410 protein-coding genes, 1 tRNA gene, 3 rRNA genes and 14 pseudogenes (2 of these 428 running past the window's edge) are annotated in these 459902 nt (G+C 68.8%); 158 read left to right on the top strand and 270 right to left on the bottom strand.

The window, feature by feature from the left end:
* Positions 1-197, bottom strand: partial view of a helix-turn-helix domain-containing protein gene (locus tag OG390_RS29915; protein WP_403338953.1) — the 5' portion only. It extends 121 nt beyond the left edge of the window; 197 of the gene's 318 nt are visible here — the first part of the coding sequence; its start codon is at positions 195-197; its stop codon lies beyond the left edge, outside the window.
* A gap of 467 nt (positions 198-664) precedes the next feature.
* On the opposite strand from OG390_RS29915, the gene OG390_RS29910 reads away from it, so the two are divergent.
* Entirely contained in the window at positions 665-907 is a 243-nt protein-coding gene (locus OG390_RS29910; RefSeq protein WP_189425142.1) for an AlpA family transcriptional regulator, read from the top strand.
* Between the two features lie 679 nt (positions 908-1586).
* A complete protein-coding gene (locus OG390_RS29905) occupies positions 1587-2753 on the top strand; it encodes a DUF3631 domain-containing protein (RefSeq protein WP_406172562.1) in 1167 nt (388 codons plus the stop codon).
* A 331-nt stretch (positions 2754-3084) separates the two neighbouring features.
* Here OG390_RS29905 and OG390_RS29900 read toward each other — a convergent pair whose 3' ends face one another.
* From OG390_RS29900 to OG390_RS29890, 3 genes and pseudogenes are all read right to left on the bottom strand, one after another.
* The gene (locus OG390_RS29900) at positions 3085-3948 is read right to left on the bottom strand and encodes a group II intron maturase-specific domain-containing protein (RefSeq protein WP_406172561.1); all 864 of its coding nucleotides are present in this window, start codon (positions 3946-3948) and stop codon (positions 3085-3087) included.
* A 113-nt stretch (positions 3949-4061) separates the two neighbouring features.
* A complete protein-coding gene (ltrA, locus tag OG390_RS29895; RefSeq protein WP_406170409.1) occupies positions 4062-5351 on the bottom strand; it encodes a group II intron reverse transcriptase/maturase in 1290 nt (429 codons plus the stop codon).
* Between the two features lie 594 nt (positions 5352-5945).
* Positions 5946-6830 (bottom strand): annotated as a pseudogene (locus OG390_RS29890) (reverse transcriptase N-terminal domain-containing protein); the annotation flags it as partial.
* A gap of 798 nt (positions 6831-7628) precedes the next feature.
* Between OG390_RS29890 and OG390_RS29885 the strand changes: the two are divergent.
* Together OG390_RS29885 and OG390_RS29880 are read left to right on the top strand one after the other, a co-directional pair.
* Positions 7629-8030 carry a MobC family plasmid mobilization relaxosome protein gene (locus OG390_RS29885; protein WP_406172560.1) on the top strand — a complete coding sequence of 134 codons (402 nt, stop codon included), beginning with the start codon at positions 7629-7631 and terminating at the stop codon, positions 8028-8030.
* A 4-nt stretch (positions 8031-8034) separates the two neighbouring features.
* A complete protein-coding gene (locus OG390_RS29880) occupies positions 8035-9735 on the top strand; it encodes a mobilization protein (protein WP_406172559.1) in 1701 nt (566 codons plus the stop codon).
* Here OG390_RS29880 and OG390_RS29875 read toward each other — a convergent pair whose 3' ends face one another.
* From OG390_RS29875 to OG390_RS29860, 4 genes are read right to left on the bottom strand one after another with little or no spacing between them, the layout of a single operon-like run.
* The gene (locus OG390_RS29875; protein WP_406172558.1) at positions 9736-10290 is read right to left on the bottom strand and encodes a flavoprotein; all 555 of its coding nucleotides are present in this window, start codon (positions 10288-10290) and stop codon (positions 9736-9738) included.
* A complete protein-coding gene (locus tag OG390_RS29870) occupies positions 10287-11012 on the bottom strand; it encodes a WbqC family protein (protein WP_406172557.1) in 726 nt (241 codons plus the stop codon). The genes OG390_RS29875 and OG390_RS29870 overlap by 4 nt, the downstream gene beginning before the upstream one ends.
* A gap of 28 nt (positions 11013-11040) precedes the next feature.
* Positions 11041-11730, bottom strand: a complete 690-nt coding sequence (locus OG390_RS29865) for a YdcF family protein (protein WP_406172556.1) — start codon at positions 11728-11730, stop codon at positions 11041-11043.
* Positions 11727-12770, bottom strand: coding sequence for a helix-turn-helix domain-containing protein (locus tag OG390_RS29860; RefSeq protein WP_406172555.1), 1044 nt, complete (start codon positions 12768-12770; stop codon positions 11727-11729). The genes OG390_RS29865 and OG390_RS29860 overlap by 4 nt, the downstream gene beginning before the upstream one ends.
* A 119-nt stretch (positions 12771-12889) precedes the next feature.
* On the opposite strand from OG390_RS29860, the gene OG390_RS29855 reads away from it, so the two are divergent.
* The 6 genes from OG390_RS29855 (at position 12890) to OG390_RS29830 (ending at position 16475) form a co-directional block, all read left to right on the top strand.
* Entirely contained in the window at positions 12890-13306 is a 417-nt protein-coding gene (locus OG390_RS29855) for a recombinase family protein (RefSeq protein WP_406172554.1), read from the top strand.
* A complete protein-coding gene (locus OG390_RS29850; protein ID WP_406172553.1) occupies positions 13306-13719 on the top strand; it encodes a hypothetical protein in 414 nt (137 codons plus the stop codon). Before OG390_RS29855 ends, OG390_RS29850 begins: the two co-directional genes overlap by 1 nt.
* Positions 13720-13938: 219 nt before the next feature.
* Positions 13939-14079: a hypothetical protein gene (locus OG390_RS29845; RefSeq protein ID WP_406172552.1), complete on the top strand. Its 141-nt coding sequence runs from the start codon at positions 13939-13941 to the stop codon at positions 14077-14079.
* A gap of 103 nt (positions 14080-14182) precedes the next feature.
* Positions 14183-15343 carry a radical SAM protein gene (locus tag OG390_RS29840; RefSeq protein ID WP_406172551.1) on the top strand — a complete coding sequence of 387 codons (1161 nt, stop codon included), beginning with the start codon at positions 14183-14185 and terminating at the stop codon, positions 15341-15343.
* The gene (locus tag OG390_RS29835; RefSeq protein WP_406172550.1) at positions 15340-15552 is read left to right on the top strand and encodes a hypothetical protein; all 213 of its coding nucleotides are present in this window, start codon (positions 15340-15342) and stop codon (positions 15550-15552) included. Before OG390_RS29840 ends, OG390_RS29835 begins: the two co-directional genes overlap by 4 nt.
* Before the next feature lie 122 nt (positions 15553-15674).
* Complete coding sequence (locus OG390_RS29830) at positions 15675-16475, top strand: aminoglycoside phosphotransferase (RefSeq protein WP_264934611.1); 801 nt, start codon at positions 15675-15677, stop codon at positions 16473-16475.
* An 85-nt stretch (positions 16476-16560) separates the two neighbouring features.
* On the opposite strand, the gene OG390_RS29825 is transcribed toward OG390_RS29830, so the two are convergent.
* Entirely contained in the window at positions 16561-17745 is a 1185-nt protein-coding gene (locus OG390_RS29825) for a hypothetical protein (protein ID WP_406172549.1), read from the bottom strand.
* 90 nt (positions 17746-17835) lie between these two features.
* Complete coding sequence (locus tag OG390_RS29820; protein ID WP_406172548.1) at positions 17836-18312, bottom strand: hypothetical protein; 477 nt, start codon at positions 18310-18312, stop codon at positions 17836-17838.
* Between the two features lie 179 nt (positions 18313-18491).
* On the opposite strand from OG390_RS29820, the gene OG390_RS29815 reads away from it, so the two are divergent.
* Both OG390_RS29815 and OG390_RS29810 read left to right on the top strand, forming a co-directional pair.
* A protein-coding gene (locus OG390_RS29815) for an IS3 family transposase (protein ID WP_406164501.1) occupies positions 18492-19672 on the top strand; the annotation gives its coding sequence in 2 pieces (ribosomal slippage) (positions 18492-18756 and positions 18756-19672; 1182 coding nt in all).
* Between the two features lie 440 nt (positions 19673-20112).
* The gene (locus OG390_RS29810; RefSeq protein WP_406172547.1) at positions 20113-21171 is read left to right on the top strand and encodes a DUF4238 domain-containing protein; all 1059 of its coding nucleotides are present in this window, start codon (positions 20113-20115) and stop codon (positions 21169-21171) included.
* Positions 21172-21255: 84 nt separating this feature from the next.
* On the opposite strand, the gene OG390_RS29805 is transcribed toward OG390_RS29810, so the two are convergent.
* From OG390_RS29805 to OG390_RS29795, 3 genes are all read right to left on the bottom strand, one after another.
* Entirely contained in the window at positions 21256-22377 is a 1122-nt protein-coding gene (locus OG390_RS29805; protein WP_406172546.1) for a hypothetical protein, read from the bottom strand.
* A gap of 620 nt (positions 22378-22997) precedes the next feature.
* Complete coding sequence (locus tag OG390_RS29800) at positions 22998-23564, bottom strand: mobilome CxxCx(11)CxxC protein (RefSeq protein ID WP_406172545.1); 567 nt, start codon at positions 23562-23564, stop codon at positions 22998-23000.
* Between the two features lie 238 nt (positions 23565-23802).
* Positions 23803-24552 (bottom strand): hypothetical protein, encoded by a 750-nt coding sequence (locus OG390_RS29795; protein WP_406177917.1) that lies wholly within the window; start codon positions 24550-24552, stop codon positions 23803-23805.
* An 812-nt stretch (positions 24553-25364) separates the two neighbouring features.
* Between OG390_RS29795 and OG390_RS29790 the strand changes: the two genes are divergently transcribed.
* Entirely contained in the window at positions 25365-25913 is a 549-nt protein-coding gene (locus OG390_RS29790; protein ID WP_406172544.1) for a hypothetical protein, read from the top strand.
* A 138-nt stretch (positions 25914-26051) separates the two neighbouring features.
* On the opposite strand, the gene OG390_RS29785 is transcribed toward OG390_RS29790, so the two are convergent.
* On the bottom strand, positions 26052-27866 hold the full coding sequence (locus OG390_RS29785; protein WP_406172543.1) for an APC family permease: 1815 nt from the start codon (positions 27864-27866) through the stop codon (positions 26052-26054).
* A gap of 434 nt (positions 27867-28300) precedes the next feature.
* On the opposite strand from OG390_RS29785, the gene OG390_RS29780 reads away from it, so the two are divergent.
* The 4 genes from OG390_RS29780 (at position 28301) to OG390_RS29765 (ending at position 30982) form a co-directional block, all read left to right on the top strand.
* Entirely contained in the window at positions 28301-29023 is a 723-nt protein-coding gene (locus OG390_RS29780; RefSeq protein ID WP_406172542.1) for a hypothetical protein, read from the top strand.
* A gap of 134 nt (positions 29024-29157) precedes the next feature.
* The gene (locus OG390_RS29775; RefSeq protein ID WP_406172541.1) at positions 29158-29823 is read left to right on the top strand and encodes a class F sortase; all 666 of its coding nucleotides are present in this window, start codon (positions 29158-29160) and stop codon (positions 29821-29823) included.
* Positions 29824-29928: 105 nt separating this feature from the next.
* Positions 29929-30774, top strand: a complete 846-nt coding sequence (locus OG390_RS29770) for a helix-turn-helix domain-containing protein (protein ID WP_406172540.1) — start codon at positions 29929-29931, stop codon at positions 30772-30774.
* A 10-nt stretch (positions 30775-30784) separates the two neighbouring features.
* Positions 30785-30982, top strand: coding sequence for a DUF397 domain-containing protein (locus OG390_RS29765; RefSeq protein WP_406172539.1), 198 nt, complete (start codon positions 30785-30787; stop codon positions 30980-30982).
* Here the strand turns inward: OG390_RS29765 and OG390_RS29760 are convergent.
* Complete coding sequence (locus OG390_RS29760) at positions 30963-31490, bottom strand: GNAT family N-acetyltransferase (RefSeq protein ID WP_406172538.1); 528 nt, start codon at positions 31488-31490, stop codon at positions 30963-30965. The two genes, OG390_RS29765 and OG390_RS29760, sit on opposite strands and share 20 nt — an antisense overlap.
* Positions 31491-31498: 8 nt before the next feature.
* Here OG390_RS29760 and OG390_RS29755 point away from each other — a divergent pair, with 8 nt between their 5' ends.
* Positions 31499-32236, top strand: a complete 738-nt coding sequence (locus tag OG390_RS29755) for a sensor histidine kinase (protein ID WP_406172537.1) — start codon at positions 31499-31501, stop codon at positions 32234-32236.
* A 61-nt stretch (positions 32237-32297) separates the two neighbouring features.
* A complete protein-coding gene (locus OG390_RS29750; RefSeq protein WP_406172536.1) occupies positions 32298-33065 on the top strand; it encodes a transglutaminase domain-containing protein in 768 nt (255 codons plus the stop codon).
* Here the strand turns inward: OG390_RS29750 and OG390_RS29745 are convergent.
* Positions 32947-33693, bottom strand: a pseudogene (locus tag OG390_RS29745) (cytochrome P450); the annotation flags it as partial. The gene OG390_RS29750 and the pseudogene OG390_RS29745 sit on opposite strands and share 119 nt — an antisense overlap.
* Before the next feature lie 255 nt (positions 33694-33948).
* Between OG390_RS29745 and OG390_RS29740 the strand changes: the two are divergent.
* Positions 33949-35904, top strand: a complete 1956-nt coding sequence (locus tag OG390_RS29740) for an amino acid transporter (protein ID WP_406172535.1) — start codon at positions 33949-33951, stop codon at positions 35902-35904.
* Positions 35905-36079: 175 nt separating this feature from the next.
* On the opposite strand, the gene OG390_RS29735 is transcribed toward OG390_RS29740, so the two are convergent.
* From OG390_RS29735 to OG390_RS29720, 4 genes are all read right to left on the bottom strand, one after another.
* A complete protein-coding gene (locus OG390_RS29735) occupies positions 36080-37552 on the bottom strand; it encodes an ATP-binding protein (RefSeq protein WP_406172534.1) in 1473 nt (490 codons plus the stop codon).
* Positions 37553-37642: 90 nt separating this feature from the next.
* The gene (locus OG390_RS29730) at positions 37643-38362 is read right to left on the bottom strand and encodes a response regulator transcription factor (RefSeq protein ID WP_406172533.1); all 720 of its coding nucleotides are present in this window, start codon (positions 38360-38362) and stop codon (positions 37643-37645) included.
* A 347-nt stretch (positions 38363-38709) separates the two neighbouring features.
* Positions 38710-39351: an FMN reductase gene (locus OG390_RS29725; protein WP_406172532.1), complete on the bottom strand. Its 642-nt coding sequence runs from the start codon at positions 39349-39351 to the stop codon at positions 38710-38712.
* Complete coding sequence (locus tag OG390_RS29720; RefSeq protein WP_406172531.1) at positions 39348-40469, bottom strand: LLM class flavin-dependent oxidoreductase; 1122 nt, start codon at positions 40467-40469, stop codon at positions 39348-39350. Before OG390_RS29720 ends, OG390_RS29725 begins: the two co-directional genes overlap by 4 nt.
* A gap of 139 nt (positions 40470-40608) precedes the next feature.
* Between OG390_RS29720 and OG390_RS29715 the strand changes: the two genes are divergently transcribed.
* The gene (locus OG390_RS29715; protein WP_406172530.1) at positions 40609-42030 is read left to right on the top strand and encodes an MFS transporter; all 1422 of its coding nucleotides are present in this window, start codon (positions 40609-40611) and stop codon (positions 42028-42030) included.
* A gap of 37 nt (positions 42031-42067) precedes the next feature.
* On the opposite strand, the gene OG390_RS29710 is transcribed toward OG390_RS29715, so the two are convergent.
* Positions 42068-42958: an NADP-dependent oxidoreductase gene (locus OG390_RS29710; protein ID WP_406172529.1), complete on the bottom strand. Its 891-nt coding sequence runs from the start codon at positions 42956-42958 to the stop codon at positions 42068-42070.
* A 124-nt stretch (positions 42959-43082) separates the two neighbouring features.
* Here OG390_RS29710 and OG390_RS29705 point away from each other — a divergent pair, with 124 nt between their 5' ends.
* Entirely contained in the window at positions 43083-43490 is a 408-nt protein-coding gene (locus tag OG390_RS29705; protein ID WP_399083404.1) for a winged helix-turn-helix transcriptional regulator, read from the top strand.
* Here OG390_RS29705 and OG390_RS29700 read toward each other — a convergent pair.
* Complete coding sequence (locus OG390_RS29700) at positions 43463-43960, bottom strand: MarR family winged helix-turn-helix transcriptional regulator (protein ID WP_406172528.1); 498 nt, start codon at positions 43958-43960, stop codon at positions 43463-43465. The genes OG390_RS29705 and OG390_RS29700 overlap by 28 nt on opposite strands.
* 607 nt (positions 43961-44567) lie before the next feature.
* The gene (locus tag OG390_RS29695) at positions 44568-45038 is read right to left on the bottom strand and encodes a hypothetical protein (RefSeq protein ID WP_406172527.1); all 471 of its coding nucleotides are present in this window, start codon (positions 45036-45038) and stop codon (positions 44568-44570) included.
* A gap of 159 nt (positions 45039-45197) precedes the next feature.
* Here OG390_RS29695 and OG390_RS29690 point away from each other — a divergent pair, with 159 nt between their 5' ends.
* The 5 genes from OG390_RS29690 to OG390_RS29670 all read left to right on the top strand — a co-directional run bounded on the left by OG390_RS29690 (position 45198) and on the right by OG390_RS29670 (position 48704).
* Positions 45198-45533, top strand: coding sequence for a YnfA family protein (locus OG390_RS29690; RefSeq protein ID WP_406172526.1), 336 nt, complete (start codon positions 45198-45200; stop codon positions 45531-45533).
* A 185-nt stretch (positions 45534-45718) separates the two neighbouring features.
* On the top strand, positions 45719-46507 hold the full coding sequence (locus OG390_RS29685; RefSeq protein WP_406172525.1) for an SDR family NAD(P)-dependent oxidoreductase: 789 nt from the start codon (positions 45719-45721) through the stop codon (positions 46505-46507).
* The gene (locus tag OG390_RS29680; RefSeq protein WP_369248323.1) at positions 46507-46677 is read left to right on the top strand and encodes a hypothetical protein; all 171 of its coding nucleotides are present in this window, start codon (positions 46507-46509) and stop codon (positions 46675-46677) included. The genes OG390_RS29685 and OG390_RS29680 overlap by 1 nt, the downstream gene beginning before the upstream one ends.
* Positions 46674-46907 (top strand): tyrosine-protein phosphatase, encoded by a 234-nt coding sequence (locus tag OG390_RS29675; RefSeq protein WP_406172524.1) that lies wholly within the window; start codon positions 46674-46676, stop codon positions 46905-46907. Before OG390_RS29680 ends, OG390_RS29675 begins: the two co-directional genes overlap by 4 nt.
* 168 nt (positions 46908-47075) lie before the next feature.
* Complete coding sequence (locus tag OG390_RS29670) at positions 47076-48704, top strand: alpha/beta hydrolase (RefSeq protein ID WP_406172523.1); 1629 nt, start codon at positions 47076-47078, stop codon at positions 48702-48704.
* A 165-nt stretch (positions 48705-48869) separates the two neighbouring features.
* On the opposite strand, the gene OG390_RS29665 is transcribed toward OG390_RS29670, so the two are convergent.
* Positions 48870-50063, bottom strand: a complete 1194-nt coding sequence (locus OG390_RS29665) for an RtcB family protein (RefSeq protein WP_406172522.1) — start codon at positions 50061-50063, stop codon at positions 48870-48872.
* A 202-nt stretch (positions 50064-50265) separates the two neighbouring features.
* Here OG390_RS29665 and OG390_RS29660 point away from each other — a divergent pair, with 202 nt between their 5' ends.
* From OG390_RS29660 to OG390_RS29650, 3 genes are all read left to right on the top strand, one after another.
* A complete protein-coding gene (locus OG390_RS29660; protein ID WP_406172521.1) occupies positions 50266-51096 on the top strand; it encodes a DUF3558 domain-containing protein in 831 nt (276 codons plus the stop codon).
* A gap of 147 nt (positions 51097-51243) precedes the next feature.
* The gene (locus OG390_RS29655) at positions 51244-52104 is read left to right on the top strand and encodes a DUF3558 family protein (protein ID WP_406172520.1); all 861 of its coding nucleotides are present in this window, start codon (positions 51244-51246) and stop codon (positions 52102-52104) included.
* 163 nt (positions 52105-52267) lie between these two features.
* Positions 52268-53653: a DUF2637 domain-containing protein gene (locus tag OG390_RS29650; protein WP_406172519.1), complete on the top strand. Its 1386-nt coding sequence runs from the start codon at positions 52268-52270 to the stop codon at positions 53651-53653.
* Positions 53654-53722: 69 nt separating this feature from the next.
* On the opposite strand, the gene lysS is transcribed toward OG390_RS29650, so the two are convergent.
* Positions 53723-55462: a lysine--tRNA ligase gene (gene lysS, locus OG390_RS29645; protein ID WP_406172518.1), complete on the bottom strand. Its 1740-nt coding sequence runs from the start codon at positions 55460-55462 to the stop codon at positions 53723-53725.
* A 291-nt stretch (positions 55463-55753) separates the two neighbouring features.
* On the opposite strand from lysS, the gene argS (OG390_RS29640) reads away from it, so the two are divergent.
* Positions 55754-57517, top strand: a complete 1764-nt coding sequence (argS, locus tag OG390_RS29640; protein ID WP_406177915.1) for an arginine--tRNA ligase — start codon at positions 55754-55756, stop codon at positions 57515-57517.
* Positions 57518-57614: 97 nt separating this feature from the next.
* On the opposite strand, the gene OG390_RS29635 is transcribed toward argS (OG390_RS29640), so the two are convergent.
* Positions 57615-57815, bottom strand: a complete 201-nt coding sequence (locus OG390_RS29635; RefSeq protein ID WP_406178380.1) for an ATP-binding protein — start codon at positions 57813-57815, stop codon at positions 57615-57617.
* Here OG390_RS29635 and OG390_RS29630 point away from each other — a divergent pair.
* Both OG390_RS29630 and OG390_RS29625 read left to right on the top strand, forming a co-directional pair.
* Positions 57815-58345: pseudogene (locus OG390_RS29630) on the top strand (DUF5753 domain-containing protein); the annotation flags it as partial. The gene OG390_RS29635 and the pseudogene OG390_RS29630 sit on opposite strands and share 1 nt — an antisense overlap.
* Positions 58342-58584, top strand: a complete 243-nt coding sequence (locus OG390_RS29625) for a DUF397 domain-containing protein (protein WP_406172517.1) — start codon at positions 58342-58344, stop codon at positions 58582-58584. The pseudogene OG390_RS29630 and the gene OG390_RS29625, both read left to right, overlap by 4 nt.
* Here the strand turns inward: OG390_RS29625 and OG390_RS29620 are convergent.
* The gene (locus OG390_RS29620; protein ID WP_406172516.1) at positions 58568-59581 is read right to left on the bottom strand and encodes an ArsR/SmtB family transcription factor; all 1014 of its coding nucleotides are present in this window, start codon (positions 59579-59581) and stop codon (positions 58568-58570) included. The two genes, OG390_RS29625 and OG390_RS29620, sit on opposite strands and share 17 nt — an antisense overlap.
* 165 nt (positions 59582-59746) lie before the next feature.
* On the opposite strand from OG390_RS29620, the gene OG390_RS29615 reads away from it, so the two are divergent.
* Together OG390_RS29615 and OG390_RS29610 are read left to right on the top strand one after the other, a co-directional pair.
* Entirely contained in the window at positions 59747-60628 is an 882-nt protein-coding gene (locus OG390_RS29615) for a DUF4253 domain-containing protein (RefSeq protein WP_406172515.1), read from the top strand.
* 122 nt (positions 60629-60750) lie between these two features.
* The gene (locus OG390_RS29610) at positions 60751-60996 is read left to right on the top strand and encodes a hypothetical protein (RefSeq protein WP_406172514.1); all 246 of its coding nucleotides are present in this window, start codon (positions 60751-60753) and stop codon (positions 60994-60996) included.
* Positions 60997-61097: 101 nt separating this feature from the next.
* Here the strand turns inward: OG390_RS29610 and OG390_RS29605 are convergent, their stop codons facing one another.
* Together OG390_RS29605 and OG390_RS29600 are read right to left on the bottom strand one after the other, a co-directional pair.
* Positions 61098-62318, bottom strand: a complete 1221-nt coding sequence (locus OG390_RS29605) for a PLP-dependent aminotransferase family protein (RefSeq protein ID WP_406172513.1) — start codon at positions 62316-62318, stop codon at positions 61098-61100.
* Positions 62319-62525: 207 nt separating this feature from the next.
* Positions 62526-62933: a DUF4232 domain-containing protein gene (locus OG390_RS29600; RefSeq protein WP_406172512.1), complete on the bottom strand. Its 408-nt coding sequence runs from the start codon at positions 62931-62933 to the stop codon at positions 62526-62528.
* Between OG390_RS29600 and OG390_RS29595 the strand changes: the two genes are divergently transcribed.
* On the top strand, positions 62932-63156 hold the full coding sequence (locus tag OG390_RS29595; protein WP_406172511.1) for a hypothetical protein: 225 nt from the start codon (positions 62932-62934) through the stop codon (positions 63154-63156). The genes OG390_RS29600 and OG390_RS29595 overlap by 2 nt on opposite strands.
* 286 nt (positions 63157-63442) lie before the next feature.
* On the opposite strand, the gene OG390_RS29590 is transcribed toward OG390_RS29595, so the two are convergent.
* The gene (locus OG390_RS29590) at positions 63443-64765 is read right to left on the bottom strand and encodes a helix-turn-helix domain-containing protein (RefSeq protein WP_406172510.1); all 1323 of its coding nucleotides are present in this window, start codon (positions 64763-64765) and stop codon (positions 63443-63445) included.
* 213 nt (positions 64766-64978) lie between these two features.
* Between OG390_RS29590 and OG390_RS29585 the strand changes: the two genes are divergently transcribed.
* Both OG390_RS29585 and OG390_RS29580 read left to right on the top strand, forming a co-directional pair.
* Positions 64979-65689 carry a DUF4232 domain-containing protein gene (locus OG390_RS29585; RefSeq protein ID WP_406172509.1) on the top strand — a complete coding sequence of 237 codons (711 nt, stop codon included), beginning with the start codon at positions 64979-64981 and terminating at the stop codon, positions 65687-65689.
* Positions 65690-65789: 100 nt separating this feature from the next.
* Positions 65790-66677, top strand: a complete 888-nt coding sequence (locus OG390_RS29580; RefSeq protein ID WP_406172508.1) for an NAD(P)-dependent oxidoreductase — start codon at positions 65790-65792, stop codon at positions 66675-66677.
* Here OG390_RS29580 and hemB read toward each other — a convergent pair.
* The 6 genes from hemB to OG390_RS29550 form a co-directional block, all read right to left on the bottom strand.
* On the bottom strand, positions 66663-67661 hold the full coding sequence (gene hemB / locus OG390_RS29575) for a porphobilinogen synthase (protein ID WP_406172507.1): 999 nt from the start codon (positions 67659-67661) through the stop codon (positions 66663-66665). The two genes, OG390_RS29580 and hemB, sit on opposite strands and share 15 nt — an antisense overlap.
* A 277-nt stretch (positions 67662-67938) precedes the next feature.
* Positions 67939-69642, bottom strand: a complete 1704-nt coding sequence (locus tag OG390_RS29570) for a uroporphyrinogen-III synthase (protein WP_406172506.1) — start codon at positions 69640-69642, stop codon at positions 67939-67941.
* Positions 69639-70598 (bottom strand): hydroxymethylbilane synthase, encoded by a 960-nt coding sequence (gene hemC / locus OG390_RS29565; protein WP_406172505.1) that lies wholly within the window; start codon positions 70596-70598, stop codon positions 69639-69641. Before hemC ends, OG390_RS29570 begins: the two co-directional genes overlap by 4 nt.
* Positions 70595-72340 (bottom strand): glutamyl-tRNA reductase, encoded by a 1746-nt coding sequence (locus OG390_RS29560; RefSeq protein WP_406172504.1) that lies wholly within the window; start codon positions 72338-72340, stop codon positions 70595-70597. Before OG390_RS29560 ends, hemC begins: the two co-directional genes overlap by 4 nt.
* Positions 72337-73095, bottom strand: coding sequence for a redox-sensing transcriptional repressor Rex (locus OG390_RS29555; RefSeq protein WP_406172503.1), 759 nt, complete (start codon positions 73093-73095; stop codon positions 72337-72339). Before OG390_RS29555 ends, OG390_RS29560 begins: the two co-directional genes overlap by 4 nt.
* Positions 73096-73426: 331 nt before the next feature.
* Positions 73427-73726: a glutaredoxin family protein gene (locus tag OG390_RS29550; protein WP_406172502.1), complete on the bottom strand. Its 300-nt coding sequence runs from the start codon at positions 73724-73726 to the stop codon at positions 73427-73429.
* A gap of 174 nt (positions 73727-73900) precedes the next feature.
* Between OG390_RS29550 and OG390_RS29545 the strand changes: the two genes are divergently transcribed.
* The 3 genes from OG390_RS29545 to OG390_RS29535 all read left to right on the top strand — a co-directional run bounded on the left by OG390_RS29545 (position 73901) and on the right by OG390_RS29535 (position 78319).
* The gene (locus tag OG390_RS29545) at positions 73901-74845 is read left to right on the top strand and encodes an HAD family hydrolase (protein ID WP_406172501.1); all 945 of its coding nucleotides are present in this window, start codon (positions 73901-73903) and stop codon (positions 74843-74845) included.
* 1199 nt (positions 74846-76044) lie between these two features.
* Positions 76045-76815 carry an ECF subfamily RNA polymerase sigma factor, BldN family gene (locus OG390_RS29540; RefSeq protein ID WP_399083314.1) on the top strand — a complete coding sequence of 257 codons (771 nt, stop codon included), beginning with the start codon at positions 76045-76047 and terminating at the stop codon, positions 76813-76815.
* 277 nt (positions 76816-77092) lie between these two features.
* Positions 77093-78319 (top strand): DUF5667 domain-containing protein, encoded by a 1227-nt coding sequence (locus tag OG390_RS29535; RefSeq protein ID WP_406172500.1) that lies wholly within the window; start codon positions 77093-77095, stop codon positions 78317-78319.
* A gap of 126 nt (positions 78320-78445) precedes the next feature.
* Here the strand turns inward: OG390_RS29535 and OG390_RS29530 are convergent, their stop codons facing one another.
* The 6 genes from OG390_RS29530 to OG390_RS29505 all read right to left on the bottom strand — a co-directional run bounded on the left by OG390_RS29530 (position 78446) and on the right by OG390_RS29505 (position 82630).
* Positions 78446-79501, bottom strand: coding sequence for a lysophospholipid acyltransferase family protein (locus OG390_RS29530; protein WP_406172499.1), 1056 nt, complete (start codon positions 79499-79501; stop codon positions 78446-78448).
* 14 nt (positions 79502-79515) lie between these two features.
* A complete protein-coding gene (locus OG390_RS29525; protein WP_406172498.1) occupies positions 79516-80577 on the bottom strand; it encodes an NAD-dependent epimerase/dehydratase family protein in 1062 nt (353 codons plus the stop codon).
* 330 nt (positions 80578-80907) lie between these two features.
* On the bottom strand, positions 80908-81006 hold the full coding sequence (locus OG390_RS29520; protein WP_003948845.1) for a 30S ribosomal protein bS22: 99 nt from the start codon (positions 81004-81006) through the stop codon (positions 80908-80910).
* A 142-nt stretch (positions 81007-81148) separates the two neighbouring features.
* Positions 81149-81361: a helix-turn-helix domain-containing protein gene (locus tag OG390_RS29515; protein WP_004984898.1), complete on the bottom strand. Its 213-nt coding sequence runs from the start codon at positions 81359-81361 to the stop codon at positions 81149-81151.
* A 129-nt stretch (positions 81362-81490) separates the two neighbouring features.
* On the bottom strand, positions 81491-82306 hold the full coding sequence (locus tag OG390_RS29510; RefSeq protein ID WP_406172497.1) for a phosphatase: 816 nt from the start codon (positions 82304-82306) through the stop codon (positions 81491-81493).
* 168 nt (positions 82307-82474) lie between these two features.
* Positions 82475-82630, bottom strand: coding sequence for a hypothetical protein (locus OG390_RS29505; protein ID WP_406172496.1), 156 nt, complete (start codon positions 82628-82630; stop codon positions 82475-82477).
* Between the two features lie 15 nt (positions 82631-82645).
* Between OG390_RS29505 and OG390_RS29500 the strand changes: the two genes are divergently transcribed.
* Positions 82646-83083 (top strand): hypothetical protein, encoded by a 438-nt coding sequence (locus OG390_RS29500; protein ID WP_406172495.1) that lies wholly within the window; start codon positions 82646-82648, stop codon positions 83081-83083.
* A gap of 71 nt (positions 83084-83154) precedes the next feature.
* Here the strand turns inward: OG390_RS29500 and OG390_RS29495 are convergent, their stop codons facing one another.
* From OG390_RS29495 to OG390_RS29465, 7 genes are all read right to left on the bottom strand, one after another.
* Positions 83155-84327 (bottom strand): acetoin utilization protein AcuC, encoded by a 1173-nt coding sequence (locus tag OG390_RS29495; protein WP_406172494.1) that lies wholly within the window; start codon positions 84325-84327, stop codon positions 83155-83157.
* Positions 84278-85486: an MFS transporter gene (locus tag OG390_RS29490; protein ID WP_406172493.1), complete on the bottom strand. Its 1209-nt coding sequence runs from the start codon at positions 85484-85486 to the stop codon at positions 84278-84280. The genes OG390_RS29495 and OG390_RS29490 overlap by 50 nt, the downstream gene beginning before the upstream one ends.
* Before the next feature lie 81 nt (positions 85487-85567).
* Positions 85568-86290 carry a VC0807 family protein gene (locus tag OG390_RS29485; protein WP_406172492.1) on the bottom strand — a complete coding sequence of 241 codons (723 nt, stop codon included), beginning with the start codon at positions 86288-86290 and terminating at the stop codon, positions 85568-85570.
* Between the two features lie 134 nt (positions 86291-86424).
* Positions 86425-87069: an HAD family hydrolase gene (locus OG390_RS29480; RefSeq protein ID WP_406172491.1), complete on the bottom strand. Its 645-nt coding sequence runs from the start codon at positions 87067-87069 to the stop codon at positions 86425-86427.
* Between the two features lie 62 nt (positions 87070-87131).
* Positions 87132-87248, bottom strand: a 5S ribosomal RNA gene (gene rrf / locus OG390_RS29475).
* A gap of 93 nt (positions 87249-87341) precedes the next feature.
* Positions 87342-90461, bottom strand: a 23S ribosomal RNA gene (locus tag OG390_RS29470).
* Positions 90462-90775: 314 nt separating this feature from the next.
* A 16S ribosomal RNA gene (locus OG390_RS29465) occupies positions 90776-92301 on the bottom strand.
* Together the 16S, 23S and 5S rRNA genes form the textbook arrangement of a ribosomal RNA operon.
* Positions 92302-93150: 849 nt before the next feature.
* Here OG390_RS29465 and trpS point away from each other — a divergent pair.
* A complete protein-coding gene (gene trpS, locus OG390_RS29460) occupies positions 93151-94152 on the top strand; it encodes a tryptophan--tRNA ligase (RefSeq protein ID WP_406172490.1) in 1002 nt (333 codons plus the stop codon).
* Positions 94153-94323: 171 nt separating this feature from the next.
* On the opposite strand, the gene proC is transcribed toward trpS, so the two are convergent.
* The 3 genes from proC to OG390_RS29445 form a co-directional block, all read right to left on the bottom strand.
* Positions 94324-95136, bottom strand: coding sequence for a pyrroline-5-carboxylate reductase (gene proC, locus OG390_RS29455; protein ID WP_399075154.1), 813 nt, complete (start codon positions 95134-95136; stop codon positions 94324-94326).
* Between the two features lie 231 nt (positions 95137-95367).
* Positions 95368-96174, bottom strand: coding sequence for an ABC transporter permease (locus tag OG390_RS29450; protein ID WP_406172489.1), 807 nt, complete (start codon positions 96172-96174; stop codon positions 95368-95370).
* A complete protein-coding gene (locus tag OG390_RS29445) occupies positions 96171-97040 on the bottom strand; it encodes an ABC transporter ATP-binding protein (protein ID WP_406177913.1) in 870 nt (289 codons plus the stop codon). Before OG390_RS29445 ends, OG390_RS29450 begins: the two co-directional genes overlap by 4 nt.
* 299 nt (positions 97041-97339) lie before the next feature.
* Between OG390_RS29445 and OG390_RS29440 the strand changes: the two are divergent.
* Positions 97340-98778, top strand: a pseudogene (locus tag OG390_RS29440) (SulP family inorganic anion transporter).
* Here the strand turns inward: OG390_RS29440 and OG390_RS29435 are convergent.
* From OG390_RS29435 to OG390_RS29425, 3 genes are all read right to left on the bottom strand, one after another.
* Entirely contained in the window at positions 98742-99533 is a 792-nt protein-coding gene (locus OG390_RS29435; protein ID WP_406172488.1) for a class I SAM-dependent methyltransferase, read from the bottom strand. The pseudogene OG390_RS29440 and the gene OG390_RS29435 overlap by 37 nt on opposite strands.
* A 148-nt stretch (positions 99534-99681) precedes the next feature.
* Positions 99682-100182, bottom strand: coding sequence for an EamA/RhaT family transporter (locus tag OG390_RS29430; RefSeq protein ID WP_406172487.1), 501 nt, complete (start codon positions 100180-100182; stop codon positions 99682-99684).
* A 49-nt stretch (positions 100183-100231) separates the two neighbouring features.
* Positions 100232-100552 (bottom strand): peptidase, encoded by a 321-nt coding sequence (locus OG390_RS29425; RefSeq protein WP_406172486.1) that lies wholly within the window; start codon positions 100550-100552, stop codon positions 100232-100234.
* A 135-nt stretch (positions 100553-100687) separates the two neighbouring features.
* Here OG390_RS29425 and OG390_RS29420 point away from each other — a divergent pair, with 135 nt between their 5' ends.
* On the top strand, positions 100688-102823 hold the full coding sequence (locus tag OG390_RS29420; protein WP_406172485.1) for a protein kinase domain-containing protein: 2136 nt from the start codon (positions 100688-100690) through the stop codon (positions 102821-102823).
* Between the two features lie 55 nt (positions 102824-102878).
* Here the strand turns inward: OG390_RS29420 and ilvD are convergent, their stop codons facing one another.
* From ilvD to OG390_RS29400, 4 genes are all read right to left on the bottom strand, one after another.
* Positions 102879-104732: a dihydroxy-acid dehydratase gene (gene ilvD / locus OG390_RS29415; protein ID WP_406172484.1), complete on the bottom strand. Its 1854-nt coding sequence runs from the start codon at positions 104730-104732 to the stop codon at positions 102879-102881.
* 193 nt (positions 104733-104925) lie between these two features.
* Positions 104926-105543: a TetR family transcriptional regulator gene (locus OG390_RS29410; RefSeq protein WP_406172483.1), complete on the bottom strand. Its 618-nt coding sequence runs from the start codon at positions 105541-105543 to the stop codon at positions 104926-104928.
* Positions 105540-106364, bottom strand: a complete 825-nt coding sequence (locus tag OG390_RS29405; RefSeq protein ID WP_406172482.1) for a sugar phosphate isomerase/epimerase family protein — start codon at positions 106362-106364, stop codon at positions 105540-105542. Before OG390_RS29405 ends, OG390_RS29410 begins: the two co-directional genes overlap by 4 nt.
* Before the next feature lie 209 nt (positions 106365-106573).
* A complete protein-coding gene (locus tag OG390_RS29400) occupies positions 106574-107506 on the bottom strand; it encodes a Ppx/GppA family phosphatase (RefSeq protein ID WP_399075175.1) in 933 nt (310 codons plus the stop codon).
* Positions 107507-107577: 71 nt separating this feature from the next.
* Between OG390_RS29400 and OG390_RS29395 the strand changes: the two genes are divergently transcribed.
* A complete protein-coding gene (locus OG390_RS29395) occupies positions 107578-108426 on the top strand; it encodes a hypothetical protein (protein WP_406172481.1) in 849 nt (282 codons plus the stop codon).
* Positions 108427-108514: 88 nt separating this feature from the next.
* Here the strand turns inward: OG390_RS29395 and OG390_RS29390 are convergent, their stop codons facing one another.
* Entirely contained in the window at positions 108515-110305 is a 1791-nt protein-coding gene (locus tag OG390_RS29390) for a BACON domain-containing protein (protein WP_406172480.1), read from the bottom strand.
* A gap of 235 nt (positions 110306-110540) precedes the next feature.
* Between OG390_RS29390 and OG390_RS29385 the strand changes: the two genes are divergently transcribed.
* From OG390_RS29385 to disA, 6 genes are all read left to right on the top strand, one after another.
* On the top strand, positions 110541-111119 hold the full coding sequence (locus OG390_RS29385) for a dihydrofolate reductase family protein (protein WP_406172479.1): 579 nt from the start codon (positions 110541-110543) through the stop codon (positions 111117-111119).
* Positions 111120-111196: 77 nt separating this feature from the next.
* Positions 111197-112024: a PaaX family transcriptional regulator C-terminal domain-containing protein gene (locus OG390_RS29380; RefSeq protein ID WP_406177911.1), complete on the top strand. Its 828-nt coding sequence runs from the start codon at positions 111197-111199 to the stop codon at positions 112022-112024.
* Between the two features lie 390 nt (positions 112025-112414).
* Positions 112415-113770 carry an alpha/beta hydrolase gene (locus OG390_RS29375; protein WP_406172478.1) on the top strand — a complete coding sequence of 452 codons (1356 nt, stop codon included), beginning with the start codon at positions 112415-112417 and terminating at the stop codon, positions 113768-113770.
* 317 nt (positions 113771-114087) lie between these two features.
* Positions 114088-115644, top strand: coding sequence for an MFS transporter (locus OG390_RS29370; protein WP_406172477.1), 1557 nt, complete (start codon positions 114088-114090; stop codon positions 115642-115644).
* A 334-nt stretch (positions 115645-115978) separates the two neighbouring features.
* Positions 115979-117388 carry a DNA repair protein RadA gene (gene radA / locus OG390_RS29365; RefSeq protein WP_406172476.1) on the top strand — a complete coding sequence of 470 codons (1410 nt, stop codon included), beginning with the start codon at positions 115979-115981 and terminating at the stop codon, positions 117386-117388.
* 68 nt (positions 117389-117456) lie between these two features.
* Positions 117457-118581 (top strand): DNA integrity scanning diadenylate cyclase DisA, encoded by a 1125-nt coding sequence (gene disA, locus OG390_RS29360; RefSeq protein WP_399075189.1) that lies wholly within the window; start codon positions 117457-117459, stop codon positions 118579-118581.
* Between the two features lie 368 nt (positions 118582-118949).
* On the opposite strand, the gene OG390_RS29355 is transcribed toward disA, so the two are convergent.
* Positions 118950-119768 carry a hypothetical protein gene (locus OG390_RS29355; protein WP_406172475.1) on the bottom strand — a complete coding sequence of 273 codons (819 nt, stop codon included), beginning with the start codon at positions 119766-119768 and terminating at the stop codon, positions 118950-118952.
* 318 nt (positions 119769-120086) lie between these two features.
* On the opposite strand from OG390_RS29355, the gene OG390_RS29350 reads away from it, so the two are divergent.
* The 5 genes from OG390_RS29350 to cseC all read left to right on the top strand — a co-directional run bounded on the left by OG390_RS29350 (position 120087) and on the right by cseC (position 124527).
* Complete coding sequence (locus OG390_RS29350) at positions 120087-120995, top strand: A/G-specific adenine glycosylase (protein WP_406172474.1); 909 nt, start codon at positions 120087-120089, stop codon at positions 120993-120995.
* Positions 120996-121231: 236 nt separating this feature from the next.
* On the top strand, positions 121232-121783 hold the full coding sequence (locus tag OG390_RS29345) for a SigE family RNA polymerase sigma factor (RefSeq protein WP_399075195.1): 552 nt from the start codon (positions 121232-121234) through the stop codon (positions 121781-121783).
* Positions 121771-122418, top strand: coding sequence for a hypothetical protein (locus tag OG390_RS29340; protein ID WP_406172473.1), 648 nt, complete (start codon positions 121771-121773; stop codon positions 122416-122418). The genes OG390_RS29345 and OG390_RS29340 overlap by 13 nt, the downstream gene beginning before the upstream one ends.
* Positions 122419-122437: 19 nt before the next feature.
* Entirely contained in the window at positions 122438-123142 is a 705-nt protein-coding gene (gene cseB, locus OG390_RS29335; protein WP_399075199.1) for a two-component system response regulator CseB, read from the top strand.
* A 41-nt stretch (positions 123143-123183) separates the two neighbouring features.
* Positions 123184-124527: a two-component system sensor histidine kinase CseC gene (gene cseC / locus OG390_RS29330; RefSeq protein ID WP_406172472.1), complete on the top strand. Its 1344-nt coding sequence runs from the start codon at positions 123184-123186 to the stop codon at positions 124525-124527.
* Between the two features lie 114 nt (positions 124528-124641).
* On the opposite strand, the gene OG390_RS29325 is transcribed toward cseC, so the two are convergent.
* The 4 genes and pseudogenes from OG390_RS29325 to OG390_RS29310 all read right to left on the bottom strand — a co-directional run bounded on the left by OG390_RS29325 (position 124642) and on the right by OG390_RS29310 (position 127182).
* Positions 124642-124815 (bottom strand): hypothetical protein, encoded by a 174-nt coding sequence (locus tag OG390_RS29325; RefSeq protein WP_406172471.1) that lies wholly within the window; start codon positions 124813-124815, stop codon positions 124642-124644.
* An 80-nt stretch (positions 124816-124895) separates the two neighbouring features.
* Positions 124896-125027: pseudogene (locus OG390_RS29320) on the bottom strand (VOC family protein); the annotation flags it as partial.
* A pseudogene (locus OG390_RS29315) lies at positions 125000-125332 on the bottom strand (helix-turn-helix transcriptional regulator); the annotation flags it as partial. The pseudogenes OG390_RS29320 and OG390_RS29315, both read right to left, overlap by 28 nt.
* 248 nt (positions 125333-125580) lie before the next feature.
* Entirely contained in the window at positions 125581-127182 is a 1602-nt protein-coding gene (locus OG390_RS29310) for an MDR family MFS transporter (RefSeq protein ID WP_406172470.1), read from the bottom strand.
* A 184-nt stretch (positions 127183-127366) separates the two neighbouring features.
* Between OG390_RS29310 and OG390_RS29305 the strand changes: the two genes are divergently transcribed.
* Positions 127367-127951, top strand: coding sequence for a TetR/AcrR family transcriptional regulator (locus OG390_RS29305; protein ID WP_406172469.1), 585 nt, complete (start codon positions 127367-127369; stop codon positions 127949-127951).
* Here OG390_RS29305 and OG390_RS29300 read toward each other — a convergent pair.
* Complete coding sequence (locus tag OG390_RS29300; protein ID WP_406172468.1) at positions 127948-128574, bottom strand: M23 family metallopeptidase; 627 nt, start codon at positions 128572-128574, stop codon at positions 127948-127950. The genes OG390_RS29305 and OG390_RS29300 overlap by 4 nt on opposite strands.
* A gap of 514 nt (positions 128575-129088) precedes the next feature.
* Positions 129089-131614 (bottom strand): ATP-dependent Clp protease ATP-binding subunit, encoded by a 2526-nt coding sequence (locus tag OG390_RS29295; protein WP_406172467.1) that lies wholly within the window; start codon positions 131612-131614, stop codon positions 129089-129091.
* A gap of 430 nt (positions 131615-132044) precedes the next feature.
* Here OG390_RS29295 and OG390_RS29290 point away from each other — a divergent pair, with 430 nt between their 5' ends.
* On the top strand, positions 132045-132656 hold the full coding sequence (locus OG390_RS29290) for an SCO3374 family protein (protein ID WP_406172466.1): 612 nt from the start codon (positions 132045-132047) through the stop codon (positions 132654-132656).
* Here the strand turns inward: OG390_RS29290 and OG390_RS29285 are convergent.
* The 10 genes and pseudogenes from OG390_RS29285 to OG390_RS29240 form a co-directional block, all read right to left on the bottom strand.
* On the bottom strand, positions 132635-132970 hold the full coding sequence (locus tag OG390_RS29285; RefSeq protein WP_399075217.1) for an Lsr2 family protein: 336 nt from the start codon (positions 132968-132970) through the stop codon (positions 132635-132637). The genes OG390_RS29290 and OG390_RS29285 overlap by 22 nt on opposite strands.
* 225 nt (positions 132971-133195) lie before the next feature.
* The gene (locus OG390_RS29280) at positions 133196-133753 is read right to left on the bottom strand and encodes an amino-acid N-acetyltransferase (RefSeq protein WP_406172465.1); all 558 of its coding nucleotides are present in this window, start codon (positions 133751-133753) and stop codon (positions 133196-133198) included.
* Between the two features lie 9 nt (positions 133754-133762).
* Complete coding sequence (locus OG390_RS29275) at positions 133763-134179, bottom strand: BlaI/MecI/CopY family transcriptional regulator (RefSeq protein WP_406177909.1); 417 nt, start codon at positions 134177-134179, stop codon at positions 133763-133765.
* Positions 134180-134937: 758 nt separating this feature from the next.
* Entirely contained in the window at positions 134938-135117 is a 180-nt protein-coding gene (locus tag OG390_RS29270) for a hypothetical protein (protein WP_406172464.1), read from the bottom strand.
* Positions 135118-135131: 14 nt separating this feature from the next.
* Positions 135132-135740 carry a hypothetical protein gene (locus OG390_RS29265; protein ID WP_406177907.1) on the bottom strand — a complete coding sequence of 203 codons (609 nt, stop codon included), beginning with the start codon at positions 135738-135740 and terminating at the stop codon, positions 135132-135134.
* A 271-nt stretch (positions 135741-136011) separates the two neighbouring features.
* Entirely contained in the window at positions 136012-136809 is a 798-nt protein-coding gene (locus OG390_RS29260) for a type III pantothenate kinase (RefSeq protein ID WP_189188525.1), read from the bottom strand.
* Between the two features lie 71 nt (positions 136810-136880).
* Positions 136881-137852: pseudogene (nadC, locus tag OG390_RS29255) on the bottom strand (carboxylating nicotinate-nucleotide diphosphorylase); the annotation flags it as partial.
* A 5-nt stretch (positions 137853-137857) separates the two neighbouring features.
* The gene (locus OG390_RS29250; RefSeq protein ID WP_406172463.1) at positions 137858-139651 is read right to left on the bottom strand and encodes an L-aspartate oxidase; all 1794 of its coding nucleotides are present in this window, start codon (positions 139649-139651) and stop codon (positions 137858-137860) included.
* The gene (gene panC / locus OG390_RS29245; RefSeq protein WP_406172462.1) at positions 139648-140640 is read right to left on the bottom strand and encodes a pantoate--beta-alanine ligase; all 993 of its coding nucleotides are present in this window, start codon (positions 140638-140640) and stop codon (positions 139648-139650) included. The genes OG390_RS29250 and panC overlap by 4 nt, the downstream gene beginning before the upstream one ends.
* On the bottom strand, positions 140637-141557 hold the full coding sequence (locus OG390_RS29240; protein ID WP_406172461.1) for a Rossmann-like and DUF2520 domain-containing protein: 921 nt from the start codon (positions 141555-141557) through the stop codon (positions 140637-140639). The genes panC and OG390_RS29240 overlap by 4 nt, the downstream gene beginning before the upstream one ends.
* Before the next feature lie 171 nt (positions 141558-141728).
* On the opposite strand from OG390_RS29240, the gene OG390_RS29235 reads away from it, so the two are divergent.
* A complete protein-coding gene (locus tag OG390_RS29235; RefSeq protein ID WP_406172460.1) occupies positions 141729-142961 on the top strand; it encodes a threonine aldolase family protein in 1233 nt (410 codons plus the stop codon).
* A gap of 32 nt (positions 142962-142993) precedes the next feature.
* Positions 142994-143362 (top strand): annotated as a pseudogene (locus OG390_RS29230) (metalloregulator ArsR/SmtB family transcription factor); the annotation flags it as partial.
* A 100-nt stretch (positions 143363-143462) separates the two neighbouring features.
* On the opposite strand, the pseudogene OG390_RS29225 reads toward OG390_RS29230, so the two are convergent.
* From OG390_RS29225 to OG390_RS29215, 3 genes and pseudogenes are all read right to left on the bottom strand, one after another.
* Positions 143463-144097: pseudogene (locus OG390_RS29225) on the bottom strand (AAA family ATPase).
* A gap of 81 nt (positions 144098-144178) precedes the next feature.
* Positions 144179-144850, bottom strand: coding sequence for a response regulator (locus tag OG390_RS29220; protein ID WP_406172459.1), 672 nt, complete (start codon positions 144848-144850; stop codon positions 144179-144181).
* A gap of 95 nt (positions 144851-144945) precedes the next feature.
* On the bottom strand, positions 144946-146151 hold the full coding sequence (locus tag OG390_RS29215) for a sensor histidine kinase (protein WP_406172458.1): 1206 nt from the start codon (positions 146149-146151) through the stop codon (positions 144946-144948).
* A gap of 118 nt (positions 146152-146269) precedes the next feature.
* Here OG390_RS29215 and OG390_RS29210 point away from each other — a divergent pair, with 118 nt between their 5' ends.
* On the top strand, positions 146270-147325 hold the full coding sequence (locus OG390_RS29210) for an SAM-dependent methyltransferase (RefSeq protein ID WP_406172457.1): 1056 nt from the start codon (positions 146270-146272) through the stop codon (positions 147323-147325).
* Here OG390_RS29210 and OG390_RS29205 read toward each other — a convergent pair.
* Positions 147290-148441 carry an NADH-quinone oxidoreductase subunit D gene (locus tag OG390_RS29205; RefSeq protein ID WP_406172456.1) on the bottom strand — a complete coding sequence of 384 codons (1152 nt, stop codon included), beginning with the start codon at positions 148439-148441 and terminating at the stop codon, positions 147290-147292. The two genes, OG390_RS29210 and OG390_RS29205, sit on opposite strands and share 36 nt — an antisense overlap.
* Positions 148442-148472: 31 nt before the next feature.
* On the opposite strand from OG390_RS29205, the gene OG390_RS29200 reads away from it, so the two are divergent.
* Together OG390_RS29200 and OG390_RS29195 are read left to right on the top strand one after the other, a co-directional pair.
* Positions 148473-148967 carry a PH domain-containing protein gene (locus OG390_RS29200; RefSeq protein WP_406172455.1) on the top strand — a complete coding sequence of 165 codons (495 nt, stop codon included), beginning with the start codon at positions 148473-148475 and terminating at the stop codon, positions 148965-148967.
* Positions 148964-150298: a PH domain-containing protein gene (locus OG390_RS29195; RefSeq protein WP_406172454.1), complete on the top strand. Its 1335-nt coding sequence runs from the start codon at positions 148964-148966 to the stop codon at positions 150296-150298. Before OG390_RS29200 ends, OG390_RS29195 begins: the two co-directional genes overlap by 4 nt.
* A gap of 182 nt (positions 150299-150480) precedes the next feature.
* On the opposite strand, the gene OG390_RS29190 is transcribed toward OG390_RS29195, so the two are convergent.
* The gene (locus OG390_RS29190; RefSeq protein WP_406172453.1) at positions 150481-151923 is read right to left on the bottom strand and encodes a hypothetical protein; all 1443 of its coding nucleotides are present in this window, start codon (positions 151921-151923) and stop codon (positions 150481-150483) included.
* Between the two features lie 762 nt (positions 151924-152685).
* Positions 152686-153807, bottom strand: a complete 1122-nt coding sequence (locus OG390_RS29185) for an alpha/beta hydrolase (RefSeq protein WP_406172452.1) — start codon at positions 153805-153807, stop codon at positions 152686-152688.
* A 226-nt stretch (positions 153808-154033) separates the two neighbouring features.
* On the opposite strand from OG390_RS29185, the gene OG390_RS29180 reads away from it, so the two are divergent.
* The 6 genes from OG390_RS29180 to OG390_RS29155 all read left to right on the top strand — a co-directional run bounded on the left by OG390_RS29180 (position 154034) and on the right by OG390_RS29155 (position 159138).
* Positions 154034-155839, top strand: a complete 1806-nt coding sequence (locus tag OG390_RS29180; protein ID WP_406172451.1) for a phosphatidylglycerol lysyltransferase domain-containing protein — start codon at positions 154034-154036, stop codon at positions 155837-155839.
* 148 nt (positions 155840-155987) lie between these two features.
* Positions 155988-156896: a dihydropteroate synthase gene (gene folP, locus OG390_RS29175; protein WP_406172450.1), complete on the top strand. Its 909-nt coding sequence runs from the start codon at positions 155988-155990 to the stop codon at positions 156894-156896.
* Positions 156893-157387, top strand: coding sequence for a nuclear transport factor 2 family protein (locus tag OG390_RS29170; RefSeq protein WP_406172449.1), 495 nt, complete (start codon positions 156893-156895; stop codon positions 157385-157387). The genes folP and OG390_RS29170 overlap by 4 nt, the downstream gene beginning before the upstream one ends.
* A 248-nt stretch (positions 157388-157635) precedes the next feature.
* On the top strand, positions 157636-157995 hold the full coding sequence (folB, locus tag OG390_RS29165) for a dihydroneopterin aldolase (RefSeq protein ID WP_406172448.1): 360 nt from the start codon (positions 157636-157638) through the stop codon (positions 157993-157995).
* Positions 157992-158603 (top strand): 2-amino-4-hydroxy-6-hydroxymethyldihydropteridine diphosphokinase, encoded by a 612-nt coding sequence (gene folK, locus OG390_RS29160; protein WP_406172447.1) that lies wholly within the window; start codon positions 157992-157994, stop codon positions 158601-158603. The genes folB and folK overlap by 4 nt, the downstream gene beginning before the upstream one ends.
* A 49-nt stretch (positions 158604-158652) precedes the next feature.
* Positions 158653-159138 (top strand): DUF3180 domain-containing protein, encoded by a 486-nt coding sequence (locus OG390_RS29155; RefSeq protein ID WP_399075267.1) that lies wholly within the window; start codon positions 158653-158655, stop codon positions 159136-159138.
* 113 nt (positions 159139-159251) lie between these two features.
* Here OG390_RS29155 and folE read toward each other — a convergent pair whose 3' ends face one another.
* The 6 genes from folE to dacB form a co-directional block, all read right to left on the bottom strand.
* Positions 159252-159857 carry a GTP cyclohydrolase I FolE gene (gene folE, locus OG390_RS29150; protein ID WP_406172446.1) on the bottom strand — a complete coding sequence of 202 codons (606 nt, stop codon included), beginning with the start codon at positions 159855-159857 and terminating at the stop codon, positions 159252-159254.
* 144 nt (positions 159858-160001) lie between these two features.
* Positions 160002-162029, bottom strand: coding sequence for an ATP-dependent zinc metalloprotease FtsH (ftsH, locus tag OG390_RS29145; RefSeq protein ID WP_406177905.1), 2028 nt, complete (start codon positions 162027-162029; stop codon positions 160002-160004).
* Between the two features lie 201 nt (positions 162030-162230).
* Entirely contained in the window at positions 162231-162791 is a 561-nt protein-coding gene (gene hpt, locus OG390_RS29140; protein WP_406172445.1) for a hypoxanthine phosphoribosyltransferase, read from the bottom strand.
* Positions 162792-162868: 77 nt separating this feature from the next.
* Positions 162869-164029 (bottom strand): tRNA lysidine(34) synthetase TilS, encoded by a 1161-nt coding sequence (gene tilS / locus OG390_RS29135; RefSeq protein WP_406172444.1) that lies wholly within the window; start codon positions 164027-164029, stop codon positions 162869-162871.
* A 192-nt stretch (positions 164030-164221) separates the two neighbouring features.
* Positions 164222-165346: a zinc-dependent metalloprotease gene (locus tag OG390_RS29130; RefSeq protein ID WP_406172443.1), complete on the bottom strand. Its 1125-nt coding sequence runs from the start codon at positions 165344-165346 to the stop codon at positions 164222-164224.
* Positions 165347-165572: 226 nt separating this feature from the next.
* Entirely contained in the window at positions 165573-167123 is a 1551-nt protein-coding gene (gene dacB / locus OG390_RS29125) for a D-alanyl-D-alanine carboxypeptidase/D-alanyl-D-alanine-endopeptidase (RefSeq protein ID WP_406172442.1), read from the bottom strand.
* A 79-nt stretch (positions 167124-167202) separates the two neighbouring features.
* Here dacB and OG390_RS29120 point away from each other — a divergent pair, with 79 nt between their 5' ends.
* Entirely contained in the window at positions 167203-167694 is a 492-nt protein-coding gene (locus OG390_RS29120) for an inorganic diphosphatase (RefSeq protein WP_148012437.1), read from the top strand.
* Positions 167695-167798: 104 nt separating this feature from the next.
* Positions 167799-169457 carry a threonine/serine exporter family protein gene (locus tag OG390_RS29115; RefSeq protein WP_406172441.1) on the top strand — a complete coding sequence of 553 codons (1659 nt, stop codon included), beginning with the start codon at positions 167799-167801 and terminating at the stop codon, positions 169455-169457.
* Between the two features lie 115 nt (positions 169458-169572).
* On the opposite strand, the gene OG390_RS29110 is transcribed toward OG390_RS29115, so the two are convergent.
* Entirely contained in the window at positions 169573-170541 is a 969-nt protein-coding gene (locus OG390_RS29110) for a DedA family protein (RefSeq protein WP_406172440.1), read from the bottom strand.
* A gap of 141 nt (positions 170542-170682) precedes the next feature.
* Here OG390_RS29110 and OG390_RS29105 point away from each other — a divergent pair, with 141 nt between their 5' ends.
* Positions 170683-171048 carry a YbjQ family protein gene (locus OG390_RS29105; RefSeq protein ID WP_406172439.1) on the top strand — a complete coding sequence of 122 codons (366 nt, stop codon included), beginning with the start codon at positions 170683-170685 and terminating at the stop codon, positions 171046-171048.
* Positions 171049-171141: 93 nt separating this feature from the next.
* Here OG390_RS29105 and OG390_RS29100 read toward each other — a convergent pair whose 3' ends face one another.
* Positions 171142-171909: a MerR family transcriptional regulator gene (locus tag OG390_RS29100; protein WP_406172438.1), complete on the bottom strand. Its 768-nt coding sequence runs from the start codon at positions 171907-171909 to the stop codon at positions 171142-171144.
* A gap of 132 nt (positions 171910-172041) precedes the next feature.
* Between OG390_RS29100 and OG390_RS29095 the strand changes: the two genes are divergently transcribed.
* The 3 genes and pseudogenes from OG390_RS29095 to OG390_RS29085 form a co-directional block, all read left to right on the top strand.
* Positions 172042-173328 (top strand): ion channel protein, encoded by a 1287-nt coding sequence (locus OG390_RS29095; protein ID WP_406172437.1) that lies wholly within the window; start codon positions 172042-172044, stop codon positions 173326-173328.
* Positions 173329-173344: 16 nt separating this feature from the next.
* The gene (locus OG390_RS29090; protein WP_406172436.1) at positions 173345-174751 is read left to right on the top strand and encodes a glutamate decarboxylase; all 1407 of its coding nucleotides are present in this window, start codon (positions 173345-173347) and stop codon (positions 174749-174751) included.
* A gap of 96 nt (positions 174752-174847) precedes the next feature.
* A pseudogene (locus OG390_RS29085) lies at positions 174848-175318 on the top strand (Uma2 family endonuclease); the annotation flags it as partial.
* A gap of 100 nt (positions 175319-175418) precedes the next feature.
* Here the strand turns inward: OG390_RS29085 and OG390_RS29080 are convergent.
* The 5 genes from OG390_RS29080 to OG390_RS29060 all read right to left on the bottom strand — a co-directional run bounded on the left by OG390_RS29080 (position 175419) and on the right by OG390_RS29060 (position 180234).
* On the bottom strand, positions 175419-176354 hold the full coding sequence (locus OG390_RS29080; RefSeq protein WP_406177902.1) for an ATP-binding cassette domain-containing protein: 936 nt from the start codon (positions 176352-176354) through the stop codon (positions 175419-175421).
* An 82-nt stretch (positions 176355-176436) separates the two neighbouring features.
* Positions 176437-177078, bottom strand: coding sequence for a PadR family transcriptional regulator (locus OG390_RS29075; protein ID WP_406172435.1), 642 nt, complete (start codon positions 177076-177078; stop codon positions 176437-176439).
* 48 nt (positions 177079-177126) lie between these two features.
* Positions 177127-177666 (bottom strand): DinB family protein, encoded by a 540-nt coding sequence (locus OG390_RS29070; RefSeq protein ID WP_399075297.1) that lies wholly within the window; start codon positions 177664-177666, stop codon positions 177127-177129.
* A gap of 158 nt (positions 177667-177824) precedes the next feature.
* Positions 177825-179285, bottom strand: coding sequence for an aldehyde dehydrogenase family protein (locus OG390_RS29065; RefSeq protein ID WP_406172434.1), 1461 nt, complete (start codon positions 179283-179285; stop codon positions 177825-177827).
* 124 nt (positions 179286-179409) lie between these two features.
* Positions 179410-180234 carry a helix-turn-helix domain-containing protein gene (locus tag OG390_RS29060; protein ID WP_399076035.1) on the bottom strand — a complete coding sequence of 275 codons (825 nt, stop codon included), beginning with the start codon at positions 180232-180234 and terminating at the stop codon, positions 179410-179412.
* A gap of 337 nt (positions 180235-180571) precedes the next feature.
* Between OG390_RS29060 and OG390_RS29055 the strand changes: the two genes are divergently transcribed.
* Positions 180572-181075: an ATP-binding protein gene (locus OG390_RS29055; protein ID WP_406172433.1), complete on the top strand. Its 504-nt coding sequence runs from the start codon at positions 180572-180574 to the stop codon at positions 181073-181075.
* A 92-nt stretch (positions 181076-181167) separates the two neighbouring features.
* Here OG390_RS29055 and OG390_RS29050 read toward each other — a convergent pair whose 3' ends face one another.
* The 4 genes from OG390_RS29050 to OG390_RS29035 all read right to left on the bottom strand — a co-directional run bounded on the left by OG390_RS29050 (position 181168) and on the right by OG390_RS29035 (position 182871).
* Positions 181168-181452, bottom strand: coding sequence for a DUF397 domain-containing protein (locus tag OG390_RS29050; protein ID WP_406172432.1), 285 nt, complete (start codon positions 181450-181452; stop codon positions 181168-181170).
* A 204-nt stretch (positions 181453-181656) separates the two neighbouring features.
* Positions 181657-182130 (bottom strand): SRPBCC domain-containing protein, encoded by a 474-nt coding sequence (locus OG390_RS29045; RefSeq protein WP_406172431.1) that lies wholly within the window; start codon positions 182128-182130, stop codon positions 181657-181659.
* On the bottom strand, positions 182127-182471 hold the full coding sequence (locus OG390_RS29040) for an ArsR/SmtB family transcription factor (protein WP_406172430.1): 345 nt from the start codon (positions 182469-182471) through the stop codon (positions 182127-182129). The genes OG390_RS29045 and OG390_RS29040 overlap by 4 nt, the downstream gene beginning before the upstream one ends.
* Before the next feature lie 7 nt (positions 182472-182478).
* The gene (locus tag OG390_RS29035; RefSeq protein WP_406172429.1) at positions 182479-182871 is read right to left on the bottom strand and encodes a VOC family protein; all 393 of its coding nucleotides are present in this window, start codon (positions 182869-182871) and stop codon (positions 182479-182481) included.
* 57 nt (positions 182872-182928) lie between these two features.
* On the opposite strand from OG390_RS29035, the gene rpmB reads away from it, so the two are divergent.
* From rpmB to OG390_RS29015, 4 genes are all read left to right on the top strand, one after another.
* On the top strand, positions 182929-183180 hold the full coding sequence (gene rpmB, locus OG390_RS29030; RefSeq protein ID WP_406172428.1) for a 50S ribosomal protein L28: 252 nt from the start codon (positions 182929-182931) through the stop codon (positions 183178-183180).
* Positions 183180-183485 carry a 30S ribosomal protein S14 gene (gene rpsN / locus OG390_RS29025; RefSeq protein WP_406172426.1) on the top strand — a complete coding sequence of 102 codons (306 nt, stop codon included), beginning with the start codon at positions 183180-183182 and terminating at the stop codon, positions 183483-183485. The genes rpmB and rpsN overlap by 1 nt, the downstream gene beginning before the upstream one ends.
* A 55-nt stretch (positions 183486-183540) precedes the next feature.
* Entirely contained in the window at positions 183541-184050 is a 510-nt protein-coding gene (locus OG390_RS29020) for a hypothetical protein (RefSeq protein WP_406172424.1), read from the top strand.
* Positions 184051-184429: 379 nt separating this feature from the next.
* Positions 184430-184963 (top strand): DUF4232 domain-containing protein, encoded by a 534-nt coding sequence (locus OG390_RS29015; protein ID WP_406172422.1) that lies wholly within the window; start codon positions 184430-184432, stop codon positions 184961-184963.
* Here OG390_RS29015 and OG390_RS29010 read toward each other — a convergent pair whose 3' ends face one another.
* Positions 184964-186100, bottom strand: a complete 1137-nt coding sequence (locus tag OG390_RS29010) for a DUF2786 domain-containing protein (RefSeq protein ID WP_406172420.1) — start codon at positions 186098-186100, stop codon at positions 184964-184966.
* A gap of 137 nt (positions 186101-186237) precedes the next feature.
* Here OG390_RS29010 and OG390_RS29005 point away from each other — a divergent pair, with 137 nt between their 5' ends.
* From OG390_RS29005 to OG390_RS28995, 3 genes are all read left to right on the top strand, one after another.
* Positions 186238-186432 (top strand): hypothetical protein, encoded by a 195-nt coding sequence (locus OG390_RS29005; protein ID WP_406172418.1) that lies wholly within the window; start codon positions 186238-186240, stop codon positions 186430-186432.
* A 176-nt stretch (positions 186433-186608) separates the two neighbouring features.
* Positions 186609-187349, top strand: a complete 741-nt coding sequence (locus OG390_RS29000; RefSeq protein ID WP_406172416.1) for a Clp protease N-terminal domain-containing protein — start codon at positions 186609-186611, stop codon at positions 187347-187349.
* Positions 187350-187418: 69 nt separating this feature from the next.
* Complete coding sequence (locus tag OG390_RS28995) at positions 187419-189110, top strand: bifunctional 3'-5' exonuclease/DNA polymerase (RefSeq protein WP_406172414.1); 1692 nt, start codon at positions 187419-187421, stop codon at positions 189108-189110.
* 20 nt (positions 189111-189130) lie between these two features.
* On the opposite strand, the gene OG390_RS28990 is transcribed toward OG390_RS28995, so the two are convergent.
* The 5 genes from OG390_RS28990 to OG390_RS28970 form a co-directional block, all read right to left on the bottom strand.
* Complete coding sequence (locus OG390_RS28990; protein WP_406177900.1) at positions 189131-193105, bottom strand: BTAD domain-containing putative transcriptional regulator; 3975 nt, start codon at positions 193103-193105, stop codon at positions 189131-189133.
* A 301-nt stretch (positions 193106-193406) separates the two neighbouring features.
* The gene (locus OG390_RS28985; RefSeq protein WP_406172412.1) at positions 193407-194312 is read right to left on the bottom strand and encodes a glycosyltransferase family 2 protein; all 906 of its coding nucleotides are present in this window, start codon (positions 194310-194312) and stop codon (positions 193407-193409) included.
* Positions 194313-194453: 141 nt separating this feature from the next.
* Complete coding sequence (locus OG390_RS28980) at positions 194454-194894, bottom strand: DUF3052 domain-containing protein (protein WP_406172410.1); 441 nt, start codon at positions 194892-194894, stop codon at positions 194454-194456.
* A gap of 34 nt (positions 194895-194928) precedes the next feature.
* Positions 194929-195225, bottom strand: a complete 297-nt coding sequence (locus OG390_RS28975) for a hypothetical protein (protein WP_406172408.1) — start codon at positions 195223-195225, stop codon at positions 194929-194931.
* Positions 195226-195307: 82 nt separating this feature from the next.
* Positions 195308-195895 carry a hypothetical protein gene (locus OG390_RS28970; RefSeq protein WP_406172406.1) on the bottom strand — a complete coding sequence of 196 codons (588 nt, stop codon included), beginning with the start codon at positions 195893-195895 and terminating at the stop codon, positions 195308-195310.
* A 556-nt stretch (positions 195896-196451) separates the two neighbouring features.
* On the opposite strand from OG390_RS28970, the gene OG390_RS28965 reads away from it, so the two are divergent.
* Together OG390_RS28965 and infA are read left to right on the top strand one after the other, a co-directional pair.
* A complete protein-coding gene (locus tag OG390_RS28965; protein ID WP_406172404.1) occupies positions 196452-197225 on the top strand; it encodes a GNAT family N-acetyltransferase in 774 nt (257 codons plus the stop codon).
* A 70-nt stretch (positions 197226-197295) separates the two neighbouring features.
* The gene (gene infA, locus OG390_RS28960) at positions 197296-197520 is read left to right on the top strand and encodes a translation initiation factor IF-1 (protein ID WP_406172402.1); all 225 of its coding nucleotides are present in this window, start codon (positions 197296-197298) and stop codon (positions 197518-197520) included.
* Between the two features lie 162 nt (positions 197521-197682).
* Here infA and OG390_RS28955 read toward each other — a convergent pair whose 3' ends face one another.
* The 7 genes from OG390_RS28955 to OG390_RS28925 form a co-directional block, all read right to left on the bottom strand.
* On the bottom strand, positions 197683-197814 hold the full coding sequence (locus tag OG390_RS28955; RefSeq protein WP_406178379.1) for a hypothetical protein: 132 nt from the start codon (positions 197812-197814) through the stop codon (positions 197683-197685).
* Between the two features lie 96 nt (positions 197815-197910).
* Entirely contained in the window at positions 197911-198048 is a 138-nt protein-coding gene (locus tag OG390_RS28950) for a hypothetical protein (protein ID WP_406178377.1), read from the bottom strand.
* A gap of 84 nt (positions 198049-198132) precedes the next feature.
* Positions 198133-199419 carry a TIGR02679 family protein gene (locus tag OG390_RS28945; RefSeq protein WP_406172400.1) on the bottom strand — a complete coding sequence of 429 codons (1287 nt, stop codon included), beginning with the start codon at positions 199417-199419 and terminating at the stop codon, positions 198133-198135.
* Positions 199409-203521, bottom strand: a complete 4113-nt coding sequence (locus OG390_RS28940) for a TIGR02680 family protein (RefSeq protein WP_406172398.1) — start codon at positions 203519-203521, stop codon at positions 199409-199411. Before OG390_RS28940 ends, OG390_RS28945 begins: the two co-directional genes overlap by 11 nt.
* Positions 203518-204954, bottom strand: a complete 1437-nt coding sequence (locus OG390_RS28935; protein ID WP_406172396.1) for a TIGR02678 family protein — start codon at positions 204952-204954, stop codon at positions 203518-203520. Before OG390_RS28935 ends, OG390_RS28940 begins: the two co-directional genes overlap by 4 nt.
* A gap of 22 nt (positions 204955-204976) precedes the next feature.
* Positions 204977-206518 carry a TIGR02677 family protein gene (locus OG390_RS28930; protein WP_406172394.1) on the bottom strand — a complete coding sequence of 514 codons (1542 nt, stop codon included), beginning with the start codon at positions 206516-206518 and terminating at the stop codon, positions 204977-204979.
* Positions 206519-207308: 790 nt separating this feature from the next.
* The gene (locus OG390_RS28925; RefSeq protein WP_406172392.1) at positions 207309-207875 is read right to left on the bottom strand and encodes a Uma2 family endonuclease; all 567 of its coding nucleotides are present in this window, start codon (positions 207873-207875) and stop codon (positions 207309-207311) included.
* 840 nt (positions 207876-208715) lie between these two features.
* Between OG390_RS28925 and OG390_RS28920 the strand changes: the two genes are divergently transcribed.
* Complete coding sequence (locus OG390_RS28920; protein WP_406172390.1) at positions 208716-209549, top strand: PIG-L family deacetylase; 834 nt, start codon at positions 208716-208718, stop codon at positions 209547-209549.
* Positions 209550-210022: 473 nt separating this feature from the next.
* On the opposite strand, the gene OG390_RS28915 is transcribed toward OG390_RS28920, so the two are convergent.
* From OG390_RS28915 to OG390_RS28905, 3 genes are all read right to left on the bottom strand, one after another.
* Positions 210023-210280, bottom strand: a complete 258-nt coding sequence (locus OG390_RS28915) for a hypothetical protein (RefSeq protein ID WP_406172388.1) — start codon at positions 210278-210280, stop codon at positions 210023-210025.
* A 175-nt stretch (positions 210281-210455) separates the two neighbouring features.
* Positions 210456-211949 carry a tetratricopeptide repeat protein gene (locus tag OG390_RS28910; protein ID WP_406172386.1) on the bottom strand — a complete coding sequence of 498 codons (1494 nt, stop codon included), beginning with the start codon at positions 211947-211949 and terminating at the stop codon, positions 210456-210458.
* Between the two features lie 915 nt (positions 211950-212864).
* Positions 212865-214451 (bottom strand): serine/threonine-protein kinase, encoded by a 1587-nt coding sequence (locus tag OG390_RS28905; protein WP_406172384.1) that lies wholly within the window; start codon positions 214449-214451, stop codon positions 212865-212867.
* A gap of 243 nt (positions 214452-214694) precedes the next feature.
* Here OG390_RS28905 and OG390_RS28900 point away from each other — a divergent pair, with 243 nt between their 5' ends.
* Positions 214695-215723 carry an NAD-dependent epimerase/dehydratase family protein gene (locus OG390_RS28900; RefSeq protein ID WP_406172382.1) on the top strand — a complete coding sequence of 343 codons (1029 nt, stop codon included), beginning with the start codon at positions 214695-214697 and terminating at the stop codon, positions 215721-215723.
* Between the two features lie 9 nt (positions 215724-215732).
* Here OG390_RS28900 and OG390_RS28895 read toward each other — a convergent pair whose 3' ends face one another.
* Positions 215733-217055, bottom strand: a complete 1323-nt coding sequence (locus OG390_RS28895; RefSeq protein ID WP_406172380.1) for a DNA-binding protein — start codon at positions 217053-217055, stop codon at positions 215733-215735.
* 326 nt (positions 217056-217381) lie between these two features.
* On the opposite strand from OG390_RS28895, the gene OG390_RS28890 reads away from it, so the two are divergent.
* The 3 genes from OG390_RS28890 to OG390_RS28880 are packed head-to-tail and all read left to right on the top strand — an operon-like array spanning position 217382 to position 218234.
* Positions 217382-217612: a hypothetical protein gene (locus OG390_RS28890; RefSeq protein WP_406172378.1), complete on the top strand. Its 231-nt coding sequence runs from the start codon at positions 217382-217384 to the stop codon at positions 217610-217612.
* A complete protein-coding gene (locus tag OG390_RS28885; protein ID WP_406172376.1) occupies positions 217609-218067 on the top strand; it encodes an ATP-binding protein in 459 nt (152 codons plus the stop codon). Before OG390_RS28890 ends, OG390_RS28885 begins: the two co-directional genes overlap by 4 nt.
* Entirely contained in the window at positions 218064-218234 is a 171-nt protein-coding gene (locus tag OG390_RS28880) for a hypothetical protein (RefSeq protein ID WP_406172374.1), read from the top strand. Before OG390_RS28885 ends, OG390_RS28880 begins: the two co-directional genes overlap by 4 nt.
* A gap of 183 nt (positions 218235-218417) precedes the next feature.
* Here OG390_RS28880 and OG390_RS28875 read toward each other — a convergent pair whose 3' ends face one another.
* Entirely contained in the window at positions 218418-218768 is a 351-nt protein-coding gene (locus OG390_RS28875; protein WP_406172372.1) for a hypothetical protein, read from the bottom strand.
* Positions 218769-218820: 52 nt separating this feature from the next.
* On the bottom strand, positions 218821-219024 hold the full coding sequence (locus OG390_RS28870; RefSeq protein WP_406172370.1) for a hypothetical protein: 204 nt from the start codon (positions 219022-219024) through the stop codon (positions 218821-218823).
* Positions 219025-219250: 226 nt separating this feature from the next.
* On the opposite strand from OG390_RS28870, the gene OG390_RS28865 reads away from it, so the two are divergent.
* Both OG390_RS28865 and OG390_RS28860 read left to right on the top strand, forming a co-directional pair.
* Positions 219251-220117, top strand: a complete 867-nt coding sequence (locus OG390_RS28865) for a helix-turn-helix domain-containing protein (RefSeq protein ID WP_406172368.1) — start codon at positions 219251-219253, stop codon at positions 220115-220117.
* On the top strand, positions 220114-220326 hold the full coding sequence (locus OG390_RS28860) for a DUF397 domain-containing protein (RefSeq protein WP_406172367.1): 213 nt from the start codon (positions 220114-220116) through the stop codon (positions 220324-220326). The genes OG390_RS28865 and OG390_RS28860 overlap by 4 nt, the downstream gene beginning before the upstream one ends.
* Positions 220327-220554: 228 nt before the next feature.
* On the opposite strand, the gene OG390_RS28855 is transcribed toward OG390_RS28860, so the two are convergent.
* Complete coding sequence (locus OG390_RS28855) at positions 220555-221616, bottom strand: EcsC family protein (RefSeq protein WP_406172365.1); 1062 nt, start codon at positions 221614-221616, stop codon at positions 220555-220557.
* Positions 221617-221823: 207 nt separating this feature from the next.
* A complete protein-coding gene (locus OG390_RS28850; RefSeq protein WP_406172363.1) occupies positions 221824-225021 on the bottom strand; it encodes a type I restriction endonuclease subunit R in 3198 nt (1065 codons plus the stop codon).
* 293 nt (positions 225022-225314) lie between these two features.
* On the opposite strand from OG390_RS28850, the gene OG390_RS28845 reads away from it, so the two are divergent.
* Positions 225315-226694: an RNA-guided endonuclease InsQ/TnpB family protein gene (locus OG390_RS28845; protein ID WP_406172361.1), complete on the top strand. Its 1380-nt coding sequence runs from the start codon at positions 225315-225317 to the stop codon at positions 226692-226694.
* Positions 226695-226703: 9 nt separating this feature from the next.
* Here OG390_RS28845 and OG390_RS28840 read toward each other — a convergent pair.
* The 3 genes and pseudogenes from OG390_RS28840 to OG390_RS28830 form a co-directional block, all read right to left on the bottom strand.
* A pseudogene (locus tag OG390_RS28840) lies at positions 226704-227882 on the bottom strand (restriction endonuclease subunit S); the annotation flags it as partial.
* The gene (locus tag OG390_RS28835; protein ID WP_406172359.1) at positions 227879-229888 is read right to left on the bottom strand and encodes an N-6 DNA methylase; all 2010 of its coding nucleotides are present in this window, start codon (positions 229886-229888) and stop codon (positions 227879-227881) included. The gene OG390_RS28835 and the pseudogene OG390_RS28840, both read right to left, overlap by 4 nt.
* Positions 229889-229978: 90 nt before the next feature.
* Positions 229979-232210: an N-6 DNA methylase gene (locus OG390_RS28830; protein ID WP_406177899.1), complete on the bottom strand. Its 2232-nt coding sequence runs from the start codon at positions 232208-232210 to the stop codon at positions 229979-229981.
* 367 nt (positions 232211-232577) lie between these two features.
* On the opposite strand from OG390_RS28830, the gene OG390_RS28825 reads away from it, so the two are divergent.
* Both OG390_RS28825 and OG390_RS28820 read left to right on the top strand, forming a co-directional pair.
* On the top strand, positions 232578-233186 hold the full coding sequence (locus OG390_RS28825; RefSeq protein ID WP_406172357.1) for a hypothetical protein: 609 nt from the start codon (positions 232578-232580) through the stop codon (positions 233184-233186).
* A gap of 334 nt (positions 233187-233520) precedes the next feature.
* Positions 233521-234006, top strand: a complete 486-nt coding sequence (locus tag OG390_RS28820; protein ID WP_406172355.1) for a DNA sulfur modification protein DndB — start codon at positions 233521-233523, stop codon at positions 234004-234006.
* A 31-nt stretch (positions 234007-234037) separates the two neighbouring features.
* On the opposite strand, the gene OG390_RS28815 is transcribed toward OG390_RS28820, so the two are convergent.
* Genes OG390_RS28815 through OG390_RS28800 form a run of 4 tightly spaced genes read right to left on the bottom strand, consistent with a single transcriptional unit; the run spans position 234038 to position 239637 of the window.
* Positions 234038-235081 (bottom strand): tetratricopeptide repeat protein, encoded by a 1044-nt coding sequence (locus OG390_RS28815; RefSeq protein ID WP_406172353.1) that lies wholly within the window; start codon positions 235079-235081, stop codon positions 234038-234040.
* Complete coding sequence (locus OG390_RS28810; protein WP_406172351.1) at positions 235078-235806, bottom strand: hypothetical protein; 729 nt, start codon at positions 235804-235806, stop codon at positions 235078-235080. The genes OG390_RS28815 and OG390_RS28810 overlap by 4 nt, the downstream gene beginning before the upstream one ends.
* Positions 235763-238696, bottom strand: a complete 2934-nt coding sequence (locus OG390_RS28805) for a hypothetical protein (protein WP_406172349.1) — start codon at positions 238694-238696, stop codon at positions 235763-235765. Before OG390_RS28805 ends, OG390_RS28810 begins: the two co-directional genes overlap by 44 nt.
* Positions 238693-239637: a hypothetical protein gene (locus tag OG390_RS28800; RefSeq protein ID WP_406172347.1), complete on the bottom strand. Its 945-nt coding sequence runs from the start codon at positions 239635-239637 to the stop codon at positions 238693-238695. The genes OG390_RS28805 and OG390_RS28800 overlap by 4 nt, the downstream gene beginning before the upstream one ends.
* Before the next feature lie 287 nt (positions 239638-239924).
* On the opposite strand from OG390_RS28800, the gene OG390_RS28795 reads away from it, so the two are divergent.
* The gene (locus OG390_RS28795) at positions 239925-240443 is read left to right on the top strand and encodes a Pycsar system effector family protein (RefSeq protein ID WP_406172345.1); all 519 of its coding nucleotides are present in this window, start codon (positions 239925-239927) and stop codon (positions 240441-240443) included.
* 32 nt (positions 240444-240475) lie between these two features.
* Here the strand turns inward: OG390_RS28795 and OG390_RS28790 are convergent, their stop codons facing one another.
* From OG390_RS28790 to OG390_RS28780, 3 genes are all read right to left on the bottom strand, one after another.
* Positions 240476-241186: a Crp/Fnr family transcriptional regulator gene (locus tag OG390_RS28790; protein WP_406172343.1), complete on the bottom strand. Its 711-nt coding sequence runs from the start codon at positions 241184-241186 to the stop codon at positions 240476-240478.
* 222 nt (positions 241187-241408) lie between these two features.
* Positions 241409-241603 carry a hypothetical protein gene (locus OG390_RS28785; RefSeq protein WP_406172341.1) on the bottom strand — a complete coding sequence of 65 codons (195 nt, stop codon included), beginning with the start codon at positions 241601-241603 and terminating at the stop codon, positions 241409-241411.
* 66 nt (positions 241604-241669) lie between these two features.
* On the bottom strand, positions 241670-241987 hold the full coding sequence (locus OG390_RS28780; RefSeq protein WP_406172339.1) for a hypothetical protein: 318 nt from the start codon (positions 241985-241987) through the stop codon (positions 241670-241672).
* An 83-nt stretch (positions 241988-242070) separates the two neighbouring features.
* On the opposite strand from OG390_RS28780, the gene OG390_RS28775 reads away from it, so the two are divergent.
* From OG390_RS28775 to OG390_RS28760, 4 genes are all read left to right on the top strand, one after another.
* On the top strand, positions 242071-245397 hold the full coding sequence (locus OG390_RS28775; RefSeq protein WP_406172337.1) for an AfsR/SARP family transcriptional regulator: 3327 nt from the start codon (positions 242071-242073) through the stop codon (positions 245395-245397).
* 853 nt (positions 245398-246250) lie between these two features.
* Positions 246251-246523, top strand: coding sequence for a glutaredoxin domain-containing protein (locus OG390_RS28770; RefSeq protein ID WP_406172335.1), 273 nt, complete (start codon positions 246251-246253; stop codon positions 246521-246523).
* A gap of 492 nt (positions 246524-247015) precedes the next feature.
* Positions 247016-248326 (top strand): hypothetical protein, encoded by a 1311-nt coding sequence (locus OG390_RS28765; protein WP_406172334.1) that lies wholly within the window; start codon positions 247016-247018, stop codon positions 248324-248326.
* Positions 248327-248779: 453 nt separating this feature from the next.
* A complete protein-coding gene (locus tag OG390_RS28760; RefSeq protein WP_406172332.1) occupies positions 248780-248902 on the top strand; it encodes a hypothetical protein in 123 nt (40 codons plus the stop codon).
* Between the two features lie 158 nt (positions 248903-249060).
* On the opposite strand, the gene OG390_RS28755 is transcribed toward OG390_RS28760, so the two are convergent.
* From OG390_RS28755 to OG390_RS28740, 4 genes are all read right to left on the bottom strand, one after another.
* Positions 249061-250269, bottom strand: a complete 1209-nt coding sequence (locus OG390_RS28755; RefSeq protein ID WP_406172330.1) for an MAB_1171c family putative transporter — start codon at positions 250267-250269, stop codon at positions 249061-249063.
* Positions 250262-250792 (bottom strand): ParH-like protein, encoded by a 531-nt coding sequence (locus tag OG390_RS28750; protein ID WP_406172328.1) that lies wholly within the window; start codon positions 250790-250792, stop codon positions 250262-250264. The genes OG390_RS28755 and OG390_RS28750 overlap by 8 nt, the downstream gene beginning before the upstream one ends.
* A gap of 49 nt (positions 250793-250841) precedes the next feature.
* On the bottom strand, positions 250842-251255 hold the full coding sequence (locus OG390_RS28745; RefSeq protein ID WP_406172327.1) for an XRE family transcriptional regulator: 414 nt from the start codon (positions 251253-251255) through the stop codon (positions 250842-250844).
* A 475-nt stretch (positions 251256-251730) separates the two neighbouring features.
* Positions 251731-252741: a hypothetical protein gene (locus OG390_RS28740; RefSeq protein ID WP_406172325.1), complete on the bottom strand. Its 1011-nt coding sequence runs from the start codon at positions 252739-252741 to the stop codon at positions 251731-251733.
* A gap of 433 nt (positions 252742-253174) precedes the next feature.
* Between OG390_RS28740 and OG390_RS28735 the strand changes: the two genes are divergently transcribed.
* Positions 253175-253864, top strand: coding sequence for a double zinc ribbon domain-containing protein (locus OG390_RS28735; RefSeq protein WP_406172323.1), 690 nt, complete (start codon positions 253175-253177; stop codon positions 253862-253864).
* A 434-nt stretch (positions 253865-254298) separates the two neighbouring features.
* On the opposite strand, the gene OG390_RS28730 is transcribed toward OG390_RS28735, so the two are convergent.
* The 4 genes from OG390_RS28730 to OG390_RS28715 form a co-directional block, all read right to left on the bottom strand.
* Positions 254299-254685, bottom strand: coding sequence for a cupin domain-containing protein (locus OG390_RS28730; RefSeq protein ID WP_406172321.1), 387 nt, complete (start codon positions 254683-254685; stop codon positions 254299-254301).
* A gap of 90 nt (positions 254686-254775) precedes the next feature.
* On the bottom strand, positions 254776-256635 hold the full coding sequence (locus tag OG390_RS28725) for a hypothetical protein (RefSeq protein WP_406172320.1): 1860 nt from the start codon (positions 256633-256635) through the stop codon (positions 254776-254778).
* A gap of 1490 nt (positions 256636-258125) precedes the next feature.
* The gene (locus OG390_RS28720; RefSeq protein WP_328506439.1) at positions 258126-258617 is read right to left on the bottom strand and encodes a hypothetical protein; all 492 of its coding nucleotides are present in this window, start codon (positions 258615-258617) and stop codon (positions 258126-258128) included.
* Between the two features lie 244 nt (positions 258618-258861).
* Positions 258862-259200 carry a hypothetical protein gene (locus OG390_RS28715; protein ID WP_327724631.1) on the bottom strand — a complete coding sequence of 113 codons (339 nt, stop codon included), beginning with the start codon at positions 259198-259200 and terminating at the stop codon, positions 258862-258864.
* Between the two features lie 282 nt (positions 259201-259482).
* On the opposite strand from OG390_RS28715, the gene OG390_RS28710 reads away from it, so the two are divergent.
* Entirely contained in the window at positions 259483-260313 is an 831-nt protein-coding gene (locus OG390_RS28710) for a hypothetical protein (protein WP_406172317.1), read from the top strand.
* 421 nt (positions 260314-260734) lie between these two features.
* A complete protein-coding gene (locus tag OG390_RS28705) occupies positions 260735-261151 on the top strand; it encodes a hypothetical protein (RefSeq protein ID WP_406172315.1) in 417 nt (138 codons plus the stop codon).
* 73 nt (positions 261152-261224) lie between these two features.
* Here OG390_RS28705 and OG390_RS28700 read toward each other — a convergent pair whose 3' ends face one another.
* A complete protein-coding gene (locus tag OG390_RS28700; protein WP_406172314.1) occupies positions 261225-262817 on the bottom strand; it encodes a protein kinase domain-containing protein in 1593 nt (530 codons plus the stop codon).
* An 84-nt stretch (positions 262818-262901) separates the two neighbouring features.
* Here OG390_RS28700 and OG390_RS28695 point away from each other — a divergent pair, with 84 nt between their 5' ends.
* A complete protein-coding gene (locus tag OG390_RS28695; protein ID WP_406172312.1) occupies positions 262902-263591 on the top strand; it encodes a protein kinase in 690 nt (229 codons plus the stop codon).
* An 837-nt stretch (positions 263592-264428) separates the two neighbouring features.
* On the opposite strand, the gene OG390_RS28690 is transcribed toward OG390_RS28695, so the two are convergent.
* Entirely contained in the window at positions 264429-265085 is a 657-nt protein-coding gene (locus OG390_RS28690; protein ID WP_406177897.1) for a nucleotidyl transferase AbiEii/AbiGii toxin family protein, read from the bottom strand.
* 11 nt (positions 265086-265096) lie between these two features.
* Positions 265097-265420 carry a hypothetical protein gene (locus OG390_RS28685; RefSeq protein WP_406172310.1) on the bottom strand — a complete coding sequence of 108 codons (324 nt, stop codon included), beginning with the start codon at positions 265418-265420 and terminating at the stop codon, positions 265097-265099.
* A gap of 562 nt (positions 265421-265982) precedes the next feature.
* Here OG390_RS28685 and OG390_RS28680 point away from each other — a divergent pair.
* Positions 265983-266180: a hypothetical protein gene (locus tag OG390_RS28680; protein WP_406172308.1), complete on the top strand. Its 198-nt coding sequence runs from the start codon at positions 265983-265985 to the stop codon at positions 266178-266180.
* A 9-nt stretch (positions 266181-266189) separates the two neighbouring features.
* Positions 266190-268622, top strand: coding sequence for a TOTE conflict system archaeo-eukaryotic primase domain-containing protein (locus OG390_RS28675; RefSeq protein WP_406177895.1), 2433 nt, complete (start codon positions 266190-266192; stop codon positions 268620-268622).
* A gap of 524 nt (positions 268623-269146) precedes the next feature.
* On the opposite strand, the gene OG390_RS28670 is transcribed toward OG390_RS28675, so the two are convergent.
* Positions 269147-271435: a 2OG-Fe(II) oxygenase gene (locus tag OG390_RS28670; RefSeq protein WP_406172306.1), complete on the bottom strand. Its 2289-nt coding sequence runs from the start codon at positions 271433-271435 to the stop codon at positions 269147-269149.
* Between the two features lie 157 nt (positions 271436-271592).
* Here OG390_RS28670 and OG390_RS28665 point away from each other — a divergent pair, with 157 nt between their 5' ends.
* Positions 271593-272762, top strand: coding sequence for a hypothetical protein (locus tag OG390_RS28665; protein WP_406172304.1), 1170 nt, complete (start codon positions 271593-271595; stop codon positions 272760-272762).
* Between the two features lie 1221 nt (positions 272763-273983).
* Here OG390_RS28665 and OG390_RS28660 read toward each other — a convergent pair.
* The 39 genes and pseudogenes from OG390_RS28660 to OG390_RS28470 all read right to left on the bottom strand — a co-directional run bounded on the left by OG390_RS28660 (position 273984) and on the right by OG390_RS28470 (position 305449).
* Complete coding sequence (locus tag OG390_RS28660) at positions 273984-274514, bottom strand: hypothetical protein (RefSeq protein WP_406172302.1); 531 nt, start codon at positions 274512-274514, stop codon at positions 273984-273986.
* Positions 274511-275098: a DUF6349 family protein gene (locus OG390_RS28655; protein WP_406172300.1), complete on the bottom strand. Its 588-nt coding sequence runs from the start codon at positions 275096-275098 to the stop codon at positions 274511-274513. Before OG390_RS28655 ends, OG390_RS28660 begins: the two co-directional genes overlap by 4 nt.
* A gap of 54 nt (positions 275099-275152) precedes the next feature.
* Positions 275153-276253, bottom strand: a complete 1101-nt coding sequence (locus tag OG390_RS28650; RefSeq protein WP_406172299.1) for a DUF4192 domain-containing protein — start codon at positions 276251-276253, stop codon at positions 275153-275155.
* Positions 276250-276816: a hypothetical protein gene (locus tag OG390_RS28645; protein ID WP_406172297.1), complete on the bottom strand. Its 567-nt coding sequence runs from the start codon at positions 276814-276816 to the stop codon at positions 276250-276252. Before OG390_RS28645 ends, OG390_RS28650 begins: the two co-directional genes overlap by 4 nt.
* The gene (locus tag OG390_RS28640; RefSeq protein WP_406172295.1) at positions 276813-277847 is read right to left on the bottom strand and encodes an N-6 DNA methylase; all 1035 of its coding nucleotides are present in this window, start codon (positions 277845-277847) and stop codon (positions 276813-276815) included. Before OG390_RS28640 ends, OG390_RS28645 begins: the two co-directional genes overlap by 4 nt.
* An 80-nt stretch (positions 277848-277927) precedes the next feature.
* Positions 277928-278227: a hypothetical protein gene (locus OG390_RS28635; protein WP_406172293.1), complete on the bottom strand. Its 300-nt coding sequence runs from the start codon at positions 278225-278227 to the stop codon at positions 277928-277930.
* Positions 278228-278294: 67 nt separating this feature from the next.
* On the bottom strand, positions 278295-278924 hold the full coding sequence (locus OG390_RS28630; RefSeq protein ID WP_406172291.1) for a hypothetical protein: 630 nt from the start codon (positions 278922-278924) through the stop codon (positions 278295-278297).
* A 294-nt stretch (positions 278925-279218) separates the two neighbouring features.
* Entirely contained in the window at positions 279219-279845 is a 627-nt protein-coding gene (locus tag OG390_RS28625) for a hypothetical protein (protein WP_406172290.1), read from the bottom strand.
* Entirely contained in the window at positions 279842-280669 is an 828-nt protein-coding gene (locus OG390_RS28620; protein ID WP_406172288.1) for a phosphoadenosine phosphosulfate reductase family protein, read from the bottom strand. The genes OG390_RS28625 and OG390_RS28620 overlap by 4 nt, the downstream gene beginning before the upstream one ends.
* Complete coding sequence (locus OG390_RS28615) at positions 280666-281187, bottom strand: hypothetical protein (protein WP_406172286.1); 522 nt, start codon at positions 281185-281187, stop codon at positions 280666-280668. The genes OG390_RS28620 and OG390_RS28615 overlap by 4 nt, the downstream gene beginning before the upstream one ends.
* 78 nt (positions 281188-281265) lie before the next feature.
* A pseudogene (locus tag OG390_RS28610) lies at positions 281266-281583 on the bottom strand (HU family DNA-binding protein); the annotation flags it as partial.
* Between the two features lie 208 nt (positions 281584-281791).
* Positions 281792-282589, bottom strand: coding sequence for a hypothetical protein (locus OG390_RS28605; RefSeq protein WP_406172284.1), 798 nt, complete (start codon positions 282587-282589; stop codon positions 281792-281794).
* Entirely contained in the window at positions 282586-283017 is a 432-nt protein-coding gene (locus OG390_RS28600; RefSeq protein ID WP_406172283.1) for a hypothetical protein, read from the bottom strand. The genes OG390_RS28605 and OG390_RS28600 overlap by 4 nt, the downstream gene beginning before the upstream one ends.
* A gap of 24 nt (positions 283018-283041) precedes the next feature.
* Entirely contained in the window at positions 283042-283767 is a 726-nt protein-coding gene (locus OG390_RS28595; protein ID WP_406172281.1) for a hypothetical protein, read from the bottom strand.
* Positions 283768-283796: 29 nt separating this feature from the next.
* The gene (locus OG390_RS28590) at positions 283797-285296 is read right to left on the bottom strand and encodes a DNA cytosine methyltransferase (RefSeq protein WP_406172279.1); all 1500 of its coding nucleotides are present in this window, start codon (positions 285294-285296) and stop codon (positions 283797-283799) included.
* A 227-nt stretch (positions 285297-285523) separates the two neighbouring features.
* On the bottom strand, positions 285524-286138 hold the full coding sequence (locus OG390_RS28585; RefSeq protein WP_406172277.1) for a hypothetical protein: 615 nt from the start codon (positions 286136-286138) through the stop codon (positions 285524-285526).
* Between the two features lie 86 nt (positions 286139-286224).
* Positions 286225-286503, bottom strand: a complete 279-nt coding sequence (locus tag OG390_RS28580) for a hypothetical protein (protein ID WP_406172275.1) — start codon at positions 286501-286503, stop codon at positions 286225-286227.
* 100 nt (positions 286504-286603) lie between these two features.
* The gene (locus tag OG390_RS28575; protein ID WP_406172273.1) at positions 286604-287521 is read right to left on the bottom strand and encodes a helix-turn-helix domain-containing protein; all 918 of its coding nucleotides are present in this window, start codon (positions 287519-287521) and stop codon (positions 286604-286606) included.
* 87 nt (positions 287522-287608) lie between these two features.
* Positions 287609-288742, bottom strand: coding sequence for a PD-(D/E)XK nuclease family protein (locus OG390_RS28570; RefSeq protein ID WP_406172271.1), 1134 nt, complete (start codon positions 288740-288742; stop codon positions 287609-287611).
* 69 nt (positions 288743-288811) lie between these two features.
* A complete protein-coding gene (locus OG390_RS28565; protein ID WP_406172269.1) occupies positions 288812-289795 on the bottom strand; it encodes a recombinase RecT in 984 nt (327 codons plus the stop codon).
* 24 nt (positions 289796-289819) lie between these two features.
* Entirely contained in the window at positions 289820-290167 is a 348-nt protein-coding gene (locus OG390_RS28560) for a hypothetical protein (RefSeq protein ID WP_315892504.1), read from the bottom strand.
* Positions 290168-290272: 105 nt separating this feature from the next.
* Positions 290273-290488 carry a hypothetical protein gene (locus OG390_RS28555; RefSeq protein ID WP_406172268.1) on the bottom strand — a complete coding sequence of 72 codons (216 nt, stop codon included), beginning with the start codon at positions 290486-290488 and terminating at the stop codon, positions 290273-290275.
* 95 nt (positions 290489-290583) lie between these two features.
* Positions 290584-291153, bottom strand: coding sequence for a hypothetical protein (locus OG390_RS28550; RefSeq protein ID WP_406172266.1), 570 nt, complete (start codon positions 291151-291153; stop codon positions 290584-290586).
* 182 nt (positions 291154-291335) lie between these two features.
* On the bottom strand, positions 291336-291794 hold the full coding sequence (locus tag OG390_RS28545) for a hypothetical protein (protein WP_406172264.1): 459 nt from the start codon (positions 291792-291794) through the stop codon (positions 291336-291338).
* Positions 291795-291886: 92 nt separating this feature from the next.
* Positions 291887-292132, bottom strand: coding sequence for a hypothetical protein (locus OG390_RS28540; protein WP_406172263.1), 246 nt, complete (start codon positions 292130-292132; stop codon positions 291887-291889).
* Between the two features lie 29 nt (positions 292133-292161).
* On the bottom strand, positions 292162-293382 hold the full coding sequence (locus OG390_RS28535) for a peptidoglycan-binding protein (RefSeq protein ID WP_406172261.1): 1221 nt from the start codon (positions 293380-293382) through the stop codon (positions 292162-292164).
* 165 nt (positions 293383-293547) lie between these two features.
* Positions 293548-293985, bottom strand: a complete 438-nt coding sequence (locus tag OG390_RS28530) for a hypothetical protein (RefSeq protein ID WP_315892498.1) — start codon at positions 293983-293985, stop codon at positions 293548-293550.
* Positions 293986-295095, bottom strand: a complete 1110-nt coding sequence (locus tag OG390_RS28525) for a hypothetical protein (protein ID WP_406172258.1) — start codon at positions 295093-295095, stop codon at positions 293986-293988. It lies immediately after the preceding gene.
* Positions 295092-296021, bottom strand: coding sequence for a hypothetical protein (locus OG390_RS28520; RefSeq protein WP_406172256.1), 930 nt, complete (start codon positions 296019-296021; stop codon positions 295092-295094). Before OG390_RS28520 ends, OG390_RS28525 begins: the two co-directional genes overlap by 4 nt.
* 11 nt (positions 296022-296032) lie before the next feature.
* A complete protein-coding gene (locus OG390_RS28515; protein ID WP_406172254.1) occupies positions 296033-296968 on the bottom strand; it encodes a hypothetical protein in 936 nt (311 codons plus the stop codon).
* Positions 296965-301236: a phage tail tape measure protein gene (locus OG390_RS28510; protein ID WP_406172253.1), complete on the bottom strand. Its 4272-nt coding sequence runs from the start codon at positions 301234-301236 to the stop codon at positions 296965-296967. Before OG390_RS28510 ends, OG390_RS28515 begins: the two co-directional genes overlap by 4 nt.
* Before the next feature lie 34 nt (positions 301237-301270).
* Positions 301271-301579, bottom strand: a complete 309-nt coding sequence (locus OG390_RS28505; protein ID WP_406172251.1) for a hypothetical protein — start codon at positions 301577-301579, stop codon at positions 301271-301273.
* A gap of 32 nt (positions 301580-301611) precedes the next feature.
* On the bottom strand, positions 301612-302169 hold the full coding sequence (locus OG390_RS28500; RefSeq protein ID WP_406172249.1) for a hypothetical protein: 558 nt from the start codon (positions 302167-302169) through the stop codon (positions 301612-301614).
* A 2-nt stretch (positions 302170-302171) separates the two neighbouring features.
* Positions 302172-302810, bottom strand: coding sequence for a hypothetical protein (locus OG390_RS28495; RefSeq protein WP_406172247.1), 639 nt, complete (start codon positions 302808-302810; stop codon positions 302172-302174).
* 120 nt (positions 302811-302930) lie between these two features.
* Positions 302931-303389: a hypothetical protein gene (locus OG390_RS28490; protein ID WP_406172245.1), complete on the bottom strand. Its 459-nt coding sequence runs from the start codon at positions 303387-303389 to the stop codon at positions 302931-302933.
* Positions 303386-303814 carry an HK97 gp10 family phage protein gene (locus OG390_RS28485; protein ID WP_406172244.1) on the bottom strand — a complete coding sequence of 143 codons (429 nt, stop codon included), beginning with the start codon at positions 303812-303814 and terminating at the stop codon, positions 303386-303388. The genes OG390_RS28490 and OG390_RS28485 overlap by 4 nt, the downstream gene beginning before the upstream one ends.
* Positions 303814-304245 (bottom strand): DUF6093 family protein, encoded by a 432-nt coding sequence (locus OG390_RS28480; protein WP_406172242.1) that lies wholly within the window; start codon positions 304243-304245, stop codon positions 303814-303816. Before OG390_RS28480 ends, OG390_RS28485 begins: the two co-directional genes overlap by 1 nt.
* Complete coding sequence (locus tag OG390_RS28475; RefSeq protein ID WP_406172240.1) at positions 304235-304609, bottom strand: hypothetical protein; 375 nt, start codon at positions 304607-304609, stop codon at positions 304235-304237. Before OG390_RS28475 ends, OG390_RS28480 begins: the two co-directional genes overlap by 11 nt.
* Before the next feature lie 183 nt (positions 304610-304792).
* A complete protein-coding gene (locus tag OG390_RS28470; RefSeq protein WP_406172238.1) occupies positions 304793-305449 on the bottom strand; it encodes a hypothetical protein in 657 nt (218 codons plus the stop codon).
* A 287-nt stretch (positions 305450-305736) separates the two neighbouring features.
* Between OG390_RS28470 and OG390_RS28465 the strand changes: the two genes are divergently transcribed.
* Positions 305737-305949 carry a hypothetical protein gene (locus OG390_RS28465; RefSeq protein WP_406172237.1) on the top strand — a complete coding sequence of 71 codons (213 nt, stop codon included), beginning with the start codon at positions 305737-305739 and terminating at the stop codon, positions 305947-305949.
* Between the two features lie 123 nt (positions 305950-306072).
* Here OG390_RS28465 and OG390_RS28460 read toward each other — a convergent pair whose 3' ends face one another.
* Complete coding sequence (locus OG390_RS28460; RefSeq protein WP_406177894.1) at positions 306073-306612, bottom strand: GNAT family N-acetyltransferase; 540 nt, start codon at positions 306610-306612, stop codon at positions 306073-306075.
* 69 nt (positions 306613-306681) lie between these two features.
* On the opposite strand from OG390_RS28460, the pseudogene OG390_RS28455 reads away from it, so the two are divergent.
* Positions 306682-306921 (top strand): annotated as a pseudogene (locus OG390_RS28455) (cation transporter); the annotation flags it as partial.
* A gap of 47 nt (positions 306922-306968) precedes the next feature.
* On the opposite strand, the gene OG390_RS28450 reads toward OG390_RS28455, so the two are convergent.
* Genes OG390_RS28450 through OG390_RS28420 form a run of 7 tightly spaced genes read right to left on the bottom strand, consistent with a single transcriptional unit; the run spans position 306969 to position 313308 of the window.
* Positions 306969-307337 (bottom strand): MFS transporter, encoded by a 369-nt coding sequence (locus OG390_RS28450; protein ID WP_406172235.1) that lies wholly within the window; start codon positions 307335-307337, stop codon positions 306969-306971.
* Entirely contained in the window at positions 307334-309346 is a 2013-nt protein-coding gene (locus OG390_RS28445; RefSeq protein ID WP_406172233.1) for an ABC transporter ATP-binding protein, read from the bottom strand. Before OG390_RS28445 ends, OG390_RS28450 begins: the two co-directional genes overlap by 4 nt.
* Positions 309347-309386: 40 nt before the next feature.
* The gene (locus OG390_RS28440; RefSeq protein ID WP_406172231.1) at positions 309387-310451 is read right to left on the bottom strand and encodes an NUDIX hydrolase; all 1065 of its coding nucleotides are present in this window, start codon (positions 310449-310451) and stop codon (positions 309387-309389) included.
* A gap of 28 nt (positions 310452-310479) precedes the next feature.
* Positions 310480-311151, bottom strand: a complete 672-nt coding sequence (locus OG390_RS28435; protein ID WP_406172230.1) for a PolC-type DNA polymerase III — start codon at positions 311149-311151, stop codon at positions 310480-310482.
* The gene (locus OG390_RS28430; protein ID WP_406177892.1) at positions 311148-312197 is read right to left on the bottom strand and encodes a phosphotransferase enzyme family protein; all 1050 of its coding nucleotides are present in this window, start codon (positions 312195-312197) and stop codon (positions 311148-311150) included. The genes OG390_RS28435 and OG390_RS28430 overlap by 4 nt, the downstream gene beginning before the upstream one ends.
* 5 nt (positions 312198-312202) lie before the next feature.
* A complete protein-coding gene (locus OG390_RS28425) occupies positions 312203-312424 on the bottom strand; it encodes a hypothetical protein (protein ID WP_315892483.1) in 222 nt (73 codons plus the stop codon).
* On the bottom strand, positions 312421-313308 hold the full coding sequence (locus tag OG390_RS28420) for a phosphotransferase (protein ID WP_406177890.1): 888 nt from the start codon (positions 313306-313308) through the stop codon (positions 312421-312423). Before OG390_RS28420 ends, OG390_RS28425 begins: the two co-directional genes overlap by 4 nt.
* Positions 313309-313775: 467 nt before the next feature.
* Here OG390_RS28420 and OG390_RS28415 point away from each other — a divergent pair, with 467 nt between their 5' ends.
* Together OG390_RS28415 and OG390_RS28410 are read left to right on the top strand one after the other, a co-directional pair.
* Positions 313776-315152, top strand: coding sequence for a helix-turn-helix domain-containing protein (locus OG390_RS28415; RefSeq protein WP_406172228.1), 1377 nt, complete (start codon positions 313776-313778; stop codon positions 315150-315152).
* A 7-nt stretch (positions 315153-315159) separates the two neighbouring features.
* Positions 315160-315819 carry a 2'-5' RNA ligase family protein gene (locus tag OG390_RS28410; protein ID WP_406172226.1) on the top strand — a complete coding sequence of 220 codons (660 nt, stop codon included), beginning with the start codon at positions 315160-315162 and terminating at the stop codon, positions 315817-315819.
* Here OG390_RS28410 and OG390_RS28405 read toward each other — a convergent pair.
* From OG390_RS28405 to OG390_RS28390, 4 genes are all read right to left on the bottom strand, one after another.
* Positions 315770-316261 carry a LuxR C-terminal-related transcriptional regulator gene (locus tag OG390_RS28405; RefSeq protein ID WP_406172225.1) on the bottom strand — a complete coding sequence of 164 codons (492 nt, stop codon included), beginning with the start codon at positions 316259-316261 and terminating at the stop codon, positions 315770-315772. The two genes, OG390_RS28410 and OG390_RS28405, sit on opposite strands and share 50 nt — an antisense overlap.
* A 379-nt stretch (positions 316262-316640) precedes the next feature.
* Complete coding sequence (locus OG390_RS28400; RefSeq protein ID WP_406172223.1) at positions 316641-318167, bottom strand: amino acid permease; 1527 nt, start codon at positions 318165-318167, stop codon at positions 316641-316643.
* Between the two features lie 73 nt (positions 318168-318240).
* Entirely contained in the window at positions 318241-319104 is an 864-nt protein-coding gene (locus OG390_RS28395; RefSeq protein ID WP_406172221.1) for a hypothetical protein, read from the bottom strand.
* A 369-nt stretch (positions 319105-319473) separates the two neighbouring features.
* Entirely contained in the window at positions 319474-319668 is a 195-nt protein-coding gene (locus OG390_RS28390) for a hypothetical protein (RefSeq protein ID WP_200688470.1), read from the bottom strand.
* 479 nt (positions 319669-320147) lie between these two features.
* On the opposite strand from OG390_RS28390, the gene OG390_RS28385 reads away from it, so the two are divergent.
* The 4 genes from OG390_RS28385 (at position 320148) to OG390_RS28370 (ending at position 323964) form a co-directional block, all read left to right on the top strand.
* Positions 320148-321566 (top strand): helix-turn-helix domain-containing protein, encoded by a 1419-nt coding sequence (locus tag OG390_RS28385; RefSeq protein ID WP_406177888.1) that lies wholly within the window; start codon positions 320148-320150, stop codon positions 321564-321566.
* Between the two features lie 75 nt (positions 321567-321641).
* Positions 321642-322640 carry an asparaginase gene (locus OG390_RS28380; RefSeq protein WP_406172219.1) on the top strand — a complete coding sequence of 333 codons (999 nt, stop codon included), beginning with the start codon at positions 321642-321644 and terminating at the stop codon, positions 322638-322640.
* 42 nt (positions 322641-322682) lie between these two features.
* Positions 322683-323150, top strand: a complete 468-nt coding sequence (locus OG390_RS28375; protein ID WP_315892475.1) for a DNA-binding protein — start codon at positions 322683-322685, stop codon at positions 323148-323150.
* Positions 323151-323229: 79 nt separating this feature from the next.
* A complete protein-coding gene (locus OG390_RS28370) occupies positions 323230-323964 on the top strand; it encodes an HAD family hydrolase (protein ID WP_406172216.1) in 735 nt (244 codons plus the stop codon).
* A 140-nt stretch (positions 323965-324104) separates the two neighbouring features.
* On the opposite strand, the gene OG390_RS28365 is transcribed toward OG390_RS28370, so the two are convergent.
* The 8 genes and pseudogenes from OG390_RS28365 to OG390_RS28330 all read right to left on the bottom strand — a co-directional run bounded on the left by OG390_RS28365 (position 324105) and on the right by OG390_RS28330 (position 331830).
* Entirely contained in the window at positions 324105-324659 is a 555-nt protein-coding gene (locus tag OG390_RS28365; protein WP_406172214.1) for a histidine phosphatase family protein, read from the bottom strand.
* A gap of 229 nt (positions 324660-324888) precedes the next feature.
* Complete coding sequence (locus OG390_RS28360; RefSeq protein WP_406172212.1) at positions 324889-325440, bottom strand: class IV adenylate cyclase; 552 nt, start codon at positions 325438-325440, stop codon at positions 324889-324891.
* A 242-nt stretch (positions 325441-325682) separates the two neighbouring features.
* Positions 325683-326993: a histidine--tRNA ligase gene (gene hisS, locus OG390_RS28355; protein ID WP_406172210.1), complete on the bottom strand. Its 1311-nt coding sequence runs from the start codon at positions 326991-326993 to the stop codon at positions 325683-325685.
* Between the two features lie 55 nt (positions 326994-327048).
* The gene (locus OG390_RS28350; RefSeq protein ID WP_406172209.1) at positions 327049-328293 is read right to left on the bottom strand and encodes a hypothetical protein; all 1245 of its coding nucleotides are present in this window, start codon (positions 328291-328293) and stop codon (positions 327049-327051) included.
* 45 nt (positions 328294-328338) lie between these two features.
* Positions 328339-328512 carry a hypothetical protein gene (locus OG390_RS28345; protein WP_387226521.1) on the bottom strand — a complete coding sequence of 58 codons (174 nt, stop codon included), beginning with the start codon at positions 328510-328512 and terminating at the stop codon, positions 328339-328341.
* A 328-nt stretch (positions 328513-328840) separates the two neighbouring features.
* Positions 328841-329314: pseudogene (locus tag OG390_RS28340) on the bottom strand (NUDIX domain-containing protein).
* Positions 329315-329425: 111 nt separating this feature from the next.
* The gene (locus OG390_RS28335; RefSeq protein WP_406172206.1) at positions 329426-330400 is read right to left on the bottom strand and encodes an FAD-dependent oxidoreductase; all 975 of its coding nucleotides are present in this window, start codon (positions 330398-330400) and stop codon (positions 329426-329428) included.
* Positions 330397-331830, bottom strand: a complete 1434-nt coding sequence (locus OG390_RS28330) for a carph-isopro domain-containing protein (protein WP_406177886.1) — start codon at positions 331828-331830, stop codon at positions 330397-330399. The genes OG390_RS28335 and OG390_RS28330 overlap by 4 nt, the downstream gene beginning before the upstream one ends.
* Positions 331831-332298: 468 nt before the next feature.
* On the opposite strand from OG390_RS28330, the gene OG390_RS28325 reads away from it, so the two are divergent.
* The 6 genes from OG390_RS28325 (at position 332299) to OG390_RS28300 (ending at position 336958) form a co-directional block, all read left to right on the top strand.
* Entirely contained in the window at positions 332299-332592 is a 294-nt protein-coding gene (locus tag OG390_RS28325; RefSeq protein ID WP_406172204.1) for a helix-turn-helix domain-containing protein, read from the top strand.
* Between the two features lie 183 nt (positions 332593-332775).
* Positions 332776-333132, top strand: a complete 357-nt coding sequence (locus tag OG390_RS28320) for a hypothetical protein (protein WP_362758371.1) — start codon at positions 332776-332778, stop codon at positions 333130-333132.
* Between the two features lie 5 nt (positions 333133-333137).
* The gene (locus OG390_RS28315) at positions 333138-334439 is read left to right on the top strand and encodes a radical SAM protein (RefSeq protein ID WP_406172202.1); all 1302 of its coding nucleotides are present in this window, start codon (positions 333138-333140) and stop codon (positions 334437-334439) included.
* Positions 334436-335359, top strand: coding sequence for a radical SAM protein (locus OG390_RS28310; protein WP_406172200.1), 924 nt, complete (start codon positions 334436-334438; stop codon positions 335357-335359). The genes OG390_RS28315 and OG390_RS28310 overlap by 4 nt, the downstream gene beginning before the upstream one ends.
* The gene (locus OG390_RS28305; RefSeq protein ID WP_362758365.1) at positions 335356-336141 is read left to right on the top strand and encodes a hypothetical protein; all 786 of its coding nucleotides are present in this window, start codon (positions 335356-335358) and stop codon (positions 336139-336141) included. Before OG390_RS28310 ends, OG390_RS28305 begins: the two co-directional genes overlap by 4 nt.
* A 328-nt stretch (positions 336142-336469) precedes the next feature.
* A complete protein-coding gene (locus OG390_RS28300; RefSeq protein ID WP_406172198.1) occupies positions 336470-336958 on the top strand; it encodes a restriction endonuclease in 489 nt (162 codons plus the stop codon).
* Between the two features lie 65 nt (positions 336959-337023).
* Here OG390_RS28300 and aspS read toward each other — a convergent pair whose 3' ends face one another.
* Positions 337024-338346, bottom strand: a complete 1323-nt coding sequence (gene aspS, locus OG390_RS28295) for an aspartate--tRNA(Asn) ligase (protein WP_406172196.1) — start codon at positions 338344-338346, stop codon at positions 337024-337026.
* A gap of 620 nt (positions 338347-338966) precedes the next feature.
* Between aspS and OG390_RS28290 the strand changes: the two genes are divergently transcribed.
* Together OG390_RS28290 and OG390_RS28285 are read left to right on the top strand one after the other, a co-directional pair.
* Positions 338967-339869 (top strand): hypothetical protein, encoded by a 903-nt coding sequence (locus OG390_RS28290; RefSeq protein ID WP_406172194.1) that lies wholly within the window; start codon positions 338967-338969, stop codon positions 339867-339869.
* 27 nt (positions 339870-339896) lie between these two features.
* Positions 339897-340457: a GNAT family N-acetyltransferase gene (locus tag OG390_RS28285; protein ID WP_406172192.1), complete on the top strand. Its 561-nt coding sequence runs from the start codon at positions 339897-339899 to the stop codon at positions 340455-340457.
* Between the two features lie 107 nt (positions 340458-340564).
* On the opposite strand, the gene OG390_RS28280 is transcribed toward OG390_RS28285, so the two are convergent.
* From OG390_RS28280 to serS, 3 genes are all read right to left on the bottom strand, one after another.
* A complete protein-coding gene (locus OG390_RS28280) occupies positions 340565-341113 on the bottom strand; it encodes a GNAT family N-acetyltransferase (protein ID WP_406172190.1) in 549 nt (182 codons plus the stop codon).
* Positions 341114-341152: 39 nt separating this feature from the next.
* The gene (locus tag OG390_RS28275) at positions 341153-342010 is read right to left on the bottom strand and encodes a GNAT family N-acetyltransferase (protein ID WP_406172188.1); all 858 of its coding nucleotides are present in this window, start codon (positions 342008-342010) and stop codon (positions 341153-341155) included.
* An 81-nt stretch (positions 342011-342091) separates the two neighbouring features.
* Positions 342092-343372, bottom strand: a complete 1281-nt coding sequence (gene serS / locus OG390_RS28270) for a serine--tRNA ligase (RefSeq protein WP_406172186.1) — start codon at positions 343370-343372, stop codon at positions 342092-342094.
* A gap of 706 nt (positions 343373-344078) precedes the next feature.
* Here serS and OG390_RS28265 point away from each other — a divergent pair.
* The 3 genes from OG390_RS28265 to OG390_RS28255 all read left to right on the top strand — a co-directional run bounded on the left by OG390_RS28265 (position 344079) and on the right by OG390_RS28255 (position 346592).
* Positions 344079-345311 carry a helix-turn-helix domain-containing protein gene (locus OG390_RS28265; protein WP_406172184.1) on the top strand — a complete coding sequence of 411 codons (1233 nt, stop codon included), beginning with the start codon at positions 344079-344081 and terminating at the stop codon, positions 345309-345311.
* Between the two features lie 5 nt (positions 345312-345316).
* Positions 345317-345871 carry a flavoprotein gene (locus OG390_RS28260; RefSeq protein WP_406177885.1) on the top strand — a complete coding sequence of 185 codons (555 nt, stop codon included), beginning with the start codon at positions 345317-345319 and terminating at the stop codon, positions 345869-345871.
* Between the two features lie 418 nt (positions 345872-346289).
* On the top strand, positions 346290-346592 hold the full coding sequence (locus tag OG390_RS28255; RefSeq protein ID WP_406172182.1) for a helix-turn-helix domain-containing protein: 303 nt from the start codon (positions 346290-346292) through the stop codon (positions 346590-346592).
* Between the two features lie 104 nt (positions 346593-346696).
* On the opposite strand, the gene OG390_RS28250 is transcribed toward OG390_RS28255, so the two are convergent.
* The gene (locus OG390_RS28250; protein WP_406172180.1) at positions 346697-347485 is read right to left on the bottom strand and encodes a phytanoyl-CoA dioxygenase family protein; all 789 of its coding nucleotides are present in this window, start codon (positions 347483-347485) and stop codon (positions 346697-346699) included.
* A gap of 181 nt (positions 347486-347666) precedes the next feature.
* Between OG390_RS28250 and OG390_RS28245 the strand changes: the two genes are divergently transcribed.
* The 3 genes from OG390_RS28245 to gltX all read left to right on the top strand — a co-directional run bounded on the left by OG390_RS28245 (position 347667) and on the right by gltX (position 350740).
* Entirely contained in the window at positions 347667-348251 is a 585-nt protein-coding gene (locus tag OG390_RS28245) for a hypothetical protein (RefSeq protein ID WP_406172179.1), read from the top strand.
* A 4-nt stretch (positions 348252-348255) separates the two neighbouring features.
* Complete coding sequence (locus OG390_RS28240; RefSeq protein WP_406172177.1) at positions 348256-349242, top strand: phosphotransferase family protein; 987 nt, start codon at positions 348256-348258, stop codon at positions 349240-349242.
* 124 nt (positions 349243-349366) lie between these two features.
* Positions 349367-350740 (top strand): glutamate--tRNA ligase, encoded by a 1374-nt coding sequence (gene gltX / locus OG390_RS28235; protein ID WP_406177883.1) that lies wholly within the window; start codon positions 349367-349369, stop codon positions 350738-350740.
* A gap of 98 nt (positions 350741-350838) precedes the next feature.
* Here the strand turns inward: gltX and leuS are convergent, their stop codons facing one another.
* From leuS to argS (OG390_RS28210), 5 genes are all read right to left on the bottom strand, one after another.
* The gene (leuS, locus tag OG390_RS28230; protein WP_406172175.1) at positions 350839-353304 is read right to left on the bottom strand and encodes a leucine--tRNA ligase; all 2466 of its coding nucleotides are present in this window, start codon (positions 353302-353304) and stop codon (positions 350839-350841) included.
* A gap of 546 nt (positions 353305-353850) precedes the next feature.
* The gene (locus OG390_RS28225; protein ID WP_406172173.1) at positions 353851-354327 is read right to left on the bottom strand and encodes an NUDIX domain-containing protein; all 477 of its coding nucleotides are present in this window, start codon (positions 354325-354327) and stop codon (positions 353851-353853) included.
* 67 nt (positions 354328-354394) lie between these two features.
* Positions 354395-355099, bottom strand: coding sequence for a nucleotidyltransferase domain-containing protein (locus OG390_RS28220; RefSeq protein WP_406172171.1), 705 nt, complete (start codon positions 355097-355099; stop codon positions 354395-354397).
* Positions 355100-355370: 271 nt separating this feature from the next.
* Positions 355371-356192, bottom strand: a complete 822-nt coding sequence (locus OG390_RS28215; protein ID WP_406172169.1) for a serine/threonine protein kinase — start codon at positions 356190-356192, stop codon at positions 355371-355373.
* Between the two features lie 61 nt (positions 356193-356253).
* On the bottom strand, positions 356254-357978 hold the full coding sequence (gene argS, locus OG390_RS28210) for an arginine--tRNA ligase (protein ID WP_406172167.1): 1725 nt from the start codon (positions 357976-357978) through the stop codon (positions 356254-356256).
* A gap of 129 nt (positions 357979-358107) precedes the next feature.
* Here argS (OG390_RS28210) and OG390_RS28205 point away from each other — a divergent pair, with 129 nt between their 5' ends.
* Positions 358108-358893, top strand: a complete 786-nt coding sequence (locus tag OG390_RS28205) for a hypothetical protein (protein WP_406172165.1) — start codon at positions 358108-358110, stop codon at positions 358891-358893.
* Here the strand turns inward: OG390_RS28205 and OG390_RS28200 are convergent.
* Positions 358881-359639: a methyltransferase domain-containing protein gene (locus OG390_RS28200; RefSeq protein ID WP_406172163.1), complete on the bottom strand. Its 759-nt coding sequence runs from the start codon at positions 359637-359639 to the stop codon at positions 358881-358883. The two genes, OG390_RS28205 and OG390_RS28200, sit on opposite strands and share 13 nt — an antisense overlap.
* Before the next feature lie 139 nt (positions 359640-359778).
* On the opposite strand from OG390_RS28200, the gene OG390_RS28195 reads away from it, so the two are divergent.
* Complete coding sequence (locus OG390_RS28195) at positions 359779-360312, top strand: flavoprotein (protein ID WP_406172161.1); 534 nt, start codon at positions 359779-359781, stop codon at positions 360310-360312.
* A 120-nt stretch (positions 360313-360432) separates the two neighbouring features.
* Here OG390_RS28195 and OG390_RS28190 read toward each other — a convergent pair whose 3' ends face one another.
* A complete protein-coding gene (locus tag OG390_RS28190) occupies positions 360433-361044 on the bottom strand; it encodes an ATP-binding protein (protein WP_406172159.1) in 612 nt (203 codons plus the stop codon).
* Positions 361045-361284: 240 nt separating this feature from the next.
* Between OG390_RS28190 and OG390_RS28185 the strand changes: the two genes are divergently transcribed.
* Positions 361285-362544 carry a helix-turn-helix domain-containing protein gene (locus OG390_RS28185; protein ID WP_406172157.1) on the top strand — a complete coding sequence of 420 codons (1260 nt, stop codon included), beginning with the start codon at positions 361285-361287 and terminating at the stop codon, positions 362542-362544.
* On the top strand, positions 362541-363053 hold the full coding sequence (locus tag OG390_RS28180) for an NUDIX domain-containing protein (RefSeq protein ID WP_406172156.1): 513 nt from the start codon (positions 362541-362543) through the stop codon (positions 363051-363053). Before OG390_RS28185 ends, OG390_RS28180 begins: the two co-directional genes overlap by 4 nt.
* A 369-nt stretch (positions 363054-363422) precedes the next feature.
* On the opposite strand, the gene OG390_RS28175 is transcribed toward OG390_RS28180, so the two are convergent.
* Genes OG390_RS28175 through queC form a run of 4 tightly spaced genes read right to left on the bottom strand, consistent with a single transcriptional unit; the run spans position 363423 to position 365894 of the window.
* On the bottom strand, positions 363423-364190 hold the full coding sequence (locus OG390_RS28175; protein WP_406172154.1) for a GTP cyclohydrolase I FolE2: 768 nt from the start codon (positions 364188-364190) through the stop codon (positions 363423-363425).
* Positions 364191-364192: 2 nt separating this feature from the next.
* On the bottom strand, positions 364193-364549 hold the full coding sequence (gene queD / locus OG390_RS28170) for a 6-carboxytetrahydropterin synthase QueD (protein WP_315892442.1): 357 nt from the start codon (positions 364547-364549) through the stop codon (positions 364193-364195).
* Positions 364549-365184 (bottom strand): 7-carboxy-7-deazaguanine synthase, encoded by a 636-nt coding sequence (queE, locus tag OG390_RS28165; RefSeq protein WP_315892441.1) that lies wholly within the window; start codon positions 365182-365184, stop codon positions 364549-364551. The genes queD and queE overlap by 1 nt, the downstream gene beginning before the upstream one ends.
* Before the next feature lie 2 nt (positions 365185-365186).
* On the bottom strand, positions 365187-365894 hold the full coding sequence (gene queC / locus OG390_RS28160; protein ID WP_360739284.1) for a 7-cyano-7-deazaguanine synthase QueC: 708 nt from the start codon (positions 365892-365894) through the stop codon (positions 365187-365189).
* A 202-nt stretch (positions 365895-366096) separates the two neighbouring features.
* Here queC and OG390_RS28155 point away from each other — a divergent pair, with 202 nt between their 5' ends.
* From OG390_RS28155 to dbpB (OG390_RS28140), 4 genes are read left to right on the top strand one after another with little or no spacing between them, the layout of a single operon-like run.
* A complete protein-coding gene (locus OG390_RS28155) occupies positions 366097-366894 on the top strand; it encodes a hypothetical protein (RefSeq protein ID WP_406172151.1) in 798 nt (265 codons plus the stop codon).
* Positions 366891-368033 carry a DGQHR domain-containing protein DpdB gene (gene dbpB, locus OG390_RS28150; protein ID WP_315892438.1) on the top strand — a complete coding sequence of 381 codons (1143 nt, stop codon included), beginning with the start codon at positions 366891-366893 and terminating at the stop codon, positions 368031-368033. Before OG390_RS28155 ends, dbpB (OG390_RS28150) begins: the two co-directional genes overlap by 4 nt.
* The gene (gene dpdA, locus OG390_RS28145; RefSeq protein WP_406172149.1) at positions 368030-369274 is read left to right on the top strand and encodes a tRNA-guanine transglycosylase DpdA; all 1245 of its coding nucleotides are present in this window, start codon (positions 368030-368032) and stop codon (positions 369272-369274) included. The genes dbpB (OG390_RS28150) and dpdA overlap by 4 nt, the downstream gene beginning before the upstream one ends.
* A 48-nt stretch (positions 369275-369322) precedes the next feature.
* Positions 369323-370417: a DGQHR domain-containing protein DpdB gene (gene dbpB, locus OG390_RS28140; protein ID WP_406172147.1), complete on the top strand. Its 1095-nt coding sequence runs from the start codon at positions 369323-369325 to the stop codon at positions 370415-370417.
* A gap of 60 nt (positions 370418-370477) precedes the next feature.
* Here the strand turns inward: dbpB (OG390_RS28140) and dpdD are convergent, their stop codons facing one another.
* Genes dpdD through dpdE form a run of 8 tightly spaced genes read right to left on the bottom strand, consistent with a single transcriptional unit; the run spans position 370478 to position 388063 of the window.
* The gene (dpdD, locus tag OG390_RS28135; RefSeq protein ID WP_406172145.1) at positions 370478-372508 is read right to left on the bottom strand and encodes a protein DpdD; all 2031 of its coding nucleotides are present in this window, start codon (positions 372506-372508) and stop codon (positions 370478-370480) included.
* Positions 372505-373026, bottom strand: a complete 522-nt coding sequence (gene dpdK, locus OG390_RS28130) for a phospholipase D-like domain-containing protein DpdK (RefSeq protein WP_406172143.1) — start codon at positions 373024-373026, stop codon at positions 372505-372507. The genes dpdD and dpdK overlap by 4 nt, the downstream gene beginning before the upstream one ends.
* Entirely contained in the window at positions 373023-377525 is a 4503-nt protein-coding gene (gene dpdJ / locus OG390_RS28125) for a protein DpdJ (protein ID WP_406172141.1), read from the bottom strand. Before dpdJ ends, dpdK begins: the two co-directional genes overlap by 4 nt.
* Complete coding sequence (locus tag OG390_RS28120) at positions 377522-378211, bottom strand: hypothetical protein (RefSeq protein WP_406172139.1); 690 nt, start codon at positions 378209-378211, stop codon at positions 377522-377524. The genes dpdJ and OG390_RS28120 overlap by 4 nt, the downstream gene beginning before the upstream one ends.
* Positions 378208-381279, bottom strand: a complete 3072-nt coding sequence (gene dpdH, locus OG390_RS28115; RefSeq protein WP_406172137.1) for a protein DpdH — start codon at positions 381277-381279, stop codon at positions 378208-378210. The genes OG390_RS28120 and dpdH overlap by 4 nt, the downstream gene beginning before the upstream one ends.
* Positions 381272-382186, bottom strand: a complete 915-nt coding sequence (gene dpdG / locus OG390_RS28110; protein WP_406172134.1) for a protein DpdG — start codon at positions 382184-382186, stop codon at positions 381272-381274. Before dpdG ends, dpdH begins: the two co-directional genes overlap by 8 nt.
* Positions 382186-384789, bottom strand: a complete 2604-nt coding sequence (gene dpdF / locus OG390_RS28105; RefSeq protein WP_406172132.1) for a protein DpdF — start codon at positions 384787-384789, stop codon at positions 382186-382188. Before dpdF ends, dpdG begins: the two co-directional genes overlap by 1 nt.
* Positions 384782-388063 carry a protein DpdE gene (gene dpdE, locus OG390_RS28100; RefSeq protein WP_406172130.1) on the bottom strand — a complete coding sequence of 1094 codons (3282 nt, stop codon included), beginning with the start codon at positions 388061-388063 and terminating at the stop codon, positions 384782-384784. Before dpdE ends, dpdF begins: the two co-directional genes overlap by 8 nt.
* 562 nt (positions 388064-388625) lie before the next feature.
* On the opposite strand from dpdE, the gene OG390_RS28095 reads away from it, so the two are divergent.
* The 3 genes from OG390_RS28095 (at position 388626) to OG390_RS28085 (ending at position 390633) form a co-directional block, all read left to right on the top strand.
* Positions 388626-389165, top strand: coding sequence for a VUT family protein (locus OG390_RS28095; protein ID WP_315892427.1), 540 nt, complete (start codon positions 388626-388628; stop codon positions 389163-389165).
* Positions 389166-389767: 602 nt separating this feature from the next.
* Complete coding sequence (locus tag OG390_RS28090; RefSeq protein WP_315892426.1) at positions 389768-390121, top strand: GNAT family N-acetyltransferase; 354 nt, start codon at positions 389768-389770, stop codon at positions 390119-390121.
* Positions 390122-390402: 281 nt separating this feature from the next.
* Positions 390403-390633 (top strand): hypothetical protein, encoded by a 231-nt coding sequence (locus OG390_RS28085; RefSeq protein ID WP_406172127.1) that lies wholly within the window; start codon positions 390403-390405, stop codon positions 390631-390633.
* 324 nt (positions 390634-390957) lie between these two features.
* On the opposite strand, the gene OG390_RS28080 is transcribed toward OG390_RS28085, so the two are convergent.
* From OG390_RS28080 to OG390_RS28060, 5 genes are all read right to left on the bottom strand, one after another.
* A complete protein-coding gene (locus OG390_RS28080) occupies positions 390958-391287 on the bottom strand; it encodes a hypothetical protein (protein WP_406172126.1) in 330 nt (109 codons plus the stop codon).
* 72 nt (positions 391288-391359) lie between these two features.
* Complete coding sequence (locus OG390_RS28075; protein ID WP_315892424.1) at positions 391360-391650, bottom strand: hypothetical protein; 291 nt, start codon at positions 391648-391650, stop codon at positions 391360-391362.
* Complete coding sequence (locus tag OG390_RS28070; protein WP_406172123.1) at positions 391650-392699, bottom strand: major capsid protein; 1050 nt, start codon at positions 392697-392699, stop codon at positions 391650-391652. Before OG390_RS28070 ends, OG390_RS28075 begins: the two co-directional genes overlap by 1 nt.
* 14 nt (positions 392700-392713) lie before the next feature.
* Complete coding sequence (locus OG390_RS28065; protein WP_315892422.1) at positions 392714-393130, bottom strand: head decoration protein; 417 nt, start codon at positions 393128-393130, stop codon at positions 392714-392716.
* 102 nt (positions 393131-393232) lie between these two features.
* The gene (locus OG390_RS28060) at positions 393233-393940 is read right to left on the bottom strand and encodes a hypothetical protein (protein ID WP_406172121.1); all 708 of its coding nucleotides are present in this window, start codon (positions 393938-393940) and stop codon (positions 393233-393235) included.
* A 126-nt stretch (positions 393941-394066) separates the two neighbouring features.
* Here OG390_RS28060 and OG390_RS28055 point away from each other — a divergent pair, with 126 nt between their 5' ends.
* A complete protein-coding gene (locus OG390_RS28055; protein ID WP_406172119.1) occupies positions 394067-395119 on the top strand; it encodes a nitrilase-related carbon-nitrogen hydrolase in 1053 nt (350 codons plus the stop codon).
* A gap of 34 nt (positions 395120-395153) precedes the next feature.
* Here OG390_RS28055 and OG390_RS28050 read toward each other — a convergent pair whose 3' ends face one another.
* A complete protein-coding gene (locus OG390_RS28050; RefSeq protein WP_406172117.1) occupies positions 395154-396902 on the bottom strand; it encodes a hypothetical protein in 1749 nt (582 codons plus the stop codon).
* 212 nt (positions 396903-397114) lie between these two features.
* Here OG390_RS28050 and OG390_RS28045 point away from each other — a divergent pair, with 212 nt between their 5' ends.
* On the top strand, positions 397115-397273 hold the full coding sequence (locus OG390_RS28045; protein ID WP_406172115.1) for a hypothetical protein: 159 nt from the start codon (positions 397115-397117) through the stop codon (positions 397271-397273).
* A gap of 152 nt (positions 397274-397425) precedes the next feature.
* Here the strand turns inward: OG390_RS28045 and OG390_RS28040 are convergent, their stop codons facing one another.
* The 8 genes from OG390_RS28040 to OG390_RS28005 form a co-directional block, all read right to left on the bottom strand.
* Positions 397426-398688, bottom strand: a complete 1263-nt coding sequence (locus OG390_RS28040) for a terminase large subunit domain-containing protein (RefSeq protein WP_406172113.1) — start codon at positions 398686-398688, stop codon at positions 397426-397428.
* 227 nt (positions 398689-398915) lie between these two features.
* Positions 398916-399449: a hypothetical protein gene (locus tag OG390_RS28035; RefSeq protein WP_406172111.1), complete on the bottom strand. Its 534-nt coding sequence runs from the start codon at positions 399447-399449 to the stop codon at positions 398916-398918.
* Between the two features lie 26 nt (positions 399450-399475).
* Positions 399476-400378: a ParB N-terminal domain-containing protein gene (locus OG390_RS28030; RefSeq protein WP_406172109.1), complete on the bottom strand. Its 903-nt coding sequence runs from the start codon at positions 400376-400378 to the stop codon at positions 399476-399478.
* A gap of 2 nt (positions 400379-400380) precedes the next feature.
* Complete coding sequence (locus tag OG390_RS28025; RefSeq protein WP_406172107.1) at positions 400381-401721, bottom strand: hypothetical protein; 1341 nt, start codon at positions 401719-401721, stop codon at positions 400381-400383.
* Positions 401722-401863: 142 nt separating this feature from the next.
* A complete protein-coding gene (locus OG390_RS28020) occupies positions 401864-402265 on the bottom strand; it encodes a DUF488 family protein (RefSeq protein WP_406172105.1) in 402 nt (133 codons plus the stop codon).
* Between the two features lie 196 nt (positions 402266-402461).
* Positions 402462-402782: a hypothetical protein gene (locus OG390_RS28015; protein ID WP_406172104.1), complete on the bottom strand. Its 321-nt coding sequence runs from the start codon at positions 402780-402782 to the stop codon at positions 402462-402464.
* Positions 402783-403021: 239 nt separating this feature from the next.
* The gene (locus tag OG390_RS28010; protein WP_406172102.1) at positions 403022-404179 is read right to left on the bottom strand and encodes a ParB/RepB/Spo0J family partition protein; all 1158 of its coding nucleotides are present in this window, start codon (positions 404177-404179) and stop codon (positions 403022-403024) included.
* A gap of 476 nt (positions 404180-404655) precedes the next feature.
* Entirely contained in the window at positions 404656-404826 is a 171-nt protein-coding gene (locus tag OG390_RS28005; RefSeq protein WP_406172100.1) for a hypothetical protein, read from the bottom strand.
* A gap of 245 nt (positions 404827-405071) precedes the next feature.
* On the opposite strand from OG390_RS28005, the gene OG390_RS28000 reads away from it, so the two are divergent.
* Both OG390_RS28000 and OG390_RS27995 read left to right on the top strand, forming a co-directional pair.
* Positions 405072-405614 carry a hypothetical protein gene (locus tag OG390_RS28000; RefSeq protein ID WP_406172098.1) on the top strand — a complete coding sequence of 181 codons (543 nt, stop codon included), beginning with the start codon at positions 405072-405074 and terminating at the stop codon, positions 405612-405614.
* 5 nt (positions 405615-405619) lie between these two features.
* Complete coding sequence (locus OG390_RS27995) at positions 405620-406384, top strand: hypothetical protein (protein WP_406172096.1); 765 nt, start codon at positions 405620-405622, stop codon at positions 406382-406384.
* On the opposite strand, the gene OG390_RS27990 is transcribed toward OG390_RS27995, so the two are convergent.
* Both OG390_RS27990 and OG390_RS27985 read right to left on the bottom strand, forming a co-directional pair.
* The gene (locus OG390_RS27990; RefSeq protein ID WP_406172094.1) at positions 406381-407346 is read right to left on the bottom strand and encodes a recombinase family protein; all 966 of its coding nucleotides are present in this window, start codon (positions 407344-407346) and stop codon (positions 406381-406383) included. The two genes, OG390_RS27995 and OG390_RS27990, sit on opposite strands and share 4 nt — an antisense overlap.
* A 94-nt stretch (positions 407347-407440) precedes the next feature.
* Positions 407441-407701 (bottom strand): DNA-binding protein, encoded by a 261-nt coding sequence (locus tag OG390_RS27985; RefSeq protein ID WP_406172093.1) that lies wholly within the window; start codon positions 407699-407701, stop codon positions 407441-407443.
* A gap of 160 nt (positions 407702-407861) precedes the next feature.
* Here OG390_RS27985 and xerC point away from each other — a divergent pair, with 160 nt between their 5' ends.
* Entirely contained in the window at positions 407862-409451 is a 1590-nt protein-coding gene (gene xerC / locus OG390_RS27980; RefSeq protein ID WP_406172091.1) for a tyrosine recombinase XerC, read from the top strand.
* Positions 409452-409591: 140 nt separating this feature from the next.
* On the opposite strand, the gene OG390_RS27975 is transcribed toward xerC, so the two are convergent.
* The 12 genes from OG390_RS27975 to bldG all read right to left on the bottom strand — a co-directional run bounded on the left by OG390_RS27975 (position 409592) and on the right by bldG (position 428909).
* Positions 409592-409665, bottom strand: a tRNA-Thr gene (locus OG390_RS27975).
* Between the two features lie 107 nt (positions 409666-409772).
* Positions 409773-411374, bottom strand: coding sequence for an alpha/beta hydrolase (locus OG390_RS27970; protein ID WP_406172089.1), 1602 nt, complete (start codon positions 411372-411374; stop codon positions 409773-409775).
* A 231-nt stretch (positions 411375-411605) separates the two neighbouring features.
* Positions 411606-412811 (bottom strand): DNA polymerase III subunit delta', encoded by a 1206-nt coding sequence (locus OG390_RS27965; RefSeq protein ID WP_406172087.1) that lies wholly within the window; start codon positions 412809-412811, stop codon positions 411606-411608.
* A 130-nt stretch (positions 412812-412941) separates the two neighbouring features.
* On the bottom strand, positions 412942-416292 hold the full coding sequence (gene tmk / locus OG390_RS27960; protein WP_406172085.1) for a dTMP kinase: 3351 nt from the start codon (positions 416290-416292) through the stop codon (positions 412942-412944).
* A gap of 342 nt (positions 416293-416634) precedes the next feature.
* Complete coding sequence (topA, locus tag OG390_RS27955; RefSeq protein ID WP_406172083.1) at positions 416635-419448, bottom strand: type I DNA topoisomerase; 2814 nt, start codon at positions 419446-419448, stop codon at positions 416635-416637.
* 237 nt (positions 419449-419685) lie between these two features.
* Positions 419686-419883 carry a hypothetical protein gene (locus OG390_RS27950; RefSeq protein WP_406172081.1) on the bottom strand — a complete coding sequence of 66 codons (198 nt, stop codon included), beginning with the start codon at positions 419881-419883 and terminating at the stop codon, positions 419686-419688.
* A 107-nt stretch (positions 419884-419990) separates the two neighbouring features.
* Entirely contained in the window at positions 419991-422408 is a 2418-nt protein-coding gene (locus OG390_RS27945; protein WP_406172079.1) for a protein kinase domain-containing protein, read from the bottom strand.
* Between the two features lie 193 nt (positions 422409-422601).
* Positions 422602-424131 (bottom strand): methyltransferase, encoded by a 1530-nt coding sequence (locus OG390_RS27940; RefSeq protein WP_406172077.1) that lies wholly within the window; start codon positions 424129-424131, stop codon positions 422602-422604.
* Positions 424132-424472: 341 nt separating this feature from the next.
* A complete protein-coding gene (locus OG390_RS27935) occupies positions 424473-425066 on the bottom strand; it encodes a small secreted protein (RefSeq protein WP_406172075.1) in 594 nt (197 codons plus the stop codon).
* Between the two features lie 215 nt (positions 425067-425281).
* Positions 425282-427687 carry a sodium-translocating pyrophosphatase gene (locus tag OG390_RS27930; protein WP_406172073.1) on the bottom strand — a complete coding sequence of 802 codons (2406 nt, stop codon included), beginning with the start codon at positions 427685-427687 and terminating at the stop codon, positions 425282-425284.
* Positions 427688-428016: 329 nt separating this feature from the next.
* On the bottom strand, positions 428017-428454 hold the full coding sequence (locus OG390_RS27925; protein WP_406172071.1) for an ATP-binding protein: 438 nt from the start codon (positions 428452-428454) through the stop codon (positions 428017-428019).
* A gap of 101 nt (positions 428455-428555) precedes the next feature.
* Positions 428556-428909 (bottom strand): anti-sigma factor antagonist BldG, encoded by a 354-nt coding sequence (gene bldG / locus OG390_RS27920; RefSeq protein ID WP_099504946.1) that lies wholly within the window; start codon positions 428907-428909, stop codon positions 428556-428558.
* Positions 428910-428989: 80 nt separating this feature from the next.
* Between bldG and OG390_RS27915 the strand changes: the two genes are divergently transcribed.
* The gene (locus OG390_RS27915) at positions 428990-431473 is read left to right on the top strand and encodes a DEAD/DEAH box helicase (protein ID WP_406172069.1); all 2484 of its coding nucleotides are present in this window, start codon (positions 428990-428992) and stop codon (positions 431471-431473) included.
* Here the strand turns inward: OG390_RS27915 and OG390_RS27910 are convergent.
* The 7 genes from OG390_RS27910 to ssd form a co-directional block, all read right to left on the bottom strand.
* The gene (locus OG390_RS27910; RefSeq protein ID WP_406172067.1) at positions 431409-431966 is read right to left on the bottom strand and encodes an Rv3654c family TadE-like protein; all 558 of its coding nucleotides are present in this window, start codon (positions 431964-431966) and stop codon (positions 431409-431411) included. The genes OG390_RS27915 and OG390_RS27910 overlap by 65 nt on opposite strands.
* A complete protein-coding gene (locus tag OG390_RS27905; protein ID WP_406172065.1) occupies positions 431963-432295 on the bottom strand; it encodes a TadE family type IV pilus minor pilin in 333 nt (110 codons plus the stop codon). Before OG390_RS27905 ends, OG390_RS27910 begins: the two co-directional genes overlap by 4 nt.
* Positions 432296-432455: 160 nt before the next feature.
* Positions 432456-432680, bottom strand: coding sequence for a DUF4244 domain-containing protein (locus OG390_RS27900; protein ID WP_406172063.1), 225 nt, complete (start codon positions 432678-432680; stop codon positions 432456-432458).
* Positions 432681-432747: 67 nt separating this feature from the next.
* Positions 432748-433533: a type II secretion system F family protein gene (locus tag OG390_RS27895; RefSeq protein WP_406172061.1), complete on the bottom strand. Its 786-nt coding sequence runs from the start codon at positions 433531-433533 to the stop codon at positions 432748-432750.
* Positions 433530-434360, bottom strand: a complete 831-nt coding sequence (locus tag OG390_RS27890) for a type II secretion system F family protein (RefSeq protein WP_406177881.1) — start codon at positions 434358-434360, stop codon at positions 433530-433532. The genes OG390_RS27895 and OG390_RS27890 overlap by 4 nt, the downstream gene beginning before the upstream one ends.
* Before the next feature lie 76 nt (positions 434361-434436).
* A complete protein-coding gene (locus tag OG390_RS27885) occupies positions 434437-435690 on the bottom strand; it encodes a TadA family conjugal transfer-associated ATPase (RefSeq protein WP_406172059.1) in 1254 nt (417 codons plus the stop codon).
* Complete coding sequence (gene ssd, locus OG390_RS27880; protein WP_406172057.1) at positions 435687-436781, bottom strand: septum site-determining protein Ssd; 1095 nt, start codon at positions 436779-436781, stop codon at positions 435687-435689. The genes OG390_RS27885 and ssd overlap by 4 nt, the downstream gene beginning before the upstream one ends.
* 596 nt (positions 436782-437377) lie before the next feature.
* Between ssd and OG390_RS27875 the strand changes: the two genes are divergently transcribed.
* Entirely contained in the window at positions 437378-438211 is an 834-nt protein-coding gene (locus tag OG390_RS27875) for an HAD family hydrolase (protein ID WP_406172055.1), read from the top strand.
* Between the two features lie 435 nt (positions 438212-438646).
* Here the strand turns inward: OG390_RS27875 and OG390_RS27870 are convergent, their stop codons facing one another.
* Entirely contained in the window at positions 438647-439471 is an 825-nt protein-coding gene (locus OG390_RS27870) for an oxidoreductase (protein WP_406172053.1), read from the bottom strand.
* A 101-nt stretch (positions 439472-439572) separates the two neighbouring features.
* Here OG390_RS27870 and OG390_RS27865 point away from each other — a divergent pair, with 101 nt between their 5' ends.
* Positions 439573-440553 carry an ATP-binding protein gene (locus OG390_RS27865; protein WP_406172051.1) on the top strand — a complete coding sequence of 327 codons (981 nt, stop codon included), beginning with the start codon at positions 439573-439575 and terminating at the stop codon, positions 440551-440553.
* Positions 440554-440607: 54 nt separating this feature from the next.
* Here OG390_RS27865 and OG390_RS27860 read toward each other — a convergent pair whose 3' ends face one another.
* A complete protein-coding gene (locus OG390_RS27860) occupies positions 440608-441879 on the bottom strand; it encodes a hypothetical protein (RefSeq protein WP_406172050.1) in 1272 nt (423 codons plus the stop codon).
* A gap of 339 nt (positions 441880-442218) precedes the next feature.
* Here OG390_RS27860 and OG390_RS27855 point away from each other — a divergent pair, with 339 nt between their 5' ends.
* The 6 genes from OG390_RS27855 to OG390_RS27830 all read left to right on the top strand — a co-directional run bounded on the left by OG390_RS27855 (position 442219) and on the right by OG390_RS27830 (position 450868).
* On the top strand, positions 442219-444573 hold the full coding sequence (locus tag OG390_RS27855) for a SulP family inorganic anion transporter (RefSeq protein ID WP_406177879.1): 2355 nt from the start codon (positions 442219-442221) through the stop codon (positions 444571-444573).
* 269 nt (positions 444574-444842) lie between these two features.
* On the top strand, positions 444843-446843 hold the full coding sequence (acs, locus tag OG390_RS27850) for an acetate--CoA ligase (RefSeq protein ID WP_406172048.1): 2001 nt from the start codon (positions 444843-444845) through the stop codon (positions 446841-446843).
* A gap of 557 nt (positions 446844-447400) precedes the next feature.
* Positions 447401-448798 (top strand): Na+/H+ antiporter NhaA, encoded by a 1398-nt coding sequence (gene nhaA / locus OG390_RS27845; RefSeq protein ID WP_406172046.1) that lies wholly within the window; start codon positions 447401-447403, stop codon positions 448796-448798.
* A gap of 169 nt (positions 448799-448967) precedes the next feature.
* On the top strand, positions 448968-449444 hold the full coding sequence (locus OG390_RS27840; RefSeq protein WP_406172044.1) for a phage holin family protein: 477 nt from the start codon (positions 448968-448970) through the stop codon (positions 449442-449444).
* Entirely contained in the window at positions 449441-450379 is a 939-nt protein-coding gene (locus tag OG390_RS27835; protein ID WP_406172042.1) for an alpha/beta fold hydrolase, read from the top strand. The genes OG390_RS27840 and OG390_RS27835 overlap by 4 nt, the downstream gene beginning before the upstream one ends.
* Positions 450380-450688: 309 nt before the next feature.
* The gene (locus OG390_RS27830; RefSeq protein WP_399075430.1) at positions 450689-450868 is read left to right on the top strand and encodes a hypothetical protein; all 180 of its coding nucleotides are present in this window, start codon (positions 450689-450691) and stop codon (positions 450866-450868) included.
* Between the two features lie 30 nt (positions 450869-450898).
* Here the strand turns inward: OG390_RS27830 and OG390_RS27825 are convergent, their stop codons facing one another.
* The 3 genes from OG390_RS27825 to nth form a co-directional block, all read right to left on the bottom strand.
* Positions 450899-452098: a MarP family serine protease gene (locus OG390_RS27825; protein ID WP_406172040.1), complete on the bottom strand. Its 1200-nt coding sequence runs from the start codon at positions 452096-452098 to the stop codon at positions 450899-450901.
* Between the two features lie 96 nt (positions 452099-452194).
* Positions 452195-452890, bottom strand: a complete 696-nt coding sequence (locus tag OG390_RS27820) for an NUDIX hydrolase (RefSeq protein WP_406172038.1) — start codon at positions 452888-452890, stop codon at positions 452195-452197.
* Between the two features lie 52 nt (positions 452891-452942).
* On the bottom strand, positions 452943-454052 hold the full coding sequence (nth, locus tag OG390_RS27815) for an endonuclease III (protein WP_406172036.1): 1110 nt from the start codon (positions 454050-454052) through the stop codon (positions 452943-452945).
* Between the two features lie 276 nt (positions 454053-454328).
* On the opposite strand from nth, the gene OG390_RS27810 reads away from it, so the two are divergent.
* Together OG390_RS27810 and OG390_RS27805 are read left to right on the top strand one after the other, a co-directional pair.
* Positions 454329-455003, top strand: coding sequence for a Crp/Fnr family transcriptional regulator (locus OG390_RS27810; RefSeq protein ID WP_006382668.1), 675 nt, complete (start codon positions 454329-454331; stop codon positions 455001-455003).
* A gap of 240 nt (positions 455004-455243) precedes the next feature.
* Entirely contained in the window at positions 455244-456062 is an 819-nt protein-coding gene (locus OG390_RS27805) for a nucleotidyltransferase domain-containing protein (protein ID WP_406172034.1), read from the top strand.
* 79 nt (positions 456063-456141) lie between these two features.
* Here OG390_RS27805 and OG390_RS27800 read toward each other — a convergent pair whose 3' ends face one another.
* From OG390_RS27800 to OG390_RS27785, 4 genes are all read right to left on the bottom strand, one after another.
* Positions 456142-456972 carry an MBL fold metallo-hydrolase gene (locus OG390_RS27800; RefSeq protein WP_406172032.1) on the bottom strand — a complete coding sequence of 277 codons (831 nt, stop codon included), beginning with the start codon at positions 456970-456972 and terminating at the stop codon, positions 456142-456144.
* Positions 456969-457838, bottom strand: a complete 870-nt coding sequence (locus OG390_RS27795; protein WP_406172030.1) for an NUDIX hydrolase — start codon at positions 457836-457838, stop codon at positions 456969-456971. Before OG390_RS27795 ends, OG390_RS27800 begins: the two co-directional genes overlap by 4 nt.
* Positions 457839-458058: 220 nt before the next feature.
* Complete coding sequence (locus OG390_RS27790) at positions 458059-458529, bottom strand: RidA family protein (RefSeq protein ID WP_399075446.1); 471 nt, start codon at positions 458527-458529, stop codon at positions 458059-458061.
* Positions 458526-458702 carry a DUF4177 domain-containing protein gene (locus tag OG390_RS27785; RefSeq protein ID WP_382283885.1) on the bottom strand — a complete coding sequence of 59 codons (177 nt, stop codon included), beginning with the start codon at positions 458700-458702 and terminating at the stop codon, positions 458526-458528. Before OG390_RS27785 ends, OG390_RS27790 begins: the two co-directional genes overlap by 4 nt.
* 25 nt (positions 458703-458727) lie before the next feature.
* On the opposite strand from OG390_RS27785, the gene OG390_RS27780 reads away from it, so the two are divergent.
* A protein-coding gene (locus OG390_RS27780; RefSeq protein WP_406172027.1) for a recombinase family protein crosses the window boundary here: on the top strand, positions 458728-459902 show its 5' portion. It continues 484 nt past the right edge of the window; 1175 of the gene's 1659 nt are visible here — the first part of the coding sequence; the start codon lies at positions 458728-458730; its stop codon lies beyond the right edge, outside the window.

Here is a 459902-nt window from a genome sequence, read left to right as displayed (position 1 = left end):
GTGACGAGGTCGTCTACGTCGCAGCGGCGGCGGGCGCGTTCGGTGCGGCTGAGGGCGGTGTTGGCCATCGGGCGGCCCAGTGCGGTGCAGTGGGCGGCGAGATGGTGCTGGGTCAGGCCGCGTACGAGGCGTAGGTGCTCGATGGCGCGGGCGGTGTGGAGGCCGGCGGGGCCTATTTCGACAGGTCGGTTGGGCATGACAGATAGCTGTAACTTGCATCCGGGCGGCATGGCAAGAGTTAGCTCTTAAACTCTCCAATAGTCGTTCGGGGGCGAAGTGGCGTTCGTCTCGTCGAATTCCGGTACATCGCGAGACGTTTCGGCCGAGGTGTCGTGTTAACTTCCCCCGCCGTTTTCGAGTTGGGTGATTTGAACACACATCAGCCATGATGCCCGGCGGGTCAGTCACGTCGCCCCTGCCCGCCAAGTGTTACCTCTGAGCTGCGGAGGTACCGGATTCCGGCACCTCGACCGGTTGCTTCGCCGCAAGAAAATTTCGGGCCCGGCGGGAGCGATTTCGGCAACCGGGGATCCACCCTTACTGTTTCCCTCTCCCCGGCCACGCCGAAAGAAGTAGTGAGGAGTTTCAGAACCGACTCTGGACTTTTCTCCGGGTGGTGTGGCTGTGTTGTCCAGCCCATTGTTCAAGACCGAAAAGGAGCCCTGTGCCGAAGAACCCTCCCCGTAGCACCAACGCCCCTGCCACCGCTGCGGCTGCCCAGCGTGGCCCCCTTGCCACCCCTGCGGAGGTCGCCGCCTATCTCGGGGTGCCGGTGAAGACGCTCTACCAGTGGAAGTACCGGGGCATCGGCCCCAGCGTCCACAAGGTCGGCCGTCACCTGCGCTACCGCTGGCGGGAGGTGGACGCGTGGCTGGATGCCCAGACGTCGTACGACCTCACGGCCTGACCCCGCGTCTGGCGCGGACGACGAAGCGGCCCCCGGCGCGCCAACGCCGGGGGCCGAAGACTCCCCTGCCGATCGCCCATCCCTGATCGAACGAGCTGGTGAGGGGCGGGACCTTGCCCGTCCTGCCCCTCACCGGAGAGGAACGCCTATGGAGGACTCTACGTCCCCCAGCACCACGAACACCTCCCCCACCGGCTGGCCCACTCCCGCGGTCCCCGGCGAGGGCATCCCCTGGCGCCGCCAGGATCAGCAGGACACACAGTCCCCCGCGTCGGGGACCGTCGAAAACCCGGCGGAAGCGGAAGCACGCGGGGACCGTCCCCAGCCGTCTGCCGACGCGGCGATTGGGGACCGTCCCCGCGACGTGCCCGGCACTCGGTCCCCGCACGTCCCGGTCCCCGAATCGACATCCGGTGCAAACCCGCAGGCCAGCGGCGGGAAATCGGGGACCGGTCCCCAAGAGGCTGCAGTTGCACCAGGGGACCGTAATGGGGACCGTGAGCACGGTCCCCGCCGGTCGCTGGGGACCGACACACCCGTGGCGGGAACCGCCCAGCAGGAGGGGACCGGTCCCGTCGACGCACGGGGACCGGATCAGGAGGCCGGCCCCCGACCTCCTCGGGGACCGGCAGCCCCCTCGGAACAGGGTTCCGGTGAGGGTGCCGTACTGCTGGATGAGTTGCGGGCGGCAATCGGCAAGTACGTCGTGCTGCCCAGTGACGAGGCGCTGACCGCGGTCACCCTGTGGGTGGCGGCCACGCACATCCAGAGCGTCCTGCAGCATGCGCCGCGTCTGGCGGTCGTCGGCCCGACGAAGGGCTGCGGCAAGTCCCGGGTGCTGGACGTGCTCCACGAGACCGTCCACCAGCCGATCATGACGGTGAACATGTCCACGGCGGTGCTGTTCCGCGTCATCGGCAAGAACCCGCGCACGATCCTGGTGGACGAGGCCGACACCATCTTCAGCAAGGCGGGCGAGAACGAGGAACTGCGCGGTCTGCTGAACGCCGGGCACCAGCGCAACCGGCCCGCCTGGCGCATCTCCGGTCCGGAGCACAAGCCGACCCCGTATCCGACCTTCGCCATGGCCGCGCTGGCCTCGATCGGCGACCTGCCCGACACGATCACGGACCGGGCGGTCGTGCTCCGCATGCAAAAGCGCAAGCTCGGCGAGAAGGTGACCCCGTTCCGCTCGCGCTACGCCACACCGGAACTGAACGCGCTGCGGGACAAGCTGGCCGCCTGGCTGGGACCGCTGCGCGGCACAGCCGGCCGCATGGCGCCGACCATGCCCGTGGAGGACCGGGCGGCGGACACCTGGGAACCGCTGGTCATCATCGCCGACCTGGCCGGCGGCCACTGGCCCGCCCGTGCCCGTGCGGCCTGCGTGGCGATGACCCGCTACGAGGCCGTCCAGGACGAGCAGACCAACCTGAAGACACGGCTGCTGCGCGACATCCACCGCATCTTCCAGGCACACGGCAACCCCGAGGCCCTGTCCTCCCTGGATCTGGTCACCACCCTGCTCCAGGACCCCGACGCCCCCTGGGCGGAGCACGGCACCAACGGGCTCAGCGCCTACCACCTGGGCAGAATGCTTCGGGACTTCGACATCCGCCCGGCCAACTACCGCTTCGACAAGGGCAGGCAGGCCAAGGGGTACGCCCGTAACCGGTTCCTGGACAGCTGGGCCCGGCACTGCCCCGACCTCACCGAGACGGCACCCGCCCCCGCGCACGACGCCACACCCGCGCGCCCGACCCAGGGCAAGCCACCCGCCGCCCCGGCGGGCCAGCTGCCCATCGGCCCGCCCGGCGGCGCCACCGGCCCCAAGCCCGCCCGCTGACCCGCCTCCCCCCGGGTCCGTATCACTGCGTCGCATCCGTCCCCGCGCAGGTCAACGCGGGGACGGATGTCCTCACCGGGACGGACATCTCCGTACCTGCCCGAGTGTCCGTACCTGTCCTGACCAGGCATGGGACGGATGCGACGCACGTGACACACCTCCCACCCTCACTCACCACCGGAGTACTCCGATGCGCGACCCGCACCCCGAACACCCCATGCCTCAGAAGCAGATGGCGACCACCCCTGTCACACGCGCGTCGGGTAGCCGGAGCGCATCACTGCGCCCCGGCCCCCTCAGAACCGGACGTGCGACTTTCACCGCATCCGGCTCAAGCAAGCCACTTGGGCTTCGCGGGACGTGAACTTACGGTCTGATTTCCGTCGTTTGCATGATGCTGACGATGGCAATCAGCATGCACGAGGCGGAGGTTGGCTCGTGCGTCTGTACCGCCGTCTCTCCGGTAAACGAGGTGGTGCTTGTTGAGCAGCTTCCTCGACGCCGAGAACCAGGCAATCCACTCACGCACATTGTCCGGTTCGTATTCGGCTCCTTCGATCAACGCCTCACGACAGAGTGGACACACGCCCTTCTGCCGCGCCGCCAGGAGCAGACTCGTCTTCCCCATCGGCGGCGGCGCTTTGATGCGGCGACGCGCCCGCCAATAGCCCTTCAGGGCCGGGTCGTCCGGAGACGCCGCCCCCTTCACTGGGACATGGCGGGCATAAGCAGTCCATGCGAACTTCTGGAGGTAGGCGCCACTGGCTTTGTCGCCGAATACCCAGTTGTCCCGCCTGGACTTGTTGAACCGGCCGAAATAGTGCCGCTTAATCCACAGCCCCGAACGATTCGAGTGACTATGCTTCGCCCACTTGTAGAGCAGCGTGAACATGTAGTAGTCCATCGAGCAGAAGGCCCGATAGGACGCCGCACTCCGGTAGTACGCACTCCAACCCTTGGCTACTGGGTTGAACGCGTGGACAACGGCCTTGGCCGGACCGCCACGCAGAGCGCGCGCGTCCGCTCTCAGCCGTTTCCGGAGTTTGTTGCACGCTGCCCTGCTCGGCCTGATGACCAGCTTGTCCCCGTGTCGCTTCACGGTGAATACCAGGAAGTCGAACCCCTCATCGAGGTGGACCACATGCGTCTTGGCCTCGTTGAAGCGCAGACCCCTGGGCGCAAGCCAGGCCGTCAAATCCTCCTTCGCCCGATATGCCTCCTCCTTGCTGTGGCACAACACCACGAGGTGAGTCGGCGGCGGGAATCTCACCCGCCGCCGCTCGCAGAACCGTGCGGGAGCCTCTCGGCTCACACGGCTCCCATTGCCCAGCCATCAGGTTTGAGGCCGAACCGCCAGTGGGCGAACATGTTGGGATACCGGCGGGCCGTGCCAGCCAGTAGTTCTCCCGCGCGTTTCTCCCGGCGGCGTAGTCGTTTGTACTTCTGACAAGCCCAGCCCACCAACATGCGGTTGATGCGCCGGAGAAGGGGATACAACATGGACTTGTAGAAGCGTCCGTAATAGTTGATCCATCCCTGCACGACGCTGTTGAACATCCGTGCAAGGTCCATCAGGGACTTGTCACTGCGTTGAGCGATGCGCCAGGAACGCATCTCCTTGCCCATCGCCTTGATCGCCTCCTTGCTGACCGCGGGCAGGAAGTTCACAAAGTGCTTCCCATACCGGTTCTTGGCCAGCCTCGGCCGGAACGTGTACCCGAGGAACGTAAACGACGTGTGCTCGAACGAGCCGCGTCGGTCAGCGTCCTTGCAATACACGATGCGCGTCTTGCCGGGATGCAACTCCAGGCCGACCTGCGCCAATCTCGCTGCGAGCGCGTCCCGCACGCGGCGGGCCTGGTGCTCGCTGCGGCAGTGAATCACCGCATCGTCGCAATACCGCTCGAACGTGATGTGCGGAAACTCCCGCCCCAGCCACTCATCGAACGCGTAGTGGAGATACAGATTCGCCAACACGGGCGAGATCGCCGACCCCTGGGGAGTCCCGCGATCCCTTTCCTGCACCGAACCGTCCGCCTTCGCCAGCGGCGCCACAAGCCACCGCCGGACATAAAGCAGGACCCACTTCCCGTCTGCGTCAACATGCCGCTCGACGGCCTTGAGCATCAGCTCATGGTCCACGCTGTCGAAGAACGCCCGAATGTCGAGATCGACCACCCAGTCGTTCCGCCAACAACGCCGCCGGCACGTCTCCACCGCGTCCAGCGCAGACCGCCTCGGCCGGTACCCGTAGGAGTCCGGATGGAACACAGGCTCCACCCGCCTCTCCAGATACATCGCGGCCACCGTCTGGGCGATCCGGTCAGCCACAGTGGGCACCCCAAGCACACGGACACCTTTCCCGCCCGCCTTGGGGATCTCCACGGCCTTCACCGCCGGAGGGAAATACGAGCCAGACGACATACGATTCCACAGCTTGTACAGATTTCCCTTGAGGTTCTGCTCGAACTGCTCGATCGAAACGCCGTCCACCCCGGGTGCACCCCGATTGGCTTTGACCCTCAGATACGCCTCCCACACCATCGACTTGGAAATATAGAACGACTTGACCTCGGCCTGCGGCCTTGATCCGTTCACCTGGCTCCTCCCGGACATACCGGTTGACCACCAAACAAGATCAGGACAACCCGCCCCCTTCGCTCCATCCCCATTACAGGGACTTCATCACTACTACGAGGCGGTCCGTCCCCCTGCCACGCATCGGTACTCAGCCCCTCACAGTTTTAGCTGCTTGGGGTTCTCCCTTATCGCCAACCGGCCTTCAACTTGACCGTCGGCAGCATCGCGGCGAGGGGTTCCCACGTTCCGCACTGGTGCCTGTCACCGAGCTCGCGCCACCTTCATGCCGGGCCGCCACCTGGCCAGGAATACAGGAACCCGCCAGACTTGTCCCGGGGCAACAACTGGACCCCGGTTTCGGCAACCACTCATACGCTTACGACACTTCAGCAGTGGTTCACTCGCGTTCGCCTTCTCGGCACGCACCTGACGCATCTCGTGCGCCTTTTCCGCAGTGCTCATCACCCCGGCTCATTCACCGGAGCAACCTGCGGCGATTTGAGATCTCCCCCTGTGTGGGCGATCCCGGAGGGCCTACCTCCATCACCAGTGCAGCACCACGTCAAGAGCTTCCGTCTACATCAGAACCTCCTGTTGTGTTCGTGGCGCACAGTCATCGGCATACCGCACCAACACGGGGACTCCCGGGGCGGTGTTGGTCTCCCGCCCCTTGCGGTTCTCATAGCGGAATCCCGCGGCCTCTTCCATCCCATGCAGGGCGATGTTCAGCAGCAAAGGGCTCACGACGCCGCCCTGGGGAGTGCCCTCCTCGGTCGGCGCCCAACGGCCGTTCTCCATCACGCCGGCCCGCAGCCAGCCCCGGAGCAGATTCCTGGCGGGAAACTGCCCGATCATGGCCATCAGGTGATCGTGACTGATGCGGTCGAACGCCCCTTCCAGATCCGCGTCCAGCGCCCAACGGCGCTTCGCCTTGGGGTCCCGCGTGGAGGCCCGGATGGCACAGATCGCGTCCTGGCAGCCACGTCCGGGGCGGAACCCATACGATCTCGCCTCGAACCTGGCCTCCCACTCGGGCTCCAGCGCGTTCTTCACACGGGCCTGGAGCACCCGGTCACGGATGACCGGAATACCGAGCGGGCGCTGCTTCCCATTCGCCTTGGGGATGTACACGCGCTTGACCGGCTGAACTTTCCACGGAGTGGCCAACCGGTGGCTGTGAGCTGCCAGTTTGGCCCGCGCCGCCGGTGTGAGGGCACGTTCTCCGTCGATGCCAGCGGTCTTGCGCCCCCTGCTCTGCTGCGTCACCCGCCGCACGCTCACCAGCGTGTTGCTGCGGCTTCGCAGCATGAGCTTCTGCAAGTTCCGGACCCTCTTCAGGTCCCCTTCCCGCGATGCCTTGAAAATCCGCTGCCTCAGCCGCCGTACATTCCGCTCACACGCGGCCCAGTCAACGCTGTGCCAGGTTCGTGTGGGCGAATAGCCTTCGGGTCCGTTCACCTCGGACGCGCGGGCGGTCCACGCCACTGTGCTGCTCATGCGCGCCTCCGGCATCTAACTTGTCCCTTGGTTCCGGCGCCTTTGCGTAGGGCTTCAAAGGCTCACCTGGTCCACGTGGGCGCCCTTTCGGGCCGGGCCACCAGGGCCCGTATCCGGCGAGTTATGGCGGGCGGCGGGCGGAGAGGGCCGCCACCCGGTTTCCCCTGACCTTTCGGCCGACCGGCGTTCGCTTCTTGGACCATCCTGTTCCTGCCGGGGAGTTGGGCCTTCCTTACGGTCGGCTTACCGGATTCCTCCGGACCCCGTCAGGGTTTCCGTGTTCCGCATTTCGAAGATGCGGCTGGGGTGGGCGCTCCCTATACCCCGGGGCCGTCGGTGTCCTACTTCCGATGTTGCTTGCACCGGAAGCCGCTGGTGCCTTGCAGCACCGGGCCCTTCCCTGCGAAGACCAGCCATCCCAGGGTTCGATATCACGAGGCATCAACCAGGAGTTCACGCGTGTTCGCCCGTCCAGCCTTCCCCTTGCCTGTGGCCCTCGATGGCCGAGGCCCCTTGGGCGTGAACGCTCAGCTTCACACCCCGCCGTTGCCAGCGACGCATGTGAGTGCGGGGACGAATCCAGACACTGATTCGGAGGAAATTCCTTTGTCAGAGCCTCTCCACGAAATCCACCTCACTTCGGAAAATGCGACCTCACGTCGCACAGCAAGTTGTCGGATAAGGAGTCCTTACCCGACCCCCGCCCCAGGGGAGGCGGAGGCACCCGGCGCGGGGGCGCCGGGGTCGGTCGGCCCGGGGGAGCCGACCGGGAGTGGGGGCAGTAAGCCGTCGTCGAATGTGCCGCAGCAGCCTGCGCCGCGTCGCCGTCTGCGTGACAAGCAGCTGCGCGAGCGCCGCGTCCACCCCCGTTACAACGACGACGAGTTTGCCCTCGTCCAGAAGGCCGCCGCCCTGAGCCGCATGAAGCCCGGCGGCTATGTCGCCGAGTGCGCGCTCGCCGCCGCCCGTGCCGACGACCCCACCGCCGCCGTCGCCGACTACCGCGCCATGGTCAAGGCGCTGATGGCCGCCAACCGGCAACTCGGCGGCATCGGCAACAACCTCAACCAGCTCACCTGCCACCTCAACAGGGACGGCGCCTGGCCCCGCCCCGACACCGTCCAACGGATCCTGGACCGCGTCGAGGCGTCCATCGCCGAGGTGGACACCGCGGTCGCCCAGATCACCGAGGGGCGGTGAGCCCTTGATCCCGAAGATCATCCTCGGCAAAGGGCCCCACGCCACGCGCCGCACGATCGGCTACCTCTTCGGCAAGGGCCGGGCCAACGAGCACATCGACCCGCACCTGGTGGCCTCCTGGAACCACTTCGCACCCGACCCCGGCCGCAGCCCCCACCGCGACCCCAAGGAAGTGGAAGCCCAGCTCGCCGCGCAACTCGACCAACCCGTGAAGATGCTGGGCGACAAGGCACCCAAGCACACCGTGTGGCACTGCCCCGTCCGGGCCGCACCCGAAGACCCGATCCTCACCGACGCCCAGTGGGCCGACATCGCCCGCCGGATCGTGACCGCCGCCGGCATCGCCCCGGAAGGCGATACGGAAGCCTGCCGCTGGGTGGCTGTCCGCCACGCCGACGACCACATCCACATCGCCGCCACCCTCGTACGCCAGGACGGCCGCCGCCCCCAGCGCGACTACGACCAGCGCGCCGTCCAGCGCGAAGCCCGCCAAATCGAGGTCGACTACGGGCTCAGGCGGTTGAAGCCGGGCGACGGCACCGCCGCCAAACGCCCCACCAGCAAGGAACACTTCAAGGCCAAGCGCCTGGGCCAGGACACCACCTCCCGCGAGGTCCTGCGCCTGCGGGTCCGCCGCGCCGTCGCCGCCGCAACGGACGAGGCCGAGTTCTTCACCCTGCTGGAGGCCACCGGCGTGAGCGTGCGCCTCAAGCGAGGCCCGTCCGGCGACGCACTCGGCTGCAACTTCGCCCTGCCCGGCGACACCAACGACAAGGGCGAGCCGGTCTTCTACTCCGGCTCCACCCTCGCCCCCGACCTCTCCCTCCCCCAGATCCGCCGACGCCTCGCCACCACCAGCCCCGAACCGGCGGTTGTCCGGCCGGGCAATCCGTGGCACCAGGCCACCGCCGCCACCGAACGCATCCCCCACCACCTCACCCACGGCGACGACCCCACGGCCCAAGGACAGCTGGTCGCGCTCGGCGCCGCACTGGACCTCCTGCCCGTCACCGCACCGGCGGCACTGCAGGCCGAACTCGAACAGGCCGCGGCCCTCTTCGAGCGCGCCACCCGCTCCCGCATCGCCGCCGACCTCGACAGCACACGCGTCCTGCGCCGCAGCGTCCAGGCGATCTGGAAGGACCCCACACGGCACGGGGACATCGCCGGACTGGCGATGCTGCTGGACGTCGCGCTCACCGCGGTCGCCTACGCGATGCACTGGCACCGCAGCCGCCAGCACGCCCAACAGGAGGCCGCAGCGGAACAAGCCCTCGTCCACCTGCAGGTCGCGTACGCGCAGGTCGCCGAGCCGGTCCTGGTCGGCCTCGCCAGCCGGGCGCCCAGCCCGCAGACAAAACGCCGCCTCGCCCACCACCTCCATGAGGCGGTGCCGGAACACGCCGAGCGCATCCTGGCCGACTCGGCCTGGGACGCACTCGCCACCGTGCTCGCCGAGGCCGAAGCAGCAGGACACAACGCGGCCACTGTCCTCGACCAGGCGCTTAGCCAGCGCACCCTGGACGACGCCCACAGCCCCGCCCGCGCACTCACCTGGCGCATCCGCCGCCTCGGCGAACGCCACGCCCCGGGTCCGCAAGCAGAGGCAGCCAGGGCTCGCAGCGTCACACCACGCCAGGCAGCTCCTGTCCAACCGGCGGCAGCCCCTCCAGCGCCGCAGCCGCCACCAGGACGGCGGCGCTGATTACGGCCGCGCGGACACCTTGGGAGTGAGCAGTTCCAGCGCCTCTTCCCAGCGGTAGTGGTCGGCCCCGCCGCCGGCCTTCGGTCGATGCGGCTCGTACGAGCCGATCAGGACGTCCATCTCGCGCAGTCGCTCCAGGCTCTGCCGGTATGCGGGATGGGCGGCCTGGGCCGAGTTCACGTACGGCAGGACGGCGGTGGGGATGCCCATGCCGTATGACTCGCACAGGATGCCCAGGGCCAGCGTGTCGGAGATCCCTGCCGCCCACTTGTTGACCGTGTTGAGGGTGGCCGGCGCCACCGCGATCGCGTCGGCGGGCGGCAACGGGCGAGGATCGCCGGGTGAGCGCCAGGCCGAGCGGATCGGGTAGCCGGTCTGGGCCTCGACCGCCTCCGTGTCGATGAAACCCAGGCCCTGCGGAGTGGCCACCACGCCGACGTCCCAGTTTGCCTCTTGAGCAGCCGTGATCAGCTTGCCGACGTCGCCGGCGACCCCGGCCGCGCACACCACGACGTACAGGAACGGCTTCTTGCCCGGCACCTGCGGCTCGGTCACGTGAAGCCCCCCATAAGCCGATGGTCTCGTTGGGCCGCCAGCATGGCAGCCAGGGCTTCCGGCCCGATCCGGCTCAGCGCCCAGAGGCTGCTGATGTGGCGGGCCCACCGCCAGAGTGGGTCGCCCGTGTCCACAGGGGTGTGGAAGGACAGCACCTGGATGCCGTGGCCATCGAACGCCTGCGTGTCGAGGTAGCGCCAGCCCCCCGTGCCGCAGAGGTAGTGGGTGCTGGTGGTGGCCGCGGCGAGGTCGGCGAGTCTCTCTGACCGGCCCACCCGGGTCGGAATCGCGCTGCTGCGCAGTACCTCGCCGCTCCAGCCCAACGCGGTGAGCAGGGCGACCGTCGACGCCTTGGCAACGTCGGATACACGGTCGGTGTCCTCGAACTGATCGAGAACCGCGTCCAGGACGTCGCGCACCGCGGGCCAGTAGCGGCTGCGGCCGTAGTACTGGCGTGTCAACAGGCTGACGGTGCGACGGGATCGGCTGGGTTCGGCGAGCCGTGCCTGGTCGATCGGTGTCGGGCGCCCGTGAGGAAGGCGGGCCGGGAGCGTGAGCCACTGCTGTCGAGCGGGCTCGTCCAGGGCCGCCAGACGAGCCCGGTGCTGGTAGTCGCGCCGGGCGAACTGGACGTCGTCGAGGACGATCCACCGGTCGGCGGCGTACAGCTTCGCCACCGTGGACAGCCGCGGGAACAGGTTCGGTTGGTGGATGGCGCACACCCCGCCCGGCGAACCGGCGTGGGAAGGGTCAGGTGCCGATGAGGCGGCTGTCGAATCCGTCGCGCAGAAGGCGCTCGTAAGCGTCATACACATCCCCCGGTACGTCCTGCTCGACGGCGAAGCCGAGCTTCGGGTACTCGATCACCCGTTGCAGGTCGCCGACGAGCATGTCGACGACGAGCTTCTCGTCGCCGATGGACTTGATGTAGTCGTCCAACTCCAGTGGCTCGGAGGCGCAGACAACCTCCGCCTCGGGCCACAGCTTGCGGCACGTCGCGTACGAGCGGCGCTCCATGTACGGCTTGGAGATCAGCAGCAGTGACTCCACCGCGATGCCGGCCTCGGCCAGCAGCTCGCGGGAGAACGTGATGTTCTGACCAGTGTTGGCTGCCTTCGGCTCGACCAGGATCGCTGCGTCCGGCACACCCAGGCTCAGCGCATGCTCGCGGTAGTGCACCGCCTCGCCGCGCGGGAAACGGGCCCGGGTGGTGGGGCTGTTGCCGCCGCTGAACACCACGACTGAGAAGAGACCGGCGCGGTACAGATCGGCGGCCGCGGTGGCCACCCCGAGGTCGTGGCTACCCAGGCCGATCGCCGCCGAGCAGGGCCGCTGCTCGTGGTCCATCTGGTGGTAGTTCCAGATCAGCGTCGCGTCGTGGAACTGCTCGTCGGTGATCTGGCGCTGCTCGTGCTCCGGCACTGGCACTCCCTGGCTCATCCCTGCTGGTCCTTGCGGATGCCCTCGATGCTGCGCAACTGGTGGCTCAGCCCGTACTGCCGGGCCACGTGTGCCGCCTGATCGAGGACGGACAGCCCATCATTCCGGGTCGCCGCATCCGACAGAAGGATGTGCCCGTACGCGGTGTCCAACCGCACCCGCTGCATCGGGGAGTCGACCGTGCCGGTCGTGCGCGCGATGCCGATGTAGTGCAGGGCCTGCTTCAGGTCGCCGGCACCGCGGTGGGCCAGGGCCAGCTTCTGGTGCGCGACCGACCAGTCCTCCGGTTCGCCCAGGTCCTCGAAGGAGCGGGTGGCCTCGACCATGACGCCGGTGGCGTACTCGTTGTCGCCCTCCTTGCTCAGCGCCGTACCCACCCAGAGCCGGGCCCTGGCGCGGTCGCGCGGGCTCAAGCGCTCGTCCCCGGCGAGCAGTTCGTAGTGGCGGGCAGAGGATTCCAGCTGGCCCGACATCTCCTGGACGACAGCGAGGGACAGCTCGATCTGGGCCACCCGGCGCGGGATGTCGAGCTCGGTGAACATGCCGCGAGCGGTCAGGTAGGAGTGTCGGGCTGAGAGTGGGCCGAGGATCGCGCCCTGATCGCGCTGGAGGTCGCCAAGGAGCACGAGGGAACGGCCGTACAAATAGAGGCCCTTGTCGTCCAGTTGGTGTGGTGCACGGCTGCCCAGCCAGCGGTTCAACAGGGTTGAGGCGAAAGGGAAGTCCTGGCGGCTGATGCAGACAACAGCGCGCTCGATGTCCTCGGTCCAGGTCTCGTAGTCCGTCGGCCGCGCGCTCTGCCGTTCAGGGAACAACACTGTCTCGAACCGGGATTGGGAGGCGGAATCCGCCCGTGCGAGCGCAGTGTCGAGGATGGCCTGGGTGTCCGGGCGTGGCTGCGTCTCCGCGCCGAGGCTCTCCCACTTCGCAACCGTGCGCAGCGCGACACCGAGGTGCTCGGCGAAAGCGCGCATGCTCATACGCAACGCGGCGCGCAGGGCGCTCGCCTCCCGACCTGTCCACTGTTGCACGCTGACCACGGATGACCTCCCTACGTCACGTATGGAAGCACTGTCAGTGACGACGTGGGGCGGGAAGTGCAACGGAAGTACAACAGCAGGTCATTTCGAGGCCGTTCACGACGGCCGACGCTGTGGGCATGGACGACGACCTCATCACCGAACGCCGCCCCATCGCCTTCCCTCAGGTCTTCGGCTACCTGCGTCACGTCACCGGCGGCCTACCCCGCCATACGGCTCTCGTCGACTGCCTCACCGAATACTGCGACCGGCACGAACTAGCCTTGTGCGGCGTCTTCACCGACCGCGACGCCACAGTGATCGTCCGCTCCCCCGCCTTCGTCGGTCTGCTCGACGCGCTCGAACTCCCCGATGCCTACGGGGCCGTAGTTCCAGCTCTCAGCCACCTCGGCCCGAAGGGCCTCGGCACCGAGCGCGAGCGGCAGATAACAGCAACAGGCGCTCGTCTGATTGTGGTCCGCCCTCTCACACCGACCACGCGATCCGCCTCTTCGCTCAGCGCAAGCCAAAGCCTTCGGCCGCAGGGAGGTGTGTGATGTCCGTGCGTGACGCGTTGCGAAGTGCGCCCATGGTGAACGACGTGCCGGGACTGCGGCTACTGAAGGTCGGCGACGGCTGGGACGTCGTGCGCACCTCGGCCGAGATCGGCCTCTTGGCTCTGGCCTACCTGCGCGGCACCGGTGCCTCCGTCGGCCCCGTGCTCTACGACAGGCCCAACGGGCGTCTCTACTACGCCGTCCCGACCGGCTCCGAAGCCAGCTGGGACGATCTGCCGGTACGGCACCTCTCCGCCGACTCCTGGCTCGTCGCCCCCGGCCTGGAACTGCTCGACGGCTGGTTCGGCGGATGGTGCGAGCTACCCGACGACGACACCCTCACCGACACGCATGCCCTCCGCGCTGCTCTCCAGCACCCTTACGTCGCCACAACTCTGGAGTCGGTTCGATGACCAGCCGCGCGATCATGTGCCGCAAGCGGTGGACCCTCCAGCCCGACCGGGAATCCGACGCCGAGCCCACCACGTACGCGATGCAGTGCTCGGTCTGTGGCGAACCTCACTGTCCGGCACCGACTTCGCCGAACCGCAGAGCTGGGTGTTCACGCATGGTGGCCGCAACCCCTCACACCATACGTACCGGGAGATCATCACCCGCCCGTGGAGGGCCTGGTGGAAGCCGTGAACCGCCGTGTCGCCGCCCAGGTATCCAGAGCCGCCCGCTACGCCGGACCACTGCTGATCGTGCTCGGGTCCGCCTCGTGCGGCTTCGTGATCGGCGTGGCCGCCTCGACCGCACGGCTCACGCCCTGACCCGCGCTTGGTGAAGGGACCCACCGGCCGAGCGGGCGGCCAACCTGATCGCCGCCCACCACCAGGCCCGACCAACCCCTCGCACCCACCTCGTGGAGGTCCAATGATCGAGACGAAGACCAACGGCAAGGGGCTGCGGCCCAAAGTAATTCCGCAGCTCGTGGCCAGCCCGTTTCTCGCCCAGTACCTCCTCGTCAGGCCCGGCCGGGCGGCCGGCGTGCGCATCCCGGAGGTCCGCTACGAGGAGCTGCGGGCCGCGGGCGCTGAAGGCCGATCCGTCCCGGACTGGCTGGCCGACGCGGCGAGGGAAGCGTGGGGGACCGAGCTGTCCTCGTCGCCGGTCGGCGACATCGTCCTCGTCCGCGAGCGGTCGCTGTACGGGTACGGCAAAGCGTCGTGGGAGATCAACCTCGGCTGCGACTACGACTGCGAGTTCTGCTACCTCGGGGAGAAGCGGTTCGAGGGCCTGGACTGGGCCGGTAAGCAGACGCTGCTCCAGACACTGAGGGACGCCGGTGTCCTGTGGTTGCAGATCACAGGCGGTGAGGCGCTGATCGACCGCGAGTTCGGCGCGGCGTACGAGTACGCCCACCAGCTCGGGATGATGGTCCAGGTCTCGTCGAACGGCTCCTCGCTGCGGAAGCAGCCGATCCGGGACCTGTTCGCCCGCCACCGGCCGTACCGACTGACCCTGAGCGTCTACGGAGCCACCGCCGAAACGTACGACAAGGTGACGCGGAATCGCGGGGCGTTCGGCCGGTTTCTGAAGGGCCTGGATGCCGCCCGCGAGGACAAGCTGCCGGTCCGCCTGAACGTGATCGTGTCGGACGGCAACGCGCACGAGACAGACGCGATGGTGCGCCTCTCGAAGTCGTACGGCTTCCCTCACCAGGTCTTCACGAACATGTCGCCCACGATCGACGGCGAGGCGAACCCCCTGGCGACGCAGGCACTGGGCCATCTCAAGGCCCGCAGCATCTTCACCGGCTGCAACGCCGGCCACACGTTCTTCCACGTCAACCCGCATGGCATCGCGTCGATCTGCAAGGTCGGCCGTGACCCGAGCGTGAACCTCATCACCGAGGGCGTCGAAGCCCTCCCCCGACTCGGCGCGGTCGCCGAGTCCCTACAGCTCCGCACCGGTGGATGCTCTGGCTGCACGAAGGTCGGCACGTGCCGCACATGCCGACCGCTGGCCAGGCTCTACCAGGAGGCGGGGGACCGACGAGAGCTCTACTGCCAGCATGGAGGTTACGGATCATGACTCCGCCCACCGCAATCCTGACCCCGCCCAGCGAACCGGTCACGCTCACCATCGGCCGACGCCCGGCGGACGGCCCGACCGGTGTTCTGCCGGTACCGCTGACCACCGCGTCGATCAAGGACGACGAGTTCCAGATCCTCGCCGACCTGGACGAGGCCGCCGAGGGCGCCGAGTGCAGCTGCTCGGCCGGTGACGACCAGCCCTACTAGATCCACCACGGGCGGCGCCCGTGCCGCCCGCTCGTTCCACCCCTTCAGTGCCGTCCCGGCCGTACCCTGGCCGGGGCGGCACTCCCTTGTACCCGAGCACCCCTGAGGAACCGCGCGTGTCCATGTCCCGCATCCCCTTCGAGCAGCTCCCCGCCGGCATCCGCCGGGCCATCGCCGACAAAACCGGCGCCGTCCATCAGGCGGCCACCGCGCCGGGCGGCATGAACTCCGGCATCGCCTCCGTCCTGGAGACCGAAAGCGGCCGGGTCTTCGTGAAGGGCATCCCGACCGACCACCCCCAGGTCGGTGCACAGCGCCGCGAGGCGGCGATCGCCCCGCATCTTCCGGCGTCCTGCCCACGCCTGTACTGGCACCTGGAGCTCGATGGCTGGAGCCTTCTCGGCTACGAGGTGGTCGACGGCCGTCACGCCGACTACGCGCCCGGCTCACCCGACCTGCCGCTCATGGAAGCCGCGCTCACCGAACTACAAGCAGTCACGGCCCCGGCCGACATCGAGATCAAGGACGCTGTCGACCGGTGGGCGGACTACGCCCCGCCGGGGACGTTGCAGTACTTCAGCGGTGACACCCTCCTGCACACCGACTTCGCCACGGATAACGTACTGATCGTCGGCACACGGGCCCGGCTCGTCGACTGGGCGTGGCCGACGCGAGGTGCAGCATGGATCGACCCGGGCGCCCTGGCACTGCGGCTCATGGACTCCGGCCACCCGGTGGAGGAGGTGGTCGCCTTCGCGGGCCGCTTCCCGTCATGGCGGGACGCCGAACCGGAAGCCCTCGCGGCGTTCGGCGTGGCCACCGCGGCACTGTGGCGAGAGATCGCCGAGGAAGACGGGATCCCGTGGAAGCGGGGGATGGCAGAGCGGGCGGCGACACTCGCGTATGTCCTTGCCAAGGGGTAGGTGCTCCGGGTCCTCGGTATGAAGCCCAGCGGCGTTAGCCGCGATCTTGCATGAGGTCCGTCAGCTTGCTCCCGCGCCCTTACAGTCAGCTTGGGTTGCTCAGAGGACGTCGGGGGAAAGCGTCACCAACCGGCCAGTGCTTGGGCAGACCGAGGGCGGTGTGGGTGGGGCAAGCTGCTGTCCGGTGTTCGACTTGGGCCTCGACCAGCCCTGCGGTTGCCCAGGCAGGAAGGACGGGGGCTGGAAGCGAGCTGGGGTCGGGACTTTGCCAGAGAACGGGGGTGTTCTTCGTCCAGGTCCAGGGTGCTGGGTTGTCGACGATGAGCACGCCGCTGACCCGGCTGTGCGCGTGGTCGTAGGTGGCAGTCCAGTAGCCGTCAGGCATTCGGCCGAAGGCCGGTGTGCTGCCGTGGGCGTATTCGACCGAGGTCCCGTACAGCGCGGTCTCGGTGTCCTCGTCTTCGGGGAAAAAGGCCGCGTGGCCAACCGCCACGATGAACGGCAGTGCTAGGTCGCCGTACTTCCCGCCCTTCTTCTTGACCGCTTCGAACACCCGATCCGACTCGTCGTCAAGCCAGCTTGTTGCGGGGTGGATGCCGATTGCCCTGCTCGTTGGATCACCTCGCTTGCCGGGGCTGCGGGGGATCGCGTCGAACGTGAGGCACCAGCCAGCCTCCTGCCAAGTGTGCCTGGGCAGTGGCACCTTACGCACGTATTCAGCGATGACTTGGTCGGGGTCCAGGCTCGCGAGCCACCGCGTCAGCCCAGTCTTCAGCCGCTTCTGCGGAGGTGTTGCCGAGCCGGCCCTGTCAAGCTTGTACGACAAGAAGAAGTTAGGGCTCGGCACACCATCAATGGCATCGGCCAGCTGAGGTGGGAGCGCATTAGACATGGTGTCGCCCAAGTGCTGGGCCGTCCAGATTGCCTCGACGACGAATTGCTTGCCGTCTCGGGCGACGAGGAAGTCTGGGCTCTTGCCACGAGTGCCTATTTTGTGCTCGATCTCGACGGTGCAACCGGAGCCGATCAGCATCTCGTGCAGGTACAGCTCCCACAACGCTGAGAAGATGTTCGTGTCGGAATTCCGGTCCCGCAGCCGACTGAGCATGGCGGGTTGAGCCTGGTCCGGGAGATGCGACCACCACTCGTTGATCACGTCCCGAACCTGGTCCCAGAACGGACCGGCGATCCTATCGAAGAACTCGGCGTGCGGCTCTGCCGCTCGCTTCGGCGCCGCATCAGTCCGATACCGGCTCGTGTATACGACCATAGCCAACGATCGTAAATCGCCTCGCCGACAACTCTCATGCATTTCCACTGCTTCGACGTCCGTCGCAGCCGTCGGCCTCAGTTAGCTGACCTACGGGTCTGCGAGGAGAACGAGTCGATCAGCCTTGACGTCGAAGCCGAGCACGGGATGGCCGTAGTCACCCTCCGGGGCCATCAGCACCGGCTTGCCCAAGCGCCGCCCGATCTCCCGAAGGAAGCCGCAGAACACATGAAGTCGCTCCTGGCCCTGCAACTCCCGCAGGTCGACGTCGAAGTCGACTTCATCGTCGGCATGGAAACGGAAGATCGCCAACACATCGGACGCCGGCCAGACCCGCAGGTTCGGGCACTCCGCATCCGCCGGGCGCGACAACACGTCCTCCGCCCGGGGCACCGGGAGCACCGTTTCTCCCTCGGAGTACTGGCACTTCCAGCCCTTCTCCGCGACAAGATCGAGGACGGCCTGCCAGTCCTCCCTCGAGGTATTCGGGACACACACGTCCGGCAGCGTCCCCATCAAGTCCGGGTCGAAGAAGCAGCTCACGTCACCCCACAACAGATCAGCCACCCCGCCATGTTGCCCGCTCCCGGACCCAACGCACTCCCGTTTCCCTTGACGCAGGGCATAGGGGTACCCCCGCAACGGCGCGCCATGAGCACGCGCCCTCACGAACGACGATGTGAGGGGCCACGAAGTTTCCGGACAGGGACCCAATAGGGTTGTCCTGAACAGGAAATGAGGAAGCAGTGGCGCCACCCAGCAAGTACTCACCGGAGTTCCGCGAGGAAGCCGTCCAGATCGCGTTGAGGTCGAGCAAGACGATCTCCGAAGTCGCCCGGGAGCTTGAGCTGAACCCGGAGACGCTACGCGGCTGGGTCAAGAAGCACCAGAAGCAGCAGGAACCGGCCCCCGACTCGGAACTGACAGTGAACGAGCGGGCGCGCCTGAAGGAACTCGAACGACGCAACCGCGAGCTGGAGATGGAAGTTACCTTCCTGAAAAAAGCCGCAGCGTACTTCGCGAAGGATCCCCGGTAGCAAGCAAGTACGAGTTCATCGACGAGATGCGGCTCGACACCGAGGAGTACGCATACAGCGTCGAGTTCATGTGCGGCCGACTCGGCGTATCCAGATCCGGCTACTACGACTGGCGAGCCCGCCCGGAAACCGCGACCGGCCAACGGCGCGACGAACTGAAGCTGCTCATCGAGAAAGCCTTCGATATGTCCGACAGCACCTACGGACATCGGCGCATCCAGGCCCAGCTGCACCGCTGGGGCGTCACCGCCGGCCTGGAACTGGTCCGCCGGCTCATGCGCGAGCTGGGCCTTGAGCCCTGCCAGCCGCGGCCGAAGAGGTTCAGCCTCACCCGGGCCGCGGCCGGTCAGGTGCCGGACCTCGTCGGCCGCAACTTCACCGCTGACGCGCCCGGCGAAAAGCTCGTCGGCGACATTACCTACATCGCGACTGGGGAAGGCTGGCTGTACCTCGCAACGGTCATCGACTGCTGCACGAAGGAAGTCATCGGTTACGCGATGGACGACCACTACCAAACCCCACTGATATCCAGGGCGATCCGCAACGCGGCACGGAACAGGAACCTCTCGGCCGGCGCAATATTTCACTCCGACCGCGGAAGTAACTACATGTCAGCCGAGTTCGGGAAGACGCTCGACCGGTTCGGGCTCCGCAGATCTTCCGGCCGCACCGGGATCTGTTTCGACAACGCCATGGCCGAATCATTCTTCGGCGCACTGAAGAACGAGCGTGTATCAAGGGTGACTTACCTGACCCGCGAGGCCGCCCGGCAGGACATCACTCGCTACATCGAATTCTGGTACAATCGCAAGCGCCTCCACTCGTCGGTGGGTTACCGCCCTCCACGCGAAGTCCACGCCGAGTACGAGAAGTTGCGAATCGCCGCGTGAAATAGACGGTCAGATACCTGTCCGGAAAACGCGAGGCCCCTCAATGGCTGCGGCGATGCCCGGCCGCTCGTCCACGTTCTGCTGTGTCATGTCTGCTCCTCCAGAGCGGTCGGCCGTAGCACCTCTCCTTCATGTTCAACTCGTCGCCTCGGGGGCTGTCAGACGGAAGTAGGCTGGAAGCGCCTCTTGTCGCTATTCGGAAAAGATGCGTGACACCGTGCATCCACCACGGCCTTGCTGCTGAAATGAAGGCGACTTGAGCAATAGGGACATCCACGCGCCAGGCCCCGCCCTTCCTGCTTCGGCCTCGGGCAAACCCTGCCGCCGTCCGGCTGCGCCGTCCCGGGTAGCGCAGCACCGCCCGGAAGGTGGTTCCGGTGGGTGGATGGACATGAGCATGGGGCGGTCACCGGCCGGTAGGCCGCGGAAAGGATTGCGGCATGGGGTGGAGGCTCGTGGAGACAGTGCCCAATCCTTGGGGGCAGGTGCCGGTATCGGACGGCGGCAGAAGCGTGGTGGCGCCAGTCGCCAGCTACATGGCCCGGGTCAGGGAAGAAGCCAGCCGCCGGGACTGCGTCTCCCGTCGCCACCACTACGTGCCGCAGTCTTACCTACGGGCGTGGAGCCCGGACGGTCGGCGAGTGCGGGTACTGGACACCCGAAACGGCACCGAACGGCTCCAGGGCCTGCGCGATACCTGTGTGAGGGAGAACTTCTACCGGCTCGCCGAGGGCGGTGAGGCACACAATCAGGCCGAGGCGATGCTGGCCGTCATTGATGACGAAACCGCGCGACTCCTGCGCACACTGCACTCCTGGGCACCGGGAGATGACTTCAATTTCGACGACTTCATGTCACTCGCGGTCATACTCGCGTTCCAACGCAACCGGACACCTCAGGTCAGACGCCACCTAGCGGCCATCAACACCTGGCAACGGGATCGGGCCGCTCAGGCCATCCGGCCCCTGACAGCCGACAGCCACGTCACGGCGATGTTTGACAGCGCCTTCCACGCTGCCGACGAACACTCGACCCGGCAACTGGAACTGTGGGACGACCCTAGAGGCCGCTTCGTCACAAGCGACCAGCCAGTCCAGCTGTCGCCCGAGGCCGGGCAGGACTACGCCTCCACAACTACCGGCTCCAGCCTATGGTGGCCAATCAGCCCAAGCCGCCTTGTCGTCCTCAGTTCGAACCTTCAAGGCGTCAAAGTCGTTCACAGGATCGTAAATCGCCAGACGGTCGACCGGGTGCGCCGGGCCGTCGTGAGAGGTGCCGAGTCGGTGATCATTGCCAAGCCCACCGACTTCGACTTGCCCGTGGGAAAGCGGCTGGGCAGGCGGCCCCAGCTGCAGGTCGACTGTTCGCCCGTGGCGCCGACCGCACGCAAGTGCAGGATCCACTTCACCTGGGGGCACGGGATCTCGACAGTGGACCGTGCGTGCGATCCGTTGTGCGCCATGGCAAGCACAAGTAGCGGTACCGGCTCGCTCAGGTAACCGGGTCTTGGCTCCCAAGACCGAAAGAGCCAGAACCAGCTGCAGACCGCCCGGGAAATTTGAGCAAATTCTACAGTCGGCGTTCTACACGGAACCTTCCGGATCGGCCCACTCGTCGATGACCGCCGCGGTGTTCGCCAGCGCCTGTTCGACGATCTCGGCGAGATCGTCGAAGTCATTGCAGGGTGGAAAGTAGACTGCGGCTAGATTAAACACGGGGGCATTGAAGTCGACCTTTGACAGGTCGATGCGCCGATTGAGGTCGTAATGTATCAGGGTGTTGCGGAATGGCTTTGCACTCCGATTCATGATCACCCGTGCAGCAGGTGCATCGAGAATTTCCTGAAGAGCCCGGGTCGACCGAGGCGTGAGCGGGTACCCCTGATCGGTGCGCAGGACTTTCAAGCTGCCGAGCACTTGGTATATCGTCAGGAACCTGATCTTGAACTCCGTATAGTCGAACCCCCCATCGGCGTCGACCGACGGGATAGCCGTACTAACGAAATTCACCATGCAGCGAAACACTGTCAGAAGGGCATTGAGATCCATGCTTCCGGGACCATCGAAACCTCGGCCGTAGTAGTCGACAGAGTGAATATCATTGCCAATCTCGCCCATTTTCTGCGGGTCGATTTTACTGAAGAATGTCGCACCACCCCCGGCTGGTATCTGGGCACCCAGATACCTAAAGTACCGACCGTACTGTTCAGTAATCGCCATGATCTCCTGGCCAGTCATCGCTAGCGTGGCGCGTGGCGAAATTCCGAGGTGGAAGTTTGCGACGTGAGTTGTCGAGATAAGTCGCGAAGCGTATGAAAACAGACCAAGGTCGGTTTCGAGGAATCGGAAGGTCCGTGGCGCGTTACCGGTGAAGTGGTCCGCGTGTGCCGCGCGGATTTCATCGCGGAAGTAGTCGAGCTGCCCGCCAATTCGACGGTTCGTATCCTCGAATAGCTTCAGACTATGGCGGGCACGAGCCACGATCGCCTTGAAGTCGGTTGACACGTGCGCCGCCAGCGCCGGATCGCTCGTGGCTAGCTTCGCATATGACTCATGAACGAATAGTGCAATGTATGGCATTACACAGAGGGAGATTACACCGGCACATTCGGCGCGCTTCGGGTCTCCGAAGTCAGCAGCAAGCCGACCTACCCAGGCCGTGTCGTTCGCTATGCCCTGCTGAATGGCACTCGCCCGAATATCCATGGATCCGAGTGTAATCCTAGGGGATGATCGCGGCTACCAAAATTATCCTCGCTTGCCAGTGGATTGGATCGTTGATCGATCCAATAGTTTGCCTGCAATGGCCTCTGGCGATTGAGGGCAGACAGTCGCGTGACACCGCGGGGTGCGCTGAACCGCGACAGACCCCGGTTTGCAGTCACCGTGCCGTGCAGTGGACGACCCGATCACGGTGAGGTCCATCCCGCAGTCCATCCCACCCATGAGCGCGGACCAGGACCCGCCTGCCAGCCCCTGGACAGCCGGGGGCCGGCGAATGCTGCGCTGCCTTCAGAGCCACCATGTAGCCCCCGGGCAGCACAGGGAATAGCACGACCCGTAACTGGCGGCTAGACGCTGCTTCCCCCGCATTACCTGCCGCAGCAGGTGCAAGTGTGGGTAGTCGTCGGGCCGAGGTCGACCTTCGTAATCGGGCCCCAGTTCCGTGTGGATTCCCGGCGGATGCGGTCCTGGGTAAGGGGACCGCCCTGGACGTACTCGCTGAGGGCGGCAATGTATTCGTTCTGCTGAGCTGGCGTGAGAGCGAGGAAGCCTCGCATGACGGTGGCTACCTGGTTGTCCATCTATTGATCCCTTGCTCGCAGTTAAAACTGACCACAGACACCGCAGGTTGACGGTTCCATCGTCGTGGGGACTACTAGGCAGGCCGCGCACGGGCGTTGGTACTTGCGGAGCGCAGCGCGCATGCCCATGCGGCGCTCCTTCTCCGTTACGCCCTTCTCGCTGTCCCTGTCCCGCCTTGATGTGTCTTCAACCTCAAGCTTCTCGAACTGGACCCGCAGCGTTGCGAGCGCCGGCGGGTCATCAGCCAGCGCGGTGTATCTGGTAGCCAACGAGTCGTTGGACGCGACTGAGCCTGAGGAGTAGGCCAGTTCCTCTGGCCAGCGCTTGATGAGGGACCACAGGCTTATTGCGAGCTGCACGGCTGCGATCACTGCAGCAATGGTGATGACGAGGCTCCAGAGCTTGTTCCGGCCAAACGTCCCCACGAGTGCTCCGATAAGCAAAGGAACAACGAGACCAACCCAGGTAAGCGCGTCGGTTTTGCGCTTCAGACGATTGGCCCGCTGCTCGAAGATGCGCGCAGTCCCGAAGGCGTGCAGGGCGCCGTCCCGGCACTTGCCTTGGTAGTCGCCGATACCTGCCGCCACCTAGCTTTCCCCCGTTGTCGGTCGTCGCACCATCCAGACCGGAAGGCCCGAGGCCAGCGAGTCTACTGGGACAACTGGGCCGCACCCCAGGGCCACCGTGCAGAAGAAGCGGACGCCGACGCGACTTCGACTGTCAGCCACGGGTCTGGTCGTCCTGGCTGCACGAACAGCACCTGTGTGGTGCCTGGACTGTGTGACGGCGCCGAGACCTCTGAGAATCCTTAGCGGAATCGGGGAATTACACGCGCACAAGTCCAGGGAAGCGATCGTAGTCGTCGTCACCGGGATGGGCGATGGACTCGATGTGTTCGGCCGGGATGGCGAAGCGGTAGAAGACCTCCGCGTGGGCTGGCTGAGTGCCAAGGGCCTTACCGACGAAGAGGTTCGGCAGAGCGGTGTACACCGAGTGGGCACGCGGATCGGACAGGTCGATGAGCGCCGTCACCACGGCGGGCTTGCCCAGATTCCGCAGGACGCCCGCGAGGTCTGGGTCCTGCTCGTGGTAGGCGTAGAGGCTTTCGCCGCCCCAGTGAGCCAGCAGGCGCCAAAACCCGTCCGGCTCGTCAAGGAACGCGGCTGTGGACATGGCCAGGCAGACCTGCCCCTCACGCCGCCCTCTGTTCTTCATGCCGGGAGCGAGGCTGTGCTTCGCCTTCAGCGCCGTGTGTTGCTCGTCCGTGAGCAGACCACGTCGGTGCGCTTCGCCGAGCCGGCCTTCGACGAGGTTCGCGTCCAGCCTGCGCAGGCCCTGGCTGCGGATGGCGTCAACTTCGTGGTCGAGGAGACGGGTGCAGTGCCACGCGCGCACCAGGTGTCCGTCCAGGAGTCGGTGCACCTGGTCCTCGTACCCGTACAGGGACAGGTCCCTGTAGTCGGCCGGGCCCATGCGCGCGGAGTCCCTGGCAAGTTCGTCTACGAGCTTGGCCAGAGGGCCGGGCCAGGTGGCCGGGTCATCGGCGTCCACGACAGGATGCCCGTGCGGTGTCATCGTCACAGTAACCAGCATGACGCCCGGCACCGACAATCGACGGCGGGCGAGCCCTGGTCTCTGCGATCACCGCCTATCCCTGCCCTCTGTTGTTCGGCAGTATGGGCATAGCGGTGGGCCGAGCAGGGGTAGGCGGTCAGTGCCCCAGCACGTCGATGAGCTTGGTCAGGTTCTTCAGGGCGCGGGCGGCGGCGCCGCGGGCAGCGAGCACGCCCGAGGACGGTGTCGCGGTCCAGCGTCCCGGTGTCGTGCAGACGGCTCAGGATGGGCGGCGCTTCAGCAGTGGCGACTGGTGGACTACCCGCGCCAGGGCACATCCAGGGCACATGAGCCCGGGAAACGGCGTTGACCCGTGAGAACTACCGAAAGGAGTTTTCCCAGGTCAACGCACATTTCCTTACCAAACCCCAGGTCAGCGCCCTCTCATCACCAATCGCTGCACGAGTGGCAGGACTTCAGCCATCGGTTGCATGAGGCGGGGCATCAGCCTTATTGCCTTGTTTGGCCCTGAGCTGGGGTTTCATGGGTTTCGTGCGGGGCTCTCGGGGGTCCCGCCCTCGTCATGTGCCGGGCGGGGCCGTCAGGCGGCCAAAACACATAAGCATGGGAAACGGCGGCGCAGTGGCCCGCAAGAACGACTGACCGCTCCCCGAAGCCGCCCCTGCGGTCCAGTCCGGGCGTCTTGGCGCCTTGGCACCGATCAGATTCGGCCAAGCGTCAGCTACGCTGACCGCCGCCGCGGCGCGGACGCTGCCCGGGCCGTGTGAACCGGAGCTCCTTGCCGGGCACGTCCGCCGGCCGCAGGGGGAGACATGTTCAACAAGCAGCGCCTGATGGTCGTCGGCGTGACAGCGTTCCTGATAACAGCGCTCGGTGCCTGCAGTGGCGGGGGTGACGGTGGTACCGACAGCACCGGCTCCGCGACCGCCACCGGTCAGGGCAGCGAGGACACCACCCAGCAAGCCCCGCCGCAGGCGGACACCGTCTCCGGGCTCCGGGACACCGTCCGGCACCTCTCCCGGCAGACCGTCAAGGCGACCCGGCCGCACATGGTCAGGAGATGCACGTCAGCCACCAGGCGGGTCAGGCACTCGGCCAGTACGGGCACGGGCACCAAGAGAAAGACCCGCACCTGGTACACCACTGAGCGATATCAGGACTGCGAGAAGGTCCGCAGCGGCACCGAGACATACCGGCGGGTCGTCCGGCCGGAACGGTGGTGCGTGAGCCTGGACGACGTGGGCGGCGACACCGCCAGGGACGACGTCTGGTACCAGGTCACCTACGCGACCTACGACGAAGCCCTCGGCACGCACGAGCACACCCGCATGAGGTTCACCCCGACCGGCACGGGCTGCTGAACGCCCGAGGTCCACCCGGCGTCCCCGCCTCGCCGGCGGCGTCGTGGTGTCCGACGGCATCGCACGTGTCCTCGTACGCCGTGAATCGCTGGACGACATGAGCCGTCGGGACGTCGGGCTGTAGCCGAGGCAGTTCGGTCACAGGCTCAGCCGGTACGGCACCACGCACACGACGACGTCGGTGCGGGCCCGCAGCACGGTGGCCAAAAGCAGGCCGCGCTGGTTCTGCAGGATCTGGTAGCGGCGGTGGAGGGGCTCGACCTCCGGGATGAGGACGGCGATCTGTCGCCCGCCGTCTGCCGCCCGCTGGACGTACTCGACGATCGGCTGGACGAGCGAGCGCTGCGGGCTGTCGATGATGTCGAGGCGTACGCCCGGGTTCCAGCGGGCCCAACTCTCCTCCAGGGCCCGGGCCCTGGAGGGGTTTCCGTGCACGGCGACCGCGACGACCTCGTCGCCCAGGGCACGAGCGGCCGTCAGGGCCAGCTGGGTGAGCCTGCTGACCTCGCCGACCGGCACGATGACGAGGGAGTCGGTGACGCGCGGGGGCGGCGGGACCTCGCCCAGTCCGAGCTCCCGCCCGACCGCGGTGTAGTAGTGCTGGACGCGGGCGAACAGCAGCATCAGCAGCGGGATGGTGACGACCACCACCCAGGCCCCTTCCAGAAACTTGGTGCTCAGCAGCACCAGGCCCGCCACCGTGGTGAGCGTCGCGCCCAGACCGTTGAGCAGCGCGCGCCGCATCCAGTCGGGCGGACGCTCCCGCGCCCAGTGCCGTACGAGCCCGATCTGGCTGATGGTGAAGCCGATGAACACCCCGATCGCGAACAGCGGGATCATGCGGTGGGTGTCGGCGTCGACCGCGATCAGCAGGCCGGCGGCCAGCAGGGCCAGGGCCACGACTCCCCACCGGTACACCGGCCGTTCCGTGCGCAGTCCGAACAGGTGCGGCAGCCGGTGGTCCTTGGCGAGCAGGCTCATCAGGACGGGCAGGCCACCGAAGCTGGTGTTGGCGGCGAAGGCGAGCGCGAGGGTGACGACGAGGTTCGTCGCGTAGTACGGCCATCCGGTCCCGTAGGCACCCGCCGTCAGCTGCGCGAGTACGGTCACGCCGCCGCGCGGGGCCACATGGTCGCGGCGGATCAGCATGGCGAGGCCGATCAGCATCAGCCCGAGCAGCGCGCCCAGCATCAGCTCGGTGCGCTGGGCCCGCTTGACGCGCGGCTCGCGGAAGCTCGGCACACCGTTGGCGATGGCCTCGACCCCGGTGAGCGCGGAGCAGCCGGCGGAGAATGCCTTGAGGAGCAGAAGGATTCCCAACGCCTCCGTGGCATGAACGGGTTGGGCCCGTCCGACGACGGCCACGGGATGGTCGCGGGCCAGCCCGAGCACGACGATGCCGAGGATGCTCACGATGAACAGCACGGTGGGCAGCATCAGCACCCGGGCGCTCTCGGCCACGCCCCGCAGATTGACCGCCGTGATCAGCGCCAGCCCGACGAGACAGATGTCGAGCAGATGCGGGCCGAGGGAGGGGAAGGCGGAGGCGAGACTGGCCGCGCCGGCCGCCAGGCTGACGGTCACGGTCAGCACATAGTCGACGACGAGACTGGCCGCCGCGAGCAGGCTGACGGTCGGCCCGAGGTCCTTCTTGGCCACCGCGTACGCGCCGCCCCCGTCCGGGTGCGCGGCGATCACCTGCCCGTACGACACGACGAGCACCGCGAGCAGCGCGGCGATGACGAGCGTCACCGGCAGCGTGGCGCTCAGCGCGCCCGTCCCGGCGGCGATCAGCACGAGCACGATCGCCTCGGGGCCGTACGCGACCGAGCTCAGCGCGTCCAGCGACAGCGCGGCGAGCCCTTCGAGACTGGTGAGGCGGGACTTGTCGCCCTCGCCGTGCCGCAACGGGACTCTCGGCCGCAGTTCGCGGCGGGCCAGGCCGTACGCCATCGGGGACCTCGCGGTGCAGGGGGTGGGGGCTGTTCGGGGTCAGTCTGACCGGACCCCGCGGTGCGGGGCGTCAAGGACGCGGCGAGGCCGGGCGCGCCCCGGAAATGGGCGGCTCTCCCGCGACTCCCGTGACTCCGGCCGGTCCTGACGCCTCCTCGTGTGCGCAGTCGTGTTGCGACCGATCGGGTTATATGTACGGCGCGTCGCGCGCCGGAACGCCGCTGCTGAGCTAAGGCGAAACTCCAGGTCAGAAGTGATCCCTGTGGCCGAGGGCAGGCAGCGGGACGCCCGTGGGCGTGGCCTCGGGGGTGCGCCAGGTGAGCGGCTCGAGTGGTGAGCGGAGCGGGACGGCCTGACGGTGGATCACGTCGGGGCCCGGTTTTCTCACGCTGACGCGGTGTCAGCAGCCCGGCTGCGACGGAAGGACACCGACGATGCGATCTGCCCGCATGCTCCTCGCTACCGCGACGGCCACGGCCGCTCTGGCGATCGGTGCCCCAGGCGCCTACGGCGCCGCCGCGGGTGACCGGGACAGCAACGACGACTCTTCGTACAGCCAGGAGCACGACAAGAACAGCAGCGATGACTCTTCCTACAGCAAGGAGCACGGCAACGGCAGCAGCCACGACAAGCCGAGCGGTGGGATGCACACGGGTGGCGGTGCGCTGACCACGGTGCGCAGTGACGACTCCGGCTCGGGCCACGGCAAGGACGACTCCGGCTCCGGTCAGGGCAAGGACGACTCCGGCTCCGGCCACGACAAGGGCTCCTCGGACCACGACGAGGACTCGGAGGACTCGTACGGGGGCGACTCCGACTCCGGCCACGACAAGCCGAAGGGCGGCATGCACACCGGTGGCGGCGCGCTGGCCCTCCTCAGGAGCGACGACGGGGGCAAGCAGGACGGGGACAAGAGGTTCGACCCGGAGACCTACAAGAACAAGGACTCCGACTCCGACTACGGCAAGGAGGACTCGGAGGACTCGTACGGGGGCGACTCCGACTCCGGCCGCGACAATCCCAAGGGCGGCATGCACACCGGCGGCGGCGCGCTCGCCTCGACGGGTGTCACGGCCGGCGGGCTGGCGGTCCTGGGGGTCGCCGGCGCGGGTGCGTTCCTGCTCCGCCGTAAGAGTGCGCAGGGCGGTGGGTCCTGACCGATGTCGGACGACATAGGTGACATAGGCGTCATGACAGCCTGGGCCGCCGTCCGTGCATCGCGCGGCGGCCCGGCCGGCTCTCTTCGTGCCGTATCCGATCCGCTGCCGTGATCCCAGTGAGGTGGTGCCCGATGGCAGCCCGGTTGTCCTCCCTCATCGAGCCCGAACCCGTGCCGCCCAAGCAGGGCTTCCGCCGCGCGGTGACCTGGACCGTGTGGTCCGTCCTGCTCCTGGCCCTCGCGCTGAACCTGTTCGGCGGCCCCGGCAGACCGTCCGACGATTCCTCTACGCCCGGTACCGCGGCGGCGCACAGGCAGTCGGCCATGGGGTCGAGCGGAAGGCATCTGCCGCGGTCCACGCCGACGCGGCTGCTCATCCCGAAGATCTCCGTGGATGCCCCCTTCACCACCCTCTCCATCGACTCCGCGGGCAAGCTCGACCCGCCGCCCGCCGACGACACGAACCTGGTCGGCTGGTACGCGGACGGCGCGTCCCCGGGAGAGGCGGGAACCGCGATCATCGCCGGGCACGTCGACACGGCCACGTCCGCCGCCGTGTTCGCGGGCCTCAGCGAGCTGGAGAAGGGGGACAAGTTCAAGGTCAAAAGGGCCGACGGGCGCACGGCCTCGTTCGTGGTGGACAGTGCCGAGACCTTCGAGAAGGACGACTTCCCCGACAAGCTCGTGTACGCCGACACCCCCGACGCCGAGGTCCGGCTGATCACCTGCGCCGGCGACTACGACCACACCGCGAAGGACTACACCGAGAACCTGGTGGTCTTCGCCCACCTCATGTGACCGGCCCCGGGGTGCCGTGTTCGCGCGGCGGCCGAATCGCCCTGAACTCCGTGGTGGTCGAGTCGACGAGGCGGCAGACTCAGGGGCGATCACAAGGAGCACGCCATGCCACCGAGGACCATCCCCACCGCACGTCAGGGGCGTCTCGGTGTGGAGCTGCGCAAGTTGCGCGAAGCCGCGGGTGTGGTGTCCCGTGACGCCGCCGAGTTCCTCGGCACGAGCCAGGCACAGATCAGCAATATCGAGACCGGGAAGAATGGCGTGAGCGAGGAGCGGGTGCGCAGGCTCGCCGCGATCTACGCTTGCGACAACGCCCAACTCGTCGAAGCCCTCGTGGAGATGACGAACGAGCGGGACAAAGGGTGGTGGGAGGAGTGTCGGGGCAAGGTGCCCCCCAAGGCTCTTGATCTCGCTGAACTGGAGCACCACGGCACGTGCCTCCGCACCTTCCAGGTCGTGCACATCCCAGGACTCCTGCAGACGGAAGAACACATCCGGGCGGCTTCGTCATTCGCCGAACCGGAGCTGTCGGAAGCTGTTCGGGAGGAGCACATCGCGTTCCGTCTGCGCCGCCAGCAGGTGCTCGACGCCGGACGTCCGTACGACGCCGTCATCCATGAGGCAGCTCTTCGTCTGCGTGTCGGCGGTCCCAGGGCGGCCCGCACCCAGCTGGAGCGCATCCTCGAGGAGTCCGAGCGGGAGTCGGTCACCATCCGGGTCATCCCGTTCACAGCAGACGACTTCGCAGGTGCCGGCCAGTCGCTGCTGTACGTCGGTGGCAAGGTGACTCAGCTCGACACCGCACAGGTCGACACCGGCAACGGAAGCCTCTTCGTCGACGCCGGCGCCAAGCTGGACCGCCTTCGGACCCGCCTTGTGCGCATCGGCAGCACCGCCCTCGCACCCGCCCCATCCCTCGACCTCATCCGGACCATCGCTCAACAACTCTGAAAGGCAGCCCGTGCCCTCGGCCCTCCACTGGCAGAAGTCGTCGTTCTCCTCGGGCGACAGCGACGAAGACTGCATCGAAGTAGCCTCCTCCCCCACCACCCTCTGTCTCCGAGAAAGCGACCGCCCCACCACGATCCTCACCCCCACCCCTGGCGCTCTTTGCGCCCTGCTCGACGCGGTGATCAGGATCAGGCGGCCTCCAGGGTGATCCAGAAACGGTCCTCGCCGTGCATCCGGCCGTCGGGGACCCCGCCGTTGGCCCGTATCACCCGATGTGACGCTTCGTTGTCGACGTCGCAGGTCAGCAGGACGCGGTCGAGGCCCAGGCTGCGGCATTCGGCGAGGCCCGCCGCGAGCATCCTCGTCGCGTGTCCCTGACGGCGCCACGGCCGGACGACGTGATAGCCGACATGGCCTCCGGCCTCGGCCGGCTCCGGTGTCAGCCGCTGCCGTACGACGAGCGTGCCGATGTAGTGCTCACCCGAGACGTACCAGAACAGGGTGGACGGCACGCCCCAACGGATCTGTTCGCCGCGGCGCTGTGCGACGAAGGCGTCGAAGTCGTCGGCCGCCGCGCCGAGCCGTTCCATGGGCCTTCCCTCGGCCACGCAGTCGGCGCGCTCACCGGCCAGGTAGGAGTCGCGCACCGCTGCCGTGGGCCACACCAGGCGCGGTGGTTCCGTCAGTTGGGACGGTCGGGTCAGTTGCGTCGTCATGCGGTTCAGTGTCGGGGCTACGTCCCGCGGCAGGGCGGTATTTTTTTCCGCAGGGCTTCGCCGAACCGGCGCTCCGGCACGAGCAGCAGTCCGCCGAGGGCGGACGCGAGGCGAACCTGCTGATCGCCCAGAACGCGGAACGCGTGAGCCTGCTCGTCGACGACCTGCAACTGCTCGCCCAGCTCGACCAGGAGCCCTCCTACCGCCGGGAACCCGTCGACCTCCTCTCGCCGGCCGTCGACGCCGTGAGTGCCGCCGCCCTGGACAGCGACGGCCACCCGATCGGCCTCGATCCGCTGCGCAAGGAAGACGAGCCGGACCTTGTGGAGACCGTCGGCGATCCGCACCGGCTGCGGCAGGTCGTCGAGAACCTGCTGTCCAACGGGCGGACGCACACTCCGGGCACCCCCGTCCACGTACGCGTCGGAACGGTTCGCGTCGGCCCGGACACCGGTGGGGTGGACCGGCCGGGCCTCACCAGCCCGTCGCCGCCGCTGCCGTACGGCACCGCCGCCGTGCTGGAGATCGCCGGCGAAGGGCCGGGCCTGGACCCCGAGGACGCCCGGCGCGCCTTCGAGCGCTTCTACCGGGTGGACCGTTCCCGGTCCCGGTCGCACAGCCGGGGCGGCAGCGGGCTCGGGCTCGCCATCGCCGGCGCGATCGCGCGGGGGCACGGCGGCCGTCTGGAACTGGACACCGCGCCGGGGAAGGGCTGTACGTTCCGACTGGTCCTGCCGCGGTCCTGAACTCGGGGCCGGGTCCGTGTGACGATGGCAGGGATGGGCCCACGGGGACAGGGGGACGGACATGACCAGCCGCTTGTTGATGCCGTGTCGGCGCGCGGATGCCGCACCGGCCGGGACGCCCGAGCCCGTAGGCGACTCGACCCGGCCCACCGCGATCCTGGACCGGGAACACCCGGCCGTCCGGGCGTTGGTGGAGCGGATCCCGCGGAACGGCGACGCACGCGAGGCGCTGCGCGTGGCCCACGGGATCATCGCGCGCGAGGTGCGGCCCGTCTACTCCGTGGACGACCTGCGCCGCGCCTCACGGACGCTGGAGCTCGGGCGCGGCTCGTGCAGCCAGCGGATGGCGGTGCTCGAAGCGGTCGCGCGGGCGCTGGACGTGCCCACCCGGGTGCGGGGACTGCTGGTGGACGGCTCCTTCTGGTACCCACGCTTCCCTCGCCTCAAGCCGCTCGTGCCGGAACAAGTCCTGCTCGCATGGCCCGAGTTCCTCCTGGAAGGGGAATGGGTCCCGATCGCCGAACTGTTCGGAACCCTGACCGAACTGAGCGCGACGTCCGGCGGGTTCACCAACAAGGGCGGTGAGACCCTCTTCGACGCGGTGGCGCGTACGGCGGTCGACTGGGACGGTGCGGCGCCCGCGAGCTGCGTCGGCGCTCCCGGAACGGTCTGCGACCTCTCCGCCCAAGTCCGCCTGGACCTTGGCCACTTCACCTCCCGCGACGAACTCTTCGCCCGACACGGGCAGACGTTGTGCCTGCCGGCGCGGACGCTTGCGGAACCGGTGCTGGGGCGGTGGAGCGCGGGGGCGCGCACCGCCATGGGCTAGTGCCGTCGCCCGCGAACTCGATGCGCTGGAGGTCGCCTCGCCCGACCGCGAGGGTGAATCCTTCGCGCCGCAGCAACAGCTGTTCGAGGATCACCTCGGTCTGCAGGTTGGCGAGCGCGGCGCCGATGCAGCGGTGCGCGCCGTGCCCGTAGGCGATGTGTCCGGCGCCGCGCGCGGCCTCCCGGGTGAGGTCGAGCCGCCCGGGGCCGGCGAGGGTGCCGGGGTCGCGGTTGGCAGCGAGCAGCCCGCTCGTCACACCCTCTCCGCGACGTACCAGGACTCCACCCAGTTCCACGTCCTCGGTGGCGTACAGGGTGGCGCCGACGCGGACCGCGGACACATACCGCAGCAGCTCCTGCACGGCGCCCGGCAGCAGTCCGGGCTCGGCGCGCAGCCGTGCCACCTCCTGCGGGCGGTCGAGCAGCGCGAGCACCGCGTCGGTGAGGAAGAACGCCGGCGGCGCGATCCCCGTGTTGATCGGCAGGAAGACCAAGGCGATCATCTCCTGCCGGGTCAGCCGCTGCCCCTCCTCCGCCTCCGCGCTGGAGCGCAGCAGATCGGAGGCCAGGTCCTCGGCCCGCTCGGCGGCACGGCGGTCGAGAAGGCCGTGTTCGGTTTCGGTACACCTGGCTGTGCACTGCTCCGCATGGTGCGGGGAGGACGGATCAGCACGGTTTCACGGCGGTTTCACGGCCCGGGAAGCGTGACCCGTGAGAGTCCAGTCCGGGACCGGCAGGTCTTCGCGACCGGCAGGTCTTAACGCAGCCTTGACGCGTTCGGCCCAGCTATCCGTGGGCCCGGGGATCACTCTCTGCATACGCTGGTCCTGCCGTGTCCTCGATGGCCGGAAACTTTCGAAGAGCCGTACGTCAGGAGCACGCCGATGGCCGCCACGGACCACGACGCCCGCGCGAGCCGCCTGCGTGGGTGGATGCTGGAAGGCCTGTCCGACATGGCCAAGCACCAGCAGGGGCAGCGGGCCGTCGAGACGGAGCACGCGCACAAGGGACAGCGCTGGTGGCGGGTGATGTGCCTGACCGGCGTCGACTACTTCTCCACCCTCGGCTACCAGCCGGGCATCGCCGCCCTCGCGGCCGGTCTGCTGTCCCCCGTGGCCACCATCGTGCTCGTCATAGTCACCCTGGCGGGCGCACTGCCCGTCTACCGGCGGGTGGCCGAGGAGAGCCCGCGCGGCGAGGGCTCCATCGCGATGCTGGAGCGGCTGCTCTCCTTCTGGCAGGGCAAGCTGTTCGTCCTCACCCTGCTGGGTTTCGCCGCCACCGACTTCCTGATCACCATCACCCTTTCGGCGGCGGACGCCTCCACCCACCTGGTGGAGAACCCCCATCTGACGTCCACCCTCCACAACCAGCAGATGCTGATCACCCTCGGCCTCGTCGCCCTGCTCGGCGCGGTGTTCCTCAAGGGCTTCCTGGAGGCGATCGGGGTCGCCGTGGTCCTGGTGGCGGTCTATCTGGGGCTCAACACCGTGGTCGTGATCACGGGGCTGTGGCACGTGATGACCGCAGGCCATGTGGTCACCGACTGGTCCAGCGCGCTGACCGCCGAGCACGGAAACATCTTCGCCATGATCGGGGTGTCCCTGCTGGTCTTCCCGAAGCTGGCCCTCGGACTGTCCGGCTTCGAGACCGGTGTGGCGGTCATGCCGCACGTCGAGGGCGATGCCGACGACACCGAGGAGAAGCCGACCGGCCGTATCCGGGGCACGAAGAAGCTGCTCACCACGGCCGCGCTGATCATGAGCGTGTTCCTGATCGCCACCAGCTTCATCACCACCGTGCTCATCCCGGAGAAGGAGTTCCAGTCCGGCGGCCAGGCCAACGGCCGCGCGCTCGCCTACCTGGCGCACGAGTACCTCGGCAACACCTTCGGCACCGTCTATGACGCATCGACGATCGCCATCCTGTGGTTCGCGGGGGCCTCCGCCATGGCCGGGCTGCTCAACCTGATGCCCCGCTATCTGCCCCGCTACGGCATGGCCCCGCACTGGGCACGCGCCGTCCGCCCCATGGTGATCGTCTTCACCCTGGTCGCCTTCCTGGTCACCTGGATCTTCGACGCCGACGTCGACGCGCAGGGCGGCGCGTACGCCACTGGTGTCCTGGTGCTGATGTCCTCCGCGGCGATCGCGGTGACGATCGCCGCGCGCAAGGCCGGGCAGCGCAACTGGACGATCGGCTTCACCATCGTCGCCGCGGTCCTGCTCTATGTCACGGTCGTGAACGTCATCGAACGCCCCGACGGCGTCAAGATCGGCGCCTGCTTCATCGCCGGCATCATCCTCGTCTCGCTCCTGTCCCGGCTGGCCCGCGCCTTCGAACTGCGCGTCACCAGCGTGACCCTGGACGATATGGCCGAGCGGTTCGTACGGGACATCGCCAGCCGGCGGATCCGGTTCATCGCCAACGAGCCCGACAACCGCGACATCACCGAGTACCGGGAGAAGGTCGAGCAGATCCGGGCGGACAACGACCTGCCGGCCCAGGAGGACTTCGTCTTCCTGGAGGTCACCGTCCTCGACCCCTCGGAGTTCGAGGCGGGTCTGAACGTACGCGGCGAGGTCCTCCACGGCCGCTACCGCGTCCTGACCCTGGAATCCTCCTCCATCCCCAACGCCCTGGCCGCCCTCCTCCTCCACGTCCGCGACGTCACCGGCTGCACCCCCCACATCTACTTCGAGTGGACCGAGGGCGGCCCCTTCACCAACTTCCTCCGCTTCTTCCTCTTCGGCCAGGGCGAGGTCGCCCCCGTCACCCGAGAGGTCCTCCGCGAAGCGGAACCCAACCGCTCGCGACGTCCGCGCGTCCACGTCGGCTAGAGGAACGGTTTTCGCCCCCGCCGCCCCTGCCCGTCCCATCCCTGGGGGCTGCGCCCCCAGACCCCCCTGAAAGATTGCGCAGTTCCCCGCACCCCTGAAACGGGCGCGGGGAACTGCACGACATGCAGGGGGTCGGGGCGGGCAGGGGCGGCCGGGGGCGACGAAGCCACGCACCTCAGCCCTCTTCCGCCGGGCCGTTCCCACCCACCGTGAACCCGATCACCGTGCCGCCCCCGTCCCGCCGGAAGGCGAAAGGCGTGCCGCCGTGAGCGGTGGCCACCTCGCGGACGATGGACAGACCGAGCCCGGAGCCGGGCAGGCTGCGGGCGTCGGCGGCGCGGTAGAAGCGGTCGAATATGCGGACGATGTCGCCGTCGGCGATGCCGGGACCGCGGTCGAGGACCTCGACGCGGACCGGCCCGGGACGACCGGCCGCGGCGACCGCGTCGGCGTCGGGACGGCCACCGTCGGCATCGACGGCGACACGACGGCCGGCACCCATCGCCTCGACCACGATCTCGATCGGCGCCTTCCCCGCCCGATCGAACTTGGCCGCGTTCTCGACCAGGTTGGAGATCGCCCGCTGCAGGGCGGTGGGCCGCCCGTCGACCGTGGTGTCACCGCCCACCCGCACGGTGATGTCCCGCCCGGTACGCCGCCGGGCGACGATCGCGACGTCCTCGGCGAGGTCGGCGAGGTCGAGCCGATGGACGGGTTCGGTGTCGGACCGGCCGGCCGCGAGGGCGACCAACTCGTTGACGAGGTCGGTCAGTTCGCGGGACTCCAGAGCCAGGTCGGCAACGAGTTCCTCGCGGGCGGCGGGCGGCAGCTCGTCGATACGGCGGAGCATGGAGATGTTCGTACGCAGCGAGGTCAGCGGTGTACGCAGTTCATGTCCCGCGTCCTGGACCAACCGCCGCTGGTCCTCCTCGGACTGGGCGAGCCGGCCGAGCATCCGGTCGAAGGAGCGGCCGAGCCGGGCCACCTCGTCGTGCCCGGTGACCGGCACCTGGATGCCGAGCCGCCCGGTGCGCGCGACATCCTCGGCAGCCCCGGCAAGCCGCACCAGCCGCCGCGTTATCCGCCGGGCGAGCCACCAGCCGAACAGCCCCGCCGCGATCACGACCGCCCCGACGAGCAGCACGGTGCGCTGCTGCAGCTCCCGCAGCAGATCCTCGGTGTCACTGAACTGTTGGGCCACCTGCACGGCGCCCCGCGCGCCGCCGAGCGCGACGGTCGCCACCCGGTAGCGGTCGCCGGCGACGTCGACCTCCTTGTGCTCCTCCAGCTTGCCCGCCGTCCCGTCGTCGGCGATCGCCCGGTCGTGACTGTTCACGGGCAGCGGCGGGTTGCCCCGGTCGACGATCGCGCCGCCGGGCCCGAGCACCTGTACGTCCGTACGGCTCGGCCGGATGATGTCGTCGAGCGGCCCGTCGTGGTCGGGGTCGGACGAGGCGAAGTCGCCCGGCTGCAGCGGGTGCTCACGCACCTGGTCGCGCAGGTCCTGCACGACCTCGGCGAACACGGTCTGCTGGTCCACGCGCACGAGCCGGGCGGCGGCGTCGTAGCTCAGGAACCCGACGAGGACGGTGACGGCGGCGGCGACAGCCGCGAAGGACACGGTGAACGTGGCCCGCAGGGAGGACACCCGCCGAAACCGGGGCCGGGCAGACCGGAGCAGCCTGCGCAACCAGGTGGGTCGGGGCGAGCCGGGTGATCTGCTGGAGCCGGGCGGCACTCAGTCCTCCCTCAGTACGTACCCCACGCCCCGCACCGTGTGGATCAGCGCCGGTGCTCCCGGCTCGTCGAGCTTGCGCCGCAGGTACCCCACGTACACGGCGAGGTTCTTGGAGCCGGGGCCGAAGTCGTAGCCCCAGATCCGGTCGTAGATGGTGGCATGGTCGAGGACGATGCCCGCGTTGCGGACCAGCAGTTCGAGGAGCTCGAACTCGGTCCGGGTCAGCTCCAGCTCCCGCTGCTCGCGCCACGCGCGTCGCGCCTGGATGTCCATGCGCAGCCCGGCCGCGACGATCCGACCGTCGGGCTCCTTCAACGGCGGTACGTCGACGGGGGTGCCGTTCGCCGCGTCCGTCCCGGTGCGGCGCAGCAGGGCGCGCAGCCGGGCGAAGACCTCCTCGACGTCGAACGGCTTGACCACGTAGTCGTCGGCGCCGGCGTCCAGGCCCGCGATGCGGTCCGCGGTCTCGACGAGCGCGGTGAGCATCAGGATCGGCGTGCGGTTGCCCTCCGCACGCAGCACGCGGCACACCTGGAGTCCGTCGATGCCGGGCATCATCACGTCCAGCACCAGCACGTCCGGTGAGGTGCGGTGGACCTGGGCCAGTGCCTCCACCCCGTCGGCGACGGCCGTCACCTCATAGCCCTCCAGTGCCAGGGCCCTTTCCAGGGCGTGACGGATGGCACGGTCGTCCTCGGCGAGCAGCACATTCTGGGGCACCCCACCAGTCTGCCAAGCCCTCGGCCGGGGACCACCTGATGAGAGTTCCCGCGACCACCCTTCTTACCCGCCTCTCACCACGTCCGGGCGCGTCGCCTTACCTCCCCCGGTCACTGTGTCCCGTATGTCAGGACGGGCGAGCCCCTGACACGCCCCGGCCGCCCCGAGGCTCCCCCGGCTCGGGGCCGGCCGGAGCTCGGGGGCGGCCGGGGCGGCTTCCGGACCCCCGCCAAAAGACTGCGCAGTTCCCCGCGCCCCTGAAAAGGGGGTGCGGGGAACTGCGCGAACGGGGTCCGGGGCGGAGCCCCGGGTTCGGGTCGGGCAGGGGCGGAGGGGGTGAGACACCCCTACGGCCGCAACGCCCCCAGCTGCTGCTGGAACGGGATCACCTCGAAGCCGCCCCCGGCCCTGACCGGGACCCCGGCCCTGCCCGCGACCCCGGCCTTGACCGGGGCCGCTGCCGCCGTCGGCAGGGCCCCCATCAGCCGCGCCAGCTCTCCCGCCGCCCTCTCGATCCGCTCGGCCAGCCCTTCCGCTCCCCAGTCCTCCGACGCCGCGTACACCCCGGTGGGCACGACAACAGCCCGCAGATACGCGAAGAGCGGACGCAGCGCGTGTTCAAGGACCAGCGAGTGCCGCCCGGTACCGCCGGTCGCCGCGATCAGCACCGGCTTCCCGGCGAGCGTGTCCTTGTCCCCGACGGTCAGCACATCGAAGAAGGACTTGAACAGCCCGCTGTAGGAGGCGGAGAAGACCGGCGTGACGACGATGAGACCGTCCGCGGACGTCACGGCGTCGATCGCGTCGGACAGCCCCGGCCCGGGAAAGCCGTTCGTGAAGTTGTGGGCGATCTCGACGGCGAGGTCGCGCAACTCGACGACCTGGACGTCGGCGGCCGTCCCCCGGACCGCGGCGGCCGCCAGCCGGTCACCCAGCAGCCGGGTGGACGACGGAACGCTCAGCCCCGCCGAGACGACGACGAGCTTCATACGACGGTCACTCCCTCCGAAACCTCTGAATCCTGCGACGCCGCCGAAGCGGCGGCGGCCACCCGGGCCGCATGCGTCGGCGCCTGCGGCACATCGGCCGCCCGTCCCTCGGCGAACTCCTCGCGCAGCACCGGCACGACCTCCTCGCCCAGCAGGTCGAGCTGCTCGAGGACGGTCTTCAGCGGCAGCCCCGCGTGGTCCATCAGGAAGAGCTGGCGCTGGTAGTCACCCGCGTACTCGCGGAAGGACAGCGTCTTCTCGATCACCTGCTGCGGCGAACCGACGGTGAGCGGCGTCTGCTCGGTGAAGTCCTCCAGGGACGGCCCGTGCCCGTACACCGGCGCGTTGTCGAAGTACGGCCGGAACTCCCGTACCGCGTCCTGCGAGTTGTGCCGCATGAACACCTGGCCGCCGAGCCCGACGATCGCCTGCTCGGCCGTGCCGTGCCCGTAGTGCGCGTACCGCTCGCGGTAGAGCTCGACCATCCGCTTGGTGTGGTCGGCCGGCCAGAAGATGTTGTTGTGGAAGAAGCCGTCGCCGTAGTACGCGGCCTGCTCGGCGATCTCCGGCGAGCGGATCGAGCCGTGCCAGACGAACGGCGGTACGCCGTCCAGCGGCCGCGGCGTCGCGGTGAACGACTGCAGCGGCGTACGGAACTTGCCCTCCCACGTCACCACGTCCTCGCGCCACAGCCGGTGCAGCAGCGCGTAGTTCTCGATGGCGAGGTTGATGCCCTGGCGGATGTCCTGCCCGAACCAGGGATAGACCGGCCCGGTGTTGCCGCGCCCCATCATCAGGTCGACCCGGCCGTCGGCCAGGTGCTGGAGCATCGCGAAGTCCTCGGCGATCTTCACCGGGTCATTGGTGGTGATCAGGGTCGTGGACGTGGAAAGGACGAGCTTCTCGGTGCGGGCGGCTATGTAGCCGAGCATGGTGGTCGGCGACGACGGCACGAACGGCGGGTTGTGGTGCTCGCCGGTCGCGAAGACGTCCAGGCCGACTTCCTCGGCCTTCTGCGCGATGGCGACCATGGCCTTGATGCGCTCGTGCTCGGTCGGTGTCCTGCCCGTGGTCGGGTCGGGGGTCACATCGCCGACGCTGAAGATCCCGAACTGCATGGTCGCTCACCCTCCAAGTTGTTTACGATTCAACTATACCCCCCAACGACCACACCCCGGCCGCTATTCCACGCACCCCGAGCACCTCCTCCGGCTAATCGCTTGACCCACCCACCCGTCATGCGCCAGATTTACCTGCGTGACACAGATACTGCATGACACAAAAGAAACCTCGCATCCTCCCGCCCGCACCCGCTGGGCCATCCTCGGGGTGGTCCTCGCCGCCGATGTCCTGGACCTCCTCGACGGCACCATCACCAACATCGCCGCCCCGACCATCGCCGAAGACCTCGGCGGCGGCGCCGGCCTCATCCAGTGGCTCGGCGCCTCCTACGCCCTCGCGCTCGGCGTGCTCCTCGTTCTCGGCGGACGGCTCGGCGACAAGTACGGTCGCCGCCGTCTCTTCCTCGCCGGACTCGGCGGCTTCACCGTGACCTCCCTCGCCTGCGGGCTCTCGCCGACTCCCGGCACACTCGTCGCCGCCCGCCTCGCACAGGGCGCCTTCGGCGCGCTCGTCATCCCGCAGGGCTTCGGCATCCTCGGCGCCTGCTGGCCCCGGGACCAGATCGGCAAGGCGTACAGCCTCTTCGGTCCGGTGATGGGCCTCTCCGCCGTCGGCGGCCCGATCCTCGCCGGATTCCTCATCGACACCGACATCGCCGGCCTCGGCTGGCGCTCGATGTTCCTCATCAACCTCGTCCTCGGCGGCGCCGCCCTCCTCGCCGCCGCCCGCCTGCTCCCCCGCGACCCCGGCGACCGCACGGTCACCGTCGACGGCCTCGGCTCCGCGCTCCTCGGCGCCACCATGCTCGGCCTGCTCGCCGGCCTCATCGAAGGCTCGGCGCACGGCTGGACCCCCGCGAGCACCGCACTCGTCGCCGCCGGAGTCGCCCTCTTCGGCGCCTTCTGCCGCCGCCAGCGCAACGCGGCCAACCCCCTGATCCAGCCCTCCCTCCTCCACAACCGGGGCTTCACCTCGGGACTCGTCCTCGGCATCGTCTTCTTCGCCGCGGTCGCCGGACTCCTCTACGTCGTCTCGCTCTTCCTCCAGCGGGGCCTCGGCCGCTCCCCGGCGGGCGCCGCACTCGGCCTGATGCCCCTGTCCGCCGGCATCGTCATCGCCTCGATCGCCTGCTACCGACTGATCGGCGCACTGGGCCGCCGCCTCGTCCTCATCGGCCTGCTCATCACCCTCACCGGGACCGGCTACCTGCTCGCCCTCGTCGCCGCTTCCGGGACGAGCACCGGCAGCTGGGCCCTGGTCCCGCCGCTGCTCGTCGTCGGTCTCGGCATGGGCACCTGCTTCGGCTCGGTGTACGACGTCACGATCGGCGACATCGCCGCCGACGAGGCCGGCAGCGCGGGCGGCTCACTGGGCGCGGTCCAGCAGCTCGCCAACGCGATCGGCGCCGCCGCCGTCACCACCGTCTACTTCAAGGCGAACGGCGGCGAGACCCACGCCACCGCCGTGAGCCTCACCGCCGTCGCCGCCGTCACCCTCCTGTGCTGCCCCCTCGTGGGCCTGCTGCCGCTCAAGGCACCGGAGGAACAACATCACTGAGGGGCCTGGGGACCCACCCGCACTTTCCCGGGGCCGCTCAGGGCTGCAGGACCAGCCGCCCCCGCAGACCGCCCTCCGCCAGCCGGGCGTGCGCCTTGGCCGCCTCGTCCAGCGCGTACGTCTCGGCGACCCGGAGCGTCAGCACCCCCTGGTCGACGAGCGCCGCCAGCTCCGCGAGCCGCGCCCCGTCGGCGGCGACCTCCACCGAGCCGGTCCGCACGCCCCGTACGGACGCCGGGTGGGCGCCCGGGATGACCCCCACGAACGCGCCGCCGTCGCGCACCCACTCCAGTGCCGCCGCACCGAGGATCGCGGCGTCCAGCACCCCGTCCACGCTGCCCGGCGCCACGGCACCCGACACGAATTGGGCCGCCCCCAGCGACCGTACGAGCTCCTCGTCGACCTCTCGGGCAAGGGCGGTCACGGACAGCCCGCGGTGCGCGGCGAGTTGGACGGCGTAGCCACCGACCGCGCCCGCCGCACCCGTGACCAGCAGGCTCTGCCCCGGCTCCAGCCCCAGCAGATCCAGGGCCTGCGTGGCGGTCAGGGCGTTCAACGGCAGGCTCGCCGCCTGCACCGCGTCCACCGAAGCGGGCGCCTTGGCCACGGCACCGGCGTCCACGACCACGTAATCGGCGTGCGTACCAAGAGACTTGGCGGGGCCGTAGGCCAGCGCCACCACGTCATCGCCCACCGTCCACCCCGTCGCCACACCCGTGGCATCGACGGTCCCGGCCACGTCCCACCCCAGCCCCAACTGCTTGCCCGCACCCCCGAAGCCGCCCGCGCGCACCCCCGCGTCGACCGGATTGAGCGCGGCCGCCGCGACCTTGATCCGCACCTGCCCGGCACCCGGCTCCGGCACCTCGACCTCGACGATCTCCACGGCCTCCGGACCACCAAAAGCGTTCACAACCGCTGCGCGCATGGCAACTCTCCCCACTCAATGATGCTTTGCCCGGGTTTCCTTCCCGTTGCAACAACCCTATGAAGAGTTACTATCTCTCGGTAAGTAGGCACCTGAAGGTGCGTACGTCACCCGGAGGTGAGCCATGGCGACCACGACGGCGGCCCAGCGGCGCGAGAAGGCGCGCGTCGAGTACGACGCGTTCATCAAGAGCTGCCCCACCAACCAGCTCCTCGACCGCATCAGCGACAAGTGGGTCAGCCTGATCGTCAGCGCACTCGCCGAAGGGTCGATGCGCTACAGCGACCTCGGCCGCAAGATCGCGGGCGTCAGCCCCAAAATGCTGACGCAGACACTGCGTTCACTGGAGCGCGACGGCATCGTCTCCCGCACCGTCACCCCGTCCGTACCGGTCCGGGTCGACTACGAACTCACGCCCCTGGGCATGAACTTGAGCTGCCTGCTCACCGCCGTGAAGGACTGGGCGGAACGGCACATCGAGGAGGTCAACGAGGCACGCGACCGCTACGACGCGTCCTCCGAGGCCTCCTGAAAGCCCCCGCCCCGCAGCCGCGCGATCTGCTCCGCGCTGAAGTCGACCGTACGACGCATATGCCCGATGATCAGGGCGAGTTCCGCATCCTCGAGCCCATCGAAGAGCTCGTACCACCCGCCACCCAGCCGGTCCCACATCCGCCCGAACTGGGCGATCTTCTCGGGCACGGTCGCCACGAGCACCCGCCGCCGGTCCACCGCGTCCCGCTCCCGCACGACATACCCGGCCTTCTCCAGCCGGTCCACCAGCCGCGTCGCCGAGCCGGTCGTGAGCCCCGTCAGCTCGGCGATCCGCCCCGTGGTCACCGCCCCGTCCTCCAGGCTGAGCAGATTCAAGCACTGCAGATCCGTCGGGTGCAGTTTCAAATGATCAGCAACGGCCTGGTTGAAGAGCGCGTACGACGCCATATAGCGACGCGACACGACGGACAACTCATCGAGCAGCCGTCCTCGCACGTTCCCCGTCATCACGCACACCCTTCCTCTGCGCCGAACAGAAATCGTACGACGCAGACACATCCGACGGACGCGCCAGCCACCGACCCGTGACCGGCCCCAACGCACCCACGCACCCACGCACCCACGGCCGCGAACGCACGGAAGGGGCCGTGCCGGTACATCGAATGCCCGTCGCTCACGTCCGGAGCTGGAAACGGCTCCCCACGACCCAACGTCTGATCCACCGGCGACGGGCGGATGTACCGGCACGGCCCCGACCCCCCACCGACCCGGGGGCACGAGCACGAGCACGGGCACGAACAGGGCACGGGCACGAGCACAGGCACAGGCACAGGCACAGGCACGATCGCGTTAGGCGCGGGCACAGGCGCGGGCACGGGCACAGGCACGGTTTCGCGGGACGGGCACGCGCACGGGCACGAGCGCGGGCGCGGGCACGGGCACAGGCACAGGCACGGACGCAGGCACGATCGCGTTAGGCGCGGGCACAGGCGCGGGCACGGGCACAGGCACGGTTTCGCGGGACGGGCACGCGCACGGTTTCGCGGGACGGGCACGCGCACGGGCACGAGCGCGGGCGCGGGCACGGGCACAGGCACGGACGCAGGCACCCCCGCTAGAACACATACGAATCCCCCGTATCCAGCGCCAACACCCGCTGCCGGTCATTCGCATGGTTGCGATCCACCGCCCCGCCACCCCACACCGTGTCGATCTCGAGAGTCACCTCGGACGGCACGCCCGCCAGCCGCACCGTCACCCCGATCTCCTCCCCCAGCCCGTCGGCGGCCAACGCCCCCGTCCGGCACACCACCGTCCGCTCCCCCGACCGCGCGCACTGCTTCGGCAGCCGCTGCCCATCCGCGAGCGGAGCCGACCAGCGCAGCCGCAGGGTCGCGTCGGAAACGGCGGTCGGCCCGTGGTTCTGCGGAGTGAACCGGACGTCGACGCTCCCGGCGGCCATGGACACGTACCCGTGATAGGCGAGATCGGCCTCGGGAGCCAGGGCGAAGCCCGGCGCCGCCGCACCCCCCAGCAGAAACGCCCCCGAACCCACCACGCCCAGCACTCGCATCCCCATCCGCATGACGTCATTTCCTTCGCTAGGCCGACAGGTCGTCAGGTGATCAGGCCACGGTCGGGTGACCAGGCCACCGTCACGGGATGTATCCCACCCCTGGCCGCCGACAGGCGCCGTCCATCAGGTGACGCAATCGCCCACACGAGCGCATGCGAGAGTGACCGCATGCTGATCGTCCGGTCCGCCGCTCTCTTCGTCCTCGCCGCGCTCTTCGAGATCGGCGGCGCCTGGCTGGTCTGGCAGGGCGTACGCGAGCACCGCGGCTGGCTCTGGATCGGCGCGGGCGTCATGGCCCTCGGCGTGTACGGCTTCGTGGCCACCCTCCAGCCGAACGCCGAGTTCGGCCGTATCCTCGCCGCGTACGGCGGAGTCTTCGTGGCCGGCTCCCTCGCCTGGGGCATGATCGCGGACGGCTACCGCCCCGACCGCTGGGACGTCACCGGCGCGCTGATCTGCCTCGCCGGAATGGCCGTCATCATGTACGCGCCACGCGGCAGCTGACGCCGCACCACGCATCGACGGTGTCACAGCACCCCACCGCCCGTCGGCCGCGGAGCCCGGACAACTCGACGCCGACGCCCACCACCTGCCTATCCTGGCGAGGATTCCCGTACACACGCCCGTACGCACCGCACGAGCACACGTCTCGTACGGCACCGCACGAGCACCCGCCCGAGGAGCCAAAAATGACCGCGCCGTCCGCGCCCTCCGCGCCGTCCGCCCCCTCTCGCATCGCCGTCGTCACCGGCGCGAGCAGCGGTATCGGCGCGGCGACGGCCCGGCGGCTCGCCGCGGCCGGCTACCGCGTCGTGCTGACCGCGCGCCGCAAGGACCGCATCGAGGCGCTCGCGGAGGAGATCAACGCGGCGGGCCACCAGGCAGCGGCGTACGCGCTGGATGTCACGGACCGCGCGGCGGTCGACGAGTTCGCGACCGCCTTCAAGACGGTCGGCGTCCTGGTCAACAACGCGGGCGGCGCGCTCGGCGCTGACCCGGTCGCGACGGGCGACCCGGCGGACTGGCGCCAGATGTACGAGACGAACGTCATCGGCACCCTGAACGTCACCCAGGCCCTCCTGCCCGCCCTCACCGCGAGCGGCGACGGCACGGTCGTCGTGCTCTCCTCCACCGCCGGCCACGGCACCTACGAGGGCGGCGGCGGCTATGTCGCCGCCAAGCACGCCGAGCACGTCCTCGCGGAGACCCTCCGTCTGGAGATCGTCGGCATGCCCGTCCGCGTCATCGAGATCGCGCCCGGCATGGTCAAGACGGACGAGTTCGCGCTGACCCGCTTCGGCGGCGACACGGACAAGGCGGCGAAGGTGTACGCGGGCGTGGCCGAACCACTGACCGCCGACGACGTGGCCGACACCATCACCTGGGCGATCACCCGCCCCAGCCACGTCAACATCGACCTCCTGGTAGTACGCCCCCGCGCGCAGGCGTCGAACACGAAGATCCACCGGGAGTCGTGATGACAGAACAGCCGGAGACACCGCAGACCCCGGAGGACTCCCTCGAGAAGCGCCGCCTGGCCGAGGAGACGAGGAACGAACGCAAGGTCTGGTACTTCTTGGCCTACTTCCTCTTCGGCATCCACATCGTGGCGTTCGTCATGATCTACGCCGTGACGCACGCAAAGTGATCGCGGCGGCCCTCCTGGCGGACTGGCACGCCACGAACCCGCACCGCACCCAGACCTGGCCGGCATACGGCAGCGCCCCCGCCGAGGTCATGACGCTCTTCCTGTCGGCCCTGAAGTCCCGTCACGGCTCAGTACAGAACTACGTCACGGGCGCCCTCGGCCTGGACACCACATTCACGAGCGAGCTCCGAGCAGTCCTCCTCGAAGAACCCTCCGCCCCCTCCCTCTGACCTTCCGCCAGGCCACGGGGAGAAAAGGGACTCCGGCGACATCCACGCTCGGCCATTCGGCTGCGGCCGGCTCGCGCGTGTCGCCGGACCGCGGTGCTGTGGACACGGAGGCGTGCCGACGTCGAGCGCATGGGCGACGTCGGGCGCTCAGCCGTGAAAGGACAAGGCATGCACATATCCGGACCCATAGCGGGCCGTCGGAGTTGCGCCGCGGCCATCGCCGCGGTGGTGGCCTGCTGGACGGCACTGCCCGGGCCGGACCTCGCCGCGGCCGACGGTACGCCGACACCTTCGGTGCCCGCCCCCAAGCTGGACTGGAGACCCTGCGTTCAGGGCAGCCCGTTCGACTGCGCGACCGCGAATGTGCCGCTGGACTACCGCAACCCGCGCGGCCGCAGCGTCGAACTGGCCGTCGTGAAGCGGAAGGCAACCGGCCCGGGACGGCGCGTCGGCACCCTGTTCTTCAACCCTGGCGGACCCGGCGGGGCAGGAACGATTCAGATGCCACAGAACTACGAGTTCTTCCCGCGGGAGGTCCGGGAGCGGTTCGACATCGTCAGCTGGGACCCCCGCGGGGTCGGCAACAGCACCGCGGTGAACTGCTTCGCGAGCCCCAAGGAGGCCAACGCCTGGAATGCGAGCAGACCGGCCGGCTTCCCGGTCGGCGAACAGGAGCGGAAGAACTGGATCGCCGCGTACCAGGATCTGGCCCGGCGCTGCCGACAGCGTGACCCCGAGCTCCTGCGCCATGTCTCGACCGCCGACACCGCTCGCGACCTCGACCAGCTCCGCCAGTCGGTGGGCGACCCACAACTCACCTACCTCGGGATCTCCTACGGATCGATCCTGGGCGCCACCTACGCCAACCTCTTCCCCGGCAAGGTCCGCGCCATGGCCCTCGACAGCAACATCGACCCGCATGCCTGGACGAACCATGCCTCCGATGACGACCCCCGGCTCACGACATTCCTGCGCATGGGCTCGGACCGCTCCGTGGCGGCAACCCTGGACAGGTTCCTCTCCCTGTGCGGGTCCGCCACCACCGCCCGCTGCGCCTTCTCCGCCGGCAGCCCGAAAGCGACCCGGGACAAGTTCGACCAGCTGGTGCGGCGGCTCCGGGGCCATCCCGTCGGCGCGTGGACCTACGGCCGTACGGTCAGTGACGTGGTGAACAGCCTCTACGTCGTCCACCCCGGATGGACGGACCTCGCCGGCAGGCTGCAGGACCTGTGGCAGGGCCGCGTCCCGGGGCCGTCTCCACTCCCACCCGCGCCCCCGGTCCCGAATCCGCATCCGTACGTGGGCGAGGAACAGGCCGCTGCGGTGCTCTGCTCCGACAGCCCCAATCCGCGTGACCCCGGTGTCTATCACGCCTTGGAGGAGGCCAGCGCCACCCGTACGGGCGACACCGGACGCTTCTGGACCTGGGCCGCCGAGGGGTGTGCCACCTGGCCGGCGGTCGCCGCCAACCGTTACCGCGGCCCGTGGAACAAGCCGACGGCGCACCCCCTTCTGGTGGTCGGCACCACCTACGACCCCTCCACTCCCTACACGAACTCGCAGGCCATGGCCAAAGAACTGGCCAACGCCCGCCTGCTCACCAACAACGGGTACGGGCACACCGCGCTGATCAACCCCAGCAGCTGCATCGCGGCCCACGAAAGCCGCTACTTCATCGACGGCACCCTTCCACCGGTCGGAACAACGTGCCGACCGGACACGCCCCCCTTCTCCGCACCCAAGCCGAGCGGCGGCGTCTCCACCGGCGGCGGAGCGATGGCCGGCATCGTCTCCTGAGCACGCGGTTGCCCCGCAGCCAGGGCACGCACCGACCCGATCGAGCTCCAGAGCTCCCCGGGATCCATGGCGCGCGGCTCTGCCACCAGGCGCCAGTCCCCCGCTCACAGCGAGGGCCCCGGACTGCGGAGTCCGGGGCCCGTCGGCCGGGTGGAGTGCTGGACTTCAGCCCTTCACGCAGACGACCTGCTTCAGCTTCGCCACGACCTCCACGAGGTCGCGCTGCTGGTCGATGACCTTCTCGATCGGCTTGTAGGCGCCCGGGATCTCGTCCACGACACCGGAGTCCTTGCGGCACTCGACGCCCTGGGTCTGCTCTTCCAGGTCGCGCGTCGAGAAGCGACGCTTCGCCGCGTTGCGGCTCATCCGCCGACCCGCGCCGTGCGACGCCGAGTTGAACGCCTTCTCGTTGCCGAGGCCCTTCACGATGTACGAACCCGTGCCCATCGAGCCCGGGATGATCCCGTACTCGCCGGAGCCCGCGCGGATCGCGCCCTTGCGGGTCACGAGCAGGTCCATGCCCTCGTAGCGCTCCTCCGCCACATAGTTGTGGTGGCAGGAGATCTCCTGCTCGAAGGTCGGCTTCGCCTTCTTGAACTCCTTGCGGACCACGTCCTTCAGGAGCGCCATCATGAGGGCGCGGTTGTGCTTCGCGTACTCCTGCGCCCAGAACAGGTCGTTGCGGTACGCCGCCATCTGCGGAGTGTCCGCGACGAAGACCGCGAGGTCACGGTCGACCAGACCCTGGTTGTGCGGGAGCTTCTGCGCCACACCGATGTGGTACTCGGCCAGTTCCTTGCCGATGTTCCGCGAACCGGAGTGCAGCATCAACCAGACATCTCCCGTCGTATCGGTGCAGACCTCGACAAAGTGGTTGCCCGACCCGAGGGTTCCCATCTGCTTCGTGGCGCGCTCCTGACGGAACTTCACCGCCTCGGCGACCCCGTCGAACCGCCCCCAGAAGTCGTCCCACCCGGCCGTGGCCATCGCATGGAAGCGCCCCGGCTCGACCGGGGACTCATGCATCCCCCGCCCCACCGGAATGGCCTCCTCGATCTTCGACCGGAGCCGAGACAGATCCCCCGGCAGATCATTGGTCGTGAGCGAGGTCTTGACCGCGGACATCCCGCACCCGATGTCGACCCCCACCGCCGCGGGACACACCGCGTCCCGCATGGCGATGACGGAGCCGACGGTCGCGCCCTTCCCGTAATGCACATCGGGCATGACGGCCAGGCCCTTGATCCAGGGCAGGGTGGCCACGTTCTGGAGCTGGCGCAGTGCGACGTCCTCGACCGACGCCGGGTCGGTCCACATGCGGATGGGAACCTTCGCCCCCGGAACCTCTACGTACGACATATTGTCCTCATTCCCCCGAAAAACAGCAGAAGTCATAAATCGCAAAACCGGCGCCAAGGTCGACGTATGGGACAACGGACCGGCGTTCACGGCAGTGCGTGCGATACACATTGTCTCCAGGGGCCGCCCCCACGCGGCAACCGAATAACCACCGGACACCCCGGCCGCAGGTCCGTCGGTAACCGTCGAGAGGAGCCTGACCGTGCAGCGGAAGGCGTACGTACCCGGCATCGCCGTGCTCCTCGCGGCACTGCTGGTGAGCTGCACGGGCAGTTCGGGCAGCAGCGGCGGCTCGGCGGACGACTCCAAGGGGAGCGACACGAGTACGACGGCACCCGCGGCCCAGCCCGGCAAGTACCGCACGCTCCCGGAGGCCTGCGGCGCGGTCGGGCACGACAGCCTCGACTCGATGCTCCCCGGGATCAAGCAGATCGCGGACGCGGACACGCGCGACAAGGCATACGACGGCGAGGCCACGCTCACCTACGACACGGACCGGCGCGACGGCTGCCGCTGGAAGGTGGAGTCCACGTCCGCCACCGATCACCTTCTCATCGACTTCCAGCGCGTGGTCTCGTACGACAACGCGGTGAGCGACGCCAACAAGGCCGAGGAGATCTACGGGGGCGAGGAGACGACGGCCGACCTTCCCGAGCCGGCCGACTCCAGTTCCGGTTCGACCGCGAGCACCGACACCGCGACCCCTTCCTCCCCCTCCTCGTCCGCGTCCCCCTCCTCGTCCCCGTCCTCCTCCTCGTCCGCGACCGCCTCCCCGACCGAGACCCCGGCCGATCTCCAGCCCCGTACGCTCGACGGTCTGGGCGACGAGGCGTTCCTGAACGACAAGCTGAGCTCGGCGTCCTCGGCGGCCCAGCAGCGCACGGTGACTGTGGTGTTCCGCACGTCGAATGTGATCGTGACGATCGAGTACGCCGAGCAGCCGACCGCTTCCACCGACGCTCCGGACAGCAAGGAAATGCAGGACAGGGCGCGGAAACTGGCGCAGAAGCTCGCGGACACGCTCAACGGATAGGGGGCCCGCGGCGCCTCCCGGCCCCCTCGCTCAAACCCCTCGAACCGGAAACGCGCAGCCGCCTCACCGCGTACCGTGGCCCCTCGGACCCGACCGGTCGCACGTTCCATGTGCGGCCGCACCACGAGCGCCACGAGTGAAGGAACCATGCACCGACCAGTACAGCGAGTAGGCCGAGCACCGCGACTCACCCGCATCCTCGTCAGCGCAGCCGCCGTTCCGGTGATGCTTGTCGCCGCCGGTTGTTCCTCGGACTCCGGCTCCGGCGACGACGCCAAGAAGAGTGCCGGTTCGAGCCCCGACGCGAAGGCGTCCGCGAGTGCCTCGGCGAACGCCGTCAAGCCGGCGGCGTACGCGACGCTGCCCGACCCCTGTTCGGTGCTGTCGAAGAAGACGCTGGGCGAACTGGTTCCAAAGGGCAGCAAGTCCGGCAAGGAGGGCAAGTCGGACGATGTCGCGACACGCGGCAACTGCTACTGGAGCAGCCTCGACAACAACGGCGTGAAGGGCTCGCAGTTCCGCTGGCTGAACGTGGCCCTGCTGCGTTTCGACTCGGACTCGCGCGGCGAGGGCGGCCGGCTCGCGCACAACTACTTCGAGAAGCAGGTCACGGGCGCCCGGTCGGTGGCGGGCGCCAAGAACACCAAGTCGCAGCCGGTGTCCGGGACGGGCGACGAGGCGACGGCCGTGAGCTACGACCTGAAGAAGAAGGAAGGCTCCTTCAAGCAGCAGACGATCGTGACCCGGGTCGAGAACGTCGTCGTCACGCTCGACTACAACGGTGCCGGCCTGGCGGGCGAGAAGACCCCGAACCCCGCCGACCTGCTGAAGGCGGCCGAGAAGGCCGCGAAGGAGGCGGTGGCCGCGGTGTCCGCCGCGAACCAGGACGGGGGCTCCACGGCGAGCTCCTCCCCGTCGAAGTCGGCTTCCCCGTCCACATCGGCGTCGAAGTCCGCTTCGCCGTCCAAGTCGGCGTCGCCGTCCAAGTCCGCGACCAAGAAGAGCTGACGGACATCCGGCTCCGCCCGGGGCTCAACCCGTAGCCCCACCAAGCCATTTGCAGGAGCCCGGCCCCCGCGGGGACCGGGCTCCTGCCGTACCGCCCACCCGTACGCCGCACACATGTGCCACCCTGTTGCCCGCAACAACGCGCAATGGGAGGGGAGTACGGGTGGCCGCGCCCATTCAGCTCACACGGATGCACCGCGTTCTCATCGGCGTGGTCGTCGCCGGTGCGCTCATCATCGCGGGGATCGGCTTCGCCGGTTCGTACGCGGCGGTGCGCGAGCTTGCCCTGAAGAAGGGCTTCGGGAACTTCGCGTACGTCTTCCCGATCGGCATCGACGCGGGCATCTGCGTCCTGCTCGCCCTGGATCTGCTGCTGACCTGGATCCGCATCCCCTTCCCGCTGCTGCGCCAGACGGCATGGCTGCTGACGGTCGCGACGATCGCGTTCAACGGCGCGGCGGCCTGGCCGGACCCGCTGGGGGTCGGCATGCACGCCGTCATCCCGGTGCTCTTCGTGGTGTCGGTCGAGGCGGCCCGGCACGCGATCGGCCGGATCGCGGACATCACCGCCGACAAGCACATGGAGGGCGTCCGCCTCACCCGCTGGCTGCTCTCCCCGGTCCCCACCTTCCTCCTGTGGCGCCGTATGAAGCTGTGGGAGCTGCGCTCCTACGAACAGGTCATCAAGCTGGAGCAGGACCGTCTCGTCTACCAGGCCCGCCTCCACTCCCGCTTCGGCCGCGCGTGGCGCCGCAAGGCCCCGGTGGAGAGCCTGATGCCACTGCGGCTCGCCCGGTACGGCGTCCCGCTCGCGCAGACCGCGCCCTCGGGGCTGGCGGCGGCGGGGATCGAGCCCGCGCTCCTGCCTCCGGCTCCGCAATCCGAGCCGGCTGCGGGCGACCGTGCCGCCGGGGCGGCACTCGCCCCCGAACTCGACATGGTTGCGGGCCATCGTGCCGCTGCGGCGACGCCTGTCCCCCAGAGAGCGGTACCTCCCGGCGAGCAGCGCCGAAACCCCGAGGGCAACCAGGACCCACAGCAACTGGACAGCCCCCAGGACCCCGACCAGAGCCCCTGGTTCGCACCCCCCGAGCAGAACGTCGTCTACGAGGGCGGCTACGACCCCGCGTACCAACCCCCGTACGACCCGTCGTACGCCCAGGAGCAAGAGGGCTGGCAGTGGTACGAGGAGCAGCAGGCGCAGGCGTACGAGCCCGGCCCGGAGGAGACGGGCAGCTTCCCCATCCCCGCGGGCCCCGGCCGCACCCGCCAGCTGGGCGAGGGCGCCGCCCCCGAGCCGGAGCAGCTCCCCATCCCGGCCCCGAGGGAGGAGCAGTCCCCGCTGGCCGACGAGAAGACCCGCGAGGAGAGCTTCTACCAGGTGTTCCGCCAGTCGATAAACGGCCAGGGCCTGCCCACGAAGGGTGAGTTCGGCAACAACGTCGAGGCCACCTACGGCGTCACCCTCACCGACAGCGAGCTGAGGCGCTACATGAACCGCTTCCAGAACCGCTTCAACGCGGAACTGGAGGAGGACCACATCGCCTGAGTACCGACGTACGACGGAGGGGGCGCCCGGTGATCACCGGGCGCCCCCTCCGTCGTACGGCCGAGACCGCTACGCGCCCAGCAGCTTGCGCACCCGGTCCTGCCCCACGGCCAGCAGCAGCGTGGGCAGCCGCGGCCCGGTGTCCCGCCCGACCAGCAGGTGGTACAGCAGCGCGAAGAACGTGCGCTGGGCCACCTTGATCTCCGGCGGCAGCTCCTTGGCGGTGGCGTCGACGGAGAAGCCGGCCTGGACCTTGGGGACGCCGTAGACGAGGTGGGTGAGGCCGTCGAGGGACCAGTTCTCCTCCAGCCCCTCCAGCAGCAGCCGCAGCGACTCGCGCCCCTGGTCGTCGAGCGACTTCAGCAGTTCCACGTCGGGCTCGTCGCGCACGACGGTGCGCTCCTCGGCCGGAACCTGTGTGTTGATCCAGGTCTCGGCCCTGTCGAGCCGGGGCCGGACCTCGTCGAGCGAGGTGAGCGGGTTCTCGGGGTCGAGCTCGCTCAGGATCCGCAGAGCCTGGTCCTGGTGGCCGGCGGTGACATCGGCGACGGAGGCGAGGGTGCGGTACGGCATCGGGCGGGGCGTCCTGGGCAGTTCCCCGGCCGCGGTGCCGACGGCACGGGCGTACGCGGCCGCGTCGGCCGCGAGCACGGACCCGTCGGCCACCTTCCCCGCCAGCTTGTCCCACTCGTCGTACAGCCGCTGGATCTCCTGGTCGAAGGCGATCTTGAACGACTGGTTGGGCCGACGGCGGGCGTACAGCCAGCGCAGCAACTGCGGCTCCATGATCTGGAGCGCGTCGGCCGGGGTGGGCACCCCGCCCTTGCTGCTGGACATCTTGGCCATGCCGCTGATGCCGACGAAGGCGTACATCGGGCCGATCGGCTGCTTGCCGCCGAAGATCCCGACGATCTGCCCGCCGACCTGGAAGCTGGACCCCGGGGACGAGTGGTCGACACCGCTCGGCTCGAAGATCACGCCCTCGTGGGCCCAGCGCATCGGCCAGTCGACCTTCCAGACCAGCTTGCCGCGGTTGAACTCACTCAGCCGCACGGTCTCGGAAAAGCCGCAGGCGGAGCAGGTGTACGTCAGCTCGGTGGTCTCGTCGTCGTACGCCGTGACGGTCGTCAGGTCCTTCTCGCACTGCCCGCAGTAGGGCTTGTACGGGTAGTACCCGGCGGCCGAGCTGCCGTCGTCCTCGGCGGCGGCCCCGGACCCCTCGGCGGCTTCCAGCTCCGCCTCGTCCACCGGCTTCTGGCCCTGCTTCTTGGCCGGGGCCTTCTTGGTCCGGTACTGGTCGAGGATGGCGTCGATGTCACCGCGGTGCTTCATCGCGAAGAGAACCTGCTCGCGATAGGCGCCCGAGGTGTACTGCTCGGTCTGGCTGATCCCGTCGTACTCGACGCCGAGCTCGGCCAGCGCCTTGATCATCGCGGCCTTGAAGTGCTCGGCCCAGTTCGGGTACTCCGAGCCCGCCGGAGCCGGCACGGAGGTCAGCGGCTTGCCGATGTGCTCGGCCCAGGACTCGTCGATGCCGGGGACACCGGCCGGGACCTTGCGGTAGCGGTCGTAGTCGTCCCAGGAGAGCAGATGGCGCACGGTGTACCCACGTCGCCGGATCTCGTCGGCGACGAGGTGCGGCGTCATGACCTCCCGGAGATTGCCCAGGTGGATCGGGCCGGAGGGGGAGAGTCCGGACGCGACGACGACGGGTTTGCCCGGGGCCCGACGCTCCGACTCCTCGATGACCTCATCCGCGTAACGGGAGACCCAGTCGGTGGTCTCGGTGCTCTGAGCCACGATCGGCACGTCCTTCTTTCTGATACGCCAGTACGGCTGACCGCACCATTCTCCCAGCAACGCCGGGAACCGCGAAAACGGCTTTTCACAGCCTCGTGCCCACCCGGAAGACGGACTGCCCCCACGGGGAGGGCGGGGCACCACGCACCCGCAGCCGTCGGAGTCACGTCGGAGTCCGACCCCCACGACAGCGGTCGGCACACGTCGCACGGCCGGACACGGAGCGCGAAATCCGCTTGTCCCCCCATGGGATACTGGCCAGGTCCATCTGAATCCTTCGAGGAGAACGGCACCCACTCCATGGCCTCGGTCACGTCCCTCACCGCTTCCGTCCACCAGCGCCTCGCGGACGCCCTCTCGGCAGCCCTGCCGGAGGCCGGTTCCGCGGACCCGCTGCTGCGACGAAGCGACCGGGCCGACTTCCAGGCCAACGGGATCCTGGCCCTCGCGAAGAAGGCGAAGGCGAACCCGCGGGACCTGGCGACACAGGTCGTCGAGCGGATCACCACGGGCGACGTGATCAAGGATGTCGAGGTCTCCGGGCCCGGCTTCCTGAACGTCACGATCACCGACAAGGCGATCACCGAGAACCTGGCGGCGCGGTACGCGGACGGCGAGCGCCTCGGCGTGCCGTTCGCGGAGCACCCGGGCACGACGGTGATCGACTACGCGCAGCCGAACGTGGCGAAGGAGATGCACGTAGGTCACCTGCGGTCGGCGGTGATCGGCGACGCGGTCGTCCAGATCCTGGAATTCACCGGCGAGTCCGTCATCCGGCGCCACCACATCGGCGACTGGGGGACCCAGTTCGGCATGCTCATCCAGTACCTGATCGAGCACCCCCACGAGCTGGACCACAAGAAGAGCGGCGAGGTCTCCGGCGAGGAGGCCATGTCGAACCTGAACCGGCTGTACAAAGCCGCGCGGGCGGTCTTCGACTCCGACGAGGACTTCAAGACGCGGGCGCGGCGCCGGGTGGTGGACCTCCAGGCGGGCGAGCCGGAGACCGTGGCCCTCTGGCAGGTGTTCGTCGACGAGTCGAAGATCTACTTCAACTCGGTCTTCGACAAGCTGGACATGGAGATCAACGACGCGGACGTGGTCGGCGAGTCCGGCTACAACGACATGCTGGACGAGACATGCCGCCTCCTGGAGGAGTCGGGCGTGGCGGTCCGCTCCGACGGCGCGCTGTGCGTGTTCTTCGACGACGTCAAGGGCCCGGACGGCAACCCGGTCCCGCTGATCGTGAAGAAGTCGGACGGCGGCTACGGCTACGCGGCGACGGACCTCTCCGCGATCAGGGACCGCGTCTTCAACCTGAAGGCCTCGACGCTCCTGTACGTGGTGGACGCCCGCCAGTCCCTGCACTTCAAGATGGTCTTCGAGACCGCGCGCAGGGCGGGCTGGCTGAGCGACGACGTGAAGGCGCACCAGCTCGCCTTCGGCACGGTCCTCGGCAAGGACGGCAAGCCGTTCAAGACCCGTGAGGGCGAGACGGTGCGGCTGGTGGATCTGCTGGACGAGGCGATCGAGCGTGCCTCCGCCGTCGTACGGGAGAAGGCCCAGGACCTGTCCGAGGAGGAGATCGCGGAGCGGGGTGGGCAGGTCGGTATCGGCGCGGTGAAGTATGCGGACCTGTCGACGTCCGCGAACCGCGACTACAAGTTCGACCTGGACCAGATGGTCTCGCTCAACGGCGACACGTCGGTGTACCTCCAGTACGCGTACGCCCGTATCCAGTCGATCCTCCGCAAGGCGGGCGAGGTCCGCCCGGCCCCCCACCCGGAGCTCGAACTGGCTGCCGCCGAGCGCGCATTGGGCCTGCACCTGGACCGCTTCGCGGAGACGGTCGCGGAGGTCGCGCAGGAGTACGCGCCGCACAAGCTGGCCGCGTACCTCTACCAGCTGGCATCCCACTACACGACCTTCTACTCGGAGTGCCCGGTCCTGAAGGCGGACACCCCGGCCCAGGTCGAGAACCGCCTGTTCCTGTGCGACCTCACGGCCCGCACCCTGCACCAGGGCATGGCCCTGCTGGGCATCAGGACGCCCGAGCGGCTCTGACACGGGGTCGGCCGGGCCGAGCGCCGGTTGCGGCGTGAGCGTCGGGGCCGCCCGCTTCTTTGCCAGTGTCGTGCTTCCGCGACCCGAGTAGAGGGCGCTACGCGTCGGCTGCGAACTCGGACCACACCACCTTCCCGGGGTCCCGCTCCTCCCACCCCCACTTGTCGGAGAGCGCGGCCACCGGCAGCAGCCCGCGTCCGCCCTCATCGGCCTCGTCGGCAATGCGTGGGATGCCACCGCCGCTGTCGTGCACCTCCACACGCAGCGCGTCACCGCGGCCGCCGTACCTCAGGAACACGCGAGGCCATCGCCCTGTCCTGGTACGACGCCATGGTCCTGCCCGGCCTGCTCCAGACCGAGGCGTACGCACGCGGCGTACTGCGCAACCGCGTACCGGCGTACGACGAGGACGAGGTCGAGACCCGTACGGCGGCCCGCATGGAGCGCCAGGAGATCCTGCAACGCGGGATCCCGCCCACGCTCAGCTTCATCGTCTGGGAGCCGGTGCTGCACCTGACGATCGGCGGCCCGGAGGTACGCGCCGAGCAGCTCCGCCGCCTGCGCGCAGTAGCGGAACTCCCGGGCCTGGCCTTGCAGTTCCTCCCGCTGAACAGCCCGTACCATGCCGGGCTCGACGGCCCCTTCATCCTCCTGGAGACCCCGGATCACCAACACCTCGCCTACACCGAGTCGCAGCGCGGCAGCCAGTGGGTCTCCGGCCCGGATGAGGTGTCCATCCTGGCGCGCAAGTATGCGATGCTGCGGACGCAGGCCTTGACCACGCAGGATTCCATGGGCCTGCTCGACCGCCTACTAGGAGAGCAATGAGCGCCGAAGCACTTCAGTGGTTCAAGTCGACCTACAGCGGCAGCGAGGGCGGCGCCTGCCTCGAAGTCGCCTACACCTGGCGCAAGTCCAGCTACAGCGGCGACGAGGGCGGCCAATGCGTCGAGATCGCCACCTGCCCCCACACCATCCACATCCGCGACTCCAAGAACAACCCCGACAGCGGCCCCACCCTCGCCGTCAGCCCCGCCGCCTGGGCGGCCTTCACCGCCACGAGGTGACGGTCTCCGTCCCCGCCCCCGTCAGCAGCTCCAGCCCCAACGGCGTGCACTCGTGCCGAACGGCCTTGCCCTCCCGTTGAGTTGTGATCAGACGGGCGTCCCGCAAGGCTTTCGCGTGTTCCGACGCCGAGGACTTGCTGATGTCGAGTTCGCGGGCGAGGTCGCTGGTCGTGCGCCGGCGTACGAGGAGTTCCAGGGCGGCGGCGCGCGTGCGGCCGAGGAGCGCACCGAGCGGGCCTCCTCGCTCCCCGTCGGAGACGGCCGCGCGCTGCTCGTGCAGCGGGAGCGGAGCCGCCGCCGGGTAGAGCAGGATGCCCGGGCCGTCCTCGTGCCGGGAGATCATGGGGCGTCCGGTCCACAGGGTGGACGGGAGCAGGACGAGCCCGCGCCCGGACAGGACCGCGTCCACCGTCGCACCCCGGCCGCCCACCTCGTCGTACACCAGAACAGTCCCCTCCCACCGTCCGCCGGGCCACAGCCCCGCCAGGGTGGTGCGGATGCCGTGCTGGCCCAACAGTTTGGTCCTCCACGCCCGTTCCGCGTCGAAGGCGGCCCGGACGGTCGGCCACGCCTCCGCCAGCAGCCTGCCGTACGCGCTGCGCAGGGCGCGTTCGAGGTCGGTCCAGGCCTCGCGGTCACCGTCGGCGATCCGGCGCAGCCAAGGAGTGGGGGCGAGGACGTCCGGTACACGGCGGTCCAGTTCGGCGCGGACACGGTCGGACGGGGTGCGCAGGACGGTGTCGAGGCCGTCCTCCAGACCAGAGCTCAGGGGGTCGAGGAACAAGGGGCTCCTGGCGGAGGGCGGGATGAGGTCGAGCAGAGGCCTGGCCTCGTCCGGGAAGGCCGCGTGGGCGCGGTGCCGCCAGCGCCTGAGGACGGCGGGGGTGTCATGGCGCCGCAACATGGCTACGGCGAAGCCGAGTTCCATCAGCGGGGCGGGTTCGGGCGCGAACGACACCCGTAACAGGTCCTCGGCCGTGAAGTGCACCCGCAGCATTCCGCCACCACCCACCTCGGCACGGTTCGGCCAGAACCGAAACCATCGCGTGTCCCTCCGAACCCAAGAATTATGAGCCCAGGGGGGAACGGCCGCCATGCCGCGCGGGGGAGGCATGGCGGCCCACGCACGCCTGTGTCAGTGCCTGCCCCTACAGTCACCGACATGGCGACTCTTCCCAACCCGCTGCCCCTGCTGGCGGCCGACCCGAGCGGGCGCGAGCTCGGGCTTGAACTCCCGGCCGGGAGACTGATCGACGCGACGAACGACGGTCCGTGGCACGAGCCGCTGCTGTGGCACGCCGACGCGTCCGCGTCCCCCGGCGACTGGGCCGCGCAGCAGAACGCTCCGCGCGCCGCCGGCCTGCTTCCGCTGCTGATAGACGTGGGCAGCACCCAAGGCGGGCCGGAGGACTGGGAGTTGATGCCCGACGAGGTGTCGTATCCCGGGGATCACGATGCCGAGGAGGTGCTGGCGGAGTTCTGGGAGGAGTACGCGGCGGACGAGCTGGGCACCGACGAGGACTACCCCGGCAAGGAAAGGGTCATCGAGATCTTCGGGGAGCCGAAGACATACGACGAGAAGGTCGCGCCGTGCGGCCCCCAGTGGCCGGGCCTCGCGCCGGCCACCGAGCAGGACGCCGACCCGGACACCCGCGCCGCCGAGATCGCCGACTCCCTCACGGACAGCGGCACTTGGATGAAGGAGCCACGTCTGGCGCTCGTCCCTGCGCGCCGCAGCGCGGACATCCCGGCGGCGATCGGCTGGACGGGGCCCCTGAACTACGAGGATGACGTGGCGCGCCTGTGCGCGGTCCTGCGCTCCTGGGAGGACCGCTTCGGCATACGGGTCGTGGCCCTCACCTTCGACCAGCTGGTCCTCTCGGTGGCGGCCCCGCCCACGACACAGGCCGAGGCCGAGGCGGTCGCCGCCGAGCACTTCGCCTTCTGCCCGGATAACGTCACACAGGGCTACCACGAGGTCCTGCGCGCCTACGCGGTACAGGAGGTGCTGGGCAAGCAGGTCTGGCAGTTCTGGTGGGACTGAGTCCCCACGGGACGGGGGGAGCACGAGGTTGGGAACTCGATCGCGGCCATCGGCCAACAGCAGACGACCATGCCCGCGTCTTCGAGGGAAATCCATAAGGCGTACGTAGACGCGGTGCTGCTATGCGCGGCCCGCGGGTCATGCCGCCGGGCCTGCAGGCTGCCGCGTTCGAGGCCGTCGCGAAGCTGCCCCGCATCAAAATCGTCGACGACGAGGTGGATGCCCTCGGCCGGCACGGCATCGGGATCTCCTACCCCAAGATGCCCTTCGGCCTCGTCTTCGACCGGGACACCTATGCCTACCTGGGCCTCGCCAGAGGGGCCACACGGCGGGGAAGGTCGTGGACGGCAAGGAGCAGCGCGGCGTGAGGTTCACGGAGGTCAAGGACCTCGTGAAGTCGGGGTGGTGGACAGGATGGGCCGACGTCCGTAAGAGGACGGGGCGGCCGTACGGAGACTGACGATCGTCCCTAGCCGCGCAGCCCCTTCCCCAACCGTCGCAGCCCCTCGCCGATCTCGTCCGGGGTCTGCGTGACGAAGCACAGCCGCAACGTCGACGCGTCCGGCGTGCCCGCGTAGAACGGCGCCCCGGGCACGTACGCCACGTCCTGCTCCACCACGCGCGGGAGCAGGACCGTGGTGTCGTACGACTCCGGCAGTCGCGCCCAGAGGAACATGCCGCCCTCGGGCCGGGTCCACGTGGACCCGGCCGGCAGGGCGTCGGCGATGTCGGCGAGCATGGCGTCACGCCGCTCGCGGTAGACGCCCGCGACCCGGGCCACATGGGCGTCCAGGCCCCGGTCGGCCAAGTAGCGTGCGGCGGCGAGCTGGTTGACGGTCGGGGTGTGCAGGTCGGCGGCCTGCTTGGCGACGGCGCAGGCCCGGCGCAGCGCGGCGGGCGCGCGCAGCCAGCCGAGCCGCATCCCGGGCGCCATCACCTTCGAGAACGACCCGAGGAGCACGGTCCGGTCCACGGCGCCGTCGTACGAGGCGATCCACGGCACCCGCTCGCCCTCGAAGCGGAGCTCCCCGTAAGGGTCGTCCTCGATGATCCACAGCCCGCGCCGCGCGGCCACGGAGGCGACGGCGGCCCGCCGCTCGGCCGCCATGGTGCGGCCGGTCGGGTTCTGGAAGGTCGGCACGGTGTAGAGCAGCTTGGGCCGCTCCCGTGTCACCAGTTCCTCCAGTGCCCGCGGATCGATGCCGTCCGCGTCGCCCGGCACGGCGATCACCCGGGCTCCCGCGAACCGGAACGCCTGAAGTGCCGCCAGATAGCAGGGGTCTTCGACGAGCACGGCGTCGCCGGGTTCGAGCAGCGCGGTGGCCAGCAGGGACAGTGCCTGCTGCGACCCGGTGGTCACGAGTATCTCGTCGGCCCGGGTCGCCAGACCGCGCCGGCTCGTGCGCTCGGCGAGCGCGGCCCGCAGCCCGGGCTCTCCCTCGGTCGTCGCGTACTGCAGCGCCCGCTCGGGCACCTCCGCCAGCACGTCCCGGTACGCGGCGGCGATCCCCTCCGCGTCGAACAGTTCCGGCGCGGGCAGCCCACCCGCGAAGTTGATCACCTCGGGCCGTGCCGTGACCGCGAGAATGTCGCGCACCGGTGACCCACCGACCTCGGCGACCCGCGCGGCGAGCGGGGGCACGGGGGACGAACTGCCACTCGCGGCAGGAACATTCTCGACGACGGTCACGGCGGGCTCCTTCTGCTACGGCTCCACTACGGCACGGAAGCCTAAGGAGACAGCTGTCGCCTACACCGGCCAATTCCGCGATACGGACCGCGGGGCGATTTCTTCGCCGCCGCCCCTGCCCGTCCCATAAAGCCTCTCCCTGGAGAGTGAGGTCATTCAACGGGCAACAACTCAACTCTCCAGGGGACTTGATAGTGCCCAGGAAGTTCAGGAAGGCTTCGTCGCGGATACGGCGGTGACGGTCACCTTGTCGTCACACTCGGCCAGGACGCCGTCGTCGAGGGCGACTTGGTGTGACCCGGCGGCCGCGAGGCCCACCACCAGGGTCGGATAGGTGACAGGCGTCGATCCGGACACGCAGTAGCCGTCGGCCTCACCCTGGACCTGGACGAACGTCAGCTTCGTCCAGGCCTTGCCGCCCGGTGCGACCAGCACCTTGGACGCGGAGCCCGACGGGGTCACCTTGAGCGGGCGGTTCTTCTCCGGAGAACCGTTGCCCGCCCCCGCCACCGTCGGATGCCCCTGGACGAGGCACGGCTTGCCGGACGCATTGGTGAACTCGACGATCGCCGCTCCGGTCCCGGTGCCCTCCGGCCGGACACCGGCCTGGTACATGGACGCCTCCAGGTCCGACGCGGTACACGTCTTCGCGGAGGCGGTCGCCGTCGCGGAAGCCGAGCCGGCGGCCGAGGGAGAGGCGTTCACCGCGGGCGGCGTCGACGCGTCCGTGCCGGCGGGTCGCGACGCCGCGGACGTCGGGGCACCGGAGGAGGCCGCCGGCTTGGCCGGCACGCCCGACGGTGAAGCCGCCGACCCCGCCCCGCTGCCGCCCGGCTGACACGCGGTCATGAGCAGGGTGGCCGCCGACGCGGTCACCATCGCCAGAGCGGCTCTGCGGATACCCGTCCGGTGCTGCGTCCCGTTCTGCATGAAATCCCCCGAAGTAGAAGTTCAGGTGCCTGTCTCTCATCGGCACTCGTCGCTTCAGAGCGCAGTGCGGGCTTCGGGGGTTCACCTGTTCGGCGGTCTGTGGCACGACGGTGACAGAGCACCTCAGGAACCGCGACCCAGGGCCGCGACCCAGGGCCTGTCCGGCGGTCATGCCGAAGACGCGGGGCCCGGCCCTAGCCGGCAGAAGCCGCCGTCTCCCACTCGCTCCCGCCCAGCGGATAGTCGTACGCCGGCCGTCCCGCGTTGCCGCTCGTGCGGAACGCCTTCCCCTTGTCGTCGATCCGCACCGTCCCGTGCCGGTTTCCGCTGGACCAGTCCAGCTCCAGGTACCAGCTCACGTCGTGCGCCCGCGCGTCCGCGAACACGTAGAAGACCTCGGGATCGGACTCGCTGACCTTGTAGGGGAAGTCGCGCTGCCCGGCCTTGGGCGTGGTCACGGGCCGCCCCGCGTCGAGGTCCACGCGGAACGAGGCGGTCTCCACGCCACCGCCGCACCCGACGCCCATCGCGTAGTCGTTCCAGGCGAGCGGCGCGCTCTTGCCCACCACGCGCACATGCAGCGCATCCAGTACGACGGTGGCCTTCCCGGTGCCCTGCACCGTCAGCGCGACCATCTGCTCTTCGCCGGGGACCCCGCCGAGCGCCGTGACCCACCCGCGCGCGTCCGACTCGTTCGGCGGCGGGGGCACTTGCGCGGCCTTCCGGTTCACCAGGTAGTGCTGGCTGCACGGGCCGTCCCACTTGTACGGATCGGTGGCGACGGCCGGCGCGGTGGCGCCGTCCTCGGGTGCCACGTCGAGGGAGGCACCGTCCCGCACCGCGGCTCCGCCGCCCCGCGAGGCGGACGCCTCGGGACTACCACTGCGCGAAGCGGACACCGAGGGGGACGGGGGCTTCACGCCGGACGAGGCGCCGGCATCGGGCGGGCCGGAGGTGTGCGAGGCGGCGGCACCCACGGACCTTCCCTCGTCGCGGCCGTCGCCCTTGCCGGGCACAAGGGTCACGACCAGTGCGGCGGACACGACGGCGGCAGCGACAGCGGCGCCGGCGAGCGCGACGGTACGCCGCCGCCCACCGCCCACACCTTCCGGCTCCCGCCGCCGCCCACCGCCCACACCTTCCGGCTCCCGCCGCCGCCCACCGCCCACACCTTCCGGCTCCGGCTCCGGCTCCGGCTCCCGCTCCGGTACGACATCGGGTGCGGCCGGAGCTTCCGCGGCCGAAGTCTCCGCCGCCGGGATCTCCACCCCCTTGCGCCCCCGCAGCACATCGGCCCGCACCCACCTCCGGTGAAGCTCCACCAGCTCCTCCGGAGTCGCCTTGCACAGCCGGGCCAACCGCTCCACGGGCGCGTAATCCGTCGGTACGGCATCCCCGTTGACGTACCGGTGAAGCGTCGACGCACTCACATGCAGCCGCTTGCCGAGCACCCCGTAACTGAGTCCGGACCGCTCCTTCAGCTCCCGCAGCAGCTCCGCGAACTCGTCCCCCGCCACCGTTCCTCCACCCCCCGTGTCCCGGGCCGCGTTCCAGGGGGATGTCATTCCCCCAGGTCAGACCTCGTGCGAACGTTCCGGCGTCCCGAATACCCCGGCAACCGTGGCGGCCGGGACGGATCACCGCACAAGCTGTGGTCATCCAAGCACGCCGCTCTCCTCGACCGGTCGAGCGGCCACTTCAACCAGCCACACCACACAGGGGGATCACTCATGTCCGCACGCACCACCCGCACTCGTCTCCTCGCCGCCACGACGGTCGCGCTCGCCGCGCTCGCCCTCTCGGCGTGCGACAACGGGAAGGGCGTACGGGACGAGGGCCCGTCCTCCGCGTCCAAGCCCTCCACCCAGCCGAGCCGGTCGGCGCCCGCCGGGGGTTCGACGGCGAAGCCGGCCGGGAACACCGGCGGCACGACGGGCGGCTCCACGAGTGGCTCCACCGGTGGCTCGACGGGCAAGGGCACCGGAGGCACGACCGGCGGATCCACGGGCACGTCGAACGGTGGCGGCACCACCCGCAACACCCCCTGCAACGGCGCCAACACCAAGACCACCGCCACCGAAGTCACCCGCCCGCTCAACCACCTCCTCCTCACCGTCACCAACACCGGCTCGAAGAACTGCGACCTCACCGGCTACCCCGTCGCCCGCTTCGGCGAGGCCCAGGCGGTCCCCCCGGTGGCCGAGGAGACCCACCCCCAGGCGGTCGTCACGCTCACTCCCGGTGAGTCCGGCTACGCGGGCGTCCTCCTCTCCGCCGGCGACGGCAGCGGCGGGAACGGCTACACGGCCAAGACCCTCACGGTCGGTTTCGACAAGGGCAGCAGCGCACAGCCGGCGCTCCCCGCGAAGGGCGTGTACGTCGACGACAAGCTCACCGTGACGTACTGGCAGCAGAGCCTGGACGACGCGCTGGCCTACTGAGAGCACCCGAGGGCCGCTGAGGCTCACTTACCAAATGGTCAGCAGCCGACCAATAAGTGGGTACTTGTGGTGAGTTGGGGGCCCGACCAGCATGTTCGTCATGACGACACCATCCGACGAGCACACCAAGCCCCCGGTCGGCGTCCTCGGCCTGGGCCTCATGGGCACGGCCCTGGCCGCCGCCCTCCTCAAGGCGGGCCACCCCACGACGGTCTGGAACCGCACACCGTCCAAGACGGGCCCCCTCACCGCCCAGGGCGCCACCCCGGCAGGTACGCCCGCCGAGGCCATCACGGGCGGCCCCCTCACCCTCGTCTGCCTCACGACGTACGACGACGTGACCGAGCTCCTCCACCCGCACACCACCGCCCTCACCGGCCGCACCCTGGTGAACGTCACCACCGGAACGCCCGTCCAGGCAAGGAAGCTGGCGTCCTGGGCGCAGGAGCACGGCATCGCGTACGTGGACGGCGGCATCATGGCCGTACCGCAGATGATCGCCACCCCGGCGGCGTACGTCCTCTACAGCGGCGACGAGCGGGCGTACGAGACACACCGCGCCACCCTCGCCGCGCTGGGCGGCACCCGCTGGACCGGCACGGATCCGGGCCTGGCGGCGCTGTACGATCTGTCCCTGCTGACGGGCATGTACGGGATGGTCGCGGGGGTGGCCCAGGCCTACGCCCTGATCCGCTCGGAGGGCATCCCCGCCCGGGAGTTGGCCCCCCTGTTGCAGGACTGGCTGACGGCGATGGCGAGCGGCCTGGTGCCCGGCACGGCGGACGCCGTCGACACCGGGCGCCACCTCACCGACGTCTCCAGCCTCGCCGTGAGCCAGGCGGCCTTCCCCGGCCTCCTGCACACCTTCGCCGACCAGGGCGTCCGCACCGAACTCTTCGAGCCGATGCGCGAGTTGCTGGACCGGGCCGTCGCCGAGGGATACGCCGGCGACGGCCTCTCACGCCTGGTGGCGCTACTGGCGCCCTAGCTTCTGCGCGACTTCGGTGGCCCAGTAGGTGAGGATGTTCTGCGCACCCGCCCGCTTGATGCCGGTCAGGGTCTCCAGGATCGCCCTGTCCCGGTCGATCCAGCCCTTCTCCGCGGCGCCCTCGATCATCGCGTACTCACCGGAGATCTGGTACGCGGCGACAGGCACGTCGACCGAGTCGGCGACCTTCGCGAGGATGTCCAGGTACGGACCCGCCGGCTTGACCATCACCATGTCGGCCCCCTCTTCCAGGTCGAGGGCCAACTCCCGCATGGACTCCCGCACGTTGGCGGGATCCTGCTGGTACGTCTTCCGGTCGCCCTTCAGCGAGGAGGCGACGGCCTCCCGGAAGGGGCCGTAGAAGGCGGAGGAGTACTTGACGGTGTAGGCGAGGATGGCGACGTCCTCGCGCCCGATCTGGTCGAGGGCATCCCGGACGACCCCGATCTGACCGTCCATCATGCCGCTGGGCCCGACGATGTGCGCTCCGGCGTCGGCCTGGACCTGAGCCATCTCGGCGTACCGCTCCAGGGTGGCGTCATTGTCGACGCGCCCCTGCTCGTCCAGGACCCCGCAGTGCCCGTGATCGGTCGTCTCGTCGAGACACAGGTCGGACATCACCAGCAGTTCGTCGCCGACCTCGGCGCGCACATCACGGATCGCGACCTGCAGAATCCCGTCCGGATCCGTCCCCGGAGTCCCGACCGCGTCCTTCTTCTCGTCCTCCGGCACGCCGAACAGCATGATCCCGGAGATCCCGGCCTCCAGCGCCTCCACGGCCGCCTTCTTCAGGCTGTCGCGGGTGTGCTGCACGACCCCGGGCATCGCCGCGATCGGCACCGGCTCGCTCACGCCCTCCCGCACGAACGCGGGGAGGATGAAGTCGGCGGGGTGCAGCCGGGTCTCGGCGACCATGCGCCGCATCGCAGGCGAGGTACGCAGCCGCCGCGGCCGCGTACCGGGGAAGGATCCGTACTTCGTCATGCCCTCTACGCTACGCCCGCTCCACGGGCCCTCTTGCCGACAGCTTGCCGGTACCCGGGGGCGAGGCCGGGACGGTTTTTCGCCCCCTCCGCCCCTACCTGGGGCCCCGCCCCGAACCCCGCTCCTCAAACGCCGGTGGGGCTGAGAATCAGCCCCACCGGCGTTTGAGGACGAGCGCGAAGCGCGATACGGGGGGTCTGGGGGCCGAAGCCCCCCAGGGGACGGGACGGGTAGGGGCGGAGGGGGCGAGAGAACCCACCCCCAGCCCCCACCGGCACTAGGTGGTGCGGCGCCGCCGCGAGCCAGGTCGGCGCTCGCTGGGCCGGGTGACCGGGTCCCCGGCCTCCACGGCGGCAGCCCGCCGCCTGAGACCGAAGTCCGCCAGCGCCTCGGCCAACTTGTGCACAGACGGCTCCGGAGCCATGACATCGACCCGCAGCCCATGCTCCTCGGCAGTCTTCGCGGTGGCGGGCCCGATACAGGCGATCACCGTCACGTTGTGCGGCTTGCCCGCGATACCGACCAGGTTCCGGACAGTCGACGACGACGTGAAGAGCACGGCGTCGAAACCGCCCCCCTTGATCGCCTCCCGCGTCTCCGCCGGCGGCGGCGAGGCACGCACGGTCCGGTAGGCCGTGACGTCGTCGACCTCCCAGCCCAGCTCGATGAGCCCGGCGACCAACGTCTCCGTGGCGATGTCGGCACGCGGCAGGAACACCCGGTCGATCGGGTCGAAGACGGGGTCGTACGGCGGCCAGTCCTCGAGAAGACCGGCGGCCGACTGCTCCCCCGAAGGGACGAGGTCCGGCTTCACGCCGAAGGCGATCAGCGCCCTCGCCGTCTGCTCCCCCACCGCCGCGACCTTGATCCCGGCAAACGCACGGGCATCGAGCCCGTACTCCTCGAACTTCTCCCGCACGGCCTTGACCGCGTTCACCGAGGTGAAGGCGATCCACTCGTACCGCCCGGTGACGAGTCCCTTGACCGCGCGCTCCATCTGCTGGGGTGTGCGCGGCGGTTCGACGGCGATCGTCGGCACCTCGTGCGGCACGGCCCCGTACGACCGCAGCTGGTCGGAGAGCGAAGCCGCCTGCTCCTTCGTGCGCGGCACGAGCACCTTCCAGCCGAACAGCGGCTTGGACTCGAACCACGACAACTGGTCGCGCTGGGCGGCTGCGGAACGCTCACCGACCACGGATATCACCGGTCGGCCGCCGTCCGGGGACGGCAGCACCTTCGCCTGCTTCAGCGTCTGCGCGATGGTGCCGAGAGTGGCCGACCAGGTGCGCTGGCGCGTGGTCGTACCCGCGATCGTCACGGTCATCGGGGTGTCGGGCTTGCGCCCGGCCGCGACCAGCTCACCCGCGGCCGAAGCCACCGAGTCGAGCGTCGCGGACACCACGACCGTGCCGTCCGATGCCCCGACCTCGGTCCAGCACCGGTCCGAGGCCGTTCGCGCGTCGACGAACCGCACATCCGCGCCCTGCGCGTCACGCAGCGGCACACCCGCGTACGCGGGCACGCCGACGGCGGCCGCGATACCGGGCACCACCTCGAACGGAACACCGGCGGCAGCGCAGGCGAGCATTTCCTCGGCTGCGTACGTATCAAGTCCCGGGTCCCCGGACACCGCACGTACGACCCGCTTGCCGCCCCGCGCGGCCTCCATGACAAGATTGGCGGCGTCCCTCGACGCGGGGTCACCAACGGTTGTTGACGTGCCGTCAACAACCGTCAGCTGAGGCGTGCCTGTGCCCAAGTACGGGTCCGAAGAAGTGTCCGGATCCGTGTTCAGGACGGCGACGCCTTGTCTGGCATGCACACGGACCACGTCGAGCACCTCATGCTCTGCGACGAGGACGTCCGCGTTCGCCAGCGCCTCGACGGCGCGCAGTGTCAGCAGTCCTGGATCTCCGGGTCCGGCACCGAGGAAGGTGACGTGCCCGTGCTCCGGACCGGCGGGAAGGTTGGTGGGGCTCAAAGTGCTCGCTCCCCCATCAGACCGGCCGCGCCCTTGGCAAGCATCTCGGCGGCGAGTTCACGGCCGAGCGCCATTGCTTGGTCATGTGTCTCGGGCACGGGACCGGTGGTGGACAGCTGCACCAGCGCCGAGCCGTCGGTCGTGCCGACGACGCCGCGCAGGCGCATTTCCTTGGCAATCTGCCCGTCGGCCAGCAGGTCGGCGAGCGCACCCACGGGTGCGCTGCAGCCGGCCTCCAGGGCGGCCAGCAGAGATCGCTCGGCGGTCACGGCGACCCGGGTGAACGGGTCGTCGAGCTCTCCGAGCGCAGCGATGAGGTCCGCGTTGTCCGCGGCACACTCGATCGCGAGGGCCCCCTGGCCGGGGGCGGGCAAAACGATGTCGACCGACAGGAAGTCGGTCACCTCGTCGATACGGCCGATCCGGTTGAGTCCGGCGGCGGCGAGCACGACGGCGTCGAGCTCCCCGCTGCGTACATATCCGATCCGGGTGTCGACGTTCCCCCGGATCGCGACCGTCTCGATCGTCATCCCGTGACTGCGCGCGTAGGCGTTCAGCTGTGCCATGCGGCGCGGCGAACCGGTGCCGATGCGCGCACCGTCGGGAAGCTGGGCGAAGACGAGTCCGTCGCGGGCGACGAGCACGTCACGCGGGTCCTCGCGCACCGGAACGGCGGCCAGCGCGAGGTCGTCGGGCTGCGCGGTCGGCAGGTCCTTCAGCGAATGCACCGCCAAGTCGACCTCGCCGCGCAGCAGTGCGTCGCGCAGTGCGGTCACGAAGACGCCCGTGCCACCGATCTGCGCGAGGCTCTCGCGGGAGGTGTCCCCGTACGTCGTGATCTCAACGAGCTCGACGGGCCGTCCGGTCACCTGGCTCACGGCGTCCGCCACCTGCCCGGACTGGGCCATGGCGAGTTTGCTGCGCCTGGTCCCCAGCCTCAGTGCCTGCTCACTCATGCTCGCCCTCGGTTCTTGGCGTTCTCGTTGTTGTTCTCGGCCCGCGAGACGGAGGCGACCGTCTCGGGGTCCAGGTCGAACAGGGTGCGCAGCGCGTCCGCGTACCCGGCACCGCCGGGCTCGGCGGCCAGCTGCTTGACCCGTACGGTCGGCGCGTGCAGCAGTTTGTCCACGACGCGCCGCACGGTCTGGGTGATCTCGCCCCGCTGCTTGTCGTCGAGGTCGGGCAGCCGTCCGTCGAGCCGCGCGATCTCACTCGCGACGAGGTCGGCGGCCATGGTGCGCAGCGCCACGACGGTGGGGGTGATGTGCGCGGCCCGCAGGGCGGCGCTGAAGGCGGCGACCTCGTCGGAGACGATCCTGCGCACCTGGTCCACGTCGGCGGCCATCGGTGCGTCGGCGGACGCCTCGGCCAGCGACTCGATGTCGACGAGCCGCACTCCGAGCAGCCGGTGCACGGCCGCGTCGATGTCGCGGGGCATCGCGAGGTCGAGCAGCGCGAGCACGGGCGCGGGCCGCGGGGTCTCCACGACGGGCTCGGGCCTGCGACGCTCGGGGACGCGCCCGACTGTGGCGGCCGCGGCCGCGAGCGCCGCGATGGCATCCGCGTCGGCCTCCGGGTCGAGCACGGTGACGGCACCCGCGGCCGGGCGCTGCGCGCGGCCCGCCGCGTCCCCCTTGTCCACCCACGCCGCGTGCTGCTCCAGCTCCGCCGCGGCCATGCCGGCCACGGCCGCCTCGCCGAGCACCGAGAAGCCGGCCGTGCCCTGCACGGCGGACAGGTCGAGGGGGCAGCCCTCTTCGGTGCCGACGCTCGTGGGCGCGAGCTGCGCGTTCTGCGGTACGGCCACGGGCGACGCCGTACGGACGGAGTCGGCGCCCTCGGCAGCGGACCTCCCCGTGCGTCCCTCGACGGCGGCCACGACGGACTCGGCCGACAGGACGAGTCCCGTGGCGCCGGTGCAGGAGACGGCGACGTCGGCACGTGTCAGCTCGACCGGTACCGAGTCCATCGGTACCGCGCGGGCCAGCACATCCGTGTCGTCACCGTCGGTGAGGATCTGGGCGAGGCGCTCCGCGCGGTCGACCGTGCGGTTGGCGATGACGATCTCGGCGACCCCGGCGCGCGCGAGCGTCGCGGCGGCCAGGGACGACATGGAGCCTGCGCCGATGACCAGGGCGCGCTTGCCCTTGAGCCAGGCGTCGACGGCGGCGCCGGACGACAGCTGCTCCAGGCCGAAGGTGACCAGGGACTGTCCGGCGCGGTCGATGCCGGTCTCGGAGTGGGCGCGCTTGCCGACCCGCAGCGACTGCTGGAACAGGTCGTTCAGCAGTCGGCCCGCCGTGTGCAGCTCCTGGGTGGTGGCGAGCGCGTCCTTGATCTGGCCGAGGATCTGGCCCTCGCCCACGACCATCGAGTCGAGCCCGCAGGCCACCGAGAAGAGGTGGTGGACCGCCCGGTCCTCGTAGTGCACGTACAGGTAAGGAGTGAGCTCTTCGAGCCCGACCCCGCTGTGCTGGGCCAGCAGCGTGGACAGCTCGGCGACACCCGCGTGGAACTTGTCCACGTCGGCGTACAGCTCGATGCGGTTGCAGGTGGCGAGCACCGCGGCCTCGGTGGCCGGCTCGGCGGCGACCGTGTCCTGCAGCAGCTTGATCTGGGCGTCCGCGGACAGCGCGGCCCGCTCCAGGACGCTGACCGGAGCGCTGCGGTGGCTCAGCCCGACGACGAGGAGACTCATGCCGGCATCACGGCGGGGAGGTCCCCGTCAGGCCCTTTACGGTCGTTCTCCTGGGCGGCGTGGACCGCGGCGCCCGCCTGGGCCTCGGCCTCCTCGCCGGCCTTGCGCTGCTCGTGGAAGGCGAGGATCTGCAGCTCGATGGAGAGATCGACCTTGCGTACGTCGACGCCGTCCGGGACGGACAGCACGGTCGGCGCGAAGTTGAGGATGGAGGTGACCCCGGCGGCGACCAGGCGGTCGCAGACCTGCTGGGCGACGCCCGGCGGGGTGGTGATGACCCCGATGGACACGCCGTTCTCGTCGATGATCTTCTCCAGGCCGTCGCTGTGCTGCACGGCGATCCCGGCGACCTGCTTGCCGGCCATCTCGGGATCGGCGTCGATCAGCGCGGCGACCCGGAAACCACGGGACGCGAACCCTCCGTAGTTGGCCAGCGCGGCGCCGAGGTTACCGATACCGACGATCACAACCGGCCAGTCCTGGGTCAGGCCCAGTTCGCGGGAGATCTGGTACACGAGATACTCGACGTCGTACCCCACACCACGCGTCCCGTAGGAGCCGAGGTAGGAGAAATCCTTGCGCAGCTTTGCGGAGTTGACCCCCGCCGCGGCCGCGAGCTCCTCGGAGGAGACCGTGGGTACCGAGCGCTCCGACAGTGCGGTGAGGGCTCGGAGGTACAGCGGAAGCCGGGCGACGGTGGCCTCGGGAATCCCTCGGCTGCGGGTCGCCGGTCGGTGAGTTCGGCCAGTTGCCACGGTGCTCCTGCGGGTAGAGCGGGGCTGCAGGCGGTCACACGTACCTAGACCGCCCCGTCGAATGCAGGCTATGTCTTTGTGAACGCGTGCACAAAGATGGTGTCCGATTTGCCCGGCCAACGTGACCGGGGTCACGCACGTCCGGCGCGCGGGTATGGAACCGGCGCACGGACAACTTCGTTCCGCACCTGAAGGGGGCAAAACCGCACACTCTCCTCAACGAATCCCGCCCCCGAGACCAATCGCCGTCGATCCTAGGCGACTTTCCGGACCACTTGGACTACTCAGTCAGGTCACATCAGGGCCACGATGGGCGCACCCTTCACGGATTTCACTGTGTGAGGGCTTTGCGAAGGCGTTCCTCGTTCACGCGCCAGAAGGTGTGCTGGGCGCCGTCCACCAGCACGACCGGGATCTGCTCCCAGTACTCGCGGTGCAGGTCCTCGTCCTGAGTGATGTCCTTGGACTCCCAGGGCACCCCGAGATCACCACACACCTTCTCGATCACTTCCTGTGCGTCATCGCACAGATGACAGCCGGGCTTCCTGATCAGTGTGACCAGCCGCTCCCCGGGAGCCTTCTTCTCCGTACGACGCCCACCGCGCCGGAACATGGAACTCATACCGGCCATTCTCGCGCCACCGCGCCGCACGGGACCCCCGTCGGCTCCCCGCGCCACAGCCCGCCCCCGCGCTGGCCCGACGCGCCGTGCGGATCGCATCTTTAACGGCTCGGTCGCGGAGAGTTCACAGCACGGAATCCTCTCGACTCCGGAAGTGCCGAACAGACTGGCTATGCTCACGACATGGCCGCTCTCGGATGGCTCACTCCCCGTAGGCGTTCCGCTACCGCGCGGAGCGTGTTGGCAGGCGAGGCCTCGGCGGAGGCAGCGCGCAAGTCCTCGCAGGAACTGGAGGATCTCGCGTACGAAGCCGCGCCGGACGTCTCCGTCGAGGAACCGGAGTTCCCGGTGCTCGGCGACGACAAGGCCGCCGCGTTCTTCGATCTCGACAACACCGTGATGCAAGGCGCTGCCCTCTTCCACTTCGGCCGGGGCCTGTACAAGCGGAGGTTCTTCGAGACGCGTGACCTCGCCCGATTCGCCTGGCAGCAGGCGTGGTTCAGGCTGGCCGGGGTAGAGGACCCCGAGCACATGCAGGACGCGCGCGACTCGGCGCTGTCGATCGTCAAGGGCCATCGGGTCTCGGAGCTGATGTCGATCGGCGAGGAGATCTACGACGAGTACATGGCCGAGCGGATCTGGCCGGGTACGCGGGCGTTGGCGCAGGCGCATCTCGATGCGGGCCAGAAGGTGTGGCTGGTCACGGCGGCGCCGGTCGAGATCGCCACGGTGATCGCCCGCCGTCTGGGCCTGACCGGAGCCCTCGGCACGGTCGCGGAGTCGGTGGACGGCGTCTACACGGGCAAACTGGTGGGCGAACCGTTGCACGGGCCGGCAAAGGCGGAGGCGGTCCGCGCGCTGGCCGCGGCGGAGGGGCTGGACCTCTCCCGCTGCGCGGCGTACAGCGACTCCCACAACGACATCCCGATGCTCTCGCTGGTCGGCCACCCCTACGCCATCAACCCCGACACGAAGCTCCGTAAGCACGCCCGCACCTTCGACTGGCGGCTGCGCGACTACCGCACGGCACGCAAGGCCGCGAAGGTCGGCATTCCGGCGGCGGCCGGGGTCGGCGCGGTGGCGGGCGGCACGGCGGCCGCGATCGCCCTGCACCGCAGGCGGCGCTGACGCCCTCTGCTCCGCGCGTTCCGCCGGTGGGCGGTTCCGCGTGCGGCCCGGCGGGTGGGTCGGGGCCGTGCCGGTACATCCGCCCCGTCGCCGGCACCCTGCACCGCAGACGGCGCTGACGCCCTCTGCTCCGCGCGTTCCGCCGGTGGGCGGTTCCGCGTGCGGCCGGCGGGTGGGTCGGGGCCGTGCCGGTACATCCGCCCCGTCGCCGGTGGCAGATCGCTTGGGCTTCATGGCTCGGCTTGTTGGCAACCACGTAAGCGACGGGGCATGTGATGTACCGGCACGGCCCCTTCCGTGCGTCGGCGGGTGCGGGTGCGTGGGGGCGTGTGGCCTTTTGACCGGGGCGTGCGTCGCGTTGGCAACTGCGGGTGAGTGGGGCGTCGGCGGCTGCGGGTGGGTGCGTGGGGAGTGCGGCCTCTTCCGGCCGGGGGCGTGCGTCGGTAACTACGGCTCCGTGGGGGGCGTGCGTCGCGACTGCGGCTTCGTAGGACGTGATCGGCAACTGCGGGTGCGTGGGAGTGCGTGGGGGCGTGCGTACAAAACTGCGCGTCCGTGGGACGTGCGTGGGCTGCTGCGGTTTCGTGGGGAGTGTGCGTCCGCAACTGCGGGGCGTGGAAACGCGCGTGGGCGACTGCGGGTCCGGGGCTCAAGTCCGCCATGGGGCGTGCGTTCGCAACTGCGGGGTCGTGGGGACGCGTGTGCGACTGCTCGTGTGTCCCACCCGCCCCAGATGCCCCCTGCACCCCGGCCGGCAAGTCTTCAGCCCGTTCGGCGTTTGAGGACGAGGCCGTCAAGGCCGATACGGGGGTGCGGGGGCGGAGCCCCCAGGTACGGGACGGGCAGGGGCGGAGGGGGCGAATACCGCTTGGAGCTCGGCCGTAGCGGCGAGCCGGAGGCAATCACGGGGTCCTACCCGCCCAGCACCCCCGCCAGTCCCGTTATCCGCAGACGGCCACAACACGCCCCGCACTCAAACGGAACGCGGACTGATTCGATCAACAATCGGTCACTGCCTGGCACTTGAAGAGGCGTCAATCAGTTACAGAAGCGCCGTAATCGATGATTTGAGCAACTGGGTGTAGCGCTGCCTGTACGAAGCGTTATTCTCCTCAGACGCAAACCGGTACCCCTCCGTCGCTACGACGGGTGAACGGTCCCGCACTGCACGTGATGGAAGCTCTGCCTCTGGGAGTCCCGTGTACTCACACGTCGGGGTTGACGCCTCGGGCCTGGCTACGCTGCGCGCAACGGTCCTTGACCGTCTGCGCGGCTTCGTCCCCACCGCGTACGCCATCCCCGCCTTCGCCGTCCCCGCGCCCGTCGGCCCCTGCTACGCCCTGGCCGACGGCAACGCGGCGGTCGGCAGACGGGGCCGCTCGGGCTCAGCCACCACCGCACGCCGCCCGGCCGCAGACAGTGACAGCGCCCGGATGATGGACCTCGTGGAGCGCGCCCAGGCCGGCGAGGCCGACGCCTTCGGACGTCTCTACGACCAGTACAGCGACACGGTCTATCGGTACATCTATTACCGGGTGGGGGGTAAGGCGACCGCGGAGGACCTGACCAGTGAGACCTTTCTGCGGGCGCTGCGACGGATCGGCACCTTCACCTGGCAAGGTCGCGACTTCGGCGCCTGGCTGGTCACCATCGCCCGCAATCTCGTCGCGGATCATTTCAAGTCCAGCCGCTTCCGGCTGGAGGTGACGACCGGGGAGATGCTCGACGCCAACGAGGTCGAGCGCTCCCCCGAGGACTCCGTCCTGGAGTCCCTGTCGAACGCGGCGCTGCTGGACGCCGTTCGGCGGCTCAACCCCCAGCAGCAGGAGTGCGTGACGCTCCGGTTCCTCCAGGGGCTCTCCGTCGCCGAGACCGCCCGCGTGATGGGCAAGAACGAGGGCGCCATCAAGACCCTCCAGTACCGGGCCGTGCGCACCCTCGCCCGGCTCCTTCCGGACGACGCCCGCTGAGCACCCGCTGAGAAACGTCCATACCGCGCAGGATCCCCGTACGACTCCATACGCTCAGCGACGCTCAACTCACCTTCCGTAAAGGTCCGTTGACTTCGCGGTCCGATCATCCATCGTCCGTAACCCAAGTGCCGCGACGCTCGTTGTGCGGGATACAGGCTCCCTGTGGTCACTCTCTGGCCAGCACCGATCACTCGATCGTGTGGATCTGGTCAGGGAGTGCAACCCTCAGGACCCCCTGGGGAGTCGACCGTCATGACGAGAGGAGGTGCCGCCAGTGATCGCGAACGTATCGGCACACCGGCGGGCGAACGCCTTCGCCCAGGCCCTGGAGGAGCAGTCCGACCAGGGCACGGCGGCCGAGCAGCCCGATGGATCGGCACCGTCCCAGGCTGCGTCGGAACAGACCGAGCAGGGCCTGCTGTTGGCCCTCGCCACCGGTCTCGGCGAGCTGCCCAAACCGGAGCTGGACCCTGAGGTCAAGGTCGTGCAGCGAGCGCAGCTCGTCGCCGCGATGGAGGCCATGCTGCTGGAGGGCACCGCTGCCGGAGGCGATGGTTTGGATCCTGCGATGCCCGAGCAACGGTCCCATCGGGCCAGGGGCGCGCATCGGGCGAGCGGGCTGGGGAAACTGCGACCGCGGTCCCGGCTGTCAAAGGGCCTCGCCGCGGGCGGGCTCACCGTGGGTGTGGCCGCAGGAGCTTTCGGCGGCGTGGCCGCTGCCAGCTCCGACGCCCTGCCCGGTGACTCGCTCTACGGGCTCAAGCGAGGCATGGAGGACATCAAACTCGGCCTGGCCCACGGCGACAGCGACCGGGGCGAGGTCTACCTCGACCAGGCCTCGACCCGGCTGAGCGAGGCGCGCCGACTGATGGAGCGCGGCCGCTCGGGGCAGCTCGACCACGAGTCCCTGGGCGAGATCCGCCGTGCCCTGTCGGGCATGCAGCACGACGCCTCGGAAGGCCACCGCCTGCTGCACGAGGCGTACGAGCGGGACGGCTCACTGGGCCCCATCCAGGCCCTGTCCGCCTTCTCCCAGTCGCACCGCCAAGCCTGGGGCGCGCTGCGCGACCGGCTGCCCGTGCAGCTCGGCGATGTCAGTGACCAGGTGTCGTCGGTCTTCGACGCCATAGACGAAGAGGTCGGCCCGCTGCGCTCGCTGCTCCCGCAGCCCCCCTCCACGGAGGGCACCGGCCGCCATCGGGGCAGGAGCGAGGAGTCCGCCGGCACGTCCGGTACGGACGGTTCGGCGCCCAGCGCCACCAGCAGCTCCTCCACCGGCAGCCACAGCAGCGGCAAGCCCAAGCCCTCCAGCTCGGGCAGCAGCAGCGACGGCCTGCTCGGCGGCAGCACGGGCGGTCTCCTGGACCCGCCCGGGGACGACACCAGCTCGTCCCCGTCCAGCAGCAAGAGCACGCCGGCCGGTGAAGCCGACGTCACGCTGCCGCCCCTGCTGCCCGGCCTCCTGCCGGGGCTGGGCATCGACAGCGAGGACACCAAGTAGCAACTTCCGGTACGACGGTGGGGCGCCCTTCTCGAGAAGGGCGCCCCACCGTCGTACCGCCGTGTTCAGACGAGTCGCACGCGGACGGGCCGCACGGGCACGATCAGAAGAAACGTATGTCCATGATCAGAAGAAAACCGACCTGCGCTGCACCAGCAACTTGTACAGCGTGTGCTGGATCTGCTCCCTGACCTGATCCGTCAGGTTGAACATCAGCATCGGGTCCTCGGCGGCCTCCGGCGGATAGCCGTCCGTGGGGATCGGCTCGCCGAACTGGATCGTCCACTTCGTGGGGAGCGGGACGGCACCGAGCGGGCCGAGCCACGGGAAGGTCGGAGTGATCGGGAAGTACGGGAAGCCGAGGAGGCGCGCGAGGGTCTTCGCGTTGCCGATCATCGGGTAGATCTCCTCCGCGCCGACGATCGAGCACGGGATGATCGGGGTGCCCTGGCGCAGCGCGGTGGAGACGAAGCCGCCGCGGCCGAACCGCTGGAGCTTGTAGCGCTCGCTGAACGGCTTGCCGATGCCCTTGAAGCCCTCCGGCATCACGCCGACCAGTTCGCCGCGCTCCAGGAGCCGTTCGGCGTCCTCCGCGCAGGCAAGCGTGTGACCGGCCTTGCGGGCCAGCTCGTTGACGACCGGCAGCATGAAGACGAGGTCGGCGGCGAGGAGGCGCAGGTGGCGGTCCGCGGGGTGGTTGTCGTGGACGGCGACCTGCATCATCAGGCCGTCCAGCGGCAGCGTCCCGGAGTGGTTGGCGACGATCAGCGCCCCGCCCTCGGACGGGATGTTCTCGATGCCCTTCACCTCGACACGGAAGTACTTCTCGTACAGCGGCCGGATCAGGGACATCAGGACCTGGTCGGTGAGCTCGGCGTCGTAGCCGAAGTCGTCGATCTCGTAATCGCCCGTCAGGCGTCGGCGCAGGAAGGCCAAGCCGCCGGCGATACGCCGCTCCAGACCGCCGCCCGGGCTCTCCTGCGGCTTCTGGGGCGGCTGTTCCTCACGCGTCACGGGAACATCATCCTGCTGGACGGGCCGCCCCGGCAGGGGCTGTACCTCACGTACCACCACGGGATCGCCCTTGCGCCGGCTCCCCGCGCTCCGCCGCCGCGGCGGGCGCTGCACAGCACCCCCGCGCGACCGGTCGTCGTCGAACGGAATGACCTTGGCGTCCGCCATCGTTGATGCGCTCCTCAGTTGGCGCTCTGCGTCAGGGGGTGGCCGCCGCCCAGGTAGGGCAGCGCGGCGATCCGGTCGACGGCCCCCGCAAGGGCCTCCGGGGGCAGGAGTCCGGGCCCCCGGCTGCGGGCGAAGTCGGCGAAGGTCTCCGCCGTCGTGTACTTCGGCTTGTATCCCAGCGTCTCGCGCATCTGGTTCGTCGACACGACCCTGCCGTGTGTGAGCAGCCGCAACTGCTCCGGCGAGAAGTCCGTGACGCCCAGGGTACGCACCGCAGTGCCCGCCCAGCTGAGCGCGGGCAGCAGCAGCGGCACAGTGGGACGGCCCAGGCGGCGCGCGCACTGGGAGAGCAGCAGGACGCCGTCTCCGGCGATGTTGAACGTCCCGCTGTTGAGCGTTCCGCGCTCCGGTTCGTGCGAGGCGATCCGCAGCACCTCGATGACGTCGTCCTCGTGCACGAACTGCAGCCGCGGGTCGTAGCCGAACACGGTCGGCAGCACGGGCAGCGAGAAGTACGAGGCGAGCGGCGAGTCCGCGCTCGGCCCCAGGATGTTCGCGAACCGCAGCACGCACACGGCGACATCGGGCCGGCGCCGCGCAAAGCCGCGTACGTACCCCTCGACCTCCACCGTGTCCTTCGCGAAGCCACCGCTGGGCAGCGACTTGGGAGGGGTGGTCTCGGTGAAGACGGCGGGGTCGCGGGGCGCGGAGCCGTAGACGTTCGTACTGGACTTCACGACGAGCCGCTTGACCGTCGGAGACTTCTGGCAGGCGCCAAGGAGCTGCATGGTGCCGATGACGTTGGTCTCCTTGACCGTGGTCCGGCTGCCGCTGCCCAGCGCCGTGCCCGTCACATCCATGTGGACGACCGTGTCGACGGAGTGCTCGGCGAGCACCCGCGCGATGGTGGGCTGCCGGATATCGGCCTGGACGAAGTCGACACCGCCCAGATGGTGCTCGGGTGGCACCGCGTCCACGGCGATCACCCGGTCCACTTGCGGGTCACGCTGGATCCGTCGTACGAACCGGCCCCCCAGCTGTCGGGCCACTCCGGTCACGAGCACGACCTTCCCCAAGATCAGCGCCTTCCTTCCAGAACTGGACGTAGCTCCGCTCGTACTGCCGCGTTCCCCGTGTGCCGCCAACTTAGCGGGTTGATGTTGCACTGTGATGACCGCCCGATGCACGAAGTGACGACACCCACAGACGTACGACCAGACCAAGCCATTCGGCCTACAGGCGTACGCCCGGTGTTTGCATGGCCGGAAACGCACCGACCGCGGACTCGGCCATGATCTCGGACATCGCCCCGGACAACTGTCCACCGGCTGGTGGGTCGCCCCGGATACGACTGTGGCCCCCCACCGACTGGTGGGGGGCCACAGTACGCGCTTCTGCGGCGCCGCTTACTTCTTGTTGCGACGCTGAACGCGAGTGCGCTTGAGCAGCTTGCGGTGCTTCTTCTTCGCCATCCGCTTGCGCCGCTTCTTGATAACAGAGCCCACGACTACCCTCGCTCACTTCTCTTTACTCGGTGCTGGGCTGCATGGGCCCACACGACCTATGAGGGGCCAGCCTACCGGTCCGAGCGCCGAGGTCGTAATCGAGGGGTTCCGGGAGATCTTGAACCGCTCTCCCGGAACACCGTCAGGCTGTCTCCACCCCCACATAGCTCTCGCGGAGGTACTCGTGAACCGCTTGCTCCGGCACCCGGAAGGACCTCCCCACCCGGATCGCCGGCAGATGACCGCTGTGCACCAAGCGGTACACGGTCATCTTCGACACTCGCATCACCGAGGCGACTTCCGCCACGGTCAGGAACTGAACCTCGTTCAGAGGCCTCTCGCCAGCTGCAGCCATGACACACCTGAACCTTCCGCACTCGACGGCCACCGGCTTCCCCTTCCGGTGACACTTCGTCGTTGCGTGCTCACTCCCCAGAGTAGGGGCGGGTGATGCGAGTGGGGAAGAGGAGCTGCCATCGGCCGCCTACTGTGACAGACACGCTCGATTGAGTACATAGCGAGTAAGCGGTCGGTAGTAATCAGACCGCACAGCGTCATCAAGCGGAACGACGACGGACACCTGTCCCTCCGCCTCACCCACGAAGAGCGCAGGATCGTCCGTATCCGCCAGCCCTATCGCCTCGAACCCCAGCTGACCTGCTCCGCAGACCCATCCGTGGTCCCCGATGACGAGCTCCGGGAGTGGCCCGCCGGACTCCGCGGCGGCGGCCAGAGCGGTCCGAACCGGGAGAGGTGAGTGGGTGTGCGCGCCGGTCGCACGACCGGTGGCCTGCAAGCCGGGTTCGCGCACCAGCGCGACACCTTGTACGTAGTCAAGGTTGTACGTGCGTAGGCCGAACCGGGTCGTTATGTCGACACAGCTACCCTGCGCGGGGGTGAGGACGGCACACCCCGCCGCCGACAGTGCGTCCGCCAGCGCGGCGTAGAAACCGATCAGTCGATGCGGATGACCGGTACCGAGGAGCACGGGGTCACGGTTGCGGGCGGCTTCGCCGATCCGCTCCGCGAAGGCGTCGAGAGCCGCCAGGGTCCGCTCAGGATCGATCACATCATGCCCTGATGTGTGCAACGGATCGGCCGAAACCCCGCACTTGTCGGCCATCAACTCGATCAAGTCCCGCTGCCGCCAGGTCCATTCCGGATCGAGCCCGAGCAGCATGCGGGGATCACGGGCGGCGAAGAGCCGATAGCTGCGCAGGCTCTCCTCGCGCGAGGTGGCCACGGGCCCGGCCAACCGGGCGGCCAGAAGGTGTGCACGCAGTGCTCCGGTGCTCAACACGTCAGCGATGCTGGCGCATCGGCCACCGTCTTACGCCCAAAACACGGAAAATGCCGCACAGTTGGCCTAATGGGTATCCCGGATGCCATGAGATGCCACCGCATCCGCGTGACGCCGGTGACAGAACAGTGACAAATGACCCCACAACCAACGCCGGGGCCCCTGGTCTCACAACACGTGTGCGGCAAGCGCCAGTTGACCGTCGGCGCAGTCGACACAGTGATCAATGCTCACCACATTCAGCACAGTCATCGCTGTCAGCCCAGTGACCACAGACATCGCTGCCAGCACAGACAGCGCTCTCATCGCTGTCATCACCGTCATCTCAGGGGGAACACCATGAAGCTGTCCCGTCGTACGACAACCGCCGCCACGCTCGCCGTCCTGGCCCTCGGCGGCACCCTCGCCGCGACCACTCCGGCGTCCGCCGCCACCACGGCGGCCTACAACGGCGCCTGCGGCGCCGGCTACCGGGTCACCGCGTCCACACCGATCAAGTCCTCGCCGACCGCCACCATCGGCACCACGTACGTCACGTACAACGTCGGGAACCAGGGGTTCTGCGCCGTGACGATCCGCAACAACCCCGGCGCCCGGGTGTTCATGGAGGTCACGCTCGACACCGACCCCACCAGCGGCAACCCGGCCCGGGACTACGGCTCGTTCACCACGTACGCGGGTCCCGTGTACAAGGACCACCCGAAGGCGGGCGAGTGCATGACGTGGAGCGGCACGATCGACATCTACTACAACTCGGAGACGAGCCTGTGCTACTGACCTCGTCGACCGAGGCTCTACGGCAGTAAGCCCTGCCCACAGCGCACATCGGCCGTGGACCTCGCAGCGGCCTACGGCAGAAGTCCCCGCAGCGGGAAGGCGGCCCGGCGCGTCGCCACGATGGCCTGATCGAGGCGGTCCGCCGGGTCGTACCCCGACTCCCAGTCCTTCCAGGACACGGGCCACCGCCCGTCCGTCATCCGCACCGGCGCCAACTGCCGTGTACGGGCGAAGACTTCCTGCCGCCAGCTCTCCGGAATCACCGTCTCGGGATCGATGGGCCGCCCCGCCGCGATGGCGACGAGATGCGTCCAGGACCGCGGTACGACGTCCACCACGGCGTACCCGCCACCACCGAGCGCGACCCACCGCCCGTCCGCGTACTCGTGCGCCAGTTCATGACAGGCCACCTGCACGGCCCGCTGCGCGTCGAGCGAGACCGCGAGATGCGCCAGCGGGTCCTCGAAGTGGGTGTCGGCGCCGTGCTGGGTGACGAGGACCTGCGGCCGGAAATCGGCGATCAGCTCGGGCACCACCGAGTGGAAGGCGCGCAGCCACCCCGCGTCCCCGGTGCCGGCCGGCAGGGCGACATTGACGGCGGAGCCCTCCGCTCTGTCGGCGCCGGTCTCCTCCGGCCACCCGGTCTGCGGGAACAGCGTCCGCGGATGCTCGTGCAGCGAGATCGTCAGAACCCGGGGGTCCTCCCAGAAGGCCGCCTGGACCCCGTCGCCGTGGTGCACATCCACATCCACGTACGCGACCCGCTCCGCTCCCAGCTCGAGCAGTCGCGCGATCGCCAGCGAGGCGTCGTTGTAGATGCAGAACCCGGACGCGCCACCGGGCATCGCATGGTGCAGCCCGCCGGCGAAGTTCACCGCGTGCAGCGCGTCCCCGCGCCACACCGCTTCGGCGGCCCCCACGGACTGCCCGGCGATGAGCGCGGACACCTCGTGCATCCCCGCGAAGGCGGGATCGTCCATGGTCCCGAGCCCGTACGACGAGTCGGCGGAATCCGGATCAGCGGATGCGGCCCTGACCGCCTCCACGTAGTCCTCGCGGTGCACGAGCCGCAGCGTCGACTCGCCGGCGGGCTGCGCCGCGACCACGTCGACCTCGCGGTCGAGCCCGAAGGCGTCGACCAGTCGCCGGGTCAGCGCGAGCCGGACCGGATCCATCGGGTGCTCCGGACCGAAGTCATAGCCCGTTACTGCCTCGTCCCACATCAGCTGTGCGCGGCCGCTCATGTCCGTCACCGTATCGGTTTGGTTCAGGAGCGAACGACCGGGCATACCCCAAGGTCACCAGGACGAGCACCATCGGTACGAGCATCGCGCCGCGGTAGCTCCAGGCGTCCCCCAGCGCACCCACCAACGGCGAACCGATCAAGAACCCCACATAGTTGAAGATGTTGAGCCGCGCGATCGCCGTGTCGGACGCCCCCGGGAAGAGCCGCCCCGCCGCCGCGAAGGTCTGCGGCACGATCACGCACAGCCCCAGGCCCAGCAGTGTGAACCCGAGCATCCCCACCCACGCCCCCGGCGCCACCGCCACCACCGCGAATCCGAGCGCCGCGACCACCGCCCCCAGCCGTACGACGGCCACGGCCCCGAACCGCCGCACCCCGAGGTCCCCGACGGCGCGCCCCACCAGGGTCATCACCATGTACACGTTGTACGGAACGGTCGCCAGCTGCTCCGAGCTGCCCAGCACGTCCTGCAGATATTTCGCGCTCCAGTTGGAGACCGTGGAGTCCCCGATGTACGCGAACGTCATCACCAGACAGAGCGGCAGGAGCAGCTTGAAGACGACGGGCCCGGCCTCGGCCGCCTCCTTCGCGTCGGGGGCGACCCCGTCGACGTACCACCGACTCCCGACGAACGTGGCCGGCAGCAGCAGAAGCACCACCGGCAGGTAGGACACGAACAACGACAGATGCCAGTGCGCGCCCGCCCACGCGAGCGAGGCGCCCACGATCCCGCCGAGGCTGTACGCGGCGTGGAAGCCGAGCATGATGCTGCGCCCGTACGTCCGCTGCAGACTCACCCCGAGCATGTTCATGGAGGCATCGAGCGCGCCCACCGCGAGCCCGAAGGCCCCGAGCGCGACAGCCAGCTCGGCCAACTGGTCCCCGGCCCCGACCCCGAGCAGCGCCAGGAGCACGACGGGCTGGGACCAGCGCAGCAGGCGGCTGGGCCGTATTCGCTTGACCAGTTGCTCCGTCGTCACGCTTCCGACGCCGGCCAGGATCGGCACGGCCGCCAGGAAGGCGGGCAGCAACGCGTCGGAGACCCCGTACCGGTCCTGGATGGCCGGAATGCGCGTCACGAGCAGCGCGAAGGTGGCGCCCTGAGCGAAGAAGCTGAACGCCAAAGAGGCCCTACCGCGCCGCAGCACATCTGTCATGGCGGCGAGCGTAGGGCCCCGGCTTACCGGTGGGTAGATCAAGCCGAAGATGAATTCTGCTCAGCTCTACGGCGGACGGTCCTACCGAGACTGGTCGGCGAGCTCGTCCTCGAGCATCTTCCCCATCGGACCGGCGGCGAGGCCACCGCTGACCACCATGGCCAGGGCGATCGTGGCGACCATGACGACCGTGCCCAGCCAGACCATCGTGTCGATCGGCAGCGTGTACGCGCCCACGATCCGCGCCAGGCACTCGCCGAACAGAGCCACGCCCCAGACGAGGGAGAACGTCCGCTCGAACTTCCGGAACCGCTCGGAACCGCTGAGCAGCCGCTCCCAGGCGGCGGTCTTCGCGGCGTCGCCCTTGGTGATGAACGGCTTGAGCCCCGCCGTCATCATCGGCTTGCCCAGCATCACGGAGACCAGGATGCCGATACCGACCACACTGCTGACCCCGCTGTCCTTGGCCAGCATCAGCCGCGGGTCACCGGCGACCAGGCCGAGCAGCAGACCCACGAGGTTGACGAAGAGGATCAACGCGGCCAGCCCGTTGAACGTCCGCTCCCTCACCACGCCCCACGCGGTCCGCATCGCGGGCACCACGCTGCTCCATCCCAGCGCCGCCATGGTGCTCATCCCGAACCCGCTTTTGAGGAGGTAGTACGACCCCATCGGCACCGCCACGTCCAGGATCAGCGGGAGGAAGGTCTGCCGAGCGGCGCTCCCGCCGTCCTTGGCGGCGGTAGCGGCGATGGTCGTCTCGGCAGGCGCTTCGATGCTGCTCTCGGTGGCCGTGATGCTCATGATCGGGTCCCTCCGTCGTCACTGTGTACGTCCCGTTTCGATGTACTCAGCTTCGCGGTCGGACCCCGTCCGCCAACAGAAACGATCGTCCGGAGCTCGCCATGACAAATGTCAGTACCGGGCGATGGACACCGTCATACGAGCAGGTCAGCCAACCCCCCCATGTCCGAGAAGAGTTGAGTGGCCCCGGCCAGCCTGGCCGCGGGCGTCATGGCCGTGAACCCGTACACGTCCATCCCCGCTGCGTTCGCCGCTCGCACGCCGAGCGGGCTGTCCTCCACGACCACACACTTCTGAGGCGGTACGCCCATCCGCTCGGCCGCATGCAGAAACAGATCCGGCGCCGGCTTGCCGCGCCCCACGTCCTGCGAACTGAAGACACGCCCCTCGTCGAACCACCGGTCGAGCCCGGTCTTCCGGTGCCCCACCCGAATCCGCTCGTGACTCCCGGAGGAGGCCACGCAGTACGGCACCCCGTCCGCGGCCAGCTTCTCAAGGACCTGCACGGCACCGGGAACGGGCTCCAACTCGCGCTCAAAAGCAGCGAAGACGCGCCCGTGGAAGACGTCGTCGAAGTCGTCCGGCAGTTGCCGGCCGCTGCGCTCCTGGACGACCTCGTGGATGCGGTGCATGGCTGACCCCATGTAGTCCCTGAGGGACTCCTCGTACGAGGTCGGGTGCCCGAGCTCGGTGAGATAGGCGGCCAGGATCGTGTTGGAGATCGGCTCGCTGTCCACGAGGACGCCGTCGTTGTCGAAGATCACCAGGTCGTAGCGCATAACTAGACCCTAAACGCAGAAAACCCCCTTGCCGCATGGCAAGGGGGTTTTCTCTACAATTAGTTCGGCGGCGTCCTACTCTCCCACAGGGTCCCCCCTGCAGTACCATCGGCGCTGTAAGGCTTAGCTTCCGGGTTCGGAATGTAACCGGGCGTTTCCCTCACGCTATGACCACCGAAACACTATGAAACTGTCAACCGCACCATGCCCGGTGGCCCCGGGGCATGGGGTTGTTCGTGGTTTCAGAACCAACACAGTGGACGCGAGCAACTGAGGACAAGCCCTCGGCCTATTAGTACCAGTCACCTCCAGCGGTTACCCGCCTTCCAGATCTGGCCTATCAACCCAGTCGTCTACTGGGAGCCTTAACCCCTCAAGGGGGTGGGAGTCCTCATCTCGAAGCAGGCTTCCCGCTTAGATGCTTTCAGCGGTTATCCCTCCCGAACGTAGCCAACCAGCCATGCCCTTGGCAGGACAACTGGCACACCAGAGGTTCGTCCGTCCCGGTCCTCTCGTACTAGGGACAGCCCTTCTCAAGACTCCTACGCGCACAGCGGATAGGGACCGAACTGTCTCACGACGTTCTAAACCCAGCTCGCGTACCGCTTTAATGGGCGAACAGCCCAACCCTTGGGACCGACTCCAGCCCCAGGATGCGACGAGCCGACATCGAGGTGCCAAACCATCCCGTCGATATGGACTCTTGGGGAAGATCAGCCTGTTATCCCCGGGGTACCTTTTATCCGTTGAGCGACGGCGCTTCCACAAGCCACCGCCGGATCACTAGTCCCGACTTTCGTCCCTGCTCGACCCGTCGGTCTCACAGTCAAGCTCCCTTGTGCACTTACACTCAACACCTGATTGCCAACCAGGCTGAGGGAACCTTTGGGCGCCTCCGTTACTCTTTGGGAGGCAACCGCCCCAGTTAAACTACCCATCAGACACTGTCCCTGATCCGGATCACGGACCCAGGTTAGACATCCAGCACGACCAGACTGGTATTTCAACGACGACTCCACACTGGCTGGCGCCAATGCTTCACAGTCTCCCAGCTATCCTACACAAGCCGAACCGAACACCAATATCAAACTGTAGTAAAGGTCCCGGGGTCTTTCCGTCCTGCTGCGCGAAACGAGCATCTTTACTCGTAGTGCAATTTCACCGGGCCTATGGTTGAGACAGTCGAGAAGTCGTTACGCCATTCGTGCAGGTCGGAACTTACCCGACAAGGAATTTCGCTACCTTAGGATGGTTATAGTTACCACCGCCGTTTACTGGCGCTTAAGTTCTCAGCTTCGCCACAACGAATTGTGACTAACCGGTCCCCTTAACGTTCCAGCACCGGGCAGGCGTCAGTCCGTATACATCGCCTTACGGCTTCGCACGGACCTGTGTTTTTAGTAAACAGTCGCTTCTCGCTGGTCTCTGCGGCCACCCCCAGCTCAGGAAGCAAGTTCCCTCACCGGTGATGGCCCCCCTTCTCCCGAAGTTACGGGGGCATTTTGCCGAGTTCCTTAACCATAGTTCACCCGAACGCCTCGGTATTCTCTACCTGACCACCTGAGTCGGTTTAGGGTACGGGCCGCCATGAAACTCGCTAGAGGCTTTTCTCGACAGCATAGGATCATCCACTTCACCACAATCGGCTCGGCATCAGGTCTCAGCCACAAGTGCGACGGATTTACCTATCGCACGGCCTACACCCTTACCCCGGGACAACCACCGCCCGGGATGGACTACCTTCCTGCGTCACCCCATCACTCACCTACTACAGGTCTGGTCCGTCGGCTCCACCACTCCCCTTTGCCCGAAGGCTCCGGGGCGGCTTCACGGACTTAGCATCGCCTGGTTCGATGTTTGACGCTTCACAGCGGGTACCGGAATATCAACCGGTTATCCATCGACTACGCCTGTCGGCCTCGCCTTAGGTCCCGACTTACCCTGGGCAGATCAGCTTGACCCAGGAACCCTTAGTCAATCGGCGCACACGTTTCTCACGTGTGTATCGCTACTCATGCCTGCATTCTCACTCGTGAACCGTCCACCACTGCCTTCCGGCGCGGCTTCACCCGGCACACGACGCTCCCCTACCCATCACAGCGGGCGTTGGCCCTCATGCTGCAATGACACGACTTCGGCGGTACGCTTGAGCCCCGCTACATTGTCGGCGCGGAATCACTAGACCAGTGAGCTATTACGCACTCTTTCAAGGGTGGCTGCTTCTAAGCCAACCTCCTGGTTGTCTGTGCGACTCCACATCCTTTCCCACTTAGCGTACGCTTAGGGGCCTTAGTCGATGCTCTGGGCTGTTTCCCTCTCGACCATGGAGCTTATCCCCCACAGTCTCACTGCCGCGCTCTCACTTACCGGCATTCGGAGTTTGGCTAAGGTCAGTAACCCGGTAGGGCCCATCGCCTATCCAGTGCTCTACCTCCGGCAAGAAACACACGACGCTGCACCTAAATGCATTTCGGGGAGAACCAGCTATCACGGAGTTTGATTGGCCTTTCACCCCTAACCACAGGTCATCCCCCAGGTTTTCAACCCTGGTGGGTTCGGTCCTCCACGACCTCTTACAGCCGCTTCAACCTGCCCATGGCTAGATCACTCCGCTTCGGGTCTTGAGCGCGCTACTAAACCGCCCTGTTCGGACTCGCTTTCGCTACGGCTTCCCCACACGGGTTAACCTCGCAACACACCGCAAACTCGCAGGCTCATTCTTCAAAAGGCACGCAGTCACGAGACAAGCACAAGTGCTTGTCCGACGCTCCCACGGCTTGTAGGCACACGGTTTCAGGTACTATTTCACTCCGCTCCCGCGGTACTTTTCACCATTCCCTCACGGTACTATCCGCTATCGGTCACCAGGGAATATTTAGGCTTAGCGGGTGGTCCCGCCAGATTCACACGGGATTTCTCGGGCCCCGTGCTACTTGGGTGTCTCTCAAACGAGCCGCTGATGTTTCGACTACGGGGGTCTTACCCTCTACGCCGGACCTTTCGCATGTCCTTCGCCTACATCAACGGTTTCTGACTCGTCCTGTCGCCGGCAGACGACAGAAGAGAGATCCCACAACCCCCCAAGCGCAACCCCTGCCGGGTCTCACACGCTTGAGGTTTGGCCTCATCCGGTTTCGCTCGCCACTACTCCCGGAATCACGGTTGTTTTCTCTTCCTGCGGGTACTGAGATGTTTCACTTCCCCGCGTTCCCTCCACACTGCCTATGTGTTCAGCAGCGGGTGACAGCCCATGACGACTGCCGGGTTTCCCCATTCGGAAACCCCCGGATCAAAGCCTGGTTGACGACTCCCCGGGGACTATCGTGGCCTCCCACGTCCTTCATCGGTTCCTGGTGCCAAGGCATCCACCGTGCGCCCTTAAAAACTTGGCCACAGATGCTCGCGTCCACTGTGCAGTTCTCAAACAACGACCAACCACCCATCACCCCCGGTACAACCCGGAGTTCACTGGGGCCGGCACTGAAGGCAGCCACATTCGGCCGTACCTTCAGACACCCAACAACGTGCCCGACACCCCCGCCACCCGTGGCCTGCGTTCCACACTCCGAAGAGCAGTACTGGCAGCCCGAGTTGGCTGAAGGTGCCGAATAATCAACGTTCCACCCATGAGCAACCACCGCAGGACATTCGCCTGCGTTGTGGCCCTGGACCACCAAGCAAGCTTGGCGGCCTAGATGCTCCTTAGAAAGGAGGTGATCCAGCCGCACCTTCCGGTACGGCTACCTTGTTACGACTTCGTCCCAATCGCCAGTCCCACCTTCGACAGCTCCCTCCCACAAGGGGTTGGGCCACCGGCTTCGGGTGTTACCGACTTTCGTGACGTGACGGGCGGTGTGTACAAGGCCCGGGAACGTATTCACCGCAGCAATGCTGATCTGCGATTACTAGCAACTCCGACTTCATGGGGTCGAGTTGCAGACCCCAATCCGAACTGAGACAGGCTTTTTGAGATTCGCTCCGCCTCGCGGCTTCGCAGCTCTTTGTACCTGCCATTGTAGCACGTGTGCAGCCCAAGACATAAGGGGCATGATGACTTGACGTCGTCCCCACCTTCCTCCGAGTTGACCCCGGCAGTCTCCTGTGAGTCCCCATCACCCCGAAGGGCATGCTGGCAACACAGAACAAGGGTTGCGCTCGTTGCGGGACTTAACCCAACATCTCACGACACGAGCTGACGACAGCCATGCACCACCTGTACACCGACCACAAGGGGGCGACCATCTCTGGCCGTTTCCGGTGTATGTCAAGCCTTGGTAAGGTTCTTCGCGTTGCGTCGAATTAAGCCACATGCTCCGCTGCTTGTGCGGGCCCCCGTCAATTCCTTTGAGTTTTAGCCTTGCGGCCGTACTCCCCAGGCGGGGCACTTAATGCGTTAGCTGCGGCACCGACGACGTGGAATGTCGCCAACACCTAGTGCCCACCGTTTACGGCGTGGACTACCAGGGTATCTAATCCTGTTCGCTCCCCACGCTTTCGCTCCTCAGCGTCAGTAATGGCCCAGAGATCCGCCTTCGCCACCGGTGTTCCTCCTGATATCTGCGCATTTCACCGCTACACCAGGAATTCCGATCTCCCCTACCACACTCTAGCCTGCCCGTATCGACTGCAGACCCGGGGTTAAGCCCCGGGCTTTCACAACCGACGTGACAAGCCGCCTACGAGCTCTTTACGCCCAATAATTCCGGACAACGCTTGCGCCCTACGTATTACCGCGGCTGCTGGCACGTAGTTAGCCGGCGCTTCTTCTGCAGGTACCGTCACTTTCGCTTCTTCCCTGCTGAAAGAGGTTTACAACCCGAAGGCCGTCATCCCTCACGCGGCGTCGCTGCATCAGGCTTTCGCCCATTGTGCAATATTCCCCACTGCTGCCTCCCGTAGGAGTCTGGGCCGTGTCTCAGTCCCAGTGTGGCCGGTCGCCCTCTCAGGCCGGCTACCCGTCGTCGCCTTGGTGAGCCACTACCTCACCAACAAGCTGATAGGCCGCGGGCTCATCCTTCACCGCCGGAGCTTTCAACCGCAGACCATGCGGTCCGCAGTATTATCCGGTATTAGACCCCGTTTCCAGGGCTTGTCCCAGAGTGAAGGGCAGATTGCCCACGTGTTACTCACCCGTTCGCCACTAATCCACCCCGAAGGGCTTCATCGTTCGACTTGCATGTGTTAAGCACGCCGCCAGCGTTCGTCCTGAGCCAGGATCAAACTCTCCGTGAATGTTTTCCCGTAATCGGGACGACACCACGAGAGCGGAACCGTCCGAGGAATAATCGGACGGTTCACAGCGTCCTCGCTGTGCGCCTACCGAACACTGTCCGGCAGGACTTTTTCAAAGGAACCTCGCCACCGGAAGTTTCCGATGGACGGGGTATCAACATATCTGGCGTTGATTTTTGGCACGCTGTTGAGTTCTCAAGGAACGGACGCTTCCTTTGTACTCACCCGAGAGACTCTCTCAGGCTTTCCTCCGGGCGCTTCCCTTCGGTCTTGCGTTTCCGACTCTATCAGATCATTTTCCGATCCGATTTCCTCGGTGCTTTCCAGATTTCCGCTTTCGCGTTTCCCTTTCCGGCGGTTCCGACTCTATCAGATCCTTTCGGGCCTGACTCCCAGTCAGCGGGCTTGTCTTCGCGGCTGTTGGGCCGTTCCGACGAGTGAGACTTTAGCGGATTCCTGGCTCCCGAGCTAATCGGGGTGGCGTTCTTTCGAACGCGGATTCCTCATTTCGCAAACACGCATGAAAACGAGCCGACGACGGATCGTCGTTCGTTGAGTGCTTGTTGCGGAATGGCTGTCCGGGGACCGACCGGAGTCGACGCTCACGTCGGACAGCTCGGAGAACATTACGTAGCGGGCAGGGGTGTGTCAACTTCACTCCGGGAGCCGTCCCGGAGGCGTACCCTCGTGCCCATGACTACGCATACGTGCACGCAGCAGTGGTGGGCCGCCTGACGGCGGCCGTACTCACGTATGTACTCAACGGCCGCCGCCCCGGCGGCCGTTTTTGTGTCTCCCTCCTGGAGAGCCGGCCGGCGGGCGCGGCGGCCTCGACCAGGAGGTGGAGAGATGACGCGGATCTTCAGTGGGATCAAGCCGACCGGGCATCTGACGCTGGGGAACTACCTGGGGGCCGTGCGCCGGTGGGCGGACGTCGACCAGCATCGGGCCGACGCCCTGTTCTGCATCGTCGACCTGCACGCGCTGACCGTGGACCACGATCCGGGGCGGGTGCGCAGGCTCAGTAGGCAGGCGTCGACGCTGTTGCTTGCGTCGGGGCTCGATCCGCAGCTGTGCACCGTGTACGTACAGAGTCATGTGGATGAGCACGCGCGGCTTTCGTATCTGCTGGAATGCGTCGCGACCGACGGGGAGATGCGTCGGATGATCCAGTACAAGGAGAAGGCCGCGCGCGAGCGGGGTCGGGGCGGGAGCGTGCGGCTGTCGCTGCTGACCTATCCGGTGCTGATGGCGGCGGACATCCTGGCGTACGGGACCGATGAAGTGCCGGTCGGTGACGATCAGACGCAGCATGTCGAGCTGGCCCGGGATCTGGCGGTGCGGTTCAACCAGCGTTATGGGCACACGTTCGTAGTGCCTCGGGCCACGCGTCCGGAGGTGGCCGCGCGCGTCATGAATCTGCAGGAGCCGACGTCGAAGATGGGGAAGAGCGACGATGTCGGACCCGGGGTCGTCTATCTGCTCGACGAGCCGGATGTCGTGCGGAAGAAGATCATGCGGGCCATGACGGACAGCGGGCGGGATGTCGAGTACGACCCGGAGGGACGGCCCGGGGTCTCGAATCTGCTGGAGATTCTCGCGGCCTGCGAGGGTGGGAACCCCGAAGCCTTGAGCGGTGTATATGAGTCGTACGGCGCTTTGAAGAAGGACACCGCAGAGGCCGTGGTCGAGCTCCTCAGACCCATACAGGAAAGGCACAAGCAGTTGTGCGCGGATCCTGCGTACGTGGAGGGGGTGTTGCGAGACGGTGCCGAAAAGGCCAGAGAGATGGCCAGGCCAAGGGTGGACGCGGCGTACAGGGCCATCGGCTTGTTGCCGGCGACGGAGTAGCACTGTTCCCGCTGTGGGTCATCGCCCCGCAGGGCAGTGGGGGTCCCTCCTGCTCGAACGAAGTTGAGAGCTGGGGGGGGGAGGGTGGGCGCAGCCTGCCGCGCCGGGGGCCCTAGCAGCGAGGTTCGGCCCCGGCGCCGGAGGCAGCGCACCCCCAGCGCCGGGTATGGGTCAGCTGTTGTTGCCGGAGGCGAGCTGGCGGCTGCGGTCACGGGCCGCCTCCAACGCGGCGATGAGCGCGGCACGCACGCCGTGGTTCTCCAGTTCGCGGATCGCGTTGATCGTGGTGCCCGCGGGGGACGTGACGTTCTCGCGGAGCTTCACGGGGTGCTCCCCGCTGTCGCGGAGCATCACGGCGGCGCCGATCGCGGACTGGACGATGAGGTCGTGCGCCTTGTCGCGGGGCAGGCCGAGCAGGATGCCCGCGTCTGTCATGGCCTCGACCAAGTAGAAGAAGTACGCCGGTCCCGAGCCGGAGAGGGCGGTGCACGCGTCCTGCTGGGACTCGGGGACTCGGAGCGTTTTGCCGACGGCACCGAAGATCTCCTCGGCGTACGCGAGGTGCTCGGCGGTGGCGTGGCTGCCGGGGGAGATGACGGACATGGCCTCGTCGACAAGAGCGGGCGTGTTCGTCATGACACGGACGACTGGGGTGCCTGTGGCCAGGCGCTCCTCGAAGAAGGAGGTGGGGATGCCTGCCGCGCCGCTGATGACCAGGCGGTCGGCAGGGATGTGCGGGACGAGTTCGTCGAGGAGGGTGCCCATGTCCTGCGGCTTGACCGTGAGGATCAGGGTGTCGGCGGTTTTCGCTGCCTCCGGGTTGGTGACCGGGGTGACTCCGTAGCGCTCCTGGAGTTCCTTGGCTCGCTCGGGGCGGCGGGCGGTGACCAGGAGGTCGGTGGGGGCCCAGCCGGCTCGGATCATTCCGCTGAGCAGCGCTTCGCCGATCTTGCCGGTGCCTAGGACTGCGACTTTCTGGGTCATGGTGCGGGTGCCCTCCGAGGGGTGCGTCGTCCGGGGTCCATCCTCGCACCGGGAGTGCCGGTTGGGTGGGGCTGTCCGTTGGGCGGGACACCGGTTGTCCGGTTGCCCGAGGCCGGGGCTGGGCTCGGGGTGGGTGCGCCGACCGGCGCCGAGGGGGTGCTGCTTTCTGTGGGGCGGGTGCCGCCCGTGCGGCACGACGGCCCGCAGCCATGGCTGCGGGCGTCGGCTGCGTCATGCCGTTCGCCGCCTCAGTGTTGCTGCGCCCAAGGTCAGTACGAGTAGAGCGCAGCCCGCCACGATCAGTGCGTCGCGGACGAAGTTGGCTGTCATGTCGGTGTGTTTGAGGACTTCGTTCATTCCGTCGACCGCGTAGGACATGGGGAGGACGTCGGAGATCGCTTCGAGGGCGGGGTGCATGTTGGAGCGGGGGGTGAAGAGGCCGCAGAGGAGGAGTTGGGGGAAGATCACGGCCGGCATGAACTGGACCGCCTGGAATTCGGAGGCGGCGAAGGCCGACACGAAGAGGCCGAGGGCGGTGCCGAGGAGCGCGTCGAGCAGGGCGACGAGCAGGAGCAGCCAGGGGGAGCCGACCACGTCCAGGCCCAGGAACCAGACCGCCAGGCCGGTGGCCAGGGCCGACTGGACGATGGCCAGGGCGCCGAAGGCCAAGGCGTAGCCGGCGATCAGGTCGCCCTTGCCGAGGGGCATGGCGAGGAGGCGCTCGAGGGTGCCCGAGGTGCGCTCGCGGAGGGTGGCGATCGAGGTCACCAGGAACATCGTGATCAGCGGGAAGATCCCGAGGAGGGAGGCACCGATGGAGTCGAAGGTGCGCGGGCTGCCGTCGAACACATAGCGGAGCAGTACGAGCATCACGCACGGGATGAGGATCATCAGCGCGATGGTGCGCGGGTCGTGGCGGAGTTGGCGCAGCACGCGCGTCGCCGTGGCGGTGGTGCGGGAGAGGTTGAGGGCACTCGGGCGAGGCGTCGGGGTCGCCGGCCTGCCTGTGCTGACGCTCGTGGGTGCGGTGGTGCTCATCGGACGGTCTCCTTGCGGGGGTGCTCACCGGACGTTGAACCGGTGTCGGCCGCGTTGCCCGTCGCGGGCTGGTTGCCCGCCGCGATCGCCTCGTCGACCAGGTGGAGGAAGGCGGCTTCGACGGTGTCGGAGCCGGTGCGGTCGCGCAGGGCGTCGGGGGTGTCGTCGGCGAGGATCTCGCCCTCGCGCATCAGGAGGAGGCGGTGGCAGCGCTCGGCCTCGTCCATGACGTGGGAGGAGATCAGGAGAGTCGCCTGCCGCTCCGTGGCGATGGCGTGGAAGAGGTTCCACAGGTCGCGGCGCAGGACGGGGTCGAGGCCGACGGTGGGTTCGTCGAGGACCAGGAGTTCCGGAGTGCCGAGCAGGGCTACCGCGAGGGAGACGCGGCTGCGCTGGCCGCCGGAGAGGTTGCCGGCCAGGGAGTCGGCGTGTGAGGTGAGGTCGACGTCGGCGATGGCCTGAGTGACGTTGGCGTGGCGGCGTTCGGCGGCGGCGCGGCCCGGGTCGAGGATCGCGGCGAAGTAGTCGAGGTTCTGGCGGACGGTCAGGTCGTCGTAGACGGAGGGGGCTTGGGTGACGTAGCCGATGCGCGAGCGGAGGGTCGCGTGACCGGCGCGGTGACCGAGGACCTCGAGGGTGCCGGCGACTTTGGCCTGGGTGCCGACCGTCGAGCGCATCAGGGTCGATTTGCCGCAGCCGGAGGGGCCGAGGAGGCCGGTGATCTGGCCGCGCGGTACGGCGAAGTCGAGGCCGCGCAGGACGGTGCGGGTGCCGCGTACGACGGTGAGGCCTTCGGCGCGGACGGCGGGCGACTGCGCGGGGTCGGGTGAATCCGCGGAGTCGGGTGGGCGCTCGTTTATAATCATCACGTGATGAATATTCCTCCCGAGGGGCGGCCTGGTCAAGCCCCGTCGCATCAGGCGGCGCAGGCACGCGTCGGCGTGATCGGAAGGGGGCGCTCCGGCGCGTAGCGGGGTGGCGCACTCCCGTCTTCACGCGGCGGTTACCCGGAAGGGCTGCACGATCAACTTCCGTTACCGATAATGGATTTCAGTGCGCGGACAAGCACCCCTGTCGGGTCTGTGCGTCGCGTCGTACATCCGCCGTGCCCTCCCCCGGTTCGGCACCCACGCATCTCCCGCTCCCCATCGGAGGTGTCGTTGTCATGCGTAAAGCGGATCTGTTCGCGTCCCTCGTCGTGTTTCTCGTCGCGCTGCCCCTGTGCGTGGGGGTTGCCCTTGCCTCCGGTGTGCCCGCCGAGTTGGGGCTGGTGACCGGGATCGTCGGCGGGCTGGTCGCCGGAATACTGCCCGGCAGCAGCCTGCAGGTCAGCGGGCCCGCGGCCGGGCTGACCGTACTCGTGTACGAGGCGGTGCAGTCGTACGGCGTGCGGGCGCTGGGTGTGCTGTTGTTCGCGGCCGGGCTGGTGCAGCTCGGGCTCGGGGTGCTGCGGCTCGGGCGGTGGTTCCGGGCCGTGTCCGTGGCCGTGGTGCAAGGGATGCTCGCCGGGATCGGGCTCGTGCTGATCGCCGGCCAGGTGTACGCGATGGGCGACGCGGCCGCGCCCACGAGCGGGCTCGGGAAGATCGCCGGGCTGGTGGCGTTGCCCGGCGCCGCCGACCCGATGGCGCTGGCGCTCGGCGGCGCCACCGTGGTCGTACTCGTGCTGTGGCCGCGTTGGCGGCGGGGGGCGCGTGTGGTGCCCGCGCCGCTGCTGGCGGTGGCGCTCGCGTCGGCCGTGACCGGGGTGTGCGACCTGTCCGTGCGGAGGGTCGAGGTGCGCGGGCTGCTCGATGCCGTACGACTGCCGTCACCCGGGGATCTGGGGCGGCTCACGGAAGTGGGCGTGATCGGGACGGTGCTGGCGTTCGCGCTGATCGCGTCGGCCGAGTCGTTGTTCAGCGCAGCGGCCGTGGACCGGCTGCATCGGGGGCCGCGGACCGACTACGACCGGGAGTTGATCGCGCAGGGCGCGGGGAATGCCGTGTGCGGGGTGCTCGGGGCGCTGCCGATGACCGCGGTGACCGTGCGGAGCGCGGCTGGGGGTGCCCCCTCTGGGGAGTGCACGCCGGGGCGCGGACGAAGGTGTCGCGTGTGCTGCACGGGGTGTGGCTGCTGGTCTTCACGGCCGTGGTGCCCGGCGTCCTCGGATGGATTCCGGTGGCGGCGCTGGCGGGGCTGCTCGTGCACGCGGGCTGCAAGCTGGTGCCGGTGCGGGAGTTGGGACCGTTGTGGCGGGCGCATCGGGGGGAACTCGTGGTGCTCACCGTGACGGCGGTGGCGATCGTGACCGGGAACCTCTTCGAGGGCGTGCTGGTCGGGCTCGCGCTCGCCGTGGCCAAGACGGCGTGGGACGTCAGCCATGTGCACATCGAGACAGAGGACCGGGGGGCCTCCGGGATGGTCGTACGGGTGGTGGGCAATGCGACCTTCCTGCGGTTGCCCAAGCTGCTGGACGCCTTGGAGGCGTTGCCCCACGACCGGGACGTACGGCTGGAGTTGGGCGGGTTGCGTCATGTGGACCACGCCTGTGCGGCGGCCCTGGAGGGATGGGCCGCCGGGCGGGATCACGAGCAGGTCGCCACCAGCAGGTCCACGACGTAGGTCTCCTCCACGATTCCGTCCGGGAAGGTCTGGAGGAGGTGCCCCCTCTCCTCGGCGAAGAACTCCGCGGTGCGTTCCTCGCCGAGGACCAGGAACGCCGAGTGGCTGCCGATGTTGGCGAGGTGCGTGTCCAGGGGGACGCGGCGGCTCCAGCGCACCTGGCGGCGGTCGAAGGCGAATCGGCCGCTCGGGTCGGCGACCAGGGTGGACGCGGCCCTTGCGCCGCTGCCGCTCTTTTCCCCCACCTGGTCGATGCCGAGATAGCGCTCGGCGCGCTCGGCGGCTTCGGCGATCCACGGAACGTCCAGGGCTTCGGTGTTCCACCAGAGTGCGAGGGCGCCGCCCGGGCGCAGGACCCGCAGGGCCTCCGGCACGGAGTGGGCCGTGTCGGTCCAGTGCCAGGACTGGGCGTAGGTGAGGAAGTCGGCGGAGGCGGTGGCGAGGGGAAGGGCGTTGCCATTGCCTCGGACGATCGGGATGCGGGGGAGGGCGCGGTGAAATTCGGCGGTCATGCCGTCGCCGGGTTCGACGGCGAGGACGTCCGCGCCCCTTGCGTGCAGGAGGGCGGTCGCGATGCCGGTGCCCGCGCCTACGTCGATGACCCGAGCGCCGGTGAGGGGGCGGGCCGCAAGGGTTTCGATCGCGTCGAAGAGTGCGGGCGGGTAGGAGGGGCGGTTTGCGGCGTATTGGGCTGCGGCGGCGTTGAAGGAGTGCGCTCGGGTGGCGGTGGGAGGCTGGAGAGGCGGCGTCGTCATACCGTCATGGTGGCGGGTGGGTTGGGGGCGCGGGTAGCAGGTTTTCGCCCCCTCCGCCCCTGCCCGTCCCGTAGCCAGGGGTTGCGACCCCAGACCCCGCTGTCGGACGGATGCGGTCGTCCTCGAGCGCCGAGCGGGCTATTGCCGGCTAGGAGCGGCGGCCTCGCTTACGCGACGGGTTGCCGGTGCGGCGCTTGGTACGGCGCTCGTACTGCTCCCGTGCCGTCTCGTACTCCTCGCGGTGGAGTTTCTCGCCCGGGGCCTCGGTGAGGGAGCGGAAGAAGTAGGCGAGGAGGGAACCGATGAAGCCGATGGCCAAGAGGCCGCGCAGGGAGGCCTGGCGGTCGGGGTCGGGGCGCTTGCCGAACGCGTCCCAGGTGTGCCGGAACGCGAGGGCGCTGCAGACCGCGAACATGACCACGACCAGGACGGTCACGGGCTTGCCCACGTCCGCGATCGCCAGGCCCTGGTAGGCGAAGCGGAGGACGAAGCAGGCGGCCACCGCGGCCGTCAGGGAGCCCACGGCGAGGCCGATGCGGCGGGCCCTGTAGCCGCCGTCGTGCTCCACCCAGGTCGCCCCGAAGAAACGCAGGGGTTCCGGCTGGGGCCCCGCGGGGGTACCGGTTCCGGTCTCGGTCTCGTCGCTCACTCGACGATTATTGCTCCGGTGCGCGCCGCGGGTCCCTGACCACCGTGAATCAGGAGCAGTGCGGCGCGACGTAGCCATCACTGCCCGTATTCACGTACGCGTCCGACACGAACTGCCCGTTGGAGATGTTGTCCCAGATCTTTGTCGTCCCGTACGGACCGCTGACGGTCCCTCCCGGGCACTGACAGTAGATCGGGACGCGCGAGCCCGCAGGCAGGATGCGAACGATGCTGAAGTGGGTTCCCGGGCCGCTGCGGACGTTGACGTTGTACCCCGGCGCGATCGGGTACGTGCGCAGCGCCTCGGCGCTCAGGGACTCGACAGCCGCCGTCTCCCCGGCGCTTGCGATCTCAATGTCTTCCGTGGCCATCCTGGCCTCCCCCGTTGAATGGTTCACGCCAAAATCGTGCTGAGCGCTGAGGCTAGCAAGCCGCCGAGGTTTCGCACGAAGCATCGACTAGGCTCTGCGCGTCGCGCATGCGGACGGACCACACGGGGGTGAGTGATGCCGCCACAGCGCAGCACCGGTACGGACCCGGAAGCGGAACATCCGCGCTACGCCGGGCAGTACCTGCTGGAGGCGGAACTCGGCTCCGGTGGCATGGGCATCGTGCATCTGGCGCGGTCCGCCTCCGGGTTGCGGCTCGCCGTCAAAGTCGTGCACGCCGAGTTTGCCCAAGACCCCGAGTTCCGGGGGCGGTTCAGACAGGAAGTCGCAGCCGCGCGGCGGGTGAGCGGCGCCTTCACCGCGCCCGTCGTGGACGCCGATCCCGAGGCTGACCATCCGTGGATGGCAACGCTGTTCATCCCCGGACCGACCCTTGCCGAGCATGTCAAGCGGAATGGCGCGCTGCCGCCCGCACGGCTGCGCCATCTCATGGCGGGCCTCGCCGAGGCCCTGCGGGACATTCACCGGGCCGGGGTCGTACATCGAGATCTCAAACCCAGCAACGTCCTGCTGGCCGACGACGGGCCGAAAGTCATCGACTTCGGTATCTCGCGGCCCTCCGACAGTGAATTGCGCACGGAGACAGGCAAGTTGATCGGGACTCCGCCGTTCATGGCTCCCGAACAATTCCGCAGGCCACGGCAGGTCGGTCCGGCCGCCGATATCTTCGCTCTGGGCTCGGTGATCGTGCACGCGGCCACCGGGAGCGGGCCCTTCGACTCCGACAGTCCGTATCTCGTCGCGTATCAAGTCGTTCACGACGAGCCGGACTTGACAGGCGTACCGGAGGATTTGGTCGACCTCGTCTCCCGCTGTCTCGCCAAGGAGCCCGAGGACCGGCCCACGCCGGACGAGCTGATGACGGCGCTGCGGTCGGTTTCGGCCTCGTACGACACCCAGGCGTTCATACCGGAACAGCGCACCGGGAACAGGGAGTCGGCACGATCCGGGAAGGGGATTACTCCCGAGCCCGAGCGCGGCCGACCCGACTCGGATGCGAAAAAGGCGCCTGAGTGGCGGCGTTGGCGGCTTCGCGCTGCCATCGCCGCCGCCGTGCTCGTGGCGGCCGTCGGCGCCGTCACTCTCCTCAACGACCCGGAAGCCCAGTCCCCGAAGAAGCACGACGGAAAGCAGCTGAAGAGCAGCTTCCGGCCGTGGGATGTCGACTTGACCGCCTCCGGCGCCAAAGCCGACGGCCTGCCGCAGTGCACATACACGACCCGGACGTTGTACTGCGCCCGACCCGGTGTCCTGGCCGCCGCCCTCGATCCGGCGGACGGCCATGTGCTGTGGTCCCGGAGTGACACAGGAGGGGCGAGTACGTACGCCACGCCGACGCCGGTAGTGGCCGGTGGGCTCCTACAGGTCGTCAGTCGGAACGGAGAGCACCTGACGGCGCTGGATCCCGCCACGGGCGCGACCCGTTGGAGCCGCGACATCGCGCGCTACGACGGCCGCATCGCCCAAGTCGGCGGCGTCGTCCTGCTCTCCGGCCCCGATTCCAAGGTCGTCGCACTGGATGCCGCTACGGGCAAGGAGAAGTGGCGCCACTCGATCCCGGGGCAGTCGTTGCCTCAATTCCTCACGTACCAGGACGGGGTCGCCTACGCCGTGACGCCGATCGGGAACGCGACACGGGTGACCGCGGTGGACCCGCAGACCGGTGCCACACGTTGGCAGCGGCGCATGGACGCGGGGCTCAGCCTCGTGGGCGCCCATGACGGACGGGTCTGGTTCACCTCGACGACCATCGACCAGTACACGGACTCCATCGTGCGCTATGACGTCGCGAACGGCACGGCTCATCGCATCGCGCTGCCTCTTCCGCTGCCGCAGGCACAGGCCGTCGTACGGGGGGACACGGCGTATCTGCTGGGCGGCGACGGCTCGTTGGTGGCCATGAACACCACGACGTCGGACCAGCTGTGGCGGGTGGAGACCTCCGTCAGCAAGGCCTCCGCCCCCGTCGTGGCCGGACACCGCCTCTACCTCACCGCCGTGGACGGACGCCTTCTCGCCGTCGACACCGCGCGGGGAAAGATGCTCGGGCAGACGAAGGTGCGGCTCAGCAATGACAGGGGCTCGCTGGTCAGCGCGATCCCGGCCCCCGTCACCGCCAACAACAAGATCTACTCGACCGCCCCCGACGGATCCCTCTTCGCAGTGGACGCCCGCGACCCCTCGGCCTGGTGAAGCGGAACAACGGAAAGGGGCCGCTCCCGAAAGAGCGGCCCCCGACCCAAAGGCGTCAGCCCAGCTTCGAGACGTCCCGCACCGCGCCCTTGTCCGCGCTCGTGGCCATCGCGGCGTACGCGCGCAGCGCGGCCGAGACCTTGCGCTCGCGGTCGGCCGGGGCGTAGACGCCGTTGAGGGCGTCCCGGCGGGCGGCCAGGTCCTCGTCCGACACGAGCAGCTCGATCGACCGGTTGGGGATGTCGATGCGGATGCGGTCACCGTCCTGGACCAGGGCGATGGTGCCGCCGGAGGCCGCCTCGGGGGAGGCGTGGCCGATGGACAGACCGGACGTGCCGCCGGAGAAGCGGCCGTCGGTGATCAGGGCGCAGGTCTTGCCGAGACCGCGGCCCTTGAGGAAGGACGTCGGGTAGAGCATCTCCTGCATACCCGGGCCGCCCTTGGGACCCTCGTAGCGGATGACTACGACGTCGCCGTCCGTGACCTGCTTGTTGAGGATCTTCTCGACGGCTTCTTCCTGCGACTCGCAGACGACCGCCGGTCCCTCGAAGGTCCAGATCGACTCGTCGACGCCGGCCGTCTTCACGACGCAGCCGTCGACCGCCAGGTTGCCCTTCAGGACCGCCAGGCCCCCGTCCTTGGAATACGCGTACTCGGCGGAGCGGATGCAGCCGTTCTCGGCGTCCTCGTCGAGGGCCTCCCAGCGCTCGGACTGGGAGAAGGCCTCGGCGGAGCGGACGCAGCCGGGGGCGGCGTGCCACAGCTCGATCGCCTCGGGGGACGGGGAGCCCGCGCGCACGTCCCACGTCTTCAGCCAGTCCGAGAGGGACGGGCTGTGGACCGAGTGGACGTCCTCGTTGAGCAGGCCGGCCCGGTGCAGCTCGCCCAGCAGGGCCGGGATGCCGCCCGCGCGGTGCACGTCCTCCATGTAGTACGTGCGGTTCTTCGCGACGTTCGGGGCGACTTTGGCGAGGCACGGCACCCGGCGCGAGACCTCGTTGATCTCGTCCAGACCGAAGGGGACGCCCGCCTCCTGGGCGGCGGCCAGCAGGTGCAGGATCGTGTTGGTGGAGCCGCCCATGGCGATGTCGAGGGCCATGGCGTTCTCGAACGCCGCGTGCGTGGCGATGTTGCGGGGCAGGACCGACTCGTCGTCCTGGTCGTAGTAGCGGCGTGTGATGTCGACGACCGTGCGGGCCGCGTCCTCGTACAGACCCTTGCGGGCCGTGTGCGTGGCGAGCACCGAGCCGTTGCCGGGGAGGGACAGGCCGATCGCCTCGGTCAGGCAGTTCATCGAGTTGGCGGTGAACATGCCGGAGCAGGAGCCGCAGGTCGGACAGGCGTTCTCCTCGATACGGAGGATGTCCTCGTCCGAGATCTTGTCGTTCACGGCGTCGGAGATCGCGTCGACCAGGTCGAGGGTGCGGACCGTGCCGTCGACCAGGGTGGCTCGGCCGGACTCCATGGGACCGCCGGAGACGAAGACCGTCGGGATGTTCAGGCGCAGGGCCGCCATCAGCATGCCGGGGGTGATCTTGTCGCAGTTCGAGATGCAGATCAGGGCGTCGGCACAGTGGGCCTCGACCATGTACTCGACCGAGTCCGCGATCAGGTCGCGGGAGGGGAGGGAGTACAGCATGCCGCCGTGGCCCATCGCGATGCCGTCGTCGACCGCGATCGTGTTGAACTCGCGCGCGATGCCCCCGGCCGCCGTGATCGCCTCGCTGACGATGCGGCCGACCGGCTGCAGGTGGGTGTGGCCCGGCACGAACTCCGTGAAGGAGTTGGCGACCGCGATGATCGGCTTCCGTCCGATGTCCGCGCCCGGTACACCGGAGGCGCGCATAAGGGCGCGTGCGCCCGCCATGTTGCGGCCGTGGGTGACTGTGCGGGACCTCAGCTCGGGCATCTTCGCTCGCTCCTTCGGGGAGGCATGAGGAGAGTTATGGCTGGTGTCGAGCGTACGCCGGTGCTCCAGGATCCGGACAGGCCGTCCGGAATGCGGGATGCACGTCTCGACCTCCGGCCACCGTCCCACGGCATACGCCCTCGTCGGCGGCCCTGCGGTGAAGCAACTGTCCGCCGACGCTGCTCCCGATCGCTCACGGGTTCGTCAGGTGCCCCTGTACGACCGGGGCGACCCGCCCGATGATCCGCTCCGGGTCCGCCGACGCCAGCGGCTCCACCTTGATCACATACCGCAGCATCGCGACACCGACGAGCTGGGCGGCGGCCAGCTCCGCGCGCAGCTCCGCGTCCGGGAGGTCGAGCTGCCCGGCGATGCGGCGCAGCAGCTGGGCGGCGATCAGGCGGCGGAAGACGGCGGCGGCGGTCTCGTTGTTCACGGCGGAGCGGACGATCGCGAGCAGCGGCGTACGGGTGGCGGGGTTCTCCCAGACGCTGAAGATGAAGCGGGTCAGACGCTCGCCGACAGCTTCGAGGGGGCCTTCCTCGACCGCGGCCGGAGCGTCCAGGGCGGGGGCGAAGGCCACCTCGATGGCCGCCTCGAAGACCTGCTCCTTGGTGCCGAAGTAGTGGTGCACGAGCGCGGAGTCCACGCCGGCGGCCTTGGCGATGCCGCGGACCGACGTCTTCTCGTAGCCGCGCTCGGAGAACTCCTCGCGGGCCGCCTCCAGGATGCGGTCGCGGGTGGCGGGGGCCGCCTCCGTCTGCGTACGGGAGGGGCGTCCCCGGCCTCGGCGGGGGGCGGCGTCCGTCACCGGCGGGGCACCTTCACCGCGGAGGCGAGGTGGAGCCGGGTGAACGCCAGGGCCTCCGCCAGGTCGGCCTCACGTTCGGCGCTCGACATCGCACGGCGGGTGTTGACCTCGATGACGACGTGGCCGTCGAAGCCGGAGAGCGCGAGGCGCTCCAGGAGCTCGGCGCAGGGCTGGGTGCCGCGGCCCGGGACCAGATGCTCGTCCTTGTTGGAGCCGTTGCCGTCGGCGAGGTGGACGTGGCCGAGGCGGTCGCCCATGCGGTCGATCATGTGCAGGGCGTCCGTGCGGGCGGTCGAGGTGTGGCTGAGGTCGACGGTGAAGTGACGGTAGTCCTCCTTCGTCACGTCCCAGTCGGGGGCGTACGCGAGCATCTCGCGGTCGCGGTAGCGCCAGGGATACATGTTCTCGATGGCGAACCGTACGTCCGTCTCGTTCGCCATCCGCCAGATCCCGCTGACGAAGTCGCGGGCGTACTGGCGCTGCCAGCGGAACGGGGGGTGGACGACCACGGTCGACGCGCCGAGCTTCTCCGCCGCCGCCCGGGCGCGCTGGAGCTTGACCCACGGGTCGGTGGACCAGACGCGCTGGGTGATCAGCAGGCACGGGGCGTGGACGGCGAGGATCGGCATCTGGTGGTAGTCGCTGAGTCTGCGCAGTGCCTCGATGTCCTGGCTGACCGGGTCGGTCCACACCATGACCTCGACACCGTCGTAGCCGAGGCGCGCGGCGATCTCGAAGGCCGTCGCCGTCGACTCCGGGTACACGGAGGCCGTGGACAGCGCGACCTTCGCATCCGGGATGCGCACCACTGGTTCTGCCACGAGGGACAGAGTACGGGTTGCCTCCGGCGGTTTGCCGGGGGTGGTGGGCGTTGGCCGAGGGTTGTCGGTGCCCCCCGGCCAAAGCGCTTTTCCGCCGTCGTGGCGTTCGCCACAGGCGAGTGCGGGCTCGAGGGGCTGGTCGCGCCCGCGCGGCGGAGCCGCATGATGTCGCGGCCCCGCGCCCCTGGCGGGCGCGGGTGCGTCCCGTCCTATTCCGATGCCATGTGGTCCAGGCGGCGCAGGATGACACCCTCCCGCAGCGCCCATGGGCAGATCTCCACGCTCTCCACGCCGAAGAGATCCATCGCACCCTCGGCCACGAGGGCGCCGGCGAGCAGCTGGCCCGAGCGGCCCGGGGAGACGCCGGGGAGTTCGGCGCGCTCCTCGGCGGTCATCGAGGTGAGGCGGGGGACCCAGTCCTCCAGGGAGCGGCGCTTCAGCTCGCGCTGGACGTACAGGCCGTCCGTGGATCGCGCGGCGCCGGCGATGCGGGCGAGCGCCTTGAAGGTCTTGGAGGTGGCGACCACGTGGTCGGGGGCGCCGAAGCGGCTGAACTCGCCGACCGTCCGGGCGATCTGCGCCCGCACATGGCGGCGCAGCGCCTTGACATCGGCAGGGTCGGCGGGATCGGTGGGGAGCCAGCCCGCACTGAGCCGTCCGGCGCCGAGCGGCAGCGACACGGCCGCGTCCGGCTCCTCGTCTATGCCGTACGCGATCTCCAGGGAGCCGCCGCCGATGTCGAGGACGAGCAGCTTGCCCGCGGACCAGCCGAACCAGCGGCGGGCGGCCAGGAAGGTGAGCCGGGCCTCCTCCGCGCCGGTCAGTACCTGGAGCTCGACGCCGGTCTCGGCCTGCACCCGGGCCAGTACGTCATCGGCGTTGCTGGCCTCGCGCACGGCGGAGGTCGCGAACGGCAGCAGGGCCTCGACGCCCTTGTCCTCGGCGGCCTGCAGCCCGTCTTGGACCGTCTCGATCAGTTTGTCGACGCCCTCGGGGCCGATCGCCCCGCTCCCGTCGAGCAGTTGGGCAAGCCGCAATTCGGCCTTGTGCGAATGCGCGGGCAGCGGGCGTGCGCCGGGGTGTGCGTCCACCACCAGCAGATGCACCGTGTTCGAACCCACGTCGAGGACACCGAGTCTCATGTACGGAACGCTACTGCGCTTACGGCGATCGACCGTCCCCGGAGTGGGCTGAAGCGACTTACCCTGGACGGGTGCCAAAGACGAAAAAGGCGAAGCCCGACAAATCGGCCAAGGGCTCTTCGCAGGCAACGGCCCCCAAGTCCAAGAAGTCCCCGAAGAAGACCTCCGTGTCCGACGAGAAGGGACTCGACTTCGCTCGCGCATGGGTGGAATTTCCGGATCCGGCCGATGACGAGCAGGTCTTCCGGTGCGATCTGACATGGCTGACCTCTCGCTGGAACTGCATCTTCGGAAGCGGCTGCCAGGGCATCCAGGCGGGCCGCGCCGACGACGGCTGCTGCACGCTGGGCGCCCACTTCTCGGACGAGGACGACGAGAAGCGCGTGGCCGAGCACGTGGCGAGGCTCACGCCGGAGATCTGGCAGCACCATGACGTGGGCGTGGCGACCGGCTGGGTCTCCGAGGACGAGGACGGCGACCGCCAGACTCGCCCGTACCAGGGCTCGTGCATCTTCCAGAACCGTCCCGGCTTCGCCGGCGGCGCGGGCTGCTCGCTGCACATCCTCGCCCTGAAGGAGGGCCGCGAGCCGCTGGAGACCAAGCCGGACGTCTGCTGGCAGCTGCCCGTGCGCCGGACGTACGAGTGGATCGACCGGCCCGACGACACCCGGGTGCTCCAGGTCTCCATCGGCGAGTACGACCGCCGCGGCTGGGGTCCCGGGGGCCACGACCTGCACTGGTGGTGCACGTCGGCGACCTCCGCGCACGGCGCGGGCGACCCGGTGTACGTCTCGTACCGCCCGGAGCTGATCGAGCTGATGGGCAAGGAGGGGTACGACCGCCTGGTCGAGCTCTGCGAGGAGCGGCTGGCCTCGCAGCTGCCCCTGCTGGCACCGCATCCGGCGGATCCGGTGGCCTGATCTCTACTGGTCCCGCATTTTCCGGCGCCACCCGGTCCGCCGTGTGTCGGCGCTACCCGGTCCGGCATTTTTCGGCGCTTGGTCGGCGCTACGAGGACGGGCTCGGGTCGCCGCTGTCGCTGGGCGGTGGCGTCGAACCGCCCGGGTCGGAGGGGGCCGAGCCCGTGGGGGTGGGCTGGGGGTCGGACGGGGTCGGATCGCTGGGCGTCGGTGTCGGGTCGCTCGGGGTCGGGCCGGGGTCGGAGGGGGTCGGATCGCTGGCAGTCGGGCCGGGGTCGTGGCCACCGGGGTCGTGGCTGCCCGGGTCGGACGGCCCCGCGTTCCCGTACCCGTCGATCGTGACGACGGCGCCCGCCGGTGCGATCGACACCCGCGCGCTCCAGGAGCCCACCGGCTCACGAAGATGATCTACGTACACCTTGATCGTCAACGATTCGCCGGGTTCGAGGGTTCCCGAGGACTGGCTCAGGTAGAGCCAGGAGGCGCCGCTGTACGCGGCCCAGTGCACCGGTGAACTGCCGGACGCGGTCAGCGTGACTAGGGTCGTGTCGCCGCTGCTGCCCGCCGCCACGGAGAGGTGTCCGACGCCCGGTTCCGAGGTGCTTCCGGGGGCGCTGACGACCTCCACGGAGACGTCGGGCGAGCGGCTGCCCTTGGTGAAGTGGGCATCGGGTTTCGTGCTGGCGTTGCCGGCGTTCTCGTAGCCGCCCGCCTCCTCGCCGTTGATGCCGTCGGGGCTGTGCGCCTCGCTCGCGGTGACCGGGCGGCCGTCGGTGCCCTCGCCGGTGAGGGGCGCGCCGCGGTAGGCCGCCCAGAGGGCGAGGACGGGTGCGGCGACGACGGTGGCGACGACGGTTGTCGTGATGGCCCGCGCGCGGAGCCGGTCCCTTCGTGCGGCGTGGTCCTTGGGGTCCATCGGGAAGCCGCGCCGGTCGAAGCGCGGAGCACTGCCCCGCGCGCGCGGGGCGTGCGCCATCGCGAGATGCAGGGCGGTGCGCGGGGCCTCCAGGACGGGGAGCGCGGCGGGCGTGACGCTGGTGCCGGGCCAGGCGCCGGGGACCGCGCGCTCGGCGATGCGGCGGCAGCGCGGGCAGTCGTCGACGTGCCGGACCAGCTCGCGGCGCAGGGCGGTGCTCAGAACGAGCTGGTTGTCGCCGGTGAGGCGGGCGACGCTCGCGCAACTGCCGGTCTCGACGACGGCGAGCGCGGCGCTGGTGCGTTCGACCTCGCAGGCGGCGGAGGCGAGCAGCTCGCGCGCGAGGGCGAGGTCCATGCCGAGGACGGCGGCGACCTCGTGGGCGGCGAGCTGGTGACGCACGGCGAGTTCGAGCGCCTCGCGCTGCTCGGGAGTGGTGCCGGCGGCCTCCGGCCAGGCCAGCAAGGCGAGTTCGCGCCGGCGCTGCGTCTGGGTTTCCTCGGAGACGGGGGCGCTCAGCGCCTCGGCCGCGTGCCGGTCGGCGGCGCCGCTGTGAGCGCCTTTTGAGGCGCCCTTGGCCTCGCTCTTGCGGGTCGCGCGCCGGCCGGAGGCGTGCGCCGCCTGGCGTCTGCGCCGGGCCTCGGTGAGTTTGCGCAGACATGACCAGCGGGCGAGCGCGTACAGCCAGGCCCTGCCGTCGTCCGCGGACTCGGGACGGCGCGGACTCCGTCGCTCGGCCAGCGCGAGAGCCTCCCCGAGGGCGGCGGTGGCCGCATCGTGGTCGCACAGCACGGACAGGCAGTAGGTGAACAGGCCGTCCAGATAAGGCTCGTAGTGCGCGGGAGGGCGCTGAGCCGGGGTGCGGGTGTGCGCGCCACGGGTCGCGGTCACCCGCTTGCGTGCGTCTCCGTGCGCCCGGTGTGCGCCGGTGGTCTGCGTGGAGGTCTCCGGACTGCTGCTCATCACCTGTGCGACCGTAGGCGCCCAAGGGTGGGCCCTTCTTCCCCCTTGAGCACATTTAATCCGTACGGGTGAAACGATCCCTCATAAGAGGACAGAAACCTCCGTTTCCATGGCCCAGGCCTTCACGGGCGGCGATGGCAGGCCATGGCAAATGCCTTGCCGGACACCATCACCTGGACCTTCCGAAGGCCCGGCCACCGCGATGACTTCGGCCCCGCGCCGGAGTCTCCATGGCATGACCTACATCGCATCCGCCATCTCCATGTCCCTCGACGGCTTCGTCACCGCTGCGGGCAATGACCGCGCACACCCGCTGGGCGTCGACGGCGAACGGCTGTTCCGGTGGCTCATGCCGCCGATGGCCGAGTCCGACAGCGTCTTCCTGGAGTCCGCGATCGCCCGGTGCGGCGCGCTGATCATGGGGCGTCGCAGTTACGACACGTTCGAGGGCAGCGACACCGGCCCGGTCGGCAAGGTCCCCGTGTTCGTCCTCACCCACAATCCGCCGCCTCCCGAGACGGTGGCCGCGCCCGACGTCTTCCGCTTCGTCACCGACGGGATCGAGTCGGCCGTGGCCCAGGCGTCGAAGGCGGCGGGCGACCACAACGTGGTCGCGCTGCACGGAGCGACGCCGGTCCGGCAGGCGCTGCGGGCCGGGCTCGTGGACGAGATCACCGTCCATGTCGTGCCGGTGCTCCTCGGGGCCGGCACGCGCCTCTTCGACCACCTCGCGGACCTGCGCGTGGAGTTGGAGCGCTTCCAGGTCATCGAGTCGCCCGAGGTCACGCATCTGCGGTTCCGGGTCGTGAAGTAGCCCCGCCGGGTCACCCGTCTCGTATCCCCACCGACAGTCCCCTGCGGGCGCCGACGTCGTACCGTACCCCCGTGCCCATGGACAACGCCCCGCGCCCTCAGTCCCTGATGCTGACCTTCCTCGGCGACCAGGTGCTGGGCCGGGGCGTGTGCGTGTACTCCGGGAGCGTCATCGAGGTGTTCGCGCGGGCCGGGGTCGGCGAGCACGCGACGCGCTCGACGCTGACCCGGATGGTGGGCCGCGGGCTGCTGCTCCGCCGCCGCGAGGGCCGCCGCACCTACTTCGGCCTCACCGAGCGCTCCGAGGCGATCCTGCGCGACGGCGAGCAGCGGATCTGGAAGGGCGGCGCGGTCAACCGCGACTGGGACGGCACCTGGTCGCTGCTCGGCTTCTCGCTGCCCGAGTCGTGGCAGCGCCGGCGGCACGATCTGCGCTCGCAGCTCACCTGGGCCGGTTTCGGCCCGCTGTTCAGCGGCCTGTGGATCGCGCCCGGCGAGGTCGACGTCTCCGGGATCGTCGCGGAACTCGGCCTCGCGGCGCACGTCAAGGTGTTCCGCGCGCGGGCCGACATCGGCATGGACATCGCGGAGATGATCAACGACACGTGGGACCTCGCCGAACTCGCCGACGATTACCGCGCGTTCGACGACGCCTGGCGCCCGCTCCGCGAGCGCCCCGGCGCGAGCGGCAAGCCCCCGGAGGACGCCCTCGCGCTGCGCCTGCGCCTGTCCACCGAGTGGCTCCAGGTCATCCGCAGCGACCCGCGCCTGCCCGTGCAGCACCTCCCCGCCGACTGGCCGGCAGCCCCGGCCGAGGAGACGTTCCGGGCGGTGCACGCACGCCTGGACGCGCCCGCGCGGGAGGCGGCGCGACGAGTCCTGGAGACGGTACCGGCAGAGGCGTAGGCCGGCCCGCCTTCGCGTACGGCATCTGGCCCGCCCTTCGGATCACGCCTGGGCCGTGGGGTGTGCCGGCAGTTGTGAGGCGCCGTAACCCGAAGTCGGCGTGATCCGAAGGACAGGCCCCTGGCCGCCCTTTTCGCTCGTACGCGTCTCGGCGTCCACGGCCGTACGTCATCCCTCTTCGCACCCGATCCCTTTTTTCGCACCCGCCGCGGTGCCCCCTCCCTCCCTGGCTCTCTCCTCCACTGATGTTGTGCACTCCATTGACGGCAGTCAGATAAACGCCCTACATTCCCAGGCATTCAGTGCACTGAGCATCTGCACCGAGCGCTCCCGTCCTCTCCCGCCCTCTCCCGCCCTCCTCCGTCAGCCCGCAGATCGGAGCCCCAGGACATGCCCGCACGCACCCGCCTGGCCCGTACAACCGCAGCTCTGGGGACGGCAGCCGCCCTCTCCGTCACCGCCCCCGCCGCCCGTGCGGACGCACCCGTCACCCGGCAGCTGACCGGCACCCTGACCGACGGCGCCACGTGGATCGCCGATGTCCCGGCCGACTGGAACGGCACGCTGCTGCTGTTCAGCCACGGCTTCGGCCCGACCGTCGCCAAGGACGCGCCCTCGGACGCCGCCCGCAGCCGACTGATCACCGAGGGCTATGCGCTGGCCGGCTCCTCGTACGACCCGAAGGGGTCCATGTGGGCGCTGGAGAGCGCCGAACGCGACCAGTTCGCCACCCTCGCCGCCGTCAAGGCAGAGATCGGCAAGCCGCGGCTCACGCTCTCCCTCGGCCAGTCCATGGGTGGCCTGGTCAATGCCCGGATCGCCCGGGACGGCGCGGGCCGCGTCGACGGCGCGCTCGGCCTGTGCGGCCTGGTCGCGGGCGGCACCGACCTGGACAACTATCAGCTGGACGCCGAGTACACGATCGCCCGCCTGCTGTTGCCGGCCGAGGACCTGAAGCTGGTGAACTTCACCTCGGCCGCCGAGGCGGCAGCCACCGCCGACCGCCTCACCGCGGCCGTCACCGCCGCTCAGGCGTCCCCCCAGGGAAGGGCCCGCGTCGCCCTGGCCGCCGCCTTCCTCAACCTCCCGGCCTGGGCGCCCGGCGAGGACCGCCCCGCCGCCGACGACTGGGCGGGGCAGGAGGAACAGCAGTACGCGTGGCTCGCCCAGGGCCTGCTGTCCTTCGTCGAGGGCGGCCGGTACGCCGTGGAGCAGTCCGTGGGCGGCAACAACTCCTGGAACCGGGCCATCGACTACGCGGGCCTGCTCGCGCGCTCCGTCCACGCCCCGCAGGTCCGCGCGCTGTACCGGACGGCGGGCCTGGACCTCCACACGGACCTCCGGACCCTCACCCACGATGCCGACATCGCGGCCGACCCGGCCGCGGTGCGCACCGCACAGCGCACGTCCTCGGCCGGACAGGGACTCGGCGTACCCCTCCTCGACGTGCACACCACGGCCGACAATCTCGTACCGGTGGAGCAGGAGAACCGGTTCGCCGACCGCGTGCGCGCCTCCGGCGACACCGAGCTGCTGCGGCAGGCCTACGTCGAACGCCAGGGCCACTGCACCTTCACCACGGCCGAGACACTCGCCGCCGTACACGCCGTCGAACACCGCGTGACCACCGGCCGCTGGGACCACGCCGCCGCACCGGCCGCCCTCCAGAAGGCGGCCCTCGGTCTGGGCCTGGACGGTGCGGCGTACACCGCGTACCGCCCGGCAGAACTGACGGGGGGCCGCTGAATACGGGCGTCTTCCCGCCCCCTCCGCCCCACCCGTCCCGTCCCTGGGGCTCCGCCCCCAGACCCCGTATCGGCCTGAACGGCCTCGTCCTCGAACACCGAACGGGCTGAAACTCAGCCCGCAGCCGCCCACCCGCACAAGGCGCCGTGCCGGTGCATCGAATGCCCGCATCCGGACGGATCCAAAAGGACAGCACCCTTCCACCCCGCAGCCGATCCGTTCGGATGCGGGCGGATGTACCGGCGCGGCCCCGACCCATGACAGCGGCACGGCGGCACGCGCACCCACCCCTGGCACCAGCAACGTAGGGACACCCCATGCCCCGACTCCCCCTCGGCACCCTGATCGCCGGCTGTCTGGCCGTCTGCCTGGCCCAGATCGGCATCGCCATCCCGGCCACCCTCAACGGCCTCTTCCAGGAGCATCTGCACCCGGTCGGCTCGCAGTTGACCTGGATATCGGACGCCTTCCTCCTCCCGGTCACCGTCCTGGAGCTGTCCTTCGGAGTCCTCGGCGACCTCTTCGGCCGCAAGCGACTGCTCGTCGGCGGCGCGCTCCTGCTCGGCGCCGGCGAGGTCGTCGCGGCCTCCAGCGCGGGCGTCCACCAGCTCTGGGTCGGCCAGGCGCTCGCCGGCCTCGGCGCGGCCGCGCTCTTCCCGACCTCGCTCGCGATGATCGCCGCCGGCACCCACACCCACGCCCAGCGGGCCCGCGCGATCGCCGTCTGGGCGTCCAGCCTGTCGGCGGGCGGCTTCCTCGCGCCACTGCTCGGCGGGATCACGGGAACGTACGGATCATGGCGCTGGTCGTTCGTCGTGGTGGCGATCGTCGCCGTGGTCAGCGCACTGGTGAGCGTCCTGCTCGCCGCCGACTCCCGTTCCCCGGAAGGGCGTTCGCTGGACATCGGTGGCCAGATCACCATCGGAGTCGGCCTGTTCGCCCTCCTGTACGCCGTCATCCAGGGCCCGACCGACGGCTGGGGGGCGAGCCCGGTGGTCGTCGCCTTCATCGTCGCTGCGGCCTTCCTCGCCCTTTTCGTCGTCGCGGAGCGCCGCGCCGCCTCCCCGCTCCTGCGCCTCGACCTGTTCCGCAACCGCTCCTTCGCGGTGGCGTCCGTCGTGGCCGTCGTCGGCATGTTCAGCTTCCTCGGCACGGCGTACGGGGCGAGCATCCGGCTCGGTCCGATCCAGCACCAGACGCCGATGCGTACGGCCTTCGCGTTCCTGCTCCTCAACGGCATCACCCCGTTCCTGACCCCGCTCACCTCACGGCTCCTCGCCCGCGTCTCCGCACGCCGGCTGCTCACGGCGGGCCTGCTGCTGATCGCGGCGGGTGACTACCTCGCGGCCACGCTCGACGTGGACGACCGGGCGCTGACCTCGCTGATCCTGCCGCTCGGCCTGGTCGGCATCGGCTTCGCGTTCACCGTCTCCTCGATCACGGCGACGGCCGTCAACACCGTGCCGGTGCACCTCGCGGGCATGGCCAGCGCCTCCACGAACCTGCTGCGCGACTTCGGCTTCACCCTCGGCCCCGCCGTCATCGGCGCGGTCGCCCTCAGCCAGGCGGCCTCCCAGGTCACGAAGTCGCTCGCCGGATCCCAGCTGGCCCCCGCGTCACAGGCGGCGGCCCACGAGGTCCTCAAGGAGGGGGGCCCACTCGCCCTCAACTCCGTCCCCGCGAGCTCCCCACCGGGCGCGGCCCGCTCGTACGCCCTGGACGCGCTCGGCCACGGCTACTCGATCGGCTTCGTGGTGTGCGGCTCGGCGGCCCTGTTCGCGGCACTGCTGGTGCTGCTCGCGCTGCGCGGAGGTACGGCGGAGGAGCCGACGACGGATGCGGACGAAGGAGTCGCGGTGGCCGTGCCGAGCTGATCCGGCACCGGACCGACCGGACTGGTCCCGAACCGGACCGACCGGACCGACCGGACTGATCGGACTGATCGGACTGATCGGACTGATCGGACCGGACCGACCGGACTGATCTCGGACCGGACCGACCGGAATGGTCCCGACACCGGGGGTGAGCTCGGGGTGGATCGCGCAACCTGACGTCGACGGGGTGCCGCTGTGGGCATGCCTGCCGCTCCTGGCGGCACGCATGCCCACAGCTGCGACAGCCCCCCGAGTCGCCTCGCGCGTCGGCCCCCGCAGGGCGGACCCCCAGCGCGGCTCCGCGATGTCAGTGCCCTCGGCTACGGTTCCGTGCATGGCTGCCCGTACGAAAACCGCGAAGGACCGACCGTCCTACCGCTGCACAGAGTGCGGCTGGCAGACGGCCAAGTGGCTCGGCCGCTGCCCCGAGTGCCAGGCATGGGGCACGGTCGAGGAGTACGGCGCGCCCGCGGTGCGGACGACGACGCCCGGTCGCGTCACCACGTCCGCGGTGCCCATCGGCCAGGTCGACGGTCGCCAGGCCACGGCGCGCACGACCGGCGTGCCCGAGCTGGACCGCGTCCTGGGCGGCGGGCTGGTCCCCGGCGCGGTCGTCCTGGTCGCGGGCGAGCCGGGCGTCGGCAAGTCCACGCTCCTGCTCGACGTGGCGGCGAAGTCGGCGAGCGACGAGCACCGCACGTTGTACGTGACGGGTGAGGAGTCGGCCAGCCAGGTCCGGCTCCGAGCCGACCGCATCAAGGCGATCGATGACCACCTCTATCTCGCCGCGGAGACCGATCTTGCCGCCGTCCTCGGACACTTGGACGCGGTGAAGCCGTCCCTGCTGATCCTGGACTCGGTCCAGACGGTGGCCTCTCCGGAGATCGACGGCGCACCCGGCGGCATGGCGCAGGTCCGCGAAGTGGCGGGCGCCCTGATCCGCGCCTCCAAGGAGCGCGGTATGTCCACGCTCCTCGTGGGCCATGTCACAAAGGACGGCGCGATCGCGGGCCCACGGCTCCTCGAACACCTCGTGGACGTCGTCCTGCACTTCGAGGGCGACCGGCACGCACGCCTCAGACTCGTACGAGGGGTCAAGAACCGTTACGGGACGACGGACGAGGTCGGCTGCTTCGAGCTGCACGACGAGGGCATCACGGGCCTGGCCGACCCGAGCGGCCTGTTCCTGACCCGCCGTGCCGAGCCGGTCCCCGGCACCTGCCTGACCGTCACGCTGGAAGGCCGCCGCCCGCTGGTCGCCGAAGTCCAGGCCCTGACCGTCGACTCGCAGATCCCCTCCCCCCGCCGCACCACCTCCGGCCTGGAGACCTCCCGCGTCTCGATGATGCTCGCCGTCCTGGAGCAGCGAGGCCGGATCAGCGCCCTGGGAAAGCGGGACATCTACTCCGCGACGGTCGGCGGCGTGAAGCTCTCCGAGCCCGCGGCGGACCTCGCGATCGCGCTCGCCCTCGCGTCCGCGGCGAGTGACACCCCGCTCCCCAAGAACCTCGTGGCGATCGGCGAAGTGGGGCTCGCGGGCGAGGTCAGACGGGTCACGGGCGTCCAGCGCCGGCTCACCGAAGCGCACCGCCTGGGCTTCACGCACGCCCTCGTACCGACCGACCCGGGCAAGATCCCTCCCGGTATGAAGGTCCTGGAAGTCGCCGACATGGGCGACGCGCTGCGAGTCCTTCCGCGCTCCCGTCGCAGAGAGGCCCCACGGGAGGACGAGGACCGCCGGTAGACTTTGCCCTGGTCTCGCCCGTCCGTACGAACCGAGGGCGACCGGAAACCTGCGACCGGAGGAGTGCAGTGGCAGCCAACGACCGGGCAGCAGCTCCCGGAAAGTCCGGTGGGAGCTCCGGTGCCGATGGCCTGATGCGCGCCTCACTGAGCGCCGTGGCACCCGGCACGGCGCTGCGCGACGGGCTTGAGCGGATTCTCCGCGGCAACACGGGCGGACTCATCGTGCTCGGCTCCGACAAGACCGTCGAAGCGATGTGTACGGGCGGATTCGTCCTGGATGTCGAGTTCACCGCGACCCGCCTGCGCGAACTGTGCAAGCTCGACGGCGGCATCGTGCTCGACAAGGACATCACCAAGATCCTGCGGGCGGGCGTGCAGCTGGTGCCCGACCCGACGATCCCGACGGAGGAGACGGGCACGCGGCACCGCACCGCGGACCGGGTGAGCAAGCAGGTCGGCTTCCCGGTGGTCTCCGTGTCCCAGTCGATGCGCCTGATCGCCCTGTACGTGGACGGTCAGCGCCGCGTCCTGGAGGACTCCGCCGCGATCCTCTCCCGCGCCAACCAAGCCCTCGCGACCCTGGAGCGCTACAAGCTCCGCCTCGACGAGGTCGCGGGCACGCTGTCGGCGCTGGAGATCGAGGATCTGGTCACCGTCCGGGACGTCTCCGCGGTCGCCCAGCGTCTGGAGATGGTGCGGCGCATCGCCACCGAGATCGCCGAGTACGTGGTGGAACTGGGCACCGACGGGCGTCTTCTCGCACTCCAGCTGGACGAGTTGATCGCGGGCGTCGAGCCCGAGCGGGAACTCGTGGTCCGGGACTACGTGCCCGAGCCGACCGCCAAGCGCTCCCGCACGGTCGACGAGGCACTCTCGGAGCTGGACGCGCTCACCCACGCGGAGCTCCTCGAACTCCCCACCGTGGCACGGGCGTTGGGCTACACGGGCTCCCCCGAGGCCCTCGACTCGGCCGTCTCCCCGCGCGGCTTCCGCCTCCTCGCCAAGGTGCCCCGTCTGCCCGGCGCGATCATCGACCGGCTCGTGGAGCACTTCGGAGGGCTGCAGAAGCTGCTCGCCGCGAGTGTGGACGACCTGCAGACGGTCGACGGGGTGGGCGAGGCGCGGGCGCGCAGTGTCCGCGAGGGGCTGTCGCGACTGGCGGAGTCGTCGATCCTGGAGCGGTACGTCTAGCCTCTGCGGTTTTCACGGCCGACCTGGGGCAACGTCCCGCCCCGGCGCCCGGCGCTGCGGCGCCGGGGCGGGAGCGGGAGCGGAACGTCTGGCATCGCGCACGGGCTCTCGGCTCGCGACTCACCGGCGCGGCCGCCAGGACCGCGGAGCCCGCTGGAGCCCAGTCCCTCGACAGCACGAACGACGTCCGGGCCTTCGTCCCGCACGGGCTCTCGGCTCGCGACTCACCGGCGCGGCCGCCAGGACCGCGGAGCCCGCTGGGCCCTGGTCCTTCCACAGCACGAACGACGTCCGGACCTTCGTCCCGCACGGGCTCTCGGCTCGCGACTCACCGGCGCGGCCGCCAGGACCGCGGAGCCCGCTGGGGCCTAGTCCTTCGACAGCACGAATGACGTCTGGGCCTTCGTCAGTCCCGGCGCCTTCGCCTCCACCAAGTACGTACCGGCGGACGCCGAACCGGCCGGAGGCGTGGCGCACTCGGGGGCGCTGCCCCTGCGGTCCCACTCCACCCTGTAGGTCACCCGCCCGTCGGCCGGTACGCGGAAGAGGAGGCTGCCGACGCTCTTCGGGCAGTCGTCCGAGGACCAGATGTCGGTGTCACTGCCTGCCTGAGTGATCGTCAGCACCGTGTTCTTCGGGCCCAGATCGACCTTGCAGGCGCTGCCGGAGGAGTTCTTGGCGATGAGCTCGAACGTGGGCTTGTCGCCGGGGGCGTAGGTGTTGTGCACGCTGCGCAGGGTCAACTTGACCGCGTCGGCAGTGCAGTTGGGGAGGCTGGACCCGGCGGGAAGCTGCTCCCCCGCCCCTCCGGCGCCGTTGGATCCGTCGTCGGACCCGCCGCTGGACGCGCCTCCGCTGCCACTGGAGCCCCCCGAAGCGGACCCCGTCCCGTCGCCGGTCCCGCTTCCGTCGCTGCTTCCGCCGCTGCTGTCGCTGCCGCTCGACTCGTCGCGACCGCCCGGGTGTTGGCTGATCGCGGGGCCGGAGCCGGAGGGGCCGGGAGTGATCGAGGGCGCGGGATTCTTGCCGTTGGACCCGTCGGCGTTGTTCTTGCCGCCTCCGCCGCCGGAGCCGACCACCCACACGATGAGCAGCGCCAACAGGGCGACCACAGACAGCAGAACGGCCCTCCGACGCCAGTAGATGGTGGAGGGAAGCGGCCCGACCGGATTGCGCAGAGATCCCACGGCGCAAACTGTACGAGAGATCCGCCCCGGCGCTTGCCCCACCCGCCGCCCCGACTTCAACTTTTCCGGATCATCATCTCGACGCCAGGCGGTTGTTCGCCCCCCGGGGGGCTCTGCCCCAGACCCCCGGGCTGTTCTCCGGGTACGGGTGGGTGGGGGCTTGTCGCGCCGTTCCCCACGCCCCTTACAGGGCCCCTCCTGGGACCCCGGGGCCCCAGGAGCGGGACGGGTGCGGCGAAAGGGGGCGAAAAACCACCCCGTCCGCACCCGGCGTCGAGCGCGCACCCCCAACCCCCGCATGGCAGGATCGACTACGCCATGACTGCACCCACCAAGCCCACCCAAAACGCCCCTGGCGAGCCCCTGCACACCCCCGTCATCGCCTGGTTCGAGGAGCACGCCCGCGACCTCCCCTGGCGGCGCCCGGACGCCGGCCCCTGGGGAGTGATGGTCAGCGAGTTCATGCTGCAGCAGACCCCGGTGAACCGCGTCCTGCCCGTGTACGAGCAGTGGCTGGCCCGCTGGCCCCGCCCCGCCGACCTGGCGAAGGAAGCGCCGGGCGAGGCCGTCCGCGCCTGGGGCCGGCTCGGTTACCCCCGGCGCGCGCTGCGCCTGCACGGCGCGGCGGTGGCCATAACGGAGCGGCACGGCGGCGACGTACCCACCGAGCACGCCCAGTTGCTCGCGCTGCCCGGCATCGGGGAGTACACCGCCGCGGCGGTGGCGTCGTTCGCGTACGGGCAGCGGCACGCCGTGCTCGACACGAATGTCAGAAGGGTCTTCGCACGTGCCGTCACCGGCGTGCAGTACCCGCCGAACGCCACCACCGCCGCCGAACGCAAGCTCGCCCGCGCGCTGCTCCCCGAGAGCGAGCGCACGGCCTCCCGCTGGGCCGCCGCGTCCATGGAGCTCGGCGCGCTCGTCTGCACGGCGAAGAACGAGACCTGCGACCGCTGCCCGATCGCCGCGCAGTGCACCTGGCGGCTGGCGGGCAAGCCGGAGCACGACGGGCCCCCGAGGCGCGGACAGACCTACGCGGGTACGGACCGGCAGGTCCGTGGGAAGCTCCTCGCCGTGCTCAGAGAGGCAGTCGGGCCCGTGCCGCAGGCCGCCCTGGACCGCGTATGGCACGAACCCGTGCAGCGGGCCCGCGCGCTCGACGGTCTCGTCGCCGACGGACTCGTGGAACCGCTCGCGGGCGGTCTGTATCGGCTGCCGTTGACCTAGCAGTTGAGGCGATCCGCAGAGCAAAGGCGGATCAAACAGGACGCACAGCCACCTCGCCTTACCCCGCACCTACATCCGTTACACAACCGACGGACAGCCGATTGCTTGCCGCAGGCTGGCTCGGACAACCCCGTGACAACGCCTCCGTAGCTTCATTTGCGTACCGCACACAACGCGGCACAGCAACGGACAACCGGCAGCAGGCAGGTCGGAAACGGGGATGGAGGCGGTTGATCATGGCGCACGGCGAGGTGCTCGAATTCGAAGAGTACGTCCGCACTCGGCAGGACGCGCTGCTGCGCAGTGCCCGCCGCCTGGTCCCCGACCCGGTCGACGCCCAGGACCTGCTGCAGACCGCGCTCGTACGGACGTACGGCCGCTGGGACGGCATCGCGGACAAACGGCTGGCCGACGCGTACCTGCGCCGCGTGATGATCAATACGCGCACCGAGTGGTGGCGGGCCCGGAAGCTGGAGGAGGTCCCGACGGAGCAGCTGCCGGACGCGTCCATCGACGACTCCACCGAGCAGCACGCGGATCGCGCGCTCCTGATGGACATCATGAAGGTGCTCGCTCCCAAGCAGCGCAGTGTCGTGGTGCTGCGACACTGGGAGCAGATGTCCACGGAGGAGACGGCCGCCGCGCTTGGCATGTCGGCCGGAACGGTCAAGAGCACGCTGCACCGGGCGCTGGCCCGGCTCCGCGAGGAGCTGGAGAGCCGGAACTACGAGGAGCGCGGCGCCCGCGCGCTCGAACCGAGTGAGGAGCGGGAGCGTTGCGCGGCCTAGGAACTCGGGCCAGGGAGGTCCTGAAGGCGGGGAGTACGGCAGCGGCCGTGCTCACCGCCCTCAGCCTTTTCGTGACCGCCTGCGCCACGGGGGGTACGGGCGCCCGCGACGAGGGTCCGGCGGGCAGTGAGGCGGTGGCCAAGGGCGCCGCCTCGCCCACCGCCTCCGCCTCGCCCGGCAAGGCGGCCAAGCGGGTGGACGCGGTCCAACTCGTCAAGGACGACCCACAGGTCAGCGCGTCGGTCAAGCGCGATCTGAAGCCGTGCGTCGCTGACGAGTATCCGGTCGACGTGTCGTACGGGAACCTGACCGGGGGTTCCTCGGACGACATCGTGATCAACGTGATGACCTGCGCCGATGCCGTCGGCATGGGCTCGTACGTGTACCGCGAGAAAAACGGCAAGTACGAGAATGTCTTCAAGGCCGAGCAGCCTCCCGTCTACGCCGAGATCGACCGGGGCGATCTGGTGGTCACCCAGCAGCTGTACAAGACGGACGACCCGGTGTCGTATCCCTCCAGCGAAGAAGTGATCACCTACGGCTGGTCCGCGGCCCGCTTCACCGAGCGGTCCCGGATCCACAACGACTACAGCAACGCGGTGGGCGGCGCCGACTCGCCCGCCCCCTCGAACTGAGAGCACACGGAGCAGCCGGATGGCAGAGCAGACCCACGTCCTGTTCGTCGAGGACGACGACGTCATCCGCGAGGCCACGCAGCTCGCCTTGGAGCGCGACGGCTTCGCGGTCACCGCCATGCCCGACGGACTGTCCGGTCTGGAGGCGTTCCGCGCCGACCGCCCCGACATCGCCCTGCTGGATGTCATGGTGCCCGGACTCGACGGGGTCTCGCTGTGCCGCCGGATCCGTGACGAGTCGACCGTCCCCGTGATCATGCTGTCCGCGCGCGCCGACTCGATCGATGTCGTGCTCGGCCTGGAGGCGGGCGCCGACGACTACGTGACCAAGCCGTTCGACGGCGCCGTCCTGGTCGCCCGCATCCGTGCCGTACTGCGCCGCTTCGGACACGCCAACGGCGGCGCCCAGGCGGCCGAGGTCGCCTCGTCCGTCGACGGCGGGGTGCTCGCCTTCGGCGACCTCGAGATCGACACCGAGGGCATGGAGGTGCTCAAGAGCGGTACGCCGGTGGCGCTCACGCCTACCGAGATGCGGCTGCTCCTCGAGTTCTCGTCCGCGCCGGGTACCGTGCTCAGTCGCGACAAGCTGCTCGAACGTGTGTGGGACTACGGCTGGGGTGGAGACACCCGGGTCGTCGACGTCCATGTGCAGCGGCTGCGCACGAAGATCGGCCAGGACCGGATCGAGACGGTCCGCGGTTTCGGCTACAAGTTGAAGGCCTGAGCAGGGGTATGCGGGGGATATTTCGACGCCCGGACAACGGTATGAGTGTGGGCGTGGCCGGCGGTACAAGTGATGGCCTGGCCATCCGCACCGGCATCCGGTGGAAGCTCAGCGCGGCCATCGCCCTCGTCGGCGCCCTGGTCGCGATCGCGCTGAGCCTGGTCGTGCACAACGCGGCGCGCGTCTCGATGCTCGACAACTCGCGCGACCTGGCAAACGAGCGTATCCATTTCGCACAGCGCGTATACGGGCCCGGCCGGCCGCTGCCCGTCGGGGTCAAGCTCGACGATCCGGCCATCCCGGCGGACCTGCTGGCGAAGGTCTCGGAGGGACGGCGGGCCACCTACGTGTCCGACGGCCCGAACGGGGTCCCCGACATCTGGGCTGCCGTCCCGCTCAGGGACGGCAGGGTGCTGTCCTGGCACGAGCGGTTCACTGACCGCAGCGCGGACGTGATGAAGGACCTCGACCAGGCGCTCATCATCGGCTCCATCGCGGTCGTCTTCGGTGGCAGCGCGCTCGGCGTGCTCATCGGCGGCCAGCTGTCGGGCCGGCTGCGCAAGGCCGCGTCCGCCGCGAACCAGGTCGCCAAGGGCGAGACCGACGTACGGGTACGGGACGCGATCGGCGGTGTCGTGCGCGACGAGACCGACGACCTCGCGCGTGCCGTGGACGCCATGGCGGACGCGCTCCAGCAGCGCATCGAGGCCGAGCGCCGGGTGACCGCGGACATCGCGCACGAGCTGCGTACGCCCGTGACCGGATTGCTGACGGCCGCGGAGCTCCTGCCGCCCGGCCGTCCCACCGAGCTCGTCCGGGACCGGGCGCAGGCCATGCGCACCCTCGTCGAGGACGTCCTGGAGGTCGCCCGGCTCGACGGCGCGTCCGAGCGGGCCGAGCTGCAGGACATCATGCTCGGCGAGTTCGTGTCGCGCCGTGTGGCCGCCAAGGACGCGGACGTCGAGGTGCGTGTGGTGCACGAGTCGGAGGTCACGACGGACCCGCGGCGTCTGGAGCGCGTTCTGTTCAACCTCCTCGCGAACGCCTCCCGGCACGGCAAGCCTCCCATCGAGGTCACCGTGGAGGGCCGCGTCATCCGCGTCCGCGACCACGGCCCCGGCTTCCCCGAAGCGCTTCTCGCCGATGGCCCGAGCCGCTTCCGCACCGGCAGCACCGACCGTGCGGGCCACGGTCACGGCCTGGGCCTGACCATCGCCGCGGGCCAGGCCCGGGTGCTGGGCGCTCGGCTGACCTTCCGCAACGTACGCCCGGCGGGGGCACCGGACGACGTACCCGCCGAGGGCGCGGTCGCGGTGCTGTGGCTGCCGGAGCACGCGCCGACGAACACGGGGAGCTATCCGATGCTGCCGGGGTCGCGGAAGTAGCGCGCTGACAGGCAAGCGGCGTGGCCGGAGAATTCCCGCCACGCCCCTTGCGCATACGGGCCCGGTCAGGAGGCCTCATCAGGAGGACTCAGGAGCCCGACGCGGCACTTGGTCCTAGTACCACTTGGTGCAGTGGATCGTCGTGTTGTAGCCCGACTCTCCGCAGGCCCGCATCAGCTGGCCGTTGCGGTCGCGCCAGGCCTCGGTCCAGACGCTGCCGCCGCTCTCGATCTCCCGCCGGCCCAGCTGCGGTTTCCAGGTGCACCCGCCGTCGCTGCTGCGGTCCACCCAGACGTGCATCCCGACGGCGCCGACGACGATCCGGCCCCAGGCGCAGGTGCCGTCCCCGGAGCAGATCGGAAGGGGAATCAGCAGCCCCAGTCCTTCTCCAGGTCGAGCCTGCCCTCTCGCGGCTGGTTGAACGAGAACCACTTCCCGGAGTCGTCGCGGAACACCGCTTCCGTCCCGTACGGGCGCTCCTGCGGCTCCTGCAGGAACTCCTGTACTCGCTCGGAGTCAGCCCGGTCCATGCCTTGAAGCGCGCCGAGAACGTACCGAGGCTGCTGAAGCCGACCAGGTTGCAGATCTCGGTCACCGACAGGTTCGCGGTGCACAGCAGGTCCTCGGCCCGGTCGATACGACGGTGGGTCGGATACAGGCCCGGCGTCTCGCCGTACGCCGCCTTGAAGGCCCGTATGAAGTGATAGCGCGAGTAGCCGGCATGTGCGGCCACCGCGTCGAGATCGAGCCCGGGCTCGGCCCAGTCCCGATCCATCGCGTCCTTGGCAAGCCGCGGCTGCCGCATTCTGTCCACGGTTCAGATGGTGGCACGGGGGACTGACAGTCGCTCTTGGCCCGTCCGGCGCGAGGACGAGGCGGTCAAGGCCTAAACGGGGGCTGGGGGCGGAGCCCCGAGGTACGGGACGGGCGGGGGCGGAGCGGGCGAAACCGGCTGGCCCCCGCCTCGTGCACCCGCACTCATGAAGAGCCGGGAAGGCTCATGAAGAAGGCCCCCGGGGCGGACAACGCCGGGGGCCTTCGGACCAAGAGAGATCAGACCGTCTCAGCCACGGCTTCCTTGGACTCCACGTCATCCGCAGGCTTCGGCGCGGCCGGCCCCGCCCCCTTCAGCGGAACCTCCTTCACGAACACCGCCGCGACCAGCGCCACCACGGCCACCACGGATCCGAGCAGGAACGCGGAGTGCGTGCCCGAGGACACCGCGTGCTGGTAGGCCTCGCGGGCCGGCGTCGGCAGCTTCGCCAGGCTGGCCGCGTCGAGCTGTGCGGACTTCTCGGTCACCTTGGACCCGAGCGCCCCGGCCCGCTCGGCCATCACGTCCTGCACCCGGTGGTTGAACAGCGCGCCCATGATGGCGACACCGAAGGACGACCCCAGCGTCCGGAACAGGGTGGTCGACGAGGACGCGACGCCCATGTCCTTCATCTCGACGCTGTTCTGCGCGACCAGCATGGTGATCTGCATCAGGCAGCCCATGCCCGCACCGAGCACCGCCATGTACAGCCCGGACGTCAGCCGGGTCGTCTCGGTGTCCATCTGCGCGAGCAGGAACAGCCCCACGATCATCAGCACACTGCCGACGAGCGGGAAGACCTTGTAGCGGCCGCTGTTGGTGGTGACCCGCCCCGCGACCATCGAGACGGCGAGCATCGCGCCGAGCATCGGCAGGAGCAGCAGCCCGGAGTTCGTGGCGGACGCGCCCTGCACGGACTGCTGGTACAGCGGCAGGAAGAGCACCGCGCCGAACATCACGAAGCCGGTGATGAAGCCGATGACGGACATCAGGGTGAAGTTGCGGCTCTTGAAGATGTGCAGCGGCACGACCGGCGCGGCGGCCTTGGTCTGCCAGAAGACGAAGCCCACGAGCGCGGCGACGCCGATCCCGATCAGCTCCATGATGCGGGCGGAGCCCCAGGCGTACTCGGAGCCGCCCCAGGTGGTCACCAGCACGATGGCCGAGATACCGAGAGCCAGCAGTCCCGCACCGAGGTAGTCGATCTTCGCCTCGACCCGCTTCTTCGGCAGGTGCAGTACGGCGCTGACCGCGAGGAGCGCGACGACGCCGAGGGGCAGGTTGATGTAGAAGGACCAGCGCCAGCCCCAGTGGTCGGTGATGGTGCCGCCGACCAGCGGGCCGAGGATCATGGCGAACGCCATCACGCCGGCCATCATGCCCTGGTACTTGCCGCGCTCCCGCGGCGGAATCAGGTCGCCGATGATCGCCATGACACCGACCATCAGACCACCGGCGCCCAGGCCCTGAATGGCGCGGAACCCGATGAGCTGACCCATGTCCTGGGCCATGCCGCTCAGCGCGGAGCCGATCAGGAAGAGCACGATCGAGGTCATGAAGGCGCCCTTGCGCCCGTACATGTCGCCGAGCTTGCCCCAGATCGGGGTGGAGGCGGCGGTGGCGAGCGTGTACGCGGTGACCACCCAGGACAGGTGCTCCAGGCCGCCCAGTTCGCCGACGATCGTCGGCATCGCCGTACCCACGATCATGTTGTCGAGCATCGCCAGCAGCATCGCGATCATGAGCGCGAGCAGCACGACCCGTACGCTGCGTGGCTGTTTGTCGGTCTGCTCCGCCGGCTGTTTCTCGGTCTGTGCGACCGTTTCGGTGTTGTCCGCCATCGTTTCACTCCCCTAGGTACCGCTGCCGGCGGGCCGACTACTTACTTGCCGACCGGCAAGTTGACTACACTCAGGGAAACTAGACCCGTAACTAGCCGGGCGTCAAGTAAGTTTGAGTAGTTTTACCAGCCGGGCGACAGGTAAGTTTTCAGGGAGCGCAACGAGTACGAGGATGGGCGGCACCATGGACGGCACCAAGCGACAGCGCCGCGGGGACACCCGCCAGCGCATCCAGGACGTGGCCCTCGAACTCTTCTCCGAGCAGGGCTACGAGAAGACCTCGCTGCGCGAGATCGCCGAGCACCTCGACGTCACGAAGGCGGCGCTCTACTACCACTTCAAGACCAAGGAAGAGATCCTCATCAGCCTCTTTGAGGATCTGACGAGGCCGCTCGACGAGCTGATCGAGTGGGGCGGGCAGCAGCCGCACACCCTGGAGACCAAACAGGAGGTGCTGCGCCGCTACAGCGAAGCCCTCACCGGCGCGGCCCCGCTCTTCCGCTTCATGCAGGAGAACCAGGCGACGGTACGAGAGCTGAGCATCGGCGAGACCTTCAAGGACCGCATGCTCAGCATGCTCGACATCATCAAGGAGCCGGAGGCGCCGCTGACCGACCAGGTCCGCTGCATCAGCGCGCTCTTCACGATGCATGCCGGGATGTTCGTCCTCAAAGACGTCGAAGGCGACCCCGAGGACAAGCGCAAGGCGGTCCTGGAGGTCGCGATCGATCTGGTGACGCAGGCGCACGGAGGCGCGGCGCCGTCTTAGACGGTCACACCCTTGGCGCGCAGGAAGGCGACGGGGTCGATGGCGGACCCGTAGTTGGGGGTCGTACGGATCTCGAAGTGCAGGTGCGGCCCGCTGGAGTTGCCGGTGTTGCCGGACAGCGCGATGTGCTGGCCGGTGGCGACGACCTGGCCGACCCTGACGTCTATGCGCGACAGGTGGGCGTACTGCGAGTAGGTCCCGTTGCCGTGCTTGATGACGATGGCGTTGCCGTAGGCGGGACCGTCACCGGCCCCATTGCCGCCGGCCTTCACCACGGTGCCGCCGTGCGCGGCGACGACCTCGGTGCCCTGCGGCACGGCGAAGTCCTGGCCGGAGTGCTTGTGGGCCCACATGCCGCCGGCCTGGTTGAAGGTGGCGGACAGCGCGTACTTCTTCACCGGGTCGACCCAGGAGGCGGCCTTCTTGGCAGCGGCGGCCTCGGCCTGAGCGGCGACCTGTGTCTGCACGGTGTGCGCCGCGGTGGCGGTTCCGCCGGCGGCGAGGGTGTCGGCGGTCGCGACTCCGGCGCCCAGCACGACCGAGGCGCCGAGACCGACGGCCAGAACGGCCGCCCGGGAGCGGATGGACGTACGGGAGAGACGGAACGTGACGCGCTTCGACATGGGGACCTCACGAGGACGGGGACGGGGGTCGAACACCACCCGGCGCGCAGCCGGCCACCGAGTGGGCCATCCCTTGGTAACCCCCAACCCCACAAAGCCCCAAAACGGCTATCTACGACGTAGAGTCGTACTTCACCCCAAAACTTGATGAACCTTGACAGCACCGATGTCCCTATAAGGGATCTTCCGGATTTGTTGCGGAAACTTGGGTTTAGCCCCACTTCGAGGCATTGCCTTCCTGGGGAAACGCCCCCTCGGCCTCGACGTACCCGCGCCACAGAAGCCACCCTGAGGGTTCCGGGTCAAATGCCCCTTTTGTCCGTTCTTGTCAGCCCACTATTCCACCTAGTACCGGACAAAACGCCTGTGCGTCATGTCACCGACGGCATAGATCCGGGTGCCCGGGAATGTGACGCGGGCTACGTGAAACCGGGACCCCTCCAAACCCAAAAGGGGCTGCCCCAGGACCGAAGTCCTGGGGCAGCCCCTTTTGTTCAGGCGAGCGCCGTGGCGCCTACCCCTCCTTGCTCAGGTTCGGACCGGCCCCACCCGCGGCCTGCTCGATCGGCGGGACGTCGGGGAGTGCCGACTTCTCCTCACCTCGGAAGGTGAAGGTCTTGGCCTCGCCCTCGCCCTCCGTGTCGACGACCACGATGTGGCCCGGACGCAGCTCGCTGAAGAGGATCTTCTCCGAGAGCGCGTCCTCGATCTCGCGCTGGATCGTCCGGCGCAGCGGCCGGGCGCCCATGACGGGGTCGTAACCCTTCTTCGCGAGGAGCGACTTGGCGTTCGGGCTGAGCTCGATGCCCATGTCCCGGTCCTTCAGCCGCTCGTCCACCTTGGCGATCATGAGGTCGACGATCTGGATGATGTCTTCCTCGGTGAGCTGGTGGAAGACCACCGTGTCGTCGACACGGTTCAGGAACTCCGGGCGGAAGTGCTGCTTCAGCTCGTCGTTGACCTTGGTCTTCATGCGCTCGTAGTTGGTCTTGACGTCACCCGCGGCCGCGAAGCCGAGGTTGAAGCCCTTGGAGATGTCCCGGGTGCCGAGGTTGGTCGTCATGATGATGACCGTGTTCTTGAAGTCCACGACCCGGCCCTGGGAGTCGGTCAGACGACCGTCCTCCAGGATCTGCAGCAGCGAGTTGAAGATGTCCGGGTGGGCCTTCTCGACCTCGTCGAAGAGGACCACCGAGAACGGCTTGCGCCGCACCTTCTCCGTCAGCTGGCCGCCCTCTTCGTAGCCCACGTATCCGGGGGGCGAACCGAAGAGACGCGAGACCGTGTGCTTCTCGCTGAACTCCGACATGTCGAGGGCGATGAGCGCGTCCTCGTCACCGAAGAGGAACTCGGCGAGGGTCTTCGACAGCTCCGTCTTACCGACACCCGAGGGGCCGGCGAAGATGAACGACCCACCGGGACGCTTCGGGTCCTTCAGACCCGCTCGCGTACGACGGATCGCCTGCGAAAGCGCCTTGATGGCGTCCTTCTGGCCGATGACCCGCTTGTGGAGCTCGTCCTCCATGCGCAGCAGACGCGAGGACTCCTCCTCGGTCAGCTTGAAGACCGGGATGCCGGTGGCGGTCGCGAGGACCTCGGCGATCAGCTCGCCATCGACCTCGGCGACGACGTCCATGTCGCCGGCCTTCCATTCCTTCTCCCGCTTGGCCTTCGCGGCCAGGAGCTGCTTCTCCTTGTCGCGGAGGGAGGCGGCCTTCTCGAAGTCCTGCGAGTCGATCGCGGACTCCTTGTCGCGGCGCACGCCCGCGATCTTCTCGTCGAACTCGCGGAGGTCCGGCGGAGCGGTCATCCGGCGGATGCGCATCCGGGAGCCCGCCTCGTCGATCAGGTCGATCGCCTTGTCGGGCAGGAACCGGTCCGAGATGTAGCGGTCCGCGAGCGTCGCGGCCTGGACCAGAGCCTCGTCCGTGATGGAGACGCGGTGGTGAGCCTCGTAGCGGTCGCGCAGGCCCTTGAGGATCTCGATCGTGTGAGGGAGGGAAGGCTCCGCCACCTGGATCGGCTGGAAGCGGCGCTCGAGGGCCGCGTCCTTCTCGAGGTGCTTGCGGTACTCGTCGAGCGTCGTCGCACCGATGGTCTGCAGCTCGCCACGGGCCAGCATCGGCTTCAGGATCGAAGCCGCGTCGATGGCGCCCTCGGCGGCACCCGCACCGACCAGCGTGTGGAGCTCGTCGATGAACAGGATGATGTCGCCGCGGGTGCGGATCTCCTTGAGCACCTTCTTCAGGCGCTCCTCGAAGTCACCGCGGTAGCGGGAGCCGGCGACCAGGGCGCCGAGGTCCAGGGTGTAGAGGTGCTTGTCCTTGAGGGTCTCGGGCACCTCGCCCTTGACGATGGCCTGGGCGAGGCCCTCGACGACGGCGGTCTTGCCGACGCCGGGCTCCCCGATCAGGACCGGGTTGTTCTTGGTACGGCGGGACAGCACCTGCATGACCCGCTCGATCTCCTTCTCGCGCCCGATGACCGGGTCGAGCTTGGACTCACGAGCGGCCTGGGTGAGGTTCCGGCCGAACTGGTCGAGAACCAGGGACGTGGAGGGGGTGCCCTCCGCAGGACCGCCGGCGGCGGCCGTCTCCTTGCCCTGGTAGCCGGAGAGCAGCTGGATCACCTGCTGCCGCACCCGGTTGAGGTCTGCGCCCAGCTTGACCAGGACCTGGGCGGCGACGCCCTCGCCCTCACGGATCAGGCCGAGCAGGATGTGCTCCGTGCCGATGTAGTTGTGGCCCAGCTGAAGGGCCTCGCGGAGCGACAGCTCCAGGACCTTCTTGGCACGGGGGGTGAAGGGAATGTGGCCCGAGGGCGCCTGCTGGCCCTGGCCGATGATCTCCTCCACCTGCTGGCGGACCGCCTCGAGCGAAATCCCGAGGCTCTCCAGGGCCTTAGCGGCGACACCCTCACCCTCGTGGATCAGGCCCAGGAGGATGTGCTCGGTGCCGATGTAGTTGTGGTTGAGCATCCGGGCTTCTTCCTGAGCCAGGACGACAACCCGCCGCGCGCGGTCGGTGAACCTCTCGAACATCGTTAATCGCTCCTCAGAGCGGTCAGGCAGTGAGGGGACGCTCCCCTCGCTGTCCTTCCGCAGCTTAGTCCCGCAAGCGGGGACCGCTCATTCCAACTGCCGACACCGTCCTTGGCCTCCTGACCCCGAACGCCGACATATGCTCCAACCTGATGGTGCGAGACGATGTTCCCGCAGGCCAGGCAGATACCCTCACCATCTGTACGCCGATGGCGAACGCGAGATGCCCGATCCATGCGTGTCGCCCCTCCCACTAGGGATGTCTTACCCGTACGCACTGACACTCCATGCGGCGCACACCGGTTCCCTCCGCTATGGGCGAACATCCTTGCGCCGCCGAACACCTCCGCACGCCCCCGATTCCGACACTCTGCGTACTCGCCGAAATACTCAGCGTAACTCTGGAGCTCTTCCGACTGTTGCTCCTGGCATGGTTCCCACGGTTCCCATCGTCCCTCTCCCTCGTCTGCAGCTCGACTCGAGTGATCCGGTACAGCGGTGGTACGAGAACGAACTGGACTGGGCGGCAGTGCCCGGGCCGCCGACGCGCCTCGTCACGGGCCTGCGCTTCGACGTGCTGGAGGTGCCGACGGAGGCGGGACGTGCGGCGCTGCGGCATCTGGGCCCGGCGTCTCCCGTGGCCTTGCAGGGGAACCGGATGCGACTCCTCGTGGCCGCGGGCAGCGCGGACGAACTGCCGGGACTGCTCGACTGGCTGGAGTGGGGCGCCCTCGCGCTGGATCTCACGGCGATCGGCGCGGGCGGGAGCGTCGAGGCTCCACTGCCACCGGGAATGGTCGGGGCTCCCCACCCTGCGGGCATGCCCGCACTGCCCACTGTCCCGAAAAACTCACAGGGGGCCGCCGTGTGGCTGCGGCCCCCCGAATTCGGGCGCGAGGTCGAACCCTCGCTGCCGACACTGTCGGCCGTGGGGGGCGGTGGGGGCGCCCCCGATCTCGTACGACTCGTGGACACGATGGCAACCCAGTGCCATCGGGTTAGCCTGCGGCGTGCGTGCGCTCAGCCGTTGGCCTTCTCGTAGGCCTCACGAATGGACGCGGGAACTCGACCACGGTCGTTGACCTCGTAGCCGTTCTCCTTCGCCCACGCGCGGATCTGCGCGGTGTCCTGGCTGCCACCGGAAGCGACGCGCGCCTTTCCGCGTCCTCCCGAAGCGCGGCCTCCGGTACGACGACCACCCTTCACGTAGGGCTCGATGAGGCCACGGAGCTTGTCCGCATTGGCGGTCGTGAGATCGATTTCGTACGTCTTGCCGTCCAGCGCGAACGTCACGGTCTCGTCCGCCTCGCCACCGTCGAGGTCGTCGACAAGAAGGACCTGAACCTTCTGTGCCACCGGATTTCCTTTCATCGATAACTTCAGGGCCGGGGGTCTGCGGCGTCCGCCGTTTCACCGTCCCCTGTTATATGCAGTACTGCAGTACGTCGGAAAGCAAACCGCTTTTGCGTGAAAAACACAAACCCCTGGGGGAGACTCACAGGGCACTGGCAGACCGGAAACGTGCGCGTTTCGGACATAGGGAACCTGGGCAAGCCTGTCCGCCGGAATAGCCGTCGGCGATCACAGATGCAGAAGCATCCGGCTGTTGCCCAAGGTGTTCGGTTTCACTCGTTCGAGACCGAGGAACTCCGCCACGCCCTCGTCATAGGAACGCAGGAGCTCGGCGTAGACATCGGTGTCGACGGGTGTCTCGCCGATCTCCACGAAGCCGTGCTTCGCGAAGAACTCGACTTCGAAGGTCAGACAGAAAACTCGTCGAACACCGAGCCAACGGGCGGTCTGCAGCAACTTCTCCAGCAACTGATGACCGACACCGAGCCCCTTGACCACGGGGTTCACCGCGAGAGTGCGGACTTCCGCGAGGTCTTCCCACATCACGTGCAGCGCACCGCAGCCGACCACCTCGGCGTTGTCGTCGCGTTCCGCGACCCAGAACTCCTGGATGTCCTCGTAAAGCGTCACCGTCGCTTTGTCGAGCAGGATGCGGCGCCGGACGTTCGCATCAAGGAGGCGGCGTACGGCCGGGACATCGCTGGTCCTGGCCCGGCGGACGGTGATGGCTTTTGCTGCGGCTTCGGGATGCTCTGCGGGAACCTCTGCGGGATGCTCTGCTGGCATGAGCGGACGCTATCGCCCGGCGTCACCCTCGGTGGCGGCGGGGTTCTCGCCCACCGGGTTCCCGGCCGGGTTCTCCGGCGCGGGCGTTTCGGCGCGGGTTTCCGGTCCCTGGACCATACGCACGGCATCGCTCAGGGCTTCGCGCTGTTCCGGGGACATCATGCCGAAGAAGGCGACGAGAGCCGCGGCGGGGTTGTCGCTCTGCGACCAGGCATCGTTCATCAGTGCGGCCGCGTAGGCGGCACGTGTGGAGACCGCCTCATATCGATAGGCCCGGCCTTCCGCCTCACGGCGCACCCAGCCCTTCTGATGGAGATTGTCCAAAACGGTCATCACCGTGGTGTATGCGATGGACCGTTCCTGCTGAAGGTCTTCCAGGACTTCTCGAACGGTCACCGGGCGGTTCCACTTCCACACCCGCGTCATGACCGCGTCTTCGAGTTCTCCCAATGGGCGAGGCACAGCTCAGAACAATAGTGGGAGATCACCAACAAAAAGGGCGTACGACTCGAAAAACGTATGAGTCGTACGCCGTCTTACGCGGAGGAGGGTGCGGCAGGGGTTGGTGCAGCCGCCCCCGGGGTCCCGGTCGACCTGCCCGCCCGCGGCCTGCCTGCCCGTCGGCCCGCGGGTCTGCCGGCCTGCGGGTCCGTCCACCTGCGGGTTTGTGGCTTGCGGCCCTGCGGCCTGCGGGCGGATCTACGGGTCCGTCGGCCCGGCGGGTCTGCCGGTCTGCGGGCCCGTCCGCCTGCGGACCCGTCCGCCTGCGGGTCTACGGCCTGCCGGTCTGCGGCCCACGGGCCCGTCGGCCCGGCGGGTCTGCGGGTCCGTCCGCCTGCGGACCCGTCCGCCTGCGGGTCTACGGCCTGCCGGTCTGCGGCCCACGGGCCCGTCGGCCCGGCGGATCTGCGGGCCCGTCCGCCTGCGGACCCGTCCGCCTGCGGGTCTACGGCCTGCCGGTCTGCGGCCCACGGGCCCGTCGGCCCGGCGGATCTGCGGGCCCGTCCGCCTGCGGGCCCGTCCGCCTGCGGGCCCGTCCGCCTGCGGGCCCGTCCGCCTGCGGACCCGTCCGCCTGCGGACCCGTCCGCCTGCGGACCCGTCCGCCTGCGGGTCTACGGCCTGCCGGTCTGCGGCCCACGGGTCCGTCGGCCCGGCGGGTCTGCGGGTCCGTCGTCGGCCGGGCTCAGACCTCGGTGTCGCGGGAGGCCTGGCGGGTGCTCTCCGTGCGCGCCAGGGCGGCGTCGACGACCGCGTCCTCCTTGGCCTTGTTGGCCCCGCCCTGGGTCTTCACGATCGTCACGATCAGCCCGATGAAGAACACGGCCATCACTACGGGGGGCACGAGCGCGGAGACATAGTCCATGCCCTCCAGAGTAGCTAGCCCGCCGCGAGCTGCTGAGGGGGGTCCGCCGGTGGCGGCGCGGTCTTGCGCTTCGGCGGGAACACCTCGCCCGGTGTGGGGATGGGCCGGTCCGGGCGTGGGGTTTTGACCGGAGGGTGCGGCCGGGGCTCGGCGGCGGGCTTCTCCGCCGGCTTCTTGGCGGGCTCCTCCGACGCCAGGCCTCCGGGGAGGGCCAGCAGTCGGGTGCGGGACGGGGGCACCATCTGGGTCGTGCGGCCCGCCAGGCGGGCGCGCACGTCCCGTTCGGCAAGGGCCCTGCAGCGGTCAAGGAGGTCGGCCGCCGCGGGGTTGCCGCTCAGGGCACGAAGCGCGGCGAGGTCGTCGGGATGCGGCCGGTAGCCGGCGCCGAGCGCCTCTTCCAGGAGGGCGAGGTAACCGCCGGTGGCGCCCGGCAGGGCAGCGCGGTAGCGGGCGAGGTCGGCCAGCAGGAAGGCCCGGAGCCTGGCTCCCTCGCGGGCCGCCTCGTCGACGGACTCGGCGAGACGGAGGCATTCCTGGACGTCGTCGGCCGAGGCGGGGCTGGGGTGCAGGGCGAGGGCGAGAGCGCGACGGAGCACACGCAGCTCCTCCGCACCGAACGCCATGCCGCCGCGGGATCCGTATGGCGTGGGCATGCGCCGACGATACGCGCTAATCAGACAAAAGCCGTATAGCGGGCGTATGCGGCGCGTCTCCCTCTGGGTGCGGCGGGAGGGTTTTCGCCCCCTCCGCCCCTACCCCCGTACCTGGGGCTCCGCCCCAGACCCCCGTATCGCGCTGACGCGCTCGTCCTCAAACGCCGGACGGGCTGAAAATCTCCAGCCCCGGCCGGCAAAAGTTCAGCCCCTCCGGCGTTTGAGGAGCGGGGCGAAAAACCTACGTGCGCGACACGTTCCGCTCGTACACCAGCCGCAGTCCGATCAGTGTCAGCCACGGCTCGTGTTCGTCGATGACCGAGGCCTCGCCGAGGACCATCGGGGCCAAGCCGCCCGTGGCGATGACGGTGACGTCGTCGGGATCGTCGGCGAGCTCGCGGGCCATCCGGTTGACGACCCCGTCGACCTGCCCGGCGAACCCGTACACGATGCCGGCCTGCATCGCCTCGACGGTGTTCTTCCCGATCACCGCCCGCGGCCGAGCCAGCTCGATCTTGCGAAGCTGAGCACCCCGCACACCGAGCGCCTCCACGGAGATCTCGATACCGGGCGCGATGACACCACCCGCGTACTCCCCGCGCGCGGACACCGCGTCGAACGTCGTCGCCGTGCCGAAGTCGACGACGATGGCGGGTCCCCCGTAGAGCTCGACGGCGGCCACCGCGTTGATGATGCGGTCGGCGCCGACCTCCTTGGGGTTGTCCATCAGGATCGGTACGCCGGTCTTGATGCCGGGCTCGACCAGTACGGCCGGGACGTCGCCGTAGTAGCGACGTGTGACCTCGCGCAGCTCGTGCAGGACGGACGGGACCGTCGAGCAGATGGCGATGCCGTCGATGCCGTCTCCGAGCTCTTCGCCGAGCAGCGGGTGCATGCCCATGAGGCCCTGGAGGAGTACGGCGAGCTCGTCGGCCGTGCGGCGAGCGTCCGTGGAGATCCGCCAGTGCTCGACGATCTCCTCCCCGTCGAAGAGGCCGAGGACGGTGTGGGTGTTGCCGACGTCGATCGTGAGGAGCATCTGCCCTACTCCGCCTCGTTCGTCGAGGCCACGTCCGCCGATGCGTCGTGTGCCGAGACCTCGTCCGGCGTGGCCTCGCGCAGGTCGAGGCCGATGTCCAGGATCGGCGAGGAGTGCGTGAGGGCGCCCACGGCCAGGTAGTCGACGCCCGTCTCGGCGTAGGCCCCGGCGTTGTCCAGGGTGAGCCGGCCCGAGGCCTCCAGGAGGGCGCGGCCGTCGACGAGGGCGACGGCCTCCTCGCACTCGACGGGCGTGAAGTTGTCCAGAAGGATCAGGTCGGCGCCCGCGTCCACGACCTCGCGCAGCTGGTGCAGGGTGTCGACCTCGACCTCGATCGGAACCTCCGGGAAGGACTCCCGTACGGCCTTGAAGGCCTGCGCCACGCCGCCCGCGGCGACCACGTGGTTGTCCTTCACCAGCGCGGCGTCCGAGAGGGACATGCGGTGGTTGACGCCGCCGCCGCAGCGCACCGCGAACTTCTCCAGGGAGCGCAGGCCCGGCGTCGTCTTGCGGGTGTCGCGCACGCGGGCCTTGGTGCCCTCCAGAGCGTCCGCCCACGCGCGCGTGGCGGTCGCGATGCCTGACAGGCGGCAGAGCAGGTTCAGCGCGCTGCGCTCGGCCGTCAGCAGGTCGCGGGTGCGGGTGGTGACGCTGAGGAGCTTCTGGCCCGCCTCGACGCGGTCGCCGTCGTCGACGTGCCGCTCGACCGCGAACTCGTCGGTGCAGACCACGGAGATGACCGCCTCGGCCACCCGCAGTCCGGCCACGACGCCCGCGTCCCGGGCGGTGAAGTCGGCGGTGGAGACGGCGTCCTCGGGAATGGTCGCGACGGTCGTCACGTCCGCGCCGTGGTCGAGGTCCTCCTGGATGGCCACGTTCGCGATGTCCTCGACCTCGAGGGGGTCGAGACCGGCGTCGGCGAGGAGCTGGGCGAGTGCGGGGTCGAGGCCGCACTCCATGTACGCCTCGTCCGTGTCGGCGCCGCAGCCGCAGCCGTCGCCGCAGCCGCCGCTCTGGGCGAGGGGAAGGTCGGGGGTGCTCACTGCTGTCACTGCTCCTGGGGACGGGGCTCGAGCGCCGGCTGGGGCATGGGGGTCCCCCCTGCTCGAGCGAAGCCGAGGGCTTGGGGGACGGTCGGGGGGAAGTCTGCTGTGTCGGTGGTGTGCACGGCGAGCGTCCGGTCGGGATTCAGCCGTACGACGATGTGGCGGCGCCAGACGGTGTCGTCCCGGTCGGCGTGGTCCTCGCGCCAGTGGCAGCCGCGGGTCTCCTCGCGCGTCCGGGCGGCGGCGACCAGGACCCGGGCCACGCACAGGAGGTTGGTGGCCTCCCAGGTGTCGACGCCGGGCTCGGAGGTCTTGCCGTTCTCGTCGAGGGCGTCGCGCGCCTCGGTGTGCAGTTGCTGGAGCCGGTCGGCCGCCTGAGCGAGGGACTCGGCCGACCGCAGCACGCCCGCGCCGTCCCTCATGATCCGCTGGATCGTGAACCGGGACTCGGGGGCGAGCAACGGGTGCGCGGGCGTCTCGGGGTGCGGGACCGGTACGGGCACGCGCGCGTGGAGGCCGTTCTCCGCCTGGCTCTCCGCGATGTCGACGGCGATGCGCTCGGCGTAGACGAGGCCTTCCAGGAGGGAGTTCGAAGCGAGCCGGTTGGCGCCGTGGACGCCGGTGCAGGCGACCTCGCCGCACGCGTACAGGCCCGGCACCGTGGTGCGGCCCCGCGCGTCCGTGCGAACGCCTCCGGAGGCGTAGTGGGCGGCCGGGGCGACCGGGACGGGCTCGGTGACCGGGTCGATGCCATGGGCGCGGCAGGCGGCCAGGATCGTCGGGAAGCGGTGCTCCCACATGTCGGCGCCGAAGTGCCGGGCGTCGAGGAACATGTGCTCGGCGTCCTGCTCCTGCATGCGGCGCATGATGCCCTTGGCGACGATGTCCCGGGGTGCCAGTTCGGCCAGCTCGTGCTGCCCGACCATGAAGCGCACGCCGTCCGCGTCGACCAGGTGGGCGCCCTCGCCGCGTACCGCCTCGGAGACCAGCGGCTGCTGGCCCTCCGCGTCCGGGCCCAGGAACAGCACCGTCGGGTGGAACTGCACGAATTCGAGGTCGGAGACCTCGGCGCCCGCGCGCAGGGCGAGCGCGACGCCGTCGCCCGTGGAGACCGACGGGTTGGTGGTCGCCGAGAAGACCTGGCCCATGCCGCCGGTCGCGAGGACCACGGCGGGGGCGTGTACGGCTCCCACGCCGTCGTGCTGGCCCTCTCCCATGACGTGCAGGGTCACGCCCGCGGTGCGGCCGTCGGCGTCCGTGAGGAGGTCCAGGACGAGCGCGTTCTCCACCGTGCGCAGACCGCGCGCGCGAACCGCCTCGACCAGGGCGCGGGAGATCTCGGCGCCTGTCGCGTCGCCGCCCGCGTGCGCGATGCGGCGGCGGTGGTGGCCGCCCTCGCGGGTGAGTGCCAGCTCACCTTCGGTGGACTCGTCGAAGTGGGCGCCGGTGGCGATCAGGCGGCGTACGGCGTCGGGGCCCTCGGTGACGAGGATGCGTACGGCCTCCTCGTCGCACAGGCCCGCGCCCGCCACCAGGGTGTCGTCGAGGTGCTGCTCGGGGGTGTCGCCGTCGCCGAGGGCTGCGGCGATGCCGCCCTGCGCCCAGCGCGTGGAGCCGTCGTCGAGGCGCGCCTTGGTGACCACGACGGTCTTCAGGCCCGCGGCCTCGCAGCGCAGGGCCGCGGTGAGTCCCGCGACCCCGGAGCCGACGACCACGACGTCCGCGGTGAGGGCCCAGCCGGGGGCGGGCGCGTGCAGTTGTATGCCAGTACCTGTACCTGTGCCATTGCCGGTCACGAGGCGGCTCCGAAGGTGAGGGGGATGTTGTCGATCAGCCGGGTCGTCCCGACCCGGGCGGCGACGGCGAGAACCGCCTCGCCGGTGAAGTCGTCCTCGACCTCCGTGAAGTCGGACGGGTCGACCAGAGTCAGATAGTCCAGGACCAGCGGCGGCTGCATACGGGCCGCCTCGTCGAGGATCAGCCGGGCGGCCGCGCGTACGCCCATGGGGCCGCCGGGGGCGGCCTTGGCGACGGCGTGCGCGTCGGCCGCCGCGCGGGACTCGCCTATGGCGCTGAGGGCCTCGGCACGCGCGCGCGTGGCGGGCACTTCGCGGGCACGCGCGCGCAGCGCCTCCTGCGCGGCGTGCCGGTCGCGGCCGGCGAACAGGGCCTGCGAGAGGGCCAGGGCGGTGCGCCGGTCCTCGGTCGAGAGGTAGCGATTGCGGCTGGAGAGGGCGAGCCCGTCCTCTTCGCGCACGGTGGGCACGCCGACGATCTCCACGCCGAAGTTCAGGTCGCGCACCATGCGCCGGATCAGGGCGAGCTGCTGGGCGTCCTTCTGCCCGTACAACGCCACGTCCGGCCGGGTGAGGTGCAGCAGCTTGGCTACGACCGTGAGCATGCCGTCGAAGTGGCCGGGGCGCACGGCCCCCTCCAGGCGTTCGCCCATGGGGCCCGCGCTGATCCGGACCTGGGGCTCGCCGCCCGGGTAGACCTCGTCGACGGAAGGGGCGAACACGACGTCCGCGCCCGCCTGTTCGGCGATCTTGAGATCGGCGTCGAGGGTGCGCGGATAGCGGTCGAGGTCCTCGCCCTTGCCGAACTGGAGCGGGTTCACAAAGACGGTGACGACCACTTCGCCCTGGTCCCCGGCGATCTCGCGGGCGGTGCGGATCAGTGCGGCGTGCCCCTCGTGGAGGGCGCCCATGGTCATCACGACGGCTCGGCGGCCCGCACGCGTGCGTGCGTGCAGTTCGTCGGCGGTGCGCAGCAGGGCGGTGGTCATCCGGCATCTCCCTCGGTGCCGTTGGCGAGTACCCCGAGCAGGTCCTCGGCGAGTTCCGGCTTGAGCAGTCCGTGGGCGAGCGCGCGATCGGCGGTCGCCCGGGCCATCGCGAGATAACCGGCGACGGTCTGCGGGGCGTGCCTGCGCAACTCGGCGACGTGCGCGGCGACCGTGCCCGCGTCCCCGCGCGCGACGGGCCCGGTGAGGGCCGCGTCGCCCGATCTGAGGGCATTGTCCAAGGCGGCGCCGAGCAGCGGGCCCAGCATCCGGTCGGGGGCCTCCACGCCTGCGGCGCGCAGCAACTCCATGGATTCGGCGACCAGGGTCACCAGGTGGTTGGCGCCGAGCGCGAGAGCCGCGTGGTAGAGCGGCCGGCTCTCCTCGGCGATCCACTCGGGCTCGCCGCCCATCTCGATCACCAGGGCCTCGGCGGCCAGCCGCAGCTCCTCGGGCGCGGTGACCCCGAAGGAGCATCCGGCAAGCCGCTGTACGTCCACAGGGGTGCCGGTGAAGGTCATCGCGGGGTGCAGCGCGAGGGGCAGCGCGCCCGCCCTGAGCGCCGGGTCGAGCACGCGCGCGCCGTAGCGCCCGGAGGTGTGCACGAGCAGCTGGCCGGGCCGCACGGCTCCCGTCTCGGCGAGTCCCTCGACGAGCCCGGGCAGGGCGTCGTCCGGGACGGTCAGCAGCACCAGATCCGCGCGCTCCAGGACCTGTGTCGGGGACATCAGCGGCACGTCGGGCAGCAGTTGCGCAGCCCGCCGCTTGGAGGCGTCGGAGACCCCCGAGACGGCCACGGGGCGGTGCCCGGCCAACTGGAGGGCCGCGGCGAGCGCGGGACCGACACGGCCGGCGCCGACAACGCCGACGGTGAGCCGCGCGGGACGGTCCTTGGGGTCTGGCTGGGGGGATGTACTCACTCGACGGCGGCCTTCCGTTCCAGTCCGCTCGGGGTACCGGACGATTTCTCGTCATGTTAACGCGATTGGTTCGACGGCCGTTTGGCTGTCCACAGACTGTGGGTTTCCGCAGGTCGTGGGGGTGCGGAAATCGGGGTGACCGGTCAGGTGGGCTCGCGACATCATCCAGGGATGAGCGATACGGCGGCAGAGACCGAGAAAGAGCCCGCGAACCAGCCCGTGGGCGGGACGGCCGAACAGGTCACGCAGGAGACGGCGGAGCTGTCCCCGGAGCAGCGGTTCGAACGGCGTGCTGTCGTCTGGAGGGCAGCGGAGCGGGTGCTGTGGAGGCCCGGCTACCAGCGGACGATCCGCGAGCTCCTGGCCTGGCTGAACGAGAGCGCCGAGGGCGTGTACGACCTCGACCGGCGGGCGGACATGTACGGCGACGGGATCGTCGAGACGCTGGAGGAGCGGGTCGCGGGTCTGCTCGGCAAGGAGGCCGCCGCCTTCTTCCCCACCGGCACCATGGCCCAGCAGGTCGCCCTGCGCTGCTGGGCGGGACGCACCGGGAACGCGACCGTCGCCGTGCATGCGCTCGGCCATCCCGAGGTCCATGAGCGTCATGCGTTCAGCCAGGTCAGCGGCTTGCGTCCGGCCCGTGTGACCGACCTGCCCCGGCTCCCGACCGCCGAGGAGATACGGGACTTCGACGAGCCCTTCGGGGCACTGATGCTGGAATTGCCGCTCAGGGACGCCGGTTTCGTCCTGCCTTCCTGGGAGGAGCTCTCCGAGGTCACGGAGGCCGCCCGGGAACGCGACGCGGTGGTCCACTTCGACGGGGCCCGGCTGTGGGACTGCGCCACGCACTTCGGCCGCTCCCTGGACCAGATCGCGGATCTCGCCGACAGCGTCTACGTGTCGTTCTACAAGTCGCTCGGCGGCTTCGGCGGGGCGGCGATCGCGGGCCCGAAGACCCTCATCGACGAGGCGAAGGCCTGGCGGCACCGGTACGGCGGCATGATCCTCCAGCAGTTCCCGACGGCCCTGGCCGCGCTCATCGGCCTGGAGCGGGAGCTGCCCCGGCTGCCGGAATACGTGGCCCACGCGCGCGTGGTCGCCGCCGCGATGCGTGAGGGGCTCGCGGAGGCCGGAGTCCCGTGGGCGCGCGTCCACCCCGAGGAGCCGCACACCCATCAGTTCCAGGTCTGGCTGCCGTACGACCCCGACGCCCTGTCGAACGCGGGCCTGCGGCAGGCCGAGGAGACGAAGACCGGCCTCTTCGCGCAGAGCTGGGTCCGTGGCGGCCCGGGGTTGGCGTTCACCGAGGTCACGGTGGCGGCGCCCGGCCTGGAGTGGACGGCCGACGACGTCAAGGCGGCGGTGCGGGACTTCGTGGAGCGGCTGCCCGACGTCAGCGGCTGACACGGCGCCCGTGCAGCCAACGGCCCAGGGCCTCCAGCCTCGGCCGGCCTCACCTGATGGTGCTGCACCGGTACGGGTGGCAGCCGGTGCTGCACTATCCCATCGGCTCCCCCGAGCTCGCCGCGCCGCCCTCGGTCGAGCAGCTGACCCTGCGGATGACGGCGCTGTCACACCCGCTCCGGATGCGGATCTGCCGCCATCTGGCGCGCAGCGCCTACACCACGGGCGAGCTGGCCCAGGTGCACGGGATGACGGCTCCCGAGATATCCCGGCATCTGAGTGTGCTGAAGAAGGCGGGGCTGATCACCACGAGACGCCGGGGCCGGTATGTACTGCACCAACTGGACGTCGCCGTGGTGGCTCGACTGGGGAGTGACTTCTTGGAAGGCATCCTGCGCTGAGGCCTGGCGGCGTCACGTGCGGTCGGCAGTCCGGCCGCAGCGTCGACAGCCGGCACCTTGCGGACCGTGGACGCTCGCGCCGACAACCGCGGCCCGCGGCTCAGTCGAAGCGAATGTGCTTCGCACCCGTCCACGCCCGCCGCAGGCGCCCCCGCAGCACGCCGTCCTTGTTCGGCGTGAGTGTCAGACCCGCCAACACGGCTATGCGGTCGGCCGTCTTGGCGACCGTCGCGTGGTCCGTCCACAGATGCTCGGCGAACTCCGGCTCGCGCAGCCGCTCCAGGCAGTGGTCGAGCTGCTGCACGGCCCAGCTCTCGCGCCGCAGCGGCGCGTCCTTGCCGGCGACGTACTGCAGGAGGTGCCCGAAGCCACGCTCGCGCAGCCGCTTCAGCACGGTCTCGCGCTCGGCGAGGAGCGTGAAGTGCCGTACGTCGTGGCCCAGTTCGCGCAGCCGCCCGACGGTCTCCTCGAAGTAGCGGGGGTTCGTGACCGTCATGGGTGCGATGACGACGCCGTCGTGCTTGCCGAGGGCGAGGTCGAGCACCTCGACGACGCCCCGCCGCCAGGACTCCAAGTCCTGGAAATCTCCGCGCAGTTCGGGGGCGGCAGCATGCGGCGCAGGCCGAAGCCGGCGTGTTCCGGGTCGCAGACGACGCTGTCGGGCAGCCGCCGCTGGATCTCGTGTGCGGTCTGTGTCTTGCCGCCCCCGAAGGGGCCGTTGATCCACAGGAGCATGCGCAGACCCTAGTGGGCGCCGGTTACGCCGCGGTCACGCCCCCGGCGGCTCAACGCCCGCGGCCGCGCCGGGCCACGGAGTCAGCCGTGGCCGCCCGCCCGCACCAGCCCCGTCTCGTACGCGAGCACGACCACCTGCACCCGGTCCCGCAGCCCCAGCTTGGTCAGGATGCGCCCGACATGCGTCTTCACGGTCGCCTCGGACAGGACGAGGCGCGCGGCGATCTCCCCGTTCGACAGGCCCTGCGCGACCAGCACCATGACCTCGCGCTCACGGTCGGTGAGCCGCTCCAGTTCCTTGTGCTGGGGATCCTTGCCGGCGCTGGGAAGCATCGGCGCGAAACGGTCCAGCAGGCGCCGGGTGGTGGAGGGCGCGACCACGGCGTCACCGCTGTGCACGGAGCGGATGGCGGTGAGCAGCTCGCCGGGCGGCACGTCCTTGAGCATGAAGCCGGAGGCGCCCGCCTTCAGTCCCGAGAAGGCGTACTCGTCGAGGTCGAAGGTGGTGAGTATCAGCACCTTGGGCGGGTTGGGCTCGGAGCAGATGCGCCGGGTGGTCTCGACGCCGTCCAGCTTCGGCATGCGGACGTCCATCAGCACCACGTCGACCGCGGTGGCGCGCAGCACCTGGAGGGCCTCGACGCCGTCGCCCGCCTCGGCCACGACCTCCATGTCCGGCTGGGCGGCGAGCACCATCCGGAAACCGGTGCGCAGCAGCACCTGGTCGTCGACGAGCATGACTCGGATCGCCATCGGGGTCCTCTTCCCTCTCTGTCACAAGCTCCGTGAAAAGCTCTGCCAGAAGTCAAAAAACTTGTAAAAGCGGCCAAAGGGTGTCGTTACAGGTGTCAGTGGGCGGGCTTGAGCGGGAGCAGGGCACTGATGCGGAAGCCTCCACCGGGCCGGGGCCCCGCGTCCAGGGTGCCGCCGACCATGCCGACGCGCTCGCGCATGCCGATCAGGCCGTGACCCTGGCCGTCGGCGCCCCCCTCCTCGTACAGCTCGTGGGGTGCGCCCTTGCCGTCGTCCTCGACGAGGAGCCCGAGGCCGTCGTCGAAGTAGACCAGTCGCACGCTCGCACCCGTGTTCGGCCCCCCGTGCTTGCGCGTGTTGGTGAGCGCCTCCTGCACGATGCGGTACGCCGTGAGTTCTACGCCGCTGGGGAGGGGGCGCGGGGTGCCCTCCACCTTGAAGTCGACGGGAAGGCCCGACGTGCGGCACTGCTCGATGAGGTCGTCGAGCTGCTCGACATCGGGCTGCGGCATGTACTCGCCGCTCTCCTGGTGCTCGCCGGTGCGCAGCACGCCGAGCAGGCGGCGCATCTCGGCGAGGGCCTGGCGGCCGGTTCCGGAGATCGTCTCCAGGGCCTTCTTGGCCTGGTCCGGCGCGGTGTCCATGACGTATGCGGCGCCGTCGGCCTGGACCACCATCACCGAGACGTTGTGCGCGACGACGTCGTGCAGCTCGCGCGCGATCCGGGCACGCTCGGCGGCGACCGCGACCTTGGCCTGCGCCTCGCGCTCCTTCTCCAGGCGGGCGGCGCGCTCCTCCAGCTGGGCGAAGTAGGCGCGGCGGGTGCGCAGGGAGTCGCCGAGCACCCAGGCGAGAGCGAACGGCACCGTCTGGAAGACCGCTATCGCGACATGGCCCAGGGCGCTCGTGCCCCCCTGCGGCCAGCGCACCTCGGCGAGGGTCGCCGCGCACAGGCCGACGGCCAGCGCGAGCCTGGAGGCCCAGCGCGCGCCGGTCGCGGCGACCGTGTAGACGATCACCAGCATGGCGAAGTCGGCGACCATCGTCTCGACGTCCAGGACCAGCTGGACCGCCCCGACCGCGCAGGTCAGCAGGAGCATCCTCTCCGGCATACGGCGGCGCAGCGCGACGACGACGGACAGGACGGCGGAGATCGCGAACGCCTCGGCGAACGATCCGTGGTGGTCCGGGACCCCGTTGACACTCGAGGCACTCACGCCGGCGAGCCCGAGCAGGACGACGGCCCAGGCGGTGTCGACCCACGTCGGGTGTCTGCGGAGAAAGTCATAGAGGCGCTGCACGTAACCCAGAGTAGGGAAGCACGCCGTGTGCAGGGGTCAACCGGAGGGTCGATCCGTAATCGGCACTCGTACTCCCCAAGGTGGAGGCTCTGCACTCCGTGACGCTTAGCCTGGCCCGGTGAGACGTGAGGCGACGGGCGAGTGGCGGGGTTGGCGTGAGGCGACGGAGGAGGCGCTCTACGGGCCCTCCGGCTTCTACCGCAGGCCCGAGGGGCCCGCGGGCCACTTCCGCACCTCGGTGCACGCGTCGCCCCTCTTCGCGCAGGCCGTGGCCCGGCTGCTGTGCCGCCTCGACGAAGCGCTCGACCGCCCCGCCTCGCTCGCCTTCGTCGACATGGGGGCGGGCCGCGGCGAGCTGGTGACCGGCGTCCTCGCCGCGCTCCCCGCGGATGTGGCCTCCCGCGCGCGCGGGTACGCGGTCGAGCGCGCCGCCCGCCCCGCCGGCCTTGATCACCGGATCGAGTGGCTCGCCGAGCCCCCGAAGGGGATCACCGGTCTGCTGTTCGCCAACGAGTGGCTGGACAACGTACCGGTGGATGTCGCCGAGACGGACCCCGACGGCGTACGACGCCTGGTTCTCGTGCGAGGTGACGGGACCGAACGCCTCGGGGAGCCCGTGGCGGGGGCGGACGCTGAGTGGCTGCGGAGGTGGTGGCCCCTGCCGTCCGAGGCGTCGGCATCCGTGGCTGTGCCGTCCGAAGGGACCCGCGCCGAAATCGGGCTCCCCAGGGACACCGCTTGGGCCTTCGCCGTGTCCACGCTCGACCGGGGACTCGCCGTCGCCGCCGACTACGCGCACTTCGCAGCCGCCCGGCCGCCCTTCGGGACGCTCACGGGCTTCCGGGAGGGCCGGGAGACGGTGCCGGTGCCGGACGGGTCGTGCGACATCACCGCGCACGTGGCGCTCGACGCGTGCGCGCTGCCCGGAGGGCGCGTGATGACCCAGCGCACCGCGCTGCGCGCGCTGGGAGTGAGCGGCGCACGCCCTCCGCTCGCGCTCGCCTCCATGGACCCCAGTGCCTACGTACGTGCCCTCGCCAGCGCGGGCGCGGCGGCGGAACTCACCGCGCCCGGCGGCCTCGGCGACTTCGGCTGGCTGCTCCAGCCGGTTGGAATCCCGAACGCTCCTCTTGGGGGACTACTTGTCGATGTCCCCGACCACGAAGAACAGTGACCCCAGGATCGCCACCATGTCCGCGACCAGAGTTCCCGGCAGCAGCTCGGTGAGCGCCTGGATGTTGTTGTACGAGGCCGAGCGCAGCTTCAGGCGGTACGGGGTCTTCTCGCCCTTGCTGACCAGGTAGTAGCCGTTGATGCCGAGAGGATTCTCGGTCCACGCGTACGTGTGGCCCTCGGGTGCCTTGAGGACCTTGGGGAGGCGCTGGTTGATCGGCCCGGGCGGCAGCTCGGCGAGCCGGTCGAGACAGGCGTCGGCGAGGTCGAGCGAGTTGTGCGTCTGCTCCAGGAGGCACTCGAAGCGGGCCAGACAGTCGCCCTCCTGGCGGGTGACCACCTTCAGGGTGTCCTGGAGCTCCCCGTACGCGAGGTACGGCTCGTCGCGGCGCAGGTCGAAGTCCACGCCGGAGGCGCGCGCGATGGGCCCGCTCACTCCGTACGCATGCACGGTCTCCGGCGCGAGGGCGCCCACCCCCCGCGTACGCCCCCGGAAGATCTCGTTGCCGAGCACCAGGTCGTCGTAGACGTCCAACCGCGAGCGCAGGGCGGCGACGGAGGCACGCGCGCGTGAAGTCCATCCGGCCGGAAGGTCCTCCTTGAGGCCGCCGACCCGGTTGAACATGTAGTGCATGCGCCCGCCGGAGATCTCCTCCATGACGTGCTGGAGCTCCTCGCGCTCCGTGAAGGCGTAGAAGATCGGGGTGATCCCACCCAGCTCCAGGGGGTACGAACCCAGGAACATCAGGTGGTTCAGGACCCGGTTGAGCTCCGCGAGCAGCGTGCGCATCCACACCGCGCGTTCGGGGACCTCCATGCCGAGCATCCGCTCGACGGCGAGGACCACACCCAGCTCGTTCGAGAAGGCGGACAGCCAGTCGTGGCGGTTGGCGAGCATGATGATCTGGCGGTAGTCGCGCGCTTCGAAGAGTTTCTCCGCGCCGCGGTGCATATAGCCGATGACCGGCTCCGCGTGCTGGATCCGCTCGCCGTCGAGCACGAGCCGCAGTCGCAGCACGCCGTGCGTGGACGGGTGCTGGGGGCCGATGTTGAGCACCATGTCGGTGCTCTCCGCGGCGCCGCCGATACCGACCATGGTCTCCGTCGTAGGAGTCATGGGAACAGTCTCTCGTACGTACGCTTGCCACATGGAGACGGGGACCATGGAAAACGCCGATGCGGGCCCGGTCTGGACCGGACTGCCCCCGGGGCTGCTGCGGATGCGACGGCTGTTGCTGGTGGTGTGGCTGGGGCTGCTGACTCTCGCCGTGGGGCTGCTGCTCGGGCTGCTCGCCGGGCCGGTCTCGGCGGCCTTCGCCCTGCTGCCGCTCGCCCTGATGGCCTGGGGCTGGCGCATGCTCGGGCGCAACTGGCGCTCCTGGCGGTACACCGAGCGCGCGGACGACCTGCTGATCAGCCGGGGTGTGCTGTGGCGCGAGGAGACCGTGGTCCCGTACGGGCGGATGCAGCTGGTCGAGGTGACCTCCGGGCCCGTCGAGCGGCACTTCGGACTCGCGAGCGTGCAGTTGCACACGGCGGCCGCGGCGACCGACGCGTGCATTCCGGGTCTCGACCCGGCCGAGGCCGAGCGGCTGCGGGACCGGCTGACCGAGCTGGGCGAGGCACGATCGGCGGGGCTGTGACGACGCCGACGCCGGGCACGGCGGACGCCGTACGGGAGGAGAAGCCGCTGGTCGAGCGGCGGCTGCACCCGGTGACGCCGTTCCGGCGGGCCTGGGCGCCGGTCGCCGTGATCGCCGGCTGGGCGGTCCACGACCCCAACCAGGCGCAGGAGCAGCTCACCAGGCTCACGACCACCGCACTGCTCGTCGGGCTCGCCGTGTTCGTCCCCGGTGCCGCCCTCTACGGCTTCCTGAGCTGGTGGTTCACGCACTTCGCGGTCACCGACACCGAACTGCGCATACGCACCGGCCTGTTGTTCCGCCGCACCGCGCACATCCGGCTCGACCGGCTCCAGGCCGTCGACGTCACCCAGCCTCTGCTGGCCCGTGTCGCGGGCGTCGCCAAGCTCAAACTCGACGTCATCGGAACGGACAAGAAGGACGAACTGGCGTACCTGGGTGAGGGCGAGGCCCGCGCGCTGCGCGCCGAACTCCTTGCCCGCGCGGCCGGTTTCGCCCCGGAGACCGCGCACGAGGTCGGCGAGGCGCCGGTACGGCAGCTGCTGCACGTCCCCGCGCGCGTGCTGGCCGTTTCCCTGGTGCTCACCGGTGCCACCTGGGGCTCATTGGCCGCCGCACTCGTCGTACCCCCCGTGCTGTGGCTCGCCACCCACAGCGTGTGGACGGTCCTCGCGACCGGGGTACCACTGCTCGGCGCGGCGGGCGCGAGCAGTGTGGGGCGGTTCGTCGGCGAGTACGACTGGACGGTGGGCGAATCGCCGGACGGGCTCCGCATCGACCACGGGCTCCTCGACCGTACGCACGAGACGGTGCCGCCGGGACGCGTACAGACCGTACGGATCGTGGAGCCGCTGTTGTGGCGGCGGCGCGGGTGGGTGCGCGTCGAGCTGGACGTGGCCGGGTCGTCGAACTCCGTGCTCGTGCCCGTCGCTCCGCGCGAGGCCGCCGGGTCGGTGATAGCGCGGGTGCTGCCGGGGGTGATGGTGCCGACGTCCTTGTCCCGGCCGCCGCGGCGGGCCGGCTGGTGTGTGCCGTTCTGGTGGCGGGGATACGGGCTCGCGGTCACCGACACCGTCTTCGCGGCGCGGCACGGGTTGCTGCGCCGCAGCCTCTCGCTCGTGCCGCACGCGAAGGTGCAGAGCGTGCGGCTGACGCAGGGGCCGTGGGAACGGCTCAAGGGGGTCGCCGACGTGCATGTCGACACGGGGGCCGACAAGACGGTGACGGCGCGGCTGCGGGACGCCTCCGCGGCGGCGGAGCTCCTTCGGGCCCAGGCCGACCGGTCCCGTACGGGGCGGCGGGAGGCTCGGCCCGATCGGTGGATGGCGTGACGGCTGCCACCCCATGACGCCTGGTTCGTGGGTGCCCCGCGTGGCAGTCGGCGTCGGGGGGTGTGGTTAACCGGCTCTTGCAGGGTGCCGCCCCAGCGGCACTCCTGCCCGCAGGTACGACCGTCGAGGGTGGGCTGCCGTCCCTTGCCGTAGGTATGACCACAGTCAGTACGGCGCCCCGGTCAGGAAGCCGCGCTCCGCAAACCCGCCACGTCGATCTGTTCCGTCTCGTCGTGGGCGGTCAGGTCGATGACCTGGTGACCCACGCTGCGGGAGCCCTCGTCCGCGCGCTTGAACCCGGCCTCGGCCTCGGCCTTGTGCAGGGCGAGCGCCTCCTGGCCGACCACGTCCGCGAGGTCCTCGTTCTGTACGGCCTCCAGCGCTGCCGCGGACGACTCCTTCTGCGTACCGAAGAAGTCGAACCCGCCCTCGACCGACGGCCGCCGCACGGGCGCGGCCGGTACGACGGCCACCGCTGTCGGCACCGTGAAGTGCCCGGACGGCGTCGCGGGCGCCGCGGGCTTCGAACCCCGCGGCGACTTGGAGGACGCAGACGCCTGCGACGGCTGGGAGGGCTGGGAGGGCTTCGCCTCGGCGGCCGCGCGCTGATGCCCGTCGACCGCCTCGGGCTTCCCCTGCGCCTCGCCCTCCTCCACGGCGGCGTCCGCGGAGGGGCCCGCCTCGGCGGAGCCGCCCTTCGGGGGCTCGGCCTCCGCGGACTCACCACTCACGGGCTCGCCCATCACCGAGGGGGACTGCGCAGAGTGGGACTTCGCCGGGTCGGCCTCGACCGACTCGGCCGGCGCCGAGGCCGGTGACGAGGCCTCCGCGGCCTCCTCCTCCGCAGCGCCGCTCACGATCCGGCTCAACGCCGCGTCGGCCCGCAGGAAGAGCGACGACCCGGCCGGGGAGAAGACCTCGGCAGACGCCGGATCGTCCGTCGCCACCGAGGCCTCGGAGGCTTCCGAATCCTCGGAGGCGGCAGCCTCCGCTTCGGTGGCCGTCGACGCGCTCGTGGCGGCCGTGCCCTCGGACCCCTGCGCCACCTCGGCCGCCTCCGAAGAAGCCACCGCGTCCGCAGAGCCCGGCGCTTCCGGGGAGGCCGGCGCTCCCGGTGCCTCCGGCTCCGCCGACGCCGTCCGCGCGGCGGGCAGCGCACGGGCCGGAGTCGACGCCTCTATAGCGAGCTGTCGGCGCCCCTCCAGGGCGCTCGCCCGCTCCGTCTCCGCCGTGGCGTACCGCCGCAGCAGCGCCGCGTGCTCGTTGCGCAGGCCCGCCAACTCCGTGCGCTTCGCGCGCAGTTTGTGCTCCAGCTTGGTGCGCAGCTCGCGCGACTCGTCGAGGTCGGTCTCCAGCTCGGCGACGCGCTCCTCGTGACGCCACTCGTCACTCGCCCGCGCGCGCGTGAGGTCCGCGACGCGCTTGCCCGCCGCGGTGTCCCAGCGGCGCATGACGACCGCGCCGACGACCGCCGTCACCGCGGCACCCGCGGCCAGCCCACGGAGCACCAGCGGCTCCGTGAACAGCCAGGGCCCCACGGCGCAGACGAGCGAGACGCCTGCGATCGCCGAAGGAGGCAGCAGCCTGTGCAAAGGCGGGGAATGGCGGTGACGTCCACGTGGCATGGCCAGAAACTTACCGCGCGTAGGCGAATCTTGGTGTCCCGCGCGGTAAAAACACAGCCATCCCGCAGCCTTCACACCACCTCAGCCGTCCACAAGGCCCGCCGCACGTCCCAGAAGGGTCGCTTGTTCCCTCGTCCACCACCACTTCCCGCCGGGGCGACCCCTTCTCCCGACGCGCGGCCACTTATCCTTCGGCGTGCGGCTACTTCTTGATCAAACCCCTCGATTGCGGATACTTCTTCGACTGCGGATACTCCTTGGCGACATCCGCCTCCTTCCGGCACTCCGCGTCGACGTTCCGGTCGAGTTCCACAAGATCATTCGTGGTCCGTGCCGTTCTTGACCGCCTGCTGGGCCGCGTCGTACCGACACCCTGGGGGTCGATTCCGGAGATATCGATTCCCTACGTCCTCTTCGGCCCCTGCGCACACAGGGGCCGCGTCTCGCATTCGCCGGCGACCGCGATCGCGAGCTCGAGGCCCGACTTCCCGAGATCCGAAAGGGCCTTGAGGCTGCGCGCTTCTTCGCGAATTCGGAGCTCACCGCGAACGCGTTCTGGTCGACCGCGCCGCCGGCGGGCAGCACCTTCAGGCCCATCCGCCCGGCCGGCTTCTTCGGCGTGGCGACCGTGGCGTCGGCATCCACTGGAGGCGACCGCCTTCGCGTTTCGTCCGTTCCCCTTCAGGTTGAGGAATTCCGCGGGCGTCGCCGCGTATTCGGGGACGCCGTGCATGGCCTCCTTCTCCAGCCGGGGTTCATGGATCAGCGGTCGCTCAACCTCCCGCTGATCCACTGCAGTGTCGCCGGGATCTCCCGCCGCCATGTGTTGAAGTTGTGGCCGCCGCTGTCGAGGATGATCGACGAGATCCGGGTGAGCTGCTTGGACTTCACGAGGTCTATGAAGCCGAGCGTGGCCTTGTAGTTGGCCTCGCCCAGCTTGCTGCTGCTGACGAGCAGCGAGGTGTCGGGCGCGGGCTTGTTCTTCAGGTACCACCGCAGGTCGGCGCTGTTCTGCAGTGCCTTGTTCCCCTGGAAGAGGTCGCCCGTCGTGGGGTCGATCGGTGCCTTGTAGTACGGCGAAAGGCCCGCGCCGGCGGCGTACACCTCGGGGTGGTGGATGGCGAGCTTCAGCGCGCAGTAGCCGCCCGTGGAGTCGCCGATGATGCCCCAGCTGCCGGGTTTCCTGCCCACCCTGTAGTGGGCCGACACGGCGTCGGGGAGGTCCTTGGCGAAGAACGACTCGGCCTGCGGGCCGCCGGGGATGTCGACGCACTCGGTGTCCCTCGGGGGCGCGACGGTCGGCCGCAGCATGACGAGGATCATCGGCTGCATCTTGCCGTTCTTGGCCATCTCGTGGGCCGTCTGCGGGTAGTGCAGCCCCTTGATGAGCGCCTCGGCGGTGCCGGGGTAGCCGGTCAGGACGGTGGCGGCGGGGAAGGTACGGGTGCGGTACTGCGGCTGGAAGTACTCCGGGGGGAGATAGACGTACGCCGGAGTGGCGATGTGCGTCGTACGGCCGACGATGTCGACCTTCTGGATCTGGCCGCCGATCTGCGGCCGGGAACCGCCCGACACATTCACCTGCTGGGTGTCGACCACTTGGAGGGGGCCGCCGCCCGAGCCGTTGTGGTCGATGACCACCCCCTCGCCGCTCTCCTGCCCGAAGAGGTCCGCCCAGCTGGCGTAGAACCCGAACGCCTGGTTGGCGAAGAGGCCGATCGAGGCGAAGATCGCCACCTGGGTGGCCAGCAACAGGCCGACCCGTCCGCTGACGGCCCGCCAGTTGCGCCGTGCCAGCCATGGCCACCACCACACCGTGCCGACGAACAGCAGCACGGCGAGCAGGACCGCCAGCACCAGAACCTTGTTGCTCGTGAGACCCATGAGCTGTTCCCGCCTGCGCTTTCCGTCCCCGGCCTGCGCAGCTCCTTCGCGTGCGCTTGCCCCGGACTTTCCTTGCCTTTTGAACCGGCTTTCCGGAAGGGAGTGAACCTGTCTCCCCAAGACACCGTCCTAGAGGGCGCAATGTCGCCGGATGCCGGAATTGGCACCGGATTCAAGGTCTCTCGCAGAACTACGGGATGCGATGTCTGTCAGGATAGATGGGGAAATGTCGGGCGAGGTTCCGAGCCGAACTGGCCGGTCACGGCGCATAGTCCGCGGTCCGCGCCCGGAGGCCGTCCCCGCCCTGGTCGCCAGGGCCTGCACGCTCGTCGGACTCCTGGACATCGCCGCCGGCGTCTTCCCGCGCTTCCGGCGCAGCCGCATGCACGCCCTGGCCGAGGTACTGCCCGGCTCGTTCGGCCCGTTCGCCGCCGCGCTGTCGCTCAGTACCGGCGTGCTTCTTCTGCTGCTGGCTCACGGGCTGCGGCGACGCAAGCGCCGGGCATGGCGGGCCGCCGCCGTACTGCTGCCGGCCGGTGCCGTCGCGCAGTTCGCGTACCGCCACTCCCTCATCGGCGCCGTCATCTCCCTGGCGCTGCTCGCACCGCTGCTGCGCCACCGAGGCGAATTCGCGGCCCTGCCCGATCCGCGCAGCCGCTGGCGCGCGCTCGCCAACTTCGTGCTCATGGGCGCCGGTTCCCTGGTCCTCGGGCTCGTCATCGTCAGCGTCCACGAGAACCACATGATCGGCGACCCCAGTCTGGCCGACCGCATCACCCACGTCCTGTACGGCCTGGTCGGCTTCGAAGGACCCGTCGACTACACCGACCCCACGTCCTGGACGGTCGCCTTCTCGCTCGGCGCGCTCGGCTGGCTGACCGCCGTTACGACCATCTACCTGGCCTTCCGGCCCGAACACCCCGCCGCACGCCTCACGGAGGACGACGAGAACCGGCTGCGGGCCCTCCTGGAGAAGCACGGCGGCCGCGATTCGCTGGGCCACTTCGCGCTCCGCCGCGACAAGGCCGTCGTCTTCTCGCCCAGTGGCAAGGCGGCGGTGACGTACCGCGTCGTGTCGGGCGTGATGCTGGCCAGCGGCGACCCGATCGGCGACGTGGAGGCCTGGCCCGGCGCGATCGAGCGCTTCATGGACGAGGCCAGAGCACACTCCTGGACGCCCGCCGTCATGGGCTGCTCCGAGACGGGCGGCGAGGTGTGGACCCGCGAGACCGGTCTGGACGCCCTCGAACTGGGTGACGAGGCGGTGGTGGATGTCGCGGATTTCTCCCTGGCCGGGCGCGCGATGCGAAATGTGCGCCAGATGGTGAAACGCATCGAGAGGGCTGGTTACGAGACGCGGGTACGGCGCATCCGTGACCTCGGCGAGGGGGAACTGGACCGCATACGTCGCGCGGCGGAGGACTGGCGCGGCACGGACACCGAGCGCGGCTTCTCCATGGCGCTCGGCCGCATCGGCGACCCGGCCGACGGGGACTGTCTGATCGCCACCGCCCACAAGGCCGACGCCGAACCCGGCCCGTACGGCGACCTGAAGGCCGTCCTGCACTTCGTCCCCTGGGGCACGGACGGCGTCTCGCTCGACCTCATGCGCCGGGACCGCTCGGCCGACCCCGGCATGAACGAACTCCTCATCGTGGCGGCGCTCCAGGCGGCTCCCCGCCTCGGCATCCGGCGAATCTCACTCAACTTCGCGATGTTCCGCTCGGCCCTCGCCCGCGGCGAGAAGATCGGCGCGGGACCCGTGCTGCGCGCCTGGCGGGGCCTGCTGGTCTTCCTCTCGCGCTGGTTCCAGATCGAGTCCCTGTACAAGTTCAACGCCAAGTTCCGCCCGCGCTGGGAGCCCCGCTTCGTCGTCTACGGCTCCTCCCGCGACCTCCCGCGCATCGGCTTCGCCGCCATGCAGGCCGAGGGCTTCGTGAACCTGGCGCTGCCGCGCCTGCTGCGCCGCCGGACGCCGACGCCGCGCCCGTGCGCGCACGCGGTGGCGGAGCACGGGATCAGGGCGGCGTAGGCACCCAGGAACAGGCCTGAGCGAGGGCCCGAACCGCCCAGCCCTGGGCCCTCGCTCAGGCCGCCCGCCGAAATACCTGGCGGTCGGTCGAACCGAGTGAGCCTCCCGGAGGCGATTCGGCCCCCCGCCGGAGGCCTAGGCTGGACGTATGAGCAATGAGCGCGGGCGCGGCCGAGTCGCGGGACTGCCGGCATGGGACCGCTGCGCGGTCATGGGCGTCGTCAACGTAACCCCCGATTCCTTCTCCGACGGCGGCCGCTGGTTCGACACGACAGCCGCCGTCAAGCACGGCCTCGGCCTGGTCAGCGAGGGCGCCGACCTCGTGGACGTCGGCGGCGAGTCCACCCGCCCCGGCGCCACCCGCGTCGACGAGGCGGAGGAACTCAAGCGCGTCATCCCGGTGGTCCGCGGCCTCGCCTCCGAGGGCGTCACCGTCTCCGTCGACACCATGCGCGCGAGCGTCGCCGAGCAGTCGCTCGCCGCGGGCGCCGCCCTGGTCAACGACGTCAGCGGCGGCCTCGCCGATCCCGCGATGATCCCCGCGGTCGCGGCGACCGGCGCCCCCTTCGTGGTCATGCACTGGCGCGGCTTCCTGCAGGGTGGCAACGTGAAGGGGTCGTACGAGAACGTCGTGTGCGAAGTGATCGACGAACTGCACGCACGCGTGGAGGCCGTTCTGGCGGGCGGCATCGCCCCCGACCGCATCGTCGTCGACCCGGGTCTCGGCTTCTCCAAGGACCCCGAGCACGACCTGGCGCTCCTGGCCCACCTCGACCGGCTGAGTGAACTCGGTCACCCGCTGCTCGTCGCCGCGTCCCGCAAGCGGTTCCTGGGCCGCGTACTGGCCGGCCCGGAGGGCGCCCCGCCGCCCGCGCGCGAACGGGACGCCGCGACCGCCGCCGTCTCCGCGCTCGCCGCCCAGCAGGGCGCGTGGGCCGTCCGCGTCCACGAGGTACGGGCCACCGCCGATGCCGTCCGCGTCGCCCGGGCCGTCGAGGGCGCCCGCGCGGCGGGGGCACCGGACACGGAGGCCCAGGCCGCAGAGGGAGCCCGGTGAGCACCCCCCACACCGACGTCGAACAGGTCGAACTCGCCAACACGGCGTTCTACGAGGCCATGGAGCGGGGCGACTTCGAACTGCTGTCCTCGCTGTGGCTGGCCCCGCTGGACACGTCCGAGGACGACGTCGAGGGCGAGGGCGCGGTGATCTCCTGCGTCCACCCCGGCTGGCCCGTCCTCAACGGTCGCGGCGAGGTGCTGCGCTCGTACGCGCTGATCATGGCGAACACGGACTACATCCAGTTCTTCCTCACCGACGTGCACGTCTCCGTCACCGGCGGCATGGCGCTGGTCACCTGCACGGAGAACATCCTCAGCGGCGGTCCCACCCCCGACGACAGCGACGAGCTCGGCCCGCTCGTGGGCCAGCTGGTGGTCGCCACGAATGTGTTCCGCCGCACAGCCGACGGCTGGAAGCTCTGGTCGCACCACGCCTCCCCCGTCCTCGCCGAGTCCGGCGAGGAAGAGGACGACGACACCTCCGGTTGAGTGGGTAGTCGACTCACAGGAACCAAGAAGTGGTTGGAATCACGAACCTCGGGGTAGGGGCGGCTACCAACCCGTGAGCCGCCGTGTTCCCCAGGGGAAACGCCCGGTGAAGCCTGATGGCCTTCGCCCGGGCGCGCGTCCCCGTGGGCGAACGTTGTCAGTGCCCGCAGGTAGATTCGTTTGAGGCTGGTGTGCCGACCGCACTCGGTTCACGATGGCCGCTACCGACGATTGCAGGAGTGATTCGCGTGGATCGTGTCGCGCTGCGCGGCCTCAAGGCCCGCGGGCACCACGGTGTCTTCCAGAGGGAACGCGAGGAGGGCCAGACCTTCATCGTGGACCTGACGCTGGGCCTGGACACCCGGCCGGCCGCGGCCGACGACGACCTGGCGAAGACCGTGCACTACGGCATCGTGGCAGAGGAGGTCGTCGCCGTCGTCCAGGGCGAGCCCGTCGACCTCATCGAGACGCTCGCCGAGCGCATCGCCCAGGCATGTCTCAAACACGACGGAGTTCAGGAGGTCGAGGTCTGCGTCCACAAACCGGACGCGCCGATCACGGTCCCCTTCGACGACGTGACCGTCACCATCACCCGGAGCCGAGTATGACCGCCTTCTACACCGAGGGTCAGAGCGACCCGACCGTACAGCCGGTACCCGCCTCCGTGGTGAAGCAGGTGGACGCCGCCGACACGACCCTGCAGAACCCCAAACGCGCGGTGATCTCCCTCGGCGCGAACCTGGGCAATCGTCTGGAGACCCTCCAGGGCGCCATCGACGCGCTGGAGGACACGCCCGGCGTCCGCGTCAAAGCGGTCTCCCCCGTCTACGAGACCGAGCCCTGGGGCGTCGAACCGGGCAGCCAGCCGACGTACTTCAACGCGGTGGTGGTCCTCAAGACCACCCTCCCCCCGTCCTCGCTCCTGGAGCGGGCGCACGCGGTCGAGGAAGCCTTCCACCGTGTACGGGACGAGCGCTGGGGCCCGCGCACTATCGACGTCGACATCGTGGCGTACGCCGATGTCGTCTCCGACGACCCGGTTCTGACCCTCCCTCACCCGCGCGCCCACGAGAGGGCCTTCGTCCTCGCCCCCTGGCACGACGTGGAGCCCGAGGCCCAACTGCCGGGCCGCGGCCCCGTCGCCCAGCTCCTCGCGACGATCACCCGGGACGGCATCGCGCCCCGCGCCGACCTGGAACTCCGGCTGCCCGAGTAGTCGTTAAGGTCAAGACGACCATCAGGCCGCGGATGACCGAAGGGGCAAAGTGAAACAGCTGCGCATCAGGACGCTGGTGGCCGTGTTCGTCGTGGCCGGTGTCCTGTCCTGGGCGGGCGCCCGCCTGTGGAACGCGGTGGGCACGCTCCCCCGGGTCCCCCTCGCCGCCCCCATCGTCCTGGCCCTGATCGCGGTCGTCCTGCTGGCGACGGCGCTCTCGCTGCGCGCCCGGCTCAAGGCCCAGCGCGAGCGCCGCCCCGGCGCCAAGGGCGTCGACCCGCTGATGGCGGCCCGCGCGGTCGTCTTCGGGCAGGCGAGCGCCCTGGTCGCCGCCCTGGTCGCCGGGATGTACGGCGGCACGGGCGTATTCCTGCTGGAATCCCTGGACATCCCCGCCCGCCGCGACCAGGCCATCTACGCCGGCCTCTCCGTCGTCGCCGGCATCGGCGTCATAGCGGCCGGCTTCTTCCTGGAACGCGTCTGCAAGCTCCCCGAGGACGACGAGAACAACGGCGGGACGGCTCCCGTGGCGTAGCCCACCACGTTCACCGTCTGACCGCTGGGCACCCCGCACCCCACCACGATCCCCCTTGATCAGCGATCAAGTTCACTGATCGGGGACCGTATCGGACATCACTGACAATCGGGTCAGCGCGCCAGTATCAGGCTCATCGCCTCAGCGCGGGTCGTAGCATCCCGAAGCTGCCCACGTACTGCAGAGGTCGTGGTCTTGGCTCCCGGCTTGCGAATACCGCGCACCGACATGCACATGTGTTCGGCCTCGATGACGACGATCGCGCCACGCGCCTCAAGGATCCGCATCAGTGAGTCGGCGATCTGCGTGGTGAGTCGTTCCTGTACCTGGGGACGACGCGCAAACACCTCGACAAGGCGGGCGAGTTTCGACAGGCCGGTGATCTTGCCGGTGTCCGCCGGGATGTATCCGACGTGGGCCACCCCGTGGAACGGCAGCAGATGATGCTCGCACAAGCTGACAATTTCGATGTCCTTGACCAGGACCATCTCGTCGTGCCCAAGGTCGAACGTCGTCGTCAGTACGTCCTCCGGAACCTGCCTCAGCCCGGCAAACAACTCCTTGTACGCACGAGCCACCCTCCCCGGCGTCTCCCTGAGGCCCTCGCGGTCCGGGTCCTCGCCGACCGCGATCAGCAACTCTCGTACGGCGTTCTCGGCGCGCTTCTCGTCGAATTCGCCGATCGTGCCCTCGCCGTCCAGCGTCACGGGGTCGGTCATCTGGTCCTCGTTCCTGTGGATCTTGCGCGTGCCAGTCGACGCGCCCCAAGCATGCGGGCACACCAAAATGCCGCACCCTCCAGGCTAAAACCTGGGGGGTGCGGCATTAATTCCGGGCCTGGTGAGGCCACCGGGAGCCGGGAATCAGCTCTCGGTGCGGTCATCCGGAGCCGCCTCGGCGGCCGGGACCGATTCCGTCGCGTTGGCGATGGCCGGCGACGAGCCGTTCGCCCCGTTCGTCAGTGACAGCTCCTTGGGGGAGAGCACCGGCGGGCGGGTGGACGGGGTGCGGCGGGAGGAGCCGGTCCACGCGGGGCGGGCCGGGCGCTTGACGATGGGAGCGAAGACCTCGGCGATCTGCTCCTTGTTCAGTGTCTCCTTCTCCAGCAGCTGGAGCACCAGCTGGTCGAGGACGTCGCGGTTCTCGACCAGGATCTCCCAGGCCTCGTTGTGCGCATTCTCGATGAGCTTCTTGACCTCTTCGTCGACGAGCGCGGCGACCTCTTCCGAGTAGTCGCGCGGGTGCGCCATCTCCCGGCCCAGGAAGGGCTCGGTGTTGTCGCCGCCGAACTTGATCGCGCCGAGACGCTCGGTCATGCCGTACTGCGTGACCATCGCGCGGGCCGTTGCGGTGGCCTTCTCGATGTCGTTCGCAGCGCCGGTGGTCGGGTCGTGGAAGACGAGCTCCTCGGCCGCACGCCCGCCCAGCATGTATGCCAGCTGGTCGAGCATCTCGTTGCGGGTCGTGGAGTACTTGTCCTCGTCCGGCAGGACCATCGTGTAGCCGAGGGCACGGCCGCGCGACAGGATCGTGATCTTGTGGACCGGGTCGGAGTTCGGAGACGCCGCCGCGACCAGGGCGTGACCGCCCTCGTGGTACGCGGTGATCTTCTTCTCCTTGTCCGACATGATCCGGGTCCGCTTCTGCGGGCCCGCGACCACACGGTCGATCGCCTCGTCGAGCATGTTGTTGTCGATCAGCTTGCCGTTGCCACGCGCGGTGAGCAGCGCCGCTTCGTTCAGCACGTTCGACAGGTCCGCGCCCGTGAAGCCCGGCGTACGCCGGGCGACCGCCGACAGGTCGACGTCCGGAGCGACCGGCTTGCCCTTCTGGTGAACCTTGAGGATCTCCAGACGGCCCTGCATGTCCGGGCGGTCGACCGCGATCTGGCGGTCGAAGCGGCCGGGGCGCAGGAGGGCCGGGTCGAGGATGTCGGGCCGGTTGGTGGCGGCGATCAGGATGACGCCGCCCTTCACGTCGAAGCCGTCCATCTCGACGAGCAGCTGGTTCAGCGTCTGCTCGCGCTCGTCGTGACCGCCGCCGAGGCCGGCGCCGCGGTGACGGCCGACCGCGTCGATCTCGTCGACGAAGACGATCGCCGGAGCATTCGCCTTGGCCTGCTCGAACAGGTCGCGGACTCGGGAGGCACCGACACCGACGAACATCTCGACGAAGTCGGAACCGGAGATCGAGTAGAAGGGAACGCCGGCCTCGCCCGCGACAGCGCGCGCGAGCAGCGTCTTACCGGTACCAGGAGGCCCGTACAGGAGCACGCCCTTGGGGATCTTCGCCCCGACGGCCTGGAACTTCGCCGGCTCCTGGAGGAACTCCTTGATCTCCTGGAGCTCCTCGACCGCCTCGTCCGAACCCGCGACGTCCGCGAACGTCGTCTTCGGGGTGTCCTTGGTGATGAGCTTCGCCTTGGACTTCCCGAAGTTCATGACTCGGGAGCCGCCGCCCTGCATCTGGTTCATCAGGAACAGGAACACGACGACGATGAGGACGAAGGGAAGCAGAGACAGCAGGATGCCGACGAACGGGTTCTGCTTGGACGGCGAGACCGTGTAGCCGTCCGGAATCTGCTTGTTCTGGTACTTGTCCTGCAGTGTGTTGGCCAGGGCCACGCCCTGGTCGCCGATGTAACTCGACTGGATCTTCGAGCTGCCTTCGACCTTTACGCCGTCCTTGAGCGAGACCTTGATGATCTGCTCGTCGCCGGTGGTGATCTTGGCCGACTCGACCTTGTTGTCATTGATCGCCTGGACGACCTGGCCGGTGTCCACCGTCTTGTAGCCGCCGGACGAACCGACGACCTGCATCAACACGACCACGGCAAGGACGGCCAGCACGATCCACATGACCGGCCCACGGAAGTATCGCTTCACGTCCATCCATACGGAGCGGTGCCGCCCCGTCCCTCCTGCCATAGTGAGTTTGATAAAGACTGTTCTTCGGACGGTACCCCAGCATTGTCACCCGAAGCCGCAGGGGACTGCTGGCATTCCCGCCTACGCATGCTCCAACGGCGCGAAACCCGCTGGGGTTCCCGATCGTCCTACAGGGACTGAGCCGCCCTCGGAAAGGGCGGGTGCTCAGCCGCCGTAGACGTGAGGCGCGAGCGTACCGACGAACGGAAGGTTGCGGTACTTCTCCGCGTAGTCGAGGCCGTAGCCGATGACGAACTCGTTCGGGATGTCGAAGCCGACCCACTCCACGTCGATCGCGACCTTGGCCGCCTCCGGCTTGCGCAGCAGCGTGCACACCTTGAGGGAGGCGGGCTCGCGGGAGCCGAGGTTGGAGATCAGCCAGGACAGGGTCAGCCCGGAGTCGATGATGTCCTCGACGATGAGGACGTGCTTGCCCTTGATGTCGGTGTCGAGATCCTTGAGGATCCGCACCACACCGGAGGACTGGGTGCCCGCGCCGTACGAGGACACGGCCATCCAGTCCATGGTGACGGGGGTGGACAGCGCACGCGCCAGGTCCGCCATGACCATCACGGCGCCCTTGAGGACACCGACGATCAGCAGGTCCTTGCCCGCGTACTCCGCGTCGATCTTCGATGCCAGCTCAGCCAGCTTGGCGTCGATCTCTTCCTTGGTGATGAGCACCGACTTGAGGTCGGTGCTCATGTCTTTCGCGTCCACCCGCATCACTTTCGGTCGTCCGTCCCACCGGCCGCTCGGACCACCCACGCGCCGCGTGAGCGGTCCTGGTGGAGGGTCCGGTTTCAGCCTTGCCGAATCACCAGTCTGCCACCCTGCCGCTGAGCGACGACTTTGCCCGGGAGACTGATGGCTCCCTGGCCGCGCCAGCCGGTGATCAGCCGGTCGACTTCTTCGATGTGGCGGGCGAACAGCGAACCGGCCGGGGCGCCCGCCTCGATGGCGGCACGGCGCAGGATGCGGCGGCGTACGGCGGGGGGCAGGGCGTAGAGCTTGGCGCACTCCAGGAGGCCCGCCGCGTCGCGCACGGAGGCCTCGGCCTGGCTGGCCCAGGCGTCCAGGGCGTCGGCGTCGTCGCGGGAGAGCTGGGCCGTACGGGCGAGCGCCTCGACGACGCCCTTGCCGAGCGCCTTCTCCAGGGCGGGCAGGCCCTCGTGGCGCAGCCGGGAGCGGGTGTAGGCCGGATCGGCGTTGTGCGGGTCGTCCCAGACGGGCAGCGACTGGGCCATGCAGGCCTTGCGGGCGGTCTGCCGGTCCAGGTGCAGGAACGGGCGGCGGTAACGGCCGTCGGCCCCCGAGACCGCGGCCATTCCGGACAGGGAGCGGATGCCGGAGCCGCGGGCGAGGCCGAGCAGGACGGTTTCGGCCTGGTCGTCGCGGGTGTGGCCGAGCAGGATCGCGGTGGCGCCGTGGCGCTCGGCGGCGGCGTCCAGGGCGGCGTACCGGGCGTCGCGTGCGGCGGCCTCGGGCCCGCCGTCGCGGCCGACGGTGACGGCGATGGACTCGGCGGGGGTCAGCCCCAGTTCGGTGAGGCGCAGCACGACTTCGTCGGCGCGCAGGTCGGAGCCGGACTGCAGACCGTGGTCGACGGTGATGCCACCGGCGCGGATGCCGAGTTTGGGGGCTTCGAAGGCGAGGGCGGAAGCGAGCGCCATGGAGTCGGCGCCGCCGGAGCACGCGACGAGCACGAGGGGCGCAGGGGGTGCCTCCCTGCTCGGACGCAGCCGGGAGCTTGCGGGCGGCTGCTCTCGCGGGGGCTGGGCAGGGCTGGTGGTGCGCCGCGTACCGGGGGCGGGCACGCGCTCCGCCTCGGGGGCGGACGGGCGCGCGGCACCGGAAACGGGCGTGCGCCGGGTGTCGGGGGCGGGCGGGTGCTCGGTGAGGATGTCGTGGAGTACGCGGCGAACCGCCAGGCGTATCGCCGCGACCGCAGGATGGGGACCCATGTCCGGTTCCCTTCATGAAGTTTTCGGGGGGTGAGCCCGAGTTCGGTCACTCAGAGTGTGTAGATGGTGACAGAACCGGGCCGTTCCCCGAGCATTGCACGCCTACCCATGCCCCACGGTCCCTCGGACGGGTGATTGGAGGGGCGTTCGCCTGCCGTCGGCCGGATTCGTTTCACGACCTTCCCGTAGGGTTCACGACTCCGCCTTGCGGTGCACCCGTGCGACCCAGTCCGCCGGTTTGGCGATCTCCGTCTTGGTGGGGAGGGTGTTCGGGGAGGTCCACACGCGGTTGAACCCGTCCATGCCGACCTGGTCGACGACCGCCCTGACGAACCGTTCGCCGTCCCTGTACTGCCTCAGTTTGGCGTCCAGACCGAGGAGCTTGCGCAGCGCCAGGTCGAGGCGGGAGGCCCCCTTGGCGCGGCGCTGCTGGAATTTCTCGCGGATCTCGCCGACGGAGGGGACCACCGCCGGGCCCACGCCGTCCATGACGAAGTCCGCGTGGCCCTCCAGGAGGGACATCACGGCGGTGAGCCGGCCGAGGATCTCGCGCTGGGCGGGCGTCTGCACGATTTCCACCAGGGAGCGGCCGCCGTCGTCCTCCTCGGTGTCGGGGCGTGAGCCCGCGAGCGACTGGGCGGCCTCCCTGATGCGCTCCAGGACGGTCATGGGGTCGACGTCGGTCTCCGCCAAGAACGACTGGATTTCGCCCTCCAGGTGGTCGCGCAGCCAGGGCACGGCCGTGAACTGGGTGCGGTGGGTCTCTTCGTGCAGGCAGACCCAGAGGCGGAAGTCGTGGGGCTCCACGTCGAGTTCGCGCTCCACGTGCACGATGTTCGGCGCGACCAGCAGGAGCCTGCCGCCGCCGTTCTCACCGGCGGGCAGTTCGCGGGTGGCCGGGGCGAAGGTCTCGTACTGCCCGAGGACCCTCGAGGACAGGAACGACAGCAGCATGCCCAGCTCGACGCCGGTGACCTTGCCGCCGACGGCGCCGAGGACGGCTCCGCCCGGGCTGCTCCCGCGCCGCTCCTGCATCTTGTCCAGGAGTGGCTTGAGGATCTCCCGGAACCCCGCGACGTTCGCCCGCACCCAGCCGGGGCGGTCGACGACGAGTACGGGGGTGTCGTGCACGATGTCCTCGCCCATACGAGTAAAGCCCCGGACGTGCTCCTCCGAGGCCTTCGCGTGCCGGCGCAGTTCCGCGACGACGGACCTGGCCTCGTCGCGGCTCACCTCGGGGCCCGGCCGCACGAGCCGGGTCGCGGTCGCGACCGCGAGATTCCAGTCGACCATCTCGGCACCACCGATGCTCGTCATGCGTCAACCGTACGTGAGCACGTCCGGCTGCGGTTAGGGGTACGTTCCGCCGGTGGCCCCCGATGCGGGACCGGCGGGGCTTTTGGCGCCCCCTGGGTAGGCGGGGGCTGGGCTCGTTTCGTCGGTGCCCGGCGCTGTCGGTTGTGCCACCCGTCCCGCCCTGCGGGACGGGTGGCACAGCGGTGACGGCGGCAGTCGGGCGGGCAGGGCGGTCGCGAGGCGGCAACTACCGGCAGCCGCAGGCTGCCAACGCCGTTGCCGTGTGGTCCAGGGCCGCTCTGGCCTCCAGCGCGTTCGGGGGGTGTGCCTCGTCGGACGTGAGGAAGGCGAAGGCCAGGAGGCGGCCGTCGGTGTCGACGACGGTGCCGGCGAGGGTGTTCACGCCGGTCAGGGTGCCGGTCTTGGCGCGGACGACGCCGGTGGCGGTGGGGGCGTCGGTGTAGCGGGTGCTGAGGGTGCCGGTGAAGCCCGCGATGGGCAGGCCGGTGAGGACCGTACGGAGTTCGGGGTGGGCCGGGTCCCCGGCCTTGGCCAGCAGCCCGGTGAGCAGGTCGGCGGAGAGCCGGTCGGCGCGGTTGAGGCCGCTGCCGTCCGCGAAGTCCGCGCCGGACAGCGGGAGTCCGAGCTTGTCCAGCTGTGTGTGGATCGCCTTGGCGTCGCCCTCGAAGCTGGGCCGCTCGTCCGAGGCGAGAGCGACCTGGCGGGCCAGGGCCTCCGCGATGTCGTTGTCGCTGTTGGTCAGCATCCGCTCGACCAGGTCGGACACGGGCGGCGAGGAGACGGAGGCCAGGGCCTGCGAGCGACTCGTCGCCTTCGAGACACCGGGGGAGGTCGTCTTGATGCCCCTGTCGTGGAGGAGGTCCGCGAACTTCCGGGCCGCGTCCGCCGCCGGGTCCGGGGCTCGCCCGGCCGGTCCGCTGATCGAGTTGTCGAGGCGGGCCTCGTCGACCATCAGCGCGGCGACTTGCGCGATGTTCTCGTTGATGCCGATGGGGTGCATCGCGGGGCCGGCGTACAGCGAGATGTCGTACGAGAGCGTCACCTGGTCCATGTGACGGGCCTTCAGGGCGGTGGCCGTGCCGTCGGCGAGGGTGCGCAGGCTGGCCCAGCCGTCGGCCTCCTTGCGCGCCGTCAGCGTCGGGTCGCCGCCGCCGACGAGTACGACCTCCTTGGTACCCGGCTCCAGGACCGTACGTGTCTCGATGCGGTGGTCGGGGCCCGGCGCCGTGAGCGCGGCGACAGCCGTGGCGATCTTCGTGGTGGAGGCCGGGATCTGGACCTCGTCCGCGCCCTTGCTGTACAGCCGCTTGCCCGTCGCCACGTCGACGACGACGGCGGTGCGCTGCGCGCCCAGGGCGGCGTTGTCCAGGAGCGGGTTCAGGACGTCCGCGAGGGCCTGCTCGGCGGGCGCGGTGCCGGTGGAGCCGCCGAGTCCGGCCAGGACGGAGACGGCGCTGGGCGCGGGCCGGGGCGCGTTCTGGGACGTAGCGGATGCATGGCCGTGATCTGCGCCACCCTCACCCTCCCGCGATGCGGCCCAGTCGCGCTCCGCCGTACGCTGACCGGAGGAGTCCCAGGGACCGGCCGCGGCCACCGCCCCGGCCGCGAGCGCCAGGCCCACGGTGGCGGCGACGGCCGTGAGCTGCAAGGTCGTGAACTGCACGGGACGCGGCCGCACGGCTTGAGTGACCCGCGCCACATGCGGTTTCACCGTCCGCGCGACCCGCACCACATGCGGTCTCGCGGCCCGCCAAGCCCTCAGCTCTGGCACGACCACCAGCCCCTTTCGCGATCACACACCTGCGTGAGGGACACTTAACCACCAGAACTATGTGTTGATCATGGAGGAGCCACCGGTGGAGTTCGACGTCACGATCGAGATTCCGAAGGGTTCACGGAACAAGTACGAGGTGGACCACGAGACCGGTCGGATCCGCCTGGACCGTCGACTCTTCACCTCGACCAGCTACCCGGCCGACTACGGCTTCGTCGAGAACACCCTCGGCGAGGACGGCGACCCGCTGGACGCCCTGGTCATTCTGGACGAGCCGACCTTCCCGGGCTGCCTCATCCAGTGCCGCACGATCGGCATGTTCCGCATGACCGACGAGGCCGGCGGCGACGACAAGCTGCTGTGCGTCCCGGCGCACGACCCGCGTGTGGAGCACCTGCGCGACATCCACCACGTGTCGGAGTTCGACCGCCTGGAGATCCAGCACTTCTTCGAGGTCTACAAGGACCTGGAGCCCGGCAAGTCCGTCGAGGGCGCCAACTGGGTGGGCCGCACCGAGGCCGAGGCCGAGATCGAGCGTTCCTACAAGCGCTTCAAGGAGCAGGGCGGTCACTGACCCCTTGTGACCTGCGGGCCGCGTGACCCTGACGGGGTCGCGCGGCCCGTTCGTGTATCCGTACGCATACTGGGGCGTACGAAAGGTCCTAGTCGGGAGTGGTGGTGTCGGACCCGGAGGCGGAAGACCGCAAGCCGCAGTCGGACGAGGCGAGGAGTGCTTTCACCCAGCCGGCCGGTGTGGCGGCGCCGCAGCCCCCGGCGGTGGACGACGAGTCGTCGACGACGTCCGAGTTCGCGCTCCCCGAGGGGCTCGACGTGCCGCAGCCGCCCGGCGCCGAGGCGGAAGGTTCGGCGTTCAGCACTCCGCGCACCTACAGCGCCAAGCAGGCGCCGCCCGCCTTCACCCCGGCGACCGGCATCCCTGTGGTCAGCCTGGCCAAGGACGTGCCCTGGCAGGACCGCATGCGCACCATGCTGCGTATGCCGGTGGCCGAGCGGCCCGCGCCCGAGCCGGTGCACAAGGAGGACGAGGCGGGCCCGGCCGTCCCGCGCGTGCTCGACCTGACCCTGCGTATCGGCGAGTTGCTTCTCGCGGGCGGTGAGGGCGCCGAGGACGTGGAGGCGGCGATGTTCGCGGTCTGCCGCTCGTACGGCCTGGACCGCTGCGAGCCGGGCGTCACCTTCACCCTGCTGTCCATCTCGTACCAGCCGTCCCTGGTGGACGACCCGGTGACGGCCTCGCGGACCGTACGCCGCCGGGGCACCGACTACACGCGGCTGGCGGCCGTGTACCGGCTCGTCGACGACCTCAGCGATCCCGAGACCTCGATCTCCCTGGAGGACGCCTACCGGCGGCTCGCCGAGATCCGCCGCAACCGGCACCCGTATCCCGGCTGGGTGCTGACCGCGTCCGGGGGCCTGCTCGCGGGCGCGGCCTCCGTGCTGGTCGGCGGTGACGCGCTCGTGTTCGTCGCCGCGGCGCTCGGGGCGATGCTGGGAGACCGGCTGGCGTGGCTGTGCGCGGGGCGCGGGCTGCCGGAGTTCTACCAGTTCACGGTGGCCGCGATGCCCGCGGCCGCGATCGGCGTCGCGCTCCAGCTGGCGAACGTCGATGTGAAGGCGTCCGCCGTGATCACCGGTGGGCTGTTCGCGCTGCTGCCCGGGCGGGCGCTCGTCGCGGGCGTACAGGACGGGCTGACCGGCTTCTACATCACGGCGTCCGCACGTCTGCTCGAAGTCATGTATTTCTTCGTGGGCATCGTCGTCGGCGTCCTGGTGGTGCTCTATTTCGGCGTGAAGCTGAGCGCCGAGCTCAATCCGGACCAGGCCCTGAGCATCTCCGAGCGGCCCGTTCTGCAGATCGCGGCGTCCATGCTGCTGTCGCTCACCTTCGCGATCCTGCTCCAGCAGGAACGGTCCACCGTCCTTGCGGTGACCCTCAACGGGGGCGTGGCCTGGTCGGTGTACGGGGCGATGCACTACGCGGGCGGCATCTCGCCGGTCGCCTCGACGGCCGTCGCGGCGGGGCTTGTCGGGCTGTTCGGGCAACTGCTGTCGCGGTATCGGTTCGCGTCGGCGCTGCCGTACACCACCGCGGCGATCGGGCCCCTGTTGCCAGGGTCGGCCACCTACTTCGGGCTGTTGTCGATCGCGCAGAGCGAGGTGGACAAGGGGCTGGTGTCTCTCAGCAAGGCCGCTGCCCTCGCCATGGCCATCGCCATCGGGGTGAATCTGGGGTCGGAGATCTCTCGGCTGTTCCTGCGGATTCCTGGAGGGTCCGCCGCCGGCCGCCGGGCCGCGAAGCGGACGCGGGGCTTCTGAGGGCCGGGCGCCCGACAGCCCGGTGCTTTCCGTCGGGCGGCGACTGCCGGTCGTCCGTGGCTCCTCGCGCCACGCGGCGGGGCCGCCCAGTGCTCAGCCCCGCTCCCCCGACGGCTCAGCCCAAGTTCTGCGGGTACCCCTCGCCGTAGTAGCCCTGGTCCGAGGCGTACGGCTGCTGCTGGTGACCCTGGGGGTACTGCTGAGGCGGGTAGGCCTGGCCCTGGTCGTAGCTCTGGTCATAGCCCTGGTCGTAGCCGTACGGCTGCTGGTGCGGTTCCTGGTACTGCTGCGGGTAGGGCTCCTGGTACTGCTGCTGGTGCGGGTAACCCTGGTCCTGGTGGGGCTGGTTGTCATACGGGGGGTTCTGCAGCCGCAGCGGCCTCGTCGCGTCGTCCATGACCGGCGGCGCGGCCTGCGTCCGGGCCGGGGTCCGGGGCCGGGCAGGCTCCTGCGGCGGGTTCTTCCTGGCCTTGGAGCGGGCCCGCAGGAACTCGATGATGATCGGGACCACCGAGACGAGGACGATCAGGATCAGGATCGCCTCGATGTTCTTGTGGACGAAGTCGATATTGCCGAGCCAGGAGCCGAGCAGCGTGACGCCCGCGCCCCACAGGACGCCACCGATGATGTTGAAGGTGATGAACGAGCGGTACTTCATGCCGCTGACGCCGGCGATGATCGGGGTGAACGTCCGCACGATGGGCACGAAGCGGGCCAGGACCAGGGACTTGGGCCCGTACTTCTCGAAGAACTCGTGGGCCTTGACCACGTTCTCCTGCTTGAACAGGCGGGAGTTCGGGCGGGTGAAGAGCGAGGGGCCGACCTTCTTGCCGAAGAGATAGCCCGCCTGGTCGCCGAGGATCGCGGCGAGGCAGATCAGCACGATGGCCGCCCACAGGGGGAAGTCCATCGTGCCCGCGGTGATCAGCAGGCCGCAGGTGAACAGCAGCGAGTCGCCCGGCAGGAAGAAGCCGATGAGCAGGCCGGACTCGGCGAAGACGACGAGCAGCAGGCCCCAGATGCCGAAGTTGTCCAGAAGCGTGTTCGGATCCAGCCAGCTTGGACCAAGGGCAAGCGTCGTCACGGTTCCGGGCTCCTGAAGGGGTGGAGGAAGAGGCGGCGTCCTGGTACGGCCGCACAAAGCTATCAACGCAATGTGTCGACCCCAGGTTCCACCGGTGACTCCAGGATGCACTGTGGGGCGACTGGGACAAAGCTGTGAGCCATGGGCATCGATGAATACGGTGGCGGCCAGGGACCCCAGTCGGACGTCCTGGTCGTGACGACGAACGACGTACCCGGTTACCGCGTCCAGCAGGTCATCGGTGAGGTCTTCGGCCTCACCGTGCGCTCCCGGCACCTGGGCAGCCAGATCGGCGCGGGTCTGAAGTCGATGATCGGCGGTGAGCTCAAGGGGCTCACCAAGACGCTCGTACAGACCCGCAACCAGGCCATGGAGCGGCTCGTCGAGCAGGCACGCGCACGGGGCGGCAACGGCGTGCTGATGTTCCGCTTCGACGTGACGGAGGCGGCGGACGTGGGGACGGAGGTGTGCGCATACGGGACGGCGGTGGTCCTGGTCAAGGTGTAGCGCACGCGGGTGCGCGGAGCAGCGCACGCACGCCGGTAAGGGGCGTCCGCCAAGGCGGACGGCCCTTACCTGCGCTTCCCGCGGGTACCGCCGTCAGGCATCCCGCGCGTGCCGCGCCGCGTTCGCCGTGATCGCGTCCCTCAGGTGCTCGGCGAGGCCCGGCCGCATGGCGTCGTAGAACGCCTTGAACCGCTCGTCCGAGACGTACATCCCGCCGAGGCACCGGTGGAGCTCGTACGAGCACTCGTAGAACCACTTGCAGATGTGCCGGCGGTGTTCCTCGGCCAGGTCCATGGCCGCCTCGCCGGTCGGTGGCTCACCGGTGGCCATCAGGGCCTGGTAGCGCTCGCTCCAGGCGTCGACCTCGGCCTGAACGCGTTTCCAGTCGTCCTTGGTGTAACGGGCGGCCCGGCGCTGCGATTCGGCGTACTCCTCGGTGCCGCCCCAGCGCTGCTCCGCCTCCTCGGCGTACTGCTCGGGGTCCTTGTCGCCGAAGACCTCGAACCTCTCCTCGGGCGTGAGATTGATGCCCATCTTGCGTGCCTCCATGGCGTGCTCCACGGCCGCGGCCATCTTCTGCAGCTTCTCGATCCGGGCGGTCAGCAACTCGTGCCGGCGGCGCAGATGCGCGCGCGGGTCCGCGTCCGGGTCGTCGAGCAGGGCGGCGACCTCGTCGAGCGGGAAGCCGAGTTCTCGGTAGAACAGGATCTGCTGCAGCCGGTCGAGGTCGGCTTCGCCGTAACGCCGGTGGCCCGCGTGGCTGCGCCCGCCGGGCGCGAGCAGGCCGATCTCGTCGTAGTGGTGCAGTGTGCGCACCGTGACCCCGGCGAAACCGGCGACCTGGCCCACTGAGTAGCTCACTTCCGCTCCTTGTGTCGGTACGCACTCCACGGTGGGCCCTTACGTGGCGTGAGGTGCAAGCCCGTTTCCGCGGCGTGCCTCGCCTGCGCCGCTCCGGATGTTGGGCCCGTTTCACCCGCATATGGTGAGCCCGTGGCCCAGGACTCCGCGCAGCAGGCGCCCACCACCGCTCCCGCGGCCCCCGCGCGCGCCCTGCTGCCGTTGATCCTGCCCGCTCTCGTCGTGGGTGTGGTGTCGAGCCTGCTCTTCGTCGGGGTGAGCGTGGCGGCCGAGAAGCTCCAGGGGGTGCTGTGGCAGAACCTGCCCGACGCCCTGGGGATCGGCCGTTACTCCGTGCTGTGGATGTTCGTCATGCTCACCGCGACCGGCATCGCGGTCGGACTGGTGGTGTGGAAGGTGCCGGGGCACGCGGGGCCCGACCCGGCCACCATGGGGCTCAACGCGCCCGCGCTGCCGCCCGTCGTGCTGCCGGGCCTGCTGCTGGCGGCCGCTCTGATGCTCGCGGGCGGCCCGAGCCTCGGCCCCGAGAACCCGATCATCGCTGTGAACGTCGGGCTGGCGGTGTGGCTGGGCCGCCGGTTCATCTCCGGGCTGCCGGGCGGGCTGTGGGTGGCGCTGGCGGAGGCGGCGACGCTCGGCGCGCTGTTCGGCACACCGGTGGCGGCGGCCCTGGTCATCTCGGAGTCGCTGGCCGGGAAGCCGATCAAGGGGCTGCTGTGGGACAACCTCTTCGCTCCCCTGGCCGCCGCCGCGGCCGGCGCCCTGACGACCGACCTGGTCCACCACGCGACCTTCGACCTCCACCTGCCCCCGATCGGCCGGACGGACGGGGGCGACGTGCTCGCGGCGATCGTCGTCGCGTCGGTCGGCGCGCTGCTCGGCATGTGCGCCGTCTACGCCTTCCCGTACCTCCACTCGGCCTTCCAGCAGCTGCGGCATCCGATGCTGATGCTTCCGGTGGGCGGGCTCGTCCTGGGGGCGTTGGGGGCCCTGGGCGGCCCGCTGACGCTCTTCAAGGGGCTGGACCAGATCGCGGAGCTGGCCCGCGACCCGGAGGGCTGGTCGGCCGGGCAGTTCGCCACGATGACGGTGGTGAAGCTGGCCGCCCTGGCGGTCGCCGCGTCCTGCGGCTTCCGCGGCGGCCGGATCTTCCCCGCCGTGTTCGTGGGCACCGCCCTCGGCCTCTGTGCCCACGCCCTGGTGTCCGGCGTCCAGCCCGCCGTGGGCGTGGCGGCGGGCGTGCTGGGCATGCTCCTGGCCATCACCCGGCAGGGCTGGGTGAGCCTGTTCACCGCCGCGGTCCTCGTCGCCTCGCCGACGACCCTCGCCCTTTTGTGTATCGCCTCGCTGCCGGCCTGGCTGCTGGTGACCGGCAGACCGCAGATGCAGCTCCACGACGACGGAAGCCCAGTCCACTAGGAAACGAGGAGACGCCATGCCACTTCACCGAGGCCCCGAGAAGCCCGACGAGCGCCCGAGGTCCGTCAACCCGTTCTACGGGGAGACGAATCCGATCAGCGACATGGTCGAGGCCCCGCCGAAGCACCGGCTCCCCGATGGCCCGCTGCCGCCCACGATCGCGTACCAGCTCGTCCACGACGAACTCATGCTGGACGGGAACTCGCGGCTGAACCTCGCCACCTTCGTCACCACCTGGATGGAACCGCAGGCCGGCATCCTGATGGGGGAGTGCCGGGACAAGAACATGATCGACAAGGACGAGTACCCGCGCACGGCCGAGCTGGAGCGGCGCTGCGTGGCGATGCTCGCCGATCTGTGGAACGCGCCGGATCCGGCGGCCGCCGTGGGCTGTTCGACCACCGGGTCGAGCGAGGCGTGCATGCTGGCCGGGATGGCGCTGAAGCGACGGTGGGCCACACGGAACGCGGACCGCTACCCGGGGGCGCGCCCCAATCTCGTCATGGGTATCAACGTCCAGGTCTGCTGGGACAAGTTCTGCAACTTCTGGGAGGTCGAGCCGCGCCTGGTCCCGATGGAGGGCGACCGGTTCCACCTCGACCCCCGCGCGGCGGCCGAGCTGTGCGACGAGAACACCATCGGGGTCGTCGGCATCCTCGGGTCGACCTTCGACGGGTCGTACGAGCCGATCGCGGAACTGTGCGCGGCCCTCGACGAACTCCAGGAGCGCACCGGCCTGGACATCCCCGTGCATGTCGACGGCGCCTCCGGGGCCATGATCGCGCCCTTCCTCGACGAGGACCTGGTCTGGGACTTCCGGCTGCCGAGGGTGTCGTCGATCAATACCTCGGGGCACAAGTACGGCCTGGTCTACCCGGGCGTCGGCTGGGCGCTGTGGCGCTCGTCGGCCGAGCTGCCGGAGGAACTCGTCTTCCGCGTCAACTACTTGGGCGGCGACATGCCGACCTTCGCGCTCAACTTCTCCCGGCCGGGCGCTCAGGTGGTGGCGCAGTACTACACCTTCCTGCGCCTGGGCCGCGAGGGCTATCGGGCGGTGCAGGAGACGACGCGCAACGTGGCCCGCGGGCTCGCCGAGCGCGTCGCGGCGCTGGGTGACTTCACGCTGCTCACCCGAGGCGACCAGCTGCCGGTCTTCGCCTTCACGACGGCGCCCGAGGTGACCTCGTACGACGTGTTCGACGTGTCGCGGCGGATGCGCGAGCACGGCTGGCTGCTGCCCGCGTACACGTTCCCGGCGAACCGCGAGGACCTGGCCGTCCTGCGCGTGGTGTGCCGCAACGGCTTCACGACCGATCTCTCCGACCTCTTCATGGAGGACTTGAGCCGCCTCCTTCCCGAACTGCGCCGACAGTCGCACCCGTTGACCCGCGACAAGGACAGGGCGACCAGCTTCCACCACTAGGACCAGGCACGCAAGAACGATGCCCCCTCACTCGGGCGAGTGACACTACTGTCGTATGGGGAACAGCTGAGAGCACCGCCACTCACGATCTCCTTCATGGGAGCAGTCATGGCCGCAGAGGCACACACCGGCGAGCAGGCGTTGCGGGCCACCTCCGAGAACTGGATGTACCCGCCCGAGGAGGGCTGGACGTGGGACCAGGTCAAGGAACTGGACGTCCCGTTCGACTGGGATCTCGTGGATGGGAACATCGTTGTACGTGGGGTGACGACGTGGTGGCACGACCAGGTCCGGAACGAGCTGTACTTCCGGCTGAGGAGCGTCCAGCGCCCGCCGTACGGCACCGCCGTCGAGCGCTGGACCCAGTTCGATGATCACAATGTCCCGAGGCCGGACATCGTCGTGTACGACAAGACCGAGGTCGACATCCGCACCATGGACTGCACGCCCGTCGCGAGCGTCGTCCTCGCCATCGAGACCGTCTCCCCTGGCTCACGTACCGACGACCGCTTCCGCAAGCCCGGCATGTACGCCGAAGCCGGAATCGCCCACTACTGGCGCGTCGAGCGCGGCGAGGACGACGTTCCGGAGGTCCACCAGTTCTGGCTCGACGAGGACAGTGAGGTCCTCGTCCCGCGCCCGGACCGGCCCGTGCACACCGGCAAGCTCACCACGGTCGTCCCCTTCCCGGTCGACATCGACCTCGGCAGCCTGACCGAGGCCGCCGCAGCGCGATGTCCTCCGCCTCGATCCCGGCCTCGTCCAGGGCGCGTACGGCCCCGGCGAGCGCCGTCATGCGGTCGGTGACCGGGGCGCTGAGGAGCCGGCGGTCGGTGTCCACCGAGACGCCCTCGGTGGGGAACGGCAACAGGGCCACGGCGGCGCCCAGTTGGCCCCCGTCGCGCAGCACCACGTCGATGCGGTCGCCGCCCGTGCGGGCCTTCAGCTCGTCCGTCGTGCCGTCGGCGATGACGCGCCCGTGGTCGACGACGGAGACACGGTCGGCGAGCTGGTCGGCCTCCTCCAGATACTGCGTGGTCAGCAGGACCGTGGTGCCGCCGCCGACCAGCGAGCGCACCGACGCCCACACCTCGGCCCGGCCGCGCGGGTCGAGCCCGGTCGTCGGTTCGTCCAGGAAGAGCACCTCCGGGTCGGTGACGAGGGACGCGGCGAGGTCCAGGCGGCGCCGCATGCCGCCGCTGTAGCGCTTGACCGCCTTGCGGCCGGTGTCCGCGAGCCCGAAGCGCTCCAGAAGCTCGTCGGCCCGCACGCGCGCGTGCCGGGCGCCCAGATGGTGCAGGCGCCCGAACATCTCCAGGCTCTGGCGTCCACCGAACTCCTCGTCGAGCGCGGCGTGCTGGCCGAGCAGCCCGATGCGCAGCCGTACCCGGCGCGCCTCGCGCACCACGTCGTGACCCGCGACCTCCACGCGGCCCCCGTCGGGCCGCAGCAGGGTGGACAGGATCCGGACCAGGGTCGTCTTGCCCGCACCGTTGGGGCCGAGCACTCCGTGCACCATGCCGCGTCCGACCAGCAGGTCGAGCCCGTCCAGTGCCTGTTTGCCGCCGTACTTCTTGCGTGCCCCTTCGACGGTGATCGCCACGTCCGCCACTGGCCTCTCCCTCGCTAGTCAAACTTGACTACCTCTCGAAAGTGACGCCGGAGACTTCATTAGTCAAACTTGCTTAGTCGCGGTCCCCCGGGTGCGGCGCCCCCGTCGCGTACGGATTCTCCTCGCCTTCGGCCAGAACGCCGACGAACGGCTCGCCCTCACCCGCGAAGGTGTAGGCCCCGCCCTCGATCCGCGCGATCAGGCCGCGCGTCCACTCGGCGTCGGCGTCGGCGGTGTGCACCCAGAGGTTCATGATCTCGCCGATGTGGCCGAGCTGTTCGGGGCCGTCCTCGGGCACATAGTGCTCGGTGACGGCGGCCCGCCACTCCCCGATCCTCCGGATCCGCTCCTTCAGGAGCCCCACCGCCTCGCTCCTCGGCAGATCGGCGATGAAGCCGATCGCCGCGGACCGGACATCCATCTTCTGGTCGTACGACGTCAGGGACTCGCGCAGGAGGGCCAGGAACTCCTCGGTGCCCTTGTCCGTGATCTCGTACTCGGTGCGCGGCGGACCGCCGGCCGTCGACGGCGCGATCTCATGGGCGTGCAGCAGTCCCTGCTTCGCCATCTGCTTGAGCGCGTGGTAGATCGAGCCGGGCTTGGCGTTGGACCACTCGTGCGCGCCCCAGTACTCCAGGTCGTTGCGCACCTGGTAGCCATGGGCCCGCCCGTGCTGGCGGACGGCGCCCAGCACCAGGAGACGGATCGCTGACATGCGGTCCACAGTAGAGCGCCACGGGCGGCCCGCCCGATGGTGGGCCCGTCAGACCGCCTGCTCCCGGGCCACCAGCTCGAAGGCGGTCGCGCCGTCCAGGGACTCGCGGACGATGTCGGCGTGGCCGGCGTGCCGGGCCGTCTCGCGGATCAGATGGAGCGCCAGCCAGCGCATCGAGACCCGCCCTTCCGGTGGGAACCAAGGATCGTTCGGGAGCGCGAAGGTGTCGTCGAGGCTGGGCACCGAGCGGAGGAACGCGTCCGTCTCGGCGGCCACCTTCTCCCAGTACGCGAGCTGCGCATCGACGGTCTCGCCCTCGACGAGGACGAAACACTCGTGCCAGTTCGACTCGTCCCGCCTGACGGCCGGCGACTCGCCCCTGGCGCGGGCGACCCAGCCCTGCTCGGTCTCGGCGACGTGCTTGAGCAGCCCGGACAGGGACAGCTCACTCGCGCTGGGGCGCGAAGCCGCCTGCTCCTCGGTCAGCCCGAGCAGTGCCCGTCGGATACCGCCCCGCTGTTCCTCCAGGAAGGAGAGCAACGCCCCGCGCTCGTCACCCTGAGCCTCCGCTCGCACATGAGTCACCATGACCGGCCGCCTTTCGTCGGGACCTCTTGCCGGGCACCTGCTGCCTGACACCGACGAAGCTACGGACCCTTGCGGTCAGCTTCTGTCCGCAAGGGTCCGGGCGGGGCGAAGACGTTCCACGACCGCGAAGACGTCCTGGAACGGGAAGAGGCTGCGCCCTAGAACGGGAAGAAGCTGCGCCCGTGCTGCACCGAGATCCACTTCACCGTGGTGAACGCGTCGACGGTCGTCTCGCCGTTCAGACGGCCGATGCCGGAGTGCTTCTCACCGCCGAAGGGGACCAGCGGTTCGTCGTGCACGGTGCCGTCGTTGACGTGGAACATGCCGGTGTCGATCTGCTTGGCGAACTGCACGCCGCGCTCGATGTCACCCGTGTGGACGGCGCCGCTCAGCCCGTACGGGGTGTCGTTGACGAGGCGGACCGCCTCGCCCTCGCCGTCGAAGGGGACGAGGAAGACGACCGGGCCGAAGATCTCCTGCTGGAGGAGGGAGGAGTCGGCGGGGACGCCGGTCAGGACGGAGGGCTCGACCAGGTTGTCGGTCGTCGTGCCGTGCACGAGGGCCGTGGCGCCCTCCGCGATCGCCTGCTCGACGGCGCCCGAAATCGCATCCGCCTGCGAGGAGTTGATGACCGGGCCGATGACCGTCTGCGGATCGCTCGGGTCGCCGGCCTTCAGAGTCTTGACCTTGGCGACGAACTTCTCGGTGAACTCGGCCTCGATCGAGCGGTCCACGAGGACACGGTTGGCGGCCATGCAGACCTGGCCCTGGTGGACGTACCGGCTGAAGACCGCCGCGTCGACGGCGTAGTCGATGTCCGCGTCGTCCAGGACCACCAGGGCGCTGTTGCCGCCCAGTTCGAGGACGGAGCGCTTGAAGTGGGCGGCGCAGACGGTGGCGACGTGGCGGCCGACCTTGTCGGAGCCGGTGAAGGAGATGACCTTGGGCACCGGGTGCTCGATGAAGGCGTCGCCTATCTCGGCTATGTCGGTGATGACGACGTTGAGCAGACCGCCCGGCAGGCCCGCGTCCTCGAAGACCTTGGCGACCAGGGAGCCGCCCACGATCGGGGTGTTCTGGTGCGGCTTGAGGACCACACCGTTGCCGAGCGCGAGCGCGGGCGCGACGGACTTGATCGACAGCAGGAAGGGGAAGTTGAAGGGGCTGATCACACCGACGACGCCGACGGGGACCTTGTAGACGCGGTTCTCCTTGCCGTCGACCGGCGAGGGGAGGATCTTGCCCTCGGGGCGCAGCGCCAGGTGGATCGACTCGCGCAGGAACTCCTTCGCGAGGTGCAGTTCGAAACCGGCCTTCAGGTGGGTGCCACCGAGCTCGGCGATGATCACCTCGGTGATCTCGGCCTCGCGCTCCTCGATGATCCGCAGGGCCTTCTCGAAGACCGCGCGACGGGCGTAGGCGTTGGTCGCGGCCCATTCCTTCTGGGCGCGCTCCGCCGCGCGATAGGCCTGATCGACCTCGTCCCTCGTGGCTATGGTGATCGACGCCAGCTTCTCGCCGTCGTACGGGTTGAAGTCGATGATGTCCCAGGAGCCGGTGCCCGGGCGCCACTCGCCGTCGATGTACTGCTGGGCCAGGTCGGTGAAGTAGGACGACATGTGCTCCTCGATCCCTCAATCCCTGCGCTGCCGAAGCAGACATCCGATCACGGTCTGATCACGCGTCATCGTACTTGTGTTTCAAGGGAGTTGGAGAATGCCTTCGGAGACTCTGTGAAGACTCTCAGGACAGCTGGAGCAGCCCCCGCAGCAAGTCGCGGCTCTCGGAGGGACCCGGACTGTCCTGCTGCAATTGCTTCAGCGCACCTTCGTACTGGGTGACGTCCTCACGCTTGTCCAGGTAGAGCGCGCTGGTGAGCTGTTCCAGATAGACGACGTCCGACAGGTCGGACTCCGGGAAGCTCAGGATGGTGAAGGAGCCGCTCTCGCCGGAGTGCCCGCCGAAGCTGAACGGCATGACCTGAAGCCGTACGTTGGGACGCTCCGAGACCTCGATCAGATGCTGGAGCTGTCCGCGCATCACCTCGCGGTCGCCGTACGGGCGGCGCAGCGCGGCCTCGTCGAGGACGATGTGGAACTCCGGGGCGTTCTCGGAGACGAGGTACTTCTGGCGCTCCAGGCGCAGCGCCACGCGGCGGTCGATGTCGGCGACGGACGCGCCCTTCATGCCGCGCGCGACGACCGCGTGCGCGTACGCCTCGGTCTGCAGCAGGCCGTGCACGAACTGCACTTCGTAGACCCGGATCAGATGGGCCGCGCCTTCGAGGCCGACGTAGGTCGGGAACCAGCTGGGCAGGACGTCGGAGTAACTGTGCCACCAGCCCGCGACGTTGGCCTCTTTCGCGAGCGAGACGAGGGAGGTGCGCTCCGCCTCGTCCGTGATGCCGTACAGCGTCAGCAGGTCCTCGACGTCGCGCGTCTTGAAGCTCACCCGTCCCAACTCCATGCGGCTGATCTTCGATTCGGAGGCACGGATCGAGTAACCGGCCGCTTCCCGGGTGATTCCACGCGCCTCCCGCAGGCGCCGCAGATGTGACCCCAGCAGCATGCGCCGCACCACCGAGCCGCTCGACTCACCAGCGCTCACGTTCGTCCGCCTCCCCAACCGTCTTCCGGGGCCGAAGTCTGCCACTAAAACACTTCAAGCAGTACTCGTTCGATTACGGAAACGGAAAGTAGCCAAAGGAGCCACACAGGAAAAGTTCAGGAGAGGGGCAACAAGAGGGAAGAAGGTGACAGAAGAAATGAGCAAGAACCGGTAGACGAAGGTCTAATTCGGGCGCGTGCACGTGCATCTGCCCTTGCATCTGCTGTACGCATTCGGAACCATGGTCCCCGCGCCACCGCTGCATCGCAACGACCGCGAACACCCGGGAGTGCCTCGCATGGGGACGAATGGATCGACCATGCTCGAGCCCTTACGGCAGGGACTTCCGCCGCTCGACCCCGCGGCCGTGTCCGACGCCGCTTCCTGTGCCCTGCCCGCCCGCTACGAAGCGGTGCGGGAGGCACGGCAGTTCACCCGAAGAACGCTGGACCAGTGGGACATCGGTGACCGCTTCGACGACGCCTGTCTGGTGGTCTCCGAGCTCGTCACCAACGCGCTGCGGCACGCACTGCCCTCGGACACGCCCCGGGACGACCAAGGCCCGCCCGTGCGGCTGCACTTGATGCGGTGGACCTCACGCCTGGTGTGCGCGGTACGCGACCCCAGTCACGACAGCCCGGTCGCGGGCGATTCGGACGACTTCTCGGCGGAGTCGGGCCGCGGCCTCTTCCTGGTCGACTCGTTCGCCGACAGCTGGGGCTGGCACCCGCTCGCCGGCACCCTCAGCGGCAAGGTCGTCTGGGCGCTGTTCCGGCTGCAGCCGCCGGCGACGGCCGAGTAGAAAACCGCGGCGCCTTTTGGCGCCGCGGTTCTACGCGCGTTACACAGCGTTGAGCGACGATCGCCCTCGGTCGCACCGGCGGGCGGGTGTCATCAGCCCGCGATCAGGTGGTCGAACTCGCCGTCCTTGATGCCCAGGAGCATCGCCTCTATCTCGGCACGCGTGTAGACGAGTGCGGGCCCCGAGGGGAACCGCGAATTCCGCACGGCCACATCACCACCTGGCAGCCGGGCGAACTCCACGCAGGAGCCCTGCGAGTTGCTGTGCCGGCTCTTCTGCCAGGCCACCCCGTTCAGTGCGGTCGCGGCCATGCCGTTGTACACGTCGTCAGCCATGCCGTCGTACACGTCATCCACGTCGTACACGTCGTGGTCCACAGGTCGCTCCCCGGTCGTGCAGTGGCTGAAGTGGCCATAGATGCAGTGGTCAACTGACCCGGATCATAGCTCTGTTCATGTGCAGATGCATGGGCAGATGCACGTGCACGCGGGGTGGTCCCGCGGTTACAGCTTTTACCGGCATTTGACTACCGACTGTTGTTCGCTTGACTACGGCCTGCTGCTCCCCGGCTCGCAAAAGAGCTACAGCCGGTCCAGCGCATTCCCCAGAGCTCGCATCACATGCGACCTCCATCCCCCGTCCATGACCTTCCGCGCCATCATCTGTGCGGGATCGTCCGGATCGAATCCCTCGTGCACTAGGAACAGACGCGTACCGCGGCCTTCGTGTTCCAGTGTCCAAGTAATGGTCCAATCCGCGGGATTGGCGGGATCCGGGTCCGCCCACCGGACGCGCAGCATCCGCTCCGGCTCGTACGCGAGAACGCGCACGTCAACGGTGCCGGAGAAGTTGGAGTTGGGGCGCGGGACCGATGCCAGCGTGTACTGGTGGCCGACTTCGAGCCGGAAGTCCTCCGACCCCTGCATCTGCCACTGCACGAGCAGCTCGGGCTCGGTGAGGGCGCGCCAGACCTTGGCCGGCGGGTGCGGGAGGAACTGGTCGACACGGATGGTCGTCAGGTCCTCCGCCGGCTCGGACTGCGGAACGGGGCTCATGTCTCGTCATCGTCGGGCATGCGGTCCAGCAGATCGCCGAGGCTCTTGAGCCTGTCGCGCCAGAACCGCTCGTACGGGTGGAGCCAGTCCTGCACATCGGCGAGCGGCGCGGCCTCCAGGCGGTAGATCCGCTGCCGTCCCGCGCGCTCCTCCGACACCAGCCCGGCATCCCGGAGCACCTTGAGGTGTTCCGAGAGGCTCGGGCGACGCATGTCGAAGTGGTCGGCGAGCGCCTGGACGGGCTGGGGCCCGTCGTCGCGCAGCAGCCGCAGCACCTCTCGGCGGGTGGCGTTGGCGAGCGCGGCGAAGAGACGGTCCTCATGGGCCCCGATGGTCGTCATGGCGCGATCAGAAGCCTTCCTTCTCCGTGATCAGCATCAGACCGTTGCCGTCCGGGTCGCGGAACGAGGCCATGCGGCCCCAGGGGAGGTCGTCGGGACCTTCCACCGCGACGCCCGCGGCGGCGAGCCGCGCGCAGTCGGCGTCGACATCGGTCGTGACCAACATGATCCCCCGGGTCTCTCCGGGCGTGAAACCGCCCATGCCCGGGCCCGAGAGCGTGAAGACGGTCTGCGCCCCCTTGGGCGCGACCTGGAGCCACCGCCCGGGAGGCGTGTCCCGGTCCGCGGTGACCTCGAAGCCGAGTACGTCCGTGTAGAAGCGCAGGGCGCGGTCCTGGTCGGCGACAGGGATGGTGACGAAGGAGGCGTGGGTGATGTTCGTGGGTTCCATGGGGTTCATGGACACGAGAATAGGTAGGAGATTCCCTACGAGTCAACCGTAGGGAATCTCCTACCTATGTGGTCCCGGTCGGGGCTACCGGGACGAGTACGGCTGACCGGGGCCCGGCCGGGCTTCGGCAACCGGATCTCGCACTCCCACCGGCGCACCTCGCGTCGCTTCGGACCGAACGTCCAGCGCAAGCGCTACTGGCTGCCGAGCGAGGGCCGCCGCGTACGGCTGCGGCTGAGCACGAGGGGATCAGGACGGTCGACGATCGGCGTCGAGGCGGCCGTGGCACGGATCCGTGCCCAAGGAGTGGAGGTCTGATGGCGAAGAAGAGCGAGATCGCGAAGAACGAGAAGCGCCGGGAGATCGTCGCGCGGTACGCCGCCCGGCGGGCCGAGCCGAAGGACATCATCCGCCGGCCGTCCTCGACCGACGCCGAACGGGCCGCCGCGCAGGAGGAATTGCGCAGGCAGCCACGCGACGCCGCCGCCACCCGCGTACGCAACCGGGACAGTGTGGACGGCCGCCCACGCGGTTGTCTGCGTGCCTTCGGCCTTTCCCGGGTGAATCTGCGTGAGCAAGCGCACGCGGGATTCCTCCCGGGCGTTCGCAAGTCCTCCTGGTAGCTTGCTGCGGTCGTTCCGACGACCTCGGCATCCTCACCCACCCTTGGGAGCTTCAGTGACTTCGGCGACCTTCCCGCGCAGGCAGGCGCGTATCGCGGCGGCGACCGCGGGTCTGGCGGCCGCGCTCGTGCTGGCCGGTTGCAGCAGCGACGACGGCGGCTCCGGCGACAAGTCCACCAGCCCGAGCACATCCGCCACGGAGACGGCCGGCACGGACGGCGGCTCGGGCGGCACCTCCGGCACCAAGAGCAAGCTGGAAGGCAGCTGGCTGGCCACCACGGGCGGCAAGGCGGTGGCGCTGATGGTCACCGGCAAGAAGGCCGCGCTCTTCACGACCGGGGGCACCGTGTGCAGCGGTACCGCGACCGAGGAGTCGGGCATGCAGATGATTCGTCTCAAGTGCACGGACGGCAACGCGGACCGCGCGGTCGGCATGGTCGACTCCGTGAGCGGTACGAGCCTGAAGATTACATGGCAGGGCGGGCTCGGCAAGGAGTCGTACGTGAAGAGCGAGGGCGGGCAGCAGCTGCCCACCGGGTTGCCTACGGCGAGCCTGGGCTCCTGATCGCCGGATCACTCACCTGCGGGCCGCGAAATCCTTCGGATTCCGTGGCCCGTCGGCGTGTTTCGGGCGCTTCAGGGTCTCGGTACTTTCGCGCGTCCGACCGGCTTCGCGCGGGTGGACTCGCCGCCCTCGTCCGCCGTCGGGGGCCGGCGGTGTCGACGGCGGCCGCGTTACGGGCCTCCAGCAGCGGTGCGAGACGCTTCCGCTCGATCGTCAGTCCCGAGCGTGCCGTCTCCTTGAGCGCCCGGAGCCGGCGCCTGCACAAGGGAGAGTTCGGGATATTCGCGGCGCGGCGGAGGTGAACAGCCGGGGCCCGCAACGTCCGGGGATCGACATGCGTGATGATCCATGCACACCGTCACCACCCCCGGGGGAACCCATGCGCGCCCTGCCCATCGCCGTCACCGTCCTCGCGGCCGCCCTCGCCCTGACGTCCTGCGACGACAGCGGCGGCAGCACCGCCAAGACCGACAAGACCGCCAAGAACTCCTCCACCGACTGCCGGATCGACAAGGTGGGGATCGAGGTGGGCCCCGCCAACGCCGCCCCGGCCGCCGGGGACACCGGCAACGTCCCGGTCACCCTCACCAACCGCGACTCCACGTGCACCCTGAAGGGCTTCCCCGGCCTCGAGGCCCAGGCCGGCGGCGATTCCACGCACATCGCACCGGAGAAGTCCGCGAACCCGGTGAAGCTGACCCTGGCGAAGGGCGACACCGCGACCTTCACCCTCACCTACGTCCGGGGCACGAAGGGCGACGCGAAGACCTTCGACGCGCAGACGCTGAAGATCAGCCTGCCCGGTGCCACCGCCACGCAGGACTTCAAGTGGTCCTACGGGCCCGTCGCGGGCAAGAGCGAGGCGGCCGACCTCAACGCCTCCGTGAGCCCGTTCCAGCACGCCGGCGACTGATCACCGCAGTGGCGGCCGCCTCTTGACCTGCGCCCGGTCCGCCGCCGCGGCCCCTTCGTGCCACCCGGCCGCGTCACTGACCCCGCGCAGCCGGGTGGTCACCGTCTCGGGGAACATCCGGTCCATGTGGTCCGCGACCGCCACGTCGCGGGCCGCCAGCACCGGCAGCAGCTCCCCCTCCGTGGCCGCTTCCTGCCCTTCGGTCGCGGACGCGAGGCGGTCGCCGATCCGGTGCGCGTAGGCGGCGAGGAAGGACTGCCGGAAGGTCTTCGTACGCCTCCGCCCGCCCGCCCGCTGCGCGGCCTCCGCCTTGGTCATCGCCGCCGTGGCCTGCACGAGGAGTGAGGTGTAGAGGAGTTCGACCGCTTCCAGGTCGGGCTCGAAGCCGACGACGGTCGAGAAGGCGAGGGCCTCGTTCCACACGGCCCGGCAGCGGTTCGCCCCGGCCACGGCGTCCAGGAGCACCGCCTTGGCCGTCTCGTACGGCGGCTCGACGCCGATCCGGCAGGCGCCGGGCGCGTCCTTCGCGTGCGTACGCGCCGCGAGCAGCGCCTCGTCGATGCTGTGCCGCGCCATCAGCTCCTGCGCCTTGGCGCTCAGTGCCTCCGCTTCCTCCGGGAACCCGGTCGCCTCGGCCTTGGCCAGCAGGGCGCGGATGCGGGTGAGCATGCGCGTGTCCTGGGGGGCGTGGGAGGCGTGGTGGGCGTCTTGTCGCGGTGCGTCGAGGGGCTCGATCGTGGGGAGGCGGAGCAGCAGCCGGTAGAGCTCCAGTACGGCGGTCACGTACGAGAAGCGGTCGGCGCGGGAGGCCCGGGGTTCGGACGCCAGCTCCGCGAGCTGTGCGGCCCAGCGCGGGCTCCGCGGCTTGCGGTTCTCGCTGAGGATCAGCGCGGACACCAGCTGAACGTGTACGTCCTCCAGCTCGCGGCGGACGATCCGTACGACATCGGCGGGCTCCCAGCCGCGGCGCCAGGCCGCGGCGACGAACTCCTCGCCGCGCCGGGCGAGTTCGGCGTCGGACGCGGGATCGGCGGCGAGCAGCGAGGCGCCCGTGTCGAGGGCCGTGTCGGAGTCGGCGTAGAGGGCGGCCTCAAAGGCGCGCTCGACCGTGCCGGGGCTGGGGTTACTGCTGCTCATTCCTCGATCGTGTCACGGGTCGGGGCGGCGGTGGCCGGGGCGTGGCGGCGGACGTGACGACGGCCGGTGGTTCGCCCACCGTTCGTGGGTGGCTTCGCCCACCGTTCGTGGGTGGGTCGGGGCCCGAACTGGGGCACGTGGCCCGGCAGTTCATGATCCTGGGGGCCACCATGGTGGTCATGGGGTTCGCCGTCGACGGCTCGATCGGACTGCTCTCCGGGCGGCTGTCCGCTCTGTTGCGGCGCAGTCGGCGGGTGTCGCGGGGGCTCAACATCTTCAGCGGGACCGTGTTCGCGGGGTTGGCCGTGCGGCTGGCGGCCTCACCGAAGTAGCCGATACGGCCCAAGGGTGAGTCGAGGAGGGGTGAGTCGCTGAGGGTGAGTCGCGGAGGGGTGAGTCGCCGAGCTGAACCGCGGAGGAGGTGAGTCGCCGCAGAGGGGTGCGCTTCTGTCACCTCGGGTGTCAACTTCGGGTTGACACTGCGGGGGTGTCAACCTACGGTTGACACATGACTACGAACCCTCTCGGCACTGCATCCGTACGTCTCGACGACCTCATCGAGGCCATCAAGAAGGTTCACACCGACGCGCTGGACCAGCTCCAGGACGCGGTGATCGCCGCAGATCACCTGGGTGACGTGGCCGACCATCTGATCGGGCACTTCGTGGACCAGGCCCGGCGTTCCGGCGCGTCCTGGACGGACATCGGCAAGAGCATGGGGGTCACACGGCAGGCCGCCCAGAAGCGTTTCGTCCCGAAGGCGGAGTCGGATCTCGATCCGAACCAGGGCTTCGGGCGCTACACCCCGCGTGCCCGGAAGGTGGTCATGGTCGCGCACAGCGAGGCCAAGGCCGCGGGAAACGCGGAGGGTCTGCCCGAGCACCTCGTCCTCGGGCTTCTCGCCGAGCCCGAGGGGCTCGGCGCCCAGGCGATCACGGCCCAGGGCGTGTCCCTCGACGCGGTGCGCGGGGCGGCGAAGGCGGCGCTCCCGCCGGCCGTCGACGAGGTCCCCGAACTCGTCCCCTACGGGGCCGCCGCCAAGAAGGCCCTCGAACTCACCTTCCGCGAGGCCCTGCGCCTCGGCCACAACTACGTCGGCACCGAGCACATCCTGCTGGCCCTTCTGGAGTACGAGAACGGCGAGGGCGTTCTCAGCGGGGAGGGCGTCGACAAGGCGACGACCGAGGGGCACATCGCGCGCATGCTCGAGGAGGTCGTGACCGGTCGGGGGGAGACGAGCGCGGGCTGAGCGATCCGGCAGCCTGGGCCCGTGCGCGAGGCGGCGCCATTGTCAGACCTCCCTGCGAGACTCGGAATCATGACCGAGCGCTGGGCTCTCGCGCCGGCCGAGGACGGTGGCGCGGAGGTCGCCGTCCTCGGCCCCGACGGGCTGCCCGCGGGGCCGGTCCGCCGGGAGGCGGATCTGGCGGAGGCGGTGCGGTCGAGACCGGAAGTGGGCCGGTGGGTCTGGCGGTCCACCGCGGACGTATATCCGCGCCTGCTCGCCGCGGGGGTGCGAGTCGAGCGGTGTTATGACATGGAGGCCGCCGAGACGCTGCTGCTCGGGCACGAGGGACGGCTCGGCGAGCCCCGGTCGGCGGCCGCCGCGCTGGCGAGGCTGCGCGGCGGGCCCGTACCGACCGATCCACCGCAGCGGTCCGCCGAGCCCGGTTCGCAGTCCTCGCTCTTCGAGCCGCGCCCGGTCCAGGTGCCGTTGGACGATCTCCTGGAGGTGTACGCGGACCAGCAGCGGCGGCATGACGCGGCCACGCATCCGGAGCGGATGCGGCTGCTGACGGCCGCCGAATCGGCCGGGATGCTGGTCGCCGCCGAGATGAACGAGGCGGGGCTGCCATGGCGCGCGGACGTCCACCGCGAGGTGCTGCACGAGCTGCTCGGGGAGCGCTACGCGGGAGGGGGTGAACCCCGTCGGCTCGCCGAGCTGGCGGAGGAGGTGTCCGCGGCCTTCGGGAGACGGGTCAGACCTGATTTGCCCGCCGACGTGGTCAAGGCCTTCGCTCAGGCCGGAATCAAGATCAAGTCCACGCGGCGATGGGAGATCGAGTCGATCGATCATCCTGCCGTGAAGCCGCTGATCGAGTACAAGAAGCTGTACCGGATCTGGGTCGCCCATGGGTGGTCCTGGCTCCAGGACTGGGTGCGCGACGGGCGGTTCCGGCCCGAGTACCTGCCGGGCGGAACCGTCACCGGGCGGTGGGTGACCAATGGCGGGGGCGCTCTGCAGATCCCCAAGGTCATCCGGCGGGCCGTCGTCGCCGATCCCGGCTGGCGGCTCGTCGTCGCCGACGCCGATCAGATGGAGCCGCGTGTACTGGCCGCGATCTCGCGCGACCCCGGTCTGATGGAGGTCGCGGGGCGGGAGACCGATTTGTATCAGGCTGTCTCGGACCGGGCGTTCGCCGGTGACCGGGCGCAGGCCAAGCTCGCTGTGCTGGGGGCCGTGTACGGGCAGACGTCGGGTGACGGGCTGAAGAACCTCGCCCTGCTGCGCCGCCGCTTTCCCAGGGCCGTGGCATACGTGGACGACGCGGCGCGGGCGGGAGAGGAAGGGCGGCTCGTGCGGACCTGGCTGGGGCGGACCTCTCCGCCGGCGGCGGGCTCGTCGGACGGGAGTGGGGACGAGGCGGGTATCCCACAGGACGATCCCGTGGAGAGTGGCCTTGAGCAGGGGTGGGTTCCGGGGTACGCCTCCTCCGACTCCCGTGCCCGCGGCCGGTTCGCCCGCAACTTCGTCGTCCAGGGCAGCGCCGCCGACTGGGCCCTGCTGGTGCTCGCCGCGCTCCGGCGCACCTGCGCCGGCCTCTCGGCCGAACTGGTCTTCTTCCAGCACGACGAGGTGATCGTGCACTGCCCCGCCGAGGAGGCCGACACCGTGGTGACCGCGATCCGCGAGGCGGCCGACCTCGCCGGGCGCCTCACCTTCGGGGAGACACCGGTCCGCTTTCCGTTCACCACGGCGGTGGTGGAGTGCTACGCGGACGCCAAGTGACGCCACGTCCGGGTCGGTTGCTACGCCCGCTCCGACTGTTCCGCCAGGAGTGTGCGCAGCTCCCCCACCACCGGGCTGTCCGTCTCCGCCAGTGCCTCAAGGGCCGACTCCCACTGCTCGTACGCCCCTTCGGCATCCCCCCGGCTCCGCAGCAACAGGCCCCGCTGATGGCGGGCGAGCCCTCCGGTGTACCGGTCGGCGCGGCGGTCGGCGCGGCACAGCAGCAGATCGCACTCGCGCGCGGCCCGCTCCCCGTGCCCCACCCCGCGCAGGGCGCGCACCAGTCCGAGCCGGGTCTGCGACTCGCCGTGCCAGTCACCGTGGCTGCCGAGGATGCGCAGGCTCTCCTCGAAGTGCGGTACGGCGGCGGCCGGTTCGCCGAGGGTGAGATGGGCATAGCCGATGTTGCAGTGCGCGGAGTGGCGGATGATGACGTCCTGGATCGTGTCACCGATTGCGAGGCTGCGCTTGTGGTGGTCGATGGCGGCCCGGGGGTCCGAGTGCTCGTACAGGTTGCCGAGGTGGCTGTAGGTGATGGCCTCCATGTGCGGGTCGCCCAACTCCCGTGAGAACTCCAGGCTCTGCAGCAGTGCCTCGCTGGATTCGGCGTAGCGGCCGAGTCCTTCGAGGAGCATGCCGCGGTTGTTCAGGCCCCGCCGCACCCAGGACAGGACGCCGAGCCTGCGCCAGATCGCCAGCGCCTCGTCGTTGAGCACCAGGGCGTCGCTCGCGCGGCCCGTCATGAAGTGCAGGCCCGCCAGGTCCCCGAGCGCGTACGCCTCGGCGGCCTCGTCCCCGAGCCGCCGCGCCGCGCCGAGCGCGGCCCGCTGGAGGATCTCCAGCTCGGCCACGCGGCCACTGCGTTGGACGTACGGGTTGAGCAGGCGGACCAGGACGGGGATGTACGGGGAGCTCTCCGCGTGGCGCTCCACCAGCGCCACCAGGTTCTCCAGCTCCAGATCGCCCCAGGCGAAGGCGTCCTTCGCGGAGCAGAAGGGCGGGGTGGCCGCGACGTCCGCGGTGTGCGGGGGCGGCTGCGAGGCGGTCGGGCGGCTGCGGTCCTCGCGGTCCAGCCCGGGTTCGAGGATCGCCTCCAGGGAGCGGGCGGCGACACCGGCGTACCAGCGCAGGGCGCGTTCGGCGACGGCCGCGTCGTGGCCGGCGGCGAGTGCCGCGCCCTGGCCGCCGGGGGTGACTGCGTCGCTGCCGGCGGGGGCAGTCGTGCCCGTGCCCGCAGGAGCGGGGCTGCCCGTACCGGCGGGAGCGGACGCACCCGTGCCAACGGGGGCGGGGCTGGCTGTGCCGCCACGGGCAGGACTACCCGTACCGCCGGGAACAGGGCCACCCGTACCAGCAAGAGCGGACCTGTCTGCGCCGCCACGGGCAGGACTACCCGCACCGCCGGGAACAGGACCACCCGTACCAGCAAGAGCGGACCTGTCTGCGCCGCCACGGGCAGGACTACCCGTACCGCCGGGAACAGGGCCACCCGTACCAGCAAGAGCGGACCTGTCTGCGCCGCCACGGGCAGGACTACCCGCACCGCCGGGAACAGGACCACCCGTACCAGCAAGAGCGGACCTGTCTGCGCCGCCACGGGCAGGACTACCCGCACCGCCGGGAACAGGACCACCCGTACCGGCAGGAGCGGACGTAGCCGTGCCCGCGGGGGCGGGGTTGCCTACGCCCGCGGCGGGCGTGCCCGGGCCCGCAGGAGCGGGGCTGTCCGCGGCATGTGAAGGCACAGCGCGCGCTCCAGATGGGTTTTCGCCCCCTCCGCCGCTGCCCGTCCCGTCCCTGGGGAGCTCCGCCCCCCAGGTCCCCCGTATCGCGCTGCCGCGCTCGTCCTCGAACTCCGGACGGGCTGAAGTTGCCCCCGCGATCTCGCGGGCGAAGTCCCGCACCAGGTCGTGCGGTGCGTAGCGGCCGTACGCCGTTTCCTCCAGGAGGGCGACGTCGACGAGGCGGTCGAGGGCGGCCTCGGCGCGGCGTTCGGCGATGCCCAAGAGGCGGGCGAGGAGGGGCGCCCCGTACGCGGGGAGGTCGAGCGCGCCGATGCGGCACAGGGCGAGCGCCGCGTCCCGGTCGGCCTCGCGCTCCGAGGCGCGCAACGCGTCGTGGGCGACGGCGAGGGAGCGGCGGACGCTCAGGTCGTCGTACTCCAGGTGGTGCAACCGCCCTTCCGTGGCGGCCAGTTGACCGGCAAGCATGTCCGGCGTGAGCGCATGGCGCGCGGCGAGGCGGGCCGCGACGACGCGGAGCGCGAGTGGCAGCCGGCCGGTGAGTTCGACGAGGGGGTGCCCGCCGTCGAGACCGTTGCGGCGGCCGGAGACCGCGCGGAGCAGCGCCGCGCTGTCCTCGTCCGACAGCGGCGCGAGCGGGAAGCGGTGCGCGCCGTCCAGGGCGGTGAGCGGCGAACGGCTCGTCACGATCACCGCGCAGCCCGCGCCCGCGGGCAGCAGCGGCCGTACCTGCGCGGCATGCGCGGCGTCGTCGAGCACCATCAGGGTGCGGGTGGGCGCGAGTATCGACCGCAGCAACGCGGCCGCCGCGTCCCGGTGTTCGGGGATCCGGCGCGGTTCGGCGCCGAGGTCGCGGAGCAGCGCGGCAAGCGCCTGGCCGGAGCTGAGCGGGGTCATGCCGGGGGTGGCGCCGTGCAGGTTGACGTACAGCTGACCGTCGGGGAAACGTTCCCGCAGTCCGTGTGCCACGTGCAGCGCGAGCGCGCTCTTGCCGACGCCGGCCATGCCGCTGATCACGGCGACACACGGCGTACCGTCGGCCGCCGCCACGCCGGGTCCGCCGATCCGGCGCTCCGGGTCCAGCGCCAGGCGCAGCTTTTGGCGCAGGTCGTCACGTCCGGTGAAGTACGCGGGCGGGGGCGGGAGTTGGGCGGGCCGCAGCGGGCCGGGATCGGACGGGACGACCGCGGCCTCCCGTTCTGCTCGCCCTGCGTCGTCGGCGACGTCCGCCGCCCTCTCCGTGCCGTCCCGCTCACGCAGGATCTCCAGATGCGCCTCACGCACGGCCGGGCCGGGCTCGATCCCGAGCTCCTCCACCAGGCGGGCCCGCAGGTCACGGTGGACGGCGAGGGCCTCGGCCTGGCGCCCTGTGCGGTGCAGTACGAGCATCAGAAGCCGGTGGAAGGCCTCGCGGAAGGGGTGTTCGGCGGTGAGTGCGGCCAACTCGGGGGCGAGCCGGTCGAGTCGGTCGGGTGTGGGGGCCGAGCGGCCTCCTGGAAGCTCGGGTACGTTCCCGCGTCGTTCAATGGGTGCGTCCGGTGTGCCGGACGAGGGTCCTCGACCGAGGTCTCCCCCGTTCGAGCCGAGCCCAGCACGTGAGGGAGGGGCTCCTTCGGCCTCCGGCCGGTCCGGCGAAGGGGGTCCCCCCGCCCGAGCCGAGCGCGGCGAGTTCGAGGGTGCGGGCGTGTGCCGGGCGGCGCGGGGGCGTGCCTGAGCTTCCCCGAGGTCGCTCAGGCGCAGCTCGGCCTCGTAGCGCCACTCCAGGACCAGCAGCCGGGCCTCCTCCAGACGCTGGACGAAGGCGTGTCCGCCGATCTCGGGCGGCAGGCCGCTCAGCGGGGTGCCGCGCCACAGTGCGAGCGCGGACGTGGATTCGCTCAGCGCCCGCTCCCAGGCGCGCTCGGCGTGGGCGGTACGGGCAGCGGTGGCGTGCTGTTCGAAGACGCGGACGTCCAACTCGCCCTCGCCGACCCGCAGAACGTATCCCGGGGGAACCGCGCGCAGCCGCTCGTGATCGTCGAGGAGGCGCCGCAGCCGCGTCACATGGTTCTGCAGCGAGGCGTGGGCGGAGGCGGGCGGCGCCCCGCCCCACAGCGCGTCCTTGAGCACGTCGACCGAGACGACCCGGCCCGGTTCCAGGAGCAGCGCCGCCAGCAGGGCACGCATCTTGCCGCCGCCGATCGATCTGAACTCGCCGTCGGCGTCGTACAGGACCGGCGGCCCCAGCAGTCCGAACCGCAGCTCGTTCCGCATCACGCCGCCCACTGCCTTCCCGCGCGGCCGCTCCGGCCGCGCCACGGCGACTTCTCGCCTTCTTCCGGCGACTTCCCGCCGACCCACTCACGGCTCCCGTTCGAACCGTTGGCCTCATGTTAGCGATCCGTTGGCGTGGCCTGATGTGATCACTTCATCGGATCTGGTCCCGACGGTGCGCGCGTACTACGCGTAACTCGGGGGAGTGTCGCCGCCGTGGCCGGATCCGGGGACGCGCGAGGCCCCGGTCGTCGGAGGTGAACGACCGGGGCCTCCGTCTGTCCGGGGAGACGGACCGCCGTCAGATGACCGGCGGGCGTCCGAGCCGGGTGAGCCGCCACACCGTGCGCCAGCGCATCGGCCGCCGCTCCCCGCCGGACTCCCGCAGCCCTTCCGCGAACCCGCCGAACCAGGCCTTCAGCCCGCCGACGGACCGGGTCCGTACGAGTGTGGCCAGGATCCAGATGCCCAGGTGCACGGGGATCAGCGGGAGGGGAAGCCGCCGACGGGTGAGCCAGACCCTGTTGCGGGCGGTCACCCGGTAGTAGATGGCGTGCCGCGCGGGCGAGGTCTTCGGGTGCTGGAGCAGCAGCTCGGGCTCGTACCGCACGGTCCACCCGGCGTCGATGGCCCGCCAGGCCATGTCGGTCTCCTCGTGCGCGAAGAAGAACTCGGCGGGCCAGTCGCCGATCTCGGCGAGCATGGGCAGGGAGAGGGCGTGGCCGCCTCCGAGGAAGCCGGTGACCGGCCCTCCCCGCATCGGATCCTTGGCCCCGACCCGGGGCACGTGCCGGCGCTGTGTCTCCCCGTTCTCGTCGGCGATGCGGAAGCCGACGATGCCGAGCCGCGGATCGGCGGCGTACAGGTCCCGTACCTTCCGCAGGACGTCCCCGTCGACGAGCAGCCCGTCGTCGTCGAGTTCCACGACGACGTCGACGTCCCCCAGCTCACTCAGACGCTGGAGCGCGACATTGCGCCCGCCGGGGCATCCGAGGTTCTCCTCGACCTCGATGATGGTCACTTCCCCGGGGAGCCCGAGGCGTTCGGCGAACTCGGGCAGCGGAGCGCCGTTGCCCACGATCACGATCCGTGCGGGCGCGACATCCTGCTTGGCCACGGAGGTGAGCAGCGCGTCGACCTCGGCCGGCCGGTTCCCCATGGTCACCACGGCGACGGCAACCCGCGGCCCCTCCTCCGCCTGTGACACGACATCCACCTCATCCCGGCCGACAACTGTGCCGCGATGCTAGCCGTTCACCGGAAGTCCCCCTCGGGTACGCCCCGATGTATGTCCGAACGTACGTCCGGGCCTTCCCCCTGGAGTGCGCCCGTTCTCCGTACACCGATTTCACGTATGCCGGTTCCCCGGATGCCGGTTCTCCCTGCGCCGTACGAACTTCAGGCCCGACCAGTCGTCTCCCAGCGCCGCCACCTTCACATCCACGACCCCGAGCGGCAGGAAGATCTCCCGCAGATCGTTCTCGGTGATGTCGCTGTCGTGGCCCGCCGCGCGCCGGGGCCAGGCGATCCAGAGCATCGCCTCGTCGGACAGGTCCCGGACCAGCCCGGCCGCCTGTGCCGCCGGCTCCGCGCGGGCCCGGAAGAAGGCGACCGTGACGTCCGCTCCCTTCGGGCCACCGACAGAGACCGCGCAGTCCTCGGGCAGCCCGGGGATGTCCCAGCCCTTCGGCCCGTGCGTCAGCCGCACCCGCTGCCCTGCCTTGATACCGATCTTCTTGGCGAGCGGTGTACCGGAGTACCCGCCCCTCGCCGCGCCGGAGACACCCATCTCCGAAGGATGACACCGCCCGCCGGGGAATGCGTCAGGCCGCGTACGCACCCCTGACCTCGAACTGCTCGGCGGACGGCGGACCGGCCAGCCAGTCCTTCAGGCCCGCCTGGAACTCCCGGAACTCCGCGATCGCCGGCAACGGATTCTCGATGCCGTCCGCGAGCTCCAGCAGCGCGACATAGGTGACTCCGTCGGGAAGGCGGTACGAGGTGTAGCGCACGCCCTCGGGCCGGGCGCTGTCGATGGCGGTGAACATCTTCTTCAGAGCCTCTTCGAGCTCTCCGACGAACTCGGGCTTCACCGCGGAACGCACCATCAGAACAGTCATGTCGTCATCTCCCTCTCACCGGGCCGCGTGGTGCGGCGCCGTCATCTCCCTGACGCACGGGAGAGGGGAGGTGTGACAGGAATCAGTGGGCGACCGGCGGCACGATGCAGGCGGTCTCCGGATAGGGGCCGTTGACCTCGACCCACACGCTGTCCTCGCTCACCGCGCCGGAGATGCAGGCGGTCTTGCCGACCCAGATCCCGTAGAAGGTGCCCGGCACCTTCTCCGAGTGGTCCACGTTCCAGCGCGACCACGGGTCCTGGACGCGCAGGTCCGAGGCTCGGAAGCCCAGGCCGGCGAGTGCGGGACGTACGTCCTTGGGGCTGATGCGCCCTTGCTTCCGCAGTTTCTCCAGTACGGGCTTGACCTTCTCGGCCTGCTCCTTCGCGGCCGCCTCGTCGGCGGGAGTCATGTCCGCCGGCAGCCGGCCGATGTTGTTCTCGGCGTTGTGCGGCGCGCTGTCGCCCTTGTCCGGCTCCGCGTGCGGGCTCGCGGGCGACGAGGAGGAGCCGGCGGACGAGGTGGGGGCCACGGCCGGTGCCGCGGCCGGCCGCTGAGTTCCGCACGCGGCAAGACATGCGGCGGCGGTCGCGGCGGTCACGACCAGGAGGACGGCGCGGCCGGCGCTCGTACGGCTCGTACGGCTCGTACGGCTCTCGCGAGAAGGCATGACGCCAGGTTGGCAGAGGGGTCGGCCGGGGCGCCTGAGTACGCACACTCATCTCCGCCGGAAAGAGCCCGGCCTGCGACACGGGCTACCACCTGAAGGCGGACGCGGGCAGCAACACAGCGATGGTCCTTCCCCTGGCGGCCCTGCTCGTAGTCGTCGGGGCTGTGTCACGCTAGAGGCGCGGTTCTGACGACTGCATCCCTCAGCCTGACAGTGCGGGCGGACGCGTCGGCCTCCGACGATCGATCGACTCCCCGCACTCGCGCCGCAGGGATCAAGCAGTCAGCAGCCCGCGGACTCCACGAGTTCAACCTGAGTAACTTCCGTGCAGACAAACGCTGTTGGCATGCAGCCGTGCCAGTTGATAATCTTCCGGAAGGCCGTGAAACCGCGAGAGGGGGTGAGTCCCATGATGAACGTACCCATGTGGGTGCTCCCCTCTTCGTCACGGCTGGGCGGTTGACATAGGTCACCGGGAGCGCCTCGACACAGGCACTCCCGAAGGATGAGACCTATTTTCCCTTTGAACACGCCCGGTACGAGTGATCACGCAGCGGTGCTCGAGAGGGCCGCGCTGGGACAGTGGCAAGCGCTCCAGGACGACCGGGTGATCGGCCGCGGTGAAACCTGGCGCAGGCTCGACGGACGACTCTTCATCAGCATCGACGCCTGGAACCCCGAGGTCTTCGACGACCTCGCCACCGCCATGCTGGCCGAACTGCCGCGCCCCCTGCACACCATGGTCGACGAGGCCGACACCGACCTCACCACCCACTGGCAGCGCGCCGGCTTCACCACCCGCCGCCGCGAATGGCAATGCCACCTGCCCACCGACCCGGCAACCACCGGACTCAACCCCCACACCCCGGGCCCCAGCGACATCACCGTCCTGCCCCTCGGCACCGCCGAGGAAGAGCCCCTGCGCGAACTCGACCGCACCCTGCGCACCCACATCCAAACCACCCACGGCTGGCAGGAAATGCCCGCCGAGGTCCTGCCCGTCCCCGAAGGCACCACCACCACAGACCCCTCCCAGTACGCCACCCCCGCCAAACACGCCGTCGCCGTCCGCAACGGCACCTACGCCGGGCTCATCCGCGTCACCGGCAATCCCCGCATGCCCCGCATCGGCCTCATCGCCGTACACCCCGAACACCAACGCCACGGCATCGCCCGCACCCTCCTCACCCACACCCTGAGCACCCTCCACCGCAACGGCATCACCACCGCCAGCGCCGAAATCAACGAATCCAACACAGCCGCCACCACCCTCTTCACCACCATCGGCGCCCAGCACATCAGCACCAACCTGGAACTCGAACTCCACTGAAACCCGTGGCACACGGGTAGTCGGCGAATTCCCTGACCACGTGGTCATCCCTCACAGAAGTGCGAGAAGCATGACAAAAGCAGCAAACGGCATCGAGCTCATGGGCACAGTCATCGAGAGCATGCGCAACGCAACGTTCACGGTTGAACTGGAGAACGGACACAAGGTCCTCGCGCACATCAGCGGCAAGATCAGGAAGAACTACATCAAGATTCTTCCGTTCGACCGGGTGCTCGTAGAGGTCAGCCCCTACGACCTCACCCGCGGCCGGATCCTCTTCCGCTACCGCACCTGACCCACGCGGGTATCGGCGACCTGCGTCCGCCCGGTCGCCGATACCCCGGGCGTCACACCCGCGACATCTCCTCGGAATTCCGCAGAACACCGGTGATCTCGGCGGCCACCTCGGCGCAGGTCTCGGTCAGATAGAAATGACCGCCCGACCGTCAGTGATCCGTCAGAACCGGATCGGCAGCCGCAGCAGACCGAACACCGACGTGCGCAGCCGCAGCGGGACCTCGGCGAGCGGCACATCCAGGGCCAGGCCGGGCAGCCCCAGCACCAGCTGGGACAGCGCCTCGGAAAGCACCAGCCGGGCAAGGCGCGGACGACGGCGAGGAAGGCGTGGACCGGCATCGCAAGGGTGACCCAGCGGGCCCAGGCGGGGTAGCGGCGGACCTGGTGCTCATCCAGCCCGGCCGACCCTGGTGACGGGCCGGCCGAGGTCGTCCAGGAATCCTGGCTTGGGCCGCTTGCCGCTGCCGAAGCCCGGCAGCCGATCGGTGATGACGCGATCACCGAAACCGCCGATGAAGAGTTCCATGTCCCGGTGACCGGAATGGGATCCCCCAGGAGCGGCACAGAGAGTCGGCGTTCGGGATCGTTCTCCTCGGGCGCTGTCGCCAGATCAGGCGCGGGTGAGGTCGGACAGGAGCGCGGGCAGGAGGCGTTCCTCCATGACCGCGCTGCCTGACGCCTCCATCGCGAGGGCCAGTTGGGGGTCCCAGGGGCTGGCCGCGGGCGGTCCGGCGAGCGGTGTGGACTCGCCCTCGCCGAGTGCCGCCGTGTAGTCGGCGGCGTTCATCCGCCAGGGACGGGCACCGTGGCGGGCCACGGCGTCCGCGGTGATGCGCAGGCCGGCCCAGTCGAAGTCGGCGCGCCAGTGCAGCCGGGCTCCCGCGCCTACGGCGTCGCCGAGCAGTTTGTGGCAGGCGGCGGACGGGACGCCCTCGGTGCACACGAGGGCGGCGCCGGTGTTCTGGAGTTCGCCGGCGGCGGCGCGCAATACGGCCGGGTTCTCGCAGACGAAGATGGTGCGGGCCGCGGGGACAACGGGGCCGGTGGCGAGTTGGTGGAGGGTGAGCCGGAAGGGAATGCCGAAGCCCGCGGCGTCGCGCAGCCAGTCGCAGACCACTGTGTCCCCCTCGGCGCCGATGTTGAGGACGAGGACCTGGCTGGCGAGGTCGTCCGCGATGGCGCCGGCGCTCTCCCACAGGGCGCGCCGCCCTGCCCGCTCGCGCGGGACGACGCACCCGTCGCCGACGCGCTGGGCGAGAGCGCGCAGGACGAGCTGTTCCAGCGGGGCGCCGGGCACAAGGGCCTTGGTGTCGCCGGTGGCCCACTCGGCGAGCACCGGAAGCGGCAGGACACCGGGGACCCGGTGCGGGGAGCCCGCGAAGCGGTCCCCGTCACCGGTCAGCCTTTCCAGGACATGTACCGCCGCATCGAGGAGCGGCGTGTCCCCCCGGCGTACGAGACGGGTGAGGGTGCCGTCGGCGGCGATCCGGTCCAGCCAGGCGGCGAACCATCCCTGCCCGGCGAGTCGGCTGGAGTGGGCCGACTTCAGGGCCTGCTCCCGGCGGGCCTGCTCGTCGGCCCGTTCGGCCGGCCGGTCACGCAGCGGACCGTGCAGCCGGCCGAGGATCTGGCGGAGACCGGTGCCGTAACGGTCGTGCAGATACCCGTCCAGGTCACGCAGGGGTACGGCGAGACGCCCCACGGTCTCGGGCCGGTAGCGGCCGGTGATGCCGATGACGGTGCGGCGCTCGGCGTCGCTGGGCCTCGTGAGCCCGATGTCGCCGTCGAGCGCGCCTCCGGTGCGCTCCAGTCTGCGGCGGGCGGCGGTGAGCAGCCGGGTCCATCCCTCGCCCCGCAACTCGTCGTCCTCATGGCTTTCACGCCGCTCAGCCGACAACCGCGGCCTCCTCGGGCGCCGAGGCGCGCCGGGTGCCCGGCGAGCCGAGAGCGGCGGTGAGGTCGCCGGTGTCGTCGGCGAGGAGCCGGTCGCCGTCCCAGACGAGCAGCAGGGCGGAGACGGTGTGGTCGACGGCGGTGTGCGCGAGGTCGTAGTGGGCGGCGGCGGACACGGAGGCGTGGGCGGCCCACAGGTCGTAGCCGGTCATGAACAGGTCGAGGTCGAACTGGGCGGCCAGCGACATGAGTTCGCCGCGCCCGGTGTCGTCCACGCCCGCGAAGGCCTCGTCGAGGGCAAGCAGGCGCGGGGCGTGCGGGGCGGCGGAGTTGAGCATGGCGTGCGCGGCGGCGAACAGCGGCAGGTGCAGTGACACGGACTGCTCACCGCCCGACAGCCGGCTGTGCCGGGCGCGGGTGAGCCGCTCCTCGCTCCTGTCGGGGCGTACGAGCTGGAACGCGAACTGCCGCCAGCGCCGGTAGTCGAGGACCTCAGCGAGCAACTCCCGGTAGGGCTGGTCACGGTGGCGGGCACGGGCGGTCTTGATCTGCGCCGCGAAGTGGGTGCGCACCCGGGTGAGACCCTCGGGGCCGAGGCGGGCGGCGTCGGCGTCGAGGAGGCCGCAGACGGCACGCTGTTCGTCGTCGAGATGGTCGGCGAGCAGCCAGCTCACTCCGACCGTCGTCCCCGACGACATCGTCCGCTTGCGCATGTCGGTGTTCATCCGCCTGATCAGGTCGCGGGCGTCGACAGTGCGGTCGTGGATCTGCTGGGCGAGCCGGGTGAGCAAGGCGTCCTCCAGGATGCGCTGCTCGGACTCGGAGAGCAGTTCGGCCTGGTCACGCCGGTGGGAGGAGATCTTCTGAGCGAAGGCCGCCACGGGCAGCGGCCCCTCCTCGTCGGCCACGCGGACGACGATGACACCGTCGGAGCCGTCCCATTCGGGCCGGTAGTCCTGTCCGGCGGCGGCGAGCTGCGCCTGCAGGTCATCCAGGGCCTTGGTGAGACGGGTGACGGACTGCTTGAGGCTGGTCTCGGTGGGGGTGAGGTCGCGGGTCGCGGAGAGGATCGCCTCGTGTACGGCGACCACGGCCGACGGTAGTGTCCCGCCGGCCCAGTCGGCCTCCTGGGCGGGCCAGACGAGGCCTGGCGGGCAGCGCAGAATGTCAAGGAGTTCACGGGCGGCGAACGGGCGTAGACCGCGGGCGGTGTCCTTCTCCTCCGCCGCCGCGACCGCCCCGGCCTCGGCGGCGGCCGTACGGCGGGCCTCGGCCGCCGCGGTGCCCGCGATCGCGGTGTGCTGGGCCGTGCGAGCCGCCTCGGCCTCCCGGACCAGGGCGTCGATTCCGTCCTCGGTCTGCTGCACCTGACGCATCACCTCCTGCGCCTCGGCCCCGACGGCCTCCTGGAGGGCCTCCAGCCCTGCGGCCTCCTCAGTGTGCCGGCGGCGCGCCGCGCGTTCGGTGTCCGCTGCCGCCTCCTCGTCCTCGGCGGCGGCGCCGAGCCGGTCGGCGGCGGCCTCGGCCGCCTCGCTCTGGCGGGCGTGTTCGCGGCGGCGGGCGGCGAGCTCGCGGACCGCCGTCTCGAAGGCGCGGGTGGCGGTCTCGACGGCGTCGAGGCGTTCGGACTCGATGGCATGCTCGGCCGCGGTGCGGCGCAGGGCGCGTTCGGCGACCGAGCAGGCGGCCACCGACTCGTCGTACGCGGCCTGGGATGCGTCGGCGGCGTCGCGGGTGGCGCGCAGCCTCGCCGCGGCCCGGTCGAGCTCGCGCAGCGCCTGCGTGATGCCGGCGGTGCGGGGCAGGGCGGCGCGGGCCGCGGCGTACGCGTCGAGGGCGGCGTCCGTACGGGCCTGCGCATGGGCCAACTCGTCGAGCCTGTCGGAGAGTTCGGCCAGCAGCGTCTCGCAGGCGGCGATCCGGGCGGCGCGCCGACGGGCGCGGGCGGTCGCGCCGACGTACTCGGCGTGCTCCTTGGTGTGGACACCGACCAGGACACCGGCCGCGTACCGGCCGTCGGGGCCGATCAGCGGGACGCCGGTGTCGAGGTCGCCGGTGACGGCGACGGAGCGCAGTACGGCGGTGATCCGGGCGGCGGTCGGGATGGCCGCCTCGCCCTGGGGGTTCTCCGGGATCTCGGGGCGCAGGAGGTCGGCGAGACTCGGGCCGTTCACCGGGGCGCCGGCACGGAGGTAGCCCTCGCTGTGTCCGGCCGCCACGGGGGTGTCCTCGGCGGTGACGAGTGCGTCGAGGAGGCCGGACGCCTCCAGGGCCGCTTCCAGACCGGCTCGCTGACGTTCTCTCAGCTCGTCGTCGAAGTCGACGAGCCGCCACAGCGGGACGCCGTCACCCAGCGCCCTTTCCACACTACGTCCCCGGGCCGGGGGCGGGGCGTCGTCGTGTTCGGCGGCGATCCGGTCGCGTTCGGCTTCCGTCTCGGCGCGGCGGCGCTCGACGTCTGTGCGCCGGGCACGCAGGGAGGCGAGGGTGTCGCGCAGCTCCTGCACGGCGGGAGCGGTGGCCTCGGTGAATGCGTCGGCGAGCGTGACCGCATCCGCCTCGCCGGTGCGTTCGAGGGCTTCGGCGAGCCTGCTGGTCCCCTCCTCGGCCAGAAACTCGCCGTGCGTCTGCGTCCACCGGCCGAGCGCCGTCCGGGCCTGTTCGCGGGCGGCTTCCAGGGCCGACTCGGCGGCTGTTTCCGCAGTTTCGGCCGCGGTGACGGCCTCCTGCGCCCGGTCGAGCGAGACCCGGGCGAGGTCACGGGTCTGCTCGGCGCCGCGTGCCGCCTGCTGGGCCGCGCGCACGGCCCGTACGCCCTCGTGGCGGGCGGCGGCGAGTGCGGCGGAGCGTTCGGCGAGGCGGGTGGGCTCGGCGTCGGCCGGAGTCCAGGGGAGGCCGGCTGTGTGCGCGTGGTCGGCGACGGCGGCGGCGTCCCGGGAGACGGCGGCGTCGAGTTCGGCGGCGAGTCGCACGGCGTGTTCGGCCTCGGCGCGGGCGCGGCCGGTGGCGGCGGTACGGCGTTCACGGTCGGCGGTCGCCTGCCGGGCGGTCTGCTCGCAGGTGCGCACCAGGCGTTCCAGGTCGGCCAGTTGCTCGACGGCCTGGTAGGCGGCGGAGGAGCGCAGCTGGTCGAGGCGGGCGCGCTGGGCGGCGAGCGAGGCGTCTGCCGACTCGGCGCGCGTCTCGGCGGCGGCCTGCTGTTCCCGGGCCGCCGTCAGGTCCGTGGTGGCGGTGCGCAGCGCCGCGGCGCGCTCGGCGGTCTCGGCGCGGCGGCCGGTGAGCCGGTCCGCGGCGGCGCGGGCATGGACCCGCAGATAAGTGGAGTAGCTCGCGAGGAAGGCGCGGGTGGCGTCGTCGGCGGCGGCCAGCCCCTCCAGGGTGCGCTGCACGGACTCCATGTCGTCGAAGGAGCGGGCCGCCTCGGCGATCAGGTCCTCGTCGAGGGGGCGCAGACCGGCTGTGAGGGTGTCCGAGAGCTTGGCCGGGTCGAGGTTCTTGGCGAGCTGCGGGCGGCGCAACGTGAGAATCAGGGTGAGCAGTTGCTCGAACCGCTCCGGGCCGAGGCCGAACAGGCGCCGGTCGACGGCGGCACGGTAGTCGGCCGTGGAGGTGATCAGCTCGCGTCCGAGTTCGGCGGCGAGTTGCTTCCTCGTCATCGGCCGGTCGTCGTCGGTGAGGAGGGAGAAGTCCTCGCCGACGCGGCCGTCGGCGACGAAGTGCCAGCGGGCGGGTGTGTCGCGGTGCCGCTGGGCGTGCAGCCCGATGCCGCAGGTTACGGCCTGACCGGTCTCCCGGTGGGTGAACTCGATCCAGACGTAGCCGAGCGCGCTGTCCTGCCCGCGGAAGAGCAGGTTGGACTTCATCGTGCGGTCCTCGGCGGCGAACGGGTTGAGCCGCTTGGGGTCGATACGGCCGTCGAGGACGAAGGGGAAGAGCACTTCGAGGGCCTTGGTCTTGCCGGATCCGTTGGGGCCGCGCAGCACCAGCCAGCCGCCCGCGAAGGAGAACTCCTCGTCCCGGTAGTCCCACAGGTTGATGATCCCGGCGCGGGTGGGGACGAACCGGGCACAGGGGGTGGGGGCCTGGGCGGGAGCGGGGATGCTCACGGAGTCGGGTCCTTGGCGGTGTCGTCGGCGAACAGGGCGGTCCGGGAGGGTGGTTGAGCGGTCCGAACAGGCGATCGTGCGCTCGTACGAGTCTTCACTCGGGCTGTGACGCCGCGGTAGCGGGCGAGCAGCGGAAGAGCGAGAGCCCCGCCGTCGACCCGGACGATCAGCGACATGGCGGCCAGCAGGTCGAGCGCCTGGCCGAGCAGCCGGTCCGGGTCGCCGCGCAGGTCGGCGGCGAAGCCCGCGCCGTACTCGGCGGTGATCTCCCTGAGTCTGCCCCGGAGCCAGGAGTCCGTGACGAAGGGGTAACGGATCTCCGCCGGTTCCTGGCCCTCGTCGCCGGATGCCTCGTACGCCGACGCCTCGTCCGGCTCGGCGAGTTCGGCGATCGGACCACGCGACGGCAGGGCCGCGTCGATACGCCGGGCGCGCGCCGCGAGGCGTTCGGCGGCGGTGGGCGCGGGCAGCAGTTCGAGGGCGTGCCGTCCGGAACGCTGCACGGCGGCACTGATCCGGGCGGCCAGCAGCAGCGCGGCCTGCGCGGCGGTACCGCCACCGGGGAAGCGGATGTCGGACAACCGCCCGGAGGTGTCGATGAGCGACACGCCCTCGGCCCGCCGCTCCACCGTCAGCCCGGTCAGGCGCTCCAGGTCCTCGGCGAGAGCCGGGGCACGCAGCTGGCCCAGGAGCTCGGTGTCGGCGTCGGCGTAGTACGCGACCGGGTTCTCCAACACCAGACGGCGGGCGCGGCGGGCCTGGTCCCGGCGCTGAGCGGCACGCCCTGCGGACATGCCCAACGCGCCGGCCGAGTCCAGGAGCGCGGTGACCGAGGTCAGATGCTGCAGGACGCGGGTCGGGTGGTGGACGGCGAGGAGGATCTCCCGGTCGATGTCGTACAGGGCCTCGGCGCGCTCGGGATCGCCCGCCCAGGCGGTGGCGGAGCCATCGGCGAGGGTGAGCGCGCCGCGTTCGGTGAGCCAGGTGACGGCGTCGACGAAGGCGTCCCGGTCGGGCTTGCGCGCGGTGTCGAGGCCGAGTCCGTCGATGCGGACGGCGTCGGCGGCGACCGCGTCGGCCAGCTCGCCCAACGCCACCTGCGCGCCGTGGCGGCCCAGGGCCGCGAAGGTGAGGACGAGGTAGGCGTAGCGGCGGCGGTCGAAGGGCCGGCCCGCGCGGGTGAGGGCCGGGCGGGTGGTGTCCAGGCCGTCCTGGGCGCGCTGCAGCCGGGCGGTGTCGGCGGTGGTGACCAGCCGGTAACCGAGCACCTCCATCAGATCGGTGCGCAGTTGCCCGGCCCAGCGGCGCACGGTCGCCAGCGCCGCCTTGTCCGGGTACCCGGGCGTGATCAGCGGATGCCGCAGGACGAGCCGTACCGCCTTCTGGTAGTCGGCGAGTTCGAGCGGGGAGACCCCCTCGGCGACACGGCTCATGCGGTCCTGCCTCGGTGACGGTTCATGCGGTGACCTCCAGACGCAGCCCGTCGAGATGGAGACGCCCGCGCACGGTGTCGACGGTCGTGGAGCCTTCGGCGGGGGTGAGGGTGAGCCGTACCCCGTGGGCGGATCCGGATGCGGCGGTGACCAGGCGGCTGGCGGGGACGCGGGCGGCGAGTGCCACGTCGAGAAGGGCGAGCAGCGCCCGTGTCTCGGGCTCGTCGAGCGTCCGGCCGTATACACCGTCCGAGGCGAGGGAGTTCGCGGCACCGCGGCGCTCGGCCTGTTCCTTGAGCTGTTCGGCGCGGAGCAGGGCCCGCCGGTCGTCGTCGCGTTCGATGCGGCCGGGGCCGTGCAGGGCGGGGGTTCGGCCGGACTGGACCAGGGTGCGCGCGAGTTCGACCGGCTCTGCCTCCCACCAGGAGGTACGCCCCGGGATCTGCTCCGGGTCGGCGTACGGGACGGCGATGTGGCGGGGTGCGCCGAGCCCGAAGACCGCCTGGAACAGGGCGTGTGCGTCCTCGTCGCTCGCGCAGGAGGTGAACCACTGGGCGAGGTGGCGCAGTTGGCTCTCCCGGCTCACCCCGCCCCGGCGCGCCTCGGTGACCCGGCGCAGCAGGGACAGGACGGAACGGATCGCGGTGACGGTGGCGTCCTGCAGCCGCTCGGTCTCGCTGTGCTCGCGCTCCGCGAACCAATGGACGATGCCGTCCCACCGGTGTCGCCAGTCCGCCAGGCGCTCGGCCGGACTGCGGAAGAGCCGCTCGTCCGCCTCGGCCGCGTACTCGATCATGCGGTCCACACCGGTGGCCGCCGCCTTCTCGACCGCCTCAGCCAGCAGCGGGGCGTAGCGCCCGAGTTCGGCGGTGAACTCCCGCATGTGCGCGAGGAGCGTGTCCTTGTGGGTGAGGAACACCTCGGGCCGGGTGTCGTTGGTACGCGCCAGGTCGCCCAGCATCAAGTAGAAACGGGCGGCGCGCTGCGCCATCTCGTTCAGCACCGAGTCGAGACGGCCGAGTTTGCGGTACACCTCCTCGCCGTCGCCCGCGGTGTTGGCCTCGGCCAGCGCGCGCAGGTCGCCGAGGATGTCGGGGAAGACAAGGCGGGAGAGCTGGGCGTCCTCCAGGCTCGCGCCGAGTACGTCCTCCACGGCCCGGTACGCCCGGTATCCCGCCTGGGTGAACTGGTACACGTAGTGGCGGTTGCGGTACTCGGCCAGGTTCGCGGCGCGCGTCCCGTCGTACGACCGGTCCAGAACCTGCCACTCCGCGAGCGCGTCGAGCAGCGGCTGAACACCGGCCGGCCCCCCGGCGGCACCGACAGCGCCCGCCGCGGGGTGGTCGACGGCGAGCCGCTCCAGCAGTCCCACCGCGTCCGAAGCGTGCAGCAGCACCTGGTAGTTGGCGCGCCCGCGGTCGAAGGCCCGCAGCAGCCACAGGTACTCGTGGCGCTTCTCGGCGGAGGCGAAGTGGAACAGCCGCAGCCGGTCGTCGAGGGAGAACGCGTCGATACCGAACGCGCCCTCGTCGACAGGCTCCGGGGCGTCGAACTCGTCACTCATGGATCTGCGGGCTTCCCTTCTCCCCTGTCTCGGCTGGTGCGCGTCCGGCCGGACACCGCCGGACCGCACAGTCTGCCGCACCCCGACCAGTGCGGGTAAGCCGCTCCCCGGCTCATGCCACCTGTGCTACAAAGCGCCCCTTTCACACCCCCTGCCAGGCGGTGACCGCCATGGGGATCCACCCGACGGCCGACTCGGAGGCGGATCGCCGCGCATGCCCCCAGCCACCCCCTGCGGGACGGCGGCGGTGGCTGCGGCTCCGGGGCCGGGTGCAGAGGCCATCATCACCACCGTGGCCCCCGCTGCCTCACCGAAACCGCGGTGTGCACCGATCGTGACCACCACCCGTCCCGCGACCGCCGCGGCGCCTGCGATCCCTGCCGCGCTTGCGGAGTTGCCCCAGGTGAACGCCTGGGTGCCAATCAGATTACTGAGTTGGCTGTTCACTGAGATCCCGTGGGCCAGGAGTTCGGCACCGTCTTGGTCGGGGGCGAGCAAGACGGCGAAGCATCGCGACCGTCCCACGCAGGCCGACGATCACCTGCCGAGCCCACTTGACCGGGTTGGCCATTGGCCTGGTTGTCGAGAGCCTACAAGGCATCGGTCTGCGCCGAGCCCAGGAATGGGACCTCTGATGACCGTCCCAACGTTGCGGCTGCACTCCTGGCCGCACATGGCCTCACGTGGACGGGCCGGAGCGTCCCAGGAGACTTGTCGACATCCCCCATGGACCTCACCGAAGCGGGACCCGACGCGGCCACCAACTCACCGGCGTGTGCCATAGCTCCCGTCAGAGTGTGCCGAGGTCGATCTCCACCGGGAAGGGCGCCGCGGCCTTGACCACACCGGTGAAAACGTCGCCGTCGCGGTAGACCCGACTGGCAGGGTCGAGAAGGTACGTGTAGACGAGAGGAAGGCCCGTAACGCTCTGCTCGACCCGCCAGTAGAAGGGGATGCCGGCCTTGGCGTACTGGTCCACCTTCACGATCCGGTCGGTGGTCTCCGAACCGGGTGAGACGACCTCGACCACCAGGAGCACATGCTCCGGGCGGGTCGGCGTGATGTCGAGGGTGTCCGCGCGATAGACGGCGACGTCCGGGCGGCGGTTGGTGAGCGGCACGTCCTGCAGACGGACGTCGAAGTCGGTGTCCGCGTTCCAGTCCGGCCCTGCGGTGGCGTCCAGGGCATTCGCCAGGATCCGGGCCAGGCGGTTGTGCCGCTTGGATGCGCTGGGGCTCACAACGACCATCCCGTCCACGACCTCGATACCCGCGCACTGCTCCTCGGACCAGGAGTCGTACTGCTCCGCGGTGACCTGCGCATGCATCCACGCCGGAGCGACCATCTCAGCGGTCATGGCGAACCCCCTTGGCATGCTCGACGGGCCTGACAACGCTCGACCCAGCGTACTTGCTTCGGCGGCCCGTCCGTGCAGGTCGCCCCCGGTCGGCCGCCAGCTGCCCTCAGGTCCGGCGACGAGCTGGTCCGGCAGACCAGCGACCACTTCGGCTGGAAGCGACTGGGCCAGAACATCCGGACAGCCCTCGACGGGGCATCACCTCTCTGCTGACCTAGGTCGCTTCTGATGGCTCTTGGACGGTGTCGCGGAGCCAGATGACGATCGCGGTGACGGTGAGGGTGCCGTCAAAGATGTAGGCGCGCTTGCCATACCGCTAGCCCACGGCCCGTGCGGAGAGCTTGCGGGCCCGTCGGCGTTCGAGGACGGCCATCTCCCCCAGACCGGGGACCGGCGTCGCGTCGTCCCCTCTGCCCCGCGCGCTGCCTTGCACCGGCAGACCCGCTCCGCGGGCCAGGCGAAGCCGGCCGCCGGATGCTGCCCGACGTGCCTCTTGGCCCACGCACGGGAGGCCGCGGACCTTCTGTCAGGAGTCGCGATCCGCGCATCAGCCTGCAGCGGCCCGGGCCGGTGCAGCGAGCCGGCGCTCTCGCGAAGGCCAAGGCCCAGGGATGTTCCGGTGCGCGGCGGGAACAGCCGGTCCACCCGGCACTGTTGCACCGGCCAAGAGACCGGCGCCGCGCGGGCGGGGAACACAGAGACCAACAGGCCGTCCCGACGTGACCCGGGGCCCTCTGGTCCGCGGTACGCCGGTCATCCGACATCCGATATTGCAGGGCGACCGCTCATACGCCCGCCGCGGACTCGGACCGATGCCCTTTCACACAGGAGGACTGTTTCATGAATGACTGGCCCTTGACGCTCATGGCGGTACACGCCCACCCCGACGATGAGGCCACTGGAACAGGAGGTGTCCTCGCGCGGTACGCGGCGGAGGGCATTCGCACGGTCCTCGTGACGTGCACCGACGGCGGTTGCGGTGACGGACCGGGGGGTGTCAAGCCGGGCGATCCCGGGCACGATCCGGCGGCCGTCGCCTCGATGCGGCGTCAAGAACTCGAGGCAAGCTGCGAAGTCCTGAAGGTCAGTCATCTGGAGATGCTGGACTACGCCGACTCCGGGATGATGGGCTGGCTGACCAATGACGCCCCCGGATCCTTCTGGCAGACACCTGTGGAGGAGGGCGCCGCCCGACTCGCTGAACTCATGCGGCGCTACCAGCCCGATGTGGTCGTCACCTACGACGAGAACGGCTTCTACGGCCACCCCGACCACATCCAGGCCCACCGCATCACGATGGCCGCGCTGGCGATGACCGCGCTGACACCGAAGGTGTACTGGACGACGGCGCCCCGCTCGATGATGCAGCGGTTCGGGGAGGTCATGCGCGAGTTCGGTGCGGACGGGCAGGAGCCGGATCCCGCTGAGGCCGCCGCGATGGCCGAGATCGGACTCCCCGACGAGGAGATCACCACCTGGGTGGACACCACCGCGTTCGGCGGCCAGAAGTTCGATGCGCTGGCCGCGCACGCCAGCCAGGGCGAGAACATCTTCTTCCTCGGGATGGGTAAGGAGAGGTTCACCGAATTGATGGGCGTCGAGACCTTCGTACGTGTCCAGGACACCACCGGCGCGGCCGTGCCCGAGAACGACCTCTTCGCCGGACTGCGCTGACCCGCCCGCCCACCGGGGCCCCAGAGAGCTCATGGTCCGTACGGCTCGATCGGGCGTGCTCGCACACCCGGAGGCTTGTTCACGTGGGTTCCGCTCCGGCGGCCCTTGATCATGAGGGTGGCCCTGCTCGGTCGCGTGGCGGTTACGAAGACGCCACTCCCCCATCCGGGCAGGGCCGTTGGGCGGGAACGTTCGACACGCTGGGCGGGGATCAACCGGACGGGCTGGTGGCCGGTGTCCACGCCGAACTGCGGGCCGCCCCGCACAGCCCGTCCCCGAAGCAGATGCGGGCGCCGGGTCTGTACCGATCAGCAGCGCGGGTGAGGTTGTGGGCCAGGGCGGCGAGGGTGAGCCAGGCGGCATTCGCAAGGCATCTGTCAGCACTGAGCCCAGAAAGATGGCTCCTGATGGCCGTCCCAGCACTGTTGCTGCACGCATGGCCGCACATTGGCCACACATGACTTGATAGATCATCAGCTAAACTTCGCGTGGCCTTTTCGGTAGGTCTCCACCTTCAAGCCGCGTTCCGGGTAGAGCCACAGGTCTGAGCGCTGTTGCATACAGTGCTCCATAACCCAGCGGATGATCACGTCGTGATCCCCGTCCGGCACCGCTTTGACCCCTAGCTTCCCGTGGACGAACTCCAGCCGAACGCCCTCGCGCTCAGCAGCAGCAGCAATGCGTTCGAACTCCTCGCCCAGCATCTGCGGCCGATCTTCAGTGACGGTCATCGCGCACCTCCGCCCTCCGCATCCGCTCCGGGAAACACCGACACGCACACAGTCTAGGGAATCAGCCGCCAGCAAGTCGGACCGATGACGGATGACCGTCGGGGCCGCCTCGGCGGCGCCCAGACAGCCGAGGGATCGACCCTGATGAACGCCCAGGACCGGCCCCGGTCCGGCATCAATGCGACCAACCGGGGGCACCCCCGCGTTGCCGCCGATGGATGCGCTGGAGGACGACGTGCTGCACGGCGCCGCCTCCCCACGCCGCCCGGGCAGCCGTCTCGCCTGCCAGTTGACCGTCACCGAGGAACTGGACGGGTTGCTCGTCGATCTGCCGCCACGGCAGACCTGAGCTCGTCGTCGGCCTTCCGGCGCGGCGGCCCGGCCGGCCGGCGGGAGTGGCAGACACGGCCTGTTCCGCGGTGGCGATCGCGGCGTCCAGATCGGCGAGCGCCCCGCTGCGGTCGTAGCGGCTGCTCAGCGCGAGTACCAGCGTGGACTGGGCCCCAGGTCGTTCGATGTGGCCGACCGGCGTGCTGCGCACCGCCTCCTCGGCAGCCAGGACGGCGGCGTCCAGGTCGGCCTGCGCTCCGGTCCTGTCGTAGCGCAGACGCAGTGCGTTCGACAGATTGTTCAGCCGGCCGGCGCCTCCGGCAGGTGCGGCGGCGCGCAGGACAGCGATGGCCTCGTCGAGGTCCCCGGAGCCACCCGTGCGTTCGGCGCGCTCGTGCAGCGCGTTGCCGAGGCTGAGGAGAGCGAGGGCACGATCGGGGTGGTCATCGGGGACGGCGTCAACGGTGGCCCTGGCCAGTCGGACGGCGGCGTCATGGCCCTGTCCGGTCCGTTCGGCCCTGGCCTGTACGGCGGCTCCGAGGTTGGACCGGATCGCCGGCAGCTCGGGGTGCCCGGCAGGAGCGGTGCGCACCGCCTCCTCGCCGACGTCGATCGCCGCGCGCAGGTCTCCGTCGTCGCCGGTGCGTTCGAATCGTGTCAGGACAGCTGTCCCGAGGTTGGACAGGTACGTGATCCGGTCGGGGTTGTCGGGGGCCGTGCCGTCGACGGCGGCGCGACAGGCCTCGATGGACTCGTCCAGGTCGGTGTCGTCGCCCGTGTGCTCGTGGCGGCACAGCAGCGCCATCGCCAGATTGGACAGGCACACGCCACGGTTGAGGTCGTCGGCCGAGACGTCGACGGCGAGCCGCTGACCGATCCTGATGGCCTCGTCGAGATCAGCGGGTACGTCGAGACGTTCGGCACGCGCAGCCAGCATGATCGCCAGACTTGAACGCAGCGGCGTCCGGCGTGAGTGGTCGTCGGGAATGGCAGCCAGGATGCGCCGGAACAGGTCGATCGTGGCGGTCAGGTGCGGGGTGTCGGCGGCCTCGGGGCCCGATCCGTACCAGTCGATGGCCGTGCGGACCGCCTCTGCGGCGAGGACCGGCACCAGCAGTGCCGGCAGATCCTCCATGCCGGCGACGAAACAGGGGCCGAGCAGGTCGGCGGCCTGATCGAGATCGGCCTCAACGTGCTCGGCCTCGAAACGGGCGAAGTGAAGCAGGCCGAGTGGGTGAGCGGCCTCAAGGTCTCCGTCGCGCAGGACGGACGCGAGCCCGCGGGCGTCCGCAAGCGCGTCCGGACCGGTCACCTCGCCGCGCGCGAGCCGGACCTGCACCGCCGCAAGACGCTTCCCTCGAGTCCCCGCCATATTCCCCCGCCGGACCGGTCCCGAGGGCGAGAGTAGTCCGACTTCCCAGCCCCCGGCGGCGTTTTGCATGTGCTCACCGATGGAAACCCGGTAACGAGTCCGTTGGCCGACACCGCATCGGTTGGATCAGCTTGGTGACGTGGTCTCGGTCCATCGAACTGGGTGGCAAGCCAATCCAACTGTTCCCTCCGCGCCCGATAGTCAGGCATGGCTCGTCCGACCACGCTCTGGAACTCTGGCGAGCGGTCACGATTGTGCAGGTGGGCGAGCTGGCCGCCACCGTGCGGCGATGTCAACGGGGCGGGCTGCGTCACGCGCCTTCAGCGTTCGCAAGGTGACATGGATCGGGAGGCACTCTCGATCGTCCTGGTGGAGGCATGCCAGGCTGCCCGGTGCAGGGGTACAGCGGCCGCGCCCAGGCGGCCGAGTCGCCTGGAGATGCCCACGCGTACGGCACAAGTGCCGAACAGGTGGGGAGGCTGCCGGACAGTACGGCGCTCAGGGTTGTATCGCAGCTCACCTCGTCCGCTGCCGTCGCGGGCGGAGTAAAACCTGGCGCCCGGTTAGAGCCGGACACGGTGAACAGCGAAGAGGACAGTGCCGTGACGGCAGTACGCGTCGTTATCCGCGCAGTCTGACAATCCATATGGTCCCGTAGGTATCGTGACCTTGGACGACGAGTGGTTCGAGACCACCGGCCGAGGCCGTGGGACAGGGTTGTTCTCCGTACTCCCTCGGCAGCAGCCCGCAGGGCTCATGCGCCTTCAGGCTGTCGCTCACCCAGGAAGTCCGGCTCGCACGTTGTGGTCACCGATGCGGCGTGGATCCGAACTCGTCGCGAGCAGCATGGTTTCGGCCGATGCTGCTTCTGGAGAACCCGGGTCAGGAAGCCGAACCGTCAAGGCCTAGGCGGATCACGGCGAGTGCCTCGGCGATCTCGACGGTCATCTCGTCGTCGGGGCCGAACACCATGCACATGTCCTCGTGGAGCGGTTCGAGGACCTGCCGGGCTTCGACGGCCCGGCCCTGGGCGAGCAGCAGCATCCCGATGTTGTGCCGCAGTTCCACGGCTTCCTCGCTCACGTCGCTGTCGACGGCCCGTACGACGTTCAGCACGCCCTGGAGCGCGGCGAGCGCGTCGGTGACCTGGCCGAGTTCGGCGCGGCATCGGGCCGCCTGGGCGCGGCAGGCGCGGGCCTGTTCGCCGGTGGGTCCGGCGATGCGGGCGTAGGCGTCGGCGAGGGCGTCGAACTCGGGCAGGGCGGCCCGGTAGTCGCCGCCGAGGAGGCGGATCGCCGCTCGCTGGCGGCGCAGCGCCAGGACCGGCTTGCTCTCGGAGCCGAGGGCGAGGGCCGCGGGTTCGATGACCTCGCCGAGCACCTCGGCGGCCTGCGCGAACCGCTCCTCCTCCAGCAGGGCGTCGGAGCGGGCGTACGCCTCCTTGATGTCCTCGCGCAGCTGGGCGGGGACGGGCACCGGCTGGGCCCCTGGGAGGACGGCTGTCGGCGTGGAACCGCCGGGCGCAGGGGCCTGGGCGCGGGCGCGGGGCGCGAAAGGGTGACGGAACACGCCCGTCGGGTCGGGTGCGCCGACTGGCCCGGCATCGGCCGTGCCGGGCTCCTGGCCCGGCGGCGGGAGGAACGGCAGCAGCCGCGCGTACACCTCCTGCGTGTCGGCGGGCCGCGCCTCGGGCGCCTTGCGCAGCAGGTGCAGGACCAGTTCCTCCAGCGCCTCGGGAACGTCGGGCCGCAGCTGTCGCAGCGGGGTGGGGGCGGAGTTGACGTGCTGGTACATCAGCAGGTACTCGTTCTCCGCCTCGAACGCGAGGCGCCCGCTGAGGAGTTCGTGCAGCACACAGCCCAGCGCGTACAGGTCGGTCCCCGGGGTGATGCGTCCGCCGCGGACCTGCTCGGGCGACATGTACTGGTGGGTGCCGATGGGGCTGCCGGTGGCGGTCAGCTTGGTGACGTCGGTGCGCAGGATCGCCGCGATGCCGAAGTCGAGGACCTTCACGGTGCCGTCGCGTGCGACGAGGATGTTGCCCGGCTTGAGGTCCCGGTGGATGACCGGCACGTCGTGCGCGTACGACAGCACGGTCGCGATCTGCGCGGCGACGGCGGCCGCCCAGCTGACCGGCAGCGGCCGGCCGGGGTCGAGGTAGGCGGACAGCGGTACGCCGTCGACGAGCTCCATCACCAGGAACAGCCGCTCGTACGACGCGTCGAGCACCGCGTCGTACACCTGCGGCACGCCGGGGTGCTGGATGCGCGCGGTGATGCGGGCCTCGCGACGGAAGCGCTTGGCGAACTCCTCGGCCAGTTGCGGGGAGGTGACCGACGCCTGCCGGATGAGCTTCACGGCGACGGGCCGGTCGAGCACGGCGTCGTAGCCGCGCCACACGTCGCCCATGCCGCCGTGGCTGAGCTCCTCCAGGAGTTCGTAACGGTCGGAGATCGCCTCCTGCGGCACCTTGCCCCCGGTGTGCGTGATGAACAGTCACGGTCAGGGGTCAAGTGTGACCGCTGCGTCGATCTGCCGTCCAGCGGGCGCGGAGCGACTGGCCTTGAGCCTGGCGGTGGACGACGGGCAGGAGGGTGCGGCGGCCGGTACGGCCTGGCGCCGGCAGGACGTATGCAATCAGGTAGTCCGAGGGTGACATCCCTCCGTCGTTGACTTTCCCCTTGGTTGGCCCACCCGGCAGGATCGGGGCACATGAGGATACTGGTGCTTGGTGGTACGTGGTTCCTGGGCAAAGAGCTGGTCGTCGGCGCGCTGGCGCGCGGGTGGGAGGTTTCGGCGTTCAACCGGGGCCGGTCGGGGGACGATGTCGTCGGTGTGCATGCGGTGCATGGCGACCGGACCAACCCGGAAGACCTTCAGCGGTTGGCCTCGCACGGCCCGTGGGATGCCGTGGTGGACACGTCGAGTTCCGAACTTCCGCCGCGTGACGTGCTTCTCGCTGCGCGAGCTCTAGCCGATCAGGCGGCGCGGTGGGTGCACGTGTCCACGGTGTCTGTGTACGAGGGTTGGCCGCACCACCCGCTCACGGAGGACTCGCCGCTTCTCGTCTGCCCTGCGGACGCCGACGGCACGTTCGGCTACACGGGCCCGGACGGGTCGCCGACGAAGTACGGGTTTCAGAAGGCGGGCGGAGAGCGAGCAGTGGCCGAAACGCTCGGCGACCGGGCGGTGTTCCTGCGGCCCGGGGTGATCCTCGGCCCCGGCGAGTACGTCGGCCGCCTGCCCTGGTGGCTGACCCGCGCCGAGTGCGGCGGGCGGATCCTCGCGCCGTCCCCGGCCGAGAGGCGGATTCAGCCGGTCGACGTCCGCGACGTGGCCGCCTTCGCATTGGACCAGGCCGCCGCTACGAGCGCCGGCGGAGCCTTCAATGTCGCCCACCCCGAAGGGCTCGACTTCGCCGAGTTCGTGACCGCCTGCCTGACCGTGACCGGAGGCGCGGGGCGGCCCGTGTGGACGGCTCCGGAAGACCTCACCCACTACGGCGTCAAGCAGTGGACGGAACTGCCCCTGTGGCGCACGCACGCCGGGGTGTGGGCCGTCGACCCCTCTCGGGCCGTGGCTGCCGGTCTGCGCTGCCGCCCGCTGGGCGAGACGATCGCCGACACCTGGGCGTGGCTCCAGGCCGGCGGGCGCCCTGTCGAGCATCCCCGGTGGGCTGAACACGGCATCGCCCCCGGGAAAGAGGCGAAGATCCTTGCGTCTCTCTCGGGGGCGAACTGACAGGCGGCGTCAGGCTTCCAGGGCGGCGAGCAGGCCGGAGCCGGTTCCGAGCTGATGCTGTGCGGACAGGCGGGTGAAGTCCTCGATCCGTTCGCCGAGTTCCCCGGCGAGCTGGGCACCCCTGAACGGCTCGCCGGTCAGTGCGCGCCGTACCCGTGCGGTGCGGGTCAGCAGGCCGGTGGCGCGCTGATCGCGCGGTACGACCCACACCTGTTCGAGGGCTTCGGCCGCGCCGTCGAGGTCGCCTCGTAGCAGCCGGGCAGCGGCCAGGTCTGCCCCCGCCCCGCCGATCACGCGGGCCGAGCGCAGCGCCGCCGGTCGCTGGGCTGCCAGCTCCAGCGCCCTCGTGGCGGCGGCCGCCGCCTGGTCCCCGTCGCCGAGCAGGAGGCATGTTGAGCTGTTCGACATCGCGAGACGTTCGGCGGTGAACCCGAACTCTCCGGCCACACCGTCGTGGAGGTCATCCGTTGCCCCCTGCCCGTCGGCCTGCGAAGCGTCCAACGCCCGCTGTGCGGAGGCGGCATCGCCGAGGTACCCGAATGCTCGGGCCTCGATCGCCGCGAGCCTGCGCCGTGCCAGGTCTCCCAACCCCGTGAACATCTGGGCCTGTCGCGCCAAGCGTGCGGCCTCCGCGGGCTGGTTCGAGAAGTACGCGATGTACGCCAGCGTCCCGCCGGCGAATGCGCGCAGCGGATCGAACCGCGCCGTCTCCCCATACAGAGCAGCCGAACGGCACAGGCGCTTCGCCCCGTCCAGTGACCCGAGGTCGAAGGCCGCCGTGGCCAGCAGCGCGCACGCCTGCCCCGCCACGATCAGCAAGTCCTGCGACTGCGCCGGGACCTGCGTCCGGCCGCGCTGTGTCTCGGCCTCCTCACGCAGTTCCCGCGCCCGCTGGAACACATCGAAGGGCGCGGTGCGGCTGTACGCGCGTGCCAGCGTGGCTACGTCGTCTCGCAGTTGGTCAAGGGTCGTGTCCGAGATGGAAGCGGCGGCGGCTTCAGCGGCCTCGCTCTGGGCGTCACGTGCAGTCATCAGGATTTCGTCTTCCAGGTTGAACTTGGGTGCGGGTGCCACTGAGGGAGGCGCCTCGAACAAGGCCGCCGCGTCGACCCCGAACATGTGCTCCAGCACGGTGCACGCCTCCGGCCCCGGAAGGGTCTGGACCCGACCGGCCGTCCAGCGCCGAAACTGCGCCTCGGACACCGTCAGATTCCGGGATCCCTCAGTAAGCACCTGGGCTGCCGCGCGGCGGAAAGCACGCTCGAAGTCCACATAACGCCAACGCCGTTGATCCACTAAGACCTTCAGCAGCGTCCGAGCTGTCTTACTCATGCCGCTCCCTGACCTCTCGGCGCTTTCGCGCTGGCGCTTCCCTCACTGGAAGGGGAACCGCCAACCCTTCGGCAGCGCAACACCCCCACCGCACATGACACGTTGACGCTACCCCCGCGCCACGCAGGTCACCTGAAAGAGCGTCAGATGGCACCCGGTAGGGCGTGGCGAAGCTGCCCGGGCCGGGCGCAATCTGTCCCTCGCCGCTCGCCGCTCCGCAGCTGCAACTACCCGGAGCCGACGGCGTACGGCCCCGCCCGCTCCCCGATCCCCGCCGGGGCGGGCCGGGGCGCCGACCGCGACTGCAAGGGCGAGGCAAACGACCCATGACGACGCGAAGCACCACCCCCACACCCGTAGCCGACGAACTCGTGGACGCCCTTGCGATCCACTTGGAGAGGCTGAGCGACCGGCAGCGCGAGGGCCGCTCGTGCTGCTGGTGCAGCGGTACCCCGGACCGCCGGTTCCCCGTCCGGATACTGCGCGTGGCCGGTGTCCGCCTGCATGCGTGCATCCTGTGTGCGGGCATGTACGGCGTGCAGGAGTCGGCGTCGTGAACCTGATCGCCCCGAGCTTGCCGTTCGGTCCCACCGAGCACACCGTGCCCACGTACACGCAGACCCTGTCCCTGGTGGCGTCATCCGCAGCCCTGGCCCGCATGTCGACACGCACCACGCTGGCATGCTGGTTGCTCGACGAGCTGGCCGACGACGCCGAGTTGATCGTGTCGGAGCTGGTGACCAACGCCCTACGGCACGCTCGCCCTCCGGCGCCGTCCCAGGACGAGCCGGGCCGGTGCAGGCTGACGCTTCAGCAGCCGGAACCGGACACAGTCTGGGTGTGGGTCACGGATGCTTCGCCGCGCCGCGTCGTACGGCGAGCGCCGGGCGACGGCGATGAGACCGGCCGCGGCCTGGACGTGGTGGATGCACTCGCCTCGGCGTGGGACATCCTCCCGGTGCGCGGCGGCGGCAAAACGCTATGGGCCGAGCTGAAGGCATCCGGCCCGTGATCCTCGACGGACTCGACAAGACCCTCGAAGAAGCCACCACGAAGACACGCCCGCGCCGCCGGAGGCGCCAGTGGGGATGGCGGCAGATCACCGCTCAAGTCCTCTGCGTGGCAGCCGTCACCGTGCTGGTCCTGTCATTGCTCCTGGCCATCCCCAGGGGCCCCTGATCCCCGGCTGCCATACCCCAGCCACCGAAGGGCAGTGCCTCGCGCACGGCTCTGTAAACCGCCCCGGGCCAGGACGTTTTCCCCTCCCCTTGCACTGCCTGCGCCCGGGGTGCACCACCGAACCCATTCGCGACCCCCGTGGGGCCCAGCCGCGCAGGCGGCTGAGCCCCCAGTCCTGCACGGTTACACCGCCTGCGTCGCCATGTGCTCGACGGCACGCAGCTCGTCCATGGCGGATCGGAATGCGGGGTCACCCTTGCTGGTCGTGCCGTGGATCGTGGCGAGAGCACGGCTACGGCGTGCGGAGAGGTCGGGGCGACGCTCGATCTCCACCTGAGCGGCCCAGTGGGTCAGCCAGTGCTGAAGGTGCCCGATCCTGTTGGTCCGAATGGCGGCGGCGAGGGCTTCTTCCTTGTGCTTTTCCATCTCGTCCAGGCGGTGAGGGGCGATCCGGGCGAGCGCCACGCGGACGGCGTCGGGGGTATGTTCGGCGCGAGGGTCCAGCTCCGTGCCGTGGTCCGGCTGTGTGCTCACGATGTCCTCCAAGGTGTGCCCCGGCCAGCATTATCCAGCCGGGGACTACGGGTCAGACGTCGTCGTCCAGGCCCTCCTCGCGGCGGATCATCCGCCAGGCGGCCTTGCGGGCGCTGCGGTCCGGGGCGAGCTCGGCGACGATCAGCGTCAGTGTGTGGTGCGGGTCATGGTCGTAGGGGATGCCCCACGCGTCGAACCGCTGCCCGGCGAGCCGCCGGGCGAGCCGTGCGCCGCGCGGGGTGGAGCTGAACCGCATCGCGAAGTGGCCTGTGGGGCTGGTGGGGTGGGCTACGCGGTCGGGGGAGCGGTCTCACTGTTCATGCCCTCGACGCTCCCCGCGGTGGCGTAGCGTGACCAGTGGTGACGCTCCGCCGCGTTCCGGTTGTACGCGGCGGAGCGGGAGGTGTACGAGGCGCGCCGCGTGATCGGCTCGGGGCGGGTGCGTCGGGCCGGGGAACGGGGCCGGGGAGGCGGTGGGGCCGATGGAGTCGGTGGAGCAGGACGAGGGCGGGGGCGAGCGGGAGGACGCCGGGCCGAGGCCGGAGGACGAGCCGGGATCGGGCGTGGTGACCGCGTTCGGGCGGCAGTTGAAGTTGCTGCGGGTACGGGCGGGCCTGGAACGGCCGGAGTTCGGGAAGCTCGTGGGCTACGCGGGCCAGTCGATCGCCTCCTTCGAGCAAGGGCGGCGGATTCCCTCACCCAGGTTCATCGACCGCGCGGACGAGGTGCTGGACGCCGGGGGCGTCCTCAAGGCGCTGAAGGAGGAGGTGGGGCGGGCACAGTATCCGGCGTTCTTCCGGGACATGGCGCGGTTGGAGGCGGAGGCCGTCGAGTTGTGCTCCTACGACTCCCACGTGGTCAAGGGGCTATTGCAGACGGAGGAGTACACGCGGGCATTGCTCGGCATGCGACGCCCGCTGCTGGACGAGGAGACGATCGAACTGCGGGTGGCTGCGCGGCTCGCTCGGCAGACAATCTTCGAGCGCTGGCCTGCGCCGCTGCTCAGCTTCGTGCTCGAAGAGTCCGTGTTGCGTAAGCCTCTCGGCGGAAAGGCAGTGCTGCGAGGGCAGCTCGAACAGATACTGCTCATCGGCCAGAAGCGCAATGTGGAGATCCAGGTCATGCCGCTCGACCGTGAGGACAACGCGGGAGTGGACGGCCCGTTCACAGTTCTTACGCGCAAGGGCGGCGAGCAGTTCACGTATATGGAGGTCCAGGGGCGCAGCAGCCTGCTGACGGACCGAGAAGAGGTACGTCTCGCCGCCGCGCGCTATGGGATCATCCGGTCGCAGGCTCTCACTCCGCGAGAGTCCCTGGGATTCATCGAGAAGTTGCTGGGAGAGCTATGAACACCACAGAGAGCTCGGATGCCGCTCTGGAACTCACCTGGCGCAAAAGCAGCTACAGCGGCGCTGAGGGGGGCGACTGCGTAGAGATCGCAGCCGCCGTCGACGGCATACACATCCGTGACTCGAAGGTCCGATTCGGACCGGTCCTGACGGTCACCTCCGACGCGTGGGCCGGGCTCGTCCGGCTGGCCGCCGACCAGACCATCTGAGCGTACATCCGTAACCCCGTGGGGGCTCAGTCGCACCGGCGGCTGGGCCCCTCGTCTTGCACGCTTAGCTGAGACAGCAAGACGCCGGCGCTCCGAAGAGCCGGGGACCGATCGCTGGATCAGATCCAGGTCACTTGGCGAAACGCATTCATGCAAGGGAACGACGAGGTCCGGCATTTCGCTGGGCGGTGGTCGGGCAGGACTGCGCGGGCGTCCTCGCCGTGCAGTTCAGTTGTCCGGTTGGTCCCCGGAGTCGGACGGGGTAGACGTCGGCAGGGCATCCTCCTCCCGGAGCAGTTCGATCACGCCGATCGCGTCATCGTCCTGCACGGAGTCGCCGTCGCCGTCGCCGCAGTTCGGGTCACCGGTCAGGTCGCCCCCCGACTTCTCGATCAGGAAGCGTTCGCGATATGCGTCGCGCGCCGAAACAGCGATGCGATCGATGTGCCTGTAGCTCAGCCCTGCGCCGACAGCCATTCCGGCGATGGGCACGAACTGCCCGAGCTTCTTCTTCGTCAGCTGCTGCGTGAAGTTCGCTGCGAAGGACTGGGCGATCTTGGTGAGAACCTTCTCGTTCAACTTGGCCCAAGGAGCGTTCCTTGCCAGCAACTGGGTGAGTTGGGACAGTTCGCGGTACGCGGCCGTCTTCGCCGATGTGCCCGTGGCCATTCCCAGAGCAATCACGGACATCACGAAGAGTTCTTCTTCGGGATCGCTCGGGCAGTAGCCGTAGTAGAGAGCTGTGGCGGCGACCGTTCGCGTGGCAAGGGCGAGCATCATCGCGGTGTCGGCGAGCATCGCCCCGGCTACGGTCCCGAGTCCGGGTGCGGCACCCGCGCCCGCGCCGGCAATTGTTCCGGCGCTGGCGAGCACCTCTCCGCCGGTCACGGCCGCAGCGGATCCGAAGCCGGTTGCCGCTGCCGAGAGCGCGTGGCCATACCGAACCAAGTTGTGCCTCGCGACCTCATCGACGACCCGCAGGTCGAGCTCACGGATCTCGTCCAACCCGGCAATGTCGTGTCCGGTACGTCGATACTGCTCAACGACACGTTTCTTGCTCACTGTCCGGCCTGCGGTGTCTCCCACGACCTTGCCGAGACCCTTTGCGGCTCCGCCATAGGCGGCAGCCACTTTGTCGGCTCCCGGGGTGTTCATCGCCTTCTGGCCGAGCGAAGCGAGTCGGTCCCGGGCCGATTGCGGAAGGAGGTTCCGCACCTGCTTGTTGAGGGAATCCGCCTTCCGCTTCTGGAGTCGGTCCCACTCCCGTTGTTCGTAAGCAGAGAGAATCATGTCGTCACCTCAGTATCAGAGTGCTTGGCAGCGATCCCGCAGATCGCATTCGTCCGGGCGGTGAGGGGCTCCGGGCGAGCGCCACGCGGACGGCGTCGGGGGTACGTTCGGGCCGCGGGACCAGCTAGCTCCGTGCCGTGGTCCGGCTGTGCTCACGATGTCCTTCAGAGGGTGCCCCGGCCGGCATATCCAGCCGGGGCGTACGCATCAGACGTCGTCGTCCAGGCCCTCCTCGCGGCGGATCATCCGCCACGCGGCCTTGCGGGCGCTGCGGTCCAGGCTGGACTTGAAGCCCTTGTCCGGGCCGAAGTACTGGCGGCCCATGCCCGCGATGGTGTCGATGTGGTCGGCCATCTTGTCCGCGAAGACGTTGTCGAAGACGAGGCCGAAGTTCTCCTCGTCGTTGACGACGGCCGCCGCCCGCACCTTCGGGTCGGCCTTGGCCTCCTCGAACGGGCGGATGACGTCCTGCTCCGTGAACTCAGTGCCGAAGCGCTCATTGAACTTCTCGATCAACTGCGAGAGCAGCGACTTCTCCGCTTCCTTGGCGCCGCCCGAGCCGTCGCCGAAGCCCTGCATCATCGTCGGCCCCTCGGCGGTGAGGGAGACGTCGTACTCGCCCGTCTTCTCCACCCGCATATGGCTGAGGTCGATCTCGCCTATGTCCACACCGCCGTCCGCACGGCGCGGCAGCCGGTTGAGGAGGTAGCGGCCGTAGAGGTGCAGCCGCTCCAGCTCGGCGTCCCGGTAGGGGACGATCTGCGCGAGGAAGCCGTACTTCCTGACGTAGTCGTTGAGGTCGGCGCGGAAGCCCTCCGCCGTCTCCTGGTCGTCCTCGTCCTCGCTTTCGAGCAGGGGCGTGAAGCGGGCGACGGCGGGCGAGAGCAGCCGGTACAGCTCGGCGTGCAGCTTCTCCCACTTGGATTGTGACCCTGCGGCCTTCTCCTTGGCGGCGAAGTACGCGGCGGCGAACTCGTCCATCTCCTGCCCGGACAGGATCGGCGCCTGCATGACCCGGCTCTGCGCGGTGTAGAGCAGGTTGGGGTCGGAGGGGAGGGTGTTCGCCTCCTCGAAGTACGGGCGGAAGGAGTCCTGTATGTCGTCGGCGTCGTTGACGAAGTCCAGGACCGCCAGGTCCGCCTGGGTCTTGCGCTCGGCGGTCCGGTTCAGCCGGGACAGGGTCTGGACGGCGGAGATGCCGGTGAGTGTCTTGTTGACGTACATCGTCGTCAGCAGCGGCTGGTCGAAGCCGGTCTGGTACTTCTCCGCCACGACCAGGATCCGGTACTCGCGCTGGCCCGCACCGCCGGCTCGGGCGGCCTTGTCGTCGGCACGCGTGTACGCGAACGCCTTCGGCAGCGCGCTCTCCGACAGCCCGCCGTTCTCCTTCGGCTCGGTGGTCTCCTCGCCGTCGAGGGTGAGCGAGCCGGAGAACGCGACGAGGACACCCAGGTCGGGGTACTTGGTGTCGTAGTCCCGGTCCTTGATGTAGCTCTTGATCGCGCGCGCCATCTCTACGGCGGACTGGCGGGAGGCGGTCACCACCATGGACTTGGCCCGCCCGCCGAGACGGCCCCGGCTGTGCGCCACGAAGTGCTCCACGATCACCTGGGCGTGCTGGGCGACCGTCGAGTCATGGGTCAGCGCGTACCGGGCGAGCAGGCCGTTCGCCTTCGACGGGTCGACCTCCCGCTCGTCGGGGTTCTGGTTCACCAGCTTCCAGTACGTGTTGTACGTGACGTAGTTGCGCAGCGGGTCGAGGATGAAGCCCTCCTCGATCGCCTGCCGCATGGAGTACGTGTGGAAGGGCCGGTAGGTCGCCTTGCCGTCGATGTCCTGGAGCGTGCCGAAGAGTTCGAGGGTCTTGGCCTTCGGCGTGGCGGTGAACGCGAAGTAGGAGAGGTTCGCGGCGCGGGAACGCTGCTCGGCCCGCTTCTTGAGCTGCTCGTCGAGGGTGGCGGCCTCGGCCTTGACCGTGGTCGCGCCCGCGTCCTCCGAGTCGGAGTCCAGGCCGAGGTCACGCAGAGCGGCCCGTACGTCCTTGGCGGCGTCGCCGGACTGCGATGAGTGCGCCTCGTCCACGATGATCGCGAAGTGACTGCCCCGGATCTCTGTGGGGTTGCGCTCGATGTACGAGATCAGCGCCGGGAACGAGTGCAGGGTGACGGTGACGATCTTCCCAGTGTCGCGGGAGAGGGCCTTGGCGAGCTGCTCGCCCTTCGCCCCGTGCTTCTCGTCGATCTTCACGACGAGGCCCGCGGTCTGCTCGAAACTGCCGACCGTTTCGCGGAGTTGCGCGTCCAGGTTGCGGCGGTCGGTGATGACGATGACGTTGTCGAAGACCGGCACGCCCGGCTTGAGGCCCTTGGCCACGGCCTCGGCGTCGAGTTCGCGGGGGTCGGTGGGGGTGTGCAGGTCGCTGAGGCGGTGCGCGAGCCAGCCGATGGTGTTCGACTTGCCCGAGCCGGCCGAGGCCATGACCAGGTGGTCGTGACCGGCGCCGTGCGTTGCGGCGTGCGCGGTGAGCTTCTTGACTGCGTCCCACTGCTGGAACCGAGGGAAGACCATCGTCTTGGTAGTGCCGCCGCCGGGCGTCTTGCTCTTGTGCAGGTGCACGAACCGCTGGAGCAGGTCCAACCAGTTGTCCGGCTGCCAGACCTGCTCCCAGAGGTAGGAGGTCGCGTACGTGCCGTAGGCGGTCGGGGCCGGGTTGCCCGCGCCGCCCGGCTGACCGGGGCCGTTGGAGCCGGTGTTGAAGGGGAGGAAGCGGGTGTTCTTGCCCTTGAGCTGGGTGGCGACGAAGACCAGGTCCGGGTCGACGGCGAAGTTCGCGACGACACGACGCGTGAAGATCAGCTCGGTGGGGTCGCGGTCCGTGCGGTACTGCTCCTTGGCCTGCTCCACCCCTTGCTTGGTCAGCGGGTTCTTCAACTCGGCTGTGGCGACGGGGATTCCGTTGAGGAGCAGGGTGAGGTCGAGCCGGTTGCCCCAGTCGGCCTGCTTCGTCGCGTACTCGAGTTCGCGGACGACGGTGAGGCGGTTGGCTCGGTAGCCGTCCAGCACGGAGTCGTGGGCGACGAGGTTGGGCTTGAAGTACGCGACGCGGAGGAGGACGCCCCGGTCCTTGACGCCGTTACGGAGCACATCGAGAAGCCCGTTGGTGGCAATGGCCTGGTCGAGGCGGCCGGCGAACCCACGCTGCGCCTCGTTCGGGTCGCCGCCGTAGACGGTGAGCAGCTCGCTCCACTCGTCGGGCTGGGTCGCCCCGATGAACGTGAACAACTCGTTGGTGTCCAGGCCGAGATCGGCCCGGTAATCCTGCGGGCGAGCCTCGCGCCAACCGCGCTCGACCATGGCGGCGACGATGGCGTCCCCGAAGGCGGACTCCGTGTGGATGGGGCTCATGGCTACGCGTTCACCCGTTTCTTGTGGAGGATGCCCCGGCGTTCACGCCGTGGAGGAGAGGAATCGCATCCGGGCGTCGCGACGCGGAGCGTCGCCGTATCCGGTTCTGGGCGCGGAGTATCCCTACAGCTGACCGATGGAGCCAGGGTGATACGAACGCGTGTGCCAGTGATCGCTGGTTGGGGTGGTGGCTGCGCGATTGGGGTACGGGTGTGCGGCGGTCGCACATACGGTCTCGTCCGAGGGCTCGGGAGGCCATGGTCTTCCTGCCGGGGAGCGTGAGGGGGGAACAGATGGCAGAGGTGAGGGCGGCTGCGGAGGCCGGGTATGCCCGCTACACCTACCGTCTGCGCGTGTCGTCGACCGCCCGCGCTGGGCTGCTCGCGGAGTGGGCGCGGTGCCGGTGGATCTGGAATGAATGCTGCGCCCGCTCGAAGAAGGCCCACCACGAAGGCGAGAAGTGCGGCCCGGCCCGGCTGGGTAAGGTGCTGACCGAGGCCCGCACCGCGAACGCGTGGCTGCGCGCGGGCAGCTCGGTGCCGCAGCAGCAGATCATCCGCGACTTCGCCAAATCCCGCGCGAAGGCCCTGAAGGACGTCAGGACCCGGCTGCCGCAGCAGCAGCGCGCCGGGATGCCGAAGTACAAGAAGAAGCACGCGGCCGACCCGACGCTGAACTACACCCAGCGCGGGTTCCGTCTGAAGGACGGCCGCCTGCAACTCGCGGGCGGGATCGTACTGGCGGTGGTGTGGTCGAGGGACCTGCCCAAGTCGCTGTCCTCCGTTCGCGTCTACCGCGACAGCCTCGGCCACTGGTACGCCTCGTTCGTCGTGGTGACGAGCACCGAGGCGCTGCCTGCCACCGGGCAGGACATCGGCATCGACTGGGGCGTCAAGGAAACCGCGACCACCACCAGCGACACCCACGACCTTGCCCACGCCCAGCACGGCAAGAACGCGGCCCAGCGCCTGGCCTGCTACCAGCGGATGATGGCCCGCAGAAAGCCCAAGCGCGGACAGCCCGGATCGAAGGGCTACCAGGAAGCGAAGCGGCAGACCGCGAAGCTGCACAAGAAGGTCGCGCGGCAGCGTGAGGACACCGGACGCAAGTGGGCGAAGAAGGTCGTGACCGACCACGACCGCCTCGCGGTGGAGGACTTCCGGCCGAAGTTCCTCGCCAAGTCGACCATGGCCCGCAAAGCGGCCGACGCCGCGATCGGCGCGACCAAGCAGGCTCTGATCCACATGGCCCGCAAGCACGGCCGTGAACTGCACCTCGTACACCCCGCGCACACCACCATGGACTGCGCACAGTGCGGAGCGAGAACCAAGCACGCACTACCTCTCTCAGAACGAACTTACGCCTGCACGGCGTGCGGAGCCGTGTCCCCCAGGGACAAGAACTCCGCCCGCGTGATGCTCGCCCGGGCTGGTCTCAACCCGGCTGGTGCTGATCGTGTAAGAGCTGACGGACCGCTGGTACGCAGCCAACGTGAGCCAGGAATCCCCTCCCTTCAGGGAGGGGAGGATTCAATCCGTCCGTTACGTTGCGCCCCCGCTGGCGGTGGAGACGTCGAATTGGCCGGTTACGGCGGCGGCGATGAGGGCTTGGCGGCGTTCTGTCAGCAGTTCGACTTGTCGGCGAACCTTGTCGGTGAGGTTGTCGATGCGTGAGTTCTGCCGGCGGATGGACTCGACGATCTCGCTCTGCTCATCCAGTGACGGCAGAGGGATACGCAACATTTGCAGATCCGGCACGTAGATCGTCTTATGTGTGGAGCCCATCGCCAGTCGACCCAGTAGATCCGAACGCATAGCGCGGAGGCACCAAAGCAAGAAGTACGGGTTCAAACGCGGACCGCAGGTCCAGGTGACGAAGTCCTGACTCGTGGCCATGTCCGAGCCCATCACTCCCGAGTATCCAGCGGAAGCCGTTCGGCAGAGAAAGACAGTCCCCTTCGGATGGAGCTCCGCAGCAGAGTTGGCGAGACCCAGCTCGCTGATTTTCTCGCGCGTAACGTGCAGGTCTTCGAGGCGATCGTCTCGTACCTGCTTCACCTCGCCCGTCGTGATCCAGGGGATGGTGCAGTCCACCCACCACTCTGGGTGAGACCGGCTTGGCGTATGACCGCTGCCCATGCGGGCCATGAGTCCGACGCGCACTTCTTGCCACGGCTCCGGGATCGTCTCCAGCCAGGCAAGCGTGGACGCGCAGCGCCCGGCATGTTCGCCGCCCGACACGGCAGCTACCACTCCAGCTGTCCGACGCTCGGCCAGACGGTCCAGTACGCGCTGTTCCGCGTTCACAAGGCCGTCGATGCGGGCGGTCTCGGCGTCGAGGAAGTCGGCGATGCGGCGCTGCTCCTCCAGTGGGGGTAGCGGAACCCTGAGCTGCTCAATATCCGGCATGTAGATGGTTTTATGCGTCGAGCCCGTGGCGACGCGCATCAAGTCTGGAGCCATGCCTCTGAGCGCGTGCAGCAAGAACCTTGGCTCCAAGCGTGGTCCGCAAGTCCAGGTTGCGAAGTCCTGACTTGTTGCCATGTCGGTTCCCATAATGGCCGAAAATCCGACTGAGGCCGTGCGGGAAAGAATGACGGTCCCTGCCGGATGTTTAACAGCGGCAGAGTGCGTCAGGCCAAGTGGACTCACCTTCTCCTTAGTTTCGGAGATAACGCTGACGTTCCCTTTCCTGAGCTGCCAAACATCAGCCAAGGTGATCCAGGGCACCGTACAGTCTTCCCAGTATTCAGGAACACTCCGGCTGGGCGTGTGACCAGATCCGAGACGAGCGACAAGGCGGATTGGAGCTGTCGGCCAACGGGATTGCGCGAGCCACGGCGCGATGTTCGTGGCCGTCATGCCGTCACCTCACCCAACAGCGCCTGAATCTCCGCCTCCAGCGACTTCAGCTCCCCGTCGATCTCCGCCAGCGGCCTCGGCGGCTTGTACACGTAGAAGTGCCGCGTGAACGGGATCTCGTAGCCGATCTTCGTCTTCGTGTGGTCGATCCACGCGTCCGGCACGTGCGGCATCACCTCGCGCTTGAGGTACTCCTCGACGTCCTCGCCGAGCGGAACGTTCTCGTAGTCCCGCATGTCCGTATCCGGCTCCGGCGCGCCCTTGACCTTCTGGACCTCCCCCTCGGGGTCCCGTACCCCGACCGCCTCCCGTACCGCCTTCGCGAACGGCGCTCCCGACGGCCAGGCCAGGCCGGCCGCGACCACCGCGTCCTTGAGGGCGATGAACGCCTCGGACTTCGTCGTCCAGGACAAGCCGAGCAGCGTACGCACCGCCGCGACGAACTCCGAACTCTGCTCCAGCTTCACCACCGGCTTGGCCTCCGCCAGCGCCGCCAACGTCTCCTCCGTGACCTCGAAGCGCAGCTTCAGCGGTCGTTCGACGGTGATGCGCTGGTAGCCGAAGTCCTCGTTGGCGAAGACCTTGACCTTGCCGTGCAGCGGGTGTTCGGGGTCCTTAGCGACCTGGACGGCCTCCGCGAACAGTCGGGTGATGTCGCCGATGTGGTCGGGGCGGCCGTTCGTCCCGTCGCCGAGTTCCTTGCGCTTGTCGCCCAGCGACTTGCGCATCTTCACCCACTGGTCGCGTGCGTCCAACAGCACGACCTTGCCCTTGTGGTCGGCGTCCTTACGGTTCGTCAGGATCCAGAAGTACGTCGAGATGCCCGTGTTGTAGAAGAGCTGGTCCGGGAGGGCGACGATCGCCTCCAGCCAGTCGTTCTCCAGGATCCAGCGGCGGATGTTGGACTCGCCCGACTCGGCCGCGCCCGTGAACAGCGGGGAGCCGTTGAAGACGATGGCGATGCGGGAGCCGCCCCCGCCGTTGACGTCCACCGGCTTCATCTTCGAGATCATGTGCTGGAGGAAGAGCAGCGAGCCGTCGTTGATGCGCGGCAGGCCCGCGCCGAAGCGGCCGGCGTCGCCGAGCGACTTGTGCTCGTACTCGACCTCCTCCTTGACCTTCTTCCACTCCACCCCGAAGGGCGGGTTGGCGAGGATGTAGTCGAACGCGCGGCGGGCGTGGCCGTCGTCGGAGAAGGAGTTGCCGAAGCGGATGTTCTCGGGGTTCTGGCCCTTGATCATGAGGTCGGACCGGCAGATCGCCCACGACTCGGGGTTGAGCTCCTGCCCGTACACCTCCACCGTCGCGTCCGGGTTGAGGGCCTTGATGCGGTCGTCGGCGGCGCTGAGCATGCCACCCGTGCCGCAGGCCGGGTCCATGACCGTGCGGACGACACCGGGCAGGCTGAGGGCGTCCGCGTCGGGCGCCACCAGCAGGTTGACCATCAGTTTGATGACCTCGCGCGGGGTGAAGTGCTCACCCGCGGTCTCGTTCGACTGCTCGGCGAAGCGGCGGATCAACTCCTCGAAGATGTAGCCCATGTTGTGGTTGGGCACGACGTCGGGGTGCAGGTCGAGGTCGGTGAACCTGCCGATGACCTGGTAGAGCAGGTTCGCGCCGTCGAGCTTCCTGACCTGCTGGTTGAACTCGTACTTGTCGAGGACCTCGCGGGCGTTGTCGGAGAAGGCGCCGACGTAGATCTGCAGGTTCTTCGCGGCGTTCTGCGGGTCGGCCGCGATCCTCCGCAGCGTGAGGTCGCTCTTGTTGTAGAAGGAGTGGCCCGAGGCCTTGCGCAGGAAGTGGCCGGTGTCGATCTCCTGGCCCGCGAACTTGGCGACGGTCTCGACGACCTTCTCGCGCGTCGGTTCCAGGACGCACTCCAGGCGGCGCAGCACGGTGAACGGCAGGATGACCTTGCCGTAGTCGGACTGCTTGTAGTCGCCGCGCAGGAGATCGGCGACGGACCAGGCGTGGTTCGCCAGCTCCGTGTGCTTGCTGCTGTTCAAGAGGTCCCGGCTTCCTTCCGAAGAGCACCGTCCGGGCGTGGGACGGCAGGGATCCAGTGTGGTCGTGTGCAGTGGGACGTGTTGGGCGTTTCAGGCGGATCGGTTGTCCGGGCTGTCCGGGGTGTCCGGGGTGTCCGGTGGCAGGAGTACGCCGGCGGTGAGGCCGGTGGTGAGGGTGGCCGCGGTGTCGGCGGCGAGGTCGGCGGTTCGGCGGACGGCCGCGCGCAGTTCGTACACGCGGCGGAAGGCCTCCCCGTAGCGCCGCTGTTCCTCCAGGGGCAGCAGCGGTACGCGCAGGCGGCCCGGTGTGACGTGCACGAGGGTGCTGCCGGTGGACGCGGAGGCGATGTTGTCCTCGGCGCCGAGGAACCCGGCCAGGAACCAGGGGTCGAGGCGGGCCGGGTCGGGGCGCAGGAGGTGGATGTGCGGACCGAGCAGGGCTCCGGCGTCCTGGTCGTCCGCGACCCGGGTCATCGCGGCCGCGTCTCCGCCGCCCGCGACGGCGCGTACCAGGACGTCCCCGGCGGCGACGGGCTGCGCGGCGTCGGCGTGGACGTCAACGGCCCCACCGGACGGGGGGTTTCCGGCGGAGATGTCCTGGGCGGTGAGGACGGGTCGGTCCTCGGCGGGGGCGGCGGAGCCCTTGGAGCCTCGTGTGCCGGGCGTCGCCGCCCGCAGCACGGTCAGGGCCCCGCCGCGTGCCAGGTCGGAGACGGTCGCCGTACGCCACTCGCGGGCCGTGGCCCCGGACGGCTGCCACCCGCCGGACGCGGAGGCGGCCGCCAGGGTGGCGACCTGCTCGGCCAGTTGCTCGTGCAGGTCGCGGACACGGCGGGTCAGGGCGGCCGGGTCGATGTCGGCCGCGGTCGCCCGCACATGGCGGGCCGGGGTGACGTCGACGACGTCGTCGAGCAGGTCGACGAGCGGCACCGCGCGGGCGACGCCGGGCTCGTCGGCGTAGGTGTCGGGGGCGGTGCTGAACGCGGCCCACTGGCCGAGGACCCGTTCGGTCAGCCCCGCCCAGTCGAAGGAGGCGGCGGAGGCGGAAGAGGCAGGGGCAGAGGAGGCGGCGGAAGAGGAAGAGCCGGATCGGCGGGGGCGTGAGCCGCCGCGGGTGCCGGCGCCGGCCGTGGCCGTATCGGTGGCGGACGGCGTGCCCGCGGCGCCGTCCCGCTGCTCGCCCTCCCCGTCGACGAACAGCACCGTCGTACGGTCCGTGCCGCCCGGCTCGGGGCGTTGGAACACCCAGATCTGCAGGCCGATGTGGAGCGGATACGCGGCACGCGCGGGAAGTGAGACGACGGCGCGCAGGGCCCCGCCGCGGATGAGTTCCGCGCGGACGCGGCGGCCGGAGGAGCGGAAGGCGAGCGCGGGCGGCAGCAGCATGACCGCGTGGCCGCCGGGCTCCAGGTGCGCGAGGGCGTGCTGCACCCAGGCCAGTTCGGATTCGAAGCGCGGTGGGAGCCCGTACGCCCACCTCGGGTCGTAGGCGAGCTCGTCGTGACCCCAATCGCGGTCGGCGAACGGCGGGTTGCACAGGACGGCGTCCACGGTGACGTCGGGGAAGGCGTCGGCGCGCAGGCTGTCGCCGACGCGGATCGCCGTCTCGGCCTCGGGCGCGGCGAGCAGCAGCCGGACCGCGGTGCGCCGGCCCTGGACGGCGAGCGAGTCCTGCCCGAACAGCTCCTGCGCGCCCTGCCGGGCGGCGGCGGCGAGGAGCGTGCCGCTGCCGCAGGCAGGGTCGAGGACGCGGGACGCGCCGGCGGGCAGCAGCCGTGCCATGAGCAGGGCCAGGCCCTCCGGAGTCTGGTAAACGCCGCTGGCGGCGCCCTCGTCCAGTTCGCGTTCGGCGAGGACGTCGACGGCGGCCTGTGCCCCCGCCTCACGGACGCAACCCAGCAGCGCGCGGACCACGCCCGCGTCGTCCGGACCGTAGCGGACCGGCTCGGCCTCGGGCACGGCAGCCGGGAGCTCGCCCGCGGTCTTCTCCGCTTGGGCGATCAGCTGGTCGTCGGGCACGGCGGCGAGTTCGGCCAGTTCCTCCGGCGGGCGGCGGGACGCGGCAGCCACCAGCGGGAACAGTCGCGCGGTCACACCCGAGCCGGGTCCCAGCAGTCGAAGCGCCGTACGCAGCTCCTCGGTCGGCGAGGCGGTGGAGGTGTGCCCGCGTCCCCGCAGCCATGCCTGGACGGCCGGCAGGTCGTAGAGCGGGCTGGTCTCCGTGCCTGCGCTGGGGGCCGGGAAGTCGTCGTGGCGGCGGCGCCAGTTGCTGACGGTGGCGCGCGTGACCCCTGCGATGCGGGAGATCTCGGCGGCCGTCACGTGCGCGGAGGGCGCCGGCTGGGCTGGTGGCTGCTGGGGCATGGCGTGGGGTTCCGCACCTCTCGGGCCAGTCGGGTAGTGGATGGTTAACACATTACAGCGGCCGTCAAGTCCGTCAATCTGTTTGACGCCGCTTTCAGTGTTGTGCTTACCTAATCCTGCTTCCGAGTGGAAGCGGCGACCGAGGGTGCCCTGTGGGGAGCCTGACCGTCGTACCGAGCCGCGCATCCGGTCTCTCCAGATCCCTGCCGATCCCTTCCACCGCAACGCCATGGGTGAGGGCTGCCCTCGCCGCCGGCCCCGGCGTCCATTCCGCATCGCTGTCGCCACTCACCGCACATCGCACCCGAAACAGGGAGGAACCCAGATGACCACCCAGCCCCCGCAGCAGCCGGGCTATCCGCAGCAGCCCGGCTTCCCGCAGCAGTCGGGCTATCCGCAGCCTCCCTTGCCGCAGAAGAAGCGGTCCAAGGCCAAGCTGGGCTGCCTCGGTTGCGGCGGCATCCTGGCTGCCGCGATCGTCATCGGTGGTATCGCGGCCGCGGTGGGGTCCGGCTCGGGCGACTCCTCGTCCAGCGCCGCGTCCTCCGCCGCGTCGGCCGGCACCTCCAAGTCCACCGGCTCCGCCAAGGCCCCCAACTCCAAGGCCACGAGCTCCGCCAAGGCCGCCGCGCCCCAGCAGTCCACCCTCGACGCCTTCAAGGCGTACGTGAAGAAGCACGAGTCCGCGAAGACGCGGGAGGCCGCGACGCACGTCACCAAGGTCCAGGGCGCCGACAAGAACAACGACATCCTGGACACGGCTGACATCTACACGGACTACACCGGGGACCTGGCCAGCGCGGATACCGGCAACGCCAAGCTGCTCGCCTCGGCCTTCGCCGACTTCCAGGCCGGCCGGGGGAAGGCCAGCAAGAACGGCCTTGTCACCGTCTACAACGCTGACGGCGACATCCTGAGCAACGGCAACTACTGACGTCGCAGTCGGAGCCCGCGCCGTCCCGAATCTGCCTGTCGAACAGGGCAGTTCCTCCTGCCCCGGCGCCGCAGCCTGCGGCCCGCCAAGGCGGCAATGACGACAGAAGGCCATACGGAGGGTCGCTCCGGCTGGGCACAACCGCCTCGCCTCCGGGGACGCCGCACCCGACGCACGCGCCGACCCGGAGCCGTTCCCTCACCGTCCACGGCCAGGTCCACCCGCCGACCGCTGCCGACGCCTGACCCACACGCCCCACCCGGCGGGCTCACGTGCTGCCAGCCCTCTCCCTCCACTGCCCCCGGGGGCTACCCGCTCGGAAAGGAAGTCATCCATGACCATCACCGTCGACTCGTCCCGCTTCTCCCTGGTGCGTGAGGAGTCCACTTACCTGGCGATCCGCACCGGCCAGGGCGGCCGGACCGTCTACTCGACGCGCATCCCGCTCGCCGACCTCTCGGTCATCCTCACCATCCCCGACCCGGCGAAGCCGGACCCGGACAACCGCAAGGTGGACATCGCCCACGCCAAGGGCTTCGGCCAGTACCTCGCCGACAACCCCGGCTGGGTGGCTCCGGCCCTCCTCATCCGGGACACCGGTGGCTGCCGCTTCGAGCCGATCAGCGAGGACGGCTCGGTCGGCTACCTCACCGTCCCGTGGTCCATCACACCTGGTGACCGGATGCCCCTCGTCCACAGCACGGCACCGGTGGCCCATCTGATGGCAGTCGGCAGGGTCGACGAAGACGGAGCTGTGGGTGGCGTACATGATCTGAGCGCGTCCTGTGGGCAAGGCGGCCGCCAATTCCTGCGGCGATGACGGGAACGCCCGCAGCGGATGCTGGAAGCGCTCAGTCTCCTCGAAAGCGAGGCGCGAGGGCCCCCGGCCCTCCATGGGGCGTCGGTGATCCATACTTCGGTATCCCGCCGTGGACTTCGTCGGCTTCCTCGTAACGCCCGAGCGCCCGGAGGTTCCTCACCAGACGCGCGTGCGTGTGCTTGGTGCCCGAGTGGTCTTTTCCGGCCACGCGCTCGAACCTCGGCAACAGGTCCGCGTTGGCGGCACATGCCGCCTCGTAGTCCCCGAGCTTGTGGAGGGTGATGGCAATGCTCGCCTCCGCGTTCAGCGTCAGCAGGGAGTCCTCGCCCGACGCCCGTCTTTGCCGCTGATGAATATCCCGGTACAGGGACAGCGCGTCCCGGTGCCGCCCCAGGCCGAAGAGGCTGCCCGCGAGATTCTGCGTGGCCAGGATCGTCGTCTCGTGGTCCTTTCCCAGCCGTCGCTCACAACGCCGTACGGTGTCCTCGTTGAGGAGGAACGCCACACGGTGGTCCCCGAGTTCGGTGACACACGCGCCCAGGTTGCAGGCCGCGAGGAGGGTGGCGGGATCGTCGCCACCGAATTGGCCCGCCTGCTGCTGATGGACCCACTCGAACAGCGGCCGAGCCCGTTTCGGCTCACCCTGTGCGTACAGGCACGCGGCAAGGCGCGCAGTGGCATGGAGCGTGTCGGCGTGCGTCTCCCCGAGCCGCGCCTGCCAGTCGCGGTGGAGGAGCTCCGCGAGGAGGACACCGGTCTTCGCCTTCTCGGATTCGTAGAGGTAGTAGAGGACGCGGATCAGCAAGGACCGGAAGCTCTCCGGCTCGCTGATCGGGACACCGGCTTCGCGCAGGTAGCCGAGGAGCGTCTGTACATCCGCCGTGATCACTGCGTACGAGTTCCAGGTGCGCGGATCGAGCGGGTCGAGGGCCGGAATGGCCGCGAGCCGGTCACGGGCCGCGCGGCACACCTCGGCCAGTCCGGACCTCTCGTCCGGTCCGGCGGGACTTGGGCGGAACAGGTCCAGGACGTGCGCATGAGCCCGCGCCACCGCGGGATCGACGGGATGCGTCATGAGGCCTGCCCCCTCTCCATAGGGCCTGTGGCGACAAGTTGCGCCAGCCGGACCCCGTCCACGACGTCGGGGGCCACGCCCTCGGGAGAGGTGCAGGCGAGGCCTCGGTCGATGGCCGAGCCGAGAGTGGCCGCCGCTCCGGTGCCCAGTGCCTTGAGCAGGGCGTCCGGCGCGTGTTCCAACAGCCACATGGCGGAGGACCAGTCGCCCGAAGCGGACTCGTAGAACTTACGCAGGGCGACCGCCGGGGCGCGCTCCAGCAGGACCGGGAAGAGACGGACCACGACATGCCTGGGGATCCACTCATAGAACGGATAGCGGGGGTCGCAGCGTTCGGCTTCGTGCAGGAGTCCGACAGGATCCACCAGGTCGCCGAGAACGGGCGACACCGCCAGGGCAGCCAGTGCGTCCACGCCGAGCGCGGAACCGTCACCGGCTTTCGCGATGACCTCCGTGGCCAGCTCGCGAAGTGTGTGCCGGTTCTCCGGCCTGACGTCCGCGGCGAACGCGAGCAGTTCCGCTGTCGCGGGCAGCGTGCCGGCGTCGAGCAACTTCCGCAGGCGTTCGATGAACGAAGGGCTGAGCGGGGCGCCGGGTGCGGGCCTCACGAGGTCCACGGCCGCGGCGTAGACCGGGTTGTCGAGGCGTACCTTCGGTGTGCGGATCCGACGTTTGGGTACCTCACGGGCGATCCGGTACTCGTGGTATGCGCATGCGGCCGCCATGATCTCGGCCAGATCGCGCCGGTTCAGGTCGTGCTGCAGGCTGAGATTCTCCAGATGAATGCCGGCCGTACCAGTCGTCCCTCCAGGTGGTTCGGGCTATGCCCCGGGCCATCTGTTCTGCCCGCCCGACGTCGTACTCGGCCATGGTCTTCACCACGCGGATCAGTTGATCGTCGCGGTCCGAGCTGCGCCACGCGTACGCCCTCAGATCGGCGGGTGGCTCGGGGAGGGCGGCGTGAATCCCTTCCACGAGCCGCAGTTCCTTCGCCCGGCTCGACCGCCCCAGCGCTTTCATCACATCGAGTCCCTCCCAGTCGCCGAGGGCTTTCGCGAGGTACCGGTCGGCGAGAGTCCGCGCGCGCTCGTGCCGCTCCCAGCGGGCCCAGAGGCTCACTCCGTCGAGGATGGCGCGTTGCGAAATCCCGTCGAGCACAGCTGTGTCCAAGCGGGCCAGCAGGAAGCGGGCCGTGGTCCGGTCCACGTCCGCCAGCACACCTGCCGCCTCGGCCAGCCGGGGTGCCAGTTCCCTCGCTTCGCCGGCATCGAAGACCTGCGCACGCACCTCGGCGAGGAACCGCCGGCTCATGTCCGGATCGTGTGCCGCCCAGGCGGAGGCCAGCCTCGCCAAGGCCAGGACACGGGTCGCCGGATCCACGGTTTCCAGGCAGGACTCGGCCGCGCGCAGCAGCTCGGAGGCCCTTGCCGGGGCGGTGCGCTCCGCCAGGTCCAGGTAGTCCGCCCAGCGCTCGCCGCTGATCCTGTCGAGGAGGGAGCGGGCCTTGTCCATGTCCGATTCGGCGGCTACGGCTGCGCGGTACACGGCGTCCGGCTCCTCCTCGGGGAGGGGCTCCCGTGTCGCCGCGTCCCGTCCGTGCCGCCACAGCCGCAACGCGCGTTCGAGATCGTGGGGCGCCACCAGGCGTGCGGCCGCCTCGGCCGCCCGCCCCGCGTCCCTGTTGCCGTAGAAGCCGCCTCGTCTGGGGATCGTCAGCGCGGACTCGACCAGAAGGTCCAACAGGTCGTCCGGCGAGGGGTCGCCGGGCTTGGGGCGCGCGTACTGAAGGATCTCCGTGAAGGCCGTGAACTGCCACAGCGACGGCCTGATCCCGGCCGCGTGCTCCAGGGCCTCCTTGAGGCGGTCCATCCGGGCGAGTAGGCCGATCGCCCGTGGCGTCAGCGCGCCGCTGGACTGCGCGGCCTGGTGGCGAACGACCGCGAGGTACGTCATCGCGGGCAGCCCGATGGCGACGGGTGCGGTGTCCGCGACGTGGTGGGCGATGCTGTCGACGAGTTCGAGAAACCGGCCCTCGGCTCCGAACTCGATGCGGACGGCCTTGCGCAGACCGGGGCAGACCAGGTCAAGGGCTTCGTCGAAGCTGCCCGGCCCGGCCTTCAGTAGGTGTGCGACCAGGTGGGCCAGGCCGTAGCGGTCCATCTGCGTCCAGTCCACCTCCGCCCAGCTCGGCGCGGCGCCGCGGTAGTGCCGCACGATCCGTTCGTGCCACCGGGACTCGTCGACCCAGCACTCCGGGTGCTTCTCCTGCGCTTCCTTCCCGGCGAGGAACTCACCGACCGAGGTGTGGAAGAAGGCGATCCGGTCACTTCGGCGTTCCAGCAGCCAGCGCAGGCTTTCGAGAACCTTCCGCGCGGGCTCCTCCCGCACGGGTGTGCCGGACAGCGCGGTGAGCTGGTCTTCCGACAGCGCCTCCCGCGCCACGGTCAGCACACCGATGATCGGCAGGCCCACGCCTTCCCACCCGGACGACGGACCGCCCGGGCTCCTCGGCCACGGGGCGAGTTCCTCGCGGACCAACTCCACGAAGAAGCCGTACAACCCGGGCAGATTCCCCGGTACGCCGCTGAAGACGAGCAGCCGGTCGACCATCTCGTCGTTCTGTTTCTCGGCGGCGTCGATCAGCGCCCGTGCGTACGTGGCCAGATACAGGAAGTTCCCGGCGGCCCGGTGGACGGCGTACCGCTTCGTGCTGCCCGGGAGGTTGCCCCTGGACCTTTCCGCGGCGATGACGGCATCCGTCTCCAGGACGCGGTTCGCGTACGTGTGCAGGTCGTTGACGACCTGGGGTGAGCCGGCGTCGATGACCACGTCGGTGAGCCGGTCCTCGCGGGCCGCGCGGAACAGCCGCAGCCCGGAGTGCGGTCGGGAGGTGATGACCACCTTGACGTTGGCGGGCAGTTCGGGTGAGCGGGCCAGCCAGTGCAGGAGCCCTTGTTTGGGCGCGGTCGTGTCGTCGTCGGCAATCTCGTCCAGCGCGTCGAGCAGGATGACGATTCTGGCCTCGGGATCCTGCGCGGCCAGGACCTGCGCGGGCCCGATCAGTGCCAGGTGCGCCAGGTTGTCGGGGTCCAGCAGGCGGGGCTCCAGTCGGGCCGAGCCGATCTCGACGGCGTGGGCCTCGCCCGAGAGCGTGCCGACGCGCTGTTCGATCTCCAGGGTGGCGGTTCGGTGGAACGGCGACACGCTCAGGTCCTCGATCCTGATGCCGACCACGTGGCCCTCGGCCTCGACCGACTCGATGTGCTGCTTGATCACCACCTCGAGGTGTTCCAGCTTGAAGAGCTCCGGACGCACGCGGGCGAGCTGATGCCCGATGGACAGCAGGAAGGACTGGATGTCCCCGCCGGTGAGGGCGATCCGGCTGTCCCGTCGGAAGAAGTAACGAAGCCGTTCGGGATGTGCCCGCGCCATACCGGCGAGCAGGCTGGTCTTGCCCGTTCCCGGCTCGCCCGTCACCAGGACGTACTGGCCCCGGTCGGAGTCCAGAGCCCGCTCGATCCCGCCGCACAGCCACTCGCGCTCGACGAAGTCCGCCTCTGTCCGAGCTCGGACGACGTCCTCGAAGGCGCGGCCCGACCGGGCCCGGGCGGTCACTTCTTGTCCCTGGTGGTACGGATGTCCGCCCCGACAAAGGTTCCCTCGGACGTCACGCGACCGATCTTGGCATGGGCCTTGATGGTGCCCTCGAGTTGGTCCGTGCGCACCATGGTCGCGGTTCCCGCTACTTCCTCCGTCTCCAAGTCGATCTGCACCAGGGGCGCGCCGCTCTTGTCCACGGGGCCGGTGGACCCCTCCGGCGGTCGCGGCGCTGTCGCGGCGCCGCCGGGCCCTTCGTCATCCTCGGGGCTGCCGGGGCTGCCGGGGCTCTCAGGACTGGCGACGCCCAGCGCGACCGGCGACCGGTCCAGAACCAGGTCCAGCTGCCGTACATCGTCGGCCGGGACCCAGATCCAGGCCTCTCCCTCGTACTCCTTCTCCTTGACCCGCACTCGACGGAACTCCTCCGCCGGAATGCTCGTGTACGCGTCCCCCACGACATCGTGGAAGACGGTCGCCGACACGGCAACGGCAAGGCAGGCGTACGGCGCCACCTCCAGAACCCTGCGCAGGGCCGCGCAGTCGAGGATGCGTCCGATCTCGACGGGGGCCCGGCCGACGAAGCCGTTGGCTCCCGGCGAGGCCGAGCCGAAGTGGACGGCCGCCCTGAGTCTGAGCCAGGCCTGAGGCACCCGATTCTGGTTGAAGGCTCGTAGTCCGGCGTCCAGAGCACGCATGAAGGTGTCGATCAGGGCAGGCTCGTAGGCTCTCTCGGGCAGGACGGCGAACACGGAGTCCCCGCCCTCCTGGGTCACCCAGCTCGCGCGCTCCAGCCCCGAGGTGGCGGCCGCTTCGCCCAGCAGTCGCGTGATCGCCTCCTGGAACTCACGCTGGGTCACCGCATCGGCGCGGCCGTATCCCTTCGCGTCGACCGCAAGCAACAGCCTGCGCTCGAACGCTCCGGTGCCGCCCGGTCCTTCCGTGCCGCTCTCTGTCATGACACCTCTCGCTCCACGCATGTGAGGTGGACGACCCCGTTTCACGGAAATCCCCTGTTGACCAACGGATGTGCTCCATGACAGACCGGCGCCCGCTCCCCTCGTACGAGCGCCGGTACTGAAGTCGTACACCCACAACCTCGGTGGGAACCCCGTGGAAATACGCAATGCCGAGAGCTGTGAGAACGCGCGCGAAACTCCCAGAACCCGCAGAAGTGACTGGTTCGGCCGGGGCGATCACCGGTTACTGGACACAACACCCCTCGCCGACGGAGGAGACGACGTCCATGACACCCAGCGCCCGGGCGGCCGACAGGCGCCCCGCGCAGTACATGTTCACCGCGCTGCAGACGACCCACCAGCACGCGGACGCGAAGGCCGGCATTCTGGCGGCGGCGCAGGCCGGGCTCGCCGGCACGGCAGGGGCCTGGAGTCGTGGGGCCGTGCTCGTCTGCGAACAGGGAGGCGTGGCCGGCGTGTTCGCGGGGACGCTGTTGGCCCTGTTCGTCTGCGGCCTGATCGGCGGGGCGGTGAGTCTGGCGGCGGTGCTGAGCCCGCGGTTGCTGCGGGACCGGGCCGCCAACCGGTACAGCTTCGTCCACCTGCGGTCGGGCCCCGACATCCTGCCCGCCGAGAACGCGCACGCGGACGAGGCCGCAGATCGCCGGGAGTTGTCGCACACGGTGCGGTTCCTCGCCCATGTCGCCGTGCTCAAATACCGCTGGCTGACAAGTGCGGTGGTCTGCACGGCCGTCATGGGCGTGAGCGCCGGGCTGAGCGTGGCCCTGCGACCGGTACTGGGCTGACGGGGGTTCGGCTGACGACAGCTTGGCTGCGGTCATTCATCCGCCAGGTCCGCGAGCCGGCTGAGCCGGGGCAGGTTTCTGATGACGGTGGCACGGTAGCCCGTCTCCAACAGGCCCTCGTCCCGCAATTCGCGCAGTACCTTGTGGACCGTCGTCTCCGCGGCGCCGACCAGCGTGGCCAGCTCCTGCTGCGTCAGCCTGACGTCGATCACCACTCCGTCGGCCCGGGGAGCTCCGTACGACGCGGACAGCTCCACGAGCACCCGGGCCAACCGCACCTTCGCCGGGTACCCCCGGAAGTCCAGCCGCCTGCGGTTGGCCCAGCGCAGCCGGTCGGCGAGGACCGCGGTCAGGGCCGTGGAGACCTCGGGGCGGCGCGCCAGCAGTTCCCGCAGCGCGACGTCCGACACCACCCGCGCGGTCAGCGGACCGCAGGCGGTGACCGTCGCCGAGCGTGGGGCCGACCCGTCCATGGCGGCCATCTCACCCACGGTGTCGCCGACGGCCCTGATGGCGAGGAGCGAGGTCTCACCGTTCTCCACGATCGCCGAGACCTTGGTGCAACCGGACAACAGCAGCAGTACGTGCTGGTCGTTCATCCCCTGTCGCAGCAACACGGCGTCCAGATCGAACCGAACCTCGGTCCCCAGCTCGAGCAGTTCCCGCCGCGCCGGGGGAGACAGCCTCCCCAGCAGACTGCGCGCCGGCCATTCCTCGGTCCCGCTGGGCACTGTCACGTGCATCCCCGTCTCCCGCTCCATTCCGACATGGTCACCAAGGAGGGTCTCTCCGGAACAACCGAGGGCGCTCCGACCACCGACCACTGGCCATCAAGACCTTTACGAAGCGCAACACTCCCAACAAGCCCCTGTGCCCCTGCAGCCACGTGCTCTCCGCCCTTCATCCCCCGACCCCATAGATCGCCACCGCCGAGATCAGGACGCCCTCGGCGGCATCGACGTACATCAGTCCGTGGCACTGCCCCGGCCCTTCCAAGGAAGGGCACTCTTGATCGCCGGAGTCCTGCGCTCCGCCCGGGTCGGCACGGCGAGGAACTCCGCGTACAGGCCACGCCGGGTCCTGCGCCACTCGGACGTCACGTTGTACGTCTGCCTGCGGTCCTCCCGCACCGGCTCGCGGTGATCTTTGCGTGCCTCCACCAATAGCGGGGGCCCTACGACGACCTCCCACACCCAACAGCGTGCCCGCAAGAGTCGCCCACTACGTCATGAGCCGACCGCGTCCACGGTGATGTGCCCTGTCCGGCGGTCCGCGCGGAGCACAGCGCGGGCCGCCGCGAGGATCTCCTCGTCCATCTCCGTCCCGGAGGCCGTCAGGACCCGGAGCAGCCGGGTCCACCACACGTCGGGGTCCGTCTCGTACGCGTCCAGTACCCGCACGCCGTAGCTGCCACCGGCCAACCGTCGGCGGACTGCCTCTCTCAGCGCGGCGTGGAGGTCGTAAACAACCCCGCCTGGGGTGTCGATGAGCCCGGCCGCCGCCCCTGTGGCCAACGCGGTGGCCACCAACTCCACTTCGGTCACTCGGGCCCCTTTGGCTTGTGCGGGTTGTGCGATGTCGTGTCCCTCACCATGGCCGGGGGTGCTGCAATGCTGATGAAATTTCGATGACTCACGGGAACGGAGGCTTCGCGGTGGACGGCGGATCTCCCCAGCTACTTCGATTCGAGGTGCTCGGGCCGTTAGGGGCCTGGCGGGGCGCAACGCCCCTGGAGCTAGGTCCGGTCAAGCGGCAGGCAGTACTGGCCGCGCTGCTGCTGCGCCAAGGGGCCGTGGTCAGTCATGACCGGCTGCTCGACGCAGTGTGGGGGCCGGAGCCGCCCGCAGGCGGCCGCAAGGTGCTGCCCACTCACGTCAACTCGCTGCGCAGGACCCTCGATCCGGAAAGCACCCAGCCCGCGGAGTCGGTGATCCGCAGCGGCAAGGGCTGGTACCGCTTCGTCGTCGAGGCGGTTCGGCTCGACACGGCGGATCTGGACGCGCGGAGCGACGAGGCACTGCGCACCGTCACATCGGGCGATCTGGCCGCGGCGGCAGTTCAGTTGTCCGAGGCCCTCGCGCTGTTCCGGGGCGAGCCCCTGGCCAACCTTCCGGGACCGTTCGCGCAGGAAGAACGGCAGCGGCTGGAGGAGCGCCGGCGGACGCTCCGGCTGGAGCGGCTCAAGTGCCTGGTCCTGCTGGGCCGCTTCGGCGAGGCCCTCGACGACCGCGGCGGGCTGTCCGCGTCCGACCGCTACGACGAAGCGCTGACGGCCTTGCGCGTGCGGGCCCTGTACGGCTGCGGACGTCAGGCGGAAGCACTCAAGGCCTACGAGGACATACGCGTACGACTGCGTGACGAGCTCGGAGCCGATCCCGGTGAGGAGCTGCGCCGGGTGCACGAAGCGGTGTTGCACCAGGACGACGTGTTCCTCCTGCGTCCGCCGGCTTCTTCCCCGCTCAGGCTCACCACGCCAGGCGAGAGCGCCGTGCCCGCCGAACTCCCACACGACGCCCCGGGCTTCGCGGGCCGCACCGCCGAACTCGCCCGGCTCCACGCCCTGCTTCCGCCCGCGCAGGACCAGGTGGCTGCGAACACCGTTGTCATCTCCGCCATCGGTGGCGCCGCCGGCATCGGCAAGACAGCGCTGGCCGTGCACTGGGCACATCAGGTCCGCGAGCACTTCCCGGACGGCCAGCTCTACGTCAACCTCCACGGCTTCGACCACGACCGGCAGCCCCTCGAGCCCGGCGAGGCCCTTGAGTTGCTGCTGCGCAGCCTGGGGCTCGCGGCGTCGGAGATCCCCCCGCACCACGAGGCCCAGGGCCGCGTGTTCCGGACCCTGCTGACCGATCGGCGCATGCTCGTCCTGCTGGACAACGCGGCCTCGGCAGAGCAGGTACGTCCGCTGCTGCCGTCCAGCCCGACCTGTTGCGTCGTCGTCACCAGCCGCAACCGGCTCGGCGACCTCGTCGCCCGCGACGGGGCTCACGCCCTCCCGCTGGACCTCCTCCAACCGGACGAGGCGCGTGCCCTGCTCAGCCGGGCACTCGGCGCGGACCGGGTCGCCGCCAACGAGCGCGCGGTCGACGAGCTGATCGGGCTGTGCGGTGGCCTTGCGCTGGCGCTGCGCGTGGCCGCCGCCAGGTTGGCGGGCGACCCGGCCCTGCGGACGGCCGACCTGGTCGCCGAGATGACCGAGGGAAACAGGCTGGAGGCGCTTGAGTCGGGCGGTGACGCCAACTCCCCTTTGCGTACGGCGTTCTCGGTGTCGTACGGGGTCCTGGCGCCCGGCGCGCGCCGACTGTTCCGGCTGCTCGGCCTGTTCCCCGGAGCGGAGTTCACCGCCGAGGCGGCGGCGGCCTTGCTGGACGCGCCACCGCCGCAGGCCCGCCGCCTGCTCGGCGCCCTGTCCGCGGCGCATCTGATCGAACCCGCGACAGCGGGCCGTTACCGCTTCCACGATCTCCTCCGCGAGTACGCGCAGGAACGGGCGTCGGCGGAGGAGACGGCCACGGACAGGGACGCCGCGCTGGAACGGCTCCTGATCTGGTACCTGAACGCCACGCGTGCCGCCGCGGGGACCGGGCTCTTTCCGGAACTGCCCGGCAGCCTCCGCCCCTGCGAGCGCCCGGGCATACCGTCGACCACCGATCCCGAGCAGTGGCTGGATGCGGAACGGGCGAATCTGCTGGCCGTGATCCACCATGCCGGCCGCCACGGTCCCCACCCCATCGCCTGGTACCTGACCTCCGCACTGTTCAGTCACTTCTGGATCCATCTGTCACGGAAGGCATGGCAGACCACCGCACAGACGGCACTGGACGCCGCCGAGGCCGAAGGCGACCTGTTCGGCCAGTCGGCGATGCACTCCTGCCTGGCAGCGGCGCGGTGGGACCGGGGGCATGTCCGACAGGCGATGGAGCACGCCGCACGCGCACTGGACATCAGCCGGGAGCTCGGTTGGGCGGCGGGCGAGGCGTCGGCTCTCGGCCTCAGAGGTTTCACGCAGTGGAGCATGGCGCGCCTCGACGCGGCGCACGACGATCTCAGCATCGGCCAGCGCATCTTCCGGGAGGCCGGGAATCGCTATTTCGAAGGGTTCGGCGTGGTCGGCCTCGGTATGACCTGCCGGGACCTGGGCCGGCTGCGCGAGGCGGCCGACCACCTCGAACGTGCCGTCGGCCTTGAGGCAGAGCTCAGTTGGTGGGACGCCGGCGCGTCCTTGCAGGCCCTGGGCGGGGTCTACTGGGAACTCGGCCGTCTCGCCGACGGGCTCGGCCTCCTCAGCCCGGAGGTGGCCTCCGACAAAAGGGCCGGTTACCGCAACGGCCACGCGATGATGCTCGACGCCATGGCGAAGATCAACCTCGAACTCGGCCGTCATGAAGAGGGGTTGGAGCAGGCCGAGCGAGCCTTCTCCATGGTCAAGGACGCGAAACGGTACTGGGTCCAGTCCGGCATCCTCAACACCGTCGCCGCGGCCCACCGAAGACTGGCACGTCTGGACCGAGCCCTTCAGACCGACGAGCAGGCTCTCGCCCTGGCCCGCGAGGCACGATTCAAACGCGCCGAAGCGGACAGCCTCGTCAGCCTCTCCCTCACCCACCAGGAAAGAGGCCGCTACGACGAGGCCCGCAGCCACGCCGAACAGGCACTGGCCCTGGCCCGCGAAAGCTCCTTCCGCGTCGTGGAAGGTCAGGCCCTGACCGCCCTGTGCTCGACAGCGGAGTCCGATTCGGCCCATGCCACGGCCGTCCCTCTCGGCCAACAAGCCCTCGCCATACACCGCGAGACCGGCCACCGACTCGGCGAGGCCCGCACCCTCATGACACTCGCCCGCGCCCATCGAAAGACCGACGGCGCTGCCGCTGCGCTGATGAGGCAGCAGGCATGGGACATCTTCTCGGACATCGGCGTGCCCGCGAAGGAGTACCAGGATCTCGACCGATGACATTTCGGCCACCGTGCCCGTCAGTCCCGTTCCCGCCGCAGCCAGGTCGTGTGCTCCGGCCCGTAGCGGTAGGCGCGGAAGACCGCATTCTGGTCTCTCGGGAGGATCCAGGCCGACACCGGTGCTCGCGTCCTCATCCCCGGCGGCCACTGCGTGCACTCGCGGCCAACCATCGCCAGGACCCGAGCCGGACGTGAGACCTGTCCGGACCGGACAGTCCCGACGACGCCCATCGTCCCACCGGAGACCGGTGGATTTCACCCATCGCCCCAGAAGCAGCAAGGGTGCCTGATGGAGGGTCACGCACGGCTGTCCACCGGTCGTCCACCGGGACCCTTCGCGCAAGCATGATCAAACCGCTGCGAGCAGGTAAAGGGCCAGGTCAGAGGGCTAGATCACCGATCTCGTCACAGAAACCAAACCTCCGACCTACGCATTACGATGCACAGACGGACAGCGCCCGATTTGCCGAGATTCCAAGGTCGTCCGAGACAAGAAACCCCAGTTCAAAGGCCTGACCTGGGATTAACTCCGACACCATGGCCAAGGCCGGCCGTTGGCCGGCCGCCGAGCACCCCGAGGCCGCCGATCCCGCCCGCCGGACGAGGGCGGGCCGCGCGGGCCTGTGTGACGAGGCCCGGCCCGAACTCCGAGCCCGCGCTGCGCCTGTGGCGCTCGGTGCGCGAGAACCATCTCGCCCCGATCTCCCCGTTCGCCGACCGGATCCTGACCCAGTTGATCACCCCGGCCGGCGGCCCCGAGATCCTGGCCACGCCCCGCGGGGACGGACCCTGGAGTCCAGTAGCCTGGGCGTTGCAGCCGCCAGAGACAGCGACACCACATGGGGAGGGCCATGCCCGAGGAACAGGACGGCGTCGTGATGTACTGGCGGCCCGGCTGCGTGTTCTGCATGAAACTGCGACTGAGCCTGCTCTTCACCCGCCTGCGCTACACCAGGCGGAACATCTGGCGGGACAAGGACGCAGCGGCGTTCGTCCGCTCCGTCGCGGGCGGGAACGAGACGGTGCCCACCGTCACCGTCGCCGGGCACGCCATGGTCAACCCGTCGAAGCGACAACTGCTGGACGCGGTCCGCGAGTACGCGCCGCACCTGCTGGCGTCCTGACCCGGCGCTGGGAGCAGCGATGCCGGGGCCGACGGCCTCTGCACGGCCCGAAGCCATGCGCGCAGCGCAGCCTTCAGTACTCCTCGGTCTCGACGAAACCGGCGCCCGCGTCGCTGTTCGCACCGAAGGCGTCGGCAGTAGCCGTGGGGTCGGATCCAGGCGGGCCAGGCTCACGGCCAACGACTTCGGGTTGAAGTGTGCCCACTGGGCGGTGTGCGGGTCGCAGGGTCGTGATCATGACCGATGATCAGCAGGCTCACGAAGAGGCGACCGTGGAGGTGTGGGGGAGGGTCGAGTCGTGGCTTGAGCGAAACGCGGCCCGCAGTCACGGGCGGCTTCCACGCCCTGCCACGGAGGACGAGATCCGCGCGCCCCCTCGAGGAAACTACCGCACTCGCCTGCTCGGGCCCTGCGAAGGAAGTCGGGGCTCGTATGCAGCACGCGCCATGGCAGCTCCCGGCATCTCGCGTTGGATTTCAGTAGCGTGGAGGGATGAGAAGACGCGGGGGGAGGCTCGCAGTCGTCGCGAGCCTGGCAGCCGGTGCGACCCTGGTACTGGGCGGATGCGGCAGGATCAGCACACGGGACACCGGTACGGGGGGCACGAGCGCGGCAGAACTCGGGTTCAAGAAGTATGCGGGTGCGGTGGACTACCCGTCGGTGACCGGCCCGCATAACAAGGGGTACGTAGCGCCCCGCGAGGGCCTGCGCCAGCTGGTGCCACTGGGCGACTGTGCCCTGGGCGAGGGGACGTTCGCCAACGGCTACCGCTATGTGAACGTCAACTGGACTGGCTCCGACGGCTGCACGAAGCTCTCGATCACCCCGAAGCCGGGCGCCGCCGACGAGACCGACGTGCCGTACTCCATGCGCAGCGGCTGGCCCGGCGGCGGCCTGCCGGGCGACGTGGTGGTGCCGTGGGACGACGGTTCACTGATCGGCGTCGGCGCCACATTGACCCGCCGGACGCCGAACGGCGAGCAGTCCCGGCTCGCCACACTTCCACTGACGTTCAACACCCGCCCCGAGCAGGAGACCGCGGACGACGCCTCGGTGAACACCGCGGTGAAGGTCGGCTCGCTCCTGCTGATCGGCGGCGGCCAGACCGTCGACCAGGTGGAGACCCCGTACGTGTTCGCGTCCGACGACGCGGGCAAGACCGTGCGACGCGTGCCGCTGCCGACGATCGACGGTCGGCAACCGTCCACACCCGTGGGCGACTTCGGCGTCAACGGCAAGGAGGTCGTCGCCTTCGGCGCGGCAGCGACCAACGCCTACGACTTCCACTCCTCGGGCACGATCCCGTTCTGGCGCAGCGCCGACGGCGGCGCGCACTGGACGTCCGGCGACATCACCGGGACGCCACCGGGCACACAAGTGCACAGCGTTCTGCATGCGTCGGGCCACTGGTTCGCCGTGGGCGGCTATGCCAAGGCCGGCGCCTTCTACGACTCCCTCCCGCTGGTTCTCACCAGCCAGGACGGCGCCCACTGGACCCGGATGGACACCTCGGCCATGGGCGACGGCGAGATCACTGCCGCGACCGTCGACTCCGCGGGCCACCCGGTCCTGGTCGGCTCGGCCCCCCGGCCCAAGTCCAAGCCGAACACCCGCACAGTGCTGTGCGGTTCCGTCTGGGTCGGCAACGGGACGACCACGGGTTGGAAACGCGCCGGCCTCGGCTGCAGCGAGGACCCCCCGAGAACGGCGGTCACCCTCGCGGACGGGCGCGTGCTGATCGCAGGCAACCGGGACCTCTGGCTCGCTCGAAGCACGGGGCCGGGGCGCGGTCACGGGTCTTGACCTCTTCCCGCGGGCGGGCGATCACAGGATCCGCGAAATCGGCGAGGCCCTGGAATTGCTGCGGGGTGCCGCGGCGCTCAACATCTGGAACGACCGCCGCGCACGGGGGCCGTACTGGCTGGGCTGGTGCCGTGCGCCGCGGCCACGACACTCCGGCGGCGCCGCCCTGGCGGAGCGGCCGGGTGCCGGATTCGGAGGCCCGGCCCGCTCGAAGAAGGCGATCGTAGGCGATCTCGATGGGGAGGGTGAGGCCGAAGCGTCGGCGGATCTGGTCGGCCTGGCGAATCCGGCCACGGCACGAGGGCGACCACTCGGGGCACCGTCCGTACAGCCTCATCGGTCGGTACCGATGTCCACCGACACTTGTCCGGAAACACGTCCGGACAGTCGGCGAGGTTGTCGGGCGAGGACAAGGCAGCCCTGGTCCCGCTGCCGTCGACGAACTGCAGCTGAATGATGTACGTCGCCGCATCGATGCCGTGGTTGGTCACCGTGAACTCGGCCTTGGGGATCTTCGTGGTGCCGTCGACCGTGCAGGAGTCGATCGTCACGTCGTCCGAAACCGACGCGTCCTGACCGGCGGCAGCCGTTGGATCACCGGCTCCCTTCCGCAGGTGTGGCCGGGGTCCCGGACCCCCACCCGGGCCGGCCGAAGGCTGTCCCACAACGAGGTCTTCGTCGACGAGGATCGGTACGGGAAGAGCGGCCCCGGCCGCCCTGTTCCGGGGACCGCCTCAGTCCACACGGCACCCCGCGTGTGCGGCCCGTACCCGGCTGCGGACGTCGGCGACGACCGCGGAACGGGTGAACGCGTCCGTGACCTGGAGCAGCCAGGCGGCTTCGGCGTCGACCGTGCCCGGTACCGCGTACGAGGCCTGGTTCGCGTCCGGTGCGCCGCCGTATCGCCGCCCGGCGCGCCGGTTCTCCAGTGCCGCCGCGATCATGGCGGCTTCGACCACCGCTCCGTGCGGTGACGGACCCGCGGTCTCGGCCACCCAGGCGGGGACGTCGGGGTGGATGTACGGACGCAGCGCCAGAAGTCCGTCGCGGATCTCGATGACGCGTCGGTAGAGGACGAAGTGCGCGAGCCGGAGGCTGCAGGGCCGCCAGGAGGGAACGGCCGAGGCGAGTGCGATTTCCGGCAGTTGGGCGTGCAGCGCCGACCACAGTGGTTCCAGAGCCCGGTAGCGCCAATGCGCTCGGGGCCGATCCAGTGCCGCGGCGAGCCGCCCACCCCAGAGGGTGATGGTCGCGCCGCTGGTCACGAGGGCGGCGGTGACCATACCGAGGGACGTGGACACCAGGTCTTCTCCGGCCTTCTGCCGCCCGTTCACGAGAATGGCCGCGATGTCGTCCAGTGCCCACAGGGTCCACACCGTGCCGACCACGACGGCTGATGTCATCAGCCGGAGGCCCGAGCGCAGCAGACCGGGGCCGGTCCGTCGCAGGTGCCGGACGAGTTCCCGGCCCAGGGCCAGCAGGCACCAGCAGCCGTAGCACACGAAGAGCCCGTTGTACGCGGCGAGTTGAGGTCCCCGGCCGTCGGCCGCCACCACGACGTCCCCCTCGGCTGTGGTGCCGCTGAGGAGGAAGAGCACCGGCGACGCCACCTGGACGATGATCGCCAGGATGGCCTGCACCCGCGTCTCCGTCCGGGTCGCAGCCGGTTTCCGCAGAGGCAGCGCCGCCAGGACGAGGAAACTCAGACCGGCCGTCATCAGCTCCTGGGTGAGCAGCATGACCGGCTTGTCCGCCGGCGTCAGGCGGTCCAGCGCCGCCTGCGTCGCCGGGGCGCCAAGCAGCATCGCCACCCCCATGCACAGTGCGGACCCGCCCAGGAAGCCCTGCGCCGGATCGGCTCCCGCACCGCGGGTCACCATCAGGCGGTGCACGGCGAAGACGAGGAAGACCGCGGCCGCGAGATACGCCATGAGGTCAGCCACGCCCAGGGCTCCGGCCTCCCCGCGCGCCCAGCACGGACTCCAGCCTGGTCCGCGGCGTGCCGGGCGGCGGGCCGTTCGTCCTGGCCGCCGCTCGGCAGAGGATGAACGAGGCCACGAGTTCGGCCTCCCGTTCGTGCGGCTCGGTGTAGACGGTCCTGCCCAGTACGCGCCGGACCAGGGACCCGGGGAGGTGGGGCAGCAGCGGGGACGCGGCCGCGGAATCGGCCTGGGCGGTCTTGTCGTGGCCGCAGATGAGATGGGCCGCCTCATGCAGGAGGATGTGCTGCTGATGCAGTGGCGTGGTGTCAGCCGCGTACAGGATGCGGTCGGCGTGGTCCGTGGTCACCAGCAGCCCACACGGGATGTGCGGACCGGCGGCGATCGGCACCAGTTCGATCGGACGCTCGCGCGCCCGCCCGAGCATCTCGATGAAGGTCACCGCGTCGAAGGGATCGGGCAGTTCCAGTCCGTCGACGATGTGCCGGCACCGTTCCCACATCCGTCCGGGCCCGTCAGCCTTCACGCCGGTCCTCTTCCGTTTCCCCTGGGCCGCCGACCGCGCAGCGCTTCGGTCAGTCGGTGCCCTGTTCCCGGCGGGCGATCACATCGATCATGTCGCTGATGGTGCCGACTCCTTCGGCGGAGAGGTTGACCGCCCGCAGGGCCACACTGCGCACCCCGGCGTCGCGCAGCGCTCCGAGCAGCTCGAGCTCCTGGGCGATCGCCGCGCCCTGCACCTCGTCGAAGAAGTACGCGACCGGGACCTGGAAGAACTGGGCCAGCGCTTCCAGGTGACGCTTGGTCGGATTGTCCCGTCGCCCGGTACGCAACTGCCACAGGTACGTCGCGGAGAAGCTCTCGCCGGTCGCCTCCCGGCACGCCCTGGCGACTTCCTCGTGGCTGTACTGCTCCCGGTTGGGCCTGCGCACCACACGGAACAGCGCGTCGATCTTCGCTGCCAGCGTCGATGCATCCGACTCGGCCATTCGGCACCTCCTTCGCGACTCCTCCCCCACCGGCGCGGGAAGAGCTGCTCCATTCATCCTAGCTGACGGGCGGGCCTCGGACCTCAGGCCGGCTGGCGGGCGGGGCTCAGAGGCGCACACCGGCCAGGACGCCTCACCCACCGACGTCGGGGCCGCCCTGTCGGCATCCGCCGCCCGGCCGGCGGCGGATGCCGACAGGGGTTGTGCTCGTTCCGGCTGGAACGGGACGCCACTCCGGAAGACGTGACCTCGCGCCGCCCCCGCCCTGGGCCGATCGCGTCGACCGCGATCCCCTGACAGACGTCGCACGGCACACCCGACTCCCGTCGGAGACCTGCGCTTTACGCCCGAGTCGGGCGCACCTCGACCGTCCGACGAGGACAGTGACCTGCGGGGGACCCGCGAGGACGGCGGCCCGAGAAGACTTCCGCGCCACCCCACCCCGTCTCCGATGCCCCGGCACCCCGCGCCGGGCTCAGTGCGGCAGCGCCCCCTCCGTGCAGCGCAGCACCCCGTTCAGCGTGACCGGCTTCAGGTCTCCGTCGCCGGGCAGCTTCACGTCCGAGAGCACGATCCGCTTGCCGTCCAGCTTCACCGGGAGCTCGCTCCGGGACGAGGCGGCACCCCAGGTGTCGAAGCCGCCCCCCTCTCCCTTGTCGACGGAGAGCTGCACGGAGGCCAGGTCGTCGGTGACGGTGATCGTGAGGCTGTCCGTGCCCGCGTCCCGTTCCCGCTGGCCGACCGCGATCACCCCGTCGCCCTCAGGCCTGCACAGCACCTCGCCGAGTCTCAGTTCCTCGTCGCGGGCGCCGGTGACGCGGAGGGTGTTCACGTCCCCGGTGTCCCCCGTGACCACGTCCCCGGTGTCGATGCGCCCGGAGGTGCAGGCGAGGCGTCCCGTGAGCGTGAACCGGACCCCTGTGTCGCCCGAGGCCATGTCGCTCATGGACAGCTGCACGCCATCGAGGTCGAGGAGCGTCCCGTCACTGGTCCGCGGTGCTCGGGCGGCGTTGGCCGGCTCCGAGCCGCCGAACGCGGCCATCCAGTTGTGGCCGTCGTTCGTGGTGAACCCGAGTTGGTCGTACTTCCCGTTCTTGACGACGACACTGAGGGTGGCCTTGCCGTCGTCCGGGTTCGAGGCCAGGACGGCGAAGTCGCCCTGCTTCCCGTAGCTCGAACAGGCGACCTTGGGGTACAAGGTCTCGCTCTGCCCGGAAGGGCCGACGTAAGACACCGTGGCGGCGACCGCGCGGGTCGCCGCCGACGAGGCCGACGCCTGCGCCGCGTCCTGTCCGCCGGCCCCCGCGGAGGACGGGGTCGCGGTGGTCGCGCCCGTCCCGTCGGACGCGCTGCCCGAACCGCCGCAGCCCGCCAGCACCAGCAGCAGGCACACGGAGGCTCCGACGGGAACGCCCCGGTGCAGGCGCGGCGGATGCGGCAGGCAGCGGGATACAGGCGAGGTCGTACGCGGCACGGAGAAACGCATCTGGTCGGTCTCACTTCGTCGGGGACGGCACGACAGGGACTGGCGCGGGCAAGGGCATCAGCCCACGTAGAGAACGCGAACGTCACATTCATATGAGCTAATGCCCCCTCACCTTCTGGCCGAATCGGCGGACTGTCAACTAGGATGGATATCGCTTAACATTGCATCCATACTGGCTCATATCAGTCGGAACCAACGAGGAAGTGGCCAGGGCATGCCGCCAGGCGACCGGCGAGAGCTTCTCCGCGACGTATCCGCGACAGCTGTGCACCGTGCGGCGCGGTCAGCCGGGAACTCGAAGTGCGGAGCCAGACCGGCACCGAGACGGCCGAGGCCGCGCAGGGCGGTCGGACCGGAGCCCGGGAGACGACGCCGTCTCCCGCCGGCTCGCGCCGCGACCGCAGCCGAGGGACGAGGAACGGAACGCAACGACATGCACAACGGTGAGACGGGGGCCGGCGTGAACGACGGCGAGATCTACTTCAGCAGCAACTACCGCGACCAGTGCGAACAGCACGGGTCGGGAGCCGGCTTCCAGTTCGACTTCTACTGCTCCCGATGCCACGACACCTGGCGCTCGCCCTTCACGCCGTACAACCGCGGACGCATGGCGGGCTGGGCCGAGAAGGCCTCCGGCCTCGCCTCCGGATTCCTCGGCAGCGGTGGCTACGGCGCCTCGCGCGCCGTGGACGGCCTGGCCGAGGCCGGCTGGGGCCCGGCCAGGGACGAGGCCTTCCGCCATGCGATCACCGGCGCACAGTCGCACTTCAACCGCTGCCCGCGGTGCACCGACTACGTCTGCGACCGCTGCTGGAACGCCGGACAGGGCATGTGCCTGCAGTGCCTGCCGGACACGGCCGCCGAAGCCCTCGCCGCCCGCCAGCAGGGCCTCAACGACGCGGTATCCGACCGTTCCTACGCCGTCGGACAGCAGAGCGGCCAGCGTTTCGACGTGAACACGGACCGCCAACTGGTGTGCCCGCAGTGCTCCACCGAATCCAGGGGGGCCGCCTACTGCTCCGGCTGCGGCCACCACCTGGCCCAGCCCGACCCGTGCGGTTCGTGCCGGAACCCCGTGCCACAGGGCGCTGCCTTCTGTCCCTCCTGCGGCACCCGGCGATAGGCCGACGCCGCACGGCGCCTGGGCGGCACGAGTGCTGCCGGGCTCGCCCGAGACCGACAACTGGGACCGTACATTCCCGCAATCCGATGCACATCGCCGAACACCTCGACGGCACCGCCGCCTGCCCCTTCACGGCGGCGCCGCCCGACCTTCATCCGCATCCGGGGGCGGCGAGGTCGGGGCCGGGGCCGACCTGAGCACCGTTCAGGCTTGGCACGCCGGGTGTACTCAACGGCTCCGCGCATATGGCTCGTCGTCGTCCCACACGCTATCGCCGTCGCCGTCGGCACACCCGTACCGAACCATGAGGCCAGCCTCATACCTGGCCGATGAGATCCCGGGGGGACCTGCGGCGCAAGGGGCCGCTCCGCGCGCGTTCCGCACAGACGAGACAGCCCGGATTGAGCGTTGGCGCGCCCGCCAGCGACGGATGGTCAGCCGCTCATCGGCCCCGCGACATTGAACGTCGACTCCCCGTGACCGGCACGGACCACGATCGCTTCGGCCGGTTCCGCGGACGGATTGCTCTCTCGATGGACGACGCCCTTGGGGACGCAGACGAAATCGCCGGGACCGGCCTCGACCGAGCTCGAGCCGTCCGGGCCGAACTCCATCCTGAGGGCACCGGTGAGAACGTAGACCACCGTGTCGTACTCGCCATGGTGGTGCCATGCGGATGCCATTCCGGGCTCCGTGTGCACCAGTCCGCTCCACATACCGTCGGTGGTGAACGCCTCCTGCCGGTCCATCCCCGGCGTCGGCGGACCGCTCCTTCGGTCGCCAGGGGACACCACCCGCACCTGGTCGCTCTGTGCCTTCATGACAGTTCCCTGCACGCCCCCTACGCTCCCTTCAAGCATGCTCTCGAAGCGAGACGTCCACCACCGCCGCAACAGGTGCGCGCCTCCCGGTCAGACAAGGAACGCCGCAGCCGTCCACAGCACGAAGAAGGCGACCAGCAGGGGGCCCAGCGGCATCCCGCGGTCACGGGTGCGACTGTCCTCGCCGGGCCGCAGCTGCGGATGCGCCTGCATGGCCGCGATTCCCTCGGCCGCGCGCAGGTGCGCGGGACGCGCGCTCGACGAACGGCCCCGCCGACGGCGCAGGCTCGCGCGCTGCCACCGCACACCTGCGGATCCGGAGATCTCGGCGTGTCCCTCCTCGGTCCAGGCCACCCGCGTCACCTGCTCCCACGGAATGTGCCGGACCTTCCACACGCCGGTCAGCCATACGCCGCCGCGGTCGGCGGTGATCCGCCAAGCACCCAGCACCGCCGCGAACCACGGCGCGAACACCATCCACAGCAGGGGCGCTCCGGAGATGACGTCCGCGCCCGACCGCAGCCGGGCGCCCTGAGCCCAGACGATCGCGGCCGCCGTGAGGACCACGGCACCCGCCCCCGCCCGATCCGCCACACTCGGCCCCCACCGCCGTACGCGACCGCCCGTCGGCAGCCGCGCGCCGATCTCCCGGAGCCGCTCCGGTGCGGGCACCGGCACCGTACGCGAGACCCGGGGTCGGTCCCACCGCGGCAGCTCACCTGCGCGCGGCAGGACCAGCGGCCCGGTTCGCAGCACCGCGGGGCCGTCGTCGGGGACCGCGGTGACCAGGACCACCGGGGAGGAGGCCCGCGGTGCGCCGTACACCAGCACCTCGCGGGGCCGCCTGTCGACCTCGGCCTCGTCCTTGTCGCCCGCCGCCTCCCACTGCGGTGCGTCGGTCCGCGTTCGTGTCCCCGGCCCGTTCCCTAGCGGCTCGGCCCAGCAGCGCAGGACGAACCGGCCGCTCGCCTCGTCGGCGGGCCGCACCCACGCGTTGCCGCGCCCGTCGAAGACCGCCACGGCGCGCAGTACCGGCGCCGGACGGCGCAGCAGCGCCGTATCGCGGCGGCGGGCGCGGATGCCGGAGGTGAGCAGGGGCAGCGCGGGCAGGGCGACGGCGAGGGCGAGGAGTTGCCAGCCGACCGGCGCGTACGGTTCCTGGGCAAGCCGGGCCCAAGTCCCGTCGGCCAGCACCTCGACCCGCTGGCCGAGCCTGTAGTCGTGGGGAGACTCAGCGTCCAGCGTGCGCGTCACACCGCCTGCGCGGACACGGATACTCACGTCCCCCGTCTTTACGACCGTGCCGGTGAGATGGGCGGCCCGTTCAGCCCGGCGGGCATCGTCGTGGATACCGCGCAGCGCCATGCCCACCGCTCCGGCCACGACCCCGAGCAGTACGAGCGCCACGACGATCCGGATCGTGCCGCGCAGCGCAGCCGCCTCACCGCCCGGCACCCGGTGACGCGACGCACCGGCCACCCGGCCGGCCGCCAGCCGCTGCCGTCGCCGTGCGAGCAGGCGCCACCCCGCCGCAGCCCACGTCGCGGCCGAGGCCGTCAACACCACCCCGGTCACGGCCGCGTAGACTCCGCCCGGCAGCGGAAAGGTCTCGACGACGACCAGCGTCATGAGCGCCGGAGCGCCCAGCAGCACCAGTTCGGGGAAGCAGAAGCACAGCGACCACAGCACCTGGCCCAGAACCAGACCCCATGTGCACAGCCCGAGCCAGTCCGGTCCGCAGGGGTCGCCAGTGCCGCAGGCCGGGCCGGTAGCGGGGAGGAAAGCGGCGACAAGAGCCGCGGCCAACGCGACCAGTGCCGGCCACAGCGGGCGGGCCCAACGGGGCGGGTGCGGCGCCGCCCACCCTCCGGCGTCCTGCGCCGTCCACTCGGACACACCCTCGGGTATGGAGGAGCCGGGCAGCGAAACGGGTCTGTCAGTCTCGATCACGAACCGAGTATGCAGCCGACACCGCACCCGCACGGCGAATCCGCGGGAGCGAAACTGCTTGCCTCCCAGGCAGATTCCAGGGGTCGCATCGCGAGCATCTCCAGATCGACGGCGAGCGGGCGCAGAAAGGGAATCGCCGCGTCTCCCATCGCCGTGCACAACCGGCCCGCCATCTCCTCATCGCCCCGGAAACCGCGCTCCCGGAGTGCGCCGAGAAACGAGGCTGCCGTCTCCACGGCCTCCGGCAGTCCCTGCGCCACAGCCCCGGCCCGAAACAGGCCCATCCGCACAAATATGCAGGTCAACGGCCTACCTGTCGTCAGATTCACTGAGCGTGGAGACCTCACAACCTACGCACGGAATGCGTAGGCCAACCGGTGCTCCAAATAGGCGTTTCCATGGTCAAGGAAAAGGAAAAACCGCAGGTCATAGGCTTGACCTGCGGTTCACCACGGAGCCGCCTTCGGGATTCGAACCCGAGACCTACGCATTACGAGACCACGGGGGTTCGTGACGGCTGGTTCCGGCTCGTGCCACCCGGTGCTGTTCTGCCTGATCAGAGCAATTGCGACCAGTTCCACGGTGACACCCTGTGTTACCCGGTCCAAAGGCGTCCGGCCGCACTGTGGCCGCACATGGCCACACCCACAGATGTTCCGGGCGGCCGGAAGCCATTGTCACCCTCCGACAGGGCAGCCGCAATGGTGCTGTTCCGGCACCGGAACCGTACCCGTCAGCGGCAACACGCCTCTCGGAACAGGATGGCGCGACTGGCCTGCGGAACGGGCAGCACGTTGGCGGCAGAGCCCAGTCCGCTGGAGCGGTTCGAGGGCGACTGAGACAAGGCGGGCTCGCGCTTCCCGAGTGTGGTCGATCGTGTAGCGCGGCCTCATCGCGGACACGGCCACCACCGGGCTCGAGCGACACGCTCAACCAGCCCGGCCGTCGCGGACGCCCTCGGTCAGCCGCGCGGGTCAGGGTGTTGCCTCGATCCCAACACACTGACCGCGCGGGCCTCACCCGCCGCTCACCGAAGCCCCGCCCCGCCACCGAACGTATGGCGCACCAGTTCCCCGCCCTTCTTCGGCACCGCGAGGTCGTACGCCCCCGCGCCCGTGACGAGTTCGTACCGCTCGAACTTCGGCGCCAGCCGGACCTTCCCGCCCGCTGGCTAGGCGGAACAGCGCCTGGAGGGTCGCGCTCCGGTCTCCTCACGCGTCGCTCCAGACCGGTGCCTCACCGATGGCGAGCCGGAGATACCCCTGCCCCAGCCGCGCGACCTCCTTACCCTTGCCGACCGAGACCTCGACCGTCCGCCGATGCTCTGCGTGAACCCGACAACCCGCAGCGGCTGCCCGCCATCAAAGTCGGCGATGTCCCGCGCTGGCGTACGGCTCCGGATCCACGTCCAGCGCAGCAGAGGTCGCTGCTGGCGCTGACGAGGCAGACAGGCAGCGGGGGTCCGGCGCATTTCGCCAGGATCTTCGATGTCAGGGAACGATCCATCCTCGCAGCCCTCGAAGACGGCGAGTCCACCCGCTCAGCTCGCACGGATCTTCGCCTCCAGGGCCGCTGGACATGAATCGGCGGAGTTGGGTGAACGCCTGGCCGTGACCTTGCTCGGCGGCTTGCTGTGCCTGACTCCATACCTTGCTGACTGGCCAGTGGTCCAGCTGGGTTCGCATCCCCTTCCGCCAGATGTCCCACGTGGCGTCGCTGATCCATCCGGAGGCGCGCAGGTCGAGTTCGTCCTCGCAGAGTGACAGATAAGCCAGCAGTGCCTTGTGGTCCTCCTCCTCGAGTTCCTCGCCGTTATCGTGCCCTGTGGTAGCGCGGAGCGAGAGGCGATCCAGAAGCAGCCAATAGCGGCTGACATAGAAGTCCTCGAACGCGCGGATCCGTTGGCGCTGGCCCTGCCGCAGCCCTCCGACCGCCAGCAGCACGCCCACCGCCGTCGCGATCCCGGCTATGTCGCTGATCATCTACTCTCCCCCGTCGCCTGCTTGCCACTCGTGACGCTTTTACTGACGAGCATCTGTCGATGCGGTCAAGTGCCAATCAAATTATTGGGTTGGCTGTTCACTGAGATCCCGTCGGCCAGGAGTTCGGCACCGTCTTGGGCGGGGGCGAGCAAGGTGGCGAAGCATCGCGACCATCCCACGCAGGCCGACGATCACCTGCCGAACCCACTTGACCGGGTTGACCATTGGCCTGGCTGTCGAGAGCCTACAAGGCATCGGTCAGCGCCGAGCCCAGAAGCGGGACCTCTGAGAGGGCGGGTACCGCCCTCTCATGAGCTGCGATGCGCGTGATGGTCCGGACATTGTCTTCGAACAGATGCGCCTGCATGCCCGCGGCCTGGGCGGCCTCGACGGTGACTGCGACATAGTCGATGAAGAGATAGTGGACGCACGTCCCAGCTGGCGCGTGCTGCTCGAAGGCTCGCACGTCAGGTTTGCCGATGCCGATCTCGTGCGAGTAGACGATCTGATCCGCCAGTTCGTCGACGTGGAACAGCGCCACCTCCCGGGCACCAATGAAGCTGTTGCTCAGGATGCCCAGCATGGCCCCGCGAGGCGCTCCTTTTCTCGTACTGAGAGACACCCCGCTCGGATCCGTTGCCCGACGGCAGGGCGGCGGCGCTGCCCAAGCTGCCATGGGGCGCCGAGAGCCGGTACGAGCCGTAGCCGGTGACAGGCGGATCCGACGGACAAGAGTTCCCCGACCCCAGTCTCGCCGGATGGCCCCACATCCCGCCCGCCTTTGCCGAATGCAAGAATGCGGCCCTTGGGCGGAGAAGTGCATCGTCTCGGGGCGGGCACGAGCACTGTTGGAACGGGGGTAGCCATGGCGTTGGTCATGTGTCCACTGTGCAGCGACGACGAGGGCATCGAGGTGATCCGCACGCTCGACGGCGGACGTCGGCTCGTGAAGCACCGGTGCGGCTACGAATGGGAGCACAAGGAGCCCACCGTCCCGCAGAGGAACCCGCTCCACTCCTTCAACGACCTCAAGGCCCGTTTCCCGAAAACCGAGGACGTCGATCCCGAGCAGTTGGAGCGCGTGACCCGGCTGAAGGAGCAGTACCTCGCCGTCAAGCCGGACTTCGACCCCGACGTGGCGGCCTACTGGTCGAAGTATCAGCAGATCTTCTCCCCCGACGGGCTGTGGACGTGCGACCCCAGAGCCCTCAAGGACTTCGCCAACTCCGACGTCGGAGCCCGCCCCGGCAACCAGGCCACCTTCAACTCCGCGTGGAACGACATGGGCGATGCCACGGCCGGAGAGGCGACTCGCAGGACGATCGAGTACCTCCTGCACGAACCTGACGACGTGCCGCTCGAAGACCGGCTCCAGCACCTGCTGTCCGGCACCAAGCCGTTCGCCATGACCGGTTTCAAGGAAGCCCTCCTCACGAGGGTTCTCTGCGTGATCGACCCCGACCGGTTCCTGACGATCCTCAAGTACACGACGGAGGCGGGCGGCAAGCGCGAGATCGCGCGGATGGTCTACGGACTGGAGCTGCCAGCACCCGAGTCGGTGAACTGGACCCTCGGTCGGCTCATCCTCTGGAGCAATGACCTCCTGAATGACCTCGTCGGCGAGGGTTTCGCCAATCAGCAGCACGCTGCGGCGTTCCTGTGGTGGGCCAAGGACCAGGTCGAGGGGCTCCAGTAGGGTGCGGCCCCTCTGCAGGGAAGGTGCGGAGGAGGCCGTGAGGCCGCATCGGGTCCGCTCCACTTGCCAGTGGGAGGCGGCGTGCATCGTGAAGTCGCAGGTCACAGGTGTGGTGTGAGAGACGGGAGGAGAGCTCGCGCTGGTCGTCGGCCGATGTCCACGGTGAAGATCGTCTGATCGGTCGGTCGGGGACGTTCTCGGGTTCTGGGGGCGCTCGCCCCAGCACCGCTCCTACGGTCCATGACCGGGCCGGTACGCCACGGGATCGCGGGGGAGGGACCGAGGACGGGGGATCCCACCGGCCGTCTCCGGACGGTGAGTACACGGTTCGCTCTCATCTGAGCAGCGGTAACGAGATCATCACTCCTGACACCTGACCACTCGGTCGCACATCGGACGGACGGGAAGCGGGAGCAACGTCATGGACCCACGCGGCGGGAATTACGAGCAACAGGCACGCCATTTCGCGCCCAGGGCCGTGATGGACGGCGTAGCGCTCACCGAGACGCAGGAGCAACTGGCGCGGGCAGTCCTCGAGGCTGTACTGCTGGCCGGCCTGCCGCCGTACAACTTCGAGGCGGCCGCGGACGGGGAGGAGACGGGCGTGGCCCTGGTTCCGGAGGGCCGCCGCGCGCTGCGCCTGGTGTGGCAGCAGGACCCGGCGGCCGCTCGCCACCTGCCCGTAGGGCTGTGCGATGCCCAGCAGGCTGCCATGAACAGGTACTGCGCACGATCTTGTCCGCCCACCGGTTCTGGATCGCTGACGGCCCGCTGGGCGAGGCTCCCCTCGTCCTCGGGCTCACCCGTCACGACGGCGGGCGAGCCTGAGCGACTGTGATCAGCGCGGTTGTGGCGGGTGGGTGATGATGCCGGCGATCAACAGGACGCGGCCGCTGCTGGGGAGCAGGTGGCTATTGCGCAGCGAACCCGGTGCAGGTGATGAAGCCCTGTGAGCCGTCGCCGACGGACCAGACCACGGTGTATGTGCCCGGTGGGTAGTCGGCGACGGCTCCTGGGAAGTCTCCGGGCCAGACCGCGGTGGCCGGATTGTCGGAGTACACGGTTGTTCGTGCCAGGCGTGAGGTGCCGTCGGGCATGTAGATGCGGGCCAGGACGGGCATCTCGGTCTGTACGGGTTCGATGTTGCCGTACTTGTTGCGCAGGGTCAGTTCCACTGCGTCTCCGGCCCGGACGTCGCCGGGGGCGAAGTACTGCCAGGCCCCGTCGACTTCTGCTTCTTTCCTGGGCGCGCAGTCCAACTGGTCCGGCAGGTAAGTGAACGGCGGGGGCTGCAACGGTGAGGGGGACGTCGGCGACGGCGTGCGGGTTTCTGCGGAAACGGCCGAGGGCGTAGCGGGGGAGGGCGTCGGCGACGCGGAGTCCCCCTCGCCGTTGCGGGCCGACTCCGCTGCGGGCGGGGCGCTGACGGCCCTTGTTGGGCTGCTGGACGTCGCCCTTTCCCGGCCCTGCGGGGGTGTGGACGCTGATGATGCGGCGATTGCTCCGCCGACGCCGCCCGCAACAGCCGCGACGGCAACGACCACGGCCAGTACCTTGACGCGGCGGTTCCGGGCAGCGGTGGGCCAGGCGGCGCCGTACTCGGGCGGCAGGTCCCAGTGGGCGCTCACCAGATCGGACACCAGGGTCGCCTGCTCCCGATCGCGCGGAGTGGCGGCCGTGGCCTGCGCGGCGAGCAGCGCTGTACAGGCGTCGCGGAGTTCGGCGGCGGTCGGCCGGGCGTCGGGTTCCTTGGCGAGTGCCTGCACAACCAGCGGCAGCAGGGTCTCGGGTGTGCCCCTCAGGTCCGGCTCGGCGGAGAGAACGCGGAAGGCCACGGCATCGGGGGCGCCGGTGCCGAAGGGGAGGCGGCCGGTGGCGGCGTAGGCGATCAAGGCGCCCCAGGCGAATATGTCCCCTGCGGGGCTCACTTCACCTGTGCGGTAGTGCTCCGGACTGATCCAGCCGGGGGTTCCGGTCATCACCCCGGTGCGGGTCACCGAGGTGCCGTCCAGGAGGTGGGCGATGCCGAAGTCCAGCAACCGGGGGCCGGCCGGGGCGAGGATGACGTTCTGGGGTTTCACATCCCGGTGGATGATGCCCGCCTCGTGCACCGCGGCGAGCGCGGCCGCGGTTCCGGCGGCCAGCGCGTACAGGTGGACTCCCTCCAGGGCGCCGTTCGCGGCGAGATGCTGGTCGAGGGTGGGGCCGGGCACGAACGGAGTGGCCAGCCACGGAACGGGGCCGTCGGTGTCGGCATCATGCACGGGCACAAGACAGGGGCCCGCCACCCGCTGGGAGAGTCGCACCTCCCGGCGGAAACGGGCCCGGAACTCCTCATCTGCCGCCTGCGCGGGGTGGACGACCTTGACCGCTACCTGCAGCCCTGAAGAATCGACTGCGGCATACACGGAGCCCATGCCGCCCGTCCCGAGCCGCCCGACGACGCGGTAGGGGCCTATGCGGCGAGGATCGCCAGGGTGCACCGGCTGGACACGGCTGGACACAAAGGCTCCTCAAACATGATCAGCGGCGCGTATCGGCCGAGCGGGCGCTGCATGCTATCGAGCGATCCCACCCGCACGTCTCGCATGCCGCTGCACCAGGCTCTCGCTGCGCCGCCTGGCATCCCGGGGCGCACCTTCCCTGCCCCGGCAGGCAGGCGCGGCACCGAACTCCTCTACCGCGTCGGCGAACGACTCCCCGGGCGCTGGAAGGGCGACCGGGCCACGAGCGCGAGCAACATGTACGCCCTGGGTGTCCTTGCGCACGAGCTGCTGGAGGGCACCATGCCCTTCACCGGACCGTACGAGCACGACTTCTACGAGCAGCACCTGCACGGAACCCCGCCGCCCCTCACCACTGCTCCTCCCCTTCTGGCAGCGCTGATGACCGAGTGCCTCTTCCGCGCCCCGCAGGGCCGCCCCACGGTCGGCAACGTGTTGGAGAGGCTGCGCCGCCTTCCAGCCTCCTCCTTGTCGGGTGGGCCCGCTGCCCTGGCCGAAGCCAACCGGGCCGAGGCCGCGCGACGCGGCGAAGCCGACCGGCAGGCGTCAGCGGAGGCCACCGAAGCCGAACGCCGAAGAGACCTGCTGGAAGCCGCCCGCACGTCGCTCCGCTTCATCTCCGACCAACTCCTGACGACGATCACGAACATCGCGTCCACGGCGGACATCCGCAAAGGGAAGGAGGGAGGCTGGACCGTCCAGCTCGCCCTGGCCGCGATGGCACGCAGGCGCCAGCTTGTGTCCGCAGGCAGCCAGACCTACGCCTGTAGTTAGTCCTTCGCGTCCCAGCACTCCTTCGCCCACGCGGCGTGCCGGTCCAGGGTTCCCTTGCCGCCGCGCGTCCCGCTCCTGCGCCCACGTCGCTCCCTGGGCATCCTGAGCGGGATCGTACGACGCCCAGCCGGAGGCGTCCGTGAGGGCGGCGATCCGGAGCCATGGCGGGAAGGGACCCCTCCACCTGATTGTCGAATACCTACAAGCTATCCGCCAACACTGAGCCCAGAAGAATGACTCCCGATGGCCACCCCAGCACAATTGCTGCACGCATGGCCGCACATTGGCCGCACTTGATCCTTGACAGCCCATCAGCTAACGCCGTCTTCACCACAAAGCCCAGCTCAGGGACCATGCCCTTGGACATCACTACAGAAGCTGCACCTTGGACCTACGCATTACGATGCGTAGATCGCACGTGTCCGATTGGCCCGGATTCCAAGGTCAATAGAAACAAGAAACCCCAGGTCAGAGGCCCGACCTGGGGTTCACCATGGAGCCGCCTTCGGGATTCGAACCCGAGACCTACGCATTACGAGACCACGGGGGTTCGTGACGGCTGGTTCCGGCTCATGCCGCCCGGTGCTGTTCTGCCTGATCAGAGCACGTACGGACAGTTCTACAGTGACGCCCTGTATTACCTCGTCCAAAGGCATCCGGCCGCACTGTGGCCGCACATGGCCACACCCACGGGTGTTCCGGGCGGCCGGAACGCCATTGTCACCCTCCTACAGGGCAGCCGCAATGATGCTGCTCCTGCTCCTGCTCCTGCTCCTGCTCCGAAGTGCCGATAACCGGTGAAAGAGCCCGCACCAGTTGGCGCCAGGGTCTGCTGGGTCATCTCTCGTCGAGCCGTTCATCGAGGATCTCGGCAGCCCAGCCACGCAGCCGTCGGCGCATGGCCTCTACCTGGCCACCATCGACGCCGTAGGCCTCGTACTCCCGGTCCGGCCAACGGTCGACCGCCCGCAGCGCCTGGGCGAAATAGCGCGGATCGAACCCAGCATCGTGCTCCGACGCCAACTCCAGCAGCCGACCACCCGAGTACTGCCCGGAAGCAAGCGCGGCATTCACATCGAGGTAATCACGCGGCGCGGCCCGTCCGAACAGCGTGGTCACCTTGTTGGCCACCGCGTCGTCAGGGTGTAGTACGGGACCGATCTCCAAAACAGCAGGCGGCCGAGCCCGCCAGTCGCACCCGAGCTCCACCTTCGCCGTGTGTCCCTGTTCGTCAGTAACCGCGAACCGGGCGAACACCCCACCGGACTTCTCCACCTCAACGGTCAGGTCTGCCTCCCGGTACGCCGCAGCCACCGCATCGACTGCCTCGGAGAAGGCAACCGGGTCAGCGTTGTCCGTGAACAGGTCGACGTCATCCGACAGCCGCTCCAGGAACCCGTGCACCTGCACCGCATACCCGCCGGCCAGGACAAAGCCGTACCTCGCGGCGGCTCCAAGACCGATACGGGCGAGCCGGGAGTGAAACGGATCCATGCCGACGAATACTATGCAGCCCTGCGGGCCAGCTCCGGGAAGCGCCCCTCCCACATCAGCCGCACCCGCGGCGGAAGCCACAGCCTCTGCCACACGACTGAGAGAAGCACGCGGTCGAGGAACTGCCGCAGCTCCTCCACATGCATGGCCTCGCGGATGACCGTCTCATAGAGCATCCGCAGGTCAACGTCGTCCGCCAGGTCGTAGGCACTCTTCGGTGTCCAGTCCAACGCGGTCGGCAAAACCACGATCCCGTCCGTCGGACCGGCCAGCTCATCCAGGGTCTCCGGAACCGTGTACGGCCGGATCTCCGCGTACCGCACCCGTGTCTCCATACGCTCAGTATGCCCAGCCTCGGCCCCGGACAGCCACAGCCATCTGCCGTCGATCAGGGCCTGCAGGAGCCGAAGCGGATCCGTCCGGGTCCGGCCAGTGGGTAGCCCTGAGCGAGCAGGGCTTTGCGGAACGCGGGGAGCTATTCAGCGGGGACGACCAGCTGCAGCTCACCGAGGCGGGTGCAGAGGGCGTGCAGGCGGCGGTCACCCGCAAGGAGAGCAGCCAGCGCTTCGTCGGCGCACTCGATGAGGTGGACCGTACCGGTGTCGCGGACCTTGGGACCTTGCCGAGTGGGTGTTCCAGACCAACGCACCTCACGGGTCGCTGGTCCTGCGGAGAGCCAGAACAAACCCGGTCCGAAGTCAGACTGCGAGCGGGGCTCGCAGCGCGATACGTTCCACGCCCAGCACGCCACGCTCGCGCCCGTGGATCGTGCCCATCTGATGCAGCCCTCACCAGTCGATGCCTCCAGTGGCCACCCGGACCAGGAGAGCGAGGGAAACGAGGACGGAAATGTCCTGATCGGCTGCGGTCCGGTCAGGATTTTTGGATCATTGACCCGTGGATGACTGGTCCGGGTGGGACGACCCCGCCGAGTTGCGGATCCGGCTCGACGTCGCACTCGAGCAGATCGCCGAGCTGACGGAGGAGAACCGGCGGCTCCGGGAACGCCTCGGAGTGCCGGCACCCGACACCGTGCCCGAGCAGCCCGAAGCGGTGGAAAGGCCGGCGCCGCCCACGTTGCCCGAGATGCCGTAGGGCAGTGGCCTGCCCTACGCCGACGCGGCCTCCGCCCCACAGGCCAAGGTCGCCCTGTTCCGCGCACTGTTCGTCGGCCGCGCGAATGTGTACGCGAACCGGTGGGTGAGCGCGAAGAACGGCCGGACCGGATGGAGCCCGGCCGAGGAGAACCCCTGGGACAAGACCAAGTCGGACGCCGAGCGGGTGTTCTTCCCGCTCACCGACCAGGTGATCTTCCGGCACCTGAGTCGGCCCGAGCCGGGACAGCGCGAGCTGCATGTGGGCCTGTACCCGATGTTCCCCGACGACACGACCCAGTTGCTGGCATGCGACTTCGACGACAAGGACTGGCAAGGCGACGCCGCCGCCTACGTGGCGGCCTGCACGGAAGCCGGGGTCCCCGCCTTGGCGGAGGTCTCCCGCTCCGGGTCCGGCGCACACGTATGGATCTTCTTCACCGCGCCGGTACCGGCCAGCCTGGCCCGCGCACTGGGCATGGCCTTGTTGCGGCGCGCGATGGACGCTCGCGACGGGATGTCCCTGGCCAGTTACGACCGGCTCTTCCCCGCCCAGGACTTCCTTCCCACGCACTCCAAGGGCGGGGCCCGGTTCGGGAATCTGATCGCGCTGCCGCTGCACGGAGCCTCCCGCACCGCGGGCACCACACTCTTCTGCGACCCTGCCACCTGGACACCGTACGAAGACCAGTTCGCCTACCTGTCGCACACCGAACGCCTGGCGCCCGGGCAGGTGCAGGAGTTGGTGGAAGCGCTGGGCCCGCTGCAGGCCGGCCCCAGCCCGACCACGCCGGTGCTGCCGGCCCGGCCGCGCCGCAGCGCGCTGGGCAAGGCCCCCAAGACGGTCATGGCCAAGGCAGGAGCGATGCTCCGCATCTCCACCACCGGACTGCCACCGCAACTGATCGCGGCGCTCAAGCACGCCGCGTCCTTCCACAACCCCGAGTTCTACCGACGCCAGAACCAGCGGTTCTCCACCTTCAACACCCCACGCCTGATCTGCTGCTTCGACGCCACCGACCCGAAGTGGACCGCCCTGCCCCGGGGGCTGCGCGACGAAGCCGCCAGCCTGATCGCCGCCGCCGGCGGTACCTTGAAAGTCACCGGCACCTGCCCCGACCAGGCCCCGATCGGCGCCCGGTTCACCGGCGAACTCACCGCCGTACAGGCCCGGGCCGTCGAAGCGATGACCGCCCACCCCACCGGGGTCCTGGTCGCCCAACCCGGTGCGGGTAAGACCGTGATGGCCTGTGCCCTGATCGCGGTTCACGCCCGGCCCACCGCGATCATCGTCAACCGGGCAGAGTTGCTGGCCCAGTGGCGCGAGCGTCTGGAGACGTTCCTCGACCTCGGTGAGCACGCCGTCGGGTCGCTCGGCGCGGGCAAAGACCGCCGCGGCGGCGTGGTCGACCTGATCATGCTGCAGTCGCTGGCCCATCGTGAGGCCGCCACAGGACTGCTGGACGGCTACGGCCTGATCGTCGTCGACGAGTGCCACGCCATCGGGGCTCCGGCCGCCGAGGCCGCGATCCGCAAGGTCAAGGCCGAGCGGTGGATCGGCCTGTCCGCCACCCCGTACCGAGCCGACCAGATGGACGCCCTGATCACCATGCAGTGCGGGCCGATCCGCCACGAGATCGAAGACCAGAGCAGCTTCGCCAAACACCTCATCGTGCACCGCTGCCACTTCATCACCGACGAGCCCGGCACCGACGGCGCTTCCATCCAGGCCATCTACGGCGAACTCGCCGCCGACCAGGCGCGCAACCAGCAGATCGCCGCCGACATCGCCGACGCCTACTGGCGTGGCCGGTGCAGCCTGGCCCTCACCAATCGCATCGAGCACGTCAACCAACTCGCATCCGCGCCCAAAGAGCACGGCATCGAAGCACTGCTCCTGCACGGCGGCCTGCCCACGACCGACCGGGACCGCGTCCGTGCCGAACTGTCCAGCGCCCGTACCGGTCCCTTGGTGCTGCTGGCGATCGACAAGGTCGCCGGGGAGGGGCTGGACGCACCCGTGTTGGACACGTTGTTCCTGGCCAGCCCCATCTCGTTCAAGGGCCGGGTGATTCAGCAGGTCGGCCGGATCATGCGCAACACCGAGGCCAAGAAGAGCCACGTCGAGGTCCACGACTACCTTGACTCGGAGGTACCGCTGCTGGAGCGAATGCACCACAAACGCCGCAGGATCCTCGACCGCCGAGGATTCACCACCGCGGCCCCGCCACGGTCGGACCCGCAGTCGGGTCGGACACCGCGTCCCGGTGGCGAACGCGGCACGCCCCGCGTTGCCTCCGTAGCCGAGGACCGAGCGCAGGAGCCAACCACCGCCCAGGTCCGCTCGTGGGCCCGAGGCCAGGGCATCGGCGTCCCGCCCCGGGGAAAGCTGCGGGCTGCGATCTGGGACGCCTACCAGGCCGCCCACCCCAGGCGCCCGTGAGGATGAACCGTTCCGGGTGCGGTGGACAACTCTGAAAGCAACGGCGCTGGTGCAGCCGAAGCCCACCCAGCCTCATGGCACCGTGATGTGTTCGAAGCCACCTATGCCTGCGGACAGCGGGCCAGTCGTCGCCAAGGCCGACGGCGCCTCTGCCCTCGCTGCCCACCGCAACGAGCGGTCCGCCGGGGGCCCCTGCGCGTCCTGGGCGACTCCGGCCGCCAGGCCATTGGCGAACTACGCCGCGTGCTGCGCGAGGAGCAGGACGGCGAGGGACTACTCAACCCGCAGTCCAGGGTCCATGACTTGGATCCCCTTTGGGCTCGGGGCTGGCCGTGACCTACCGGAGTGGGCGATCTCGACGCGGCGGGCAGCGGGTGCCCAGCTCGCCATCCACCGCATAGCCCAAGAAGCCCGGACCAACACGCTCAAGCACGCCAGCACCGACTCCACCGCCGCAGTGACTGCGGCCGCACACGCCGACCGGGGCGCATCCGCGCGACAGGCCGCCGAGCCGGAAGCCGCGGTCATCCGTTCCGCAGGGACATCAGCCATGCCAGGTCCGCCGTGGCCTGGCTGCGGACCGTCCGTTCACGGGTGAACAGTTCCTGGGTCTTCGTCAGTACCAGCGTGTACGGGCGCCCCTGCCGCCGGGTCTGGTGGCGCACCGGCAGCTCGGCCGAGTCGATCCTGGTGTGCACATGCCGCCGCCCCTCCTTCGCCAGCGGCCATTCGAGAACCCGCCGCGACCGGGACCCGAGGAAGGCGCCGAGGACACCGCACAGCTCGCAGCCGCACCCGTCCCAGGCGACTGACCAGTCGTCAGCAGCGCGTGACGGCCGCTCACACACCGCGCGGAGCCGGTCCGCGCTGTCCTGTGCGAGCGCGTCGAGTCCTGCCACGCCCCACTCGGCCGACGTGCTCGCCTCCGCGGCGCGGCGCAGCAGTGGCATCAGGCACTCGAGCACCGTGTTGCCGCGTTCGCGCAGCTCTGCCAGGATCCCGTCCCTCAGCTCTTCGTCGGCCGCCGCCATGACGTGTCGCAGCGGCAGGGCCAGCTGCTGCAGCTGCGCTCGGCGGATCTCGGCAGGCCCGGTCGTGGTCCACAACCGCAGGCCACTGTCCACCGCGGCCCAGACCCCGGCGGACAGCCGCCGTGCCACCGCCGGCGCCCGATGGGCGCGCAGCGCCGCGCACAGTTCCGGCAACCGCTCGGTCCACTGGTACTGCTCCGTTTGGAGGCGGTCCTCCGATACGAACCAGGCGTCGACGACCCGGCCCGTCCATCCGGTTCCGTACCGCTCGGCTGCCGAGGCCAGTGCGCCCGCGTGCTCCGGGCTGAGCGCGCCCGCCCTGAACGGCTCCAGCAGCATCGCTGCGGTCTCGGCCGCATCCAGGCTCTTGGCCACCTGCAGCGCGCAGTCCAGCAGCTCGGGTTGCGGACGGGTGTGCTTCCAGAACGGTGCGAGGGACTGGGCCTGGTTGCGCGCCCGGTCCAGGTCGCCCCGCGCGATGCCGACGCGCAGTTCCTCCAGGGCCCACCGCGATCCGGCCTCGCCGCGTACCGCGAAGGCCCGCTCACGCGGCCACACGACAACCGCGGCCCGCCGGTACCACCGGTCCAGCGTGTTGCCGTAGTTGCCCATGTAGCCCTCGTACTGGGAGCCGTAGGGCGTCAGGTCCGCGCTTTCGGTGCTCGCGCACACCTCGTAGTCCTGAACCCGCAACGAGATCTCTTCGCCACCGGTGCCGTCCGGACCGGTCCACCAGCCCAGGTTGACCTCATCGTCGATCAACTCCTGGAGGACGTAGTCCCCGTCCTCGCCCGCACCGCCGTCCTCATCACCGTCCTCGTCCTCGTCGTACCCGTAGTCGTTCCAGGGATCGTCCCCCTCGGGATATGCATCCCAGGTCTCCTTCACCTCGGCCAGGGCGAGCACCGACTCGCACCCGGCTTGCCCGGAAGCGGCACGCAGCAGAGCGGCACGCGCCGCGTCGGCGCCCTTGAGCCGCTCCCAGCTCAGACCCCGCTGGGTGTACTCGTGATCGAGCAGGTACACGAGCCGGGTCGGCGGATCCAACTCACGGGTGCCGTAGCGCGGTTTGGCGGGCGAGCCGAAGTGCCGGCCCAGACTGTGTGCCAGCTCCGCCAGCGGTCCGGACGCCTCCGCCGAAGTCCCCGGCTCGGCGAGCAGGTTGAAGGTGAGCGTCACCCGGTACCCGGTTCGGACCGGAGTGACCTGGTGCCGGCAGTCGGCGTAGAAGGCGACGAGGGTCAGATCCGTCTTCGAGGCACGGTAGGCGCACTGGTGCCCGCCGTGCTCGATGACCAGCTCTCCCCCTGTGTGTGCCGAGGGCAGGGAGAGCACCAGCGTGCCCACCATGGCGTCGTCCTTCTCCGAATCCTGGTGCGGAAGGAAGAACTGGCCCTTGCCGTACACCAGCATCGCGTGCGGCTCAGCCCGCAGCCGGGTCGACGCCGGGAGCCCGAGAGCGTCCCGGAAATGCTCCAGCGCGCCGCTCAGCAGCGACGGCCAGGAAGGACCGGCAAGACTGATCTGATCCGGCAGGATCTGCCAGGTGTCACGCACACTGGTGTCGCTCAGCGTCTCTTCGCCCCGCCCGAACAACGCAGGCCGTGCCACCGAGATCAGCCGCTTCACCTGGGGCGCCCGCAGCGGAAGGTTCACCGGCCCGACCCCGGCCACCTCAAGGCCCAGTCCGGCCACAGGTGCCTCCAGCCGGGCACTGAAAGCCCCCGCCTTCTTCGCCCCGCCGAGCAGCCCAGCCAGCCGTTCCCTCGGTGTCACCACCACGTGCCTGTCCTCCGCCCCTGCGGGTACGTCGTTCTCGGCTCGATCCTACGAACCGGACGCCACCGCCAGGACCGTAACCGTGGACGGGCCCCGAACGAGCTATCACAGCCAGGTCCCGTGAGACGAGCCGCAGCGCCTGTCGGTAGGCTGCACGGCCGTGAGCGAGTACCAGTACTACGAGTTCCAGGCCATCGACCGACCGCTGACCAAGGACGAGCTCGAAGGGGTGCGGGCGCTGTCGAGCCGGGCCAGGATCAGCGCGACGCACTTCGTCAACGAGTACCACTACGGCAACTTCCGCGGCGATGAGCGCAAACTGATGGAGCAGCTGTACGACGCCCACCTGTACTTCGCCAACTGGGGCTCGCGGCGCCTGATGCTGCGCCTGCCCACCACACTGCTGCCCGCCCGCAACGCCGAACCGTACTGCGCGGAAGACGCCTTGACCTGCTGGACCAGGAAAGGGCACCTCCTGCTCGACTTCTCCTACTCGTCCGAAGACGGCGGCGAATGGGACTTCGAGACCTCCTTCTCCCTCGCCTCCTTCACCACCCTGCGTACCGAACTCGCCGCGGGCGACCTGCGCCCCCTCTATCTGGCCTGGCTCTCCGCGCTCACCCGCTGGGAGCTGGAGGAAGGCGTCGACAAGGACGAGTACACCCACGCCATCGAGCCGCCCGTACCCGCAGGCCTTGCCCAACTCACCGGTCCGCAGCAGGCCTTGGCGGACTTCCTGCACGTCGACCCGCATCTGCTCACCGCGGCTGCCCGCGTCGGCGGTGCCGCCCCTTCCCCGGCGATCGACAAGGACGCACTGGCCGCCTGGATCCGAGCCCTGGCACCATGCGAGAAGGACACCCTGCTGCTGGACGCGGCCCTGGGCACCGCCCCGCAGCCGGGCCCCACTCTGCTGGCCCGCCACCGCGCCGCGTCCCGTGGTATGGCCGAACCGTCCACCGCTTCCCCGCGCCGCTCAGCCGCGGAGCTCCTCGACGCCGCCCACGAGGTGCGCAGCGAGCACACACGGCAGCAAGAGCAGGCCCGCGACCAGGCCCGCCGGGCCGAACAGCGGGCTCACGAGAGCCACCTGGACCGCCTGGCCGAGAACGCCGAGCAAGCCTGGCAGGACATCGCCCACCTGATCGGGCAGAAGCAGCCCGGCCCCTACGACAACGCCGTCACCCTGCTGAAGGATCTCCGCGAGGTCCACGACCGGGCGGGTACCCCCGAGGAGTTCGCCCGGCGCCTGCACGCCCTGCGCGAGCAGCACCGCGGCAAGTCCTCGCTGATGCGACGCCTCACCAACGCCGGCCTGACAGCCCGCTGAGGCGCGCTCAGATGGAGGCGGAGCGCCGCGAGGGCGGCCGCGCGGCCAGTCGTGGACAGGGAGATCAGGGCGTCGATGAACCGTTCCGACTCGAGGTAGCCGAGTTCGCAACCGGTGTGCCAGAACCTCCACAGCAGCCGCTCGGTGTCCTTCCCCTCTATCACGGTGCCGTCGCCGTGGGTGAAGCCCGCAGCAAGCACCGGATGGGCCGCTCGTGCCCTGTGCGTCTGGGACGCAGCCTGGGACCAATGGCTCCCGCAGAACAAGATCAGACCCTGGTGCGCGGCCTGACCGACGGAGCTGCCGTGCTCGTGGCCTCCGTCCTGCGGGAGCAGCCCGACTGCGCCCAGCACTTCAGCGGGCCTGGCCGACGATCGATACGCCGACACGGACCTGCGCCTCGCAGTGCAGGAGGGCGCCGATGCACCAGAAGGCCAAAAGGCCCTTGCCGCACCGATCACGCTGGGCGTGAGTTCGACTGCAGCGGCCCGAGCGCCTGCCGCACGCAGCTCGACGATCACCTGCGTGCCCACTTGGCGGGTTCGAGTCCATCGGCGTGGTTGTCGAATACCAACAAAGCATCAGTCAACGATGAGCCCAGAAACTCGGCCTCCGATGGCCGCTCCGGCACTGTCGCTGCACTCATGGCCGCACATTGGCCGCACATGGTCCTTGATGGTGCCTCAGCCAACGCCATCGTTCCCGCAAAAGCCCAGCTCAGGGACCCTGAGCCTAGGTATCACCGCAGAGGCCACACCTTCGACCTACGCATTGCGATGCGCAGACTGCGCGTGTCCGTTTGGCCCGAATTCCAAGGTCAACGAAAAGAAGAAACCCCAGGTCAAAGGCTTGACCTGGGGTTCACCATGGAGCCGCCTTCGGGATTCGAACCCGAGACCTACGCATTACGAGTCAGCACATGATCATCATGACCTTGATCCACGTGGCCTGATTTTAGGGAAAGTTGCAGGTCAGAGCGGCTACGGGTGCCCGCCCTCGCTGGGCCTTGCCACATCGTTCCCGATCCTTCCGTTCCCACCAGGTTCCCATCCGTTCCCGTGCTCCGGCCCCAGGACCGTGCTGAACGGCAGCGTCGCTGGTTGGAGTGGGGGGCCGATCTGGGGAGCTTCGCACCTGCATCGGGATGAACGCGAGCTCACTTCCCCTGCGCCCGGGGCGGAGCCGGTGACCGTTTTCGCAGGTCAGCCGCGTCCTCACAGACTACCCCGCCGTCACGTGTCCGTCCGATGATGCTGCGAGGTCCGCGCGGGACGTGCCTTCCGTGCATTCGAGGCGGTGGACTGCGGCGACCTCCTCGGCAAGACGCTGCTTGGCGCGTTCGAGCCGTGCCTTGTGCTTCTTCAGGGCCCTTCGGGTGTTGGCCAAGGTCGCTGTTTGCCGCGCCTCGAGTTCCCTGAGCCGGGCTATCTGGCGTTCGGAGTGAGCGACCTCCTCAGCCCGGAGGAGTGCTGCGGGGCGGCGGGGTGCCGTCGGGCGACCCGAGTCGCGCTTCTTGTTCAGTTGCACGCGGGCGAAGTCGAGGAACTCCGAGCGGGGGACGTACTTCATGCGCCTGTCCCCGATGCCCGTCAGCAGCGCGATCTTCGGGAAGTCGGCATGGCGCTTCGCCCAGTTGCTGACGGCGGAGCGGCTGACGCCGACGAGTTCGCCTCCAGCGGCGAGGCTGACCAGTTCGTCTTCTCGGCCCTTGAACTCGGGGCGGAGCCAGGTGATGGATTCCACGTCGATCACGCTGCCTCGGTGGCGCCGTTGTCCAGGGGCAAGGGCAAGGGCTCGGTGATCGCCGTACCGTGTTCCCGCTTCCGGGGCAGCACTGCGAGGTCGTAGCCGCCGCCCGGTGCCGCTCCCGGCACGTGCCGCTTCTCGATCCCCATGCGGATCGTGCGGATCGGTCCGCCGTTGTCGAACCAGTTGTCCGGGTAGAGGCGTGTGGCGTGGGTGAGCCAGTGCCGGCCGCGCCGTTCGGGGAGCGGGGGCAGGGCCCGCCACCTCGGGTGGGTGTGGTCGTGAGCGTCCTCTACCGCTTCGTCTGCCCGTCGGCGATCCGGGCCTTCCCATGTGCAGCCGAGGCAGGCCCCGCGGTTGAGGTAGGCCCAGGTCTCTTCGGTCTTCTGTGGAGCGGGTTGGTTCCAACTGCGGGTGATGACCGTTGGTTGGTGGTCGGTTGTGGGCTCGGGCGGGGTTCGGTAGGTGAAGCCGGGGTGGCCGTAGTCGATGCGCCAGACGTCGCGGACGTTCTGGGTCTTGTCCCAGAAGCGGGGAAGGTAGGCGGTGTGGCGTGCGACTGCGCCGAGGGGTTCGGTGGGTGTGGTCATGCTCGGGTCTCTCGGATGGGGGCGGCCCCGGTTGGTGCCGGGGCCGCCGAGCGTTCAGTTCGCGTTGGTGTCCTGGTGCGGGATGCGCTCCAGCCGCTCAGCTCGTTCACCGCGAACGATGTCGAGGAGGCCCAGGGGGTCGGCGCCGGTGTTGATGGCGTCGTGGAGGATGTCGGCCATGGCGCAGTCGGGATCGGTGGTCAGTGCCTGCCGGAGTGCGAGGCGGGCGGTGATCTTGTCGTCCTGTCGCCAGGCGACCCAGGCCAGGGCGGTGAGCAGGGGGACCGCTTGGCCGGTGAAGGGGGCCACGCAGCGGCGGGCGAGGTAGGTCCACAGGCGTCGTGCGTGCGGGAGGTCGTCGTCCTCGGCGAACTCGAAGGCGTGGTCGCGTGCGTGGTTGTCCTGGAGGCCGTGGATGAGTCGGGCGGCTACGTCGTCGGCGATCTCGGTGGCCCCGTTGCGGAAGTCGCGCATCGCGCCTTCGAGGAGCAGGCGGGTGGCGGCGAGCGCCGAGTCTTCTCCGCCGGGATGGGCGCACTGGTTGGCGTAGCTGAGTCCTTCGTTCTTGAGGTCCTGGAGCAGGCGCGGGGCGGTAGCGGGGTCGATGGGCTGGAAGTCGGCGAGGATGTCGCTGGTGCGTCGGCCGGGTGTGTAGCCGAGCCGGATGAGCTGTGCGGTGGCGCTGGTGGGGTCGTCGAGGCCGGGGAGCGGTTCGCCTTCGCAGCATCCGGGCAGGTCGCATTCGAAGCCCCACCAGCGTCCGGCGACGAGGCCGATGGTCTGCTGGGGAACGCCGCGGTGTTCGGTGAGCGCATCGACGAGCCAGTCGGAGACGGGGCGGAGGAGTTCGGCGGTCTCCTCGGCGGTCTGGCCAGGGCGCGGCTCGCGGCAGAGGTAGATGATGACGTTGCAGTCGAGGCCGTGGCCCTTGCTCTGGGCGTATTGCATGAAGTTGCAGGCAGCGGCTTCGGCAACCTGCTTCCAGTGGTTGGGATCGTCGGGCAGGGGGCAGGTCATGCTCGGCCCGTCGATGAAGTTCGGGCCGGGGCAGTGGAGAACGATGCTGTCGTCGGGGTAGTGGTCAAGCATGAACGGCAGGATCTCGGCGAGGTTGGCCAAGCTGCGGATGGTGAGCTTCTTCTCGGGGATGTTCACTTCGGGGTCTCCTTCTTCTTCGTGGTGGCACGGTGCTTCTTGGCCGGAGCCGTCTTCGCCTCGGGCGCGGCCTCGGCGGTCGGGGGCTTTCGAACCAGCGCGGTAGGTACTCGCTTCGGCTTGTTGATGAGCGCGGGGATCAACTGGTCGCGTATGACGGTGCCGAGGAGTCCCCGGACGTACCTGGGGTGACGGGTGGTGACGGTGGCGTGCCAGGAGCGGCCGGGTCGGAGTCGGGCGTCGTTGGCTGCCTGGGCTGCGGCCTTCTCTTCGGCGGTGCCGGCGGGGATGGGCGGCAGGTCGGGGCCTGCGGTGATCCAGGTCTGGATGGTCATGTCGTCGGGTTGCAGGCGCAGGCCGATGCGGTGGCCTTCGGGGTGGGTGTAGAGGGTGGTGCGGTCAGGGGTGTCGGTGTCCTCCTTGAGCCAGGGTTGGTCGAGGTCGGGGGCGAGTTGGTCGAGAGGGTGTACGGCGACGCTGCCCTTGGCGGTGGCGAAGGATGGCTTGTGACGACGTGGTGCGGGGGTGGCGCGGGGCCGCGCGAGGTCGTGCTCTTCGGTCATGCGGGAACGTCTTCCTTGTCGGGCATGAGCTGGTCGAGGAGGCGGAAGGCGCGGCGGTAAGCGACGATCGCGCTCGCGGTGTCCACGTAGTCGTCGCGCTGCTTGAAGGCGTCCTGAGCCTCAGCGAGGGTCTGCGCGTAGCCGCCGTCTTCGGTGGCGAGGGAGTCGGCGCAGCCGATGAGGGCGCGCGGGCCGAGGTCCCAGATGATCGTGTTGACGGCGGCGCAGGCTGCGGCGAGCGAGTCGACGTCGTTGCCGTACCAGGTGTAGTCGTGCGGGTTGAGGTTGAGGTCGCGCAGGCGCTGGGCGACGGAGCGGAGCATGGTCCCCGAGCCGACGGCGGGTTCGCGGATGGCCATGTCCGGTCCGGCGAAGTCCTTGTCCACGAGGACCCGGGCCATCAGGTCGGTCACGCACGCCGGCGTGTGGTACTCGCCGCGCCACTTCTTGTCGCTCTTGTGCCGCAGGCCGGTCAGCAGCGGGCTGAGAACGTCGGATTCGGAGCGCCAGTACGGGTCGTCGTGTCCGGTGAGGTCCAACAGACCTGTGTTGATCGCGCGGTGGGTGACCGCGTGGACGGCGCGGAGCTGCTGCTTGTCAGGGTCGGGGTTCCATGCCCAGTCGTGCAGGCGCAAGGCTCGGTTGATCAGGTCCGGGCGCTTGATCCAGTGACCGAGGTAGATCTCCTTGAAGAGCTGCGGGAGTTCGTGCGGCTGGAGGTTGAGGATCCAGTCGGCCAGGCCGCTGCCGACCTCCTTGGGCTGACGGAGGAGCGCGAGCGCGCCGACGGTGCCGAGCGGGATGTCGATGCTGCTGCCGCCGAAGCTCTGGTACCAGGCGTCGATGACGTTTTCGGCGATCTTGCGGGCGTGCTCGTGGGGGTCGCTGGGTGCGAGGTACTTCCGCGCGGCGACCTTGGGTGCGGTTCGTATGGCGGCCTTCGACTTGGGCGGGCTCTTCTTGGCCCAGGCCGGGACCGGCCGCGCGGCGGGGGTGGCCGGTCGGGGGACGAACAGTTCGTCGTCGGACATGGGTCTCCTGTCTGCGCGCATGGGGCCGCCCCGGTGCGCGGTACGCGGCCGGGGCGGCGGTGTTGCTGCGGGTGGTGGGGTCAGAGGGTGCGGCGGGGGGCTGTGGCGGGGGCCAGAGCGCGGGCCATCACGTCGTCGGCCAGTTCGTCTTGGCCTGCGCGGTGCAGGCCGAAGGTCAGGTACATGAGGGCGAACTCGTCGACGTCCATGTCTGCGGTGACCTGCTCGAAGCTGAGGTGGCGTACGGCCAGGGGCCGGAAGGCGTAGCCGCGCCGCAGGGCCTGTTCCACCTCGCGCAGGACATCGTTGGACTGCTCCTTGGTGAGGCCGAGGAGGGTGGACCAGGCGGTGAGCATGTCGTCGTCTACCGGGAACTTCACGGTGCTGGTGGCCTTTCTCGTTCGGCCGTTCCCGGCCCGCTGGTCGGCGGGCCGGGACCGGGCGCGGTCAGGAGGGGAAGGGGTTGTTCCGGTAGTCGGGGTGGCAGACGGCCCACAGGTGGTCGTCGGTGAGGGGTTCGGTGATGACGCCCCATCCGGCCCAGCGCATGACGGCGAGGTAGCCGAGTCGCCCGCCGGCGAAGCCGGTGCGGGCTTCGGCGTCGGGGTCAGGTGCGATGAAGAGCCAGCCGGGCAGGTCGTCGCAGCCGGGCATGACCTGGAAGCCGGGCTTCAGTTCGTGGGTGCCGTCGGTGTGGATGGGCGGCAGGTCGGCGGCTTGCAGGATGTGAATGGCCTGCCGCACGTAGGCGTGGTCGCGGTACTCGGGCAGAGTGCCGACGCCCTTGCGGATGACGGGACGGTGGGGAGCGATGCCCGAACTGGCCTTGTAGACGCTCATCAGGATCTGGGCATCCTCGATGCGCTTGGCGTGGCGCATAGCGAGGTTGGCGACGATGGCGACGGCGTGGCGGTCGCTGCCGATGAGGCGCCGGAACTGCTCTGCGGTCATGTCGCGGAAGTGGGTGGTCTGAATGGCGGCGAAGGTGCGTGAGGCGAGGCGCAGGGCGTGAGCGACGTGGTCGGGTTCTACGCCGATCTGTTCGGAGAGGGTTTGAATTCCTCGGCTGTGGGTCATGCGATGTTCTCGTTCCAAGAGGACGCTTGCGCGTATGGGTGCGCCCCCGGCGGTGGGCCGGGGGCGCGAGGTGTGACCTGGTGCTTGCTGGTGCTTAGCGGCGGCGTCCGCCGCATCCGGCGTGGCCGCAGCCGCCGCAGAATCCGCCGCGGTTGCACTCGCACGGGCAGCCGTTCATTTCCTCCTCCATTCCGTCCGGCATTTCCGAACTTGTTACTTATATCTTAATCCCAAATACTGCGAATGCAATAATTACATCTTTTGGGTTCGAATTGATTCCGGGAATTCAATTCCCTAATTCGCGGCGACGGGGATCAGCTCCGGCCACCGCACGGCCTCCAGCGCCCGCCGGTGGGTGTCCGGCACCGGCACGGTCGGGTAGCCGAGCCAGTCGAGGCCCATCTGCGCGAGAACCGTGGCGTCGGCCTGGTCGTAGCGGCCGGGCCCCTCGCACTCGACGCCGTACCGCTCGACGGCCACGCTGCGCACCATCCCCTTGGCCACCCGCGACCGCTCCTTGCGCGGGTAGTCCTGGGCCGGATTCGCGCGGCCGGTGGCGTAGATCGTGCGGTGATGCGGGTTGGCCACGGCGTACGGGATGCGGTGGCGCCACAGGTACTGGGTCACCAGCCACCACAGTCCGGCCAGTTCGTGGTGGCCGGCCTGCGCGCCCTGGGCGTAGGCCGCGCCTTCGACCACCACCAGGTCGGCGCCGTCCACGCCGTCAGCGATATGCCCGCACAGCCAGTCCATCCGCTCATGGCTGCGCCGCCTGCCGGGGCGAGCTGCCTGCGCCCAGTCCGTGCCCGCGATGCCCGTGGAGGTCAGGGAGAGGTCCAGGCCGATGACGCGCGGCTGCCACTCCCCCGCGCTCTGGACGCTGGGCAGGGTCACGGGCGCGCTCTGGAGCAGGGCCGTCATGCTGCCGTCCCGGATCGCCGGATGACTTCGGCCATCGGCAGCTCGCGGCGGAAAGGCTCGCCCAACTCCGTTTCCAGGTCCGCGTACTCCTGGGCCAGTTCGGGGCGCAGGCGCGCGGCGCAGGTCAGATCCGGAATCGACGCCAGGACGCACAGGCTGCATGAGAGGCGGGACATGCCCTGGTCGTACGCCCAGTGGTAGGGGACGCCGCTTTCGCGGATGCGCTGCCAGACCTCGGCGGTGCTCCAGCGAAGCACCGGGTACCAGAGGGTGACGGTGCGGCGTCCGCTGCTCGCGCGCTGGTCGAGCTCCACGGCGGGTTTGCCCGCGCGGGCCCGCGATTCCTCGGCCCTCAGGCCCAGGACCAGCACGATCCGCGCCGGGCGGCCGGTGATGCCCAGCGCCTTGACCTGCTCGGTGATGAACGTCCGCGACACGTCCCGCTTCAGGCCGGTGCAGTAGCGGTTGAACAGGTTGGGGAACCGCCCGCGCGCGCGGATGCGGTGGACGAGGGAGGCCCACCGGGCCGCGCGCCGCACCTCGAAGGGCAGCCCGTAATGCTCGGCCTGCTTCCGTGCGAGGTCGAGGGTGCCCGGCCACTCCACGGTGTGCCCGCGGGGCGTGACGCCCAGGTCGCAGTGCAGCACCACGATGCGGTCGCGCACGCCGGCCTCGTCGGCCAGACGTACCGTTTCGTCGAGCGCCGCCTGGCTGTCCTTGCCTCCGCTGCTGCTGAAAACGATTCTGTCGGCGGCAGCAAGGTCGGGCGACGGGTCCGGGCCGTGCGCGTCGCGGGCGGTGAGCAGTTCGAGCTGGCCGGTCACGGCTTCACCTCCGCCGTGGCGGCGAGGTGCTGGGTGATGAGCCGGTCGGCGTCGGTCATCGCGTCCGACTTGTGGGGCGCGATCCACTCACCGAAGCTGCCGTCCGGACCCCACAGATACCAGCCGGTGTCGTGGTAGCCGTCCTTCGGGTTCTTCTTGCGGTGGCCCAATTCCCACCAGCCTTCGCGCCAGCGCCACAGCCGTTTGCTGCCGCCGTCGGGTACCCAGCCTGCGCGTTCGGCCAGTGCCTGGAAGCGGGCCAGGTCCGTGCGCAGCATCGCGATGACGCGGGCGGCCTCGGGGGCGGGCGGCACGCTGGGGTGGTCATCCGCGCTGTGCCGGGGTTGTTGAGGCGCGGCGGGCGCTGCTGTGGGGCGGGCGCGTTCGGCTGCCAGATCCCTTCGCGCTTGGTCACGTTGACGGGCGACGCGGCGCAGGACGGTGGCCGCGCCGGGTGCCGCGTGCTCCTCCAGCCACGTCGCGGTGGCTGCTATCTCGGTTCCGACAGGGTCGTTCATCAGAGTTCCTTCGGGGCAGGGCCGCCCCGGCCCGAGGCCGGGGCGGCACGCCGTCGTACGGGGTTATGGGCGGGGGGTCTTGGGGGCCTTCTGGATGCTGTTGCCGGAGGCGGGGAGCGGCTCGCGTCGGGCCACGAGGTCCTTGAACTTCGCGCCGGGGCGGAAGCGCAGGGCGCGGGTGGCGGGCACCTTCACCCGGTCGCCGGTCTGCGGGTTGCGGGCGAAGCGGGCCGGGACGTCGCGGGCCGAGATGCTGCCGAAGCCGGTGACCGAGACGGTGTCTCCGGCGACGACGGCGCGGACGATGGCGTCGAGTACGGCGTCCACGGCAGTTGCAGCCTTGGCACGGCCACCGGTCTGCGCGGCGACGGCTTCGACGAGCTGGGCCTTGTTCACTGGGGATTCCTCTCGATTCGTGTGCAGGGGCGACAGGTTGGGCTGGGTGAGGTGCGGGGGTGCCGCGGGGCGCGCCACGCGGCCGGGAGGGCGCTCAGGCCAACACCCGGGTCGTCTTCGGGGTCTGTGGCGGCCCGGTGGCCGGGCGGCGACGCCCACAGCAACTCGCTCTGTTTCATCAATGTCTCCTATCTTGAGGCCGAGGTGATCACACCGCCATGGGCATCAGACGCCCCCCGACCTTGAGCACGGCGGCCAGCGGCAGCACCACGCCGGATCGATCCGCGCTGACGACCACGGGCTCTTCGCCGGGGGCAGGCCGCGCCACCACCCGCCACACCGCCCCCAGGCCGCCCATATAGAGGCCCCCGACTTCGTAGGGCACCCCTTCGTACAGGAAGTGCCGCGAGCGGACCGAGGTGCTCCACCCGTCCAGCGCGTTCACGCTGCGGTGGCCGGGGCGCGGCATCTGCAATCCGATGAAGTCCGGTCCCGCCGTGACGACGAGCGCAGCCCGCCGGGCGGCGTGCCGCACCTCGACCTCCTCGCCGGCGTGCTCCCACAGCGCGAGGTCTTCGGCGCTGAGCCGGACGGGGCCGCGCTCGTAGGACGGGGGCCCGGCCTCCGCTCGCAGCAGGGTGCGCCAGGGCAGGTCGGCCATGTACGTGGCGACCGGCACCGTCGTCTGAGCAGAACCTTCGGAGAAGCGCAGCAGCTGTCGCCCGTCCTCCAGCAGGTGCTCCACCAGGACGTGGTCGGAGGACTCCAGCCAGCCGCGCAGGGCGGAGGCGTCGTCGAAGGCGAGGGGTGCGGTCCAGTGCGAAGCGGCGACGGTCGTGCGGGCGACTGCGAGGGTGCGGTCTCCGCCAGCGATGGCGTGCAGCCAGCCGCGGTTGCAGTCGAGGAGCACCATGTCCAGGTGCTCCATGTCTGGCCCGGAGGGGCGGTGGGGGGCGACCTTGTCGAGGATGGCGGACAGCGCGTCCGCCTGGATCGTGAACATCATTCTCCTTGGGGTGGGTTGGGATGGTCGGTGCGCTCGGCACGCTTCTTCGCGCGCCGCTGGGCCTGGGCGATCCGCCCGGCTTCCCGGCACCACGCGCAGGCCGGTTCGCCGAGCCGGTTGTGGGCGCGGGCTCCGGCCTCAGTGCCGTGGGCGATGTACGTGCCCTGTTCGGTGAGTTCGTCGGGGTCTGCGCCCTGGCAGGTCGCGTAGATCTGGCCGTCGAGAAACAGACGGCCACCGCAGACCCCGTCGAACCGGGCCTTGCGCGGCAGGACGAGTTCGATGCACTCCGAACGGAACGGGCAGCCCTGGCACACCCGCAGCAGCAGCTGCGGCAGCTCGCCTGCGAACGCGGGCCATGTCGGTCGGATCGTGAATCGCGGGTCGCCCACGCATGGCGCTTCGCTGACCCACTCGGTGCCGCTCATCAGGTGCTCTCCGCTGGGCTGCGGCTACGCAGTCGGCGGCAGCGGCAGCAGGCGCACCAGGTCACTGGAGCCCCTGCCGTCCCCGGCGGCGTAGAGACCGTAGGTCGGCACGAGATGCCGGTCCGCGAGCTCGGGCAGCGCGAAGATCTGGGCGACGAGCCGGGTGATGGCGTCGTCGCACTCGCGCGGCCAGCGTCGGCGGGCACGGGCTTCGGAGCCGTCCTCGGTGACGCCCTCAACGACCTCGAGGACGCGCCCGCCCGCGCTGCGCCCATCCACCACGAGTGCGGTCGCCTGCGGGTGGTGTCCGCGCACAAGCTCCGCGATGCGCGCGGCGCGGTCGGGCGGCGGAAGCTCCAGCAGCCAGCTGTTGCCGTCGCTGGCGGAGTTCCGGCTGACGCACGCCCAGGCCGGGGAGTCATAGGGGGCCAGGGCCGACGCCAGGTCGAGCTCGATGTCCTCGCTTATCTCGGCCAGCGGGTGTGCCTCGTCGCTGCCGTCCCATAGCCAGGGGCACGCGCCCAGGGGGCTGGACTGCGCGCCGAGCACCCCGTTCAGGTCCAGCGTCCGGGTGTTGCCGTAGTAGGCGAACGTGACGTAGACGGCCTCCGGGCAGGCGTCGCGCAGGTAGGCGGCCAGGTGATCGAGGACGGCCAGGGCGTGCGCCTTCTCGATCTGCCTGTACTGAGCGTGCAGGTCCTCACGCTGCTGCTTGACGATGGCCAGGTGATCCGCTGCTGCGGGGGTCATGGTGCTGATTCCTTTACTTCTCGGTGGGGTCAGGCCAGAACGGGCTTGAGGCGTTCGCCGATCCAGCGGGCGACGTTGACGCTCACGGCGTTGCCGGCCTGCATGGTCTGGGCGGCCTTGGATCCGACGACCTGGTACGTCTCGGGAAACCGCTGCGCCGACAGCTGCTCGCGCGGCTGCAACATGCGGAAGAAGCAGTCGTTGATGTCCGGCGCGCTGCGCACCACGGCCGCCGAGTCACGAGTGCTCAGGGTGTGCAGAGGCTGGGCCGCGGTCTTCGGCGCGCTCTTGCGGTACGGGATGACCAGCGTGTTGCGGGCCCGGTCACGGGCCACCCCATCGGGCACCACCAGGCCGTGGTGGCGGGCCGTGCTCAGCGTGCTGAGCGGGTTGTCCACGGGAGCTGCGTCGCAGTTGTTGCGGAACTCCACGATGAACGGGGCCGGATCAACGGTGACCAGGGCTTCGCTCTCGCGGGTCATGCGGGTGCGCATGGGTGCGCCGACCGAGGTGGCCGTCTCGTTCCACGATCCGCCGACCGGCACCAGCAGGGCTTCGCCCAGCTTCGCCGTGCGCGTCGGCAACGGCCGCTCGTGCGGGGCGAACGCCCGGTCGGTGCCGTCCTTGCCGTGGGTGAGGGTGATGACGCTGGGCGCGTACGGGAACTTCTCCAGCCCGGACGCGATCCGCTTCATCGTGTTCGGCACCAGCGGCCGGGCACGGTCGCCGATGCGCTGGCCGATGTCGTCCCACATGATCACGTCAGCGGCGGGGCGCACGTACGGCTCCACCAGCGCGTGGCCGCATCGATTGTTGGGGCACCGGTAGTCGTACTGCTGCTGGTACTTGCCGACACGGACCTTGTCGTTGCGCCAGCTTTGCCGAGCGCGCACGTCCCGGCCGCACTCGACGCAGTACGCGAGCGGGCGCGGGCTGAGGTCCGGGCGGCGTACGCCGTTCAAGGTGAACACCACGTAGATCCGGTCGCGCCACTGGGGCGCGTACGGGTTGGTCTCGGAGCCGATGTGGGCGGAGGAGACCGAGACGATCTGGACGCGGTAGCCGAGCTTGCGCATGGCCCTGATCCACTCCGGGAACAGAATCCAGTCGGTGATGAACTCGGTGACGTTCTCCACCACGATGGCCGGGTACCGCTTGGCCTCAGCGGCGCGCAGCACGCACCAGGCAGTCGCGCGGGTCTGCTCGAACGCTTCCTGGGGCAGCTCCCGCCACTGTTCCTCCTCCTCGAACAAGGCGTCCTGGGTGGGGTCGGCCTGGCGCTTCTTGCCGCCGGCGGGGCTGATCTCGGTGCAGATGACGCTGGCCCACAGGATCAGCGCCTGCGGCAGCCAGCGCATGGGGTAGTTGCGGACATCGGCGCAGCGCGCCTTGGCGCCGGGGTGGTTGATCTCGAAGGTGTCGATGGCGGTCTGCCAGTGGTTGATGCCGAGGATCGGCTCGTACCCGGCTTCCTTGAGGCCGGTGGCGTCTCCGCCTGCTCCGCAGAGCAGGGATATGGCGCGGGGCACAGGGGTTGGTCTCCAAGAAGGAAGGGGCTGCCCGGCCCGGTTCAGGCCGGGCAGCCGTGGGGTCAGGACTCGTCGAAGGCGCCCAAGGCGCGGTGGTGGCGGGCGTCTTCGACGCCGAGGGCGATGAACGCCGCAAGAGCAAGGAGGCCGAACACGTCGAGGACCAGGAGGATGATCACTGGCTCTCGCCTCCCTGCGCACGGGCCGCTAAGGGGCCGGAGGCGGGGTCAGTCATGGTGCGGTGTGAGCCGCAGGAGCGTGACGTGGCGGTCGCGTTCGTAGATCGCCAACGGCTCGTGCTCCTTGTCCTGCTCCGCTGCCATCGCCAGCCGCCAGCCGTCGTGCTGGAGGTGGTGGGACCAGTCGAAGAAGCGGGCCATGGCTCCGCCCGGCGCTTCGAGGGGGCCGCTCTGGTGGTGGGTGGCGCCGTGGGGGGTGACGGTGGAGGCCGAGACCCACAGGCGGTCCGGGCTTGCGCAGGCGTCCAAGGCGTCGATGCGGGCGAACATCGGCGTGAGGCTGGTCCCGTGGTGGCCTTGCGGTCCGCCGGGGGTGGAGTCGTACAGGGCGGTGTGCACGTCAGGGTGGTCGATGCCTTGGCGCACCACTGTCCAGCCGTTCACCTCGCTGGCGTCGACGGGCAGCGAATGCGTGGAGGCGATGATCAGCTCGGTGCCGTCGCCGAGGTCGGCCCGGACGTGGTACTCGCCCCCGCACAGCTCGACGTCGGTCGTCCAGCCGTTGCGGCGCAGCGGGGTGATGACGTGGCGGTAGCCGTGGAACAGCTTCTGCCACAGCGGGTCGGTGAGGTTGTTGTGGTCGGGCAGTGCCGCGATGGTCATGTCGTTCTCCAAGAGGGGCGTTGCCGGTGGACGCCCACATCGGGCGTCCACCGATTGGAAAATGTCTCCTATCTCAGGGGACGGGTTTAGCTGTTGTTGGCCAGTTCGTGCGTCGAGTGGACTTCCACCGTCCACATCCGGCCGCCACGGGTGACGGCGATGCCGACGGGGCGGCCCTCGTGGCGGGCGAGGAACGTCGCGCCCCGCTCTAGTAGGCCGAGCGCGACGGCCAGGTCGCGCACCTCGTGGGCGGCGCAGTCGATGGAGCAGAACAGTCCCTTGCCGAGGATGGGCTCAGCCTGCGGGCCGCAGGCGACTTCGGCCACGACGATGTAGCCGATGGGGTCGAGGGTCAGGGTGTTCATGGGTTCTCCCAAGAGGTTGAGTCCGGGTGAGTTCCGAACTGGATACTTATATCTTAATCCCGTACGTCAGGGCGTCAATGTTGGCGATCACCGAAATCACCTACTTACGACGGGCGTTGGGCCCGCGCTCACGCCCCATGCGGGCCAACTCCCGCACCCGCTTGCGCGCCATCTCCTCGGCCTGCGGGTCCGACGCGGCAACGCGCCGCGCCCGCTCGGCGAAGAACTCCCGCAGCCACTGCTGCTGCGAGGCGTGCTCGCCCTGGATCGCGTCACGCCGCGCCTGCTCACGACCGGCGCGCGGGTTGGTGCCGCACCCCCGGCAGTTGCCCACCGGCTCCGGGTGCTTCGGGCAGCCGTCCGGCTGCTGTTCGTGCCCGGCCGCGGCGGGCTCCCCCGCAGCGTCCGCTGTGGGGGTAGGGGGGATAGGAAGGAAAGAGGAAGGAGAAGGAAGAGAAGGGGTTCCCCTGGGGGAACCCTCTTGGTTCCCCTGGGGGAACCCACTGGGTTCCCGTGGGGGAACCCTCCCCTCCCCGTCTTCAGGGTTCCCCTGGGGGAACCCTCCCTCGGCAGCGGCCTGCGCCGCGTCGCGTGCTTCCTCCCGCGCGGCCACATCATCTTGGGTGCGAGCCGCCGCTGACGGCCGTCTGCGATGCTCGACCTGACGTGCCAGCCGGGGGTTCTTCGGGGCACGCTGCGCCACGCGGCGCCGCTCGATCAGCTCCTCCGTAGAAGGGATCGGAGGAACACCGTCGGGAAACACCCGGTACTCGGCACGGCGGCCGACGCGCCCGACTTCCACCCGCTCGACCAGGCCGAGCCCCACCAACTCCGTCACGACCGCGATGACCTGCTTCTCGCCCACGCCGGCCCAGGCCATCATCCGCTCCAGCCCCGGCCGCGCCAGCCGCGTCTGATCGTCCGCAGAGTCCGCAATCTTCATCAGCACGAACTTCTGCGTCTGGTTGATCACCTCCTTGGGCAGATAGGCCGCCACCACCATCAACTGGATGCTCACCGGCACCTCTCCATGTCACGTGCGTTCGGGGGCGCACTGGGGTAGGGGCAGGGCCAACAACCGCCCTGCCCCTACCGGTTCGCGGCCTCAGGGGTTCTTGCGCAGGCTGACGTTGATGCTCACCGACGTGCGCCTGTCGTGGTCGAGCCGTACGGGCACGGGTATGCCCGCAGCCTTGAGCTGCGCCCTCATCGCTGAGGCGTCCGGCGCCATCGGCACCTCAAGCCCGGCCCGCCGGTACAGCGCGGCCATGGCGTCGACGTCATCGACCTTGGTGGGGTTCCCGCCGCTCCACGTCAGCACGTTGTCGCCGTAGACACCCGCATCGGAGCCATCCAGCTTGGCCCGCAGGAACTTCAACCGCTCCTTGAGCGGCTTCATCTCCGCGGTGACCTCGACGTACTCCTCCAGCGCGGCTGCCCGGTCGGCGTCGTCGTGGATGAGGATGCTCTGCGGACGGCGGCCGGCGGCGACACTGCCCCAGCAGGCCGTCTTGAACGGGCAGTGATCACAAATGGCCGACAGGCCCGGCCCCTCGAAGGTGCGCGGCAGCTCCTCCGGCGTCGCGGCTGCCCTCACCTGCTGGACCCACCACCGCGCGCCGCTGGCGCGCTCGGCGTTGAACGCCATCTCCTGGACATGGTCGTCGCCGTTGTCACGGTTGATGAACCGGAAGCGAATGCGCCCCACGTTCACCGGGCCGAGGCGGGCAAGCTGCCGCTGTCCCTCGACGTCGGCGAACCCCTCGCTGCGCAGCAGGTCCGCGTACAGCAGGACCTGGCGGATCTCGGCGTCGCTGGCCCCGTAGCGCAGGACGCTGTCCCACTGGTACGTGCTCTTGGTCTTCACGTCCTCGACGGTCGTCTCCTCCGCGGGGAGGCTGGGGCGCAGCCGCCTCGGCAGGCGCGCGGCGGTGTCGCCGTCGAGCTGGACCGCGTCGATGTGGCCCCGGATCGTCTCGTCCTCGACACGGCGCTCGATGATCCACCCGAATTCCTCTCGAGCAGCGGCCAGGATTCCGGCGTGCAGCCAGGTGCCCAGGATCGCCTTGCGCTTCTCGCCGCCGTCGGTGGGCGTGCGCCCGTGCAGGAGGTATCCGGCGCGGCGGGCACAGACGGTGTCGCTGGCTCCGATCTTGGTTTGCAAAGAGCGGGGGCGGCGCGCGTCGGCCTTGTGGGCCGCAGGCCACAGGCTGACGGGACGCTCGGCCATGATGGTCATACAGGTCTCCAGAAGAAGGCGGGGCCGCCCGCCGCGAAGCGGGCGGCACCCGTACGGATCGGGAAGGGGTCAAGAAGCGGCGCTGTCCTTGTCCGGCGCGGTCCGCTTCCGGGGAGCAGCACGCTTGCGCGGGGCCGGGGCCTCCTCGGCCTGGTCGGGCTCGGGCTCGGGTTGCTGGCGAGGCTTGGTCCGCTTCTTCGGCGCGGGCTTGCGCTCCGCCTGCTCCTGCTTGTCGGCCGGGTCCTCGGCGGGCTCGTCGGCGGTGCCGCCGCCCTTCCCGTCCTGGTCGGCGCCTTCCAGCCCTGCGGCGGCACGAAGGCGCTGGGCGGCGTCCTCGGCGACGCCGGCCACGGCCTCGGCGTCGACGTGCTCCATCTCCTCGTCCGCGTACACGCCGGACAGGTCCTGCGGGGCGGCCATCCGCAATGAACCGGCCTCGCCGCACTTGCGGAGCATGTGAGCGGGCATTTGCCGCCACATCTTCGCCACCACGTACGTGCCGCTCTTCGCGTCGTAGTACGTGGGGGCGAACTCGTCCCACTTGGCGATGAACGGGAAGCGGGCGGCACCCCGCAGGACGGTGACCTTCACGGCCGTCGGGTACGCCTTCGAGAGCCACACCTCGTGGGCTTTGCCCTCGGAGTCGTAGTAGACGGTGTCCTCGTAGGAGATGGCCTCTCCGGCCTTCGCGGCAGCCCGGTGGGCGACGGTACGGAAGCCGTCGATGCCGGTCTGGATGGTCCAGGTCTTCTCCGGCTCGTCGGGGTCCTTCTCCGCCTTCCAGTTCGTGCGCCCGATCATGTAGATCTGCCGGGCGAACGGGTCGAGGCCGGTCCGGACGCAGTAGTGGAAGAACATCGCCAGGTGACCGCGGGGAGCGGCGGACAGTCCAGGGCTGAGCAGCGCGAGCGTGCTCAGCTGCTTGTGGTCGAACTCGTCCTGGTCCGCGCGCAGAACGATGGCGCTCGTTCCGCTGGCTGGAGCGACCTTCGGGGCCGCCTCCACGACGGTGCCCTCGATGGCCTTGGCTTCGCTGGGCTGTTGGTCGTTCACTGTTCTTTCTCCAAGAGGATCGGTTCAGTCGGTGCGCAGCGCGCGCACCTCGAAGGCAGGGGTCCACTCCGGGTGCCGCTCGATGAGCAGGCGGACATACCGGGAGCGGAAGTTGTTGTTCAGGCGGAACTCGTCGTCGCCTTCGGTAGCGGTGGCGTAGCGCCAGCGCAGGACCTCGAAGAGCATCCCGATGCCGACGCGCCGGGCGCCGCGGGCGAGGTAGTCGGCGGTCAGGCTCTCCAGGGCCCGTAGGACCCAGGGGTTGAGCTGGTGGAACGCCTCGAACTGCGCCTGGATCGTCGCCTCGTGACCGTCGGGCTGCCGCACGGTGTGAATCACCAGGCCCGGAATCTCGTCCTGGACGACCGCCATACCTCGCCCCCTCAATGACCGATCTAAATCGTGTCTCATATCTTGAGGGACGAAGGACGGATGATCAACCCCGCTACGGGGAGGCGCGATTTCACGCCTGCGGCATCAGGCCGACACTGCGGCCTCGGCACTCTCGGCAGCTTCTTCCGCGCGCCGCTCGACGTCTTCGTTCGCGGTGACGACGTCCTGCATCATGCGGACCGCGAGGTTGGAATCCGGATTCTCGGCGACATAGACCACCAGCGCCACCTCGGCCAAGAGCAGTTCCTTCGCCTTCATCACGGCGACGACATCACCGCCGGGGGTGTGCATGATCTGCACGCGTTGCCTCCTTGCATGAGTGGGGATCGGCACCCCCGAAGGGGTATGCATATATCTTATTCCCCTACAGGCTCTACGTACAGTGTTTGCGCAGGTCAGAGGCCATTCCTGGCGTGGCGGCCACGGGTCAGGACGACGGAGCCGGGACCGTCGTAGGTGCCCGTGCGCAGGGCTTCGGCCACCGTCTCGTCGGGCTCCCACGGCAGGCTGCGGGCGCTCTCGCGGAGCGCGGGCGCGGCCTTGATCACCGTGTCCAGGAGCCACAGCCGCGATCCGGACAGCAGCCAGTCGGCCTCCGGGAAGCGCCCGGTGGCGATCGCCGTCGCGAGGTTGCCCTGCGACGGCAGGTGAAACAGCTCGATGATCTCCTGCTGTCCGACGATCGGGGGCAGTTGGTCGCGGGAGTCGGCCTCCCAGCCCTCGCCCTGCTCTGCGATGAGCCGTTCCTTGACCCGCATGTGGATCTGCTTGAACCGGGGTGTGGTGTTCCCGTAGCGGCAGGCGAAGCCCAGGGGCCAGTAGCGGACACCGGAGACGACGATGGCGGTCGCTGGGTCCAGGGTGGCCAGGCTCGGGCTAAGCCACTTCGCCACCCTCTTCGCCTCCACCCCGTAGAGGGCGGCGAACTCCTGGTGCCCGACCAGCCATGGCTTGCTCGCAGTCATCGCCCTGTCCTTCGCTCTCTCGCCTTCGCGTGCCGGTCGGAAGGGTAGCCGCGCACTGCACGGCGCCGCTCAGCACAGGGCCCTGCTACCGTGGGCAGTGGTCTTTTTCCAAGAGGACCTGAACGGCCCCCGCTCCGGCGGGGGCTGTTCTGTTTCGTCTGCGGATTCCCGTCGTGCACGCGCTACGCGGGGGCCGCGGTTTCCTCGTCGGTCTGCGTGCGTGCGACGAGCTGGGGACGTGCGGTACTGCGGTGGCGGCGAGCCTGGCGGGTGAAGCGCAGCGCGTGCACGCTCTTGCCTGTGATCTGCCGGAACCGTGCCGCGACCTCTTCCTTGCGCAGACGGCGCGAATCGACGGCGAACACCGGGCCGCTCGGCCGTGAGCCGATCAGCTCGGCCAGCACCGCGGCGGTGGCGTCAGTGATCCCCGACTCGTACATGCCGCCCTCCTTGGTGTCATGGAGGACGACGAGGCGATCAGCAAGTTCCACGTCCGGCACGTTCAGGGCGACCGCTTCGTCCAGCCGTATGTCGGATTCCGACAGAAGTTGCCACACGGCGCGGAGGGCCGGCGGGACCGACAGGTCCGCGAGTGCGGTGTCCACTTCCAAGTCGGTGACGATCAGATGCTCTGTATCCATGAAGACCCCCAGGCCGCAGGAAGACACGTATGTGCCGCCAACGCTACTGGGAGGGTCGGACAACCCCCCGTCAAGCTGGGAGGGTTCGGCTTTCAGCCCCTGACCACGGCGTACAGCGTCAGCCCCACCGCGGTGATGCTGGCGAGGACGGCGATAGTCGGCAGCGGCCACCGCCCTTTCTCCAACGACGCCACCCGCTGCTCCAGGTCCTCCACTGCCTTGTCCGTCTGGTCACTGCGCTGGACCAGCAGCGCGAGCTGCCCGTCGATCTTCGCCAGGCCGACCTCCAGCGCGCTGCGCAGCTCGGCCAGGGCCAGTGCGACCTCTCCCTCCGGCACGGCACTTCTCCTTTCCTTCGTGGCGCGGGTCAGGGGGCGGGGGTGGCCGGGTCGCGCTTGAGGGGCAGCCATGAGGCGGTGCCCGGCCGCCCGAGGACTGTGCCCAGGGTGGACTTCAGCGCCGAGAGTGCTGCGGGTATCGCGGAGACGGCGGCTGCCTGCCACGCCGACAGCGACACCAGGTCGGTGGTGCTCGAGGCGGCCATCAGGCCCAGCACGGACTGAAGGTAGGTGGCAATCGTGCGTTCGGCGACGTCGGCGAGGGCTTGCGGCATGGGGTCGGGCTTCTCCTGCTCATGCTGGTCGGGTGTCGGTTCGGCAGCGCCGGCCGGATGCGGGACGCGCAGCTTGGCCCAGGTCTCCGGGCCCGGGATGCCGTCGGCGGCAGCACCGTGGTGGCCGCACTTGATCTGCCAGGCCGCGTACGAGCGGCGGTGCGCGTCGTTCCAGACCGGGCCCGGCCGGGTCTCGTAGGAATCGCAGCCCTCGGCGACCAGCCGCTTCGCCATAGCCGCGATCACCGGCGAGGAGCGTCCGTCGCGGAAGAAGTCCTTGCCGGGGTAGGCGGCATACTTCGGCTTCGGCTTCGGCTTCGGATCGGGCTTGGGCTTGGGCTTCGGGTCAGGCTTCGGCTTGCCGGGCGGCTTGCCGTCGTCCTTGAGGTGCTTGGCGACACGGGCCCGGAAGTCGTCCATGTCGATGCCGGCGGGGTCGGGCTTGGACGGCTTCCACTCCTTGTGCCCGATGACGCTGTGCTCGTTCCATCCATGGGCACGGCAGATCGCGGCCGCGGCGCGCGCCATCGCATCCAGCTGCGCCGTGGGCCAGGGCTGCTTCCCGTTGCCGGAGTTGATGCACTCGAAGCCGTAGAAATGCCGGTTGCCGTCCGTGTCTTCCTCGTTGTCGCGCGGGAGTTTCTCCTTCTCCGCGATGACAGCGAGCAGCACGTCCGTATCGCCCATGCCTGCATGGTTTGCTCGGCCGTAGCCGACCAGGTGCACCGCGCCGGACCGGTCGATCACTCCGTGGCACAGCGGGCCGGGAAGTTCCTGGTAGCCGACGCGGCACAGGTCCACCATGTCGGCTTCGGACGAGTAGGGGCCGGTGTGGTGGATCATGACCCCGTTCATGGGGCCCCAGTTGCCGTGGGTGTTGCGGTTGTGCGTGCGCCATGTGCCGTGCTCGACGACACCGAGGCCCGCGTGCTTCAGCACGGACAGGAACTTGTCCGCGCTCAAAGGGGTTGCCACGCTCGCTTCGCCTTTCTCCCCTGCGCCGTATGGCGATGGCCGGACCCATGGGTCTGGGCCGGTCCCTCGGGGAGTTGGCTGCGAAGCGTTGGGTGGAGGGTCACCCGGTCGTCATGGTACCCAGCAGCTGATACAGCGAGCCGCGTCGTTGCTGCTGGTGGGCGCTTACTCGTCGTCGCCGTCGATGCGGCACGAGGCGCTATCGAGGCTGAGCCAGGTGGCCTTCACGCTGCCGCCGTCCTGCACCCGCAGGGTCATCCTCCCCTCGGGGCTGATGTCGAGATGGAGTTCACGGCGGTTCGCATCGGAGGCCACCGGGACGGTGCGAGGCACGGCTGGCCAGTAGCCGTCCGGCAGGAAAGCGACGACTGACTCGTCCACCGCACGTCCACCTGGCAGACCGATTCGACCGCTGAACTCCAGCGTGTCCCACAGGTTGGCGCGCATCTGCGGCGGCTGTACGGAGTCCGGAACTGCCGTGTCGCCAGTCAGCGGCAGGTCACGCCACGGCGGGTACGGCGCGCGCCGAGCCCGCTCCAGCACCGTCACCCGCCGCTCCAGTCGGGCCAGGCGGCGCGCGAGCGTGGCGATCGTGTCCGGCATCTACTTCTCCTCCGCCTCATCCGCGCTGTCGGCGGGCTTCACAGTGCGTTCCAGCTTCAGCGTCACGCGCTCGGGGGTCTCGCCCTGCCCGGGCCGTACGGTCCAGCCGATGATGCGGTTCCATCCGTCGTAGGCGGTGTGCGGCTCGTGCAGCCGGATGCGTACGTCGTCGCCGATGCGCAGCGACGAGATCGGCGCGGCCGGGTGATCGATGATCTCCAGCCCGGTGAGCGTGGGCAGGATCTGCCGCGCCAGGCGTTCGCGTCGGGTGCGCTGCTTGAGCTTGGTCTCGTCCTTCTCGCTGGTCTCCAGCTTGTGTTCCAGGCGCAGCCGCTGGTTGCGGACGCCGTCGACGGCGATCTTGCGCTTCTTGCCCTCCCCCGCTCCGAGGCCGACGACCCACTGGGCGTACTCGTCGGCATCTTTGATCACCTGGGGTTCGCCGACCACGTTGGCGCCGGTGGTGAACGTCAGGTCCTCGCGACGCCGGCCGAGCTTCGGTGCGCCGAGGATGATGCGCCGCTCGGCCCGGCGCCCGCGCCATGCCACGGTCTCGGACCACTCCAGGCCGTCATCGATGTCGGCCATCTCGTCGACGATCTCGCCGAGGTTGCGGGCATCCCAGCGGGGGATGTCGTAGGGGTCCTTCGCCGTGCCGGTCTTGGCCTGCGACTTGGTGTCGTCCACGGCGACCTCGAGGTCGCCGTCCGGCTGCTGTTGGGCGTAGGCCCACACGTCACGGATCACGGTGCACGGGTCGGCCTCGATGTAGGGGCCACGTCCGCCCAGGTTGCCGTGCAGGTCGAAGCGACGGTGCAGGTAGCTGGTGAACCCGGCGGCTTCGATGGGGAGCTTCGGGCCCTGGGGTTCCGCGCGCCAGATCAGCCCGCCCCACAGGAGCTTGGCGTCCCGCTCAGCGAGGACCACGGCGTTTCCGGCGTCGAGCATGTCGTTCAGGGGGCGGGCGAACGTCGGGCTCAGGGTGGCGCTCAGCGAGCCGGGCCCGGACATCTCGGGCCCGAACTCCACCTCGCTCAACGGCAGGTTCCAGTGCAGGACCTCGCCGGTCGCGGCGCGGGCGACGATGTAGCGGTAGTCGGGCATCGTCACACCGGGCTTTCCGTGAACTCGATGTCGGCCGTCACCGTGGTGCCCTTGGCCACCGACAGGTCGCCGTCGCCGTACTTGTCGATCTGGTTGATCTGCACAGCCAGGTGCTGGCGGGTGCCGCGGTAAGCGGGCGGCACGGCGAGGGTGTCGGCAAGCACGACGGCCGCACGGCGCGTGGTCGTGCCGTCGTCGTCCACGACGGTCGGCTTGGCGTTGCGTTCACCGAATTTGGTGCGCAGTTCGGCGTAGATGCTGCCCGCCTCCGCGCGCAAACCGGAGAGGGTGATCACAATGGTGGCCTTCGTCGCCCACGCTGGCACGTCCACGTCCCAGGCCGCATCCTTGGGCCAGGCCGCCCAGTGGCCATGCTTGCCGGGCACCTTCTCGGTGTTGTCGGGGTGCACGGTGCGCAGGGTCCGCTCGATGCGCGGGTTGGCGATCCGCCGCAGGTCCGTGATCATCTCCGCGGTGACGGCCGCGGTGTTACGGGGCAAGGTGATCCGCGCCAGCGGGATAGCGGTCATGCCACGCGGCGCAGGGGTCGCCTCGTTCCCGATGTCCTTGATCAGGTGGAAGTAGCCGATGTCCTGCGTGCGCGGGTCCCGCTCGCCCTCGAATTCAGGATCTTCGATACGCAGGACGAGCAGGTCGGTCCGGGCGAATGGTCCGGTCGGCGGCACGTCGACCACGGCGTCGCCGATGTTGCTCTGGGTGTAGGCGCCCTGCCAGGGCCCTGCACCGTGGATGAGGGCCGAGCCGTCGCCGACGCGGACGCCCGGCCCGGGTGCCTCCAGAGGCCGGACCTTCAGGTCCCCGGCTTCGGCGACGCCCTGCCGGCCGCGCGCCAGGTCGCGGATCATCAGGCGCATCGCACGCGCTGGGTGGTTGCCGCCGTGCACCATCATCGGGGGCTGGACAAGGGTCACTGCTGCTCCATTCACAGGGCGGTGTACGCCGATCGCCACGACACGTCGAGTCGGCAGGTGCCGGTGGGGTCCTCCGCGCTCCAGCCGATCTCCGAGCGGCCCGGCGGGATGGCGAACAGGTCGAGGCGCGAGGCGGGGGTGAGGTCGTTCGCGACGTTGGTCACTCCGTTGCGCAGGGCCCAGCAGGTGCCGGGCCGGGTCTCCATCTCCACCCACTCCCCGGCACGCAGCTCCAGGCCGAGTTCGAGGACGCGGCCGGTGGCGGTGTTCCAGATGCGCGGGTTGGTGACCGGGCCGTGGATGCGGATGCTGGGCCAGGCCGAGACGTTGCCGTGGTTGGTGATCCATCCGGGCCGGTCGTCGGGGTCGGCGCTGCCGCAGCCGGCGGGCGCGCACAGCGGCGCCGGGAGGCTGGGGTCGTCGTCCTTGTGGTCGGCGGCCTGGTCGAGTGCGAGCGCAAGATGGGAAGGCGTGTCGGCGTGCCAGCGCGGGTCGAGGGCTGCGAACTCGATGTCCAGGGGAATCCACCCGTTGACCGCGTTGGCGGTGCTGGTCGCCTCCATGCGGCGCAGCCGCCCGTGCAGACGGCGTATGCCGTGGCCGGGCCAGCGGCCGCGCAGCACGGCCCGCCCCTCGGGGCGGGTGCGGGCGGCCGGGTCATCGACGGCCAGCTCCAGGCGGGCGAGGAGGTCGGCGGCTGCGGTCGGATCGCCCGGGGTCTTGATGCCAGCCTCGATCCGTACGGTCCGCGGCCCGTAGAAGTCCTGGCCCGGGTGGGTGCCGTCGCCGGTCGGGTTGTCCACATCCTGTGCACGGACGCCGGGTGAGCCGAGCCCTTCGATATTGCCGATGGGTATGCGGGTGCCCTTACCGAGGACGACGCCGCCGATCTCGAACTGCCACGGGGCGAGGTCGATCGGGGCCTTGTGCTGGGTTGGTGTGCTCATCCGACTCTCCCGCCGCGTTGGGCGTTGCGCAGGTTGCGCATCATTTCCGTGCCGATCTGCTCGGGGGTTGCTGAGCTGTCGCTGACGGTGACCGGCATGGTGCCGATCAGCGGCTGCTGTTCGCGGACGACGACGACCTGGACACGCCCGCCCGCACGGGCATCGACCACCCGGCCGCGGGCACTGTCGCCGCCGGTGCGGATGTCGAAGCGGCGCACGACATCGGCCATGGCTGCTGCGCCCTTGGCGCGCTTGAACGAGCCGGCCACCACCGGCGCGTAGTCGCGACCGGTGCGGCCGGTGACGCCGCCGTTGGCGAACCACTCGACCTGGCCGCCGAAGCGTCCGACGACGTCCTCCACAACTGCCTTGCTCCGTGCGCGCTTTGCAGGGGAAAGGGGTACATATGCCTCGCCCAAAGTCTCCGGCTCACCCCATATGCGCCACGATCCAGCTGGTGCGATCTGCGCAACGTGCTGCTCACGCCGGCGCGGACGGGCAGAGCCCTCCCGGACCCCGCCGTCGGCGTAGTACTCCACGACGCCGCCGTTGGCCTGGTTGAACCCCTTGTAGTTGGGGTTCTGGATCATGTCGGGGATGCCGTTGGCGTCCTTGTCATGCGACGACGGCTTGCGGATCAGCGAGGTGAAGATCGGGATCGTCCTGCCGCGCAGCGCGTTGATGCGGCCCTGGATGTCGTCGGCCGCCTTGCGTGCTCCGCCGGTCGGGACGGTGACCTTGACGTTCTTGGAACCGGGCACCTTCTCGATCCGGAAGCCCAGCGCCTCCAACTCCTTACGCGCCTGCGCCGTTGGGGCGCGGACGGTCACGGACTTCGATCCCGGCGTCGCCCGGATCTTCGCCTGCACCGCCTCCAGGCTCTTGATCGCGGCCCCGGTCGGCGCCGACACCCGGACGTTCTTAGAGTTCGGCGTGCGGCCGAGCTTGTCGATCAGCCCGTCCAGGTTCTTCCTCGCCCCGGCGGTCGGCGCAGTGATCTTGATCTGCCGGGTGCCCGGCACCGTCTTCACGGTGAAGCCGAGGCTGCGCAGCTTCTTCTGCGCGCCATCGCTCAGCGAGTCGACCTTGATGGTCCGCTGCTTCGGCAGCCGGTGGAACTCCGCCTGGACCGCGATCAGGTTCGCGAGCGTGCTGTCCATACCCTTGGTCTGGAGCAGCAGCGACACCTTGGAGGGCAGCAGGCCGAGGCTGTCAGCGACGCCCTCGGCCTGTGTCTTGGTCAGCCCGTAGCTGCGCGCGGCCCGGATCGCCTCGGCGCGCGCCCGGCTCATCTCCCCGCGGGCCTTGGCCAGCGCCTCGGGCAGCGCCTCGCCGTTGCGCTGCGCCAGATCGTAGGTGGCCACCGAGGCGTCGGCCGCCGCGTCGGACAGGGCGGTGAGCTGGGTGTACAGCTGCTGGCCGTTGCGGGTCGTGGTGTTGAGGGTCTTGTCCTGGTTGACCAGCTGCCTGCCGCCGTAGCCCTCCTTCTGGTTGACGTTCTTGCCGCCCTCCTTCAGGTCCAGGACGGCACTGTTGACCTTCGCCTTCGCGGCCTGGAGGGAGATCTGGCCGCCCGAGAGCAGGTCGAGGGCGCTCTTGAGTGAGCGAGTGCGGGTGTCGGCGTCGGCGGTCTCATCCGCCAGGCCGCCGACGGCGCTCTTGAGCCGGTCGTAGGCGGAGGTGCCGTCGCCAGCACCTTGGGTGGCCTTGGCCAGCTCCTTGGCGTTCTTGATGGACTCGGCCATCTCGCCCTTGACGCTGCTGAGGGCGTCGGCGGCGTCCTTGTACCGCTGGCCGACGGGCGAGTAGTCCTGGACGGTGGCCTTGCCACCGGCGACGTCCTTCCACACCTTGTGGGTATCCGCGGTGGACTGGAGCTTCTTCTGCAACGCGTCCAGGGACGTGCCTTGCCCGAGGTAGGCGTCCGTCAGGGACGCAAGCGGCACTCCGGCTTCCGACATGACCTTCGTGAGCTGGCCCTGGTCGGTCTTCGTGTCGAGCAGAGCCTGCGCGGCCTGGTTGCGCACGTTGCTATCGATCTGCCCCCCGGACTCACGCAGAGCCGAGGTGAGCGAGGAGATCCGCTGCTGGTGTTCGGCCGCCGACTGTGCCGCCTTCTGCTGCCGCGCGGCGAGCACTCCAAGGCCGACCGCTACGCCCGCCATGACGACCCCGAACGGGCCGCCGAGCGCGTTGGTCACACCGCCGAGCGCCGAACGCAGGCCGGAGCCGGCCGCGCGGCTCATGCCGTTGAGGGTGCCGGTGAAGGTGGTGCCCGCGCCGTTCGCACTGCGGAACGCGGCCGTCATGTTCCCCAGGAAGCCGACGCGCGCCTGAACGGCGGCCCACGCCGCGCCGTACCTGCTCACAGACGCACCCGTGGCAGCGGCGAGGGTCTGTTGCACTCGCATCTGCTGGGCCATGCTCTGGAATCCACTGCGCGCGGGACCAGTGACCGTGTTGGCGAGACTGGTCAGACCGGGCTGCGCCCTGCGGAACAGCAGCATGGCCAGGGCCGCCGACTGAATCGGGGCAGGCAGCGCGCCGAAGGCGCTGACCAGCCCGCCCACAACGTGCCCGATCGGCACCAGGACAGCGGAAAGACCCGACACCGCGTCCATGGCCGCGTTCGCGACGGTGGCGATGATGTCGAGCGTGCCGGCCGCAGCGCCCCCGTCCTTGCCCAGGCCCGAGATTGCCGCCAGTACGGGCTCCGCGCCGTCGGCTGCGTTGCGCAGGACATCGCCGAGCGTGCGGGCGGCGTTGATCAGCAGGTTCAGGCCGGTGGCGAGGCTGTGCTCGCCGATCTCCCTGAGCGGCCCCAGCAGTCCGCGAGCCTCGTCGATCAGCCCGCCCAGGCCCGAGCCCGCCTTCGCCTTCAGCTCCGGGCCGTAGAGGATCGCGAGGTTGCGGCCGTACTCCAGCGCGGTGGTCAGGTACGGCGTCGCTCCGGCCATCCCACGCGTGAGCAGTCGGGTGACGTACTCAAGGCCGGGGGCCATGCCCTCGTACAGCGCCAGCCCGGTTTGCTTGGCCTGGGTGCGCAGCTGCGTCATCGCACCGGTCAGGCCCTGGCCGCGCGAGGCGGTGATGGAAGCAGCGGCCCCGGTCTGGCGTACCGCCACGGAGAGGGCATCGAACGACTCGGTTCCCTGGTGCGCGAGCGCCGCCGCGCCACTCAACGCTGGCTTGCCAAACGCCTTGGTGACGCCTGCGGTGAAGTCCTTCTGGGACAGGTTGTGCTCGGCCTTCGACAGCCCGTCGATGACCACGCGCAGGCCACGGAACTGTCCCTGCGCGGTCCAGGCGTCGATGCCGAGGTCCTTCAGCGCGCTCTGCATCTTCGGCGTGGGCGCGGCCAGGTTCGCGAAGATGCCCCTGAGCGATGTGCCCGCCGTCTGCCCGAGGATGCCGCTCTTGCCGAGCATGCCGACTGCGGCGGCGGTGTCCTGCAGCGAGACACCGAGCGCGTTGGCGACCGGTCCGGCGTACCGCATCGAGTAGTAGATGTCGGTGATCGAGCCGGAGGCGTTGTTCGCGGTGGCGGCCAGCGTGTCCGAGGCCCGCGAAGCCTGATCAGCACCGAGACCGTACTGGTCCATGATGTCGCCCAAGTACTTCGCCGACGTTGCGGCGTTGACGTCAGCAGCTGCGGAGAGCTGGAGCGAGGCGCGGACGGCGTCGATGGACTGGTCCGCGCGGAAGCCTGCCTTCGACAGCTCGACCATGCCCTCGGCCGCGTCCGCCGCGGTCGAACCCGGAAGGCTCAGGTCGTTGCCCAGCTCCTGCGCCATCACCGAAGCGCGCTTCATCTGTCCGGCAGTGGCGCTGGTGACCGCCCGGAACAGGTTCATCTGCTTCTGGTAGCGGTTGCCCTCTTGGACCATCTCGCCCGCACCCAGCAGCAGACTGCCGCCCGCGAGCATGTTGGTGGCGGAGACGCCGCGCTTGCCCGCGCCGGCCATGGCGCGTTGCAGCCGGGACATGGAGCGGGCGCCGTCGTCTCCGGCCGCGCGCAGGCTGGCGCGTGCGGCTGCGGCGCGGGCGGAGATCCGGTTCAGTTCGCCGACGGCCGCGCGGGTGGAGCGGTTGAGCGCGGCGAACTGGGAGGCGAGGCGAGCGCCGTTGGCGTCGAGGCGGGCGAGGGAGCGGTTGGCGGCGTCGGTGCGGTCGGCCAGGGTCCGCATCTGCCCCGAGGCAGCGCGAGTTCCCGCGATCAGGTCGCGGACCTCGGCGCGCATCGCCACGGTCAGGGTGAACCCGGCCACCGCCGTGCTCCTTACGTACGTCGTGCGGGTTGGATCAGGTGTGGTCGCGGTGCTGGTGGCGGGGAAGGAGCTGGATCTTCACGCCGTAGCCGGAGCGGTCGCCGGGGACGTGGTCGCGCTCCTGCTCGATCAGCTCGCAGCCGGGACAGCGCAGGGTGTCGGTGACGTAGGCGTGCGGGTCACCGCCGCGCCCCTGGTCCCACTCCTCCAGCCGGGTGTGGCACTCGGGGCACACCGCGCGCTGCCACTCCGCCCAGGCCAGAGCCTTCGCCCGGTCCAGCGCCGTCCACCGGCCGTCGCCGCCGAGGAGCTGGGAGTGCGGGATGCGGTACTTCTCGCACAACTCCAGCTCGGCCCTCAGCCCTGCGTCACGGCTCAGCCTTTTCCCAGGTCGACCCGGCTTTCCTGCTGGACCTGCCAGGCCGCCTCCCACAGGAGGTTGGCGTCCGGCGCCGACCAGGTGGACAGCAGCTCGGCCGCCTCGTCCTGGCTCATCCCGTCGAACGACGCCGCCGAGATCAGCGCGGCGGGGAAGGTGTCCGGGTTGAACACCGCTCCCTCCTCCGCCTGTTGCTCGGTCGGCGGGTGCGCGGCGATCAGCTCCTCGAGTACCGGGCGCGGCAGCGCCAGGAACGTCAGGAAGTCCGAGGCGTCATCCAGCTCGGCGCGCACCGTCTCGGCGGTCGCTTCCGCCTCGGCAGCGCGCTGCGCCGCCAGCTCGTCGTCCGGCGTGGCCTCGGCGATGAACCGGGCCCTCTGGGCGTCCTGTTCGGCGTCCTGGACACGCTTTCTGAGCTGGTCGTCATCGCAGACGCGGAGCTTGTTCTGCGGCCGGGCGCGGCGGCGCAGGCGGTCCATCTTGGCCGCCCACGCCCCCTCCGTCGGCGTCTCATGGGGAGGGGACGGGCGCTTGGCCGGTGCGGGGCGCGACACCGTCACTCCTCGCTGTGCTCGTGGACCGTGGCCTTGGCCGCGGCCACGACGGTGACGTCCACGTGGTCCCCGTCGTGGTCACCGTGGTCCTTGTCCTGGTCGTGGTCGTCGTCGCAGTCTTCGGACGGCTTCGGGAGGGTGTGGAACGCCTCGGGGACCACGGCGTCCAGCGACGGCTCGTCCGTGATGGTGAAGTCGACCTTGAACTTGGCCGCCTCGTTGCCGGTCGAGTACGTCGCGGCGCGGGTGGCGACCTGTACGGGGAAGACGTCGACGGAGCGGGAGCCGGGGATGTCGCCCTTGCGCAGCAGGACGACGTAGCCCTTCGCCCCCTTGGGCAGGCGCTGCTCGATTTCGTCCGAGTGGCGGTCCTCGTAGAAGGTGAGCGAGCTGTTCTCGGCCTTGTCGTTGCCCGGGATCGAGGAGTTGAACGTCGAGCCCATGTCGGGGGTCTCGATCGGGTCGTTCTCCAGCGCCCAGCCCTCGATGTCCGAGACTGCGCTCGTGAGGTCGAACCGGTTGGGCTCGCTGATCTCCTTGCGCGACGGCCACTTCGGGTCGCTGATCTGCTTGAGCCAGTAGATCTTGGAGATGCCGCGCCGCAGGAATCGGGTCTGGGTGGCAGGCTTCTTCAGGGACACAGGTCCGCTCCCACTTCTGGGGCAGCGCACCGGTGCCGAGGCCCTGCCCCTTGAGGTTCAAAGGGGGTTCGCCTGGCCTGGGGCCTAGCGTCCGCGCGGGCCTCCGCGGTGAGGAAACGTTTATGCAGCAGCGGGTGTCACGGTGATCGTGAACCGCTGCACGTAGGACACGATAGCGCCTGCCGCCGACACGGAGGGCTCGCCTCCGGAGTCGTGATCCAACTCCCGGTCGATCACGCGGGCTTGGGGAACATGCAGGTCATGGGCCCATTCGTCGTCGGTGCGGCCGACGACGCCATGGCGTACTCGGTCGGAGAGCCACTGCACTTGGTCGTCCCGTTCGCCGACCGAGGTCACCTGGTACGTCCAGGCGGCGTCCGCGTGCCAGTCCGAAAGCGGCGGCCCGCTGAACTCTCCCGGCAGCGAGTCGAGGATCGTGTACGGGGCGGGGGCGGGTTTCCAGTCGCCGGACTCGTCCCGAGTACGTGGGAGTTCGCCGATGCCGCATGGCCGGCCGGTGGTCTTCGCGATGAGGGCGGCGAGTGCCCGGGTGACGGGCAGGCGTCGCGGGGCGGTCATGGCAGGACTCCGTCCGCCAGGGCCTGGATGAAGCCGGGCTGCGTCTGCCGGAAGGCGGGCTCGACGTGCGGGAATGGCGGCTGCCGGTAGTGGCGGCCGAGGGAGTCGACACCGACGAAGCCGTACTCCAGCCGTCTCGCCTGCGGGGCGTTGGAGTACACCTCCGCCGTCACCTGCCCACCGCCGCTGTCCATTCGCACGTTCCAGGAGGCACGGTACTGGCCGGTGATCACTCGCGGACCCGGCCTGCCGGAGGCATTGCGCTGGATGCGGACGCGCAGAAGCATCGCGTGGTGCCGGGTGATGGTGCGCGTACGAGCGCGGGCGGCCGGGCCCATCCGTGCGAGCGCGGCGGCCAGCGCGATCGGGTCACGGAACGCCGTGGCGTCGGGATGCGCGTTCGGATGCGGGTTCGCAGGCGCCATCAGTCGATCACCTGCACCCGGACGATGCGCACCACGCTGTAGGTGCCGACGTTCGTGTCCGACACCCGGAAGCGGCGGCCGACCAGCTGCGGGTCACGCGGCCCACCCGGCCGTACGGATCCGGCGACACGGATCACGTCGTCGGGCCGCAACTCCGGGGCCTGCACCGGAAGTACCGCCTGGTAGTCGGTGGTCGGCGGCTCGGGCGCGACCGCACCGCTCAGCGGCCTGGTGATAGCCGGGCGGCCCAGCGGCATCACCGCGCCGAGTCCGTCCCAGATCAGCACCTCATCCGGCGCCGGCGGCACCAGCTTCCCCGTCGCCTCGTCCAGATAGTCGTCCGCGCGGCCGCCGCTGTCACGCCACGCCTCCAGCTTGTCGTCCAGGATGCGCCCGACGACCCGCCGCACCCCTTCCACATCAAACGCCACGAGCCCACTCCCCGAGCTGAGTGAGCATCGCCTGCGTCAGCGAATGCGGGCCCGTGCCCAGGTCGGGCCGGGCCAGCGTGGTCCGTTCCAGTTCCTCGGCATCAATCGCCGACAGGAACACCGCGGCGGCCGGGCCAGGGTCGGGCATATCGCCGACAGCGAGGCGGGCCAGGCCCTCGAAGGCGGTCTCGGCGTGGTCCCCGGAGTAGAGGACTACCTGTGGCGGCTCTCCCTCCCGGTGACTGACGGTGTATCCGCTCAGGGCACCCGGGTCCACCCGCTGCCCGTCGATCTCGATCGCGGCCTTCGCGCCGCGAGCGGTGATCCGCACACTGTGCAGGTTCTCGTCGTTGTTCTGATCCATTCACCCCACGCTAGAACGGCTGTCGGACAGCATCGGCGCGCGGTTACAGAGAGCTCGTATCCGGAGCCCGGGGGGGTACCGCCCCAATGCGCCTACGTGCGGTCTTGTGGCTCTGATCTTGTGAGAGTCCCGTGCTGAGTCCGCAAGTTCCAAAAGGGATCACCGGGCGGCGGGCGCGGCGGATCAGGCGGACTGTTCAACGACGGTGAGGCCGACGATGCCTTCGTACCAGCGGCTGTCCATCACGGGCACCGCCGTGGCCATGCCGAGCACCGGGGCGACCTCCGCAAGACTCACGTAGTCGTACCCCTGCTCGTCAAGCCGGTACGCCATCAACTCGCCGCTGTAGACCGGGGCCGGAAAGTGCGGCCGCTCACTGCCGTACGCCAGCAACGCCCCGAGAATCTCCGTCACCGCCCGTCCGAGACGACGGCCGCGGACATCGTCGGAACGGACCACGTCCATCACCGCCTCCCAGCGATCGGCGTACGGGCCCGTGGGGGCTGGCCATCCCGTCTCGCCGGGCACGGGGTAGTCGACGCCGTAGCGCAGCCACACGGCCAACTCGCCCTTGAGCATGTCGAGGGCCAGATCGCCAAGCGGCCGGTTGCTGCGCCCCATCAGGAGCCTCAACGACTCAGCGACCCCGGCGACGACCAAGTCCCGGTCCCCTTCCTGCAGCTCGACGCGACGGCGCCAGGTCCCGCCAGGCCACTGTTCACGCCACGCCCCGATCGCCTCGGCCCACGGCCACACGTCGGTGTACGGGTGCCGGCCGTCGTGGGCGCGCGCATACTCCTCGGCGTGCTCCTGCAACTGTGTATCCGGATCCCACGGCATCGGGCCGCCCTTTCCTCGACGTCAGCAGCAGTCTGCCCGCTTACGGCACGGCGCGGATGCCCTTCATGACACGACCGGAGACCTAGCTCAGCCCGTCGCAAGATGTAAGCCATCGGTTTTCAGGCGCCCGCGTGAAGAGCAAGGAGCAGGGTCGTACCTCCCAGAGTGATCCATGCAGTCCAGGAGGTACCGAGCAAGGATGATCAGATGGTCGGCAAGACACGTTCCCCTCGCCCTCACTACTCTGGCCTCACCGATCGGTCAGCTCATCGGCAGGAAGGGCGGTCATGGGGGCACGCACGCCGTGGTGGTACCGCATACCCACCAAGCCGCTGGGGATCGTCATCACCTGCGTCGTCGCCATCGCGATCATCGTCAGTACGCCTGACATCGCCACCGGCGGCATCGTCGCCGCAGTCCTCGCCGGCGGCTGCGCTGGCCTCCTCACGCAGTTCATTCAAGGTGTGGCGCAGGCCAGACACGACGCACGATCGCGCTAGAACCGTGTCGGACAGCTCCCCCAGCACCCGAGAGGGGCTCCACGGCGGCGGTAGGGCAGCCGTCCACGTCGGATCACGCAACGTCATGCCACCCCTGACACACGTTCGTATCACCCGGAGGTCTCAATCTGTTGTCGGTCTGATCGCGGCATACACGAGCATGTCCACGCGCTTGCCGTCGATCTCCTGATGGCTTCGAAGCAGCCCCTCGCGCTCAAATCCTGCGAGTTCAGCCGTGCGCACGGAAGCCACATTCCATGGCTCTATGTAGAGCTCGATTCGATATAGCTCCGGTATGGACCAGGCAAACCGCGTCAGCGCGATGAGCGCGTGACCCGCGACCTTGCGACCCCGGTAGCGAGGCGCGACGGAGTACCCCGCTGTAGCCCGGCCTGCGGCGATGGGTGCGAGGTACAGACCGGCCGTCCCGAGCGCCTCCTCGGTGTCCTTGTCCGCCACGCAGAAGGAGTAGCCAGTCCCGGTGCGGAGATGGCTGATCTGCCGCTCGATGTATGCGAGGGCCTCCTGGCGGCTGGCGTTGCCAGGTAGCGAGCCGGTCTTTGGCACGTATGCATCGGTCGACAGGTCCGTGAGCATACCCACATCGCGCTCCTCAAAGGCTCGGAGGCGCACGTCCCTGAATGACGGAGCGGCGGTTGGCATCACAAGCTGGGCAGGACTCACACAAGCAATCTTCCCGCATCCGGCTGACCGAGCGAAGAGCTTCGACACTCCAAACAGACCCTGTTGTGCACCTACCTGTCCGCCGTGCTGCTGCTCGGCCTGGTCCTCAACGCCACGCTGGGCTGGTCCTGGGCCGATCCGGTCGCTGCTCTGGCCATCGCCGCCGTCGCAGTCAAGGAGGGCCGCGATGCCTGGCACGGCAAGGGCTGCTGTGCCGCCCCCGCTGCGGCGGAGAAGACAGAGGGCGATACGTGCGGCTGCCAGCCCGGGTGCGACTGTTGCGGATGATGCCCCCGCTTCCCGATCAAGGACACCGGCCATCAGTCCCTGGCTCGCTACCGCTCTCGCCATCCTGAGCGGGCTCGTCTCTGAACAGGCCGGTCTCCCGGAGGCATTCCGCAAGTCCCGCAACACCAGCAACGGAGAAGCCGGGATCCCGGCACCGTTGGCGAGGCGGTCCGGACACCGAACCACGTACCCAGGTCGCGCACGCCCGCGTGCAGGGACAGCAGCAGCTGCGGCAACTTTCCCGAGACGGCGATGAGCGCGACGTGCATTGTCGATGCGTGCAGGTCCACCACCGCGATGACCGAGGCGCCGGTGGTGGTGATGCCAAAACCGGTGACGGTCACGGCCTGTCCGCCCCAATACCGGCGAAAATCACCGTGTCGCCACAGGCTGCCGACGGGCGCAGCAGCGGTCACTGGAGCCCGCCCTTCGCCGAGCCCTGAGCTTGGGCGTGCCCGTTCTGGGAGGGGACGGCAGGGGCCTCAGTTGCGTACTGGGCCGCCTGAAGTTGGTATAGGCCCCGGAAGATTTTGGGGCCATCCACCTCGTCGGACAACAAGTCCGTGAAGGTGCCGGACTCCACGACCCGGCCGTGATCGAGGACGTGGATGAAGTCTGCTGCCCTCACGGATCCGAGCCTGTGCGTGATCAGAATGACCGTCTGCCCGGCATCGGCGAGGATGCGGATCTTCTCGAAGAGTTCCTGCTCCGCCTTCGCATCGAGTGCCGAGGTCGGCTCGTCGACGATGAGGATCTCGCCTTGCCTGTAGTGCGCGCGGCCGAGTCCCAGACGCTGCCATTGGCCGCCCGAGAGCTGGTGCCCCCCCTTATACCCGCGGGCAAGCAGCGTCTTCCATCCGCCTGGCAGCTCGGAGATCAGCTCCTCGGCGCCGGCATATCGGACTGCGACTTCCAGACGATCGTCCGTCATGACGGTCTCGGGGCGCCCGATGGCGACATTTACTGCTGCCGTGAATGGCCACCGGTAGAAGTCCTGGCCCACGGCTGCGACACGGGAGACCAGCTCTTGCCTGTCGGCCTGCGCGGCATCGACGTCGTTCCACAGGATTCGACCTGAATCCGGTTGATACAGACCGCACAGCAACTTGATCAATGTGGTCTTTCCGCTGCCGTTCTCACCCACGAGCGCGACGATCTTCCCCGTGGGGATGGTCAGACTCGCGCCGTCGAGGGCCCGCTTGGCGTCTTTGCCCTGGTAAGTGAAGGTCACGTCCTCAAACGTGATCTGCTTCAGCTTCTTGGGGAGGGGCAACCCACCGATCGGGATCGCTCGCTTCGTCGCCTCATCGCAGAGCTCATACAGATCCCCCACGAACATGCTCTCCTCGTGCATGAAGCCGACCTGGTTGACGAGGCTTTCCAGGCTGGAGGACCCGGTACGGATGGCGAGGACGGCAGTGCCGCCGACGGAGAGAGCCATGGCCCCGGTCCACAGCAGTCCGCCGAGGGTGGCGTACGCGGCAGCAGTGGCAAGGCCCGTCCATCCGGCGGCGATCAGACCTGTGCGAGCGGCGAGCCGCGCGAGCCTGTTCTGTTCCCCTTCCTGGGACTGAGACATGGCCCGGAAATGGTGCAGGAGGAACGGGCCGACGTTGTGGACACGGATCTCAGGCGCCGCTTCAGTGGAGATCAGCAGGCGGCTGATCAGCTGGCCGGCCCTCGAATGTTGCAACCAGGCGTGGAAGGACATATAGCGGCGCCGTGCCACCGACAGCGTGGCCCATGCGCTGGGAAGCGTCATCGCAACGAGCAGAGGCAGAAGCGCCGGGTGCAAGATCCCAAGAACCCCCGCCGCGGCGATCAGCGACATCAAGGCGTTGATGACGTTCTGCGCGTACTTCACCATGCGCCGGGCGGATCCAGCTCCGTACTGCGCGCTGTCGAGGAGCTTGTGAAACTCGTCGTCCTCGACAGCCTCCAACTCGACGTTGGCGGTGTGCTCCAAGTATCGCTCAGTGGCGACGCGTTCGACCTTCGGCTCCAACTGGCCCGTGCCTGCCGTAGAGAGAGCCCTCAGCACTGCACCGACCAGAGCGGCGGACGCGGCGACGGCCAAGGCCGGTCCCGCTTCCGTCAACCGCTCGGAAGTGGTGCCTCCGCCGAGGATATGGCCGAGAACCCGGTTCACAGCGATGAGGCCGACCGCCTGGCTGATGCCCCGACCGATCTCCGCGCACGCGACCAGACGCAAAGCGCGCTTATCCGCCTGCCAAGCCAACTGGCCTGTAGTGACGAGCAGATGTGGAAGCCGCGTCACCATCGACCGTAAGCCCAGGTGAAGGAAGGCATCTTGGTGCTTATTCCAGCCGAGGTCGTAGCGCAGAGGGCCGCCGAAGAGCAGATGCTCTGACTCGGAGGGCTCCGCAGACGACGCATCGTCGGGACGCGAACTTTGCTTCGTCATCGATGCTCCTGTCTGTTCCGGCATGGGCAGGCTGGCGGTGTCAGGCCCAAGGGACGCCCCCATACAGCTCCAGCGGGCCGGCGGCCTCGTGCAGCGCGGACAGGCAGGCTTCGATACGCGAGTACAGCGGGTGGGCGACCACGGATGCCACCTCGCTCAACTCGGCCAGGCGCCACTGGCGGATCCCCGCGGTGTCGGTACGGATCCGCGCTAGGTCAGCCTCGCCGAGCACCCCGCCGTTGTAGGTGAACCCGACCTGCGCAGGGTGGGGGGTCTTGTTCGCCCAGTTCGTCGCCAGCAGCCGACCCATCGGGACGTCCAGACCGAGCTGTTCGCGGACTGCACGGCGTGCGGCCTGCCTCGGGTTCTCCCCGAGATCGCTGTCCACATCGCTGCCCGGCAGCTCCCACCCTCCATCCGTGCGGTAGGTGGGCTCGATCAGCAGGACCCGTCCGGCTGCGTCGGTGAACAGCACGGTCGACCCGGCCAGCACCTTCGGCCGAACTGCCCGGCGTGAAGCCGCATCAAGGAGGTTCGCACGTTCCAGTTCGGCCCGCCGTTGCGCGGCAAGCCCCGAGGGTGAGCCGGGCTGGACCTGGCCATCGACCAAGTGGGCTACCGACCCGATGCACCACGCCGACAGGCCCGCACGCAGTCGCGCAGCGAGTGGCTCCGGCAGACGCGCGATAGCCTCCTCGGGCTCATACCAGTTCGGCGCAATGATCTCGCCGCCAGGGAACGAGATCTCTGCGACCTGATCCTCGTCCAGCGGGCCGACCAGATGAAGGTGCATCACCGCTGACCGTCCCAGGTCGGCGGAGGGAGCGGAGTCCACCGCCAGGAGTCGACCGACCGGCACGGCCAGGCCCAGTTCCTCCTTCAGCCCCCGGGCCAGTCCCTCCTCGGGCGATTCAGTGTCGGCGATCAGCCCGCCCGGCAGCTCCAGATGATCTTTGTATGAGGGGCTGAGCAACAGCACGCGGTCACGTGTGTCCACAACCAAACCCGTGGCGGAGAACAGAGGGGCTGGCTGTGCGGCATAGTACGCACGCACCTCCTCCATCGTCGGCGTGCTTATAGGGGGTGGGCTGTTGAGCTCGGGCACGCGAGGTTCCTTGGGGAGTTGGCGGCGGTCAGGACAGTTCGAGCTGGGTTGGCTGGGCGGCGCGTGGCGTCCGGCTGGCAACGCGGACGAGCTCGGCGACGCTGGTGACCTTGTGGTGCCGGGCAGCTTCGGTCAGCAGGGCGCGGAAGAGGGCGGCGGTGACCGTAACGTCGTCCATAGCCCGGTGCCGGCTCTCAGGCTGCGGAATCCCGTAGTGGGCCAGCAGCGAATCAAGGTCGTACACGGGCAACTCGGGCTTGAGATGCTTGGCGAGCAGCCGGGTGTCCACGATCCGGGTGTAGACCAAACGCGGGCACGCCTCCCTATATGCGTAGATGATGTTGGCTTCAACCGGTGCATGGTGAGCGACCAGCAGCACAGGACGCTCAGGAAGCGCAGCGTCCAACGCGCGCAGCACGATGGAAGCGCGAGGGGCGTCGGCGACGTCCGCAGGCGTAATGCCGGTCTGCGCGACGTCGAGCGGCTGGACCGGTGCATGAGGCGGCGGCTTGATGAACGACTCGAACGAGAAGCCGCTGCGCACTGGGCCCCTGCCCGGCTCGTGCTTGAGCCCCAAGGCAGCGACTTCGATCGGTTCAGGAGGCAAGCCCTTGGGAGTGGTGCCCTCGAAGTCGAGGACCACGAAGTGGGTATCCCGGAAGCGCGGATCGTCAGCCAGCCGCTCGCGGTCGTCGGTCATCGGCGGTCCCCGGGGCGATCGGACGCAGTCTTGAGCGCGTCCTCGAGGTCGTCGAAGTTGTCCAGTAGGCGGCGGATGGCGACCAGCCGGTCCTGCCAGTGCCGCTGCAGGTCGACTTCTGCCTCGTGCGGCAGGCCGTACTCGCTGGTGGTCGCGCCGTAGAAGCTGAACAACATGTAGAGCAGCGCGATCCGAAGGCACGCCAGGACATCGCGCAGCGGGAGGCTGGGGTTCTCTGAGCGGTAGGCGGACACCATCGCCGTCGCGCAGGCCGCCCACTGGTCGCCGGTGGCGACCGTCCGGGGGTCGAATGCGGCGCGCCCCAACTCCCACGAGGGGAAGGCTCTCGCGCTGCGAAAGTCGATGATGCCGGTGACGACATCGGTGAGCACGAGCATGTTGGGGCGAGTGAAGTCCGCGTGCAGAGCCTGCTCCACCAGTTCCTCCGGCAGCCCGGCCCGGAGGCGGCAGACGTGCTTGGTGAGGTCCTGGCGGCGCTGGTCGAGCTGTTCACGCAACTGCGCCAGATTGCCGTGACCTCTCCGCCTCGCCATTGCCGATACGGCGCTGCACTTGGCCAGGGCGTCTTCGACGGATCCGGTTCGCCACCGTGACTGTTGCACGAGCTTCGGCAGGGGGTAGGCGGCCAGCACCCGGTGCATGCGCCCGAGCACCATGCCGATGTGCTCCGCGCGCGCCACGCTCATTGCAGTCGTGGCCACCCTGCCGGGAGCCTCGTCGACCACGGCCCACGCGCTGCCTTCGGACAAGGCAATGAGGTCGCCGTCACGGTCAGGCCAGACCCTTGGTACAGGAAGATCAGCCGCCCGGCAGAACTCCGACATGTCCCAGGCCGACCGCGCAGCGTCCAAGTCGGCCGTCGACGCGTACTCCTTCACGAACAGCCGCCGGCCATCGGATGTCAGAACCCGTCGCTTGACGGTGTCGGTGCCCATCGGCACCCGCTCGACCGCCTCGACCGTGAACCCGTACCGCTCGGCGAGCATGTCAGCCGTCAGTTCCTCTTCCCAGTCCCCGTCGTGCATGCCGTTCACCGGTCTTCGCGTGAGGTCGGGCGGCGCGCCGTGAGCACGGTGAAGGCGTTGTCCTCGGCGAGTACGCCGTCGCCGACGAGACCAGGGCCAGTGCCTATGTCGAGCAGTCGTCGATGCGAGCCGGTCGGGGCGACTTGATCGAGCAGCATGACGATTTCATCGGGGAATCCCGGCCTAAATTCCCGGTAATAGTCGGCTGTGCCGGTGAACGCGCTCATCGGCTCCTGCCCCTCCGGACGCGGGCGTGGTGCTCATCCTGAAGGTGCCGCAACATGGTGTGGGCTTCGTCGACGGATTCAATGTCGTGGTGCTCGATGCCCCAGCGCAGGGCGCTCACCGCATCGAGTGCGGCGTACGCGGAACATGCCCGGCGCTCATCGGTGGTGAGTGCGCGCCCGTAGCCCGCCTCGAACGCCACTTCCAGATCGGGCCGACCACGCAGGACGCGGTAGCGGAGACGAGGGAAGTCCCGCCACACGGCCGACTCGATACAGGTCCGCTCGAAGTCGATGATCCTCAGCCGCTGCTCGGCTTGATCCCACAACCAGTTCCGGGGCATGAAGTCGCCGTGCGACACCACGCGAGGCAGCTCGGCTGGGGCATCCTTGGTAATCGTGCGGAGCATCGCCACGTCGTCGGCAGCCAGGTACAAGGCGGCACTGGCGAGCATCTTCTCGACGCTCTCATCCCAGCCTCCTGTGCTCGCGGCCGACTCAGGCTCGCCAGTCTCTGCGGCATTGAGCCGCGCGAGGAGCTGACCGGCCTGGCGGTACGCCTCCTGCTCCTCTCTCGCGTCTAGCCGGAGGTGACGGAGAGGCCTGCCGCGCATTGCGGTGATCACGATGGCGCGCGATTCGTTGTCCACGGCTTCAAGAGCGGGGGCCCGATCCTTCCCCAGTGCGTCGGTCCAGCCGAGCTGATAGGCGTGAGCTTCACGCTGATGCAGCTTGGGGCCCGGGTTCTGCTTGGCGAACCACCGGCGCCCGTCCGCGTCTTCGACCTCCCACACATTGGGACGTCCGTCACCGGCCGATGAGTGATCGGCGATGATGCGGAAGCTGCTGGTCCTTGACGCCACCAAGCGGTGGACCATCTCGGGCATGTCGGTCACAGTGGTACGTCCTCCATATGCGAAGCCAGCCCGCACCACCATTCGTGATCGATTGATGACGCATAGCGACGTCCCGTGGATATGCAGCTTGCCAACCGCCACTAACAATCCAACCCGGGCGTGCTCTGAGCGAGCCGAACAGGCTGGCGCCAGGTGCCGTCTACGTGCTCTGTCTTCTGCGGTGACGGGCATTCAAGGATGTGGCGGAAAGCCCGCGTTCGCACATCCGCCTGGTGATATCACTGGGGTGATTGCGCCCAAACGAAGATCCCCGACCAGGATCTCGGCTCTGGCGGGAGGCAGCAGTGGCACACGAGGAAGGGCGGCGATGCACCCGGTGCGGCAGTCCCCTGAGCCGGTACAACAGCGACGTGCGATGCGCCGCGTGCACCCGGTCCGTCGGCAACGAGCCCGCAGCGTCGCCGAGGGTGCCAGATCATGTGTGGGAGAGCCGAGATGTGTCCGTGGCCCTGGCCGCCTGGGACTTTGGTGCAGCCTTCCGGCTGATCCGCCAGATCGCCTCCCTGCGCCAGGAAGACATGTCGGCGATCACGGGACTGAGCCAGTCGTTTCTGTCAACGCTCGAGTCAGGGGCACGGCGGCTGGTCAACATCGACAAGATCATCACTGTCCTTCAGCACATGGACGTACCCCCGCACATCGCGCCGATCCCCATCCCGGGATCCGCCGCCCCGAATGGGATTCGGGCTCGCGGCGCGCAGCCGATCCTGATACCCGCTCCAGCGTGGGAGAACCCGCTGGACATCGCGAAGAGATTGAGCGCCACCACCACCTCCAACATTGATCCCGCGACGGTCGCGCTCCTGGAGCAAGGCGTGACGGATCTCGTCGACCGCTATGAGACCGAAGGCCCCCTCCGGCTGGCTCCCGAAGCCGTCGACCTCCGCAACTTCATCCAGGACCGGCTGGACGGGCGACAGCCGCCCCGGCAGCGCGAGGCCCTCTTCCGGCTCGCCGCCCAAGCTTCCGGACTGCTCGGCTACATGGCCGTGAACGCCGGCCGGGAGGCATTGGCCGAGGCCTACTGCGCAGAGGCTGAGCAGTTGGCGAAGGAGATCGCCGACCATGAGCTGATCATGTGGACACACGGCACGCGATCACTCAACGCCTACTACGCGGGCCACTACGACCAGGCCGTTCAGTGGGCCGACACGGGACTTGCGATCGACCCGACCCATCCGCAAGCCATCCGACTCCAGTCCAACGGCCTCGCCAGGGCCCTGGGCAAGCTCGGAGACCGCGCAGGCGCCGAGCGCGCGATCGCAGCAGCAGAAGACCTGAGCAGCCGGCACACCGTTTCCGCGGGACTGACCTCCTGCATCTCCTTCGAGCCCTACGGCAGGGCCCGGACGCTGGCCAACGCCGCGACCGCCCACGTCGCGCTCGCCAACGCCCCACGCGTACTCGGATATGCCGACCAGATCGACGAACTCGTCGAACAGTCAGACTCCGCCTGGAGCCAGGCCCTCGTCCGCCTGGACGTCGCCACCGCCCTCCTGGCAGGCCCGCGCCCGGACATCGAGCACGCCATGGTCCTGGGCCGACAGGTCCTCGAGGCCGGCGGCGGACCACCGATCCGCTCCGTGGTGCAGCGCGCAGGCGAACTTCACTCCCAGGCCACCCAGTGGAAAGACGTAGCCGTCGTCAGGGAGTACGCCGACGCCCTACGCTCCTGGCAGTCCGCCCCCCAGACGAGGGACCTCGCGAAGTCTGCCAAAATGTCACACCCGACGGAGCACAGGAGAGGGGCAGCGGATGCAGCTCACGGCAGACCCGGGCGCATTCCCTCCCACCCCTCCACCCAGCACCAGTGACGCATCGGTGATCGCGGACCACGACTGGGCCGCGTTCACCAACGTCGAGGAGATGACCAACCACTGGGACCGGCCCGGCTGGACCTCCTCGACCCGCGCCTACTACTGGATGCTCACCTTCCCCGACGCGACCCCCCTCATCAACCAGGCACGTCAGTGCCAGAGAGAACTCCGTGCCCTCGGATTCGATGATGTCGACGAAGATGCCCTGCACCTGACGCTGGGACGCATCGGCCCCGTCGAACAGGTCGCACCCAGCCAGCTGGACCGCTTGATCGCTACTGCGCGCGAGGCAAAGTCTGCGGCCTTCACCCTTCGTGCGGTGCCGCTCACAGCATCCCGCGGTGCGATCCGCTACAGCGTCGCCCCGTGGAACCCCACCATCGAGCTGCACGCGGCCCTCGGCCGGGCCGGGACCGAGGTCGGGCTACCACCGAAGAAGCCGACGTCAGCTCTTCGCCCGCACATCGGCATCGGCTACAGCAACCGCCGCATGCCCGCGAACATCGTGCGCGACGCCGTGCAGCCCCTGCGCGCCCTCGACTCCGTGGACGTTCCCGTTCAGCGAGTCCAGCTGGTAGAACTCCGTCGTGAAGGACGCGCTTACCGCTGGGACGTCATCCACGAACTGGAACTGCGCCGAGAAAGCCCGCAGGCTTCACCGTGAGAGACTCGTCGATCCACCCATAGCGCCAGCCCTGCGCGACGAGATGGACATCGTTCTCGGCCCCCGCCCGGTCCCGCAAGCGTTTCAGGCGGACCTTCGCAGTGTCACGGGAAATCCGGCAAGCGTCAGCGATCTCCTGGACTGAAGCCCCAGAAGCGACCAGCTGCACCATCTGGAGCTCGATGTCGTCCAGCACACCGTCGAAGACGGCTCGTTCGGGGCGCCGCAGCTGCTGGGTGCGGTAAGCGGTGTGGAGGAGCGGGGCGCGCCCGCTGACGCCGGCCCGGCGACCCATAGCCTGTACCTGTGTCCCCAAAGTGCCGGTGGTGATGTCCAAGTCGAGGGCCGCACTCGCGCTGCTGGCGCCGGTCGCCAGTTTGGCGAGGATGCGGAGGTGGGCTGGGGTGAATCTTGCAGGAACGGTGCCGGGACGTGCGGTCATGGAACTAGCCCTTCTCATTGCGACGTTCGTTCGGATGGACACCGGTGTGCCTGTCGGCTGCCGATGCGGGAACAGCCGATATGGCGAAGAGAACGGGCGAACCGAGCAGTCCGTTGGCGAAGACGGAAGCAGCGAAGCGCAGCTCCTCTGAAGGAACTGCGAGATCCAGCCACGAGGAATCTCACGAACACGGCAGCAAAGCCTGCGGAGCGGCCTCTGCCGCTCGCCGCTCCGCAGGCTCTGCTGCCCGATGGACGGAACGCACCTCACCTCGAGATGGGATTGTGCATCACCCAACTCGCGTGTGCTGACTCCGCGGTTCGCCGCCGTGCAGGCCAGACGGCCCGCCTACCGGGACATCAGATGATCAACCCGCGCGTCACCGGACCGCCCTCTGCCGCACGGGGGCGAGGGGTGCGGTGTTCCGCGGGTGGTTCGGGTTGAGGAACCACTTGCGGGCAGAGACGAGCCACCAGGTCCCGGAGAAAACGAGCACCACACCGACGGCGACGGGCGCGTAGTTGAACGTCTCCAGCGTCACCGGGGCGAGTTGGGGCAGCATGAACAGAACCGTGATCACCACCACCCAGGCCACCGCGATCACCCCGATGGGCGTCGACCAGCGGCCCAGGTGCCAGGGACCCCGGTGGAAGTTCTCGCCCTGGCGCAGGCGCAGGAACGTCGGGACGACGTAGGCGATGTAGAGACCGATCGTCGCGATGGAGGTGACGGCGGCGTACGCAGTGACGTTGTACAAGTACGGCAGACCGAGGACGAACGCACTGCCGGCAGCGAGCCACACCGCGTTGGTGGGCGTCCGGGTGCCGGGGTGCAGTCTGTGCCACACGGTGGAGAACGGGAGCGCGCCGTCACGGGAGAAGGCGTAGATCATGCGGGAGTTCGCGGTCACGGATGCCATGCCGCAGAACAGCTGGGCGCCGATGACGATGAGGAGCATCATCTTGCCGGTGCTGGCGCCGAGGGCGTCCATGAAGATCTGCGCTGGCGGCACTCCCGTCTCGGACTCGAGGGAGCCTGTGTAGGACTGGATGGCGAACGTCAGGCCGAAGAGGAGGACGAAGCCAGCCGCCCAGGAGACGAGGATGGACCGGACGATCCCCTTCGGACCCTCCACGGACGCGTTCTTCGTCTCCTCGGTCATGTGGGCGGAAGCGTCGTAGCCAGTGAACGTGTACTGGGCCATCAGCAGGCCGATGAGGGCCACGTAGACGGCGGAGCCCCAGCCGGTGTTGTTGACGAACTCGGTGAACACGAAACCAGGTGACTGGTGCTTGTCCGGAATGGCGAGGAGCGCGCCGACGATCACGACGACGCCGATCAGATGCCACCACACGGAGACGGTGTTGAAGAAACCCACGATGCGCACCCGGAAGGTGTTCACGGCAGCATGCAGCAGCAGGATGAGGCCGAAGAGCGTGATGGTGTGGCCAGGGGTGGCGGCGTACCCGAACTGAAGGTTCAGGTAGGCGTTGAGGAACGAGGCAGCGCCGAAGTCGATGCCAGCGGTGACGGCGACCTGGCCGAGGGTGTTGAACCAGCCGGTGAACCAGGCCCAGGCCGGAGCGGACTTACGGGGAGCGAGTTTGTGGGCCCAGAAGTACAGGCCGGCGGATGTCGGGTAGGAAGAGCAGACCTCCGCCATGGCCAGGCCGACGAACAGGGTCATCAGGCCGACAAGCACCCAGCCCCACATGATCAGCGAGGGGCCGCCGGTGTTCATGCCGAACCCGTACATGGTCAGGCAGCCGGACAGGATGCTGATGATGGTGAACGAGACGGCGAAGTTCTGCCGGCCCGACATGGAGCGGTCCAGGGTCTGGGTGATGCCGAGCTCTGCGAGACGTTCCTCTTCCGATGGCGTGACGCTTGGTATGTCCAATGGCATGGCGAGGCCCTTCTTCTCTTCGTCGTAACTGGTGGGTTGACAGGCGGTGTTGCGGATATTGCCCTCGAAGGCGTTACGGTGCAGACGCCTTGACCGCCCAGGTGCGATGTCGGTTGAACAGCGTCGTGGCGTCGCCGCAGTAGCTCCACGGCACATCAGTTGCGTATGGGCCGATGGCGTCGAAGACATCTGCGGCTTCCAGATGCCGTCCCGCGAACGACAAGGCGTGCGCCAGGTAGTTGGCGTCCTCGTGGAAGGCGGCGTGCGGTCGCTTGGGCGCCCGGCAGTCCCACCAGTTCTCCCACGCCTGCCCGGTCGACGGGTTGTCCGTCCACGGATGAACGGTCAGTCCGTAGCGGTCTCCGTCCACCTCCATGCGCAGGCGGTGGGATTCAGCGAGTGCGACCAGCGGCAGCACGTGCAGCGGCAGCCCTCGGGGGGTGTGGGCGCACCGTTCCTGCGCCCAGTGGAAGACCTCGCCGCCTGTGCCGTGCCAGGAGGGGAAGAGGTAGGTGAGCAGTTCGTGGTGCGCTTCCCGATTCCAGGGATCGCACTCGAGTACCTGCTTCCACACTTGCTTCACCGTCGCGCGCCATTCGGGGTCTCGGGGCGGCGAATGGAAGCGCGTCAACGCGAGCATGACAACGTAGGGAGATGGGTCGTTCGGCAGGACGTCGGCGGCGGCATCGCACGTGTTCCACGCCTGCTGCATCCCCTCGGTGGGCCCCCGCCCCGGGCCGTCGGCCATCGACCTCAAGGCCAATACATTGGCCAGCAGAGCCAGAGCGTGAGGGGAGCGAGGTTCTGCCTGCGCCCATGTGTCGGCGAACGTCAACCGCACTCCGATACGGGCGAGGACCTGCAGGCGGAAGATCCGTCTGTCCCAGTCGGCCCCCGTCGAGGCCAGGAGCTCGCGAGCTCCTTCCCAGCGACCCATCGCAGCATCCTCGATCACCCTACGAAGGGCGGCGTCGTCCCGGGCCGGATGCCGGTCGAGGGCAGGTCTGTGCCTACCCATGGCCCTCCTGTCTCGCGTGCTCCACAGATGGGGCGAGCTGCTGAGCCCCGACGAGCGAGGCTTCCCCTCGCGCTTGAACTGCGCTCTTGCCGTCCAGCGTGGGCAGTGAGAGGCGTCGGGCCCCCAGCGGCGCCGCAGCGGTGGCGAGGATCACCGCCCGGCGCGCAGGCACATCGGGTATCGGCATCATCGAAAGTCCTCGGATCACGTCCGGTGGTGGAAAGACCGTCAGGGCATGGGGGTGAAGGGAGGGGAGCCAACAACCGCGCCCATGCCCCGACGGTCGGCCTAGAAGTCGATCTTTGCGATCAGCTCGACCGCGCCCTGCACGCCCTCTTTGATGCTCGGTGCCGCAGAGCTGCTGGCCAGGAAGAAGCCGAACAGGATGCACACGATGCCGTGCGCGACGTTCAGGCCCGCCTTCTTCATGAGGAGGAAAACGATCACGCCCAGGAGCACGACGGCGGAGAAGCTAACGACCACAGCGGACCTCCAGGCGGAGGTGCCTGCCGCGGCGCGATTGGTGCTGCACCGCCGGATGCCACTGGGGCATCCGCAGTAAGGGCTGATCCATCCGTACGCGTAAGGCCGAAAGCACCTTGGACTCCGGTGGCCGAGATCAGGGATAGCTGAGTCTGCAGCGCAAGTAGCATGCGCCCGCCCGAAAGATCCGTTCCTGAATGATCCGTCGGTGCTGTGCACTGCGGGAGCCCCCAGAGTGGTGGGAAAACGCGCGGCGCGCACATTGCTCAGGTGATATCACTGGAGTGATTTCAGTTTCACCAGGGGTAGTTGGGGCAGAAGGCCCGCGTTCAATCGGGGAGGCAGAAGTGCTTGCGCAGTCGCCGCGACGTTGTGAACGGTGCGGCTGCCGACTAAGCCAGTACAACTCCGGAACGCTGTGCTCGGCGTGCCTCCGCTCACACAACCTGCCCCAAGCCACTCCCTCCGTTCCAGAACACGTGTGGCGAAATACCGATGTTCAACAAGCCTTGGCATCGTGGGACTTCAGCCAGGTGGCCCGCCTAATCCGCCAGCATGGATCTCTGCGCCAAGACGACGTTGCTCAACTAACGGGCCTCAGCCAAGCGTTCCTCTCCATGCTAGAAGCAGGGCGCCGACGCCTCACCAATATCGACAAGATCGCCGAGTTCCTCTCCGGCCTCGGGGTACCTTCCGAGATCTCTCCACTGCCGCTTCCTCGCCGGGCTCAGCCACCTGTAAGCCTGGACACCGGTGAGACGCTCACAGAGGGACCAGGTCACCTGCTCCTGCCCGGCGGCCGCAATCTCGCTCCCACGGTGCTGCCCGCGCTAACCAGACCGGCCGCCTCATTTCGCGGCAACACGCTGTGGCTCTCGCCGAACACGGACACCGAGGCATGGAGCCGGATGCCGCTCCGGGCACTGCTCGCCACCTCCCGCACCGTCGACGGGACACGACGGCACTTCGTCATGGACGCACGCCAAGGCGACCGGCAGCAGGCGGGCGGCTTCCTCGTTATCCCCGCGGCCTACGAACTCGACGACCTCACCTACGGAATCCTGTGGGCTGTAGCGGGGTTCGATTCCGCCATTCTTGGCGACGACACGGCCCTCCACGACCTGCTGGCTCCTCCACCGCAGCCCCCGTTAGAAGACAACGGCACGCTGCCCGCCCGAGACAGCCTCGCCGACGGATCGCAGATGCTCGTCGGCTCCCAGATGTGTGCCTCGTTCATCCTCGAACAGCGCGACGCACTGGCCGACGACCCGGTCTTCTGGACCCGCGAACAGCGCGGGGAAGAGGCCGCGACGTGGCTGATCTTCCAGCACAAGCACCGCTACCTCCAGGAGATGGCTCCCAGACGGGCCCACAGCGGGGTCGGGCGCGCCTTCTGCGTCCCCCGTTCCGAGATCACTGCCTCGCCCACGTACGAGCGTGTTCTGCTGTTCCTCGCGCTCGCATTAATGGAGTCGTACGGCGTCACGACCTGGCTCACCGACGAGTCAGACCTCCAGCAGACGGACGGTTTCGTACTGGTCCCCGGACACCGCGCCGCCATCGCTACTTGGGTGCGTGCCGAGCCCTCGCCCCAGACCGCTCTGGCCGCCGCAGCTCCCATGCTGAGGACGTTCACGGACCTTGCCGGGCACGCGCAGGCACACTCGATCACCGCAGGATCGACGCCTGGACAACGGCTGGCAGCAACCGCGGACTACCTCGGCCTCGACCGCCCGTGGCTGACCCGCCGCTGCCGACAGCTCGCAGCCGAGGGCACCACAGGGCTGGCCAGACCCCGCAGCCGCCACCTCAGCCTCGATGCCTTGGACATCGCCTGCTCCTACGTGGCCGCTGAATTGCAGCCCGAGGCTGGCGGCCATCCCGAGGAGACCCGATAACCTGCACCAAACGATCTCCATCGAGTGAGATCCACTGAAATGCGAGCGGGCAGGTACGGAAGGGAAGTTGAGGCAATGGCCGGCGCGACAACAACGGTGGCGGTCTACTCACTGGGCGGCACCATCGCCATGACCACCGACCCGACGACCGGAGGTGTCGTACCAGCCCTGTCTGCCCAGGACCTCCTCGCAGCCGTCCCCGGCCTGGACCACCGCGGCATCCATCTGCGTGTTCACGACTTCCGCCGAGTCCCCGGCGCCTCGCTCACCTTCGACGACCTCACCGAACTCAGTGCGGCAATCGACAAGCACCTCGATGGTGGCGACATTGACGGAGTCGTGATCACGCAGGGCACGGACACCATTGAGGAGACCGCGTTCTTCCTCGACCTCCACCACAGCCGCGACCAGCCGCTCATCGTCACCGGCGCCATGCGCAACCCCACCATGGCCGGACCCGACGGACCTGCCAACCTGTACGCAGCCATTCTTGCCGCAGCCGAGCCCCAGCTGCGCGGAGCCGGCGCTCTGGTCCTCCTGAACGACGAGATCCACGCGGCCCGGCACGTCCGCAAGGCGCACAGCACCAGCCCCGCAGCCTTCACCTCACCAGGCACCGGCCCCATCGGCCGCGTGACCGAAGATCGTGTACGCCTGACAATGCCCCTGCCACGCCGACGCAGTGTGGTGCAGCCGCCGACCCGTGACGCGCGCGTGGGCCTGTACACCGTTAGCCTCGGCGACGACGGCACCCTGCTGCACGCGTGGGGCGGCCAGTGCGACGGCCTCGTTGTTGCTGCCTTCGGCGTTGGCCACGTCCCGCAGCCGCTCGTCGAGGCACTGGGTGAACTGGCCTCGCGTATTCCTGTGGTACTCGCCTCGCGCATCGGCAACGGCCCCGTCCTGACCGGAACGTACAGCTTCCCCGGATCGGAGAAGGACCTTATCGGCCGCGGTCTCATCCCGGGCGACGGCCTTGGCCCGTACCAGGCGAGGCTCCTGCTCCATGCGCTGCTCGCCCAGGACGCCGACCACAGCACGATCACCGATGCATTCGCGACCTTCGCGGAATGACCGCCGCTCAACAGCCCGCCTTCAGACTCTAGGGATTCCCGCATGCGTGCCCACGAACTGACCATCGGCCGTACCTTCGGCGTCACCTTCGACCACGGCGAGGACTTCTTCGACACGCTCTCCGTGTTCTGCCGCGAGAACGGGATACGCCAGGGCTACGTTCCCTCGTTCATCGGCGCATTCGCCGAAGCAGAAATCGTCGGAGCCTGCGAGAAGTTGGAGGACCCCGACGCCCCGGTCTGGGCCAAGACGTACGTCACCAATGTCGAGGCATTCGGCGCTGGCACCCTCGCCCACGATCCGGAAACCGGCGGAGTCCTCCCGCATATCCACGTTTCCGCCGGGCTCAAGGCACAATCGGCTGACGGCCGCACCAGCCACCTACTGAGCGCCAAGGTCCAGTTCCTCAGCGAGCTCTTCGTGGTCGAGGTCGTCGCGCCGACCATGACCCGGCCGCGTAACCCCGCGCTTTACGATGTGCCCCTGCTCACCTTCGGCGCTGCGCACTGAGTTGCTCGCGCCCCACAGTTACTCGACTGGCACACTACGCAACGCGGTCACCGCAGCACGACCTGCCGCGAAAAGAGGAATGATCGACATCGAAGAGCGGCAGACTCTCATCCTCTGGGACATTGACCGCACACTGCTCTACGTCGGCGACATCGACCGCCAGGTGTACCGCGAGACGTTCGCTGAAGTGGTAGGTCGCCCTGCCGTGCGTCTGCCGGCTCGCGGCACCGGCGTGACCATGCCTCTCGCCATCCGCTCCCTGCTCCTGGACAACGGCGTACCGGAGGAGACGGTCCCAGAGCTGCTGCCGCGCATGGTGGAACTGCTGCCCGAACGGCTCGCAGCCCATACAGAAGACCTCTGCAGCCAAGGCGTTCTCATGCCCGGCGCGGAGGCCGCACTCCAGGCCGTGCACGAGCACGAGCACTGGGTGCCGACGGTCGTCACCGGCAACCTGAGGTCGAACGCCCTGCTGAAGCTCACGGCCTTCAACCTCGACGGCTACCTCGATGCCGACATCGGCGGGTTCGCCTCCGACGACGACCACCGGCCCGCGCTCGTCGGCATCGCACAGAAGCGTGCGCAGGCCAAATACGAGACGGTCTTCACGCATGCCAACACCGTGATCATCGGAGACTCCCTCGAGGACGTCCGCACCGGCCTTGAAGGCGGCGCTTCGGTCATCGGAGTCACCTCGGGCAAGACCACAGGCAACGAACTTGCAGCCGCGGGAGCTGACATCATCCTCGACAGCCTCGAAGACATTTCGAAGCTTCGAACGTCCATCGAGAGGCTGGCCGTTCAGTCAGGGTGACAAATACCCGCGAACATCGCGAAAACGGCATCTGCTGAGGTGAATACCGTCTCATCATCACGGCGGGGCCTGGTACCTTCTGCAGTCGCCGCGTACTGGCCCCGACGCTGGCGAAGCACCAGGTGGAACCGGCAACCTGGTCACTCCAGGTGCGCAACCGAAGCGATAGCCACCACTGCTAGATTCTCCAGCGTGGTGATCGCACAGGAGGGGACGCCGTTCTGCATCAACTCGGCCGGCACCGCGAGGTCACCAATCAAGGTGCGCAATAGATCCACGGTGACTCCGCCGTGTGTCACGAGGACAACGGGGCCCGGCTCCCCGGCCAAGTCGACCAGGCAGGCGCGCAGTCTCTCTGCGGCAGCGCGGGAGGAATCACCAGAAGCAGGTACGAAATCCCGGTCCTCCACCGAGGTGGCCCATTCCGCCAGGAAGCTCCCCAGGGGTTGGGTTCCGTCCCAGCTCATCCTCTCGCGCAAGCGGGTGTCCTCTTGAACACGCAGTCCGGTGCTGGAGGCAATGAACGATGCAGTCTCGCGAGCGCGCCGCAACGGGCTGCTCACGACCGCGTGCACACCAACACGCTGTAGCCAGTCGGCAGTCCGGGCAGCCTGTTGTCGTCCCAGCTCGGTCAGTTCCGGGTCACCCGGCTGACGTTCCTTCTCCGCATGCTGTACCAGATAGAAGACGGTCACCCCCACACAGTGACGGTTCGGCACAACAGCAGCCACTGAAATATCCGCGGCTCCGGGCCAACACCATCGAAGCCAAGGGTCGCGACCCAGAATCAGAGCACTTGGCGAACCCTCACAGTCCCGACACTAGCTCTCGTCGCTCGCCGAGCCGCGGGCTGGGATGCCGGGCCGCAGGTATCCGTGGGAACCCGTACTGGAGAGAACGGGAAGATCAGCATCTGACGAGCCTCTACGCAGTGAACACGAGCTCCGACTCGGCGAGGATGTCCCGGCCCAGGACTGCTAGGTAGACCTCATCGACAGTGCCGTACGAGGCCTGCGCGATGTCGAGCCCCAGAGCAGAAGCGGCCTTGTGCACTGAGTTCTCGTCCGGCCCCTCGACCTCAAGGAATGTGGGAAGGTCGGGCCAGGTGTCGATGTCGAAGGTGACGCCGTTGAGTTTCCACTCTTCGCGGTAGTTCTCCTGGTAGCGCAGAGCGGTGAAACCCATTGCCTCCAGCAGCGTCTTCGTCGCATCGAAGCCGCCGACCTCGACCTCAGCTTCGAGAGTGGTGTCGATTGCCGACACCACCGAGGTGACCTGCTTGTAGGTGAGGAAGGTCTTCTCACCCTGCTGTCGCAGGCGCAGCCAGCCACCGCGGGCCTCGATGTCGTTGTTCTTGAACACGATCCGCCGCATGAGGGTGCGGGGCACGGTACAGGTGGCTGAGCGTGACGTCAGGTGCTCGACGATCTTTGCGGCGTCGGCTTCGAGGAACCGTGCTTCGAATTCAGTCTGCATCGGTCTCTTCCTGCTGCTGGGTCACAACGATCAGGCCCATGAGGTGGTCGGTTTCGTGCGGCTGCTCAACGTGTGGGCCTTCACGAATGGCCGGCGTTCATCGCAGTGGACCACCGCCTGAGGACCCCGGTGGAACAACCCCCTCATGAGGCCGACCGCGAGGTGGGCATACGTGTATTCCTCACCGGCCCCTTCGCGGGCAGGGGTTGCCTCTGCCACGAAGGGGGCAGGCCTCGGGGCAGTTAGGACTGTTCGAGAACTCGGCAGACGTCGGCGGCAGCCGTGCCAAGAGGAACCCGCCTCTGGTCGCCGGTCTGCATATCCCTCAGAGTGACTTCGCTAGCGGCCTGCTCATCAGCGCCGTACAGAACCGTAATTCGAGCCTTCTGATCATTGGCCCATTTGAGTTGCTTGCCGAGTTTCGTAGACGAGCCGAGGTACGTGCCCACACGCAAGCCCTTGCTGCGGAGTTCAGTAGCCAGTCGCATCAGGTGCTCCTCGTTGCCGAGGACGGTCAGCGCCACGTCGAGACCCCGCTGCTCGGTGTTCTCGGACCCCTGGATGGCAAGAATGCGTTCAATGCCGATGGAGCCACCACAGGCGGGGGTATCTGGGCCACCCAACGTGGCGACCAAGTGGTCGTAGCGTCCGCCGGCAGCAATCGAGCCCGGGTACCCGGCAGCGACCACCTCGTAGATGGCGCCGGTGTAGTAGTCGAGACCGCGAACCATACGAGGCGTGTAGACGATGCGCTCAGGGGCGAGTCCCGCACTGATGGCCAACTCGATAAGTCGGTCAACTTCTGTAAGTCCTGCCTGACCCTGCTCTGTCGTGCCCAGACGCTCACGAACGCGGTCGCTCGTCTCTGCGGCAACATCGCCCACGAGCGCCTCTGCAACCTCAGGGTCCAAGCCGCGTGCCGCGGTGAGTTCCTTGACGACTTCAGCAGCGTCGACCTTGTCGAGTTTGTCGAGGGTCGCAAGGACGGCCGGGCCGGCAGAAGTATCGATACCGTACGCCTCGAGCAGCGCGTAGAGCGCCTTGCGGGAGTTGACCATGAAGGTGAAGTCGTGCACGCCCAGGGCATCCAGGCCCTGGGCGAGCGCGAGGACGACTTCTGCGTCAGCGAGCGGTGACAGCGAACCGACTGTGTCGATGTCGCACTGGACGAACTCGCGGAAGCGCCCTTCCTGTGGGCGATCGGCACGCCACACCGGTCCGATGGCATACCGCTTGTACGGGGTGGGCAGCTTCGCTCCGTGGGTGCCGATGACACGGGCTAGCGGCACGGTGTGGTCGTAGCGCAGGGCGAGGTCAGCCTGTCCTGATGCCTCATGGATGCCGCGCTTGAGGATTTTGAAGATAAGCTTCGACGCCTCTTCGCCGTACTTGCCGGTGATGACATCCAGGTTCTCGAAAGCGGGCGTCTCTAGCGGATCGAACCCGAATCCTTCGAAAATCTGCGCGAGAGTGTTGAACGCTGCCTTCCGGCGGCGTACTTCATCGGCCAACAAGTCCCTGGTGCCCGACGGTGCCTGAGCGGCCTGCGCCATGCTGGTGGTTCTCCTGATGGTGTGGAGTGCTGCGGCGTCTGGATCCGCCGAAATCCTACTGCGCTTGCTCCATCACCGGATGCCACTGCGGGAAGTACCGCTGCAGCAGGTTGAGGAGTTCTGCCTGCTCCTTCGGGTCGCCGTACCCCGTGTGCATCAAGGGCGTCCCTTCGACCGGGCTCAGCTCCTGCCAGCCGCCGAGCTCGTCCATCAGCTTGGCTGTGCCCTTCAGCAGGGACGTCGACATTTGCGGGACGAGCGCGTCCAGGGCGTGCGACATGTAGTAGATCGATGAGCGCCGTACCGCGGAGGAATCCACGCGCTCGGTGTAGTTGATCTCGCTGAAGTGCGGGTAGCACGAGTCCAGCATGTTCTTCGGAACGTCCCAGACCGGCATCAGCACATCGGTTCCGCCAGTCCTCCGTTTCGGGAAGGGCATGGGGCGACGGCCGTTCATGAGGCAGAACAGCAGCTCCGCCATCACGTCTTCGCGGTTGTAGCCGACGAGGAGATTCCTTCCTTCCACCTGATCGCAGATCGCCCGGCCTGCAAGGTTGATGAAGAACGTGCCGAAGAAGTGGGCCAGGTCAGCGGTGTAGCGGTCGGAGAGCTCTTCCCACAGACGCTCAGGGGACTCGTTCATCCCGAGCAGTTCAGCCATGTCCCTGGGGTAGAGGACACGGTGGTCGAACCCGGCCTCCGAGCACAGAGCGCGGGCCCTGTCGGCTGCGGAGTCGGGCCAGATTGGGGGCATGACGAGGGTGAAGCATGTGACCTTGGAGGCGTCCAGATCGTGTGAGGTCACGTAGCGATGGACGCCTTGAACCAGGGTGTTGCTGTCGCCGCCACCGGAGATGCCGGCAACCAAGGGGAGTTCGGGGCCCTGCTCGGTGAGAAAGTCTGAGATCTTCCCGAAGACGATGTCCTGTATCCCGGCGGCGTCGATCAGGTGCACTCGGTGCGTGGGGTTCTTCGATTCGTCGGCGTACTGGAAGTCGAACATCGCCGCGACGGGCTCTTGGCTGTGATGCACCGTCTCTATCTCAGTGGGCCGCAGCGCGTCGATGTCCGTGTTGCGTATGCACTGCAGGATGACCTTGCGCCCCTCGGGGATCTCGTCGAGAGCCAGGGACATGGGTACGGCTTTCAAGGTGCCGTCGCCGGGAACCTCGTACGCCTGGAACAGCGTAGGAGGGAGCCGGTTCGCGAGCAGAAGTTCTCCGAGCGTGAGCTTGTCCACCGGCTTGAGCTGCCGTGCTCCCGCGGAAAACAGGAGCGTGACATTTTCCCAGCTATTCACCGTGTACTCCATTCCCTGGCTCTCGAGAGGGCCGTGCGCCCGTACTTAGATGTGCGCTGTCAGCGCAGGTACGGCCAGTACCTCCTCGACCCGCTGGCTGGTCATGCAGTCCATGCCGGCCTCCGGGAGCGTGCGCGACATGATCTGTGCCAGGTTGTGCACTTCAGTGCGGTCGGACTCGACCTTCACGGATTCGATGGTCGTCGACTGAGGGGCCATAACGTCCTCCATTCGAACTGTCGGTTGACACACAGCGTGATCCTTGATCGCTGCGGGGCAAAATCACCACCGTGATATCAGCACCGATATGCGCCAACACGCAGGGTCTGCAGAGATGTTGGCCGAATCTAGAGGTCCGGCATGACCAGTTCCAGGTCGTCACGAATCCCCCGAGAATGCGCAAAGCGACCATCTCGAAACCCGCTGCAACTCGCCGGCTCGTGTGTCGGTGGTGGGGTGCCCGGCATGGCGGCGATCACGCAGGCGTCGACCTTGCCAGGGGGAGCTGCTGGGAGAGCCGCTGCCATGCTGGTGTGCTCACCTCTTTCTACTCAAGATACGGATAGGCGCCATCGAGATAGTGCCTGATCTGCTCACGCATGCTGTCGCGAATGTCGAGCTCGCCCAGTTCCTCCGGGCGCACCCAACGCACACCGTCAGCCTCGTCGTTCACCCTTGGGCTTCCGCCTACGGGCCGCCCGATGTACGTGGCCTCGTACTGCTGGCGAATCTCGCCGTCGGTGTACGCGACGATGTGCGCGGGATTCGAGTAGACGCCGAGGAAGCCCGTGACTTCCGCGATGACGCCCGTCTCTTCCTCGCACTCGCACTCGCACTCGCGCACTGGGCTGGGCTCTCTCCGATGTCCTGGGCTCCGCCAGGAAGGGCCCTACTGGCCGGTATCGCGTCGGCGCTGCAACAGGATGACGCCATCGCTTCTGATGACCAGGAGATTACTGGCCGGGATCAGGGTGTTGGCCTTGGGCCCTCCGGGGCCGTAGTAGTGCTCTCTCCTACCCATGCTGGCGTCTCTCCTGAGGCTCGGGAGTTCAAGGACAGTGGGCTTCCTAGCGGTTGGAAGCTCCTGTCACGCTCGACCAGTTGGTGGCGGCCATGCACCGGCGACGGCGTGCTACCTCTTCGAGCGGGATGGAAGCGCAACCTTCATGATCTGAGCAACTTCTCGCGCGCATCCCCAGGACAACGTGACCCCGGCACCTCCATGGCCGTAGTTGTGGACCAGGGGGAGGCCGTCCGACCGGTGGTCCAGCTCGAGGCGGACCTCGTACCGTGTCGGTCGAGCACCTATCCGGTCTTCAATGATGTGAGCGTTGGCCAGGCGCGGATCTATTGCAGCGCACCGCGCGAGGATTCCGGCAGCAGCGACGCTGTCTGGTGCCAGAGTCCCGTCCCCGTCGATGGCAGTTCCACCAAGAACCACGGTGTCGCCGTGCGGGTAGATGCAGGCGAGGTCGGGTGACATCCCTGTGTCTTCGGAGAAGAACTCGCTGATGCCAGGGTTCTCCACGACGACGTGCTGGCCTCTGATCGGGCGAAGGCCGTCATCACCAACCAATGGTCCAGCACCCAACCCAGCACAGTTCACGAGCGCGGCGGCACGCTCGACTTCATCGATCGATGCGAGCATGCGCACTTCCACCATGCCGCCCGCATCAGCGAAGCGACCCTGGAGGTACGACAGGTAGACAGGCATGTCGATCAACGGAACGGTGAAGTGATAGCCGACCGCAAAGCCGGGGGGCAGTTCGTCAGTCGTGCAGCGGCGTAGATCCGGAAGTAGCTCACCCCAGTCCGGGGCTGATGCTGGGTGGCGTGCCGCTTCGATCCCGCTGACCATACAGACACCGGTCCGGGGGTCTCCGGCCAGCTCACGGAAGACTTCCAAGGCCGTGAGACTCCAGCCCCGTGCCCTCGGCCATGGCTCTACCAAGTAGGGGCCCCACATCGCGCCGGCGGCCAGTGAGGTGCGGGCGGGGATCTCCGCGGCCAACAACCGCACAGGCAACCCTGCCTCAAGCAGGGCTATGCCCGTCGTGAGGCCGGAAACTCCTCCGCCGACAACGACGATCGTCTCGTCTGTGGTCATGGTCCGACCGTAGCCGGTCGAGCAGAGCGTGGACCGGCATGTTTGGCCAATGCCTCCTCCAGTTCTGGGAGAAAGCTGTTGACGTGTACGTTCTTACGCTTGAGTCGCATCTCCTCGGCCAGCTGCTGCAGCAGGGCCGTGCTGCGGGGGGAGCGCACCGTTTCGAGCCGTGCCGCTGCGGTCCGCCCGATATCGCAGGCGCGTTCCAGGTCGCCGGAGGTGCTGTAACCCAATGCGAGCCAGGCTCCCTCGAACAGGGCCCTGCGCTGGCTCGGATCTCCCTTCGATACAGCGTGAGCGCCCGTTTCCAGGAGTTCCTCTCCACGCCGCACGAGGCGCCGTCCAGCCGCCCGACCGCCGGCCGGGGCAGTAGTACGCCCCAAGTTGATCAGCGAATACCCTGCTTGGCACTCAAGGTGATTGGAGGTGAGGAAGTACATCCACCGAGGCTCGTCGCTGACGTCGCGACGTTGCTCGAGGAGATCTCTTGCAAGACCACTGGTTCGCTCGAAATCTGAGACTTCGCCGGACGATGCATAGGCATGTGCCAAGCGAGAGAGGACTGAGGCGCGAACCGCGACGGGTCCGCTTTCGCTTGCCCTGTATGCAGCCTCACCAAGTGAGACGGCATCAGCAGGATGCTGCCGGGAGGCCGCCTGGAAAGCCATGTCTGCCAGGATATGCGCACATAGGGAGCGATCGTTCACATGATGTGCGGCACGCAAGGCTGTTATGAAGTACCGCTGCGCTAACCCATGTTGAGCTGCATCGAAGGCCATCCATCCAGCAAGCTGCCCAATCTCAGCCAGCGCACGAATCAGGCACACGGTCGAGAGTTCGGAGTGCCCGCCGTCTCGAATCAGAAGAGCTACGGACCGGAACTGGGCCCCCACATAAGGTAGATGTCGTGCGCCACCGTGCTCATCATCAAGCATCTGTAGAAGGGGCAGATTGTGTTCGACCTGAGAAACGAGCGGATCGATGGACACTTGATCTACCGCGTGTGAGCGGCGGCTCTCCTGACTCAACTCTCCTTCTAGATATTGAGAAACTGCCGCAAGCAGGCTAGCGCCTGAAATGGCAAGGAACTGTCGGCGATCGACTAGTCCTCCAAGCACCCAGTCCTCCAGTATCTGCCGCAACTCTTGGTAGCCCCATGGATGTTGCAAGTTGCATACAGCTGACGCGAGCATCGGTGCGTCAGACGCCTTGCCTTGCCATAAATGCTCCACTGACACAATTCGGCCGAGTTCCTGCGACAGCACATAGGCAGCCATGGCTGGGAGCGGAGCCCGTGGGACACGCCCGGCATCACGCCAGTGGTACGGCGCGGACTCGGCAACAGTCCCCACTCCGAAGGCGCGGTTCAACTTTCGAGCCAGCACCTTCGGGCTCCAGCCAAGATCTTCCAGGCAACCGGCCAGCACCATGTTGGGTTCCCTGGCTGCCGTCGACATCGATTGTCCTCTCCACTGCAGTCTTCGCCCATCACCACACCAGGCGGGAGGCGTCTCCGACACCAGGATCTCGCAAAGTGCCGTGAAGTTGACCGAGTTGACCGCTGGATCACCTACCCCGGGTGGCCTCCACCCGATGTCCTTGGTGAGCCGTTGCAACGTCCCACCGTGTCTGCCAGCCCAGCGGCAGCGGATCGCGCTCCAGGTGGCGCACGCAGACAAAGGTCGGTCGGCCGTGGCGGCTGCTTCGGTTCGAATGCTCTAAGGGCGAGAGGCGAGCGGATTGTGTCAGCGATTCCGGGCGAATTGGCGGTACAAGGTAGCCGGCCTTCTGCTGTACGGCAGGTCCGACGCTGCGGCGGGTGCATGTGTCGCTTGAGCAGGTACAACAACGAGGGGCGCTGCACGGTCTGCAGCCGAAGAACCAGGGGGTCTCTGCCGGTGGATCCGTCAGTTCCTCCGCACGTCTGGCTGGATCTCAATGTCCAAAAAGCATTAGTGGAACGAGATTTCGGTACGCTCTGCCAACTCCTGCGCAAGATAGACGGGTTAAGGCAAGAAGACCTGGCTGCCCTGGTCGGCCTTAGCCAGGCGTTTCTGTCGATGCTGGAGTCCGGAACCCGTCGGCTCACGAACATCGACAAGATCATTGCTCTGCTCGAAGGGCTAGATGTGCCCCCTGAACTGACAGGACCGATGCTACGACCCTTCGACGCGGCCCCAGACGACGAGTAGGCGTAGGCAGATCAAAGCTGCTCAGGTGCACCGTGGAGATATCGCTCGAGTGATATCACCTCCGGGATATGACTTCACGGGGTTTCGGTAGCACCCTCATGGACTGGCCCAGCGAATTATCGGGGCCGCACAGCACAACGTCAGATCCGAGACAGACCGAGCCAGCTATAGGAGATGAGTGCTATGCCAACACCTCGCCGAGCCAAGAATGACCACCTGATCTACGCGGACGTCGTCGACTCGAAGAGCAAGGCAGGGGTCTGGATGGGGGAGCGTGACGCCTTCCAGGCCAAGCAGGCCGAGATCCTGGAAGGGGTCAAGGACAAGACCGACTGGGTCCCGGTCGAGAACGCGATCATGATGGTCAGCACCGAGCCCGCCGGAATCACGTTCATCGCCGCGAACCCGACCCTGCCCGGCGTCATCGTCCTCGCCGACGGCGGCTCCCCGGAGGCCTCGGCGCAGCTGCAGGCCGCGGGCGAGGAACTGGTCCGCAAGGTGATGGCCGAGCGCGGGATCGTCGCCGAGGAAGCCGCGTAACCACAGTGGCCTCCTCACAGCTCCTGTGGGGGAAGTACATCCAGTACGACCGGGACGGGCAGACTGCTCTCCTCGACCCGGTCACGCTGGACAGCGTGTACCTCGACCGCGGGGAGGTCACCGACCTCTCCGCGGTCCCCCCGACCGCGACGCACACAGCTCTCTCCGAGCTCGGCTTCACGCCCGACACCCCCGAGGTCGACCCGCGTGAGGCACTCCATACCCGCCTGAGCAACCTCGGCCTTGATGCGACCCCGGTCAGGATCAGCGGCCTTCGCGTCGTGCTCACCGACCGCTGCAACATGGCATGCAGCTACTGCTTCGTCGACACGAACACCGGCAAGCCGGACATGAGCGAGGACGACCTCGCCGCAGGCCTGACCTACCTGTTCGAGACCAACGCCGGCCAAGACGAGGTAGCCATCCAGTGGTTCGGCGGCGAACCAACAACCCGCTTCGACCTGATGCAATACGGCGACGACCTCGCCGACAAGCTCGCAGCCGAATACGGCGTAAAGCAGGTGCGGCGGACCGTCGTCACCAACGGCGCCCGCCTCACCGACGATATGGCCGAGCACTTCGCCCGCTACCGGTACGGGGTCGGCATCTCCATCGACGGGCCGCCCTCCATCAACTCCGCGCACCGACGACTCCTCGGCGGGCAAGCAGCCGATGACCGCATCCGCCGCAACGTAAGCCGGCTCCTGGAAATCGATGGCATCCACGTGGGCTGCAATCTCACCCCGACACCGGCGAACATCGGCCGCCTGGCTGAGACCGTCACATGGATCATCGAGGAACTCGGGCTGAAGTTCATCTACGCCAACACCCCCATCCCCGCCGGAGGCCGCTGGATCGTCAACGGGGCCGACCTGTCGAAGGAGCTGTACCAGGCGCGGCTTGTTGCCCTGGGGCGTGGCGGGATGATGTTCTCTGTCCTGGACCGCGCCTTCCAGGCACTCGACCGGCGCCGGCCCATGCTGCTGGATCACATGCAGAGCGACCGCACCCTGAACGTGGCGCTGCTGCCAGGCCAGCGGGTCAGTCTGTGCGACATCAACTTCACCGAACCCGAGTTCCTCCACACCCTCGATGAAATCCGCGCTGATACAAGTCTGTTGGGTGGCATCGCCAAGAAGGTGGCGCCTCTGCCGGAGTGCGGCACTTGCCCAGCGTTGGCGATCTGTGGTGGCCCCTCCCGCAATGAGCAGCTGCTGATCGGTGGGGAGCGGCCGGACCCGCAGATGTGCGCGTTCTACACCAGCACGGTCGAGATCGCCGTGTGGGACAGCACGGGGGTGCAGTGAACACCCACACCGCGACCAGGCCGCCCGCACCACGGACTGGCCGGGGGCGGTTTCGGTCGGCGCTGATCAGCACCGCCGGGCATTGCAAGATCGCATGCGGCTTCTGCTTCCGCGCCGACCGAGCCCACGGCTACCTCCCCCTGCCCCTCTACACCCGCAGCCTGTCCCGACTGAAGGAAGCAGGTGCCGAAGAGATCTGCCTCACCGGTGGCGAGCCCGCCCACCACCCAGAGCTGCGGCAACTCGTGCGTCTGGCCCACCAGTTCGGCATGCCGATCTCCGTGGTCACCTCCGCCCGCGCCCCCGAGGACGTGGAACGATTGGAGGAAGTGGCGCACCTGTTGGCCAACGTAACTGTGTCCGCGGACTCAGCTGCCGCGATGAAGCTCGGTCGCACCCACCGCAGCGCCGCCACGGGGATCGCCACCCTCGACAAGCTCAGCGCCACACGGGGCAGGATCTTGCACGTCACCTACTGGCAGCTCACCGATGCCGAGTGCCGCGCCATGCATGATCTGGTTGCCGGAGCGAAAGCGGAGGTCCAATTCAGTCCGGTCATGCTCGATGAAGCCGACCGAACTCGCGCAGGGTGGAGCCTGCCCGACTATCTCGATCAGCAGAGCCAGGACACCGCCCTGTTGGGCACCCGCTTCCGCCTCACGTCGCGCTTCCACCAGCACGTCCAAGACCTCCAGGCCCTGCACCGCGAACCACCTGGGAGGCAACGCTGCCAGGGCCCGTCCCTGTACGTGTCCGCGGGAGGTGAGATCCGCCGCTGCCCCTACGGCACAGCCTCGGTGAGCGTGACCGCCCCCAGGGCGACCATCCGCGACTTCCTCAACGCCGAGCCCCAGGAGTGGACCACCCCGTCCTGCGCGGCCATCTGCCGCGCCGAACCCCCACCTGGGAGCAGCCCATGACGAACCCCATCACCACCCGAGACGAGTTCCTCGACCGCTGGTGCATCCCGCCGAACTTCCCGGTCGACAGCGAACTGATCAGCTTCGACTACAGCTTCCCGCCCGCCGTCGACGTTCTCGCTGCGGTCCGGCAGGACGAAGAAGTACGGTTCACGATCCTCGGTGACGACGACTGGGCCCTCCGCATGGATCGCACCGCCGCTTTCCGCACTGCTCCGATCGACGAGATCGTCACGTGGCCGTTCCGGCTGGTGCACTTCAACCTCACCCGCTTCTACTCCGGCATACTCGCCGGCTTCCAAGAACAGGTCATGATCCCCTGGCGCACCCGGATGTCCGGCTGGGGATACACGTGGCAGCGATGTGCGCCCCTACTCTTTCTGTCCACAGCCGGTGCCGCGTCGACGTATCACAACGACAACTCCCACGGGCTGGTGTGGCAGATCGAGGGCACCAAGACGTTCCACAGCTACCACGACCCCGGCAGCGTCCTGTCCGCCGAGGCTGCTGTTGTTGGCGAGACCACCGCTGAGGAGCCGCCCGAGCACGATCCGGCCGACCGGCTCTCGGTTCGTATGGAGCCGGGCGAAAGGCTGTGGAGTCACGCCTTGACCCCGCACTGGGTGACTACCGAGTCGCCACTCGCGATGAGCGTCACCCTTGCCCACGGCGGGCTCTGCCATCAGGGCCGCTTCTCAGACCGAGAGTTGGCGCTGCGCGCCTACTGGGACAAGCATCCCGACGAAGCGTGGATGCACGATCTCCGCAACGTCCGCTACTGACTGGCCGGAAAGCCGCTCTTGGCCCCAGCAAAGGGTCGTTCCACACTGCGGGCAGGTTCACCAAGGGGGAGGCGGCGTGGCCAAACGGAAGCGTCGACGCACCAAGGCGCAACGGCGGAGCCTCATCCAGCAGCGCGTCACTATCGCGGCCGCGGCGATCGTCGCGATGGTGTTCGTCTTCCTCGAAGTGCCGTGGCTACTGCTGGGGTTGCTGTTAGCGACTGCAGTCGGGGCCGCGGTCTGGGCCCTACGGAGAGTCGATCGCCGCGCACGTGACGGTGACAGGGCCTGGCGCGAGCAGGATCGTCGTATGGCCATGGAGAGATCCATGACGGCAATCGACGCGATGAGCTGGCAGGACTTCGAGCACTACATCGCGGAGCTGTGCCGCAGGGACGGCTGCACCAATGTGCGCGTGGTGGGCGGCTCCGGGGACCTCGCCGCCGACGTCCTCGGTCATATGCCGCACGGCCAGCGGCTCGTCGTCCAGGTCAAGCACTACGCACCGCATCGCACCGTTCCCAGCGGGGACATGCAGAAGTTCGTCGGCATGGCCTTCGCCGAACACCACGCAGACGTAGCCGTGTTCGTCGCCACCTGCGAATACAGCACTGCCGCCCGAACCCTCGCCGCCAAGCACAACATCGTCGCGCTCAACCGGGACCTGTTCGGCTCCTGGAACAACGGTGCCCGCCTGGACTCTCTGCTACCGCTCGGGGGCGCCGGCAGCGGGCCTCCCCGGACGGGCAAGACGGGGCGCGGCACTCGGCCACCAGGACCGAAGCCGACGAAGCGCCGTACACGCGCAGCACGTTGAACAGACCATATTGGGGCGGTCAGCCAGAGTGCTGACCGCCCCAATCGCATGAAGCGACAAGGGTCCTACGGGGTGAGCCGGTTCGGTCCGCGGAACAGGAAGGCGGCCTCGCGGATGGAGTCGAGTCCGAGCATGACCATCAGCACCCGACCCAGGCCCATACCGAGGCCTCCGTGCGGCGGACAGCCGAAGCGGAAAGCGTTCAGGTAGTCCTGCAACGGCTCGGTGCTCATGCCCTTCTCGGCGGCCTGCTTGAGCAGTACGTCGTACCTGTGCTCACGCTGGGCGCCGGTGGTGACCTCCAGGCCCTTCCAAAGCAGGTCGAAGCTCAGCGTCAAGCCCGGGTCACTCTCGGGGCGCATGTGATAAAAGGGGCGAATGCTCGTCGGGTAGTGAGTGACGAACACCCACTCGTGCCCGGTCTGCTCCTTGAAGTGCGCGGAGATGCCCCGCTCGCCCTCCGGGTCCAGGTCCTCCTTCGTGCCCTCCGGGTCCCAGCCGCCCGCCCGCAGGATCTCTTGGGCTTCGGCCATGGTCACCCGAGGAAATGGCATCGTGGGGACCGTGACGTCGACGCCGAAGGTCTCGCGGATCGCCTCACCATGAACGTCGGCGACCTTGGCGATGGCGTGAGTGAGCATCTGCTCCTCGAAGACCATGACGTCCTCGACGCCGTTGATCCAGGCGAGCTCCACATCGACGCCGGTGAACTCCGTCGCATGCCTCGACGTGAACGACGGCTCGGCGCGGAAGACGGGGCCGATCTCGAAGACCTTGTCGATGCCGGCGGAAATCGCCATCTGCTTATAGAACTGCGGGGACTGCGCGAGGAACGCGGAGCGATCGAAGTAGCCGAGCTTGAACACCTCGGCCCCGGACTCGCTCGCCGTTCCCATCAGCTTCGGGGTGTGCATCTCGGTGCAGCCCTGGCTGTAGGCGTACTCGCGCATGCCCTGCTCGAGAGTGGTCTGCACAGCGAACAGGAGCTGCGCCTGCGGACGCATCCGCACGTCGAGGAACCGCCAGTCGAGGCGGTGCTCCAGGCCGGTGTGTTCGTCGATCGGCAGCGGTGTCTCGGCCCGGTTCAGAACCTCGACTTGCTCGGGCACGAGTTCCAGGCCGCCGAGGTTGACGATCGGGTTGTCGACTACGCGGCCGGTGATCCTGACCGCGGACTCGGTGGTGAGGCTCTCCAGGGCGGCTTCGGTGCTGTCGCTCTCGCCGCCACGTTTGTGGGTGACCTGCACCATTCCGGTGTGGTCGCGGACGATGACGAACTGCATCTTGCGCTGCAGCCGAAGGGTGTTCACCCAGCCGCAGACGGAAACGGTCTCGCCAACGTGTTCTCGCAGGTCGGAGACCAATACACGGGGAGTCGTGTGGATCATCTCGGGCCCTCCAGGGGCGTCGTCATGATCCCTTGGGGGCGTGGGCGAGAAGGGGACTCGCGGTGCCACCACGCCTTTGCCGCCACCAGATGGCGACGGCCTCATTCAGGCCCGGTCACGGGGGCTAGCCGGCGGGGCATTGGGCCGAGTCGATCGGCCGTTTCTCCCCGCGCTCGGGAGGGTCTTCACGTGGGGCGCGAGACTGCCTTCACAGCTACCAGCAGCTCTCTCTGCTCGCGGATCCCGTCGCTACTTGTCTCCGTCAACGCGTTGGAACTGAGCATAGCGGTCCAGGAGCGCAGAGCAGCAAGATTTCCCAGTAGGCCATCAGACCCAGTGGCTCAGCTCCTCCGCCGGTCTCGCTGTCCGACCGCCCCAGCCACTGGATATTACTGCTGTAATTTGAGCTCAGTTTCTTGGGCTGTAGTCTGCCCTGCGAGCCAGAACCTATTGGTGCAGTGTAAGTACTTTCTGTCCCCCTTTTAGGGTGATTTCTCGCTGACGCCAGCAAGAATCCGGTAGGGGCATTCCGGCCTGCCGGAGAATTGGCATTCTGAGACGCAATCGCAAATCGGTCGATTGCGGTAAGGCGCGCACGGACTCCACGGGAAGGGATCTGCATGATGGGCGATTCGACCCGCAGTGGCGGCTTAATTGAGGTTGTCTCCACGAGCAGAGCACTCGATCGCAGCGTCAAGTATGTGTTCAAGACGTCAGACAGGGCCACGTTCGAGGCCGTGCAACTCTGGGAGGGGGAACACGAAGCCTATTCCGTCTGTATGTCAGCCCAGGCAGGATGCAATTACGGCTGCAAGCATTGCGCGACGACCTTCGCGACCACTCCTTTCGTCCGGAACCTTCAGCCAGAGGAGATCGTCGCTGCAGTCGAGTCCCTGGAGGACGTACGCAATCATCAAGGCCCACTCGTCTGGGTCGATTTCGCAGGGGTCGGAGATGTCGCCGCCAACTGGGCCCACGTAACCACTGCCGCGAAGACCATCCTGGCTCGCGATCTTGCCCGCTCAGTGAAAGTCACCAGCATCGCCCCGCAATCGTGGGTCAGGACACTCCTAAAGCCCGATTCCTGGCTGCCCGACCGGTTCATGTTCTCCCTGCACGGTGCCACCACAGATCAGAGGCGGCTCGTCATTCCCCGAGCGGACGCCCCATCGGCCGTACTGCCTCTGTGGGCATCCGTCGCGGAACTGCGTCCCGTAGTGCTGAACTATGTCCTGTGTGAGCACAACACCAGGCCGGAGGACGAGGCAGCGTTGCTTGAGCTGCTCACCCCGTACGCCGGCCGTTTCGTCCTTCTGAGGACCTCCAGCCTCAACCCCGTGCAGGGGAGTCCACTCCGGCCAAGCCCGCGGGAAGAGGAATTTATCGACGCGCTCTCCAGCAGCCTGAACGGCTGGATCGTCTCCCACCATCTGTCCGCAGGGCGGGAGACCGCAGCCGCCTGTGGGCAGCTGCGTGCGGAGCTCCTGGACATCGCCTCGCCAGCCAGCCCCCAAAGGCAGTGAGGCGAGCGGCACCCGGACTCGATCTTGGTGAGGGCGACTGTGCCCGCTGAGACTCTGGCGTACGGCCCGGTCGTCTTACACCGATGGCGAACCTCAGATGCTGATGAGCTGTACCGACTGGTGCACGATGCACTTGATCATCTGCGTCCTTGGATGCCCTGGGTGGCGGGGCACAGCCTTGAACGGACCAAAGAGTTCACCGCTCGCTGCGAACGAACCTGGATATCGGGCGGTCCTTATGAGTACGCCATCACATCGAAGGGCGTGATCGTAGGAAGCTGCGGCCTTGTTCGCCTGGCCAACAGCGCCTGGTTGGACTCCGGCTACTGGCTCGCCCCTCCGTACACAGGACGCGGTCTGGCGACTTCTGCGGTCGCCGCGCTGACATGCCAAGCCTTCGAACTCCCCGGCATCGAGGGGGTAGAGATTGACCATGACGTGTTGAACCACGCCAGCCGCGGCATCCCTGAGCGGTTGGGCTTCGCTCGGAGCCATGTGCGAACGAGGGTGCCCCAGGTGCCAGGAGAGAGCGGCGTGCACCAGATCTGGCGGCTTGATCGGGCAGCGTTCATGCGTCGCACCTGGTGAGAGCTTGGACGTCGAGCAGCTCGACGTTGCCCTGACCGTGCCCTCCGGCTTCCGCATGGGCCTCTGGTTGGCGTCGCGCCCGTCGCCTCGACGTCACAGCAGCTCACTCACAACGTCGCACGCCACTCCGCCTCGACGATTCCGTAGGTCAGAGAGTCCCGCCACGCATCATGAACGAATACGTGCTGCCTGATGCGCCCCTCCTCCACGAAGCCAGCGCGCAGCAGAGTCTTCTCCGACACCGTGTTCGCCGGAGACCGCGCAGCCCACACTCGGTGAAGATCCAGTGGGCCGAAGGCGACAGCCAGAACAGCCCGCACTGTCTCTACGCCCAGACCTTGGCCCCACACATCGGGACGCAGAGCAAACCCCAGCGTTGCGGCCCGCTGCTGGTGCGGGTCCATGGCGAGACGGGCGAAGCCGATCAGACCACCAGTCTCCTGAGAGCCAGCCAGCGCGAACTCCGTGCGGGGCTCAGCACCGGACGCGGCGATCGCCCCCCTGACGAGAGCCTCAACCTGCTCGCGGGTTCGAGGCTCGAAGGACAGGTGCCGGGTCGCCTCCGGATCACCGTAGATCGCCAGGACGCCGTCGACGTCGTCCACGGTGAGTTCCCGAAGAGACAGTCGTGGGGTGGAGTGCTGGACCGGATACATGGCTGGGGACTCTACTCGGCGCCCCTATCCGGGCAACCACTACGAGAAGTTGTACAACGCGAAGTCCGTCACTGGGCGGTATCCGATCCGCTGGTACAGGCCGTTGCTGGTGGGGTTGGCCAGGTCTGCGAACAGCACAACCTCCGTCGCGCCTGCGGCCAGCGCGGCCCGGCTCACCTCGGCTGTCGCGGCGCCCCCGTAGCCGTGACCGCGTAGGTGGGCCGGGGTGTAAACGGGGGCGACGCGGATCTGGCCTGCAACCATCGGGGTCATGCCCGCCATGGAGACGGGGGTGCCGTCCGGGGTCTCCCAGAACGTGACGCGTCCGTGGGTGATGCGCGTGTCGGCCCAGGAGCTGGCATCCACGGAGGCGGATCCGCCGATGGCAGCGACAAACTCGCGGTACCAGAGCATGAGTTGTTCGCGGTCCTGCTCGCCCACGACTCGACCCCGGCCCTGCGGGAGTGGCTCCGGTGGGGTGAGTGTGTGGAGGCGGTACAGACGCTCCCGCTCGTGGAGCATCGCTGTCGCGCCCGTGTGCCGCTGCCAAGCCTCGGCGAAGGCGGTGGCGGTGTCGTGGTCCGCAATGACGCCGGGGAGCGGGCGGCCGAGGCCAGCCAGGTGGGCGGCGAGGCTGTCGGCCTCCTCGGGAGTGAGAGGGGTGAGGTTCAGGCGGCGGGGTGGGGTGTGGAAGAGAGTGGCGCGGACCTCGCCAGCCCGCTCCAGCCGACCGAAGATGGGGGCGTCGGTGCCGTACGCGTCTGCCCCCCGCGTACGCAGTGCCTCGGTCACTGTCAGGGGGAGGGTGTGCAGGGCTGGGCGCGAGTGCAGGAAGTCTGCTGCACGGTCTAGGAAGCTGTCGACGTCATCGGTGAGGTGCCAGTCATCCGGGCGCATGCCTCATGATCCCGCGCCTTCACAGACTGCGCTCCTGAATTTCCGGCGGGACGGGACAGCGGCAGTTCAGGGCTACGCAGTTCACTTCCCCGGCGTGAGTACCTCGCCGGGCACCCACTTCCTCAGGGCATCAGGAACGACCACGGTGCCGTCGGGCCGTTGATACTGCTCGAGGATCGCAGGCAGCAGTCGGCTGGTTGCGAGTCCCGACGCGTTCAGGGTGTGCACGAAAGCCGACCTTCCTTGGCGCGGCCGGTATCGGATGTTGCCTCGCCGGGCTTGGTAGTCACGGGCGTTCGATACCGAGCTGACTTCGACGTACGTGCCGAGGCTCGGCAGCCACACCTCGACGTCGAAGGTCTTGGCCATAGCGGCGCTCGTGTCTTCGGCAGCCAGGCGCGTAACGCGGTAGTGCAGGCCAAGGCCGCTAACCAACTGTTCGGCCCTGCCGAGGAGTTCTTCGTGCGCCGCCTGCGAGTCCTCGGGGCGTGTGAACTGGAACAGCTCCACCTTGTTGAACTGGTGACCGCGTAGAGTTCCCCGCTCGGCCGTGCGATAGCCGCCTACCTCCTTGCGGTAGCACGGCGTGTAGGCGAAATACCGCTTGGGCAGCTCGGCCTCCGGCAAGGTCTCATCTCGGTGCAGGTTCACCAACGCGGTCTCCGCCGTCGGAAGCAAGAACTGTGCCGGGCCGTTCTCGCCCTGCTCCAGAGTGAGTACTTCGTCCGTGAACTTCGGGAACTGCCCCGCGGTGTACCCGGCCTCGTAGGTGAGGATGTGCGGCGGCAGCAGAAACTCGTAGCCGTCCCGCACGTGGGCCTCGACGAAGTAGTTCAGCAGCGCCCACTCCAGCAGCGCGCCGTTGCCGCGATAGATCCAAAAGCCGCTGCCGCCGAGCTTCGTCCCCCTCTGGTAGTCGATGAGCCCAAGTTTGTCAGCGAGATCGACGTGGTCCTCCGGCTGAAAGCCGAACCGGGGCGGCTGCCCAACGAGTCGGATGACCTCGTTGTGCTCCTTACCGCCGGCGGGCACATCGTCATCGGGGAGGTTCGGCAAGGGGTCGAGGAACGCACGATGGGCCTGTTCCAGTTCGGCCAGCCCACGTTCGGCGGCGGTCAGGCGCTCGGCGATGGTCTTGGCCTCTGCACGCAGATCCTCCACGGCTTCGCCCGCACGTTGTAGCTGAGCGATCTTCCCCGAGATCGCCTTCCGATCTCTGCGCAACTGCTCCACGTCGTTGAGCGCCTGCCGCAGAGCCTGGTCCAGGCGGAGGAAGGCGTCTGTGTCGATGTGCACGGCCCGCTTGGCCAGCGCCTTCCGTACGTACTCGGGGTCTTTGCGGATGAGAGTGACGTCCAGCATGGCTGGTGCTCCGTTCGATCAGCCCGTCATGGGCGTGATCCCTTGGGAGCGCGGGCGAGAAGGGGCAACTCGCGGTGCCACCGCGCCTTCACCACCACAGCCTGTGGCGGTCTCGTTCAGACCCGGTGACGGGGGTCGACCGGCGAGGCATTGGACCACTCCCAGCGGCCGTTCCTCCTCGCACTCAGGAGGGGATTCACCCCAAGGAGCGAGGCCGCCTTCACAGCATTCGGCGGCTCTCTCGACTCGCGTAACCCCGGGCTACTCATCTCCGTCATCGCGTTACGCCTGAGACTAGGGCGCGCTGCCGCCCCTCAGCCAACGAATTTCACCTCACGGCACAGCTCGGCACTGCCCCGACCAGCCCCCCGCTTGTCATCCAGGCCTCGTGTACGAGCCGACGATATCCACGGTGATCACGGAGCGCAGGAATCGAAGGCGGCGCGGTCTCCTTCCTTCGGGCTCGGCTCGCAAGCCTCCACTTCATGGCGCCGCCACGCAAAGCCCCTCAGGGAATCGAGCGTCTGCCCTGAGGGCGGACGTGCAACGGTCTGGCTCCTCGTAGACCCGTTGGTGTAGCCGGACAAAGTGTCCGGCCCGTTCTAGGCCCGATAGCGGATGTTGAGCACGGCACGGCAGCCCGAATTGGAGGGCCTGCTCGGCAGCTAACGTGGATGACGGACCAACCGTCGGGGAGGCAGCGCGCATGCGTGGTCTTGGGGATCACCTCAGCATCGGCGAGCGGATCGCGTTCTACCGCGAGCGCCGGGGCTACACGCAGCCTGTGCTCGCCGGGCTCGTCGGGCACAGCACCGACTGGCTGTCGAAGATCGAGCGAGGTGTACGCAAGCCGCCACGGATCGACAAACTGGCCGAACTCGCCCGTGTACTGCGGGTGCCCCTCGGCGACTTGATGGGGCAACCCGTCCTCCTGGAAGACGGGGAGAAGCACATGGACGACGTGCCGGCCGTCCGCGATGCGCTGATGAGCCCTCGGCGTCTGTCCAAGCTGCTGTTCGGTCGTACGGCGGAGCGGCAGTTGCCTCAGCCGGATCAGGCGCAGGTCTTCGTCGAACGCAGCTGGGGCGACTACCAAGCCGGCGTTCTTGGGGACGTCATCGCCGCCCTGCCAGGGCTGCTCAGGACTGCCCAGGAGCTGGAAGACCTTCCGAGTGGCGATCAGCGCCGACTCGGCCTCGCCGTCTCGGCTCGTACGCATCACCTGGCGGCGACCACTCTCGCCAAGGTCGGCGAGTCCGACCTGTCGTGGCTCGCGGCCGAGCGCGCCATGCGGGCCGCCGACGAATCCGAGGACCCTCTGTCCCTCGTCTCCGCTGCCCGCTCCGGCACGCACGCACTGCTGGCCAACGGGCGCTACTCGGATGCCCTCGAACTGGGAGATACCGCGGCAGCCTGGCTCTCGGGTCAGGTCCGTGACGACGACCCGGCCGCCTTGAGCCTGCTCGGCATGATTCATCTGCGAGCCGCCGTGGCCGCCGCACGTCACCAGGATCGCCACACCGCCAACTCCCTGCTGGGAAAGGCACAGCGGCTCGCCGACCGGCTCGGCTCCGACGAGAACCACTGGCAGACGTGCTTCGGTCCCACGAACGTCGAGCTGCACCGCCTGTCGATCGAGCTTGACCTGGAGAACATCCCGTACGTCGTCGAGCACGGCGACATCAACGTCTCCCACATGCCGGCAGAACGCGCCGTGTCCCATCGCATCGACTACGCCCGCGCCCTCTGCCTCAGCGGTCGCGTCGACGAGTCATTCAGCGAGCTGCGGGAGGCCGAACGCACCTCGCCGCAGCTCGTACGGAACAATCCACGCGTACGTGAGACCCTTCGAGACCTGAGGAAACAGTCCCCGGTCACGGGCGGCAGCCGCTCGTCCGAGCTGCTGGCCATGGCCCAACGATGCAGGGCGGTGCAGTGAGTTCGATGCGAGGCAAGGTGCTGGGCGTCGTGGGATCGAGCGCCGGCGGGGTCGAGGAACTGCGTACAGGGCTCGTGGTCCCGGCGCTCGAACGGGGCTGGACGGTCGCGGTCACGCTCACACCGACCGCGGGTCAGTGGCTCCGCGCCAGCGGGCAGACCGCAGAACTCGAAGGGCTGACCGGCCTTCCCGTACGGGCCGAACCGCGTCTGCCGGGTGACGCCCGGCCGCATCCGCCAGTCGACTGCTACGTCGTCGCCCCGGCGAGCGCCAACACCGTCGCCAAACTCGCCCTGGGAATCTCAGACAACCAGGCGTTGACACAGGTCAACGAGGCCATCGGGACACAGGACCTCCCTGTAGTCGTCTGGCCCCGGGTGAACGCCGCGCATACCCGCCACCCCGCATGGGAGGGACACATCAAAGCCCTTCACGATTCGGGGGTGCGGTTGATCCACGGAGACGAGGTGTGGCCGCTCGCCGAGCCGCGTGCAGGGATGCCGGGGCGCCGATACCCGTGGGAAGCCGTACTCGATGAGGCTGGCAGGATCATTTCCTGACTATTCATCAATACTGCGAAAAACAAGAGGAATTGGACCCGGACAGTCTGTCCGGGTCCTTCGTCATGACCGGCGCCAACCTGAGGGCATCACGGACTAACGGAGGCAACCGGTGCCCGATCAGGGATTGAACACGGCACTTTCCGGCGCGAAGGCCTGGGGCGACGCATCCAGGAGTTGCCCGCGCGCACGCACGGATGGGATGGCCGGCAGTGACTACTCGTCTCGACGCCCGTCCGAGGCCGCCCTACCGCCGTCAGACACGGAACGCATCGTCGCAGACACTCTCACACCTGCTGGCATCACCCGGCTCTGCAGCCTCTGCCGATGCCGCCTGAGTCGGTACAACGGGGAAGACCTGTGCGCCGGTTGCAGCCGCGACAACCGGCACCAGACAGGGACCGCGCCCAGCGTCCCCATGGACATCTGGCAGTTACCCGATGTCCGACAAGCCTTGGTCAACCGCGAATTCGGACGCATGTGCCAGTTGATCCGACAGCACGGTGGGATCCGCCAAGACGACATCGCTGCAATCACCGGCTTGAGCCAAGCCTTCCTGTCGATGCTCGAGTCCGGAGCCCGCAAGCTGACCAACATCGACAAGATCATTCAACTGCTGGATGGCCTGCAAGCTCCACCAGAACTCACCGGACCGATGCTGCGGCCCAGCATCAACCACCAGCCTCGCGGCTCCGCGCCGACGGCTCTCTCGCGGCGCTGACCTCGCAGCCGCCGCCGCCTCCGAAGACAGCACCTCACCGCCCGGAACCGCGCAGCCAAAACAGCGTCATAGCACTCAACCGGGATCTATCCGGTTCCGAAGCTTCACTTGCCCAAACCGCGCCGGATGGCGACCTCCACGGGCGAATAGCGTCCATCCGGGCGGTCGAGCCGATACTGCTCAGCCGGGTAAAGCGGCGGCTGCGCCAGGAACCGCGGGGACATCCCGCGGTGAGGCTGGGCGGCGTGCACCAGAAACGGGTGGCACAGGTAGACGTCGCCCGCCTCGCCCGTGGCCAGGACCTGCGGTAGGCCTGCGGTCGCCTCGAACAGGCCCGCAGCGGCAAGCTCACCAGTGCTCATCCCTTCCTCCCCGGCGGCCTCCAGGCGTGAGGGGACGTCCAGGTGCGAGCCCACGCGGATCCGCGTGGGAGCGTCGTGCTCCGCGGTGTCGGAGAAGAGGAACAGCATGAGCAAGGCACGACCGCGCGAGCGGACATTCACCCACGGAGGGCCACTCTTCTGCTCCTCGGGGTGGTAGCTGCCGTCGATGTGCCACCCGTCGTCACCGGGGCTGCGGGGGTGGGGGAATCGAATCGGGATTGACCCGATGCTGGTGCGCGGTATCCATCTGCCCGACCCCGCGAGCTGGTCGAATGCCCGCAGGAGTCGGGGAGTGTTCGCAGCAGTACGGAACGGTTCCTGAGCGCAGGAGCCCAGCCGGATCACCGGCTCGGTCCACGTCGCAGGATCGTCCGGGTCGCATCCCGTCTCCTGCCAGCAAATGGCACGGCACTCAGCCGCCACGTCGGCAGGGAATGCTTCGTCCACCCGGACGAAGCCGTTGTCAACGAACTCCTTCACCTGCGTTACGGAAAGTCCTCTACTGGACATGCCCGTCCTTCTCGATGGGAGTAACTACCCTGAAAGGAAAGCGGGTTGGTTGTGTTGCGTCGAATCAATTTCAGGCCCTCAGGGCGAATCCCGTCATCTGTCACACAGTGGGGGCTTCAGCAAGGCCCGAGGTGAAGCAACTCTGTGGCGGAGCGCCACCGGGTGCTGACAGGCTGCCTCCGTGAAGCGAAACGAGGTGCTGCTAATCGGTGGGCGTGCCGGCGTCGGCAAGACAACGGTCGGGTGGGAGGTCTCCGCACAGCTGCGCGCCGCGGACATTGCCCACGTGGTCGTAGAAGGAGACTGCCTGGGGCAGGTGCATCCAGCTCCGGAGGGCGATCCGCGCCGCTCGGCAATCGTCGAGCGAAACCTTGCCGCCATGTGGAAGAACTATGTGGAACTCGGGTACAGGCGGCTTATCTACACGAATCCCCTCAGCGTGCTATCCGATGCCGTCGGCATGTTCAAGCGCGTGATGGGGCCGGACGTGCGGCTCGTGCGGGTCCTACTCACCGCCACCGACGCCACTGCCGGCGAACGGCTGGCGGGCCGGGAGCTCGGCTCGGAGCTCGAGAAGGAGATTGAGAGCAGCGCCTACAAGGCACGTCTACTGGATGAGCAAGCACCTGCGGATATCGCGCGGGTAGCGACCGACAGTCGTTCCGTCGTGGACATCGCGCGCCAGGTAGTGGCCACCACCGGATGGATCAGCCCAGTCCTGTACGAGAAATCCGTCGCGAAGGGGCAAGGCCTTCCTCCACTGTGAGGGGATGCCGAACATCATCACTCCGCGTCTCCAGTACAGCTCCACGGCCGTACGCCCACGCTGGGACGACCTCCCGCAGGGCATCCGTCGGCTCATCTCCCGGCGCCTGGGTGGTGTGGTGGACGCGGGGCCGAGTGCCGGAAGCGGGTTCACCAGCGGCTTTGCCGCCGTGCTCCGTGGAGCTGGGGAGCCCGAGTTCGTCAAGGCGGTCAACGCCAACGAGAACGCGGTGATCGCCGACTGCTACCAGCGCGAGGCGTTGATCAACCAGGCCCTGCCGATCGAGGTTCCGGCACCCCGCCTGCGGTGGACCGAGGGCACGGAAGACGGATGGATCGTTCTTGGCTTCGACGCGATCGAGGGAGGACGCATGCCTGCCGCGCCCTGGAAGCCTGACGAGCTTGCCTCGACCCTCGACGCCTGCACGATCAAGGCCGAGGCGCTCTCCATGCCCTCGGCGGCACTCCAAAAGGTCGGGCTCAAGCCGATCGGTGACGGCAGTGATTTCGCGGACTGGCGTGACCTCACCGGCGGCGCCACCAGCCCGAGCATCCTGCCGGAATGGGTGCCCACCGACAGGCTCGACGCCCTGGCCGAACTGGAATCCCACTGGCGACAAGCCGTGGCCGGCGATGCTGTCCTCCACCATGACCTGCGTCAGGACAACGTCCTGATCGACACGGGAGGCGCTGCCTGGATCTGCGACTGGAACTGGCCTTGCCTCGCAGCGAGCTGGTTCGACCTTGTGCTGCTCCTGGCCACAGCACACGCCGACGGACACGACGCCACCACCCTCTTCGAGGACCACCCCACCGGCCGTGGAGTCGACGGAGAACAGCTCGACGCGGCCCTGGCTGCCCTCTCCGGGTTCTTTCTCGTTTCCGGCGCTCAGCCACCAGCCGATTGGTCCCCATACATCCGCCAGCACCAGACCTGGTGCGGAGAAGTCACGCTGCGCTGGCTCGCCGACCGACGCGGCTGGACACACTGACCAAGACCACCCGCCCGAAGGGAATCCGCAGCCCATAAATAGCAGGCACACTGGCGATACACCCCACTACCCTCCGGTCATGTCGAAGACGCCACGTGTCCGATTCGCCCCGTCCCCGACGGGCATGTTCCATGTCGGCGGAGCCCGCTCCGCCCTCTACAACTGGGCACTGGCACGACAGCAGCAGGGCCGGTTCGTCCTGCGGATCGAGGACACCGACAGCGAACGCAACCGCCCCGAATGGGCGGACGGCATCCTCAGAGCACTCGCCGCACTCGGCATCAGCGACAAAGACCCAGTCTTCGAAGGCCCCAACTTCCAGTCCCACAACGCCGATGCCCATCGCCAGGCGGCCCTCGATCTGTTCGACGCGGGCCGCGCGTACTACTGCGACTGCACCCGGGAACAGCTCACCGCGCGCACCGGATCACAGCACCTCGGCTACGACGGCTTCTGCCGCAACCGAGGCCTCCGCTACGAACCAGGCCGGGCGCTGCGGTTCAAGACCCCGGACGACGGCGACACCGTCATCGACGATGTCGTGCGCGGCCGCACCGAGTTCCCGAACCCCGCCATCGAAGACTTCGTCATCGCCCGCGGCAACGGCACCCCGGTGTTCATCCTCGCCAACGCGGTAGACGACATCCGAGAGCGCATCACCCACGTCATCCGAGGCGAGGAGCACCTGTCGAACGCGCCCAAGCAGCAGATGCTGTGGCAGGCCCTGGACGCCGAACCTCCGGTGTGGGGGCATCTGCCAGTGATCGTGAACGAGAAGCGGCAGAAGCTGTCCAAACGCCGCGACAAGGTCGCCCTGGAGGACTACCTTGCCGAGGGCTACCTGCCCGAGGCGATGGTGAACTACCTGATGCTCCTCGGCTGGGGGCCAGGCGACAACATCGAGATCCGCCCCTACGAGGAACTCGAAGCCCGCTTCCAGCTGGAGGACGTCACCAAGTCCTCCGCATTCTTCGACGTGAAGAAGCTCGCAGCATTCAACGGCGAGTACCTGCGCAACCTCAGTGAGGAAGACTTCGTCACCGCATGCAGGCCGTGGCTTGAGGTACCGCACGCCTCTTGGGGCGAGGGTGCCTTCGACGAGGCGGCATTCCGATCGGTGGCAGGCCTTGCGCATACCCGGCTGACAGTGCTGGGCGAGATCACCAAATACGTGGACTGGCTGTTCCTCGCCCAAGCGCCGCACGACGAGACGTCCTGGGCGAAAGCCATGAAGCCGGGTACGGACGCAATCCTGCGCTCAGCTCGCAACCGTTGGGCCGATGCGGAGTGGACAGCCGACGCGCTGAAAACCGCGCTGGAGAAGACCGCTGCCGAGCACGGGCTCAAGCTCGGCAAGGCGCAGGCCCCGGTCCGGGTCGCCGTCACGGGACGAACCGTGGGTCTGCCCCTGTTCGAGTCGGTCGAGGTCCTCGGCCGTGAACGCACACTGGCCCGCATCGACGCAGCGATTGTGGAGCTCGCCGAGGGCAGCGAGTGACCTGACCCGCGAAGACCCTCGCGCCCCTTGGCTGGTTCCGGTGGTTGTCGCCGTACCTCCGCGCTACCTGAAGGCGGCACGGAGGTACAGGCGGGGCTCTACTCGATCAGCACGTTCGCCAGCCGGCCCGGGACCACAATGATGCGCTTCACGTTGTGCCCCTCGGCTTCCCGCTGCACTGCGGAGACTTCCAGGACTGCACGTCGGACGTCGTCGTCGGAAGCATCCGCAGGCACACTGATGCGGCCACGGAACTTCGCATTGACCTGAACGATCATCTCGACCGCCTCTTCGTGCAGCAGTCCCTCCTCGGCGACGGGCCATGGCTCTTCCCATACATGCTTGCCGGTGAGCCGGTGGTACACCTCGCTGGCCACGTGGGGAGCGAAGGGCAGGAGAAGTGAGGCAAGCGTGCTCACTGCTTCGATAGCCACGTCCCTTGAGACGCCGTCCTGCAGGGCTTTGCTGCAGTCGTTGGACAGTGCCATGAGCGCGGCGATGGCGGTGTTGAACGCGAACCGCCCCGACATGTCCTCGGTGACCTTGCTGATGGCCCAGGCTGTCCTCCGCCGCAGCGCAAGATCACGCCCGGGATCCGACACCTTGCCGATGAGGGTGTTGTCGCCGCTATTGATCTCCTCGGTGTAGCGCCAGACCCTCTTGAAGAATCTGGACACCCCTTCGAGGCCCTCGTCGGACCAGTCGGCGCCCTGCTCCGGTGGTCCCATGAACAGCACGTAGCAGCGGGCTGTGTCTGCGCCGTACTTCTCGACGATGGCCCGGGGCGAGACGACGTTGCCCTTCGACTTGGACATCTTCGCGCCGTCTCTAGTGATCATTCCCTGCGTGAAGAGCTTCCCGAACGGTTCCTGAACGGGCAGGTGGCCGAGGTCGGCCAGTGCCTTGCACAGGAATCGGGAATACAGCAGGTGCAGGATGGCGTGCTCGACGCCGCCGATGTACTGGTCGACGGGCATCCAGGCGCGCATCGCTTCCTGGCTGAACGGGGCGGTGCTGTTGTCCGGGTCGCAGTAGCGCAGGTAGTACCAGGACGAGTCGACGAATGTATCCATCGTGTCCGTCTCGCGCCGGGCATCGGCTCCGCACTCGGGACACGAGGTGCGTACCCACTCATCGGCTGTTGCGAGCGGGGACTTGCCCTTTGGGGCGTAGTCCTCCACGTCGGGCAGCGGCACGGGCAGTTGGTCCTCTGGCACCGGTACCGGCCCGCAGTCGTCGCAGTACACGATGGGGATAGGACAGCCCCAATAGCGTTGCCGTGACAGCAGCCAGTCACGGAGCCGGACGCTGACCACCCCCTCGCCCTGCCCGGCGTCGGCGAGCTGCGCGGTGATGCGCGCCGCGGCATCACCGCTGGGTGCTCCGTCGACCCCGGCGGAGTTGATGGCCACTCCCTGCCCGGCATAGGGCAGTTCGGGAATCGTGCCGTTAGGGAGGGCGATGACCGGCTGGATGGACAGTCCGAGCACTCGGGCGAAGCCGAAGTCTCGGGCATCGTGTGCCGGCACGCCCATGATGGCGCCGGTGCCGTACTCCATGAGTACGTAGTCGGCCACCACGATCGGAATCTTGTCCCCGGTCAGGGGGTGGACGGCGTGCCGGCCGGTGATGACGCCGGTCTTGGGCCGCTCATCGTTCCCGCGGTCGCTGTGCCCGGCGCGTCGGGTCGCATGGGCGTACTCGCGGACCGCGGCCTCCTGCGGGGTGCCTGAGGTGAGGGACTCCAGGTCAGGGTGCTCCGGCGACAGCGCGAGGAACGTGGCGCCGTACAGGGTGTCGGGCCGAGTGGTGAACACCCGGACTTCGTAGTCGACTTCGGCACACCGGAAGGACACGCTGGCCCCGTCGGAGCGTCCGATCCAAGCACGCTGCATGGTCTTCACATGCTCGGGCCAGTCGAGGCTGTCGAGGTCGTTCAGCAGGCGCTCGGCGTACTCGGTGATGCGGAAGAACCACTGCTCGAGCTGCTTGAGCTCCACCAGACTGCCGCACCGCTCGCAGCGCCCATCCACCACCTGCTCGTTGGCGAGTACCGTCGCATCCGACGGACACCAGTTCACCGCGGACCGCTTGCGGTACGCCAAGTCGGCCTTGAGCAGCTGCAGGAAGATCCATTGCGTCCACCGGTAGTAGCCTGGCTGATGGGTGCTGACCTCCCGCGACCAGTCGATCGAGATGCCCCACCGCTTGAACTGCTCACGGAACGACGCGATCGACTCATCCGTCGAGACCCGAGGATGCTTCCCCGTCCGGATCGCATGATTCTCCGCGGGCAGGCCGAAGGCGTCGAACCCCATCGGGTGCAGCACATAGTGGCCCTGCCGCCGCAGGAAGTGCGCCACCGCATCACCCACCGCGTAGTTCTTGAGGTGACCTACATGCGGCTCCCCGCTCGTGTACGGCAGCATCTCCAGCACGTACGCGTTCTTGTGCGGCGCGGACGTGTTTGTAACCTCCCACGTCCGTTTCTCCCGCCAAAGTTGCTGCCAGCGAGCTTCGATGGCATGTGGATCAAACTGCTGTGCTGGAATGGGGTCAGGCATAGATTCCCTCGTTCGAGAAGTGCCTGCGAACCGGGCTTCGTCAGAAGGGCACGAGGACCGGACGGCAGGCAGGGGCAGGTGACTGAACTGGTCGCGAACGGGGCCAGAAGGATCAGCAGGCCGTGCCGAATCTTGCCGGTGCTGCCGCCTGGCCGCGCCGCAGAGAGCAACGGGACCAATGGACGCTGGGGCAATGAATGCCGAGCGTCTCCCGAACTCCTGGTCAGGCCGCTAGTCGGGGCAAGACCTGAGAGTTGAGGGGCAACGTGCCGCACGCGGTGAGCACCGCCAACTTGAGGCGGCAGGCGTCTAGATGGAGAAGCTCACAGAGGGCAAGGGCAGAGACGGCAGCCTTCACCAGCCAGCGGTGGCGCAGCCAACCGTGGAAAACGAAGGAATCACCCACCTGCATTGACCGCTCCCGGCGCTATTCGTCTCCATCTGCGTGTTAACGAGGCACAGTAGAGGGTCCAGAGTTCGGCCACAACGAGATTGGCGCGCGATTGATCCGTTACGAGCACCAAGCGCGCACCTACCTCTCTCCGCTCACGAGTGCTTAACCGGCCTGTCGCGCCGGACGCGGTGATCAAGCTCCCACAGGGCCGTCCGGTTGGAGCCCCACTGCACGGTCGCCATCGCCGCGTCGATGGCGAACCACCCGTACTCGGTGTGCTCGCTGGAGAGAGTGAACTCTGGGTCGTCGACTTGCACCCCGAAGGTGTACTCGGGGATCACCAGCGCATCCGGCCCCCACGTGAACTCACCAGTGACACTCACCACTGGAATCGTCGCCTGCGCATCCAGTTCGATGAACTCGAAGGCGCCGGCCAGTCCGGCCTCCTCGGCTACCTCTCGCCTGGCGGCCTGTAGCGGTGTCTCTCCCGCCTCACCACCACCAGCAACCCCCTGCCAGTAAGCGCCGTCCAAGCGACGGAACAAGGCGTAGAGCAGCCCTCCCTCAATCTGCCGGTACGGCAGCACCAACACCTGGAACGGAGCGCGACCCTCCAGAGCTTCAGCCACCGCCCCACGGTAGAGCCGAGGAACCGCTTACGGTGTCGATCAGCGTCATCGCAGCCCGTCCCACCCGTCACGGAGTCCCACTGCGCCGATACCCGACCCACAGTCGCCCGCCAGCCCGCACCAGGACCTCGTCAACGACGCCAACAAGGGCTTCGGCCTGCCCATTCAACGCCCCACGAACAGCATGGTGCAGGCGCACATTGAGGCCAGGTGCTGCGTCCTCGAGGCGACGTGCCAGCCACTTCCCGCCGCCACCCCATGCCCCGCCGAGCGCCAGCGCCAGTTCGCCCGTCCGTCTCGCCAGCTCTGAGGCGATGAACAGCCGCTCACCCTCATCGGTACACCCGGCGAGATCGTCCAGGAGATCCGTGATCGAATAGCGGAAGTCCTCGATCTCCTCCGCTGTCGTCGCAGGTGGACCCGCGAGGGCCAGCTTCCTGGCTTCGGCAGCCAGACGCTCACCGAGCCCATCCACGTCGAAGAGCAACTCGCCGTCCGCACACATCCACAGCAGCGGGGACCGGCGCTTGCGAATTTCCCGGTCCACGAATGCGTGCCAAGACTCTTCGGTGTGCACGAAGAGCTCCACGGGCCAGTCACCGTACTGAAGGCTCTCTCTGTACGGAGCCGGCAGGCCATGCAACAGCACCACGATGTCCAAGTCGGACAAGGCCGTGCGGCGCTCCGTCAGTACGTTGCCCCCCAGAAACGCCGCACGAGCAACAGGATGACGTTCCTCTACAACGGCGCGGGCAACGACAACGGGATCCATGCAGCCACTATCGGTATCCAGGACGCGTCACGCATGTGGTTTGTTCAATTGCTCGGGTGAGCGTCGTGCGCCATGCCCGATGTGCGCACGGGTCGGCCGCCAAAACTTTCCACAGGCTGTGGATGGCTGCTGGCCTACCCCCACAGTCGACTGCACCCTGTGCGGGCGAGCTGTTGTCCGTTGCCTCCTGTGACCGTTGATCGCGTTCGAGATCTCTCGCGCAGGCGCGGCAGACAAGGTGCAGTTCCGTCTCACCACGACAGTATTGAGATCAACAGCGCCCACTGCATGCGCCACGCCATGCCTGTACCAGAGCTTCAACCGAGGCGAACCGGTCAGCAGGATCGCTGGCAGTCGCACGCTCGATGACCTTCAGCTGTGACGACGAACCGCGCCACTTCCGCTCGTCATCGCCTGCATCCAGCAGCAGACGCAGGACCCGGCCGAGCACGAACACGGTCGTTCGGATATCGATGGTCGAGCCTTTGGAGAACTCCTCCGGCGCCATGAAACGGCGCGAGCCTGGCAGCCGATCGGCTTCCAGGATGAACGGCCCCGGCCTGTACTCGTCCAAATCGCACAGGGCCATGCGCTGCGCCTCGAAGTCGTAGAGGAGGCATCCGTCGTACAGGTCGACCGCGACGAACCCCGCCTGTTCCACGGCCAGATGTGCGTCGAGGATCGCGTTCAGGGACCGCAGAATGTCCGCGACAGGGAGATTCCGGAATAGAGCCATCGGACTCGTCGGGTCCGACCGGCCACCATGGCGGGAGACGGTGGGGTGGTACAAGACCTCTCCGTCGACCCACGGATAGATCAGCGCCAGGCCGCCCTGGATCTTGAAATGGTGGCGTAGGGGCACGATCGCCGGATGCTGCACCGCACCGTGCACACCCAGAGCACGCCCCAACGAAGTTGCTCCCGTCGGAGTGGCTGCACTCTTTACGAACCATCGCTCGCCTCCGACTGCGACGCCGTACGACACGCAGCCGGAGTCTTGCTCCCGGAATGCCCGGAAGATGTGACCTACGCCTTCCAGGTACGGCTCCAGCCGTTCGACAGAGGCAACGTCCAGCAGCGGATGCGTCGGCATGACGCACGATCCTGCCAGCACGTATGCGCAGCCGTGCTGGCATCGACCGTTCCGTGTGCGATCACATCTGGTCGGGAGACTCGATACCGAGCAGGCGCAGGCCAAGTTCGAGTGTCCGTGCGGTCAGGTCACACAGGACCAGGCGGCTCTGTCGGGTCTCGCCCTCGGAACGAAGCACCGGGCACTTCTCGTAGAAGGAGGTAAACGTGCTGGCCAGGGAGTAGAGGTAGGTGGCGAGCTTGTGGAACTCGAGCGTTTCGGCGACCGAGGCCACCAGGCTTCCGAAGGCGAGCAGTTCCAGCGCGAGCTCCCGCTCCGCGGGCTCGGTAATCGCCAAGGCTTCGATGTCCTGCGGCGGCTCAGCTCCGGAACGCCGGAAGATGGAGCAGATGCGGGCCCGCGCGTACTGGAGGTACGGCGCGGTGTTGCCTTCGAACGACAGCATCCGGTCGTAGTCGAAGACGTAGTCCTTGAGCCGGTCGGTCGATAGGTCGGCGTACTTAACCGCCCCGATGCCCACGGCCCTGGCGACAGCGGCACGCGCTTCGTCATCAAGCTGCGGGTTCTTGGAGGCGATGACCGCGGCCGCCCTGCTCACCGCCTCCTCGAGCAGATCGACCAGTTTCACTGACGCGCCGGCCCGAGTGCGCAGCATCTTGCCGTCGTCGCCGAGGATCGACCCGTGCCCGATGTGCTCAGCCCGCGCGGGCGGCACGAGCCAGCCAGCATCCCGCGCTACGGCGTAGATCATGTCGAGATGCTGGCTCTGAGGAAGCCCCACCACATACAGCAGCCGGGTCGCGTGCAGGTTGTGCAGGCGATGCCGGATCGTGGCCAGGTCGGTGGCCCCGTAGCCGAAACCGCCGTCGCCCTTGCGGACAATGATCGGAAGCGGATCCCCGTGACGGTTTGTGTAGCCCTCAGGGAAGACGCACAGCGCACCCTCGCTCTCGTGCAGAAGAGCACGTTCGTCGAGTTCGTCTACGACCTGCTGCAGGTGATCGTTGTAGGCGCTCTCGCCGACGAAGTCCGCCTCGGTGAGCCGTACGCCCAGGAGCCCGTAGACGGTCATGAAGTACTTCTTCGACTCGTCGACCAAGGTGTGCCAGAGGCGCAGGGTCGTCTCATCGCCCCTCTGGAGCAGCACCACCCGCTTGCGGGCGCGATCCTTGAACTGCTCGTCGGCATCGAACTTGCGCCGGGCTGCCTGGTAGAAGCCGTTGAGATCGCCGACGGACAGTTCGTGGGCAGCCTCGGATTCGCCGATGTCCAGAAGGTGCTCGACGAGCATGCCGAAGGGCGTGCCCCACTCGCCGATGTGGTTCTGCCGGATGACGGTGTGGCCCTGCCACTCCAGCAGGCGCACCGCCGCATCGCCTATGATCGTCGACCGAAGGTGCCCGACGTGCATCTCCTTGGCGGCATTCGGCGCGGAGTAGTCGACCGTGATCCTCTGCGGCGCCCCGGTCTGAGGAACCCCGAGCCGCTCGTCGCTACAGATCTCGGCCAGCAGTCGGCCCAGGGTGGCGTTCGCGATCGTCAGGTTGATGAAGCCGGGGCCGGAGACCTCGACCGATGAGCATAGGTCGTCGAGTTGAGCAACCTTCACCACCTGGGCGGCGATGTCTTGGGGGTTGCCACCGAGCTTGCGGACGAGAGGGAGGGCAGCGTCGGACTGGAAGTGTGCTCGTTGGGATCGGCGGATGGTCGGATCGACGGGGGTGCCCGCCACCGATTCGAACGCCGGAGCCAGCCTCTGATGCAGCAACTCTTCCAGATTCGCCATCCGGAGACGCTATTCGGCCTGAATGGCTGCCGTCCATGGAATTAGCCACTGACGCTCGTGGGGACGGGACCCTTGGTTCGTGCTAAAGACTGAGGACGGCACCTGTCAGGCCATGCCAACCTGCTCTCCATGGTTAAGACGAGGATGACAGGCGGCGGACAGCAGGGCGCCAACTGGCAGTTGCAGATGCTCCCCGAGCTGGAGGAAATGGCTTCCCGCGACAGCCGCATCCAGGAACTGAGGCCCTACGGTTCCGCGGCCGGTGATCAGCCTTGCACCGACCGGTGGTCCGATCTTGACCTGTCAATCACTACCGCCGAGCCGCTTGCCGTCGCGGAGGATTTCGCCCGTGGGATCAGCGCCCGCTACTCTCCCATATTCGCCACCAGCCGCAGCGGGAGCTCCGTCCGCTACACCCTCCGACTGGTCCTGTCCGACCTGCGCCGGCTCGACATCACCGCTGCGGACCCCGTTGACCGCAAGGCACCACCCGGCCCTATCCACGCGGTCGGCGACGATCCGCCGTGTGCCATGGCCGAACTGGTCAACGACTTCCGCTTCGACGCCGTTCTCGCAGCGGTCAAGGCGGCCCGCGGAGACGTCCTAATCGGTGCCCACCTCACGCTGCAGCTCGCCCGGCACGTGCTCGTGGCTGCCATGCTCCTACGCGACCGCGACACCGGCACGGACCACCACCGCTTCGGCGGAAGCCGCTGGGATGCATGGGCCACAAGACTCACCTCAGCACCTGCCCCGTACAACCGCTACGGCATCACCGCGGCCATTCGGTACTACACCGATGCGCTTGAAGAGGTTCTGACCGACTGGGATGCAGAGCTCCGCAGTGACAACCAGCCGCTGGTTACACTCCTGGACGCCGTGGACGAGCAGCCCGCAGCTCGTCAGACGGCATGAGCTGCGACAACCACTGCCGTCTCGGCGAAGAAGAAGTCCCCAGCATCGGCCGCCTGTTGAACCGCGTCGTACCACTTGTCGATCTCGTCCAGCCCCACCGTGCCGTGTCCTCGTCTGGCGGTGGACCGCAACGCTCCCCGGATATCACCGACACGCCGGGCTGCGTGGCCGGTCAATTCAGTCGAGGACGTCACCACGGTCTCCACATGCGTCCGGACAAGCGGTGATGCGTGGACCAAGCCGGGCAGCTTGCGACCGATCCTGCCGTCAGAGCTATCCATCCACGGTGGAGCGTCGTCGGCGAAGGCGTGGCCGACCCTGCGGTCCAGGTCGACAGGGACACCGGAGATCACGATCGCGTCGAAGTCCGAATGGGACAAGACCGCCCGGCCGCCTGGCCGCAGCACTCGCCAGATCTCTTTCAGTAGTTGCGCCGGGTCGGGCAGGCACTCCAGAAGGTTGGACGAGATCACCGCGTCCACGCTCGCCTCGGCAAGCGGCAGCTTCTCTCGCAGATCTACGGAAGCTAACTCCACGATGCCTGAACGGTGTTGCAGCCGCTCGCGGGCCGTGTCCAACGCCTGCTCAGAGCGGTCGAGACCTGTGAGGTGCGCCTGCGGAAAGCGTCTCGCGAAGGCTGCCAGGGCCGGGCCCGCGCCGCAGCCCAGGTCAACCACCCGGCCCCGTTCCGGAAGCCCGGACAGTTCTATGAAACGGTTGTGCAGCGTCTCGTTGGTCTCTGGCACGCAGGTCTCCTTCTCGTACCGCGCAGTGATACATGTACGCGTCAGATGCCACACACCATAGGCCGCTGTGATGCTCCCCTATGCCGGAGTTTGAGGCGGTCCGGATGGCAAGATCAACGCCGACAGGGAGGGGTTTCGTATGCGTCCAGTGGTGCATCTTGTGGGTTGTGGAACACGCCCTACCGGGGATCTCCCCGACTTCGCGTCCGCGCTGCGGGCGGCCGGATGGGATCCGTGCATCGTCCCCAGTCCGGTGGGGCGTCGATTCCTGGACATTGGCCATGCCGAACAGTGCTCTGGGCAGGCGGTGCGCTGGGACTTCGACCCAGATGACCCTGTGGCACTACCGCAGGCAGACGCGGTCGTTGTCGCGCCGGCAACGTTCAACACGATCACCAAGCTCGCCGCGGGGATCGCTGACACTCTGGCCCTCGCGGTGACTGCCGAGGCTGTAGGGGCTCAGGTCCCGGTGGTCGCGGTGCCGTGGACGAACTCCAGCCTGGCGGGGCATCCGCTGTACGAACCTGCCCTGCAGTCCCTGCGCGAGTGGGGTGTGCGCATACTGCCAGCCGATCAATCGGATCCCTTCCCGTGGAAGTCACTGCACGGCGTACTCGAGCGAATCCACAATGACTTCGTTCACACGGCAGCGGACAGCACGACTTCCTCATAGGCGAGTCGAGCTCGACCGTCTGCGCATCAGGCTCCGCAGACGCGGTGCGTCGGAATTGCGCAATGGGTGGATGCGGAGCCGGGCGCATCCTGTGCCGTGGTGCAGACAGACCCTCACCGGTCAGGCGACGGAGGGCAGAGGAACTGCCCTCCACCGCCAGCGGCCCGACCCGGGCGACGAGTCGTACCCCGCCCAGTCAAGGCCAGTGGGCTGCGGCCGGTACGTCGTCTCGGCCCGATGGCTGGGAAGAAACGGCTGCAGCACGCGGTGGAGGCACGGTCCTGATCGCGCTGTGAAGTACCGGCGCAAGACGGCAGCACGCAAGAGTGGGGGCGGCTTCGGTACCGCGATCTCGGCCCACACGCGTTTGCCGCGCTCGACGTGCTGCCAGCCAGTACGGGCGGCGAGAGCGCCGACGAGCTCCATGCCACGGCCGTGCTCCTCCTCGACACCGGCCTCGTGCGCCAGCGGGGCATCACTGCTGGTATCGAGGACGTCGATCAGGAGGCGACCGGGCTGGTGGTACAGCGAGACAGTTACCGCCCCGGTGGTGTGGACGACCGCGTTGGTGACCAGCTCGGATGCCACAACACCGACGGTGTAGGCGGTGTCGTCGTCCAGGGCGACGCCCCACGCCCGGGTCTTCTCGACGATCGCGCGCCGGGCAGCAGGAACCTCGCTGCTGGTGCCCGTGATGTCGAAGCGGGTGACGAGCGTAGGCATGGCGGGCATGGCGGACGCCTCCGAAACGGACGAGGGCGGCCCCGTCCCCGACGGGGGACACGGGGGCGGGACCGCCGATCTGGCAACCAGCCGAAGCAGGAACGCTGCGGTTCTCTCGCTCCGGGCTGGCAGAACATAAGTCAACGCCGTGACCCGGGCTCCATGTGACTCCAGCCAGTGACTCCAAGATGGAGTCACCGCGTCCTCATGGGTCATAACCTCGAAGAACGCTACGAGGGGGCGCTTTTGATGGGCCGACAGCATCAGGATCTACGCGAGGTCGTCGCCGGGCTGCTCGGTGATCCACGCCTGCTTGCCGCGTGTGCGGAGCGCGACATGGGGGCCCTGTTCCGGCTGCTCAACCACCGCGGCGTCAGCACCCGCCGCATCGCGGCAGCGGTGGACGTCACGCAGGGGCGGCTCTACGACTACATGAACGGCAAGAGCCGAGTGGAGAAGCTCTCGGTCTTCGAGCAGATCGCCGACGCCCTCCACATTCCCGGCCACCTGCTCGGGCTCGCGCGCCGCTCCTGGGAACCCCAAGCCCCAACACCGCAGAAGTCTGTGGAGACACCGCCGAACGGTGACGACCTGGCCGCCATGGATGCGTTCCGCGATGCAGACCGGCAAGCGGGCGGCGGCCGTCTGTACGGCGCAGTCGTCCGCCATCTGCACAACGACGTTGGACCGCGACTCGTCGATGCCCGCTCTGGGCTTCAGGTCTTCGCGGCCGCCGCGGCCTTCACCGAAATGGCCGGCTGGATGGCCCACGACACAGGACGCGATGAACTCGCCCAGCAGCACTTCGACCGTGCCCTGCCCCTCGCCCGCACTTCGGGCGACCTGACATTGGGGGCCAACATCGCGGCGAGCAGCAGCCATCTCGCCCTCCAGACAGGTGATCCGGTCCAGGCGGCGCACTTGGCTCGGACTGGCCTCGAGAATGTGGCCCACGGCCCGCGGATCCCGTCGTTGACCGCAAGGCTGCACACCATGCATGCCCGGGCCCTCGCCGTCACGCAGCAGCACGATCCCGCGGTGCGCGCACTCGACACGGCCCACACGGTTCTCGGAACATCGGTGGAGGCAGAACATCCGTGGATCAGCCCGTTCGACGCCGCCGCGCTCGCGAGTGAAGCCGCTCTGGTCATGCGGGACCTGGAAAGGTACGACGAGGCGCTCTCCCATGCGGAGCGGGCAATCAGTCTCCGGGAGAACGGCCGGGCACGGTCACTGGCACTGAGCCGCATCACCCTCGTCGGCATCCACGTCCAACGCTCCGACCTCGACGCCGCCGTCCACTTCGGGCTCACGCTGCTGACGACGAGCCCCAACCTCAGCTCCATCCGAGTCGTCCACCAGCTCGAGGAACTGCGCACCATGGTGGAGCCCCACCGGGGATACCCGCCCGTGCGGGACTTCCTGGCTCGATTCGATGACGCGGCACGGGCCAGAATGCTGTTGCTGGCCGACATCATCACGCCCCACAGCGGAGGCACCCTTCCATGAGGCCCACACCCGCAGACCCAGCCGCCTGGAACGCCTACCTGGCCGAGGGCAACGCCACCCAGGCCCGCAAGCGCGTCTCCGCCGATGTCCTGCTGCGCGATGGCCAGGGCCGCGTGCTGCTGGTGAACCCCACGTACAAGCCCGCATGGGATCTGCCCGGCGGCATGGTCGAGGCCAACGAACCCCCCGAGGACGCAGCAGTCCGAGAGCTGAAGGAGGAGCTGGGCCTCCACGTCACCCTGCGGGGGGAGTTGGTCGTGGACTGGGTGGGACCGCACGGGCCGTGGGACGACCAGCTGGCGTTCATCTTCGACGGCGGCATCATCGACGAAGAAGCGGCTGGCGCGCTGCGGCCGCAGGACGAAGAGCTTGCCGAGCTCGCGTTCTTCTCCCCCACTGAAGCCGGGACACTGTTGGGGCCACGGCTTACCCGCCGTTTCGAAGCAGCTCTCGCCGCCCTCGCAGACGGTCGGCCACGCTACCTCCGGAACGGCGCCTCCCCCTGGTAGCCATCCGTGCTCCCCGTCAGCAGGTGGTCTCTCTCGCAGTTCCCGACGAGCGGTGGTGGATGGAGGGCCATGTCTGAAGAGCCGCCGGCGTCGGCACCGACGAAACCACAGTGGGTTGGGCGCGGTGATGTGGTCACCGTCCAAGAACTCACCATCGCCGTCTCACGGACAGACCAGCGGCGCGGCGGCGGCAGAAGGGCCCTGGTGCAGTACGTGCAGTCGTACGTTGCCCGCTTCCTGCGGTCAAAGTTCCCCGTGGGGGCTTGAGCCTCGCACCAGGGGGGCCCGAAGCTGGCCAGCCCGAGCGCGAGGTCCTGGGCTGAGCCAGTAGCACGAGTAGAGATCAAGCGTTGAAACTTGCTGCCGGTCTTATCCAGCGACGTATGCGACAGCATCGTGGCTATGGATGCTTTCGAGGTTGCGGATGCGCACCGAGTAGCGAAGGCCTCGATCCCGGCACGCAAGGCTGACGTCGCGGGCCATGTCCTCGACGAACACAGGGTGGTCGTACGCCTGCATGGTGAGGACACGCTCGTCTGCGCGCTTGACCAAGGGCACTACAGGCGCCGAAGCGGACGACGTCAACAACCGCACCGCGCTTTGGACCGGCAGGGGGTACGGGGTGTCTCCCTGGCCCATCACGTTGAGCGTGATCCGGCTGCGCTGATTGTGCGCACCGTAGTCGGAGATTGCCTTCGAACATGGACAGAGGCTGGTGACCTCACTGGTCACTGCCGTTGCCACCGTCACGTCACCGTTGTCCCAGTGCCCTTCGATACGGACGTCGTGAACCTGTTTCGACTCACGGCCGCTGGCCGGCGCTACTACGGTCGTGCTGATGGGCATGGCCACCGTCACAGTAACCGCGGGCGCATCCAGCAGATCCGCTGCGGCCTTGAGGACCTGCGGCAGCTGCCGGGGGTCGAACCTCTGAAGGTGGTCGTGCGCGAGGGCGACCATGCGGCTCATGTGCGTGCCACGGCGGTCGTGCTGGAGCCGCACGGTGACCGCGATGTCCGCGATGCCGTCCTGACGGAGGTAGCCGTCCTCGAAGTACACGGGATAGCGAAGGCCACTGATGCCGACCTGATCGAGTTCGATGCCCCGAGAGTCAGTCTCATTCTGAATGTCGTGCATGCTCACTCGCCCCGATAAGTGCAACCGGATGTGCACGTCTCGCGGACGGTGAGGGCTGAGAGGGCGGGCAGCGTCGGCTGCAGCCGCTCCCAGATCCAGCGGGCGAGGACCTCGCTGGTCGGGTTCTCGAGGCCCTCGATCTCATTGAGGTAGTAGTGGTCCAGTTGAGCTTCGAGCGGCTTGAAGGCTCGCTTGACGTCACCGAAGTCCATGACCCAGCCAGCCTCAGGATCGACGGGAGCCTCTACATGGACGATGACCTTGTAGGAGTGGCCGTGCAGGCGCGCGCACTTGTGGCCCTCAGGAACCTTGGGCAGACGGTGCGCGGCTTCGAACGTGAACTCGCGAAAGATTTCCATTACTGAATTCCCAGATACTTGTGCGTCTGGAGAGAGAGGATCCAGCGCGGGTTCTTCATGCAGTAGTCGACTGTGGCCCGGGTGTTGGCTTCTGCGTCGGGTCCGTCCATGGGCTGGAGGCGGAAGAATTGGAAGTCGAGGTGCTCGAACTGGCCCGGGTCTCCGCCCAACTGCGGGTAGACGAGCTTCAACTCGTCGCCGCTTGTGACGACCAGGTCAGAGCCGATCTTCGGGCTGACGCAGAGCCAGTCGATGCCCTGTGGCGGTACGCGGGTGCCGTTCGTCTCCACCGCAACTTCGAAGCCCCTGGCGTGCAGAGCTTCGATGGCTGCCTCGTCAAGCTGCAGGAGCGGCTCGCCGCCGGTGCACACCACAAAGCGGTGTTCCGCGGAGGTTGAAGGCCACGCCTGCTCGACGGCTCGGGCAAGGTCATCAGGGGACGCGAACCGGCCGCCACCTTCGCCGTCAGTTCCAACGAAATCGGTATCGCAGAACTGGCAGATCGCCCGATGCCGATCCTTCTCAAGTCCTGTCCAGAGATTGCACCGCGAGAAGCGGCAGAAGACAGCGGGCCGGCCCGCATGGCTCCCTTCGCCCTGCAAGGTGTAGAAGATCTCCTTGACCAGATAGGTCATTCTCAGACGCCCTGGTACTGCACGGGGTCAGTGGTACCAGCCTCAGCGAAGCCCTTCAGGCGGAGCAGGCAAGTCTCGCAACGGCCGCAGGCCCGACCCTGCTCGTCCGGGTCATAGCAGCTAGAGGTCTGGGAGTAGTCCACGCCCAGGCGCAGGCCCTCGCGAACGATGTCGGCCTTGGACATCGCGATGAGGGGGGAATGGAGCTTGAGCTCCTGAGTTCCCTCAAGGCCAGCCCTGGTCGCAAGGTTCGCCATCTTGGCGTAGGCGTCCATGTACTCAGGACGGCAGTCGGGGTAGCCGCTGTAGTCGACGGCGGTCACGCCGGTGAAGATGTCGCTCGCACCAACGGTCTCCGCGTAGGCCAGGGCGAATGACAGGAAGATCGTGTTACGTGCCGGCACGTAGGTGATGGGCACGCTGCTGTCTGCGTCACTGTTGCTGGCATCGTCGAGCGAGTCGTGCTTCGGGACGTCGATATCAGCAGTAAGGGCGGAGCCACCGAAAACTCGCAGGTCGATGTCTGCGATGACGTGGCGGGCTACGCCCTGAGTCTCTGCCACGCGCTTGGCGGCTTCCAGTTCCACACTGTGCCGCTGGCCGTACCGGAAGCTGAGCGCGTACGGCGTGTAGCCCTGGTCCTTGGCGATGGCCAGAACTGTCGTCGAGTCCAGGCCGCCGCTCAGTAGAACGATCGCGGGACGTCCCATGCCTTGCTCCCTAGTTAGCTCTGCGTGTACTGGTGCACCCTAGCGCCAAAACTGACGGGTAGAGTAACCGCGATAAGTTACTAGTTAAGGCTGTCGGGAGTCGAGCTGCGTGAGGCAACTATCGTTGGTGGTGACTTGCACGGACCGTAAGGCCGCTGTGCCGGAGGCCACGCTCCATGCAAGATCGCTACCGGCCGGCAGCGTGAAGGAACGCTCCGCAGCGTGGAGAGAGCGCGTCGAGACGGCTTCGAACACGAAGCCTCTAAGCGAGCTCTATCGGGGCGACCACTGGACACAGTCCCGTCGGCTAACTGCAGCGGCCGAGAAGGTCGGATTTGAAGCGGAACTGTGGGTGGCGTCGGCCGGCCTCGGCCTCCGGTCAGTATCGGCGGCGGCGCCTGCCTACGCGGCGACCTTCAGTACGCGACACGCCGACTCCGTCGCCGCCTCTACGGCTGACAGCGCCCAGTGGTGGGGGCACCTTCAGGAAGGAACTGGCCGCAAGACCGTGGAGGAGCTGGGGCGACAGGGTCCGGTCCTCATGGTCCTGTCCGAGGTGTACGCAAACGCCATGAAGGCCGAGATCCACGCGCTGGCCAGCGTTGGGGGCGAGGTCCTGCTGGTTGGAGGCGTCGAGGAGGTCCCCGGCATCCAGAGAGTCGCCTCCAACGCGGGTCTGCGACGCACGCTCGGCGGCACTTTGACGAGCCTGAACGTGCGCATGGCCGCCTCATGGCTTGAGCACTGCGAGGACGGCAGGCTGACCTCGACTGCCACCCGTGACTCGTGGCAGCAGTGGGCTTCCGGCGTAGCTGAGCCTGAGCGGTACGACCGGAAGCCGATGTCCGACGAGGACGTCATGGCATTCATCAAGCGAGAGAACGCGTCACATCCGGGCATCTCGCGGTCGCGACTCCTGCGTGTTCTGCGTGACGGCAACCAGGCATGCGAGCAGAGCAGGTTCGCCAACTTGTACATCCGAGCTATGGGGGAACGGTGACAGAGAACCTCATCAAGCGCAGAGCCCTGCGCATTGAGCAGAACCCGAACATTCCCCTGTATCTGTTTGCCCTGGAAGCGCGAGAAGTCGATCTAGTAGCCGATGTTGCACGGATCTCCCGGGATGAGGCTGGCAAGCTCTTCGGCTATCAACGTCCCGAAAAGAAGCAGCACGTTAAGCAAATTTTGGAATACCTCGACGGTGAGGATGTGCTGTTCCCGAATGGGCTCATCCTCGCCCTGCCCACCACGGTGCGGTTTAAAGGTAGTCGCGGCCCCAACCCAAGCGACGGACTGGCAACCATCGGAACTCTTGAGATTCCGCTGCCGGAGTCGCGGGACGCGCCTCGTCCGGCTCTGATCGTTGATGGTCAGCAGCGAAGCCGCGCGCTTGCACTCACTCGGCGATCCACCTTGCCGATCACGGTTGCGGGGTTCGTGACCGAAGATCTTGACATCCAGCGCGATCAGTTCCTGCGCGTCAATACGGTGTCTCCACTTCCGAGCAATTTGGTATCCGAACTCCTCCCGGAAGTGAACACCCAACTGCCGACCCGGCTGTCCGCCCGGAAGCTTCCCGCGATCCTCGTTAACGCGCTCAACCAGGATAGTGACTCGCCTTTCAAGGGGCTCGTGAAGCAGGCGTCGACGACTCCCGATAAGAAGTCGGACACGGTCGTCAAGGACAACAGTCTCATTACTGCGATCACTGAATCATTGTCACCTTCCGGTGTCCTCTTCTCGTACAAGAATCTGTCCAACGGAACTACTGACACCGCGGCCATTAGGAAGATTCTCGTGGTCTACTGGACTGCAGTAAGGGAGACTTTCCCTGAAGCCTGGGGGCTCCCTCCAGCCAAGAGTCGCCTTATGCATGGTGTCGGAATCAGGTCGCTGGGCCGTCTCATGGACCGGGTCATGGAGCGAGTTCTGTTTGATGCCGATATCGACTCGCCGGATATTAGCGACAGGGTCATGGCTGAACTGGCGCTCATTAAGCCGCACTGTCATTGGACCAAGGGGCGCTGGCCTGAAATCAACACCCCTTGGAACGAGTTGCAAAACACTCCCCGCCATATCAGTATCCTGTCAAACTTTCTGATTCGCGTTTATCGCGATTCGAGGATGAGTGCTTCGTGAAGTTCTACTTCCCTGATAGCCAAGATCAGATCTATCCCAGGTATGACTTCATCAACGATGAGTACCCGGATCAGCGGCATCGGCAGAGGGACGATCTGTATGCCCATCAGGCAGTAAAGCCCGCGCCCTACGACGGGATACTGGTCAGCAAGGCCATCGTGGATGGGTCGGTTAAGGGGGCTGGGAAGTACAGCGCCCCTCAGAGGGACCGGCTCTACCGAGACGGAGTGAGAACCTTTTTCGGGCTGCCTGACACGATGGAAAGCCTCGGCGACTGCGGATCCTTCAACTACATCAATGAAGAGCGCCCCCCGTACAGAGTTGAGGACGTTCTCCACTACTACACGGAGTGCCGATTCAACTCAGGAATCAGTATCGACCATGTGATCTTCGGCTATCGACCTGATGCCTCTGAAAAGGACGTTGATCCGGCATGGGTGAAGCGTCGCGAGATTTCGCTCGAGTTGGCAGAGCAATTCATCGAAGCCACCAAGAGTCACAATCGCCTGGTCACTGACAGGAAGCAGCATCTGGAACCGGTTGGTGCGGCGCAGGGATGGAGTCCGGCCAGCTACGCGGACAGTGTCGCCCAACTCCAGAAAATGGGCTACAAGCGGATCGCCCTGGGTGGCATGGTTCCGCTAAAGACGCCGGAAATCCTCGCTTGCCTCGAGGGGATCTCTGAAGTTCGCAAGAGTGGCGTCGTGTTCCACCTCCTTGGAATCACCCGTATCGACAGCATGGAACGCTTCGTAAAGTATCACGTCACCAGCTTCGACAGTACATCAGCATTCCGGCAAGCCTTTATGGACGAGAAGAACAACTACCACACTGCCGACCGGTCATACCTGGCTATCAGAGTTCCCCAGGTGGACGGGAACCCCACTCTTAAGCGGCTGATCTTGGCAGGAGTGGTGTCGCAGTCGGCGGCCATTAAGGCCGAACGTGAATGCCTCAAACTGCTGCGCCAGTATGAAGCCGACGAGAACTTCGACGTGCAGGAGGTCATGGATGCCTTGTACGCCTATCAAGCCCTCCTCGGTGACGACAAGAAACTGAAGAAGGTCGAGCACTACAGGGAAACCCTTGTCGACCGCCCTTGGGAGCACTGTCGATGCGAACTCTGCAAGAAGCACAAGATCGACATGGTTATCTTCCGTGGAACAGAGCGAAATAAGCGTCGCGGGTTCCATAACATGACGGTACTCGAAGCCAAGATGCGCAAGCTGCCGCTCACATAATCGCCCAGATCGCGCATAGCACTCAAAGCAACTTAAACAGGAGATGATGTGGCCGACCGCTACGTTCTGAAGGTTCCCGCCCTCAAGGTGCTCCAAGGCGACAAGGAGATCTTCTGCTTCGCTGTCGACGGCAAGAAGCTGGAAGACTTTGCCGCCGTCTCGCGCATCCGCCGCGACAGCCAGAAGAAGCTGCAGGGGTATCAGCGGCCTGAGGTCCTAAGCCACATCCGCTCGATCCGGCGCTACCTTGAGTCCGAGGGGGCGATGCTTCCCAACGCCCTGGTTCTCGGTTTCGATGATCGCGTCACGTTCGAACCCGCGGTCCGCGGCGGCAGTGTGAGCTACTCCATCCCCGGCGAATTGATCATCCCGGTCGACGAGTCGCTGCCTGACGAAGAGAAGCCGGCCTGGCTCGTGGACGGTCAGCAGCGCAGTGCGGCCATCAGGGACGCTGACCTCGCAGAGTTCCCCGTCGCAGCTGTGGGCTTCATCGCCTCTCAGGAAGAGCAGCGGTCGCAGTTCATCTTGGTCAACTCGACTAAGCCACTGCCCAAGGGGCTCGTGTACGAACTGCTGCCGGAAACCACTGGCAAGTTGCCGCGCTCGTACGCGCGCCGCCAGCTCGCTGCGAAGATCATGGTCCTGCTGAATATGGGGGACGGTCCGTTCTGCGGAAGGATCAGCAGCCCCACATCGCCTACCGGCAATATCAAGGACAACAGCATTCTGAGGATGCTGGAGCACAGCATCTACGAGGGCGCCTTGTACCAGTACCGGAACGCTGAGGACGGCACCGGGGACGAGGACGCGATGCTGGCGCACCTTCTGTCCTTCTGGACGGCAGTGGAGAACCTCTTCGAGGATGCGTGGAACAAGCCTCCCAAGGAGTCGAGGTTGACCCATGGTGTGGGCATCCAGGCCATGGGCTATGTCATGGACCGACTCACCACAGGCGTCCCCTTCGACAAGGTCAACTGGGACAAGACCCGCATCACCCTGCGCCGACTCGAGAAGCACGTGGCCTGGACTTCCGGCACGTGGAAGTTCTCGGATGGCCAGGAACGCAGCTGGAACGGTCTCCAGAACACGGCCAACGACGTGCGGCTGCTCAGCACCCACCTGCAGGCCCTAGTCAGCAAGTAGCCAAGTTCTGCGGCATCATCTGGTGGTCTCCCCGAACAGCTCGGGGAGACCACCAGTGCGTCAGACGCTCTCGGCGATCGTGCGCCGTAGACCTCGCTCTGCTGCGCGCAGGAGAGACGCCGAGCCACTGCCATTCGCGTACTCGATCGGCACGTCATTGCCACTGTGCTGAGTGATGAAGCCGGTGGCGGCGTGCTTGGCGCAACGCGTCGCTAGAACGACCACGTCCGCCCTGCGAGCCTTCTCTCGCAACTGCGGCGTGCCAACGTGGTCATAGGCAGTCGCGACCTTCACAGCAGGAGCGATCTTCTGCAACTCCTCCCGGCACCGGGTAAGTACCGCCTCGTCCAGGGAGTACAGGAGCAGCGTCGAAGGTGGCATCGACGCCAGGGGGTCATCCTGCACACCCTCCTCTGCGGGGACGGCCCAATCGAGACCGTCCAGGCCAAGTTCATGAGTGAGCCGCTGCGCGAAGGCCAGGTCAGCTTCCGCAAGGCGGTGCCGGTGAACGGACAACGGTGCGAGGAGATCGACACACAATCTCTCACGGGCGTCTACGTCAGGGCACGCAGCAAGAAATAGGCGGTCAACGAAGTCCAAGGCGGCCGAGGCCCGTTCGGGAGCGATCCACCGACTGCACTCCGAGCTAACGTCCTTGAGGATCTCTCCGTAGGTGTCGGCGGCGGGCGAGGCCCGGAGAGCGATGTCCATCAGAGCTTGCAGCACAGCCAGATCACCCGGGCCGTAGCGGCCGAAGGCCACGGCATTACGGATGAAGGCATGCGCGCTCTTCGGCGCCGGCTCGTCGTAACCCACGGCATCGAGGAACGAACCAACAGCACGCCACAGTTCACCCGCCGCGCCATCGCTCAACCCGTCCAAGAACTCCGCCAGAACGTCATCGTTCTGCGCCGGGGAGGGCCACAGCGCCCACACTTCGTCTTCGACGGCCTGCTTGCCCACCGGGCTTCCATCAGCAAGCGCAGAGAACAACTCTGGCCAAGACTCGACGGGCACGCCTGCATCAGCGTCAGGGGGTACCTTCGAGGATGCTTCGTCCACCGCATCAGGAACCGGCATAGCCGCCAGACGCTCGGCCTCACTCAGAACGAGCGCCGCGATCTGGGGCGCCTGATCCAGTTCCTCGACGGCCGCCAATGCCCGGCGAGCAACTGTCACATCATCGAGAATCACGGCCGCAAGCAAGACGACGGTCATCGCCTGAGGACCATACGACCGGGGATCGCCGCCAAGCAGTTCAGGGACCACCCTGCCGTGGGCGATGAGACCCTCTCTAGCCGCGTCGAGGTCTCGCGTAGCGAGAGGCTCCTCGAGGGCCACCGTGTAAACAGCGTTGAGAATGGCGGCCTTCACCGCAGCGGGTGGATCCTGGTGCACGATGTCCGGCAGGTTCGGAAATGCGAGAACCTTGTTGCTCACTCCGAGGCGATCCAGGCGCTTGAGCCTGAGATGCGCCAGGTTCGTGGCGGTGAGTCCACCGGCCGCCGCCAGCTGCTCGAGTAGATCCTGGGAAGCTGCTTCACCGCCCGCCGCGAGAGCAGCATCGAACTCCGCAATGAGACGACCGATGGGTTTGACTGCACGCCACAGGCGAGGAGGGCGGCTTGTGTAGGTCTTCTGCATCAAGAGCAATGCGTCGGTGAGGCTCTGTCGGTAACGCGAGGGCTGCGCGGTTGTCAGCCTGAAGGTCACGCGCTCGCCGGCGAAGTCCAAGATGGCACGCTCTACCGGGTCATCCGGGTTGAGCCGGGCTGGGCGCAGCCCGCCACGCTCCATGTCGCAATAGATGTACGTCGGCCCTGCGAAGGCTTCGATCAACTCAGCTGTCTTCGTTACGTCAGCCTGGTCGCGTGCAATGGCGTACATGGCGAATTGTTGGCTGTCGGCGTCCCACCGCGGCAGGACGATAGGTGCATCGCCGCCGTTCAGCAAAACGCTGACGAAGGGCTCGGTGCGCTCCTTGTGAGTGTAGTCCGGGCGCATGTCCGGCCAGGCGTCGTTTCCTGCTCCAAAGAATGCTCTGAGGAAGGCCTGGATACGTTCCGACGTCCAGTGTTTGGGCTGAGTCATGCGGCATCTCCCCACCGCTCGGCCAGGTCCAGGCGTGCCTGGGCAGCGGCGTCACTACCTGCCGTGTAGGTCACTCTCTCGTCGTTCTTCGCCATGCCGCGAACGGTGAAGTTCATCGAGCCGCTGAGCATCCAGTCGTTGCCGCACAAGGTCTTCTCGTGGATGTTCGGATCCTGCGCCAAGTGGACACGCTCCGGCGCTGCTGCCTTCGTGAGGCGGCGCAGGAAGTCGTCGTTGTGTGCGTCGGGGCGTGTAACGACGTGGATCTTCGCGCCACCGTGGGCGATGCGGGCGATGGCATCGGATAGGCGACAACTCTGTGGTGGAACATCGCCGAACAGCGCATCGTACGAACCGTGGCTGTTGTCGAGGACCTGGACATCGGTGATCCACGGTGACACCAGCCACAAGTGATCGCTAGGAGCAATAAACTCCGCGATCAGAGCCGAGGTCAGCATGGTGTCGACGCGCACAGTGGTGTGTAGCCCGGTGCGGATCGTGCGTTCCTGGGACTTCACTGCGAGGCCTCCCGCAACTCGATGCGGACCCGGAGTTCGTGCTGCTGACGGAGGATTCCGCAAACCTCTCCGTAGACGCGCAGTACGTCCCGGTCAATGTGGGTGACAGGAATCTGCTTCAAGGCTTGCGCCATTGACTGCTCCTTGCCCGCCGGGCAGATCAGATCGACGGCAGAGGTCTCTGCGAGACGCTTGCAGTAGGACTCAACCCAGGCAGGCTGCGTCACATCGACCTCGGGCAGCCGGTCATCGTGGGCGGCCTGGACCAGAAGCCGTTCCAGTACCGGGGACTTGGCGTACGGCTGGTAGTGCTTCAAGTCCTGGGTACGAGCCTGGTGACCCCGAGGCCACAGGAGGCTGAAGACCTGGTCGGCGCTGAGCGAACGGACTCCGGGCAGTTCGAGTTGCTTCGATCCCACGGCGTAGGCCACGACGCGTGCGTCGACTTCAATCCCCAGACGCTCTTCGAGTGCAGCCCAGGCTCTTACGAGAGCGAGAGCCGCGGCGTCGATGTCGGGCCCGGAGCCCGGGCGCAGCAAGCGTGTGGACAAGGCCGCGACTGCCGCATGCCGAGGCGGGCCGTCCAATCGAGCCCATGCCTCCCGCAGATCACCGAGTGCGTCCTGGGCTTGCTGCGCCGGCACGTTAGCGCGAAGTGTCGCCATGGCACGTGCGGCGGCACCGCCTGGTTCCTCAGTGACGTGCTCGAGGAGACGCGTCAAAGTGGCATCCACATACTCAAATTCACTGGGCGCGAGGCTGTTCGTCACAAGTCCCCAGAACCGTCGAGGATCCGCCGAGTAGTAGTCGATCAGCTGCTCGATCACGCCGAGGCCCCCGACGGAGGTCTCGCTGAGCCAGATGGTCGTCAGCCCGTCCGGTTCGTCGGCTGGCAGTACATCGACGATGAGGTCGCCGTCTTGCGCGTTCGGGCAAGCACGCTGGGCGGCAGCCCGGATCCCGGCGGCCATGGTGTCGCGGTAGGCCCGCCGCGCCAAGTCAGCCGTGTCAGCGGACACGTCCTCGATCACAAGGAGGTTAGCTGCTCGGTTAAGAGCCGCGATGACCGTGCCGTGGGTGACCAGTGTGCTCAGTTCCGCAACAAGGCGGTCATTGTCCATGTGCTCCTCGGACAAGTCGGCATCGCGATAGAGCACCTGGAAGATTCTTGCCAGGTCCCTGCTCCAGCCACCACTCGCGAGGAGCGTGCGGATCTCCTCGTTCGTTCGCTCGGCAGCCAGACCAGCCAACGCGAACGCCGTCAGGTAGATCTGAGCGAGTCGCTCCCGCTGGAAGAAGTTCGAGATATCGGCGAGTTCTGGATCTTCTTGAACCGCGTGTGAGAACGCAAGGGCCCGCCATTGCGGCTGGGCCAGGTACTGCTTGACCGCCGGGTCTTCGACGTTCAAAGGACGCAACCTGAAGCAGGCAGCATCGACGCCGAGGCGGAAACCGAGGGCAGCTGGCTTACCGCGGAGTTCGTAGCGGACGGACTGGTTCTCGCTGTCCTGGCGTTCACGGCGGACCGTGCACTCGGCACCGATCGTCATGCGCCGCACCTCGACGGGGTTCCCAGCGGCGTGTGTCGCGAAGCTGACGGCGTCGATCCGCCGCTGCCATGGGGACGGTTTCGGCACCATCCCTTCGTCGAACGGAACATCGTTAGGGACAACAACCTGTGTACCCCACACCGGGACGCCCTGCGACTGGTCAATGATGTCGCCATCTGGCTCGACCAGCCCTATCCGCTTCGGCCTTACGACCTCGAATTCCGCCCCGCCGTGCTCATGGGGCCGCCAAGGGCCCTCGGGCATCCCATCCCTCACGAACTGGGTGAGATTCAGAACGTCACTGCCTTCGGAAGGGAGAGGAAGCCACGTGCGATGGTCATCGCTCAAGTACCCGAATCGTCGGCTGACTCGGCCGGGTACTGCCTCCGTCAGGGCTCTCCCGATCGGCATCGGCTCGACGGCTCCATCTCCGTCGTCAAAGGGGAGTTCCAGATCGACCTCTGGAAGATTCAAGGGCTCAAACAGAGCTCGAGTGATGTACTCGGGCAGCATGGCGCCGTTCACGGCGCCAGCGTCAGTCACCAGTGGTTTCCAACCGGAGTTGAGCCGTCGTAGTGCGGTGGGCGCCACGGCTAGTAGCAGCGACCGTGGCTGTTCCCACAACACGGCCTGCGCTTCGTCGGCAGGGAGTTGCAGCGCCCTGGTGAGGTGCTTTGCGAACTGGTCCTGGACACGGCTGTCGTTCAGCAACTCATCGAAAACCTGGATGAGGGCCTTGTGCTCTGCCTCATAGCGGGGATTCACTGCTCCCGCCGCCGGTGCTTTCAGGAGTTTGCGCGGGTCTGCATTCCGGACACCCTTGCTGCGCAGTCGGCGCCCTGCCCAGTCGAGAAGGGCCTGGGCTCCTTGGATCTTGAGGACATACCGGTTCCGCAGAGGCAGTTTGATCGCCGCGACCTCTGGTGCGAAGAGCGTCTCGTAGCCCTGGTAGGCGAGGCGATCACGACCGTAGTCAGAGAGGGTCACGACGGTCACTGGCCGCGTCCCCCGAGCACGACCAGCACGTCCGCGGCGCTGGATGAAGGAGGCGGCATTGCGAGGTGCCTTGTGCTGAAGCACGAAGCCAACTCGGGGGTCGTTGAACCCCACCTCCAGGGAGGCGGTGGCGATAGTCAGCCTGGCGTTGTGGTTAACGCCGGCGTCCTGCGAAGACGTGCGACCAATGATCAAGTGGTGCATGCGCAGGTCGGGAGCGAGTTCGTTCCCAATCTTCTCCACGAGATCCCATGACTGGCCCTCGTTGTACCGGGCCTCGGGCTCAGGCCGTGCGCGTGAGCGGAGCCCGGCAAGTACTTCACCACGTCGGCTCATGCGACCGAAGTGGTCCTGGTCGCCTTCCGCGTCGCGTAGGTACTTATAGAAGCGGTTGGTGACGTCCAGGTCGTCGGTGAACAGGAATCCGGTGGATCCGTACAGAAAGGTCTCGTCACTTGGGTCGAGCACTCGGCCGAAGAGCATCGCGGTCTGGATGGACGTCGACAGCAGGCTGGCCCCTGCCACAGGATCGCCGCGCAGGGCCAGCGCGTACTCGCGGCCCTCCTCCACCATGCTGTCCTCGGACGGAGCGATGGAGTCGATGTCGGCGTGGCGTAGGCCGACGAGTTGGGCGAAGAACTCTTTGGCGTCGCGAAGCGTGGCACTCAGGCCAACGAACGTGACAGGTTTGCGGGCTGCCTCACGCCACCTGCGAAGCAGGTAGGCGACTTGGGCACCATGCACGCCGGAATAGGTGTGAACCTCGTCGAGGAGCATCAGCGAAGGAACCTGCCCGCCTCTCCAGCCTAGAAGGCCTTCGAGGAAGCTGTCCGCGCTGCAGTTGTTCAGCATTTCGGTCGTCGTGAACAGCAGATCGGGTGGACTGCTCCGCAGGGATTTACGAGTGAGGGCAAGCCGCCCGTCCGGCACCTCATGCTGGCAGCGCCAGCAGACGAGCCGCTCGATGTCGGCCGCGCGGTCCTGATCGGACCACACCAACTCACCGTTCTCGCATTCATCGTTGGGGCACGGAAGGAAGGGGCAGATGAACCCGTCTTGGAACCGCTTCCAACGACCTGATCCCCTGCCCGCGGCTAGCCGTCGGGGATCGTTGGAGTCGTTCGGGGTGCTTCCATAGAGAGCGCCAATGCGAAGGTAGCGCCTCCCCTGTTGCGCAAGCGCCTGTTCAACCTTGCTGGCTTCGGTGACGGCGTCTTTGAGTTGGTCGCGCAACAGTTCAGTACGCGGGTACAGGGCCAGAGTGTGAACGCTGCCCGGAGCGTGTGCTGCCATCGCGGCGAACGCGGGCAGGTAGAACGAGAGTGTCTTGCCGCTGCCGGTGCCGGCCCCGACAATGATTCCGCTGGACTTGTCCTGGTGGGCAAGTGATTCATAGACGGCCTGGGTCGCTTCCAATTGGAAGCCTGCCAAGCTCTTTCCGCCCAGATAGGCCTTTGCTACCTGGTCCTGGAGGCCTCCCCAACTAGGCGAAGTCCCCAACTCCTTGAGCGCCGCTGAGGCGGAGATGTCACGTTTGGGGTAGCGCCGGTAGCGCGTGTGCAGCCGATAATCGGCAACAAGGCGCCTTCCTTGACGCCACCATCCACTCGGTGCCTCGTCTGCCCAGTCGCCCCGAGGACGGAAGAGCTGGCGAAGTCCGGCTGTGAGCCGGAGCGACTCGGCGAATCGAGTGCGATAGCGCGCTGGCCCGTCATTCGGCCAGGGCACCTTCCAGACCAGGGCGAGGCCGCGCATCTCCTGGAGTACGTCATGAGGTGAGACGTTCTCCGGGGCTTTCGGATGTTCGCTGAGAACAGACTCGATACATTCGACCACGTCGTCCTCAGAGAGCGCACCCTCCGTCACGCCCCACGAGAGCAATGGCAGTTCAAGGTCTTCCAAGCGGTTGAGGAGCTCATTGGTGAAGTCCTGGTCCATGCTGCGCTGGTTCACGAGCCCTTCCTCTTCAGGCTGATGTGGGCATCCATCCCGTATTCACGGATGAGCGCGATCTCTTCGTCAGTGATGTCGCGTAGCGTGAGACCGGACTGCTCGCGCAGCCGATCCAGCAGAACGGCTAGTGCCTGAGGCGGGTCTTGAGCGTCCTGAAGTAGTTCAGCCAAGCCGGCATGCGTGACGGCAAAGGTGGTGATGGCGTCCTTGGATGCCTTTCCCCTTGCCACGCGCTCAAGTTCGGCATGGCGGGCGGATGCCTGCTTCTCGGCCCCTGGGTCGAGAAGCATTGAAATCCGCGCTACGGGCAACTCCTCGAGTAGCCGTCCTGTCCAAGCAGACCAAGCCGCTTGATTGGCTTCTCCAAGACGATCAGTAACTGCCTGCGTCTTCTTCTTCGCCGTGTTGAACACCTGATTGGAGGGGAGGCCGCTGGGCCCCAAGCTGCGCTCAAAGCCTGCTCTCCCGTCATCGATGCCGGACAGGTTGATGTCGAGGCCCGCGCCACGGGCCTGCAGAGCTTGAGTGACGGCCAACTGGGAGCGCAGTTGGTTGATCTGGGAGCGCAGCTCCATCAGCCGAGTTGAAACCCGGGTTGCCTGGCGCTGGGATTCTTCGCCATCCGCGATGCGCGAGGCGTGATCTTCAAGCAGCTTTGCCTTCTCGTACACGGACATCTGGGTCACTGGCCATCAACCCCTTCGGCTACCAGCGAGCGCCATTCGGCAACGAGTTCCTGTACGCCATCGGCTGCGCTCTTGGCGGCCGAAGAACTTGCCCGCATCTCGGCACCCTTCAGGGCTTCGTCGAGCCACTCATCAGCCACACACAACAGATTTCGAATGACCTCGATGGAGGATCCCCGGTCCTGGGCGGCCGTGCGGATGCGTGCAGTGAGAAGGGCCGCCTCTGGACGGGCGTCGTCCTGGCAGCGATCCAGTTCATCCTCCAGCGCGGAGATCGTGGACCAGTCCACGGCGCTCGCCTGCTCAAGTAGTGCATCAAGACCGCGCGCTCGCTGGGTAGACAGCGACAGACTGACTTCCCTAGCCCGGTCTACAGCAGACCTGATGCTGGAAAGCGTGTGATTCCCCGGGGTACTGCGCGGGTGCCGCAGTCGAATCTCCTGCAGCAGTTCGTTGAGCATCGTGATCTGTCCGTCGACCAGGGAGGGCCATGACACGAACGGCCTGACTGCAGGCTTAACCCACTCCGGGACGGTGCTCACCGGCGTTTCCCAAGACCAGTTGGCAGCCGCCTCCTCCAACAGAGGGACTGCCCGGGCAGCATCGATCATGCCCACCGCCCCTCTGCTGCCCTGCGAGATACCGACCCCGACACGGATGCGCTTTACCAGGGCACTGCGGGCAGCAAGGTGCTGGTTGAGCGCGAGGGTCCACCGGTCAGGACGCGGCATGGTGCCGGCGCCCTTCCAGCTCTCGCCGTCGTCCACTGCAGTTGCCAGCAACTCTTCGATGCTCATGCCAGGCCATCCGCGACCCGCAAGAACCGCTCCCAAAAGCGATGCACGGAGCCCGAGCACGAGATCGTCGTCTGTGACCTCCAAGTTGCGCTGAACTCTGGTTGCCAACGCACTGGACTGCTCTTCGGCGACGGTAGCCAGCCTGCGGACGTCCTCCCCGCGGACCTGATCCAGCCCGTACTGCGCACGGATCAGGCTCTGGAAGAACCTGCTGTTCGTCGCGCTCCGCTTGAACTGGATGGGGGCGCTGTCGGCACCACTGATGCCTGCGACCACTGTGCCTTCGATGCTGACAATGGTCGCGTTGTTTGGCCAGCCCTTGTCCTTCACGTTGGCTTGCGCCTGCATGAGCGGCGCGTTCCAGCGATACCGCTGGGCCACCGCGGTGGCGACGACTGTGCGGATCATCCGAGCGTGATCCTGCTTGAGGTCGTCGCCGCGGGTCACCCACTCCTCGATGTTCTGAAGGCTCCGCTGCACCGACGGCGGATAGTTCTTATCCTCCGTCTTGGCGGTGCTTGACGAGGTGCTGGATTGCCGGGAGGGCGCTGAAGCACGCTGCGGTTGTTCCGGGAGGGCCGGCGTCCCGGCAGCCAGAGCTCGGAGGGCGAAGGCCTCCAGCACTGTGGGGTTGATTTCAACGCCCTTAGCCGCTGCGTCCTCCCAGAACTCAAGAACCCGCTTGCGCCGGTCGGCGGTAACAGGGTCATGGTTTTCGATGACATCCCGTACGGCCGTGCTGAGCGGCTGGTCGATCTCGGCTGTCGGAAAGCCCTCGGAGAAGGAAGAGTCTGGGAACTCTCCTCTCTGAAGCGAGCTAGCGTGCTGAATGAGGACTGGCCGTACCACGCTCCCCAGCACCGTCCGGGGGACGAACTCCCACGGTTCGCTCTTCGAAGCAGTCGAGTGGACCATGCGAGTCAGGGCCGACCTGTTGAAGGGGTACAGGCCGTACCCGTCTGCGGATGCCCCGAACGCATCGTGGCAGCGCGCCTGGAACGGGCACTCGTCGCATGCGTTCGTCGGCTCGGCTTCGCCTGCTTGCTCCAGTCGATCCTTGCCGATACGTGCCGCGTTGAGGTAGCGGCCTACAAATGCTGCGATCGCCTCCTCGCCGGTGTCTTCCTCACTGAACGGCACATCCAGGTCGTAGGCGTAGCCAAGATTTGCACGTACGCGGGTGAGGGCCGTTTCCGGCAGGTCACGGAAGTAACCAGTGGTTACCGCCATGAGGGTGCGAATGGGGGCCAGCCGCGTGGAGCCCTCACGGTGAGCCGCTTCGACGAGGGCGTCCAGCAGGTCCTTCTGAACGCCCTGGATGAGGGCAAAGTCCTCGATGAGGAGAATGATCTCCTTGTCCTGCCGGTGGTACTCCTCACGGACAAGGGTCATAGCTTCTAGCAGACGCCCCATGCCCAGGTTGAAGCTGCGGTTGATCGCAGTTTCCAGGTGCTCGTTCAGGAGGTCTATCGCGATCTCCTGAAGTTCGGCCTTGGAACTGAGAACCTGAACCCATTTCTTGGCTAGGGCCGATGCCTTGCTGACATCGGTGATGTCCAGCGGAAGATCATGAACAGTGAACTTCGGAGGGCGATCTCCGTCTCCCTTGACGCGGTCTCGCAGGAGGTAAGTGGCCAACTGTGGAACAAACTTCTCGGGCCTGAGCATGAATTCACTGACGTGTGGATCGTCAAGTAGTGCTCCGAGCCCGTGGGGCCCGAAGAGTTGCCGCGCTGGCCCTGAAACCCCACGCCCCGTCTCGGCTACAAGGGTCTCGTTGAGGGAATGGATAAGGCGCCGAGCGAGCACTGATGCATCGACGTCTGCGGTGAACTTGTCGATTTCCGACTTCAGTTGCTTCAGTTCGTCGCTGTCGGCCTTGGCGATCAGGCTCTGCACGACTGCTTTGAGGCTAGTCCTATGCTTCTCAAGGTAGATCACCTCACGGGACTCTTGCCGATCGTCTACCAGGTCGAGATGCTCACGAACCCACCTGACGAGGTGCGACTTGCCAGAACCAGACTCGCCCACGATGGGCATGAGCAGCGCGCCGGTGTTGGACTCATGGTTCAGGAAGTCATGAAGGACCGCACGCTCGTCGACGGGCTGCCCCTCGAGTACAAGCTTGCGACCGTCGAGGCGTGCCCGCTGGATCCGTAGAGGAGCATGCGTGGCCCGGAAGACGGCAGGAGACGGGGAGATGGCCTCGACGCCGATGGTGTTGGCGGCTGTCGCGGGGTCCCAGCAGATCTTTCCGCGGAAGTCAGGCACCGGGGACCTCCTGCATCGTGATGTCGCTTACGTACCGTGGGCTCGAAGGCTGCTCTGGGTCGGCTACCTGCAGCACCAGAGAGGCGTCGGAATCGGATTCCAGGCGCAGCCACTTCTCGTCGTGGCCGCGCAGAAGGGCAAAGGAGAGTGAACTGCCGGCGATGCGGTCGCCTGGGTTAGCAAGTTGCAGAGCCCGCGGATACTCGCCACCGGGAAGTACCGGCAGGTGCTCGCGGATGCTTCGGGCAGCCGTTACGGCGTTGACCTGAGTGCCCGGCTCCCACAGACGCTGCATGACATACCTGACGGCAGTGGTGCAGTCGGGTACCAACGGACTACCGCCCCCACCGGCGAGGAGCGGGCGGGCGGCGAGTCCGAGTGCGGGGGCCCAGTCACCGAACTGTCGCCACCGCTCGGCATTGACGACGGCTGGTCCGGCCTCCGGTTTGAGCGAAGCGTCCCCCATGAGGTCTTGCGCCTGGTCCCAGTCCACGGGCGGGCCCATTGGATCTAGCGTGAGGAACCAGGCCAAGGCTCGGGTCAGGTCGCGGGACTCTCTCTGCTCATCGTTGTCTCCCAAACCGCTGTTGCGCTCAGGCGCGAGCACCGCAGTACGCAGAGCAGCGGAGAAGGCATCCCAGTCGCGGCCGTCGAGAACTGCAGCGGGTCCGACGAGTTCCAGTTCACTAGTGGAGTCGTGAATCTGCAGCAACCCCAGTTCCCGCAGCGTCTTGATGGCCTTGCTGAACATCTCCGACGCATCGTCCCTGTCTCGGGAAGCAAGCGTCGGCGGACTCAGCAGGGCACGTGCGCTGCTGAGCGATACGGACCTCTTCGAGTGAGCCAGTAGACGGACGACCGCCCACATGGGGTCAGGGCGCGAAGCGTCCACGTTGATCAGGGCCATCAGAACGACTCCAACGCATTCCGGACGGGGAAGCTTTGACGATGAAAGGCAGTGAAGGATAGGTCGGGTCGATCAGGATGCGGCGTGCTCCGCGGATGGATCAGGTACGTCACATCCGGTGAACCAAGGCGCGATCTAAGCACGCTGTCTACGGATGATGGGTCATCGTCCAGAACCCACACGATGGGGCCGTCGTAAAAGCGAAGCAGATCTGCGTCGGTGTCACAGATGATCGGGCGGGGTGCCACATCCTTCTGGAGGGCCTCGGCTAGGCGTGAGGTGATTCCTGGCCCGCCGATCACGTTCATGCCGCGAAGGGCCAGCATTTCCAGCAACCGGGGCACATGAACTTGGCGCTCGGATTCGGTTCCCCACCACAAGCTGAGGCATGGAGCGGTGCCGCGCATACTCCGGAGAGGATCCCGACCAGCCCTGGTCGGGGCAGGGACCAGCGGATGGGGGTCTCCTGCCAGCTTGTAGAAGCCGTTGTCTGCAGGAAGACCTGTCGATCGGCAATTAGGGCAACCTCGGCAGTTGATGCCCGACATCAGTGCCGCTGCGCCTCGTTGCACCCGGTAGTAAGTGCTGAGCACCTCGCCTGTGCACCGATCGCCGCGCAGCAAGGTCCGAAGATCAGCAAGTGCGTTCCTCTGAGCAGTGATCGAGCGCCGGCGCTCAGCTTCGAAGCGAGCCTGGAAATGTCCCTCATCGTTGGTCTGAGTGTCCGCGATGGAGACGTCGACATGCGTGGACGCCAACTCGTAGAAGTGGTTGAGGCGTTCCTGGAAGACGGCACGCGGTTCGCCTCCGCTCCGCTTGGGTGGTTCAGGGACATGGAGTTCGATGAGCCCTGCGCGCAGCATGAGGTTCAGGGTGCGAATGTTCCAGTCCCGGTTGGCCTCCGAGATGTCATGGACGTTGTCCGGGATCGAGTCGAGGTTGACGAGGTAGTGCCGCGGACGCGCATACGTCTTATCCCGGACGTCCCACATCCACCGCCATCTTGACCAGGCAGTGTCGGCCCTGATGATCGCCTGCCGGTTGATGCCCTCGGCGACGGGGAGGTCTCGGGGGGCCGATGCCAGGTAGGCCACGGACGGGCTTCCGTCCCGGCCGGTCCGTCCCACCTCTTGGTAGTAGCGGTCGACGGTTTCCGGCAGGCATGCGTGCACCACGCTGCGGACGTCGGAGAGGTCAACACCCAGGCCGAAGGCTGAGGTTCCCACCACGATGTCGTACTGGGTGGGGATGGGTCCCAAGGCGGAACGGCCGCCCCATCCTTCGACGGCCTGTCGACGTTCGTCGGGGCTTGAATAGCCGGCGACATCGGCGACTCGCCGGTAGCCAGCTGTGCGCAGGCGGTCAGCCCATGCCCGGGCGTCTTTCCGCTCTGTCACGTATAGAGCCAGTGGCTTCGGCAGCCGGTCGACGGCACGAAGGACTGCCTCCGTGCGTTTCTCTTCTTCGGCGAAGTCGTCGATGTAGTAGCTAGGCTCGTGGCGCAACTGGGCGCCCCAAACGATCTCAGCGGCCTTGGGCCCTGAGAAGAGTTTCTCGAGCGTGGTTACCTGCTGTTCGGTCAGTGTCGCGCTCATACAGACAGTGACGGGTTCACGCCCTGCAGGGGCGGTGCTCAACCAGGTACGACGGTGGACGGACATGGTTTGGAACTCAGGCCGGAATCCCTCGCCCCATTGCTCGACAAGATGCGCCTCGTCGACGACGAAGTACTGCAGGTGGCCTGCCTCGGCAGCGTCTTCGAGAGCGGACTTCAGGCCGGACACGAGCGATTCAGGATTCGTGAAGACCAGCCGCTGGCTGCCAGACCGGATGTCTTCTCGCAACTGCTGCTTGAGGTTCTCGTCCAGGTTGCCGATGTAGGCGTAGCGGCCAGTAGGGCTCTGCCGGCCGCGGGCGCTCAGCAACTCTTGCGCGCGGCGTTCCATGTCCAGGGCGAGCACAACCGTGGGCACGACGACCAGGGTCACGCCGCTGCGCTTACTTGAGAGGAGCGCGGGAGCCTGCACGAGTGCAGTCTTTCCGTGGCCGGTCGGCAGGCAGGCGATCACAGTGCTGCCCGGTTCTGCGAGTGCTACGGCACGTGCTGCTTGGCGCTGGCCGATCGACTTGTACTCGGCGTAGTCCTCGCCGAGAGCCTGGATCCAGAAGGGGTCGGCTGGGCAGGGCTCCAATGCAAGATGCCGATGGAGGCTCTCTCCGTGGTGAATCTGCTGGAAGTCGTGCTCAGAGGCCTCGGTGGCCTTCTGGTCTGATACGTCGGGGTGCCATGGCCGGGCTGTGACCAGGACGCGACGACCAGCTGGGAGGGCGTGGCAGTGGAGTTGTTCCCACTGCAGCCGTGTGGGCAGCGGTGCGCCGAGCGGGACTTCGAGGCCAAAGTTATTTCCGTGTGCTTGGGCTTCAAGAAGGATCTGTCGTGTCAGTGCTGCTACGTCACGCCATGAAGACCGGCGTTCCATCAGCCCTTCGAGGGTGTCCTTGAGCCGTCGCAGAGTTCCACGGTATTCCGTGTCCTCGGACGTCGGGGGAACCAACGGCCAGGTGTCAAAGAGCTCTTGAGCCCCGGTCCAACTGTCACGCATGACGCTGGGCTCCCTTTCCCCCGCGGACAATGCACGTAGCGGACATGAGCCGTACGTTCGGCTGCGTGAGTCCGTCGATGAGCAGACTGGCGGTGTTCACGTCGGCCAGTTGACTCTCGGTATCGCGCAGGAGACGTCCGGCAGCCCTGCGTGCCTCTGCCTGGGCCCGGGTCACGGCAAGTCGCCGGCGAGCCCGTTCCTGGGCTTCGGTGCAGAGCGCCGCCAGGTCGGTGACGCGGAAGAGTTCGTTGCGCGCGACCTTCTCGGCGGATTCAGCAGAGTGCTGAAACTCCGACCAGCCCCCGAAGATGCCGACAAGCTCACGAACCCGCTGGTTGTTGAAGTTCCGGCACTTCCGGTTGTCGTAAGGGCTGTTCAGCCACTCGAGCGCCGTGGCGAGCGTCAACGCCTCGGTGCTCCCTGCCCGCACCCACACTCGGCGAGTGAACGGCGGAAGAAGGAGGTCAGCCTGTCGCTGCAACGCCCGGCTCACCTCTTCCGGGTTGGTCATCGTGTCTGCTGCTGCCGAAATATCGGCCTCAACAAGGAAGTCGAAGCCGAAGTAGGGTTCTGGATCCCCCATGTGGCTGGGGTCAATGCGCTGGAAGGCAGTTGCCTGGCCACGTTCGTCGATGGCGCTCAGCGAGGAGAGCATGTCGATGAAGGGGTTGCCGATACGGAACACCCGGGTGCCTGGGGAGCGCAGAGCCTTTGACCGGTTGAACGTCCCCCGCGTCACGGCTGGAGTCAGCGCGGCAGTCTGTGCCAGGTACAGACGCGGTGGCACATGCGGCCGGGACTCCACGAGGTCGAAGACAGTTTCGCCAATGATGTGATCAGAGCGTCGGATGTTGATGCCGCCAGATCCTTCGCTCGTGTACTGGAAGACAGCGCGTTGGATGTCCTTCCAGTCCACTTCCAGGTCTCTGAGGGCCTTGGCCGTGTTGTCCCGGCCATCGGCGTCAAGGTAGATGGCCTCGAGCATGTCCATCTTCTCGATCTGCTGGCGAGCTTCGAGGAGCTGATCCTTTACGCGCTGCTGCGCAGATGCGAGCCCTGCAGGGCCGTCCCGCAGTGCGTCGGTCCAGACTGCGTCGAGGCCTTCCGCGATGGCGTCCTGCAGTGTCGACGCCGACTTCGAGAAGATGTTGTAACCGTCGAGCAGCAGGTCCAGCCACGCTGCGCCGAGGGCTTCGTGCTCGGCGCTTGCGCTGAGCACGTACTGGCTGGCGGCATCGGACTGGCTGACGGATTCGGTGTTGCGATAGCGGTCTACTCGTCCGATTCGTTGCTCAAGCTGGTTTGGATTCCACGGCAGGCGTACATGGACGACGGCGTCTGCGACCTGAAGGTTCAGTCCGTCTTCGGCGGTGTCGTCGACGACGAGGACCGACGTGCCCGCCGCTGTGCGCCATTTTGCGACCGCGTCCTCGGAACCCGCGGCGCCGATCCGGCGGGTGTGCTCCGCAACCTGCGCAGTCCGGGACAACTCTCTTAGGCGTGCTGCGAGTTGGTGCGCCAGTGCCCCCGGGCCACAGAACACAACGATGCGTCCACCAAGCTTCAGCGCCGGGATGAGAGCGCGGGCCGTCGCCTTGACCTGCTGGTTGTCCTCTGTTTCGTTGAGTTCCCTCTCAAGCCCAAGGAGTGCTTGCTCCTCTGCAGGAATGAGGGTGGGGGCGGCGAGCAGGGCTTGTTCTTGAGGACTGAGACCGGCTCGTTGTGCCGCCTGAGCGTCTCCGTTTACGCGCCAGCGCAAAGTGTCGGCGAAGTCGTCGAAAGGCCCGCCTGCTCGGGAAGTGAGGACGCTGAGGATGCGTCCGTAGGCTGTGGTCTCGCCTTCTAGGCTGGCATCGAGCAAATGATCCGACACGCCCGTACGCCACTCAACGAGGGCAGTTTCGACGGCATCGAAGGCGGAGGGAAGGGGAAGAACTTCCGGCCGTTCCCGGCCGCGGACGGCGTAGGGCTCGCTCTCTTCGTCTTCGTCGTCTGGAAGCGCCACTTGGTCGCGCCGGTGCCGGATCACCCGGCGATGCAGGCGGTACGTCTCACTGATGTGCCCTCGTAGCTCCTCTACGCGCAGGGAAAGACCGTCGGCTTCCACTCCGTCACGGAGGTCATCGTCCTCGGTGAGGCACTCGACGACCCGAGCTGCAAGATTCTCGAATCCGGGGTCCTGGGGGAGGAGCCGTCGGATGTCGTCAAGCGTAGACCTCAGCAGGAAGGTGAAGGTGGCGTCCAGGGCATAGACGCTGTCCGCCAACTCGGCGCGCAGGGCATAGCGGTGTTCGAAGGCTTCGCGATCGTCCCAGCTGTAGAGGTTGGGGTCGAGCAAGTGCAGCAGCCCGAGGTGAGTGGTGTAGCGAGAAGTCACAGGGGTCGCGGACAGCAGTAGAAGCCTTGGAGCAGCGTGCGCCAAGGCGGCCAGTTCACGGTAGGGCGTGAGGTTTTCGCCGCTGTCCTGGACCAGCGCATGCGCCTCGTCCACGACGACAAGGGCACTGTCGTGGTAGGCGGACCACTTCTCCGGCGTCTCGTGCGACGTGATCACGATCCGGGCTGACGGAAAGTCGTCGATGAAGAACTTATTGCGGAGTTCCTTGTCCCACTGGCGCCGAAGCGGTTCAGGGGCGATGACAGTGACCTGTGCCTGCGGATCATCGAGAAGCGTCTGGCGGATGACGAAGCCGGCCTCGATGGTCTTCCCCAAGCCGACCTCATCGGCGATGAGGTATCGCTGTACCGGATCGGAGAGCACGGTCATCGCTGCCCGGACCTGATGCGGAAAAATCTCGGCAGCTGAGGACAGCAGCGCCGCCATGTTCGCGCAGGCGGCTCGTTGGGCTACGAGATCTTGTAGGAAGGGCAGCCGAGCGTCGCGAAAGTACCCCGACTCGTTGCCGCCGCTCGTAAGGACTTGGAGGGGGTCGCGGACGGGGCGGTCCCAGCGCACCCGGAGGTCGCGCTCGCTCGCCCGCTCGTTCCACATCTTGTTGGGAACTTGGATGAAGTATTCCGGGAGGTGTTCTCCCGTCACCCGGCCCGCCAGCCAGTCTCCGGTGCTCGGTTCGCGCCAGTAGACCCGTGTCTCGGGTTCGAGCCGGGCGCGCCAGCAGCTCTTGGCAGGCACATGCTGGGAGTGGACGACCTCCTCCGCTACTGATTCGAAGAAGTCGATGCGCAGCATGTCGCCGTCTATGGCTCCTACTCGGCCAACCCCCGGAGCCGCTGTGAACTCGACGAGGTGCCCTATCGCGAAGCCTGAAGACATCCTTCTTCTCGCCCCCACCTGCTCGTATACCAACGTCGATGAGCTTAGAGGGAACCACTGACAACAAGGTCAACGGACTAATAGCGAAATTCGTATACACATTCGAAATTGGCACAGGGAGGGGCTCCTTGGAGCTACCGCTCGCGTGAAGTACAGGGACAATGTCAGGCAAACGCGGCACGCCTGATCTTGTCTGAAGTCGTAGGCGGCGATTGAAGACGGCCGAAAGAACACCTGCGTTAGAGCCGGGCGGGCCAGGTGCAGGAGGCCGTCAGATTCCGGCAGCCGCTCTGGCCGGTCGCCGCAGCGAGATAGCGAGAGCTGGGTGAACTGCAGCGTTTCATCAGTCTTCCCGCCGTCCGTCTGCTGCAGCAGGCCGATCCGGTGGCCTACACGGTCTGTGTGCGACCTCGGCGTGGGAGCGATTCCTGGCCAGAGTCCTGAGGGCTGGGCTCACTCCTGTTGTCAGTGGCATGGGCTGTACTGTCTGGGCGCCTGCCCCGCCGTCCGCTCACGGAGGGGACTGGGTGCAACTCCTGCTTCACCAGACAGAGAGAAGATCGTGAACGTCCCCGCTCCTGCCGGTATCGCGACGCTGGTTGCCTACGTGGCCACCATTCCCGCGGCCAATCTTGCTGTTACACACTTCGGAGCCGTCCCAGTGGGCTTCGGCTACGCGGCCCCAGCCGGGGTTTACATGGTCGGACTAGCCCTCGTCCTCCGTGACCTTGCACGGGAGGCGGCCGGCCGCAGGGCGGTCCTCGCGGCGATAGCCATCGGCACCGTCTTGTCGTACTTCCTTGCTGACCCCGCGCTCGCGATGGCATCAGCTGCGGCCTTCGTGGTCGCCGAAAGCATGGACTTCGCCGTCTATGAGCCTCTGCGGGAACGTGGCCTGCTGATCGCGATGCTCGCCTCGAACGCGGTCGGTTTGCTTTCGGACAGCTTGTTGTTCCTCAAGCTTGCATTCGACTCCTTCGAGTACCTGCCGGGACAGATCCTCGGCAAGGCGTGGATGACCCTCGCAGCGGTAGCAGCCCTGACCCTTCTCCGTCGCCGAAAGCGCGCTACGGCCGGACTTCCGGAAGCTGCTCGTCGCTGACCCTGGCTAGGACCCGGTGAACGGCAGCACGTCTTCGCGCTGCATGGCGAAGATCCCGATCAACTGGCCATCTCGGTGCCTCCAGCCAGCCATGTACTCCCTGACCCTGGCGAGCTGCCCGTCATCCACGTGCGCCTGCCCCGGCCATCAGACGCACCCAGCCCCCGCTCCAGATAGGCCGGGCAGCCGGGTAGCTCGATGGCCAGGATGGGCGAGGAGTACGCCAGGCCCCCACCTGTAGGTGCGCTCACGAGCGGGAATGTCGTTGGGCAGGCACACCTGGAGTTCGAGGACACCGTCCGGGTATCGGTGCTGCGCGCGAATGGTCGCCAGGGTCCACGCGGAGTCGACCCAGATCCATACCGCTGGCTCGTGCCTGTCCGGGTACACGTCGGTCCGTACGCCGACGGTTTCGTGCTCGGCGCGAGGCGGAACCTCGACTGGAGCGATGACAGGGTGGTGAGCGGGCGACTCCCAAAAGAACATGTGTTCGATAGTAGGGGATCGTCCTCGGCTAAGGACCTCCTAACGGGACGGTCGCGACCGCTGAGGCGCCTACGGTGGGGTGGTCCCATCGTGTTCTCGAAACCAGGAGTCGCCGGATGCCCACCGCGATGTCAATCGAAGGGGAGCTGACACGCCTCGTCCCCGTGGGCGAGCAGGACCTCGACCTGCTGGCGGGCTGGTTCGCCGACTCCGCCTTCGTTAAGCACTGGGGCGGTGCGCCATTGGCCCGTGAGGAAGTAGCTGCCAAGTACGTGGGGCGCCTCCGGCCTGAGGTGGAGTCGTTCCTTGTGCTGGCCGCCAGCGGACCAGTGGGGTACGCGCAGTACTCGTGCGAGGGTGGAAGGGATGGCGGCATCGACGTTCTTCTCATCCCCGAGGCGCGCGGCCACGGCTTCGGCCCCGACGTGGCCGGCGCGCTGATGGCGTTTCTGCTGCAGGGGCGAGGTTGATCACGAACGATGCGACGGTCCAGGGGTTCCCCAGACGATCCTTGCTGGGGACAACCCGCCGTTCAGCGCCGCGATGTGACGGACCGACATACGCGGAAGCCGAACTTGCTCTTGCCCTCCACCTCCGATAGCGTCACCGCAGCAATGAGGGCCCCACCATGCCAATGGTGGGGCCCTTTTTGCGTCCTCCCGGATCCGGGGGGACTCGAGTGTCGCGCGCCGCCGTCTTCAGGTTCCTAGGCCGGGGAGACGGTGGCTGCGCTTCGAAGAAGGGACATCTCGTGACCGCCTACCATGGCACACCTTCTAGTGGGGAGTCATCCCCCGGGATTCCGGCTGCCAACGGTCTGATCCCGGACGTTCCGGCCGGAGCGGCCTCGGTCGTGCCGCGTGAGGGCGTGCACGTTCAGATCGGCGGGCGCACCGTTTTGGCGGTGTACGTCTCGCCGGTGATCGCGGCGGGTGTATCTCTCCTGTTCGGGCTGGTGGGCTGGGGCTACTGGCCTTGGTAGTGGGAGCCTGAGCCAAGACCGGATGCGGGGCAACTGCCCTCGCGGCCATGGAATGGTGACTGGACGGTACAGACCGGTGTGCCGTGCCAGTGGTCCGTAGGTCGCCGAGGAATCACTCGGCTGCCCATAACCGAGCTGTGCATACCAGCCGCTAGGCGGCTGGTATGCACAGCGGCAGCAACTCCTCCTCCGTCCAGTCCCGAAGGCGCGCTGAGCGATCGGCTCGGCGCTCAAGCGAATGCTGGGCTTGGCGGTGGCCGACAACACCGCGGGCAGCCTCAGCATGTTCTCGGTGCGTTGCACGAAATGGCCCCACGCCGGGCACTATCTGTAGCGGCGGGTCGGCACTAGCCACGTCGCCGCCAGTGCCTCGCTCGCCTCGCCTTCGTCCTGCGGATCGTCCGGCGCAGGCACCTGTCGTACGACTTCGATCTGCCGCTCGATGCCGCGCAGGTTCTCCTGCATGTCCATGGTTACCACGCCGTCAACGGTGACCTTCAGCGGGTCGGCGAGGAGCTTCGCGCGCCGCTCGCCCAGCACCTCCAGGGCGACCGCCCTCACCGACCGCAGCCGGAAGAACCGGCGCTCCAGGTCGGCCGGGTCAGTGTCCGGCCCGAGCTGCGCCAGCAGCCACGACCGCTGGAACTCGTCCACCAGGTCCTCCTTCTCCACACGAGGTACTGCCCGGCACCGGGGAGCCTCCCTGGTACCGGGCCGTACGAACGATCACGACGACGCCGACGAGCGAGCCCGCCGCGGTGGCGACTTCTTCGCGCCGCCACCCCCGCCGGCCTCCGCCTGCTCCGACTCCTGCTCGCCCTTCCCCGCGGTGGGGTCGGGCTCCCCCACTGCGATCGGCTCCGGTTCTGGCTCGCAGTCGTCGGGTGGCACGTCCCAGGCGTCTGGGTTCGTCACCAGCGCGGCGAGCTCCGGATCAGGGCATTCTCCGGGCAGAAGGATCAGCTCCTCCCGCGTGGATGGGTCCTGTACGTACACGGCAGCAACAAGACGCGGCATCACAGCACCTTCGCGACGATGTGTGCGTCCGGGGTGTGCAGCACCGGCATGCCGACCGCGGCGCCCTTGGTGTAGATCTGCACCGGGTCATCCTGGACACCGCGGGTGATGATCAGGCCCGGGGCCTCCTCCCGGATGATCTCCGGGTTCGTGCCGCGCGACAGGACCAGGGCCTCGGCCGTCACACCGAGCTGCGTCTGTCCCCACTTCTCGCGATCCGGCGGCACCAGAATCCACAGGTCTTCGGGCAGCACCTTGCGGGCCTTGCCGTCGACGCGCACCTGGGCCTTGTAGAAGGTGATCGGCGGCAGGCTGTAGTTGCCGCGCACCACGTTGATCTGCTGCGGGGTGAGCGTCGCCGTCGGCGTCGTCGACGGATTCACAGACCCGTAGTACGCCGCCCTGTAGGCGTTGTTCGCCGCCAGGTAGCTGAACGCCTTCCGCGAGGACACGACCATCTCAGGCTCCGGAGCGCCGATGTCGTCCAGGTGCTGGATCCACCGCAGCTCATCAGCGATCGGATCGGACGCCGGATCGGACCACGGGCGGGCGGCGACCGGCATGTTCTCCGCCGGGACGTTCCAGTCCACCTCCAGCGTCAGGCCGTTCTCCTGCACCAGCTCGAACTTCCCGTCGGCCAGGACGTCGCCGGCCGCCAGCTCCAGCCGTGAGCGGATCGCCTCCACATGCCGTTCGACATCGTCATACAGCAGCTCGATCAGCCGGTCCTGGTCCGAGCCGTGCGACGCCTCCAGCAGGATCTGCTCCTGCTCGGAGACCACGAGCTTCTGTCCCAGCGCGGGCAGCGCCCCCTCACGGGAGGTCTGCCACGCCTCACGTGTGGCAAACGGCACCGACGCGTTGAACGCCCGGTACTTCGCCACGTTCACGTACCGGCCCGAGTCTTTGGTCCGCCACTTGACCTCCCGCAGCTCCAGCGTCGGGAAGATCGTCTGGGTGAGAAAGAAGTCCTTCGGCGACGGGATCGCACGGGCGAACGTCGTCAGGTCAACGACCGAGACGTCCTTCAACAGGTCCTGAATCGTCATCGCTCAGCCCCCGCTCACACGAAGCGGATCTGCGCGGCCCGCGGGTGCCACGTCAGCTGCGACAGGTCGATGCCGCCCGGCACCTTCGACGCCTTCACCGCGCCGTGCCACAGCAGCGCGGCCGGTACCCGGGTCTGGCCCGGAGCGAACGGTGCCTCGGCGACCACGAAGCCGCGCAGCACCTGACGGCCGCAGTGCGCCTCCGGGTCGTACGGTCCCCACAGCTTCGACTCGGCGACCTTGCCGACCGGTACGCCGGAGAAGACCCGGCCGTACGGGTCGCAACCGTCACCGCACTGGTAGTGCACGCCTTCGGTGAACAGCGAAAGGTCGAGGGTGATCGTGTCGGTCGAGTCCGTGCCGTGCAGTGCCGCCAGCCACTCGCGGTTGGCGGTCACGTACTCGGACGTCGTAACAGGCTGAATGGTCACGCTGTGTCTCCATGGACGAATGCGGTAACTGTCCGCACACCGCCCATGGGGGCGGTGCCGTCCACGAAGTTCTGGGGGCGTGGTCCCCCAACTGCTTTGGTATCAGCGGGCGTCGCTGAACTCGGCGGCCGGTACGAGCCCGCGCCGACGCGCCATCTCCAGACCGGCTGAACCCGGTCGTCTCACCGGCGTCGTGCGCTGCGGGCCCCGTCCGGCCGGAGCTCCGTCCGGAGCCGCCGGCACCTGCCTGCGTACCTCGCCGAACAGCTCCGGGCGCCGCGACCGCAGCGCCTCCGCCGCGGCCGATATCTGCGACTCGTCCGCGTCCTCGTCATCGACGGCAAGCAGCCGCTCTGCGTCCACGAGGTCGTCGCCCTCCGCGCCGAGCGACACCAGCGCGGCCCGGCGAAGAGCGGCACGCTCTCGTTCAGCCGCCAGCTCCTCTCGCCGCGCGGCCTGAAACTCCCTCTCAGAGGCGGCCTGTTCGCGTCGCTCAACTTCCGTCAGCGCGGCCTGCTCGGCCTCGCGCTGTACGGCGACGAACTCGGTCAGCGCCTTCGGCGTATCGAATCCGAGCGTCGACAACAGGCGCTTGATGGCGGCTCGTTCACCCTGGGCCTTCTCCTTGGTCAGCATCTTCCCCAGGCGATCCTGGGTCACGGTGACCTGCTGCTCCTGGCCGCCGCCGTCGTCGGCGTCGTCCAGGTGCTCGTTCGTCTCGTCCTCCGACGAGGCCCCGAGAATGGGGAAGATCGGCCGCCCATCACGGCGATAGCCGACAGGGCTGCGAGTCGGCAGGGGCCGGAGCATACAACTCCTCCTGGTGCGCGCCCCCGCGCTGCCGATCAGTGTAGCCACCTGCGCCGACAGCGCCACCAAGGCCGTGTCCGACCACCGCGCGAGGATGGCGAGCGAACCAGTCAGGAGGCATTGAGCATGACCCTCGACCCGTACACCGCTGTCGGCCTGATCCCGGAGATCACCGAGATCCGACACCGTGACGACATAGCGACAAACCTCGAACACCTGCATCAACTCGCCCGCACAGCCGTCGCCATGGGCGGCCTGGACGTTCCCGTCAAGCTCCTCGCCCTGCCCGAAGGCTCCCTCCAGGGCTTCACCGACGAGATCCACGACCTCGACCACGCCACCTACGCACGCACCTGCGCCATTGACATCCCCGGGCCCGAGACCGACGAACTCGGGTCTTGGGCACGCGAATTCGGGGTGCACATCATGGCGCAGGCCAAGGCCCGCCACCCCGGATTCCCCGACCGGTACTTCAACGTCGGCTTCGTCCTCGACCCCTCGGGCGAGGTCATCCTGCGCCACTACAAGCTCACGCCACTGCCGCCGATCGAGCACAGCGTCAGCCCTCACGATGTGCTCGACCAGTGGACCCAGCTCCACGGCCGGGGCCCGGACGCGTTCTGGCCCGTCGCCGACACTCCGATCGGGCGGCTCGGTGTCATGATGGCCAACGAAGCCTCCTACCCCGAGAACGCGCGCGGCCTGGCCCTGAGCGGCTGCGAGATCGCCTACCGCACCAGCTTCCCGCTGCCCGGCGTCGCCTCGGGCGCATTCGAGATCCAAAACCGGGCCCGAGCCCTGGACAACACCATGTACGTCCTCGCCCCCAACCCCGCCGCCTACACCGGCAGCGACGGCCTGCGCGTGGACTTCTTCGGTGGACAGTCCATGATCGTCAACCACCTCGGCAACCCCGTCGGCCGCGTCGACCACGGCGGCATCGCCACCTTCGTCACCGCGACCATCGACCTCGCCGCCCTGCGCCGCCAGCGCACCGCCTCCGCGTGGACGAACTGGGCCAAGGACCTACGCACCGAGCTGTATCAGACCCTGTACGAGGAGCCGATCTATCCCGCGAACCTGTACGCCGACCGCGCCCCGCTCCACCACGCCGCCTACCACCAGTTCGTCACCAAAGCCCAGATCGAACTGATGCGCACCCGCGGCATCTGGCGCTAACCCCCGCTCCGCACGCACCCCGACGACCCACCGGTCACCGACTCGCCGACACCGGCTCCCGCTCCGTCGTCTCCCCGACAGCACCGGCACGCTGCGCCTCCTGGTCGCGCTCGTCCGCCTGCTCCTCCTCACCCTCCGGCTCCCCGCGACGGGCAGCAGCCTCCGCCATCCGCGCCGCCATCTCCTGCTCGGCCTTCGCCCGGATACGCGCCACCTCCTGCGACGCGTCCTTGATCGGATAGCCCGCGTCCATCAACATCGCCACCGCCGTCTCCAGCGACAGCACGCCCGCCCCGTACGCCTGGACCACTTCCTCCAACACAGCCGCCCGGTCCGTCGGCGTGTGCGGAGCCCACGACAGCCGCGCCGGGAACGACTCCCCAGCCGTCCACCCCTCAGCCCTGCCCGCCTGGTGCAGCCGCTGCACCATCTTGAACAACAGCCGGTACTTGTGCTCCCTCGCCAGCCGCATCACGCCCACCAGCGCATCCAGCGGCCCCAGCGCAAGCTTCAGCGCGTACCCCGAGGGAACCTCCGTCGCATCCAACGTCCCCAACCCGGCCGCCGTGATACGGCTGTTGGCCGCGACCCTGTCCAATAGGTGCTCCACCCGCGCCCGCAACTCAGCCAGCTGAGGCGACGTGTCCAACGCGTCCATCCGCCCGGAGTCCCCGAGCTGCCACACCGCGCCGGCCTCCACCTTCAACTGCTCCGGCTTGCCCGTCGCCCGATCCACCGGCAGCCGCGCACCCGCCAGCCCGATGATCGGCGTGCCCGTCGTCGCCGAGGCCGCCGAGCTATCGGAGTCGGTGGCCGCCAGCTCATCCAGGCCCTGAAGAACACGGGCGATCGACGAGCGCCCCCAGTGCTCACCGCCATCCGGGATCGTGTTCGTGATGTGGATGACCGGCACGAAGTCGATCATCAGATCCAGCTCGTTCAGCTCCGTGCCGTCCGGCCGCACTCGGAACGCCGCCTTATCCATCGGCAGCCGATCCAGCGTCTCCCCGCGCTTCAAATCCTCCAGCAGCCATTCCGCATCGGTCAGGTAGCACGTCACATTCGACGCCCGCCCCGGCTCCCACGGGTAGACCCGCCCCTCGCCCTCAGCGCCTTCGAGGATCGGACCCAGCTCGTACGTCACCCGACGCACCCGCGCCTTCAGCCCCGCGTCCTCGTCCTCCGGCAGCTCCCACGCCAGATGCACACGCGACGGAAAGTCCTGGTCCTCGTCCTCCCACTGCGGGAAGTAGAACCCAGGATCGTACGTACGCAGCGTCGGCCGCTGCTTCTCCGGATTCCACGCCAGCACGAACACCCCATCGCCCAACAGCACAGCGGGACGCTCCGCCTGCTGGACACGAAGGGTCAGCAGCTCCTTGTCAGCCCACTTCCGAAGCCGCTCCTGGACCGCTGCGGCCTCCGTCGACCCCGGCTTCGGAGCCTCCTCATCGGCGTGCTCCGCGCCCTCCACGGTGATCTTCTGCTCCGAGCCCAGCAGGTACCCCAAGGCGGTGTCCACAAGGTTCGCCGCATCACCCAACTCGCGGCGCTCCAGCGCCGATTCATCACCCGACGCAGCGGCCAACTGACCAGCCTGGTTGTTGTCGTACGCCGCCAGCACCTTGTACGCAGCCAAGCGACGCAACTCGTGCGGCGGCAACCACGTTGCCGCCAGCTCCGGAAACGAGCGGTTCCCCGGACGGCCGGCATCCGCCATCACCGGCTTGTAATTCAGCCACGACCACGCATCGATAACGAACTGGCGCAGGCCCACATCCACTCCAGGAAGCTCGGCCCCACGCCTGCACTCACACTAAGCGATCACCCGCCCGCCCCGAACGCTCGTCCGACAGCTGTGGAACTCTGCTCGCGTGGGGCCGTACCGCCCATCAGTAACCGCCCGCCGTGCGCGAGCGCCGAACGGGGTCGTAAGCCCGTACGGCCCCACCCCTGCACCTCCACCGCCCGCACTCAATACGACAGGAGAGCCGTATGGGACAGCAGATCATCAAGCAGCCGGACGGCCGACTCTCCGTCTTCTCCAGCGTCACCGACTCCTTCATCGTCGTGGACGCCAGCCCCGAGGAGATTGTCGAGTGGCGGGCAGAGGAGGCGCAGGAGCAGCGCGTGAGCGCACCAAGGCTGAACTGAAGCGCGTGCTCAACGCCGATATCGAGAAGCTCTACTACCAGTCCACGCTGACGTGGGAGGAAGCGGCACGGAGGGACCAGGAAAACCGGACCCCCGACAGCTGACCTCGCAGCACAAATGAGAGGTGGGGACGTGCTGGAGAACTCAACACCTCATCGCCGACCGCTCAACCGCTGGTCATCTCCACCCCGTGGAGGCGGCATCGTCGGATCGAGGAACAGATCCCACAACGCCCACACCGCCGAGTCCAGCAGGTCCGGCGAGTCCTCCGTCTCGCCCTGACCGACGAACGTGGTCATCTGCTCCTCCAACTCCGCGAACACCCGCGCCGCGCCCACGTGATGAATGCGCGCCTGCTCGTACAGCTGCGCCGCCGGAGCAGCACGCGCCCGCTTCCCCCGCGTCGCATGAACGATTCTCCAGTTCACTGTCGGATCAACCTGCTCCAACAGGGCGGGCAGGTAATCACCACCGTTGTTCGCCTCGATCACCACGCAGTCGGCCCGATGCTCGTGGTACAGCTTCGCCGCACGCTGCATGGCCTGCGTCGGCGTGTGCCGGTCCTGCTCCGCGTGCAGCAGATACCCGCGCGGCCGGTCGTCCCCGAACATCGACTCAATCGGATACCCGCGCCCCGCCACGGTGAAGGCGGTCATGTCGGCGTTCTCGTGGCTCTTGGTCGCCGGGTCCACCGCCACCACGAGGCGCTGCATGTCGGGCAGGTGCTCCGGCCTCGCACGAAACCCTTCGACCTCCAGCATCCAGCCTTGCCACAGCGCGCCCTCGACGTCCTCGAGTAGCTCGCCCGACAGCTCCTGCCGTCCCAGCCTGGTGCCGGCGTATTCTTCCTCCAGCTCCGCGCGGGCCGCCTGCGACAGGTTCGCGTCGTTCTCGCGCATGTGCCCGCGCGTGAGCACCACCCGCGGCGGTTCGCCGCCCTCACGGGCCTTCTTCTCCTGCGCCCGGCCGCGCTCGACAAGACGCTTCACGTGCGGCAGCGGCTTCGGCGTCGTGGAGATGACCACCTGCGGGGCGTCTGCCTCGCGCAGGCAGAACCACAGCATGTCGTAGACCTCTTGCGCGGTGTGCCGCGACCAGGCCGCGTACTCGTCACACCACGCCTTGTCGAAAGCCCAGCCGCGCAGGTTGTCCGGCGTCTCCGCGCCGAAGCCGCGTATCAGCGTGCCGTTCTTCAACCTGAGCGTCGTCTCGCCCAGGGACGAGTTGTATTTCGCCACTTCCTCGGGCGGGAACACCGACAGCAGACCGGACTTCGGGCTGTCGAAGCAGATGTCCCTGACGAGCGTGGCGTTCTTCGCCACCACCGCGATCTGCAATCCCGGCGTCTGCGCCCACGCCCGTACCGCCTCCGCCGCCGTCCGGCTCTTGCCCCAGCCACGGCCGGTGAGCAGCATCCACACCGTCCACAGCCACGACGGCTGGCGCTGCGCCGCGCGGGCGTGATGGTGCCGCCATCCCTCGTGCGGGAGTCCGTCGCAGTCCGGTACCTCGCATGCCCACCTGCGCGCCGACAGCTCATCGGCGCGGAGCAGCGCGGTGACCTCGGACTTGAGTTGGTCCAGGCTCATGACGCCCGGATCAGACAAACCTTCGATCGCACGCCGCTTCGCCCACCCGCGGCTCATCGACCGTCCTCCGCCAGGCGCCGCTCCAGCTCACGCCGCAGCAGATCCATGCGACTCCTGCGGTCCTCATCGCTCAGCGACCCAAGGTCAGGTCCATCCGCGCTGTCCTGCGCCACCACGCCCGCCGGTTCCTCGCCGGCCGCCCGACGTTCGATCTCGGCGGCGACCTGGAAGTACCGCAGCAGCTCGCCCGGCGACAGCTCGCGCGGGTCCAGACCCTGAAGCCGGGCGACCGCCTTACCCAGAAACGCCTGCGCCAACTTGGCGTGCCGACGGGCGATATCACGACGTGCCTGCTGCTGTTCCGCCAGGAACACTCGGTCCTGCTCGCGGTCGTACGCACTCGCCCGCATCACCCACGCGTACTGCCGCGACCAGCGGCCGAGCAGGGTCCGGGACTTATCCAACTCTCGTGCCGCTTTCGTCAGACTCCGTACGGGGCCGAGATCGCGGTATGCGGCGAACGCCTCGAACGCCTGGGGGGACTCACCGCTCTGCCGCTCCCAGGGCTCAACGGGGCCCTCAGCCACCGCTCACCTCCTGGCCAACGGCCCTACTAGCGCCCCTGAGCAGCGAGGGTTTCCAGCGCACGCCACGGCTCGGACTCCGGCACGCTCCCGTCCTTCACCAACCGGTCGATGGCAGCCCGCACAGTGGCCGCGGTCTCCACCGGGATCTCCCGCACGCCGAACACCGTCTCCAGCGGAGCCGTGCCCCCGCGGTGCGCCTCACCCGAGGCCGCGTCGAACCAGCCCTCGGCCAGCTCTCCCAGGTGCCGCTCGAACACCGCGAGGATCACGCCCAGCGCCGTCGCACTGTTGCCGATCTTGTACGCAGCCCGAGACGTCTCCAGCGCATCGAGCACCGGCTCGTACTGCTCCAGAGCCGCCACCCATCGCTGATCCGCCGAACCCGTCGACCGGGCCGCGTCGAAGGCCGCCTCAGCGCGCTCCAGCTCGTCGGGCAGGAACATCAGCTGGACCGAAGCGAAGTCGAGGTTCGCCTCACCCAGGCTGGAAACGTCCACCTTCTCCAGCAGCTCCAACGTCTTATCGTCCAAGCCCGTGTACTGCCGCCACTCCACGTTCTCCAGCTCGTCGTACAGCTCCCGCAAGATCGCCGGATCGTCCTGACCCGCAATCGCGTTGTGCGAAAGCTGGAGCGCGATCTGCCGCTGCCTCGGCAGCGGCTCGTCTATCTGCATCCACCAGATCTGCGACAGGCCGGCCTCGATCGCCGCAAGCGTCCGGTGATTCCCGGACAGCACGATCAGCCGCCCGCTGTCCACGTCGTTCCACACCAGCGGCGTCGAGGTCAGGTGACCATCCCGCTTGATGTTCGCGACCAGCTGCCGGAATTGCTCGTGCGGCAGGAACCGGGCGTTGATGTCCAACAGCGTCAGCGTGCGCGGGTCGCCCTCCACCATCTGCGGCGGGGCAAGCGGCGTCGTCTGATCCATGATCAGGCTCCTGTCTTCGTCGTCGTGGTACGGGCGCCCCACCGCTTCGCCCACTTCTCCAGGGCCTCGGCGAGCGTGTGCTCACCGATCGCGCCCCGGTACTGGAGCTGGAACTTCCAGCCGTCCTCGTTCGACGGGCCACGCTTCGTCAGCCGCAGCAGCCCGCGGTACTTCATCGAGACCGGGTTGTTGCTGAACGCCGTGGTCGCCACCGCCCTGATCCGCCGCGAGAACGCCCGCTGGCACAGGCGCTGCGCCTCGCTGCTGGTGGCGGCAAGGACGATGAGCTTCGACAGCCGGGCGTAATCGGTGGGAGCAACGGCGAAGTCCGACAGCACATACGCCTCGTCGGGAACGAAGGTGCTCGGCGCCATCGCGAACACGCCGAGGATCTTGCCGTTGCCGTCCTTCACCGCGACCGCAAGGTTCGCTGCACCGGGTGCGATGCGCGGGTTGAGGTACCGGGAGCGCAACGCGTTGAACTGGCCCGGCTTGAGCAACGCCAGCGACAGCGGCCCGACCAGCTCCTCACCGCGCCGGAGCCGAGGAGCCTTGACCGGCTCGATCGGCTGTCGGGGCGAGACGACCCGCGTCGGTGCCTCGGAGGCGTAGACGTAGAAGGGAGCGGCACGCGGGGTGGCCTTGATGACCCCGCGCAAGAACGGTTGCAGCTCCGGCACGTCGTGGTTCGAGGCGGTGAGCCAGTACGGCCGGTCGGTGATCGCGCCGAGGACATCCACCACATCGGCATCCGACAGCGGCTCGTACTGAGGCGCATCCCAGGTGAAGTGCTCGTTCAGCGGCTCGTACAGCTTCTCGTACCCGCCACCGTAGAAGGGAGGGAAGGAGCACACCGGAGCGTCCGCCGGAACCTTCTTCAACCAGCTGCGCACGTCCTCCACCTCATAGGAGGCCAGAGCCACATCCGAGCCCGACAGCCGCTCGACAGTCTCGGCGTGCTTGGCCTTCCACTGGTCCCGGTAGGAGCGCACCACCCGCTGATGCCACAGCCCCTCGCGGCCGACGCTGGCGAGGAAGCGCGTGCCCAGCATCATCGCGGCCACCGTGCCCACGCCGTCGTCCAAGGAGTCTGCGAGCCAGCCGAGTTGATCCGTGCTCTCCTCGCGGAGCTGGATGCCGACCGGCTGTCCGGTGAGCCACCGGCCGATGGCGGTGGTGTAGATGGACACGTCCGAGGAGTGGAGCGCGAACCCCATGCCGGCCAGGGACCGTTCGATGGTGAAGTTCCCGCAGCACGGGACGTAGACCTCACCGCGCGGCCACCTGTCTGCGGTCTCGCGCACGATGGCGCGCATGGGGCCTGGGATGGTGCCCTGGAACATCTCTCGCCTCCTGGGCGGCTGGCACGAAACGGCAGCGCCCGGCCTGGCGGGTGCCGGGCCGGGCGCTGTGCTGGAACCTAACACAAGGAGCACAGAGCCCCTTGAAATCATGTCACCTATCTAGCGAGTACGGTTCCGCCGCTCACATCAAGGTGCCTTGGTCGACCATGGGGGACAGCTCCCGCACCTCGTCACCGGTGGCGTCCTTCCACCAGGAGGCGAAGGTTCGCCGGTGACACCACAGGGCCGGCTTGGACAGGTCTTCGAAGCAGAGCAGGACCAGCCTGTGATCGCTCTCCGCTTCTGCGATCTCCTTCAGCCGCTCCGCGATCCGCGCGGGACCGAGCCGGTCGAGATCGGCTCGGTACGCCTTGGTGAACTCCGGCTCGGACAAGGAGAGGTAGTCCCTACGTGGCGCGAGCTCCCGCACCGAGTGCGTGAGGGAGTAGGGGAGTTTGAAGCGGGGAGCGCCCAGCGTGATGCGTACCGGCACCCCCTGCGGGGGCTGGTACGCCTGATAGCGGTTGGTGAACAGGGTTAGCACGCAGCTGTTCCTTTCGTGCTGCTCAGCGACCGGGCGTGCGCGGCGGCGCCGGCGGGCCCGGATTCCTTCGGCGCCATCCGCTCGGACCCGAGCGAGCCCGAGCGGCACCGGGCCCGCAGGGAGGACTCCCCCTGCGGGCCCGGCTTGACCGACGACGCTGGCCGGTCTGGCTGGTACGCCAGACCGGCTACGCCTCTTACACGTAGGGAGAGGTGAAGACGGTGGAGGCTGCGAGGTGTACGACCACATCGAAGGCCACCGACTCACCCTCCAGGTCGGCCGTGACGCGGAGAACCCGGTTGGTCTCGTTGGAGTACTGCGATGCCGTGGTTTCCTCCACGTCCAGGACCAGTTCCGAGGCCGGTCCCGATATGAGTTCCCTCGACTCCGCCAGGAGGCGCGAGAGGTGGGCGGCGATCTGACGGATCCCGGGGTGGGCCGACTTTGATTTCCAGTCCACGCACTCCGGCCTGACCTGGTGAATTCCGACGGAGTCCAGTGTTGCCTTTTCCGTCATTTCTTACCCCTAACCTGTGAGGGAATTTCCCTTTCCTTGCTTATATCTTATTGGAATTCAGCAACCTGGTACATATTCCACCGGAATTGATTTCCTCGAATTCCGGTGGCGGGAATTAGGTGCCTTGAATGCTTGCTCCGGAGGAGCGGCAGGCGGAGGGCGCGGCCGGGTGTCCTCCAGGCCGCGCCCTCCGCTGTGGAGAGAAGAAGGGAGGGGGCCCGTGCCGGGCCCCCTCCGTCTCACTTCGCCGTCGCGGGCTCCGCCTTCTTGGCCACCTCGGCGGTGGGCTCCACCTTCTTCTGAGCGGGTACCTTGCGCGCCGGGGTGGTCTTGCTTGCCGTCCCGGCCGCCGGGCGGTTCTGCGTGCGCGCAGCCCCTGAAGGCTTGGCCGCGGGCTTGTCCGCCGCCTTCTTCGCGACCGGCTTCGGCTGGGCCTCCGGCTTCGGGTCGCTCTTGGCCTCCTGCTTCTCCTTGGCCGCTTCCTGCTGGACCTCCAGCGCCTTCTTGTTGAACTCCTCAGCCATGGCCCGCTGGATGCCCTGAGCCTTGCTGAGGAGGTTCCGGACCAGCTGGACCTGGCTGTAGAGCTTGCCGACCACCTTGATGTGGCGGGACAGGTCGTCGCCGAGGATGACGGCCAGGTCCTCCGGCTTCTTCTCCGCCAGCTCCTCCAGCAGGGGAAGCAGGACCTCTTCTGCCTTGCCCAGCCCGTCCTTGGCCTTGGCCTTCTGCTTCTTGCGCTTCTCCGTCTCCTCGGCGCTCGGAGCCTTCTCGTTGGTCAAGGAGGTCTGCTGCTCCATCATCTTGAGCGCGTTGGCGAAGTGCTGGGCCTCGGCCTCGGAGTCGAAGTCGCCGCGCACGTAGCGGCTGGCGGCGACCATCTGATTGCCGGGGTTGAGCTGGGCGATGTGCCAGGCAAGGTTGTTCTTGATCTCGCCCCGGTCGACCATCTCGGCGACCTCCTTGCGCAGGGTGAGCAGGCCCAGCCGCCACTTGATGGCCGTCTCGGTCTTGCCGAACTGCTTTGCGATCTTCAGGGGCTCCCAGCCTGCGGCCTTGAGGTCGGCGTACGCTCCGGCCTCTTCCATGATCGTCATGTCGGCGCGGCCGACGTTCTCGGCGATGCCGAGGACGTACGCCTTCTCGTCGTCGGTGTCTTCGAGGACGTTCGCCGGGATGACGGTCAGGCCGGCGGCCTTGCAGGCCCGCCACCGGCGCTCGCCCGCGATCAGCATGTAGGGGGTGTCGCCGTCCTCGACGGGCCGGACGACGACCGGCTGAAGGAGGCCGTTCTCCTCGATGCTGCCCTTCAGCTCCTTGTGCTTGTCCTCGTCGAAGAACTTGCGGGGCTGCCCGGGGTTGGCGGCGATCTGGTCAATCTGGAGGTCTGCGAACATTATTCCCGCGCCTTTCTAATTCCGGAAAACCATTCCTTTGAAGTTTTCCCTTTGTTCTTACACTTATATCTTAATCCCAATTACCGCCAATTCAAGAGGGAATTCCTTTTAATTTCAGGAATTCAATTCCTTGAATTGCGGGCCGCGCGCCGGCGGATGCCGCGCGCACCTCGGGCGGGGGTGCGAAGAGGGCTGAGCCCGGACATGAAGCGAGCCCGCCATGGCCTCACGACCACGACGGGCTCCACTCCCATCACGCACCCCAACGACCGCACCGATACGGCCAGCTCCTCGCGGGCGGGGCGCGGGGGGTCGGCCACCCGCGAGGAGCAGGGAAGGACGCCGCTCATCACGACGCTGCCAGATGCGGGGTCCTGCGGCTGCTGTGCCCGCACCGGCACGTAAGAACGTACAACACGACCTAGAGAATGTCATCTATCTCGATGGAGGCGGGCGCGGCGTCGCCCGACAGCTCATCAGCCGTCATCCTCCTGCGCGCTCGGGCCCTGTTTCCGTCGATGCATCAGGGCCTGCCACTCCAACACCTTGCGCGCTTCGTTGAGCGCCGCCGGACCTGCTCCGCCCCGGAGCATCTGCGAGGGTTTCTTCGCCATCTCGGCGATCCACCGCTCATCAAGCTCGGACATGCGATTCCTCCCGTGAACGGCGTGCGCGCCGCCTTCGCCCGCCCAGATTCGACTCCCTCGGCGCGCCCGCCCAAGTCAGGCGCGGGAGCGCGCCGGTGCCCGCCGCACACCAGCCGGCCGCTCCCCGAGAAACTGTCCGATGAACCCTATAACCCCTCCGACCAGGGATGTACTGTAGAGCCAAGGACGATTGTTACCGGCCAGTCACCTGCGGCGAGCATACGACACGGCCAGAGAAGACGGATATGGCAGACACCCCTGACCGGCCCGAACCGCTGAGCCTGAGCGCGAAGTTGCTCGCCCTGCTGCGCCTGCGCCGCGACCCCGACGGGTTCACCCCCAGCGCCCGCGACGTTGCAGATGCGAGCGCACAGGCAGGCCAGCGCAAACCTCGTCTCTCACACGGTCAGGTCAACAGCCTGCTAAACGGCACCAGTAGCAACCCCACGTCGTCTACGGTCGCCGCTCTCGCCCAGGCACTCGACGCCCCTGCCGCCTTCCTGCTGCCCGGACGGGAGTGGGACGACCTCGCGGCGCTCACCGTGTTCGTGGAGCGGCCCGAAGCCCGCGAAGTCATACGTTTAATGCAGGGCCTTGAGGTGCAGGACATTCTAGAAATCATGACGATGCTCCGGGAGAGTCGTCGTCGCGCGGGACTGTCTGAAGATGTCCCCGCGATCCCCCCACCTCCCCCCGGCGTCGACCAGCCCCGCGAGGGGCGACCGCGTCGCCGACTGAGCCTGGAAGAAGCCGCTGAGCGGGCAGCGGACTACTTGGAAGGACGCTGAACCTCTTGGAAGGCCCGATCTTCGGCCTCTGCGTGGTGCTCACATCGCTCAGTACCGCCATATCCCTGCGATGCGCATACGAACGCCGCCACAAGTCCACCTACCGCATAGCCCGCCGGGCCCACCTGGCTGCCCTGACAGCCTGCTTCCTCGGCTCACTACTGGCGATCCCCACAATCGCCGACGCAGTTGACCGCAGCGCCGCCTCCAACGAGGTGTCCTCCCTCATGTCAGACGTGGCGGCGGTCATCTTCTGCGCGAGCCTCCAAATCATGATCATCGACTGGGAGTACTCCACGGCCCACCACGCCGGCATCGCCCTGCGCCTCGGGTTCGCGTGCGCGGTCGTCGGGCTCATGATCTGGCAGTTCCACCGCGCCGACACCGTGCACCAGGACCTGTCCACCGCGTACGCGCACAGCAGCGATGTGCGGCTCTATCTCCTGACGTACCTCGGGGCCTCAGCCGCCGCAGGCGCGGAGGTCACCTTCCGCTCCAGCAAGCTCGCCCGCGAAATCTGGCGCCAGGGACGCCCCGCTGCTACCGGACTCGCCATCGCGTCGGCAGGGGCCGCATTCGGCGTCGCCTACACCGTCAGCCGGGGCAGTTACCTGCTCGCGTACGAAAACGGCCACGCCTGGCCCCTCAGTTGGGAAAACGCCATCAGCCCCGCCTTGGCGGGGCTATGCATCGGGTGCGTGGCCATCGGCCTCACCATGGCCACGGTCAGCGTCAAGCTCAGTCAACGGAACGCGGGCAGCAAGGTCTAAGCAGACTCCTTGCTCTCTTCTGCAACCCCCCACTGACGCCACCGCAGTGCCACCCGGTCACCGTCCACGGTGCGCGAGCCCCTGGACGCGGCCGGGTACACGGCGACCTGCTCCAGCATGAGGACCAGGACACCCTTCTTCGCCTTCATCGGGGCGTGCTTCCACCACCGGACGAGGTCCGGGATATCACCCACAGGCACGTGCTTGACCTGCTCCAGGACTCGCGCCTGGCCTTCGCTCTCGCGGATCAGCTGCTTGAGCTCCTGGTCAGCCGACCGGAAGGTCTTGATCGAGATGTCCGGCGACCGCGCATAGTCCTCGCCCAGTTCGTCCTGCCGACGGCGCGCAGCGGCAGCCTCCTTGCGCAGAGCGGCAGCCTGGGCCAGCATCTCTTCTCGCGCCTGACTGATCAGTGCGCTGACCTCTGGCTTGGCCAACTCCGCCAGCACATGCTCAGCCACGTACTTCTCAAGCAGGTCGGCGTTGATGCGGATCTTGCCGCACCCTCCGGGATGCTGGGCCGTACTCGGCGAACACCGGTAGCCGCGGCTACCGGCGTTCGAGGGCGATGACCCCAGCGTGGTCGCACACAGGCCGCAGACACCAACGGGTCCGCCCGGGATCAGGTACTCACGCTGCTCGGCCCGATCGGTGCGGCGCATGGCGCGGATGGCCTCGAAGTCCGCCCGAGGGATGATCACGGGGCCGCCCGTCTCGACGAGCTTGCCGTTCTCGTCCTCCTCGCAACCGGCGATGGCCGGGTGATCGAGGACGGAGGCGAGCACCGCGGGCCGCCACAGACCGCCGCGCGTGGTGCGGTGGCCCTCAGCGTTCATCCACTCGACGATGGCGTCGTAACTCTGCTTGAGCAGACGCCGGGAGGCGGCGACCCGCAGGACCTCCGCCTCACCCTCGCGCACCCGTCGGTACGCCATGTCTTCAAAGCCGTACAGCCTTGCCATTTCTCGCCCCTCTGCCGACCCCCTGGCCTGTACTAATTTACCCGAGATAGGTCACACCGTTGTAGAAACAAACGAACACCTCAACACATGTCGTTCACGTACTCACCTCGGCTCCACGCTGCCGCTCCACGCCGAGGACCTTCCACAGCTCCGCCGTCGGCACCCGAACCGTGCCGCCCAGCGGGAGCGTCCGGACGGGGAAACCCCCTGTGCGGATCAACTCATACGCCTTGTCGCGGCCGATTCCCAGAGCGCGCCCGGCAGTTGTCACGTTGACCGTGGCCGGAAGAGCCAGCAGCTCCTCCAGACCCATCGCTCCGGCCGAAGCCTGCCCGCCCGCTTCCTGAGCAGTCATGTCGTTGGTCGCAATCTCCCCCGCGCCAACTTGAAGCTGACTTTACAACAGTGTCCGACACCCCCAACAAGATGGAGAAGGATCTTGCAACTCCACGCAGACCAAGATCCACACCATCAGCACGATCGCTGGCAGCCAGCCAGCCGCCCAGGGGAGACCTGTGTTCAAGGACAAGACCTACCAGCGGTGCGCTTGCAAGGGCCCACTCACCGACAAGGCAGGCAAACCGATCCTCAACGAGGACGGGACACCCAAGATCGGCTACCTGGAAAAGCGGTGCCCCAAACTCAAGCGGCGTGACCACGGCTCCTGGTACTACTCCATCGAGATCCCCGCCGGCCCCGGCGGCAAGCGCCGCCGAGCCAAGAAGGGCGGGTTCAAGACCCAGGAGAAGGCAGCCGCCGAAGCAACCAAGGTCTACCGGGACGCACAAGCGGGAGTCGACGTCCTATCCGACGAGACCGTCAGTGAGTATCTGCGCCGCTGGCTCGACAACCAGCACGACCTCAAGGCCACCACCAGGAACGGCTACGAGGATTACCTGCGCCTGTACTTCACGCCGCACCTCGGGCACATCAAGCTCCGCGAGCTGCGCCCCCGCCACATAGAAGAGATGTTCGCCGCCATCCAGGCCGAGAACAAGGTGAAGGAGAAGAACCAGGAGGCGGCCCAACTGGCCCGCGCGGCCGAGCAGAAGGCGCACGCAGCCTGGCGTGACGCCATCGCCCCTCGCGATCCGCAGCTCAGGAAAACCTGGATCGAAGCGAAGGCAGCGTTGAAGGCCGCCCTCGCGCTCCCGCGCCGCGAAACCGGTCCCGCGACGCAGCACCGCATCAAGATGGCGCTCAGTTCGGCCCTCGAAGACGCCCGCAAGCGCCGGATGATCACCGACAACTGGGCGGCCCTGGTCCAGACGCCTCGCATACGCAAGGCCAAGGCCCTGGAGTGGACCCCCGCCCGCGTCGAAGCGTGGCGCAAGACCGGCAAGAAGCCCTCCCCCGTCATGGTCTGGACGCCAGAGCAGACCGGCACGTTCCTCGACTCCGTGGTCTACGACCGGCTCTACCCGCTGTGGGTCGTCATCGCCTTCCTCGGCCTGCGCCGCGGTGAAGCCTGCGCCCTGTCCTGGGCGGAAGTGGACCTCGACGCCGGCGTGATCCACATCACGGAGGAGATCGTCACTGTCGCGTACGAGCCGCACGAGGACACCCCCAAGTCCGACAACATCCGCGACATCGCTCTGGACGAGGACACGATCGCCCTTCTGCGCTGGTGGCGCGCCCGTCAGGAAGCCGAGAAGAATGAGTGGCTCGAAACCACGGGCGAATGGACCGACAGCGGCCGGGTTTTCACTCTTGAGGACGGTACGGAGTACCACCCGCAGTACTTCTCCGACCGCTTCGAACGCCTCTACAAGAAGACCGACCTTCCGCCGATCCGGCTGCATGACCTCCGGCACGGCTCAGCAACGCTCGCCCTGCGCGCTGGTGTTGCCATGGTCGCCGTGCAGCGCAGGCTCGGGCACTCCTCGATCCGCGTCACCTCGGACATCTACACCACCGTCCTGGCAGAGGTGGAGCGCGAGGCCGCCGAAGCGACCGTCTCCGTTGTGCCTCGCGCACGCAAGCGCGTGATCCCGCAGCCCGAGGCGGACAACGAGCCCGCGACAGCGGAAGAGGAACACGAGGAGGAGCAGGACGGAGGGGACACCGGTGAACACCGGGATGTTCCCGACCAGGACGCCGCCTGACGGCAGGTTCCCAGGGCGTTCCCATTCGCTCACGCAGACCATGAGGAAGGCCCCTCCGAGATCAACTCGGAGGGGCCTTCCTCGGTCAAAGAAAAGCAAAAGCCCCAGGTCACGGCGAGTGAGTCCTGAGGCTTCTACAGAGCCGCCTTCGGGATTCGAACCCGAGACCTACGCATTACGAGTGCGTTGCTCTGGCCATCTGAGCTAAGGCGGCGCGCTGTCCGCACTATGGTGCGATCAGCAACGCCGGTAAGTCTACACAGTTTCCGGGGGTGCTCCGTACACGCCCCGGGGCCTCCGGAGCCAGGGTGTACGGACGGGCTATGAGCAGCGCTTTCCCTTGGCGGGCGGGGTGCCCTGGAGGAGGTAGCGGTCGATCGTGGAGTCGATGCAGGTGCTGCCGCGGCCGTATGCGGTGTGGCCGTCGCCGACGTAGGTGAGGAGGGTGCCGGAGGAGAGCTGGGAGGCGAGGGACTGGGCCCACGGGTACGGGGTCGCCGGGTCGCGGGTGGTGCCGACCACGAGGATCGGGGCGGCGCCCTTCGCCTGGATGCGGTGCGGCTCGCCGGTCGGCTTCACCGGCCAGTACGCGCAGTTCAGGGAGGCCCAGGCCAGGCCCTCGCCGAAGACGGGGGACGCCTTCTCGAAGGCGGGGAGGGCCTTCTCCACCTGGTCGGGGGTGGCGAAGGCGGCCGGGAGGTCGAGGCAGTTCACCGCCGCGTTGGCGAACATCAGGTTCGCGTACTTGCCGTCGGCGTCGCGCTCGTAGTAGCTGTCGGACAGGGCGAGCAGCCCCGCGCCGTCCTTCTCCTTCATCGCCGAGGTGAGCGCCTCGCGCAACTGCGGCCAGGCCGCCTCGTCGTACATCGCCGCGATCACACCTGTCGCCGCGAGCGCTTCGCCGAGCTTGCGGCCGTGCGCGTCGCCGGCCGGGATGGGCGCCTTGTCCAACTGCTGGAAGAACGCCTTCAGGTTCTTGCCCACCTGCTCCGGGCTCGTGCCCGCGCCGCCCAGCGGGCAGTCGCTATGGCGCACGCAGTCCTTCGCGAACGACCGGAAGGCCGCCTCGAAGCCCGCCGTTTGGTCCTCATTGAGTTTGCGCGCGGTGAGCTGCGGGTCCATCGCGCCGTCCAGGACCAGCCGGCCCACCCGGCCCGGGAAGAGGCCCGCATACGTCGCCCCGAGGAGCGTCCCGTACGACGCCCCGACATACGTCAGCTTCTGGTCGCCCAGCACGGCGCGGAGGATGTCCATGTCACGGGCCGCCTCCAGCGTGGAGACATGCCGTAGCACATCGGGCGAGCGCTGACCGCAGCCCTCGGCGAACTTCTTGTACGCGTCGACGAGTTGCCCCGTCTCCTTCTTGTCGTCCGGCGTCGTGTCCGTCTGCGTGAACGTGTCCATCTGGCGGCCGGTGAGGCATTCGACCGGCTCGCTGCGGGCCACGCCGCGCGGGTCGACCGCGACCATGTCGTAGCGGGCGCGGACCTCTGCCGGGTAGCCGATACCGGCGTACTGCTGCAGATAGCCGACCGCCGAGCCGCCCGGTCCCCCCGGGTTGACCAGCAGTGAGCCAAGGCGCTTCCCCGGCCCCGTGGCCTTCTTGCGGGCGACCGCCAGCCTGATGTCGCCCGAGGCCGGTTTCGCGTAGTCCAGCGGCGCCTTCATCGTGGCGCACTCGAAGCCGGGGACCCCGCAGGTGCGCCAGTTCAGCTTCTGTCCGTAGTACGGCGCCAGTGTCGACGGCGTGGAACTCGGCAGCGCGGCCAGCACCGCGTCCGCCGTCGCCGTCGCCGTCGCCGTCGCTGTCGCCGTCGTCGAACTCCCGGAGGAGCAGGCCGACATGAGCAGCGCCGCGACGGCCAGCAGCACGCCACTTGTACGGAGGGGCCGGGTCGGCCGTTGGGTGTGCCTGATGTACATCCCGCGAGCGTAACCTTGCGCGATCAATTGATCACCTTCAGTCGCGGATGCGCCTCGTACGAGTGACTTGGGTCAACTCGTCGTGCGTCCCGTCATGCATCCCATCGTGCGCCCGGTGGCGCACATGCACGACTTGACGTACGACGTCGCGCGCCCGTCCGTACGCTCCGTCGTGCCGGTGAGGCCCGACGTTCCGAGCACTGAGGGTGGTCCGCAGGGCTCCCGATGCGTTCAGCCCGCCCGCAGCGCCATCGTCATCGCCTCCACCGCGAGCAGCGGAGCCACGTTGCGGTCGAGGGCCTCGCGGCACGCGGCGATCGCGTCGATACGGCGCAGGGTCGCCTCCGGCGAGCTGCCGCGGGCCAGCCGCTCCAGGGTGTCCTCGGCCTCCCCGTTGGCGATGGCCACACGGGAACCGAGCTGAAGGGCGAGGACGTCGCGGTAGAACCCGGTGAGGTCGATCAGGGCCAGGTCCAGGCTGTCGCGCTGTGTACGCGTTCTTCGCCGCTTCTGCCGGTCCTCCAGCTCCTTCATGACGCCCGCGGTGCCGCGCGGCATACGGCTTCCCTGGGCCGCGCCGAGGGCCGCCTTCAGGTCCTCGGTCTCCTTCACGTCGACTTCCTCGGCGAGCTGCTTGGCGTCCTCGGCAGCCGTGTCGATCAGCTCCTGGGCCGCCTTGAGGCAGCCGCCGATGTCGTCGACCCGGAGCGGGAGCTTGAGGACGGCGGCTCTGCGCGCGCGGGCGTTCGGGTCCGTGGCGAGACGGCGGGCCCGCCCGATGTGGCCCTGCGTCGCGCGCGCGGCGGCCGCCGCGATGTCGGGCTCGATGCCGTCGCGGCGTACGAGGATGTCGGCGACCGCGTCCACCGGCGGGGTGCGGAGGGTGAGCAGGCGGCAGCGGGAGCGGATGGTGGGCAGGACGTCCTCGATCGACGGGGCGCACAGGAGCCAGACCGTGCGAGGGGCGGGCTCCTCGACGGCCTTCAGGAGAACATTGCCCGCGCCCTCCGTGAGACGGTCCGCGTCCTCCAGGACGATGACCTGCCAGCGGCCGTTCGCCGGGGACATCTGGGCGCGGCGGACCAGGTCGCGGGTCTCCTTCACGCCGATGGAGAGGAGGTCGGTGCGGACGATCTGCACATCGGCGTGAGTGCCCACCAGGCTCGTATGACAGCCGTCGCAGAAGCCGCAGCCGGGGACTCCGCCGAGCGCCCGGTCGGGGCTCACACACTGGAGCGCCGCCGCGAACGCCCGCGCCGCGGTGGAGCGGCCCGAACCGGGCGGGCCCGTGAACAGCCAGGCGTGCGTCATCTTGGACGCCTCGGGGAGCGGGGTGTCCGCGGCGACCGCCGTGACGAGGGCGTCGGCGTCGCGGGCGGCGGCGGCGAGCTGCTCGCTCACCTTCTCCTGGCCCACCAGGTCGTCCCACACGGGCATGGGGCACCGCCCTTTCGTCGCACTTTGCCTTGCCGCGTCCATTGTGCGGGTCGCCACTGACATTCGGCCCCGGCCAGGGCGAGCGGGGCCCGCCCCTCACCGGTCCTCCCGCAGCGCCGACCTCCCGGACTCAGCGGCGGCGGCCGCCCCGCCCCTCGTCCCAGTCGTCGTCCTCGCGCGAACCCAGGAGTTCGTCGGCCAGGGTCGGGAGGTCGTCCAGCGGAGTCTCCTCGGCCCAGTCGGATCGAGGACGGCGACGCGGGGCGCCCTCGTCGTCGACCTGGGGCAGCTCGCGCGTACGGTCGCCCGAACCGTCCGGCCGCGGTGCCGGCCGCTCGTCGCGGAAGAAGCCGGGCGGCACCCGGTCCGCCGGATCACCGGCGGCAGCACCGGCCGTGGAAGCACCCGGAGAGGCACCCGCACGCCCGTCCCGTACGGGAGGAAGCACCGCGGTCTCATCGGCCGCGCCCTGAGGCACGGGCGGCAGCACGGTGGTCTCGTCCGCCGCGCCCTGAGGCACCGGCGGCAACACGGCCGTCTCGTCCGCCGCGCCCTCGGGCACAGGCGGCTTCGGCAGCTTCGCCGTCTCCTCCCCATCGGGGCGAGCGCCGGACCGAGAGCCGGCGGTGTCCTCACCGGCGCGCGACCGAGCACCGGCATGGCCCTCACCCGCGCCGGACCGGGATGCGGCAGGGCTCTCGTCCGCCCGCACCGGCCGCAGCACCGCCGTCTCGTCCACCGGCCCACCCGACGCGTTCGTCGGCGTCACCACGGGCGTAGGCACCGTCGTCTCGTTGTCCGGCACGGGCGCCGCCGGAGGACCAGCCGGAGCCCCGGTCACGGGCGCCACGGCCGTCGACGCCGCCGCCTCGGCGGAGGCCGTCGCAGCCGCCGACGCGGCCGCGGCCTCCGTCGCCGCCCGCCGGGCCTGCTCGGCCCGCAGCAGGGCCTCCTCGGCCTTGCGCTGCTTCTCCAGGCGGCGCGCCTCGGCCTCGGCCCGCAGCCGCGCCTCCTCCTCGGCCTGCTTGCGCCGACGTTCCTCCTCGGCGGCCCGCGCCTGCTCCTCGGCGAGACGCCTGACCCGCTCCTCCTCGGCACGGCGGCGGGCCTCCTCGGCACGCTGCCGGGCCTCCTCCGCCTGACGCTCGGCCTCGCGCCGCTGGGCCTCCTCCAGCTCGCGCTGCTTGCGCTCCTCCTCCTCGGCACGGAGCTTGGCGAGCTGCTCCTGACGCTCGCGCTCCAGCCGCTCCTCCTCGGCCTTGCGCGCGGCCTCTTCCTCCGCCTTGCGCCGGGCTTCCTCCTCGGCCGCCTTGCGCGCCTCCTCCTGGGCCTTCACCTCGGCCTCGGAGAGGGGCAGCATCACGTCGAGGCGGTGCCGGACGACCGTGGTGACCGCCTCGGGCTCCTGCGCCGCGTCGACCACCAGGTACCGGCCCGGGTCTGCGGCCGCGAGCGTCAGGAAACCGGACCGCACGCGCGTGTGGAACTCGACGGGCTCCGACTCCAGCCGGTCCGGCGCCTCCGTGAACCGCTCGCGGGCCGCCTCCGGCGACACGTCCAGCAGAACCGTCAGATGCGGTACGAGCCCATTCGTCGCCCAGCGGTTGATGCGGGCGATCTCCGTCGGAGACAGGTCACGGCCCGCGCCCTGGTAGGCCACCGACGAGTCGATGTACCGGTCGGAGATGACGACGGCACCGCGCTCCAGCGCGGGCCGCACCACCGTGTCGACGTGCTCCGCGCGGTCGGCGGCGTACAGCAACGCCTCCGCGCGGTGCGAAAGCCCCGCCGAGGACACATCCAGCAGGATCGAACGCAGCCGCTTGCCGACCGGCGTGGCGCCCGGCTCCCGGGTCACCACGACCTCATGGCCCTTGGCGCGGATCCACTCGGCGAGCGCCGTCGCCTGGGTGGACTTGCCGGCCCCGTCGCCGCCCTCCAGGGCGATGAAGAAGCCGTTCGTGGCGGGCACCTGCGCCGGGTCGTCGCCGCCGCGCAGCGCGTCCAGCAGGTCGTGCCGCAGCGGCACTCCGGAGCGGTCGTCGACCTTGGCGAGCACCAGCGCCGCGACGGGCAGCAGCAGCGCGCCCACCAGCATGAGCGTGAAGGCGGCGCCCCCGTGCGCGAACACGAACTTGCCGTTCTCCAGGCGGTGCGGACCGATCGCGGCGGCCACCAGGGGCGCCAGGATCGCGCCGAGCGCCACGAGGACCCGTACGACCGCGTGCAGGTGTTCGGTCGTCCGAGCCCGCCGGTACTCCTCGGCCTCCTGGTCGAGCAGCGCGTGCCCGGTGTGCGCGGCGACGCCGGCGCCAATGCCCGCGAAGGCGACGATCAGCAGCACCGTGGTGACGTCCGGGACCAGCCCGGCGGCCAGCAGCGCGACTCCGGTGAAGGCGATCGCCAGTGAGAGCAGCCTGCGCCGCGACAGCGACGGCAGCACCGAAGGGGCCGTACGGATGCCGATGACGACACCCCCGGTCAGGGCCAGCACCAGCAGCCCGTACGTCACCGGTCCGCCGCCCAGGTCCTTGGCGTGCAGCACGGAGACGGCGACGGCGGCCGAGATGGCCCCGGCGACCGCCGCGCAGGCCAGGACCAGCAGCGGAATCGCGCCGGTGCGGCCCGTGTCGATGCCGGTGCCCGTCTTGGGGCGGCGCAGGCCCTCCAGCGGCGACCGCGCGCGCGGGGTGCGTGCGTCGGGCAGTTCGAGGAACGTGAGCACCGAGAGCGAGGCGGCGAACAGTCCGGCCGCCACGTACGAGGCGAGCGCCACCTGGTGCTGGTCGAACCAGTCGATCCCGGCGCCCAGCAGGTTGTTGACGAGCGACGCCACGACGAGCGCGGCGGCCGCCAGCGGCACCGCCATGAACGCCGTACGCAGCGACAGGCGCCGCAGCGCATCCATGCGGTCCGGCAGCGGGCGCACCGTGGCACCCTCCATCGGCGGCGCGGGCAGCAGCGCGGGCGCGGCGCTCTCCCGGCACACCGTCCAGAACCGCTCGGCGACACCGGTCACGAACGCGGTGACCAGGACGACGGCGAGCGCGTCGTCCGGGGTCCAGTCGATCCACAGGGGCGCGACGATGAGGAGCACTGCCCGCAGAGCGTCGGCCCCGACCATGGTCCAGCGCCGGTCGAGGGGCCCCTCCGGTGATGTCAGGGAGGTGAGCGGCCCAAGGAGTACGGCTCCGAAGAGCAGCGTCGCGAGCACGCGTGCCCCGAAGACGGCCGCCACGGCCAAGGCCACTCCGCGGTAGCCACCGCCGAAGGAACCCTCGAGGATCGCTGCCTGGAGGGCCAGGACGACCAGCACGAGCAGGGCCAGGGCGTCGGCGACACCTCCTACGAGCTGTGCGCTCCACAGCCGCTTCAATTGCGGCTGGCGCAGCAGCGCGCGCACGGCGCGCTCGCGGGAATCTGCGACCAGGGCGTCGTCGGGGGCCGGGTTGTGGGCCGTTGGCTGCTCGGCTCGCGTCATCCTGCAAGCCTATCCGGACCCACTGACTCCCCGAAGGGGTGGCCGAACATACGGACGCCCCCACACCGGAAGGTGTGGGGGCGTACGCGTGCCGGGCACGTCGGGCACACAGAATCCGACGATCGCAAGGCACCGGGACCGAGCCTTGGCAGGCACACGGATCACGACGCTCGGGAGGCCGCCGTCATCCCTGCAGCCTCAGCTCTCCGAGACCGGCACCTCCGTAAAGAAGCCTCAGCCCTCCAAAGCCACCGCCTCCGTAAAGAAGCCTCAGCCCTCCAAAGCCACCGCCTCCGTAAAGAAGCCTCAGCCCTCCAAAGCCACCGCCTCCGTAAAGAAGCCTCAGCCCTCCGAAGCCACCGTCTTCTTCGCGGCGGCCTTCTTGGCGGGTGCCTTCTTGGCAGCCGTCTTCGAAGTCGTCGTCTTCTTTGCCGCCGTTTTCTTGGCAGGGGCCTTCTTGGCCGGAGCCTTCTTGGCGGCCGTCTTCTTCGCGGTCTTCTTGGCCGGGCCCTTGGCGCGCTTCTCGGCGAGCAGCTCGTAGCCGCGCTCCGAGGTGATGTCCTCGACGCTGTCGCCTGAGCGCAGGGTCGCGTTGGTCTCGCCGTCGGTCACATACGGCCCGAAACGGCCGTCCTTGACGACGACGGGCTTCCCGCTGACCGGGTCCTCGCCCAGCTCCTTCAGCGGCGGCTTGGCGGCCGCTCGGCCACGCTGCTTGGGCTGAGAGTAGATCTCCAGCGCCTCTTCGAGCGTGATGGTGAAGAGCTGGTCCTCGGACTGCAGCGAGCGCGAGTCCGTGCCCTTCTTCAGGTACGGCCCGTAGCGCCCGTTCTGCGCGGTGATCTCCACGCCCTCGGCGTCCTTGCCGACGACGCGCGGCAGGGACATCAGCTTGAGGGCGTCCTCGAGCGTCACCGTGTCGAGCGACATCGACTTGAACAGCGAGGCCGTACGCGGCTTGACCGCGTTCTTGCCCGTCTTCGGGGTGCCCTCGGGGAGCACCTCGGTGACGTACGGGCCGTAGCGGCCGCCCCTGGCGATGATCTGGTGCCCGCTCTCCGGGTCGGCGCCCAGCTCGAAGTCACCGCTCGGCTTGGCGAGCAGCTCCTCCGCGAGGTCGACCGTCAGCTCGTCGGGGGCCAGATCCTCGGGCACATCGGCGCGCTGGTGGTTCTCGGAGTCCTTCTCGCCGCGCTCGATGTAAGGGCCGTAGCGCCCGACGCGCAGCACGATGTCGTTGCCGACCGGGAAGGACGACACCTCACGGGCATCGATGGCACCCAGGTCGGTGACGAGCTCCTTGAGGCCGCCGAGGTGGTCGCCGTCGCCGTTGCCGGCCTCGGCGGCACCGGTCGCCTCGCCCTCGCCGAAGTAGAACCGCTTCAGCCACGGCACGGCCTGCGCCTCGCCGCGCGCGATGCGGTCGAGGTCGTCCTCCATCTTGGCGGTGAAGTCGTAGTCGACGAGCCGCCCGAAGTGCTTCTCCAGGAGGTTGACCACGGCGAACGACAGGAAGGACGGCACGAGTGCCGTGCCCTTCTTGAACACGTATCCGCGGTCGAGGATGGTCCCGATGATCGACGCGTACGTCGACGGGCGGCCGATCTCGCGCTCTTCGAGCTCCTTGACCAGGCTGGCCTCGGTGTAGCGGGCCGGCGGCTTGGTCGCGTGCCCGTCGACCGTGATCTCCTCGGCGGACAGCGGGTCGCCCTGGCTGACCTGCGGAAGGCGGCGCTCGCGGTCGTCGAGCTCGGCGTTCGGGTCGTCCGCGCCCTCGACGTACGCCTTCAGGAAGCCGTGGAAGGTGATCGTCTTGCCGGACGCGCTGAACTCGGCGTCGCGACCGTCGGAAGCGGTGCCCGCGATCTTCACGGTGACCGAGTTTCCGACCGCGTCCTTCATCTGGGAGGCGACGGTCCGCTTCCAGATCAGCTCGTACAGCTTGAACTGGTCACCGGTCAGACCCGTCTCGGCCGGGGTGCGGAAACGATCACCCGAGGGCCGGATCGCCTCGTGCGCCTCCTGCGCGTTCTTGACCTTGCCGGCGTAGGTCCGCGGCTGCGCCGGCAGGTAGTCGGCTCCGTACAGCTGCGTGACCTGGGCGCGGGCGGCGGAGATCGCCGTGTCCGAGAGGGTCGTGGAGTCCGTACGCATGTAGGTGATGAAGCCGTTCTCGTACAGCTTCTGCGCCACCTGCATGGTCGCCTTCGCGCCGAAGCCGAGCTTGCGCGAGGCCTCCTGCTGGAGCGTCGTCGTACGGAACGGGGCGTACGGCGAGCGGCGGTAGGGCTTGGACTCGACCGAGCGGACCGAGAAGTTCGTGTTCTCCAGGGCGGCGGCGAGCGCGCGGGCGTTCGCCTCGTCCAGGTGGAGCGTGTTCGCGCTCTTGAGCTGCCCCAGCGAGTCGAAGTCGCGGCCCTGGGCGACGCGCTTGCCGTCGACCGTCGTCAGGCGTGCGACCAGGGACGACGGGTCGCTCGAGTCACCGGCGCGGCCGGTGCCGAAGGTGCCGGTCAGGTCCCAGTACTCGGCGGAGCGGAAGGCGATGCGCTCGCGCTCCCGCTCGACGACGAGGCGGGTCGCCACGGACTGGACACGGCCCGCCGACAGGCGCGGCATGACCTTCTTCCACAGGACCGGCGAGACCTCGTAGCCGTAGAGGCGGTCGAGGATGCGGCGGGTCTCCTGGGCGTCGACCATGCGCTGGTTGAGGTCGCGCGGGTTGGCGACGGCCTCGCGGATGGCCTCCTTGGTGATCTCGTGGAAGACCATTCGCTTGACCGGGACCTTGGGCTTCAGGACCTCCAGGAGGTGCCACGCGATGGCTTCGCCCTCGCGGTCCTCATCGGTGGCGAGGAAGAGTTCGTCGGAGTCCTTCAGCAGGTCCTTGAGCTTCTTGACCTGGGCCCTCTTGTCAGCGTTGACCACGTAGATCGGCTGGAAGTCGTGCTCGACGTCCACGCCGAGGCGGCGCACCTCGCCGGTGTACTTCTCCGGCACCTCCGCGGCGCCGTTCGGGAGGTCGCGGATGTGCCCGACGCTCGCTTCGACGACATAGCCGGGGCCGAGATAGCCCTTGATCGTCTTCGCCTTGGCAGGCGACTCGACGATGACGAGTCGGCGGCCGCCGTGTGCGGTGTCGCTGGTCGGGGACAACTTCGCTCTTCTCTCCGGTCGACGCGGGGGGTCCTCCCCAGGTCTTGCTCCCGGGGGTCGGGTCGTGCTGACGCTGCGGAGTGTGACGGTACATCCCGCCCCCGTGTCAAACGGGAAAAGCCCGCAACGGCCACTCGAACGGTAACCCGACTACCGCCATTCCTGCCGCCCGGAGTGTCCACCAGCCCTTTCGGGCCTATCCGGAGCGTGACCTCCCAGTTACCGGAGCCCCGGTCCTCACGCGCGCGTGAAACACCACATCCCGAGTGCCAGCGCACCGGTTCCGGCGACGCTCGCGAGCGTCGCCGATGCGACGCGGTTCACACCGTGGGCGACGGGCTCGCCCTGCCGCAGCCGGGCCACGGTCCAGGCCAGCAGTCCGCCGCCGAACAGGGCGAACACCGTCCCCGCGAAGATCGCCGGTCCGCTTTCCATGGTGTGTCCTTCCGCCCCGAGTCCTCAGGCTCGGGAGGCTGGCACGCCCCGGAAGCGGACGTGCGAACCTGCGGTGAACGCCGGGCAACCAGAATCCCATGGGGCGCTCAGACCGTGCCGGGCGTGGGTATCTTCCCGGTCGTCTTCGTGTTGTCGGTGTGGCCCACCGTGCACACGACTGTGGTGAATCCGTCGTTCCAGTCCTCCTTGTCGCCCAGCCAGCCGTAGGTCTTCAGCTCCGATCCGGGCGCCCAACTCGACTCGAACTTGTTGCTGCAGAGCTTTCCTCCGTTGTCGATCCCCTTCTTGTAATCCATGTCCTTGGGCGCCGCGGCGAAGCCGACGACCTGGTCGGTGTGCGGCTTGGCACAGTCGGTCAGCAGAGAATCGAACGAGTCGCCACCCTTGTCGACGTACGTCCAGCAGTCCCCGATGGCCATCTGCGCGGCGTACAGGTCCATGTTCTTGTCGCGGAACCGTGCCACTTCGCCCCCGATGGGGACATGCCGTCCGAGTACGAGACATGCCGTAGCCCCGTCGGCCGCCGTGAACCCCGCCTTCGTCGGGACGAGGGCATAGGCACCGGCGTCGGGCAGGGCCGTGGCCACCGGCTCGGCCTGCGCCGCGCAGCGTGTCGTGCCGTGGGCGCGGGCGTCGGCGTAGTCGCTCGCCGTGTCGACCGCCACGACCTGGCCGTCCGGCCAGTCGTCGGCACAGTCCACGACGCCCAGGTTCGGCACCGACTTGAACGGCGTGCCCGACCAGACCGCCTTCACACAGTCGCCCGCCTGCAACGGGTCGGTGAGCCCCGCCTGTTCGCCGTACGGGTAGACCGGCCCCGTCGGCTCCGGCGCCGACGTGCTCGCCGAAGTCGACGGGGCCTTCTTCGCCCCGCTGTCTTTCTTGCCGCCGTCGCCGCCGGTCAGTGAGACGACTGCCCAGGCGCCGCCTGCGATCACGAGAACGACGGCCACGACGAGGGCGATGACGGCGGCGACAGGCTTCTTGCGCCCCGCGTGCGGCGGAGGCGGTCCGGGCGGACCGCCCGCGTAGGGCCCCGGCACGGAGCGGCTGCCCACGGACGGGTGGGGCGGCGGGGGCGAGCTGCCCTCGCCGGTCCCCGCGTACGGCGAGTCCGGGCCGTACGCGTAGGGGTTGTTGCGCAAGTCGTACGCACCCTGCGGGGCCGCCGAACTCCAAGGGGCGTACGGCGGCGGGGTGCCGGAGGCCGGTGCGGCGGGGCCACCCGGTGTGACGGGACCGCCGGCTCCGGGGGTGTCGCCCGTGCCCGGCCCGGCCGGACCACCCGGCGTCTGCGGGGTGTTCGGCGTCGGGGGCGCGCCCGGCGTCTGCGGGCTGTGCGGGGTCGATGGGGTACCCGGCGTCGATCCCCCGGCCGGGTCCGCGTACTGACCGCCGTACGGCCCCTGCGCCGAAGCCCCCGACTGCCCCAGGGGCGAGCCCGCGACATACCCGGGAGGCGCGCCCCCCACATACCCCGGAGGTGCGCCCGCGACCTCGTCCGAGGGCACGCTCGCGGACGGGCTGCCGGGCGCGGCCCCGAATCGGCCGGGCGGCGGCCCAATTCCGCCGGGCGCAGGCTCCGGCAGGGGCGTCGCTCCCCACCCGGGCGGGGGCCCGAACCCAGCGCCCGCCGCTCCCCGCACCACGCGCTCCAGCCCCCGCGCGACCGCCTCCGGCGACGACCTCCGCACCGGGTCCTTGACGAGCAACCCGTGGAGCACGGGCGACAGTTCACCGGCGCGGGTCGGCGGCGTGGGCTCCTCGCCGAGCAGGGCCGTCAGCGTCGCGTAGTCGCCGCGGCGGTCGAAGGGGCCGCGGCCTTCGACGGCCGCGTACAGCGTGGCGCCCAGGGAGAAGAGGTCGGCGGCGGGGGTGGGCGGCTCGCCGCGGGCGCGCTCGGGGGCGAGATACCCGGGCGTGCCGAGAATGCCGGCGGTGGCGGTGAGCCGTGGCTCGCGGGACTCCGGCTGGAGCGCGATCCCGTAGTCGGTGAGCAGCACGCGCGCGTAGGGGTCGCCCGAAGCATCCGGCGCCAGAAGGATGTTGGCCGGTTTCACATCCCTGTGGAGGATGCCGATCCGGTGTCCCGCGGTGAGCGCGTCGAGGACGGCGAGCCCGATCCGGGCAGTCCCGGCGGGCGACAACGGCCCCGACTGCCGTACCACCGCCTGGAGATCGATCGCGTCCGGCACGTACTCCATGACGATCCACGGCAACCCCTCGTGCACCACCACGTCGTGCACGGTGGCCACATGGGGATGCCCGCGCAACCGCGCCGCGTGCCGGGCCTCGCTGCGCGCCCGCGCGATGCGCTGCACGGGCTCGCTCGCGTCCATCGGCACGTCCGGCAGCGCGACCTCCTTCATGGAGACCTCGCAGGCCAACTCCTCGTCGTACGCGAGCCATACGCGCCCCATGCCGCCCGCGCCGAGCGTCCGCAGCAGCCGATACCGGCCACTGATGACCCTGCCCTCGCCCTGATCCGGCGTCTCCCCCGCCATCACGCCTCCCCCGAGACAGCGCGCCTCCCCCGAGGGCGCGTGGAGCTTGTCTCTTGAAGGTAGCTTCGCACGCACCACTGACAGGAGCCCTTTTGCGGGCCAATCGCATCCAATCCCGCCAGAACGGGCACATGCGACTCAGCGGTGCGGGTACGCCTCAGGAGCTACGCAGCCGACTCGTCCGCGCCCCTCTTCACACCGCGGGTTCGAGGAACCCCTGCTCCACCAGCAGCCGAATCTGCGCGGGTGTCCGGTCGCGCAGCAACACCGGGTCCTCGCCGACCAATTGGGCGATGGCGTCGAGAATCCGGCCCGCACTGAGCGTGCCGTCGCACACGCCCGCGAAGCCCGCGCCGACCGTGTCCACCTTGGTGGCCCGGCGCATCCCACGGTGCTGACGCAGCACCACGTGTTCCGGGTCCTCGGCGCCGGGCAGCCCCACCTGCTCCTGGACGACCTCTTCGACGAGCTTGAAGTGCCCGGCGAGCAGAGCCGCGTCGTCGTGCGCCCGGAGATAGTCGACGCGATCGAAGTGCGCGCGCACGGTCTCGCCGAGCGGCTGCTCCACGGCGTGCGGCCACTCCTCCACCGTGATCGAGGGCACGGCGGCCGTCGCCCTGCGCAACGTGATCCACCCGAAGCCCACGGCCCTCACCTTGCGCGCCTCGAACTCGTCCAGCCACGCGTCGTACCGCGCCTGGTACTCGGCCGGGTCGTCGCGATGGTCGCCCGCGTCCCGCAGCCACAACTCCGCGTACTGCGTGACGTCCTGGACCTCGCGCTGCACGATCCACGCGTCGCAGCCGCGCGGCACCCAGGAGCGCAGCCGGTCCTGCCAGTCCTCGCCCTCCACGTGCTGCCAGTTGGCCAGGAACTGCGCGTACCCCCCTTCGTTCAGGCGATCGCCCGCCTGTTGAACGAGCGTGCGGCACAGATCGTCCCCGCCCATCCCGCCGTCGCGGTAGGTCAGCCGGGCGCCTGGCGAGATCACGAAGGGCGGGTTCGAGACGATCAGGTCGTACGTCTCGTCGTCGGCGATCGGCCCGAAGAGGGAGCCCTCGCGCAGGTCGGCGGCCGGGGCGCCGGAAATCGCGAGGGTGAGCGCGGTGATGTGCAGCGCACGGGGGTTGAGATCGGTCGCGGTCACACGCGTCGCGTGCTGCGCGGCGTGCAGGGCCTGGATCCCGGAGCCGGTGCCGAGGTCGAGCGCGGCGGCGACGGGCGTACGGACGGTGATGCCGGCAAGGGTCGTGGAGGCCCCGCCCACTCCGAGGACGACGCCTTCCTCCCGGCTGCCGATACCCCCCGCGCCGCCGACGGCGCACCCGAGGTCGGACACGATGAACCAGTCGTCGCCGTCGGACCCGCCGTACGGCCGGATGTCCACGGTCGCGGCGACCTCGCCCCCGCCCACCCGGGCCAGCCAGCCGCTGTCCAGACAGTCCTCGACCGGCAGCACGTCCGCCACGCGCGCCCGCGGCACCGGCTGCTGCAGCAGGAAGAGCCGTACGAGCGCCTCCAGCGGCGTGTCCCCGCGGGTCGCCCGGAGGGCGGGCACGGTCTCACTGCGTGCCAGCGCCGCGTACGCGGGGGCGCCGAGCAGGTCGAGCAGTCCGTCGGCGGTGAAGGAGGCGCCGAGCAGGGCGTCCCGCAGCCGAGCGGCGACGTCGACGCGATCGGACGAGGGCAACGGTGACAGGCTGGTATGACTCACGCCTCCCATTGTGTCCGCTCCCGACGAAAGGGACGTACACCCGTGGACAGCCCACGCCGACGCCTGTGGACAGCCGTGTGCCTACGTCGGCGGGCCACCGCCCGCCGCCTCTCCACGGGCGGCCAAGCGGCCCACGGCGGACAGCCCGTGCCGGGGGCACGCAGCCCACTCAGCGGCCCATACACGCGCGAACCCCATGCCGAGGGCCCGTGCACCCGCAGCCCGCGCCGAGAACCGGCACAGGCGCACCTCACGCCGAGGACCGGCACGCCCCCACCCCGTGCCGAGGGCCCGGCACGCACGCGTACCGGGCCCTCCTTCGATTGACCGAACGACCGCTCTCCCAGGGATCAGCCCTTGGTCGCCGAAGGCGACGCGGACGCGGCCTTGCAGCTCGCCTGCGTGGCCATCGCCTTGCCGACCTCGCCCTCTTCCAGCTTCTTCAGGGCGTCGGTACCGCTCTGGCTCAGCTTGCCGAGCTGCTCGGCAACCCCGCTGAGTCCATCGGCGAACTTCGCCTGGTCCTTCGTGTTCAGGGCCTGCGACTGCTTCCCCAGGTCGGCGTAGGAGGCGGAAAGGTCGTTGAGCTCCTTGACCGCGTCCTCCTGCTTCTTCTTGCCGTCGTCGACGTCCGGCGGGCCGGCCTTCTCGATGGCGGCCGCCATCACCTTGTAGGCATCCGAGATGTCCTGGAAGCCCTTGGTGTCGGCCTTCTGGACGTCCTCCGGCGCGCTGTCGTCCGAGGCCTCCTTCTGGATCGCGACGTTGGCGGTCGCGATCTTCTTGATCTGCGGCTGCACCGCGACGCAGACCTGCTTGGCCCAGGAGTTCAGCTTGTCGTTGTTGTCGCTGCTGCTACTGCATCCCGACAGCGCCAGTACCAGTACCGCACCGCCGGACAGTGCGGCCGCGAGCTTCTTGTTCACCGGATTGGTCCCTTCCATGGCTCTCGGCCCCGGAACATACACGCCAAGCGGGCGACATTAGCGTGCCGAATGTCCGTCTGAACAGCTTTTGTAGCCATTTGTACCAAGCGAGAGAAGGCTCACGGAGAAGGTGTGAACACACACAAGGCGGGCGGAGGCGCGTGAATACGCGCCTCCGCCCGCCCAGTGCGCGGAACCCTGACCAGGTGCGAGGCCAGAAACGGTCCGGTTGCCTACGAAACCACCGCGGGATCGGCCGGCTTCGACACCCGCTCGGCGTTGCCTTCGTCACCCACAGCGATCCCGCGCCGCTTGGAGATGTACACCGCGCCCACGATGACGAGGATCGCGAGAACGGCGATGAGTACCCGCACACCGACGCTCTTGTCGTCGCCGTACGAGAACTTGACGACCGCCGGCGCGATCAACAGCGACACCAGGTTCATCACCTTGAGCAGCGGGTTGATCGCGGGGCCCGCGGTGTCCTTGAAGGGGTCGCCGACCGTGTCGCCGATCACCGTAGCGGCGTGGGCCTCGCTGCCCTTGCCGCCGTGGTGACCGTCCTCGACGAGCTTCTTCGCGTTGTCCCACGCACCACCGGAGTTGGCGAGGAAGACCGCCATCAGCGTGCCGGTGCCGATCGCGCCCGCGAGGAACGAGCCGAGCGCGCCGACCCCGAGCGTGAACCCGATCGCGATCGGGGTGAGGACGGCGAGCAAGCCGGGCGTGGCGAGTTCGCGCAGCGCGTCCTTGGTGCAGATGTCGACGACGCGCCCGTACTCGGGCTTCTCGGTGTAGTCCATGATCCCGGGGTGCTCGCGGAACTGCCGCCGCACCTCGTAGACCACTGCCCCGGCGGATCGTGAGACCGCGTTGATCGCGAGCCCCGAGAAGAGGAAGACGACCGCGGCGCCCGCGATGAGACCCACGAGGTTGTTGGGCTGCGAGATGTCCATCATCAGGTTCATCGGAGCACCCGCGCCCGAGACCTTCTCGCCCACCTCGCTCGCGGCCGTGGTGATCGCGTCCCTGTACGAGCCGAACAGCGCAGAGGCTGCGAGGACGGCCGTGGCGATGGCGATGCCCTTGGTGATGGCCTTGGTGGTGTTGCCCACGGCGTCCAGGTCGGTGAGCACCTGGGCGCCCGCGCCCGTGACGTCGCCGGACATCTCGGCGATGCCCTGCGCGTTGTCGGAGACCGGCCCGAAGGTGTCCATGGCGACGATGACGCCGACCGTGGTGAGCAGTCCGGTACCGGCCAGCGCCACCGCGAAGAGCGCCAGCATGATCGACGTACCGCCGAGCAGGAACGCCCCGTAAACGCCGAGGCCGATCAACAGGGCGGTGTAGACGGCCGATTCGAGACCCACGGAGATACCGGCGAGGACGACGGTGGCCGCGCCGGTGAGCGAGGTCTTGCCGATGTCCCGTACGGGACGGCGGGTGGTCTCGGTGAAGTAACCGGTCAGCTGCTGGATCAGCGCGGCCAGCACGATTCCGATCGCCACCGCGACGACCGCGAGGACCCGCGGGTCGCCGTCCTTGGCCTTGATCGCCGCGTCCGTGACGCCGTCCAGATCGGCGTACTTCGCCGGGAGGTAGACGTAGACGGCCGTGGCCACCAGTGCCAGTGAGATCACCGCGGAGATGAAGAAACCGCGGTTGATCGCGGACATGCCACTGCGGTCGGAGCGCCGGGGCGCCACCGCGAAGATGCCGACCATCGCGGTGAGTACGCCGATCGCGGGCACGATCAGCGGGAACGCGAGACCGGAGTCGCCGAACGCCGCCTTGCCCAGGATGAGCGCCGCGACCAGCGTGACGGCGTACGACTCGAAAAGGTCGGCCGCCATGCCCGCGCAGTCGCCGACGTTGTCGCCCACGTTGTCGGCGATGGTCGCGGCATTGCGCGGATCGTCCTCCGGAATGCCCTGCTCGACCTTGCCGACCAGGTCGGCGCCGACGTCGGCGGCCTTGGTGAAGATGCCGCCGCCGACACGCATGAACATGGCGATCAGCGCCGCGCCGAGACCGAAGCCCTCCAGGACCTTCGGCGCGTCGGCCGCGTACACCAGCACCACACAGGAGGCGCCCAGCAGACCGAGCCCCACCGTGAACATGCCGACGACGCCGCCCGTGCGGAAAGCGATCTTCATGGCTTTGTGCGAGACGGCAGTGAGATCCTTTTCGGGCTCACCCTCCGCCGGGGTCGCTTCCCGTGCCGCGGCGGCCACGCGGACATTGCTCCGTACGGCGAGCCACATACCGATATAACCGGTGGTCGCCGAGAACGCCGCGCCGATCAAGAAGAAGATCGATCGGCCCGCACGCTGATTCCAGTCGTCCGCGGGCAGCAGCATGAGCAGGAAGAACACCACCACGGCGAATGCCGCGAGGGTGCGCAGCTGCCGCCCCAGATAGGCGTTGGCGCCCTCCTGGACCGCTGCCGCGATCTTCTTCATGCTGTCGGTGCCCTCGCCCGCCGCGAGCACCTGGCGCACCAGGACCCCGGCGACCACGAGCGCTGCCAGCGCGACGGCCCCGATGGCCATCACGATGAGACGGTTGTCGTCGGTCAGTACTGCGGCTGCGAAGGTTGTGGATTGGTCAAACTGATGAGGGGTAGAAAGCCCCGCCATTCGTCCTCCTTGACGCCTGTGCTGAGCTCAAGATGTGGACGGATTGTAGGTACCGGAACCTGATCAAAACAGTGCGCGGTAAACGGAATTAGCCTTCACATGCTCTTCAGCAAATGATCGACGCGTGTCCACGGAACCCGAAAGAGGTAATGCCCTAAAAGCGTTGACGCTTGATCAAATAATCGCGTGATTGATCGTGAATGAATTCACGAAAAGGCGGGCGCCCGGGCAGGGCACGCAAAAGGGCCCTGCTGAGCAGGGCCCTTCGGGTTTGCCACGAGGTTGCGCCGGGGCTGCGACCGGGATGCGATCCAGCCGCGGTCGGGGGGTCAGGAAGCGAGCGTGGCCGGCGGCGTGGTTGGCCAGCTCATCCTGATCAGTCCGCCGTTCTCCCCGGCGGTGACTTCCACGTCGTCGACGAGGCCGCTGATGACCGCGAGGCCCATCTCGTCCTCCTCGGCGTCGGCGTCCGAGTCACCGGGGGCGGCGGCGGACACCGTCCCACCAGTAACCGCATGCGGCGCCTCGTCGCCGACCTCGATGGAGAACTGCTTCTCGTCCTCGATCAAGCACACCCGCACCGGCGCCGAGATGCCGCTGCTCTGGTGAAGTCCGACGGCACGACTGCAGGCCTCGCCGACAGCGAGCCTGACCTCGTCGAGGACGGCCTCGTCCACTCCGGCCCTGCGCGCCACCGCTGCCGCCACAAGCCGGGCGGTCCTGACGTGCTCGGGCAGCGCGCTGAAGCGGAGTTCAACGGTGGCCATGCATCCCCCTCAGACTTCGGGCGTGCTGTCGGGAGGACGGGGCTGTGGCCCAGTCCCCCACTTCTGGCGAGCCCGGGCACACGGCCCGGGAAGACCGATGGTCAGTCGGTGGCGTTGACCGCCTCCTCCACCGAGGTGTGAATCGGGAACACCTTGGTGAGACCGGTAATACGGAAGATCTTGAGAATGCGCTCCTGGTTGCAGACCAGTCGCAGTGAGCCCTCATGGGCCCTTACGCGCTTCAGGCCGCCCACCAGCACGCCGAGCCCGGTGGAGTCGAGGAAGTCCACGCCCTCCATGTCGACGACAAGGTGGAAACTGCCGTCGTTCACCAGCTCGACCAGCTGCTCGCGCAGCTTTGGCGCGGTATATACATCGATTTCGCCACCGACCTCGACGACCGTACGGTCGCCGTTAGGGCCGGGCACATTGCGAGTCGACAGGGACAGGTCCACGGATCCTCCAGCACCTTGCTATCGAGCGGTCGCCCCATGGGACACCTCGGCAGAGCCCCCGGGACGGTTCGCCAGCCGCGATGGCATTCAATCACTTACCGGCAGGCGTGCACGACGCCTTGGCCCCATTGTCCGTCACGCCAGTGACACACTCGATGCCGATGGCCAAGAATCACCGATCCGATCGACCCTCGTCGGACACCGCTTCCCGCCCCTCGCCGGGCACAATCCTGGACCGGCTCGCCTCGGGACCGAGCCGGACTTCGCGCATCACTCATACGGAGCACTTGCCCCCGCGCGAGGGCCGCCATGCCGTCTGGCCCGACCGGATCCGCTCGGAGGTCATCGCCGCGGTGCAGGCCGCGGGCATCGAGCACCCCTGGGCCCACCAGGCACGGGCCGCCGAGCACGCCCTGGACGGCGAGTCGGTGATCGTCGCCACGGGCACGGCGTCCGGCAAGTCCCTGGCATACCTCGCCCCGGTCCTGACGGCCCTGCTGGACGGCTCCGAGGCCCCGAACGGCCGTGGCGCCACCGCGCTGTACCTGGCCCCGACGAAGGCCCTCGCGGCCGACCAGCGCCGCTCCGTGAAGGAACTTTCACAACCTTTGGGCAATGCCGTACGCCCAGCCGTGTACGACGGCGACACACCCTTCGAGGAACGCGAATGGGTGCGCCAGTACGCCAACTACGTCCTGACCAACCCCGACATGCTGCACCGCGGGATATTGCCCTCCCACCCCCGCTGGTCCTCCTTCCTCCGCTCGCTGCGCTACGTCGTCATCGACGAGTGCCACACCTACCGCGGGGTCTTCGGCTCCCACGTCGCCCAGGTGCTGCGCCGCCTGCGCCGCCTGTGCGCCCGCTACGGCGCCTCTCCCGTCTTCCTGCTGGCCTCCGCGACCGCCGCCGAGCCGTCGGTGGCCGCGCGTCGGCTGACCGGCCTCCCCGTCGTCGAGGTCGCGGACGACGCCTCCCCACGAGGGGAACTGGTGTTCGCCCTCTGGGAGCCTCCGCTCACCGAGCTGCACGGCGAAAAAGGCGCACCCGTTCGGCGTACCGCCACCGCCGAGACGGCCGATCTGCTGACTGACCTCACCGTCCAGGGCATGCGCTCGATCGCCTTCGTACGGTCCCGGCGCGGCGCCGAGCTGATCTCGGTGATCGCCCAGGAGCGCCTCGCCGAGGTCGACCGCTCGCTGGCCCGGCGCGTCGCGGCCTACCGCGGCGGCTACCTCCCCGAGGAACGCCGCGCCCTCGAACGTGCCCTGCACTCCGGCGAACTCCTCGGCCTCGCCGCCACCACCGCCCTCGAACTCGGCGTCGACGTCTCCGGCCTGGACGCCGTCGTCATCGCCGGCTACCCGGGCACCCGCGCGTCCCTGTGGCAGCAGGCGGGCCGGGCAGGACGCTCGGGGCAGGGCGCGCTGGCGATCCTGGTCGCCCGCGACGACCCACTGGACACGTTCCTCGTCCACCACCCCGAGGCACTGTTCGACCAGCCCGTGGAATCCACCGTCCTCGACCCCGACAACCCGTACGTCCTCGCCCCGCACCTGTGCGCCGCCGCCGCCGAAATACCGCTCACGGACGACGACCTGGAGCTCTTCGGGCCGGCCACCGCCGATCTGCTGCCGCAGCTGGAGGCCGCGAAGCTGCTGCGCCGCCGGACGAAGGCCTGGCACTGGACACGCCGGGAGCGGGCCGCCGATCTGACCGACATCCGCGGGGAGGGCGGCAGCCCGGTGCAGGTCGTCGAGGCCGGGACCGGTCGGCTGCTCGGCACGGTCGACGCCGGCGCCGCGCACACGACGGTCCACGAGGGCGCGGTCCATCTGCACCAAGGCCGTACGTATCTGGTGCAGAAGCTGGACCTGGAGGACTCCGTCGCACTCGTCGAGGAGGCCAACCCGCCGTATTCGACGGTCGCCCGCGACACGACGTCCATCTCCGTCCTGGAGACCGACGTCGAAGTCCCCTGGGGCGACGGCCGACTGTGCTACGGCTCCGTCGAAGTCACCAACCAAGTCGTCTCCTTCCTGCGTCGACGTGTCATCACCGGGGAAGTGCTGGGCGAGACGAAACTCGACCTCCCTCCTCGTACGCTGCGCACGCGCGCCGTCTGGTGGACGGTCACGGAGGACCAGCTCGACGCGGCCCGCATCAGCCCGGAGATCCTCGGCGGCGCCCTGCACGCCGCCGAGCACGCGTCGATCGGCATGCTGCCGCTCTTCGCCACCTGCGACCGCTGGGACATCGGCGGCGTGTCCGTCCCGCTGCATCCGGACACCCTGCTGCCCACCGTCTTCGTGTACGACGGTCACCCCGGCGGCGCGGGCTTCGCGGAGCGCGCCTTCCACACCGCCCGCACCTGGCTCACCGCCACCCGCCAGGCGATCGCCTCCTGCGAGTGCGACGCCGGCTGCCCCTCCTGCATCCAGTCGCCCAAATGCGGCAACGGGAACGATCCCTTGCACAAGCGGGGCGCCGTACGGCTGCTCACGGAGTTGCTGCGGGCGGCGCAGGAGGGCCGAGCGCAGGACGATGGAGCGCCTGGCGATTGACCGCCGCCGGCGGCTCCGGGTCCGGCCGGGGCGGGCCGACGGCCGGGCCTGGGGAGACCGGCCCTGTAGGTCCCGCGGGGCCGAGCTCGACCGGTCCAGCGGGTCCCGCCCTCGATCTGACCTCCGCGGCGAACGGTCCTCTGCCCGACGCCGCCGTCACGTCCGAGAGCTCACCCTCGACCGCGCACCGGACGAGTCGCGCGCGCTGCGCCCGTGCCACCCGTTCCGCCCGGGCGCAGGCCGCCGTGCCACCGTCCATCCAGTGGTCCGCCGCGGCGAGTGCCGCCAAGTCGGCCGCCCCCGCCGCACGGTGCCGGACCACGACGACCTGCCCCATTGCCAGGACCGCCCCGAACACAACACACAGCGCGGCGATCGCCCCGACGGTCCAGACCGTTGCCGACCCTCTGTCCGAGGAAGTCGCCGATCCTCCGACAGAGGAATGGGCACGCGTGGCGTGAGGGGTCCGCGTGGCCCAACCACCTTCCCTCATCCGCCAACCACCCCCACCGTCTCCTCCGCCAGGGCAACGGCCTCGTCGCTCAGCTCCACGGACAGCGCGTCGGGACCCGGCGCAGTCGCGGTGACCGTCACCCGGACCAGGTCGTTCTCCCGGCTCACGGTCACCTTCGCGCCGCGCGGTGCCGCGCGGCGGGTCGTCGCGAGAACCATGTCGGGCGGGTCCTGGCGCGCCGCCGCGCGGGCTCCGGCTCTCGCCGCGTCCACGCACTGGATCTGCGCGGACGCGGCGAGCAGGGCCCAGACCAGCGCTATTCCGACGAGCACCAGCGAGGGCAGCACCACGGCGGCCTCGGCGGTCACGAATCCACGATCCCGACACGGGGCCGGGCCACTGGCAGCCCGTTCGCGCCCCGGCGCATGGGCCGGGCCACGCGCCCGCCGTTCACGCCCGGCCGAAGCGGCAGGACCAGGCGTCCACCATGCGCCCCCGGAACGAGCCACCCGGCCCCGGGGCACGCGCTCACATCTGGACATTGAGCGCCCGCCCCACGATGCCCTGCAGTTCCTCGCTGACCTGCCCGCTCGTCACCACCTTGTAGAGCACGGCCGCGAAGGCCACCGCCGCGATGATTCCCACCGCGTACTCGGAGGTGACCATTCCCGCGTCCCTCCGCGCCGCCAGTGCGCGCATCCGTGCCTGCGCCCACGCACATCCCCGAACGAGTCCTCGTACCGTCCTGCGCATTTCAACCCCCGTAAGGTTCAACCCCGTTGATCATTTGCCGTTCACCGCGTGCCGTCGCCTTCGTCGGTCACCCACCACCTCCTCCCAGCAGCCCATCGGCCAGTCCGATCACCACGGGCAGTACGCCGATCGCGATGAAGGCGGGCAGAAAGCACAGCCCCACGGGCGCGGTGACCATGACGGCCGCCCGGCGTGCCCGCGCCGTAGCGGTACGCCCCCACTCGGCGCGGGCCTCCGCGGCGAGCCGCCCGACCGGCACGGCCGCCGGTACCCCCGACTCACCCGCCCGCTCCAGCAGCCGCGCCAATGCCCGGGCACCCGGTATCGACGCCAACCTCCGCCACGCCTCGGCGGGTTCACCGCCGAGGCGCACCTCGGCCGCGCCCCGTGCCAGCCGCTCCCCGACGGGCCCGCCCAGGGCCTCACCCACGGCCTGGGCCGCCACGACAGGGCCTGCCCCGGCCGCGATGCAGGCCGCCACCAGGTCCGCAGCGAGGGGAAGTTGTCGGGCGGCAAGCGCCGCGTCGTGCTCCTTCACAGGCACAAGTCGCCGCCGTCGGAGCCATCGCCAAACCCCGAACCCGGCCGCGAGTCCCACCAGAACCCCGGCAAGACCGCCGACCAGCACCCAGCCCGCGCACACCGCACCCGCCACCGGCAGCCGGCGCCGCGCCACGTCACGGACCTCAAAGCGCGGCCGCTCCGCATGCGCCATCCCCGACGCCAGCAACTCCGCCAGCCTTTTGCGCGCCAGCCGCTCACGCCGCGCCACCCCGAGCCACTGCATCAGCCACCCGAGCGCCAGCACCCCGCACACAATCGCCCCCAGCCTGTGGACAACCTCCGCGCTCATGCCGCCTCCGCTCCCCTCACGATCCGCAGCGCCCAACACAGCCCCGCGCCTTCCAGCACCCCGCCGACCAGCAGACAGCCCAGTCCGGGTCCGGTGTGCAGCAGCACGTGCAGCGGATCTGCGCCCAGTGCGGTGCCCAGCAGGAGTCCCAGGACCGGCAGCCCCGCGAGCATCACCGCGGTCGACCGTGCCCCCGCCAACTGGGCACGCAGGTCCGCTCGTTGGTCCCGCTCCGCGCGCAGCGCCCCCTCCAGGCGGTCGAGACCCGCCGCCAGGCCCGCGCCCCGGTCCACGGCCACGCGCCAGCACGCGGCGAGTCCCACCAGCCCGTCGGCCCCCGGCTGCCGCGCGGCATCGGTGAGCGCGCCCGGCACATCCCCGCCGAACTTCGCCGCTGCCAGCACCACCGCCTTCGCCTCGCCCAGCCCGCCCGAATCGCGCGCGGCCCTGACCAGCGCCTCGCCCGGCTGCCGCCCGGCCCGCACCTCCCCGGCCAGGGCCCCGCACAGGGCAATCACGGCATCACCCCGACGCTCCCGCTCGCGCCGCGCCTCCGTGGCCCGCCGTACCCGCCGGAGCAGCGGCACTCCCGCCGCCCCGAGAAGCAACGGCAGCACGGACGCGCCCAGAAGCGCGACCACCAACGCGGCGACCACCGGCCACCCTCCAGCCCGCAGCCGCCCGCGCACCCGCCGCCATCCGGCGAGCGCCCTCTCCCACGACGGCGGACCGGTCGCCACCACCCCGCCCGCGCACAGCAATCGGGCCCTGCGCGCCCCGGAATCCCAGCCGCCCAGCAACCAGGTCGCCGCCACGGCGCACACCATGGCCGCCGCCACCGAGGTCTCACCAACTCCCGTCACTACAGCCCGCTCCCCTCACTCCCGTCACCGACCTCCGTCACTACAGCCCGCTCCCCTCACTCCCATCCCGGAGCAGCCCCCGCAGCCGCTCCCATCCCCGCTCGTACGTGAAGGCCTCCGCGCCCCACCGCAGTGCCGGCACCGTCACCACCAGCCCGGACGGGGCACGCTCCAGCACATGCACCTCGGCGATCCGCCGCCGCCCGGCCCGGTCGCGTACGAGATGCAGGACCACGGACAACGCCGCCGCCAACTGGCTGTGCAGGGCGGCCCGGTCGAGCCCGGCCGCGGTGCCCAGTGCCTCCAGGCGCGCCGGCACCTGCGCCGCCGCGTTCGCGTGCACCGTGCCGCAGCCACCCTCATGGCCGGTGTTCAGCGCGGCCAGCAGGGAGACCACCTCCGGTCCGCGCACCTCGCCGACAACCAGCCGGTCCGGTCGCATACGCAGGGCCTGACGGACCAAGTCCTGGAGCGCGACCAGCCCTACCCCCTCCTGGTTGGCCGGCCGCCCCTCCAGGCGCACCACATGGGGGTGGTGCGGTCGCAGCTCCGCCGAGTCCTCGGCGAGCACGATCCGCTCCCCGGGACCGACCAGCCCCAGCAACGCACTCAGCAGCGTCGTCTTGCCGGAGCCCGTGCCTCCGCTGATCAGGAAGGACAGCCGGGCGTCCAGCAGCGCTCTCAGCACCCGGTCCCCGCCGGGCGGCACGGTCCGCGCCGCCACCAACTCGTCGAGCGTGAACGCACGCGGCCGTACGACCCGCAGAGACAGGCAGGTGGAGCCGACGGCGACCGGCGGCAGCACCGCATGCAGACGTGTGCCGTCTGGAAGCCGCGCGTCCACCCACGGACGTGCGTCGTCGAGCCGCCGTCCGGCCACGGCCGCGAGGCGCTGTGCGAGGCGTCGTACCGCCGCAGTGTCCGGGAAGGAGACGGCTGTCAGCTCCAGGCCTGCGCCCCGGTCGACCCACACCCGGTCCGGCGCGGACACCAGCACATCGGTAACCGACGGGTCGGCGAGCAGGGGTTCCAACGGGCCGCTTCCGACCAGTTCCGAGCGCAACTGCTCAGCCGCGCCGAGGACTTCGGCGTCCCCGAGCACGCGCCCCTGCTCGCGCAGCGCCTGTGCCACGCGCGCGGGCGTCGGCTCGGAGCCGCTCTCGGCGAGCCACTGCCGTACGCCGTCGAGCAGGCCGGTACACCCCTCCAGCGAGCCCGCATGCCCGTCCCGCGGGACCGTACGTCCGTCCCATCCCGCGCCGCAGTCCATCCCTGTGGCGGCATCCCAGCTCATACGCCCCCGCCTTCCACCGGAACCCGCTCCCAGAAGGCGGCGCAGAACCGGGCGAGCGGCCCCCGCACCGCTCCTCCTGGTGGCGGGCCTCCGTCCAACGGCGAGGGTTCGGCGGGCACTTCGCCCACCAGCGGAAGTCCGAGCAGCCGCGCCACCTCTCGGTCGTCCAGGCCCGGCGCGTAGGGGCCGCGCACCGCGACCCGCAGATCGCGCAGGATCATGCCGACCGCGGACGCCACCCGGCCCGCCGCCGCGATCGAGCGCAGGTCGGCGGGGACCACAAGGAGCCCCAGGTCGAGCTGGGCGAGGGCCTCGACAACGCCTTCGTCGATACGGCGGGGCAGGTCGACGACCACCGCGCCGCCGCGCCGTCTGGCGGCGGCCAGCACCGCTCGTACGGCTTGCGCGGGAATGGTGACGGTGTCACCGCGATCCCAGCTCAGGACCCGCAGCGCGTGCAGCTCGGGCAAGGACTCCTCAAGGGCGCCGCCACCGACCCGGCCGCGGGAGGCGGCGAACGCCGGCCAGCGCAGACCTTCGGCCGCCTCTCCGCCCAGGAGTACGTCGAGTCCGCCGCCCAACGGATCCGCGTCCACGAGCAGGGTGCGACGCCCCTCGCGCGCGGAGGTGACGGCGAGCGCACAGGCCAGCGTGGAGGCTCCGGCGCCGCCTCGGCCGCCGAGGACCCCGACGGTGAGGGCCGGCCTGCCGACTCCCTCGGCCACGTCGGCGATGCGGTCGACGAGCCATTGCTCACCATCGGGCAGCACCAGGACATGGTCGGCACCGATCTCGACCGCCCGCCGCCAGACGCCGGAATCGTCCTGATCCCGCCCGACGAGCACCACTCCCCTTCTGCGCGCGGCCCCGCGCACGCGCCGGGCGGCATCGTCGCCCACCAGTACGAGAGGCGCCGCCTCCCAGCTGCCCCTGCGCTCCGGCACTCCGTGGTGGACCTCCGGCCTGGCGCCCGCCGCCGCGCACAGGCGCAGCAGGTCGTCCAGCAGTTCGGCGTCCTCCGTGACGATCAACGGTCCGCCCTGCCGCCCCTCGGCGGCACCCGGCCGGTCATGCGTGATGGCTCCCGCCACGATCTCCAGCCCCCTTCGCTGCTTCTTGCGCGGGGCTCGCAGGGTCCTCTGCGGACCCGCGATTCCCGCTCGTGTGAAGAACCGGCAACCGGCCTCCATATGAACGGCCGATACGAACCGGCCAAACGCGCCCGACAAACGGAACCGGCCATGAACTCGCCGCGAGGAACTTGCCGCCGCCGGAGCGCGCTGGAATCACGGTGCAGCGACCCCGGAAATCGTGTGGATCTTGGTCGATAACTGTGGACAACTCAGTGGTTGTGAATATCGCCTTCACCCATACCGGTGACTCGTGTACGACTTCCTTAGAGCAGCCCAACGGCTACACACAGTGACGGGCCGCGGGCGTGCGTAGAGGACGGCCAGAGCGGTGACAACAAGGCCCCGAGGCCGCGCAAGAGGGGGGAAAAACCCATCCGGACATGCGACGACCCCCGCCGGGGGGGAGAGCGGGGGTCGTCCCCACGGCCGACTCGGGGGGGGAGGAGTCGGACCGGGTTAGCACGGTCGCGAACGATCCGTGACTTCCATGGTGTACCCGAGAGCCCTCTCAGGCAAACCCACGCGCCTCACCTTACGCCGAATGGTGGGCGCCTATGCTCGGGCTCGTGGAAAACCACTCCTTGCCTCGCACAGCAGCCTTCTTTGACCTGGACAAGACGGTCATTGCGAAGTCGAGCACGCTCACGTTCAGCAAGTCGTTCTACCAAGGCGGGCTGATCAACCGCAGGGCCGCGTTGCGTACCGCATATGCCCAGTTCGTGTTCCTGGCGGGCGGCGCCGACCACGACCAGATGGAGCGGATGCGCAAGTACCTGTCCGCGATGTGCCGCGGCTGGAACGTCCAGCAGGTCAAGGAGATCGTCGCCGAGACACTGCACGACCTGATCGACCCGATCATCTACGACGAGGCCGCGTCCCTCATCGAGGAGCACCACACCGCCGGGCGCGACGTCGTGATCGTGTCCACGTCCGGAACGGAAGTGGTCGAGCCGATCGGTGAACTGCTCGGCGCGGACCGGGTGGTGGCGACCCGCATGATCGTGGGCGAGGACGGCTGCTTTACCGGCGAGGTGGAGTACTACGCCTACGGGCCGACGAAGGCCGAGGCGATCAAGGAACTTGCCGTGTCCGAGGGGTACGACCTCGCAGGCTGCTACGCCTACAGCGACTCGGCGACGGACCTGCCGATGCTGGAGTCCGTCGGCCACCCGCACGCGGTGAATCCGGACCGCGCGCTGCGCCGCGAGGCCCTCGCCCGCTCATGGCCGATTCTGGACTTCCACCGCCCGGTCCGGCTGAAGCAGCGACTGCCCTCACTGTCCGTACCGCCCCGTCCGGCACTCGTCGCGGCGGCCGCCATAGGCGCGGCAGCGGCCACGGCAGGGCTCGTCTGGTACGCCAGTCGGCGGCGCGCGACCGCCATGTGATCACGTCACCTCTGTGCGAACAGCACATTCAGGTCCGGTTCACACCCGTTTGAACCTAAAAGTAAAGAAGTGCAGTCAGGGCTTCCGCTTCCTCGGGACCTGGAGTACAAAGGGGTTAACGGCCCGCGAGACCAAGGACATCCGAGAGGATCACCTTTAAACGCAACCAAGGCCCCACGGACCGAGCATGAACGCCGAGCACCCACGCGACGTCGACCCGTCGATTACGGGCCAGCCGCACCAGGCCACGGGCCACAGTTCCCGACCTGATGGGCAACATATCGAGGACGCTTGGTAACCCGGTGAGCATGCCAGCGGCGGTACGAGAACTCGTACCGCCGCAACCCTGCTCAGGGAGTTCTTCGCCTTCCCGGAGGGAGTTTTCGCCCTCCTAGTGGAGGGCGATTCCCTTGTGGAGGGCGATTTTCGAGCTCCTCACGCCGCCCCGCGCTGAAGCGCCTCACAGACGGCCGTCGACTCCCTCACGCCCAGCTCAACCGCCTTGCCGCAGTGGGCGATCCAGGCCGCCATGCCCTCCGGGGTACCGGACGCGTAGCCGTCCAGGGCCGCCGCGTAGGCAGCACGGCCGAGTTCGGCATGACCGACCTCAGCCGGGCAGATCGACTTCGGGTCGAGCCCGCTGCCGACCAGGACGATGCGTTCGGCCGCGCGCGCGACGAGGCCGTTGTGGGAGGTGAAGGGGCGCAGGGCGAGCAGTTCGCCGTGAACGACGGCCGCGGTCACCAGTGCGGGGGCCGAACCGCCCGTAATGATCAGCCGCGAGAGGCCTTCGAGCCGCCCGGCCACCTCATGCGCGTCCGGCAGCGGCAGCTCGACGAGGGGCTCGTCGGCCGGTTCGCCGTTCTGCCGCGGCCGGCCGACCTCGTCACCCTTGTCCGCGGCCGCCACCAGATGCAGCCGGGCCAGCACCCGAAGGGGCGACTGCCGCCAGATGGACAGGAGTTGGCCCGCCTCGGCGGTCAGCCTGAGGGCCGCGCCGACCGTCCGGGCCTCGTCGTCCGCACTGAAGTCGGTGCGGCGGCGCACCTCTTCGAGGGCCCAGTCGGCACCGGACAGCGCCGCGGAACCGCGCGCGCCGCGCAGTGCCGCCTCGGACGTGATCTCGTTACTGCGGCGTCGCATGATCCGGTGGCCGTAGACCCGGTCCACGGCCTTGCGGACGGACTCCACGGATTCGGCCACTCCGGGAAGCGAACCCAGGGCCGCTAGCGGATCGGCGGTCGCGCCTGTCGTACTCATGAGTACGACATTACGCACCCCGGCGGCCTGCCCCACGAAGGAGTGGTCTTCTTCACGTACAGCAGGCACTCAGAGCAATCATCCCACTACTCTTTGTGAACATGAAAATTGCTTTCGTAGGGAAGGGCGGCAGCGGCAAGACCACCCTGTCCTCGCTCTTCGTCCGCCACCTCGCGTCCACCGGATCGCCGGTCGTCGCGGTGGACGCCGACATCAACCAGCACCTGGGCGCCGCGCTCGGCCTCGACGAGACGGATGCCGCCGGACTCCCCGCGATGGGTGAACGGCTGCCCCTGATCAAGGACTACCTGCGCGGCTCCAACCCGCGCATCGCGTCCGTCGAGACGATGATCAAGACGACCCCACCCGGCGAGGGATCGCGGCTGCTGCAGGTGCGCGAGAACAATCCGGTGTACGACGCCTGCGCGCGTTCGGTGGAACTCGACGGTGGCGCCGTCCGTTTGATGGTCACCGGCCCGTTCACCCAGGCCGATTTGGGAGTGGCGTGCTACCACTCCAAGACCGGTGCAGTGGAGCTCTGCCTGAACCATCTCGTCGACGGCCGGAGCGAGTACGTCGTCGTCGACATGACGGCGGGCTCCGACTCCTTCGCGTCCGGCTTGTTCACCCGCTTCGACATCACGTTCCTCGTCGCCGAGCCGACGCGGAAGGGGGTCTCCGTCTATCGCCAGTACAAGGAGTACGCCCGCGACTTCGGCGTCACCCTGAAGGTCGTCGGCAACAAGGTGCAGGGCCAGGACGACATCGATTTCCTCCGCACCGAAGTCGGCGACGACCTCCTGGTCACCGTCGGGCACTCGGACTGGGTGCGCGCCATGGAGAAGGGCCGCCCGCCCCGGTTCGAGTTTCTGGAAGACGCCAACCGCCGTTCCCTGCGCACCTTGCAGACCGCAGCGGACGCCACGTACGAACTGCGCGACTGGGAGCGTTACACGCGCCAGATGGTGCACTTCCACTTGAAGAACGCGAGCAGCTGGGGCAACGCGAAGACCGGGGCGGACCTGGCCGCGCAGGTCGACCCCGGTTTCGTACTCGGTGAGGGCCTGGTGGCCACGGCTTGAGCCGCCGGCCCGCGGGGGACCGCTGCGGCTCGAGCCGGGGGCCTGGAGCCGCCGCTACGGCTTGACCGCCGGTGCCCCGGGGACGCCCTTCGGGGCAGGCGCGGGGCGGCCTGAAAGGAAGGACGCCCAGCCCTGCTTCGGGGCCTCGCCGACCTTGAGGCCACGCAGCCTGTCGAGGGTGGCCGGGTCCTGGGCGTCGAGCCAGTCGGCCAGTTGCCGGAAGGAGACGCAGCGCACCTCGGGCTTGGTGCAGACACTCTCGACGACCTCGTCGACGGCACGCATGTAATTGCCGCCGTTCCAGGACTCGAAGTGGTTGCCGATGATCAGCGGCGCGCGGTTGCCGTTGTAGGCGCGGTCAAAGCCCTTGAGCAGGCCGTCACGCATCTGGTCGCCCCAGTACTCCTGTTTGTCGGGGTCACCCTGGGTCCGGGTGCCCGACTGGTTGATCATGAAGTTGTAGTCCATGGTGAGCTGCTCGTAGGAGTGCCCGGGGAAGGGTACGAGCTGCATCGACAGGTCCCACAACCCCTGCTTCTTCTTGGGCCAGACCTGGTTGTTGACACCACTGGTGTCGTAGCGGAAGCCCAGCTGGCGTGCCGCCTTCATGAAGTTCTTCTGGCCTTCCAGGCACGGCGTGCGGGCGCCGATGAGCTCCTTGTCGTAGTCGAAGGGCAGCGGAGACGCCTTCTTCATGCCCGTGTTGGTCTTCCAGGACTTCACGAACGACTTCGCCTGGGCGATCTCGCTCTTCCACTCCGCGACCGACCACTCACCGACCCCGCCTCCGCTGCCGCAGAAGTGGCCGTTGAAGTGCGTGCCGATCTCGTTGCCCTCCAGCCACGCGCCGCGCAGCTGATTCACGGTGTCCTTGATGCCCTGCTCGTCGTTGAAGCCGATCTCGGAACTGCCGGGTGAGTGCTGCGGGGGTCTGTACAGGTCGCGCTTGTCCTCCGGCAGCAGGTACAGGCCACTCAGGAAGTACGTCATCGTCGCGTTGTTGGCCTTGGCGATCTTCCGGAAGTGTGAGAAGAGCTTCTGGCTGTCCTCGCCGGCGCCGTCCCACGAGAAGACCACGAACTGCGGGGGCTTCTGACCGGGCTTCAGCCGCACGGGCTTGGGCAGATGCGGCTGCGCACCGGTGTACGCGGTGGAACCGTCGCCGATCAGGCGGACCGCGCTCTGGGGCGCGGGGGCCCCGGCCGCCTCCTTCGCGCCGTGCGCGCCTTCCTTGGAACCGGTCGCATCGCTCGAGCAACCGGCGAGCGCCGTGGCGCAGGCCGCAGCGAGCGCTGCGCCCGCGGCGATCCTCTGGGTGGCGGCCATATTCCGCCCTCCTTCTTCCTACGGTCGAGGCAACGCCGATTAGGGCGTTCTGTGCTGATATGCGGCGATTTGCCGACAGCGCGGCCAACGTCGCACGGGACCGAAGGAGGAATAAATATGACAAGCCGACAAAATGCCAGGTTCACCCTGGAGGGTGAATTACTGCCCTATTTGATCCGAAATTTCGCACGATGCCTTTACTCTGCATTACGATCCGTTTACTGATTGTTGAAAATCCCGCCGCTGCACGCCGTGACCCACGGCCGCGATCCGCCCCCCGCCGTCCTGGACGGGGACCACCTGTTCCGCGACCGCGCTGCCCCGGAGGAGACGGGAACCATGCCCGCCTGCGTCCCCACCCGCGCCGCCGACTCGACTCGGCCCAAGCGCATCCATCAGCCCCACAGCCCCCCGCCGACGCCGCCGCCCCGCCGAATCCGTATCGCGGGTGCCGATCTGTCGGCCTCCATCGCGGTCTTTCTGATCGCCCTGCCCCTGTCGCTCGGCATTGCCCTCGCCACCGGCGCGCCGCTCCAGGCCGGCCTAGTCGCCGCCGCCGTGGGCGGACTCGTCGCCGGACGGCTCGGCGGCTCATCGCTCCAGGTGAGCGGGCCCGCCGCCGGGCTCACCGTCGTCACCGCCGAGCTCATCCACCACTACGGATGGCGTGCGACCTGCGCCATCACCGTCCTCGCCGGAATCGCCCAACTGGGCCTCGGCTGCCTGCGCGTGGCCCGTACGGCACTCGCCGTCAGCCCCGCGATCGTTCACGGCATGCTCGCCGGCATCGGCGTGACCATCGCGGTCGCCCAGCTGCACATCGTGCTGGGCGGCACCCCGCAGAGTTCCGTCCTCGACAACCTGCGTGCGCTACCGAACCAGTTGGTGCACGTCCACCCCGCCGCGGTGACGATGAGCGTGCTGACGCTGGCGCTCCTGCTCGCCTGGCCGCGGATTCCCGGGCGGGCCGGGCACATGCTGCGCAAGGCCCCCGCCGCGCTCATCGCCGTCGCCGGAGCCACCGCTACCGCCTCGCTCGCCGGGCTGACCCTGCCCAAGGTCGACCTGCCGTCCTGGAGCAGCCATGCGCTGGCGGGACTGCCCGAGGGTCCGGTACTCGGTGTCGCCACCGCCGTCCTCGCCGTGACGCTGGTGTGCAGCGTGCAGTCGCTGCTCGGCGCCGTCGCGGTGGACAAGATGGTTGCCGGCAGGCCCGAGCTGCAGTCCCGGGTGAGCCGCTCCGATCTCGACCGGGAACTGCTCGGGCAGGGCGCCGCCAACATCGTCTCCGGGGCGCTCGGCGGACTGCCGGTCGCCGGAGTCGCCGTCCGAAGCTCCGCGAATGTGCAAGCCGGTGCCGTGAGCCGGAACTCCACGATGCTGCACGGCGTTTTCGTAGTAGTTGCCGCGCTGCTGATGGTCCCGATCCTGGAGCTGATCCCCCTCGCATCGCTCGCCGCCCTGGTGATGGCCGTCGGCATCCAGATGGTGTCCCTGCACCACATCCGCACGGTCACCCGCCACCGCGAGGTGCTGGTATATGCCGTCACCACACTCGGCGTCGTGTTCCTCGGAGTTCTCGAGGGCGTGGTGCTGGGGGTCTCCGTTGCCGTCGGCGTCGCCATGCACCGCCTCGCCCGCACCCATATCACGCACGAGGAGAAGGAGGGAGTCCATTACGTACGCGTACGAGGGCAGTTGACGTTCCTCGCGGTGCCACGACTCAGCCGTGCTCTGCATCTGGTACCCCACGGGGCCGACGCCGTCGTGGAGTTGGACGGATCGTTCATGGACCACGCGGCGTACGAGTCACTGCAGGACTGGCAGAGCGCGCACTTCGCGGGAGGCGGCGCGGTCGAGCTCACCGGGCGGGCCGGAACCCGGATCGCCGAGCCCGCGAGTTCCGCCCACTGCCGTTGCCGGCCCTGGACGCCCTGGCGCAACCACCAATGCGAGACCTCCCCAGGCACCCAGCCCGCACCTCCCGGCGGCCATCCGGGCGGGTCCGATGGGCAGAGCGGGCACCAACTGGCGCGTGGCATCAGCGCGTTCCAGCGCAATACGGCGCCCCTGGTGCGGGGTGAGCTCGCGCGACTGGCGCGGGAGGGGCAGCGGCCGTCCCAGCTGTTCCTGACCTGTGCCGACTCACGGCTCGTCACGTCGATGATCACCTCCAGTGGTCCAGGTGACCTCTTCGTCGTACGGAATGTGGGCAACCTCGTGCCATTGCCCGGGGAGGAGAGCGGGGACGACTCGGTGGCCGCGGCGATCGAGTACGCGGTGGATGTGCTGAAGGTGCGGTCCATCACGGTGTGCGGACACTCCGGGTGCGGGGCGATGCAGGCCTTGATGACCTCGGAACCCGGTGGGGCGCTCACGCCGCTCAAGCGGTGGCTGCGGCACGGGGTGCCTAGCCTGGAGCGCATGGCCGCCAAGGACCGGCCGTGGGCGCGGCTTGCCGGGCGGGCGCCGGCCGACTCGGTGGAGCAGCTCTGTCTGACCAACGTGGTGCAGCAGTTGGAGCATCTGCGGGCGCATGAGTCCGTGGCGCGGGCCCTGCGGGAGGGTGTGCTCGAACTGCACGGAATGTACTTCCACGTCGGAGAGGCTCAGGCGTATCTGCTGACCGCCGGCGACGGGGGCGAGCTGTTCGATCACGTGGGGGCGGCGGAGGATCTGCGCCGTCCCGCGTGACCCGGGCGTGGTGCGCGGCCCCGGTCGGCGGGGTCGCGCACCATGAATCGGTCACCCGCGCACGAGCGGATGGCCGTTCTGCGGATGACGGGGTTTCCGTCTTTTCGTCCCTTCCCGGCTGGAGTTGAGACTCGCATGGGGGGTCGCAGGGCGCCGAGTGAACCCGACGGCCGGCCGGTACGTGCCCCTGAGGGGTGCCACTACACATCAATAGGTCTAAACCAATTTTGGGTCGGCCCTTGTCACCGGGCCCCCCGGTCTGATGAGCTGTGGCCTGGGACACAACGGACACCCTGGGAAAGGGAGATGTCGTGAGCAACGAAAGCCTGGCCAACCTGCTGAAGGAAGAGCGCAGGTTCGCGCCGCCCGCCGACCTGGCCGCGAACGCCAACGTCACCGCGGAGGCGTATGAGCAGGCCAAGGCTGACAGGCTCGGCTTCTGGGCCGAGCAGGCCCGCCGGCTGACCTGGGCCACCGAGCCGACCGAGACGCTGGACTGGTCGAACCCGCCGTTCGCGAAGTGGTTCGCCGACGGGAAGCTGAACGTCGCGTACAACTGCGTGGACCGCCACGTCGAGGCCGGGAACGGCGACCGGGTCGCCATCCACTTCGAGGGCGAGCCGGGCGACGGCCGGGCCATCACCTATGCCGAGCTCAAGGACGAGGTGTCGAAAGCCGCCAACGCCCTGATCGAGCTGGGGGTTGGGAAGGGCGACCGGGTCGCGGTCTATCTGCCGATGATTCCCGAGGCCGTCGTCGCGATGCTGGCCTGTGCCCGTATCGGCGCCGCGCATTCGGTCGTCTTCGGCGGATTCTCCGCGGACGCGATCGCCACACGCATCCAGGACGCCGACGCCAAGCTGGTCATCACCTCCGACGGCGGTTACCGGCGCGGCAAGCCGTCCGCGCTCAAGCCGGCCGTCGACGACGCGATCGACCGGGTGGATCAGGTCGAGCACGTCCTCGTCGTACGACGTACGGGGCAGGAGGTGGCCTGGACCGAGGGCCGCGACGTGTGGTGGCACGAGATCGTCGAGCGGCAGTCCGCCGAGCACACGCCGGAGGCGTTCGACGCCGAGCAGCCGCTGTTCATCCTCTACACGTCCGGGACGACGGGGAAGCCGAAGGGCATCCTGCACACTTCGGGCGGCTACCTCACGCAGGCGTCGTACACCCACCACGCCGTCTTCGACCTCAAGCCGGAGACCGACGTGTACTGGTGCACGGCCGACATCGGCTGGGTCACCGGGCACTCGTACATCACGTACGGACCGCTTTCGAACGGTGCGACGCAGGTGATGTACGAGGGCACGCCGGACACGCCGCACCAGGGACGGTTCTGGGAGATCGTGCAGAAGTACGGGGTGACGATCCTGTACACGGCGCCCACGGCGATCCGTACGTTCATGAAGTGGGGCGACGACATCCCCGCGAAGTTCGATCTGTCGTCGCTGCGGCTGCTCGGGTCGGTCGGTGAGCCGATCAACCCCGAGGCGTGGGTCTGGTACCGGAAGCACATCGGCGGTGACCGTACCCCGATCGTGGACACCTGGTGGCAGACCGAGACCGGAGCGATGATGATCTCGCCGCTGCCGGGAGTCACCGAGACGAAGCCGGGGTCGGCGCAGCGGCCACTGCCGGGTATCGCGGCGACGGTCGTCGACGACGAGGCTCGGGAAGTGCCGAATGGCGGTGGCGGGTATCTGGTGCTGACCGAGCCGTGGCCCTCGATGCTGCGGACCATTTGGGGGGACGACCAGCGGTTCATCGACACGTACTGGTCGCGGTTCGAGGGGAAGTACTTCGCCGGGGACGGCGCCAAGAAGGACGAGGACGGGGACATCTGGCTCCTCGGGCGCGTGGATGACGTGATGCTGGTCTCCGGGCACAACATCTCGACGACCGAGGTCGAGTCGGCGCTCGTCTCGCATCCTTCGGTCGCCGAGGCGGCGGTCGTGGGCGCGGCCGACGAAACGACCGGGCAGGCGATCGTGGCGTTCGTGATCCTGCGCGGGTCGGCTTCTGCCGAGGATGAAGGGCTGGTGGCGGCGTTGCGCAATCACGTGGGGACCACGCTCGGGCCGATCGCCAAGCCGAAGCGGGTGCTGCCGGTGGCGGAGCTGCCGAAGACGCGGTCCGGGAAGATCATGCGGCGGCTGTTGCGGGACGTCGCCGAGAACCGGGAGCTCGGTGACGTCACCACGCTGACGGACTCCACGGTGATGGATCTGATCCAGGCGAAGCTGCCGGCGGCGCCGAGCGAGGACTGAGGCTCCCGGCCCACCCGCCCCTTTCAGGTGTGGGGGCACGCAGTGCCCCCACACCCCGGCGAAGGCAGGGCTCCGCCCCTGCACCCGACGGGGGCTGCGTCCCCCTGCACGTTGTCGCGAGGCCGCGTCCCCCACCCCCCGGTCGAGCCCCCAAAGGCCCACGCCGCCCCGCGTGCCCCTCTGCCGGGCCACCCTCGCCGCGGCCCTGGCACGCTCGCCTCCAGGATCACCTTGCCCCGGGCGCCGCGCAGAAGCCGGTGATTTCGGCCCCCTGCCCCTACCCGCCCCGCACCTGGGGGCCGCGCACCCCGACCCCTGCTTCGGCCTCAAAGGCCTCGTCCTCAGACACCGGGCGTGCTGAAAGATCAAGCCCCGGCCTGCCATGGCACCGCACCGGGGCCGCCTTTTGCACCTAATGTGAAGATCGCCGTAAAAGCCCGGCCACATCTTAGGTAAGCTAAAGAACGCGTCAACAGTGTGACAAGAAGAACCAAGGTGTGCCGGGAAGTCTGGTCGGCAAGTGCTCAGTCCTGCCTACCCGACCGGAGGTCTCCCTCGTGGCCGCGCCCCGCACCACCACTCGCAAGCTGCTCGGACGGCTGTCCCTGCCCGAGCGGAACTTCGTCGCGGACGCGCTCCGTACCGAGACCGTGGGTGGCGTACTGCTGCTGGTGGCTGCGATCGCCGCGCTGATCTGGGCGAACACTCCGCTGCGGGACAGTTACGAGAGCGTCAGCCACTTCCACTTCGGGCCCGCTGCCCTCGGGCTCGATCTGTCCGTGCAGCACTGGGCGGCCGAGGGGCTGCTCGCCGTGTTCTTCTTCGTCGCCGGGGTCGAGCTCAAGCGCGAGCTGGTGGCCGGAGACCTCAAGGATCCGAAGGCCGCGCTGCTTCCCGTGGCCGCCGCGGTCTGCGGTATGGCCGTGCCGGCGCTCGTCTACACCCTCACCAACATCACCGGCGGGGGCGCGCTCGACGGGTGGGCCGTGCCCACCGCCACCGACATCGCCTTCGCGCTCGCCGTGCTGGCCGTGATCGGGACGTCGCTGCCGTCCGCCCTGCGCGCCTTCCTCCTGACCCTCGCCGTCGTCGACGATTTGTTCGCGATTCTGATCATCGCGGTGTTCTTCACCAGCACCATCGACTTCGCGGCTCTCGGTGGGGCCGTCGTCGGACTCGCCGTCTTCTGGCTGCTCCTGCGGAAGGGCGTACGCGGGTGGTACGTCTACGTCCCGCTCGCCCTCGTCATCTGGGGGCTTATGTACAACAGCGGCATCCACGCGACCATCGCCGGTGTCGCGATGGGCCTGATGCTGCGCTGCCACCGGCACGAGGGCGAGGAGCACTCCCCCGGTGAGCACATCGAGCATCTGGTGCGGCCGCTGTCCGCGGGGCTCGCCGTGCCGCTGTTCGCGCTGTTCAGCGCTGGGGTCACGGTCTCCGGTGGCGCAGTGGGGGATGTGTTCACCCGGCCCGAGACCCTCGGTGTCGTCATCGGACTCGTCGTCGGCAAGGCGGTGGGTATCTTCGGCGGGACCTGGCTGACCGCACGGTTCACGAGGGCCTCGCTCAGCGAGGATCTGGCCTGGCCGGACGTCTTCGCCGTCGCGAGCCTCTCGGGGATCGGCTTCACCGTCTCTCTGCTCATCGGCGAGCTCGCCTTCGACGACAACGCGGTACTGACCGACGAGGTCAAGGCCGCCGTCCTGATCGGCTCGCTGATCGCGGCCGTACTCGCCACGATCCTGCTGAAGGTGCGCAACGCCAAGTACCGCGCCCTCTGCGAGGCGGAGGAGCGCGACGAGGACCTCGACGGCATCCCCGACATCTACGAGCAGGACAACCCGGCGTACCACCTGCGCATGGCCGAGATCTACGAACGGAAGGCCGCCGAACACCGGAGGCTTGCCGAAGTGGCGGGCGGGGCAAGCGAGGGGGACGACGGTCCGGCATGATCTGACCAGACGGTACAAACAGAAGCAGACGCCAGACCGCGCAAACGGGAAAACTGCCGCAGATGCCGGACCGTACCGAAACAGAACAAACGGAACAAACCCAAGTGAAGCGAAAAAAGCGGACGCGGAAACCGGACCGCACCCACATATGCAGAAGAGGGAGATCGCGATGAGCGCACCCGACGGCAGCCCGGTCGGCGCCGAACGCAGCATCGGCCAGCTGTTCGCCTCGGCGACGACCGAGATGTCCGCGCTGGTGCACGACGAGATCGCGCTGGCGAAGGCGCAGCTCAAGCAGGACGTCAAGCGCGGTGCGGTCGGCGGCGGAGCGTTCACGGCGGCCGGCGCGGTGCTGCTCTTCTCCCTGCCGATGCTGAACTTCGCCCTGGCGTACGGCATCCGGACCTGGAGCCACTGGAACCTCGCGATCTGCTTCGTGCTCTCGTTCGCGGCGAATGTGCTGGTCGCCGGCATCCTCGCGCTGATCGGCGTGGTCTTCGCGAAGAAGGCCAAGAAGGGACAGGGCCCGCAGAAGGTCGCCGCCTCGATGAAGGAGACGGCGGGTGTTCTGCAGAACGCCAAGCCGCATCCCCGCCCGGAGCGGGTCGAGGGCACCGTCGAGGTTGTGGCACGCTCGTCCTCATGACGGACCCCGCCACACCTTCGGCGCAACCTGCCTCAGCTGTACGGCTCGACGGCCCCTGGACGCACAGGGACGTCGCCGCCAACGGCGCGCGCTTCCACATCGCCGAGATGGGCGACGGGCCGCTCGTCCTGCTGCTCCACGGCTTTCCGCAGTTCTGGTGGGCGTGGCGGCATCAGCTGGTCGCGCTCGCGGACGCGGGGTTCCGGGCCGTGGCCATGGACCTGCGCGGCGTCGGCGGCAGCGACCGCACTCCGCGCGGTTACGACCCCGCCAACCTCGCGCTCGACATCACCGGGGTCGTACGGTCCCTCGGCGAGCCCGACGCCGCGCTGGTCGGGCACGACCTGGGCGGATACCTGGCGTGGACGGCGGCAGTGATGCGGCCCAAGCTCGTACGCCGGCTCGCGGTGTCGTCCATGCCGCATCCCCGGCGCTGGCGTTCCGCCATGCTCTCCGACGTCAAACAGACCGCCGCGGGCTCCTATATCTGGGGGTTCCAGCGTCCCTGGATCCCGGAGCGTCAACTCGCCGCGGACGATGGTGCCCTGGTGGGCCGTCTGGTACGGGACTGGTCGGGGCCGCGGCTGCCGGACGACGAGGCCGTGGAGACGTACCGCCGCGCCATGTGCATCCCGTCGACGGCGCATTGCTCGATCGAGCCGTACCGGTGGATGGTGCGGTCCATCGCCCGCCCCGACGGCATCCAGTTCAACCGGCGTATGAAGCGGCCGGTTCGGGTGCCGACGCTGCATCTGCACGGATCACTCGACCCGGTGATGCGGACGCGAAGCGCGGCCGGATCCGGGGAGTACGTCGAAGCGCCGTACCGCTGGCGGCTGTTCGACGGCCTCGGGCACTTTCCGCATGAGGAGGATCCGGTGGCTTTCTCCTCCGAGCTCGTCAACTGGCTGAAGGATCCCGAACCCGACCGCTGAAGCACGCCCCCGCCGCGCCCGGCTGGGGGTCATCCCCCGGGACAGCACAGCCCGCATGAGGAGGATCCGGTGGCTTTCTCCTCCGAGCTCGTCAACTGGCTGAAGGACCCCGAACCCGACCGGTGACCGATGGTCACCTCATCGGCGTGTCATCCATGACCCGTCGGTGACCGTCCGGACGCGCCGTGTGTCCCGCCCGGCACCCGAACGAGAACGCCTGTCCTACGAACAGCCAATTGCCTGGCGCATAGGCCAATTGGGGGGCCGGGGCGCGGTTATCGACCTTGGGGCAGGGGCACACGTCGAGGTATGGGCTGGACGCACGACTACAGTGACGCAGCACGAAACCGCCGCTCGGCCACGGGCCTGAGCTCCCATCAGAGGGGCACCCCGCAGTTGGCGGGCACGGACCCCCGAGTGGGGATTCCGCACATTCTGCGCCGCCGGGCCCGCTGGGTCTCGGTACGGCTGCGCCACCCACGCGGCTGAGCCCGCGGCGACGCCTTTCACCCGCCGGAGCTACAGCGCGCAGCTGTCGCTGTCCACCTGCTGGTTGGCTGTACGCCCCTTGGTGACGTCCTCCTGGACCTCGTCCGCGGTGAGCGCGTACCCGGTGTTGGCGCTGTCGAGCGACTTCGCGAAGACCACGCCGTACACCTTGCCTTCGGGTGTGAGCAGCGGGCCGCCGGAGTTGCCCTGGCGGACGGTCGCGTAGAGCGAGTAGACATCGCGGCGCACCGTCTTGCGGTGGTAGATGTCCGGTCCGTTGGCCGTGATGCGGCCGCGCACGCGCGCGGGTTGGACGTTGTAGGACCCGTTCTGCGGGAACCCGGCGACGATCGCGCCGCTGCCGCTGGTGGCGTCCTGGGCCGAGAACTTGAGCGCGGGCGCGTTCAGGTTCGGCACGTCGAGTACCGCGATGTCGCGCTCCCAGTCGTACAGGACCACCTTGGCGTCGTACTTCCTGCCCTCGCCGCCTATCTGGACGGTGGGCTCGTCGACTCCGCCGACCACGTGCGCGTTGGTCATCACGCGGCGGTTGCCGAAGACGAAGCCGGTGCCTTCGAGGACCTTGCCGCAGCTCTGCGCAGTGCCCATGACCTTGACGATGGACTTCTGGGCGCGAGTGGCGACGGCGCTGTGGGCGAGCGCCGGGTCGGGGGGCTTGACCTCGGTGATGGGCTCGTTGGCGAACGGGCTGAAGACCTGCGGGAAGCCGTTCTGCGCGAGGACCGAGGAGAAGTCTGCGAACCAGGTGTTGGCCTGCGAGGGCAGCGCGCGGGACACGCCGAGCAGCACCTTGGAGTTGCGGACCTCCTTGCCGAGCGTCGGCAGTGTCGTACCGGCGAGGGCCGAGCCGATCAGCCAGGCGACGAGCAGCATCGCCACGACGTTGACCAGGGCGCCGCCCGTCGCGTCCAGGGCGCGGGCCGGGGACCAGGTGATGTACCGGCGCAGTTTGTTGCCGAGGTGGGTGGTGAGAGCCTGGCCCACGGAGGCGCAGACGATCACGACAACCACCGCGACGACGGCGGCGGTCGTACTCACCTTGGTGTCGTCGGTCGCCCAGCCCCAGATGACCGGGAGCAGGTACACGGCGACGAGGCCACCGCCCAGGAAGCCGATCACCGACAGGATGCCGACGACGAAGCCCTGGCGGTAGCCCACGATCGCGAACCACACGGCGGCGACCAGCAACAGGATGTCCAGCACGTTCACCGCTTCTAGCCTCGCCTCATCACTTTCCGGTCGCGATCGCCCGGCCGGGGGTCTGGGGGTTGTCCCCCAGGCAGACACAGCACGAAGGTCACCTTGTCATGCGCGCCAGTCCAGCGGGACCTGCTTGTCACGGTCCCAGGGAAGCTCCCAGCCCGCGTAGTGCAGGATCTTGTCGATCACTCCGGCCGTGAAGCCCCAGACCAGGGCCGATTCGACCAGAAATGCCGGACCTCGGTGGCCGCTGGGGTGCACGGTGGTGGCGCGGTTGGCGGGGTCCGTGAGATCCGCCACGGGGACCGTGAAGACCCGGGCCGTCTCTGCGGGATCGACGACACCGACCGGGGTCGGGCGGTGCCACCAGCCCAGGACCGGGGTGACCACGAAGCTGCTCACCGGGATGTACAGCTTGGGCAGCACGCCGAAGAGCTGGACGCCGCTCGGGTCGAGCCCGGTCTCCTCCTCGGCCTCGCGCAGCGCGGCCCGCAGCGGCCCGTCGGCCTTCGGATCGCCGTCCTCGGGGTCGAGGGCGCCGCCGGGGAACGAGGGCTGCCCGGCGTGCGACCGCAGGGAGCCGGCACGCTCCATGAGCAGCAGTTCGGGGCCGCGGTCGCCCTCGCCGAACAGGATGAGGACGGCGGACTGGCGTCCCGCGCCGTTCTCCGGGGGCAGGAAGCGGCTCAGCTGGAGCGGCTCGACCGTCTCGGCGGCGTGCACCACCGGGGCCAGCCAGTCGGGCAGGCCGTCCTTGCTGAGTGCCACCGGCCCACCCTGTGTGTTGCTCGTGTGCGTCATCGCCACCCCCGTCCTGCTGTCCCCAACGCCTGCCGGTGCCGTGTTCGTTCCGTCATCCGGCGCCCAGTGGGGGTGCGGGGATGCCGCCGGCGTCCAGGTACGCCTGTGGTGGCTTGAGGCGCTGGCCCGGGAAGCCACCCTTCTCGTACTTCAGGAGCTTCTTCGCCTTCTCGGGGTCGGTCTCGCCCTCCCCGTAGGCCGGGCAGAGCGGGGCGATGGGGCAGGCGCCGCAGGCGGGCTTGCGGGCGTGGCAGATGCGGCGGCCGTGGAAGATCACGTGGTGGGAGAGCATCGTCCACTCGCTCTTCGGGAAGAGCGCGCCGACGGCCGCCTCGATCTTGTCCGGGTCGGTCTCGTCGGTCCACTTCCAGCGGCGGACGAGCCGCTGGAAATGGGTGTCCACGGTGATTCCGGGCCGCCCGAAGGCGTTCCCGAGGACGACGAAGGCGGTCTTGCGGCCTACACCGGGGAGCTTGACGAGGTCTTCGAGGCGGCCGGGGACCTCGCCCCCGAAGTCGTCCCGCAACGCCTTGGAGAGCCCTATCACCGACTTGGTCTTGGCCCGGAAGAACCCGGTCGGGCGGAGGATCTCCTCGACCTCCTCCGGGTTGGCCTCGGCCAGGTCCTCGGGGGTCGGGTACTTGGCGAAGAGCGCCGGAGTCGTCTGGTTCACCCGCAGATCGGTGGTCTGGGCGGACAGGACCGTGGCGATGATCAGCTGGAAGGGGTTCTCGAAGTCCAGCTCCGGGTGGGCGTACGGGTACACCTCGGCGAGCTCACGGTTGATGCGGCGGGCTCGGCGGACGAGGGCGGTGTCCGGCGGGGGCGCCTTTTGCGGGGGCTTCCTGGCCGGGGGCGACTTCTTGGCCGGGGCCTTCTTGGCGGAGGACTTCTTGGCGGAGGCCTTCTTGGCGGAGGTCGGTGTCTTGTCTGCGGCGGCTTCGGCGACGGTCGTACCGGCCGCCGTGGCCTTCTTGGCAGCCGTGGCCTTCTTGACGGCTGTCGACTTCGTGGTGGCTGTCGCTTTCGTGGCCGACGTCTTCTTGGCAGCCGTCACTTTCGTCGCCGTCCCCTTTTTGGCGGCCGCCGCCTTCGTAGCCGTAGCCGTCGCCTTTGTCGCTTTTGTCGGTTTCTTGGTTCCGTCGGGCGCTTGTTCGCCCACAGCGGAATCGCGACGTACAACCACCCGCCCAGCCCCCTTGTCCTGTGCTCTCACCGGCGATTTGGACACCCGGCCAGCCTAAAGCCCGGCACCGACATCCGCCCCGGACCCAGGAGATCGGCGCCCAATTGGCCCCCTGCCGCACTGCCCGGGACGCCAGTGCGGCAGACTTGTGACTGATCACACTGTTTGGACCGTCCGGCAAGATGGGGAACACGGTCCCCTGGTACCAAGGGGGAGCAAGATCCCCTGAGCAGGTCGACAAGGAGAGAACTCGTGGACGACGTTCTGAGGCGCGCCCCGCTCTTCGCGGCGCTCGATGACGAGCAGGCCGCGGAGCTCCGCGCCTCCATGAGTGAGGTGACCCTCGCACGCGGTGACGCCCTCTTTCACGAGGGTGACCCCGGGGACCGCCTCTACGTGGTCACCGAGGGCAAGGTGAAGCTCCACCGCACCTCCCCCGACGGCCGCGAGAACATGCTCGCCGTCCTCGGCCCCGGTGAGCTGATCGGCGAGCTGTCGCTGTTCGACCCGGGCCCGCGCACGGCGACCGCCACCGCGCTGACCGAGGTCAAGCTGCTGGGCCTCGGCCACGGCGACCTCCAGCCGTGGCTGAACGCACGGCCCGAGGTGGCCGCCGCGCTGCTGCGCGCCGTCGCCCGGCGTCTGCGCAAGACGAACGACCAGATGTCCGACCTGGTGTTCTCGGACGTGCCCGGCCGCGTGGCCCGCGCGCTCCTGGACCTCTCGCGCCGCTTCGGCGTGCAGTCCGAAGAGGGCATCCACGTCGTGCACGACCTCACGCAGGAGGAGCTGGCCCAGCTGGTCGGCGCATCCCGCGAGACGGTCAACAAGGCGCTCGCGGACTTCGCGGGACGTGGCTGGCTCCGCCTGGAGGCGCGGGCCGTGATTCTGCTGGACGTGGAGCGGCTGGCCAAGCGCTCGCGCTGAGTCTCGGCTGTACGTCGACGGGGTTCCGCCTTCTTGGGAGGCGGGGCCCCGTTGTGGTTGCCGGGGATGGTTTTCGCCCCCGCCGCCCTGCCCGTCCCGCACCTGGGGGCGGCGCCCCAAACCTCCGCCTCGGCCTGAACGGCCTCGTCCTCGAACGCCGGAGGGCCAAGAAATCTCCAGCCCCGGACGCTCAGCCGAAAATGACCTGCCCCGCCAACCCCAACAGGGCACAGTGACCGCATGGCTGGATATGGGCGGCACAGAGGGCTCGACGCCCAGGGGTACATCGAGCCCGAGGGATCCCTCGGGCGGATTCCGCACGCGTTCCGGCCCGTTGTCGCCGCGGCCCGCGATCGGTTGTCGGACACCTTCGGGGCGCGGATGACGAGCGCTTACCTCTACGGGTCGATTCCGCGTGGCACGGCGCGCGAAGGGCGCAGCGACCTGGATCTGCTGCTGACGCTGCGCGAGGAGCCCACCGAGGCGGACCGCGTGGACGCGCGAGCGCTCGACGAGGCGCTCGACAAGGAGTTCTGGCAGATCGACGGTGCCGGGACGCTGCTGTTCAGCCGTGAGCGGCTGCTGAGCGACCCGGAGACGTACGACCTCGGGTGGTTCGTCGCCTGCCTCTGTACGCCTCTCCTGGGCGAGGATCTGGCCGAGTTCCTGCCGCGCTATCGCCCCGACTCCCGTCTCGCCCGGGAGACCAACGGCGACCTCGCCCTGCTCCTGCCCCGGTGGCGGGAGCGGATCGCCGATGCCGCCGACACGGACGAGGCCAGGCGCCCACTGGTCCGCTTCATGTCACGCCATCTCGTCCGTACCGGCTTCACACTCGTCATGCCGCGCTGGAACGGCTGGACCAGCGACCTGAAGGAGATGGCCGAGGCGTTCGGCGCGTACTACCCGGAGCGGGCCGCGCGGCTGCGCGAGGCGGCCGTCCTCGGATACGAGCCGACGGGGGACCTCGCCCTCCTGCGCTCGTACGTCGCCGACCTCGGGCCGTGGCTGGCCGGGGAGTACGCGCGCGTGCACGGCATCAAAGCCCCGCGCCCCTGAGTGCCTCCCCAGGGGCCTCAAAAACGCCTGGAGGCCCCCGTTGTCCAAGTGCTTTAGACCCGTACTTCGCAGTACGGGTCTAGATGAGGCCGTGCTCGCGCAGGTAGTCCATCTGGGCTCGCACGGACAACTTCGCCGCGGGCCACAGCGAACGGTCCACGTCCGCGTACACATGCGCGACGACCTCTTCCGGCGACCGGTAGCCGTTCTCGACCGCCGTCTCGACCTGGGCGAGGCGGTGGGCGCGATGGGCGAGGTAGAACTCGACGGCGCCCCGGGCGTCCTCGAGGACGGGCCCGTGGCCGGGCAGGACGGTGTGGACGCCGTCGTCGACCGTCAGCGAGCGGAGCCGGCGCAGAGAGTCGAGATAGTCGCCCAGGCGGCCGTCCGGATGGGCCACCACGGTCGTGCCGCGGCCCAGGATGGTGTCACCGGTCAGGACGGCCCGGTCGGCCGGGAGATGGAAGCACAGCGAGTCGGCGGTGTGCCCGGGCGTCGGCACGACGCGCAGCTCGAGCCCGCCGACGGCGACCACGTCCCCCGCGGCCAGCCCCTCGTCCCCGAGCCGCAGCGCCGGGTCCAGGGCCCGCACCTTCGTGCCCGTCAGCTCGGCGAACCGAGCCGCCCCCTCGGCGTGATCGGGGTGCCCGTGCGTGAGCAGCGTCAGGGCGACCCGCTTCCCCGCCTTCTCCGCCGTATCCACGACATTGCGCAGATGTACGTCGTCCAGGGGCCCTGGGTCGATCACCAGGGCGAGCGCGGAGTCCGGCTCGGAGACGATCCAGGTGTTGGTGCCGTCCAGGGTCATCGCGGACGCGTTGGGGGCGAGCACGTTGACCGTGCGCGAAGTGGCGGGGCCGGAGAGAACTCCACCGCGTGGCTGGCCCGGGAGGGCGGTGGCATCGGTCATGCGGGGGCTCCACCGGTCGGGATGTGCTTGGTGAACTCGTCGTGGCCGGGCCAGGCGAGGATCACTTCGCCGTTCTCAAGGCGGGCCCTGGCCAGGACCGGGGTCAGGTCGCGGGCGGGCGCGGCGGCGAGGACGGCGGCGGCGCTGTCGAAGGGGACGAGCTGGCGCAGGGTGGCGATGGTGGGCGGCATCATCAGGAGCTCGCCCTTGTCGTATCCGTCGGCCGCGTCCACGGGGCGGATCCACACGGTGCGGTCGGCCTCCGTGGAGGCGTTGCGGGTGCGCTGGCCCTCCGGGAGGGCGGCCACGAAGAACCAGGTGTCGTAGCGGCGGGTTTCGAACTCCGGGGTGATCCACCGTGTCCAGACGCCCAGGAGGTCGGACCTGAGCACGAGTCCTCTGCGGTCGAGGAACTCGGCGAAGGAGAGATCGCGGGCGACCAGGGCCGCACGGTCCGTCTCCCACTCCTCGCCCCTGGTGTCTCCGACCACGGTGTCCGGGGTGGGCCCGGCGAGCAGGACGCCCGCCTCCTCGTACGTCTCGCGAACCGCCGCGCAGACGATGGCCTGGGCGGAGGTCTCGTCCACGCCGAGTCTGTTCGCCCACCACGCGCGCGTGGGGCCCGCCCAGCGGATCTGGTGCTCGTCGTCGCGGGGGTCCACGCCGCCGCCCGGATACGCGTACGCGCCTCCGGCGAAGGCCATGGAGGCGCGTCTGCGCAGCATGTGCACCACGGGGGTGGCGTCGGTGTCCTTGAGCAGCATGACGGTGGCCGCCCGCTTGGGGACCACAGGTGTCAGGGTGCCCTCCGCGAGCGCGCGGATCCTCTCGGGCCACTCCGGTGGGTACCACTGCCCATTCGCCATGGGCGGAGGCTATCCCGTACCGGGCGGATGTTCGAGAGGCGATCGACGATCACGGCGTCCGGTGCCGGGGTGCCGGTGGGGGCGACTTTCGCCCCCACCGGCCCTACCCGTCCCGTACCTGGGGGCTGCGCCCGCAGACCGCGACAAAGGACTGCGCAGTTCCCCGCGCCGCGTAAAAGGGGCGTCGGGAACTGCACGACCCCTTCCCGCCGCCCGCGTCCTACGCCTCCGTCAGCTCCACCTGGACCTCGATCTCCACGGGGGCGTCCAGCGGGAGGACCGCCACGCCGACCGCGCTGCGGGCGTGGACGCCCTTGTCACCGAGGACCGCGCCCAGGAGCTCGCTCGCGCCGTTCAGGACGCCGGGCTGACCCGTGAAGTCCGAGGCGGAAGCGACGAAGCCGACGACCTTCACGACACGCGCGATGCGATCGAGGTCGCCCGCGACGGACTTGACCGCGGCGAGGGCGTTCAGCGCGCAGGTGCGGGCCAGCTCCTTGGCCTCCTCGGCGGTGACCTCGGCGCCCACCTTGCCGGTGACCGGAAGCTTGCCATCCACCATCGGCAGCTGGCCGGCGGTGTAGACGTACACACCGGACTGCACGGCGGGCTGGTACGCGGCCAGCGGCGGCACGACGTCCGGCAGGCTCAGCCCGAGTTCCGCCAGCTTCGACTCGACGGCGCCGCTCATGCCGACTTCTCCCTCTTCAGGTAGGCCACCAACTGCTCGGGGTTGTTCGGCCCGGGTACGACCTGGACGAGCTCCCAGCCGTCCTCGCCCCAGGTGTCCAGAATCTGCTTCGTGGCATGGACGAGCAGCGGCACGGTTGCGTATTCCCACGAACGACGGCTACCTTCAGCCATGACAACACCCCAGGTGGTAAGCGGTATGAACTTGCACGTAGCAGGCTACACACGGCAGTCGTACGGCAGGGTCAACGGCAGTGAGGCCGGCCCGGCAAGCCAACGGGACGCCAACCGGGCACGCTTCGAGTCGTTCGCCGCTGAGGCCGCCAGGCAGGGGCGCGAGGCTTCGTGGCACGGTCACTATGAGGACGTCGGCACATCCGCCTACAGCGGGACCGAGCGGCCCGACTTTGAGCGCTTGTTGCGTGACTGCCGCATGGGGCGGGTCAACGTCGTCATCGTCTACAACATTGCGAGGCTTTCCCGCCTGGAGCCGCGCGACGCCATCCCGATCGTCAACGAATTGCTTTCGCTGGGCGTAACCATCGTGTCGACCATGGAGGGTGTATTCCGGCCCGGCGACACCATGGACCTGATTCACCTGATTTTCCGGCTCGATGCCGCTTACCAGGAGTCCAAGAACAAGTCGACGGCCGTCCGTGACGCTGCTGCGCTGGCCCGTTCGCTGGGCGGTTATGTCGGGGGTAAGGCGCCCTACGGTCGCCGACTCAAGCAGGAGAACCGAACTGCCCCTGGCGGAAAGCCTGTTGCCGTACAGACCCTGGTAACTCAGCTGGATGAGGCGGAGGTTATCCGGCGCATTGCGAAGGCTCTGCTCGCTGGCACGGACTCTGTGCACTCCGTCTGCTCGACGCTGAATGCCGAAGGGGTGCCGACCCTGGGCGCCTCGCGGGGCAAGAAGACGGCGGGTAGTGCCTGGCACCCCAAGACGCTTATTCGGATGCTCCGGCACCCGCACCTCGCCGGGTTCGACGCTGAGGCCATCTACGGCACCAATGGGCGGGTTACCGGCCACCGTGTCCGCCGTGACGCTGAGGGCAAGCCTGCGCGCGTTTGGGAGCCCATTCTCAGCGAGGCTGATTGGTTCGCCATTCAGGACTGGCTCGACGCTCGGCCAGTCCGCATGAATGAGCACCGGACCACGGCGCTACTGTCGTCCATGGGCGTCATGAAATGCGCCTGCGGGTGCAGCATGAGCGCGAACAACTCGGCCCGCCCTAGCTACTTCTGCAACCGGCCAGCGGGTAAGCCGCTGAGCACTGCTCCGGGCGACCATGAGGGGCGCAGCTACATCAGCCGCACGGCGCTGGACGATCACGTAGTGCGCAGCACCTTCGCCCTGATCGCTGCTGCCGA

This window comes from Streptomyces sp. NBC_00996, from assembly GCF_045162675.1.
Classification (GTDB): domain Bacteria; phylum Actinomycetota; class Actinomycetes; order Streptomycetales; family Streptomycetaceae; genus Streptomyces.
Note: the sequence above shows the minus strand (reverse complement) of the source record. Positions and strands in the feature narration are given on the sequence as shown.

Excerpts from the sequence above, each read along its gene's own strand:
- OG390_RS29515 (WP_004984898.1), bottom strand. The coding sequence starts at position 81,361 with ATGGCTGCAGCTGGCGAGAGGCCTCTGAACGAGGTTCAGTTCCTGACC.
- OG390_RS29390 (WP_406172480.1), bottom strand. The coding sequence starts at position 110,305 with ATGAGCAGCAGTCCGGAGACCTCCACGCAGACCACCGGCGCACACCGG.
- OG390_RS28250 (WP_406172180.1), bottom strand. The coding sequence starts at position 347,485 with ATGTCCAGTAGAGGACTTTCCGTAACGCAGGTGAAGGAGTTCGTTGAC.
- cseB (WP_399075199.1), top strand. The coding sequence starts at position 122,438 with ATGGCAGAGCAGACCCACGTCCTGTTCGTCGAGGACGACGACGTCATC.
- OG390_RS28815 (WP_406172353.1), bottom strand. The coding sequence starts at position 235,081 with ATGACGCATCCCGTCGATCCCGCGGTGGCGCGGGCTCATGCGCACGTC.
- OG390_RS29180 (WP_406172451.1), top strand. The coding sequence starts at position 154,034 with ATGTCGGGCGAGGTTCCGAGCCGAACTGGCCGGTCACGGCGCATAGTC.
- OG390_RS29855 (WP_406172554.1), top strand. The coding sequence starts at position 12,890 with ATGGACGACGACCTCATCACCGAACGCCGCCCCATCGCCTTCCCTCAG.
- OG390_RS29690 (WP_406172526.1), top strand. The coding sequence starts at position 45,198 with ATGCTGATCGTCCGGTCCGCCGCTCTCTTCGTCCTCGCCGCGCTCTTC.
- OG390_RS28370 (WP_406172216.1), top strand. The coding sequence starts at position 323,230 with ATGATCGACATCGAAGAGCGGCAGACTCTCATCCTCTGGGACATTGAC.
- OG390_RS28615 (WP_406172286.1), bottom strand. The coding sequence starts at position 281,187 with ATGAACGACCCTGTCGGAACCGAGATAGCAGCCACCGCGACGTGGCTG.
- aspS (WP_406172196.1), bottom strand. The coding sequence starts at position 338,346 with ATGATCCACACGACTCCCCGTGTATTGGTCTCCGACCTGCGAGAACAC.
- OG390_RS27835 (WP_406172042.1), top strand. The coding sequence starts at position 449,441 with ATGACGGACCCCGCCACACCTTCGGCGCAACCTGCCTCAGCTGTACGG.
- OG390_RS28870 (WP_406172370.1), bottom strand. The coding sequence starts at position 219,024 with ATGCGGTTCAGCTCCACCCCGCGCGGCGCACGGCTCGCCCGGCGGCTC.
- trpS (WP_406172490.1), top strand. The coding sequence starts at position 93,151 with ATGACGCGGATCTTCAGTGGGATCAAGCCGACCGGGCATCTGACGCTG.
- OG390_RS29610 (WP_406172514.1), top strand. The coding sequence starts at position 60,751 with ATGCGCGGCCCGCGGGTCATGCCGCCGGGCCTGCAGGCTGCCGCGTTC.
- OG390_RS27795 (WP_406172030.1), bottom strand. The coding sequence starts at position 457,838 with ATGGCGAATGGGCAGTGGTACCCACCGGAGTGGCCCGAGAGGATCCGC.
- OG390_RS28810 (WP_406172351.1), bottom strand. The coding sequence starts at position 235,806 with ATGGCGGCCGCATGCGCATACCACGAGTACCGGATCGCCCGTGAGGTA.
- OG390_RS29505 (WP_406172496.1), bottom strand. The coding sequence starts at position 82,630 with ATGACGGTGATGACAGCGATGAGAGCGCTGTCTGTGCTGGCAGCGATG.
- OG390_RS29620 (WP_406172516.1), bottom strand. The coding sequence starts at position 59,581 with ATGCTGCGGGTGCACTTCACGGCCGAGGACCTGTTACGGGTGTCGTTC.
- OG390_RS28205 (WP_406172165.1), top strand. The coding sequence starts at position 358,108 with ATGGTTAAGACGAGGATGACAGGCGGCGGACAGCAGGGCGCCAACTGG.
- OG390_RS28040 (WP_406172113.1), bottom strand. The coding sequence starts at position 398,688 with ATGCTGCTCACCGGCCGTGGCTGGGGCAAGAGCCGGACGGCGGCGGAG.
- OG390_RS29775 (WP_406172541.1), top strand. The coding sequence starts at position 29,158 with ATGGCAGCCCGGTTGTCCTCCCTCATCGAGCCCGAACCCGTGCCGCCC.
- OG390_RS28015 (WP_406172104.1), bottom strand. The coding sequence starts at position 402,782 with ATGACGGAAAAGGCAACACTGGACTCCGTCGGAATTCACCAGGTCAGG.
- OG390_RS29425 (WP_406172486.1), bottom strand. The coding sequence starts at position 100,552 with ATGGCCACGGAAGACATTGAGATCGCAAGCGCCGGGGAGACGGCGGCT.
- OG390_RS29480 (WP_406172491.1), bottom strand. The coding sequence starts at position 87,069 with ATGCGCTACGACCTGGTGATCTTCGACAACGACGGCGTCCTCGTGGAC.
- OG390_RS28030 (WP_406172109.1), bottom strand. The coding sequence starts at position 400,378 with ATGGATCAGACGACGCCGCTTGCCCCGCCGCAGATGGTGGAGGGCGAC.
- OG390_RS29700 (WP_406172528.1), bottom strand. The coding sequence starts at position 43,960 with ATGACGGGGAACGTGCGAGGACGGCTGCTCGATGAGTTGTCCGTCGTG.
- OG390_RS28655 (WP_406172300.1), bottom strand. The coding sequence starts at position 275,098 with ATGACCACACCCACCGAACCCCTCGGCGCAGTCGCACGCCACACCGCC.
- OG390_RS28580 (WP_406172275.1), bottom strand. The coding sequence starts at position 286,503 with ATGAACACCCTGACCCTCGACCCCATCGGCTACATCGTCGTGGCCGAA.
- OG390_RS29200 (WP_406172455.1), top strand. The coding sequence starts at position 148,473 with ATGGAGACGGGGACCATGGAAAACGCCGATGCGGGCCCGGTCTGGACC.
- OG390_RS28405 (WP_406172225.1), bottom strand. The coding sequence starts at position 316,261 with ATGACCGCACGTCCCGGCACCGTTCCTGCAAGATTCACCCCAGCCCAC.
- OG390_RS27990 (WP_406172094.1), bottom strand. The coding sequence starts at position 407,346 with ATGGCAAGGCTGTACGGCTTTGAAGACATGGCGTACCGACGGGTGCGC.
- OG390_RS28760 (WP_406172332.1), top strand. The coding sequence starts at position 248,780 with ATGATGTACGTCGCCGCATCGATGCCGTGGTTGGTCACCGTGAACTCG.
- OG390_RS28625 (WP_406172290.1), bottom strand. The coding sequence starts at position 279,845 with ATGACGGCCCTGCTCCAGAGCGCGCCCGTGACCCTGCCCAGCGTCCAG.
- OG390_RS29000 (WP_406172416.1), top strand. The coding sequence starts at position 186,609 with ATGACTACGAACCCTCTCGGCACTGCATCCGTACGTCTCGACGACCTC.
- OG390_RS29350 (WP_406172474.1), top strand. The coding sequence starts at position 120,087 with ATGACTGCACCCACCAAGCCCACCCAAAACGCCCCTGGCGAGCCCCTG.
- OG390_RS28770 (WP_406172335.1), top strand. The coding sequence starts at position 246,251 with ATGCCCGAGGAACAGGACGGCGTCGTGATGTACTGGCGGCCCGGCTGC.
- OG390_RS28845 (WP_406172361.1), top strand. The coding sequence starts at position 225,315 with ATGGCAGAGGTGAGGGCGGCTGCGGAGGCCGGGTATGCCCGCTACACC.
- OG390_RS28550 (WP_406172266.1), bottom strand. The coding sequence starts at position 291,153 with ATGACTGCGAGCAAGCCATGGCTGGTCGGGCACCAGGAGTTCGCCGCC.
- leuS (WP_406172175.1), bottom strand. The coding sequence starts at position 353,304 with ATGCCTGACCCCATTCCAGCACAGCAGTTTGATCCACATGCCATCGAA.
- OG390_RS27870 (WP_406172053.1), bottom strand. The coding sequence starts at position 439,471 with ATGAGTACGACAGGCGCGACCGCCGATCCGCTAGCGGCCCTGGGTTCG.
- OG390_RS28175 (WP_406172154.1), bottom strand. The coding sequence starts at position 364,190 with ATGCACGACATTCAGAATGAGACTGACTCTCGGGGCATCGAACTCGAT.
- OG390_RS29750 (WP_406172536.1), top strand. The coding sequence starts at position 32,298 with ATGACCAGCCGCTTGTTGATGCCGTGTCGGCGCGCGGATGCCGCACCG.
- OG390_RS29835 (WP_406172550.1), top strand. The coding sequence starts at position 15,340 with ATGACTCCGCCCACCGCAATCCTGACCCCGCCCAGCGAACCGGTCACG.
- OG390_RS29290 (WP_406172466.1), top strand. The coding sequence starts at position 132,045 with ATGGTTCCCACGGTTCCCATCGTCCCTCTCCCTCGTCTGCAGCTCGAC.
- OG390_RS28420 (WP_406177890.1), bottom strand. The coding sequence starts at position 313,308 with ATGCCCGAGATGGTCCACCGCTTGGTGGCGTCAAGGACCAGCAGCTTC.
- OG390_RS29530 (WP_406172499.1), bottom strand. The coding sequence starts at position 79,501 with ATGGCGGACGCCAAGGTCATTCCGTTCGACGACGACCGGTCGCGCGGG.
- OG390_RS28950 (WP_406178377.1), bottom strand. The coding sequence starts at position 198,048 with ATGGAACTCTTCATCGGCGGTTTCGGTGATCGCGTCATCACCGATCGG.
- OG390_RS28000 (WP_406172098.1), top strand. The coding sequence starts at position 405,072 with ATGGCAGACACCCCTGACCGGCCCGAACCGCTGAGCCTGAGCGCGAAG.
- OG390_RS27890 (WP_406177881.1), bottom strand. The coding sequence starts at position 434,360 with ATGGTGTGCGCCGTGGCGGCGACCTGGTTGCTGGGCGGCTGGGATTCC.
- OG390_RS28335 (WP_406172206.1), bottom strand. The coding sequence starts at position 330,400 with ATGACCACAGACGAGACGATCGTCGTTGTCGGCGGAGGAGTTTCCGGC.
- OG390_RS29045 (WP_406172431.1), bottom strand. The coding sequence starts at position 182,130 with ATGAGCCCCGTTCCGCAGTCCGAGCCGGCGGAGGACCTGACGACCATC.
- OG390_RS28980 (WP_406172410.1), bottom strand. The coding sequence starts at position 194,894 with ATGGGTGTCTCCGGCGCGGCGAGGGGCGGGTACTCCGGTACACCGCTC.
- OG390_RS28530 (WP_315892498.1), bottom strand. The coding sequence starts at position 293,985 with ATGCCGGACACGATCGCCACGCTCGCGCGCCGCCTGGCCCGACTGGAG.
- OG390_RS29725 (WP_406172532.1), bottom strand. The coding sequence starts at position 39,351 with ATGAAGCTCGTCGTCGTCTCGGCGGGGCTGAGCGTTCCGTCGTCCACC.
- OG390_RS29055 (WP_406172433.1), top strand. The coding sequence starts at position 180,572 with ATGGGGACGAATGGATCGACCATGCTCGAGCCCTTACGGCAGGGACTT.
- OG390_RS28290 (WP_406172194.1), top strand. The coding sequence starts at position 338,967 with ATGATGGGCGATTCGACCCGCAGTGGCGGCTTAATTGAGGTTGTCTCC.
- OG390_RS28795 (WP_406172345.1), top strand. The coding sequence starts at position 239,925 with ATGACACCCAGCGCCCGGGCGGCCGACAGGCGCCCCGCGCAGTACATG.
- OG390_RS27985 (WP_406172093.1), bottom strand. The coding sequence starts at position 407,701 with ATGACTGCTCAGGAAGCGGGCGGGCAGGCTTCGGCCGGAGCGATGGGT.
- OG390_RS27925 (WP_406172071.1), bottom strand. The coding sequence starts at position 428,454 with ATGGCCACCGTTGAACTCCGCTTCAGCGCGCTGCCCGAGCACGTCAGG.
- OG390_RS28215 (WP_406172169.1), bottom strand. The coding sequence starts at position 356,192 with ATGCCGACGCATCCGCTGCTGGACGTTGCCTCTGTCGAACGGCTGGAG.
- OG390_RS29850 (WP_406172553.1), top strand. The coding sequence starts at position 13,306 with ATGTCCGTGCGTGACGCGTTGCGAAGTGCGCCCATGGTGAACGACGTG.
- OG390_RS28545 (WP_406172264.1), bottom strand. The coding sequence starts at position 291,794 with ATGGATACAGAGCATCTGATCGTCACCGACTTGGAAGTGGACACCGCA.
- OG390_RS29560 (WP_406172504.1), bottom strand. The coding sequence starts at position 72,340 with ATGAGTCTCCTCGTCGTCGGGCTGAGCCACCGCAGCGCTCCGGTCAGC.
- OG390_RS28280 (WP_406172190.1), bottom strand. The coding sequence starts at position 341,113 with ATGTATCCGGTCCAGCACTCCACCCCACGACTGTCTCTTCGGGAACTC.
- OG390_RS28915 (WP_406172388.1), bottom strand. The coding sequence starts at position 210,280 with ATGACCGTCACTGAAGATCGGCCGCAGATGCTGGGCGAGGAGTTCGAA.
- radA (WP_406172476.1), top strand. The coding sequence starts at position 115,979 with ATGGCTGCCCGTACGAAAACCGCGAAGGACCGACCGTCCTACCGCTGC.
- rpmB (WP_406172428.1), top strand. The coding sequence starts at position 182,929 with ATGTGGTCCCGGTCGGGGCTACCGGGACGAGTACGGCTGACCGGGGCC.
- OG390_RS27965 (WP_406172087.1), bottom strand. The coding sequence starts at position 412,811 with ATGCCCGTGTGGGACGACCTGGTGGGCCAGGAGAAGGTGAGCGAGCAG.
- serS (WP_406172186.1), bottom strand. The coding sequence starts at position 343,372 with ATGCTGGACGTCACTCTCATCCGCAAAGACCCCGAGTACGTACGGAAG.
- OG390_RS29500 (WP_406172495.1), top strand. The coding sequence starts at position 82,646 with ATGAAGCTGTCCCGTCGTACGACAACCGCCGCCACGCTCGCCGTCCTG.
- OG390_RS28485 (WP_406172244.1), bottom strand. The coding sequence starts at position 303,814 with ATGGCGCCTGCGAACCCGCATCCGAACGCGCATCCCGACGCCACGGCG.
- OG390_RS27935 (WP_406172075.1), bottom strand. The coding sequence starts at position 425,066 with ATGGAAGGGACCAATCCGGTGAACAAGAAGCTCGCGGCCGCACTGTCC.
- OG390_RS28920 (WP_406172390.1), top strand. The coding sequence starts at position 208,716 with ATGAATGACTGGCCCTTGACGCTCATGGCGGTACACGCCCACCCCGAC.
- OG390_RS27915 (WP_406172069.1), top strand. The coding sequence starts at position 428,990 with ATGGCATTCAATCACTTACCGGCAGGCGTGCACGACGCCTTGGCCCCA.
- OG390_RS29375 (WP_406172478.1), top strand. The coding sequence starts at position 112,415 with ATGCCCGCACGCACCCGCCTGGCCCGTACAACCGCAGCTCTGGGGACG.
- OG390_RS29420 (WP_406172485.1), top strand. The coding sequence starts at position 100,688 with ATGCCGCCACAGCGCAGCACCGGTACGGACCCGGAAGCGGAACATCCG.
- OG390_RS28800 (WP_406172347.1), bottom strand. The coding sequence starts at position 239,637 with ATGACAGAGAGCGGCACGGAAGGACCGGGCGGCACCGGAGCGTTCGAG.
- OG390_RS28220 (WP_406172171.1), bottom strand. The coding sequence starts at position 355,099 with ATGGATCCCGTTGTCGTTGCCCGCGCCGTTGTAGAGGAACGTCATCCT.
- dpdD (WP_406172145.1), bottom strand. The coding sequence starts at position 372,508 with ATGACTCAGCCCAAACACTGGACGTCGGAACGTATCCAGGCCTTCCTC.
- OG390_RS27885 (WP_406172059.1), bottom strand. The coding sequence starts at position 435,690 with ATGAGCTGGGATGCCGCCACAGGGATGGACTGCGGCGCGGGATGGGAC.
- OG390_RS27875 (WP_406172055.1), top strand. The coding sequence starts at position 437,378 with ATGCTCGGGCTCGTGGAAAACCACTCCTTGCCTCGCACAGCAGCCTTC.
- OG390_RS28570 (WP_406172271.1), bottom strand. The coding sequence starts at position 288,742 with ATGACCATCATGGCCGAGCGTCCCGTCAGCCTGTGGCCTGCGGCCCAC.
- OG390_RS29015 (WP_406172422.1), top strand. The coding sequence starts at position 184,430 with ATGCGCGCCCTGCCCATCGCCGTCACCGTCCTCGCGGCCGCCCTCGCC.
- hemC (WP_406172505.1), bottom strand. The coding sequence starts at position 70,598 with ATGAGTGAGCAGGCACTGAGGCTGGGGACCAGGCGCAGCAAACTCGCC.
- OG390_RS29585 (WP_406172509.1), top strand. The coding sequence starts at position 64,979 with ATGTCCGCACGCACCACCCGCACTCGTCTCCTCGCCGCCACGACGGTC.
- OG390_RS29770 (WP_406172540.1), top strand. The coding sequence starts at position 29,929 with ATGCCACCGAGGACCATCCCCACCGCACGTCAGGGGCGTCTCGGTGTG.
- cseC (WP_406172472.1), top strand. The coding sequence starts at position 123,184 with ATGAGTGTGGGCGTGGCCGGCGGTACAAGTGATGGCCTGGCCATCCGC.
- OG390_RS29385 (WP_406172479.1), top strand. The coding sequence starts at position 110,541 with ATGACCTACATCGCATCCGCCATCTCCATGTCCCTCGACGGCTTCGTC.
- OG390_RS28240 (WP_406172177.1), top strand. The coding sequence starts at position 348,256 with ATGCCGAACATCATCACTCCGCGTCTCCAGTACAGCTCCACGGCCGTA.
- OG390_RS27910 (WP_406172067.1), bottom strand. The coding sequence starts at position 431,966 with ATGAGGGAAGGTGGTTGGGCCACGCGGACCCCTCACGCCACGCGTGCC.
- OG390_RS29805 (WP_406172546.1), bottom strand. The coding sequence starts at position 22,377 with ATGGATATTCGGGCGAGTGCCATTCAGCAGGGCATAGCGAACGACACG.
- OG390_RS28060 (WP_406172121.1), bottom strand. The coding sequence starts at position 393,940 with ATGCTCCGGCCCCTGCCGACTCGCAGCCCTGTCGGCTATCGCCGTGAT.
- OG390_RS27800 (WP_406172032.1), bottom strand. The coding sequence starts at position 456,972 with ATGACCGATGCCACCGCCCTCCCGGGCCAGCCACGCGGTGGAGTTCTC.
- OG390_RS28585 (WP_406172277.1), bottom strand. The coding sequence starts at position 286,138 with ATGACCATCGCGGCACTGCCCGACCACAACAACCTCACCGACCCGCTG.
- OG390_RS28890 (WP_406172378.1), top strand. The coding sequence starts at position 217,382 with ATGACGACGCGAAGCACCACCCCCACACCCGTAGCCGACGAACTCGTG.
- OG390_RS27820 (WP_406172038.1), bottom strand. The coding sequence starts at position 452,890 with ATGACGCACACGAGCAACACACAGGGTGGGCCGGTGGCACTCAGCAAG.
- OG390_RS28820 (WP_406172355.1), top strand. The coding sequence starts at position 233,521 with ATGACCATCACCGTCGACTCGTCCCGCTTCTCCCTGGTGCGTGAGGAG.
- OG390_RS27970 (WP_406172089.1), bottom strand. The coding sequence starts at position 411,374 with ATGTACATCAGGCACACCCAACGGCCGACCCGGCCCCTCCGTACAAGT.
- OG390_RS28070 (WP_406172123.1), bottom strand. The coding sequence starts at position 392,699 with ATGACGATTCAGGACCTGTTGAAGGACGTCTCGGTCGTTGACCTGACG.
- OG390_RS29220 (WP_406172459.1), bottom strand. The coding sequence starts at position 144,850 with ATGGCGATCCGAGTCATGCTCGTCGACGACCAGGTGCTGCTGCGCACC.
- panC (WP_406172462.1), bottom strand. The coding sequence starts at position 140,640 with ATGACCACCGCCCTGCTGCGCACCGCCGACGAACTGCACGCACGCACG.
- OG390_RS28195 (WP_406172161.1), top strand. The coding sequence starts at position 359,779 with ATGCGTCCAGTGGTGCATCTTGTGGGTTGTGGAACACGCCCTACCGGG.
- OG390_RS27790 (WP_399075446.1), bottom strand. The coding sequence starts at position 458,529 with ATGAGCGGCGCCGTCGAGTCGAAGCTGGCGGAACTCGGGCTGAGCCTG.
- OG390_RS29065 (WP_406172434.1), bottom strand. The coding sequence starts at position 179,285 with ATGTCGTCCTACTTCACCGACCTGGCCCAGCAGTACATCGACGGCGAG.
- OG390_RS27855 (WP_406177879.1), top strand. The coding sequence starts at position 442,219 with ATGCCCGCCTGCGTCCCCACCCGCGCCGCCGACTCGACTCGGCCCAAG.
- OG390_RS28380 (WP_406172219.1), top strand. The coding sequence starts at position 321,642 with ATGGCCGGCGCGACAACAACGGTGGCGGTCTACTCACTGGGCGGCACC.
- OG390_RS29810 (WP_406172547.1), top strand. The coding sequence starts at position 20,113 with ATGGGGTGGAGGCTCGTGGAGACAGTGCCCAATCCTTGGGGGCAGGTG.
- OG390_RS27830 (WP_399075430.1), top strand. The coding sequence starts at position 450,689 with ATGGGCTGGACGCACGACTACAGTGACGCAGCACGAAACCGCCGCTCG.
- OG390_RS29295 (WP_406172467.1), bottom strand. The coding sequence starts at position 131,614 with ATGTTCGAGAGGTTCACCGACCGCGCGCGGCGGGTTGTCGTCCTGGCT.
- OG390_RS28930 (WP_406172394.1), bottom strand. The coding sequence starts at position 206,518 with ATGAGTGACGAGTTCGACGCCCCGGAGCCTGTCGACGAGGGCGCGTTC.
- OG390_RS28790 (WP_406172343.1), bottom strand. The coding sequence starts at position 241,186 with ATGCACGTGACAGTGCCCAGCGGGACCGAGGAATGGCCGGCGCGCAGT.
- OG390_RS29695 (WP_406172527.1), bottom strand. The coding sequence starts at position 45,038 with ATGCGGATGGGGATGCGAGTGCTGGGCGTGGTGGGTTCGGGGGCGTTT.
- OG390_RS28320 (WP_362758371.1), top strand. The coding sequence starts at position 332,776 with ATGCCAACACCTCGCCGAGCCAAGAATGACCACCTGATCTACGCGGAC.
- OG390_RS29615 (WP_406172515.1), top strand. The coding sequence starts at position 59,747 with ATGGCGACTCTTCCCAACCCGCTGCCCCTGCTGGCGGCCGACCCGAGC.
- OG390_RS28740 (WP_406172325.1), bottom strand. The coding sequence starts at position 252,741 with ATGCGTTTCTCCGTGCCGCGTACGACCTCGCCTGTATCCCGCTGCCTG.
- OG390_RS29070 (WP_399075297.1), bottom strand. The coding sequence starts at position 177,666 with ATGGTGACTCATGTGCGAGCGGAGGCTCAGGGTGACGAGCGCGGGGCG.
- OG390_RS28825 (WP_406172357.1), top strand. The coding sequence starts at position 232,578 with ATGACCACCCAGCCCCCGCAGCAGCCGGGCTATCCGCAGCAGCCCGGC.
- OG390_RS29235 (WP_406172460.1), top strand. The coding sequence starts at position 141,729 with ATGAGCGATACGGCGGCAGAGACCGAGAAAGAGCCCGCGAACCAGCCC.
- OG390_RS29545 (WP_406172501.1), top strand. The coding sequence starts at position 73,901 with ATGGCCGCTCTCGGATGGCTCACTCCCCGTAGGCGTTCCGCTACCGCG.
- OG390_RS28925 (WP_406172392.1), bottom strand. The coding sequence starts at position 207,875 with ATGACCGCTGAGATGGTCGCTCCGGCGTGGATGCATGCGCAGGTCACC.
- OG390_RS29680 (WP_369248323.1), top strand. The coding sequence starts at position 46,507 with ATGACAGAACAGCCGGAGACACCGCAGACCCCGGAGGACTCCCTCGAG.
- OG390_RS29760 (WP_406172538.1), bottom strand. The coding sequence starts at position 31,490 with ATGACGACGCAACTGACCCGACCGTCCCAACTGACGGAACCACCGCGC.
- OG390_RS28395 (WP_406172221.1), bottom strand. The coding sequence starts at position 319,104 with ATGGGTCGCTGGGAAGGAGCTCGCGAGCTCCTGGCCTCGACGGGGGCC.
- OG390_RS28630 (WP_406172291.1), bottom strand. The coding sequence starts at position 278,924 with ATGACCCACAGCCGAGGAATTCAAACCCTCTCCGAACAGATCGGCGTA.
- OG390_RS29345 (WP_399075195.1), top strand. The coding sequence starts at position 121,232 with ATGGCGCACGGCGAGGTGCTCGAATTCGAAGAGTACGTCCGCACTCGG.
- OG390_RS29825 (WP_406172549.1), bottom strand. The coding sequence starts at position 17,745 with ATGGTCGTATACACGAGCCGGTATCGGACTGATGCGGCGCCGAAGCGA.
- OG390_RS28850 (WP_406172363.1), bottom strand. The coding sequence starts at position 225,021 with ATGAGCCCCATCCACACGGAGTCCGCCTTCGGGGACGCCATCGTCGCC.
- OG390_RS28995 (WP_406172414.1), top strand. The coding sequence starts at position 187,419 with ATGACCGAGCGCTGGGCTCTCGCGCCGGCCGAGGACGGTGGCGCGGAG.
- OG390_RS28710 (WP_406172317.1), top strand. The coding sequence starts at position 259,483 with ATGGCGTTGGTCATGTGTCCACTGTGCAGCGACGACGAGGGCATCGAG.
- OG390_RS28865 (WP_406172368.1), top strand. The coding sequence starts at position 219,251 with ATGGAGTCGGTGGAGCAGGACGAGGGCGGGGGCGAGCGGGAGGACGCC.
- OG390_RS29190 (WP_406172453.1), bottom strand. The coding sequence starts at position 151,923 with ATGCCACGTGGACGTCACCGCCATTCCCCGCCTTTGCACAGGCTGCTG.
- folE (WP_406172446.1), bottom strand. The coding sequence starts at position 159,857 with ATGACCGACCCCGTGACGCTGGACGGCGAGGGCACGATCGGCGAATTC.
- OG390_RS28935 (WP_406172396.1), bottom strand. The coding sequence starts at position 204,954 with ATGAGCCGTGTCGCCGAGGGGGTCTCCCCGCTCGAACTCGCCGACTAC.
- OG390_RS27785 (WP_382283885.1), bottom strand. The coding sequence starts at position 458,702 with ATGGCTGAAGGTAGCCGTCGTTCGTGGGAATACGCAACCGTGCCGCTG.
- OG390_RS28445 (WP_406172233.1), bottom strand. The coding sequence starts at position 309,346 with ATGACGAAGCAAAGTTCGCGTCCCGACGATGCGTCGTCTGCGGAGCCC.
- OG390_RS28010 (WP_406172102.1), bottom strand. The coding sequence starts at position 404,179 with ATGTTCGCAGACCTCCAGATTGACCAGATCGCCGCCAACCCCGGGCAG.
- infA (WP_406172402.1), top strand. The coding sequence starts at position 197,296 with ATGACAAAAGCAGCAAACGGCATCGAGCTCATGGGCACAGTCATCGAG.
- OG390_RS28475 (WP_406172240.1), bottom strand. The coding sequence starts at position 304,609 with ATGGATCAGAACAACGACGAGAACCTGCACAGTGTGCGGATCACCGCT.
- OG390_RS29105 (WP_406172439.1), top strand. The coding sequence starts at position 170,683 with ATGGGCATCGATGAATACGGTGGCGGCCAGGGACCCCAGTCGGACGTC.
- OG390_RS29655 (WP_406172520.1), top strand. The coding sequence starts at position 51,244 with ATGCACCGACCAGTACAGCGAGTAGGCCGAGCACCGCGACTCACCCGC.
- OG390_RS28055 (WP_406172119.1), top strand. The coding sequence starts at position 394,067 with ATGACCCTCGACCCGTACACCGCTGTCGGCCTGATCCCGGAGATCACC.
- OG390_RS27865 (WP_406172051.1), top strand. The coding sequence starts at position 439,573 with ATGAAAATTGCTTTCGTAGGGAAGGGCGGCAGCGGCAAGACCACCCTG.
- OG390_RS29580 (WP_406172508.1), top strand. The coding sequence starts at position 65,790 with ATGACGACACCATCCGACGAGCACACCAAGCCCCCGGTCGGCGTCCTC.
- ilvD (WP_406172484.1), bottom strand. The coding sequence starts at position 104,732 with ATGCCCGAGCTGAGGTCCCGCACAGTCACCCACGGCCGCAACATGGCG.
- OG390_RS29710 (WP_406172529.1), bottom strand. The coding sequence starts at position 42,958 with ATGCGCGCAGCGGTTGTGAACGCTTTTGGTGGTCCGGAGGCCGTGGAG.
- OG390_RS28685 (WP_406172310.1), bottom strand. The coding sequence starts at position 265,420 with ATGGAGACACGGGTGCGGTACGCGGAGATCCGGCCGTACACGGTTCCG.
- OG390_RS28180 (WP_406172156.1), top strand. The coding sequence starts at position 362,541 with ATGAGGCCCACACCCGCAGACCCAGCCGCCTGGAACGCCTACCTGGCC.
- OG390_RS27895 (WP_406172061.1), bottom strand. The coding sequence starts at position 433,533 with ATGAGCGCGGAGGTTGTCCACAGGCTGGGGGCGATTGTGTGCGGGGTG.
- OG390_RS27945 (WP_406172079.1), bottom strand. The coding sequence starts at position 422,408 with ATGGCGGGGGAGACGCCGGATCAGGGCGAGGGCAGGGTCATCAGTGGC.
- OG390_RS29840 (WP_406172551.1), top strand. The coding sequence starts at position 14,183 with ATGATCGAGACGAAGACCAACGGCAAGGGGCTGCGGCCCAAAGTAATT.
- OG390_RS28745 (WP_406172327.1), bottom strand. The coding sequence starts at position 251,255 with ATGGCCGAGTCGGATGCATCGACGCTGGCAGCGAAGATCGACGCGCTG.
- dpdF (WP_406172132.1), bottom strand. The coding sequence starts at position 384,789 with ATGCGTGACAGTTGGACCGGGGCTCAAGAGCTCTTTGACACCTGGCCG.
- folK (WP_406172447.1), top strand. The coding sequence starts at position 157,992 with ATGACCGCCTTCTACACCGAGGGTCAGAGCGACCCGACCGTACAGCCG.
- OG390_RS28645 (WP_406172297.1), bottom strand. The coding sequence starts at position 276,816 with ATGACCGAAGAGCACGACCTCGCGCGGCCCCGCGCCACCCCCGCACCA.
- OG390_RS28990 (WP_406177900.1), bottom strand. The coding sequence starts at position 193,105 with ATGCGGAACGAGCTGCGGTTCGGACTGCTGGGGCCGCCGGTCCTGTAC.
- OG390_RS28305 (WP_362758365.1), top strand. The coding sequence starts at position 335,356 with ATGACGAACCCCATCACCACCCGAGACGAGTTCCTCGACCGCTGGTGC.
- OG390_RS28185 (WP_406172157.1), top strand. The coding sequence starts at position 361,285 with ATGGGCCGACAGCATCAGGATCTACGCGAGGTCGTCGCCGGGCTGCTC.
- OG390_RS29370 (WP_406172477.1), top strand. The coding sequence starts at position 114,088 with ATGCCCCGACTCCCCCTCGGCACCCTGATCGCCGGCTGTCTGGCCGTC.
- OG390_RS29305 (WP_406172469.1), top strand. The coding sequence starts at position 127,367 with ATGGACGGCACCAAGCGACAGCGCCGCGGGGACACCCGCCAGCGCATC.
- OG390_RS29260 (WP_189188525.1), bottom strand. The coding sequence starts at position 136,809 with ATGCTCCTCACGATCGACGTCGGCAACACCCACACCGTCCTCGGCCTC.
- OG390_RS28900 (WP_406172382.1), top strand. The coding sequence starts at position 214,695 with ATGAGGATACTGGTGCTTGGTGGTACGTGGTTCCTGGGCAAAGAGCTG.
- OG390_RS29270 (WP_406172464.1), bottom strand. The coding sequence starts at position 135,117 with ATGGACTATGTCTCCGCGCTCGTGCCCCCCGTAGTGATGGCCGTGTTC.
- OG390_RS29275 (WP_406177909.1), bottom strand. The coding sequence starts at position 134,179 with ATGACGCGGGTGTGGAAGTGGAACCGCCCGGTGACCGTTCGAGAAGTC.
- OG390_RS28490 (WP_406172245.1), bottom strand. The coding sequence starts at position 303,389 with ATGACCGCCCCGCGACGCCTGCCCGTCACCCGGGCACTCGCCGCCCTC.
- OG390_RS28765 (WP_406172334.1), top strand. The coding sequence starts at position 247,016 with ATGAGAAGACGCGGGGGGAGGCTCGCAGTCGTCGCGAGCCTGGCAGCC.
- OG390_RS28075 (WP_315892424.1), bottom strand. The coding sequence starts at position 391,650 with ATGCCGCGTCTTGTTGCTGCCGTGTACGTACAGGACCCATCCACGCGG.
- argS (WP_406177915.1), top strand. The coding sequence starts at position 55,754 with ATGGCCTCGGTCACGTCCCTCACCGCTTCCGTCCACCAGCGCCTCGCG.
- folP (WP_406172450.1), top strand. The coding sequence starts at position 155,988 with ATGAGCAATGAGCGCGGGCGCGGCCGAGTCGCGGGACTGCCGGCATGG.
- OG390_RS27840 (WP_406172044.1), top strand. The coding sequence starts at position 448,968 with ATGAGCGCACCCGACGGCAGCCCGGTCGGCGCCGAACGCAGCATCGGC.
- OG390_RS29865 (WP_406172556.1), bottom strand. The coding sequence starts at position 11,730 with ATGAGCCAGGGAGTGCCAGTGCCGGAGCACGAGCAGCGCCAGATCACC.
- queE (WP_315892441.1), bottom strand. The coding sequence starts at position 365,184 with ATGACCTATCTGGTCAAGGAGATCTTCTACACCTTGCAGGGCGAAGGG.
- OG390_RS29720 (WP_406172531.1), bottom strand. The coding sequence starts at position 40,469 with ATGCAGTTCGGGATCTTCAGCGTCGGCGATGTGACCCCCGACCCGACC.
- tilS (WP_406172444.1), bottom strand. The coding sequence starts at position 164,029 with ATGGGTCCCCATCCTGCGGTCGCGGCGATACGCCTGGCGGTTCGCCGC.
- OG390_RS29040 (WP_406172430.1), bottom strand. The coding sequence starts at position 182,471 with ATGACGACCATCGGGGCCCATGAGGACCGTCTCTTCGCCGCGCTCGCC.
- OG390_RS28730 (WP_406172321.1), bottom strand. The coding sequence starts at position 254,685 with ATGAAGGCACAGAGCGACCAGGTGCGGGTGGTGTCCCCTGGCGACCGA.
- OG390_RS29075 (WP_406172435.1), bottom strand. The coding sequence starts at position 177,078 with ATGTCAGCGATCCGTCTCCTGGTGCTGGGCGCCGTCCGCCAGCACGGG.
- OG390_RS28690 (WP_406177897.1), bottom strand. The coding sequence starts at position 265,085 with ATGGATCCGTTTCACTCCCGGCTCGCCCGTATCGGTCTTGGAGCCGCC.
- hisS (WP_406172210.1), bottom strand. The coding sequence starts at position 326,993 with ATGGCGCAGGCCGCTCAGGCACCGTCGGGCACCAGGGACTTGTTGGCC.
- OG390_RS29435 (WP_406172488.1), bottom strand. The coding sequence starts at position 99,533 with ATGACGACGCCGCCTCTCCAGCCTCCCACCGCCACCCGAGCGCACTCC.
- OG390_RS29600 (WP_406172512.1), bottom strand. The coding sequence starts at position 62,933 with ATGTACCAGGCCGGTGTCCGGCCGGAGGGCACCGGGACCGGAGCGGCG.
- hpt (WP_406172445.1), bottom strand. The coding sequence starts at position 162,791 with ATGCGGGTGGACGCGAAAGACATGAGCACCGACCTCAAGTCGGTGCTC.
- OG390_RS29785 (WP_406172543.1), bottom strand. The coding sequence starts at position 27,866 with ATGGCGTACGGCCTGGCCCGCCGCGAACTGCGGCCGAGAGTCCCGTTG.
- OG390_RS28970 (WP_406172406.1), bottom strand. The coding sequence starts at position 195,895 with ATGCCTTCTCGCGAGAGCCGTACGAGCCGTACGAGCCGTACGAGCGCC.
- OG390_RS27860 (WP_406172050.1), bottom strand. The coding sequence starts at position 441,879 with ATGGCCGCCACCCAGAGGATCGCCGCGGGCGCAGCGCTCGCTGCGGCC.
- OG390_RS29300 (WP_406172468.1), bottom strand. The coding sequence starts at position 128,574 with ATGTCGAAGCGCGTCACGTTCCGTCTCTCCCGTACGTCCATCCGCTCC.
- OG390_RS28300 (WP_406172198.1), top strand. The coding sequence starts at position 336,470 with ATGACGGCAATCGACGCGATGAGCTGGCAGGACTTCGAGCACTACATC.
- OG390_RS29010 (WP_406172420.1), bottom strand. The coding sequence starts at position 186,100 with ATGAGCAGCAGTAACCCCAGCCCCGGCACGGTCGAGCGCGCCTTTGAG.
- OG390_RS28720 (WP_328506439.1), bottom strand. The coding sequence starts at position 258,617 with ATGATCAGCGACATAGCCGGGATCGCGACGGCGGTGGGCGTGCTGCTG.
- OG390_RS29625 (WP_406172517.1), top strand. The coding sequence starts at position 58,342 with ATGAGCGCCGAAGCACTTCAGTGGTTCAAGTCGACCTACAGCGGCAGC.
- OG390_RS28425 (WP_315892483.1), bottom strand. The coding sequence starts at position 312,424 with ATGAGCGCGTTCACCGGCACAGCCGACTATTACCGGGAATTTAGGCCG.
- queC (WP_360739284.1), bottom strand. The coding sequence starts at position 365,894 with ATGGGACGTCCCGCGATCGTTCTACTGAGCGGCGGCCTGGACTCGACG.
- OG390_RS29830 (WP_264934611.1), top strand. The coding sequence starts at position 15,675 with ATGTCCCGCATCCCCTTCGAGCAGCTCCCCGCCGGCATCCGCCGGGCC.
- OG390_RS28860 (WP_406172367.1), top strand. The coding sequence starts at position 220,114 with ATGAACACCACAGAGAGCTCGGATGCCGCTCTGGAACTCACCTGGCGC.
- OG390_RS29445 (WP_406177913.1), bottom strand. The coding sequence starts at position 97,040 with ATGATTATAAACGAGCGCCCACCCGACTCCGCGGATTCACCCGACCCC.
- OG390_RS29740 (WP_406172535.1), top strand. The coding sequence starts at position 33,949 with ATGGCCGCCACGGACCACGACGCCCGCGCGAGCCGCCTGCGTGGGTGG.
- OG390_RS29185 (WP_406172452.1), bottom strand. The coding sequence starts at position 153,807 with ATGGGTCTCACGAGCAACAAGGTTCTGGTGCTGGCGGTCCTGCTCGCC.
- gltX (WP_406177883.1), top strand. The coding sequence starts at position 349,367 with ATGTTCCATGTCGGCGGAGCCCGCTCCGCCCTCTACAACTGGGCACTG.
- OG390_RS27805 (WP_406172034.1), top strand. The coding sequence starts at position 455,244 with ATGGCTGGATATGGGCGGCACAGAGGGCTCGACGCCCAGGGGTACATC.
- OG390_RS29280 (WP_406172465.1), bottom strand. The coding sequence starts at position 133,753 with ATGCCAGCAGAGCATCCCGCAGAGGTTCCCGCAGAGCATCCCGAAGCC.
- OG390_RS28275 (WP_406172188.1), bottom strand. The coding sequence starts at position 342,010 with ATGCGCCCGGATGACTGGCACCTCACCGATGACGTCGACAGCTTCCTA.
- OG390_RS28430 (WP_406177892.1), bottom strand. The coding sequence starts at position 312,197 with ATGCACGACGGGGACTGGGAAGAGGAACTGACGGCTGACATGCTCGCC.
- OG390_RS28255 (WP_406172182.1), top strand. The coding sequence starts at position 346,290 with ATGGACATCTGGCAGTTACCCGATGTCCGACAAGCCTTGGTCAACCGC.
- OG390_RS28560 (WP_315892504.1), bottom strand. The coding sequence starts at position 290,167 with ATGGCGGTCGTCCAGGACGAGATTCCGGGCCTGGTGATTCACACCGTG.
- OG390_RS28025 (WP_406172107.1), bottom strand. The coding sequence starts at position 401,721 with ATGTTCCAGGGCACCATCCCAGGCCCCATGCGCGCCATCGTGCGCGAG.
- OG390_RS29670 (WP_406172523.1), top strand. The coding sequence starts at position 47,076 with ATGCACATATCCGGACCCATAGCGGGCCGTCGGAGTTGCGCCGCGGCC.
- OG390_RS29380 (WP_406177911.1), top strand. The coding sequence starts at position 111,197 with ATGGACAACGCCCCGCGCCCTCAGTCCCTGATGCTGACCTTCCTCGGC.
- OG390_RS28045 (WP_406172115.1), top strand. The coding sequence starts at position 397,115 with ATGGGACAGCAGATCATCAAGCAGCCGGACGGCCGACTCTCCGTCTTC.
- OG390_RS28400 (WP_406172223.1), bottom strand. The coding sequence starts at position 318,167 with ATGCCATTGGACATACCAAGCGTCACGCCATCGGAAGAGGAACGTCTC.
- OG390_RS28005 (WP_406172100.1), bottom strand. The coding sequence starts at position 404,826 with ATGTCCGAGCTTGATGAGCGGTGGATCGCCGAGATGGCGAAGAAACCC.
- OG390_RS29795 (WP_406177917.1), bottom strand. The coding sequence starts at position 24,552 with ATGACACCGCACGGGCATCCTGTCGTGGACGCCGATGACCCGGCCACC.
- tmk (WP_406172085.1), bottom strand. The coding sequence starts at position 416,292 with ATGACGCGAGCCGAGCAGCCAACGGCCCACAACCCGGCCCCCGACGAC.
- OG390_RS28330 (WP_406177886.1), bottom strand. The coding sequence starts at position 331,830 with ATGGTGCTGGCCGGTTGCCTGGAAGATCTTGGCTGGAGCCCGAAGGTG.
- argS (WP_406172167.1), bottom strand. The coding sequence starts at position 357,978 with ATGGCGAATCTGGAAGAGTTGCTGCATCAGAGGCTGGCTCCGGCGTTC.
- ftsH (WP_406177905.1), bottom strand. The coding sequence starts at position 162,029 with ATGGACGTGAAGCGATACTTCCGTGGGCCGGTCATGTGGATCGTGCTG.
- OG390_RS29130 (WP_406172443.1), bottom strand. The coding sequence starts at position 165,346 with ATGACGAGCATCGGTGGTGCCGAGATGGTCGACTGGAATCTCGCGGTC.
- OG390_RS28705 (WP_406172315.1), top strand. The coding sequence starts at position 260,735 with ATGGACCCACGCGGCGGGAATTACGAGCAACAGGCACGCCATTTCGCG.
- OG390_RS28895 (WP_406172380.1), bottom strand. The coding sequence starts at position 217,055 with ATGAGTAAGACAGCTCGGACGCTGCTGAAGGTCTTAGTGGATCAACGG.
- OG390_RS29490 (WP_406172493.1), bottom strand. The coding sequence starts at position 85,486 with ATGACAGATGTGCTGCGGCGCGGTAGGGCCTCTTTGGCGTTCAGCTTC.
- dpdE (WP_406172130.1), bottom strand. The coding sequence starts at position 388,063 with ATGTCTTCAGGCTTCGCGATAGGGCACCTCGTCGAGTTCACAGCGGCT.
- OG390_RS29550 (WP_406172502.1), bottom strand. The coding sequence starts at position 73,726 with ATGGCCGGTATGAGTTCCATGTTCCGGCGCGGTGGGCGTCGTACGGAG.
- OG390_RS27950 (WP_406172081.1), bottom strand. The coding sequence starts at position 419,883 with ATGGAAAGCGGACCGGCGATCTTCGCGGGGACGGTGTTCGCCCTGTTC.
- OG390_RS28460 (WP_406177894.1), bottom strand. The coding sequence starts at position 306,612 with ATGCCAACCGCCGCTCCGTCATTCAGGGACGTGCGCCTCCGAGCCTTT.
- OG390_RS28470 (WP_406172238.1), bottom strand. The coding sequence starts at position 305,449 with ATGCCGTGGGATCCGGATACACAGTTGCAGGAGCACGCCGAGGAGTAT.
- OG390_RS29685 (WP_406172525.1), top strand. The coding sequence starts at position 45,719 with ATGACCGCGCCGTCCGCGCCCTCCGCGCCGTCCGCCCCCTCTCGCATC.
- OG390_RS29705 (WP_399083404.1), top strand. The coding sequence starts at position 43,083 with ATGGCGACCACGACGGCGGCCCAGCGGCGCGAGAAGGCGCGCGTCGAG.
- OG390_RS29060 (WP_399076035.1), bottom strand. The coding sequence starts at position 180,234 with ATGCTGCTGGGGTCACATCTGCGGCGCCTGCGGGAGGCGCGTGGAATC.
- OG390_RS28090 (WP_315892426.1), top strand. The coding sequence starts at position 389,768 with ATGCCCACCGCGATGTCAATCGAAGGGGAGCTGACACGCCTCGTCCCC.
- OG390_RS28190 (WP_406172159.1), bottom strand. The coding sequence starts at position 361,044 with ATGCCCGCCATGCCTACGCTCGTCACCCGCTTCGACATCACGGGCACC.
- dpdG (WP_406172134.1), bottom strand. The coding sequence starts at position 382,186 with ATGGCCCTGATCAACGTGGACGCTTCGCGCCCTGACCCCATGTGGGCG.
- OG390_RS29205 (WP_406172456.1), bottom strand. The coding sequence starts at position 148,441 with ATGACTCCTACGACGGAGACCATGGTCGGTATCGGCGGCGCCGCGGAG.
- rpsN (WP_406172426.1), top strand. The coding sequence starts at position 183,180 with ATGGCGAAGAAGAGCGAGATCGCGAAGAACGAGAAGCGCCGGGAGATC.
- OG390_RS29665 (WP_406172522.1), bottom strand. The coding sequence starts at position 50,063 with ATGTCGTACGTAGAGGTTCCGGGGGCGAAGGTTCCCATCCGCATGTGG.
- OG390_RS29595 (WP_406172511.1), top strand. The coding sequence starts at position 62,932 with ATGGACGCCTCCAGGTCCGACGCGGTACACGTCTTCGCGGAGGCGGTC.
- OG390_RS27930 (WP_406172073.1), bottom strand. The coding sequence starts at position 427,687 with ATGGCGGGGCTTTCTACCCCTCATCAGTTTGACCAATCCACAACCTTC.
- OG390_RS29450 (WP_406172489.1), bottom strand. The coding sequence starts at position 96,174 with ATGAGCACCACCGCACCCACGAGCGTCAGCACAGGCAGGCCGGCGACC.
- OG390_RS28435 (WP_406172230.1), bottom strand. The coding sequence starts at position 311,151 with ATGACCGACGACCGCGAGCGGCTGGCTGACGATCCGCGCTTCCGGGAT.
- OG390_RS28695 (WP_406172312.1), top strand. The coding sequence starts at position 262,902 with ATGCCGCTGCACCAGGCTCTCGCTGCGCCGCCTGGCATCCCGGGGCGC.
- OG390_RS28375 (WP_315892475.1), top strand. The coding sequence starts at position 322,683 with ATGCGTGCCCACGAACTGACCATCGGCCGTACCTTCGGCGTCACCTTC.
- OG390_RS29495 (WP_406172494.1), bottom strand. The coding sequence starts at position 84,327 with ATGAGCGGCCGCGCACAGCTGATGTGGGACGAGGCAGTAACGGGCTAT.
- OG390_RS28260 (WP_406177885.1), top strand. The coding sequence starts at position 345,317 with ATGCGAGGCAAGGTGCTGGGCGTCGTGGGATCGAGCGCCGGCGGGGTC.
- OG390_RS28265 (WP_406172184.1), top strand. The coding sequence starts at position 344,079 with ATGCGTGGTCTTGGGGATCACCTCAGCATCGGCGAGCGGATCGCGTTC.
- OG390_RS28600 (WP_406172283.1), bottom strand. The coding sequence starts at position 283,017 with ATGAGCGGCACCGAGTGGGTCAGCGAAGCGCCATGCGTGGGCGACCCG.
- OG390_RS28515 (WP_406172254.1), bottom strand. The coding sequence starts at position 296,968 with ATGAGCACACCAACCCAGCACAAGGCCCCGATCGACCTCGCCCCGTGG.
- hemB (WP_406172507.1), bottom strand. The coding sequence starts at position 67,661 with ATGACGAAGTACGGATCCTTCCCCGGTACGCGGCCGCGGCGGCTGCGT.
- OG390_RS28855 (WP_406172365.1), bottom strand. The coding sequence starts at position 221,616 with ATGATTCTCTCTGCTTACGAACAACGGGAGTGGGACCGACTCCAGAAG.
- OG390_RS29400 (WP_399075175.1), bottom strand. The coding sequence starts at position 107,506 with ATGAGACTCGGTGTCCTCGACGTGGGTTCGAACACGGTGCATCTGCTG.
- OG390_RS29790 (WP_406172544.1), top strand. The coding sequence starts at position 25,365 with ATGTTCAACAAGCAGCGCCTGATGGTCGTCGGCGTGACAGCGTTCCTG.
- proC (WP_399075154.1), bottom strand. The coding sequence starts at position 95,136 with ATGACCCAGAAAGTCGCAGTCCTAGGCACCGGCAAGATCGGCGAAGCG.
- OG390_RS27940 (WP_406172077.1), bottom strand. The coding sequence starts at position 424,131 with ATGGGAGGCGTGAGTCATACCAGCCTGTCACCGTTGCCCTCGTCCGAT.
- OG390_RS27900 (WP_406172063.1), bottom strand. The coding sequence starts at position 432,680 with ATGCGCAGGACGGTACGAGGACTCGTTCGGGGATGTGCGTGGGCGCAG.
- OG390_RS28605 (WP_406172284.1), bottom strand. The coding sequence starts at position 282,589 with ATGATGTTCACGATCCAGGCGGACGCGCTGTCCGCCATCCTCGACAAG.
- OG390_RS29780 (WP_406172542.1), top strand. The coding sequence starts at position 28,301 with ATGCGATCTGCCCGCATGCTCCTCGCTACCGCGACGGCCACGGCCGCT.
- OG390_RS28345 (WP_387226521.1), bottom strand. The coding sequence starts at position 328,512 with ATGGCCCCTCAGTCGACGACCATCGAATCCGTGAAGGTCGAGTCCGAC.
- OG390_RS29265 (WP_406177907.1), bottom strand. The coding sequence starts at position 135,740 with ATGGCGTTCGGTGCGGAGGAGCTGCGTGTGCTCCGTCGCGCTCTCGCC.
- OG390_RS28360 (WP_406172212.1), bottom strand. The coding sequence starts at position 325,440 with ATGCAGACTGAATTCGAAGCACGGTTCCTCGAAGCCGACGCCGCAAAG.
- OG390_RS28595 (WP_406172281.1), bottom strand. The coding sequence starts at position 283,767 with ATGACCCCCGCAGCAGCGGATCACCTGGCCATCGTCAAGCAGCAGCGT.
- OG390_RS28640 (WP_406172295.1), bottom strand. The coding sequence starts at position 277,847 with ATGTCCGACGACGAACTGTTCGTCCCCCGACCGGCCACCCCCGCCGCG.
- OG390_RS29310 (WP_406172470.1), bottom strand. The coding sequence starts at position 127,182 with ATGGCGGACAACACCGAAACGGTCGCACAGACCGAGAAACAGCCGGCG.
- OG390_RS28715 (WP_327724631.1), bottom strand. The coding sequence starts at position 259,200 with ATGCTGGGCATCCTGAGCAACAGCTTCATTGGTGCCCGGGAGGTGGCG.
- OG390_RS29090 (WP_406172436.1), top strand. The coding sequence starts at position 173,345 with ATGCCACTTCACCGAGGCCCCGAGAAGCCCGACGAGCGCCCGAGGTCC.
- OG390_RS29485 (WP_406172492.1), bottom strand. The coding sequence starts at position 86,290 with ATGAGCATCACGGCCACCGAGAGCAGCATCGAAGCGCCTGCCGAGACG.
- OG390_RS28975 (WP_406172408.1), bottom strand. The coding sequence starts at position 195,225 with ATGACTGTTCTGATGGTGCGTTCCGCGGTGAAGCCCGAGTTCGTCGGA.
- OG390_RS29035 (WP_406172429.1), bottom strand. The coding sequence starts at position 182,871 with ATGAACCCCATGGAACCCACGAACATCACCCACGCCTCCTTCGTCACC.
- queD (WP_315892442.1), bottom strand. The coding sequence starts at position 364,549 with ATGGAAATCTTTCGCGAGTTCACGTTCGAAGCCGCGCACCGTCTGCCC.
- OG390_RS28775 (WP_406172337.1), top strand. The coding sequence starts at position 242,071 with ATGACTCACGGGAACGGAGGCTTCGCGGTGGACGGCGGATCTCCCCAG.
- OG390_RS28735 (WP_406172323.1), top strand. The coding sequence starts at position 253,175 with ATGCACAACGGTGAGACGGGGGCCGGCGTGAACGACGGCGAGATCTAC.
- OG390_RS28465 (WP_406172237.1), top strand. The coding sequence starts at position 305,737 with ATGGGGGCACGCACGCCGTGGTGGTACCGCATACCCACCAAGCCGCTG.